This is a genomic window from Paraburkholderia sp. MM5496-R1, from assembly GCF_050436205.1.
Classification (GTDB): domain Bacteria; phylum Pseudomonadota; class Gammaproteobacteria; order Burkholderiales; family Burkholderiaceae; genus Paraburkholderia; species Paraburkholderia tuberum.
This window is the reverse complement of sequence record NZ_JBNDLT010000002.1, coordinates 57,261-518,633: the sequence shown is the minus strand read 5'-3', so window position 1 is coordinate 518,633 and position 461,373 is coordinate 57,261. Positions and strand designations below refer to the sequence as shown.

General features: G+C 63.5%; 365 protein-coding genes and 41 pseudogenes (2 of these 406 running past the window's edge). 154 read left to right on the top strand and 252 right to left on the bottom strand.

The genetic code is table 11. The annotated features are described in order from the left end of the window. Positions 1 to 537, top strand: a pseudogene (locus tag OKW38_RS09130) (fumarylacetoacetate hydrolase family protein) (it extends 623 nt beyond the left edge of the window). 89 nt (positions 538 to 626) lie between these two features. On the opposite strand, the gene OKW38_RS09125 reads toward OKW38_RS09130, so the two are convergent. The 7 genes from OKW38_RS09125 to OKW38_RS09095 all read right to left on the bottom strand — a co-directional run bounded on the left by OKW38_RS09125 (position 627) and on the right by OKW38_RS09095 (position 7,550). Next, positions 627 to 1,634 carry a galactitol-1-phosphate 5-dehydrogenase gene (locus OKW38_RS09125; RefSeq protein ID WP_090804979.1) on the bottom strand — a complete coding sequence of 336 codons (1,008 nt, stop codon included), beginning with the start codon at positions 1,632 to 1,634 and terminating at the stop codon, positions 627 to 629. A gap of 32 nt (positions 1,635 to 1,666) precedes the next feature. After that, the gene (locus OKW38_RS09120; protein ID WP_090804981.1) at positions 1,667 to 2,434 is read right to left on the bottom strand and encodes an SDR family NAD(P)-dependent oxidoreductase; all 768 of its coding nucleotides are present in this window, start codon (positions 2,432 to 2,434) and stop codon (positions 1,667 to 1,669) included. A gap of 43 nt (positions 2,435 to 2,477) precedes the next feature. Beyond that, positions 2,478 to 3,791, bottom strand: a complete 1,314-nt coding sequence (gene hisD / locus OKW38_RS09115) for a histidinol dehydrogenase (protein ID WP_184043548.1) — start codon at positions 3,789 to 3,791, stop codon at positions 2,478 to 2,480. A 100-nt stretch (positions 3,792 to 3,891) separates the two neighbouring features. Then, positions 3,892 to 4,950, bottom strand: coding sequence for an ABC transporter substrate-binding protein (locus OKW38_RS09110; protein ID WP_429361095.1), 1,059 nt, complete (start codon positions 4,948 to 4,950; stop codon positions 3,892 to 3,894). Positions 4,951 to 5,015: 65 nt separating this feature from the next. Next, complete coding sequence (locus tag OKW38_RS09105) at positions 5,016 to 5,822, bottom strand: ABC transporter ATP-binding protein (protein ID WP_018422900.1); 807 nt, start codon at positions 5,820 to 5,822, stop codon at positions 5,016 to 5,018. 40 nt (positions 5,823 to 5,862) lie between these two features. Continuing rightward, on the bottom strand, positions 5,863 to 6,771 hold the full coding sequence (locus OKW38_RS09100) for an ABC transporter permease (RefSeq protein WP_429361093.1): 909 nt from the start codon (positions 6,769 to 6,771) through the stop codon (positions 5,863 to 5,865). Further along, positions 6,768 to 7,550: an ABC transporter permease gene (locus OKW38_RS09095; protein WP_429336548.1), complete on the bottom strand. Its 783-nt coding sequence runs from the start codon at positions 7,548 to 7,550 to the stop codon at positions 6,768 to 6,770. The genes OKW38_RS09100 and OKW38_RS09095 overlap by 4 nt, the downstream gene beginning before the upstream one ends. Before the next feature lie 198 nt (positions 7,551 to 7,748). Here OKW38_RS09095 and OKW38_RS09090 point away from each other — a divergent pair, with 198 nt between their 5' ends. Then, the gene (locus OKW38_RS09090) at positions 7,749 to 8,795 is read left to right on the top strand and encodes a LacI family DNA-binding transcriptional regulator (RefSeq protein WP_429361091.1); all 1,047 of its coding nucleotides are present in this window, start codon (positions 7,749 to 7,751) and stop codon (positions 8,793 to 8,795) included. A 33-nt stretch (positions 8,796 to 8,828) separates the two neighbouring features. On the opposite strand, the gene OKW38_RS09085 is transcribed toward OKW38_RS09090, so the two are convergent. The 5 genes from OKW38_RS09085 to OKW38_RS09065 all read right to left on the bottom strand — a co-directional run bounded on the left by OKW38_RS09085 (position 8,829) and on the right by OKW38_RS09065 (position 13,915). Continuing rightward, positions 8,829 to 9,830: an Ldh family oxidoreductase gene (locus OKW38_RS09085; protein ID WP_090804989.1), complete on the bottom strand. Its 1,002-nt coding sequence runs from the start codon at positions 9,828 to 9,830 to the stop codon at positions 8,829 to 8,831. Further along, positions 9,827 to 10,810: a hydroxyacid dehydrogenase gene (locus OKW38_RS09080; protein WP_090804991.1), complete on the bottom strand. Its 984-nt coding sequence runs from the start codon at positions 10,808 to 10,810 to the stop codon at positions 9,827 to 9,829. The genes OKW38_RS09085 and OKW38_RS09080 overlap by 4 nt, the downstream gene beginning before the upstream one ends. 14 nt (positions 10,811 to 10,824) lie before the next feature. Then, complete coding sequence (dctA, locus tag OKW38_RS09075; protein ID WP_090804993.1) at positions 10,825 to 12,159, bottom strand: C4-dicarboxylate transporter DctA; 1,335 nt, start codon at positions 12,157 to 12,159, stop codon at positions 10,825 to 10,827. A 227-nt stretch (positions 12,160 to 12,386) separates the two neighbouring features. Continuing rightward, complete coding sequence (locus OKW38_RS09070) at positions 12,387 to 13,562, bottom strand: UxaA family hydrolase (RefSeq protein ID WP_018422893.1); 1,176 nt, start codon at positions 13,560 to 13,562, stop codon at positions 12,387 to 12,389. An 83-nt stretch (positions 13,563 to 13,645) separates the two neighbouring features. Continuing rightward, positions 13,646 to 13,915 (bottom strand): UxaA family hydrolase, encoded by a 270-nt coding sequence (locus OKW38_RS09065; protein ID WP_244144807.1) that lies wholly within the window; start codon positions 13,913 to 13,915, stop codon positions 13,646 to 13,648. 254 nt (positions 13,916 to 14,169) lie between these two features. Here OKW38_RS09065 and OKW38_RS09060 point away from each other — a divergent pair, with 254 nt between their 5' ends. The 6 genes from OKW38_RS09060 to OKW38_RS09035 all read left to right on the top strand — a co-directional run bounded on the left by OKW38_RS09060 (position 14,170) and on the right by OKW38_RS09035 (position 19,901). Beyond that, positions 14,170 to 14,955, top strand: a complete 786-nt coding sequence (locus OKW38_RS09060) for a GntR family transcriptional regulator (RefSeq protein WP_090805784.1) — start codon at positions 14,170 to 14,172, stop codon at positions 14,953 to 14,955. 477 nt (positions 14,956 to 15,432) lie between these two features. Further along, positions 15,433 to 16,452, top strand: coding sequence for an ABC transporter substrate-binding protein (locus OKW38_RS09055; protein WP_090804997.1), 1,020 nt, complete (start codon positions 15,433 to 15,435; stop codon positions 16,450 to 16,452). A 2-nt stretch (positions 16,453 to 16,454) separates the two neighbouring features. Continuing rightward, the gene (locus tag OKW38_RS09050) at positions 16,455 to 17,264 is read left to right on the top strand and encodes an ABC transporter ATP-binding protein (protein ID WP_244144794.1); all 810 of its coding nucleotides are present in this window, start codon (positions 16,455 to 16,457) and stop codon (positions 17,262 to 17,264) included. Beyond that, on the top strand, positions 17,257 to 18,177 hold the full coding sequence (locus OKW38_RS09045) for an ABC transporter permease (protein ID WP_429336553.1): 921 nt from the start codon (positions 17,257 to 17,259) through the stop codon (positions 18,175 to 18,177). The genes OKW38_RS09050 and OKW38_RS09045 overlap by 8 nt, the downstream gene beginning before the upstream one ends. A gap of 28 nt (positions 18,178 to 18,205) precedes the next feature. After that, the gene (locus OKW38_RS09040) at positions 18,206 to 18,958 is read left to right on the top strand and encodes a sulfite exporter TauE/SafE family protein (RefSeq protein WP_090805001.1); all 753 of its coding nucleotides are present in this window, start codon (positions 18,206 to 18,208) and stop codon (positions 18,956 to 18,958) included. 34 nt (positions 18,959 to 18,992) lie between these two features. Beyond that, positions 18,993 to 19,901, top strand: a complete 909-nt coding sequence (locus OKW38_RS09035) for a LysR substrate-binding domain-containing protein (protein WP_429361089.1) — start codon at positions 18,993 to 18,995, stop codon at positions 19,899 to 19,901. On the opposite strand, the gene OKW38_RS09030 is transcribed toward OKW38_RS09035, so the two are convergent. The 6 genes from OKW38_RS09030 to OKW38_RS09005 are packed head-to-tail and all read right to left on the bottom strand — an operon-like array spanning position 19,841 to position 24,661. After that, positions 19,841 to 21,592, bottom strand: a complete 1,752-nt coding sequence (locus OKW38_RS09030; RefSeq protein ID WP_429361087.1) for an L-aspartate oxidase — start codon at positions 21,590 to 21,592, stop codon at positions 19,841 to 19,843. The two genes, OKW38_RS09035 and OKW38_RS09030, sit on opposite strands and share 61 nt — an antisense overlap. Before the next feature lie 35 nt (positions 21,593 to 21,627). Continuing rightward, positions 21,628 to 22,239 carry a FumA C-terminus/TtdB family hydratase beta subunit gene (locus OKW38_RS09025; protein ID WP_184043520.1) on the bottom strand — a complete coding sequence of 204 codons (612 nt, stop codon included), beginning with the start codon at positions 22,237 to 22,239 and terminating at the stop codon, positions 21,628 to 21,630. Positions 22,240 to 22,285: 46 nt separating this feature from the next. Continuing rightward, the gene (locus tag OKW38_RS09020; protein WP_429361085.1) at positions 22,286 to 23,155 is read right to left on the bottom strand and encodes a fumarate hydratase; all 870 of its coding nucleotides are present in this window, start codon (positions 23,153 to 23,155) and stop codon (positions 22,286 to 22,288) included. Between the two features lie 29 nt (positions 23,156 to 23,184). Continuing rightward, on the bottom strand, positions 23,185 to 23,604 hold the full coding sequence (gene sdhC / locus OKW38_RS09015) for a succinate dehydrogenase, cytochrome b556 subunit (RefSeq protein ID WP_187629380.1): 420 nt from the start codon (positions 23,602 to 23,604) through the stop codon (positions 23,185 to 23,187). Then, positions 23,601 to 23,933 (bottom strand): succinate dehydrogenase, encoded by a 333-nt coding sequence (locus OKW38_RS09010; protein ID WP_429361083.1) that lies wholly within the window; start codon positions 23,931 to 23,933, stop codon positions 23,601 to 23,603. Before OKW38_RS09010 ends, sdhC begins: the two co-directional genes overlap by 4 nt. Beyond that, positions 23,930 to 24,661, bottom strand: coding sequence for a succinate dehydrogenase/fumarate reductase iron-sulfur subunit (locus tag OKW38_RS09005; RefSeq protein WP_429361081.1), 732 nt, complete (start codon positions 24,659 to 24,661; stop codon positions 23,930 to 23,932). Before OKW38_RS09005 ends, OKW38_RS09010 begins: the two co-directional genes overlap by 4 nt. Positions 24,662 to 24,994: 333 nt before the next feature. Between OKW38_RS09005 and gcvA the strand changes: the two genes are divergently transcribed. From gcvA to OKW38_RS08965, 8 genes are all read left to right on the top strand, one after another. Then, on the top strand, positions 24,995 to 25,903 hold the full coding sequence (gene gcvA / locus OKW38_RS09000; protein WP_090805019.1) for a transcriptional regulator GcvA: 909 nt from the start codon (positions 24,995 to 24,997) through the stop codon (positions 25,901 to 25,903). A gap of 287 nt (positions 25,904 to 26,190) precedes the next feature. Beyond that, a complete protein-coding gene (locus OKW38_RS08995; RefSeq protein ID WP_429361079.1) occupies positions 26,191 to 28,143 on the top strand; it encodes a CoA transferase in 1,953 nt (650 codons plus the stop codon). Between the two features lie 67 nt (positions 28,144 to 28,210). Beyond that, positions 28,211 to 28,690: a hypothetical protein gene (locus OKW38_RS08990; RefSeq protein ID WP_429361077.1), complete on the top strand. Its 480-nt coding sequence runs from the start codon at positions 28,211 to 28,213 to the stop codon at positions 28,688 to 28,690. 377 nt (positions 28,691 to 29,067) lie between these two features. Further along, positions 29,068 to 30,159, top strand: coding sequence for an ABC transporter ATP-binding protein (locus OKW38_RS08985; protein ID WP_187629385.1), 1,092 nt, complete (start codon positions 29,068 to 29,070; stop codon positions 30,157 to 30,159). A gap of 39 nt (positions 30,160 to 30,198) precedes the next feature. Further along, a complete protein-coding gene (locus tag OKW38_RS08980) occupies positions 30,199 to 31,236 on the top strand; it encodes a polyamine ABC transporter substrate-binding protein (protein WP_090805024.1) in 1,038 nt (345 codons plus the stop codon). A 52-nt stretch (positions 31,237 to 31,288) separates the two neighbouring features. After that, on the top strand, positions 31,289 to 32,551 hold the full coding sequence (locus tag OKW38_RS08975; protein ID WP_429336558.1) for an ABC transporter permease: 1,263 nt from the start codon (positions 31,289 to 31,291) through the stop codon (positions 32,549 to 32,551). A gap of 4 nt (positions 32,552 to 32,555) precedes the next feature. Beyond that, a complete protein-coding gene (locus OKW38_RS08970; RefSeq protein ID WP_090805030.1) occupies positions 32,556 to 33,395 on the top strand; it encodes an ABC transporter permease in 840 nt (279 codons plus the stop codon). Between the two features lie 145 nt (positions 33,396 to 33,540). Next, entirely contained in the window at positions 33,541 to 34,548 is a 1,008-nt protein-coding gene (locus OKW38_RS08965; protein WP_429363703.1) for an MDR family oxidoreductase, read from the top strand. A gap of 113 nt (positions 34,549 to 34,661) precedes the next feature. On the opposite strand, the gene OKW38_RS08960 is transcribed toward OKW38_RS08965, so the two are convergent. The 3 genes from OKW38_RS08960 to OKW38_RS08950 form a co-directional block, all read right to left on the bottom strand. Continuing rightward, on the bottom strand, positions 34,662 to 36,173 hold the full coding sequence (locus tag OKW38_RS08960; protein WP_090805035.1) for a CoA-acylating methylmalonate-semialdehyde dehydrogenase: 1,512 nt from the start codon (positions 36,171 to 36,173) through the stop codon (positions 34,662 to 34,664). A 153-nt stretch (positions 36,174 to 36,326) separates the two neighbouring features. Then, positions 36,327 to 37,484: an iron-containing alcohol dehydrogenase gene (locus OKW38_RS08955; protein WP_429361075.1), complete on the bottom strand. Its 1,158-nt coding sequence runs from the start codon at positions 37,482 to 37,484 to the stop codon at positions 36,327 to 36,329. A 703-nt stretch (positions 37,485 to 38,187) separates the two neighbouring features. Beyond that, a complete protein-coding gene (locus tag OKW38_RS08950) occupies positions 38,188 to 38,451 on the bottom strand; it encodes a hypothetical protein (RefSeq protein ID WP_090805041.1) in 264 nt (87 codons plus the stop codon). 448 nt (positions 38,452 to 38,899) lie between these two features. Here OKW38_RS08950 and OKW38_RS08945 point away from each other — a divergent pair, with 448 nt between their 5' ends. Then, positions 38,900 to 40,123, top strand: a complete 1,224-nt coding sequence (locus OKW38_RS08945; protein ID WP_244144795.1) for a sensor histidine kinase — start codon at positions 38,900 to 38,902, stop codon at positions 40,121 to 40,123. Positions 40,124 to 40,691: 568 nt separating this feature from the next. Here the strand turns inward: OKW38_RS08945 and OKW38_RS08940 are convergent. Together OKW38_RS08940 and OKW38_RS08935 are read right to left on the bottom strand one after the other, a co-directional pair. Then, the gene (locus OKW38_RS08940) at positions 40,692 to 41,657 is read right to left on the bottom strand and encodes a Tim44 domain-containing protein (RefSeq protein ID WP_429359829.1); all 966 of its coding nucleotides are present in this window, start codon (positions 41,655 to 41,657) and stop codon (positions 40,692 to 40,694) included. Between the two features lie 82 nt (positions 41,658 to 41,739). Beyond that, entirely contained in the window at positions 41,740 to 42,231 is a 492-nt protein-coding gene (locus OKW38_RS08935) for a CBS domain-containing protein (RefSeq protein WP_429332190.1), read from the bottom strand. 147 nt (positions 42,232 to 42,378) lie between these two features. Between OKW38_RS08935 and nhaR the strand changes: the two genes are divergently transcribed. Then, positions 42,379 to 43,275, top strand: a complete 897-nt coding sequence (gene nhaR / locus OKW38_RS08930; protein WP_429361073.1) for a transcriptional activator NhaR — start codon at positions 42,379 to 42,381, stop codon at positions 43,273 to 43,275. A 677-nt stretch (positions 43,276 to 43,952) separates the two neighbouring features. Here the strand turns inward: nhaR and OKW38_RS08925 are convergent. From OKW38_RS08925 to OKW38_RS08915, 3 genes and pseudogenes are all read right to left on the bottom strand, one after another. Further along, positions 43,953 to 44,303 (bottom strand): HPF/RaiA family ribosome-associated protein, encoded by a 351-nt coding sequence (locus OKW38_RS08925; RefSeq protein WP_184066411.1) that lies wholly within the window; start codon positions 44,301 to 44,303, stop codon positions 43,953 to 43,955. Positions 44,304 to 44,425: 122 nt separating this feature from the next. Beyond that, positions 44,426 to 44,752: pseudogene (locus OKW38_RS08920) on the bottom strand (LysR family transcriptional regulator); the annotation flags it as partial. A 116-nt stretch (positions 44,753 to 44,868) separates the two neighbouring features. After that, positions 44,869 to 45,846, bottom strand: coding sequence for a diguanylate cyclase domain-containing protein (locus OKW38_RS08915; protein ID WP_429361070.1), 978 nt, complete (start codon positions 45,844 to 45,846; stop codon positions 44,869 to 44,871). 79 nt (positions 45,847 to 45,925) lie between these two features. On the opposite strand from OKW38_RS08915, the pseudogene OKW38_RS08910 reads away from it, so the two are divergent. Next, positions 45,926 to 46,051 (top strand): annotated as a pseudogene (locus OKW38_RS08910) (IS30 family transposase); the annotation flags it as partial. A gap of 174 nt (positions 46,052 to 46,225) precedes the next feature. Further along, on the top strand, positions 46,226 to 46,972 hold the full coding sequence (locus tag OKW38_RS08905; protein WP_429336563.1) for an SDR family NAD(P)-dependent oxidoreductase: 747 nt from the start codon (positions 46,226 to 46,228) through the stop codon (positions 46,970 to 46,972). 185 nt (positions 46,973 to 47,157) lie between these two features. On the opposite strand, the gene OKW38_RS08900 is transcribed toward OKW38_RS08905, so the two are convergent. From OKW38_RS08900 to OKW38_RS08875, 6 genes are all read right to left on the bottom strand, one after another. After that, a complete protein-coding gene (locus tag OKW38_RS08900; protein WP_429361068.1) occupies positions 47,158 to 48,345 on the bottom strand; it encodes a fumarylacetoacetate hydrolase family protein in 1,188 nt (395 codons plus the stop codon). Positions 48,346 to 48,425: 80 nt separating this feature from the next. Beyond that, positions 48,426 to 49,997 (bottom strand): UxaA family hydrolase, encoded by a 1,572-nt coding sequence (locus tag OKW38_RS08895; RefSeq protein WP_429361066.1) that lies wholly within the window; start codon positions 49,995 to 49,997, stop codon positions 48,426 to 48,428. 96 nt (positions 49,998 to 50,093) lie between these two features. Continuing rightward, a complete protein-coding gene (locus OKW38_RS08890; protein ID WP_429336566.1) occupies positions 50,094 to 50,843 on the bottom strand; it encodes a hypothetical protein in 750 nt (249 codons plus the stop codon). Further along, positions 50,818 to 51,711 carry a fumarylacetoacetate hydrolase family protein gene (locus OKW38_RS08885; RefSeq protein ID WP_429361064.1) on the bottom strand — a complete coding sequence of 298 codons (894 nt, stop codon included), beginning with the start codon at positions 51,709 to 51,711 and terminating at the stop codon, positions 50,818 to 50,820. Before OKW38_RS08885 ends, OKW38_RS08890 begins: the two co-directional genes overlap by 26 nt. A 13-nt stretch (positions 51,712 to 51,724) precedes the next feature. After that, positions 51,725 to 52,537, bottom strand: coding sequence for a 2-keto-4-pentenoate hydratase (locus OKW38_RS08880; protein WP_429361062.1), 813 nt, complete (start codon positions 52,535 to 52,537; stop codon positions 51,725 to 51,727). After that, positions 52,534 to 53,346: an IclR family transcriptional regulator gene (locus OKW38_RS08875; RefSeq protein ID WP_429361060.1), complete on the bottom strand. Its 813-nt coding sequence runs from the start codon at positions 53,344 to 53,346 to the stop codon at positions 52,534 to 52,536. Before OKW38_RS08875 ends, OKW38_RS08880 begins: the two co-directional genes overlap by 4 nt. 84 nt (positions 53,347 to 53,430) lie before the next feature. Here OKW38_RS08875 and OKW38_RS08870 point away from each other — a divergent pair. From OKW38_RS08870 to OKW38_RS08850, 5 genes and pseudogenes are all read left to right on the top strand, one after another. After that, positions 53,431 to 54,865, top strand: a pseudogene (locus OKW38_RS08870) (MFS transporter). A 122-nt stretch (positions 54,866 to 54,987) separates the two neighbouring features. Beyond that, positions 54,988 to 55,440: a cupin domain-containing protein gene (locus OKW38_RS08865; protein WP_090805074.1), complete on the top strand. Its 453-nt coding sequence runs from the start codon at positions 54,988 to 54,990 to the stop codon at positions 55,438 to 55,440. A gap of 10 nt (positions 55,441 to 55,450) precedes the next feature. Then, the gene (locus OKW38_RS08860) at positions 55,451 to 56,353 is read left to right on the top strand and encodes a shikimate dehydrogenase family protein (protein ID WP_429361058.1); all 903 of its coding nucleotides are present in this window, start codon (positions 55,451 to 55,453) and stop codon (positions 56,351 to 56,353) included. A 172-nt stretch (positions 56,354 to 56,525) separates the two neighbouring features. Next, a complete protein-coding gene (locus OKW38_RS08855; RefSeq protein ID WP_184003693.1) occupies positions 56,526 to 57,545 on the top strand; it encodes a Gfo/Idh/MocA family protein in 1,020 nt (339 codons plus the stop codon). A gap of 45 nt (positions 57,546 to 57,590) precedes the next feature. After that, positions 57,591 to 58,190 (top strand): annotated as a pseudogene (locus OKW38_RS08850) (alpha/beta fold hydrolase); the annotation flags it as partial. A 196-nt stretch (positions 58,191 to 58,386) separates the two neighbouring features. Here OKW38_RS08850 and OKW38_RS08845 read toward each other — a convergent pair. Next, positions 58,387 to 59,199 carry an IclR family transcriptional regulator gene (locus OKW38_RS08845; RefSeq protein WP_090805082.1) on the bottom strand — a complete coding sequence of 271 codons (813 nt, stop codon included), beginning with the start codon at positions 59,197 to 59,199 and terminating at the stop codon, positions 58,387 to 58,389. Positions 59,200 to 59,285: 86 nt separating this feature from the next. Between OKW38_RS08845 and OKW38_RS08840 the strand changes: the two genes are divergently transcribed. The 6 genes and pseudogenes from OKW38_RS08840 (at position 59,286) to OKW38_RS08815 (ending at position 63,077) form a co-directional block, all read left to right on the top strand. Further along, positions 59,286 to 59,669, top strand: coding sequence for a hypothetical protein (locus OKW38_RS08840; RefSeq protein ID WP_429361056.1), 384 nt, complete (start codon positions 59,286 to 59,288; stop codon positions 59,667 to 59,669). A gap of 44 nt (positions 59,670 to 59,713) precedes the next feature. Beyond that, positions 59,714 to 60,124 (top strand): hypothetical protein, encoded by a 411-nt coding sequence (locus OKW38_RS08835; protein ID WP_429361055.1) that lies wholly within the window; start codon positions 59,714 to 59,716, stop codon positions 60,122 to 60,124. 179 nt (positions 60,125 to 60,303) lie between these two features. After that, positions 60,304 to 60,435: pseudogene (locus OKW38_RS08830) on the top strand (ATP-binding protein); the annotation flags it as partial. Between the two features lie 482 nt (positions 60,436 to 60,917). Beyond that, positions 60,918 to 61,610, top strand: coding sequence for an NnrU family protein (locus tag OKW38_RS08825; RefSeq protein ID WP_429361053.1), 693 nt, complete (start codon positions 60,918 to 60,920; stop codon positions 61,608 to 61,610). Between the two features lie 153 nt (positions 61,611 to 61,763). After that, on the top strand, positions 61,764 to 62,471 hold the full coding sequence (locus tag OKW38_RS08820) for an SDR family NAD(P)-dependent oxidoreductase (RefSeq protein WP_429361051.1): 708 nt from the start codon (positions 61,764 to 61,766) through the stop codon (positions 62,469 to 62,471). A gap of 141 nt (positions 62,472 to 62,612) precedes the next feature. After that, a complete protein-coding gene (locus OKW38_RS08815) occupies positions 62,613 to 63,077 on the top strand; it encodes a RidA family protein (protein ID WP_429361049.1) in 465 nt (154 codons plus the stop codon). A gap of 68 nt (positions 63,078 to 63,145) precedes the next feature. Here OKW38_RS08815 and OKW38_RS08810 read toward each other — a convergent pair. The 8 genes and pseudogenes from OKW38_RS08810 to OKW38_RS08775 all read right to left on the bottom strand — a co-directional run. Next, positions 63,146 to 63,331: pseudogene (locus tag OKW38_RS08810) on the bottom strand (biosynthetic-type acetolactate synthase large subunit); the annotation flags it as partial. Between the two features lie 121 nt (positions 63,332 to 63,452). Next, positions 63,453 to 63,653, bottom strand: coding sequence for a copper chaperone (locus OKW38_RS08805; protein ID WP_429361047.1), 201 nt, complete (start codon positions 63,651 to 63,653; stop codon positions 63,453 to 63,455). Positions 63,654 to 63,701: 48 nt separating this feature from the next. Continuing rightward, positions 63,702 to 64,931, bottom strand: a complete 1,230-nt coding sequence (locus OKW38_RS08800; protein ID WP_429361045.1) for an MFS transporter — start codon at positions 64,929 to 64,931, stop codon at positions 63,702 to 63,704. Positions 64,932 to 65,021: 90 nt separating this feature from the next. Then, the gene (locus OKW38_RS08795) at positions 65,022 to 66,545 is read right to left on the bottom strand and encodes an efflux transporter outer membrane subunit (protein ID WP_090805098.1); all 1,524 of its coding nucleotides are present in this window, start codon (positions 66,543 to 66,545) and stop codon (positions 65,022 to 65,024) included. Continuing rightward, positions 66,542 to 67,618: an HlyD family secretion protein gene (locus tag OKW38_RS08790; RefSeq protein WP_429361044.1), complete on the bottom strand. Its 1,077-nt coding sequence runs from the start codon at positions 67,616 to 67,618 to the stop codon at positions 66,542 to 66,544. Before OKW38_RS08790 ends, OKW38_RS08795 begins: the two co-directional genes overlap by 4 nt. A gap of 12 nt (positions 67,619 to 67,630) precedes the next feature. Continuing rightward, complete coding sequence (locus OKW38_RS08785; protein ID WP_429361042.1) at positions 67,631 to 69,238, bottom strand: MFS transporter; 1,608 nt, start codon at positions 69,236 to 69,238, stop codon at positions 67,631 to 67,633. Between the two features lie 348 nt (positions 69,239 to 69,586). After that, complete coding sequence (gene mug, locus OKW38_RS08780) at positions 69,587 to 70,168, bottom strand: G/U mismatch-specific DNA glycosylase (RefSeq protein ID WP_429334652.1); 582 nt, start codon at positions 70,166 to 70,168, stop codon at positions 69,587 to 69,589. Next, positions 70,155 to 71,126 carry a GlxA family transcriptional regulator gene (locus OKW38_RS08775; RefSeq protein ID WP_090805106.1) on the bottom strand — a complete coding sequence of 324 codons (972 nt, stop codon included), beginning with the start codon at positions 71,124 to 71,126 and terminating at the stop codon, positions 70,155 to 70,157. The genes mug and OKW38_RS08775 overlap by 14 nt, the downstream gene beginning before the upstream one ends. Positions 71,127 to 71,546: 420 nt before the next feature. On the opposite strand from OKW38_RS08775, the gene OKW38_RS08770 reads away from it, so the two are divergent. The 4 genes and pseudogenes from OKW38_RS08770 to OKW38_RS08755 form a co-directional block, all read left to right on the top strand. Continuing rightward, on the top strand, positions 71,547 to 74,420 hold the full coding sequence (locus OKW38_RS08770) for a 2-oxoglutarate dehydrogenase E1 component (protein ID WP_429361040.1): 2,874 nt from the start codon (positions 71,547 to 71,549) through the stop codon (positions 74,418 to 74,420). 6 nt (positions 74,421 to 74,426) lie between these two features. Next, positions 74,427 to 75,032 carry an AraC family transcriptional regulator gene (locus tag OKW38_RS08765; RefSeq protein ID WP_429334654.1) on the top strand — a complete coding sequence of 202 codons (606 nt, stop codon included), beginning with the start codon at positions 74,427 to 74,429 and terminating at the stop codon, positions 75,030 to 75,032. Further along, complete coding sequence (locus OKW38_RS08760; RefSeq protein WP_429334655.1) at positions 75,032 to 75,331, top strand: ArsR/SmtB family transcription factor; 300 nt, start codon at positions 75,032 to 75,034, stop codon at positions 75,329 to 75,331. The genes OKW38_RS08765 and OKW38_RS08760 overlap by 1 nt, the downstream gene beginning before the upstream one ends. Before the next feature lie 62 nt (positions 75,332 to 75,393). Then, positions 75,394 to 75,810 (top strand): annotated as a pseudogene (locus tag OKW38_RS08755) (LysR substrate-binding domain-containing protein); the annotation flags it as partial. Positions 75,811 to 75,870: 60 nt separating this feature from the next. On the opposite strand, the gene OKW38_RS08750 reads toward OKW38_RS08755, so the two are convergent. The 5 genes from OKW38_RS08750 to OKW38_RS08730 all read right to left on the bottom strand — a co-directional run bounded on the left by OKW38_RS08750 (position 75,871) and on the right by OKW38_RS08730 (position 81,432). Beyond that, positions 75,871 to 77,193, bottom strand: a complete 1,323-nt coding sequence (locus tag OKW38_RS08750; RefSeq protein WP_429361038.1) for an HlyD family efflux transporter periplasmic adaptor subunit — start codon at positions 77,191 to 77,193, stop codon at positions 75,871 to 75,873. A gap of 34 nt (positions 77,194 to 77,227) precedes the next feature. Continuing rightward, positions 77,228 to 78,748, bottom strand: coding sequence for an efflux transporter outer membrane subunit (locus tag OKW38_RS08745; protein ID WP_429361036.1), 1,521 nt, complete (start codon positions 78,746 to 78,748; stop codon positions 77,228 to 77,230). A gap of 54 nt (positions 78,749 to 78,802) precedes the next feature. Further along, on the bottom strand, positions 78,803 to 79,240 hold the full coding sequence (locus OKW38_RS08740; protein ID WP_184067764.1) for a MarR family winged helix-turn-helix transcriptional regulator: 438 nt from the start codon (positions 79,238 to 79,240) through the stop codon (positions 78,803 to 78,805). Between the two features lie 106 nt (positions 79,241 to 79,346). Next, complete coding sequence (locus OKW38_RS08735; protein WP_429361034.1) at positions 79,347 to 80,909, bottom strand: DHA2 family efflux MFS transporter permease subunit; 1,563 nt, start codon at positions 80,907 to 80,909, stop codon at positions 79,347 to 79,349. An 85-nt stretch (positions 80,910 to 80,994) separates the two neighbouring features. Beyond that, positions 80,995 to 81,432 carry a MarR family winged helix-turn-helix transcriptional regulator gene (locus OKW38_RS08730; RefSeq protein WP_184043427.1) on the bottom strand — a complete coding sequence of 146 codons (438 nt, stop codon included), beginning with the start codon at positions 81,430 to 81,432 and terminating at the stop codon, positions 80,995 to 80,997. A 196-nt stretch (positions 81,433 to 81,628) separates the two neighbouring features. Between OKW38_RS08730 and OKW38_RS08725 the strand changes: the two genes are divergently transcribed. After that, on the top strand, positions 81,629 to 82,051 hold the full coding sequence (locus OKW38_RS08725; protein ID WP_429334659.1) for a VOC family protein: 423 nt from the start codon (positions 81,629 to 81,631) through the stop codon (positions 82,049 to 82,051). Positions 82,052 to 82,251: 200 nt separating this feature from the next. Then, positions 82,252 to 82,962: an SDR family NAD(P)-dependent oxidoreductase gene (locus tag OKW38_RS08720; protein WP_429334660.1), complete on the top strand. Its 711-nt coding sequence runs from the start codon at positions 82,252 to 82,254 to the stop codon at positions 82,960 to 82,962. A gap of 31 nt (positions 82,963 to 82,993) precedes the next feature. On the opposite strand, the gene OKW38_RS08715 is transcribed toward OKW38_RS08720, so the two are convergent. The 9 genes and pseudogenes from OKW38_RS08715 to chrA all read right to left on the bottom strand — a co-directional run bounded on the left by OKW38_RS08715 (position 82,994) and on the right by chrA (position 92,075). Then, complete coding sequence (locus OKW38_RS08715) at positions 82,994 to 83,938, bottom strand: LysR substrate-binding domain-containing protein (RefSeq protein ID WP_429334661.1); 945 nt, start codon at positions 83,936 to 83,938, stop codon at positions 82,994 to 82,996. A gap of 166 nt (positions 83,939 to 84,104) precedes the next feature. After that, positions 84,105 to 85,214 carry an NAD(P)H-dependent flavin oxidoreductase gene (locus OKW38_RS08710; RefSeq protein ID WP_429361032.1) on the bottom strand — a complete coding sequence of 370 codons (1,110 nt, stop codon included), beginning with the start codon at positions 85,212 to 85,214 and terminating at the stop codon, positions 84,105 to 84,107. Positions 85,215 to 85,272: 58 nt separating this feature from the next. Beyond that, positions 85,273 to 86,557: pseudogene (locus tag OKW38_RS08705) on the bottom strand (MFS transporter). Then, positions 86,554 to 87,762 carry a YbfB/YjiJ family MFS transporter gene (locus tag OKW38_RS08700; protein WP_429361030.1) on the bottom strand — a complete coding sequence of 403 codons (1,209 nt, stop codon included), beginning with the start codon at positions 87,760 to 87,762 and terminating at the stop codon, positions 86,554 to 86,556. The pseudogene OKW38_RS08705 and the gene OKW38_RS08700 overlap by 4 nt, the downstream one beginning before the upstream one ends. Before the next feature lie 120 nt (positions 87,763 to 87,882). Then, positions 87,883 to 88,815 carry a LysR family transcriptional regulator gene (locus OKW38_RS08695; RefSeq protein WP_184043413.1) on the bottom strand — a complete coding sequence of 311 codons (933 nt, stop codon included), beginning with the start codon at positions 88,813 to 88,815 and terminating at the stop codon, positions 87,883 to 87,885. Positions 88,816 to 89,167: 352 nt separating this feature from the next. Beyond that, a pseudogene (locus OKW38_RS08690) lies at positions 89,168 to 89,325 on the bottom strand (Hsp20/alpha crystallin family protein); the annotation flags it as partial. A 48-nt stretch (positions 89,326 to 89,373) separates the two neighbouring features. Beyond that, positions 89,374 to 89,649, bottom strand: coding sequence for a DUF1488 domain-containing protein (locus tag OKW38_RS08685; RefSeq protein WP_429334664.1), 276 nt, complete (start codon positions 89,647 to 89,649; stop codon positions 89,374 to 89,376). Between the two features lie 173 nt (positions 89,650 to 89,822). Next, entirely contained in the window at positions 89,823 to 90,677 is an 855-nt protein-coding gene (locus OKW38_RS08680; protein ID WP_429334665.1) for a potassium channel family protein, read from the bottom strand. Positions 90,678 to 90,833: 156 nt separating this feature from the next. Next, positions 90,834 to 92,075 carry a chromate efflux transporter gene (chrA, locus tag OKW38_RS08675; protein ID WP_429361028.1) on the bottom strand — a complete coding sequence of 414 codons (1,242 nt, stop codon included), beginning with the start codon at positions 92,073 to 92,075 and terminating at the stop codon, positions 90,834 to 90,836. A gap of 359 nt (positions 92,076 to 92,434) precedes the next feature. On the opposite strand from chrA, the gene acs reads away from it, so the two are divergent. Both acs and OKW38_RS08665 read left to right on the top strand, forming a co-directional pair. Then, entirely contained in the window at positions 92,435 to 94,333 is a 1,899-nt protein-coding gene (gene acs / locus OKW38_RS08670) for an acetate--CoA ligase (protein ID WP_429363701.1), read from the top strand. Between the two features lie 30 nt (positions 94,334 to 94,363). Then, on the top strand, positions 94,364 to 94,975 hold the full coding sequence (locus OKW38_RS08665) for an acetate uptake transporter (RefSeq protein WP_090805160.1): 612 nt from the start codon (positions 94,364 to 94,366) through the stop codon (positions 94,973 to 94,975). 244 nt (positions 94,976 to 95,219) lie between these two features. On the opposite strand, the gene OKW38_RS08660 is transcribed toward OKW38_RS08665, so the two are convergent. The 12 genes and pseudogenes from OKW38_RS08660 to OKW38_RS08605 form a co-directional block, all read right to left on the bottom strand. Further along, a complete protein-coding gene (locus OKW38_RS08660; RefSeq protein ID WP_429363699.1) occupies positions 95,220 to 96,788 on the bottom strand; it encodes a F0F1 ATP synthase subunit alpha in 1,569 nt (522 codons plus the stop codon). Continuing rightward, positions 96,772 to 97,530 carry a F0F1 ATP synthase subunit B gene (locus OKW38_RS08655; RefSeq protein WP_429334668.1) on the bottom strand — a complete coding sequence of 253 codons (759 nt, stop codon included), beginning with the start codon at positions 97,528 to 97,530 and terminating at the stop codon, positions 96,772 to 96,774. The genes OKW38_RS08660 and OKW38_RS08655 overlap by 17 nt, the downstream gene beginning before the upstream one ends. An 8-nt stretch (positions 97,531 to 97,538) precedes the next feature. After that, entirely contained in the window at positions 97,539 to 97,784 is a 246-nt protein-coding gene (locus OKW38_RS08650; RefSeq protein ID WP_090805166.1) for a F0F1 ATP synthase subunit C, read from the bottom strand. Next, positions 97,781 to 98,479 (bottom strand): F0F1 ATP synthase subunit A, encoded by a 699-nt coding sequence (locus tag OKW38_RS08645; protein ID WP_090805797.1) that lies wholly within the window; start codon positions 98,477 to 98,479, stop codon positions 97,781 to 97,783. Before OKW38_RS08645 ends, OKW38_RS08650 begins: the two co-directional genes overlap by 4 nt. Next, positions 98,476 to 98,769 carry an ATP synthase subunit I gene (locus tag OKW38_RS08640; RefSeq protein WP_311540827.1) on the bottom strand — a complete coding sequence of 98 codons (294 nt, stop codon included), beginning with the start codon at positions 98,767 to 98,769 and terminating at the stop codon, positions 98,476 to 98,478. Before OKW38_RS08640 ends, OKW38_RS08645 begins: the two co-directional genes overlap by 4 nt. Beyond that, the gene (locus OKW38_RS08635; protein ID WP_429361026.1) at positions 98,762 to 99,115 is read right to left on the bottom strand and encodes an AtpZ/AtpI family protein; all 354 of its coding nucleotides are present in this window, start codon (positions 99,113 to 99,115) and stop codon (positions 98,762 to 98,764) included. The genes OKW38_RS08640 and OKW38_RS08635 overlap by 8 nt, the downstream gene beginning before the upstream one ends. Next, complete coding sequence (locus OKW38_RS08630; RefSeq protein WP_429361024.1) at positions 99,112 to 99,543, bottom strand: F0F1 ATP synthase subunit epsilon; 432 nt, start codon at positions 99,541 to 99,543, stop codon at positions 99,112 to 99,114. Before OKW38_RS08630 ends, OKW38_RS08635 begins: the two co-directional genes overlap by 4 nt. 13 nt (positions 99,544 to 99,556) lie before the next feature. Then, the gene (gene atpD / locus OKW38_RS08625; protein ID WP_429361022.1) at positions 99,557 to 101,035 is read right to left on the bottom strand and encodes a F0F1 ATP synthase subunit beta; all 1,479 of its coding nucleotides are present in this window, start codon (positions 101,033 to 101,035) and stop codon (positions 99,557 to 99,559) included. Between the two features lie 69 nt (positions 101,036 to 101,104). Further along, positions 101,105 to 101,819: pseudogene (locus OKW38_RS08620) on the bottom strand (alcohol dehydrogenase catalytic domain-containing protein). Between the two features lie 418 nt (positions 101,820 to 102,237). Further along, a complete protein-coding gene (locus OKW38_RS08615) occupies positions 102,238 to 103,113 on the bottom strand; it encodes a helix-turn-helix domain-containing protein (RefSeq protein WP_090805174.1) in 876 nt (291 codons plus the stop codon). A 37-nt stretch (positions 103,114 to 103,150) separates the two neighbouring features. Continuing rightward, complete coding sequence (locus tag OKW38_RS08610; protein ID WP_187612778.1) at positions 103,151 to 103,708, bottom strand: carboxymuconolactone decarboxylase family protein; 558 nt, start codon at positions 103,706 to 103,708, stop codon at positions 103,151 to 103,153. 99 nt (positions 103,709 to 103,807) lie between these two features. Continuing rightward, positions 103,808 to 103,966: pseudogene (locus OKW38_RS08605) on the bottom strand (alcohol dehydrogenase); the annotation flags it as partial. Between OKW38_RS08605 and OKW38_RS08600 the strand changes: the two are divergent. Further along, positions 103,955 to 104,080, top strand: a pseudogene (locus OKW38_RS08600) (alcohol dehydrogenase); the annotation flags it as partial. The pseudogenes OKW38_RS08605 and OKW38_RS08600 overlap by 12 nt on opposite strands. 136 nt (positions 104,081 to 104,216) lie before the next feature. Here the strand turns inward: OKW38_RS08600 and katG are convergent. Next, positions 104,217 to 106,475, bottom strand: a complete 2,259-nt coding sequence (katG, locus tag OKW38_RS08595; protein WP_429361020.1) for a catalase/peroxidase HPI — start codon at positions 106,473 to 106,475, stop codon at positions 104,217 to 104,219. 546 nt (positions 106,476 to 107,021) lie between these two features. On the opposite strand from katG, the gene OKW38_RS08590 reads away from it, so the two are divergent. The 5 genes from OKW38_RS08590 (at position 107,022) to OKW38_RS08570 (ending at position 114,741) form a co-directional block, all read left to right on the top strand. Beyond that, a complete protein-coding gene (locus OKW38_RS08590) occupies positions 107,022 to 108,266 on the top strand; it encodes a tyrosine-type recombinase/integrase (protein WP_187619646.1) in 1,245 nt (414 codons plus the stop codon). A gap of 226 nt (positions 108,267 to 108,492) precedes the next feature. Beyond that, positions 108,493 to 109,089 (top strand): hypothetical protein, encoded by a 597-nt coding sequence (locus OKW38_RS08585; RefSeq protein WP_429361018.1) that lies wholly within the window; start codon positions 108,493 to 108,495, stop codon positions 109,087 to 109,089. 335 nt (positions 109,090 to 109,424) lie between these two features. After that, positions 109,425 to 110,024 (top strand): DUF2760 domain-containing protein, encoded by a 600-nt coding sequence (locus OKW38_RS08580; protein ID WP_184022779.1) that lies wholly within the window; start codon positions 109,425 to 109,427, stop codon positions 110,022 to 110,024. Beyond that, positions 110,021 to 111,868, top strand: a complete 1,848-nt coding sequence (locus tag OKW38_RS08575; protein WP_090805190.1) for an Hsp70 family protein — start codon at positions 110,021 to 110,023, stop codon at positions 111,866 to 111,868. The genes OKW38_RS08580 and OKW38_RS08575 overlap by 4 nt, the downstream gene beginning before the upstream one ends. Positions 111,869 to 111,873: 5 nt before the next feature. After that, a complete protein-coding gene (locus OKW38_RS08570) occupies positions 111,874 to 114,741 on the top strand; it encodes an Hsp70 family protein (protein WP_429361016.1) in 2,868 nt (955 codons plus the stop codon). 109 nt (positions 114,742 to 114,850) lie between these two features. Here the strand turns inward: OKW38_RS08570 and OKW38_RS08565 are convergent, their stop codons facing one another. The 5 genes from OKW38_RS08565 to argG all read right to left on the bottom strand — a co-directional run bounded on the left by OKW38_RS08565 (position 114,851) and on the right by argG (position 121,734). Continuing rightward, entirely contained in the window at positions 114,851 to 116,974 is a 2,124-nt protein-coding gene (locus OKW38_RS08565; RefSeq protein ID WP_429361014.1) for a D-(-)-3-hydroxybutyrate oligomer hydrolase, read from the bottom strand. A 201-nt stretch (positions 116,975 to 117,175) separates the two neighbouring features. Beyond that, positions 117,176 to 117,427 (bottom strand): BBE domain-containing protein, encoded by a 252-nt coding sequence (locus OKW38_RS08560; protein WP_429363697.1) that lies wholly within the window; start codon positions 117,425 to 117,427, stop codon positions 117,176 to 117,178. Between the two features lie 68 nt (positions 117,428 to 117,495). Beyond that, complete coding sequence (locus OKW38_RS08555) at positions 117,496 to 119,031, bottom strand: transglycosylase SLT domain-containing protein (RefSeq protein ID WP_429361012.1); 1,536 nt, start codon at positions 119,029 to 119,031, stop codon at positions 117,496 to 117,498. Between the two features lie 157 nt (positions 119,032 to 119,188). After that, a complete protein-coding gene (locus OKW38_RS08550; protein ID WP_429361010.1) occupies positions 119,189 to 120,220 on the bottom strand; it encodes a sensor domain-containing diguanylate cyclase in 1,032 nt (343 codons plus the stop codon). Positions 120,221 to 120,399: 179 nt separating this feature from the next. Then, the gene (gene argG, locus OKW38_RS08545) at positions 120,400 to 121,734 is read right to left on the bottom strand and encodes an argininosuccinate synthase (RefSeq protein ID WP_090805205.1); all 1,335 of its coding nucleotides are present in this window, start codon (positions 121,732 to 121,734) and stop codon (positions 120,400 to 120,402) included. A gap of 394 nt (positions 121,735 to 122,128) precedes the next feature. On the opposite strand from argG, the pseudogene OKW38_RS08540 reads away from it, so the two are divergent. Continuing rightward, positions 122,129 to 122,315: pseudogene (locus OKW38_RS08540) on the top strand (cytosine deaminase); the annotation flags it as partial. Positions 122,316 to 122,356: 41 nt separating this feature from the next. Then, entirely contained in the window at positions 122,357 to 123,286 is a 930-nt protein-coding gene (locus OKW38_RS08535; protein ID WP_429361009.1) for a LysR substrate-binding domain-containing protein, read from the top strand. A 4-nt stretch (positions 123,287 to 123,290) separates the two neighbouring features. Here OKW38_RS08535 and phnX read toward each other — a convergent pair whose 3' ends face one another. Then, positions 123,291 to 124,094, bottom strand: coding sequence for a phosphonoacetaldehyde hydrolase (gene phnX, locus OKW38_RS08530; protein WP_429361007.1), 804 nt, complete (start codon positions 124,092 to 124,094; stop codon positions 123,291 to 123,293). A 62-nt stretch (positions 124,095 to 124,156) separates the two neighbouring features. Next, positions 124,157 to 125,407 (bottom strand): 2-aminoethylphosphonate--pyruvate transaminase, encoded by a 1,251-nt coding sequence (locus tag OKW38_RS08525; RefSeq protein WP_429361005.1) that lies wholly within the window; start codon positions 125,405 to 125,407, stop codon positions 124,157 to 124,159. 118 nt (positions 125,408 to 125,525) lie between these two features. On the opposite strand from OKW38_RS08525, the gene OKW38_RS08520 reads away from it, so the two are divergent. Beyond that, positions 125,526 to 126,425: a LysR substrate-binding domain-containing protein gene (locus OKW38_RS08520; RefSeq protein ID WP_429334682.1), complete on the top strand. Its 900-nt coding sequence runs from the start codon at positions 125,526 to 125,528 to the stop codon at positions 126,423 to 126,425. Positions 126,426 to 126,540: 115 nt separating this feature from the next. On the opposite strand, the gene OKW38_RS08515 is transcribed toward OKW38_RS08520, so the two are convergent. Next, positions 126,541 to 127,287, bottom strand: coding sequence for a glucose 1-dehydrogenase (locus OKW38_RS08515; protein ID WP_187612769.1), 747 nt, complete (start codon positions 127,285 to 127,287; stop codon positions 126,541 to 126,543). Positions 127,288 to 127,800: 513 nt separating this feature from the next. After that, positions 127,801 to 128,001 carry a hypothetical protein gene (locus OKW38_RS08510; protein ID WP_429361003.1) on the bottom strand — a complete coding sequence of 67 codons (201 nt, stop codon included), beginning with the start codon at positions 127,999 to 128,001 and terminating at the stop codon, positions 127,801 to 127,803. A 196-nt stretch (positions 128,002 to 128,197) separates the two neighbouring features. On the opposite strand from OKW38_RS08510, the gene OKW38_RS08505 reads away from it, so the two are divergent. Then, the gene (locus OKW38_RS08505) at positions 128,198 to 129,085 is read left to right on the top strand and encodes a LysR family transcriptional regulator (protein ID WP_090805807.1); all 888 of its coding nucleotides are present in this window, start codon (positions 128,198 to 128,200) and stop codon (positions 129,083 to 129,085) included. 123 nt (positions 129,086 to 129,208) lie between these two features. Continuing rightward, positions 129,209 to 130,558: a TAXI family TRAP transporter solute-binding subunit gene (locus OKW38_RS08500; RefSeq protein ID WP_429361001.1), complete on the top strand. Its 1,350-nt coding sequence runs from the start codon at positions 129,209 to 129,211 to the stop codon at positions 130,556 to 130,558. Between the two features lie 27 nt (positions 130,559 to 130,585). Here OKW38_RS08500 and OKW38_RS08495 read toward each other — a convergent pair whose 3' ends face one another. From OKW38_RS08495 to OKW38_RS08470, 6 genes are all read right to left on the bottom strand, one after another. After that, a complete protein-coding gene (locus OKW38_RS08495) occupies positions 130,586 to 131,488 on the bottom strand; it encodes a ProQ/FINO family protein (protein WP_429334685.1) in 903 nt (300 codons plus the stop codon). 90 nt (positions 131,489 to 131,578) lie between these two features. Beyond that, complete coding sequence (locus OKW38_RS08490; RefSeq protein WP_429360999.1) at positions 131,579 to 132,943, bottom strand: ATP-binding protein; 1,365 nt, start codon at positions 132,941 to 132,943, stop codon at positions 131,579 to 131,581. After that, on the bottom strand, positions 132,940 to 133,602 hold the full coding sequence (locus tag OKW38_RS08485) for a response regulator (RefSeq protein ID WP_429334687.1): 663 nt from the start codon (positions 133,600 to 133,602) through the stop codon (positions 132,940 to 132,942). The genes OKW38_RS08490 and OKW38_RS08485 overlap by 4 nt, the downstream gene beginning before the upstream one ends. 247 nt (positions 133,603 to 133,849) lie before the next feature. Then, a complete protein-coding gene (hpnK, locus tag OKW38_RS08480) occupies positions 133,850 to 134,680 on the bottom strand; it encodes a hopanoid biosynthesis-associated protein HpnK (protein WP_429360997.1) in 831 nt (276 codons plus the stop codon). Beyond that, entirely contained in the window at positions 134,680 to 135,945 is a 1,266-nt protein-coding gene (gene hpnI / locus OKW38_RS08475) for a bacteriohopanetetrol glucosamine biosynthesis glycosyltransferase HpnI (protein WP_429360995.1), read from the bottom strand. The genes hpnK and hpnI (OKW38_RS08475) overlap by 1 nt, the downstream gene beginning before the upstream one ends. 19 nt (positions 135,946 to 135,964) lie before the next feature. Further along, entirely contained in the window at positions 135,965 to 136,315 is a 351-nt protein-coding gene (locus tag OKW38_RS08470) for a hypothetical protein (RefSeq protein WP_184043340.1), read from the bottom strand. 383 nt (positions 136,316 to 136,698) lie between these two features. Between OKW38_RS08470 and OKW38_RS08465 the strand changes: the two genes are divergently transcribed. Both OKW38_RS08465 and OKW38_RS08460 read left to right on the top strand, forming a co-directional pair. Next, the gene (locus tag OKW38_RS08465) at positions 136,699 to 137,358 is read left to right on the top strand and encodes a response regulator (protein ID WP_090805227.1); all 660 of its coding nucleotides are present in this window, start codon (positions 136,699 to 136,701) and stop codon (positions 137,356 to 137,358) included. After that, a complete protein-coding gene (locus tag OKW38_RS08460; protein ID WP_429360993.1) occupies positions 137,355 to 138,758 on the top strand; it encodes an ATP-binding protein in 1,404 nt (467 codons plus the stop codon). The genes OKW38_RS08465 and OKW38_RS08460 overlap by 4 nt, the downstream gene beginning before the upstream one ends. A gap of 17 nt (positions 138,759 to 138,775) precedes the next feature. On the opposite strand, the gene OKW38_RS08455 is transcribed toward OKW38_RS08460, so the two are convergent. The 5 genes from OKW38_RS08455 to OKW38_RS08435 form a co-directional block, all read right to left on the bottom strand. Next, positions 138,776 to 139,837 carry a lysylphosphatidylglycerol synthase domain-containing protein gene (locus tag OKW38_RS08455; RefSeq protein ID WP_429334691.1) on the bottom strand — a complete coding sequence of 354 codons (1,062 nt, stop codon included), beginning with the start codon at positions 139,835 to 139,837 and terminating at the stop codon, positions 138,776 to 138,778. A 145-nt stretch (positions 139,838 to 139,982) separates the two neighbouring features. Beyond that, positions 139,983 to 141,143, bottom strand: a complete 1,161-nt coding sequence (hpnI, locus tag OKW38_RS08450) for a bacteriohopanetetrol glucosamine biosynthesis glycosyltransferase HpnI (RefSeq protein ID WP_090805232.1) — start codon at positions 141,141 to 141,143, stop codon at positions 139,983 to 139,985. Then, positions 141,140 to 142,561 carry a hopanoid biosynthesis associated radical SAM protein HpnJ gene (hpnJ, locus tag OKW38_RS08445; protein WP_429360991.1) on the bottom strand — a complete coding sequence of 474 codons (1,422 nt, stop codon included), beginning with the start codon at positions 142,559 to 142,561 and terminating at the stop codon, positions 141,140 to 141,142. The genes hpnI (OKW38_RS08450) and hpnJ overlap by 4 nt, the downstream gene beginning before the upstream one ends. Positions 142,562 to 142,941: 380 nt before the next feature. Next, positions 142,942 to 143,352 carry a hypothetical protein gene (locus OKW38_RS08440; protein WP_429360989.1) on the bottom strand — a complete coding sequence of 137 codons (411 nt, stop codon included), beginning with the start codon at positions 143,350 to 143,352 and terminating at the stop codon, positions 142,942 to 142,944. 36 nt (positions 143,353 to 143,388) lie between these two features. Continuing rightward, positions 143,389 to 143,592, bottom strand: coding sequence for a cold-shock protein (locus OKW38_RS08435; RefSeq protein WP_007181784.1), 204 nt, complete (start codon positions 143,590 to 143,592; stop codon positions 143,389 to 143,391). 292 nt (positions 143,593 to 143,884) lie between these two features. Between OKW38_RS08435 and OKW38_RS08430 the strand changes: the two genes are divergently transcribed. Both OKW38_RS08430 and OKW38_RS08425 read left to right on the top strand, forming a co-directional pair. Then, the gene (locus OKW38_RS08430) at positions 143,885 to 145,330 is read left to right on the top strand and encodes an NAD-dependent succinate-semialdehyde dehydrogenase (protein WP_187612760.1); all 1,446 of its coding nucleotides are present in this window, start codon (positions 143,885 to 143,887) and stop codon (positions 145,328 to 145,330) included. A 145-nt stretch (positions 145,331 to 145,475) separates the two neighbouring features. Then, positions 145,476 to 146,096 (top strand): GNAT family N-acetyltransferase, encoded by a 621-nt coding sequence (locus OKW38_RS08425; protein WP_429360987.1) that lies wholly within the window; start codon positions 145,476 to 145,478, stop codon positions 146,094 to 146,096. A gap of 31 nt (positions 146,097 to 146,127) precedes the next feature. Here the strand turns inward: OKW38_RS08425 and kdgT are convergent, their stop codons facing one another. Continuing rightward, positions 146,128 to 147,150 (bottom strand): 2-keto-3-deoxygluconate transporter, encoded by a 1,023-nt coding sequence (gene kdgT / locus OKW38_RS08420; RefSeq protein WP_429360985.1) that lies wholly within the window; start codon positions 147,148 to 147,150, stop codon positions 146,128 to 146,130. Between the two features lie 293 nt (positions 147,151 to 147,443). Here kdgT and kduI point away from each other — a divergent pair, with 293 nt between their 5' ends. The 5 genes from kduI to OKW38_RS08395 all read left to right on the top strand — a co-directional run bounded on the left by kduI (position 147,444) and on the right by OKW38_RS08395 (position 151,510). Then, positions 147,444 to 148,280, top strand: coding sequence for a 5-dehydro-4-deoxy-D-glucuronate isomerase (kduI, locus tag OKW38_RS08415; protein WP_429360983.1), 837 nt, complete (start codon positions 147,444 to 147,446; stop codon positions 148,278 to 148,280). 21 nt (positions 148,281 to 148,301) lie between these two features. After that, entirely contained in the window at positions 148,302 to 149,057 is a 756-nt protein-coding gene (gene kduD / locus OKW38_RS08410; protein WP_429360982.1) for a 2-dehydro-3-deoxy-D-gluconate 5-dehydrogenase KduD, read from the top strand. A gap of 99 nt (positions 149,058 to 149,156) precedes the next feature. Continuing rightward, positions 149,157 to 150,095 carry a DNA-binding transcriptional regulator KdgR gene (gene kdgR, locus OKW38_RS08405; RefSeq protein ID WP_429360981.1) on the top strand — a complete coding sequence of 313 codons (939 nt, stop codon included), beginning with the start codon at positions 149,157 to 149,159 and terminating at the stop codon, positions 150,093 to 150,095. Between the two features lie 695 nt (positions 150,096 to 150,790). Further along, on the top strand, positions 150,791 to 151,186 hold the full coding sequence (locus OKW38_RS08400) for a hypothetical protein (RefSeq protein WP_429360979.1): 396 nt from the start codon (positions 150,791 to 150,793) through the stop codon (positions 151,184 to 151,186). Positions 151,187 to 151,261: 75 nt separating this feature from the next. After that, a complete protein-coding gene (locus tag OKW38_RS08395) occupies positions 151,262 to 151,510 on the top strand; it encodes a hypothetical protein (protein ID WP_090805246.1) in 249 nt (82 codons plus the stop codon). 45 nt (positions 151,511 to 151,555) lie between these two features. On the opposite strand, the gene OKW38_RS08390 is transcribed toward OKW38_RS08395, so the two are convergent. The 4 genes from OKW38_RS08390 to OKW38_RS08375 all read right to left on the bottom strand — a co-directional run bounded on the left by OKW38_RS08390 (position 151,556) and on the right by OKW38_RS08375 (position 156,124). Next, a complete protein-coding gene (locus OKW38_RS08390) occupies positions 151,556 to 152,938 on the bottom strand; it encodes an MFS transporter (protein WP_429360977.1) in 1,383 nt (460 codons plus the stop codon). A gap of 171 nt (positions 152,939 to 153,109) precedes the next feature. Then, a complete protein-coding gene (locus OKW38_RS08385; protein WP_429360976.1) occupies positions 153,110 to 153,448 on the bottom strand; it encodes an NIPSNAP family protein in 339 nt (112 codons plus the stop codon). Then, positions 153,445 to 155,232, bottom strand: coding sequence for an FAD-dependent oxidoreductase (locus tag OKW38_RS08380; protein ID WP_429360974.1), 1,788 nt, complete (start codon positions 155,230 to 155,232; stop codon positions 153,445 to 153,447). The genes OKW38_RS08385 and OKW38_RS08380 overlap by 4 nt, the downstream gene beginning before the upstream one ends. Before the next feature lie 10 nt (positions 155,233 to 155,242). After that, on the bottom strand, positions 155,243 to 156,124 hold the full coding sequence (locus tag OKW38_RS08375; RefSeq protein WP_429360972.1) for an SDR family NAD(P)-dependent oxidoreductase: 882 nt from the start codon (positions 156,122 to 156,124) through the stop codon (positions 155,243 to 155,245). A gap of 179 nt (positions 156,125 to 156,303) precedes the next feature. On the opposite strand from OKW38_RS08375, the gene OKW38_RS08370 reads away from it, so the two are divergent. Continuing rightward, positions 156,304 to 157,194, top strand: a complete 891-nt coding sequence (locus OKW38_RS08370) for a helix-turn-helix domain-containing protein (protein WP_429360970.1) — start codon at positions 156,304 to 156,306, stop codon at positions 157,192 to 157,194. A gap of 35 nt (positions 157,195 to 157,229) precedes the next feature. Here the strand turns inward: OKW38_RS08370 and OKW38_RS08365 are convergent, their stop codons facing one another. Then, entirely contained in the window at positions 157,230 to 158,420 is a 1,191-nt protein-coding gene (locus tag OKW38_RS08365; RefSeq protein WP_429360968.1) for a 4-hydroxybenzoate 3-monooxygenase, read from the bottom strand. Between the two features lie 237 nt (positions 158,421 to 158,657). Continuing rightward, complete coding sequence (gene ilvA, locus OKW38_RS08360; RefSeq protein WP_429360966.1) at positions 158,658 to 160,244, bottom strand: threonine ammonia-lyase, biosynthetic; 1,587 nt, start codon at positions 160,242 to 160,244, stop codon at positions 158,658 to 158,660. 101 nt (positions 160,245 to 160,345) lie between these two features. Here ilvA and OKW38_RS08355 point away from each other — a divergent pair, with 101 nt between their 5' ends. After that, positions 160,346 to 160,591 (top strand): hypothetical protein, encoded by a 246-nt coding sequence (locus OKW38_RS08355; RefSeq protein WP_429360964.1) that lies wholly within the window; start codon positions 160,346 to 160,348, stop codon positions 160,589 to 160,591. 17 nt (positions 160,592 to 160,608) lie between these two features. Here the strand turns inward: OKW38_RS08355 and OKW38_RS08350 are convergent, their stop codons facing one another. The 3 genes from OKW38_RS08350 to OKW38_RS08340 all read right to left on the bottom strand — a co-directional run bounded on the left by OKW38_RS08350 (position 160,609) and on the right by OKW38_RS08340 (position 165,054). Further along, positions 160,609 to 161,874, bottom strand: coding sequence for a virulence factor family protein (locus tag OKW38_RS08350; protein ID WP_429360962.1), 1,266 nt, complete (start codon positions 161,872 to 161,874; stop codon positions 160,609 to 160,611). Further along, a complete protein-coding gene (gene mprF, locus OKW38_RS08345; RefSeq protein ID WP_429360960.1) occupies positions 161,871 to 164,462 on the bottom strand; it encodes a bifunctional lysylphosphatidylglycerol flippase/synthetase MprF in 2,592 nt (863 codons plus the stop codon). The genes OKW38_RS08350 and mprF overlap by 4 nt, the downstream gene beginning before the upstream one ends. A 448-nt stretch (positions 164,463 to 164,910) precedes the next feature. Next, the gene (locus OKW38_RS08340) at positions 164,911 to 165,054 is read right to left on the bottom strand and encodes a hypothetical protein (RefSeq protein WP_167368656.1); all 144 of its coding nucleotides are present in this window, start codon (positions 165,052 to 165,054) and stop codon (positions 164,911 to 164,913) included. A 229-nt stretch (positions 165,055 to 165,283) separates the two neighbouring features. Between OKW38_RS08340 and OKW38_RS08335 the strand changes: the two genes are divergently transcribed. After that, positions 165,284 to 166,687, top strand: coding sequence for an MFS transporter (locus OKW38_RS08335; protein ID WP_429360958.1), 1,404 nt, complete (start codon positions 165,284 to 165,286; stop codon positions 166,685 to 166,687). A 52-nt stretch (positions 166,688 to 166,739) separates the two neighbouring features. Here the strand turns inward: OKW38_RS08335 and OKW38_RS08330 are convergent, their stop codons facing one another. The 6 genes from OKW38_RS08330 to OKW38_RS08305 all read right to left on the bottom strand — a co-directional run bounded on the left by OKW38_RS08330 (position 166,740) and on the right by OKW38_RS08305 (position 173,476). Next, complete coding sequence (locus OKW38_RS08330; RefSeq protein WP_090805813.1) at positions 166,740 to 167,234, bottom strand: DUF421 domain-containing protein; 495 nt, start codon at positions 167,232 to 167,234, stop codon at positions 166,740 to 166,742. An 89-nt stretch (positions 167,235 to 167,323) separates the two neighbouring features. Further along, entirely contained in the window at positions 167,324 to 167,989 is a 666-nt protein-coding gene (locus tag OKW38_RS08325; protein WP_090805262.1) for a glycosyltransferase, read from the bottom strand. Next, entirely contained in the window at positions 167,986 to 168,591 is a 606-nt protein-coding gene (locus OKW38_RS08320) for an SAM-dependent methyltransferase (RefSeq protein ID WP_090805264.1), read from the bottom strand. Before OKW38_RS08320 ends, OKW38_RS08325 begins: the two co-directional genes overlap by 4 nt. A 32-nt stretch (positions 168,592 to 168,623) precedes the next feature. After that, a complete protein-coding gene (locus OKW38_RS08315) occupies positions 168,624 to 169,820 on the bottom strand; it encodes an acyl-CoA dehydrogenase (RefSeq protein ID WP_429360956.1) in 1,197 nt (398 codons plus the stop codon). 120 nt (positions 169,821 to 169,940) lie between these two features. Beyond that, entirely contained in the window at positions 169,941 to 171,914 is a 1,974-nt protein-coding gene (locus OKW38_RS08310; protein WP_429360954.1) for a hybrid sensor histidine kinase/response regulator, read from the bottom strand. Positions 171,915 to 172,417: 503 nt separating this feature from the next. Continuing rightward, positions 172,418 to 173,476, bottom strand: a complete 1,059-nt coding sequence (locus OKW38_RS08305) for an NAD(P)/FAD-dependent oxidoreductase (protein ID WP_429334709.1) — start codon at positions 173,474 to 173,476, stop codon at positions 172,418 to 172,420. Positions 173,477 to 173,718: 242 nt separating this feature from the next. Here OKW38_RS08305 and OKW38_RS08300 point away from each other — a divergent pair, with 242 nt between their 5' ends. Further along, entirely contained in the window at positions 173,719 to 174,156 is a 438-nt protein-coding gene (locus OKW38_RS08300; protein WP_090805270.1) for a carboxymuconolactone decarboxylase family protein, read from the top strand. Between the two features lie 41 nt (positions 174,157 to 174,197). On the opposite strand, the gene OKW38_RS08295 is transcribed toward OKW38_RS08300, so the two are convergent. Beyond that, a complete protein-coding gene (locus OKW38_RS08295) occupies positions 174,198 to 175,058 on the bottom strand; it encodes a LysR family transcriptional regulator (RefSeq protein WP_429334710.1) in 861 nt (286 codons plus the stop codon). Positions 175,059 to 175,209: 151 nt separating this feature from the next. Here OKW38_RS08295 and OKW38_RS08290 point away from each other — a divergent pair, with 151 nt between their 5' ends. The 4 genes from OKW38_RS08290 (at position 175,210) to OKW38_RS08275 (ending at position 179,357) form a co-directional block, all read left to right on the top strand. Next, on the top strand, positions 175,210 to 176,607 hold the full coding sequence (locus OKW38_RS08290; protein WP_222944762.1) for a DHA2 family efflux MFS transporter permease subunit: 1,398 nt from the start codon (positions 175,210 to 175,212) through the stop codon (positions 176,605 to 176,607). Positions 176,608 to 176,701: 94 nt separating this feature from the next. Then, a complete protein-coding gene (locus OKW38_RS08285) occupies positions 176,702 to 177,631 on the top strand; it encodes a LysR family transcriptional regulator (RefSeq protein WP_187610541.1) in 930 nt (309 codons plus the stop codon). Positions 177,632 to 177,708: 77 nt separating this feature from the next. Further along, the gene (locus tag OKW38_RS08280) at positions 177,709 to 177,936 is read left to right on the top strand and encodes a hypothetical protein (RefSeq protein WP_429360952.1); all 228 of its coding nucleotides are present in this window, start codon (positions 177,709 to 177,711) and stop codon (positions 177,934 to 177,936) included. A 227-nt stretch (positions 177,937 to 178,163) separates the two neighbouring features. After that, positions 178,164 to 179,357, top strand: coding sequence for a glycosyltransferase family 2 protein (locus tag OKW38_RS08275; protein ID WP_429360950.1), 1,194 nt, complete (start codon positions 178,164 to 178,166; stop codon positions 179,355 to 179,357). Positions 179,358 to 179,460: 103 nt separating this feature from the next. On the opposite strand, the gene OKW38_RS08270 is transcribed toward OKW38_RS08275, so the two are convergent. The 13 genes from OKW38_RS08270 to OKW38_RS08210 all read right to left on the bottom strand — a co-directional run bounded on the left by OKW38_RS08270 (position 179,461) and on the right by OKW38_RS08210 (position 198,201). Beyond that, on the bottom strand, positions 179,461 to 180,768 hold the full coding sequence (locus OKW38_RS08270; RefSeq protein WP_090805279.1) for an MFS family transporter: 1,308 nt from the start codon (positions 180,766 to 180,768) through the stop codon (positions 179,461 to 179,463). Positions 180,769 to 181,024: 256 nt separating this feature from the next. Continuing rightward, positions 181,025 to 182,548, bottom strand: coding sequence for a SpoVR family protein (locus OKW38_RS08265; RefSeq protein ID WP_429360948.1), 1,524 nt, complete (start codon positions 182,546 to 182,548; stop codon positions 181,025 to 181,027). A 233-nt stretch (positions 182,549 to 182,781) separates the two neighbouring features. Beyond that, the gene (locus OKW38_RS08260; protein ID WP_090805817.1) at positions 182,782 to 184,053 is read right to left on the bottom strand and encodes a YeaH/YhbH family protein; all 1,272 of its coding nucleotides are present in this window, start codon (positions 184,051 to 184,053) and stop codon (positions 182,782 to 182,784) included. 162 nt (positions 184,054 to 184,215) lie between these two features. Continuing rightward, positions 184,216 to 186,138 (bottom strand): PrkA family serine protein kinase, encoded by a 1,923-nt coding sequence (locus OKW38_RS08255; protein WP_090805283.1) that lies wholly within the window; start codon positions 186,136 to 186,138, stop codon positions 184,216 to 184,218. A 575-nt stretch (positions 186,139 to 186,713) separates the two neighbouring features. After that, positions 186,714 to 187,475 (bottom strand): 2-keto-4-pentenoate hydratase, encoded by a 762-nt coding sequence (locus OKW38_RS08250; RefSeq protein ID WP_429360946.1) that lies wholly within the window; start codon positions 187,473 to 187,475, stop codon positions 186,714 to 186,716. Between the two features lie 370 nt (positions 187,476 to 187,845). Next, on the bottom strand, positions 187,846 to 189,642 hold the full coding sequence (locus OKW38_RS08245) for a methyl-accepting chemotaxis protein (RefSeq protein ID WP_429360944.1): 1,797 nt from the start codon (positions 189,640 to 189,642) through the stop codon (positions 187,846 to 187,848). Positions 189,643 to 189,999: 357 nt separating this feature from the next. Continuing rightward, positions 190,000 to 190,929 (bottom strand): ribokinase, encoded by a 930-nt coding sequence (gene rbsK, locus OKW38_RS08240; RefSeq protein WP_429360942.1) that lies wholly within the window; start codon positions 190,927 to 190,929, stop codon positions 190,000 to 190,002. Positions 190,930 to 191,015: 86 nt separating this feature from the next. Next, positions 191,016 to 192,059, bottom strand: a complete 1,044-nt coding sequence (locus tag OKW38_RS08235; protein ID WP_429360940.1) for a LacI family DNA-binding transcriptional regulator — start codon at positions 192,057 to 192,059, stop codon at positions 191,016 to 191,018. A gap of 255 nt (positions 192,060 to 192,314) precedes the next feature. After that, a complete protein-coding gene (locus OKW38_RS08230) occupies positions 192,315 to 193,430 on the bottom strand; it encodes an ABC transporter permease (RefSeq protein ID WP_429360939.1) in 1,116 nt (371 codons plus the stop codon). Next, positions 193,430 to 195,022 (bottom strand): sugar ABC transporter ATP-binding protein, encoded by a 1,593-nt coding sequence (locus OKW38_RS08225; protein ID WP_429360937.1) that lies wholly within the window; start codon positions 195,020 to 195,022, stop codon positions 193,430 to 193,432. Before OKW38_RS08225 ends, OKW38_RS08230 begins: the two co-directional genes overlap by 1 nt. 291 nt (positions 195,023 to 195,313) lie before the next feature. Continuing rightward, positions 195,314 to 196,288 (bottom strand): sugar ABC transporter substrate-binding protein, encoded by a 975-nt coding sequence (locus OKW38_RS08220; protein WP_184022717.1) that lies wholly within the window; start codon positions 196,286 to 196,288, stop codon positions 195,314 to 195,316. A 315-nt stretch (positions 196,289 to 196,603) separates the two neighbouring features. Beyond that, positions 196,604 to 197,581, bottom strand: coding sequence for a magnesium/cobalt transporter CorA (corA, locus tag OKW38_RS08215; protein WP_090805825.1), 978 nt, complete (start codon positions 197,579 to 197,581; stop codon positions 196,604 to 196,606). Positions 197,582 to 197,760: 179 nt separating this feature from the next. Then, the gene (locus OKW38_RS08210; protein ID WP_244145012.1) at positions 197,761 to 198,201 is read right to left on the bottom strand and encodes a DUF2846 domain-containing protein; all 441 of its coding nucleotides are present in this window, start codon (positions 198,199 to 198,201) and stop codon (positions 197,761 to 197,763) included. A gap of 339 nt (positions 198,202 to 198,540) precedes the next feature. Here OKW38_RS08210 and cydX point away from each other — a divergent pair, with 339 nt between their 5' ends. Together cydX and OKW38_RS08200 are read left to right on the top strand one after the other, a co-directional pair. After that, positions 198,541 to 198,687, top strand: coding sequence for a cytochrome bd-I oxidase subunit CydX (gene cydX / locus OKW38_RS08205; protein ID WP_184056699.1), 147 nt, complete (start codon positions 198,541 to 198,543; stop codon positions 198,685 to 198,687). Beyond that, positions 198,684 to 199,265 carry an AAA family ATPase gene (locus tag OKW38_RS08200; RefSeq protein ID WP_429360936.1) on the top strand — a complete coding sequence of 194 codons (582 nt, stop codon included), beginning with the start codon at positions 198,684 to 198,686 and terminating at the stop codon, positions 199,263 to 199,265. The genes cydX and OKW38_RS08200 overlap by 4 nt, the downstream gene beginning before the upstream one ends. A 117-nt stretch (positions 199,266 to 199,382) precedes the next feature. Here the strand turns inward: OKW38_RS08200 and OKW38_RS08195 are convergent, their stop codons facing one another. Continuing rightward, on the bottom strand, positions 199,383 to 200,480 hold the full coding sequence (locus OKW38_RS08195; RefSeq protein ID WP_429360934.1) for a saccharopine dehydrogenase C-terminal domain-containing protein: 1,098 nt from the start codon (positions 200,478 to 200,480) through the stop codon (positions 199,383 to 199,385). A gap of 257 nt (positions 200,481 to 200,737) precedes the next feature. Beyond that, complete coding sequence (locus OKW38_RS08190) at positions 200,738 to 201,196, bottom strand: Lrp/AsnC family transcriptional regulator (protein WP_090805298.1); 459 nt, start codon at positions 201,194 to 201,196, stop codon at positions 200,738 to 200,740. 339 nt (positions 201,197 to 201,535) lie between these two features. On the opposite strand from OKW38_RS08190, the gene OKW38_RS08185 reads away from it, so the two are divergent. Then, positions 201,536 to 202,051, top strand: a complete 516-nt coding sequence (locus OKW38_RS08185; protein WP_429360932.1) for a Spy/CpxP family protein refolding chaperone — start codon at positions 201,536 to 201,538, stop codon at positions 202,049 to 202,051. A gap of 267 nt (positions 202,052 to 202,318) precedes the next feature. After that, the gene (locus tag OKW38_RS08180; protein ID WP_429360931.1) at positions 202,319 to 202,756 is read left to right on the top strand and encodes a PGDYG domain-containing protein; all 438 of its coding nucleotides are present in this window, start codon (positions 202,319 to 202,321) and stop codon (positions 202,754 to 202,756) included. 29 nt (positions 202,757 to 202,785) lie between these two features. Here the strand turns inward: OKW38_RS08180 and OKW38_RS08175 are convergent, their stop codons facing one another. The 8 genes and pseudogenes from OKW38_RS08175 to OKW38_RS08140 form a co-directional block, all read right to left on the bottom strand. Continuing rightward, positions 202,786 to 203,151 (bottom strand): DUF3022 domain-containing protein, encoded by a 366-nt coding sequence (locus OKW38_RS08175; RefSeq protein WP_090805303.1) that lies wholly within the window; start codon positions 203,149 to 203,151, stop codon positions 202,786 to 202,788. Positions 203,152 to 203,247: 96 nt separating this feature from the next. Next, positions 203,248 to 204,148: pseudogene (locus OKW38_RS08170) on the bottom strand (YhfC family intramembrane metalloprotease). 83 nt (positions 204,149 to 204,231) lie between these two features. Further along, positions 204,232 to 205,326 (bottom strand): LacI family DNA-binding transcriptional regulator, encoded by a 1,095-nt coding sequence (locus OKW38_RS08165; protein WP_429360929.1) that lies wholly within the window; start codon positions 205,324 to 205,326, stop codon positions 204,232 to 204,234. Between the two features lie 54 nt (positions 205,327 to 205,380). Beyond that, positions 205,381 to 206,346, bottom strand: coding sequence for a 2-hydroxyacid dehydrogenase (locus OKW38_RS08160; protein WP_090805308.1), 966 nt, complete (start codon positions 206,344 to 206,346; stop codon positions 205,381 to 205,383). Next, complete coding sequence (locus tag OKW38_RS08155) at positions 206,346 to 207,635, bottom strand: MFS transporter (RefSeq protein ID WP_090805310.1); 1,290 nt, start codon at positions 207,633 to 207,635, stop codon at positions 206,346 to 206,348. Before OKW38_RS08155 ends, OKW38_RS08160 begins: the two co-directional genes overlap by 1 nt. A 123-nt stretch (positions 207,636 to 207,758) precedes the next feature. Then, entirely contained in the window at positions 207,759 to 208,742 is a 984-nt protein-coding gene (locus OKW38_RS08150) for a sugar kinase (RefSeq protein WP_260334880.1), read from the bottom strand. Between the two features lie 129 nt (positions 208,743 to 208,871). Continuing rightward, positions 208,872 to 209,666: a sugar phosphate isomerase/epimerase family protein gene (locus OKW38_RS08145; protein ID WP_429360928.1), complete on the bottom strand. Its 795-nt coding sequence runs from the start codon at positions 209,664 to 209,666 to the stop codon at positions 208,872 to 208,874. 236 nt (positions 209,667 to 209,902) lie between these two features. Continuing rightward, a complete protein-coding gene (locus OKW38_RS08140) occupies positions 209,903 to 210,796 on the bottom strand; it encodes a LysR family transcriptional regulator (RefSeq protein WP_187610523.1) in 894 nt (297 codons plus the stop codon). Positions 210,797 to 210,928: 132 nt separating this feature from the next. Here OKW38_RS08140 and OKW38_RS08135 point away from each other — a divergent pair, with 132 nt between their 5' ends. The 6 genes from OKW38_RS08135 (at position 210,929) to OKW38_RS08110 (ending at position 217,163) form a co-directional block, all read left to right on the top strand. Continuing rightward, on the top strand, positions 210,929 to 212,008 hold the full coding sequence (locus tag OKW38_RS08135) for a YeiH family protein (RefSeq protein WP_429360926.1): 1,080 nt from the start codon (positions 210,929 to 210,931) through the stop codon (positions 212,006 to 212,008). A 201-nt stretch (positions 212,009 to 212,209) separates the two neighbouring features. Beyond that, complete coding sequence (locus OKW38_RS08130; protein WP_090805317.1) at positions 212,210 to 212,947, top strand: glutathione S-transferase; 738 nt, start codon at positions 212,210 to 212,212, stop codon at positions 212,945 to 212,947. 112 nt (positions 212,948 to 213,059) lie between these two features. Beyond that, entirely contained in the window at positions 213,060 to 214,793 is a 1,734-nt protein-coding gene (locus OKW38_RS08125; protein WP_090805829.1) for a ClcB-like voltage-gated chloride channel protein, read from the top strand. Positions 214,794 to 214,934: 141 nt separating this feature from the next. Next, a complete protein-coding gene (locus tag OKW38_RS08120; protein WP_090805319.1) occupies positions 214,935 to 216,272 on the top strand; it encodes a C45 family autoproteolytic acyltransferase/hydolase in 1,338 nt (445 codons plus the stop codon). Positions 216,273 to 216,488: 216 nt separating this feature from the next. Beyond that, positions 216,489 to 216,743, top strand: coding sequence for a hypothetical protein (locus OKW38_RS08115; protein ID WP_090805320.1), 255 nt, complete (start codon positions 216,489 to 216,491; stop codon positions 216,741 to 216,743). A 189-nt stretch (positions 216,744 to 216,932) separates the two neighbouring features. Next, entirely contained in the window at positions 216,933 to 217,163 is a 231-nt protein-coding gene (locus OKW38_RS08110; RefSeq protein WP_184003893.1) for a DUF2795 domain-containing protein, read from the top strand. Between the two features lie 31 nt (positions 217,164 to 217,194). Here the strand turns inward: OKW38_RS08110 and OKW38_RS08105 are convergent, their stop codons facing one another. After that, the gene (locus tag OKW38_RS08105; protein WP_429360925.1) at positions 217,195 to 218,259 is read right to left on the bottom strand and encodes a LysR family transcriptional regulator; all 1,065 of its coding nucleotides are present in this window, start codon (positions 218,257 to 218,259) and stop codon (positions 217,195 to 217,197) included. A gap of 270 nt (positions 218,260 to 218,529) precedes the next feature. Between OKW38_RS08105 and OKW38_RS08100 the strand changes: the two genes are divergently transcribed. Further along, positions 218,530 to 218,742 carry a hypothetical protein gene (locus tag OKW38_RS08100; protein WP_090805832.1) on the top strand — a complete coding sequence of 71 codons (213 nt, stop codon included), beginning with the start codon at positions 218,530 to 218,532 and terminating at the stop codon, positions 218,740 to 218,742. A gap of 77 nt (positions 218,743 to 218,819) precedes the next feature. Here OKW38_RS08100 and OKW38_RS08095 read toward each other — a convergent pair whose 3' ends face one another. After that, on the bottom strand, positions 218,820 to 219,437 hold the full coding sequence (locus tag OKW38_RS08095) for a TetR/AcrR family transcriptional regulator (protein WP_090805323.1): 618 nt from the start codon (positions 219,435 to 219,437) through the stop codon (positions 218,820 to 218,822). 218 nt (positions 219,438 to 219,655) lie between these two features. Here OKW38_RS08095 and OKW38_RS08090 point away from each other — a divergent pair, with 218 nt between their 5' ends. From OKW38_RS08090 to OKW38_RS08075, 4 genes are all read left to right on the top strand, one after another. Continuing rightward, complete coding sequence (locus OKW38_RS08090; protein WP_184066035.1) at positions 219,656 to 220,804, top strand: efflux RND transporter periplasmic adaptor subunit; 1,149 nt, start codon at positions 219,656 to 219,658, stop codon at positions 220,802 to 220,804. Further along, a complete protein-coding gene (locus OKW38_RS08085; protein WP_429360924.1) occupies positions 220,801 to 223,929 on the top strand; it encodes an efflux RND transporter permease subunit in 3,129 nt (1,042 codons plus the stop codon). Before OKW38_RS08090 ends, OKW38_RS08085 begins: the two co-directional genes overlap by 4 nt. 14 nt (positions 223,930 to 223,943) lie before the next feature. Next, the gene (locus OKW38_RS08080) at positions 223,944 to 225,509 is read left to right on the top strand and encodes an efflux transporter outer membrane subunit (RefSeq protein ID WP_429360923.1); all 1,566 of its coding nucleotides are present in this window, start codon (positions 223,944 to 223,946) and stop codon (positions 225,507 to 225,509) included. A 391-nt stretch (positions 225,510 to 225,900) separates the two neighbouring features. Next, positions 225,901 to 226,173, top strand: coding sequence for a hypothetical protein (locus OKW38_RS08075; protein WP_429360921.1), 273 nt, complete (start codon positions 225,901 to 225,903; stop codon positions 226,171 to 226,173). 82 nt (positions 226,174 to 226,255) lie between these two features. On the opposite strand, the gene OKW38_RS08070 is transcribed toward OKW38_RS08075, so the two are convergent. After that, positions 226,256 to 228,757, bottom strand: coding sequence for a penicillin-binding protein 1A (locus OKW38_RS08070; RefSeq protein ID WP_429360920.1), 2,502 nt, complete (start codon positions 228,755 to 228,757; stop codon positions 226,256 to 226,258). A 543-nt stretch (positions 228,758 to 229,300) separates the two neighbouring features. Between OKW38_RS08070 and OKW38_RS08065 the strand changes: the two genes are divergently transcribed. The 3 genes from OKW38_RS08065 (at position 229,301) to OKW38_RS08055 (ending at position 232,469) form a co-directional block, all read left to right on the top strand. Continuing rightward, entirely contained in the window at positions 229,301 to 229,966 is a 666-nt protein-coding gene (locus OKW38_RS08065) for a hypothetical protein (protein ID WP_429360918.1), read from the top strand. A 479-nt stretch (positions 229,967 to 230,445) separates the two neighbouring features. Beyond that, positions 230,446 to 231,126, top strand: a complete 681-nt coding sequence (locus OKW38_RS08060) for a PspA/IM30 family protein (RefSeq protein WP_429334737.1) — start codon at positions 230,446 to 230,448, stop codon at positions 231,124 to 231,126. A 161-nt stretch (positions 231,127 to 231,287) separates the two neighbouring features. Beyond that, on the top strand, positions 231,288 to 232,469 hold the full coding sequence (locus tag OKW38_RS08055) for a tetratricopeptide repeat protein (protein ID WP_429334738.1): 1,182 nt from the start codon (positions 231,288 to 231,290) through the stop codon (positions 232,467 to 232,469). A gap of 93 nt (positions 232,470 to 232,562) precedes the next feature. On the opposite strand, the gene OKW38_RS08050 is transcribed toward OKW38_RS08055, so the two are convergent. Then, a complete protein-coding gene (locus OKW38_RS08050; protein ID WP_429334739.1) occupies positions 232,563 to 233,231 on the bottom strand; it encodes a TetR family transcriptional regulator in 669 nt (222 codons plus the stop codon). A 212-nt stretch (positions 233,232 to 233,443) separates the two neighbouring features. On the opposite strand from OKW38_RS08050, the gene OKW38_RS08045 reads away from it, so the two are divergent. Further along, entirely contained in the window at positions 233,444 to 234,934 is a 1,491-nt protein-coding gene (locus OKW38_RS08045; protein WP_429360917.1) for a flavin-containing monooxygenase, read from the top strand. Between the two features lie 247 nt (positions 234,935 to 235,181). Here OKW38_RS08045 and OKW38_RS08040 read toward each other — a convergent pair whose 3' ends face one another. The 4 genes from OKW38_RS08040 to OKW38_RS08025 form a co-directional block, all read right to left on the bottom strand. Then, the gene (locus tag OKW38_RS08040) at positions 235,182 to 236,000 is read right to left on the bottom strand and encodes an ABC transporter permease subunit (RefSeq protein ID WP_090805341.1); all 819 of its coding nucleotides are present in this window, start codon (positions 235,998 to 236,000) and stop codon (positions 235,182 to 235,184) included. Beyond that, a complete protein-coding gene (locus tag OKW38_RS08035) occupies positions 235,997 to 236,929 on the bottom strand; it encodes an ABC transporter permease subunit (RefSeq protein WP_184056787.1) in 933 nt (310 codons plus the stop codon). Before OKW38_RS08035 ends, OKW38_RS08040 begins: the two co-directional genes overlap by 4 nt. After that, positions 236,926 to 238,092: an ABC transporter ATP-binding protein gene (locus OKW38_RS08030; protein ID WP_429360915.1), complete on the bottom strand. Its 1,167-nt coding sequence runs from the start codon at positions 238,090 to 238,092 to the stop codon at positions 236,926 to 236,928. The genes OKW38_RS08035 and OKW38_RS08030 overlap by 4 nt, the downstream gene beginning before the upstream one ends. Positions 238,093 to 238,182: 90 nt before the next feature. Beyond that, positions 238,183 to 239,283: a polyamine ABC transporter substrate-binding protein gene (locus OKW38_RS08025; RefSeq protein ID WP_176078949.1), complete on the bottom strand. Its 1,101-nt coding sequence runs from the start codon at positions 239,281 to 239,283 to the stop codon at positions 238,183 to 238,185. 646 nt (positions 239,284 to 239,929) lie between these two features. Between OKW38_RS08025 and OKW38_RS08020 the strand changes: the two are divergent. Together OKW38_RS08020 and OKW38_RS08015 are read left to right on the top strand one after the other, a co-directional pair. Further along, positions 239,930 to 240,532 (top strand): annotated as a pseudogene (locus OKW38_RS08020) (divalent metal cation transporter); the annotation flags it as partial. 123 nt (positions 240,533 to 240,655) lie between these two features. Then, positions 240,656 to 240,859 carry a DUF1289 domain-containing protein gene (locus OKW38_RS08015; protein WP_090800501.1) on the top strand — a complete coding sequence of 68 codons (204 nt, stop codon included), beginning with the start codon at positions 240,656 to 240,658 and terminating at the stop codon, positions 240,857 to 240,859. Between the two features lie 107 nt (positions 240,860 to 240,966). On the opposite strand, the gene OKW38_RS08010 is transcribed toward OKW38_RS08015, so the two are convergent. Both OKW38_RS08010 and OKW38_RS08005 read right to left on the bottom strand, forming a co-directional pair. Then, positions 240,967 to 242,559 carry an ABC-F family ATPase gene (locus OKW38_RS08010; protein ID WP_090800503.1) on the bottom strand — a complete coding sequence of 531 codons (1,593 nt, stop codon included), beginning with the start codon at positions 242,557 to 242,559 and terminating at the stop codon, positions 240,967 to 240,969. A 94-nt stretch (positions 242,560 to 242,653) separates the two neighbouring features. Beyond that, positions 242,654 to 242,788, bottom strand: a pseudogene (locus OKW38_RS08005) (NAD(P)-dependent oxidoreductase); the annotation flags it as partial. Positions 242,789 to 243,248: 460 nt separating this feature from the next. Here OKW38_RS08005 and OKW38_RS08000 point away from each other — a divergent pair. Further along, complete coding sequence (locus OKW38_RS08000) at positions 243,249 to 243,458, top strand: dodecin (RefSeq protein ID WP_090800504.1); 210 nt, start codon at positions 243,249 to 243,251, stop codon at positions 243,456 to 243,458. 109 nt (positions 243,459 to 243,567) lie between these two features. Here OKW38_RS08000 and OKW38_RS07995 read toward each other — a convergent pair. The 4 genes and pseudogenes from OKW38_RS07995 to OKW38_RS07980 form a co-directional block, all read right to left on the bottom strand. After that, positions 243,568 to 244,663: pseudogene (locus OKW38_RS07995) on the bottom strand (BMP family ABC transporter substrate-binding protein). 63 nt (positions 244,664 to 244,726) lie between these two features. Beyond that, complete coding sequence (locus OKW38_RS07990) at positions 244,727 to 245,656, bottom strand: ABC transporter permease (protein WP_090800507.1); 930 nt, start codon at positions 245,654 to 245,656, stop codon at positions 244,727 to 244,729. Positions 245,657 to 245,695: 39 nt separating this feature from the next. Then, on the bottom strand, positions 245,696 to 246,802 hold the full coding sequence (locus OKW38_RS07985) for an ABC transporter permease (RefSeq protein WP_429363695.1): 1,107 nt from the start codon (positions 246,800 to 246,802) through the stop codon (positions 245,696 to 245,698). A 93-nt stretch (positions 246,803 to 246,895) separates the two neighbouring features. Beyond that, positions 246,896 to 248,494, bottom strand: coding sequence for an ABC transporter ATP-binding protein (locus OKW38_RS07980; protein ID WP_429360914.1), 1,599 nt, complete (start codon positions 248,492 to 248,494; stop codon positions 246,896 to 246,898). Between the two features lie 292 nt (positions 248,495 to 248,786). Between OKW38_RS07980 and OKW38_RS07975 the strand changes: the two genes are divergently transcribed. After that, positions 248,787 to 249,719, top strand: a complete 933-nt coding sequence (locus OKW38_RS07975) for a LysR substrate-binding domain-containing protein (RefSeq protein ID WP_090800510.1) — start codon at positions 248,787 to 248,789, stop codon at positions 249,717 to 249,719. A 100-nt stretch (positions 249,720 to 249,819) separates the two neighbouring features. Here OKW38_RS07975 and OKW38_RS07970 read toward each other — a convergent pair whose 3' ends face one another. After that, on the bottom strand, positions 249,820 to 251,208 hold the full coding sequence (locus OKW38_RS07970) for an 8-oxoguanine deaminase (protein WP_429360912.1): 1,389 nt from the start codon (positions 251,206 to 251,208) through the stop codon (positions 249,820 to 249,822). A gap of 504 nt (positions 251,209 to 251,712) precedes the next feature. Here OKW38_RS07970 and uraH point away from each other — a divergent pair. The 4 genes from uraH (at position 251,713) to OKW38_RS07950 (ending at position 255,288) form a co-directional block, all read left to right on the top strand. After that, a complete protein-coding gene (gene uraH / locus OKW38_RS07965) occupies positions 251,713 to 252,066 on the top strand; it encodes a hydroxyisourate hydrolase (protein ID WP_090800513.1) in 354 nt (117 codons plus the stop codon). Between the two features lie 170 nt (positions 252,067 to 252,236). Next, the gene (locus OKW38_RS07960; RefSeq protein WP_090800514.1) at positions 252,237 to 253,430 is read left to right on the top strand and encodes a urate hydroxylase PuuD; all 1,194 of its coding nucleotides are present in this window, start codon (positions 252,237 to 252,239) and stop codon (positions 253,428 to 253,430) included. Positions 253,431 to 253,678: 248 nt separating this feature from the next. Beyond that, positions 253,679 to 253,945: a helix-turn-helix domain-containing protein gene (locus tag OKW38_RS07955; protein ID WP_090800516.1), complete on the top strand. Its 267-nt coding sequence runs from the start codon at positions 253,679 to 253,681 to the stop codon at positions 253,943 to 253,945. Then, positions 253,942 to 255,288: a type II toxin-antitoxin system HipA family toxin gene (locus tag OKW38_RS07950; RefSeq protein WP_429360910.1), complete on the top strand. Its 1,347-nt coding sequence runs from the start codon at positions 253,942 to 253,944 to the stop codon at positions 255,286 to 255,288. Before OKW38_RS07955 ends, OKW38_RS07950 begins: the two co-directional genes overlap by 4 nt. 95 nt (positions 255,289 to 255,383) lie before the next feature. Here the strand turns inward: OKW38_RS07950 and OKW38_RS07945 are convergent, their stop codons facing one another. From OKW38_RS07945 to OKW38_RS07890, 12 genes are all read right to left on the bottom strand, one after another. Continuing rightward, positions 255,384 to 255,896, bottom strand: coding sequence for an ureidoglycolate lyase (locus OKW38_RS07945; RefSeq protein WP_429360909.1), 513 nt, complete (start codon positions 255,894 to 255,896; stop codon positions 255,384 to 255,386). Further along, positions 255,893 to 256,903, bottom strand: a complete 1,011-nt coding sequence (gene alc / locus OKW38_RS07940) for an allantoicase (RefSeq protein ID WP_429334748.1) — start codon at positions 256,901 to 256,903, stop codon at positions 255,893 to 255,895. Before alc ends, OKW38_RS07945 begins: the two co-directional genes overlap by 4 nt. Before the next feature lie 67 nt (positions 256,904 to 256,970). Further along, positions 256,971 to 257,492, bottom strand: a complete 522-nt coding sequence (gene uraD, locus OKW38_RS07935) for a 2-oxo-4-hydroxy-4-carboxy-5-ureidoimidazoline decarboxylase (RefSeq protein WP_090800522.1) — start codon at positions 257,490 to 257,492, stop codon at positions 256,971 to 256,973. Further along, positions 257,489 to 258,439, bottom strand: a complete 951-nt coding sequence (gene puuE, locus OKW38_RS07930) for an allantoinase PuuE (RefSeq protein WP_429334750.1) — start codon at positions 258,437 to 258,439, stop codon at positions 257,489 to 257,491. The genes uraD and puuE overlap by 4 nt, the downstream gene beginning before the upstream one ends. Before the next feature lie 194 nt (positions 258,440 to 258,633). Further along, complete coding sequence (locus OKW38_RS07925) at positions 258,634 to 259,416, bottom strand: aspartate/glutamate racemase family protein (RefSeq protein WP_090800525.1); 783 nt, start codon at positions 259,414 to 259,416, stop codon at positions 258,634 to 258,636. Between the two features lie 48 nt (positions 259,417 to 259,464). Beyond that, positions 259,465 to 260,946, bottom strand: a complete 1,482-nt coding sequence (locus tag OKW38_RS07920; RefSeq protein ID WP_429334752.1) for an NCS1 family nucleobase:cation symporter-1 — start codon at positions 260,944 to 260,946, stop codon at positions 259,465 to 259,467. 367 nt (positions 260,947 to 261,313) lie between these two features. Next, on the bottom strand, positions 261,314 to 262,027 hold the full coding sequence (locus OKW38_RS07915) for a GntR family transcriptional regulator (RefSeq protein ID WP_429334753.1): 714 nt from the start codon (positions 262,025 to 262,027) through the stop codon (positions 261,314 to 261,316). Positions 262,028 to 262,345: 318 nt separating this feature from the next. After that, positions 262,346 to 263,272 (bottom strand): muramoyltetrapeptide carboxypeptidase, encoded by a 927-nt coding sequence (gene ldcA / locus OKW38_RS07910; protein WP_184049200.1) that lies wholly within the window; start codon positions 263,270 to 263,272, stop codon positions 262,346 to 262,348. A 26-nt stretch (positions 263,273 to 263,298) separates the two neighbouring features. Beyond that, complete coding sequence (gene tadA, locus OKW38_RS07905) at positions 263,299 to 264,018, bottom strand: tRNA adenosine(34) deaminase TadA (protein WP_429360907.1); 720 nt, start codon at positions 264,016 to 264,018, stop codon at positions 263,299 to 263,301. Then, complete coding sequence (locus OKW38_RS07900; protein WP_429360905.1) at positions 264,015 to 264,413, bottom strand: DnaJ family domain-containing protein; 399 nt, start codon at positions 264,411 to 264,413, stop codon at positions 264,015 to 264,017. The genes tadA and OKW38_RS07900 overlap by 4 nt, the downstream gene beginning before the upstream one ends. Before the next feature lie 508 nt (positions 264,414 to 264,921). Continuing rightward, positions 264,922 to 265,533: a 2'-5' RNA ligase family protein gene (locus OKW38_RS07895; protein WP_429360904.1), complete on the bottom strand. Its 612-nt coding sequence runs from the start codon at positions 265,531 to 265,533 to the stop codon at positions 264,922 to 264,924. A 120-nt stretch (positions 265,534 to 265,653) separates the two neighbouring features. Further along, complete coding sequence (locus tag OKW38_RS07890) at positions 265,654 to 266,556, bottom strand: LysR family transcriptional regulator (RefSeq protein ID WP_184056838.1); 903 nt, start codon at positions 266,554 to 266,556, stop codon at positions 265,654 to 265,656. Between the two features lie 125 nt (positions 266,557 to 266,681). Between OKW38_RS07890 and OKW38_RS07885 the strand changes: the two genes are divergently transcribed. Beyond that, on the top strand, positions 266,682 to 267,965 hold the full coding sequence (locus OKW38_RS07885; protein WP_429360902.1) for an MFS transporter: 1,284 nt from the start codon (positions 266,682 to 266,684) through the stop codon (positions 267,963 to 267,965). Between the two features lie 51 nt (positions 267,966 to 268,016). After that, positions 268,017 to 268,997, top strand: coding sequence for an amidohydrolase family protein (locus OKW38_RS07880; RefSeq protein ID WP_429360901.1), 981 nt, complete (start codon positions 268,017 to 268,019; stop codon positions 268,995 to 268,997). Between the two features lie 384 nt (positions 268,998 to 269,381). On the opposite strand, the pseudogene OKW38_RS07875 reads toward OKW38_RS07880, so the two are convergent. From OKW38_RS07875 to OKW38_RS07855, 5 genes and pseudogenes are all read right to left on the bottom strand, one after another. Beyond that, positions 269,382 to 269,612: pseudogene (locus tag OKW38_RS07875) on the bottom strand (PAAR domain-containing protein); the annotation flags it as partial. Between the two features lie 110 nt (positions 269,613 to 269,722). Further along, the gene (locus OKW38_RS07870; RefSeq protein ID WP_429360899.1) at positions 269,723 to 270,133 is read right to left on the bottom strand and encodes a hypothetical protein; all 411 of its coding nucleotides are present in this window, start codon (positions 270,131 to 270,133) and stop codon (positions 269,723 to 269,725) included. A gap of 12 nt (positions 270,134 to 270,145) precedes the next feature. Beyond that, on the bottom strand, positions 270,146 to 272,479 hold the full coding sequence (locus tag OKW38_RS07865; RefSeq protein ID WP_260320952.1) for a hypothetical protein: 2,334 nt from the start codon (positions 272,477 to 272,479) through the stop codon (positions 270,146 to 270,148). Positions 272,480 to 272,555: 76 nt separating this feature from the next. Beyond that, positions 272,556 to 274,928, bottom strand: a complete 2,373-nt coding sequence (locus OKW38_RS07860; protein ID WP_429360897.1) for a DUF2345 domain-containing protein — start codon at positions 274,926 to 274,928, stop codon at positions 272,556 to 272,558. 213 nt (positions 274,929 to 275,141) lie between these two features. Next, positions 275,142 to 275,393: a hypothetical protein gene (locus tag OKW38_RS07855; RefSeq protein ID WP_429360896.1), complete on the bottom strand. Its 252-nt coding sequence runs from the start codon at positions 275,391 to 275,393 to the stop codon at positions 275,142 to 275,144. 139 nt (positions 275,394 to 275,532) lie between these two features. On the opposite strand from OKW38_RS07855, the gene OKW38_RS07850 reads away from it, so the two are divergent. The 4 genes from OKW38_RS07850 to OKW38_RS07835 are packed head-to-tail and all read left to right on the top strand — an operon-like array spanning position 275,533 to position 282,197. Continuing rightward, positions 275,533 to 276,993 (top strand): DUF3375 domain-containing protein, encoded by a 1,461-nt coding sequence (locus tag OKW38_RS07850; protein WP_429360895.1) that lies wholly within the window; start codon positions 275,533 to 275,535, stop codon positions 276,991 to 276,993. A gap of 2 nt (positions 276,994 to 276,995) precedes the next feature. Further along, positions 276,996 to 277,652 (top strand): DUF4194 domain-containing protein, encoded by a 657-nt coding sequence (locus tag OKW38_RS07845; protein WP_090800540.1) that lies wholly within the window; start codon positions 276,996 to 276,998, stop codon positions 277,650 to 277,652. Then, positions 277,645 to 281,016, top strand: a complete 3,372-nt coding sequence (locus tag OKW38_RS07840; RefSeq protein WP_429360893.1) for an ATP-binding protein — start codon at positions 277,645 to 277,647, stop codon at positions 281,014 to 281,016. The genes OKW38_RS07845 and OKW38_RS07840 overlap by 8 nt, the downstream gene beginning before the upstream one ends. Next, the gene (locus OKW38_RS07835; protein WP_090800543.1) at positions 281,013 to 282,197 is read left to right on the top strand and encodes a Wadjet anti-phage system protein JetD domain-containing protein; all 1,185 of its coding nucleotides are present in this window, start codon (positions 281,013 to 281,015) and stop codon (positions 282,195 to 282,197) included. Before OKW38_RS07840 ends, OKW38_RS07835 begins: the two co-directional genes overlap by 4 nt. 92 nt (positions 282,198 to 282,289) lie before the next feature. Here the strand turns inward: OKW38_RS07835 and OKW38_RS07830 are convergent, their stop codons facing one another. Together OKW38_RS07830 and OKW38_RS07825 are read right to left on the bottom strand one after the other, a co-directional pair. Further along, positions 282,290 to 283,756 (bottom strand): DEAD/DEAH box helicase, encoded by a 1,467-nt coding sequence (locus OKW38_RS07830; protein WP_429363693.1) that lies wholly within the window; start codon positions 283,754 to 283,756, stop codon positions 282,290 to 282,292. 14 nt (positions 283,757 to 283,770) lie between these two features. After that, on the bottom strand, positions 283,771 to 284,760 hold the full coding sequence (locus OKW38_RS07825; protein ID WP_429360891.1) for an SNF2-related protein: 990 nt from the start codon (positions 284,758 to 284,760) through the stop codon (positions 283,771 to 283,773). A 418-nt stretch (positions 284,761 to 285,178) separates the two neighbouring features. Between OKW38_RS07825 and OKW38_RS07820 the strand changes: the two genes are divergently transcribed. Both OKW38_RS07820 and OKW38_RS07815 read left to right on the top strand, forming a co-directional pair. Continuing rightward, positions 285,179 to 285,421, top strand: a complete 243-nt coding sequence (locus tag OKW38_RS07820) for a DUF1778 domain-containing protein (RefSeq protein ID WP_429334760.1) — start codon at positions 285,179 to 285,181, stop codon at positions 285,419 to 285,421. A gap of 25 nt (positions 285,422 to 285,446) precedes the next feature. Then, positions 285,447 to 285,929: a GNAT family N-acetyltransferase gene (locus OKW38_RS07815; RefSeq protein ID WP_429360890.1), complete on the top strand. Its 483-nt coding sequence runs from the start codon at positions 285,447 to 285,449 to the stop codon at positions 285,927 to 285,929. A 1,378-nt stretch (positions 285,930 to 287,307) separates the two neighbouring features. Here OKW38_RS07815 and OKW38_RS07810 read toward each other — a convergent pair. The 7 genes and pseudogenes from OKW38_RS07810 to OKW38_RS07780 all read right to left on the bottom strand — a co-directional run. Next, positions 287,308 to 288,393: pseudogene (locus OKW38_RS07810) on the bottom strand (IS5 family transposase). A gap of 197 nt (positions 288,394 to 288,590) precedes the next feature. Further along, positions 288,591 to 290,330: a P-loop NTPase fold protein gene (locus OKW38_RS07805; protein ID WP_429360888.1), complete on the bottom strand. Its 1,740-nt coding sequence runs from the start codon at positions 290,328 to 290,330 to the stop codon at positions 288,591 to 288,593. Continuing rightward, a pseudogene (locus OKW38_RS07800) lies at positions 290,327 to 290,632 on the bottom strand (integrase core domain-containing protein); the annotation flags it as partial. The gene OKW38_RS07805 and the pseudogene OKW38_RS07800, both read right to left, overlap by 4 nt. Before the next feature lie 28 nt (positions 290,633 to 290,660). Then, the gene (locus OKW38_RS07795) at positions 290,661 to 292,034 is read right to left on the bottom strand and encodes an IS30 family transposase (protein WP_429360886.1); all 1,374 of its coding nucleotides are present in this window, start codon (positions 292,032 to 292,034) and stop codon (positions 290,661 to 290,663) included. A gap of 15 nt (positions 292,035 to 292,049) precedes the next feature. Next, positions 292,050 to 292,682, bottom strand: a pseudogene (locus OKW38_RS07790) (IS3 family transposase); the annotation flags it as partial. Positions 292,683 to 292,718: 36 nt separating this feature from the next. Beyond that, positions 292,719 to 294,077: an IS110 family transposase gene (locus tag OKW38_RS07785; protein ID WP_429360884.1), complete on the bottom strand. Its 1,359-nt coding sequence runs from the start codon at positions 294,075 to 294,077 to the stop codon at positions 292,719 to 292,721. Between the two features lie 232 nt (positions 294,078 to 294,309). Continuing rightward, positions 294,310 to 294,570 (bottom strand): annotated as a pseudogene (locus OKW38_RS07780) (transposase); the annotation flags it as partial. A gap of 380 nt (positions 294,571 to 294,950) precedes the next feature. On the opposite strand from OKW38_RS07780, the pseudogene OKW38_RS07775 reads away from it, so the two are divergent. After that, positions 294,951 to 295,064, top strand: a pseudogene (locus OKW38_RS07775) (IS6 family transposase); the annotation flags it as partial. Between the two features lie 172 nt (positions 295,065 to 295,236). On the opposite strand, the pseudogene OKW38_RS07770 reads toward OKW38_RS07775, so the two are convergent. After that, a pseudogene (locus OKW38_RS07770) lies at positions 295,237 to 296,384 on the bottom strand (IS3 family transposase); the annotation flags it as partial. Positions 296,385 to 296,438: 54 nt separating this feature from the next. On the opposite strand from OKW38_RS07770, the pseudogene OKW38_RS07765 reads away from it, so the two are divergent. After that, positions 296,439 to 297,047 (top strand): annotated as a pseudogene (locus OKW38_RS07765) (IS6 family transposase); the annotation flags it as partial. A gap of 118 nt (positions 297,048 to 297,165) precedes the next feature. On the opposite strand, the gene OKW38_RS07760 reads toward OKW38_RS07765, so the two are convergent. Then, complete coding sequence (locus tag OKW38_RS07760; protein ID WP_429360882.1) at positions 297,166 to 298,119, bottom strand: MvdC/MvdD family ATP grasp protein; 954 nt, start codon at positions 298,117 to 298,119, stop codon at positions 297,166 to 297,168. Beyond that, positions 298,116 to 298,883, bottom strand: coding sequence for a hypothetical protein (locus tag OKW38_RS07755; RefSeq protein ID WP_429360880.1), 768 nt, complete (start codon positions 298,881 to 298,883; stop codon positions 298,116 to 298,118). The genes OKW38_RS07760 and OKW38_RS07755 overlap by 4 nt, the downstream gene beginning before the upstream one ends. Before the next feature lie 1,871 nt (positions 298,884 to 300,754). Here OKW38_RS07755 and OKW38_RS07750 point away from each other — a divergent pair. The 5 genes and pseudogenes from OKW38_RS07750 to OKW38_RS07730 form a co-directional block, all read left to right on the top strand. Further along, complete coding sequence (locus tag OKW38_RS07750; protein WP_429360879.1) at positions 300,755 to 302,872, top strand: carboxypeptidase-like regulatory domain-containing protein; 2,118 nt, start codon at positions 300,755 to 300,757, stop codon at positions 302,870 to 302,872. A gap of 30 nt (positions 302,873 to 302,902) precedes the next feature. After that, positions 302,903 to 303,331, top strand: a complete 429-nt coding sequence (locus tag OKW38_RS07745; protein ID WP_429360877.1) for a hypothetical protein — start codon at positions 302,903 to 302,905, stop codon at positions 303,329 to 303,331. A 473-nt stretch (positions 303,332 to 303,804) separates the two neighbouring features. Further along, positions 303,805 to 304,480 (top strand): annotated as a pseudogene (locus OKW38_RS07740) (IS6 family transposase). 630 nt (positions 304,481 to 305,110) lie between these two features. Beyond that, positions 305,111 to 308,080 carry a hypothetical protein gene (locus OKW38_RS07735; RefSeq protein ID WP_429360875.1) on the top strand — a complete coding sequence of 990 codons (2,970 nt, stop codon included), beginning with the start codon at positions 305,111 to 305,113 and terminating at the stop codon, positions 308,078 to 308,080. A gap of 62 nt (positions 308,081 to 308,142) precedes the next feature. Then, a pseudogene (locus OKW38_RS07730) lies at positions 308,143 to 308,448 on the top strand (IS110 family transposase); the annotation flags it as partial. A 56-nt stretch (positions 308,449 to 308,504) separates the two neighbouring features. On the opposite strand, the gene OKW38_RS07725 reads toward OKW38_RS07730, so the two are convergent. After that, positions 308,505 to 309,224 carry an IS6 family transposase gene (locus tag OKW38_RS07725; protein ID WP_429360874.1) on the bottom strand — a complete coding sequence of 240 codons (720 nt, stop codon included), beginning with the start codon at positions 309,222 to 309,224 and terminating at the stop codon, positions 308,505 to 308,507. 124 nt (positions 309,225 to 309,348) lie between these two features. Here OKW38_RS07725 and OKW38_RS07720 point away from each other — a divergent pair, with 124 nt between their 5' ends. From OKW38_RS07720 to OKW38_RS07710, 3 genes are all read left to right on the top strand, one after another. Then, a complete protein-coding gene (locus OKW38_RS07720; RefSeq protein ID WP_429360872.1) occupies positions 309,349 to 309,906 on the top strand; it encodes a hypothetical protein in 558 nt (185 codons plus the stop codon). Between the two features lie 383 nt (positions 309,907 to 310,289). Beyond that, the gene (locus OKW38_RS07715; RefSeq protein ID WP_429360871.1) at positions 310,290 to 311,216 is read left to right on the top strand and encodes an HNH endonuclease signature motif containing protein; all 927 of its coding nucleotides are present in this window, start codon (positions 310,290 to 310,292) and stop codon (positions 311,214 to 311,216) included. 491 nt (positions 311,217 to 311,707) lie between these two features. Then, a complete protein-coding gene (locus OKW38_RS07710) occupies positions 311,708 to 311,968 on the top strand; it encodes a hypothetical protein (RefSeq protein ID WP_429360870.1) in 261 nt (86 codons plus the stop codon). Between the two features lie 86 nt (positions 311,969 to 312,054). Here OKW38_RS07710 and OKW38_RS07705 read toward each other — a convergent pair whose 3' ends face one another. Genes OKW38_RS07705 through istA form a run of 3 tightly spaced genes read right to left on the bottom strand, consistent with a single transcriptional unit; the run spans position 312,055 to position 314,412 of the window. Then, positions 312,055 to 312,270, bottom strand: a complete 216-nt coding sequence (locus OKW38_RS07705) for a hypothetical protein (RefSeq protein ID WP_090801990.1) — start codon at positions 312,268 to 312,270, stop codon at positions 312,055 to 312,057. Continuing rightward, on the bottom strand, positions 312,267 to 313,040 hold the full coding sequence (gene istB, locus OKW38_RS07700; RefSeq protein ID WP_429360868.1) for an IS21-like element helper ATPase IstB: 774 nt from the start codon (positions 313,038 to 313,040) through the stop codon (positions 312,267 to 312,269). The genes OKW38_RS07705 and istB overlap by 4 nt, the downstream gene beginning before the upstream one ends. Further along, positions 313,027 to 314,412 (bottom strand): IS21 family transposase, encoded by a 1,386-nt coding sequence (gene istA, locus OKW38_RS07695; protein ID WP_429360866.1) that lies wholly within the window; start codon positions 314,410 to 314,412, stop codon positions 313,027 to 313,029. The genes istB and istA overlap by 14 nt, the downstream gene beginning before the upstream one ends. A gap of 955 nt (positions 314,413 to 315,367) precedes the next feature. On the opposite strand from istA, the gene OKW38_RS07690 reads away from it, so the two are divergent. The 3 genes from OKW38_RS07690 (at position 315,368) to OKW38_RS07680 (ending at position 318,993) form a co-directional block, all read left to right on the top strand. Continuing rightward, positions 315,368 to 315,784 carry a 2OG-Fe(II) oxygenase gene (locus OKW38_RS07690; RefSeq protein ID WP_429360865.1) on the top strand — a complete coding sequence of 139 codons (417 nt, stop codon included), beginning with the start codon at positions 315,368 to 315,370 and terminating at the stop codon, positions 315,782 to 315,784. Between the two features lie 548 nt (positions 315,785 to 316,332). Further along, positions 316,333 to 318,096 (top strand): hypothetical protein, encoded by a 1,764-nt coding sequence (locus OKW38_RS07685; protein WP_429360863.1) that lies wholly within the window; start codon positions 316,333 to 316,335, stop codon positions 318,094 to 318,096. A gap of 552 nt (positions 318,097 to 318,648) precedes the next feature. Beyond that, positions 318,649 to 318,993 carry a BON domain-containing protein gene (locus tag OKW38_RS07680; RefSeq protein ID WP_429360861.1) on the top strand — a complete coding sequence of 115 codons (345 nt, stop codon included), beginning with the start codon at positions 318,649 to 318,651 and terminating at the stop codon, positions 318,991 to 318,993. A 339-nt stretch (positions 318,994 to 319,332) separates the two neighbouring features. On the opposite strand, the gene OKW38_RS07675 is transcribed toward OKW38_RS07680, so the two are convergent. After that, positions 319,333 to 320,484 (bottom strand): J domain-containing protein, encoded by a 1,152-nt coding sequence (locus tag OKW38_RS07675; protein ID WP_429360860.1) that lies wholly within the window; start codon positions 320,482 to 320,484, stop codon positions 319,333 to 319,335. Between the two features lie 213 nt (positions 320,485 to 320,697). Here OKW38_RS07675 and OKW38_RS07670 point away from each other — a divergent pair, with 213 nt between their 5' ends. The 4 genes from OKW38_RS07670 to OKW38_RS07655 all read left to right on the top strand — a co-directional run bounded on the left by OKW38_RS07670 (position 320,698) and on the right by OKW38_RS07655 (position 327,026). Then, positions 320,698 to 321,573, top strand: coding sequence for a tyrosine-type recombinase/integrase (locus OKW38_RS07670; protein WP_429360859.1), 876 nt, complete (start codon positions 320,698 to 320,700; stop codon positions 321,571 to 321,573). Positions 321,574 to 321,575: 2 nt separating this feature from the next. Continuing rightward, entirely contained in the window at positions 321,576 to 322,772 is a 1,197-nt protein-coding gene (locus OKW38_RS07665) for an IS91 family transposase (protein ID WP_429363691.1), read from the top strand. A 736-nt stretch (positions 322,773 to 323,508) separates the two neighbouring features. Next, positions 323,509 to 325,851 carry a hypothetical protein gene (locus OKW38_RS07660; protein ID WP_429360857.1) on the top strand — a complete coding sequence of 781 codons (2,343 nt, stop codon included), beginning with the start codon at positions 323,509 to 323,511 and terminating at the stop codon, positions 325,849 to 325,851. A 422-nt stretch (positions 325,852 to 326,273) separates the two neighbouring features. After that, the gene (locus OKW38_RS07655; RefSeq protein WP_429360855.1) at positions 326,274 to 327,026 is read left to right on the top strand and encodes a hypothetical protein; all 753 of its coding nucleotides are present in this window, start codon (positions 326,274 to 326,276) and stop codon (positions 327,024 to 327,026) included. A 308-nt stretch (positions 327,027 to 327,334) separates the two neighbouring features. Here the strand turns inward: OKW38_RS07655 and OKW38_RS07650 are convergent, their stop codons facing one another. Beyond that, entirely contained in the window at positions 327,335 to 327,766 is a 432-nt protein-coding gene (locus OKW38_RS07650) for a DUF3553 domain-containing protein (RefSeq protein WP_429360853.1), read from the bottom strand. Positions 327,767 to 328,806: 1,040 nt separating this feature from the next. Here OKW38_RS07650 and OKW38_RS07645 point away from each other — a divergent pair. The 4 genes from OKW38_RS07645 (at position 328,807) to OKW38_RS07630 (ending at position 334,431) form a co-directional block, all read left to right on the top strand. Beyond that, entirely contained in the window at positions 328,807 to 328,968 is a 162-nt protein-coding gene (locus OKW38_RS07645; RefSeq protein ID WP_429360852.1) for a hypothetical protein, read from the top strand. Positions 328,969 to 329,104: 136 nt separating this feature from the next. Next, a complete protein-coding gene (locus OKW38_RS07640) occupies positions 329,105 to 330,229 on the top strand; it encodes a hypothetical protein (RefSeq protein WP_429360850.1) in 1,125 nt (374 codons plus the stop codon). Between the two features lie 26 nt (positions 330,230 to 330,255). After that, positions 330,256 to 333,297 carry a hypothetical protein gene (locus OKW38_RS07635; RefSeq protein WP_429360849.1) on the top strand — a complete coding sequence of 1,014 codons (3,042 nt, stop codon included), beginning with the start codon at positions 330,256 to 330,258 and terminating at the stop codon, positions 333,295 to 333,297. A gap of 9 nt (positions 333,298 to 333,306) precedes the next feature. Then, the gene (locus OKW38_RS07630; protein ID WP_429360848.1) at positions 333,307 to 334,431 is read left to right on the top strand and encodes a hypothetical protein; all 1,125 of its coding nucleotides are present in this window, start codon (positions 333,307 to 333,309) and stop codon (positions 334,429 to 334,431) included. Between the two features lie 772 nt (positions 334,432 to 335,203). Here OKW38_RS07630 and OKW38_RS07625 read toward each other — a convergent pair. Continuing rightward, positions 335,204 to 336,341 (bottom strand): annotated as a pseudogene (locus tag OKW38_RS07625) (IS110 family transposase). A 569-nt stretch (positions 336,342 to 336,910) separates the two neighbouring features. On the opposite strand from OKW38_RS07625, the gene OKW38_RS07620 reads away from it, so the two are divergent. The 7 genes and pseudogenes from OKW38_RS07620 (at position 336,911) to OKW38_RS07590 (ending at position 344,460) form a co-directional block, all read left to right on the top strand. Further along, positions 336,911 to 337,144, top strand: a complete 234-nt coding sequence (locus OKW38_RS07620; protein WP_429360847.1) for a hypothetical protein — start codon at positions 336,911 to 336,913, stop codon at positions 337,142 to 337,144. 11 nt (positions 337,145 to 337,155) lie between these two features. Next, positions 337,156 to 338,649, top strand: a complete 1,494-nt coding sequence (locus tag OKW38_RS07615) for a multinuclear nonheme iron-dependent oxidase (RefSeq protein WP_429360846.1) — start codon at positions 337,156 to 337,158, stop codon at positions 338,647 to 338,649. Positions 338,650 to 340,073: 1,424 nt separating this feature from the next. Beyond that, on the top strand, positions 340,074 to 340,949 hold the full coding sequence (locus tag OKW38_RS07610; protein WP_184062687.1) for a tyrosine-type recombinase/integrase: 876 nt from the start codon (positions 340,074 to 340,076) through the stop codon (positions 340,947 to 340,949). 23 nt (positions 340,950 to 340,972) lie between these two features. Beyond that, positions 340,973 to 341,152, top strand: a pseudogene (locus tag OKW38_RS07605) (transposase zinc-binding domain-containing protein); the annotation flags it as partial. Between the two features lie 169 nt (positions 341,153 to 341,321). Continuing rightward, complete coding sequence (locus OKW38_RS07600) at positions 341,322 to 342,569, top strand: site-specific integrase (RefSeq protein ID WP_429360844.1); 1,248 nt, start codon at positions 341,322 to 341,324, stop codon at positions 342,567 to 342,569. Next, positions 342,566 to 343,474: a tyrosine-type recombinase/integrase gene (locus OKW38_RS07595; protein ID WP_429360842.1), complete on the top strand. Its 909-nt coding sequence runs from the start codon at positions 342,566 to 342,568 to the stop codon at positions 343,472 to 343,474. The genes OKW38_RS07600 and OKW38_RS07595 overlap by 4 nt, the downstream gene beginning before the upstream one ends. Continuing rightward, on the top strand, positions 343,471 to 344,460 hold the full coding sequence (locus tag OKW38_RS07590; RefSeq protein WP_429360841.1) for a tyrosine-type recombinase/integrase: 990 nt from the start codon (positions 343,471 to 343,473) through the stop codon (positions 344,458 to 344,460). The genes OKW38_RS07595 and OKW38_RS07590 overlap by 4 nt, the downstream gene beginning before the upstream one ends. An 81-nt stretch (positions 344,461 to 344,541) precedes the next feature. Here OKW38_RS07590 and OKW38_RS07585 read toward each other — a convergent pair. Then, positions 344,542 to 344,721, bottom strand: a pseudogene (locus tag OKW38_RS07585) (transposase zinc-binding domain-containing protein); the annotation flags it as partial. Positions 344,722 to 344,744: 23 nt separating this feature from the next. Further along, positions 344,745 to 345,621, bottom strand: a pseudogene (locus OKW38_RS07580) (tyrosine-type recombinase/integrase). Between the two features lie 676 nt (positions 345,622 to 346,297). Between OKW38_RS07580 and OKW38_RS07575 the strand changes: the two are divergent. From OKW38_RS07575 to OKW38_RS07560, 4 genes are all read left to right on the top strand, one after another. After that, on the top strand, positions 346,298 to 348,496 hold the full coding sequence (locus OKW38_RS07575; protein ID WP_429360840.1) for an SEC-C metal-binding domain-containing protein: 2,199 nt from the start codon (positions 346,298 to 346,300) through the stop codon (positions 348,494 to 348,496). Between the two features lie 481 nt (positions 348,497 to 348,977). Then, positions 348,978 to 349,247 (top strand): hypothetical protein, encoded by a 270-nt coding sequence (locus tag OKW38_RS07570; protein WP_429332936.1) that lies wholly within the window; start codon positions 348,978 to 348,980, stop codon positions 349,245 to 349,247. 68 nt (positions 349,248 to 349,315) lie between these two features. Next, positions 349,316 to 349,747, top strand: coding sequence for a DUF29 domain-containing protein (locus OKW38_RS07565; protein ID WP_429360838.1), 432 nt, complete (start codon positions 349,316 to 349,318; stop codon positions 349,745 to 349,747). Positions 349,748 to 349,759: 12 nt separating this feature from the next. Continuing rightward, positions 349,760 to 350,701 (top strand): tyrosine-type recombinase/integrase, encoded by a 942-nt coding sequence (locus OKW38_RS07560; RefSeq protein WP_429360837.1) that lies wholly within the window; start codon positions 349,760 to 349,762, stop codon positions 350,699 to 350,701. A 26-nt stretch (positions 350,702 to 350,727) separates the two neighbouring features. On the opposite strand, the gene OKW38_RS07555 is transcribed toward OKW38_RS07560, so the two are convergent. Further along, entirely contained in the window at positions 350,728 to 352,104 is a 1,377-nt protein-coding gene (locus OKW38_RS07555) for an IS4 family transposase (RefSeq protein ID WP_090800641.1), read from the bottom strand. Positions 352,105 to 352,402: 298 nt separating this feature from the next. On the opposite strand from OKW38_RS07555, the gene OKW38_RS07550 reads away from it, so the two are divergent. Beyond that, a complete protein-coding gene (locus OKW38_RS07550; RefSeq protein ID WP_429360836.1) occupies positions 352,403 to 353,404 on the top strand; it encodes a S1 family peptidase in 1,002 nt (333 codons plus the stop codon). Between the two features lie 321 nt (positions 353,405 to 353,725). Here OKW38_RS07550 and OKW38_RS07545 read toward each other — a convergent pair whose 3' ends face one another. Next, on the bottom strand, positions 353,726 to 356,635 hold the full coding sequence (locus OKW38_RS07545; protein WP_429360835.1) for a bifunctional diguanylate cyclase/phosphodiesterase: 2,910 nt from the start codon (positions 356,633 to 356,635) through the stop codon (positions 353,726 to 353,728). Between the two features lie 1,133 nt (positions 356,636 to 357,768). Between OKW38_RS07545 and OKW38_RS07540 the strand changes: the two genes are divergently transcribed. The 3 genes from OKW38_RS07540 to OKW38_RS07530 all read left to right on the top strand — a co-directional run bounded on the left by OKW38_RS07540 (position 357,769) and on the right by OKW38_RS07530 (position 361,307). Beyond that, positions 357,769 to 358,602 carry a DUF932 domain-containing protein gene (locus OKW38_RS07540; RefSeq protein WP_429360834.1) on the top strand — a complete coding sequence of 278 codons (834 nt, stop codon included), beginning with the start codon at positions 357,769 to 357,771 and terminating at the stop codon, positions 358,600 to 358,602. A 134-nt stretch (positions 358,603 to 358,736) separates the two neighbouring features. Continuing rightward, positions 358,737 to 360,977: a ParB/RepB/Spo0J family partition protein gene (locus OKW38_RS07535; RefSeq protein ID WP_429360831.1), complete on the top strand. Its 2,241-nt coding sequence runs from the start codon at positions 358,737 to 358,739 to the stop codon at positions 360,975 to 360,977. Positions 360,978 to 361,061: 84 nt separating this feature from the next. Next, on the top strand, positions 361,062 to 361,307 hold the full coding sequence (locus OKW38_RS07530; RefSeq protein WP_187619994.1) for a hypothetical protein: 246 nt from the start codon (positions 361,062 to 361,064) through the stop codon (positions 361,305 to 361,307). Here the strand turns inward: OKW38_RS07530 and OKW38_RS07525 are convergent. The 35 genes and pseudogenes from OKW38_RS07525 to guaB all read right to left on the bottom strand — a co-directional run bounded on the left by OKW38_RS07525 (position 361,208) and on the right by guaB (position 403,769). Next, on the bottom strand, positions 361,208 to 361,981 hold the full coding sequence (locus OKW38_RS07525) for a hypothetical protein (protein WP_429360829.1): 774 nt from the start codon (positions 361,979 to 361,981) through the stop codon (positions 361,208 to 361,210). The genes OKW38_RS07530 and OKW38_RS07525 overlap by 100 nt on opposite strands. Then, entirely contained in the window at positions 361,974 to 362,666 is a 693-nt protein-coding gene (locus OKW38_RS07520; RefSeq protein WP_429360828.1) for a protein mobD, read from the bottom strand. The genes OKW38_RS07525 and OKW38_RS07520 overlap by 8 nt, the downstream gene beginning before the upstream one ends. 9 nt (positions 362,667 to 362,675) lie before the next feature. Next, positions 362,676 to 363,140 (bottom strand): hypothetical protein, encoded by a 465-nt coding sequence (locus OKW38_RS07515; RefSeq protein WP_429360826.1) that lies wholly within the window; start codon positions 363,138 to 363,140, stop codon positions 362,676 to 362,678. A 984-nt stretch (positions 363,141 to 364,124) separates the two neighbouring features. Then, positions 364,125 to 365,369 carry an acyl-CoA dehydrogenase family protein gene (locus OKW38_RS07510; protein WP_429360824.1) on the bottom strand — a complete coding sequence of 415 codons (1,245 nt, stop codon included), beginning with the start codon at positions 365,367 to 365,369 and terminating at the stop codon, positions 364,125 to 364,127. Between the two features lie 67 nt (positions 365,370 to 365,436). Next, positions 365,437 to 366,198, bottom strand: a complete 762-nt coding sequence (locus tag OKW38_RS07505) for an SDR family oxidoreductase (RefSeq protein ID WP_429292832.1) — start codon at positions 366,196 to 366,198, stop codon at positions 365,437 to 365,439. Positions 366,199 to 366,244: 46 nt separating this feature from the next. Continuing rightward, positions 366,245 to 367,264, bottom strand: coding sequence for a phosphotransferase (locus tag OKW38_RS07500; protein WP_429360822.1), 1,020 nt, complete (start codon positions 367,262 to 367,264; stop codon positions 366,245 to 366,247). A gap of 22 nt (positions 367,265 to 367,286) precedes the next feature. Next, on the bottom strand, positions 367,287 to 367,961 hold the full coding sequence (locus OKW38_RS07495) for a histidine phosphatase family protein (RefSeq protein WP_429360821.1): 675 nt from the start codon (positions 367,959 to 367,961) through the stop codon (positions 367,287 to 367,289). 100 nt (positions 367,962 to 368,061) lie between these two features. Further along, a pseudogene (locus tag OKW38_RS07490) lies at positions 368,062 to 368,962 on the bottom strand (LysR family transcriptional regulator). A 95-nt stretch (positions 368,963 to 369,057) separates the two neighbouring features. Beyond that, entirely contained in the window at positions 369,058 to 370,626 is a 1,569-nt protein-coding gene (locus OKW38_RS07485) for a methyl-accepting chemotaxis protein (protein WP_429360819.1), read from the bottom strand. Positions 370,627 to 370,825: 199 nt separating this feature from the next. Beyond that, the gene (locus OKW38_RS07480) at positions 370,826 to 371,137 is read right to left on the bottom strand and encodes a high-potential iron-sulfur protein (protein ID WP_429292827.1); all 312 of its coding nucleotides are present in this window, start codon (positions 371,135 to 371,137) and stop codon (positions 370,826 to 370,828) included. Between the two features lie 111 nt (positions 371,138 to 371,248). Then, positions 371,249 to 372,667: a Re/Si-specific NAD(P)(+) transhydrogenase subunit beta gene (gene pntB / locus OKW38_RS07475; RefSeq protein ID WP_429360817.1), complete on the bottom strand. Its 1,419-nt coding sequence runs from the start codon at positions 372,665 to 372,667 to the stop codon at positions 371,249 to 371,251. Positions 372,668 to 372,680: 13 nt separating this feature from the next. After that, positions 372,681 to 374,274, bottom strand: a pseudogene (locus OKW38_RS07470) (Re/Si-specific NAD(P)(+) transhydrogenase subunit alpha). 147 nt (positions 374,275 to 374,421) lie between these two features. Then, positions 374,422 to 374,718: an EthD family reductase gene (locus tag OKW38_RS07465; RefSeq protein WP_429292825.1), complete on the bottom strand. Its 297-nt coding sequence runs from the start codon at positions 374,716 to 374,718 to the stop codon at positions 374,422 to 374,424. Between the two features lie 36 nt (positions 374,719 to 374,754). Then, positions 374,755 to 375,486 carry a hypothetical protein gene (locus OKW38_RS07460; RefSeq protein WP_429360816.1) on the bottom strand — a complete coding sequence of 244 codons (732 nt, stop codon included), beginning with the start codon at positions 375,484 to 375,486 and terminating at the stop codon, positions 374,755 to 374,757. 84 nt (positions 375,487 to 375,570) lie between these two features. After that, positions 375,571 to 376,248, bottom strand: coding sequence for a hypothetical protein (locus tag OKW38_RS07455; RefSeq protein WP_429360814.1), 678 nt, complete (start codon positions 376,246 to 376,248; stop codon positions 375,571 to 375,573). A 34-nt stretch (positions 376,249 to 376,282) separates the two neighbouring features. After that, positions 376,283 to 376,939 carry a c-type cytochrome gene (locus OKW38_RS07450; protein ID WP_429360812.1) on the bottom strand — a complete coding sequence of 219 codons (657 nt, stop codon included), beginning with the start codon at positions 376,937 to 376,939 and terminating at the stop codon, positions 376,283 to 376,285. A 10-nt stretch (positions 376,940 to 376,949) separates the two neighbouring features. Continuing rightward, positions 376,950 to 378,435 (bottom strand): annotated as a pseudogene (locus OKW38_RS07445) (flavin monoamine oxidase family protein). A 281-nt stretch (positions 378,436 to 378,716) separates the two neighbouring features. Beyond that, a complete protein-coding gene (locus OKW38_RS07440) occupies positions 378,717 to 380,006 on the bottom strand; it encodes an acyl-CoA dehydrogenase family protein (protein ID WP_429292820.1) in 1,290 nt (429 codons plus the stop codon). A 197-nt stretch (positions 380,007 to 380,203) separates the two neighbouring features. Further along, on the bottom strand, positions 380,204 to 380,767 hold the full coding sequence (locus tag OKW38_RS07435; RefSeq protein ID WP_429363689.1) for a TetR/AcrR family transcriptional regulator: 564 nt from the start codon (positions 380,765 to 380,767) through the stop codon (positions 380,204 to 380,206). Positions 380,768 to 381,146: 379 nt separating this feature from the next. Further along, a complete protein-coding gene (locus tag OKW38_RS07430) occupies positions 381,147 to 382,490 on the bottom strand; it encodes an NAD(P)/FAD-dependent oxidoreductase (protein WP_429363687.1) in 1,344 nt (447 codons plus the stop codon). A 178-nt stretch (positions 382,491 to 382,668) separates the two neighbouring features. Beyond that, positions 382,669 to 383,910 (bottom strand): thiolase family protein, encoded by a 1,242-nt coding sequence (locus tag OKW38_RS07425; RefSeq protein WP_429360810.1) that lies wholly within the window; start codon positions 383,908 to 383,910, stop codon positions 382,669 to 382,671. A gap of 25 nt (positions 383,911 to 383,935) precedes the next feature. Continuing rightward, positions 383,936 to 385,491: pseudogene (locus OKW38_RS07420) on the bottom strand (class I adenylate-forming enzyme family protein). A gap of 45 nt (positions 385,492 to 385,536) precedes the next feature. After that, entirely contained in the window at positions 385,537 to 386,670 is a 1,134-nt protein-coding gene (locus OKW38_RS07415) for a saccharopine dehydrogenase family protein (protein WP_429360809.1), read from the bottom strand. 187 nt (positions 386,671 to 386,857) lie between these two features. Then, on the bottom strand, positions 386,858 to 387,538 hold the full coding sequence (locus OKW38_RS07410; protein WP_429292815.1) for a c-type cytochrome: 681 nt from the start codon (positions 387,536 to 387,538) through the stop codon (positions 386,858 to 386,860). After that, positions 387,539 to 389,019: pseudogene (locus OKW38_RS07405) on the bottom strand (flavin monoamine oxidase family protein). 88 nt (positions 389,020 to 389,107) lie between these two features. Then, a complete protein-coding gene (locus OKW38_RS07400; RefSeq protein WP_429360807.1) occupies positions 389,108 to 390,073 on the bottom strand; it encodes a WD40/YVTN/BNR-like repeat-containing protein in 966 nt (321 codons plus the stop codon). 17 nt (positions 390,074 to 390,090) lie between these two features. Continuing rightward, a complete protein-coding gene (locus OKW38_RS07395) occupies positions 390,091 to 392,451 on the bottom strand; it encodes an efflux RND transporter permease subunit (RefSeq protein ID WP_429360805.1) in 2,361 nt (786 codons plus the stop codon). A gap of 64 nt (positions 392,452 to 392,515) precedes the next feature. After that, complete coding sequence (locus OKW38_RS07390) at positions 392,516 to 394,348, bottom strand: DUF1302 domain-containing protein (RefSeq protein ID WP_429360803.1); 1,833 nt, start codon at positions 394,346 to 394,348, stop codon at positions 392,516 to 392,518. Positions 394,349 to 394,425: 77 nt separating this feature from the next. After that, positions 394,426 to 395,792 (bottom strand): annotated as a pseudogene (locus OKW38_RS07385) (DUF1329 domain-containing protein). A gap of 76 nt (positions 395,793 to 395,868) precedes the next feature. Then, entirely contained in the window at positions 395,869 to 396,282 is a 414-nt protein-coding gene (locus OKW38_RS07380; protein ID WP_429360802.1) for a RidA family protein, read from the bottom strand. A gap of 17 nt (positions 396,283 to 396,299) precedes the next feature. Continuing rightward, positions 396,300 to 397,133: a phytanoyl-CoA dioxygenase family protein gene (locus OKW38_RS07375; RefSeq protein WP_429360801.1), complete on the bottom strand. Its 834-nt coding sequence runs from the start codon at positions 397,131 to 397,133 to the stop codon at positions 396,300 to 396,302. 1,104 nt (positions 397,134 to 398,237) lie between these two features. Continuing rightward, positions 398,238 to 399,536 carry a tyrosine-type recombinase/integrase gene (locus OKW38_RS07370; RefSeq protein WP_429360799.1) on the bottom strand — a complete coding sequence of 433 codons (1,299 nt, stop codon included), beginning with the start codon at positions 399,534 to 399,536 and terminating at the stop codon, positions 398,238 to 398,240. Between the two features lie 222 nt (positions 399,537 to 399,758). Further along, a pseudogene (guaA, locus tag OKW38_RS07365) lies at positions 399,759 to 401,343 on the bottom strand (glutamine-hydrolyzing GMP synthase). A 215-nt stretch (positions 401,344 to 401,558) separates the two neighbouring features. Further along, entirely contained in the window at positions 401,559 to 402,302 is a 744-nt protein-coding gene (locus OKW38_RS07360) for a hypothetical protein (protein WP_429334762.1), read from the bottom strand. Between the two features lie 6 nt (positions 402,303 to 402,308). After that, a complete protein-coding gene (gene guaB / locus OKW38_RS07355; RefSeq protein WP_429360798.1) occupies positions 402,309 to 403,769 on the bottom strand; it encodes an IMP dehydrogenase in 1,461 nt (486 codons plus the stop codon). Positions 403,770 to 404,086: 317 nt separating this feature from the next. Between guaB and OKW38_RS07350 the strand changes: the two genes are divergently transcribed. Next, complete coding sequence (locus OKW38_RS07350; protein ID WP_184066148.1) at positions 404,087 to 405,073, top strand: DMT family transporter; 987 nt, start codon at positions 404,087 to 404,089, stop codon at positions 405,071 to 405,073. Between the two features lie 70 nt (positions 405,074 to 405,143). Here the strand turns inward: OKW38_RS07350 and OKW38_RS07345 are convergent, their stop codons facing one another. Continuing rightward, the gene (locus OKW38_RS07345) at positions 405,144 to 405,476 is read right to left on the bottom strand and encodes an RnfH family protein (protein ID WP_090800565.1); all 333 of its coding nucleotides are present in this window, start codon (positions 405,474 to 405,476) and stop codon (positions 405,144 to 405,146) included. Beyond that, a complete protein-coding gene (locus OKW38_RS07340) occupies positions 405,473 to 405,910 on the bottom strand; it encodes a type II toxin-antitoxin system RatA family toxin (RefSeq protein WP_018417666.1) in 438 nt (145 codons plus the stop codon). The genes OKW38_RS07345 and OKW38_RS07340 overlap by 4 nt, the downstream gene beginning before the upstream one ends. Before the next feature lie 100 nt (positions 405,911 to 406,010). Here OKW38_RS07340 and smpB point away from each other — a divergent pair, with 100 nt between their 5' ends. Beyond that, positions 406,011 to 406,457: an SsrA-binding protein SmpB gene (gene smpB, locus OKW38_RS07335; protein WP_013089686.1), complete on the top strand. Its 447-nt coding sequence runs from the start codon at positions 406,011 to 406,013 to the stop codon at positions 406,455 to 406,457. Between the two features lie 100 nt (positions 406,458 to 406,557). On the opposite strand, the gene OKW38_RS07330 is transcribed toward smpB, so the two are convergent. The 3 genes from OKW38_RS07330 to ppsA all read right to left on the bottom strand — a co-directional run bounded on the left by OKW38_RS07330 (position 406,558) and on the right by ppsA (position 410,569). Then, positions 406,558 to 407,505: an SPFH domain-containing protein gene (locus tag OKW38_RS07330; RefSeq protein WP_429360796.1), complete on the bottom strand. Its 948-nt coding sequence runs from the start codon at positions 407,503 to 407,505 to the stop codon at positions 406,558 to 406,560. An 87-nt stretch (positions 407,506 to 407,592) separates the two neighbouring features. After that, positions 407,593 to 408,048 carry an NfeD family protein gene (locus OKW38_RS07325; protein WP_187610478.1) on the bottom strand — a complete coding sequence of 152 codons (456 nt, stop codon included), beginning with the start codon at positions 408,046 to 408,048 and terminating at the stop codon, positions 407,593 to 407,595. 118 nt (positions 408,049 to 408,166) lie between these two features. Beyond that, the gene (gene ppsA, locus OKW38_RS07320; RefSeq protein ID WP_429360795.1) at positions 408,167 to 410,569 is read right to left on the bottom strand and encodes a phosphoenolpyruvate synthase; all 2,403 of its coding nucleotides are present in this window, start codon (positions 410,567 to 410,569) and stop codon (positions 408,167 to 408,169) included. Between the two features lie 514 nt (positions 410,570 to 411,083). On the opposite strand from ppsA, the gene ppsR reads away from it, so the two are divergent. Then, entirely contained in the window at positions 411,084 to 411,899 is an 816-nt protein-coding gene (ppsR, locus tag OKW38_RS07315) for a posphoenolpyruvate synthetase regulatory kinase/phosphorylase PpsR (RefSeq protein WP_090800570.1), read from the top strand. Positions 411,900 to 411,957: 58 nt separating this feature from the next. On the opposite strand, the gene OKW38_RS07310 is transcribed toward ppsR, so the two are convergent. The 16 genes and pseudogenes from OKW38_RS07310 to rpsB all read right to left on the bottom strand — a co-directional run bounded on the left by OKW38_RS07310 (position 411,958) and on the right by rpsB (position 428,247). Beyond that, positions 411,958 to 412,746 carry a TrmH family RNA methyltransferase gene (locus OKW38_RS07310; RefSeq protein ID WP_429360793.1) on the bottom strand — a complete coding sequence of 263 codons (789 nt, stop codon included), beginning with the start codon at positions 412,744 to 412,746 and terminating at the stop codon, positions 411,958 to 411,960. Between the two features lie 92 nt (positions 412,747 to 412,838). Further along, a complete protein-coding gene (gene rnhB, locus OKW38_RS07305; RefSeq protein ID WP_090800573.1) occupies positions 412,839 to 413,588 on the bottom strand; it encodes a ribonuclease HII in 750 nt (249 codons plus the stop codon). Further along, on the bottom strand, positions 413,585 to 414,754 hold the full coding sequence (gene lpxB, locus OKW38_RS07300) for a lipid-A-disaccharide synthase (RefSeq protein ID WP_429360791.1): 1,170 nt from the start codon (positions 414,752 to 414,754) through the stop codon (positions 413,585 to 413,587). The genes rnhB and lpxB overlap by 4 nt, the downstream gene beginning before the upstream one ends. Before the next feature lie 3 nt (positions 414,755 to 414,757). Further along, positions 414,758 to 415,546 (bottom strand): acyl-ACP--UDP-N-acetylglucosamine O-acyltransferase, encoded by a 789-nt coding sequence (gene lpxA, locus OKW38_RS07295; RefSeq protein ID WP_184056892.1) that lies wholly within the window; start codon positions 415,544 to 415,546, stop codon positions 414,758 to 414,760. Positions 415,547 to 415,646: 100 nt separating this feature from the next. Next, positions 415,647 to 416,111, bottom strand: coding sequence for a 3-hydroxyacyl-ACP dehydratase FabZ (gene fabZ / locus OKW38_RS07290; protein WP_090800577.1), 465 nt, complete (start codon positions 416,109 to 416,111; stop codon positions 415,647 to 415,649). A gap of 186 nt (positions 416,112 to 416,297) precedes the next feature. Then, positions 416,298 to 417,410, bottom strand: a complete 1,113-nt coding sequence (lpxD, locus tag OKW38_RS07285; protein WP_429360790.1) for a UDP-3-O-(3-hydroxymyristoyl)glucosamine N-acyltransferase — start codon at positions 417,408 to 417,410, stop codon at positions 416,298 to 416,300. A 132-nt stretch (positions 417,411 to 417,542) separates the two neighbouring features. Further along, positions 417,543 to 418,064, bottom strand: a complete 522-nt coding sequence (locus OKW38_RS07280) for an OmpH family outer membrane protein (protein ID WP_026225318.1) — start codon at positions 418,062 to 418,064, stop codon at positions 417,543 to 417,545. A gap of 89 nt (positions 418,065 to 418,153) precedes the next feature. Then, positions 418,154 to 420,457: an outer membrane protein assembly factor BamA gene (gene bamA, locus OKW38_RS07275; RefSeq protein WP_090800580.1), complete on the bottom strand. Its 2,304-nt coding sequence runs from the start codon at positions 420,455 to 420,457 to the stop codon at positions 418,154 to 418,156. 67 nt (positions 420,458 to 420,524) lie between these two features. Next, positions 420,525 to 421,919, bottom strand: coding sequence for an RIP metalloprotease RseP (rseP, locus tag OKW38_RS07270; RefSeq protein WP_018417653.1), 1,395 nt, complete (start codon positions 421,917 to 421,919; stop codon positions 420,525 to 420,527). 7 nt (positions 421,920 to 421,926) lie between these two features. After that, positions 421,927 to 423,132, bottom strand: coding sequence for a 1-deoxy-D-xylulose-5-phosphate reductoisomerase (locus tag OKW38_RS07265; RefSeq protein ID WP_090800582.1), 1,206 nt, complete (start codon positions 423,130 to 423,132; stop codon positions 421,927 to 421,929). A gap of 10 nt (positions 423,133 to 423,142) precedes the next feature. Then, positions 423,143 to 423,964, bottom strand: a complete 822-nt coding sequence (locus OKW38_RS07260) for a phosphatidate cytidylyltransferase (protein ID WP_429360788.1) — start codon at positions 423,962 to 423,964, stop codon at positions 423,143 to 423,145. Further along, on the bottom strand, positions 423,958 to 424,737 hold the full coding sequence (gene uppS, locus OKW38_RS07255) for a polyprenyl diphosphate synthase (RefSeq protein ID WP_090800585.1): 780 nt from the start codon (positions 424,735 to 424,737) through the stop codon (positions 423,958 to 423,960). Before uppS ends, OKW38_RS07260 begins: the two co-directional genes overlap by 7 nt. Positions 424,738 to 424,799: 62 nt before the next feature. Then, positions 424,800 to 425,361 (bottom strand): annotated as a pseudogene (gene frr / locus OKW38_RS07250) (ribosome recycling factor). A gap of 97 nt (positions 425,362 to 425,458) precedes the next feature. Next, the gene (gene pyrH / locus OKW38_RS07245; RefSeq protein ID WP_090800588.1) at positions 425,459 to 426,172 is read right to left on the bottom strand and encodes a UMP kinase; all 714 of its coding nucleotides are present in this window, start codon (positions 426,170 to 426,172) and stop codon (positions 425,459 to 425,461) included. Between the two features lie 222 nt (positions 426,173 to 426,394). Then, positions 426,395 to 427,276: a translation elongation factor Ts gene (tsf, locus tag OKW38_RS07240; RefSeq protein WP_090800589.1), complete on the bottom strand. Its 882-nt coding sequence runs from the start codon at positions 427,274 to 427,276 to the stop codon at positions 426,395 to 426,397. 218 nt (positions 427,277 to 427,494) lie between these two features. Continuing rightward, entirely contained in the window at positions 427,495 to 428,247 is a 753-nt protein-coding gene (gene rpsB / locus OKW38_RS07235) for a 30S ribosomal protein S2 (RefSeq protein ID WP_013089705.1), read from the bottom strand. Between the two features lie 557 nt (positions 428,248 to 428,804). Here rpsB and map point away from each other — a divergent pair. From map to OKW38_RS07220, 3 genes are read left to right on the top strand one after another with little or no spacing between them, the layout of a single operon-like run. Then, the gene (map, locus tag OKW38_RS07230) at positions 428,805 to 429,614 is read left to right on the top strand and encodes a type I methionyl aminopeptidase (RefSeq protein ID WP_184056903.1); all 810 of its coding nucleotides are present in this window, start codon (positions 428,805 to 428,807) and stop codon (positions 429,612 to 429,614) included. A gap of 29 nt (positions 429,615 to 429,643) precedes the next feature. After that, positions 429,644 to 432,223 carry a [protein-PII] uridylyltransferase gene (locus OKW38_RS07225; RefSeq protein WP_429334769.1) on the top strand — a complete coding sequence of 860 codons (2,580 nt, stop codon included), beginning with the start codon at positions 429,644 to 429,646 and terminating at the stop codon, positions 432,221 to 432,223. Positions 432,224 to 432,229: 6 nt separating this feature from the next. Further along, the gene (locus tag OKW38_RS07220; protein ID WP_429360786.1) at positions 432,230 to 434,296 is read left to right on the top strand and encodes a pseudouridine synthase; all 2,067 of its coding nucleotides are present in this window, start codon (positions 432,230 to 432,232) and stop codon (positions 434,294 to 434,296) included. Positions 434,297 to 434,392: 96 nt separating this feature from the next. On the opposite strand, the gene def is transcribed toward OKW38_RS07220, so the two are convergent. The 6 genes and pseudogenes from def to OKW38_RS07190 form a co-directional block, all read right to left on the bottom strand. After that, the gene (gene def, locus OKW38_RS07215) at positions 434,393 to 434,926 is read right to left on the bottom strand and encodes a peptide deformylase (RefSeq protein ID WP_090800596.1); all 534 of its coding nucleotides are present in this window, start codon (positions 434,924 to 434,926) and stop codon (positions 434,393 to 434,395) included. Next, a complete protein-coding gene (gene ligA, locus OKW38_RS07210) occupies positions 434,926 to 436,185 on the bottom strand; it encodes an NAD-dependent DNA ligase LigA (protein WP_429360784.1) in 1,260 nt (419 codons plus the stop codon). The genes def and ligA overlap by 1 nt, the downstream gene beginning before the upstream one ends. Before the next feature lie 76 nt (positions 436,186 to 436,261). Then, positions 436,262 to 436,990 (bottom strand): annotated as a pseudogene (locus OKW38_RS07205) (DNA ligase LigA-related protein); the annotation flags it as partial. A gap of 167 nt (positions 436,991 to 437,157) precedes the next feature. Beyond that, complete coding sequence (locus OKW38_RS07200; protein ID WP_090800599.1) at positions 437,158 to 438,474, bottom strand: cell division protein ZipA C-terminal FtsZ-binding domain-containing protein; 1,317 nt, start codon at positions 438,472 to 438,474, stop codon at positions 437,158 to 437,160. A 113-nt stretch (positions 438,475 to 438,587) separates the two neighbouring features. Further along, on the bottom strand, positions 438,588 to 442,106 hold the full coding sequence (gene smc, locus OKW38_RS07195; RefSeq protein ID WP_429360782.1) for a chromosome segregation protein SMC: 3,519 nt from the start codon (positions 442,104 to 442,106) through the stop codon (positions 438,588 to 438,590). A gap of 185 nt (positions 442,107 to 442,291) precedes the next feature. Continuing rightward, positions 442,292 to 443,353 carry a DMT family transporter gene (locus OKW38_RS07190; RefSeq protein WP_429334773.1) on the bottom strand — a complete coding sequence of 354 codons (1,062 nt, stop codon included), beginning with the start codon at positions 443,351 to 443,353 and terminating at the stop codon, positions 442,292 to 442,294. 304 nt (positions 443,354 to 443,657) lie between these two features. Here OKW38_RS07190 and dapC point away from each other — a divergent pair, with 304 nt between their 5' ends. From dapC to cls, 6 genes are all read left to right on the top strand, one after another. Next, the gene (gene dapC / locus OKW38_RS07185; protein ID WP_429360780.1) at positions 443,658 to 444,878 is read left to right on the top strand and encodes a succinyldiaminopimelate transaminase; all 1,221 of its coding nucleotides are present in this window, start codon (positions 443,658 to 443,660) and stop codon (positions 444,876 to 444,878) included. A 73-nt stretch (positions 444,879 to 444,951) separates the two neighbouring features. Further along, positions 444,952 to 445,779: a 2,3,4,5-tetrahydropyridine-2,6-dicarboxylate N-succinyltransferase gene (gene dapD, locus OKW38_RS07180; RefSeq protein ID WP_429360778.1), complete on the top strand. Its 828-nt coding sequence runs from the start codon at positions 444,952 to 444,954 to the stop codon at positions 445,777 to 445,779. Beyond that, entirely contained in the window at positions 445,779 to 446,144 is a 366-nt protein-coding gene (locus OKW38_RS07175) for an ArsC family reductase (RefSeq protein WP_429360776.1), read from the top strand. The genes dapD and OKW38_RS07175 overlap by 1 nt, the downstream gene beginning before the upstream one ends. 142 nt (positions 446,145 to 446,286) lie before the next feature. Beyond that, positions 446,287 to 447,426, top strand: coding sequence for a succinyl-diaminopimelate desuccinylase (gene dapE / locus OKW38_RS07170; RefSeq protein ID WP_090800606.1), 1,140 nt, complete (start codon positions 446,287 to 446,289; stop codon positions 447,424 to 447,426). A gap of 14 nt (positions 447,427 to 447,440) precedes the next feature. Beyond that, on the top strand, positions 447,441 to 448,325 hold the full coding sequence (prmB, locus tag OKW38_RS07165; protein WP_429360775.1) for a 50S ribosomal protein L3 N(5)-glutamine methyltransferase: 885 nt from the start codon (positions 447,441 to 447,443) through the stop codon (positions 448,323 to 448,325). 201 nt (positions 448,326 to 448,526) lie between these two features. Further along, the gene (cls, locus tag OKW38_RS07160) at positions 448,527 to 450,014 is read left to right on the top strand and encodes a cardiolipin synthase (protein ID WP_429360773.1); all 1,488 of its coding nucleotides are present in this window, start codon (positions 448,527 to 448,529) and stop codon (positions 450,012 to 450,014) included. 10 nt (positions 450,015 to 450,024) lie between these two features. On the opposite strand, the gene OKW38_RS07155 is transcribed toward cls, so the two are convergent. Then, positions 450,025 to 450,504 (bottom strand): glutathione peroxidase, encoded by a 480-nt coding sequence (locus OKW38_RS07155; RefSeq protein ID WP_090800611.1) that lies wholly within the window; start codon positions 450,502 to 450,504, stop codon positions 450,025 to 450,027. 166 nt (positions 450,505 to 450,670) lie between these two features. On the opposite strand from OKW38_RS07155, the gene OKW38_RS07150 reads away from it, so the two are divergent. Together OKW38_RS07150 and OKW38_RS07145 are read left to right on the top strand one after the other, a co-directional pair. Then, complete coding sequence (locus OKW38_RS07150) at positions 450,671 to 452,626, top strand: ATP-binding cassette domain-containing protein (RefSeq protein ID WP_429360772.1); 1,956 nt, start codon at positions 450,671 to 450,673, stop codon at positions 452,624 to 452,626. A 108-nt stretch (positions 452,627 to 452,734) separates the two neighbouring features. Next, positions 452,735 to 453,790 (top strand): CaiB/BaiF CoA transferase family protein, encoded by a 1,056-nt coding sequence (locus OKW38_RS07145; protein WP_187610463.1) that lies wholly within the window; start codon positions 452,735 to 452,737, stop codon positions 453,788 to 453,790. Between the two features lie 72 nt (positions 453,791 to 453,862). Here the strand turns inward: OKW38_RS07145 and OKW38_RS07140 are convergent, their stop codons facing one another. The 3 genes from OKW38_RS07140 to alr form a co-directional block, all read right to left on the bottom strand. Beyond that, the gene (locus tag OKW38_RS07140) at positions 453,863 to 454,141 is read right to left on the bottom strand and encodes a DUF2866 domain-containing protein (protein WP_090800615.1); all 279 of its coding nucleotides are present in this window, start codon (positions 454,139 to 454,141) and stop codon (positions 453,863 to 453,865) included. A gap of 153 nt (positions 454,142 to 454,294) precedes the next feature. Next, positions 454,295 to 455,671: a DNA repair protein RadA gene (radA, locus tag OKW38_RS07135; protein WP_090800617.1), complete on the bottom strand. Its 1,377-nt coding sequence runs from the start codon at positions 455,669 to 455,671 to the stop codon at positions 454,295 to 454,297. A gap of 3 nt (positions 455,672 to 455,674) precedes the next feature. After that, positions 455,675 to 456,745 carry an alanine racemase gene (gene alr, locus OKW38_RS07130; RefSeq protein WP_090800619.1) on the bottom strand — a complete coding sequence of 357 codons (1,071 nt, stop codon included), beginning with the start codon at positions 456,743 to 456,745 and terminating at the stop codon, positions 455,675 to 455,677. Between the two features lie 218 nt (positions 456,746 to 456,963). Here alr and lplT point away from each other — a divergent pair, with 218 nt between their 5' ends. Together lplT and thiD are read left to right on the top strand one after the other, a co-directional pair. Next, a complete protein-coding gene (lplT, locus tag OKW38_RS07125) occupies positions 456,964 to 458,271 on the top strand; it encodes a lysophospholipid transporter LplT (RefSeq protein ID WP_184056931.1) in 1,308 nt (435 codons plus the stop codon). Between the two features lie 61 nt (positions 458,272 to 458,332). Then, on the top strand, positions 458,333 to 459,139 hold the full coding sequence (gene thiD, locus OKW38_RS07120) for a bifunctional hydroxymethylpyrimidine kinase/phosphomethylpyrimidine kinase (protein ID WP_187610460.1): 807 nt from the start codon (positions 458,333 to 458,335) through the stop codon (positions 459,137 to 459,139). Between the two features lie 6 nt (positions 459,140 to 459,145). Here thiD and OKW38_RS07115 read toward each other — a convergent pair whose 3' ends face one another. The 3 genes in view from OKW38_RS07115 to rimI are tightly spaced (each overlapping or abutting the next) and all read right to left on the bottom strand, a layout consistent with a single transcriptional unit that may run on beyond the window. Further along, the gene (locus tag OKW38_RS07115; RefSeq protein WP_429334778.1) at positions 459,146 to 460,177 is read right to left on the bottom strand and encodes a DUF1853 family protein; all 1,032 of its coding nucleotides are present in this window, start codon (positions 460,175 to 460,177) and stop codon (positions 459,146 to 459,148) included. Further along, positions 460,174 to 461,157 (bottom strand): uracil-DNA glycosylase, encoded by a 984-nt coding sequence (locus OKW38_RS07110; protein ID WP_429360770.1) that lies wholly within the window; start codon positions 461,155 to 461,157, stop codon positions 460,174 to 460,176. The genes OKW38_RS07115 and OKW38_RS07110 overlap by 4 nt, the downstream gene beginning before the upstream one ends. Then, on the bottom strand, positions 461,144 to 461,373 hold the 3' portion of the coding sequence (gene rimI / locus OKW38_RS07105; RefSeq protein ID WP_018417621.1) for a ribosomal protein S18-alanine N-acetyltransferase. The gene runs 265 nt beyond the window's last position; 230 of the gene's 495 nt are visible here — the last part of the coding sequence; its start codon lies off the right edge, out of view; it ends in the stop codon at positions 461,144 to 461,146. Before rimI ends, OKW38_RS07110 begins: the two co-directional genes overlap by 14 nt.

The following is a 461,373-nucleotide window of genomic DNA, read 5'->3' as shown; positions in this document are numbered from 1 at the left end:
AGCCGCGGAACGATCGTCGGCGCAACCCTCGGCAACGACGTCAATCTCCGCGACATCGAGGGCCGCAGTGCGTTGCTGCTCGGCAAAGCGAAAGACAACAACGGCTCATGCGCGATCGGTCCTTTTATTCGGTTGTTCGATGAACGCTTCACCATGGACTCGGTGCGGGCGGCCAGCGTGTCGCTCAGGATAGAAGGCGCGGACGACGGATTTATTCTCGAAGGCGTGAGCCACATGCGCGAGATCAGCCGTGACCCAGAGGAACTTGTGGCCCAGACTGCCGGGCCGCATCACCAGTATCCAGACGGCTTCATGCTGTTCCTCGGCACGATGTTCTCTCCAATTGAAGACCGGCATGCTCCGGGCAGCGGCTTCACGCATCACCTCGCGGACAAGGTGACGATTGCAACGCCGGAGCTCGGCGCACTTGTCAACACCGTGCAGTCGTCAACCGAAATCACGCCCTGGCGATTCGGCGTACGCGCTCTTTACGAGACCCTTGCAAAACGGCGGGCGCTTACCCGCGCCATGGCGTAGGTACCATTCACGTGGACCGCCTCCGCGGATTCCAGCCTCGCCAAGCTACAAAGACTTTGTTCGCGAATCAGCGGAACGGGATACTAAATTTAGAAGCCCGGCGTCAGGACGACTTTCCCTGACGCCGTCCTGCCGTTCTGCAAATCGTCGAACGCCTGGCTTCCGGCATCGAGCGGCCGCACGTCGAGCCAATCCAGCGAACCGAACGCGCCTTCGTGCAACGCCGAAACCGTCGCGCGAAGATCCGCCATCGTATAGGTGTACGTACCCAGCAGCGTGATTTCAGCGAGCGTCAGCTTGCGCATATCGATTTCGCTTGCCCAGTCCTGGAGGCCGATGTGCATCACGACGCCGCCAGGCTTCACCGACGATAACGCGAGCGCGCGTGTCGGCTTTGCGCCCACGGCATCGATCACGAACTCAAACCGGCTTTCAGGCGCCGGCGCGTCCAACGGATCCCATGTCTCGCACTGCGCATGCTGCTGCGCCGATCGTCGACGCAGCGGATTGACCTCCGCCATTTCAACCGACCGGCAGCCATACGATTTCAGTAACAACGCCGACAGCAAGCCAATCGCCCCGCCGCCAATGACCAGGGCGCGGGTTTCCGGCAACGGTCTTTGCAGCGCGCGCATCGACAGATTCAGCGCATGCAGCGCCGTAGCAGCCGGCTCGGTCACCGCGGCGTGCGTTGCGGGCATCTCCTGCGGAATTTCGACAACGCATCCCGCAGGCAACGACATATATTGTGCAAATGCACCCGGACGCGTCATGCCGACCATCGTCCGGTTCGCGCACAGATTGTCGCGCCCCTGCACACAATATTCACAGTGCCCGCAGGTGATCAACGGATTGCCCGTGACGCGCAAGCCTTTCATCAGATGCGGTGCGCGCGTCTCCACGATCGTGCCGGCGAACTCATGACCGAGAATGAGGCCGGGTTTGCGTCGCGGATCGTGGCCGTGGAATGCATGCATATCGGAGCCGCAAATACCGACCGCATCGATCCTGAGTATCACCTCGCCGTCGGCTGCCAGCGGTTCGGGCCGATCCAGCAACTGGACCTCATTGGGCTGCGTGTAGACAAGTGCTTTCACAAGCGTTCTCCGTCGTGCAATTGCGTTACCGCCTACCGCGCGGTGTACCCGCCGTCGACCATGATGGTCTGGCCCGTGACGTACGCGGACGCGTCACTCGCAAGAAACACCGTGACGCCATACAGATCGTCGAGTTGTCCATTGCGTCCGATGCACGTGTTCTGCGCGTGCATGTCCGCGACGCGCGCGTCGTTGAAAACGGGAGCCGTCAGCGCAGTGGGGAAAAAGCCCGGCCCAATCGCGTTGCACGTGATGCCGTAGCGTGACCACGCCTGCGCGATAGCACGCGTCAATTGCACGACACCGCCCTTCGCCGCGCCGTATGGCGCGCTATCATTGAATGCACGGTATGACTGCAGCGACGCGATGTTGATGATGCGACCATGTCCGCGCGCCTTCATCGAGGGTGCGAGCGCCTGCGTCATGAAGAACGGCGCGCCAAGATGCAGTGCGAGCTGCTGTTGCCACGCTTGCGGCGTCACTTCATCGAATGGTTGACGCAGATTGACGCCCGCCGCGTTGACGAGAATGTCAATCTGGCCGTGCTGTGCCGCTGCATCGAGCGCGCAGGCGCGCGCCGCATGCGCGTCGCTCAGATCGCATGCGTGCATGTGCGCATCGATACCGTCATCCCGCAGCCGCATTGCCGCTTCGTCGAGCGCATCACTTCGCCGCGCCACCAGCACGACGCGCGCACCCGCCCCGCCCAACGCGCGCGCCATCGCTTCGCCGATGCCCGAGTTGCCGCCGGTCACGAGCGCGGTTCTGCCATTCAGGTCGAATAGTCGAGCGATATTCAACGGTGTCCTCCTTCGTCGTACCGATTGCACGTGCCGACGGCGTTCATACCTGTACCGGTTCGCCACGCACGAATGCTTCGTCGGGAAAGTACTTCTGCAGGCGGTCGTCAGCGGTACGGGCGTGGGCTTCCATGCCTTCGAGCCGCGAGATACGCGCCGTTACTTCGCCAATGCGCTTCGCCGCATCGCGCGTCATGCGCTGCCACGTCAGCGTCTTCACGAACTTGTGCACCGAGAGCCCCCCTGAATAGCGCGCTGCGCCCTTGGTGGGCAGAACGTGATTCGGACCGCTCGCCTTGTCGCCGAATGCGACCGTCGTTTCTTCGCCGAGAAAGAGCGAGCCGTAGCACGTCAGATGTTCGAGCCACCAGTCCAGATCGGCAGCCTGCACTTCGAGGTGTTCCGATGCATAGCGGTCAGACACGTCCACCACTTCCTCTCGCGTGTCGCACAGGATCACTTCGCCATAGTCGCGCCACGCGGCGCCTGCGGCATCGTGTGCGGTCGGCGGCAACGCATCGATGAGTTGCGGAACCCGCTCAATGACCTCGTCGGCGAGCGCCTTCGACGTCGTGAACAACCATGCCGGCGACTCGTGGCCATGCTCGGCCTGGCCGACCAGATCGCTCGCGACCATCGCCGGGTCGGCACTGGCGTCGGCGATCACCGCAACTTCCGACGGCCCCGCGAAGACGTCGATCCCAACCTTGCCAAAGAGCGCGCGCTTCGCCTCCGCGACGAACTTGTTGCCCGGCCCCACCACAACGTCCGCCTGCTTGCCGGTAAAAAGCCCATACGCCATCGACGCAATCGCCTGCACGCCTCCCAGCGTCATCACGACATCGGCGCCTGCCGCCTTGAACGCATACAGCACATACGGATGGATGCCGCCTCCGCGAAACGGGCTCGAACAGGCAATCACCGTCTTCACGCCCGCTGCCTTGGCAGTCGCAACGCCCATGTATGCCGACGCGATATGCGCGTACCTGCCAGCAGGCGCATAACAGCCGACCACGTTGACGGGCACCACTTTTTGCCCTGCCGTCACGCCTGGATACAGTTCGACCGAGAAATCCCCAATCGAGCGCCGCTGTGCGAGCGCGAAGTCGAATACCTGTTGCGCGGCGAAATCGATATCGGCCTTCACGTGCGCGGGCACTTCGAGCGCACGCCGTTCGATCTCATCGGCGCAGACGATGATCGGACCGTCCCAGTTATCGAGTTTCTTCGCATACGCACGCGCGGCGTCTTCGCCATGCGCCTGAATCTGCGCAAGCATTTCACCGACGACCTGTTGCGCCGTCGCGGTCTCGGTTTCCGGCGTCTTGGCTGCTTTCTTCAGGTAAGTCACGCTCATCGCCTTCTCCTTCATCGATGTTAAAAATAATGCAAGCGCTTGCAGCGAGGGGCTTTTAAAAGGCCACACCGTGGCCTTTTTGCGCGATCGCAACCGCGCGTTATTTGCTGCCGTCCATTGCGAACGCCGCGAGTTTAGGGTCGTCCAACACACGCTTCATCGCGCTGTCGTCGATATAGTCTTTTGCTTCGGGGACGGACGCGAGCGCGCCCGATGCATGCATGAACTGCGCGATCTTCGTGAACGAATCGTCGGCCTGCGATGCGCCTTTCGTGCGGTCCATCGCGGCGAGTTGCTGCTTCAGGTCGAAGGTCGGGCGCGTAGCGAATTCCTTGCGCATCGAATCGTCGCTGATGCTGACGCCGCCCTCCTGGTAAAACTTCTTCATCATCGCGACGGCCTGGTCAGGGTGCGCCTTCATCCACGCCCATGCATGCAGATAGACGGCGAGAAACTTTGCCACCTGATCGGGATGCTGCTTCTCGAATTCGCCACGCGTGACGAGCGCGCCGGGCACCGATGCGCCGCCGTCCTTACCGGAGCACAACACGCGCGCGCCCGCCTTCTCTTCGAGCGTATAGTCATACGGCGCCCACACGCCCGCGTAATCAGCATTGCCCGACGACACAGCGGAAATGATCTCGGCCTGGCCCATGTTCTTGAGCGTCACATCAGCCTTCGTCAGCCCATACTTTTTCAGGCATGCCTGTACCGCGTAATCACCCGTCGAGTTGGACGTCAACACGATGGTTTGGCCTTTCAGCGACGCCGGATTGCGGCGCACCGCGTCATAACGCGCCTTGCTCGCCATCAGAACGTTGCCCTGCGATTCGTCGTTTGTCAGGCCGATCACCTGAATGCCGAAGCGCTGGTAGCCGAGCACCGCCGGCACGGAACCCGTGCCGCCCACGTCCCACGATTTCGACGCCGCCGCCGCAATCTGCGGCACGCCGGCGGGAAACACCGAAAACTCGGGCTTCAATCCGACCTCTGCCCACCACCCTTTTTCGGTTGCGACATAGAACGGCAACGCCCAATACAGCGCGGGCTGATAGCTGACCCTGATCGGAGTGAGATCGGCGGACCACACCGTGCCCGGCAACGCCGCACTGCCCGCGCAGAGCAACGCGATGAAAGGGATCGCACGCAGACGTTTCATGTTGGTCTCCTGTTTTATGGGGTATTGCGCTCAGCCGTTGGAACCGGTGGCAGTTTTATGCAGCTTCATGCAGCGACACGTTCGACAGCGCCGTGTTCGTCGCGCAACGACTTCCAGATATGCGTGCGCAACCGGACGAACGATTCGAGATCCATCACGTCTTCGATCCGCTTGCACGCGTCCCAGCCATGCTGCTCGCGCACGGACTTCACATCGATCACTTCTTTCACGCGCCCCGGCCGGCCCGTCATCACGACGACGCGATCCGCGAGATACACCGACTCTTCGACCGCGTGCGTGATGAACAGCACCGTGCGCGGATTCACGCGCGTGAGCCGCACCAGTTCTTCCTGCATGACGACCCGGGTTTGGGCATCGAGCGCGCCGAACGGCTCGTCCATCAGCAGCACGCCGGGGTCGAGCGCATACGCGCGCGCGATCGCGACGCGCTGCTGCATGCCGCCCGATAGTTGATGCGGATACGCCTGCTCGTAGCCGCGCAGATTCATCAGCGACAGATAGCGCTCGATCGTTTCGCGTCTTGCGTCGGCGGCCATGCCCTTCGCGCGCAAGCCGAGATCGATGTTGTCCCACACTGTCTTCCACGGGAACAGCGCGAACTGCTGAAAGACGACCGCGCGATCGGGTCCTGGCCGTGTCACCTTGCGGCCCGCCACCGTCACGCTGCCCGAAGTCGGAAACTCGAGACCCGCGACCATCCGCAGACACGTCGTCTTGCCACAGCCCGACGGCCCGACGATCGCAACGAATTCCTTGTCGGCGATTTCCAGTTCGACGTGTTCCAGCGCGACGACGCTCGCCTTGTCGCGCCTGAACATGCGGGACACGTCATTGAAACGAATCATGCTCATCGTGCGCTCCGTCACGGTTGAGAGAGTGAAGCCACGGGTGCTAGTGCCGGGCGACGCGCCGGTTGCGCATCGCGTACGCTTCGATGCGTCCAAGCAGCAGGTCGATTGCCGCGCCCACCATACCGATTGCGATCATCGCGCTCATCACCGTCGCCGTGTCGATTGCCGCTTGTCCCTTGACCATCATGTAGCCAATGCCGCTCGACGCGACGATCAGTTCGGCGCCGACCAGCGACATCCAGCCCAGTCCCGCCGCGACGCGCACACCTGCGATCACCGACGGCAACGCGCCTGGCAGCAGCACTTCGCAGACGATCATCCGGTTCGACGCGCCGAGCATGCGCGCCGCTTCGAGCAGCCTGCCGTCGACCTGCTGCGCACCGCGATAAGCATTGACGACGCACGGCGGAAACGCACCCGCAAAAATGATCAGCACCGGGCCACCGATGCCCGTGCCGAACCACAACGCGGCAAACGGCACCCATGCAATCGGCGCGATGAAACGCACGGTTTCGAAGAGCGGCGTCACGCAGTAGTCGAGCCAGCGGAACCAGCCCATCATCAGACCGAGCGGCACACCCAGCGCGACGGCCAGCAAAAAGCCCATCAGATAGCGCTGCAAGCTCGACCACAGATGCACTTCGAGCGTGTAACCGACAAACGGATGCGTGAGCAGATCGGCAAACTTGTGAACGACTGCAAGCGGCGTCGGTAGAAAGATCGCGGGGACGAGTTCTGCTGCCGATGCCAGCCACCAGATGCCGAAGAACGCGATCAGCCCCGCGGCATTCAGCGTCCAGAGCGGCACGTTGCGTCGAGCCACAGCACGCCCAGGCTCGCTGACCATCTTGCGCTGGCGCAACGTGCGTGCCGCACTGCCGGACTCGCGATCGACGCCGACGGACTCGATGTCAGGATGCGCGACACCGCGCAGATGACCCGGTTTCATCTGTTCGCTCTCCAAGGCATGAGTTGCCGTTCGATTTGCCCAAGCGCGAGCGTCATCAACCATCCACACAGCGCGACCGTCAGCATCGCAACGACGATCATCGCCGGATAGATGTCGAGCGAGCCTTGCGTCAGCAGATGCCCGAGACCTTTGACCGAACCGATCAGTTCGCCCGCCACGAGCGTCGTCCATGAAGCCTGCAATGACAGGCGCAAGCCTGTGAAAATCATCGGCAGCGCGCCGGGAATCATCACTTCCAGCACGAAGCGCGAACGCCGCAAACCCAGCATCTCGGCGGCTTCGAGCATCGGCACGTCGAGATTGCGCACGCCCGCGAAACTGTTGATCACGCATGGCACGAACGCCGCGAACCAGATCACCATCACCTTCGCGGAGTCGCCGAGTCCAAGCCAGACGATCGCGAGCGGAATCCACGCGAGCGGCGGAATGGGTCGCAACAGCAGAAAGATCGGGTTGAAGAACGCTTGCGCACGCGCCGAGTAGCCCATCCATAGGCCGAGCGGCACGCCCGTCACCGCCGCCGTCGCGAAGCCGTATAGAACGAGCTTCACGCTCTGCACGATGTGCTGGTCGAGACGGCCGTCGGCATAACCGACCGTCACCACCTGGGCAAGCGCCTGCCAGGTATCGAACGGAGTGGGGAATCTCGACGCTGCGACGATGCCTGTGAGAGCCGTCAGCACGTACCACGCGGCGAGCGTTGCAGCGAGCGTGCCGATGCTGCACAGGAAGCGCGGTGAACGGAATGCGGGGAACACATTGTCTCCTGCCTGTTCAGCGGGCGTGAAATGCAACGCGCCGCGCAATGAAATGTAACCGCTTGCATTTGAATATAGACGCTATGATCACGGGTCACATCGGGATTTATACCGATTCGAATGATGTTGTACTGTCGTTCGCTTGCAATCGGGCACTACAATCAATTGAGCCTATCCAAACCGGTCTGATCTGCCGCAATGAATACCTTGCCACGCGCCCGTATCAGCGATGTCGCCACACTCGCCGGCGTCTCGACGGCAACTGTGTCGCGCGCTCTCTCCAACCCCGACATGGTGAAAGCGGACACGCGCGCGCGCATCCGTGATGCGATCGCCACGCTGGGATATGTGCCCGACGGCGCGGCGCGCGCGCTTGCGCTGGGCCGTGCGCGAATGGTCGGCGCAATCGTGCCGACGCTCGACAACGCGATCTTCGCGCGTGCGGTGCAAGGCTTGCAAACCACACTGTCGAATTCCGGCTATCAGTTGCTGATCTCCGCGCACGAGTACAACCTGTCCGCGGAAATCGAAGTCGTGCGCGCGCTGCTGGAACGTGCTGTCGACGCAATCGTTCTGGTCGGCACCGACCATGCGCCGCAAACCTATGAACTGATTCGCGCGAGCCACGTCGCGCTGCTGCTGACCTGGTCGCACGCCGAGCGGCCCGGCGCAGCCGGCAGCGGCGACGCAGATACACCGCCGTCGATTGGCTTCGACAACCAGTTGATCGGGCAACTGCCCGCTGAACATCTGCTCGAACTCGGTCATCGCCGCTTCGGCGTGATCTCGGGCTTCACGCGCCATAACGACCGCGCGCGTCAGCGGATCGAAGGCTTCCGGCGAACCCTTGCACAGCACGATATCCGCCTGCCTGATGCGAACATCATCGAACAGCCGTTCGGCTTCGAAGGCGGTCGCGCCGGGCTCAAGCTACTGACGCAATTGCGCCCTGCTCCAAGCGCCATTTTCTGCGGCAATGACGTGCTCGCGCTGGGTTGCCTGTTCGAAGCGCAATCGGCCGGTATCGCCGTGCCGCAGCAGTTATCGATTGTCGGTTGCGACAATCTGCCCATCGTCTCGCAGATCACACCAGGTCTCACTACCGTGCTGTTGCCCACTTACGAACTCGGCGAACGCGTCGCCCGCGCACTGCTGCGCTGGCTCTCGGACGGCGTGCCGCCGCAGCGCGAGTGTCTGCCGATCGAACTGATCGTGCGTGGCACGAGCGGCCCGGCGCCCGCGTGAAGTGCGCCTGGTTCCTTTCGGCGGATTCGCGCATCACGCGACCAAGGTCTGCAACTGTGTGAGCAACGCATCGGGAATCTCGATTCCATCGCGGCTTGCCGCGTCGGCCAACGCATGCCGCCGTTGCCCTGGCAAACGGACATCCGCATCCTGCAACATCGCCGCGACAAGCGCCTCGACCCGTTCTACGTACATCTCATTGCCCGCCAGCGCGCCCGGATCGATGGCCCAGAACAGATGGCCGATCCGCGAGCGTGCCCCCTCCTCGGTCAGGAACGAGCCCGCTTCATAGCCGAAGTTCGCGCCCGCCAGCGCCGCCGCCAGCAGTTCGACCATCAGCGCGAGCATCGCGCCTTTCGCGCCGCCGAACGGGAGCATCATGCCGTCGAGCGCCGCCCTGGCGTCGGTGGTCGGCGTACCGTCACGGGCGGTCGCCCAGCCGGACGGGATGGGCTTGCCTTCGCGCGCCGCAACCATGATCTTGCCGCGCGCCACTTGCGACAGCGACAGGTCGACCATCAATGCGTCGCCATTGCGGCGCGGAAACACGGCGGCAATGGGATTGGTGCCGAATAGCGCATGACGCCCGCCCCACGCGGGCATCGCCGCCGGCGAATTGCTGAACGCAAGGCCCACCATGCCCGCCGCGCCGATCGCCTCCAGGTGATATGCGCCGACGCCGAAATGATGGCTGCGGGTCACGCTCGCCACTGCGCTGCCGTGTTCGCGCGCACGGCCGATCAAGGTCTCGACAGCAAGCGCGCAGGCGGGAAACGCCATGCCATCGGCGGCATCGACGAGCACGGCGGCGTTGCGCGTCGCAACAATGGAGGGCTTCGCCTGCGGATCGACGCGCCCGTTGCGCAACTGCGCGACGTACATCGGCAAACGCGAAACACCGTGCGACGACAACCCGCACGAGTCCGCATACACCAACGCGCGGGCCGTGGCCGTCGCGGTCTCCGGCGTTGCGCCCGCGTTGCGGACGGCGCGCGTCGCAAGTTCTAGCAGTTCGTCGGCTGAGACTCGCGTCATCGTGAAATTCCTTCGGTTACGTGTGAATCACGCTGCGCAAGCAGGGCCTCCGTCACGCGCGCCGCAACGAGCGTGCTGACACGTTCGTTCGACTGCATGGTCAGCCCCGCAATGTGCGGCGTGAGAATGAGGTTTGGTGCGTCGGCCAGCGGGGAACGGGCGGCGAGCGGCTCATCGTTGAAAACGTCGAGCGCCGCGCCGCCAATGCGGCCTTCGCGCAACGCCAAGGCAAGCGCCGCTTCATCGACGATCCCGCCGCGCGACGTGTTGACGATGATCGCGTGGCGCTTCAGCGCCGCGAGTTGCGATGCGCCGAGCAGATTGCGCGTGCTGTCGACGAGCGGCACATGCAGCGTGATCACATCGGCGGCACGCAACGCTTCGTCGATGCTCACGCGGCGTGCGCCGGTCGCGGCCCAGCACGCCGCGTCGGCCGGCTGCAGCGGATCGTAGGCGAGCACCTGCATGCCCAGCGCGCGCGCGAGCTGCGCAACGAGTTGCCCGATGCCGCCGAAGCCGATGACGGCAAGCGTGCTACCCGCCGCTTCGCGGCCATTCGAAAGCGCCGCGCGCGGCCATTTGCCCGCCGCGACCTCCATGCTCGAACGGTATGCACCGCGCAGCAGCATCAGTGCCGTGGCGAGCACGTACTCGGCCACCGCGCGTGCATTCGCACCCGTCGCCGGGAACACCGATACGTTGCGTTGCGCGCATGCGTCCAGATCGATGTTGTCGAGCCCGACGCCCAGACGCCCCACTACGCTCAGACGCGGCGCGGCATCGAGCAGCGCGGCCCTTACCTGCGTGCGATTGCGCACGATCAGCGCGTCGGCATCGGCCAGCAACGCGTTCAACGCAACGGGTTGATCGACGAGCGACGCATCGGCATGCACGTCGAAGTGCTCGCTGAGCGCTGCGACTGCGCAAGTATCGATGAATTCGCTGATGACGATCTTCTTGCGCGTCGCGCGCGGATTCATATTCAGGTTCGTGCTCAATTCGAGCGCTCCTGTATATACGCGGGCGGCGCCATGTCGTTGACATCGCTTGCGTTCGCTTGCGGCTCGCCGCGTTGAACTTCCGGCGGCGCGGCCAGCAGTTTGCGCGCGGCCTGCACATCGAATGCGCCTTCCCAGCGGGCGACGACAATCGTCGCCACCGCATTGCCGATCATGTTCACGATCGCGCGAACCTCGTTGAGCACGCGATCGATACCGAGTATCAGCGTAATGCCCGCAACCGGAATGATGTTGTGCGTCGACAGTGTCGCCGTCAGTGCGACCAGCGCCGCACCCGCCACGCCCGCGCCGCCCTTTGACGTCACCATCAATATCGCCAGCAGCCCGATCTGTTGCAGTAGCGTGAGATGGGTATTGGTGGCCTGCGCGATGAAGAGCGAGGTCATCGTCAGATAGATCGCGGCGCCGTCGAGGTTGAACGAATAGCCCGTCGGCAGCACGAGCCCGACTACCGGCTTCGGACACCCAAGCCGTTCGAGCTTTTCCATCAAACGAGGCAACACCGATTCCGTTGTAGACGTGCCCAATACGATCAGCAGTTCCTCACGCAGATACTTGAGCAGCGGCCACAACCCCACGCCCGCCCAGCGGCAGATCGTGCCCAGCACCAGGGCGATGAAGAGAAAGCTCGTCAGATAGAAGCACACGATCAACAGACCGAGTTGCTGCAACGTCGAAATGCCATATTTTCCGACTGTGAACGCCATCGCGCCGAACGCGCCAAGGGGAGCCAGGCGCATGATCATTTCGACGATCCGCATCAGCGCTTCGCCGCTCTGTTCGATCACGCGCGACAGGAAGCGGCTGCGCCGCGACATGATCGATAGCGCGATGCCGAACAACACCGAGAACAGCAACACCTGCAACAGATCGCCCCGCGCGAACGCGCCCACGACCGAATTCGGCACGATCTCTTCGAGGAAGCTGGTGTTCGACTGCGCGTGAACTTCCGTCACGTAATGGCTGACTGCATGCGTATCGAGCGTCTTCGGATCGATGTTCAGCCCGGAGCCGGGGTGCAGCAGATTGGCGACGACAAGGCCGATGACGAGCGCCACCGTCGTCACCGCTTCGAAGTACACGATGGTTTTGAGGCCGACGCGCCCGACCTGCTTGAGATTCTCCATCCGCGCGATGCCGACGGAGACGGTACAGAAGATCACCAGCGTGATCAGCATCTTGATGAGCCGGATAAAGGTATCACCGAACGGCTTCATCTGGACGCCGAGATCCGGCCAGAAATAACCGACGAGAATGCCTGCCGCAAGTCCGATCAGAACCTGCACGTAAAGATGTTTTAGCACGCGCAAGATGGTGTCTCCTCCACTCGCTGCTGCTGGAAAATGGAACAGCGCCGTGCGGCGCGTGCCGGGCTTCTCGGGCCCGAGACGTCACGCGTGCGCGCGCTGCTGCGAAAACTCCATTGAATACGGGGGATCCGAAGCTGACGCGAAGCTAACTGTCATCGCAGCCGCCTGCGCGATCAGGATTCATGCGCTATGCAGCGCGGCCCGTCGCGAGGACGGGCCCGGAGAAATTACGCGCTTTCGAACAGGCGCGTCAACACGAACTCGCGGTGGCCCAGCGCTTCCGCCGACGTAAAGCGCCCGTTCGCGGTGCGCAGCATCGATTCCAGCAGTTTGTCGCCAGCCTGATCGAGATTCTGTTCGCGCTGCAACAGTCCCGACACATCCACGTCGATATGCTCGCTCATCGTGCGCACCGTACGCGGGTTCGCGCAAATCTTGATGACAGGCACGATCGGATTGCCGATCACGTTGCCCTGCCCGGTCGGGAAGAAATGCACGGCAAAGCCCGACGCGGCGCACAGCGTCACCATCTCGGCCGCGGCTGACGACGAATCCATGAACCACAAGCCCGGCCCCGTCGGTTCCTCGGCCTTGTCGAGCACGCCGTCGACTCTGCACTTCTTGCCGATCTTCTGGATATTGCCCAGCGCTTTTTCTTCGATGGTCGTCAGGCCGCCCGCGATGTTGCCTTTGGTCGGCTGCGACTCCGACAGATCGTCGGTCTTCCAGCGGTTGATCATGTCCTGATAGCGGTCGAACATGAACTGGAAGCGCTCGCGCACCTGGTCGTTCGCGCAACGCGCCGCAACGATCTGCTCGCCGCCCGTGAGTTCGGACGTCTCGCCGAAGACGAGCGTCGTGCCCAACCCGTAGAGCTTGTCGAACGCATTGCCGACAGTCGGGTTCGCGCCGCAGCCGGACGTGGTATCGGATTCGCCGCACTTCGTGGATACCCACAGGTCCGAAATCGGGCATTCTTCGCGATCGAGCGACGTGGCGTACTGCACCATCTCTTTCGCGGTTTTCGAGGCACGCATGATCGTATCGTGATCGCCATGCAGTTCGATGCCGAAGCCCATCACCGGCTTGCCTGACTTCGCAATGCCGTCTACGACGCGTTTGGTCCAGCCTTCCTCGATCCCGATCACGACGACCGCCGCGACATTCGGGTTGCAGCCGGCGCCGATCAGCGTGCGGAAATGCAGATCGAGGTCGGCGCCGAACTGCAGGCGGCCGTATGGATGCGGTAGCGCCATCGTGCCTTTGATGGCCGTTTCGACGGCCAGCGCGGCGGCGTTCGACAAATCGTCGACGGGCAGGATGATCACATGGTTACGCACGCCGACGCGTCCATTGGAACGGCGAAACCCGCGGAAAGTGGTGTTCTGGTCAATCACGCTCATGGTGGCTCTCTTCGATCTGGCTCTGTTGAGTGGGGAAGCTCGCTCGCAATGTCGATGCGCGAGCTGGTCGATCCTCGCGCCGGTTACCAGCGCTTCGTCTTGATGTTGTGAACATGCGCATGTTCACCCGCGCGGATCGGCGCAACGACCTTGCCGATGTCCACGCCGTACTTGAACACCGTGTCGCCGACCGCCATGTCTTTTAGCGCCACCTTGTGACCGATCGGAATGTTCTGTTTCGCCGAGATCGTCACGACCTCGTCGTCGTCCATGATCCACGCGTTCAATTGGGTCCCCGCCTTGATGCCTTCGACAACCGCCACACCGACGGTGTCTTTCGCTTCGTGCAGCACGATATGAATCGTTTTGCGGTCTGACGAAGGGCTGGCGGAAGATCCTTCACCGGGTTGTTGCGGTGCACCTGCTGCGGTGTGGCTCATCAGTTGTCTCCAGTCTGTTGGTACGGTTTGGTTCGCCTGCGTGAACCCATCTTAGGCGGCACATTTGCATATGTCAACCAGATCATCTATATGTGTTTGATGAACCGTATGAAGTAGAATCAATTGAAAGACAGCAGCAGTGAAGATGCAACGACAGGATGAGAACGATGAATACGTTGACGACGGGTATCAATCTACCGAACGGTGCGGCCGCCACGCCGGCAATCGGCGGCACGCGCTACAAGGAAGTGAAGAATGCGATGCTGGCCGCGCTGGCCGCGCACGAATGGAAGGGCGGCGAAACGATTCCTTCGGAAAAGCGGCTGGCCGAACGCTTCGGCGTATCGATCGGCACGCTGCGCAAGGCAATCGACGAACTGGTGGCCGACAACATTCTGGTGCGCCATCAGGGGCTCGGTACTTTCGTCGCGCAACACCAGCGTGATCGTCATTTCTTCCGCTTCTTCCGCATCGTCCGCCAGGACGGCGACAAGACCTACCCGAGCGTAACGCTCGTGCAGTTCAGGAAGGCCAAGGCTACGCGCGATATCGCGACGCTGCTGAAAGTCGAAACGGGCGCGCGCGTGTTCACGTTCATCAACCGTCTGGCGCTGCATGGCGAAACGGTGATGATCGACAACATCACCGTACCCGAGGCGCGTTTTCCGGGCCTGACGGAAGCCGCGCTGCGCAGCCGGCCGAGCACGCTGTACAACTTCTATCAGGATGCGTTCAACATCAACGTGCTCGGCACCGAGGAACGCGTGCGCGTCGCGGTAGCCAATGAACTCGAAAGCAAACTGCTGGAAGTGCCGCACGGCACGCCGCTTCTTGAAGTGCGGCGCGTCGCGTATTCGTATCATCAGGCGCCCGTCGAAGTGCGGATCTCGCATGCGAACACCGCACGCTACGAATACGTCGGTGCTTCGGCATCGCACGAAGAGCCGCTCTGACAAGGCCAGAAGCCAAGCGCGGTGCGCAGCGCCAAAAGCCGCCGGCCGCGCGCCGCACATGTCACGTTTTCCCGCATTTGCAATCAACAGCACGATCACCTACACTCGCTACTCATACAGATGAGTTAAATCACACGGCACTGAATTCGCTGAATGCCACGGTCACCGAAGCAAGGCATTTCACGCGCGATCCGGTTGCCCACAACACACCATCTGTGAACCTGATTCCGGCCGCGTCGCGCAAACCGTTTTGTCGCGAGCAGGCCGGCAACAAGGAGACACTCACGATGCGTACCCCGCCTCATCGTCATCCCGCTCATGTCCTTCATGTCGCGCCTTGCCGCGTGACGCATGCGTTGCGCCGGCCGCAGCCACGCGAGACCGAATAAGCACACGCAGCCCCCAACCATCCGGTTTATCCGGTGTCGCATTTCAACAGATTGGCCGTGCCGTTCCTGTCGCAAGGAGTGTCCAGCGATGAGCCTTCGTAAAGTTGCCGTATTTCTCTCAACGCTGCTCGCTCTCGGCGCAGCTCTCACCAGTGCGCCCGCCCGCGCCGAACTGTCGGAGATCCGGATCGCGCGCCAATACGGCGTCAGCTATTTGCCGCTGATGCTGATGCAGGATCAGAAGCTGATCGAAAAGCACGCCGCGCAACTGGGCGTGCCGAATCTGAAAGTGTCATGGGTCGAATTCGCGGGCGGCAACGTGATGAACGACGCGCTGCTGTCCGATTCGTTGCAGATCGCGTCAGGCGGCGTCGCGCCGCTCGTGCTGCTGTGGGCCCGTACGCGCGGCACGCCCGTCGAGGTCAAGGCGCTGTCGGCGATCAATTCGATGCCGCTGCTGTTGAACACCAACAATCCGACGGTGAAAACGTTGAAAGACTTCACCGGCAAGGACAAGATCGCGCTGCCCGCAGCGAAGGTGTCGATCCAGGCAATCACGTTGCAAATGGCCGCGGAAAAGGCCTTCGGCGCAGGCAACCAGGGGCAGCTCGATAAATACACTGTCTCGCTGGCTCATCCCGATGCGCAGCAGGCGCTGCTGTCGGGCAATAGCGAAGTGACCGCGCATTTCGGCTCGCCGCCGTTTCAGGAACAGGAATTGGCCCACCCTGGCGTGCGCACCGTTGTGAATTCGTATGACGTTCTGGGCGGCAAGTCGACATTCAATCTGGTCTGGTGCATGACGAAGTTCTATCAACAGAATCCGAAACTCGTGCAAGCCTTCATGGCCGCGCTCGACGATGCCGAAGCGCAGATCACCAGGGACAAGCACGCGGCCGCACTCGCCTACCTGCGCATCAGCAAGGACAAGAGCAATGTCGCCGACATCGAAAAGATGATTTCGTCGCCCGATGTCGCCTTCACGACCACGCCCGAAAACACGCTCAAATACGCGGATTTCATGGCACGCACGGGCCTGATCAAGACCAAACCCGCCTCGTGGAAGGACATGTTCTTTCCGACCGCCCAATCGCTTCAAGGGAGTTGATCATGCATCGCACGCGTGCTGGAGCCACCCGCGCCACATCCTCGCCGAGCGGCATGCCGTTACTGGATGTCGCCGGCGTAACGCTGCAATACAAGACGCCGCGGCATCTCGTGATGGCAACGTATCGCGTCGACTTTCAGGTATTCGAAGGCGACCGTTTCGTTTTGCTTGGGCCATCGGGTTGCGGGAAGTCGACGTTGCTCAAGAGCGTCGGCGGCTATCTGCTGCCGACGGAAGGTTCGATCACGCTGAAGGGCAAGACGGTGACGAAGCCGGGCCCCGACCGGATGATGGTCTTTCAGGAATTCGACCAGTTGCTGCCGTGGAAGACGGTCAAGCAGAACGTGATGTTTCCGCTGCTCGCTTCGCACCGGCTGTCGGCGCGCGAAGCGGAACAGCGCGCGATGCATTACATCGACAAGGTCAACCTCACGAAATTCTCGGACAGCCATCCGCATACGTTATCGGGCGGCATGAAGCAGCGCGTGGCGATTGCGCGCGGCATGGCGATGGAACCGGACATCCTGCTGATGGACGAGCCGTTCGCCGCACTCGATGCGCTCACGCGCCGCAAGATGCAGGACGAACTGCTGACGCTATGGCAGGAAACGCGCTTCACCGTGCTATTCGTCACGCATTCGATTCCGGAAGCGATCAAGGTCGGCAGCCGGATTCTGTTGCTGTCGCCGCACCCGGGGCAGGTCAAGGCAGAACTCGATACGGCGGCGGCAGGCGAATCCGCTGCCACGCTCGAAAAACGCATCCAGCACATGCTGTTCGAAGACGAAATCCACGAGGCAGAGAATGTCTGACGCTACCGCACACGGTTCCTCATCCGTCCATCCGCCCCGTGACGACATGATCACGCGCGCGCCGCGCGGCGAGATCATTCGCGAACCCAGCGATGCACAGCATTTCAGCGTCGTCGAAAAGCCGCTGTCACTGTTCGAGCGCCTGTACAACCAGAGCTGGCTGCGCAAGTTCCTGATCCTCGCGCTGCTCGCGCTGGTCTGGGAAGGCTACGGACGCTGGCTCAACAACCCGTTGCTGTTTCCCACTTTCAGCGCGACCGTCGACGCGTTCTGCACGAGCATCGCAAACGGCGAACTGCCCGGCAAGGCATGGGCGTCGATCCACGTATTGCTGCTCGGCTACGGCTGCGGTCTGCTGCTGGCCGCGTTGCTGACGGCCGCCGCGATCACCTCGCGCATCGGCACGGACTTTCTCGAAACGATGACCTCGATGCTCAACCCGCTGCCCGCCATCGCGCTGCTGCCGCTCGCGCTGATCTGGTTCGGGCTCGGCAACGGCAGCCTGATCTTCGTGCTCGTGCATTCGGTGACATGGTCGGTCGCGTTGAATACGCACTCGGGCTTTCTGTCGGTGAGCAACACGCTGAAAATGGTCGGGCGCAACTATGGGTTGCGCGGCGGGCGCTACGTCGCCGCGATTCTGGTGCCCGCTGCGTTCCCGAGCATTCTGACCGGCCTGAAGATCGGCTGGGCCTTCGCGTGGCGCACGCTGATCGCGGCGGAACTCGTGTTCGGCGTGAGTTCGGGTTCCGGCGGCCTCGGCTGGTTCATCTACGAAAACAAGAACCTGCTCGACATCGCGAACGTGTTCGCGGGTCTGTTCACGGTGATTCTGATTGGCCTCGCCGTCGAAAACCTGATCTTCCGCGTACTCGAACGCCATACCGTGCAACGCTGGGGCATGCAGTCGTGAAGCATGGCGTGCACGCACGGGAGGCTCGTTGCTAAGCGCCGACATCGCGCTGCTGGTGATTGGAGGCAGCGCGGTCGCGGGCTTCGTGTCGGGGCTGGCGGGATTTGCGTTCGGTCTCGTCGCGATGGTGTTCTGGGCATGGGCGCTGCCGCCGCAAGCGATCGGGCCGATGCTGGTGGTCGGCTCGCTGGTCGGACAGATGCTAACCGTGCATACGGTGCGCTCGCAGATACGGCCGAAGATCATCGGTCCGTTCATCGCAGGAGGCATCGTCGGCGTGCCGATCGGCGCGACGCTGCTGCCGTTCATCGATCCCGTCGGCTTTCGGATCGGCGCCGGTCTGCTGATGATCGTCTATTGCGGCGTGATGCTCGCCGCGAAAGATCTGCCGACGGTAACGGCAGGCGGTGCCTGGGCGGACGGCGGCGTCGGCGTGGTCGGCGGCATTCTGGGCGGCATTGCGGGGCTCGTCGGTCCGGCACCGACCATATGGTGCATGCTGCGCGGTCACAACAAAGATACGCAGCGCGCGATCTGCCAAAGCTTTTTCATCGCGATGCAATCGCTGACGCTCGTCACGTATGCACTGACGGGCCTGATCGGCAAGCAGACGCTAGTACTCTTCGGCTGGATGCTGCCGTCGTCGCTGCTGTTTGCGTGGCTCGGCTCACGGCTTTATCGGCGTCTGTCGGACACCGCGTTTCGGCGGGTGCTGCTTGCGCTGCTGTTCGCTTCGGGCGTGGCGCTGCTGGGCTCATCGCTTGTTCACGCGATAAAGTAATGCCGATGCGGCAACGTCAAACGGAGTGGGCGTCATGAGTGCGATTCGCTATTTCGTCACGTTTCTGTCCGTCGCGCGCCACGGCTCGTTCGCCGCAGCCGCCGACGAAGTGTGTCTCACGCAGGCCGCCGTGAGCCTGCAGATGCGTTCACTGGAACGCGATCTCGACATGGTGCTGTTTGAACGGAGCGCGCGCTCGGTCGCATTGAGCGAACAGGGACGCACGATCGTGCCGCTCGCCGAAACGCTGGTCGCCAACTATCGGCGGATTCTGGCCACGGCGGGCCGCGACGAACTGGCGGGCGTCGTGCGGGTCGGCGCGCTGGTGTCGTCGCTGATGGGCGCGTTCGCCGATGCGATGCTGAATCTGAAACGCCGCTACCCGCGCCTCGAACTGAAGCTTTTCACGGGCCTGTCGAGTGACTTCACGCGACGCGTGGAGAACGGAGAACTCGACGCCGCCATCGTCACGCAGTCGCCCACCGGCTTTCCCGCCGCGTTGAAGTGGACGGTGCTGTATCACGAGCCGATGGTGCTGATCTCGTCGGCTGACAATCCGCGCGCGCAAGTCGACACGCTGCTTCGTGAGCCGTTCATCCGTTTCGACCGGCAGACGTGGACAGGCATGCTGATCGACGACGCGCTGCGCGGGCTCGACGCTTCCGTGCACGACATCATGGAGCTGAACTCGCTCGAATCGATCTGCGAAATGGTGAAGCGCGGTTTCGGCGTTTCGGTAGTGCCGCGTCTCGCGAATGCGAACTGGAATCACGAATCAGGGCTGCGCGTGACCGAGTTGCCCGAGCGGATCGCGCCGCGCCGCGTCGGCCTGCTGGAACGGCGCGAACACGGACGCGAAGCGTTCACGGCTGCCGTGAAGCGTCACTTCACGACGGCGGCCGACGTTTCCGCCAGTGGCAATGATTCGTCGAGCAGCGACTGACCGGGCTTCACGCGCGTGAACTGCACGCGCCGGCGGCTGGTTTCGAAGGCGTTCTGCTCAAGCCGCAGGCATACATACTCGGATGTGTCCAGATCTCCGGCGTCGGGAAAGTCTTCGCGGAAATGCGCGCCGCGCGAATTCTCGCGCAGCAACGCCGACTCGGTGATCGCGCGGCTAACGAGCGTCAGGTTGTGCAGGTTCATCCAGTCGTGCCACGACAGGTTGAAGCGCAGATCGCGTCCATCGACACCCGTGCGGTCCAGCCGTTCGCCGATGTCGATCAATGTGCTTCTCGCGCGCAGCAAGCCCTGCTCGTCGCGCAGGATGCCGACGTCGCGCCACATCAACTCGTACAGGTCGTCGCGGATCGATTCGAGATCGCCCGCAGGCTGGCCGAGCGGCCGCGTGCAACGTTCGATGGCGCGCTCGATCTGACTGGCATCGGCGGTGGCGAGGCGCCCATGGCGCGGCACCCAGCGCGCGAGCGTCTCACCCGCAATGCCGCCGAACACCGTCGAATTCGCGACGCCGTTGCCGCCCAGCCGGTTCGCGCCGTGCACGCCGCCCGCATCCTCGCCCGCGACGAAGAGGCCCGGCAGCGTCGTCGAACAGTCGGTCTCGAACAGCACGCCGCCCATCATGTAGTGCGCGGTCGGCACCACTTCGACCTGGCCGCCCGCCAGATCGAAGCCGCAATCCGCGCAGCGTTCGACCATGCCCTTGAAACGCTGGCGCACGCTGTCGGGCCCGAGATGATCCATGCGCAGATAGACGCCGCCGTTCGGCGTCGTGTTGCCCGCGCGCAGTTCACGGAAAATGCTGCGCGAGACGATGTCGCGCGTCGCGCGCTCGCCGCGCGGATCGTAGCGGTGCATAAAGCGCTCGCCGTCGCCCGTCAGCAGATAGCCGCCCGCGCCGCGCAGCCCTTCTTCGAGCACGGTGCCCGTCATGCGCGTATGAGTGCCCGCCAGCAAGCCCGTCGGGTGGAACTGCACCATCTCCATGTCGCGCAACGTGAGGCCGGCACGCAGCGCCATCGCCATGCCGTCGCAACTCTTGTCTGCGCTCGGCGTGTGGTACTTGTACATCGTGGGGCCGCCGCCCGTCGCGAGCAGCACGGCCTTCGCGCGCACGAAGACGAATTCGCCGCTGCGAATGTCGATCATCAGCACGCCGGCCAGTGCGCTGCCGTCTTCGGACTCGATGAATTCCACCGCGCGATGTTCTTCGAGCCGCTCGATCCCGCGCGCCCACACCTGTTCGGCAAGCCGGTTGATGATCTCGATGCCAGTCTGATCGCCCTTGTGCACCGTGCGGTCGAAGGTTTGCCCGGCGAATGCCTTCTGCTTCAGCGTGCCGTCCGGGTTGCGGTCGAAGAAGCAGCCCAGTTCGTTTTCGAGTTCGTTGATCCGCTCGACCGCGCGTGTCACCAGCGTCCACGCGAGCTCCTGGTTCGACAGCCATTTGCCGCCTTCGATCGTATCCATGAAGTGACGTTCGATCGAATCGCCCTGTGCCAGCGCGACGTTATAGCCGCCCTGCACCATGCGCGTACAACCGCATTTGCCGAGCAATCCTTTCACGGCGATCGTGATGCGCAACTGCGGCGCGTCGGCCTGCGCATGCAGCGCGGCAAACAGGCCCGCGCCGCCGCTGCCGAGAATCAGGATGTCGGTATCCACGTGCTTCACGGTCGGTTCCCCGTGATGAACGACGCTGCGTTCGTTCAGCTTCTGATGCCCAGCGACGCGAGCACCGCTTCGCGCCGCTCACGCGTGCTCTGCTGGACCTTCGTGTAGACGCTGCCGCCGTGACTATCCATCGCGACGAGCAGCGGGCCGAATTCGCCGATCCTGAAGCGCCATAGCGATTCGGGGTTCAGGTCGTCGAGATCGACGTCTTCGATCTGTTCGATCCATGTCGTCTCCAGCGCCGCCGTGCCGCCGACGATCGCGAGATACACGCCGCCGTATTTTGCGAACGCATCGCTCGACGCCTGCCCGAGCCCGCCCTTGCCGATCACGATGCGCACGCCGTACTGCGCCATCAGCGCCGCGGTGAAGCGCTCCATGCGTGCGGACGTCGTCGTGCCGACGCAAACGGGCTCGTAGCCCGCCGGATGTGCGTCCGAGCGTGGCACCTTGCGCACGTTCGGCGCGGTGTGAATCACCGCATGGCCGCGCAGATCGAAACGAGTCGTGCGGCCACGGTCGAACATATGGATCTGCGTGGCGTCGCGGATGCCGAACAGCGTGCCTGTCAACGTAACGGTGTCGCCCGTGCGCAACGCGCGAATCTGCGCTTCGCTAGCGGGCATGGACAGGGTGTGATGAGTCATCGATCGTTCCTTGACGGTGTGCGTGCCGATGCGGACAGCCCGCGTGTCAGTAGCCGTACTCGACGCCCGCCGGCGTCAGCGTGGCGCGCGCGCGGCGGGCCGAATGACACTGCATGTTCACGGCAACCGGATTCATCGTGATATGCGTCGCCGCCAGTTCGAGGTGGACCGCGAACGAAGTCGCGTCGCCGCCGAGCCCCTGCGGGCCGACGCCCAGGCGGTTCACCGCGGCCGACAGTTCCTGCTCCAGCGCGGCCGCCGCCGGATCGTCGCAATGCGTACCGAGCGCGCGCGTCGCGGCACGCTTGGCGAGCCACACGCACAGATCCGAGGTACCGCCGATGCCCACGCCTACAATCGTCGGCGGACACGTCTTGCCGCCCGCATCGACCACGCAGTCGATCACGAAGCGTTTGATCGCGTCGACACCTTCCGCCGGAATCGCCATTTTCAGAAACGAGTTGTTTTCCGAACCGCTGCCCTTCGGAATCATTTCGATCACGAGCGTGTCGGCTGTCGAGTCGAAGTCGATATGGATCGCGGGCATCAGCACGCCGCAAGACGAATGTTCGTTGTTCCGCGTCAACGGATGCACGACCGACGAGCGCAATGGATGCTCGCGCGTGGCCCGTTCGCAGCCGCGCCGGATCGCTGCTTTCAACGCGACGCCGTCGAGCGCGAGGCCCGTGCCGATCGTCACGTTGTAGATCGGCAGCCCGGTGTCCTGGCACAGCAGGTTGTCCTGATCTTCGGCAATCGCGATATTGGTGCGCATTGTGCCCAGCACGCGGCGCGCGGTGTCGTCGGTTTCAGCGCGTTCGAGGCGCGCGATACCGTCCTTGATGTCGGGCGGCAAATGCTTCAGCGCGCGTATGTACAACTGCTTCGCGACCTCTTCGATCTGCTGCATGTCCATTGATGAATCTCCGTCGGGGGACCGTGCGTTCACGACGTGAGCGACAGCGCAAACGCCAGCCCGATGACCAATGCGCCGCCCGCTGTCGCCGCGATCAGGTTCTTGCGCAAACCGCTCCATGGCCGGTATTCGATGAGCAGAATGCGCACGCCGCCGAACAGATGCGCGGCCAGCAACGTGACGAGGCCCCACTCGGCGAATACGAAGGCGGGTTGCCTCGTCACGGCGAGAAACGACTCGAACGATGCTGCACCGTGCAAAGCGGTGCCGAGCGCCCAGAAGTGCAGCGGCAGAAAGAAGGCGAGCGCGAGTCCGGACAGACGGTGCACAAGAAAGGCCCACCACGCGGGATGGTTGCGCGCGCGCGAGTCGGCGCGCCGGCCAGGGGTGCGGTGTCGGGCGTGGTTCGTGTCTGTTGCCGGTTTCGCTGCGCGTGCCATGTCGCTCATTGCGGCCCTCCTACCAGCGCGAAGACCGCGCGCAGACCGGCAATCGCCAACGCAATGCCGACGATCACGCTCGCCACCCCGACGCTGCGCCCGCGCCAGCCGAGCCACTCCTCGGCGATCCTTCTCAAGCCGACAGGCACATGCGCGGACGACGCAAGCACGAACACTGAATAGAACAGCGCCCACGCCGTATTGCCGTGCAGACGCCCGATCACGTTCGCCGCGCTCAGCCCGCCATGCACGACGATAATCATGGTGACAAGATGGACGGCCACGCATAAGGTCAGCACCATCGCCGACAGGCGCTGCAACCGCCAGCCGCTCATCATCGCGGTTCTCCTTTCGGCGCATGGCCGCGAAGCCGCTTCAGGCCGGCAATGCTGGCCGTCGGCTGCAGCGACTTGGGACACCGTTCGGTACACGAGCCGAGCGTATGGCACGAATGACAGCCTGCGTCGTTGGAGACGGCTGCGACGCGGGTTTGCTGCTGGATGTCGCGTACGTCGTTGACGAGCGTCCACGCACGATTGAGCGCGGCGGGTCCGAGATAGTTGGGGTTCCATGCGACGACGTCGCAGCTCGCATAACAGACACCGCAGCCGATGCATTCAATCCCCGCGTCGGCCGCCTTGCGTTCGGCGGAGGCGGGATCGACGCAAGTGGCAGGTTCGTTACGCGTGTGCTCGCCCTTGAAATAGCCCTTCGCGTCGCGCCATTTGTCGAAGAAGGCGGTCATATCCGTCGCCAGATCCTTGATGACGGGCAGGTGATTGAGAGGCGCGATTTCGAGCACGTCACCGGCGTGCTTCATGACTTTGGTGACGTGCGTGCGGCAGGTCCATCGCGCGCGGCCGTTCACGGTCATTGCGCATGAACCGCACATGCCGACCCGGCACGCAAAGCGATAGGACAGCGTCGCATCCAGATGGCGCTGGATGTGGATCACCACGTCGAGCACGGTCTGACTTTCCATGCGCGGCACGTCGAAGCGCTGAAAGCTGCCTTCGTTGTTACCGCGCCAGACGTCGACCTTGAGTTGCGGGGGAGTGGTTCGCATCGTGACCGTTGAGGTTCGAATGATTGCGAAGCCAGTCTAAGGGGCGCGCGCCGCCCGTCAAAGCCAAAGATTCTTGTTGCAAGCTCAAGGTTTTTTTATGCTCGCGGGCGTGCGAGTGCCTGTGAGAACGCTCTTGAAACCGCCCCACCAGGCTTGTCATTTCAGAGTGCTCGAAATTCCGCGCTAACATATGTTCGATTGCCCAATTGGAGTGCGTACGCACTCGTCGACGCCTGGGAACGCCGCCGCGTCCGCGGGTCTAGGGGATCCTGAGTTGCCGCAACACGCAACTAATCCGCGAAGTCGGACAGCTTTAGTCAAACGGTCTGCAGAATGAGAAAACGATTACCTCCGCTTAACTGGTTGCGCGCATTTGAATCCTCTGCCCGGCATCTCAGTTTCACCCATGCGGCGACAGAGTTGAGCCTGACCCAGGCGGCGGTAAGCCAACAGGTGAAGGGACTCGAGTCGCAGTTGGGGGCAGTCCTCTTTAAGCGCTTGCCAAGAGGACTCGAGCTCACGGAGGCCGGGCTAGCCTATTTGCCGGTTGTCCACGAGGCCGTAGAGCGACTGGCGGCCGCAACTGAAGAGATCTTCGGGCAAGGTCACGGCAGAGTCCTTACCGTTCGCGTCAGCCTGGTGTTTTTTACCCATTGGCTGGCAATGCGCTTACCCGACTTTCGTGAACGCCACCCCGAGGTCAATCTGCGTATCACCAGCAACATCTGGGGGGGCGATTCGAGCGTGACCGACGTCGAAGCCGATATGGAAATCCGCTATGGACATGGAGAATGGACGGGACTCAAGGCCGAGCGGCTGACCTGGGATACGTTGCTGCCGGTCTGCGCCCCATTCTTGCCCTCCGAACAGGCGCCACTGGCTACTCCGAAGGATCTCCGTTACCACGAACTACTCCACGTCCTGGGCTACGAGGAGGGCTGGGGATACTGGTTGAAGAAAGCAGGCGCGGGACAGGTCGACTCTTCGAAGGGAATGCAGTTCGATACCTTGATCTCTGCTTTGAGAATGGCCGAGCTTGGTCAAGGGGTGGCCTTGGCGCGCTCGTCGCTGGTCCAGTCGATGCTGGACACCGGGCAACTGATAGCGCCTTTCAAATCCCGGCTTACGACCAGTGAAGCGTTCTACCTGGTCTATTCTCCTCACAGCATCGTCAACCCTGATGCCGCGGCGTTCGTGGCCTGGTTGAGTGCGAAGGCTCAGGAGGGGCGTGCGCGGAACTGAGCAGGCAGGTTGACATCGCACGTCCATTTCGCCGGGCTGCCAGCGATCGACTGGTCATTTTCCTGCGCGTTCACTCCGCCGGCCTGAGCCATAAATAAAATAGCCCCATCCTCGTTTTTTTTATTGCTTTACCGGCTCCCCGTTGTATCCGACAGTGATCCCCAGTTCGTCGCCAAGGCCCCTCGCCTCGCATTCGAAATGCGGTTGATTGGTGCTGGCGGCGACCCACCACAATGATGACCTGCGTTTCGGAAGATCTGCAGGTCCTGGAGATGAGTCTGTGAGCCATGGGAAAGCATGATCAACTGCCTTTTAGCGGCGTGAAAGTCATCGACTTTGGCCAGTACATCGCCGGCCCGGCCGTGGCGATGATCCTGGCGGATCTCGGCGCCACCGTCATTCACATCGATCCCCCTGCTGGGCCGCTTTGGGACAGCCCGGCCAATGCCGTACTGAACCGCAACAAGTATTGCTTGCAGCTTGACCTGAAGTCCGCGCAGGGGCTCGAGGCGGCCATGGCATTCATCGCGCGTGCCGATATCGTGATCGAGAACTTCCGGCCGGGCGTCATGACCCGGTTGGGTCTGGACTTCGCCGAGCTGCGTCGTCAAAGGCCCGAGCTCATTACGCTGTCCATCCCTGGCTTCGCCAGCAACGACCAGTTGCGTCGTCACTGGCGCGCCCTCGAGCCGATTATTGCGTCGGCCTCCGGGGTATTCACCGATATGGGTCAGAACCGCGTACTGATGGGAATAAACCCGAGCTTTTCGCCGCTGCCGCTAGCCTCGTCCTACGGCACCATGCTGGCTGTCTCCGCGGTGGCACTCGCTCTGCAAGCGCGGGAGCGCACGGGAGTGGGTGATCAAATCGAGGTGCCTCTGGCTGCGGCGGTGATGGAGGGGCTGTCTTACAACTCGATCAAGATCGACGGTTATCCCGAACGCTACAAGACCTTGCGCGAAAAGGAAATTGAGCGGCGGCGGTCGGAAAATCTTCCGATGAACCTCAGCTACGAAGAACTGCAAGAATATCTCGACCCCTTTTACCGCACCTACGAGTGCGCGGACGGTCGCAAGTTCTACGCGGTATGCCCGTCACACCGCTCGCACGCCAGGCGTTGCCTTCAGGCGATGGGGTTGTACGAGGAAATGCTATCTGCCGGGCTGCCGACAGTGAGCGACCCCTACCTTCCTATCTCTCAGTGGGAGGGGGACGCCTCACTCGGTGTCTACCCGTTGCCTGACCATTGGGCCCGGCGCATTTCGGCACGCATGAAGGAGGTGTTCCTGACCAAGACAGCGACCGAGTGGGAAAAAATTTTCGGCGAAGGCCGGTTTCCCGGTGCGCCCCACCGATCGACTCAAGAATGGTTGCATGACGAGCACGCCAACGCCGCGGGTCTGGTGGTCGATGTCGACGACCACCAGTACGGCAACATGAAACAGCCCGGCGCGATCGCCTGGCTGGAAGACAGTGCCGACTTGATGCTCTCGCCCGATTCACGCCGCACGGTGAGTCTCAAAGAAGCCCTGGCCATCCTGGATAAGTGCGCGCCCACGGCACTGCCGCCCCCATCTGAACAGCATGTTGGCGGCTGGCTTGACGGTGTGCGTGTCCTCGATCTGACCAATGTCATCGCGGGTCCGCATTCGACCTCCTACCTCGGCCGGTTCGGCGCCGAGGTTATCAAGCTCGACCCCGTAACGCCCAACTATGATCCCTGGAACACAGTGGTCTTTGGCATGTCTTCGGGCCGCGGCAAGCAAAGTGTCCTGGTCGACCTGAACCACCCTGACGGACGCGAGGTGTTTAACCAATTGGTTCGTTCGGTTGATGTGATCGTGATGAATGCACCGGATCGTCAACTGGCACCTTTGGGTCTTGACGAAGCCAGTCTCCAGGCCGTCAACCCTGGCGTGATCTTCTGTCAACTGGATTGCTTTGGGGGACCGCGTCGCGGCCCGCGGACCGATTATCTCGGTTACGACGACTTGATCCAGGCCAGCACCGGCATCATGCTGCGCTTCGGCGGCGGCATGGCAACGCCAGAGGAACACGCTCACGTCGGAACCATTGACGTGAATTGCGGGTTCGCTGCAGCGCTCGGCGTTGCCGCCGCGTTATATCGCAAAGCCAGAACCGGCCAGATCAGCCGCGCCCGGACCTCCCTGGCATCGCTCGGCAACCTGGTGCAGATTCCCTTCTGCTACGACTACCCACGGCGGGGCCCCGTTCGATGAGCCTTCCGGCCGTAGCGCCCAGGGCTTTGGCAACCTGTCACGCTTCTTTCGGGCCGCGGATGACTGGTTGTATGTGGACGCCAGCGAAAAGGAACTGGACAAGCTAAACGCCGTAGAGGGGCTGACGGGCATCCGCGACGCGGCAGATCCCGCAGCGTTTCTCAGTTCCGCGTTCGCCACGGCCTCCGCCGAAACCTGGCAGACGCGGTTGCAAGCGGCCAATGTGGCGGCAGCCATTCCGGACAATATCGACAACTTGCGCCAACGCTACAGCCGCCCTGCAGACAATCGTCCGGGTATCGATAACGCCAGCTATTCATTCAGTGTGTATGCCGAGCATCCGAGTGGACGACGCGTCATCCAACTCGATCCTTTTGCGATTCGCCCTCACGTTGCTCCGATCCGCGCACTGGCGCCAGCAGAAAAGTTTGGTGCCTCGACCCGAGGGGTTCTGCGCAAGATGGGCTACAGCGATACCCAGATTGCGACGTTGATTGCGCGAGGGGCGGTCGGCGAAAGCTGGTGCGAAGAGTACTTGCCCAGCTGAACACGTCACCGTTGCGGGCAAGCCGGAACAAATCGCAACCGCTCCGCTGATGGGTGGGCGCGGCCGATAGCAGCAAGCACCCTGGAAGAAAAAAGGCTGTAGCGAAGGGGTGTTCGAATATTTATAAGATTGGAGACGAAGATGCACGTACGACACCGCAAGCTCCCGGGTACCGAAAACACCCGGCGAGGCGCAGAAATCGTTATCGAGAACCTCAATCGAGCTACGCAGCACATGGCGCGAAAACGCCCATGGCGAGGCACGGGGAAGGAGGTACCCTGCGCGCCTCCCTGTCGCCGCAGCCGATCTGCAGACACAGCACTACCGCCTGCGCTGCCAGGTGCCTTCCGCACCGAAAGACATTGAGGGTAACGATCATGCAAGACCAGGGCAACACATTTGTGAGCTTCCGCAATGTTCGGAAGACATACGACGGAGAAACACTCGTCGTCAAAGACCTGAATCTCGACATCCAGAAGGGGGAGTTTCTCACTTTGCTTGGTCCGTCCGGCTCGGGAAAGACCACCTGTCTCATGATGCTCGCCGGGTTTGAATACCCAACCGATGGAGAAATCTGGCTGGATGGTCAGTTACTTAATCGTATTCCGCCGCATAAACGCGACATTGGAATGGTATTTCAGAACTATGCACTCTTTCCACACCTGACCGTCGGACAGAACCTCGAGTATCCCCTCAAGGTTCGCAAGATGCCGGCAGACGAGCGGGCCGCGCGCGTCAAGCGGGCGCTCGAGATGGTCCACATGGAAAAGCTGGGTAAGCGAATGCCAGGTCAGCTCTCAGGCGGTCAGCAACAGCGAGTGGCGCTTGCGCGTGCGTTGGTGTTCAACCCAAAGCTTGTGCTGATGGACGAACCGCTTGGCGCGCTGGACAAACAGCTGCGCGAGCACATGCAGATAGAGCTCAAGGCATTGCACGAATCTCTTGGCCTGACCTTTGTGTACGTTACACACGATCAAGGTGAGGCGCTCACGATGTCTGATCGAGTAGCGGTCTTTGATCAGGGGGTGATCCAACAGCTCGACCGGGTCGACTCGCTCTACGAATCGCCGAGGAATCTGTTTGTAGCCAACTTCATTGGTGACAGTAACCGGGTGGAAGGCACCGTCGTAAGCCGGGATGGTAATTATTGCGAGTTGCGCATTGCAGACGGTACGACCGTACGTGCGCTGAATGTTGCCGGGCTCAATGTGGGTAGCCACGCCACAGGGGTGATCCGTCCCGAGCGGCTCTCGATTGGACGGCAATCCGAACAGCAGCGCAATGTCATCAACAGCGAAACGCTTGGGATGATCTACTTCGGCGATCACGTCCGGCTACGCTGCCGCTGCCCCGGAGAAACAGAGTGTTTCGTGAAGGTTCCGCTCGGGCAGGACGGGGCGGCCCATGTCCAACCGGGAAATCGAATCGCGTTGTCGTTTCATGAAGATCATCTGAGAGTCTTTAATTGACCACGCGTAGCGAAATCACCTTGTGCCAAGGAGAACGAAATGAGGTTCTTTAGAAATACGGTCGGCGTGGCTGCCATGATGTGTTGTTCCGCTTTCGCATTGGCCGATGGCCTTACGACGGTCAATTACGGTGGCGCCGTGGGGAACGCCGAGAAGGCTGCCTGGGTTGAACCGTTCTCGAAAGCGAGCGGTATTCCGACGAATGCGATTGAGTACACGGGCGAAATGGCCAAAGTCAAAGCGATGGTCGACGCCAAAGATGTCACGTGGGATGTCGTTGAAGTCGAGTCGGCAGACATCGGACGCGGCTGTCAGGACGGACTTTTCGAGAAGCTCGACTGGTCGAAGATCGCGAAAAAGGGTGATCTGGTGCCTGGATCGGTGACTCCCTGCGCTGCCGGCACATTCGTGTGGTCGACCGTGCTGGCATACAACCCGACGCTGACGAAGGGCACGCCACAGGGCTGGAAGGATTTTTGGGACGTCAAGAAATTTCCTGGCAAACGTGGCATGAAGAAGGAGGCGCGTTATAACCTCGAGTTCGCACTGATGGCAGATGGCGTTCCGGCAAAAGACGTGTACACCGTGCTGGGCACGGAGGCTGGCGTCAATCGGGCGTTCAAGAAGATGGACGAGCTCAAGCCATACATTCAGTGGTGGGAGGCTGGCGCACAGCCGCCGCAGTTCCTGGTCGCCGGTGACGTTTCGATGTCCACCGCGTATAACGGCCGCATCGACGCCGCAATGCGGGCAGGGAACAAGAACCTGGGTATCTCGTGGGACCAAAGCATCTATGAGCTGGACTTTTTCGTGATTCCGAAGGGCTCGAAAAATAAGGATGCAGCCGAGAAGTACATTGCCTACGTGCTCGAACCTCAGGCTCAAGCTGCGTTCGCGCGGCACATTCCGTACGGGCCAACCAACAAGAACGCTTTAAAGTTGCTCGATGCAGCCACTCTTGAAAACCTGCCTAACTCGCCGAAGAACGGCAAAACCGCTATCCCCAACGACGTAGAGTTCTGGACCGACCACGGTGATGCGCTAGAACAGCGTTTCACCGCGTGGGCAGCGAAATAACGCGAATCGCGTACCCATCGCTCGAACGCATGGGTACGCGAAGGAGAGAGACATGAGCGCGGTAACTACTCAGCAGCAGGATTGGCATTTGCGTGAGCTCAAGCGATCGCTTAGGAACGTGAATTTACGTAAGCAAATGGCGGCGCTGGCGCTGGTCGCTCCTCTTGCTATTTTCATTTTTCTGGTATTCGTGATGCCCGTTGCATCCATGATTTCGCGGTCGATTCAGAGTCCGGAAGTCGTTGACGCGTTGCCAGACACGACGGCGGCGCTGCGAAACTGGGATCGGAAATCGGCAGTTCCGGATGACGCTTTTCGCGGGCTGATGCTGGATATCGAGCGCAACGGCGGGAACAACAGTTCGGGTACCGCTGCCGGTCGACTGAACGGGCAGAAGGCGGGTTTCCGTTCGCTGTTTTACAAGACTTCGAGCGCACTGCCGTTCGGCGACGATGATTCAGCGCTGCCTGCGCACGAGGTGCGACAAAAGCTGATCGAAATCGACAGGCGTTGGGAAGATCCCGGTTACTGGCAGGTAATCGCTAAAGATTCATCCCGATACACAAGCCAGTATCTCCTCGCGACGATGGACTACCGTCGCAATTCTGCCGGTGACATCGTTCCGGTTGATCCAGGCGCCTCGGCATATCGGGAGGTATTCAAGCGAACGTTCGTGATTAGCGGCCTGGTAACGCTCGCCGCGCTGCTCCTCGGCTACCCCCTGGCATACTGGATCTCCAGTCTGCCGGCGGGTAAGGCAAATCTGCTGATGATCCTGGTGCTCCTTCCCTTCTGGACTTCGATCCTCGTGCGGATCTCCGCCTGGATTGTCATCCTTCAAGGATCGGGCCTCGTCAACAAGGCGTTGCTGTCGCTGGACCTGATATCGTCTCCATTGACACTGCTGTTCAACCGGACGGGGGTGCTGATCTCGATGACTCATATCCTCCTGCCGTTCATGATTCTGCCGCTGTACAGCGTCATGAAATCGGTGCCAGCCAGCTATACGAAGGCAGCGATCTCGCTGGGTAGTCACCCGTTCGGCGCGTTCTGGAAGGTCTACTTTCCGCAAACGCTGCCAGGAGTCGGCGCCGGCGGACTGCTGGTATTCATCACGGCTTTGGGCTACTACATTACTCCGGCATTGCTGGGCGGAGCCGGCGACCAGATGGTGAGCTACTACATTGCCTATTTCACGAATGTGGCCTTGAACTGGGGGATGGCGTGCGCACTGGGAGCGGTTCTGCTTCTCGTGACGTTGATACTCTTCGGTGTTTATCGAAAGATCGTCGGCAACGAACTGAAGGTAGGTTAGGACCATGAAAACGACCGTATTGCGTTTTGCACCTTATACATCGGCTCCCGAGATCGCGTGGCACTACGTTTTGCGATCGACCAATGTCATGATCCTGCTTTTTCTGGTCTTGCCGATACTGGTGATCATCCCGCTTTCTTTCACGGACAATACATTCCTGATCTATCCGATACACAAGTTCTCGTTCAAGTGGTACCACAATCTGTTTACGTCGATTGACTGGCTTCGTGCCGGAAAAAACAGCTTCATCGTAACCCCGCTTGCCACGATCCTGGCCACTGTCCTCGGGACGTTGGCCGCGTTGGGCCTCAACAAGGCGACGTTCAAAGGCAAGGGCGCGCTGATCGGCATTTTGATCTCGCCGATGATCGTGCCGGTGATCGTCACTGCCGTCGGGATGTATCTGTTCTTTGCGAAGTGGGGGTTAGCCGGGTCGTACCTTGGTCTGATTTTGGGTCATACCGCTATCGCTGCTCCATTCGTGGTGGTCACTGTCAACGCCACCCTTGCCGGGTTCAACCAGAATTACGTGCGCGCGAGCCTGAGCCTCGGTGCGTCGCCCGTCACGACGTTCTTCTCCGTCACCCTGCCCATCATTGCGCCGGGCGTTATTTCTGGAGCCCTGTTTGCATTCGCCACGTCGCTCGATGATGTCGTCATCACGATGTTCATCGCGGGTCCGACACAAGGTACATTGCCGTTGCAGATGTTCATCGGCCTCCGGGAAAACATTACGCCGACGATTGCTGCCCTTGCGACAATTCTGATTGTATTTTCCAGCCTGCTTCTGGTGACGATGGAGTGGCTGAGGTCCAGAAGCGCGGCGCGACAGATAGCGACGTGACATTGCTTGCCGCGGCACCTGTCGCATTATTCCCGTGGAAGCCGTCGGGCATGGCGTAGTGGTACATCCTTGAATGGTTTATGTTGTCCGGATGTATCACTTCGCCATGCCTGATCGCCTGCGTTTACCGTCAAAGAGGTCAAGCATGGCTTTTTCAGCCCTTTATCTGCAGCAGAATGACAATGGTTTTTCGGCCGGGGTTACCCGCCTCGATGACCGAACCCTCGACGAGCATCCCCTCGCAGCCGGCGAAGTGCTCGTTCGTATCGCGCACTCGACGCTTAACTACAAGGACGCGCTAGCGGTCACGAACCGCGGTCCGGTCGTACGCGCCTGGCCAATGGTCGCGGGTATCGATGGCGCCGGCGAGGTGGTGACATCGACCGATTCTCGCTGGAAAGCGGGAGATATTGTCCTCGTCAACGGATGGGGCCTCGGCGAAACACACTGGGGGTGCCTCGCAGAGAAAGCCCGCCTGAAGGCCGACTGGCTGATTGCGGTACCGCAGGGACTATCAACGGCCGAAAGCATGGCAATCGGGACGGCCGGTTACACGGCGATGCTATCCTGCCTTGCGCTGGAACAGGCCGGTGTCAAGCCGGCCGACGGTGAAGTCCTCGTGACCGGCGCGAGCGGCGGTGTGGGCAGCGTGGCAATCTCGCTATTGAGCAGTTGGGGATTTACGGTCGTGGCATCGACGGGCAAGCCGGAGCAGGCGCATTTTCTGAAGCGTATCGGCGCCGCCGATGTGGTCGATCGGGACTCGCTGTCGGCAGCCGGCAAGCCGTTGCAGAAAGAGCGCTGGGCGGCGGTTGTGGATTCTGTCGGCTCGCATACGCTTGCCAACGCATGCGCACAGACGAAATATGGCGGCGCCGTAACGGCATGCGGTCTCGCGCAAGGCATGGAGTTCCCGGCGAACGTTGCGCCTTTCATTCTGCGCGGTATAAAACTGTTGGGCATCGACTCGGTTATGTGTCCGATCGCTCATCGTCAGATAGCGTGGAATCGGCTCGCTGCGGATCTGGATCGAGCAAAGCTCGCCGAACTCACGCACCGGATAGCGTTGCACGACGTGCCGGAGGCAGCCGTGCAAATGATGGATGGAAAGCTGAGCGGTCGCACGGTTGTCGACATTTGCCGTAGCGCATGATGTCGGGCGCTTCAGATCGGCTTTGAAGGTCTGCGACTTCAGGACCGGTGGTGTGCTCTCCCGTGCCGGGATGTGGCAGCACGGGAGCTATAGCGGGTTTTGCAGTGGAAAGACTACCTCGCCGTCGGCATCGCGAATTCGGCACCTTGCTCGATACTCTCCGGCCAGCGTTGCATGATTGACTTCTGACGCGTATAGAACCGGACGCCTTCTTCTCCATACGCGTGCGTGTCACCGAACAAGCTACGCTTCCAGCCGCCAAATCCGTGCCACGCCATCGGTACCGGAATCGGTACGTTGATGCCAACCATTCCAACCTCAATTCTCCGGCCAAACTCGCGCGCGATGTGTCCGTCGCGAGTGTAACAGGCGACGCCATTGCCGAATTCGTGCGCGTTGACCAGGTCGACGGCCTCTGTAAAGTCCTTCGCACGGACGCAGGACAGCACCGGTCCGAAGATTTCCTCTTGATAGATTCGCATCTCCGGCGTGACGTGGTCGAACAACGTGGCACCGGTAAAAAAGCCTTCCTCGTGCCCCGGAACTTTGAGGCCGCGTCCATCGACAACCAGCGACGCGCCTTCTTCGACGCCAATCGCGATGTAGTTTTCAATGCGTTCCAGCGCCTGACGTGTGACGATCGGCCCCATCTCGGCGTCGGGCTCCGTGCCGTTCTTTACTATTACGGAGCGTGCTCGATCAGCGAGCCGCGGAATCAGCTTGTCCGCAACGTCGCCTACGAGGACTGCGACCGAGATCGCCATGCACCGTTCCCCCGCGGAGCCGTAGCCTGCGCCGACCAAAGCGTCGACGGCTTGATCAATGTCGGCGTCGGGCATCACAACCATGTGATTCTTCGCTCCGCCAAGCGCCTGGATCCGTTTTCCGTGCTTTGCCCCCGTCTCGTAGATGTAGTTGGCAATCGGCGTCGAACCGACGAAACTGATCGCTTTTACGTCAGGATGTTCGAGCAGAGCATCCACGACTATCTTGTCCCCTTGCACGACGTTGAACACTCCGTCAGGCAACCCGGCTTCCTGCAGCAAGCGGGCCATGTAGAGCGACGCTGAGGGATCACGCTCGCTGGGCTTCAGAATGAACGCATTGCCTGCGGCAATCGCGATCGGAAACATCCAGCAAGGAACCATGCACGGAAAGTTGAAAGGCGTGATTCCCGCGACAACGCCGAGCGGTTGCCGGGTCGTCCAGTTGTCGATGTCGGTCGACACCTGTTCCGTATGGTCACCCTTCAGCAATTGCGGAATGCCGCAGGCAAACTCGATCACATCGATGCCCCGTGCCACTTCGCCTTGCGCATCGCTGAACACTTTTCCGTGCTCGGCGGTCATGATCGCTGCCAGTTCGTCCTTGTGCTGGTTCATCAGTTCGAGAAAGCGGCGCATGACGCGCGCGCGACGGATGGGTGGCGTATTACTCCATCCCTGGAACGCCTGTTTCCCCGACGCTACGGCGGCACTTACGTCGGACGCGTCGCCGAGGTGCAGCATGCGTGCCGGAGAACCGGTCGCGGGGTTGAATATCGGCTGCTTTCGAGTGCCTGAGCCAGGCACGCGGCGACCGTTGATGAAGTGAACCACGTCTGCGTCGTCGTTGAAGGGCTGCATTTCATACTCCTTGCTGGGATTGGAACAGGTTCTAAGTGCCACAAAAACGGGCGATGGGAATAGGGTTTTGCCTCCCGATGGCAAGAGTTGTTGTTGCATCTGAATGACCGTCACTTCGACAGATCAGATGCGGTTTTTTGAGGGGGAATTCGCTTACCAGAGACCGCGGTAGAGCTCGACCATTTCCGCGACCGAGGGCACGCGTGGGTTATTGCCAGGCGAGCCAGAGGCCAGAGCCTGCTGTGCCATGGTCGGCATTAAGCTGAAGAAGCGCTCGCGGTCGATACCAAATTGTTCGGGCGTCGGCACCTGAAGGTCATCGTTGATCGACCGCAATTCAGCGAGCAACCTGACGTTGGCGGCCTGCGTACTGTCCTGGCTGTCGGCCACGCCCATGGCACGAGCGCAATCAGCGTAGCGTTCTTCCGCCGCCGGGATCGAGAACGCGGTCACGCTGGGCAGCAGCATGGCGTTGGACAGCCCATGGGGAACGTGGAAAAAGGCGCCGATCGGTCGACTCATGCCGTGTACCAGCGCCACGGACGCAGCGGAAAACGCCACACCGGCGAGCGTCGAACCGAGCATCAGGGCTTCGCGGGCGGCTGTATCCTGGCCGGATCGATAGGCTTTACGCAGATTGGGGCCAATCAAGCGCATGGCCGCCAGGGCCTGACTGTCGCTGTACAGGTTGGCTTTCTGGCTGACGTAGGCTTCGATCGCGTGGGTCAGCGCATCAATACCCGTATCGGCGGTGACGCGCGGCGGCAGGCTGAGGGTCAGGTTATAGTCGACCAAGGCTGCCACGGGCATGAAGCCGATGCCCACACAGAGCATTTTTTCGTCGTTCTGCTGGTCAGTGATGATCGTGAAACGGGTCACTTCCGAGCCGGTTCCCGCAGTGGTGGGCACCGCGATAATGGGCAACCCAACTTCGGTAACAATGCGCGGAAATTTATAGTCGCGCATTTCTCCGCCATGCTTGGCAAGAATGCCAATCGCCTTGGCGCTGTCGATCGGACTGCCGCCGCCCAGTGCAATGATACTGTCGTAGTCTCCTGCGCGAGCCTTCTCCACGCCAGCTCGAATCGAGTCAACCGTGGGCTCGGGGACCGTATCAGCGAAAATTTCGGCTGTCATGCCATTGGCGGCGAGATTTTCCTGAATGCGCCCGGCATAGCCCAGCTGCACCATCATCTTGTCGGTGATGATCAGAGGTCGACTGCAGCCGAGAGTCGCCAGAACCGTGGGAACTGTCTCGCTGGCGTTGGCGCCGACCTGGAGGATGCGCGGCAAAATCACATGGTTAGACATATCGAATCCAGTATGAATGTCGGTTAAATATAAAAAGCAATCCGGGATCTAATCATTAATTGAAGTCTTCATCTCGATGCCTTGTCTTTCTGATAATTTAGATAACCAGACATCGATATCTTCGCTATTGGGAGCTTCCACATGACTCATCGTCTCGTCTCCCGGACCCGCAGATTTTCTGCAATGCAGGTCCTCATTGTCGTAGGTAGCCGTCAGCACTGATCAATCGCGTTTCGGCTGCAAGCTGCCGTGGCGGCGCGCTGAGGTGACTGTCGGGTAGAACGAGGAGCGGGTAAAGCAATAAAAAAGCCGATGATGGGTCCGCTTTACTTATGGCTATGGCCGTCGGGGCGAGGTGGAAGGCTATTTTTGCCCGTCCCCGCCGAACTGAGCGATCTGAAGAAGCAGTTACATTAATCTCGTCCACGTCATGTGAGCGGTCGCCGCACGCGAGAGCGACCTTCGGCGGGGACATTTGCGCTGATCCGCCCCGCCGCCCTCGATCGATATGACAAGCAGTTCTTCCCCGCTTCGAACACGATGTCGGTCGCGACGTTCGGCTGGTGCGAACAGGAATGCTTTACTTGCGTATAGGACTTCAACGCCTGATGCCCTCCAGTGGCGCCACACAGACTGAGCGTTCGGCGCTGCAATGGCCGTTGCCAAGCCGAATCTTGAGGCGGGTGCCGCGCCTCACAGCGATCTAGCGCTTCTGTCTGAGCAAGTCGAATTGGCGCTGTTGCCTCAGCGAATTCAGTTCGCGCTGCTGCCTCAGCAAATCCAGGTCGCGCTGTTGTTTCAGTAATTGGAGTTGTTCGTTCTGGAGTTCGATCTGTTGCTTCTGCGCTTCCAATTGCGCTCTATAGGCCCCCATGCTTTGGTCAGCCAGCGCTTCCTGCGGGTAAGTCTGCGCGTAGGCGAGGGAACAGCCAGCCGTCAATGTCGCAGCAACGATAAGTGCTTTCATGATGCCCCTCGCACGGATGCTCCTTTGAAATATCTTAGGCCAGAAAGGCCGGGCATCGGCGGGACCGACGTGGCTGTCGGCGTCGTGCCTGGATCGGTGATTGCGTATGTTGAGCGAGCGGCGTGCGTGGCAACGAGAGGCCGGCATCGCCCCGATCCGGCCGCTGGACCCTTGTACACCTCAATGGCAGCTTCCAATGTTCAACGGTCATCCGCGCCTTCATGCCGGCCGACAACGTACAGCGCCATTCCGGCTGGTAGCACGGCGCCGGCGAATGGCCGTTATCGAGCATGATCGGGGTGGAGACCGGCCTCGACCCGGTCAGCTCCGGGCGTTCGCTCTTCGTGACAGCTAACGCCTACCACAACCGAAACCTGGCGGTAGGTGACCTATGATTGAGCCATCGAGGTGCGGCACTTGCACTCCCTAATCCGAAGGAGCGAGAACCGTGATCAAGGAGGCGACCAGATCCCGCGTTCATCAGGTCACAGAAATCATCGGGCGCGAGCCCCATTCTTTTGGTGGAGCGAGAACAAAATGGGGCCCGCTTCAGGGTCTCTCCCCTGCACGGGCCAAGACCCTGGTCTGCGTATTAACCATGCTCATCTTTGGCTTGGACTACTACTCGCCAGGCGACATCAATCCTGCGGTTTTCTATGTATGTGTAATTGTGGCCCTGGCCTGGACTCGGTCCGCTCGATGGTTGTGGGGCGGTACTGCGGTCACGGCGGTGCTGACGGTGGTCGGTTTTTCTGCGGGAAACACACCGGTAGGGCACCCAAATTTCGACTGGATTGACTGGACTAACCGCTGTATCACCGTCAGCGTGCTAATAGTGACCGCAGGCTTTGTTCACATTGGAGTCGGCCTGAGCAAGAAATTGGAAGCGCGTGAAGCGCTGCTCGCGGAAGTCGCCGCCCGCGAGCGTGCCGAGGCAGCGCTTAGGGACGTGCAGGCGGACTTTGCACATGCCGCGCGCGTCTCGACGCTGGGCGAACTGACCGCCTCAATCGCCCACGAGCTGAAGCAGCCGCTCGCCGCTATCAGCACGAATAACGAAGCTGGTCGAAACTGGATAGACCGGCAAGTGCCCAACATAGAGGAGGCGCTCGAAGCGAGCGCGCGCATCGCAGCCGACGTGCGGCGTTGTGCGGACATCATTGTCCGCATTCGCGAGATGGCGGTCCGGCGAGTGCCCGAGCACAAGCTGGTGTCGCTTGACGAGCTCATCGATGAAGCCCTCGTGTTTCTACGACCTGAAGTCCAGTCACGCGGCGTCACGGTATCGCACCAGTTCGCTTTGGGAGGGTTGAAGGTGCTCGCTGACCGCATTCAGCTCCAACAAGTAATCGTCAACCTCCTCGTCAACGCCATGCAGGCGATGGAGCAAGCGGGAAGCCCGGAGCGCAAGATCACCATCAGGACCACCGTGCGGGATGCCTCCATCGTGTGCTGCGCTATCGAGGACAGCGGGCCCGGCATCGCCCCCGAGCACGTCGACCGCCTCTTCGAGAGCTTCTTCACGACCAAGGAAAACGGCATGGGCTTAGGCTTGCCCATTTGCCGCTCGATCCTCGAATCCCACTACGGGCGCATCGCGGCGGACAACGCGTCCGCCCATGGCGGTGCTCGCTTCTACTTCACGATTCCGGCGGCCACCGCCATCGGCTAAGCGGCCGACGCGGCTTCGGTTCGCGTCGCCCCGATGGAGTACTTCTGTGCGCGCGGCGGTAACTCATCGCGGCGCAGTGTCGCCGTTATCCCGAGCCGACTGCTAGAGTCGCCCCATCGGGAGCTTGTGGAATCGATCGATCAACCGGGCGCTGAGATGTCTCCTGCTCCCGGAAACGAAGAGGTCGCAGATAGGCTCGACGTACGCGGGCCGTTTGGGCGTGCTTCGGTGCTTCGGCGCTGGCAGTTGCGCTCTTTCCGCGCTCGGACAGAGCGCATCGGTACCGCATCCACCCTCGTGATGTCCATGCGATTGATCGATTGATCAACGGACCCAGGTAGGCCGCTTCCTAGGTGGAGCGGCCGTTTGAGTGTCCATTTGTTGGTGCGGGCGAACGGCCGGAGATGGCCGACTATCGCCTCATGCGCCCAGCGTTTGCCGCTCCGCAAGTGGCGCTCGACTTTCTCACGCACGGTCGCTGGCGAAAGGTTGGTCTCAGGTAGTTCCGCGGCACGCACGACCCTCACGAGTAACCGGCAGCAGGCCGCTGCCGGTTTCAACTACGCTCTCATCCGTCAATTTGCTGAATGCCGGCCAGTCGCCACGCCTGGTTGCCACGTGCGTCGCTGACCATGTTCCAGACTTCCTGGAACGGCTGGGCAGTCGGCGCATCGTCTTCCCGCATTTGACCGTAAAAGCGAACGCTAACCAGCGTTTCATCCGCATTGCGTTCTGTGCCAAGCACTTCCGCGTCAAGTTGCGTGACTTCCGTATGACTCACCTGGCGACCCCGAGCTTCGAGGTCCCGCTTGATTTGCGCGAACATCTCCGGCGTCGTCAATTCGAACAGGTCACCCTGCTCGTTCCGGTCCCATGCGCCTTGAAGGCGCATGAACAAGGTCTTTGCCGATACAAGAAACGCCGCCTGATCTTGCTCGAGTGGTAGTCCCGTTGTCCTCTCCGTGTCCGCTGCTCCCGTCGAACCCATCGCCGCGTTCGGCCTGCCCCGCAAGTTCGCTTCAGGCCGCGCTTGCGGGATCTGATTCAGAAACCGTGAGCCGTTCGTTTGCTGGCGGTTCACGGGACCGTGTCCATAGGCAAGATCCGGACGACGCCGGTTGGCGATAAAGCGGAATAGCATCACGCCGGCGAAAATCACCGCCCCGATCAGCAACGCATTCGACAGCATCTGCGCCAGCCCTTCGCCCAGGCCAAACGACGACAGTAATGCTGCAATCCCAAGGCCCGCAGCGAGACCAGCCAGCGGGCCCATCCAGCGGTTACCCGCTGCCGCAGCAGGCGCCTGCGCGGCCTGTTGTGCCGGCTGTGCCTGTTGGCTTCGCTGCGCTTGTCCAGACGGCGACGCCGTCTGCGACTGCCGCCCGATGCTTTGACTCCCGCCTACGCGCTTCGCCTCGGCGTCGTTCGACGCCACGGCGCCCAGCGCCAGCAGTCCCGCCAGACCGAGCGCGGCCGTCCCGCGCGTGACTGCACCGGCAGCACGTCGTAATTTGTTGATGATTTGCGTGTACATAAAAACCTCTTTCGATGAGTCGCGAAACTGCCCGCAACGCGCTCCATTTGCGCGCGCAAATACATTACGAACAGTAATATTTTTAGCTACGCAAGCTCGCCGCTGGTTGTGCCTTCGATCCATCAAAAGCGGCGTGAAAACCGTTGCCGTGGATGTAGTGCTCCAGTTGCCGGATGGTGTGTTCCTGCTCGGAAATCAGGTTCTTGATCAGGTCGCCGATCGACACCATTCCTGTCACCTGCCCTGCGCTGATCACAGGCAGATGGCGAATCTGATGTTCTGTCATGATCGCCATGCACTCGTCCGTCGTCTGCTCCGGACTGACATAACGCACCGCCGTCGACATGATGTCGCGCACAGGCGTATTCGTTGACGAGCGTTCCATCAGAACGATCTTCCGGGCGTAATCGCGCTCCGTCACGATGCCGGCTATGCGCCCGTCGTGCGCGGCGATGAGCGCTCCAACCTCCCTGTGAGCCATGATCGATATCGCGTCGTAAACCGAAGCGGATGCCTCGATCGACCACACTGTCCGGGAAGCTTTCGCACGCAGCAATTCTGCAACCGATGCCATATGTCACCTCTGTCAACTGTCATGAAACGCCCGCCGACGCTTCGGGGCGAGGTTTCAATCTAACTGAGCTCATGCCAACATAAAATTCGTATTTTTATTGTTGATACTTCGAGAAAAACGTATCTTTCCGTAATCGGTGGAGGGTTCGTGAATTTCAAGCATCTCTATTACTTCTGGGTCGCGGCTCGCGCGGGCGGCATCGTGCGCGCGGGCGAGCAGTTGCACATCACGCCGCAAACGCTCAGTGGCCAGATCAAGCTTCTCGAAGAGGCGCTGGATAAGAAGCTGTTCAGGAAAACCGGCCGCACGCTCGAACTGACCGATGCCGGGCGCCTCGCGCTCGATTACGCCGACGAGATATTTTCGTTAGGTTCGGAACTCGAAAGCGCTGTGCGGCGCGAAAGCGAAGCCGGTGCGCAAACGCGGTTTCGCGTCGGGATCGCGGATTCGGTCCCCAAGGCGATTGCGTACCGGCTGCTGGAACCCGCGCTGAGCGCGTCGGCGTCGCTGCGCATGATCTGTCACGAAGGCAAACTGCACGCGCTGCTCGCGCAACTGGCCGTGCACCGCCTCGATCTGATCATCGCGGACGCCCCCATTCCCGTCGACGTCAACATCAAGGCGTTCAATCACCGCCTCGGACGTTCGACGCTAAGCTGCTTCGGAACCCAGGCGTTGATTCAAGGCAGCAAAAAACGCTTCCCGATGTCGCTCGACAAGCTGCCTGTGCTACTGCCCGGCACGGAATCCGCCGTGCGGCGCAAGCTGGATCACTGGCTCGCCTCGCACGCCATTTCGCCGCGCATCGTCGGCGAGTTCGACGACGGAGCGATGACCATGGCATTCGGCCGCGAAGGCCGCGGCCTGCTGTTCGCGCCAACCGTGCTCGAAAGCCAGTTGCAGACAGAGCACAACCTGACGATAGTCGGGCAGATCAATTCGATCGTCGAGGAATTTTTTGCAATCTCTATCGAGCGCCACGTCAGCCACCCGGCTGTGGCGATGATCATGGACGCGGCGCGTAGCGAACTGTTCAACGTTTAGCGGGGCCGTTTCCGATGTGAACGCGACGTTCGAATGTCCTCGTGAGAGCACGTGCCGGTGGGTGGCGATGGCCGCACCCGGCCGGATGGCCACGCACTCGCATGAGCACCACGAATTGAGCAGCGGCGATAAATGAACAGGCTCCAGCAAAACGGTGGCGTTGGTATCAGGCGGAATGCCAGCAGGCGGAACCCGACTAAGGCGCCGGCGTCGTCCGCGATACAGCTGCGCTGACGATGATCGCAATGCGATAGTTCCATTGGGCCGATCGCGCCTTGCGAGCCGAGAAATGGAACCGTGCAAAGGTCGCCAAGCGACCCTTTTATGTCATTCGACAACAGCTCTTGCCACCGTCTCTTCCTGAAGTACTGCGGTCGTTCGTTCACTACTTTACCAACGGATGTTGGCGGAAAGCCGGCAGTACGCTGTTTCGCGGGTATTGACTGCAGTCGCACAATCGATCTCGCCTTTATCGCGGCGACGTCCCGGCAATTCGTCGCCGCGTTCGCCGGTTGCAACCGACTGAGGGGCCCGATATGGCAATGCCAGGAAGCGAATTACCCGGCGGCCGCCAAGCTTCGGTAATAGGTAGCGCCCAGCGGTGCGTTGCTATCCGAGCCTTCCAGAACGAATCGAGCGGCATTGTCTTAGGGGCAGTCCGCTAGGCCTTGTCGCGCCTAGAGGCCGCTACCCCGGTAAACGGCATCAAAATCACGGGGACCCCGAGTCGCAATGCGCGCCTGCTGCCTGCGGATGATCGAACGCGCCGCGCGGGCCAGCGCGAGATCGAGTGCGCCGCGCCAGTCTCTTGCGATCGAGGTCACGACGACAGGCGTCGCATCGGGCGTCTGCACCTGCACCTGGCAGCGTTTGTCGAGTCCGCCGCGCGGGCCGTTGATGTCCGACATGCTGACGGTCGCCTTCGAAATCAGCCAGTCCATGCGGCGAAAAACGAACCGGATGCGTTGGCGCGCGAAGCTGCGCAGACGGACGGCTTCACGGTCGCGGGACTTGAACAGGACTTGCATGAGACACCTCCTTCGTGGGTACGGCTCAAGAGTACGGTGAGAAGGCGTCGAGGAAAAAGCAGAAATAACGGAAATGCAGCTTCGGAAAAACCGAACCTTCTTTTTCGTGATCACGAACGCGCTCACGCATGCGCCGCACTCAACACCTTTTGCGTCGAAGGATGATGCCGCCCGCGCCGCGACACGATTGCGTGTATTTCCTCCTTCACTTCCGGCGAGCGGCCGAGCCAGCGCAAGCCGTGATGCATGGGATCGTTGCGCTCGGCGCCTAACGCCGCGAGCGCAAACACGCCCATGCCGCGCGACGCGAGGCATTGCGGAAAATGATCGACATGCGTTTTTTGCACCACGGCGGCCGGCCCGTACCAGTCGATCGGCGAAGCGATCAGGCGCTCGCTGGATAGACGCAGATTCGAGTTGTGCGGCGCGGGCTGGCTGGACAGCACGAGCAGGGCACCGCGGGGAACCCGGTCCGCTTACGCGCCGGCACCCGTCTCATCGAAGAATGAGGTTTTGTCCGTCCCGTTCGCTTTGGCGCGATACATCGCGCTATCGGCCTGGCGCATCAGGGCGTGTACATCAAGACGTTCGTCCGCGCTATTGGTACCGAGCATGCGCACGCCAATGCTGGCCGATACGGCGACGGATGACCGCCGATCTCTCGAAGCCCATGAAGGATGTCGTGAATACCGTCGGCAATCGCGCGCGCGCCGACCTTGCCATGCACATGGCGGGCGAGCACCGCGAACTCGTCGCCTCCCAGGCGGGCAACCGTATCGCCGCGGCGAATGCGTGTCTGCAGACCGTTGGCGAAGCACTGCAACAGTTCATCACCCACCGCATGCCCATAAGCGTCATTGACGTACTTGAAGCCGTCGAGATCGATGAACAGCAAGACAGACTGTCCTTTATCGTCGTCTCGCGCCGCAGTCGCTTTAGCGATCGCCTGCTCGAGGCGAGTGCGGTTGCTGAGTCCTGTCAGAGGGTCCGTCGCAGCCTGCCGTTCGAGCCGATGCACGAGGGCCATCAAGTACACGGAAGTCGCCGCGATGCTGAGCATGATGCCCAATCCCACCGCGAGGTTTTCTCTCCACCACGGCTCGACGTGCATCAAAATCACGACGCCTGCAAGCGCAACTGCACATGAAAGTAGCAACGGCCGCTTGCCGTGGCGGCAACCGGCACCCACAAGGAACCAGAACACGACCCAGAGCAAGGGCAGCGCCACGCGCCCGCCGAGCGCCAAGGCAGTCATGACAAGCGCCTGGTCTGCAATGGTGGTGACCGTCAATCGAAGGCGCGGCCGAACTGTCGCGGCGGTCGCGGCTACGTATGTCGCCACGCCGAATACAACGTATGCGAAAACCACGCCCAGAGTGTCATACGCGGCGGCCGTGCGTTGGAGCGCGGCGACGGCGATATAGCCGATCAACACGACCGTGCCCAGGCATATCCGGAGGAGCGCCTGCTCCTTCTCAGGTTGTCCGCGAAAGACACCTAGAAACGTTTGCTCATGCCAACGCTGCGCGCCCGGCCGCTCCATGCCGTGTACCCCGTCAATATTGTCTTTTGCAGAGCGGGCATTCTATCGCTTTTGCCGGCGACCAATGCTTCTTGCCGCTCTCTCCGTCTACTCACAGGCCCGGCTTAATGCAGTAGCAAGGCGGCTCAATGAACGCCCTCGGAAAACACTAAACTTCGACGCACCAGCTGAGCGATTTCATCAAACTGTTGCATCGACCGGTTGAATCCGCAAGCCAGAACGGCCGAAAGATCGATGAAAGCAAGAGGGCGACTTTCCGGCGAAGACGCTTTGAAGGGGGCAAACTAGGATGCTTTCCGGCAACGCCTCGCTCGGCGACACCACGCCTCGCAGACGAGGCCGCAACCGGTTCTGCCCCCCGCAACTGAGGAGTTCCACGATGCCAGCTCATTCGCTCAACTTAAACGATCGTGTCGCCTTGGTGACCGGCGGCTCGCGCGGAATCGGACGCGCCATTTCGATCGCGCTTGCCTCAGCCGGCGCAGCAGTCGCCGTCAACTATCGGCAACGCGAGAACGACGCGGCCGACGTCGTCGCGGAAATCGAACGCGCCGGAGGCCGCGCGATAGCGGTATGCGCCGACGTATCGGTCGGAGACGACGTCGAAGCGATGATCGTCGAGGTGGAAAACCGCCTCGGCCTGATCGACGTGCTCGTGAACAACGCGGGCACCGCGACGATCGTCGACATCGATGATCTTGTGGAAGCGGAGTTCGATCGAACGCTCGCCGTCAATCTGAAATCGGCGTTTCTCTGCACGCAGGCAGTGCTGCCCGGCATGCGCGCGAGGCGCTGGGGCCGCATCGTCAACGTCTCGTCGGCCGCCGCCCGCGGCCCCGGCTTGGTTGGCGTTCACTACAACGCATCGAAAGCCGGGCTCGAAGGCTTGACGCGCGGCTATGCTGCACGGCTCGCCCGCGAAGGGATCACCGTCAACGCCGTTGCACCGGGACCGATCGACACCGAAATGGCTGGACCGCTTAAGGCGTCCAACGTCGCAGAAAGGCTGCCCGTCGGGCGCTTGGGCGAAGCGAGCGAGGTCGCGGAGGTCGTGCTGATGGTCGTCGGCAACGCATTCATCACGGGCCAAACGATCCCCGTCAACGGAGGCGCAAGCTTCATATAGATCCTTGGCCGCATCGCGCGCGGGCAAGATCCGATATGGGCACCGCTTGGACCACGCAGCCGCAACGGTCCAGTTTGAGGATGCGTTTAAAGCAGGTTGCTTGAAGTGACGCGACAACTGCGTTGACAGCCTCCGGTCCGCTGATAGTCAATGAAATATCAACGGACCCACGGGCAATGGAGCGACTACGACTCCGCTTTCCCGGTATGCCCACGAAGAATGCTGGCGAGCAGTGCGCCGACCCCAAACTTCCAGGGCGCAATGCGATGCGAATGGTTGACCGTGTTGATGAGCGCACCGAATCGCGGGCTCGATATCGTCACCGTATCGCCGATCTGATGCGTGAATCCTTGCCCTGGCACGCTACGATCCGCGGTCGGTGCAAACAACGTCCCGAGATACAGCATCATTCCGTCCGGGTATTGATGGTGAGAGCCCATCGCTTGCGCAACGAGTTCTGTCGGGTCCCGGCTGATGCGTTTCATGGAGCTCGCCCCTGTCAGAACATATCCATCTGTTCCTTCTACGCGTAGCGAAAGCTCCGCAGCCCGAACATCATCGAGACCGAATCTACTGTCGAAGAGGCGAATGAACGGGCCAATCGAAGCTGACGCGTTGTTGTCCTTCGCCTTACCGAGCAGCAGCGCACTCCGGCCTTCGAAATCCCGGAGATTGACGTCGTTCCCAAGCGCGGCGCCGACGATTTCCGCCCGGCTGGTCACCGCCAGCACGATTTCAGGCTCCGGGTTATTCCACTGCGAATTTTCATGAATTCCGATTTCGCTGCCGGTACCGACAACGGACATGGGCTGCGCTTTCGTGAAAATTTCCGCATCGGGACCGATGCCGACTTCCAGATACTGCGACCACATTCCTTCCTGAATAAGTACGTGGCGCACCGCTTCGGCTTCGGCAGACCCCGGGCGAACGCTTGCGAGCCGATCGCCCAGTACTGACATGACACGCGCGCGCACTTCGTCGGCCCGGCTCGCGTCGCCTCCCGAGCGCTCCTCGATCACCCGCTCCAGAAGGCTTTCGACGAACGTCACACCGCTCGCCTTGACCGCCTGAAGGTCACATGGCGCGATGAGCCAAGGAGTCGACGGATCGCGCCGATCGAAGGCGGAATTGGCAAGAACCAGGTCCAGTGTCGCAAGTCTCGGCAGGTTCGCAGCGGCCTCCTTCAGCCGAAGGCCGATTCCTGGCTGCTCAAGCAGCGTGCTGGTCGTCAGCGCGAACGACGACACATCCACCAGTTCGCCACCGATAACGGCAACAGGACACGGCGCGCCGATATCGGGGCACCACGCGCGCCCCACGAGCACCCCCTGCTCCAGATCGTCAGGCAACGCGGATCGGTCATTCAATGGCATCTAATCTTTTTCCAACCTGGTATGGGTTATTGCTGAGCATCAGTGCGGTGCACGCTCTACTTGTGCCGGACAACAGCGGCTCACATGATTGCGCTGATTTGCCAAGGCACGAATTCGTTTTGCCCGTAACCGTGCTGCTCGCTACGACAGCGTTTCCCGGAGGCCACGTCGAGCAGCAGTTGGAACAGCACTGCGCCAAGTTGCTCGATCGTTGTGCTGCCTTCCAGCACTTCTCCGCAGTTCAGGTCCATATCGTCGGACTGACGTTGCCACAGCGCGGTGTTTGTCGCGAGCTTTACCGATGGCGAGGGCGCACAGCCGTAAGCCGAACCGCGTCCCGTCGTAAAGCAGATCAGGTTCGCACCGCCGGCAACCTGGCCGGTCGCCGACACCGGATCGTAGCCAGGCGTGTCCATGAACACGAGACCGCGCGCCCTAACCGGCTGGGCGTATTCGTACACCTCGACCAGGTTCGTGGAGCCTGCCTTTGCGATGCCGCCCAACGATTTCTCGAGGACGGTCGTCAAACCGCCGGCCTTATTGCCCGCCGACGGATTGTTGTTGATCTGCGCCCCTTGCCGCTGCGCGTATGCTTCCCACCACCTGATGCGATCGACCAGTTTCTGTCCCACTTGGGGCGTTACCGCGCGGCGGGTCAATAAGTGCTCGGCGCCATAAATCTCCGGCGTCTCCGAGAGAATCGCGGTACCGCCGCGCCGCACGAGCAAATCGACGGCTGCACCCAGCACAGGATTGGCCGTGACGCCCGAATATCCGTCCGACCCACCGCATTGAAGGCCAATGGTGAGATGACTTGCCGAAACCGTTTCCCGCTTAACGTCATTCGCGTCGGGCAACATCTGCCGAACCAGTTCGATACCTTTTGCAATAGTCAGGGTCGTGCCACCGGTGTCCTGAATCGTGAAGGTTCGCAAGCGGTCGTGTTCCCTGAGCCCTTGGGTTTCGAGCAGCCGCGAAATCTGATTCGTTTCACAGCCCAGGCCGATAACCAGCACGCCCGCGAAGTTGGGATGGCACGCATAGCCGCCAAGTGTGCGCTGGAGGATCGCGAGGCCGTCGCCTTCGGAGTCAATAGCGCAACCCGAACCATGGGTGAGCGCGACGACGCCATCGACGTTCGGAAACGCGGCCAACGCTTCAGGATGAATGTCACGGCGGAAATAGTCGGAAATGGCTCGCGCGACCGTGGCGGAGCAGTTCACCGAGGTAAGGATGCCGATGTAATTGCGCGTTGCCACACGGCCGTCTTCACGCACAATGCCGCGAAATGTCGCCGATTCAGTTGACGGGACAGTGGCACGTACGCCCTGACTGAACGCGTAGTCACGGGCGAATTCGCCCATCGCGAGATTATGGGTGTGAACGTGCTGCCCCGCGCGGATCGGCTGACTCGCAAAGCCGATGATCTGGCCATAACGGTGCACCGCTTCACCTTCACCGATGTCGCGTGTCGCCACTTTGTGACCGGGCGGGATCAATCCCGAGACCGTCACCGCTTCCTCATCCAGCACCGTGCCGGACATGAGCTGATCGAGGGCGATGACGACATCGTCAACGGGGTTGAGTCGAATGACGCGAACCGGTCTGACCGCGGTCGATGCGACGGACTTGCTCGCAACAGGGGACGACATGGAACTACTCCTTCGTTTCTCAATGCGTAACGACAGTTTCAGGGCCGGCTGCGCGGCGTCGCGTGACGCGGGTTGCAGCCGTGTTCAAACGACGTTTCAGCCAGCGCTCCACGGCGTCTTGCAGCGCGTGTACTCGAGTTGATAGAGCGTGGAGTCCGGCGCAACCGCAGCGGCCCCTGGCAAAGCAGTGAGCCCGGCAAGGAAAGCGTCCACTGTTGTGCGGACGTAGTCGGCACGGCATCCTTCGATCATCACGATCCATGTCGGCACCTGGGTGCCTTCCGAACGCGCCTTCTTCTCAGCAGTTTCGACCTTGCTGACGGCCTCATCGGCCAGACACAGGTGCACGCCCGTGGTCCCGGGCCGGTCGGCGAGCGGCGGCAAGACCCGTTGACGCAATCCCTTCACGACATCGGCCCGCGCCGCGGAAGGCACGTCGAAGCGCACCGTCATGAGACTGGCGCCCTGGCCCACACCGTCGGAATACGCCACATGGCAGATCGAGCGGGCCACGCTGCGAAACGAGGCGACGACCTGCTTCGTCCACGGCGTCGGCGAATTGAGCCGAAGCAGGTAGTCCTGCGCGCCGAGCACCTCCACGGTGTCGGCTTCATACAGATTGAAGTACTCGGGGCCCGCATCCAGCGCAATGTAGCGCCGCCCGCGCCTGAACCCCGGAATTCCGGCGCGTTCCGGCATGTGCTCGCGGTTGTGCCACTCGTAGAATTCATCTTTCGCTTCCGGCAGCAGGTCATGCCAGATTGCGACGACGCCCGTTCCAGCAAGGCTCATATCTCCTCCTTCTACAGATCGAATCGTTTTATCGTGCCAACGGATATTCGCCACGGCCCCATGCCGTGCCAAGCGAATCCGCATACCGCACCACCTTCTGGCTCTGCTCGCCGAGTCCGCTGCCGCCGAGGGTCACGGTGTCGCCCGCTTTCAGAAAGACGGGCGGCTTCTGACCGAGGCCGACACCGGGAGGCGTCCCGGTAATAATGACGTCGCCAGCCATCAGTGGCATGAAGCGGCTGAGATACGCCACGATATGCGCGACGTTAAAGATCATCGTGCGTGTGTTGCCCGTCTGACGACGTGTGCCGTTGACGTCGAGCCACAGGTCGAGCACCTGCGGGTCGGGCACTTCATCACGCGTTACGAGCCACGGGCCGAGCGGCGCAAAAGAGAAGCCGCTTTTGCCCTTGGTCCACTGGCCTTCGCGTTCGAGCTGATACGCGCGTTCGGAAACGTCATTGGCAAGGCAGTAACCCGCCACATGATCGAGCGCGGTGGCTTCGTCGATCTGCCAGGCGGGTTTGCCGATCACCACGCCCAGTTCGACCTCCCAATCCAGCTTTTGCGCGTCTGCCGGCAAGATGACCGGATCGTTCGGACCGCTGATCGACCCCGTATGCTTGTTGAACACGACAGGTTCCCGCGGAATCGGCGTATCGGTTTCGGCGGCATGGTCGGTGTAGTTCAGACCAATGCACACGAGGTTACGGACATTGCCGATACAGGGGCCCAGGCGCGTGCCCGCTTCCACGACGGGCAGGCGATTCAGATCGAGTTCGCTCAGCTTCGCAAGGGCCGCAGGCGAAACAGTCGTTCCGTCGATGTCGTCGACGACACCGGTCAGATCGCGGATCACGCCGCTCGAATCGATGACACCGGGATGCTCCTGACCAGGCTGGCCGAAACGGACGAGACGCATTTGAAGACTCCTATCAAGACAAAAAAAGTATCGGCAACGTGCCGAGATCACCGAAGCCGATATGCAACTCACAGCCGATCGGCAACTCGAGCACGCCCGCGTAAGAGCCCGTGATCACCGCCTGGCCGGCATGCAATCCAAGGCCGCGGACGCGGAGAAAATTGACGAGCCACACGATCGGCGCGAGCACGCTGCGATCAGGGTGGCGTCCAGCAAAACTGACCATGTCGTGTCCGGCGCGAGTCACACTGACGGTGAATTCGACCGGGAGATCGGCCGGCGTCGCGCCATCGCGCAACTCAACGCGTGGCCCAATGACAAGACCGGCATTGAACAGACCGTCTGCCAGCAATTCAGGAAACGTCAGCGATTCCGGATGCGCATAGCGACTGCCCAGCAGTTCGAGCGCGAGGTGAACATTCCCGAGAGCGTCGAGCACCTCGGCTTCGCCATACGCTTCGCGCCGTGGCGGCAGATCGCGAGCCAGCAAACAGGCGAGTTCAGGCTCTGCCCTTACCAAGGAATGCCCAGGCATGGCGCGAATGCGGCATTGGGCGCCTCGATGAATGACGGCGTCGTAGATTGGCGCAGCGATAAGTTTGCCCGCCGGCGGCAGCGCACATTTCCACGCGCCAGCCTGCCGGCCGAACTGATCGCCCACCTGTTGCTGGATCGCGAAACCCTCGTCCAGATTCGCGGGCCGCAGCTCGATGGGAAGGCGCTCCACGAGCGTGCCTTGCCGGCGCGCCGCGACGAGGATACGTGCTGCCTGCTCATCCAGCGCGGTGAGTCGCCCGACAGCCTGATCTGCATCCGGCGTGCTCATGCCGCCCTACTCACATCCGCACAGACGCTCTGGCGCGGCCATACGGCACCCAGCTTCGCGGACGCTTGCTGCAATAGCGCGTAAAAGGCCTCGTAACGCTCCGGCTGAACCCGTGTGACCGGCCCGGCAATGCTCATGGTGCCGACCACCGCACCGTCAGGCCGTGCACGCACCAGCACCGCCAATGCGACGACACCCGGCTCGGCCTCTTCGACGACAAGGCCATAGCCACGCTGCCTGGTCCGCTCCAACTCCGGAATCAGCTGCTCGACGCTGGTAATGGCCTTCGGCGTCCATGCGCCCGCGGCGGACGCTTTTCCGAGTCCACCACGCAGGGCGTATTCGATCGCCTGGCCGTTCGGCATTCCAGCCAGCCACGCCTTGCCAACCGATGTGGCATGCAAGACGATGGGACTATGCATGGACGGCGAATACATCAGGCCCGGTGCCGCGCCCTGGGACGCTGCCAGCCACGCGAGTGTTCCTTCGTTGACCACCGTCAGCCGGACCAGCTCGCGGCACTGACCCGCGACCTCATCGAGGATCGGCTGCACCAGACCCGGCAGACCAAGCCCATGCAGGTACCGCTGACCGAGCAGGGACAGCTTCAAGGTCAGACGGTACTGGGAGGTCTGTTCATCCTGTTCCGCCCAGCCCTGCTCGCACAGTTGCGCGAGTACGCGGTGGGCGGGGCCCTTCTCCAGCCCGAGTTCGGCGGCGATATCGGAGATGCGCATCCAGCGCGCCTCACGTGCGAGCAACTCGATCGCCTGTAGCGACCGGTCAACTGCTCCCTTGACAACTCTCATAATTGACGTAACATGATTCTTAATGGAACGGTGTTACAACAATAGACAAACAGCACCGGAAAGTCAATCACGATGGAGACAAGCATGAATCGGAACACCCGGGTTAAGCCTCACGGCAAGCGCCAGTCGAAGATCGCCGCGGCCAGCGGCTGGATCGGCTCGGCGCTGGAGTACTACGACTTCTTCATTTACGCGACTGCGGCGTCGCTGGTGTTCCCGCAGCTCTTCTTTCCGTCTGATAATCCAACGGTCGCCATCATCGCCTCACTGGCAACCTTCGGTGTCGGCTATATCGCCCGCCCGGTGGGCGCCGTCGTCCTCGGCCACTGGGGCGACCGCCACGGCCGCAAGACGGTGCTGCTCCTCTGCATGTTCCTCATGGGCTTTTCAACGATGGCCGTCGGGGTCCTGCCAACCTATAAGCAGGTCGGCATCTGGGCGCCGGTGCTGCTCGTGGTTCTTCGCCTCATCCAGGGCTTCGCGGTGGCCGGGGAGCTCTCCGGCGCCAGTTCAATGATTCTCGAGCACGCACCGTTCGGCCGGCGCGGCTACTTCGCGAGCTTTACCCTCCAGGGGGTGCAGGCCGGACAGCTCATGGCGGCAGCGATCTTCCTGCCTCTCGCGCATTTCATGCCCAGGGACCAGTTCGCCTCCTGGGGCTGGCGGATTCCGTTCCTGCTCAGCATCGTCGTTCTCATCGCGGGCTACGTCATTCGCCGCAAAGTCGATGAGACCCCGGCGTTCGCCGAGGAGCGCGTGCACGGCGAAATTCCCGCTTCGCCAGTCGTCGAAGTGCTCCGGCAGAGCTGGGACGATGTCGTGCGCGTGGTCTGCATGGCGCTTACCGCCGTCATCGCCCTTGTCGCCGCGGTCTTCGGCACCGCCTACGCGGTTCAGCCGGCGTACGGCATCGGCTTCCCTCCCGGCATGTATCTGTGGATCCCTGTTCTGGGCAATATCTGCGCAGTGATCCTGATTCCCTTCGTCGGCAACCTCTCAGACAGGATTGGTCGCAGGCCGCCAGTCCTTGTCGGCACGCTCAGCGCTGGACTGCTCTCGTTCGTGTATCTGTACGCTATCAGCATCCATAACGTGTGGCTGGCGATGGTTCTCTCGGTGCTCATGTGGGGCATCGCCTATCAGGGCTTCAACGGCGTATTCCCGAGCCTGTTCTCCGAACTGTTCCACACGCGCGTGCGCGTGTCCGGGATGGCCATTGGACAGAACGTCGGGACGACGCTTTCCGCGCTGCTCCCGGCATTCTTCGTCGCGGTCGCGCCCCCCCGGCTCCGCCAATATTCCACTGAAGATCGGAGCCCTGACATTCGGCATCTGTGTCGTGGCCGCGATCGCCGCCTTTACCACGCGCGAGACGTACCGGGTCCGGCTCCACGATCTCGGCGACCGCAACGCGGTCCCTGTACCCAAAGCCGAATACGATCGTCTGCGCGCCGAGATGTTGCGTGAGGCGACCGGAACAGCCGGCTCACAGGATCTGACGAACCAACTGCGCTCGTAGCCGAAAGCAAGGGCCATATCGGCAGCGACCGCCCGGCGCAACTTACGCTTTTCGGACGAGCCGGGCAGGAACACGCGGCTGCGGCACTCGCCAATATCTGATGCCACACAGGAGAAAGACACATGCACAACCAAGGTACGCCACGTTACGATGGCCCGCGCGAACTCGCGCAATCCCTGACTCCGTTCGCACGTGTGAGCGCATCCGCAGCGGTCTGGAACAAGGAAGGGCTGCGCGCGGACTCCGAGTATCGCGACCTCGGACTCGCCGCGGTGACCAACGGTCGCATCGGCGCCAAGCACATTCGCGCACTGACCCCGTTCACCGATGCCACGGGCTGGCATTGGCACGACATGACTGCGCACTATCTGTATGTGCTGCGCGGATCGGTGACGTTCCGTTTCGCCGGCGTCGAGGGCGATGTGACTCTCAACGCCGGGGACGACCTCTCGCAACCCGCCGGCGTTCCGCACAATGTGATCTGGCGCTCCGATGACCTTGAAGTCATCGAGATTAACGAGCCCGCTGTCTACGGAACATGGGATCTCGCCGAAGCCCCGGCACCCTGGAAGTGAGCAGTAAGCTATGACTGCACCTTCCGTCAACATCGGACATGAGGCCGCAATGCATCCACATATCACGGGAAGAACGCGACTTTACGGGTTAGTGGGCGATCCGCTGACGGCAGCCAAGTCGCCGCAACTGCTGAACCAGCTTTTTATCGAACAGCGCGCGGACGCGGTCTGCGTTCCGTTTTGGGTCAAGGCGGAAGACCTGTCCGCATTCGTCGCCGGCGCACGAGCGTTACGCAATCTTTCCGGCCTGCTGGTCACAATGCCTCATAAGCAACGGATGCTGGATTTTGTCGACGAACTCCATCCCACTGCTTCCAGGGTCGGCGCACTCAACGTGATACGTTGCAACGAAGATGGACGCTGGGTCGGCGCCATATTCGATGGCGTGGGCTGTGTGCTTGGCATGCAATGGGAAGGCAATCAACCGGCGAATAAGTCCGTTCTTCTCGTCGGTGCCGGAGGCGCGGGCAGGGCTATCGCATTTGCAGTCGCGGCGGCGGGCGCCCGAACGTTAACCATATCCGACGTCGATGAGCAGCGGGCTGGCGAGCTCGCGGAATCCGTTGCTGCCGAAACCGGTTGCATCACGCATTCCGGACCTCCCGACCCGCACGGTTTCGAAGTCGTGATCAATGCCACACCGCTCGGCATGAACGCGAATGACGCCATGCCGGTAAATCCCGAGCGGCTCGCACCCGGCACCATCGTCGTAGACATCATCAATGCGCCAGAGCCGACGCAGCTTCGCCGCGCCGCGCATGCGCGCGGCTGTCGTACCCAGGACGGGGGGCCGATGCATGAAGGGCAGGCAGTGCATGCCCTACGCTTCCTTGGGTTCGATTACCACCCTGCTGGCAGGTCAGCACCAGACGACGGCGTGCTTTTCGCGCCTGCAACGAACGCAAGTCGTTAATGCGCTAACGCCTCTGGGAAAGCGCCCGGAATCGACAGTTTTACCAGTTTGAATGGAGGGAAGATGCGATGAACAGTTTCAACGTTTCCACATTGGTATGTGCGGCCAGCTTTAATGCGCGCATCGCGCAAGCACGGAGTCGATTCGTCGACGGTGCGAAGGGAGAACACGCATGAAAGTCGCATTGCTGGAGGCCAGCCATTGGCATGTCCCACTCTATCTCGATGCGCTCGAGGCGCCCGGTATCCAGGTGGTAGCCGTTTCAGATGCGGAGCAAGTAAAAGGACAGGCAATTGCCGCGCGCTTTGGGAGCACGTTGTACTCGTCGGCGTATGAGTTGCTCGAGCGCGAGGATGTCGATTTCGCGTTTGTGTTTGGGCGGCATTCCGAAATGCCGACGCTCGCGGAGGCGGTGATCGAACGAAAAATTCCGTTCGCGCTGGAGAAACCCTGCGGCGTAAACATGTCGCAGGTCACGCGGCTGCGCAAACTGACCGAGGAAGCCAATCTTTATTGCGCCGTACCGTTGATCTTCCGGATGAGCGAGTTGCTCGGCGCACTGGAAGATGCGGAGGATTGCATACCGTCGGACTTTAACTACATGTCTTTCCGTTTCATTGTAGGTGCGCCTGGTCGTTACGAAGCTGCAGGCGCAGGTTGGGCACTCGATCCTGTGTTTTCCGGAGGCGGATCCACGATCAATGTCGCAACCCACTTCATCGATCTCTTCAGATTACTGACCGGCAAAGAAGTCGCGCGAGTCTCCGCCACCATGAACTCCCGAACGCATCGAGGCGCCGTCGAGGATTACTCGTTGCTGACAATGCAAACCGAAGACGGCGTGATCGGGCTCGTGGAGACCGGATACAGCTTTCCCAGTACTCAAGACGAGCAGCGCGAATTCTCCTTCACCCTTTCATCCGATCGCATGTACGCAAAATCGGGCCCCGACCGGATCGAGATTCGGGACCGGAACAATCTTGCCGCCGGCACTCGCAGTCGCCGTCTCCAGTTAGAGACCGACATTTACTACCCACTGTTCGTCAAGCGAGTGCTTGGTGAATGCCGCACAGGTGCAAGGCCGATCGCGTCCTTGCGCGACGCCGAGGCGATGATGCAGGTCATGGATGCGGCCTACGCTTCTGCTCGGCAGGGGGGTGCGCTTCAGACTCTTGAACCGATTTCCGGGTAATCCAGGCCATCGGATTGCGTCGCACGCCTATGCCGCTAACGAGATATTGCAATTTTGGCCGATTATCCTGCACCGAAGGAAGGCGACTGGATCGCGCGAGACTTCCGTTTCCACACCGGGGAGGTGATGCCGGAGGTGCGGCTACACTACCGAACCATCGGCGACCCGTCCGGCGAGCCGGTCCTGGTCCTGCACGGCACGACGGGCACAGGTGCCAGCATGCTGACGCCCGCGTTCGCGGGAGAGCTGTTCGGGCCCGGACAGCCGCTTGATGCCAACAATTATTTCATCGTCCTCCCGGACGGAATTGGAGCCGGCGGATCGTCCAGGCCGTCGGACGGGCTGCGCACGCGGTTCCCGGCTTACAACTACGACGACATGGTGCTCGCGCAGTACAGGCTCCTGACCGAGGGCCTGGGCATCAGGCACTTGCGCCTGCTGATCGGCAACTCGATGGGCGGCATGCACGCGTGGATCTGGGCGGTGCGATATCCGGACTTCATGGACGCGCTGGTGCCAATGGCGTCGCAACCGACCGAGATGTCCGGCCGCAACTGGATGCTGCGCCGCATGCTCACCGAGATGGTCCGCGACGACCCGGAGTACCTGGATGGCAATTACGCCAGCCCGCCCCGCTCCTTGCGGGACGAATGGAAGCGTCCGCTCCGCAGTCCGAAATGAACTCCGGTGCGATCATTGAATGTCGGCGGCCTTGGGGCCCCAGACTATCGTTCAAGCCGATACCCGGTTGTAAGTCTGCGAATATGGCTGAACCCTTTTGGCGTTGTCGGTCACGAGTATTGCCCGAGTCGCTCGAGAGCCTGAGCTGCGCCCGGCGCGTTCATGCCGCCTCACTCACATCCGCACCGACGCTCTGGCGCGGCCATACGGCACCCAGCTTCGCGGACGCTTGCTGCAATAGCGCGTAAAAGGCCTCGTAACGCTCCGGCTGAAGCCGTGTGACCGGCCCGGCAATGCTCATGGTGCCGACCACCGCACCGTCAGGCAGCGCACGCACCAGCACCGCCAATGCGACGACACCCGGCTCGGCCTCTTCGACGACAAGGCCATAGCCACGCTGCCTGGTCCGCTCCAACTCCGGAATCAGCTGCTCGACGCTGGTAATGGCCTTCGGCGTCCATGCGCCCGCGGCGGACGCTTTTCCGAGTCCACCACGCAGGGCGTATTCGATCGCCTGGTCGTTCGGCATTCCAGCCAGCCACGCCTTGCCAACCGATGTGGCATGCAAGACGATGGGACTATGCATGGACGGCGAATACATCAGGCCCGGTGCCGCGCCCTGGGACGCTGCCAGCCACGCGAGTGTTCCTTCGTTGACCACCGTCAGCCGGACCAGCTCGCGGCACTGACCCGCGACCTCATCGAGGATCGGCTGCACCAGACCCGGCAGACCAAGCCCATGCAGGTACCGCTGACCGAGCAGGGACAGCTTCAAGGTCAGACGGTACTGGGAGGTCTGTTCATCCTGTTCCGCCCAGCCCTGCTCGCACAGTTGCGCGAGTACGCGATGCGCGGGGCCCTTCTCCAGCCCGAGTTCGGCGGCGATATCGGAGATGCGCATCCAGCGCGCCTCACGTGCGAGCAACTCGATCGCCTGCAGCGACCGGTCAACTGCTCCCTTGACAACTCTCATAATTGACGCAACATGATTCTTAATGGAACGGTGTTACACACAATAGACAACCAACACCGGAAAGTCAATCAAAACGGAGACGAGTGATGAAACTGAACACCCCGCTTGAGCCTCACGGCAAGCGCCAATCGGAGACGGCGGAACTCGCCGAGCGGCTGATTACCCGCGGCATTCCGTTTCTCATCGAGAAGCCTTGCGGGCTCAATCTCCCGGAGGTCCGCCGGGTCCGGCAACTCTCGGAGAAGCACGGCGTGTACGTCAGTGTTCCCTTCATCATGCGCGTGAGCGATCTGGCTGCCTGTCTTTTGCCCGCGAATGGATTTACGCCGGAGGGATTCCAGCATCTCGCGTTCAGGTTCATCGTTGGCCCGATAGCTCGGTATGAGCGCGGCGGGTGCAGCTGGATGCTGGATAAACGGCACGTAGGTGGAGGGTCCACGTTGAATGTCGGGGGCATTTCATTGACCTGATCTCATCCCTCACAAACAGCCCCATCACCCACGTCTCGGCGCAGATGCGAACGTATCGACCTGATGTGACCGTCGAGGAGCAAGCCGTGTTCACGTGCCGAAACGCTGCGGGACAAATCGGCGTGGTTGAAACGGGTTACCTGTATCCATCGACAGCGGAGGATCAGCGAGACTTCGCGTTTTCCATCTCGCATACCTCCTCCTACGTCCGGGGTTATGCCGACCAGCTTTACATCAAAGCGCGGGGCCAACAGCAAGGGCGCGCCACGAAGGTGGAGTACAACACGGACGAGTTTTATTCGGTGTTCTTAAAGCGCAGCTGGGCCGATCTGGCGAATGGTTGTCCTCCCGTTGCAGGGTTGCGGGAGGCCGAGCATGCGATCGCTGTCGTCGAGGCAGGATACCGCTCTGTCGCCAACGGCGGCGCACCAGAACCGGTCGACAATGCCTTCTAGGTCCGTTGCCGCCTAACGGCTCTACCCGCCGCTACGCCTTGCGACGAGTTGTTGTGCGAGTCAAATTTCAACGCAGACCTGAACTCCGCCGCCAAGGGGCCGCTCTTCGCCGCTTGCGGAAGACCGCACCACGCGCGCCCGCCATCCGCCGCAACAGCGGCTAGAGAGCTTCCGCGCTTCACACAATCGCCAAACGGTACGAAACCGGCAGTCTCATAATGACCAAGCTGCGGTTCGGCAAGTCGGACTGGACCTTCGCCGACGCGGCAACGCTCACGGCGGTGCTTCTCGATCGGCTGCTTCATAACGCGGATCAGCGGAATCAGCCCGGCATGCAGGAAATCGGCCGGCATCTTGTCGACCAGACGCGAACGACCCTGTGCAAGCGGCTCGACCGCGCTCGAGATAGCACCAGCTGCGTTCCCGGAGCATCGAGTCAGTCGCAATCGTTTGGCGTCTCTAATACTCGGGGGCGTTGACGCTATGCAGACTACGAGCCTCGCCTCTCGACATTTGCCCATCCTGAACCTCTCGACGGATGCGATTGTTCTGGTTGGCAAGACGGTTGTTCACTTCGACGCGCCGGGGATGGTTGGCGGCCCATTGCCCCGCTTGCGCAGTCGATGCCATGGCGAGTGTCCCGGCCATTGCGACGACGACACTGCCAATCAAGGTTTTGCGGCGCGCGGCAATCGAAACTCGCGAAGCGATCGCTGCATTCGTTGTGGCGCGCCAAGTAGTATTCTCGCAATGCACGCGGTCGACCGATCATCTGACTTGAGGAGCCGGGCCAATGGAAAGCATCGACACACTCGTCGTGGCGGCATTCGCTTTTGTCGCCAGCCACTTTCTCCTGTCCCATCCGCTGCGGGCGGGTATGGTCCGGGCAATCGGCGAACGGGGTGCCATGGGCGTCTATTCGCTGATTGCGATACTGACGTTCGGCTGGATGGTCGTGGCTTACGACAGGACGCCCGTCTCCGCGCCGCTATGGCCGGCAGGCAATGCGCTGTGGGCAGTTGTGACCGTGCTCATGCTGATCGCGTCGATCCTTCTGATGGGCTCCCTGATCCGCAACCCGGCGTTGCCCACCGGCGGCCGGCCCATCGCGTTTCCCGACGCGGCGCGCGGCGTGTACGCAGTGACCCGTCACCCGATGATGTGGTCGTTCGCGCTTTGGGGACTGTGCCATATCGCCGTGTTCCCGGTCACCCGGAACATCGTGCTTGCCGGGGCGATCATCATCCTCGCGCTGGTCGGTGCCGCGCTACAGGACCGCAAGAAACGGCGGCTGCAACCCGATCTGTGGCCCGCATGGGAATCGAAGACGAGCTATCTGCCGTTCGCGGCGATCGCCGCCAACCGCGCGCGGCTGGGCGGGTTCGGCATGCACGCGCTGGTGGGCGGCGTCGTTTTCTGGCTCGTCGCGACCTGGGCGCATATCCCGCTCTCCGGTTGGCCCGCGGGCATCTGGCGCTGGCTCTAGCCGCACGGTTCCACGAGATTTGTTCTCGTGGCGCAAGACTCTTTGTCCACGGTGTGTGTTCGAATTCGCGGCGGATGCGCCTACAGTGCCCTCCATCGGGTCCATCGATTCGAACGGCCAGCAGGCCGGATCAATCACACTGTGAGACAAACCATGAGCACTTCCAAAGTCGTCATCGTCACCGGCGCATCGCAAGGCATCGGCGCTGAAACCGTCAAAGCCTTCCGCGCGCAGGGGCATCGTGTCGTCGCCACGGCTCGTTCCATCGCACCGGCCGTCGAGGCCGACTATGTCGCCGTGGCCGGCGACATCGGCGACGCCGCTAGCGCCCGCCGTGTCGTCAACGCTGCCGTCGAGCACTTCGGACGTGTCGATACGCTCGTCAACAACGCGGGAATCTTCATCGCGAAGCCGTTCACGCAGTACACGGCCGAAGACTACGCGGCGATCCTGAACGTCAACCTGAACGGCTTCTTTTACATTACCCAGTACGCGATCGACGCGATGCAGAAGCACGGCAGCGGTCACGTGGTCAGCATTACCACGACGCTCGCCGAAAAGGCGAACAGCAAGGTTCCGTCGGTGCTCGCGTCGTTGACGAAGGGCGGCCTGAATGCCGCGACGCGTTCGCTCGCCATCGAATATGCGCGCGCCGGTATCCGCGCCAACGCGGTGTCGCCCGGCATCATCAAGTCGCCCATGCATCCCGCCGAATCACACGCGACGCTCGCCGGGATGCACCCGGTCGGGCGCATGGGCGACATGAGCGACATCGTCAATGCGATCCTCTATCTCGACTCCGCACCGTTCGTGACCGGCGAGATCCTGCATGTGGACGGCGGCCAGAGCGCAGGCCAGTAAATGGTCTGGCGTCACCCGCACTCGCCCGGCAAGCCGACCCACACCCGCACCCATGACGCGATTGATCGTCAGTGCGGGTGTCCGCACATTGCGCGCATGATCTGATTCGCGCGCTCGACGCCACACTCAAGGAGCCCCACCATGTCCGTCCAACAGAAACTCGCAGAACTCGGTCTCGAACTGCCCTCGCCTCCGCAGCCGCTGGGCAGCTATACGGCTGTCAGCGAAGCTGGAAACCTGCTTTTCATCTCGGGACAGGTGCCGCTGTCCGACGGCAAAATGGTCTATTCGGGGCGTGTCGGCGAGAACCTGACGCTCGAAGAGGGCCGCAAGGCTGCCCAACTCGCGGCGCTCCACGTACTCGCGCAGATCTCGCGTCATCTCGGCGGTTTCGAGCGCCTGCATCACATCGTTCGCGTCGAGGGGCACGTCAGTTCCGCCGATGGATTCTACGGGCAGCCTGCCGTGGTCGACGGCGCTTCGGATCTGTTCGCCGCCGTGCTCGGCGACAAAGCGGGACATGCGCGTTCAGCGTTCTCGCATAGCCAGGGTCCCGCCGACGCCGCTGTCGTGATCGTCGTCATCGCCGAAATCCTGCCCGCCTGATCGACGCGCGCCAGGCGTGACGCACGCCCTTCCCGCTTGGCGGCGCGGGCCTCGAAACGCCTCCAAACGTGCTTGCCGCCAGCCTCCCGCTGATCGCGAGACGGGATGAAAGGCCCGGTGATCATCTCCGCATAGCTTTGTCCCGGCCCGACCATGGGAAACACATCGGCGTTCTGGTCGATCATGACTTCGAGGAACGCCGGTCCGGCGAATTCGATGAACGCCCTGAGTTTCTGTTCCAGTTCAGCGAGCGATTCGTCGGCGCGGCGCTCGGTTACGACGAAGCGGCTTCGGATGGCGGCGGCAATCGCGCCGCGGCCCATGCCTGGCGTCAGCGATCCGCCCGCCGCGATACGCGCGCGGGCGTCGTTGGAGTCACCACTCCTTGACGGCCACTTCGTAGTTGTCGTCGTAGAACGCGACGAGAAACTCCTCGGGCATCAGCCACGAGTCGACGCTCACGCTTTGCGTGCCAACGTCAACCTCGACTTTCGCGTCGGGATCGACCGACTTCATCGCATGCTCGAGCTTGGTCACATCATCTGCACGGATTTCAGTTTTCATCGAGAACTTCATGTTTCACCTCCCCAGTCAGCAACGTTCGAACCAGGCGGCGGCTCGCGATCAATCCCGGCTCGCCTGAACCTCGACCACCGTCCCGCGAGGCGTGCCGATCCAGTGAATCGCGGCGGCGAGAATGCCGAGCGCGATACCGAACGCGACGATGCCCGTCCAGCAATAGCGTGTCATCAACCAGCCGCTGACCGTCGCACCGAGCGCACCGCCGAAAAAGGTGGCCGTCATATAAAGACTATTGATGCGGCCCTGCGCTTTCGGATCGACCGCGAACGCGCGGGTCTGGTTCGATACGAGACCGGACTGCACGCCGATATCGAGCACGATCACGCCCACGATCAACAGCGTCAGCGAGTTCGCCGCGCCCGACAGCAGCAGATACGCGAGCGTGACGATGCCGATACTAGCGCCGATCACCTTGCGGAATCCGATGCGATCGGTCGCATTGCCGCCGAGTGAAGCGGCGAACGCGCCGGCCGCGCCGATCACGCCGAAGCCGCCTGCCCATGCACTGCCGAGATGCCACGGTCCGCTCGCGAGAAGCGCGGCGAGATTGACCCAGAACGCATTGAAGCAGGCCCACAGCAAGGCCTGGATCAGCATCGATTCCCGGATCGGCCGATTGTCCCTCGCGAGCGGCCACAGCGAAGCGAGCAGGCGCCCATAGGAGAGATTCGTCGACGGCACGCCGCGCGGCAGCAGGGCCGCGGCCGCGATCCAGACAGGCACCATGAAGGCCGCTTCGGCGACGTACACCGCGCGCCATCCATACGCCGTACCGATCACGCCGGCGATGGTACGGCCGCTCAGGATGCCGACCATGATCCCGCTCACGACGGTGCCGACGTTACGCCCGCGCTCGCTTGGCAACGACATCACGGCGGCGAACGGCACCAGCTGCTGCGGAACGCAGCTCACGATGCCGAGGCCGAACGACGCCGCGACGAGCGCCCAGATGCCGGGCGCGACGGCCGCGGCGCCGCCGAACACGCAGGCGAGCGCGATCTGGATCAGCACGAGCTTGCGGCGATCGAACCGGTCGCCGAGCGGCAACAGCAACGCGAGCCCGCTCGAAAAACCGAGCAGTGCCGCGGCGGCGACGAGATCGACGGTCGTCACGTCGACGCGCAGACCCGCGGCGATCAGCGGCAGGATCGGCTGCGTGCAGTAAATGTTGGTGATCACCGCGCCGGCGATGATCGCCATCATGACGATCTTGCCGCGCGATGCGAATGCGGGCGTGGCGGCACTATCGGCTAAGTGGGTTGAGTCGCGCATGCAGCTCCTTGTTGTTCGTTCGCTCCGGTATTCGCAGCGACATGCCGCGATCCGGGTTCCAGTTTTGAACGGCGAGCGGCCCGTTGCCCGTTATCCGCCGTAGGTCGACTCCCATCCCCCTCCGAGCGCTTTACAGAGCGTGATCAGATTGGTCGCGGCGGTGGCTTTGCTCTTCTGCAGATTGCTCTGCGCTTCGAGCAATTGCCGCTGCACGTTCAGCACGTCGAGATAGTCGAGCGCGCCCGCCTTGTAGCGTTCCCGCGCAACGGCTAGCGCGCGCTCGTTCATGCTGACGGCCGTGGCGAGCCGATCGCGGCGGCGTTGTTCGGCGTCGTAGGTGACGAGCGAATCGTCGACTTCCCGCCACGCGCGTAGCACCGTCTGCCGGTAGACGATTGCGGCTTCCTGTTGTTGTGCTTCACGCAGTTCAAGCGTGCCCTTCAGACGGCCTCCCTCGAATATCGGCAACGAAATCGAAGGCCCAACGACGAACTGCCCGGACGCCCAGCTGGCGAGATTCGACAATTGAAGACTCTGAAACCCCGCGCTGCCGTTCAGCGTGATGCGTGGATAGAAATCGGCCTTCGCGACGCCGACGGTCGCGGTTGCAGCATGCAGGTCCGCCTCCGCCTTGCGGATATCGGGCCGGCGCTGCACGAGCTCGGACGGAAAGCCGATCGGCACCTGCGCGGGCAGCACCGGCACCTCGCGCGGTTCGGCAAGCGTCTGCCGCAGCGCACCGGGTTCCTGCCCGAGCAGCAGCCCAATCGCGTTGATGGTGGTCTCGCAGTGCGACTCCAGCGTCGGAATCAGGCTTTCGATGTTTTCCACCTGCGCGGCAGCGTTCGACACGTCGAGATCGGTCGTGACGCCTTCATGCGCGCGAACCCGCGTGAGCTTCAGCACATCGTTGGCGATGTCGAGGTTCTGTGTCGCGATCTGCAGCAGATCCTGCGTGTGGCGCAGCTCGATATAGTCGCGCGCCAGTTCCGCGCGCGCGCTCAGCAGCACCGCGTTGCGGTCCTCGTACGAGGCCTGGGACAGCGCGCTCGCCGCTTCGACGCTGCGTCGCACGTGCCCCCACAGATCGATCTCCCACGACGCATCGAACCCGGCCTGATACAGGTTATAGGCGGGCGAGCCCGCCGAGCCCGGCAACGGGGCCACGCCGAGCGGCGCGCTGCCGGAAGCCGATTGCGGCTGACTTTGCGTCGGCGTGACGCCGAGCAGCGACAGGATGCCGTTTTCGCTGCCGCGTTCGCGGTTGTACGAGGCGGCGCCGTCGAGCGTCGGGTATTCGGCGGCGCCGGCAACGCGCCGCTCGGCCCGGCTTTGCAGCAAACGCGCGGAGGCCGCGGCCACGTCGAGGTTGGCGTCGGCCAGCTGCTTTTCCAACTGGTTCAGTACCGGATCGTTGAACAGCGTCCACCAATCCGGACCGAACTGGGCTTCCATCGCCCGGCTCGGCGACTGCGCGGTTTGCGTGCGCTCGAAGACCTGCGGCGTGGCCGTCTGTGGACGTACGAAATCCGGACCCACCGTGCACGCCGTCAGCGCGACACAGGTCAGAAGCGCCGCGACGATCGCGCGCGCAGAGTATTGGCTCGTGTTCATTCTTTTTCCGCTCCCTCGGCCGTCGCTTCGCCACTGTGGCCCACCACGACGTCCGCTTCGACCGAGAGGCCCACACTCAATGCCGATGCACTCGCCTGGCCGCGATCGATCGTGATCTTGACGGGCACCCGCTGCACGACCTTCGTGAAGTTGCCGGTGGCGTTGTCGGGCGCGATCGGCGCAAAGCTGACGCCGGTCGCCGGCGCGAGGCTATCGACACGGCCGCGGATCACTACGCCGGCCAGGCTATCCACGGTCACGCGTACGCTTTCGCCCGGTCGCATATTGCTGATCTGGCTCTCCTGGAAGTTGGCGACCACGTACGCGTCCGACAGCGGCACGATCGCCAGGACCGGCGCGCCGGGCGTCACGAATGCGCCGACCCGCGCCGAACGGCGGCCGACTTTGCCGTCGACGGGCGCGCGGATCTCCGTGTACGAGAGGTTGAGCTTCGCCTGCTCGAGCACCGCCTCGGCGTGTTCCAGCGCGCCCGCGGCCTTGTCGCGCTGCGTGCGCAGCACGTCCAGATTCTGCTCGGTGGCCAGCAAAGCCGCCTGGTCGTGCGACTGCTGCGCAAGCTGCTGAGCGAGCGTGCTCGAAGCGCGTTGTTGTTCCTGCGCCGTCCCCGCGCCGGCGTCGGACAGATTCTGGTAGCGCGACGCGTTGGCCCGCGCAAAACCGGTCGATGCGTCGTCGGCGCGCAGCGTCGCGCGCGCCTGCTCGACCAGTGACGGCTGCCGCGCAATCTCCGCATCGAAGTTCGCCACCGACGCCTTCGCCGCGACCACTTCCGCCTCGGCGCTCATCAACGCCGCGCGAAAGTCGCGGTCATCGATGCGCACGAGCAGTTGGCCCGCTTTCACGTCCTCGTTGTCGTTGACCAGTACGTCCGTGATCTGGCCCGGGACGCGCGGCGCGACGAGCGTGAAGTCTGCGGTGACGTAGGCGTCGTTGGTGGACTCGGTATTCGGGCTCGCGAGCAGCCTCGTACAGCCCCATGCGGCGAGGCCGACGACGCCGATGACCGCGGCAGCACGAAAGGTCTTCAATGGGGATGGCATAGTCGATGACATGGGAATCGTTCCTCAATGCGAAGCAGGCGGCGTCGTGCTCCACGGCGGATAGATGCGCACCGGCAGCACTGGAACCAGCAGAAGAAGCGCAACGGCGACACACGCCATCACGAGGTACAGATCGGCGGAAGTCAGAACGACCGCCTGTTCGTGGATCCGGTGCGCGAGCTGACCCAGACCGTAGTCCGCGCCGACGCCCTGATTCGCTATCAGTGGGCGGTTGCCCAACTGGTCGACCAGCATGCTCGAATGGAAATGCTCGCGCGCCGTCCCCACACCTTCGATGAGCCCGCTTGCCACCGCCGCGGAAAACGTCTTCAGGGTATTGAACATCGCCGAAGCGAACGGACCCTCGGTGGGCGGCAGCCCAGTCGTCACGCCCATCAGGATCGACAGGATCACCATCGGCTGCGCGACGATCTGCAACGATTGCAGCAGGTAGAAGTTGTCACGAATCCACTCGGAAGTCATGAAGCTTCCCATCGCGCAGGTCACGAGCATCAGCGCGAGACCTGTTGCGATCACCCAGCGGTGATCGGCGCGGCGCGTATTCAGCAAAGCGGCCGTCAGCGGCAGCGTGAGCAACAGCGGGATGGCCAGAAACAACGACAGCGGCGCGGTCTGCAGCGGGCGGTACGTATGGACTTTCGCGAGATACTGGCCCGGTATTGCCGCCATACCCACCAGCAGGATCACAGTGCCGAGCAAGGTCGAAAGTCCATGCGCGAAATTCCTGCGCGCAAGCAGTTGAAGCTTGAAAAACGGCACCGGCTGACACCATTCGTTGACGAGAAATGCAACGAGCAGCGGCGCCCCCGCGCCGAACATCACGCGAATGAACCCCGAATCGAACCAGTCGAGACGATCGCCCTGCAAAAGACCGATCACCAGCATCGCGATGGCGGGAAATCCGGTCACGAAGCCGAGCCAGTCGAACGAGCGAAACCGCTCGAGCTTCATCGGGTCCGCGGGAAGCCCCCGCTGAATCGCGATGCAGCACAGCACGCCGAGCGGAACGATCTGCCAGAACGCCATGCGCCAGTTGACGAACTCCGTCCACAACGCGGCGAGCGGCGTGCCGAGGGCCGGCCCGAAGGTCGCTGTCAGCGCATAGCCGGCGAGGCCATACAGCTTGAGATTGGGCGGCAGATAGCGCAGCGCCACGATGATCAGCATCGGCGGAAGACTTCCGCCCGCGATTCCCTGCAGGATGCGCAACACGTACAGCGTCGGCAGGTTCGGGGCGAACGGGCACAGCAAGCCGAAGAACATCGTCGCGAGTACGGCGCCGATCGTGAACCGCTTCAGCGTGAACGTGATGCCGAACCACGGCGCAAACACCATCGTCGCGACGTTCGCTGCTTCGAACAGCGAAGTGAGCCAGGTGCCGTCGTCATGTCCGATCAGGAACGCGCCCTGGAGATCGGCCATCGCGGCCGCGGTGACCTGCTCGTTCAGGATCGCCAGCAACGATGCGAACAGCATGCCGACGAGCCCGAGCGCAATACGCGCCGTAAAAGTCACCTGCGCAGGAGCCGTCCGGGGCGGCGCCGCTACCACGTGTACAGGATTGCGTTCCAGCGATCGCGGGATACTCGGCGCTTCCGGTTCAGTCGTCATAGGTTTCACCCGCTCTGGTTTAGTTAGCTCTACTGCCCGACGTGGATAGTCAGCTGTCGGCTCACCGCTCTTCGTTGCTGTTCACCGATTGCTTAATTGTCAGAGATCAGGGCGATTTCTTAAAGCTTCGGCTAGGCGGGTTTTGGGCCATCCAGTACGGAAAATTGGCCAGGCCGTGCTGAGTCGACCGGCTGTGCGCCGCGCGCGCGGCATGGGCGGAAAAGCGTGCATCGTGACGAACCATCGTGGTTCGTCACGGGCCGACCCGCATGGGCTCGGGCAAAAGCGTGAGACGAGGCTTAGCGCGCTGCAACGGCGGCAACGCGCGCGTATGGCGACAACCGCCGTCTAGTCGGGAAGCGCCGGCTCCGCCGCAAACCGGAGCTCACGATAGGCGCTCACGAGTGCATCGAGGCTGAACGTTCGGTTCAGGCCGCTTGGGTTTGGCAGGACCCATGCGCGCGCACCGGCGAAATCGCGGGCTTGCAAGCCCCATTTGATATCACGCTGGCCGGACATTTCGGCGAGCGCCACCTTGCCAAGAAACGCGATGAAGCGCGGCGCGTAGTGTCGAATCTTCAGTTCGAACTGCGCCGCGGCGGCTTGAATCTCCGCCTTCGACAGTTGGTCCGCACGAGCCGTGGGACGCAAGACCGCCGTGGTCAGACCATATCCACAATTCAACAACTGCCGGTCGTTCTCGGGGCGAAACACCTCGTCCGTGAAATCGGCGAGATGGAGAACTCTCCAGAACCGGTTGCCCCTGCCTTCAAAGTGGTGCCCTGTCGAAGCCGCGCGTAATCCCGGGTTGATGCCGCAGAAGAGGATCGACAAGCCGGGCTGAATAATGTCGGGAAGGAATTGCGCCGAATCGTCGTTCGTCAACGACGACACGTCCGCCAGCTCCGCGGTGAATTCACTGTTGCGCACTCGCCTCCCCTCGGAATCGCATCCGATATTGCTTCGGCGTGACGTTGAGCCGCCGCGAGAATGTCGTGCGCATGTGCGTGGCGTTGTGAAAGCCACAATTGAACGCGACCGTCTTCAGCGGAGCATCGGTATCCTCGAGCAGTTTTCTCGCCGTATCGACGCGCACCTGCTCGACGAATACCGAGGGCGTCATCTTCGCGTGCTTCGCGAATACCCGCGACAACGTGCGGCGGCTCACCGAGGCCGCGCTCGCAAGCTCCTCGATCGACAGCGTCTCGGTAATATGCTCGCTCACATATCGATAGACCTTGTGGAGGATCGGATCTTCGTCCTTGCCCGCGCCGATATAGGGGCTGTACTGCGACTGCCCGCCTTCGCGCTGGATATACACGACCAGACGCTTCGCGACCCGCACCGCGAGTTCGTGCCCCCAGTCCTCGGCGACGAGCGCCAGACACAGATCGATGCCCGCGGTCACGCCGGCTGACGTGAAAAGCCGTCCGTCGCGAACGAAGATCCTATCCGGCTGCACGTTAGCTTGCGGAAATTCATTGGACAGCCGATTCGCGTCCGACCAGTGCGTCGTGACCTCCTTGCCATCGAGCAGCCCCGCATGCGCGAGCACGAATGCACCATTGCATACGGAGCCGAAGCGGCTCGCGCTGCGCGCCTGATTCTGCAACCACGTCAGGAATTCATTCGACGGCTGCGCATCGGGCAACTGAGGTCCGCCCGCGACAAGCAGCAGGTCCCATTGAATGTCACGGTCGGCATAGCCAAACGAAACAGCCAGTTGCATGCCATTCGAACAGGTCACGGTGCCCGCTTCGCGTCCGACCAGCGTGACCTCGTAGCGCTGATGCTCGGGAAGAAACGTATTCGCCTCGGCAAACACATCGAGTGGGCCCGCTACATCCAGCGCCTGCACACCATCGAATACAACAATGGCGACTTTCATGCCGTGACCTTCATGGTGGGAACTATGTTTGCGATGCCGTGGCGCAGCTTACCGCATCATCGGCCGCTGATGCCGTCAGCGGCTGGAAAAACTATTGTGTCTGGGCGGAACAAATCTCTCGCCACAACGATGCCCGACACGAGGTAAGCCAGGACCGCGGGCGTGGCCCAAAACTTCGACTAGTTGGCAGAAGAACTAACCATCCTCGCATTTCCGCCACAGCATCGATTAACTAGACTGTCTACACGACCGCGGCCAGGGCATATCGCCCGGGCGTGCCGGGAGGTCTCCCGCCAAGGACGGCGCTTGTGACGCGCGTCGATGCCTGGCTGTTCGGTGGGCGACTACAAGCAGCGATAGTCGTCACTCCATGTGTTGTGGCCGCCTCACGGCCGCACAGCGACCAAGGGCAGATTCATCATGTTCAAGGAACGTCAGAGCTCTTTCCTCTTCGGGGGCAACGCCCCCTACGTCGAAGAGCAATATGAGCTTTACCTGGCTGACCCGAATGCGGTTACAGCGGAGTGGCGGGCGTGGTTCGACGCGTTGCGCGACACGCCCGCCATCGATGGCAGCGATCGTGACGACCAGCCGCACGCACCGGTGATCTCCAGCTTCGTCGAACTCGCGAAGCGACCGCCGCGTGCCGTCGTCGCGGCCAGCAACGAAGCCGGTAGCGAGCCCGATAAGCAGGCCAATAAGGAGGCCGCCGACGCTCTGGGCCTCGCGAGAAAGCAGGTAGCGGTGCAAACGCTGATCGCCGCGTTCCGGATGATCGGCGCGCGCGTGGCCGATCTCGACCCGCTGGCGTGGACGCCGCCACGCTCCTACGCCGAATTGACGCCGGCCTACTACGGCCTGTCGGCCGCCGATATGTCGACCACGTTCAGCACCGCCGACACGTTTCTCTTCGAGGACGACGCGAAGCTGAAGGATATCGTTGCCGCGCTCGCGCAAACGTACACCGGCACACTCGGCGCCGAGTTCATGCACCTCGCCGACGCGCAGCAGCGGCGCTGGTGGCAGATACGGCTCGAATCCACGCGCGCCACGCCGTCGCTGCATGTCGCTGAGAAACTGCGGCTGCTGGAGCGTTTGAGCGCAGCCGAGGGGCTCGAAAAACACCTGCACGCGCGCTATGTCGGACAAACGCGCTTCTCGCTCGAAGGCGGCGAGTCGTTGATCGTGCTGCTCGACGAACTGGTCCGGTATGGCGCGTCGATGAAGCTGCGCGCGCTCGTGATGGGCATGGCGCACCGCGGCCGCTTGAATGTGCTCGTGAATGTCGTCGGCAAGCCGCTGCGCGCGCTGTTCGACGAATTCGACGGCAAGGACGCCGAAAAACTGACGGCCGGCGATGTCAAGTATCACAAGGGCTTTACCAGTTCGGTCGTGACCGACGCCGGACCGGTTGAGGTAACGCTCGCGTTCAACCCGTCGCATCTGGAAATCGTGAACCCGGTCGTGCAAGGTATGGCGCGCGCGAAGGCGGATCTCACCGCCAGCGCCGACGGCGACGACGTGCTGCCGGTCGAAATTCACGGCGACGCGGCGATGACCGGACAGGGCGTGGTCATGGAAACGCTGAGCCTTTCCTATACGCGCGGACACGGCACGGGTGGCACCGTCCACGTCGTCGTCAACAACCAGATCGGTTTCACGACTTCCGATCCGCGCGACACGCGCTCGTCGTTCTATACGACGGACGTCGCGAAGATGATCGAGGCGCCGATCCTGCACGTCAATGGCGACGACCCCGAAGCGGTCGCGATGGCGGCGCGGCTCGCCCTCGACTATCGCAGCACGTTCAAACGCAGCGTCGTCATCGATCTCGTTTGCTTTCGCAAGTACGGGCATCAGGAACAGGACACGCCCGCCATCACTCAACCGCTGATGTATCGCTCGATCGCGAGTCATCCAGGCGTGAGGACACGCTACGCGAACCGGCTGATCCAGCAAGGCGTGCTGACGGCCGACGAGGCGCAACGCTACGTCAGCACGCGTCGTGAACTTCTCGAGCGCGCGCATGAAACCGTGGGTTCCTATGCTTCGCCGCTGCACGAGGAAGCCGGCAGGCGCTCGCGCTCAGCCGCGCAAACAGGCCCGGCTCGCCACCTCGTCCCGTCGGCCGACGATCTGCGCGGCCTCGCGCAGCGGATCTCGACCGTCCCCGCGGACCTGACGCTGCATCCGCTCGTCAGGAAGATGATGAACGGGCGTCAGGAGATGGCATCCGGAAAACGCCAGCTCGACTGGGGCATGGGCGAACATCTGGCATTCGCATCGTTGCTCGTGGCCGGGATCAGTATCCGACTGAGCGGGCAGGACAGCGCACGCGGGACGTTCAATCACCGGCACGCAGTTCTGCACGATCAGACACGGATAAATCGTCCCGATGGGGTCTATGTTCCACTCGATCATATCGGCGCAACCCAAGGCCGGTTCACCGTGACGAACTCGATTCTCTCCGAGGCCGCCGTGCTGGCATTCGAGTATGGCTATTCGACGGTGAATCGCAATGCGCTGGTGATCTGGGAAGCGCAATTCGGTGATTTCGCCAATGGCGCGCAGGTCGTGATCGACCAGTTCATCGCGGCGGGCGCTGCCAAATGGGGACAACACAGCGGCCTGACACTATTCCTGCCTCACGGGCAGGAAGGCCAGGGCCCCGAGCACGCGTCGGCGAGGCTCGAGCGCTACCTGCAATTGAGTGCCCAAAACAATATGCGGGTTGCGGAACCGACCACGCCCGCGCAACTGTTCCATTTGCTGCTGATGCAGGCCCGCGCCTCTGAACGGCGCCCGCTCGTCGTGATGACGCCCAAGTCGCTGCTGCGCCACCCGGAAGCGACCAGCACGTTCGACGAGTTGAGTCACGGCGAATTCCGGGAGGTTCTGCCGGACACCCAGATCGACGCGTCGCGCGCGACTGATGTGGAGCGTGTGATCGTGACGAGCGGCAAGGTCTACTTCGAATTGCTCGAGCATCGCCGCAGCGCCGGTATGACCGACACCCCGATCATCCGCGTCGAGCAGCTCTATGCGTTTCCGGCGCAACAACTGGCCGCCGAGCTCGCCCGCTACCCGAACCTGAAGAGCGTGGCCTGGTGCCAGGAGCAAGCACGCAACCAGGGCGCATGGAGTTTCGTCGAACCGCTGCTACGCGAGATTCTGCCTGCCGGCACGACGTTGCTGTACGCGGGACCTGATGCTTGCGCATCGACTGCGCCGGGATCGTATGCGGCGCATGTGGCGAGACAATCTGCGCTCGTGTCGCGAGCTTTCACCGGCTGAGTGTGCATGCGTGTCGCGATGATGCTCTATGCGGGATTTCAACTGCTCGAGGTCAGCGGTCCGATGGATGTGTTTCATCAGGCAAACCGCCTGTATGGCGGCGTCCTCTATGAATCGCATCTGATCGGGCCGTCGCCGGGGCCGGTGGTTTCGTCGAACGGGACGGCCGTGGGTACGACCGAGTGCCTGTTCGATCCGCGCCCGCCATTCGATATCGTCGTGGTGCCCGGCTCCCCGGTGGTCAGTTCTGTCCGTGAGCATCGCGAACTCGTGGACTGGTTGAGCGATGCGGCGCCAAGGACCCACAGGCTCGCCTGCATTTCGAACGGCGCGTTTCTGCTTGCAAGAGCCGGTCTCGCCGATCGCCGCTGGCTGACCACGCATTGGCGCGACGCTGATCGCCTCGCGGCCGAATATCCGCTGGTCCATGTGATGTCGAATCCTGGCTGCCTGAAGGATGGCAACCTGTACTCGTCGGGTGGCGCGAGTGCGGGCATGCATCTCGCCCTGTCGCTGGTGCGGGAAGACCTCGGCGAACATGCCGCGGGAACGATCGCCACGGCGTTGTTGATGCCGCCGGCAGGAAGCGCCAAGCGCGCACGGAACAATTGATGATCGACACGAACCTGATTCACAAAGCGCTCGCGAATCCGCTGCGGCGTGACATCCTCGCGTGGTTGAGAGCCCCCGCCGAGACCTTTCCGAACGCCTATGTCAACCATGTCCGCGGCGTACCCGTGCACGCCATCCAGGCGCGCAGCGGTCTGGCCCAGTCGACGGTATCAATGCATATCGCCGTGCTCGTCGAAGCGGGACTGCTGGTTCCGAAGCGAGTCGGCCAATGGATTTTCCTGTCGCGCAATGAAGAACTGATACGGGCATTTACGGATCAGATTCGCGTGCATTTGTAATGGACAAGCTCAACATGATGCGGATATTCCTCCGCATCGCCGAAGAAGGAAGCTTCACGGCAGCTTATCTGCACGCGCGCGGTACGTCACGCACGGTACAGGACATTCGGGGTCACACGTGCCTACAACTCGTCATGTCGATTTTCCCGCGCGATCGCTCGCATCTGGACGGACCCAACCGCCGTGAAACGGTCGAGCTTCCGAAGGCGGCGGTCGAAATCAACCTTCCTGACGCGCTCGATGTCGCGCTGCGCGAAGGGGTGGGTATCGGTGCGCTGCCGATGCCGAGCGCTCTGCGCTTGCTCGACACCGGCGCACTGGTGCGCGTGCTGCCGCAGTATCGGCTGCAGAAACTGACGGCCTTCACGGTCCACGCGTCGCGCCAGTATCTGGACGCCAAAATCAGAACTTTCGTGGATTTCCTGCGCGAGGCCGTACCGACGGCATTGGCCGAGGACGAGGCGGCGCTCGGCCGTTGAGCTCCGCCTCGGTGACCTGCCGCTTCACGCTGTGTCGCGACAGGCTGCGCTTGACGCGCTTCAACCCGCATTTGCCTTGTGCTCGTGCGACGCCACGCGTTGCGATTGCGATTGCGATTGGGGTTGCGATTGCGGTTGCGCGGCCATCGCGCGCGAGACCATTTCGTTTTGCTTGATGATCTTGTCGATCTCGGCGTCGGCCTGCGCATCGTAGTGCGCGAAAACATCGGTGCGATAGCGCGTGTTCTGCGCCGCGCCCAACTGCGAACCGGATTCGTCGCGCGTGTCGGCGTCGACCGCCATCGACAGGCCGATACGCAGCGGATGCGCGGCCAGCTCGGCCGGGTCGAGCGCGATGCGAACCGGCAGCCGCTGCACGATCTTGATCCAGTTGCCGGTGGCGTTCTGCGCCGGCAGCGTCGCGAACGCGCTGCCGGTGCCGGCCGAAAAGCCCTCGATACGCCCGTGATATCGCACGCCTCTACCGTAGACGTCCGATGTCAGCGTGACCGGCTGGCCAATCCGCATGTGCTTGAGCTGCACTTCCTTGAAGTTCGCGTCGACCCATACGCCGTCGAGCGGCACGATCGCCATCAGCGGCGTGCCGGGCGCGACCCGCTGGCCGACCTGCACCCGGCGCTGCGCGACGTAGCCGGTCACCGGCGCCGGCAAGGTATCGCGCGCATAGGCGAGCCACGCGGTCCGCACCTTCGCGGCGGCGGCCTGCACGTCCGGATGCTGCTCGACCGTGGTGCGATCGGTCAGCGCATGGTTGGCTTCACCCTGCTGGCGCGCGGCTTCGAGCGCGGCCTGTGCGACGCTGACCGCGTCGCGGGCGTGTGCGATGTCCTCGGCGGACACGGCGCCCGTGTCCGCGACGGCCGCGCGGCGGTGCAGGTCGTCGCGGGCGCGGCCCAGATCGGCTTCGCGCTGAGCGACGTTCGCGGCGTAGAAGTCGTTGTTGACATACAGGCCGCTCACGCGTCGCACGGTCTGGCCGAGTTGCGCTTCGGCATCGGCAAGCGCCAGTTTTGCATCGGCCGGATCGAGCGTGACGACAGGGTCGCCCTGCTTCACGATCTGCGTGTCGTCGGTGTTGACGGCGATCACGGTGCCGGTGACCTGCGGCGTCAGTTGCACGAGATTGCCGCTGACGTACGCGTCGTCGGTCACTTCGTGATATCGGCCCTCGGTCAGGTAGTACCCGCCGTAGGCCGCGCCCGCGAGCACGACCGCAGCGCCGAGCAGCGCGATCAGGCGTTTGCGGCGTGCCGGCGGCGTGGCCTTGTTGTCGTCTTGGGGCGCGGCAGGCGCTTGCCCGCCGGTCTTCCGTTCGTCTTCCCGATCCGCCAGTTCGCGGTCGGTCGTGATCGAATCGCTCATTGCAGTTCTCCTGATAGGTTTTCCGACCTGCCGTTCAACGTGCGGCAACCGCGGCATTGGCTTGACGGGTCGGAACGGCGGCGACGTCCGCGTGATGGTCGGTGCTGGCCGACGTATCGACGTAGCCGCCGCCTAACGCCGACGCGAGCTCGATCTGCTGGTCGCGGCGGTTCATCTTCAGATTGGCGATCGCCTCGTCGGCGTTCAGCGCGGTGACGTCGGCATTGAGTACGGTCAGCTGGTTGGTGAGGCCGGCCTTGTATTGCGTGGTCGCCAGTCGATCGGCATCGCTCGCGGCCTGCTGCGCGGCCTGCGCATCGCCGAGCTGCGCGTCGCTCGAGCGGATCTGCGCGATCTGCGTGGCCACGCCGCTCAGCGCGCCGATCAGCGTCTGGTTGTAGGTCGCCACCGCATAGTCGAACTCGGCGTAGCGGCCCTTCAACTGCGCGCGCAACTCGCCCCCATCGAAGATCGGCAGATGGATCGCCGAGCCCACCGAGGCCGTGCGACTCGCGGCGCTCAAAAGGCGGCCGAAGCCGAACGCGTCGAAACCGATCGCGGCGCTCAGGTTGATGTCGGGATAGAACTCGGCCTTCGCTTCCTTCACCTCGTGCGTGATCGCATCGACGCGCCAGCGCGCCGCGACGATGTCGGGCCGGCGGCCCAGCAGATCGGCCGGCAGGTTGTCCGGCAGACGCACGTCGTCGCCGACGCCGAGCGTCGGCCGCGTGATCGCGAGTCCACGGTCGGGACCCTTGCCAAGCAGCGCCGCCAGTTGATACCGGGTGGTCAGGATGCTGCCGTCGAGCGCGCTGACGCGGGCACGGCTCGTGGACAGATTCGCCTCGGCCGTCTTGCGCTCCACTTCGGTATCGAGGCCGTTTGCGATGCGGCTCGCGGTGATGCGGTCGATCTGCTCGCGCCGCGCGACTTCCTGCTGCGCGATGTCGCGCAATGCGTAGAGCCGCGCCAGCTCGTTGTAAGTGCGGGCGATCGAGGTGTCGAGCGTGAGCCTGACGACTTCCACGTCGGCCTCGCTCGCGGACGCCTCCGAGACAGCCGCGCGCAGCGCCTCGCGGTTCTTGCCCCACAGGTCGAGATCGTAAGAAGCGCTCAGCAGCCCCTTGTTCTCCGTCTGCCATGAGCCGGCGTACGGCGGCGGAATCAACGCGGTGCTGCTGTACTGCTGGCGCGTCAGCGTGTACGACGCATCGACGCGCGGCAGCGTGTTCGCCTTCGCCGTTTCGCTATAGGCTTGCGCCTGCTCGACTCGCGCGCGCGCCTGGTCGAGCGTCGGGCTATCTTGCAGTGCCTCGGCGATCAATGCTTTCAGTTGCGCGTCGCCGAACTGGTCGACCCAGTCGGCGGATGGCCAGTGCCCCTGCTCTTGCGGGAGGCTCTGGGACGTTTCCAGCTGCCGTGGTTGAACGATCTGCTTGTCGCTGTGGATGCCCGCATAGTTTGCACATGCCGCCAGCACCGCGAAGGAGATCACCGAAACACCGAGCTTCAGCGAACGGGCGACGGTGTTTGCTCTAGAAGTCTGCGTTTTCATTTTCTGACAAATCAGATTAATGGTGAAAAAAAGCGCGGCACACGGCCGCGCCGTTCAATCGCCTGTGAACTTGCGAAGCAGGCGGTCCAGCTCGGCAAACTCGGCCTTCGTGAATTTGCGCAAGCGGGCGTTCAACACATGCGGCGCGACTTCCGGAATCCGTGCGGCGACTTTCTGCCCCTCCGCGGTCAAGGTCAGATTGACCACGCGGCGATCTTGCGGGTCGCGCGATCGTACCAGCAGCCCCTTCGATTCCAGCTTGTCCAGCATCCGCGTCATCAGGCCGGTGTCGATTCCGAGCAGCTTCGACAGCTCGAAAGGCGTGGTTGCCACACCCTGCTTCAGCGAAAGCAGGATGCCCATCTGCTGGCCGTTGATTTCGAGGTCCTTGAGCGCCGCGTCCATTTCCGCGACGACGACGTTACGGGCCTTGACGAGCCTGAAGCCGATACTGTTCGTAAGCATGAAGTTCTTCGTCGTGTAATGGTCCATGGCGGTGTCCTCCTCGTTGATTTGAACAATATCTGCATTATCAGATAATGTCAAGGAGAGGATGGTCTGTTTCATTTTCCGTCCGAACCGGGTTGCCAAATTGGATTCAATGTCCGCCGGCGGCTGCCGCGCCCGCGGCACCACCCTTGGCCGGCTTCGTCACCCAGATCAGCGGGATGATGACGACAAAGATCACCGCCGAAATCCAGAAGATGTCGTTCAGGCCGAGCATCGTCGCCTGCGCGTTCAGCGAGGCTTCGTAAAAGGCCGTGGCCTTGGGAACGCCCGCGTCCAGCGCCGCCTGCAGGTGCGCGATCGCGCCGGTAAAGCCAGGATCGTCCACGCTCGATTGTTCGGCAAGTCGCGCATGGTGCAGAATCGTGCGGTCGTTCCACGCGGTGCTCATCAGTGACGTGCCCACCGCTCCCGCAAAAATGCGCACGAAGTTGGACAGACCCGCTGCCGCTGGAATCTCCTCCGGCTTCAGACCCGACAGGATGATCGCGGTGAGCGGCGTGAAGAACAGCGCGGTCGGAATGCCCTGCAGCAAGGTGGGCAGCACGAGCGTCCAGGCGTCGACGCTGGTCGTGTAGTTCGAGCGCATGAAGAACACGCCGGCGAATCCGACGAACGCAAGCGTGGCAAGCACTCGCATGTCCGAGCGCGGCATGATCTTGCCCATCACCGGGGCGAGGATCACGGCGAAAATGCCGAGCGGCGCGGTCACGAGCCCCGCGTCCACCGCTCGGTAGCCGAGGAAGCCCTGAATCCACTGCGGCAGGATCACGAGGTTGGCGAAGAAGATCGCGTAGGCGACCGAAATCGCAATCGTGCCGCCGAGGAAGTTACGTCTGGCGAAAAGCCGCAGGTTGACGATCGGCTTTTCCTCCGTCAATTCCCAGATCAGGAAGAACAGGAAGCTCACCACGGCGACGATCGTCAGCGCCCAGATCACCGGCGAGCTGAACCAGTCGAGGTCGCGGCCCTTGTCGAGCATGATCTGCAGCGGTGCGACCCATGCGATCAGCGAGATCAGGCCGACCTTGTCGATCGGGAGCTTGCGGGCCGGCGTCTCGCGGTCGCGGTAGATCGCCCAGATCGCGCCCGCGGCGAACAGGCCGACCGGCACGTTGATGTAGAAGATCCACGACCAGCTGTAGCTGTCGGTGATCCAGCCGCCGAGCGCCGGGCCCGCAATCGGCCCGACCGTCGCCGTCATCGCCCACAGCGCGAGCGCGCTCGAGCTTTTTTCCTTCGGAAACGACGCAAGCAGCATGGCCTGCGACAACGGCACCAGCGGCCCTGCCACCGCGCCCTGCACGACACGGGCGGCGAGCAGCACCATCAGGTTCGGAGCGAGGCCGCACGCCGCCGATGACAGCACGAACAGCAGGATCGCCCCGACGAACAGCCTGACCTGGCCGATGCGCTGCGTGAGCCACCCTGTCAACGGAATCGACACCGCGTTGGCCGCGGCAAACAGCGTGATGACCCATGTGCCTTCGTCGATCGACACACCGAGGTTGCCGGACAGCGTAGGAATCGCGACGTTGGCGATCGACGAATCCAGCACATTCATGAAGGTGGCGAGCGCCACCGCAAACGTGCCGAGTGCAAACTTTGCGCCAGTCAGTTGGGCCGGCGCGCCCAGGTTGGTCGATGGATTCATGTCACGTCCTCGTCTCGGTTCGAAGCGCCCGTCAGTCGCTGGCGATTATCTGCAATGTCAGATAAATGGTTAAAAAAATGCCGCCTCAGCGGTCGAGCAGTCTTGAAAGCAGCAGGCTCAACGCGTCGAAATCGGACTTCGAGAAATGCGAAAGCCGCTCGCTCCATGCTCCCTGGATAACCCGTGTGTTCCGGGCGGCGACGGTCTGCCCTTCCTGCGTCAACGACACATCCACGAGACGACGATCCCTGCCGTTGCGGGCGCGCTCGATCAGTCCGCTGTTTTCGAGCTTGTCCAGCACTCGGGTCATCCGGGCCGGGTGGACGCCCGCCAATTTCGACAGTGCGGCCGGTGTTTTCACTCTCCCGCGCGCTAGCGTAAGCAGAACGCCGCGCTCCTGCAGATTCAGTCCTGCATCCGCGAGCCCCGCCTCGAGTTCGCTTGCAATCAGCTGACGCGCCTGACCCAGCACGGACACCAGCTTCTGCGTGCGCTCAAAGTCTTCGTTGATCGAATCATCCATCGGTCGCCTCCTCGATATCTGACTTTAATATATTTGACTATGCAGATTGATGCAAGCGGATTTCCTCGCCGTATGCGCTACATGGTGTAAAAACTGAATTGAACTGCCGGCGACTATTGTCGCGATTCCCTGGGGCGAAAATCTTTCCGGCGCGGATTCGGGCGCTGCCCGCTCTCACTTCAGGAGTGACAGAAGGATGACTGACAAACCGCTTACGCTGGGTCTCGATCACGTCGGACTCACCGTCCGCGATCTGAACCTCACGCGCGACTTCTTCGTGAAGTGTCTGGGCTGGCAGCAGGTGGGAGAGAGGCCTGCCTATCCGGCTGCGTTCGTGTCGGACGGACACGTGGTGGTGACGCTCTGGCAGGTCACCGATTCAAGCCGCCTCGTCGAATTCGATCGCAAGGTCCATGTCGGACTGCATCATCTTGCGCTGCGCGTGGGCAGCGAGGCAGCACTGCAGGACATCTTCGCGCGCGTGTCCGCCTGGCCGGGCGTCAAAGTCGAATTCGCGCCCGAAGACCTCGGCGGCGGGCCCAAACGCCACACGATGGTGTACGAGCCGGGCGGCATCAGACTCGAATTCGATCACGACCCGCGAACGCAGGCATCGTGAACGCGGATGCGCGCGACAGACCGGCCGACACCAACAGGACCACTGCCGCTACGCGCCATCACTCACCGCTTGTTCCTGCGGCTCACAACTGTTTGTCCGCGCCTTGTGTGCAAAAGCGGAGCACGACCTCATAAATTAGTAGCGATCGGAGCCATCAGTCCGATCACAGATTGCTGATCCAACCTACTTCGAGGTTCACTATGAGTCAGTCTCCCAAAGTCATCGTGGTCACCGGTGCATCGCAAGGCATCGGCGCCGAAACCGTCAAGGCATTTCGCAAGCTCGGCCATAACGTGGTCGCGACATCGCGCGGCATCAAGCCGTCTGACGATCCCAACCTCGTCACCGTGGCCGGTGACATCGCCGATCCGGACACGGCTCGACGGGTGATAGAGACGGCCGTGGCGCGCTTCGGTCGTGTCGACACGCTCGTCAACAATGCGGGCATTTTCGTGGCCAAGCCGTTCACCCAATACACGGCGGAAGATTACGCGACGATCACCGGCATCAATCTCGCGGGCTTCTTCCACATCACGCAGCTCGCGATCGCCGAGATGGAGAAGCATGGGCGCGGGCACGTGGTCAGCATCACGACGAGCCTCGTGGATCACGCGATTGACGGCGTGCCGTCCGTGCTGACCTCGCTGACCAAGGGGGGCCTCGCCGCCGCGACCCGCTCGCTCGCGATCGAGTATGCGAAGCGCGGAATTCGCGCCAACGCAGTTTCGCCCGGCATCATCAAGTCACCGATGCACGCGCCCGAAACGCATGCGGCGCTTGGCGCATTGCATCCAGTGGGTCATATGGGCGAGATGAGTGACATCGTGAATGCGATCCTCTATCTCGACTCGGCGCCGTTCGTGACCGGCGAGATCCTGCATGTGGACGGCGGCCAGAGCGCCGGCCACTGAGCGGGCCATGCGATGAAGCGGCGCGCGCCGCTCAATGCGCGCGCGTGCTCGGGGCGGGCGTCGCGGGTTTGGCCAACTGCTCGACGAGAAATTCGACGAAAGCTCGCACGCGCGAGGTCAGGTAGCGCGCGTGCGGATAAAGCAGGATGAATGGCCGCGTGCGTCCGCCCGCTTCGCGCAACACCTCCACGAGCCGACCTCCGCGCAGGTCGTCCTCCACGACGAAGCGATACGTCTGAAACAGGCCCGCGCCGGCACGCGCGAGCGTCACGCCGGCGAGCGCATCGCCCGACGTTCCATAGCTTCCAGTCGTCAGCACGTCGCCATCTTCAGGCGAACCCTCGAAGGTCCAGGCGAGATGACGCCCGCTGCTCGGCAGTTCGAACTGGATGCACTCGTGCGCCCGCAGGTCCTCGACGGTTTTCGGCATGCCCGCGCGCTTCAGATAGGCGGGCGTCGCCACCACGACCATTTCCGCGTCTTCGAGCTTGCGCGCGACGAGGTTTGAATCGGCCGGCGCGCGTCCGCGTATCGCGAGATCGAAACCTTCGTCCGCGAAATCGATGTTGCGGTTGCTCAGATGCGTCTCGACCCGGACTTGCGGATAGCGCTCGCGAAACGCCGGCAGCAGCGGCAACACGCGATAGTGCCCATACGGCGTCGGCATGCTGATCCGCAGCACGCCGGCCGGCGTGGTCTGCTCGCCCGTTACTTCGCGCTCGGCATCCATCAGTTGCGACAGCGCTTGCCGGCATTGCTCGAAGTAGCGCCGCCCCGCGTCGGTCAGACGGATCTGGCGTGTAGTGCGCACGAACAGGCGCACGCCGAGCCGTTCCTCGAGCCGCGCCACCGAGCGGCTCACCGCAGCCGGTGTGACACTCGCGGCGTTGGCCGCCAGCGTGAAGCTACCCAGCTCCGCCGCGAGACAGAAGAGCTCGATGCTACCCAGCAGGAGATCGTCGAATTTGCGTTGCATGCCTGTCCGCCTTTGTTTTGTTGGCTTGAGAACCCGTCGATCGCGGCCGCGCTGGACCGAATGCATGGGTGCGGAACTGAGGCTGGAAGCTAATCGGACATCGGCCCGCGCATGCCCCACGCGTGCCGATGTGTTCCATCTGTGCGATGGTATTGAAGCTGGACTGCTAGTTCCACACCGATTGCAGCCGCTCGATACTTTCTCGCGTTTCGCGTTCCAGTTGCGCCATCAGTTCGCCGGCAGGCAACGAACGCGCAAGGGGCGCGGCCTGGCCCGCCCATTGCGCGCCGTAGCCGAATTCACCCTTGGCCTTGGCGGCTGCATTGAGCGCCTTGCCCGCGTCATAGGTGATTGGATAGGACGGCGTGCGCGGGGCTTGCGGGTCCTCGCCGAGCGCGGTGAAGCGATTGACGATGCTGCGCGCGAGCCGCCCCGAAATGGCCGACGTGAACGTCGTCGAGCGCGCCGCATCGCTGAGCAGCGCGCGGCGATAGCCGTCGTCGATCGAGGTTTCCGGGCACGCGACGAACGCCGTGCCCAATTGCGCAGCCTGCGCGCCCAGCGCGAGCGCGGCCGCGATGCCGGCGCCGTCCATGATGCCGCCCGCCGCGATCACGGGCAGGTCGAACTCGCTCGCGAGCAGGCGCGTCAGCGCGAACGTGCCGAGGCGTTCGTCGCGCCCGGTCGTGTCGAACACGCCGCGATGACCGCCCGCTTCGATGCCCTGCGCGACGATCGCATCGACACCCGCCTCGACGGCCGCCGCCGCTTCGTCGAGATTCGTCGCGCTCGCCAGCAAACGGATGCCCGCGTGCTTCAGTTGCGCGATCACCGCATCGGGCGGCAAGCCGAAATGGAAGCTCACGACGGCCGGCTTCTCCGCGAGCAGCATCGCCTGCATTGCGGTGTCGACGACGAAGCTCGTGTAGATCTCGCTGAGCGCTTGCGGCGGCGTCGCGCCGTATTGCCGGAACACCGGTTCGAGCCAGTCGAGCCATGCACGCTCGACGGCCGCATCGGGTGTCGCCGGGCGATGGCAGAACACGTTGACGTTGAAAGGCTTCGTCGTTAGCTCGCGAGTCTGATGGATCGCGCGGCGCGCGTTCTCCGCGTTCTCCGCGTTCATCGCGGCAACGCCGAGCGAGCCGAGACCGCCCGCGTTCGACACCGCTGCGGCCAGCGCCGGCGTGGTGACGCCGGCCATGGGCGCCTGAATGATCGGCTTGTCGATGCCGAGCGTGCGCAGTAACGCGCGATTATCCGCTTGAATGCTCATGTCCCCTTCCCAACGAATGCGTTAAAAGATTCGATGTGCCTGCCAGCTTGCCTGCCTGTCAGGCCCCAGCGCGGCGATGCGCCCAGCGCGCGAGGCCGCCGCAAGCGATCAGCAGCGCGCCGGTCACGAAGAACACCGCGTGCAGCCCGAGATGAACGCCGATCACGCCGCCGATCACCGGTCCCACCACCTGGCCGCTGAATTGCGCCGATTGCAGATAACCAAGCATGCGGCCGGTCCTGCTTTCATCCACCGATTGCCGCGCCAGCTTGCCGATCGAGGGCAACAGGCCCGCGAGCGTCATCCCCATCAGCACGCGCAAAGCTGCGAGCTGCCACCAGTGCGTGACGAAAGCTTGCGGCACCATCGCCAGCCCCGTGAGCACGAGGCAGACAACGATCACACGCCAGCTCCCGAACCGGTCGGCCAGCGCGCCGAGGCGCGCGGCCGTCAGCATGCTTCCGAGCGCCGAGCATGCCATAACCACGCCGGCCACGCGCGCAAGATGCGTGGCATTCACGCCAAGGCCGCCGATATACACGGTGATGATCGGCTCGATCGACATGTTGGCGAGCAGCACCATCATCGCGGTCACGAGGAGCGCGGCCACCACCGCGTAATTGGTGCGTCGGGCGGGCGCGTCGGCGGTGCCGCGCGCATGAGCTTTCGCGTCGCTATCCGGGTGAAACTCTTCCTTCACCACGAAGATGGTGAGCAGCGCCGCCGCCGCGATCATCGCGCCGCCCGCGAAGAACGTGCCGCGAATGCCGATCCAGTCTGGCAGCACGCCGCCGACGAGCGGCCCGACCAGATTGCCCGCGAGCGCGCCCGTCGAAAGTATGCCGAGCGCCCAACCCGCGCGCTCGCGCGGCGCCTGGGTGCCCACCATCACCGTGGAAGCCGATGCATAGCCGCCCCACCAGACCAGCGATCAGACGCAGCGCGACCAGTTCGTAGACATTGTGCGCCACGCCGATCAACGACATCACCAGGGCCATACCGATCGCCGCGCGAACGAGCATGGGTTTGCGGCCGAAACGGTCGGCCAGACGCCCCCACAGTGGCGCGGTAAGAGCGGTGCCGAGGAAGGTCGCGCCGAAGGCGATGCCCGACCACTGGATCACCGCGGACGGCGAGCTGACGCCGAGTTGCCGCACGTAAAGCGGCAGGAACGGCAGCAGCATGCTGAGGCTCACGAGCGTCGTGAACGAGCCGATCACGCAGACGACCAGATTGCGCCGCCAGTACTGGAGGTTGCGCTCGGCGTAGCCGCGTGGCCGCGCGTCGCGCTGCAGGTGCGTCGGCACGAGCGCCGCCGGTGAAGAGGAAACCGTGGCATTCATTTCACGCTCCGTGCGGAAAACAGATCGACGGCGAGTGCGAGCAGAAGCGCCACCGCGCCAATCGCGTAGAGCACCAGATAATTGCCGCCGCTTGAAGAGAACACGAACGAAAGACCGTAGGCCGCCAGCGCCTGCATCACGGCGAAGCTCGTCGTTGCGCGGCTCCATGCGCCCTTGACGGCGGACGGATGGTGCGCGAGCAACTCGTTCACGCGGCCGAGCGCCAGCGGCACGATACCTGGCGTGAATGCGCCCACGACAAAGGCGGAGACCATCAGCCCCGCCGACCCGAACAAGCCCGCGGCGGGAATCGCGACCGCAACGGCCTGCACCAGATACGCGACGCGCAGCGCGCGGCCGAAACCCGCGCGATCGGCGAGATGCCCCGCCGCGAGCGGCCCGACGATCGCGCCGAGGCCGTACAGCACCCAGAATTCGGCGCCCGCATCGACGCCGCGGCCAAGCCCGCGCGCGACGAAATCGACGAGGAACAGCATGTGCGGCACGAGCCCCACCGCGTTCAGACCATACTCGGCATAGAGCGCGCGCAGGCCGGCACGAGGATAGGCCGGCGCTGTTTCGAAGCGCGAACGCGCAGCGGCGTGCGCGGGTGCGGTGTGCTCGGGCCAGCCGTTCCACGCGACGGCGGTCAGCGCGAGCGAAACGGCCGCGAGCCCGAGCCAGGTCCACGTGAGCCCCTGACGCAACAGAATCGGCACGATCGTGCCCGAGGCCGCGATGCCGAGCCCGATCCCCGTGAAGATGCCACCGCTCGCGAAGCCCCGGCGCGCCGCCGGCACGTGCGCGAGGATCGTGGGTGCGGCGAGCACCATCAACGCGCCGCCCGAGACCCCCGAGGCCAGGCGCCAGATGAAAAACCACAGGAACGACACGGGCACCGCGCAGGCCACGAAGGCGATGGTCGCGAGCAGCATCATCGCGCGCAGCACGCTGGCGGGTTTCGCCACGCGTACCATCGCGCCCGCCAGCAGTGCGCCGGCCAGATAGCCGCCGAGGTTCGCCGCGCCGAGATAGGCCGCGCTCGAGGCGGGAAACCAGTGCGCGCCGATGATAGCCGGCAAAAGCGGCGTATAGGCAAAGCGCGCGAGACCGATGCCGATCAGGCTCGCGCTGGCCCCGGCGAGCGTGCCCCGCCAGACGTTGTAGCCGGCCGGAGCGGCCGGATTCGAGATGGCTTGCTGCATGACGACTCCCATGGACCGGTGCTGTTAAGCACCCGATGAATATGGGAGCCAGTCTAGAACGACTCGCATCGCGGGAGAATCACCGCACTGCGTAAGTCATTGTTCCGCGCGGCGATCGAATCAGCGTCGATCGGCGTCGGTGATTTGCTGAGCCCGCTCGAAATACTCGCGCAGCAGCGGCGTGGCGAAATCGACGAAACCGCGCACCTTCGGCACCGCAAGGCGCCCGTGCGGCGTCACCAGGTTGACGGGCAACGGCGCATGCTCGCTGTCGCGCAGCACGATTTTCAGCGCGCCGGCCTTGACCTGCTCGGCCACGTGATAGGAGAAAAGCCGCGTGACGCCATGCCCGGCCACGGCCGAAGACAGCGCAGCGCGAATCGTGTTGACGATGAAGCGCGGCGTGAACCGGACGACCTGCGGCAGCGCCGTTAGACGGGCCGCCGGAAAGCTCCACGAATCGAGCCCGAAATGCGTCATCGAGATGATCGGATGGCTGGCCAGATCGGCGGGGACATCGATGGCCGGGTGCGTGGCGAGATAGTCGGGCGAAGCGACCACCACCCGCCTCACCTCGCCCACCGGAATGGCGACGAGCGTGGAGTCCTGTAGATGAGCGATGCGCAACGCCACGTCGATGCCCTCGTCGACGAGGCTCACGGGCCGGTCGAGCAGGTGCAGGCGGATCGACGCCTGGGGATGGCGATCGAGAAACGAATCGACAATCGGGCGCAGCACCTCCTCGCCCACCGCCACCGCCGCCGTCACGCCTAGCAGTCCGCGCGGCGCGGAGCGCTCGTCGGCTGCGAGCAGGTCCGCCTCCTCCAGATCCGCGAGGATGCGCCGGCACGCCAGCGCATAGCGCTCGCCCGCCTCGCTGAGCCGGATCGTGCGCGTGGTGCGGTGTAGCAGCGGCGTGCCCGTGTGCGTCTCCAGAAACGCGATGGCCCGGCTCACAGCCGCGGGCGAGCGGCCCAGCCGACGGCCTGCGCCCGCCAGACTGCCCTCGTCGAGCGTGGCGACGAATACCTTCATGGCGTCGATACGGTCCATTGCGTGTTTGAGCTTGAGATTGGGCCTAGGTGGCGCCGCAGTCTTTTAGGGCGGTGAGTTCCGGCACGATCTTAGCGGAATACGAGAAGCGACAGCGTGGCATGCACGGCTGCACAATCGTAAGACTGAATGTGGCGCTAGTGCGGCGCCTGGCATACCCTGAAGAAGTTGTTCAGCAGATCCTGGTACGCTCCGCTGCCGCTAGCGGGCTGGGTACGTCAAATGTCGCGAGCACCCATTCGGGTGCGAAGGTGCGCGAGCGCTTTCCTGCAGACTGGCGCGCGCTTCAGCCGGACCTTCGCCGCAACAAAAAGGCGCGCCCGTGACAGCGCGCCATCCTCGCGTGACAGTCGATGGTCAGCCGCGTGCGATCGCCCGACGCCTTTTTCGGCAAGCTGAGCGACAGCACGCCATCCCTGTACTCGGCTTCGCGTTCGCCTCGTCGACCTCGCCGCCGAGCGCGAACGAGCGGCTGAAGGTGCCGGCGTAGCGCTCGCGGCGGATCACCCGCCGCGACGACGCGTCGTTGATCCACGTCAAGCGTGCCCGCCCGACCCGTCACGCGCAAAACCTGAAAAACCCGCTATGCAGCAGCACGGGCCTGGCGCCGAGCTCGTCGAGCAGACGCCGGGCGGCCTGTTCGATCTGGGAACGGTGCGCGAGGAACGCCTGGAGCAGATCGTCTTCCCGCAGCGAGCGCGCGCCGAAATGGTCTTCGAGCGCCTCGGCCGTGATCGCGCACTGCACGGGCCGATCGTCGACGAGCGCCGCAAACGCCAGCACCAGATCGCGGGCGCAGTATTCGGGCATGCAGGACGGAAAGGAAATGTGCATGGTGACGCCCCCCACGGGCATGAAGTGCCGCATCGGCGGAGGCGAGGTAGCGGACCCGCCGCGACGTCTCCAGCTTAATCACGCAATCCACGGCGGATTTGACGTGCGTCAAGGCGGAGTCGCGCACGGCGCGCGGTGGCCCCGTTTGCCGCGGGCCCTGTCAGCGCGAATGGTCATTCGCCCGTGCGCGTCACGGAACCCGCAGCGGCGTCGCTGCGTCGCGCGGCGGCGTCGATCGTCTGCCGCAACGCCTTCAGTTCAGCGTGCAGGCGCACGATTTCATCGTTCAGATGCTTGATATCCCGATGCATCTCGCGTCGCAACGCCCTCTCTTCCTTGCCGATGAATGCCGCGGCGATGCTCGCGAAGACCAGCGACAACATGCCGTAGCCGAGCAGCACGACAAATGCCGCGAACACACGCGATGCGGGCGTCGTCGGCGCGATGTCGCCATAGCCCACGGTCGCGCTGCTTTCGAACGCAAGCCACAGCCCTTCGGAGTACGAGTGCACGTGTGGTTCGAGCCAGTAAAATCCGGCGCCGGCCATCGCGAGCACGAGCGCGCCGGCGAGCAGCAGCCACATCAACCGGTTCGGCGTGACGAATTCGCGCAGCGACAGCACGATGCGCAACGCGACGACACCCATGAACGACAGCCGCAGCAGCCATTCGACGGGCTGCCACGGCGGCGTTCCGAAACCGGTGCTGAGCGCCGCGCCCAACGCGATGAGCAGGTCGAGCCAGTTGTTCGCGAGCAGCGTCTTCGGCCGTCTGCTCAGATGGGCCAGCCAGGTGAACGACAACGCGAAGCCGGCGAACATGCCGACGTATAGTGTCCGCGACAGGCTCAGCGCCAGCGGCGTGGGCACCGTCAGTTCGACGTAGAACGCGGGGATCGCGCAAAAGCTCAGCGCGCACAGCCCCCAGCGCAGGTGGCGCCATGCCCGCACGGCGCGCGGACCGTCGTGCGCGCTCGCACCGCCCAATCCGTAGCCGCCGAGGCCGTGGTCGATCATGTGGTCCGTCATCGCGTGAATGGCTTCCGGCCTGTCGGGTTTCGCGCGATATCGTCGTGGTGCCGCAAACGCACCGAGGCCGCGCGATCATCGTTGCAGGCTAACCGACCCGCGGCTGTCAGCCTTGATGCAGATCAGTGCTGGTGCAAGGCGTGCGCGATCAGCCTGTCAGAGCGGGTGCAGCACCGTTTGCGCGACGCCGGCCGCCACACACAGCACGACGACCGCAAGCGGGGGCACCTTCCAGCGCAGCAACAGCAAAAAGCCGATGCACGCCACGGCGAAATCCGTCGCCGACAGGACCGCGCTCGTCCACACCGGCGAATAAAGCGCGGCGGCCAGCAGGCCGACCACCGCGGCATTGACGCCGGCAAGCGCCGCCGCCATCGCCGCACGCGCGCGCAGCGCCTGCCACCACGGCAATGCGGCGAGAACGAGCAGCAGACCCGGCAGAAAGATGCCCACCGTCGCCAGCAGTGCGCCGCTCCAGTGTCTGGGTGGCAGCGCCATCATCCAGCCGAGAAACGCCGCGAACGTGAACAGCGGTCCGGGTACGGCCTGGGCCGCGCCATAGCCGGCCAGGAAGTCGTTGGGCGCGACCCATCCGGTCGCGACGGTTGCCCGCTGCAACAACGGCAGCACCACGTGGCCGCCTCCGAACACGAGCGCGCCGGAGCGATAGAACGCATCGAACACGCGGATGCCTTGCGAGGTCCCGCTTGCCGCCCATAGCGGCAACGCGAACAGCAATGCGCAAAAGACAATTAGCGCGACGATGCCTGCCGTGCGCGACACCTGAAAATCGCCGGCCCGCAGAGCAGTGGCGCCTGGCGCCTGCACCGCCGTGGTCCGGCACAGCGCGACACCGAGCACGGCGCCGGCGCCGATCACGATCAGTTGGGCGTAGACGGTGCCAGGCACGCTGAGCAATCCGAGCGATGCGAGCGCGATCGCCGCGCGGCGGCGATCCGGACACAGACGCCGCGCCATGTCCCAGACGGCCTGCGCGACGACGGCCACCGCGACGAGCTTCAGGCCGTGAATCACGCCCGTGCCGATCGCGCCGCCCAGGTCCGGCGCGATCGCGGCAAAGGCCAGCATCACGAGTACCGACGGCAGCGTGAAGCCGCACCAGGCCGCTAGCCCCCCACCCCACCCGGCCCGCAGCAGCCCGATCGAAAACCCCGCCTGGCTGCTCGCGGGTCCCGGCAGAAATTGGCACAGGCCGATCAGGTCGGTGAAGGCTTCATCGTCGAGCCAGCGGCGCCGCTCGACGAACTCGCGCCGGAAGTAGCCGATGTGAGCGATCGGACCGCCGAAACTGGTCAGCCCGAGTTTCAGAAAGACGATGAAAACCTCGATCACGCGCGTGAGCCGTGAGCGGCGCGGCGACGACAAATCAGTATCCATGGATGTGCGGGTTCGAGCGCTGCCGATGTCGAGAGCCGGCGGGCAAGGCGCCGTCGGCGGGCCTCGTGTTTGACGACGCACAGTATAGAGGCCTACGGCGCGACCACGCGCCGCACCCGCGCTTGATCTGGGTCAATCGTGCCCCTTGCTTCCCGCCACACACTGGTCGCGACATCCAGAACACTGTTCGAGTCATGCGAGCAGCCGCGCCGCCGATGGTTGGATATCGGCAGTCGCGGTGTGCCCGTCCCATATCACTCATTCAAGCCAGCGAGGAGACTATGTCCACTGTCGCCATCAACCATCAAGCGCCGGAAACGGCGGCCCCGCCGCTTCTGACGGACACGGCCATCGACGGCATGGCCGCCTACGAAGCGCTCGTCAACGAAGCGCGCAGCGACCGGACCGGCTTCTGGGCGCGGCTCGCGCGCGAGCATCTGAGCTGGCACCGGCCCTTCACCAAGGTACTCGACGAATCGAACGCACCGTTCTTCAAATGGTTCGACGACGGTCTGTTGAACGCGTCGTACAACTGCCTCGATCGTCATCTGCACGACGGCAATGCCAACAAGACCGCGATCATTTTCGAGGCCGACGACGGCAGCGTGACGACCGTCACCTACCGGCAACTGCATGCGCGCGTGTGCCGCCTCGCGAATGCGCTGCGCGCGCGCGGCATCGCGTGTGGGGACCGCGTGATGATCTATCTGCCGATGTCGATCGAAGGCGTCGTCGCGATGCAGGCCTGCGCGCGCATCGGCGCGCTGCATTCGGTCGTGTTCGGCGGCTTCTCGGCGAAGTCGCTGCATGAACGGATGGTCGATGTCGGCGCCGTCGCCGTCATTACCGCCGACGAGCAGATGCGCGGCGGCAAGAACCTGCCGTTGAAATCCGTCGTCGACGAAGCGCTGAAGATGGCAGGCACCGACGGCATTCATACCGTGATCGTCTATCGGCGCACGGGCGGCTCGATCCTGTGGGACGAACCGCGCGACTGCTGGCTGCACGAACTCGAAGCGGCCCAACCCGACACCTGCGAGCCCGAATGGGTCGGTGCCGAGCATCCGCTGTTCGTGCTGTACACGTCCGGTTCGACCGGCACGCCGAAGGGCGTGCAGCACAGCACGGCGGGCTATCTGCTGTGGGCCGCCGTCACGATGAAGTGGACCTTCGACCTCCGCGCGGACGACGTGTACTGGTGCACGGCCGACATCGGCTGGATCACGGGACACAGCTACATCTGCTATGGCCCGACCGCGGTCGGCGCGACCCAGGTGATTTTCGAGGGCGTGCCGACGTGGCCGGACGCGGGACGGTTCTGGGAGATGATCGCGCGGCACAAGGTCAGCATCTTCTATACGGCGCCCACCGCGATCCGCTCGCTAATCAAGGCCGCCGAGACGGACAGCGGCGTGCATCCGCGCCGCTTCGACCTCGACTCGTTGCGTTTGCTCGGCACCGTCGGCGAGCCGATCAATCCGAGCGCGTGGGAGTGGTTTGCGCGCGAAGTGGGCGGCGGGCGCTGTCCGGTGCTCGACACCTTCTGGCAGACCGAAACGGGCGGCCACATGATCACGCCGCTGCCGGGCGCAACACCGCTCGTCGCGGGATCGTGCACGTTGCCGCTGCCTGGCATCGAGGCGGCGATCGTCGACGAAACCGGCTGCGAACTGCCGAACGGCCAGGGCGGGCTGCTGGTCGTCAAGGAGCCGTGGCCGTCGATGCTGCGCGCGATCTGGGGCAATCCCCAGCGGTTCCGCAGCGGCTACTACCCCGCGGACCTGGGCGGCAAGCTCTATCTGGCCGGCGACGGCGCGATCCGCGATGCGCAGACCGGCTACTTCACGATCACCGGCCGCATCGACGACGTGCTGAACGTGTCCGGCCACCGCATGGGCACGATGGAAATCGAATCGGCGCTCGCCGCGCATCCGCTGGTGGCGGAGGCCGCGGTCGTCGGCAGACCCGACGAGACCATCGGCGAAGCCATCGTCGCGTTCGTCGTGCTCAAGGGCCCACGCCCGCAAGGCACCGAAGCAAGGCAGCTCGCCGACCAGCTGCGCGCGTGGGTCGGCAAGGAAATCGGGCCGATCGCCAAGCCGAAGGAAATCCGCTTCGGCGACAGCATGCCGAAGACGCGCTCCGGCAAGGTCGTGCGGCGTCTGCTGCGTTCGGTCGCGAAGGGAGAAACGCTCGCGCAGGACATGTCCACCGTCGAGAACCCCGCCGTGCTGCGGCAGTTCGGCCACCACGAGTAAGCCCCCCGGATCGATTCAGGAGACTTCACGATGAAACCCACCGCACCCAACCCCGCATCGCTCGGCCTTGCGGCTTTCGCGATGACCACGTGGCTGCTCAGCATGATCAACGCAGGCTGGTTCAGCGGCGGCTCGCTCGGTCTCGTGCTCGCCGTCGCGTTCGCGTTCGGCGGCAGCATGCAGATCGTTGCCGGACTGATGGAGATTCCGCGCGGCAACACGTTCGGCGCCACCGCGTTTCTGAGCTATGGCGCGTTCTGGTGGTCGTTCGCGCTGTTTGCGTTGTTCCTGCACGAGCAGGTGCCGGCCGCGTTCGTGGGCTGGTATCTGCTGTTGTGGGGCGTCTTCACGTTCTATATGTGGATCGCGACGTTCCGCTCATCGCGCGCGCTGCAGTGCGTGTTCGTCGCGCTGTGGGCAACCTTCTTTCTGCTCGCGGCCGGCGAATGGCTCGGTTCGGCCACACTGCGGCACGCGGGAGGCTATGGCGGACTGCTGACCGCGCTGCTGGCGTTCTATCTGTCGGCGGCGGAGATCATCAACGAGTCGTTGGGCCGCACCGTGCTGCCAGTCGGCGCGAAACCCGGGCTCGTCAAAATGGAAACGGTCGGCGCCGCGGTGGTGACGCGTTTTGCGGAGTGACTGATTGCGCGCATTCGGCGCTTCACCAAGCCCGTCGCGAATCCGGCATGCGCGGCGGGTTTTGTCGTCTGGCCGTGCTCATTCAGGCGCGCAGTTCGCGCTCGATCGTGCAACGGGGCGCCATCCCATGCCCCTTGGCTTTGCCACGTCCCCGGGACGGATACCACTTGTGGCACGCACACGTCCCAGCATGATGCCGATCACCGTTTCGATCTGCCTCGCCTAAGCGGTACGGCTTTCGATCTCACCGAGCTTGCTGGTCATCGGGGTTCCCTGCCGCTTGCGTCGCGCCCGCGCGTTCGTGCGTCGCGCGCTCGACGAGCGCGCGAATGCGCCCGCTCAGACTGTCGCGCAGCGTGTCGTCGAGGGCGTTGCGCAGCCACGCCGCGGGCGCCGCCTCAGTGTGCGCGTCGTCCACCGAGCTGAGCTTGTCGCGCACCCACGTCGTCACCTCCTGCGCGACTCCGTCGAACACGCCGGCGGCGAGCGCCGCGAGCAGCGCGATCTGATCGGCGACGCGCAACGCGTTGAAACGCGGCTGCGTGAGCAGCGCGCGAATCCGCTTGCCCCGCTCGATCTGCGCGTTGACGCGTGCGTCCGCGAGACCGCCGAAACGGCTGAACATCTCCAGTTCGAGAAACTGCGCGTAGTCGAGCCGCAAGCGGCCCGCGACGTCGCGCAGCGCCGCATGCTGCGCCTTGCCGCCGACCCGGCTCACGCTCAGGCCGACATCCACGGCGGGCCGCTGGTTCGCGGCGAACAGCGCGGCGTCGAGCACGATCTGTCCGTCCGTGATCGAGATCAGGTTGGTCGGAATGTAGGCCGACAGATTGCCGGCGTCGGTCTCGGCGATCGGCAGCGCGGTCAGCGAACCGCCGCCGAGCGCGGGCGACAGTTTCGCCGCGCGCTCGAGCAGTCTCGCGTGCAGATAGAAGATATCGCCGGGATACGCTTCGCGTCCGGGCGGCTCGCGCGTGAGCAGCGCGAGTTCGCGATGCGTCGCCGCGTGCTTGGTCAGGTCGTCGATCACGATCAACGCGTGCTGGCCGCGATCGCGAAAGAACTCGGCGATCGACACACCCGCGAACGGCGCGATCCATTGCAGTCCGGGCGGCGCGGCCGCCGACGCGACGACGAAGATGCAGCGCTCGAACGCGCCATGCTCGCGCACGGCATCGATCACCCGCTGTACCGCCGTCGCGCGCTGCCCGACGGCGACATACACGCAGATCACGTCGCTGTGCTTCTGATTGACGATCGCCTCGACGGCGAGCGAGGTCTTGCCCGTCGCGCGATCGCCGATGATCAGTTCGCGCTGCCCTCGCCCGATCGCGAACAGCGCATCGACGACGAGCACGCCCGTCTGCAGCGGTTCACTGACGAAGTCGCGATCGATGATCGCGGGCGCCGCGCGCTCGACAGGCAAACGCGTGACGGCACCGAGTGCCTCGCCGTCATCGAGCGGCCGGCCGAGCGGATCGACGACGCGGCCGAGCAGCGCGTCGCCGACCGGCACGTCGAGCACGCTGCCGGTCCCCACGACGCGCATGCCGGCCCGCACCGCGTCGCCGCTATCGAGCAGCACGACGCTCGCGCTCGCCACGTCGAGCGAATGAATGAAGCCGCGCACGCCGCATTCGAGTTCGACGACCTCGTCGAGCGCGGCGTCGGGCAGACCCGACACGAACGCGATGCCATCGGCGATCTGTTCGACGCGGCCGATGCTCGCCGCCCGCGGTTCGAGCGCGACGCGCGCGAGCGCGGCGCGTTTGCGCGCGAGCCACGCGTCGGCGGTGTCAGCGCGCGTGGCCATCGTCGCGAAGCAGTTCACCGTGAATCTGGTCGAGCTGATCGCGCCAGCTATTGCGCACCACGGCGTGCGCGCCCGACAGTTCGAGCCCCGCGAGCAGCGTGCGGTCGATGTCGGTATCGAACTCGAGGCGCTGTGCGAAGGCGGCCGCGAGCGCCGTTTCGCACGCGGCGCGCTCGTCCGGCGTCAACGCGCGCGGCGCGCTAACATGCAGCGGCACGTCCCCGGCAAGCGCGGCGCGCGCGCCGGGCGACAGCCGGCGCACGCCGTCCGCGAGTCCGTCGATGAACCCGGCAACGCGCAGGTCCTCGGGCGACCGGTCGAGCAACCGGTCGAGCAGCTTGCCCGCGATGTCGACGGCGAGCTGCGCGGCCGCCGCCGACGCGGCTTCGGCCTCGCCCGCGCGCTCGCGCTGCCGGTCCGCGGCCGCCTGGGCGCGCAGCCGCTCGGCCTCGTCGCGCGCGGCGTCGAGCAGCGCCGCGTGCTGTGTGCGCGCGTCGGCCTCGATCGTCGCGAACGCCTGCGCGCGCTGCGCGGCGAGTTGCTCTCGTTCGGCCCGCAGCGCCTCGCGTTCGGCCTGCGCCGCGAGCTTCGCGGCGTTCGCGTCACCCGTCAGCGCATTCGCGCTCGCCTGTCGCTCCGCGATGATCTTCGCGACCGGACGGAACAGAAAGCGCGCGAGCAGCCAGACCAGAATCAGCGCGTTGAGCGTCTGCAGCGCGAGCGTCGACCAGTCGATTTTCATCGCATGCCCTACTTGACGAACGGGTTGGCGAACAGCAACAGCAGCGCGACTACGAGGCAATAGATCGCCATCGTCTCGATCATCGCGAGCCCGACGAACAGCGTGCGCGACAGCGTGCCCGCCGCATCTGGCTGCCGCGCGATCGCGTCCATCGCGGCGGCGACCGCGCGGCCCTCGGCGAGCGCGGGCCCGATCGCGCCGAACGCCACGGCGAGCGCGGCGGCGGCGATGCTGACGATTTCGATGAGGTTCATGCCGGTCCTTTCTGATTGTCGTGAACGGCGGCGCGCGACTCGCCGACGGCGGCGCCGATGAATACCATCGCGAGCACCGCGAAAATGTAGGCCTGCACCGCGCCGGTCAGCAGATCGAGCGCCATCAACGGAATCGGCACGAGCAGCCCGGCCAGCGACAGCACGATGCCGACCACGAAGACGCCGCTCATCACGTTGCCGAACAGGCGCACCACCAGCGAAAACGTGCGCGTGATCTGCTCGACGACGTTCAGCGGAATCATCACCCAGGCCGGTTCGGCGAACGTCGCGAGATAGCCGCGCCAGCCGCGCGAGCGCACGCCGCACACGAGCGTCGCGGCGAGCACGACGAGCGCGAGCGCGGCATCCGTTTCCAGGTGCGCGGTGGGCGGCTCGACGCCCGGAATCAGCGACGACCAGTTCGCGATCAGCACGAACAGGAACAGCGTGCCGATCAGCGCGCGATACGGCGCGGGCTCGGTCTGCATCGTGTCGCGGATTTGCGCGTCGAGCGTGCCGACCAGCAGTTCGAGCGCGGTCTGCGTGCGCGACGGCAGGATGGACAGCTTGCGCGTGAGCCACAGCGAGACGACCGTCATGACCGCCATGATCACCCACGTGACGACTACGGGCGTGGTGATCACGAGCGGACCGAGGCGTACGAGCGGCTCGGTGACGAGCGGCGAATGAATCACGACGTCGCTCGCCGCATGCCGAGCGCCACACCGCGCGCCCACAGGAAACCGCCGATGCCGCCGAGCAACGCGAACGCGCCCGCTTTCGCCAGCAGGACGAATAAGGCGGCCGTCAGCGCGAGCCGCGCCAGTTGCAGCGCGAAGGCGCGCAGCACGCGTCCTCGTGCGAAGTACGCGACGTTCCAGCGCAGCGTCGCGAAGTGCAGCGCACCGCTCAGCAAGCCGACCGCCATTCCCGTGGCGGCAAGCGCGAGCGTGTCGGTGAAATGAAACGTGGTGGCGTCAATCACGATCTCTCCTTTGCTGTCGATGCATCCAGCGCCATGCGGACCATAGGCCGATGCCCGCGCCGATCATCAGAAGCGGCGCCGCAAAAAACACCCGCGTACCGGCGATGCGGTCGAGCCAGCGCCCGAGCGCGAGGCAAAGCAGGATCGGCAGCACGATCGTCCAGCCGAGAATGCCGATCTGGCCGAGTCGCGCGCCCAGCGACGGCTCCGGATTCGCGCGCCCGGTCCGCTCGCGGCTCGCCGCGCGCTGCGCGGCTTGCGCGACGCGATCAGCGGGTTCGCCTGGTTCGTCGCGTTGGCCATCCGTTTTCCCGTTTGCCTTGCCGGCAGCAGGCCGCATCGTCATCCCGGTTCTCCACGTGTGGCTTGCGGGCGCAGATAGCGCAGCATCTGGCGCACGGCCTGCGCGTGCAGACGCGTCTGCTCCACGCGCGCGCGCCGCATCGCGTCGAGCTGCGCGGCACGCGCGCGGCGCACGTCCGCTTCGAGCGCTTCGAGCGAGTCGCCCGGCACCGCTTCGCGGCACGCAAGCGAGACGGCCGTGCCGTGCGACACGATCAGCACGCCACCATCGACGGCACAGTAATGCTCGCCGCCATCCGCCGTGCGCCAGCGCACCACCGATGCGCTCAACAGCGTGACCATGTCCGCATGCCCCACGCGCACGCCAAAAGCACCGCTTTCATCCTCGGCGCGCAACGACACGACCGGCAAGCCGTCGACCATGACGCGCGCCGGTGTCGCGATCGTCAGAGACAGGCCATGCCGGGGCATCGCACACTCCTCGTCACGCCGCGACGGCGCTCGCGGCCGCCGACCTGCCGCGGGCTTCGTTGTCGCGCGCCTCGTCCAGCGCGCCGACCATGTACAGCGATCGCTCCTGCCAGTCGTCGCACTCCCCGGCGAGAATCGCCTTGCAGCCGACGATCGTCTCGGCGAGCGCGACCGTTCTGCCGGGCTGTCCGGAGAACGCCTCGGTGACCGCGAACGGCTGCGTCAGAAAGCGCTGCAGACGGCGCGCGCGCTGCACGGCGCGCCGGTCGTCGATGCCGAGTTCCTCGATACCGAGCAACGCGATCACGTCCTGCAGCTCACGCTGATGTTCGAGTAGGCGTCGCACCTCGTTGGCGAGCGCCGCGTGCTCCGCGCCGACGACGAGCGGATCGAGCAGGATCGACGACGAGGCGAGCGGATCGATCGCCGGATACATGCCCTCGGCGGCGAGCGCGCGCGACAGCACGATCATGCTGTCGACGTGCGAGGCGATCGTCGTCACGGCGGGGTCGGTGAAGTCGTCGGCGGGTACGTAGACGGCCTCGATCGCCGTGACCGCCGCGTTGCCCACCGATACGATGCGCTCCTGCAACGCTGCTACCTCGCTCGCGAGCGTCGGCTGATAGCCGACCCGCGACGGCATGCGCCCGAGCAGCCCCGACACTTCCGCCCCCGCCTGCACGAAGCGAAACACGTTGTCCATCAGCAGCAGCACGTTCTGGCCGCGCTCGTCGCGAAAGTACTCGGCGATGGTCAGCGCGGTGAGCGGTACCCGCCAGCGCGCGCCAGGCGGTTCGTTCATCTGTCCGTAGACGAGCACGGCGCGCGGCAACACGCCCGAGCCGCGCATGTCCGACAGCATTTCGTGCCCCTCGCGGGAACGCTCGCCGACGCCGGCGAACACCGACATGCCGCCGTAGCGCGCGGCCATCGCGTGAATCAGCTCCATCACGAGCACCGTCTTGCCGACGCCCGCGCCGCCGAACATCGCGGCCTTGCCGCCATGCGCGAGCGGCGTCAGCAGGTCGACGATCTTGATGCCGGTCTCGAACAGCCGCGTGGCGCCGCGCTGCGCCGCGAGCGGCGGCGGGGCGCGATGGATCGGCCTGCGTTCCACGGTCTCGGGCGCGGGCTCGCCGCCGTCGCGCATCACACCGGCGACGTCGAGCAGTCTGCCGAGCACCGCGTCGCCGACCGGCACCTCGATGGGGCCCGCGCCGACCCGCACGACGGCGCCGCGCGCGAGGCCCGCGGTGGCCTGCAACGCCAGCGCGCGCACCGTGCGCTCGCTGGTGTGCGCCTGCGCTTCCGCGAGGATCGAGGTCCCGTCCGGCCGCGTGATCCACAGCGCGGTATCGACTGGCGGCAGTTCGTGCGTGTCGAACTGGACATCGACGACCGCGCCGCGCACGGTGCTCACGCGCCCGCTTGCGGCGACCGTAGTCGTAGGCGGCGCGGTGTTTTGACGGGCTGCGCTCTCTGCAATTGGCACGTGGCGCTCCAACGATCAGTTGCAAACCCCTTCACGCTGACGAAACGTCCAGCATCAAATCGGGACCGTCTATGACGCTTCGATCAACACCTTCAGCGCGCGCGTGCTCGACGCGCGGGAGAACGTTTCGTAAGCCGAAAGAATATCGTCGAGCCGGAAGCGATGCGTGATCAGACGCATGGGATCGATCCGCCCCGCCTTGACTGTCTTCATCAGCATCGGTGTACTGACGGTATCGACGAGACGCGTCGTGATCGCGATGTTGCCCGATCGCCACGGTGCAGCCCGGCTGAACCTTGCCGTTGAGCACGCCGCACTCGAAGCCGGTCGGCAGAATGTCGGACAGCATCACGAGCGCCTCTTCGTCGAGGCCAGCCGGAATGCGGTACAGACTGCTCTGCGCATGCGGAATGCGCACATATTCGGCCTGCGTGCCGTCGATCCGGTTACCGAGAATCCAGCCGCCCGTCGTGCAATGCGAATACATGCCGCGCCGGCAGTAGTCGCAGCGGCCGCACGAGGTGATGCACGAGATCAGCACGTGATCGCCGGCCGCGAGCCCGCTCACCGCCTCGCCGACCTGATGCACGACACCGACGCCTTCGTGGCCGAGAATGCGGCCCGGCTCGCAGGTCGGCACGTCGCCTTTGAGAATGTGCAGATCGGTGCCGCAGATCGTCGTGTGGGCGACTTTGACGATTGCATCGGTGGGCGCCGTGAGTTCGGGTATCGGCCGTTCGTCGAGCGACTTTTCGCCGGGACCGTGATAAACGAGTGCTTTCATGACGGACTTCTCCTATGGCCGGAATGAAACACGATGCGTGGCGGCAAACGTGTTCGCGCCTGAACCTGGTCGTGTCATGCGTCGGCTAGCGCCGGCGGGAACGTAATGCGTCACGCGCTTGCATCATGAGCCCCAGCGTGGCGGGCGGCTTGATCTGGGTCAAGCACTACGAAAACAACGCCGACGCGTCGATGTCGGCCATTTTCTCGAGTTCTTGCAGATAGAGGCCGGGAAAGGGGCCCGCGCCTGCCTGCACATCGGCCGCGAAGAAGCTGCCCGCGCGAGCACCTCGGTCACGTCGCCGAAGTCGGAGATGATGGCCGCGTGCGAACTGGGCGCGCGGCGGAACCAGAGTGGCGTCGGATTGCTCGACCTGATCGGCTCGGATGATCGCCCAAAAATCGAAGACATCGCTATATCACGGCATACGGTTTGCCGATATTGGAGGTTGCGGGGACGCGTGCGCCGCGAGCAGCTGCTGATGACGTGCTTCGGTGGCGTCGTCGGCGGGGAACATGCATTCGATGCGCAACTCCTGCGCGGCCACGTTTTGCGGTGTGCCCACGGTCGTGACCATCGAGAAATAGCGCAGCACCACGCCCTCGCTGATGAAGCCGAGCGGAACCATCGGCAGCGTCGCGGGTGTCATGGACGAGCCATGATGCGTCTTCCAGTCGCGCGGCACGTCGGGATACGCAAGCAGTTCATCGAGTAGACGCTTCGTGTTGGCGCCGATTACGTGACCGACCGACTCGCGATACACGCGTTGCAGCAGACTTCGCGCGACCTCCTGCCAATCGGCGACGAACGGACGCATGCCATGTGGATCGAAGATCAGATGCAGCATGTTGCGCGGGCCTTCGCGCGCGGTCATGTCGATGAAGCAGTTGAAGAAGCGCGGGGCCGCGTCGTTGGTCATCAGCACGTCCCAGTCGCGGTCCATCACGAGCGCCGGAAACGGCTCATGCTGACGCACGACCCGTTCGAGCGCGCGAACCACGCCGTGCATTTCCTGCGCATTCCACGGTGCTTCCGAATAGATCGGTGCATAACCCGCGGCAAGCAGCAGCGCGTTGCGCTCGCGCAGCGGCACGTCGAGGGTCTGCGCGAGCGTCAGCAGCGTGTCGCGGCCCGGCACGCTGCGCCCGCTTTCGATGAAGCTGATCTGCCGCTGCGAGATGCCGGCCTCGAGCGACAGATCGAGCTGACTCACGCCACGCACGTCACGCCAATAGCGCAACAGACCGCCGAGATCGCCCGGCTGCACTTTCGGATCGTGACTCGTGACGTTCATGGTGTTGCCCTCCTGTTGATGCCTGAACGGGATCGCTTCAGCGCGCGGGCGCGTGCCACGCGAATTCGGCGAACTGCGCTTCGAGCGGCGGCTCGGTCACGCTGCCGGTGTAGTTCGTGATCGTCGACGCGGCGACCGCCGCAACCACCTCGAGAATCTGCTCCGCGCTGAAACCTGCCGCGAGGAAGCGTTGCCGGTCCTCATCGTCGAGGCGGCCGCGTTTTTCGATCAGCGTGCGCGCGAGCGTCGACAGCGCCGCGAGCCTCGTGTCGTCGGGCACGCCGCCGTGGCGGATCGCCTCGACATCGGCGCGACGCAGGCCCGCGTTCAAGCCGAGCGCGGTATGAAACGCAACCGCCCATTCGCTCGCGTTCGTCACGGCGTTGGTGAGCAGCAGCGTCTGGATCTCCGGTTCGGTCAGACTGCTCGCATGCACGCGCTCGAACAGGCCGATGAAGCCGTTGATCAGCACCGGTGAAGCCGCCATCTTGGCCGCGATGTTCGGAATCAGGCCGAACGCCTGTTGCAGTTTGCGGAGCACGGGTTTCGATTGCTCGGGAGCGGACTCGATCGTGTGAACGGGATAGCTGGACATGGTATCTCCTTGACTTTGCGCCATCGGAGCGACGGCGCGGTAGTCGAAGAGTAGAGGCAGCCGCGCGGCTCGCCAATTACATCGGATGTCATCGCCATGCACGATCGGCTCTTTGATCGGCTCTTCGGAAACGCCGACCATCACGAGCTTGCCGTTCAGGCCGAGACCGCCGAGCGTCGCGGCCATCGCCTTGCCGCTCGTCACCGTGGCCATTATCAGCTTCGCGCCGCCCAGTGCCTGCAGCTTCTCGGCGAGTTCAACATGGGACGCAACTCGGTGCAAGGCTGGCCCTCCGGCACCTCGGCCGATTCGCAGGACACGCTCGCGTTCAGCGCGCTCACCGGTGTCAAGCCGATGATCGAAGAGTATCCGCCGGCGCAGAAGCAGTGACGAGGCGAAGAAAAAGCGCGCTTGCCGGCATCCCGGCAAGCGCGCTCGATGACTTCGCAAATCCACCGTCAAAAACTGCGTCGACGCGGCAAAGAACCACTCGCCAGCACTGGCTGGATCAAGCCAGATCGAAACGATCCAGATTCATCACCTTGACCCACGCGGCAACGAAGTCGCGCACGAACTTCTCCTTGCCGTCCTCGCTCGCGTAGACCTCGCCCAAGGCGCGCAGCACCGAGTTCGAGCCGAACACCAGATCGACGCGCGTACCGGTCCACTTGACCTCGCCGCTCTTCGTGTCGGCACCTTCGAACGTTTCCGCGGCCTCCGACACCGGCGTCCATTCCGTACCCATGTCGAGCAGGTTACGGAAGAAGTCGTTGGACAGCGTTTCCGGCTTGCTCGTCAGCACACCTTCGCTGCCAGCGCCCACCTTCAGCACGCGCAGGCCGCCGATCAGCACCGTCATCTCGGGCGCGGTCAACGTCAGCAGTTGCGCCTTGTCGATCAGCAGCTTCTCCGCCGCCACCGGGAACTTGCCGCCCAGATAGTTGCGGAAGCCGTCGTGGACCGGCTCCAGCACCGCGATCGCCTGGACGTCGGTCTGCTCCTGCGACGCATCCATGCGCCCCGGCGAGAACGGCACCGTCACCTGCTGCCCGGCGTTCTTCGCGGCCTGCTCGATACCGACGCCACCCGCCAGCACGATCAGGTCGGCAAGCGAAATCTTCTTGCCGCCGGACTGCGCACCGTTGAACTCGCTCTGGATGCCTTCGAGCACCTTCAGCACCTTCGCGAGCTCAGCGGGCTGGTTGACGGCCCAGTCCTTCTGCGGTGCGAGCCGGATGCGCGCGCCATTGGCGCCGCCGCGCTTGTCCGAGCCGCGGAACGTCGAGGCCGAGGCCCACGCGGTCGTGACCAACTGCGACACCGACAGCCCCGACGCGAGGATCTTCTGCTTCAGCGCCGCGACGTCCTTGTCGTCGACGAGCGGGTGATCGACGGCCGGAATCGGGTCCTGCCACAGCAGTTGCTCCGACGGCACTTCCGGGCCAAGATAGCGGGCGCGCGGACCCATGTCGCGGTGCGTCAGCTTGAACCACGCGCGCGCGAAGGCGTCGGCGAACTCGTCGGGGTTGGCCATGAAGCGGCGCGAGATCTTTTCGTAGATCGGGTCGAGGCGGAGCGACAGGTCGGTCGTCAGCATCGTCGGCAGCACTTTCTTCGATGGGTCGTGCGCGTGCGGATACGTGGCCTGCGCGTCCTTCGCGACCCACTGGTTCGCACCCGCCGGGCTCTTCGTCAGCTCCCACTCGTGGCCGAACAGGCTCTGGAAGTAGCTCATGTCCCACTGCGTCGGCGTCGCGGTCCACGTGACTTCGATACCGCTCGTGATCGTGTCGCCGCCCCTGCCGGTGCCGAAGCTGTTGCGCCAGCCGAGCCCCTGGGCCTCGAGACCGGCACTTTCCGGTTCCGGACCGACGTTATCGGCTGGCGCCGCGCCGTGCGTCTTGCCGAACGTGTGGCCGCCGGCGATCAGCGCGACCGTTTCCTCGTCGTTCATCGCCATGCGGCCGAACGTTTCGCGGATGTCGACTGCCGCGGCGAGCGGATCGGGATTGCCGTCCGGGCCTTCCGGATTCACGTAGATCAGGCCCATCTGCACCGCGCCGAGCGGGTTTTCGAGGTTGCGGCCGGGCGGATCGGTACGGCTCTTTTCGGTGCCGTGCAGCTCCTCGTCGGCGACCAGCACGCCTTCGTCGTCTTCCCTGCCGGCCGCTCCCTTGCCGTAGCGCACGTCGCCGCCGAGCCAGGTTTTTTCATTGCCCCAGTAGACGTCCTGATCCGGCTCCCATGTGTCCGCGCGGCCGCCGCCGAAACCAAAAGTCTTGAAGCCCATCGTTTCGAGCGCGACGTTGCCGGTCAGGATCAGCAGGTCGGCCCACGAAATTTTCTGGCCGTATTTCTGCTTGATCGGCCATAGCAGCCGGCGAGCCTTGTCGAGGCTCACGTTGTCCGGCCAGCTATTGAGCGGCGCGAAACGCTGCTGGCCGCGCCCTGCGCCGCCGCGGCCGTCGCCGATGCGGTACGTGCCGGCGGCATGCCACGCCATACGGATAAACAGCGGACCGTAGTGGCCGAAATCCGCGGGCCACCAGGGCTGCGAATCGGTCATCAGCGCGGCGAGGTCTTTCTTGACCGCGGCGTAGTCGAGGCTCTTGAATGCCTCGGCATAGTTGAAGTCTTCGTCTAGCGGATTGGAGCGGTTCGAATGCTGGTTAAGCAGGTCGAGGCGCAATTGCTTCGGCCACCAGTCCCGATTGGTCGTCCCGCCGCCGGCGGTATGGATGAACGGGCACTTTGCTTCGTTTGACATGCGTTCTCTCCTTTGGAGGATGTCTCCGTTGTCGATCGGAGTCGGTGCCTGGGTACTTTCTCCAATCCCATGCAAGGTACTTGTTATGCGTTTGTCATCGTGTCAGGCTTGCGTGGCAATTTGACGACCCGAAAACCCGACAGTCAGCCGAATGGCTCGGCAGTGCACTCATGAAATCCAGGGTCGAGGGCAACGCAGCCGATGTCCGTAACGGCTGACTCCGGTCGGCGCTCCACCCCTATTCGAATATAGGCGAGGACAAAGTTCAATAGAATTCGAATACGGCAATGCCACTAATAGACGGCGACTATAGCGGGCGCAAAACGAGCGCCGCCCTGCATCACTATATGCCGATCGATCGTCGCCGCGTCGAAGCTTGAGCGCACCCGGCTGTTTTGCGCCAGGCGCAGCCGACTGTGTGATAGGGTTTCGCGTTTCGTCCGCAACAGAGTGGGCACTGCTTTCTTTTCAGGCAAGCGCTTCTGACAGCACCTGAGCGGAGCAGAATGACGCCAACCGGCGTGCGCCCGAGGAGTGTCCCGAACCGTGTCCAAAGCCGTGCCGAAAGCTGCCCCGAACGCTGAGCTCGCCACCGTCCAGCCCGTCGAATCGCTCGTCGTGCCGGAACTGCTCGATGGCCGCGACGGCACCAATCGCGGCGCGGCGGAAAACTCGCAGCTATCGGCGCGCAACGACCTCGACGCCGTCCGCGCCTGGCTGTCCAATTACGCGGACACCAAGACCACCTTCGACAACTACCGCAAGGAAGCGGAGCGGCTGCTGCTGTGGGCCGTCGTGCAGCTCGGCAAGCCGCTGTCGTCGCTGACGCACGAGGATCTGCTGCTGTTCAAGGCGTTCATCGCCGATCCGCAGCCGGCCACGCGCTGGGTGTCGGCGAACGGCGGCAAGTACGCGCGCGGCGACGCACGCTGGCGGCCGTTCAACGGGCCGCTGTCGCCGGCCAGCCAGCGCCAGGCGCTGATCATCCTGAACGCGATGTTCACGTGGCTCGTCAATGCCGGCTATCTGCGCGGCAATCCGATGGCGCTCCTGCGACAACGCGCGAAGCGCTCGGCGCCGCGCGTGACGCGCTATCTGTCGACGTCGCTGTGGGACGAAGTGAAGCTGTTCGTCGAGCAGCTGCCGCAAGATACCGATGCGCAACGCGCGTACTACGCGCGTTGCCGCTGGCTGACCACGCTGTTCTATTTGCAGGGCATGCGCATTTCCGAGGTGGCCGGCGGGCAGATGGGCCAGTTCTTCAGAAGGCTCGGCGCCGATGGTCAGGACCAGTGGTGGCTCGAGACGCTCGGCAAGGGCGACAAGGAGCGGATCGTGCCGGTGTCGGCCGAACTGGTTCAGGAGCTGCGCGGCTACCGCACGCTCAATGGCCTCGCCGCCCTGCCGACCCGCGCCGAGGAAACGCCGCTCGTGCTGCCGTTCAAGGGCCGCAACCGCTGCCTGTCGCGCTCGGCGATTCACGACGCGATCAAGGGCATCTTCGCGGGCGCGGCCATGTGGCTGCGTGCGCGCGGTCCCGAATTCGCCGATCGCGCCGACGAGCTCGAGCGCGCGTCGGCGCACTGGCTGCGGCATACGGCCGGTTCGCATCAGGCGGACGGCGGCGTCGATCTGCGCACGATCCGCGACAACCTCGGCCACGTTTCGCTGAATACGACCAGTCTTTACCTCCACACCGAGGACGACGCGCGGCATACCGAGACCGTTAATCGACACCGGATGAACTGGGACGACGCGAAGTCTGAAGACGGCAATGCGGGCGGCAATTAAGCGCGGATCGGGCGGGTGAAACGCGCCGGAATTTTTGCGTTATTCCTTTCTATTTCCCGGTTGGATCAATTCATCAGGCGATGCGCGCCGGGCATGCGTTTGCGCCTGCGCGTTTACCCGCTTGTTTCCTCGCTCGTTTCCCTGGTCGTCGATTCATATCTCAAGAATGCAAAACGCCGACCGTTAAACGGGCGTCGCTCGACAAATAACCAATACAAACCGGGGAATGAACTTGAAAACCATCACCAACGCGCTGTTGGCGTCGGCTGCGTGCGCTACCTTTCTCGCGGGCTGCGTGACCAGTGGGCAAGGCCGGCTCGTCAGCGCCCCGAACCGGGTCAACGAAGTGAGCGTGACCGCGTATCAGCCGTTGCCGACCGATGTGTACGTCGCCAATGTGGTCGATCGCGATGTGGTGCTCGTCGGCGGCGATACGTATATCTGGGTCGTCGGCCGGGACGGCGTCCGGCATCGCCAGTTCTATGCTCATGGCGATCATCGCGCCGAGGTTTTCCATCGCCGTGAGGAACTGCATCGCGTGATGGCGAGCCATGACGGTCATCTGCCGGAGCATCCGGGCGGCGGCGAGCATCCGGGCGGCGCGCATCCGCCGCTCGCGCACCCGGGCGGCCCCGCGCCGGCGATGGCCGCGCACGGACAGCCGCCGCGAGCCGACAGGCACGCCACCAGACCGGTCAGGTCTGCACCCGCGACGGCCGCGCACGGACAATCGCGCCGCGCCGACATGCACGTCGCCGGGCCGGTCAGGCCCGCGCCCGCACCATCGGCAAAGCGGGTGTCGAAGGATCCGAAGAAGTCGTAACGTCGCTGATAGGCGCGCTGCCAAAGCGCCTTCCTGCATCGCCCGCTTCCCCCCAACTCCCCGCCAATCCCACCCCATTGCCCGCTAGAATTGCCGGCTTTGCCCGCGTCGGGCGCGCCGCAAGGCAAAATACGGGTTTTGCGCGCGCCGCACGCGCGGCCGACCCGGTCGCGCAGCGTCCCCAAGCCGTTTTCGGGCCCGGCGGTTGCATCGTCGCCCCGGGCCGCGCGCCGACCCGCAACATCACAGCCCCGCCCGGCCCGTCAGCTTCGCTGCCCGGCGCACGCGGCGCGGCGAGGACCGCTCGTCCCCAACAGAGCAGATCAGGAGCCTTTATGAGCGATTCGAATCCATCCTTCCTCGGCCGCATTTCGCTGGCCGTCGGCACGTTTTTCAGCATTCTCGGCAATGGCGACTTCGCCGCCGACGTCCTGCGCCTGCGCAACGGCGAAAAGATCGGCGCGGCCCCGGCAGCCGCCCCCGCCGCCACGCCAACCCCGGCCCCCGCCGCCGCCCCGCAACCGAAGCCGCAACCCGCGCCGGTGCTGAAGGAGGCCTCCCCCGACGCCGCGCTGCAACTGCTCGGCCTGCTGCAACGCGACGCGCGCTTCATCGATTTCGTCGAGGAAGACATCAAGGCCTATAGCGACGCCGACATCGGCGCGGCCGCGCGCCTCGTGCACGAAGGCTGCCGCGCGACGCTGCGCGAGCACTTCACGATCCGCCCGGTGCGCGACGAAGCCGAAGGCAGCCGCGTGACGCTGCCCGCAGGCTTCGACGCGAGCTCGGTCCGTTTGACCGGCAACGTGGTCGGCAGTGCGCCGTTCAACGGCAGCATCAGCCATCGCGGCTGGCGCGTCGAGGATGTGCGTCTGCCAAAGCTGGCGGACGGTCATAACGCAAAAGTCATCGCACCGGCGGAGGTGGAGCTATGAGCGACGCACGCTATTCGATCGGCATCGATCTCGGCACCACGCACTGCGCGTTGTCCTACGTGGACACGCACGCGAGCGACGATGAGAAAACCACCCAGGACGTGCTGTCGATCGTCCAGCTCACGGGCCCCGGCGCAATCGATAATCTGCCGCTGCTGCCCTCGTTCCTGTACCTGCCGCATCCCGACGAACTGGCCTCCGGCGACCTCTACCTGCCGTGGACCGGCCAGCGCGAATTCGCGGTCGGCGAATTCGCGCGCAGCCGCGGCGCCGGCACCCCGATCCGGCTCGTGTCGAGCGCGAAAAGCTGGCTGTGCCATCCGGGCGTCGACCGGCGCGCGGGCATTCTGCCGAACGACGCGCCGCCCGAAGTCGCGCGCGTGTCGCCGCTGGAAAGCTCGGTGCGCTACCTGACGCACCTGCGCGAAGCATGGGACCACGCGCATCCGGACGCGCCGTTCGGCGAGCAGGACGTCACCGTGACGATCCCCGCGTCGTTCGACCCCGCGGCGCGCGAGCTGACGGCGGAGGCCGCCGAGGCCGCCGGCTTCACGCGCATGACGCTGCTCGAAGAGCCGCAGGCGGCGCTCTATAGCTGGATCCAGAAGAGCGGCGGCCAGTGGCGCAAGCAGGTCAAGATCGGCGACATCATTCTCGTCGTCGACGTCGGCGGCGGCACGACCGACCTGTCGCTGATCGCGGTGATCGAGCGCGACGGCAATCTCGAACTGCATCGCGTCGCGGTCGGCGATCACATCCTGCTCGGCGGCGACAACATGGACCTCGCGCTCGCGCACGTGGTCGCGCGCAAGCTCGCCGCGCAGGGCACCCAGGCCGACGCGTGGCAACTGCGCGCGCTCACCTACGCGTGCCGCGCGGCGAAGGAAACGCTGCTCAGCGACCCCGCCACCGACACCGTGCCGCTCGTCGTGCCGAGCCGCGGCTCGAAGCTGATCGGCGGCTCGATCCGCACCGAGCTGACGCGCGCCGAACTGACACAGACGATCCTCGACGGCTTCTTCCCGCAGGTCGACAGCGCCGCGCGTCCGGTGAGCCGCGCGCGGGTCGGTCTGACGCAGCTCGGCCTGCCGTATGCGCAGGACGCGGGCATCACGCGGCATCTGGCGGCGTTCCTCGGGCGTCAGGTCGGCGCGCTGGCGGAACTCGAAGGGCTGCGCGAGCATGTCGCGCCCAACGCGAGCTTCCTGCATCCGACCGCGGTGCTGTTCAACGGCGGCGTGTTCAAGTCGACGCTGCTGGTCGAACGGATCATGGGCACGCTGAACGGCTGGCTCGCGACCGAAGGCGCGGCGCCGGCCCGTCTGCTCGAAGGCGCGGACCTCGATCTGGCGGTCGCGCGCGGCGCGGCCTACTACGGCTACGTGCGGCGCGGCCGCGGCGTGCGGATTCGCGGCGGCACCGCGCGCGCGTACTACATCGCGATCGAATCGGCGATGCCGGCCGTGCCCGGGCTCGAGCCGCCGGTGCAGGCGCTGTGCGTCGCGCCGTTCGGCATGGAAGAAGGCACCGACGCCGAGCTGCCCGCGCAGGAGTTCGGGCTGGTCGTCGGCGAGCCCGTGCATTTCCGCTTCTTCGGCTCGTCGGTGCGTCGTCAGGATCAGGTCGGCACGCTGCTCGATTACTGGGGCCCCGAGGAGTTGCAGGAACTCGAGGAAATCGAGGCGACGCTGCCGGCGGCCGGCCGCACCGCCGGCGAAGTCGTGCCGGTGAAGCTGCACGCGCGTGTGACCGAAGCGGGCACGCTCGAACTCGAAGCGATCCCGCGCGGCTCCGACGAGCGCTGGAAAGTCGAATTCGACGTGCGCGGCAACGCGAATGCGTGATTGACATGAAGCGGTACAGCGTCGGCATCGATCTGGGCACCAGCAACACGGTGCTCGCGTACGCGCAAGCCGGATCGCAGCAGATTCGTGTGTTCGAGATCGAGCAACTCGTGAGCCCCGGCGAAGTCGCCGCTCGGCCGCTGTTGCCGTCGGTGCGCTATCAGGCGGCCGACGGCGAACTGAGCGCGGCCGATCTGCAGTTGCCGTGGTCCGCCGCGAGCGCGGCGGCGAGTCGAGGCGGGGACGCCGCGCAGCCGGTCGTGGTCGGCCGGCTCGCGCGGCTGCTCGGCGCGCAGGTGCCGGGGCGGCTCGTCGCCAGCGCGAAAAGCTGGCTGTCGCACGCGTCGGTCGATCGCGTCGCGCCGATCCTGCCGTGGGGCGCGCCCGACGACGTCCGCAAGATTTCGCCGCTCGAGGCGAGCGCGAGCTACCTCGCGCACGTGCGCGCCGCATGGAACCAGCACTTCCCGAAGGCGCCGCTCGAACAGCAGGACGTCGTGCTGACGGTGCCCGCATCGTTCGACGAAGGCGCGCGCGCGTTGACCGTCGAAGCGGCGCGGCTCGCGGGGCTGCCGTCGCTGCGGCTGCTCGAAGAGCCGCAGGCCGCGTTCTACGACTGGCTGTTCCGGCATCGCGACACGCTTGCCGACGAGTTGGCGGACACCCGGCTCGTGCTGATCTGCGACGTCGGCGGCGGCACCACCGATCTGACGCTGATCGAAGTCGGCCTGTCCGACGACGGCGAGCCGCGCCTGACGCGCGTCGGTGTCGGCAATCATCTGATGCTCGGCGGCGACAACATGGACCTCGCGCTCGCGCATCTGGTCGAGGCGCGGCTGTTGGGTGATGCCGGCGGCGGTGCGCAGGCGCCGCAACGGCTATCGGCGGCGAGCCTGTCGCAGCTGGTCGAGCGATGCCGCGTCGCGAAGGAGCAATTGCTCGGCGCGCAGGCGCCCGAGTCGGCGCCGATCACCTTGCTCGGCGCGGGCTCGAAGCTGATCGGCGGCGCGCGCACGACGCAGGTCACGCGCGACGAGGTCGAGCAGATCATCGTCGATGGTTTCTTGCCGCGGGTGGCCGCCGATGAGCGTCCGGGCCGGCCGCGCGGCGCGATCGTCGAATTCGGCCTGCCGTACGCGACCGATGCGGCGCTCACGCGGCATATCGCGGCATTTCTCGAACGTTTCGCCGCGCAGTCGCGCAAGGCCCTGGGCGCGGATTCCAGCACGCCGGACGCATCCGGCACAGCCGCCCTGCCCGTTCCCGACACGCTGCTGCTCAACGGCGGCGTGTTCCGCGCCGACGCGCTGTCGCGGCGTCTGGCCGACACGCTCGGCGGGTGGCGCGGCGCGCCGCTCAACGTGCTGCACAACGACAACCCGGACGTCGCGGTCGCGCGCGGCGCGGTCGCCTATACGCTCGCGCGCGCGGGCTTCGCGCCGAAAATCGGCGGCGGTTCGCCGCGCAGCTATTTTCTGGTGCTCGACGAAACGCCGGCCGGCAAAGACGACGCCGAGCCGGACGCGGCGCCGGCGCAACGCGGCATCTGCCTGCTGCCGCGCGGCACCGAAGAAGGTCACGAGATTCTGATCGCGGAGCGCACGTTCGCGCTGCGGCTCGGGCATCCGGTGCGCTTTCACCTGGTGTCGTCGAGCGCGGACACCGCGTATCAGCCCGGCGAACTGGTCGACCTCGCGGGCGGCGACTTCGTGCGTCTGCCGCCGATCGCGACGATCGTCCAGCCACGCGACGGCCATCGCGCTCGCGAAACCGCCGTGCGCATCGCGACGTCGCTGACCGAGGTCGGCACGCTCGACGTCCATTGCATCGAGCTCGACGAGCCGTCGCAACGCTGGCTGCTCGAATTCCAGCTGCGCCACGCCGACGCGCAGGTGGAGCTATCCGCCGAGGGCGCACCGCAACGCCACCCGGCGCTCGATCGCGCGATCGAACTGATCGACCGTTGCTTCGGCGCCCGCGCGCAAAACGTCGACCCGAAGGAGATCAAACGACTGCGCGCGCAGCTCGAACATCTGCTCGGCCCGCGCGACAGCTGGAACAGCGCGTTGCTGCGCGAACTGTTCGGCGCGCTGTGGGAGCGCACGCGCCGCCGCCGCCGCTCGGCCGATCACGAAAGGCTGTGGCTGAATCTGGCCGGCTATTGCGTGCGGCCCGGCTTCGGTTATCCGCTCGACGAATGGCGCGTCGAGCAACTGTGGACGCTGTTCGACGATGGCATCCAGTACGTGACCGACAGCCAGGTATGGTCGGAATGGTGGACGCTGTGGCGCCGCGCGGCCGGTGGCCTCGGCGAAGATGCTCAGTTGCGCGTGCTCGACGCGATGGACTATCTGCAGAAGGCCGCGCAATCGCGTCACAAGCTGCCGTTCGATGTCGCGAAGACCGGCTTCGCCGATATGGTGCGCCTGTCCGCATCGCTCGAACGGATTCCGGCCGAACGCAAGATCGAACTCGGCGAGGCGGTGCTCGCGCGCCTGAAAAAGCCCGCGGAAAACCATCAAAGCTGGTGGGCGGTCGGACGGATCGGCGCGCGCCAGCCGTTTTACGGCAGCGCGCATAGCGTCGTGCCGCCCGAGGTCGCCGCGCAATGGCTCGATGCGATCCTCGCGCTCGACTGGAAGAAGGTCGACCCAGCCGCGTTCGCGGCCGTCCAGATCGCCCGCATGACCGGCGACCGCTCGCGCGATCTGCCCGACGCGCTGCGCGCGAGCGTCGTGCGACGCCTCGAAGCGGCGAGCGCGCCGCGCGCCTGGGTCACGATGGTCAGCGAAGTCGTCGCGCTCGATAACGCCGACGAAGGTCGCGTGTTCGGCGAATCGCTGCCGGTCGGGTTGAAGCTGATCGGCGGCTAAAGCGTGTTGCGCGGCGCGAAGCTCAGCACCGCTCGTGCGGCGTCCAGATGCACAGCAACGCGCACCCAGGCGGATACCTGTGTGCGCGCATTGCTTCAGCACGCGCCGCTCAATTCGGCACGTTCACGGCGCCATTCGTTGCGGAAATCGCATTGACACCCGGGCTCGCCGCGATCGCCGGCAGGTTGGCCGTGGTCAGCGCCGGTGCGGCTCCGGGCACGCCGCCGCGCGGTATCGTGTGGATCACCTGCGACGGCGGCAACGGCGTGCCGTTCTTCAGATGAGCCCACATCAGGTTGAGCGCCTGAAGATTGTAGTAATGCAACGGCACGAAACGCGTATCGAAACCGGCGACGCCGAGGAACGCATCAAAGTGCTGACCGTTCGTGACTTCGTACAGCGCCAGCTTGCTCGCGCTGCCCTCGACCACCTGGTTCAATCCGAGATACGGCCGCGACGCGTGATTGATCGGCACCAGCGCATCCGCGCGTCCTTGCACGATGATGGTCGGCTTGCCATGCAGATTCGCATTCACGCGAATTGCATCGACGCTGGCATTCAACGAACCGCTTGTCCACCGCGCGCGCAGGCATGCGGCGCCCGCGTAGCTCGCATCGGCGGTCGCGAGCCGATGATCGAGCGCGCCGGAGGCGCCCGCGTTGTAGACGAGGTTGATGCCATTGGTCGGCGGCACGCCGTTGCCGTTGCCGAACACCGTCAGCATCGGCGACACCGCCGGCGTCACGCCGGCTGCGCCAGTCGCGCTGGTGGTGCCGAAGCTGAAGTCGCACAGGTTGTCGGCGACACTTGCGCGCGCATACGCATTCGCATAGGTCACGGCGACGGCCGGCACCGCCTGCGAGTCCCACATCGGCGCTTGCAGCAGGTCCGAGTCGGTCTGATAGCCGTTCTGATGCAGCAGCGCGAGCGCGTTGCTGGCCTGCGTCACCGTATCCGTTCCCGCGATCACGCCGGCCGCCGCGAGCGACGCGCAACGCGCGGTGCGCAGCGCGGTGGTGGTCGCGCTCGGCAGCGCGCTCAGATACGGCGCGCCGGTCGCGGCGGGCGCGAGCGCGGCGCACGGCTGCAGCAGGTTCGCGAGCGTCATGTAATCGGCGAGCGGTTTGCCGAACGCGCCGACCGGCACGCCGCCCTGCGCGACCGATACCTGCGGCGCAAGCCGCAGATTGATCTGCGGCTCGCCGACCACCACTGCCGTGATGAGACCCGACGTGTCCTGCTCGGCCGCCGCGAGCGACGCGCCGCCGCCGTTGCTGACCGACGCGGCGATCGTCGTGATGCTGCCGCTCGCATAGCGCACCGTGCGCGTCGAGCCATTCAACGCGCCGTACGAATCGTTGAGCGCCCAATACGCAAACTGGATCGCCTGCAACGTGTTCTTGCCCCAGTCCTGCTCGGGGTTCTGTTGCGAGTGCGCATGCTTGAACGCATAGCGGTTCGGGAACTGCGCGTTGAACGCCGCCAGCGTGCTGCTGTCGAGCTTCGCGGTGAAGAGGCTCGCCGTGCCCGCGGCGGTCGCATCCTGCAACGTGCCGTCGATCAGCGTCACGCGATTCGTCGACAGCTCGTGCGCGCCGTTGCCGCCGCCCTTGTCGGTGTAGGCCACCGCGCAGCCGCGCTTCAGGCCCCACTCGCCGGCCGCCGAAATCGCGCCGTACACGCCGCGCGAACCGGACGACGTCGCGGTGACGATGCACGGTTGGTCCGGATTGAAGCTCGTGGGAATCTGCACGAGCAGGCTAACGTTCTGCGCGCCGCTGCCGTCATCGGCATAGGCGAGGTATTCCTTGCCCGCGATCTTGCCTTCGCCGAGCGTGTCGTTGCCGTTCAGGTCGACGTTGGGGCCCCAGAAGCGTCCATAGCCGCCGTTCGCCGTCATGTCGACGAGCGCCCGATAGTTCGACCAGATCGCGAGACGCCGCAATTCGGCGGCCGTAGGTTGCGCCGCATTCGCGATGGCCGGCGCCGTCGCCGATGCGAGGCCGGTCTTGCCGAGGCCCGCGGTCAGCAGATCGTCGCTGTTGCCGTCATAAGATTTCGTCGTCACCGCGCTTTTGATGAAGCCAGGCAGCACGTTGCTCGGCGGCGGTTGCAGCCCGTCGTTGCCGCTGCCACAGCCCGCCAGCACGATTGCGGACGCCATCACGGTCAACGCGGTACCGAGCCTCCATGGATTGCGCATGGCCGCCGGGATTTTTTTCGGTGTTGTCATCTGTTCTGTCTCCGTCATTTATACGACGTTGTATTGGCAGCGGTACCCAACTTGTTGCCGACCCCGCTCCATCTGGTTCGCCAGAACGAGATGCTTCGGATACCGATGCATCGCTAGCGTGCATTGACCTCTCTATGGAGTCAATACACGGTCATACCCTTACATAACGAGCATCAGGATTCGGGCGAAACAGCCGGCCGGCTAGTCGGAATCGGCCATGCGGGTGAAGCCGTCGTCGCTCCAGTCTTCGGAGCCGACACCGTGGCGAACGAAGAAAACTCCGTGCGGGTCGTAACGCTGCTTGATCGACAGCAAACGTGCAGAGTTGCCCCCCAATACGCCGCTTGCCAGTCCTCCTGGAAATAGCTGCTCTCGGCGACGTATGCGCCGCCGGCCGTCGCGAACGCTCGAGCGCTTGCATCGAGCGAGGCGTGAGCGAGCCTCGATCTCCACGGGAATGTTGAAGGGAAGCTTGGCCAGTCCCACCGCGCTGCGACAGCGCTTTCAGATGCCCGCTTCCCTCACGCTCCGCCCTGCTTGCGCATCTGCCCGATAGCGCGAGCGCGTGCAGCCTCGGCCTCCCGGACGAGCCGGTACGCAACGTAATATTTAAAGACATTGCGCACGTACGTCGTTGGTTCGATGCCGATTTTCTCGGCGACTACGATTTCGACATTGTTGAACCACTTGTTAGGATCGAGACCGCGCGCCGCCGCTTCCTTGCGCATTCTGGCGATCTTTGCGGGTCCTGCGTTGTAGCTTGCGAATGCGAACAGCGAGCGGTCCCGTTCCGAGAAGTGAGCATCGGGAAAGTAACGGGCCATCAGCACATCGAGATATTTCGCTCCCGCATGTATGTTGGACTCCGCCACCCTGATGTCGCCAACCGCAAGTTCCTTCCCCGTGGCTGGCATCAACTGCATGATCCCGATTGCGCCAACGTGACTGCGGGCGCTCTGGTTCAGCTGGGATTCCTGATAGCCTTGAGCCGCCAGCAAAAGCGGATCGAAGCGGTACTGCGCACCGTATTTTTCGAAAAGACCGACCGTCTGCCCGAACCGCTTCAGCTCCGCTGACTCCGTATTGTTGGAGATCTGCTTGATGCGCTTCATTTCCTGCTGCAGGCGGACTTCCGCGACACTCTGCTTCTTCACGTAATTCAGGTAGAAGTCGTTGATCGCGTCCCGCAGTTTGGGGCTCTTGAAGCGCACCGCCCAGCCGATGTAGCCTGCGTCGCGCACCGAAATATCGTTATGCACGACGATTCCAGCCAGTACCGGCGCCCATACCTTTGCCTTCCAGTCGTCCACGACGAGGATCTGGAGCAGCCCGACATTGAGCATCTCCATTGCATCCTCGTCCTCGAGCGCGTCGGGCAGCGGCACGAGTTTCACCGGAGCTTTGCCTTCCTTGCCAAAACGCGCGTTCAACGCGTTCAGGCTCTCGTAATAGCTGCTGCTGGGCCGCACATGGACCGTCTTGCCGCTGAGATCGTCGAGCTTCGCGAGGGCCGGCGACTTCGGCCCGGTCACGACCACTTCGCGTACTGCTGTCCGGTCACGCGGCGCCACGAAGTCGACCTGCTTCAGGCGGACCTCCGTGACCGTCAGATTGCCCGCGGCGATGTCGCCCCGGCCCGCTATCAGCCCCGGGAGCAACTGGTCGCGAGTCGTCGGAATGATGACCAGGGTGAGCGGACGATTGCCGAGCGTCGCCCGGTACTTCTTGTTCACATAACGCTCGAAGTCCCGCATGAGACCGGCGGTCAGCCCACGTTCGTGACCTTGCTCATTCAGATAGAGCGTTCGACTGTAGGGAACCAGCACGCGAATCAGACGCCGGTCGAGCATGGCGTCGAAATCGCCCGTGAACGGTTGATTGCCGAGATCGATACGGCGCGCTGCGGGAGCCGACGCCGCGGCGGTTGGGGATGCCGGGAGGGCCGACGAGGCGGCCGGCTGCGCGGCGACACTTTGGGCGGCGACGCACGCCGCGGGGCCGACGATCATGCCTGAGCAGAACGCCGCGATGTACAGCAACGTTTGAATGATGCGCATCGTAAAACACCCTGCTGCCGCACCCGGCGACTGCGTCGACGTTCACTACGCGCATCCATATTGCCACGCTGGCAACGGGTGAAAATGGGACGAAGGTCCTATAAGCAATGCGCCATGACTGAAGATAGAGCCGTACCGACGCAATCGCCAACGCCCGCTACGCCATCGTCACGCGATTTCGTCCGTGATGCTTCGAGCGATACAACGCACGGTCAGCGCTCGCGAAACCGTCGCGATGCGCGGGTCGCGACAGGTCGCTGATACGCGTGAGCGACGCGCCAATGCTGACCGTCACCACCCCAAGCGGCGACGCGCGATGCTCGATCGCGAGGTCCGCCACGCGCTGGCGCAGCGTTTCGAGCGTGTCTTCGAGCATCGATGGTTGCGCTTCGAGCACCAGCATTCCGAACTCCTCGCCGCCCATGCGCCCGACCACGATGCGCTCGCTGTCGGCGGCGGCCTGCATCACGGAGGCAACCAGATTCAGACAGTGATCGCCGGCCTGATGACCGTAGGTGTCGTTGTACTGCTTGAACCAGTCGACGTCGACGACCACCGAGCCCATCACGTCGCCGTCGCGCGCCTCCTTCCAGCGGCGCGCGATGGTTTCGAGCAGGAAGCGCCGGTTGTACAACTGGGTGAGCGGATCGATCGCGGTGGCCGTGCGCATCTTCAGATCGTTTTCGATCATCGCGCGCAGGTGGTAAAACACGCCGCGCCGGCCCGCATCGAGCCGGCCCGGCGCCGGGTCCATCGCGCACAGCGCGCCGACGATCTCGCCGTTCGGCGCGCGCAATGCGATCGCCGCGTAAAAGCGCACGAACGGATGACGCTTGACGAGCATGCATTCGCCGAAGCGGCTGTCGTTGTGCGCATCATCGATCACGAACAGGTCGGCATCGCGCACCGCGTAGTCGGCGAGCGAGCGCGCACGCGTGACGAGCGGCATCGCCATGCCGACCTCGGCGCGATAGTGCTGATGCTCCTCGTCGAGCAGCACGATCGCGGTAATTGCCGCGCCGGTCACGCTCTTCAGAATCTCCGCCGCATGCGTGAAGCACTCGCGCATCACCTGGTCGTCGTGCAACAGCCACTCGATGACCGAAGACTCGACCTCGGGTTCGCCGGCGGCGGTCGAGTCGACTGGCATCCGGCTGGCGAGGCGGTCGTTACTGTAAGCGAGTTGCACGGAAGGGTTCCAGAATGGGCTTAGCTTATGTCAACGGCATAGGCACGCGAAACTTGAGCACAGAATGTGGGATCGCGCCCAGGCGCCGGAGTGCATCCGGGAGCCCCAAAGAAAATGGGCCGGCTCTCGCGAGCCGGCCCATCGATCGATGCGACGTTCAGGTAATCAGACGCGCCGCTTTACTCCTTGTCGCCCTTCACCTGCGGCAGCGCCGACGTCTCGTTCGACGACAGCAGGCCCACCTGCGAGTAGATGCGCAGCTTGTCGCGCGTGTCGGTGATGTCGAGGTTGCGCATCGTCAGCTGGCCGATGCGGTCGCGCGGCGAGAACGTCGATGCGACCTTTTCCATCGACAGACGCTCGGGCTGATACGTGAGGTTCGGCGACTTCGTGCTGAGGATCGAGTAGTCGTTGCCGCGGCGCAGCTCGACGCTCACTTCGCCGGTGATCGCGCGCGCGACCCAGCGCTGCGCGGTTTCGCGCAGCATGATCGCCTGCGGATCGAACCAGCGGCCCTGGTACAGCAGACGGCCGAGGCGGCGGCCGTTCTCGCGGAACTGCTCGATCGTGTCTTCGTTGTGGATGCCGGTGACCAGACGCTCGTATGCGATGTTGAGCAGCGCGAGGCCCGGGGCTTCATAGATGCCGCGGCTCTTCGCCTCGATGATGCGGTTCTCGATCTGATCGCTCATGCCGAGACCGTGACGGCCGCCGATCCGGTTCGCTTCGAGCAGCAGCTCGACCGCGTTCGGGAACGTCTGGCCGTTCAGCGCGACCGGCTGGCCTTCCTCGAAGCGGACCGTCACTTCTTCTTTCGCGATCTGCACGTCGTCGCGCCAGAACGCGACGCCCATGATCGGGTTCACGATCTTGATGCCGGACTCGAGGCTTTCGAGGTCCTTCGCTTCGTGCGTCGCGCCGAGCAGGTTCGAGTCGGTCGAATACGCCTTTTCGGCCGACATCTTGTAGTCGAAGCCCGACTGGCGCATGAATTCCGACATTTCAGAACGACCGCCCAGTTCGTCGATGAACAGCTGGTCGAGCCACGGCTTGTAGATCTTCAGGTCCGGGTTCACGAGCAGACCGTAGCGGTAGAAACGCTCGATGTCGTTGCCCTTGTACGTGCTGCCGTCGCCCCAGATGTTGACGCCGTCGTCCTTCATCGCGGCGACCAGCATCGTGCCGGTCACGGCGCGGCCGATCGGCGTCGTGTTGAAGTAGGTGACGCCCGCCGTCGAGATATGAAACGCGCCGCACTGCAGCGCCGCGATACCTTCCGCGACCAGCTGCGCGCGGCAGTCGATCAGGCGCGCGCCTTCGGCGCCATATTGCGTGGCGCGACGCGGGATCGAATCGTAATCGTCTTCGTCGGGCTGACCGAGGTTGGCCGTGTAGGCATACGGCACGGCGCCCTTCTTGCGCATCCAGTGCAGCGCGGCGCTAGTGTCGAGGCCGCCGGAAAACGCGATACCGACCTTCTGGCCGATCGGAAGACTTTCAAGGATTGTACTCATAAGCAGTAGCGTTAAACTCGACGTACGGGGAGATTTTGGGGGTAACAGCTGAGTATCGGGCAAGCATGGCGATCAGGCAAGTTACGCGGGAGTATACCGTGAACCGCCGTCCGGCCTTGGATTTTGCCGGTCGGCGCGGCCTCGCGCCGCAATCTCGCCGCGCCGAATTTCCGGATTAATTCACGCTGTATTTGCCGTAACGGGGGCGGATTTATTATCGTCTAAGCGTAGCATCGCGGGTTGCATCAACGCACCGGCCGTTCACCCCTTTCATCCCGTTCATTCCCCTTGCCCGCCGCCCATGACCACGACCGCCCCGCGCCCCACGACGAACGCCTCGCTGGTCACCCACGTGCGGCTCGCCGACGGCAAGCGCGCCGAGGTGTCGACCGTCGCGTTTCCGCAATCGGGGCTGCTCGATCGCGTTGCCGCGCACGGCATGCAGGGACAAGTGGTGGTTAGTCACGCGTTCTGTCTCGGCGCGCTGCCCGAGCGCGAACGCGATGCGCTACGGCCTGCGCCGCGACGACGATCTCGCGCTCGCGTTCGATTGCGTCAGCGGCACCGCCGCGCGCACATGCGCCACGCCGTCCGCTACAACAAAGACGTTTTTTGGACTCGAATGATCAATCTTTTTCAGGCCATGCAGGCCTTTGTCAAGGTGGCCGATGTCGGCAGCTTCGCGCAGGCCGCCGGGCAACTGAACGTGTCGACGTCGGTCGTCACGCGTCATGTGTCGAGCCTCGAACAGCATCTCGGCATTCGCCTGTTTCAGCGCACCACGCGCAAGGTCGTGCTGACCGAGGCCGGCGCGCAATACGCGGACGGTTGCCGCGTGCTGCTCGCCGAACTGGAGGAAGTTGAGTCGCGCGCGACCACGGCCTCGCGCGACGTGGCGGGCGACCTGCGCATCGTCGCGCTCGGCAGTTTTTCGCTGTTTCGGCTAACGCCGCTGTTCGCCGAATATCAGGCGCGCTTCCCGCAAGTCAACCTGCGCGTCACGCTGACGGAAAAACGGGTCGATCTGCTCGAAGGCGGCTTCGATGTCGGCATCGTGACCGAGCATATGATCCGCTCGGAGTCGCTGGTGGCGCGGCGTCTGATCAACTCGCACGCGGTGCCGGTGGCAGCGGGCGCGTATCTCGCGCAGGCCGGTCATCCGCAAACGCCGGCCGAACTGGACGGGCATCGGCTGATTGCCGCGCCGTTCGACACGACCGGCCCGATGTGGATCTTCCGCAAGGGTGACGGCGATGCCGAAAGCGTGAGCGAGGACGGCGACGGCAGCGGCGAGAGCATCGCGATCGATGCATCGTTCACGGTCAACAGCATGATCATGCAGAAGCAGGCCGCGCTGGGCGCGATGGGCATCGCGCTGCTGCCGCTCGAAATGGTCGAGGACGAGTTGCGCGCCGGCACGCTGGTGCGCGTGCTCGACGGCTATGCGGTGCTCAATGGCGACGTGGCCGTGTCGCTGGTGTATCCGAGCCGCGAGTTCGTGCCGCGCAAGGTGCGCGAGTTCATCGATCTCGCGGTCGGTTTCTTCAAGTGACGCTTCAAGGCCGTTCGCCGCGCGCGAGCCGTGCGTCGATGTCGTACACGACCGGCATCAGATCCGCGACGCTATCGATCACGTAATGCGCGCCCGCCGCCTTCAGCCTCGCCATCGCGGCGTTGCGGCGCGCGGCGAATTCGTCGGCCGGCAACGCCTTCACCTCCGCCTCGCTCATGCCGAACGCGTTGCCGCTCACCGCGACACCGACCGCCCACGTGCCGGCGTTGATGCCTTCCTCGATGCCGACCTCGGTGTCGTCGACCTTGATCGCCTCTTTCGCGCGCCACACGCCGAGCAGCGGCAGCGTCCGGTAGATCATGTACGGTGACGGCCGCCCTTCCGGCGTATCGCCGGTGCACACGATGCTGTCCGGCGCAAAGCCCTGCGCGGCCGCGCCCGGTACGATTTCGTCGATGATCTCGCGGGTATAGCCGGTCGTCGTGCCGATGCGGATATCGTTCTGACGCAAGGCGCTCGCGACTTCGGCGACGCCCGGGATCACCGCGCTGTAGCTCGCCGCGACCGCGATGTTCTTCGGCACGAACACCTCGTACACGGCGTCGATATCGGCGTCGGTCGGCATATGGCCGTGGCGCTCGGCCCAAGCCTGCGCGACGCGCGGCAGCGCCATCAGCGCCGCGATATGCGGCCGCTTGGCCATGCCCATCGGGCCGCGCGCTTCGTCGATCGTGATCGGCACGCCGAACTGCTCGAAGGTCTCGACGAAGGCCCCCATCGGCGCGCGTGAACCGTAGTCGACCACCGTGCCGGCCCAATCGAAAATCACTGCCTTCACGTGTTTCATCTGCTTGAATCCCCAGGAATCCGAATGTATTGGGTTTGCCGTCGCGGGTTTGCTGTCGCGGCTCAGGCCGCCTGCGCGAGCGCCTTGCGTTCGTCGAGCGCGGCGGGCGGCGGCCCCGCGTGCGTGACGCCCATTGTGCGCAGCGCTTGCGCGCAGGCATCGACCACGCGTCGCATCACCTGCTCGTCGACCTGACCGATGCAGCCGATGCGGAAACTATCGACCACCGTCAGCTTGCCCGGATAGATGATGAAGCCCTGCTCCTTCATCAGTTCATAGAAGCGCGCGAACTCGAACGACGGATGCGCCGGCGAAAAAAACGTCACGATGATCGGCGAGCGCCAGCGCCCGTTGAGCAGCGGCTCGAAGCCAAGCTCGTGCATGCCGGCCACCAGCACGTCGCGATTGTTGGCGTAGCGCGCGAGCCGCGCGGGCTGCCCGCCTTCGAGCTGGTGCAGACGCAGCGCCTCGAGGAACGCGGCCACCGTATGCGTGGGCGGCGTGAAGCGCCACTGGCCCGTGCGATTCATCACGTCCCATTGATCGTAGAGATCGAGCGCGAGCGAATGGCTGCGGCCTTTCGCCTCGCGCAGGGCGCTCTTGCGCGCGATCACGAAGCCGAAACCCGGCACGCCCTCGATGCACTTGTTCGCCGACGACACGAACGCCTCGCACGCGATCTGCCGCACGTCGAGCGGCACCGCGCCGAAGGCGCTCATCGAATCGATCAGCAGTTTGCGGCCCTGCCCGGCGACCGCGGCTGCAATCTCATCGAGCGGATTGAGGATGCCCGAGCTCGTTTCGCAATGGATCGCGACCACGTGCGTGATCGATGGATCGGCGGCAAGCATGCGCTCGACTTCGAGGCCGCGCGGCGGCAGGTAGTCGCCCTTGTCGAGCAGTGTGCAGGTGCGGCCGAGATAGCCAAGCGTGGTCGCCGCGCGCTTGCCGTATGCGCCGTTCGCGAGCACGAGCGCGTGGCCGTCGCGCGGAACCAGGCTGCCGAGCATCGCTTCGACGCAGTAGCTGCCGCTGCCCTGCAGCGGCACGCAGTCGTAGTCGCCCGCGGTGTCGCCGGCGATCGCCAGCAGGCTCGCGCGCAACTCGGCGGTCATCGCGCGGAAGTCGCCGTCCCACGAGCCCCAGTCGCGCAGCATCGCCTGTTTCGTCGATAGTGCCGTGGTCAGCGGGCCCGGCGTCAGCAGATAAGGCTCGCCGCCAGCCGGCGCGGCGCAGGGTGTGGTGCAACGGGTCGATGTTGCCGCGGCTGCCATGGCCAATGTCGCCGCCGAACCGCCGATCGCGCTTTCCATGTCCGCCACTCCGATATCGCTATGTCGATAGCTCACACGATACAGAAGCGTTGTCCATCGGTAAAATCGATATAATCGATGACGGTATCGCAAAAACTTATTTGCTGGCGAGGCACACGTGCAATACGCGCAATTGCGGGCGTTCCATGCGGTCGCGGAACATGGCGGCTTTTCGAAAGCGGCGCAGGCGTTGTCGCTGACGCAGCCGGCGGTGTCGGATCACGTGCGGCGGCTCGAACAGGATTACGGCGTCAAGCTGTTCGAGCGCGGGCCGCGCGGCGTGGAGACGACCGAACTCGGGCTGCGCCTGTTCAGCGTGACACGGCATATGCTCAGTTGCGAGCGGGACGCGCGCCAACTGCTCGAATCAGCGGGCGGGCTGGAGTCGGGTTCGCTATCGCTCGCGGCCGATGCGCCCGATCTCGCCGTCGCGCTGATCGGCGCGTTTCGCCAGCGGCACCCGGGCATCGTCGTCACGCTGTCGATCGCCAATGCGGCAGAGTGCATGCAGCGCGTGCTGTCGAGCGCGGTCGACGCGGCGATCACGGCCGCGCCGCAGGTGCATAGCCGCTTGCAGTCGCGCGTGTTGCGGCGCGATCCGCTGGTCGCGATGGTGCCGGCGAGCTACCCGGCCGCGAAGAAGCGCCGGCTGAGTTACGCGGAGCTCGTCGATCAGCCGATGATCTTCCGCGAGCCGCAATCGGTCACCCAACAACTGCTCGAAATCGAGCTCGTGCGCGAGTCGTTGCAAGTCGAGCCGGTCATGTACGTGGATGGCCGCGAGGCGCTGGAGGAAGCGGTCGCGCAGGGAATCGGCGTCGGCGTCATTGCGCGCGCAGAGTTCAACGAGTCGCGGCGGATCCGGATGGTGCCGCTGCTCGATTGCCGCGTGCAGATGATCGAATCGCTGACGCGGCTCGCCGAGCGGCCGGGTTCGAATCTGCTCGACGCGTTTTTTGCGGTGGAGTTGCCGGGAGCCGAAACAGAGGTCTCGGGGGGCGATGTTCAACGCGCGTAGCTCGCGCGCCGTCGCTGCGAGGAGCGGCGTGGCCTTCATGCTGCCGGCCCCGCCGCCCGCGATCGCGCCCGAATCGTTCCGCGGGTTGCCACCAGCGTTGGCAACCCCTTCAGACTTAACGCGACCCGCCGCTCGCGATCAGGCTCTCGCCCGTCAACCAGCGCGCGTCATCCGACGCGAGGAACGCGACGACATCCGCGATATCGTCGGGTTGGCCGATACGGCCGAGCGGCGTCGTGCTGATCGCCCACGTTTCGAAGTCCGAGCCGATCACGCCGGCGCTGTGGGTGCCCTCGGTCTCGACCATGCCCGGATTCACCGAATTCACGCGGATCTTGCGCGGTCCGAGTTCCTTCGCGAGCACGCCGGTGATCGCATCGACCGCGCCCTTGGTCGCCGTGTAGACCGCGGTGGTCGCCGGCGTGATGCGGGTCACGACCGAGCTCACGTTGACGATGCTGCCGCCTTCGCCCAGATGCCTGGCCGCCGCCTGCGACACGAGCAGCAGCCCAAGCACGTTGACATCGAAGTGCTTATGGAAGTGCGCTTCGGTGATCTCTTCGAGCGCCGCGAATTCATAGACACCCGAGTTGTTGACGAGAACGTCGAGCCGCCCGTACGTTTCGATCGCCGTATCGATAATGCCGTTCGCGTCCGCGGCCTTCGACACGTCACCGCCAACCGCGACCGCCTTGCCGCCCGCCGCCGTGATATCGGCGACCACCTTGTCGGCGCCCGCGCGGCTCGACGCATAGTTCACCACGACCGACGCGCCTTGCGCCGCCAATGCCTTCGCAATCGCCGCTCCGATGCCTTTCGATGCACCCGTTACAACCGCTACCTTGCCAGTGAGCTTGCTCATCATCGTGTCCTTTCAATGGTTCGCGCCGGCATGCCTCGCGAGGAGCCGCGGGGTCCACGCCAATAAAAGCCGGAAATGCAGTGGCGCTGTCACTGGTCGTTAATTTAGGCATGCCGCGAGGCCGGATAAAGCGGCTCGAGACGAATTGATACGCCGCTTCCGACGAACAATCGATTCGCACCAGACCTCGATGGCCACGTTTACGCGTGGCTTACGACGATTGATGCTGTTTGGCTTGCGCCGCGGCGTCGGCGTCGCGCAAGCGCGCGCTGACCGACCGCGAGAGCGGCACGCGGCAGTAGAGACGTGCAACCGCACAAGACTCCTACGGGCAGACGCCACGATCAGGCGCTACACACTCAAAGCGCTTTTATTCATCGCACTTTTGTTCGCTGCTGAGCAGCAGCGCGATGTGCGCGGCCACGCTCGCGAGCACCGCGAGCGCGCCGAGCGTATCGAGAATAATGGGCCACACGATCTCCCTCCTCCGCGATCCGCTGCTCCCAACGTCTTTTAAACGGATGCGCGCGCCATCGATTGAACGCCGGGGCCGAGCAGACAGATAAAGAACCGCGCACGCGCTGACCGAACTACCGCAACCAGCGTGCCGAGTACGATGCCCGCCAGCATCGGCCATAAGCGTCCGACGAGCGCGCGCACGCCCGATCCCGCAAACAGCTGCCACTCGTTGGTGACGAACGACGGCAACAGCATGCGCGAGCTGAATGCGCTGCCGCGCGCGGAAAACGCGCTCGTGCGTCATCTGGCCGGTATTGAGCGGCGCTGTTGCTATCATTCGTTGCCCTCGCGCAGCGCCGCGGCGGCAGCACCGTACCGCAACCGGCAGCGCCCAAGGCGCAGCAGACCAACGCAACACCAATCGCCGACGCATCACACCTCAGAGGCATGCATGGAATTTCGCCAACTTCGCTACTTCATCGCGGTCGCCGAGGAGATGAACATCACGCGGGCGGCCAATCGTCTGCATATGACACAGCCGCCGCTGTCGCGGCAGATCCAGCAGATCGAGGAAAGTGTCGGCCTGCCGCTGTTCGAGCGCGGCTCGCGGCCGTTGCGGCTCACCGAAGCCGGCCGCATTTTCTACACGCAGGCGAAACGTCTGATCGATGAAGCCGACGAGCTCGCGCCGCTCACGCGCCGGCTCGCGCAACTCGCGGAACGCATCGTGATCGGTTTCGTACCGTCGACGCTGTATGGCGCGCTGCCCGCGGTGATCCGCTCGTTTCGCGAGGCCGCGCCGCACATCGAGCTGTCGCTGATCGAGATGTTCACGATCGAGCAGTTGGCCGCGCTCAAAGGTGGCCGCATCGACGTCGGCTTCGGCCGGCTGCGCTTCGACGATGCGCAACTCGCGCGCGAAGTGCTGGTCGAGGAACGGATGATCGCCGCGTTGCCGCAGGACCATCCACTCGCGCGGCAAAAGAAGCCGCTGACGCTTGCCGCGCTCGCCGAGGAAACCCTGATCGTCTATCCGAGCACGCCGCGGCCGAGCTATGCTGACCAGCAGATCTCGGCAATGCACGATCAGGCGCTGGAGCCGAAAGCGATCCATGAAGTGCGGGAGTTGCAGACCGCGCTAGGGCTGGTCGCCGCGCAGGTCGGCGTGTGTCTCGTGCCGGAGAGCGTCGAGGGCTTGCGCGCGCATGGCGTCGCGTACCGGCCGATTCCGTCGGCAAGCGCCGCGTCGCCGATCATCATGAGCCGGCGCCTACAGGACGAATCGCCGGCGACGCTGCTGATGTGCTCGCTCGCGCGGCAGTTGTTCAAGCGCGTTTGAGCGCCGCGTGCGTGAGCACGGCGATGCGGCGCCGCGCGCCCGGTCAATAGAGCGAACCGTCGACGGCAAAGCCGCCCCGCACAGGCGACAATGCCTTCGCCTGGCTTCCCGCACGGAGTCTTCATGAAAGCGCAGCGTCCGCGGCCTCCGCACTTTCCCGCCGAACCTACGCGCGCCGAATGGCGCGAGCACCTGCTGCCCTACTTCATCACGGCGCTGCTGATCGCGTTCGCGATCGTGCTGATCGTCTGGATCGCCAATCCGGCGCCGCCGCGCACGATCACGATCAGCGCCGGCCCGCGCGACAGCTCGTTCGTCGTCACCGCGAACCAGTACCGCAAGATCCTCGCGCGCAACGGCATCCGCCTGAACGTGCTCGAATCCGAAGGTTCCGTGCAGAACCTGCAGCGGCTGCTGGATCCGAAGCAGCACGTCGATATCGCTCTCGTGCAGGGCGGGGTGGCCGAAGGGCTCGATACTTCGTCGCTGGTGTCGCTCGGCAGCGTGTGCTATGTGCCGATCGTCGTGTTCTATCGCGGCGCGGCGCTCACGCAACTGGCGCAGCTCGAAGGCAAGCGAATCGCGGTCGGCCGCGAAGGCAGCGGCACGCGGCTGCTCGCGCTGCAACTGCTCGCGGCGAACGGCATCGAGCCCGGCGGCGCCACGACACTAGTGCCGAGCGACGGCCTGCAGGCCGCCACGCAGCTGGTTGCCGGCGAGGTCGACGCGGCGATTCTGAGCGGAGATTCGGCCACGCGCGACCTGATGCTGCGGCTATTGCGCGTACCCGGCATCTCGGTGATGAATTTCGACGAAGCGAGCGCCTATACACGCGTCTTTCCGTTTCTCGACCAGATCGACTTGCCGCCCGGCGTGCTCGATCTGAAGCGGCGCATTCCGCCCGAGACCGTTCACCTGATTAGTCCGACGGTCGAACTCGTCGCGCGCAGCACGCTGCATCCGGCGATTTCGGATCTATTGATCGAGGCGGCGCAGGAAGTGCACGGCGCCGCGGGCCTGTTGCAGCACGCCGGCCAGTTCCCGAACCCGGTCGAGCACGAATATCCGATCAGCGAAGACGCGCAGCGCTATTACCGGACCGGCAAGGGCTTTTTGTATCGGACGCTGCCTTTCTGGCTCGCGAGCATCGGCGATCGTACGCTCTTCCTGCTATTGCCGGTCGCCGTGCTGCTGTTGCCCGCCATGCGCGTGATCCCGGCGCTGTACCGGTGGCGGGTGCGCTCGCGCATCTATCGTTATTACGGTTCCCTGATCGCGATCGAACGGCACGCGCTCGCCGGCGCAACCGACGAGGAGCGCACGCAGCTACTGGGGCAACTGGACGAGATCGAGGCGGCGCTGAGCCACCTGCGCATGCCGCTCGCGTATGCGGATGCGTTTTACGTGCTGCGCGAGCATGTGGGATTCGTGCGCAGCCGGTTGACGGCTGCGCCGCCCGTCATGGCCTCGTGATCGAGGCCATGACGGGCTGTGCCAAGGTTAGGCTTGGGAGGGGGGCGAAGCGGGAGCGGTGGCTTGCGGTTCGTATTGCGCGCTGGTCTGCGCCTGGGTGTCCGCGCTCCCGGCGGCATCCGCCGCTACGGCTTCCGGCGACGCAGCAGCGACATCCGCTTGGCGGGCCGCTTGTTCCGCAACTGCCGCTACCGCTGCTTCGGCATGTGACGCTTCAGCGGCCGCGCCCTCGGCCGGCGTACCTGCATCGGTCGGCGCATGCGCGCTTGCCGTCGCGGTGGCGGCCTTCTGCGCGCCCTTCGCCGCGCGATGCGCGAGCAGGCGCTGAGCACCCGCCGCTTCCTGCGCCGTGACCTTGCCGGCTTCGACGCCCGCCAGGTCGACGCGCGCCGCGCCTTCGACGAGGCTCTTCCAGTAGCGCCCGCCGCGGCACCACGTCTTGATCGCGTCGCGCAGCTCGGCTTCGCTCATCGACAGTTCCTTCGCATGCACGACGAGGTCTTCGAAAATGCCGATCTTCAGCGGCAGCTTCGGGGCCGGATTCTTCGGGAAAGCGACCGGGAAACGTTTTTGCAGACGACCGATCGAGCGCACCACCGGGTCCACCGGCTTGGCGTCCACCGCCGGCTTGGCGGGCGCGGTGTGGCGCGCCGGCTGCGGGCCGCCGGCTCGCGTACCTGGCTTGCCGTCCGGGCGAGCGCCGGCCTTTGCGGCCGGCTTCGCGCCGGGCCGGCCACCGGGCTTCGTGCCCGGATTGGCACCACGGTCGGCATGTGAACCAGGATGTGCCGCTGAATTTGAAGCGGGCTTGCCGGCGGACTTCGAAGCGGGGCGCGTGGCCGATTTGCGATCGGGCTTGCCGGCGGACTCTGCGGCGGCACGCGCCGCGGCCAGTTGCTTCTTCAGTTCAGCGAGTTGTTCGAAACCCATAGTGCACAACCAATCTGTCGATCCGTAAAAATGAGATTGTAGCAGCGTGCGCCTACGTGCTTGTGACAACCCGAGCCGCAATGACGATCGTCAATTCGCGGCCGTGACGGGCGCGTGGGCGGCGGGCGCGCGCAGCCCCGTGACGGACACCCGCAAACCGGGCGCCCCGACATTGTTGCTCAGCGACAGGCCGAGCTGATGCCGCTCGGCGATCCGCGCGACGATCGCGAGACCGAGCCCGCTGCCCTCGCCCTTCGACTCGTCGCCGCGATAGAAAGGGTCGAACACGCGTTCGAGTTCCGCCTCGGGAATTCCCGAGCCGCTGTCGACGACCTCGAAGCCCACGCGCTCGCCCGTGCGTCGCAGCACCACGTCGACACGGCCGCCCGCCGGCGTATGACGGATTGCGTTATTGATCAGGTTCCCTAACAACACGCTGATACTGTGCGGCTCCGCGAGCACGGTATAGGCGTCGTTCGGCGTGCGCGCGTGTTCGCATTCGAGGCCGAGATCGATCTCGCGCAACTCCGCGAGCACGGAACAATCGCTGACTGCCTGCTCGCCGATGCGGCGCAGGCTGACCGGCACCGTCGACGTGACCGGCTGCGCGTCTTCGCGTGCGAGCGTCAGCAGTTGCTGCACGAGGTGGATGATCCGGTTCACCCGATGTTCGACGCGCTCGAGCGTCTGCCCCTCGCCTCTCAGCGATCCATCGCGCGACGCCGCCTGCAGTTGCAGCTTCAGCGCCGCGAGCGGCGAGCGCAGCTCGTGCGCGGCATCGGCGATGAACGTGCGCTGCGCCTGCGACGCCGTATGCAACCGTTGCAGCAGATCGTTCAGCGCTTCGACGAGCGGCCGGATTTCGACCGGCAGGTTGCCGTCGAGCCGCAGCGGTTCGAGCGAATCGATCGAACGTGTCGCGAGCGCGCGCGACAGCCCGCCGATCGGCGCGAGCCCGCGCGCGACCACCAGCAGCACCAGCGCGCTCGTCACCGGCAGCAGCACGCCGAGCGGCCACAGCGTGTGCAGCGCGAGCTGCAACGCGAGTTCTTCGCGCACCGAGACCGGTTGCGCGACCTGCACGTAGCGGTCTGTCTGCGCGACGCCGAAGATGCGCCAGTGGTATTCGCCGCGCGGCACTGTGTGAAAGCCCGGCGGCAGACGCTCGAACTCCGGCGCCTGCGCGGAGCGATAGACGAGCGTACCGCCGCGGTCCCAGATTTCGATGACGATGCGGTCGTCGGCGAGATCGCCGAGGTCGGGTTCCCGCCGCTCGCGGCTGCCCGCGCCGCTCAGCGCCGACGGCAGCGACAGCGCGACGGTGCGCAGTTCGTAGTCGAACAGCTCGCTCGCCTCGCGCCGCGCGGTATGGAAGATCGCGAAAGCCGCGATCATCGACGCCGCCGCCATGCCGAAGATCAGCCAGCCGAGCAGCCAGCGGCGAATCGACGTCATCCGCACCTCTTCAGGCGGTAGCCGACCCCGCGCACGGTCACGATCTGGTCCGCGCCGATCTTGCGCCGCAGACTGTGCACATGCACTTCGATCGTGTTGCTGCCGACTTCCTCGCCCCAGCCGTACAGCTTTTCTTCGAGCTCGGCCTTCGTGAACACGCGGGTCGGCTCCTCGATCAGCGCCTGCAGCAACGCGAATTCGCGCGGCACCAGCGGCAGCGGCACGCCGTCCTTGGTGACTTCATGCGCGGCGGGGTCGAGCGTCAGGTCGCCGTGACTGTAGACCGGCTGCTTCTGGCCGGTGCGCCGGCGCAGCAGCGCGCGAATGCGCGCGGCCAGTTCGTCGAGATCGAACGGCTTGATCAGGTAGTCGTCGGCGCCGGCGTCGAGACCGCGGATGCGCTCGTCGACCGCGTCGCGCGCGGTCAGGATGATCACGGGCGCCGCGCCGCCGTTGCGGCGATACGCGTTCAGCACGTCGATGCCGTCTATTTTCGGCAGGCCGAGGTCGAGCAGCACGAGGTCGTACACGCCGTTATCGAGCGACAGTTCCGCCGCGCGGCCGTCCTCGGCCCAGTCGATCGCGTAGCCGGCGCGGCGCATCGCGCCCAGCACCGATTCCGCGATCATGTCGTCGTCTTCGACCAGTAGCAGGCGCATGGCCTCTCCTCTCCTTGGTGCGGTTCTGGCCGCCGCATTATCGGCCGTCGCAGCTTAATGAACCCTTACGGGGTACGGACGACGCGTCGATTTCGCACGGCCCGGCTCGCGCGATTCGACGTTAAGCCTGTCTTATCGTGCAGTTGCCGCTCGTGCTGTTGCTGCTGCCGGCGTTGCTGAAGCTGTTGATGAAAAAGCAGCCGCTGTGAGCGTGGCCAAAGTTTTCCGCGTTTCGCGAAGCATGGCGCTACGCAAGCACATCCGCGAACCCGCCGAGCCGCCCCCCAAGCGCGCGGATCGCGGCGGCCACCCGTGGCGACAGCAGCGCCTGCAACTCGTCGGCATGCCGGTAGTCGTGCATGCCGTCGCTCAGCGCGTCGCCGGCCAGCGCCGGATGACAGTAGATTTCGCCGACACCATGCGGCAGATTCGCGAGCGCGGCGAGCCAGGTCGCCTCATCCATGCGCCCGCTCGCCGCGATGCCGACCACGTAGTCGTTGTGCGCGATCCCCGCGCGCTCGAGCCGCGTCTTCACGTGCGCGATCCACGGCCGCAGCCACAGCGGCGCGTTCGCTTCGAACGGCAGACGCATCGCCTTCATGCCGTAGTCGCGGCCGATGTCGAGGATCAGGCCGAGCACGGTCGGATGCAGATGAAAATGCTTGTGCGTGTTCACGTGGTCGAGCGTAAGGCCGGTCGCGGCGAAGGCTTCGAATTGCGCGTGAATTTCGTGCGCGAGCTGCCGGCGCACGTGCGGCAGAAAAAAGAAGCGCACACCGTCACGCACCATGTTGCTGCCGAAGCGGCCATTCTCGTTGAGCAGCGCGGCGACCTGCTCGCGCGGCGCCAGCGCGGCGCCGTCGGCCAGCACCAGATGCAGGCCCACGCGCAGTTCCGGCAGCATACGCGCGCGCGCGACCGCGTCTTTGGCGGCCGGCGCGCCGACCATCAGACTCGCGGCGCGCAGCACACCGTTGCGATGCGCACGCTCGACCGCGATATTGACGCGCTGATGCAGACCGAAATCGTCGGCGGTGATGATCAGTCCGCGCGGCTGGGTGGGTTTTGCGCTCTCCATCACGTGAGGCTGTCCAGCCGGCCGCTGCGCTCGGCGGACGGCGTGCCGAGCTGCATGCGCTCGCCGCGCCACACGACGTGCGAACCGAACGCGCTGACGAGCCACTGGAGCGCGAGCAGCGTATCGCGCAACGGCACCAGCGGCAGATCGCGCCAGAACGTGCGCACGCGGCGTGCCGCGCGCAGGTGCAGCAGCAGGCGCGCGCCAACGCAGACCGCAGTGGCCGACGCGCTCGCGACCACCGCCGCGAAAGGCGCGTGAGCACACGTCGCGAGCGACACGGTCTGCCCCGCGCTCGTCAACAGCCACGGCGTGGGGAACGTGATCAGCAGCGACACGAAGCCCGGCGGATTGACCGAGCGGATCGTGCGCAGCCAGCGCGTTTCGCGCTGCCACAGCGCCGCGAAGGTCGGCTCGATCACGTCGGTCGCGACCATCACGCGCGACAGCACCGTTTGCAGACCGAGCGCGCGCACGTGCTCGGCGAGCCAGTAGTCGTCGGCGAGGCAGTTTTTCAGCGCTTCGAAGCCGCCGATGCGCTCCAGCGTCGCGCGCCGCAACGCGAGCGTCGCGCCGAAGCCGAAGCGGCGCGAGCCGATCGCATGGGCGACCCGCACCGAGGGTGCGAACCACTCGTTGATGAACAGCGCACCGACACGCGGCCAGAAGCCGCCGACGCCGCGCGCGACGTACAGGCACGTGACCACGCCGACGTTCGGGTCCGCGAGCGGCGCGGCGACGCTGTCGAGATAGTCCGGGTCGACCGCGATGTCGCTGTCGGCGATCACGATCACGTCGTGGCGCGCGCGTGCCGCCATGTTGATCAGGTTGCTGACTTTCAGATTGCTGCCGTGTACGCGTGTGTCGATTGCAAGCTCGATGTCGCGCTTCGGATAGGCGGCCTGCAAACGGCGCACCACCGCGATGGCGGGATCGTGCGGCGACGACACACCCAACACCAGCTGAAAATGCTGATGTCGCTGCTCGCAGAAGGTTCGCAGATTTTCGTAGAGACGCGGCTCGGCGCCGCACAGCGGCTTCAGCACGCTGACACCGACCTGCGCGAACGGCCCGGTTGGGCAATCGAGCGAATCCATCAGCGAACGGCTGAGCGCGCGATTGACGGCCCTGCCCCCATGATGGTTCGATTTATGTCGGGCGGTGAAAAACGGCATGGCGAGCGCGGCGGCTGCCGTGTAGATCGAAGCGCTAACGCAGGCGGCTAACAGAAGCCATTGACATGCAATCAACGCGTGCGCCGCCATTGTGTGCCGTCCGTGTCCGTCAGTGCTCGGCCAGCACGAAAGGTTGCCCCGTTAGTCGCAGATGAAGCACGACGAGCCACCGGCGCGGACAATTCGCTGCGATCACGGCGGGCCATGCGCCGCGAGCAGCGCGAGTCGCGCAGTCGCGCCGCACCGCGACCTCGAAGGCGACCTCGGCAAATTCGCGCGCGATCACCACGCCGCCGATGATCAGCGCGAGCGCGAACAGCCTGAACGATGCCGAAGCGAAAAAAGCGTCAGAGACCGGCAGTACCGGCAACGCCATGCACAGCAGCGCTTCGGTGCCCGCGGCCGTCAGAGACGCCACTAGCAGATGGGCTCGTAGCATGTCGATGGTGACTCGCTTCATAACGTGCCTCGTGCGCGGCCTTGCGGCCTGACCGGATGCTGGCAATGGGCGGGACTCGTCGAGATCGTCCGTTGACGCCATCGACCAGTATAAAGAATGCCTCGCGCGTCGCTCCATCGAAGTCCTTACGATCAGGTTGCGATGGCCTGACGACAACGTCGTCTCGCACATGCATTACGATCTGCGACGACCATTTTATAGCGCGTCGATGGTATCGATTCAAGCTGAAGGAAACCTTAACCACGCGCATGGCATGAAGCGGCTAACGAACGGCGTGGTTACACTTCGGAACGCGGCAGATTGTTCGTCTATGTGCATCAATGCCGCTTGCATCTAAATGCTCGACGTTATGCAAGAACGCCCCACAATGGAATATTTGCCTCATGCGCTTACTCCTCGTAGAAGACGACGAACTCATCGGCTGCGGTGTCGAGGCGGGCCTTCGTCAGGCCGGCTTCACAGTCGACTGGGCACGCGACGGCCACAAGGCCGGCCTCGCGCTCGACACGACTCAATATGCCTTGGTGGTACTCGACCTCGGCCTGCCGCGCGTGAGCGGCACGGAACTGCTCAAACGCGTGCGCGACGCCGGCAATGACGTGCCGGTGCTGGTGTTGACCGCAAAAGGCACGGTCGTCGATCGCGTCGGCGGACTCGAAGCGGGCGCCGACGACTATCTCGGCAAGCCGTTCGATCTCACCGAACTGGTGGCGCGGTGCCGCGCGCTGTTGCGCCGCGCACAAGGTCGCAGTATCGATCTGATTCGTTACCAGAATCTGACAGTGAATCCGGCCGCGCAAACGGTGCAGATCGACGAGGCGCGCGTGCCGCTCACGTCGCGCGAATGGGCGATCCTGCTGCAACTGCTGACCAATCTCGGCATTCCTCAGTCGCGCTCGCGGCTCGAAGAAAGCCTGTACGGCTGGCAGGAAGAAATCGAAAGCAATGCGATCGAGGTGCACGTGTCGAACCTGCGCAAGAAGCTCGGCGCAAGCCTGATCAAGACCGTGCGCAACATCGGCTATGTGATGGAGAAAGAATGATCGGTCCGTCGATTCGGCGGCGCCTCGTGCTGCTCGTGCTCGCGAGCATCGCGATCGTATGGGGCTGCGCGCTCGTGTCGAGCTACCGGCAAGCCATCCGCGAAGTCGCCGCGTGGGAACGAGCGCGTCTCGCCGAACTCGCGCAGATGCTCGCGCTGCTCGATTCGACCAATCTGATGACGCTCGCCAATGCGCGCATCGACGTGCGCGAAGAAGAGAGAGGCGGTGAGCCCGGCGCGAGCGATCTCGACGACGACGACACGCTGCCGCGCGACGCCCTCTTCCAGGTGCGCGCGGCCAACGGCGCCATTCTGGCGGGCAGCCCGCAACTGCATGCGCTCGCCGCGTGGGATTTGCCGTTGCCGCCCGCGAGCGGCGCGCAGGACGTCACGCTGGGCGGTCAGCTCTATCACTCGTTCACGTTGCGCGAAACGGCGCTCGGTCACTGCGTGCGTGTGTTCGAACTGGCCAACACCCGCAGCGACCTGGTGAGCGGTGTCGCGAGCCGCATCGCGCGGCCCACGCTGATCGCGCTGCCAGTGCTCGCGGTGCTCGTGTGGCTCAGCATCGGCTGGAGTCTCGCGCCGCTGAAGGTGTTGTCGGCCGCGATCCGTTCGCGCGACATCAACCGCATGGAACCGGTCGGCATCGGCCGCACGCCGCTCGAGGTGCGCCCGCTCGTCGACGCGATCAACCAGATGCTGGCGCGTCTGCACCATGCGCGCGAGCTAGAGCGCGCCTTCACCGCCGATGCCGCGCACGAACTGAAGACGCCGCTCGCCGCGATCAAGGTACAGGCGCAGGTCGCGCTCGCCGAGTCCGACATCGCGCTGCAGCGGCTCGCGATGGAGCGCGTCGTGCAAGGCGTCGATCGCAGCGCGCGGCTCGCCGAGCAACTGCTGCTGCTCGCGCGGCTCGACGTGCAGGAGAAGCTGCCCACCGTGCCGCTGAGGCCGGCGGCGATCGCGAAAGATACGCTGCTCGCGAACAGGCGCAATGCGCAACAGAAGCACATCAATGTGATGCTGGTCGGCGACATGCTCGCCGAGATCGACGCGGAGCCCGTGCTGATCGGCATCCTGCTCGACAATCTGCTCGATAACGCGATCAAGTACGGACGCTCGGGCGGCACTGTGGAAGTGGCGGTGCGCCATGCCGACGAGCAGGTGCAACTGATCGTGCGCGACGACGGCCCCGGCGTCGCGCCGGACGATCTCACGCGGCTCACGAACCGCTTTTTCCGCGCGACCGGCAATCAGGCGACCGGCAGCGGGCTCGGTTTGTCGATCGTTGCGCGGATCGCCGAGCATTTCGGCGCGAGTCTGCAGGTAGGCGCCGGGATCGGGGACCAGGGGCTTGCGGTGCGGGTGTCGTTTCCGGCCTATCGCGCGACGCGCTGAAGGCGCGCGCCAATCGCTCAGCGCCGCTCGCCGCCCCGGTTCGCGTCAGCGACGCCCGAACGCTGCTTGGCCAGTTCGGCGCGCACGCCGTGCGGTGCGGCATGCGGCCGCGCGCTGCCGGACGCCTCGAACAGCTGCCACGCGATCAGGCCCGGCACGAATATCAGCAGATCGCGAATTCGCCGCGCGGCCGCGAGCGCGAGACAGGTGGCGGGGTCGAGCCCCAGTGCGCCGCCAATCAGTATGAAAGCGCCCTCCTGCACGCCGAGACCGCCCGGCACGAAGAACGCGGCGCTGCTGACCGCCTGGATCAGCGATTCGATCACGATCGCCTCGACGAGCGTCACGCGCGCGCCGAGGAAATACAGCGCGAGCCAGATTTCGAGCGAGGTGAGCACGCATTGCAGCGGCTGCCAGAAGAACAGATAGCGCAGCACGACCGCGCGGCGGCGCCAGATCACCTTGATCGACTGATCGATCTGGGCGGACTGGCCGACCAGCGCGGTTAGCTTGCCGCTCGTCACGCGGTTCGCCACGCGCGTGATGCGCTCGAACGGATTGGCATGCTGGACGAGCCCGAACAGCAACAGCACCGGCGTCAACGCGACCACGCCCCACGCGAGCTGCCCGGCGAGCCGCAGCGCGCCCGATTGCGCATTGGCGAACAGAAAACCAATCCCGACCATCGTGAACATCAGCTGGCTGATTACGGTCAGCTGCATGTCGACGATGGTGCTGGCCACCGCTGTCGACGGCCTGACGCCCCAGCGCTTGAACATACGGAACGACACGAGTTCGCCGCCGATCCGCGCGACCGGCAGCATGCAGTTGACCGATTCGCGCACCCACACCAGATGCAGCATCCTGCCGAAGCTGGGGCGGTTCGCGCCGCGAATCAGCGAGCGCCAGTCGCACGCGTTGGCGATCATTGGCAGCACATGCGCGAGCGCGGCCACCACGAGGCCCGCGCCGGCCGCGCGCAACGCGCTGAACACCGCGCGCGGATCTTCGCGCCAGACGAGCCACAAAGAGATCAGCAAACCCGCGAGCGCAGCCGCGCGGCCCAGATGCTTCATCATGCGGGCACCTCGCACACGACCTCGGTATACGTGATGCGCCGCACGCCGCGTGTCGCCGGGGCGCTGCCATGCGTCTCCAGGGCGCTCCCGTTTCGCCCGCTCGAAACTTCTTCGTTCATTGCCAGCCCAATCTGCCGTTCGTTCGTCATTCGTCCTGCGCCGCCGACAGCAGCCCATCGCCGTCGACCTTGAAGCTGAAGCCCCGCCAGATCACCCGCGACGAGCGGAAGCTCGCGACGAAAATCGCAAACGATACGATATCCCATAACGGCAGAAGCCACAGATCGCGGCAGCGTTGACGCAACGCCCGATCCGCGCGCCACTTCAACGCGAGACGCGCGACCACCGTCACTGCCGCGAGCAGCCACGCCCACGGCGCGCCGCCCGAGCACGCTAGCGCGAGCAGCGCGAACGGCAACGGATGCACGAGCGCCGTGCCGAAGTGTCCGAGCGGATCGATGCGGCGAATCGTGCGGCTCCAGCGCAGTTCGTGCGTCACGAGTTGCGCGGCGCTCGCTTCGACACACGCATGCGCGATTGCGAACGGCGGAATCGTGACCTGCTCGCCCGCCGCGCGCACCGCCGCGCCGATCTCGTAGTCCTCGGCCAGATGCTGCACGAACGGCTTGAAGCCGCCGATCCGCTCGTAGGTGTCGCGCCGCATCGCGATGGTCTGGCCGAAGCACGGCCGCGCGAGCCCGAGCGCGAGTCCGGTGACGACGCCCGGCAGGAACTGGTAGTTGGTTGCGATCGCCGACAGCCGCGGCCAGAAACCCGGATCGGGCTGGCCGCGATATGCGCAGGTGACGAGCCCGACGCCCGGCTGCTGCAATTCGCCGATCACGTTGCGCAGATAGTCCGGGCCGACGCACACGTCGCTGTCGGCGAACACGAGCACGTCGTGGCGCGCCTGCGGCACCATGTTGAGGATATTGCTGATCTTGCGGTTCGGGCCGTACAGACGCGCATCGGCGACGACGGTGATGTCCGCCTGAGGATGGAGACGCCGCAGTTCGTTGACGGTTTGCAGCGCGGGGTCGGCGCAGTCATGCACGCCGAACAGGAATTGCACGGGCCCGGGATAATTTTGCGCGCAGAAGCTCGACAGATTGTCGAGCAACGCCCACTCGTTGCCATGCAACGGTTTGATCACCGTAATGGGTGGAAAGCTGGAGGGTTCGGCTACATCCCTCGCGAAGAAGCGCCCGATCAGCGCGCTCGCGAGCACGGTGTAGCCGATGCCGACAACGGTCGCCGCCGCGCACGCGTACGCGAGCGTGACGGCGGCGAGGTGTGCGGCGCTCACGCCTCGTGCGCGCGCAGGAAGCGGAAAAATTCGACGCCTTCGCGCAGGCGCCGTTTCATCATGTCCCAGCTCGTCAGCATTTCGCGCAGGATCTCCCAGATCTTCGACGGCCGGAAATAAAAGCGTTTATAGAAGTTTTCGAGCTGGTGGTACATCTCGTCTCGCGACAGATGCGGGTAGCCGATCGCCGCCAGCTGCACGCCTTCCTTGCTGACGAGATTGATCACCTTGTTCTCCGCGAGCCAGCCGTTCTCGACCGCCTGGTTATAGAGCGTCGTGCCCGGGTACGGCGCGGCGAGCGACACCTGGATCGTCAGCGGATTGATCTCTTTCGCGTACTCGATGGTCTTCTGGATCGTTTCCGGCGTCTCGCCCGGCAAGCCGAGAATGAAGGTGCCGTGCACCTTGATGCCCAGCGTGCGGCAGTCCTGGGCGAAGCGCCGCGCGATGTCGGTACGCAAGCCCTTCTTGACGTTCAGCAGGATCTGGTCGTCGCCGGATTCGTAGCCGACCAGCAGCAGGCGCAAGCCGTTTTCCCTCATGATCTTCAGCGTCGAGTAAGGCACGTTCGCCTTCGCGTTGCACGACCATGTGACGCCCAGCTTGCCCATGCCTCGCGCGATTTCTTCGGCGCGCGGTTTGAAGTCGGTGAACGTGTCGTCGTCGAACATGATCTCCTTGACTTCGGGCATGTTGTCGCGAATCCACTTGACTTCCTCGAGCACGTTCTCGACCGAACGCACCCGATAGCGATGGCCGCCGACCGTTTGCGGCCACAGGCAGAACGTGCACTTCGAGCGGCAGCCGCGGCCAGTGTAGAGCGACACGTACGGATGCTTCAGGTAGCCGTTGAAGTAATTCTTGATGGTCAGATCGCGCTTGTAGATCGGCGCGACGAACGGCAGCTCGTCCATGTTCTCGAGGATCGGGCGCGCTTCGTTGTGCTCGATCGAGCCGTCGGGGGTGCGATAGCTCAAGCCCAGGATCTGCGCGAACGGCTTGCCTTCGGCGATTTCCTTGCAGGTGAAATCGAATTCCTCGCGACACACGAAGTCGATGGCCTCGGTCGCGGTCAGCGAATTGTGCGGATCGACCGCGACCTTCGCGCCGACCATGCCGATCAGCAGCGACGGCTTGCGCTTCCTGAGGTCCTGGGCGAACAACGCGTCGGTCGGGAAGGATGGCGTGCTGGTGTGGATCACCACCAGTTCGTATTGCGAGGCGATGTCGAGGGCGGTGTCGACGGACAGGCCGTCTGCCGTGGCGTCGAGCACGCGGCTGTCGGGAACCAGTGCCGCGGGTTGGGCGAGCCACGTCGGATACCAGAACGAGCGAACTTCACGCTTGGCCTGATAGCGCGAACCCGCGCCACCATCGAAGCCGTCGTACGACGGCGCCTGCAAGAACAGAGTTTTCATGGATGCTCCAGCAAGCCTTTATAGGCGCTTTCGGTTTTCAGTCGGGAATCTATCTGTTCCATTGCCCGAATGCAGGTCGGGAAAGCCTGTGCTCGACCTGCACGTAGCGGCGGCCGCGGTCCGGAAAGGCCACGGGCAGTGGCGCAAATAGTACGGAGCAAAGCTGAAGGAAACCTGAAGAATAATACTGCGTTCAGACCGCGCGCGGCATGCTCCGTTGGGGCGATTTGTGCAATCGACGCGCTCGTGCAATCGTGTCGCATCGATGTCGTATCGGCGTGGTAAATGGATAGGTTCTCGCGTGGCGTGCGGGCGAGCCCCGCCGGCGCCGCCGATTCACGCCACCTTCACGGGCGCGAACGCTCGGCCCGACGCGTCGCTCATCGCGCGAGATGCCTCGCCCATTCGAGCCAGCCGAGATTGAGGGCCGCGTTTACCACTACGCCGAGCGCCGACGCGAGCGCGGCGATCATGGTCCAGAAGGCCGAGCGCCGCGCCGCGCGCGCCGACGTGTGGGCGGCGGCCGCAGCGTCGCGCGACGCGCTCGCCGCCGCCTGCGCGATATGCGACGACGCCTCCATGCGCGCGAGCGACCTCAGCGCGAAACCGCGCTCGTCGTCGTGCGTGGCGGCGGCCGCCTCATGCGCCGCGTCGTCGCGCTCCGCCTGCTCGAACAGATAGCGATGACAGAACGGCGTCAGCGGTTCGTCGGGATAGCGCGCGGCGAAGTTTTTCGCATAGGCGGCGCCGCCATTGCGCTCGATCTCCGCGTAGGCGGCGTCCTTATCCATGGTTGCCTCGCATGCGGACGAGCCGCCCGGCCGGCGTCACACGGGCTTGATGTCGGCAGCCTGTTTGCCTTTCGGCCCCTGCTTGATTTCGAAACTGACTTTCTGGTTTTCCTGCAACGACTTGAAACCTTCGGATCGAATCTCCGAAAAATGGGCGAACAGATCTTCGCCGCCGTCATCGGGAGTGATGAAGCCGAAGCCCTTTGCGTCGTTGAACCATTTCACTGTTCCGGTTGGCATGGCGATGTCCTCGTGATGCGCTGTAGTAGCGGTTGAATGGATGAAGCGCTGCGTCCTGCAAGCGTTTCGTGCAGCGCCGACGCGGCGCCCCGGCACGACCCGCAAAATCGCTCCGGTGCCAAACCTCAGCAAGCCGCATGCCGCGACCGGGCGCCTGCGGGCCGCGCCGGTGCGATTGCCCGCAATCAGATAAGATAAATGGTATCCGCAATTCATTCATGGCCGCGCAGGAATGTCGCCTCGTGCCGCACGTCCGCGCGGCCAGTTGTTTTCCCACTCACAGGAACCCAGCATGGCCATCTCGAGCTATACCGATACCCGTCTTCTGATCAACGGCGAATGGTGCGACGCCGCCAGCGGCAAGACCCTCGACGTGATCAACCCCGCCACCGGCCAAGCCATCGGCAAGGTCGCGCATGCCGGCATCGCCGATCTGGACCGCGCGCTCGAAGCCGCGCAGCGCGGCTTCGAAGCTTGGCGCAAGGTGCCGGCCAACGAGCGCGCAACCGTCATGCGCCGTGCCGCCGCCCTCGTGCGTGAGCGCGCCGCGGACATCGGCCGCCTGATGACGCAGGAACAGGGCAAGCCGTTCGCCGAGGCGCGCGGCGAAGTGCTGGCGGCCGCGGACATCATCGAATGGTTCGCGGACGAAGGCCGCCGCGTGTATGGCCGCATCGTGCCGTCGCGCAACCTTGCCGCGCAGTCGCAGGTGCTGAAGGAGCCGATCGGCCCGGTCGCGGCGTTCACGCCGTGGAACTTCCCGGTCAACCAGGTCGTGCGCAAGCTGTCGGCGGCGCTCGCCTGCGGCTGCTCGTTCCTCGTCAAGGCGCCGGAAGAAACCCCGGCGTCGCCGGCGGCGCTGCTGCAAGCCTTCGTCGAGGCCGGCGTGCCGGCCGGCACGGTCGGCCTCGTGTTCGGCGATCCGGCTGAAATCTCGAGCTACCTGATCCCGCATCCGGTGATCCGCAAGGTTACGTTCACGGGCTCGACGCCGGTCGGCAAGCAGCTTGCGGCGCTGGCCGGCTCGCACATGAAGCGCGCGACGATGGAGCTCGGCGGTCACGCGCCGGTGATCGTCGCAGAAGACGCCGACGTCGCGCTCGCCGTCAAGGCAGCCGGCGCCGCGAAGTTCCGCAACGCGGGCCAGGTCTGCATCTCGCCGACGCGTTTTCTCGTGCACAACAGCCTCCGCGAAGAGTTCGCCGCGGCGCTCGTCAAGCACGCTGAAAGCCTGAAGCTCGGCGACGGTCTTGCCGAAGGCACGACGCTCGGGCCGCTCGCCAACGCGCGCCGTCTGACGGCGATGGCCAAGGTCGTCGACGACGCCCGCAAGACCGGCGCGAAGGTCGCGACGGGCGGCGAGCGCGTCGGTACCGAAGGCAACTTCTTCGCGGCCACCGTGCTGACCGACGTGCCGCTCGACGCCGACGTGTTCAACAACGAGCCGTTCGGCCCGGTCGCCGCGATTCGCGGCTTCGACAAGCTCGAAGAAGCGATCGCCGAAGCGAACCGCCTGCCGTTCGGCCTCGCCGGCTACGCGTACACGAAGTCGTTCGCCAACGTGCACCTGCTGTCGCAGCGCATGGAAGTCGGCATGCTGTGGATCAACCAGCCTGCCACGCCGACGCCGGAAATGCCGTTCGGCGGCGTCAAGGATTCCGGCTACGGCTCGGAAGGCGGTCCGGAGGCGATGGAAGCCTACCTCGTGACCAAGGCGGTCACGGTGATGTCGGTTTAATCACGGGTTTAATCACGGGTTTAATCACGCCAATCACGCGCTTCGGGAACGGCGCCGCGGTTTTGCCTCTCGCATCGTTCCCGAGCGCGGCTCAACCGATCTGCCAGGTCCACGAGTCTTCCGCTCGCGGACCTTTTTTATTGCCATGAACGATATTTCCGCCGAATCGATGCAGCCCACGCTGAGCGGCTCGTTCGTCGAGCTGCGGCCGCTGCGCGAGGAGCACGCGCAGGCCCTCGTCGACGCCGCCGCCGACGGGCAACTGTGGGACATGAAGCTGACCGTCGTGCCGGGCCCGGCGACGATCGACGCCTATATCGCCACCGCGCTCGCCGGCCGTGCGGCCGGCAAGGTGATGCCGTTCACGATCGTGCGGCGCGACGAGGATGACGAGAATGACCGTGCTGGCCGGATCGTCGGCAGTACGCGGTTCTGGAAGATCGATCGCGCGAACCGCAAGCTCGAAATCGGCCATACGTGGCTCGCCGCCTCGGCGCAGCGCTCGGTCGTGAACACCGAGGCGAAATATCTGCTGCTGTGCCACGCGTTCGACGTGATGCGCTGCGTGCGCGTGCAGTTCACGACCGACGAGCTCAACGACAAATCGCGCGCGGCGATCCTGCGCATCGGCGCGCAACAGGAAGGCATCGTGCGGCACGAGCGGATCATGCCCGATGGGCGCAAGCGCAACTCGGTGCGCTTTAGCATCATCGACGACGAATGGCCGGCGGTGAAAGCGATGCTCGAAGCGAAGCTGGCGCGCTGAGCGGCGCGCCGGCTTCCTGCTACCGACTCATTCAAACGGGCGCATCGCGCTGCTCGTTGAGCGGCGCCGCCTGCGTCGCCGTGGCGAACTCCTCGCGCAGCGCGTCGCGCGCATGATGCCGGCGCACCCACAGCGCCGTGAGGATCGGCACCAGAATCGCGGTCACGAGGCAAGCGGTGGCGACCATCGCGGTCGCGGCCGGCACCAGCGGTTTGAAGCTCGGAATCATGTCGGCGATGATCGCCGGATTCGCGACCGCGGCCCCTGCCGTCGACGACGCCGCCAGCCCCGCCGCGCCATTGCCGCCGGCAATCCAGCGATCGGCGAGAATCAGCGGCACGCCAGTCACGACGATCACGCCAAGCCCCAGCACGATGCCCGGCAGGCCGCTCGTGACGATCACGTTCAGATCGATGCCGTTGCCGAGCGCAAAGCCGAAAAACGGAATCAGCGGATGCACGCAGCGGCCGAACAGCTCGCGCAGTTCGCTATCGAAGTTGCCGAGCGCAAACCCGATCAGGAACGGCAGCACCGCGCCGACGAACAGGCGCGGCTCGAAGAACGCGACCCCCGTCGCACCCAGAATGATCATGCTGATCAGCGGCCCCGATTCGACCGACATCAGCACGAACGCGCCCGCCTCTTCCTTCGTGCCGTACTGTTGCATCACGGCCGCGTACAGGCCGCCGTTGGTCATGTCCATCGACGTGGTGATCGCGAGCATCGACAGTCCCGCGAACAGCCCGGTCTTGATGCCATCGATCGGAATGAAGCGCGCCGCGATCAGCGTGACGATCCACGCGACCAGCATCTTGGTGACGAGCAGCGTGCCCGACTTGCGCAGCACGGTGCCGGTCGCGCGCAGGTCGATCGTCGCGCCCATGCAGAAGAACCATACCGCGAGGATCGGCACCGTGCCGGTAATCAGGCCGTTGGTGAACGAGCCGAAGTATTTGCCCGCGCCCGGCGCGAACGTATGCACACAGGCGCCGAGCAGCAGCGGCACCAGCATCAGACCGCCAGGAATGCGGTCGATGGCCTTCTTGATCTTCATGCCTCCTCCATGGACGGTGACGTCCCGTTGACGGGCCAATGACCCGCGTTGGTGTCCCGTTCTACGCCGGGCTCTCCCTGTTCGGCGCAATATAGCATCACGAAAGGAACGCCGTTCCGTTTTATTTCTCAAACCTGACTATCGTTTACCCGGTCGTTCGCGCTATGCGTTGCCAGCCGCGATCACCCGTCACAATATTTTCGGACCAGTGTTCCGAAATCTAGATTCTGCGTTACAGTCTCGGGCACGAGGAAGGTGGCGCCGCGCCCCGCATACCGACAGGAGAACGATCAATGGACGTGAGACAGGCCATCAACAGCGAATACGCGAAGACGCTCGACACCACCGGGCTGCGTCGCGAGTTTCTGGTGGAGCAGATCTTCGAGCGCGATGCGTTGAAGCTCACGTACAGCCATATCGACCGGATCATCGTCGGTGGCGTGTGGCCGGTCGAGCGCGCGGTCGAAGTGCCGGGCTCGCTCGGCAAGGCGATCGGCGTCGACTATCTGCTCGAGCGGCGTGAACTCGGCGCGATCAACATCGGCGGCGACGGCTGGGTCGACGTCGACGGCACGCGCTACACGGTGCGCCGCGAAGAGGCGATCTATATCGGCAAGGGCGCGCAAGCGGTCGCGTTCGGCAGCGCCGACGCCACCCGGCCGGCGAAGTTCTATCTGAACTGCGCGCCCGCGCACGCCACCTATCCGACCCGCACGATCTCGCTCGACCAGGCCTCGCCCGAAACCCTCGGCGATCCGGCCACGAGCAACCGCCGCACCATCTACAAGTTCATCGTGCCCGACGTGCTGCGGACCTGCCAGCTGTCGATGGGCATGACGAAGCTCGAACCGGGCAGCCTGTGGAACACGATGCCCTGCCACACGCACGAGCGCCGCATGGAAGTGTATTTCTACTTCAACGTCGCCGACGACGCCGCCGTCTTCCACATGATGGGTGAGCCGCACGAAACCCGGCACATCGTCGTGCGCAACGAGCAGGCGGTGATCTCGCCGAGCTGGTCGATCCATTCGGGCGTCGGCACGCGCGCGTACACATTCATCTGGGGCATGGTCGGCGAGAACCAGGTGTTCGGCGACATGGACCATCTCGCGGTCCGCGAGCTGCGCTGAGCGAACAGGAGTCCGAACACAGTGAACACTTTCGATCTGACCGGCAAGGTCGCCATCGTGACCGGCAGCAACACCGGCCTCGGCGCCGGCATGGCCGTCGCGCTCGCCGCGGCCGGTTGCGACATCGTCGGTGTCAGTCGCGCGGACGCGGGCGCGACCGCCGCGCGCGTCGAGACGCTCGGGCGCCGCTTCGCCGACGTGCGCGCCGATCTCGCGTCGAGCGTTTCGGTCGACGACATCGTGCGCGCCGCGGTCGAAGCGTTCGGCCGCATCGACGTGCTCGTCAATAACGCAGGCATCATCCGTCGCGAAGACGCGCTCGAGTTTGGCGAAGACGACTGGGACGCGGTCATGGACGTGAATCTCAAGAGCCTGTTCTTCCTGTCGCAGGCCGCGGCGCGTCAGTTCGTGCGCCAGCAAAGCGGCGGCAAGATCATCAACGTCGCGTCGATGCTGTCGTTCCAGGGCGGCATCCGCGTCGCGTCGTACACCGCGTCGAAAAGCGGCGTGCTCGGTCTGACGCGACTGCTCGCGAACGAATGGGCCGCGCGACGCATCAACGTGAACGCGATCGCGCCCGGCTATATGGCGACCGCGAACACCGCGGCGTTGCGCGACGACGCGCAGCGCAACGAGGAGATACTCGGCCGCATTCCGGCCGGCCGCTGGGGCGTGCCCGACGATCTCGCGGGGCCGGTGGTTTTTCTCGCCTCGTCGGCGTCGGACTACGTGCATGGGCATACACTGGCGGTGGATGGCGGCTGGCTCGCGCGCTAGGGACGGCACAAGCTCGCCACGAGTGCGCGCGACGCGCTATGCTCTCGCGCCGGTGAGCATCGGCTCGATGCGGCAGCGGCGAGTTGGCACAGACAGGGAATGACGGACATGGCGGCAACGGGAACACACAGGAATACTGCGAGGAACACTGCGCGCGACAAGACGCTCGACAAGGCGCTCGATAAGACCCGCGGCAAAGCCCGCAAGGAACCCGCCGGCGCAGCGTCGCTCGATGCGCACAGCGGTGAGCGCGGCGAATCGGCGTCGTCGATCGGGCGCGTGTTCGCGATTCTCGGCGCGATCGGCGACACCGGACAGATCGGCATCAGCGAGTTGTCGCAACGGCTCGGCATGTCGAAGACGACCGTGCATCGTGTGATTCAAACACTGAAGGCGCTCGGCTACGTGAGCCAGGAAGTCGAAACCGAACGCTATCGGCTGACGATCCGTCTGTTCGAGCTCGGCGCGAAAGCGCTCGAAAGCGTCGATCTGGTGCGCGAGGCCGACATCGAGATGCGCCGCATCGGCCAGATGACGCGCGAAGCGGTACACCTGGGCGCGTTCGACGACGACGCGATCATCTACATCCACAAGATCGACGCCGACTACGGACTGCGCATGCAGTCGCGGATCGGCCGACGCAATCCGCTGCATAGCACGGCGATCGGCAAGGTGCTGCTCGCATGGATGGACCCGGCCGACGCGCGTGACGTGCTCTCGCACATCGAATTTCGCAAGTCGACGCAAAAGACCCTGACCTGCGCCGAAGCGGTGTTGAGCATCCTGCCGCGCGTACGCGAGCAGGGCTACGGCGAGGACAACGAGGAGCAGGAAGAAGGCCTGCAATGCATCGCGGTGCCCGTGTTCGACCGCTTCGGCCGTGTGATCGCCGGTCTGTCGATTTCGTTTCCGACGATGCGCTGCGGTGCCGACACGAAGCAGCATTACGTCGCGTTGCTCAAAGAGGCCGGTCTCGCGATTTCGACGCGGCTCGGCTATCGCGAAGCGACCGCCCCGGAGCCCGCGGCCGCGCAGTAGGTTGCGCGCGCGATGCGTTTTTACCTATCCCACCGAAGCTTAAGACAAGCTGATGACGCTACAGGTGTAGCGTCTTTCCATCACGCTCGCCCGAGCGCACTACCGAACTTCTTACCCAGTCTGCAACCGAATGTATCTGCGGCGCATACATAATCCAAAATTTGATGCGCTTCTTTTTTCAGCAATCGAGGCGCCGAAGCTTCGCTTCGAATCCATGCTTCGTCTGCCTTTGAAGGCGTTTTTTTTCATAGACCCTTCAAGGGTTTGCCCGCGCGCTTGACAGTCGCCCGGCATTTCGACCCGTAACCCGCGGCGCCTTCCCTCCTCGTTCATCGCACTCGCATCGACGCTTCGGCGCGAGCTCGGATCGACACGTCCTGTTACACACAAACACACCGGTAATCGCGCCGCTCAGTAGAGTTCGGTTCAAACGAAAGCGGATCAGATGAAACGCTTCGCACGACAGGCACTCGCATCACAGATTTCAGGGAGCAACATCATGAAAAAAATCCTCGCATTGGTCATTCTTGCCGCCACGCTCGGTGGCGCGTTGAGCGGCTGCATCGTCGTCCCTGACGATCATCCGCATCATGACCACTACTACGAACGTTATTGATCGGGCCATCACGCGCAGTAGGTGCGCGTCCGGCTCGCCACTCCATCGCAGACATCCACACAACAAACAGAGAACAATCATGAGTCTTTCACGCAACCGCTGGGTATCGTTGACCGTCGTCGCGGGTCTCGCGATCGGCGCATCGACGGCCGCTTTCGCGCACGTCGATGTCGGTGTGAATATCGGCGTGCCGGGCATCGCGGTCGTGCCCGCCGTGGTCGAGGCTCCGCCGCCCGTCTATGTGCAGCCCGCGCCCGTCTATGCGCCTGCGCCGCCTCCCGCGGTCATAGTCGCTCCGGGCTGGTACGGCGAACGCTACTACGATGGTCATCGCTATTGGGAGCGTCGCCAGTGGGAGCGGCGCGAGTGGCAACGTCATCACGACGAATGGCGCGATGCACGCGGCCCGCACGGCGACTGGCACGACAACGGCTCGCACGGTCATGGTCATGACGATCGCGGGCATGACCATTGATAGACGGCAGGTGGCGTCCATCGCGCCACCGTGTCGCGCTTGCATTCGCGCCACCCCTTTGACAGGAGCGACGACGTGCTACGCAAGGATCCGAGACGAGTAACCGCGCAGGTCGACGGCGCGCACATTTGCGCCGAATACAGCGAGCTGACCGGCCAGCTGTGCCTGCGCCAGGACGGCACGCTGGTGCGCGAATGGTTTCCACCGCATTCGTGGATGGCGATCGCGTCGGTGGCCGGCGCGCGCCACTGGGGCACGCGGCCAACCGACGACGAATTGCTCGCGCTGCTGCACAACGAAATGGCGTTGCTGCGCGCGTCCTGAGCGGTCGCGCGTTGTTCGAGCGTAGCGGCACGCCCGACGCCGCGCTCATTCGATCGCTATGGCGCCGACGTTTTCATCGACCGATGCGTGATCGAGCGGCTCGCGCCGCATCATCAATACCACCCCGCCCGCCGCGATCACGGCCGGCACCGCGAGCAGGCTGAACACGGCGCCGAAGTGCCAGCCGAGCCCCATCAACGCCGCGCCGATGAGCGCGCCCGCCACGCCGCCGACGCGGCCGATTCCCAGCATCCACGCCACGCCCGTCGCGCGCGCCCGGGTCGGGTAGAAGCTCGCCGCGAGCGCCGACATCGACGTGACCGCGCTGGTCGCGACCGTGCCGGTCAGGAAGATCAGCGTCCCGAGCCAGACCTGATGGCCGACGCCCCGCCCGACCAGCAACACGAGCGCGCCGACGAGGACATAGGTGAACGCGATCACACGATGCCCGGCGAAGCGATCCATCACCCAGCCGACGCACAGATTGCCGAGGATGCCCCCGAACGGAAACAGCGACGTCATCAACGCGGCCTTTTCACCGGAGAAGCCGGTGTCCTTGAACAGCGTCGGCAGCCAGTTGGTCAGCAGATAGTAAATCAGTAGCCCCATGAAATAGGCGAGCCACAGCATCAGCGTGCCGAAGCGGTAGCGCGCCGCCAGGATGATCGTGAGCGCCCATTGCGAACGCGCGTCGCCGGTATTGCGGCACACGTCGACCGCGAAAAAACGGCATCCGTCGAAGCGGTCGTGGGGCGCGATGCGTTGCAGGATTCGCGCAATCCGTTGATCGGCGCGCTTACGCACCGCGAGAAATTGCGCCGATTCTGGCAGAAACAGTATCAGCATCACGCTCAGCACGAGCGGACCCGCGCCGCCGGCGACCAGCACGCTCGGCCAGCCGAAATGCCGAATCAGCCATGCGGATGCGAGACCGCCGATCGCGAGACCGCCTGAAAAGCCGCAGAACATCGCATTGACGGCGACCGCGCGAATCCGCGCGGGTGCGTACTCGGCCATCAGCGTGACCGCGTTGGGCATCGCCGCGCCGAGACCGAGGCCGGTGAAAAAGCGCAGCAAGCTCAGCGATTCGATCGAGCTCGCGCGGGCCGCCGCGAGACTCCACAGCCCGAAGAAGAACACCGACAGCACCAGCACCGTCTTGCGTCCGATGCGGTCCGCGCAGGGGCCGGCCGCGAGCGCGCCGATGCCGAGTCCTACCAGCGCCGCGCTCATCACCGGGCCGAGCGCGCTGCGCGCGATGCCCCACTGCTGCACGAGCGACGGTGCGATGAAGCCGACCGCGGCGGTGTCGAAACCGTCGGCGGCGACGACCAGAAAGCACAGCACCAGAATCGTCCATTGAAACGGCGAGAAGCGCTGTCCGTCGATAAAGGCCTGCACGTCTACACTGCGTTCGGAGCGGCTCATGTGCGTGCTCCTTTCAGATGGTTCATTGCGATGTCTCCTTGGGATGAAGAGGTGTTTTCTTATTGTTCGAATTGCCGTTCAACATGCGGTCGCCGCGACGGTAGTCGCGACCGTGCTTGCTCGCGTCGCGCTGTCCGTTCGTTCATGCCTGTCTCCTCCTCGAACGGGCGGCTAGCGCAGCATCGTCAGCGTCCTGAAGTCGACTCGCCTGATGATGCGGCTCTCCTGCGCGACGATCAGATGCGCGGACGCCTGCAGATACGCGGGCCAGTCCGGATCGGCATCGCGCGCGGTGCGGCGCTGGTCGTAGTCGCCGATGCTCTCGTAGCCCCACAGATGCACGACCTGGTTCAGCACGCCGATATCGCTCATGTAAAAGCCGACTGGCGCGCCCAGATACTTGAGCTGAATCGGCATCGCGAGCCGGTCGAAAACGTCGATGAACTCCGTCATGCCGCGCGGACGGATCGTGTAGATGCGATGATCGACGAAAGGTTTGCCCTGGCTCATGTGCCGGTCCTCAATACGGTTTCGGCTGCGCGGGTGTCCGCGTTGCTTGCGCTCTTCGCGCTGTTTGCGCTTTTCACGCTCACGCCCGCGAGATGACGGCCAGTGATATAGCCGAACGTCATGATCGGCCCGAGCGTGATACCCGCGCCCGGATAGTTGCCGCCCATCACGCTCGCGCGATCGTTGCCGACCGCGTACAGGCCGGCGATCGGTGCGCCTTTCACGTCGAGCACTTCGCCGGTGACGTTCGTCGAGATGCCGTCGAAGGTGCCGAGATCGCCCATCACGACCTTCAGCGCGTAGTACGGACCGTCGCCGATCGGCGCGACGCACGGGTTCGGCTGGTGCTCCGGGTCCCCCAGATAGCGATTGAACGACGTCGTACCGCGGCCGAATTCGCGATCTTCGCCACGCACCGCGTCGGCGTTGTAGCGCTTCACGGTCGCCTCGAGCGCCGTGCCGTCGAGACCCGCGTTGCGCGCGAGTTCCGCGAGCGTGCGGCCCTTGCTCAGATAGCCGTTGCGCAGCAGCGGGCCGAGCGGCACGGGCGCCGGCTTCGCATAACCGAGCCCGTATTTGCGGATCGTCGCGTGATCGCAGATCAGCCACATCGCGGTTTCGCGTTCGTTCGCGCAGGCCTCGATCATCGCGGCACCCACGTCGTGATACGAATTCGCTTCGTTGGTGAAGCGCTTGCCCGCGCGCGTCACGCCGATCACGCCAGGCTTGTAGCGATCCACCAGATGCGGAAACACGCCGACGCTGCCGTCGCTCATCGGCACGCGCGACACCGGCATCCATGCGGCGGGCTGCGGAAAACGGATCGCCACCCGCGCACCGAGACGTTCGGCCATGCCGACGCCGTCGCCCGTATTGCCGCGCGGCACCGGCGACAGGTGTTCGCCGCCGCGCCGCAGATGCGGATACGCGCGGGCGATCCGTGCGACGTCACGCGAGAAGCCGCCGCACGCGAGCACCACGCCGCGTCGCGCGACGATGCGCATCTCGCCTTGCGGTCCGGCGACGAGCGCGCCGGTCACGCTGCCGTTCGCCACGGTCAGCTCGCGAGCGGCCGTGTTCGTATGGATCGGAATGCCGAGATCGAGCGCGGACTTCGCGAGCCGCGCGGCGAGCGCGTTACCGCTCGTGATCTGCACGCCGCGCCGGTACAGCGCAAGATCCTTCAGATGGCTCGCGAGGCGCTTCGCGACGTACAGCGCGGAGGTGAGCGAACGCGTCGCATTGAAGAAGTGCTTCAGGTCCGCGTTCGACGAATTGAACATCATGCCGATGAACGTGATCGTCTTCAGCGGCGGGCGCAATCGCGAGATGTCCTGGCCCAGCGCGCGCGCATCGAACGGCGCGGCGACGACCGAGCGGCCAATGTCGACACCACCACCCACGTTCGGGTGATAGTCGGGATACAGCGTCGGCACGAATTTGACGGTGGTTTCGCGCTCGAAGAAGTCGAGCATCTCAGGGCCCGTGTCGAGAAACGCGTCGACGGCGGCGGCATCGAAGCACGCGCCGGTTTCGCTGCGCATATAGGTCAGCGCCGCTTCGCGCGTATCGCTGACGCCGTTGCTGTTTGCGTGACGGTTGCCCGGAATCCACAGCACACCGCCTGAAAACGCGGTCGTGCCGCCGAAGAACGGCTCCTTCTCGATCACGACGACATCGAGACCGTGTTTGCGCGCGGTGATCGCGGTCGACAGCCCTCCCGCACCCGAACCGATCACGAGCACGTCGCACGTGAGTGTTGCGCCGCGTGTTGCGTTGGTCATGATGGTCTCCTTACGCTCGGACCTGGCGGTCGGCCCGGGTGGCTTGCGCGGCCTGGTTGGCTTCGAAGCCGGGACGCGGCACGAGGTCCATCAGCATGCTTTCGAAGCCGCCATCGACGACGACTTCGGCGCCGTTCACATAGGCCGCGCGTTCGCTCGCGAGAAACGCGACGACATCGGCGATATCGTTCGGCTCGCCGATCCGGCGGCTCGCGGTCATCGCGCTGCGCCGGCGTTCGATATCGCCGTGCTCGTAGAACGCCGCCGACAGCGGCGTGCGGATCATGCCCGGGCACACGGTATTGCTGCGAATGCCGCGTGGTCCCCACTCCGCCGCAATCTGCTTCGACAGCATCGCGACGCCAGCCTTGCCCGCGCTGTAAGCGCCGCTATAGGTCTGCGGATGATGCGCGGCCACCGACGCGACATGCACGATTGCGCCAGCGCCGCGCTTCAGCATGCGTTGACCGAATTGCTGCGAGCACAGCATGTAGCCGGTCAGATTCACGCGCAGCATCGCATTCCATGCATCGAGTCCAATCTCTTCGATGCCCCCCGGCCGCAACAGGCCCGCGTTGTTCACGAGCACATCGGCGACGCCGAGGCGCGCTTCGACCTCCGACACCGCGCCGCGCACGCTATCGATGTCGCCGATATCGCAGGCGAGCGCCAGCGCTTCGACACCGCTCGCGCTCAGCGCTTGCGCGACGTCACGGCACTTCTGCTCATCGCGATCGAGCAGCGCCACGCGTGCGCCAGCGTCGCCCAACACCTGAGCAATCGCGCTGCCGATGCCGCCCGCCGCGCCGCTCACGACGCAGACGCTACCTTCGAGCCCGAGCCAGTGTCGCGCGTTGGCGGGTGTGTCGCGCCGATCTTTCCGTTGATTCATTTGCTTAGTCCTCCCGATCTCCATGTTCACGATCGCGGCGAGCTTAGGTTGGCCGGCTTCACCAAACTGCGTCATTCGACCGCGTCTCCGATGGAAAAAAGTATAGCCACGCGGTTCGGGACGAAATTGGACAAAGGCAGCGCATCGCAGGACAATTCGAACATTGGAGACAAAACCGCATGAGGAATATCCCTAACTACGATCTGTACGGAGAGTCCGCTCGGCCGCCGTGGTACGACGCGTTCAATTTCGAATGGATCGTCGAGCGCAGTCGTCCGAACGACTGGCATATCGCCGCGCACCGGCACGATGCATTGCTGCAGATTCTCTATATCCGCAGCGGTTCGGGCCACGTGCTGATCGAAAGCGAAAAGCTCACGATCGAAGCGCCATGCCTGATCCTGATTCCAGCGCAAACGGTGCACGGTTTCGTGTTTTCGCCGGAGATCGACGGGCTCGTGATTACGGCCGCGCAGCGCGCGCTGGAGTCGATTTCGAAAGCAGTGTCGCCGGGCCTCTTGCCGGTGCTGCAACGGCCCGCGCTGATTCCCGTGCGGCCCGCGGTCGGCGAGCGCACGTTGATGCCCTTGTTCGGTTTGCTGGAGCAGGAATTTCGCGGCAGCGCGCGCGGCCATATCGCCGCGGGCATGTCGCTGATGATTGCACTTTTCGTGCAGGTCGCCCGTCTGACCGATGCCGCGTCGAGCGCGGGCGCGACCGTCAATGACCGGCGCGCCGCGCAGATCAAACGGCTACGCGAACTGATCGCCACCCATGTGCGCGAGCATCTGCCAGTCGATTTTTATGCGGAAAAATTGGGGGTGACCGCGGCGCAACTGGGGCGCATCTGTCGTGAGGAGCTTGGCCATTCGCCGCTGTCGCTCGTCAACGATCAGTTGATACGCGAGGCGCAGCGCGATCTGGTCTACTCGGGTTCGAGCATCAAACAGATCGCGCATGCGCTCGGTTTCGAAGATGCGGCCTATTTCAGCCGCTATTTCCGCAAGCAGACCGGCGTCACGCCCAAGGAGTTTCAGGCGGCCGCGCATCGGGATCTGTCGATCAATTAGCGATCCCGATGATCGCGCGGCGCTTGCAGTAGCGCTTACAGCTGCGCCTGCATCTGCGCGCCGGCGACGCCGACGTAGTTCTCCGCCAGTACGGTCGCGGCCGTACGCGACGTCGTCACGTACTCGAGCTCGGCGACCTGCAGTTGCTGCTCGAACGCCGAAGCGCCTTCGATACGATGCAGCATGCTGGTCATCCAGTACGAGAAGTGCTCGGCGCGCCAGATGCGTTTGAGCGCGGTTTCGCTGTAACGGTCGAGCAGATCGGCGCGGTTTTCCTTGTAGAACGCGTCGAGCGCCTTGCTGAGCACGTTCACGTCGGCGACCGCGAGGTTCATGCCCTTCGCGCCAGTCGGCGGCACGATATGCGCGGCGTCGCCAGCGAGGAAGAGGCGCCCGTACTGCATCGTCGTCGACACGAAGCTGCGCATGCCGACGATGTTCTTCTGAAAGATCTTGCCGTCGATGATCTTGTGGCCTTCGTCCGAATCAGCGCGCGCATGCAGCTCGGCCCAGATGCGATCGTCGGACCAGTTGTCGACCGAGTCCTTCGGATCGCACTGGAAATACATGCGCTGGACGTTCGGCGAGCGCGTGCTGATCAGCGCGAAGCCGCGCTCGTGGCGCGCGTAGATCAGCTCGTCCGACGATGGCGGGCCTTCGCACAGAATGCCGAACCAGCCAAACGGATAGACGCGCTCGAAATCCTTGCGCAGCGTCTGCGGGATCGCCTGGCGCGACACGCCTTGCGAGCCGTCGCAGCCGATCACGAAGTCGCATTGCAGTTCGTGCTCCGCGCCTTCGTGGCGATAGCGGATCGACGGCTTCTCGGTATCGATGCCGTGCACCAACGTCTCCGACACACCGAAACGCAGTTCGGCGCCCGCGGCCACGCGCGCCGCGACTAGATCCTTGATTACTTCGTGCTGAGCATAAACCGTGATCGCATGACCGGTGAGGTCGGTCAGATCGATGCGGCGACGCTTGCCTTCGAACGCGAGTTCGAAACCGTGATGCAGCGCGCCTTCGGCTTTCATGCGTTCGCCGAGACCGGTTTGCGTCAGCAGGTCCATCGTGCCCTGCTCGAGCACGCCGGCGCGAATCGTCGATTCGATCTGATCGCGCGTGCGCGTTTCGAGCACGACCGAGTCGATACCGCGCAAATGAAGCAGATGGGAAAGAAGCAGGCCAGCGGGCCCTGCACCGATGATGCCGACTTGGGTGCGCATGTAGTCTCCTGAATGCGGTGATGAAATTTGCGCTCAGTGTGACGATCGCGACGCCTATCCCGCAATGCGATATAGCGGATAGGCCGTATCGCGTTGCGCGATAGAAGGTGTAAGGCGGGAGCCGGCGCCGCGCGGATGTTTCGGCCGCAAACGCAAGACTGGCGGGGTTTTCCGCCGATTTGGACGACCCGCGGCTCGTGCTGCGGCATGGCGTGCCCTCAGGTAAACCCCGATCCGCTAAACGAGCTTCAATTCGCCAAGAAATAGTCGATAGACCGGATTTTTTGTCTCTTCCCAGCACGGATAGCCGAGCGTTTCGATGAAGCGCTCGAACGCCGCGTGGTCGCTCCCGGGCACCTGAATGCCGACCAGAATCGAGCTGTAGTCCGCGCCCTGGTTGCGGTAGTGGAACAGGCTGATGTTCCAGTTCGGCGCCATCGACGACAGGAATTTCATCAGCGCGCCCGGACGTTCCGGAAACTCGAAGCGAAACAGTCGTTCGTCGCGCGCGAGCGGCGAGCGGCCGCCGACCATGTAGCGGATGTGCTGCTTCGACAGTTCGTCGAAGGTCAGGTCGACGGTGGCAAAACCGTGCGCTTCGAAGGCGCCGGCGATCTGCGCCGATTCGCTGCGATTGCGGATCTGCACGCCGACGAAAATATGCGCCGAGTTCGCGTCGGCGATCCGGTAGTTGAACTCGGTGACGCTGCGCGTGCCGAGCAGCTCGCAGAAGCGCCTGAAGCTGCCGCGCTCTTCGGGGATCGTCACCGCGAAGACCGCTTCGCGCGCTTCGCCCACCTCCGCGCGTTCGGCGACGAAGCGCATGCGGTCGAAGTTCATGTTCGCGCCCGACGTGATCGCGATCAGCGTCTGGTTCTCGATGCCTTCCCGGTCGGCATACTGCTTGACGCCGGCCACCGCGAGCGAGCCCGCCGGTTCGAGCACGCTGCGCGTGTCCTGGAACACGTCCTTGATCGCGGCGCACAGCGCATCGGTGTTCACGAGCAGCACTTCGTCCAGATATTCGCGGCACAGACGGAAGGTCTCTTCGCCGACGAGCTTCACCGCGGTGCCGTCGGAGAACAGGCCCGCTTCGTTCAGCGTCACACGCTCGCCCGCCTGCAACGACGCGGCCATCGCGCACGAATCGTCGGTCTGCACGCCGATCACCTTGATCTCGGGGCGCACCGATTTCACGTAGGCGGCGACACCGGCCGCGAGACCGCCGCCGCCGATCGGCACGAAGATCGCGTGAATCGGCCCTTGGTGCTGGCTGAGGATTTCCATCGCGACGGTGCCCTGGCCGGCGATCACGTACGGATCGTCGAACGGATGCACGAAAGTCAGGCCGCGCTCTTCCTGCAGCTTGACCGCGTGACCATAGGCGTCGCTATACGACTCACCGAACTGCACGATCTCGACGGTCGGCCCGCCATGCGTGCGGATCGCGTCGACCTTGAGCTGCGGCGTCGTCACCGGCACGACGATGATCGCCTTCACGCCCATGCGTGCCGCCGATAACGCCACGCCCTGCGCATGATTGCCCGCCGACGCGGTGATCACGCCGCGACTGAGCGCCTCGGCCGGAATATGCGCCATCTTGTTGTATGCGCCGCGCAGCTTGAACGAGAACACCGGCTGGTTGTCCTCGCGCTTCAGATAGACCGGGTTGCGCAGCCGCGCCGACAGGTTCGGCGCGCGTTCGAGTTCGGTCTCGCGCGCCACGTCGTAGACGCGCGCGGTCAGGGTCTTTTTCAGGTAGTCGTGGGACGGCGCGACGCGCCCGGCCGCTGCGGCGGCCTGTTCGAGTTCGTTTAACAGCACGGCAAGCTCCTGGGTGGCAACATTCGATGCAACAACGCATCAACGGCGATCGACATCGAACGATAGCAATCGCGGCATGTTCGCCAGGAGGCAGGCAGAGAATGAACCTGAAAGCGGACATAAAAAAACCCGCCTCGTTTGGCGGGTTATGTGTGACTGCAAGTCGACGCGCGCTAACCCACCATTCGATGAATGATGCTAATAATCAGCGCAATACGGATGTCGAGGCAGTTCATGTCGGCGATCTTCGTCGACTCGGCAAGCTTTGTCAATCTCCGCGCATCTCCGCGCAGTGCGCCAGTGCCACACAAGAAAAACGGGGCGCACCGGCAAGCGCGCCCCGCTGAGACGACCAACACCGACATCAATCGCGCACGCCGCTCTGCTTTTTGAATGCCGCGAGAATGCGTTGCTCGAGCGCGTTGTAATCGCGGCCAAAGTGATGATCGCCGGTCGTGCGGATGACGTCGACGCCGGTCTTGTCGAGCGCCGGACACAGCGTGTCGGTCTCGCTCTCGCCATAGAAGCATTGAACGATCGACGGCGGCACATGCGCCAACTCGGGGCGCACATTCAGCGCCTTGTCGCTCGCGGGCATGCCGAGCCAGCCGCCGACGCGGATCTGGAAATCGGCGTCGGGCGCGAAGCCGAGCAGCGAAATCAGCGACACCTTATCGCGCTGCGCCTGCGGCAGGCGGTTATACGCGAACGGCAGCACGTCGGCGCCGAACGAATAGCCGATCAGCGCGATATGCTGCGCGTGCCAGCGCTCGCCATAGGTTTGCATCACCCGCGCGAGATCGCGGCTCGTTTGCGCGGGCGGCTTCTCGCTCCAGAAATAACGCAGGCTGTCCCAGCCGACCACCGACACGCCATCTTTCTGCAGTGCCTGCGCGATCGTCTTGTCGAGATCGCGCCAGCCGCCATCGCCGGAAATCACGATCGCCATCAAGCCGTTCGGATGCGCGGCCGGCAATTCGATCAGCGGCAGGTCGGACACGTCGTCGGCGCTGATCGAGACCGGCTGCAGATGCGGCGTCAGCAATGCAACGAGACGCGCGCGATCGGCATTGCCCGTGCTCGCCTTTTCGACGAAGCCCGGCACCTTGTCGCGAATCACGGTCGGGTCGGGCGGACACGGTTCGAAGCGCGCGTCGAGCGTGTGATCGGCGTCGACCGACACCGCGCCCGCGATCGTATTGGACGGCGCCTGCTCGAGCACGTGCATCGCGAGCGTCGCGCCCTGCCCCGTACCCGCGACGATCGGCGCGAAGTAGCGGCTCGACTGCGACTGCCGTTCGAGCTGATGGCTGAGCGCCTCGGCATCGCCCACCAGCTGATGACAGGTTTCCTTTTTCGCGGCGAGGTTGGCCGCGTAGTGCGCGGTATCGACGCCGACCGTCATCGCGCCCGCTTTCGCGAGCGCATCGGCGCTCTGCTGATCGGCTGCGCTCCAGCCGCTTGCCTGCGAATACAGCACGACGAAGCCGCGCAGCGGCCCCTCGGGCTGCGTCACGCGCACGTCGCCATAGCGGCCGCCGGGCACGGTGGTGGTGGCCGCGTGCGCGAGCGCGCCGCAATTCAGAACGCTCGCCGCGACGGCGAGCCGGAACAACGGATGCAATGTCATGAACGCCGGCCTCCTGCCAGCAGCGACAGGTCCGCGAGCGTGAAGAACACGCCCGAACCGGATGCCGCGAGATAACGCGGCTCCCAGCGCGGCTGGAACTTGCTCTTGAAAGCACGCAGTCCGCGGAAGTTGTAGAAGCGGCCGCCGAAGCGCCACACGATGCCGGCCAGCCGATGCCAGCGCGACGCGAGCGGCGTCGGCTGCACGCCGGAGAGCGGCGCAATGCCGAGACTGAGCGAGCGGAAACCCGCCTCTTTCAGATGCAGCGCGAGCTGCGTGAACAGATATTCCATCGCATACGGCGACACGCTTTCGACGTGACGCATCACGCCGACGGTCGCCTCGGTATTCATATCGGTCGTCATGAAGGTCACGAATGCGACCGGCTCGCCGTTCTGGCGCACCAGCATCACCGACTGCGCGGCCAGGTATTCGTCATGGAAAGCCGCGACCGAGAAGCTCTTCTCGCGCGCGTCGCGGCTGTCGAGCCAACCGTCGGAAATGCCGCGCAGCGTTTCGAGCGAGGCCGGCACATGGGCCTGATCGATCACTTCGACGCTAAAGCCGTCGCGCTCGCCGCGCTTGAGCGCATAGCGCAGATGCGCGCGATGCGAGCCCTTCAGATCGAAGTCGTCGAGCACGACGTGCGCTTCCTCGCCGAGCTTCATCAGCGTGAGGCCAGCGTCGAGATACAGCGGCAGCGCATTCGCGCGCACCTGGTAGAACGCGGCGCGACCGCCATGTGCATGCGCGAGCGCGACGAACTTGCTGATGAGACCCGCCCACTCTTCGCGCGGCCCCACCGGATCGTGCAACGCGGCCCACGTGCGGCCGTATTTCGCGTACATCAGGAACGCTTCGCGCGACTCCGAAAACAGGAAGCTCTTGTCGCCCATCAACGCGAGACCGGCATCGCTGCGTTCCTGCGCGCGCACGATGCGCGCGGCGTCGTGCAGATCTTCGGGCGCCGGCTTCACGAAGCGGCCCGGCGCCGGACGCAGCAATTGCCAGAACGAGAAGGTCGCGGCGAACACGCTCGCGGCGAGCGTCGCGCGCAGCGCGCGCGGCGCGCGCTCGTCGAACGCGAATTGCCACCACAGATCGCCCGTGTACGGCACGTCACGGAAAGCGAACAGCATGATCCACGTCGCGAACATCAGCACCATCGCGACCGACACGAGCCAGCCGGCCGTGAAACGCTCCGCGAACAGCGACGAATGACGGTTGAAGCGCTTGCGCGTCGCGAGCAGCAGCACGATCAGCATGCCGAGCACACCGGCTTCGACGAACGCGAGACCCTTGGTCAGCGACAGCGCGAGGCTCAGCAACGCGAGCGCGAGCGTCATCCACCATGCCGCATCGAGCCGCCGCAGCAGGCCGCGCGCGACGAACAGCAGCAGCACGCCGAGCACGCTGCATAGCATCTGCGAGCTTTCGAGCACCCACAGCGGCACCAGGTCGCGCAGCATATGAATGCGCTGCCAGAACGCCGGCGTCGCGCTCGAAATGACCAGCATGCCGCCGACCACGAACGTGACGAGGCTCAGAAACAGCGGCGCGAGTTCCGACACGCGCTGCGCCTGCAACATCGACAGACGATTCTTCAGCGCGCGCCCCTCGAAGCCCGCGAGCAGCGCCGCGGAGACGATCAGCGGCACGCCGAAATAGATCGCGCGATACGCGAGCAGCGCAGCGACCATCTGATGCATCGGCACGCTGCCGCTCAGCGTGAACACCATCGCCGCTTCGAACACGCCGACGCCGCCTGGCGTATGGCCAATCAGGCCGAGCAGCATCGCGGCCGCGTAGACGGTGATGAAGCCGACGAAGCTCACGTTCGCATGCGGCAGCAATGCCCACAACGCGAGGCCCGCGGCGACCACGTCGAGCACCGCCAGCGCAACCTGCGCGAGCAGATCGCGGCGCGCGGGAATATCGAACGAGAGCCACTGCCAGCGCGTGCGGATCGGCCGGGTTTGCCGACGGCACGCGGCCGCGGCGAGCGCCAGCGCGAGCAGCAGCGCAGCGCCGCTCCAGCGCAGCGCGACTGGCGGCAGATGCAGCATCGGCGCGAGCTGGCCCGCCATGCAGACCATGCCCAGCGCGGTCATCAAGACGAGGGCGAGCGCGAGCGACACGCTCGTAAACACCGTCATGCGGCCGATCTGCGCGGGCGTGATGTTCGCGACGCCGTACACGCGCGCGCGCACCGCTCCGCCCGTCAGCGCGCCGAAACCGGTCGCATTGCCGAGCGCCGAACCGGCCGTCGCGCCGACCCACAGCGCCGCGCGCGGCACGCTCGCGCCGAGATAGCGCAGGCCGACCGCGTCGCGCCCGACCAAAACGACGTAGCTGAGCGCGGTCGCGCCGAGCGCACCGATCCACTCGCGCGCCGACAGCTGGCGCAGTTCGCGGATCACCGAACGGTAATTCACTGCCTCGGACAGATGCTGCAGCACGACCAGCAGCAACCCGCAAATGACGAGCGCGAGCACGGGCGACAGAAGGCCCCGGCTGCCAAGCGCTTTCGATGCACGGCCGAGCAGCGCCGGGAGGCGCTCGAAGCTGTGTTGAAGTCGGTGGAACATGGTCAATGCGGGCCTTGCGAGGAGCGGTCGCGGCGACGGGTCGTCACGCGCGGTATCGCCTGTGGCGGCGATTACAAAGTGATAACGGCAAAACGTGCAAAAGGTTGACAGCATTAGCAATTTTGCCGTCGGTTCACTTGCGCGTCGCGTGTCAAAAGCGCGCGATTGTAATGCTTCCTCGCGTGATGCGAGGCATCGGGCCGGCGCAACCGCGGCATCAAGATCACGGCTGGGCGTGCCGTCATCAGGAGCGGAAGCACGATATCAGGAAGGGAAACGGCGATGGCAGCCCGGAATTGGCTGACGGCGGGCGTCTATCTGGTGGGACTGGGGAGCCGACTCGCTGAACGTGCTCCGCTTGGCGGGGCCAGAAAGCACAATGCCCGCTACTCGAGCGGGCATTGACACGACAGCAGGGCCTTGCGGGGCCCGCGCGGGAAACTCGCGCTTAGTTCGGGCGACGGTACGCTTCGGCGATCACTGCGCAGTTCTGCAGGTGGAGGTTCAGCGCATGCAGCGCCAGCGCGCGCAGCTTGCCGAAGAACGTGTTGGCAGCGGGGGTGGAACTGACGGCATTCGATGCGGTGTTCATGGCGACTCCTTATCAGGGTTTATACCTACGGAATAACCCGATTATAGCGATCTCGTGCCGCAGCGCAACAAAACAATATTTTTTGGCGACGTCGCGATGCCAACGTCGCGTACCGGATACGGAAAATTCGTAAAGGGGCCGCATCGGTCGTGCAGGTATTAACAATCCGCACCGTACAGGTGCAATAATGCCCCCTTTGCCTGCGACGCTTCGCCGCAGGCTCGCCGATATGACCGTCGCCCAGACCCAAAAAGCTCTGATTGCGCCTCTTATCGTCGCGTGCGCCATGTTCATGGAAAGCGTCGACGCCAACGTGATCGTCACCGCGCTGCCGGCCATGGCACGCGATTTCGGGCGCGATCCGGTCGCGCTGAAGATCGCGGTGACAAGCTACGTGCTCGGGCTCGGCGTGTTCATCCCGGTATGCGGCTGGCTCGCCGACAAGTTCGGCGCGCGCACGGTATTCCGCACCGCGATCGGCGTCTTCGTGACGGGCTCGTTGTTGTGCGCCGCGTCGAACTCGCTTGCCACTTTCACGGTTGCGCGTTTCATCCAGGGCGTCGGCGGCGCGATGATGGTGCCCGTCGGGCGCATCATCATCTTTCGCGTGGTGGAGAAAGCCGACTTCATCCGCGCGATGAATTACCTGAGCGTGCCCGCAATGCTCGGCCCCGCCGCCGGTCCGCTGCTCGGCGGCTTCATCACCACGTATCTGCACTGGCGGCTGATCTTCTTCATCAACGTGCCAATCGGCATTCTCGGCATCTATCTGACCAATCGCTATATCGCCAATACGCGCGAGCCCGACCCCGGCCCGCTCGACTGGATCGGCTTCCTGCTGTCGGCGGCGGGCGCGGTGCTGCTGTTGCTCGGCTTGTCGCTGGTCGGCGGCGAAGTGATTTCGAATACGGACGCGTTCGGCATGTGCGCGCTCGGCGCGGCGCTGCTCGCGATCTACGTCGCGTATGCGCAGCGCGTCGCACTGCCGCTTCTGGATTTGCGTTTTTTCAAGGTGCCGACTTTCCAGGCGAGCGTGCTCGGCGGCTCGCTATTTCGCATCGGTCTCGGCGCGTTGCCGTTCCTGCTGCCGCTGCTGCTGCAGGAAGGCCACGGCATGAGCGCGTTCCAATCGGGGCTGATCACCTGCGCGTCCGCGTTCGGCGGCATGTTCATGCGCACGATCGCCTCCACGGTGCTGCGCCGCTTCGGCTTTCGCCAGGTGCTCGTGTTCAACGCCGCGCTATCGGGCATTTCGATCGCCGCGTGCGGGCTGTTTTTCCCGCACACGCCGACGTGGATCATCTGGGTCGTCGTGTTGCTCGGCGGCTTCTTCCCCGCGTTGCAGTTCACGAGCCTCAATTCGCTGACCTACGCGGAGATCGCGAGCCGCGACGTCGGCCGCGCGACGAGCCTCGGCAGCGTCGTGCAGCAGATGTCGCTCGGCCTCGGCGTGACGGTCGGCGGCATCGTGCTGCAGATTTCGCGCGCGCTGCATGGGCATCCGAGCATCACCTGGTCGGATTTCTGGCCCGCGTTTCTCGTGGTCGGGCTATGCTCGTTCGCGTCGATTCCGGTCACGCTGCGCCTGCCGCGCGGCGCGGGCGCGGAGATTTCGCGAGGCGGGCGCGGCTGAGCCGGCTACCGTGTCCCCGCGCGAGCGCCCCGCTCTTCACGGGTTCGGGCGCTCACGCGCGCTTGCGAATCACGCTCACTTCGCCATTGCGTTCGAGAATCGCGGCGGCCACGTCGTCCATCGAGCGCGAGCCGGTTTTCTGCCGCACGCTTTCCTCGATGTCGGTGCGCGTGACGAGCGCCGCGTGCATTTCGTTCGCGTGGAACTTGCCGTCGCTGAACACCTCGCGCTCGGCGCCGCCCACCAGCAGCTCGAAGCGGCGCGAGCGTATGAACGACCACGCGAGCACCCGGTGACACACGACGATCGCGAACGACGCGACGACGGTCGCGATAAACGGCGACGCACCGACGATCGCGCGGCTCAGCGTCGCGCCGAGCAGAATCACGACGACCGAATCGAACGGCGAGCGCTGCCCGAATGAACGGCGCCCCGATACACGGATCAGCGCGAGCGCGATCACGAACACGGCGATCGAGCGCATACCCATCTGCAACGGATCGAGCTCCCTGCCTTGGCCGAATAGAACGAAAAACGCGTCCATCATGTTCGTCCTCCCCGCGGCGGATTGCCGTGCGAATGTTCTGGTGTCCGGATAGTTGCGAGCGAGACGAGCCCGCGACGCGTCGCCGTCGCTCAGGCCAGCGCGCCGTCCGTCGCCCACGAAATGAGCGTATCGCCGAAACCGCCGCTCACGCGGGCCACGGTGCGCGCGCTCGTGGTCACGCGCGGCGCGGCGCTCCACGCGATGCGCGCGCCGGTCGCGATCAGGCGATCGACGAGCGCGGCATCCTCGCTGCACTTGAGCGGCGGAAAGCCGCCCGCGCGCCGATAGGCGTCGGCGGAAACGCCGAGATTCGCGCCGTGCACATGCCGATGTCCGTCGGCGTCGACATACGTCTTGCGAAAATATTCGCGCACGCTGTGCGGATGCGCGCTCCAGTCGTCGACGGCGATCGAGCCGCACACCGCATCGGCGCCGAGCGCCAGTTGCGCGGCCAGCCAACCGGGCGACACGCGGCTGTCGGCATCGGTAAACGCCAGCCAGCGCGCGCCGTGCGCGAGCAGAAGCGACGCGCCGAGCGCTCGCGCGATCCCGACGTTGCGCGCCTTCAGCGTCAGCGTCTGCACGCCGTAAGCGCGCGCGATCGCCCCGCTGAAATCGCTGCACGCGTCGAGCGCAACGACGATCCGCACCTCCTCGCCGGCGAGCGCTTCGTGTCGCGACGCTTCGAGCAAGGCCGCGAGGCAGCGTGCGAGCAACGTCTCTTCGTTATGCGCCGGAACGATCACGCCGATCATAGAAGCCCCTCGCGCTGGGCGACCGAACGTGCGTCGCGCGACCACACGTCGATCAGCAAGTCGGCTTCGTCGTGATGCGCGAGACGCGCGAGACCGCAGCGTGCATCGAATAGCGCGTGCGCATGGTCGGCGGATTCGCGCGCTTCGGCGAACGGCCGGCGCCAATGACAGGCGAGCAGCGTGCCGTCCGGCGTCAGCGACCCGGCGATGCGCGCGGCCAGCGTTTCGAGCTCGGCCGCGTCGAGGTAGTACGCGAACTCGCTGATCACGATCAGATCGAACGGCCCGTGCTCCGTCGGCCAGTCGCGCGGCACCCTGCGCTGCTCGATCCGCACGTTCGATGCGCCCGCCACGCGTTCACACGCAAGCTCGACGGCGCGCGCGTGCAGATCGGCGGCGAGCAGCGCGTCGCAGCGCGTCGCGAGCCCGGCCGTCAACTCGCCGTTCGCGCAGCCCGGTTCGAACGCGTTGCGATAGCGCGCCCGCGGCAGCAACGCGAGCGTCAGCGAACGCTTGCGGCGTTCGTACCAGCCTTCGCGCAAACGCCACGGATCGTCGCTGCGTCGGTAGAGTTCATCGAAGTACGGCGCCGTCGAGTTCATCTCAGCGATCCTCCCAAGGCAGGGGGAAAAAGTCATGGCGTCCACGGCGCGAGTGTTTGCGAAGACGCCTGATGCGATGCCGGCGCGGCAGTCGTGTCAGCGGCCTCGACGAGCCGTTCGCCGAGCGCTGCGAGGTCGCGTTCCGCGTGGCTCTGCCGCAGAAACACCGGCAGGTCGGCGAGCGCCCGCGCGAAGCGTGCGTCGCGGCACAACGGGCCCGCGCCGAGCGCGCGTGTCGCGTGCTCGATCACGGCGCTCGCGGCCTGCTCGACGGCCAGACGCGCGCGCAACACGCGCGTCGCTGCATCGGCCGACGGCTGCGCGTCGATCCACGCGGCGGTTTCGCGCAGCAGCGCGGCGGCCGACTGCAAGGCGACATCGGTCGCACCGAGATGAGCGAGCCGATGCGCGTCCGCGTGCCGGGCGCACGCGTCGCGCAGCGTGCGCGCGATTTGCGCGGCCGCGCCGTACCAGCACGCGGCGATACCGGCGCCGCCATGCCAGAAGCCCGCGCGGCGCAGATACGCATGCGGCGCGCCGACGAGCGTCGCCACGGTGTCTTTGAACGTGACATCCGCGCTCGCGGTCGCCTGCATGCCGACGGCCTGCCACTTCGATGTATCGATCGAGATCGAGCTCTGATCCAGCGCGAGCGCCGCGAGCACGGGCTCGTCGTCGCGCCATGCGCTCACGAGCGCATGGGTGAGCGCCTGCGCGCCGGAGCACCAGGCTTTGGTGCCGGACAGGCGCACCTGCGCGCCCTCGCCGGCAACGGTCCGGATTCCTTCGTCGATGGCGCGCACCCGCGCGTGCGGCGCTTCGGCGGCCCACACGCCCCAGCGGCTTGCCGCGGGCGGCAGCGGACCATTGAGCTCGGCGAGAATCGCGAGCGCATCGGTATGGCCTTCGAACAGTTTGACGAGGCCGAGGTCGCATGCGGCGACGGCGGCCAGCGCGCGCCAGCGCACCAGCGTCTCCCCATGCCCCGGCCATGGCAAGGTCGGCGCGCGATCGTAGCCGCGCTCGATCAGATCAGCGAGCAGTGCTCCGAGGGCAGCGGGATCGTCCGCATCGAAACGCGCGTCGCGCAGAAAATCGTCGAGCGAGATAGCAGGCTTGCCGGGCTGCGGCGCGCGGGCGCTCGCGCGTAGTGCGCGGCCACCGTGTTGATTTGAGACCTGCCGTGACTGGGCCTTGAAGCTGGCCGCGTGGTCGCGCGTGTCGAGCATCGTGCCTCCCTGCACCGGTTAGATCCACGGCCCGCCGGGCGGCGGCGGACTGGAACGTATGCAGCGTCGCAGCAAACACCGTGCCCCGGCTGGCGAGGCAGCCGCGCAGCGAAACAGCGGCTATTTCCCGCCGCTTCCGCTCAGACGTCCATCCGCCTTCACGAGCAACGCGTCGAGGACCGCCATCTCGACCGGCTTCACGAGGTGCGCATGGAAACCCGCGTGGCGAGTTCGATCGAGATCGCTCGCATGGCCGAAACCCGTCATCGCCGCGTACATCGTGCGCGACATCTCGGGCCGCGCGCGCATCGCCGCGAGCGTCGCATAGCCATCCATCTTCGGCATCGCGAGGTCGATCAGCGCGAGATGCGGCGAGAAGCGCGGAGCGATATGCAGGGCCTGCTCGCCCTCGTAGGCGATACGCACCTCGTGGCCCTTCAGTTCGAGCAGCATCGCGAGGCTGTCGGCCGAATCGCGATTGTCGTCGACGAGGAGAATGCGCAGCGGCTGCACGTGGGGCGCGGCATCGATCGTGCCGCTCTCCGCGGTGTCGGACTGCGCGGAAGCGAGCGGCAGACTCAGCGTGAACGTGCTGCCGAGTCCCAGTCCTTCGCTGCTCGCGACGATGCTGCCACCATGCATTTCGACGAGCGACTTGCACAGCGTCAGGCCGATCCCAAGGCCGCCCTCGCCGAAATTTTGCCCTTCCTTCTCCTGCGCGAACAGTTCGAAGATCTTGTCGAGCGAGCGCACCGGAATGCCGCAGCCGGGGTCGCGCACTTCGAGCACCGCCATACGGAAGTCCACACGTCCCTGCATCTCGATCGCGCTGCCGTTCGGCGAAAACTTCGACGCGTTGTGCAGGAGGTTTTGCAGGACCTGCACGAGCCTCGTCATGTCGCCGCGAATCATCACGGGAGCGTCGGGTACATGCGCGACCACGCGCTGCTCGCGCGAGTCGGTGAAGGGCCGCGCCGCTTCGATCGCGCGCGCGACGAGCTCGGCGAGATCGACGCGCGCAATACGCAGTTCGACCTTGTCGGACATGATGCGGCCGATATCGAGCAGATCGTCGACGAGTCGCGTCAGGTGGGTGACCTGGCGATCGATCAGATCGCGCGCCCGCGCGACCACCGGGCTCAGATCGGTTTCCATCTGCATCGTGCCGACCGCGTTGCGCACCGGCGCGAGCGGATTGCGCAGTTCGTGCGCGAGCGTCGCGAGAAATTCGCGCATGCGCTCCCCGGAGCGCTCCAGTTCCTCGCGCCGGCGCCGCTCGGTCAAATCGCGCGTGACCTTGGCGAAGCCGCGCAAGCGTCGCGATTCGTCATAGACGGCCGTGATGATCACGTTGGCCCAGAACGTCGAACCGTCCTTGCGCATGCGCCAGCCTTCGTCTTCGACGGCGCCGATCTGGCGCGCGATCGCCAGCTCGCGCGCGGGCTTGCCGGCCGCGGCCTCCTCGGGCACATAGAACTGCGAGAAGTGCCGGCCGACGATTTCGTCGTGCGTATAGCCCTTGATGCGCGCGGCGCCCGAATTCCAACTGACGACGAAGCCTTGCGGATCGAGCATGAAGATCGCGTAGTCCTTCACGCTATCGACGAGCAGACGGAAGCGCTCCTCGCTCTGGCGCAGCGCTTCGAGGTATTCGCGCTGCGCGGTCAGGTCGCGCGTGATCTTCGCGAAGCCCGTGACCGCGCCCTTCTCGTTGCGGATCGCGGTGATCACGACGTTCGCCCAGAACGTCGTGCCGTCCTTGCGCACGCGCCAGCCTTCGTCTTCGAAACGGCCGGTCAGCGCAGCCTGTTCCAGCTCGTAGGTCGGCCAGCCGCGCGCGACGGCTTCCTCGGTATAGAAGCGCGAGAAATGCTGGCCGACGATCTCGCTTTCCGTGTAGCCCTTCAGCTTCTGCGCGCCGGCATTCCAGCTGACGATGTTGCCCTTCGCATCGAGCAGAAAGATCGCGTAGTCCGAAATCGCCTGCACGAGCGACAAATAATCGATGCCGACGGGCGCCGACGGCGCGGCCTCGGCCTGCACTCGAACGCGCTCGGCGTGGTCGTGGGAAGAAGAAGCTTCGAGCTGGGTCATGGCGGACACGTCATTGGAACTTTCGTTTTAAGCAAACCTCGCGCCTGGCCGGCGGCGAAGCCGTCGCGCAAGCGCTTGCGCGGTCCACGGAGGGGCCGGGATGCGTCGCCAAGGGCGCGCGCGCGCCGGCTGACAAGGCGCCAAGCTTATAACGGCGAGCCTCGCGATAGCTAGCGGGTCATGACGGAAAACGTCGCCGCGCTGCGGTTTCGGCTTTCCGTTTTGCCCTTCGTTGGCAAAAACAGGCGTGTCGATTGAAAAAGGTATTCACGACGCGGCGGGCTGCGCGATCGGCCACCATGAGGCCAGCAAGAAAGAAAGACAAGGCCGCGAGCGCCGCGGCCGCTGCGAGTCGACCCGCTGGAAAATACTGCCAGCCGCGAGGAACACGAGCAGATAACAGCGGGCCGACCGTCGCGTGATGCCAACGGCCGGCCCGGCTCGACATCGCTGAGAATCGGCACACGTCGCCAATCGAAACTGCTGCTGCGCTGGCGCGCCCGTCAAGCCGCCGCGCCGATCTTTTCCGCGAGCTTCGCGTCGTAGCTCGAATGGACATGCACGCGTTTCCTGTCGGGATACGCGTACGCGTACGCCTTGCGCAGCGCGAGCGACGCCTCGTGAAAGCCCGACAGGATCAGCTTCTGCTTGTTCGGATAGTTCGCGATGTCGCCGGCGGCGAAGATGCCCGGCCGCGAGCTTTCGTAGTTCGAAGTATCAACGTCGACGCGCCCGCCATGAAGCGTCAGTCCCCACTGCGCGATCGGTCCGAGATCGGCGACGAGTCCATACAGCGCGATCAGATGTTCGGCTTCGAGCTGTGTCTCGCCGTTGACCTGCCGCAGCGTCAGCGAACGCAGCGTGCCGTCTTCCACATCGAGCGCCGCGATCCCGCCGACGACGAAGTCCATCTCGCCAGCGTCGACCGCGCGCCGCATCAGCTCGACGCTCGAATCGGCCGCGCTGAAGCCGGCGCGCCGATGCACGAGGGTCACGCGCCGCGCGACCTTGCGTAGTGCCAGCGCCCAGTCGAGCGCCGAATCGCCGCCGCCCGCGACGACCACGTTTTTGTCGGCGAAATCGGCGAGGCGCGGCACGCTGTAGTGCACGTAGCGCTTTTCCAGCGGCACGGCCTCGGGGAGCGGGAGCTTTTGCGGGACGAACGCGCCGTTACCGGCGGCGAGCAGGATCGCCGCGACGTCGAACACGAGGCCGCGCTGCGTGCGCACGGTCCAGCGTCCGTCGTCGCGCTGCTCGACCGTGTCGACGCGCTGCTCGAGATGAATCGGCACATCGAACGGCTTGCACTGCGCGACCAGTCGCTCGACCAGTTCGCGCGCGGTGCACGACGCAATCGCGGGGATATCGTAGATCGGCTTGTCGGGATACAGCTCGATGCATTGGCCGCCGACCCGTCCGAGTATGTCGACGATCTGACAGGTGAGGCCGATCACGCCGGCCTCGAATGCCGCGAACAGAGCCACGGGACCGGCGCCGACGATCAGGACATCGGTGCGGATCGGCGAGGTGGGCACAGCGGACGGGTCGGCGGCAACGGTCATGGGGCAGGTCTCCGGATCACGGTGAAAGGCGCAATGGAAGCGTCGATGACCCACCATACCGAATCGGCCTGCACGCGGCAACGATGCCATCGTCGACGGTAAGGGTGCTGGGCGTGCCCGCTCAACGCCCGAAAGTGGCTACCTGAAAATACCTGGAATCGGCCATTCTTATGATCCAAACGACGGACTAAGCTAACACCTGTCCGATGCATCGCATCGTCCAACCCGCCCAGGAGCCCATCATGGAACAACGTCTCGACTTCTACAAAGCCAATCCCGCCGCGATCAAATCGCTGCTCGGCGTCGAAGAGCGCATCGGCAAATCGTCGCTCGAAAAATCGCTGACCGAACTGGTGCGGTTGCGCGCGTCGCAGATCAACGGCTGCGCGTATTGCGTCGATATGCATACGGCGGACGCGCGCAAGGGCGGCGAAACCGAGCGGCGTCTCGCGACCGTCGTCGTGTGGCGCGAAACGCCGTTCTTCACGGACCGCGAACGCGCGGCGCTCGAGTGGACCGAAGCGCTCACGCTGGTGTCCCACGATCATGTGCCCGACGCGGTATGGCAGGCAGTGCGGCCGCGTTTCAGCGACGAGGAACTGGTCGACCTGACGCTGCTCGTCTCGGCGATCAATGCATGGAACCGCTTCGCGATCTCGTTCCGGAAGATGCCGGCCTGAGCGGCGGCATAACGGCAGCATGAGGCGACGCACTGCCCGCCTCACTCCCCGATCCACGACCCACGCAGATCGCTGTCATGCAGCAACTGCAGCAGCGTGCCCGCCGGGCGACTCAAGCGCTTCGCCGCCAGCGCGATGAATTCCACCGACGGCAGCGTCGGCAGTCCGGCCGCATTCAACGGCGGCGCGAGGCCGCGCGCGGCCAGATACTGCGGCCGCACGGTGATGCCGAGTCCGCCGCGCGCGGCCGCGATACAGCCGGAATGACTGCTGCTCGTGCAGACGATCTGCCAGCTCGCGCCGGCTTCGGCGAGCGCATCGAGCACGACCGCGCGCGTCACGCTCGGCTCGGCGACCAGAATCAGCGGCAGCGGCCGACTCAGATCGACGAGCGTGCCGGTCCGCGCGAGCCATTCGAGACGCCCGGTGAAGAGCGGCACGCCGCGCCGGTCACCGAGCCGACGCTTGCCGACCAGCAGATCGATCGCGCCCGCGTCGAGCAACTCGTAGAGCCTGCCCGTCATGCCGATCGTGATTTCCAGTTCGACGTCGGGATGCGCGTTGCGAAACGCCGCGAGCACGGTGGGGAGCGGGCCGAGCGCGATGTCGTCCGACGAGCCGAGCCGCACGCGCCCCCTCAGACGCGGCGCGCGAAACTGCGATTCCGCGCGCGACAGCGCCTGCAGGATCACGCTCGCATGCGCGAGCATCGCTTCGCCGTCGGGTGTCATCGCGAGCGAATGGGTGTCGCGCACGAACAGGCGCCGGCCCACGCTCTGTTCGAGGCGCCGGATATGTTCGCTGACGCTCGACTGCGTCAGGTCGAGCCGCCGCCCCGCTTCGGTGAAGCTATGGCAAGCCGCGACGGTCGAGAAGGTCTTGAGCCAGATTGGATTGAGCATGCGTGATTGTCGCGCTGCTTATCGGCATTGTCGATAACAGTCAGCGGGCTTAGTGGGGTTCCCGATTGACGAGGATGTCAATAAGATGACGGAATTCCGCCTGGCCCCGCTCTGGCGGCGCTTTGCCGCCGCCGCGCCCACTGTCGAAAACATGACCAAGGATTCCTCTCAAACTGCCCTACTATGGATCGTCGCCGCCGGCTTCTTCATGCAGTCGCTGGACACGACGATCGTCAACACCGCGCTGCCGTCGATCGCGAACAGCCTGCGCGTCGCGCCGCTCGCGATGCAACCGGTCGTCGTCGCCTACACGCTGACGATGGCGATGCTGACGCCCGCCTCCGGCTGGCTTGCCGACCGCTTCGGCACCCGCCGCGTCTATTTCGCCGCCATTCTCGTGTTCGTGCTCGGCTCGATCTGCTGCTCGAGCGCGCACACGCTCGGCCAGCTCGTGATGGCGCGCGTGCTGCAAGGCCTCGGCGGCTCGATGCTGCTGCCGATCGGACGCCTCGCGGTGCTGCGCAGCGTGTCGGGCGAGCAATACGTGTCGGCGCTCGCGTTCATATCGATCGCGGGGCAGCTCGGCCCGATCGCCGGGCCAACGCTCGGCGGCTGGTTCGTGCAGGCGATCACGTGGCACTGGATCTTTCTGATCAACGTGCCGATCGGCGCGCTCGGTCTGTACGCGGTGCACCGCTTTCTGCCGTCGCATGACGAGGCGCAGGCGCCGCCGTTCGATGTGATCGGCTGCGCCCTGCTGTCGTCGTGCATGATCGCGTTTTCGCTCGCGATCGACGCGCCGGTCCCTTCGCATCGCGCGGCGTGGTCGGCGGGGCTGTTCGCGTTGGCCGTCGCCAGCGCGCTCGCCTACATTCCGTACGCCAGAAACCGCCGCGATCCGCTGTTCAAGCTGTCGCTGTTCGGCGAGCCGAACTTCAGCGTCGGCCTGATCGGCAACCTCGTATGCCGGGTCGGTTCGAGCGCGGTGCCGTTCCTCGTGCCGCTGCTGCTGCAATTGCAGCTCGGCTACTCGCCGCTGCACTCGGGTCTGATGATGCTGCCCGCGGCACTCGCCGGCACGCTCGCGAAACGCTGGATCGCGCCGCTCGTGCGCCGCTACGGCTACGACACCTTCCTGCTCGTCAACACGGTCATCGTCGGCTCGGCGATCGTCGCGTTCTCGCTGATTTCGCTCGGCACACCGCTCGTGATCGAAATCGCGATCCTCGCGGTGTTCGGCGCGGCCAACTCGATGCAGTTCGCGGCGATGAACAGTGTCACGCTGAAGGACCTGTCGCACGAAGACGCCGGCATGGGCAATAGCCTGTTCTCGATGGTGCAGATGCTTGCGATCGGGCTTGGCGTGTCGATCGGCGGCGGGCTCGTCAATCTGTTCGCGGCGCAATGGTCGGCGGCGCTCGGCTTCCGGCTCGCATTCGTGTGCGTCGGCGCGATCACGCTCGTGTCCGCGTGGATCTTCCGCCACCTCGACGACCCGTCGGGCACGCGCGTGATTCGCGGCCAGGCTGCGCCGAGCGCGGCGCGTTGAGACCCGACGCGTTTCATCGCATGCCGGCGCATGCATTCGAAAGGTCTTGGCGTTAGCATGTCGGGCATCCATGGCTACCAGGCAGGGAGCCCCGATGCCATTTGATGAGCGCGTGCTGAACGGCATGGGCGTCCTGACTGCGATCGTCGATTGCGGCAGTTTCGCGGCCGCCGGTGAAGCGCTCGACATGTCGCAATCGGGCGTAAGCCGCTCGGTCGCCCGGCTCGAAGCACGCCTCGGCATTCGTCTGTTCGACCGCACCACGCGCTCGGTCACGCTGACCGACGAAGGCCGGCGTTTCTACGAGCAGATCGTGCCGCTGCTCGGCGGACTCGAGGAAGCCGCCGCCTCCGCCGCGCACGGCGCAACCGCGGTGCGGGGCCGTCTGCGCGTCAACATGGACCCGTTCTTTTCGCGGCTCGTGCTCGGGCCGCGCCTCGGCGGCTTCATCGACAAACATCCGGACCTGCAGCTCGAACTCGTCACGCGCGACCAGTTGGGTGACATGGTCGGGGACGGCTTCGATGTCGCGATCCGCTTCGGCGACCCGCCGGTGTCGACGCTCGTCGCCCGCAAGCTGCTCGATACGCGCATCCTGACCGTCGCGGCGCCGTCGTATCTGAAGAAGCATGGCAAGCCGGCGAATCCGGGCGAGCTCGAAGACGGCCGGCATATCTGCATCAAGTTTCGCGATCCGCTCACCGGTTATCCGTTCAGTTGGGAATTCCATCGCGGCCGCAAGCAGCTCGCGCTGACGCCGCAGGGGCGGCTGACCGTCAACGACGTCGGCACGCTGCATAGCGTATGCATCGCGGGCCAGGGCATCGCGCAGATTCTCGCGCTCGGCGCGGAGTCGCTGCTCGCGAGCGGCAAGCTGATCGAGCTCTTTCCGGACTGGGGCGACGAGGTGTACCCGCTGTATGCGCTGTATCCGTCACGGCACCATCCGCCGGCCAAGGTGCGCGTGTTTCTCGACTTCATCATGTCGCTGACGGGCGGCAGGCCGCGCCACGCGGTTGCCTGAGCGCGGAACGTCTGTTTGCTCCCGCCCGGGTCCGCCTCTTGCTGCCGGAGGTTTGTCTTCCCTCCAGGAGAGCAGCGATGAGCAAAACGACGGAAAAATCCCAAGGCGAAGCAAAAAGCGCGGCCGACAACGAATCGAAAAGCGAGGCCAGCGCCCAGACCGAGAATTCCGCGCATCCGCACCGCGCCGTGCATAGCGACAACGCGAAGAGCAAGATGCCCGAGCGCCACGACGAAGGTCACAAGCAGTCTCCGGCGGACCGTCCGGGCAAAAAGTCCGGCGAGGGCGAACCGTCAGTCGGTTGAAAAAATAGAACCCTATATCAGAGCGGCCCTGGCTGCGTCGCGCACCCGGGCCGCATCACTTTTCCCTTCCAGCACCTTTCTGTAAGCAAACATTTCTTCCTCATTTTTACCGAATATTTTTTTGACGCCTTGGACTATTTTGCTGCTTGCAGCAAGGTGTGCGCCCTGCGAACCGGCTGCCGCTTTCCGCCGGTTTTTGCCGCTTCCGATCGATAAAAGGCGTCATCATGTCCAACGCGTCAAGTTCTCCCCTCGCCCGTGCGGCGCTCGCCCATGTGTCCATCTGCGTGCCCACCTGCAATCGTCCCGACCTGCTGATCGAATGCATCGACTCGTGCCTCGCGCAAAGCTATCCGCATGTCGAAATCGTGATTGGCGACGATTCGACGGACGCGCGCTCGCGGCAACTGATCTTGCAGCGTTACCGCGACGAGCCGCGCGTGCGCTACGAGAAGCACGAGCCGCCGCTTGGCCAGGCGCGCAATGTGTCGAGCCTGTTCGAGCGGGCGCGCGGCGACAAGATCCTGCTGATCCACGACGACGATCTGCTGACGAGCGACGCCGTCGACAAACTCGTGTCGTTATGGCAGCGCTATCCGCGGCTCGATGCGGCATTCGGTGCGCAATACGAAGCGGATCACGATGGCGCGATCGATCTCGCCGCGAGCGCGCGCCTGAACGAGGCGTTCCGGCGCACTGAGGCCCGCGAGGGTCTCCAGCCGCTCGCGGGCCGCACCGGCCTGATCCAGATGTTTCCGAACAATGGCTGGATGGCCGACGCGCGGCTCGTCAAGCGGGTCGGCTACGACGCGCGGTATGGCGTCTGCTGCGACTACGTGTTCGGCACCGAGCTATGCCTGGCCGCGCGCGAGGTGTTTTATCTGCACGACTATGTGTCGGTGTATCGGAAGACCGCGACGTCGGTTTCGCACAGCACACGCGGCACGAGCATGGCCGCAACGTTGAGTGCCTATGCGTTCGTGAAGTCGCTGCGTCTGCCGGCGCCGCTCGAACCGTCGCGGCGGCAGGCGCTGCTGCGGCTCGTACCGATCGTGGTGTCGATTCACGCGAGCAGCGGCGAGGTGCGTGCGGGCTGGCGCATCGCGCGCGCGCATCTGTTCGCCTATAACTACGGCTTTAGCGCGCGGCTTTACTACCATCTGCTGATGCTGGCGCGCGCGGCCTGGCGCGGCCGTCTGCCGATGCCGCGCGCCGCGGCCGATGCTGTCGCCGGCGTAGCGGCGACGCCGTCGATGGCGACGGTCGCGGCCGTTGGCGCGGCCACGGTGAATGAGGCCGCGAGGGTCGATGAGTTCGTCGACGATGGAACAGGCCGAGAGCTTGCGCGACCTGCTGCATGCGTGGGGGAGACGGATCGCCGTCAGTTGAGCGAAGCGCGCTGCTCCTCGCTTGCGGATTGACGCGCAAACGTCGATGCCATGAAAAACGGCGGCCCGGTTGCCCTGGGCCGCCGCCTGAACGCTGCCACCGCGGCACGACGTTTCGCCGTGCCCGACTAGCGGTTCACGGCTCGTGCCGCAGATACCCTTCCGACGAGGGATCGCGCATGCGCAGCGACACGATACCCGCGAGTGCGCACAGCGCCGTCACGTACCAGAAGAACATCGTCTCGACACCGGCGGACTTCAGCCACAGCGCGACATACTCCGCCGAGCCGCCGAAGATCGCATTGGCGAGCGCATACGACAGCCCTACGCCAAGCGCACGCACTTGCGGTGGAAACATTTCCGCCTTGATCAGGCCGCTGATCGACGTATAGAAGCTGACGATCGCGAGCGCCACCACGACCAACGCGAAGGCCGCATACGGGCTCGTCACGTCTTTCAGCGCATGCAGCAGCGGCACCGTGCCGAGCGTCGCGAACAGGCCGAAACACAGCATCGAGCGGCGCCGCCCGATGCGGTCCGACAATGCGCCGAACGCCGGCTGCATCAGCATGTAGACGAACAACGCGGCAGTCATCACCGAGCTCGCGGTCTTCGCGTGCATGCCGGCCGTGTTGACCAGGTACTTTTGCATGTAGGTGGTGAACGTATAGAAGATCAGCGAGCCGCCGGCCGTGAAGCCGAGCACCGTCATGAACGCGCTCTTGTGCTCCCACAGCCCGCGCAGCGTGCCCGCTTCCTTGCGCTGGCGCATCGCCGCGGTGGTGGTTTCATCAAGGGATTTACGCAGATAGAGCGCGATCAACGCGGCGAAGGCGCCAATCACGAACGGCACACGCCAGCCCCACGCCTTCAGCTCTTCGGTCGTCAGCGTCTGTTGCAGGGTCACGAGCACGAGCAGCGCGCACAGTTGGCCGCCGATCAGCGTGACATACTGGAACGACGCGAAAAAGCCACGCCGGCCCTTCAACGCGACTTCGCTCATATAGGTCGCGCTGGTGCCGTATTCGCCGCCCACCGACAGCCCCTGCAACAGCCGCGCGAGCAGCAGCAACGCCGGCGCGAGCGCGCCGATCTGCGCGTAGGTGGGCAGCATCGCGATCACCAGCGAGCCGCCGCACATCATGAATACCGACACCATCATCGCGGTGCGGCGACCACGTTTGTCGGCGAGCCGCCCGAAGAACCAGCCGCCAATCGGCCGCATCAGGAAGCCCGCGGCGAACACGCCGGCCGTGTTCAGCAACTGCGTGGTCGTGTTGCCGCTCGGGAAGAACGACGGCGCGAAGTAAAGCGCCGTGAACGAATACACATAGAAGTCGAACCACTCGACGAGATTGCCCGATGAAGCGCCGACGATTGCAAAAATGCGGCGCCGTGTGTCGTGCGCCGAGGCCACGACGTATTGTTCGGTTTGGTCGTTCATGCTGGTGTCTTTCCTTATTTAAACGAGGAGGACGGTCGTGGTGCCGCCTTGATGTCGCGCGCCCAGCCTGAGCGGCCGCCGCGGGTGCGCGAATTTTACATAAATGAAAGCACAGGAAGGTTTTTTGTCAGCATGGCCTGATGAAAGCCCTGGGTCGGCCGGATTTGCGCACCAATAGAACAAAGCCCCTGCCAGTTGGGGACTGGCAGGGGCTTGACGGGCGACACGAACCGCTCAGGCGGGAGTCAGGCGGCGCTCATATTCTCACGGACGGCGGCATATACCGGCAGTCGTAGCGTTTTCTGACGATACCGTTTTCGTCGACGCTCTCGAGGTACACGTCGAACTGCCACAAGCGCGCCATGTGCTTGAGCACCTCTTCGCTATCCGACGACAGGTGCCGGTTATCGCTCATGAAATGCCGCAACGTCAGGCTGCGATCGCCGCGTGTATTGACGGCCCACACCTGAATGTTCGGCTCACGGTGATGCATGTCGTACTGCCGCGACAACGCCTGGCGCACGTACTGGTAGCCGCTATCGTCGTGAATCGCCGACACTTCGAGCGCGTCTCGCATGTCGTCGTCGAGCACCGAGAACAGGCGCATTTCGCGGATCAGATGCGGCGACAGATACTGCGCGATGAAGCTCTCGTCCTTGAAGTTGCGCATCGCGTAGTGCATCGCGGGCAGCCACGGACTGCCGGCCAGATTCGGAAACCACTTGCGGTCTTCGTCGGTAGGCGCTTCGCAGATGCGCCGGATATCGCTCATCATCGAAAAGCCCAGCGCATACGGATTGATGCCGCTGTAATACGGCTTCGTGACCGGCGGCTGATAGACGACGTTGCTGTGTGAATGGAGAAACTCCATCATGAAGCCGTCTTCGAGCTTGCCCTGGTTGTACATCGTATTGAGCAGCGTGTAGTGCCAAAACGTCGCCCAGCCTTCGTTCATCACCTGGGTCTGCCGCTGCGGATAGAAGTACTGACCGATCTTGCGCACGATCCGGATCACCTCGCGCTCCCACGCTTCGAGCAGCGGCGCGTTTTTCTCCGCGAAATACAGCAGGTTTTCCTGCGGCTCGGGCGGATAGCGCCCCTCGACCTCTTCGGGCAGCGGCGTATGGCGCGTGGGCAACGTGCGCCACAACTCGTTGACCTGCGACTGCAGATACGCCTCACGTTCGCGACGCGCGGCGAACTCTTTCTGGAGCGACAGCTTCTGCGGACGCTTGTAGCGGTCCACGCCGTAATTCATCAGCGCGTGGCACGAGTCGAGCAATTCCTCGACGCGATCGAGCCCATAGCGCTCCTCGCATTCCGCGATGTAATTCTTTGCGTAGACGAGGTAGTCGATGATCGCGTGCGCGTCCGTCCATAAGCCGAACAGATAGTTGCCCTTGAAGAACGAGTTGTGACCGTAGGCCGCATGCGCGATGACGAGCGCCTGCATCGTCATCGTGTTCTCTTCCATCAGATAGGCGATGCAGGGGTTCGAATTGATGACGATCTCGTACGCGAGCCCCATCTGGCCGCGGCGATAGCTTTTTTCGGTAGCAAGGAAATGTTTGCCGAACGACCAGTGACGGTAGTTCACCGGCATGCCGACAGACGCATAGGCATCCATCATCTGTTCGGCGCTGATGAGTTCGAGCTGGATCGGATATACGTCGAGCTCGTATTGCTCCGCAACACGGGCAATATGCGAGTCGTACTCTTCGATCAAGTCGAAGGTCCAGTCGGACGGGCACGGCAGAGGCCGTCTATCGGCTACGTTCATACGGACTTCCCTTTGCCCTCGTTGGGCGTTCCGGTGTGTCCCGTGCTCCAGCATCGCGGACTGCTCCGGCGTGAGCGGCTCCCGTGCTGGCCGCTCCTGCCTCGGCATGCCCCGACTGTCGCTGCGGCACGCCTTTGTTGCGCTGCGGCGCGGTCATACGGCGGGTCACCCCTTGTCGTACGAATCGCCGCGCGCTTCGTCATTCAGGCGCTTCGTGCGCCACCAGCATCCCATCACGAAGTCGCCGCCTGCTTCTCGAACAGCTCGCGAAACACCGGATAAATATCGGCCGCGGTTTCGACCTTCTTCATCGCCATGTGCGGTTGCGACAGCGCCAGTTGCGCGTATTCGAGCCACAGATTCTGCTCTTCGGGCGTCACCTGAATATACGCAAAATACCGCACCTTCTCCAGGATGTCATCCGAGAGTATTTTGCGGCACTTCGGCGAGTCGTCGGTCCAGTTGTCGCCGTCGGACGCCTGGGCGCCGTAAATGTTCCATTCAGTCGGCGAGTAGCGCTCGTCCATCACCTTGCGCATCAGCTCGAGCGCGCTCGACACCACGGTGCCGCCGCTTTCGGTCGAGTGGAAAAACGTGTCTTCGTCGACTTCCTCGGCGCGCGTGTGGTGGCGGATGAACACGACTTCGATGCGCTCGTAGTTACGCTTCAGGAACAGGTACAGCAGGATGAAGAAGCGCTTCGCGAGATCCTTGCGCTGCTCGTCCATCGAACCGGACACGTCCATCAGGCAAAACATCACCGCCTGGCTCGACGGCGTAGGCTGCTTCACGCGATTCACGTAGCGCAGATCGAACGGATCGATGAACGGAATCCGCCAGATGCGTCCTTTCAGATGGTGGATGTCGTCTTCGAGTAGCTTGATCTCGTCGCGGCGATCGGCGGGATCGGCCTTCAACTCTTCCAGTTGCCGCTCCATTTCGTGCAGCTGGTTGACGAGCGGCGCGCCGAGCGCGATGCGCCGGCCGAGCGCGCTGCGCAACGAGCGCACCACGTCGATATTGTTTGGCGTGCCCTCCGCGGCCCAGCCCGCGCGGACGCTTTTCCACGTCGGCACGGCCATCAGATGGGTCTTGACGAGACGCGGCAGTTCGAGGTCGTCGAAGAAATACTGCATGAACTCTTCGCGGCTCAGCTCGAACACGAAGTCGTCCTGACCCTCGCCCTCGTTGCTGGCCTGACTGCCTCCGCCACCGCCACCGCCGCCTTGCGGGCGCTTGATCTTGTCGCCGCGGATGTAGTCCGAGTTGCCGGGATGCACCATCTCGCGCCGGCCGCCCGGTCCATGACGGAACGACGGCTCCGCGATGTCCTTGCGCGGAATGGTGATGCTCTGGGTGTTCTGGATGTCCTTGATGCTGCGATCACGCACCGCCTCCGAAACGGCACGACGAATATAGTTTTTGACGCGGCGCAAAAAGCGCTCACGGTTCGCAATACTCTTGTTCTTGCCTGCCAACCTGCGGTCGATGATTTGATGAAGCACGCCCGGTCTCCCGTCCATGCAACCGCGATTCCCTGCGGCCGCACTAATATTTCGGGTGCGCGAGACGCCCGCCGCGCAGTGCAATGCTATGCGGCTTGCGCCTCGCCGGTTGCCCGTACGGTCGAACCGTACGGGCGGCACACCATGAGTATCATGCGCGCATCATGACGACTTGCGCACGCGCAGATACCAGTCGCACAGCAAGCGCACCTGCTTCGGCGTATAGCCCTTCGCCACCATGCGATTGACGAAGTCTTCATGCTTGCGCTGCTCTTCGGCCGAGCCTTTCGCATTGAACGAGATCACCGGCAACAGCTCTTCCGTGTTCGAGAACATCTTCTTTTCGATCACGACGCGCAGCTTCTCGTAGCTGATCCACGCGGGGTTCTTGCCCGCATTCGCTGCCCGCGCACGCAGCACGAAATTCACGATCTCGTTGCGGAAGTCCTTCGGATTGCTGATGCCCGCGGGCTTCTCGATCTTCTCCAGCTCGGCGTTCAACGCGGCACGGTCGAAGCTCTCGCCGGTGTCGTGGTCGCGGAACTCCTGATCCTGGATCCAGAAGTCCGCATACGTGACATAGCGGTCGAAGATGTTCTGACCGTACTCGGAGTACGACTCCAGGTAAGCGGTCTGAATCTCCTTGCCGATGAACTCCGCATAGCGCGACGCGAGCACGTCCTTGATGAAGGACAGATACTTCTGCTCGGTTTCCGGCGGGAACTGCTCGCGTTCGATCTGCTGTTCGAGCACGTACATCAGATGCACCGGATTGGCCGCGACCTCGGTCGAGTCGAAGTTGAACACGCGCGACAGAATCTTGAACGCGAAGCGGGTCGACACGCCGGTCATGCCTTCGTCGACGCCCGCGAAGTCGCGATACTCCTGATACGACTTCGCCTTCGGGTCCGTGTCCTTCAGATTTTCGCCGTCGTAGACCTGCATCTTCGAGAACAGGCTCGAGTTCTCCGGCTCGTGCAAACGCGTGAGCACGGACAACTGCCCCATCATCTTCAGCGTGCCCGGCGCGCAGACCGCGCTGGCGAGCGACGAGTTGCGCAGCAGCTTCTCGTAAATCTTGACCTCTTCGCTATAGCGCAGGCAGTACGGCACCTTGACGACGAAGATCCGGTCGAGCAGTGCCTCGTTGTTACGGTTGTTGCGGAATGCCTTCCATTCCGATTCGTTCGAGTGAGCGAGGATGATGCCGTCGAACGGAATCGCGCCGAAGCCTTCCGTGCCCTTGAAGTTGCCTTCCTGGGTCGCCGTGAGCAGCGGGTGCAACACCTTGATCGGCGCCTTGAACATTTCGACGAACTCGAGCAGGCCCTGATTGGCGAGGCACAGGCCGCCCGAGTAGCTGTACGCGTCGGCATCGTCCTGCGCGTACTGTTCGAGCTTGCGGATGTCGACCTTGCCGACCAGCGACGAAATGTCCTGATTGTTCTCGTCGCCCGGTTCGGTCTTCGAGATAGCGATCTGGCGAAGGATCGACGGATAGCGGCGCACCACGCGGAACTTGCGGATGTCGCCGTTGTATTCGTGCAGGCGCTTGACCGCCCACGGACTCAGAATGCCTCGCAGGTAGCGACGAGGAATGCCATATTGCTCTTCGAGGATCGGACCGTCTTCCTCGTAGTCGAACAGACCGAGCGGCGATTCGTTGACGGGCGAGCCCTTGATCGCATAGAACGGCACGCGTTCCATCAATTGCTTCAGACGTTCCGCGATCGACGACTTGCCGCCGCCGACCGGTCCTAACAGATACAGGATCTGCTTCTTTTCTTCGAGCCCCTGGGCCGAATGCCGGAAGTAGGCGACCACCTGCTCGATCACCTCTTCCATTCCGTAGAATTCACGGAATGCGGGGTATACCTTGATGACCTTGTTCGCGAAGATACGCGATAAACGCGGATCGTTGCGAGTGTCGATCTGTTCCGGTTCTCCGATTGCCGTCAACATGCGTTCGCCCGCAGTGGCGTACGCGGCGGGATTGTCTTTGCAGAGCGCGAGATACTCCTCGAGCGAGAGTTCGTCCTCCCGTGTTTTCTCGAAGCGGGTCGCGAAACTGCTGTAGATATCCATGCTACCTCCTCGCCGAAGTCTGGGGCGATGTCGTGCGCGGCGCGCTATTCGGAAACGACATCGCTCGAATTCATCCTAAACCCTTTTAAATTTTTTTTCACGGACTACGTTGCGAAAATCGCGCCGTAACCCCTCACTTGGAAACAGAGATTCGACCACCTACAATTTTTTTTGCTCACGCAGCAACCAGTCACCTCATCTGCTGCACCGCTGTATCGCTACTTTCTTCAGCACCGCATCGCTATTCAGTGCTCCTGCAGGACTTCGCCGGACCGCTGCATCGCGTCAAGTCACCGCGTTGCTATTGCACATCCCGTACCCGCACCGTCGACCCTCCGCCAAAATGCGGCTGTCTGCGCACGCACACTTCGTCACAAGAAGCATGCACGTGACGAACTCGCGGCGCTCTCATAGGTGTATACGGAAGGACGCGGCAAAGTTGCAACAAATGCATTCGAACAGGTTGACGATTCAAAGACTGCCACCGTTTCAAATTCGCCAAAATAAAAACGGCTGCACGCGGGCAGCCGTTTGGAATCAAGCGTTGTAATTTGCGGTTACAAGCGCAGCATCGATCAGGTCAGTTCAATTTCCACTTCACCCAATCCGTCGATATGACCACGCACGATGCCGGGTTCGTCGATCTTGTGCGCGCCGACGTATGAACCGGTGGTCAAGGTCCAGTTGCGCTCGATCGTGATGCCCATCGCCGCGCAATGGTTGACGAACCACACGAGCAGCTCGCGCGGATCGCCTGCCGGATTGCCGGTCACTTCCGGTATCAGCGAGCGGCCGTTGAAACTCAGCTCCAGTTCCGGCGACACGAAGTCGAAGCCGCGCGCGAGGCTCGCATAGACGGCCGGATGGCCGGTGATCAGCGCGCCGTTGTTCTGCGCGTCGGCCAACTGCGCGAGCGGCGCGACGTTCGGCCATTCGGCGAAGCGGCTGTCGACGATCTCGATGGCCGGCAGCACGGCGCCGACCTTCGACAGTACCTCGTCGCGCGCATACGCCTGAGCGCGCGGCTCGATCGTCACGTCGAAGCGGAACGCGATCTCGAGCTCCACCAGCACGCGAAAGAAGCCGTCATGCGCGAGCCTCGCTGGCGACGGCATCACCAGCGAGGCCGGAATCGGTGCGCCCGACGCGGCGCCGCCCGGCGACTTCGCGCCGATCTTCCACGCGCCGGTCGACTCGCCGAGGCCCTCGATCACCGCCTGCTGGATCGCGTAGGCGGTCGCCGCGTCGGGCGGCAGGCTGTCGGGTGCGGGCGCGTCGATCGGCCGGCGCTGCTGGCGTGCCTCGACGAGGCGTTGCGCAAGATCGTATCGCGTCATGTCGGTTCTTTGTGGCTGGCGCATGGCAGGGTTCGCAGGACGTAGCAAATATGTGGGAACCACCTGTTGGAGGTGCGGGCAGCCGCGCGCCGCGCAAACGGATCGGGGCCGTGCCCGTCAATGTACCGGATCGCGACACGCGCCGGTGAAAGGCGGCGGCGCCCAAACGTTAATTCTTGCCGGAGCTGAAAAAAAACCGCGCATGGGGTGTCCAGGCGCGGCTTTTCGCGAAGCGATCGTCGCGGGTGCGACGCGGATGCCGGACAGCTAGCGAACGGGAACGCGAACGGCTGTTGCGCCGAACGGCGCGCCTCGACTCACCTGACGCACGACAGCGCCGCTGCCCATGTACACCTGAATCCGAGCCAGCTCAGAAGGTCTCCCAATCCTGATCGCTGCCGGCCGTCGCCGCGGACCTGGCCGGCGCGCGCGTGGGCGTGGGCGTGGAGGCGGCCGCTACCGGCGGCGCGACAGCGGCCGCGGCCGGGATCGATGACTTCGCCGGCAACGCCGCCTGCGCGGTAGCCAGCGTGAGCTTGCGTGCGCGTGTAGCGACCGGGCTCGCGGACACCGGGCGCTTCGGCGCCGCAAGCGCCGACGCCGCTTCGTGACCGCCCCGGCCGCTGTCGTCGACCTGGAACACCGCGACCGCGCTGCGCAGCCGCGCCGCCTGCTCCTCGAGCGACGACGCGGCGGCGGCCGCTTCCTCGACGAGCGCCGCATTCTGCTGCGTGACCTCGTCCATCTGCGTGACCGCGCGCGCGACCTGGTCGATGCCGCCGCTCTGCTCCTCCGACGCCGCCGCGATCTCGCCCATGATGTCGGACACGCGCTGCACCGCGCCGATGATTTCGCTCATCGTGCGGCCGGCCTCGTCGACGAGCGCCGAGCCCGACTGCACGCGCTCGACCGACGTATCGATCAGCTCCTTGATCTCCTTGGCCGCCGCCGACGAACGCTGCGCGAGGCTGCGCACTTCGCCCGCGACGACCGCGAAGCCGCGCCCCTCCTCGCCGGCGCGCGCCGCCTCGACGGCTGCATTCAACGCGAGGATGTTGGTCTGGAAGGCAATGCCTTCGATGATCGAGATGATGTCGGCGATCTTCGCCGAGCTCTGGTTGATGTCGCCCATCGTGCCGACCACCTGGCCGACCACCGCGCTACCCTTGTTGGCGATCTCGGACGCGTTGGCCGCGAGCGCGCTCGCCTGGCGCGCGTTGTCGGCATTCTGCCGCACCGTGCCGGTCAGTTGCTCCATGCTCGAGGCGGTTTCCTGCAGCGCCGACGCCTGCTCCTCGGTCCGCGACGACAGGTCGATGTTGCCCGCCGCGATCTGGCGCGTCGCGGTCGCGATCGACTCGCTACCGCCGCGCACGCTGCGCACCGTTTCGGTGAGGCTGCGCTGCATTCTGGCGATGCCTTCGAGCAGTTGCCCCATTTCGTCGCGCGATGTCGCGATCACCGGATGACGCAGATCGCCGGCCGCAATCGCATCGAAGTGGCCAAGCGCTTCGTCGAGCGGACGCGCGATCGAGCGGCTCAGCGTCAGATACGACAGCGCCGCCGCCAGCACGCCGACCACCAGCGCGCCGATGCTGACCACGCGGAAGGTCTGGAAACTGCTCTGCGCGGAGTCGAAGCCCTGCCTGGCCGAATCGAACTGGTATTTGCGCAGCGCGTCGTCGGCGCCGACGAGGTCGTTGAAGACGACCTGCAGATTCTTCGCGTGCTCGACCAGCTTGCCCTGATCGTTCGCCGTGATCGCCGCCGCGAACGTTTCGAGTTGCTGATGCAGCGCGTTGCGCTTCGCGGCGACGTCCTGCGCAAGCCGGTCTTCGTCCGCGTCGCGTGGCAGATCGAGATATTTCTTCCACCACATGTCGGACGTGCCCCCGAGCATGCGCCCGCGCTCGATGGTGGTGGCCGCTTCCGGTGTGCCGACCAGGAACGCGGCGCGGTCGAGCGCGAGTCGTTCGCGCGCCGCGTAGATTTCCGCGTTGCCGATGTTCACCGCGCCCGGCATCGCGTTGGTGAACGTGTCCTCATACGCGTCGTTCGAACGGCTCATGCCGAACAGACCGAAAACGCCGGTCGCAACCAGCAACGCGGCGAGGAACGCCATCGTGAGGCCAATTCGCGCCTTGATCGTGATGCCTTTATTCAACATGCTTGGTCCTGTGTGCTGTACTCAATGAGAGGCTGCTGCCTACGCAGCGTGGGAGCGGCGTGTGTTGGGTCCGGCGCTTTTTTGAAAGGGCGCTCTAATTTCCGTTTACGGCAGCGCACTCATAGACTTGAAGCATTTAAAAGGTATGAACAAAGACGTTGTAAGACGTTGAAAGCAAGTTGACTGCAAATGAGTGTGTTCGCGGCGCGCAGGGAAACGCGCCGATATTCGTCAAAGCACGATTTTTGACGTTTCGTTGGCGGGAATGGGCGGAGATGCGAGCCGTTCGGAGTCGCCCGAAGCGGTGGCAGGACAGTTCGATCAGGCAGCGTGCGCGGTGCCAATGCCGCCGCGGCATCAGTCCGATGCGTCGAGCTCGGAGCGCGTCGGAATCGATGGCTGTGCGCCCGCGCGCGTCACCGATAGCGCGGCGGCGCGCTGCGCGAAGCGGATCGCCGCATCGACGCTCGCGCCCTGCGCGAGCTGCGCCGCGAAGCCGCCGATGAAGGTGTCGCCGGCCGCGGTCGTGTCGACCGCCTCGACGCGCGGCGCGTCGTACAGCGTCGCGGCCGCGCCTTCGAGCGACGCATGCACGCCGCGCGCACCGAGCGTGACCAGCACGTTGCGCGCGCCGGCCGCACGCAATGCGGCGGCGGCCCGTGCGGCGTCCGCGGGCGAGTCGACGGGGAGACCGCTCAGCGCGGCGGCTTCGAGTTCGTTCGGAATCAGGTAGTCGATCAGCGGCAGCCAGTCGGCCGGCAACGGGCCGGTGGCGGGCGCCGGATTCAGGATCACGGTCTTGCCGAGCCGCCGCGCCGCCGCCAGCGCCGCGCGCACCGATTCGGGCGGGGTTTCGAGCTGACAGATCACGACGGCGGCGGCGGCGAGCGTCGCTTCGTGTCGCGCGATGGTGGCCGGCGTGAGCTCGCCGTTGCTGCCCGCGACGATCACGATCGTGTTCTGGCTCGCATCGTCGACGACGATCAGCGCAACACCGCTCGGCTCCCTGCCGGTTTCGAGCGCGGCGCAGTCGATGCGCTCCGCTTCGAGGCCCGCGCGCAGCTGCGCGCCATTCGCATCGGCACCGACGCAGCCGAGCATCGACACCTGCGCGCCGAGCCGCGCGGCCGCGACCGCCTGGTTGCCGCCCTTGCCGCCCGCGACCTGCGCGAAGCCGCGGCCGGCCAGCGTCTCGCCCGGTTGGGGCAGGCGTGGCGAACGCACCACGAGGTCCATGTTCAGACTACCGACCACCGTGACGCGTGCGCGCGTTGGGTTGCTTGCCACTCGAGTGTCCTCCGTTGCGCGACGGGTCGCGTCGCGATTGCGCGCGCGTCCTTCGAGCACCCCTCATGCGTCCTTGATCCGGCGCATCAGGCCGCCAGATCCCGCCGTTCCTCGCCCGCCCATGTCGCGGTGGACTCCCGCACGATCAGCCGCGGCGACACCACGCGGCGGCGCGCAGGCGCTCGCGTGGTGCTGTTCGACGACGCCTCGGCGATCCGGTCGATCAGCGTCTGCGCGGCCGTGTCGCCAAGCGCGCGCACCGACTGTCCGACCGTCGACAGCGACGGGAACGTGAAGCGGCCCAGCTCGATATCGTCGAAACCGATGATCGAGCAATCGCGCGGCACGCTGATATTGCGCTCCGCCGCCGCGCGCAACGCGCCGATGCCCATCATGTCGTTGCCCGCGAAAATCGCCGACGGCCTGACCGTATCGAACAGCTGCGCGGCCGCGCGATGTCCGCCCGTCCCCGAAAAATCGCTTTCGACGATCGCATCGGCCGGAATCTCGATGCCACGCTCGGCCATCGCGCGAATGAAGCCGTGCACCCGCATCGCGCTGACCGCGGTCTGCACCGGCCCCGTGATGCAACCGATCCGCACATGCCCGAGCTCGAGCAGATGCCGGGTGGCCAGATACGCGCCCTTCTCGTGATCGATCTGCACGAGGTCCGCGCTGACTCCCTCGATGTTGCGGTCCACCACCACGAGCGGCTCGCGCGCGTCGGCGAGCGCCTGCGCGAGCACGGCGTCGTCGCCGGCCGACGCGACGATCAATCCGTCGATGCGTTTTTCCTGCAGCACGCGCAGATAGTTGCGCTGCTTCGCGGGGTCATCGTCGGAGTTGCAGAAGAACACGCAGTAGCCATTGCGCGCGCAGCCATCCTCGATACCGCGCGCGAGCTCCGCGAAATACGGGTTCGTGCTGTTCGGCACCACCAGTCCGATCGTCGCGGTCGTGCGCGCCTTCAGCGAGCGCGCGACCGCCGACGGCACATAGTGCAGTTGACGGATCGCGTGCTCGACTTTCGCGCGCGCATCGGCCGACACCGGCCGCGAGTTGTTCACGACGTGCGATACCGTCGTGAACGACACGCCCGCCACCGCCGCTACATCCTTGATCGTCGTCATAACCTGTTGCTCTCCTGTCGAACGGAGTTAGCGCTTTAGCGCTTACTCCGATCCCATGCAGTTTCATCGCGGTCGAACGGAGTTAGCGCTTTAGCGCTTACTCCGATCCCATGCAGTTTCATCGCGGTCGAACGGAGTTAGCGCTTTAGCGCTTACTCCGGTCCCATGCAGTTTCATCGCGGTCGAACGGAGTTAGCGCTTTAGCGCTTACTCCGATCCCATGCACTCAATCATCGTTGCGCCGCGGCTCCCATCTCAGGCGCGTTTGCGACGGCTGCGGTACGTATCGAGCACCACCGCCACCACGATCACCGCGCCGGTGATCATGCGCTTGGTCGGCTCGTTCGCGCCGATCTGCGCGAGGCCCGCCGCCAGCACCGAAATGATCAGCACGCCAAAGAACGTGCTGATAACCGAACCACGCCCGCCCATCAGACTCGTGCCGCCGATCACGACCGCCGCGATCACCTGCAGCTCCACGCCGACACCCGCATTCGGATCGGCCGCCTCGAGCCGCGAGATCTGGAACAGCGCCGCGAGTCCGGACAGCGCGCCCATCAGCGCGAACACGATCACCTTGTACGGCCGCGGATTGACGCCCGCGAGCCGTACCGCTTCCTCGTTGGTGCCGATCCCGATCAGATAGCGCCCGAACACCGTGCGCGTCAGCACCAGTTGCGCGATCACCATCACCGCGACCGCCATCAGAAAGGCCGGCGAGATGCCAAGCGCGATCGGGTTCGACAGAAAATCGAACGCATCGCCGATATACGCGGTGCGCGAATTGGTCATCTGATACGCCATGCCGCGCGCCGCCTCGAGCACGCCGAGCGACACGATGAACGACGGAATTCGCCAGCCCACCGTCACCGCGCCGGTCACGGTGCCGGTCAGCGCCGCGACCGCGACCCCGAGCAGCGCGCCGGCAGCTGGCCCCCAGCCCCACTTCAGCGTCACCACGCTGACCACCGACGCCCCGAGCGCGAGCACCGAGCCCACCGACAGATCGATCCCCGCGATGATCAGCACGAAGGTCATGCCGACCGACATCACGACGAGATCCGGAATCTGGTTCGCGATCGTGCTGAACGTGTCGTAGGTCAGAAAGTGCGAACTCAGCAGCGAGAACAGCACGATCATCGCGAGCAGCGCGCCGGCGAGGCCCAGGTAGTTCGAAAAGCCGAGCCGCGTGCCGGCCGGCTTGCCGCTCGCGAGCGGCGCCGACCGATCGGCGGGCGGCGTCACGGCGGGCGCGTCCGGCGCACCGCCCTGCTTGCCGTCCTGCTTGCCGTCCTGCTTGCCGTCCTGCTTGCCGTCCTGCTGGCCGTCCTGTTTGACACCCGCCGCCTCGCGCCACGATTGATCGGTCATCACAGACTCCCTGCTTCGTTGACGCCGTGCGTGTGCAGCAGCGCGTCACGGCCGCGGTAGCCGGCGAACGCAGCCGCGAGCAGCGCATCCTGGCTCCAGCTCGCGCGCTCGAACACGCCTGTCATGCTGCCCGCCGACATCACGCCGATCCGGTCGCAGATCAGCATCAGTTCGCGCAGATCGCTCGACACCACGACGAGCGCGCGGCCGTCGCGAGCGAGCGCGCCCATCAGGCCGTAAATATCGAACTTCGCGCCGACGTCGATGCCGCGCGTCGGTTCGTCGAACAACAGCACGGGGCAGTCGCGCGCGAGCCAGCGGCCGATCACGACCTTCTGCTGGTTGCCGCCCGACAGCTCGCCGACAACCTGCGCGGGCCCCGAGCTGCGAATCCGCATCGCGGCGATCTGCTTGTGCGCCAGCGCGTTCTCGCGCTTCGCGTCGACGAGGCCGTGCCGCGCGACGCTGCCGAGATTGCCGAGCGACAGGTTGGCCGCGATCGGTTGCGGCAGCAGCAGGCCTTCGCCCTTGCGGTCTTCGGTGATCAGCGCGATACCCGCGCGTACCGCGTCCGCCGGCGAGTCGATTGGCACCGGCGTAGGCGGCGCGCCCGGCGTCGCGGCGAGCGACACGCTGCCGCCGTCCTTGCGGTCGGCGCCGTAGATGAGCCGCATCAGCTCGGTGCGGCCCGCGCCGATCAGTCCGCTCACACCGAAAATCTCGCCCGCGCGCACCTCGAACGACACGTCGCGCACGACCTTGCCGCGCGCGAGCCGCTCCACTTTCAGGAGCGGCGCGCCGATGTTGCGCTCGCCGAGATCGATATGCTCGCCGAGCTCGCGGCCGACCATCCACGTGACGATCTGCTCGCTCGTCAGGTTCGCCATCGCGTCGACATGCACGAGGCGGCCGTCGCGCAGCACCGCGACCCGTTCGGCGACCCGCGCCAGCTCTTCGAGCCGGTGCGAGATATAGACGAGCGCGACGCCGCGAGCCTTGAGCCGTCCGATCTGCTCGAACAGCAGATCGACCTCGCGCGCGGTCAGCATCGCGGTCGGCTCGTCGAGGATCAGCACGCGGCAGTCGTCGATCAGGTTGCGGGCGATCTCGACCATTTGCTGATGACCGATGCCCAGTTCGCCGACCAGCGTGTCGGGATCGATCGCGTCGAGCCCGACCTGCGCCATCGCCTCGCGCGCGTTCTCGCGCAGCTTGCCGCGATCGATCCAGCCGAAGCTGAACGCGCCCGCACGCGGCAGCCGGTTCAGGAACAGGTTCTCGGCGACCGACAGCGTAGGCAGTAGATTCAACTCCTGCATGACCATGCGCACGCCGAGCGCCTCGGCCTCGGTGCGGCTCGCGGGCGCGTACGGCGCGTCGGCAAGCCGCATCGTGCCCGCGCTCGCTTCGACCAGCCCGCCGATGATCTTCGACAGCGTGCTCTTGCCCGCGCCGTTCTCGCCGGTCAACGCCAATACCTCGCCCGCTCGCAGCGACAGCGATACGTCGGCGAGCACGGGTTCGGCATAGGTCTTGCCGATGCCGCTGACGCTCAGCACGACAGGCAAGGCGTCGTGGTCGGTCGAATCCATCGCGCTCCTGGTTACATGGCGCTTCTGGCGCCTTCGTGGCGCCCCACTACGCGGAATGCACAACTGCTCATGGCCGCGCTCCCTCTCACCACGCGAGCCGCCGTCATGACGCTTATCTCTGGGATTAACGGCGGTGCGGCGGGATTCTTGAGCGTTCGTTGAATAAAAGCGGAGCGCTGGGTGGTGGTTTGCCTCTAAAACACGCTATCCATAATTCGTGGTGATTTTTGCGGCTTCCCGTGCGTTTTTCCGGCTGCGCCCGGCTCGTGCTTCACGCCGGGCGCGGCGCGCTTACTTCAGGGTGTCCTTCGTCACCAGAACGACCGGCGTTTCGACGACGCCCGACAGCTGCGACTGCTTCTTGTTTTCGCTCAATGCCTTCAACGCGGTATCGATGCCGAACACGGCCTGCTTCGCCGCGAACTGGTCGGCGGTGGCGAGCACGCGGCCGTCCTTCAGCATCGGATGGATCGCGTTGATGTTGTCGTAGCCGACCACCAGCACCTTGCCCTGCTTGCCGGCCGCGCGCACGGCCGACACCGCGCCGATCGCCATGTTGTCGTTGCCGGCGAGCAGCGCCTTCAGGTTCGGATACTCGTTGAGCATGGCCGATGCGACCGCGTTGCCCTTGTCGATTTCCCACTCGCCCGACTGCACCGACACGACTTTCGCGCCGACTGCCTGCATCGCGTCCTTGAAGCCCGCGGTACGCTGCTGCGCGTTGGTGGTGGTCGACACGCCTTCGAGGATGCCGACCTCGTCGCCGGCCTTCAGGCGCTTCGCGAGGTAGTCACCGACGAGCCGCGCACCCTTGCGATTGTCGGGGCCGACGAACGGCACGTTCAGGTCTTTCGACTTCAGCACGTCCGGATCGAGCCGGTTGTCGATGTTGACGACGATGATGCCCGCGTCGACCGCCTTCTTGACGACCGGCACCAGCGCCTTCGAATCGGCCGGCGCGAGCACGATCGCGTCGACCTTCGACACGATCATCTGCTCGACGATGCGGATCTGGTTGGCGGTGTCGGTTTCGTCCTTGATGCCGTTGGTGATCAGGTCGAACTTGCCGGGGTTCTGCTTCTGATAGTCTTTCGCCCCGGTCTCCATGGTCAGGAAGAACTCGTTGGCGAGCGACTTCATCACGAGCGCGACCTTCGGCTTATGAGCCGGGGCGTTCTGCGCGTGGGCGGCGGAAAAAGGCAGGACGGCGGAGGCGGTGGCGAGAACTGCGGCGGCAAGAATGCGACGACGGGTTCGATGGCTCATGCGTATCTCCAAGGTTGTCAGGCTCGCTGGCGAGCCGTATTTTTTGTGATGCGCAAACGTTTGCGAGGCCCATTCTCAGCGCAAACTCTTCGGAATGTCAACGATTCGCGCTGTTGCAACGCACCGGCGCGCAACATCTGCGGCGCCGCAATGCGCTCGATCGATCCGGGCAGCGTGTGGCAAGATTCCCTCGCTCAGTTCGTGCAGTCGATGACGCCTGTGCGTCGCGTGCGGCGCGACCCACAGGCCGCTTATGCTGGCCTGGTATCGCGCGCGCCGCAAGTGAAACCCCGAGGAAATTGAAAGGTGCGCCAGCTACAGCCAGCCGGCCTTGCGAAAACGCCGGTACAGCACGCAGTCGATCGCCAGCATCACCGCCAGCACGACCGGATAGCCGAACTTGAAATGCAGCTCGGGAATGCGCTCGAAGTTCATCCCGTAGATGCCGGCGATCATGGTCGGCACCGCGAACAGCGCCGCGAACGAGCCGAGCCGCTTGGTGATTTCGCTCTCGGCGAGCGAGATCATGCCGAGGTTCACCTGCACCGCCGTGACGACGATTTCGCGGCGCCCCTCGATGGTTCTGACGATCCGGTCGAGGTGGTCGTAGACGTCGCGGAAGTACGCCTGCATGCCTGCGCAAACACTCGGAATGCGGCCGCCCGTCAGTTTGCCGACCGCTTCCTGCAGCGGCACGATATGGTGCTGGAGGATCACGAGCCGGCGCTTCATCGTGTACAGGTCCTGCACGATCGCGCGCGAGGCGGCCGAATCGTTCTTCTCGAAGATGCGGTCCTCGAGCGTTTCGAGCTCGGTGCTGATCGCCTCCACGACCGGGAAATAACGGTCGACCACATCGTCGATCAGCGCGTACAGCACGAACGCCGAGCCCTCCTTCAACAGATGCGGCTCGTGCTCGCAGCGCGCGCGCACGCTCTTGAAGCCGGTGCGCGTGCCGCGGCGCACCGACAGCACATAGTTGCTGCCGACGAACACGTCGACTTCGCCGATCACGAATTCGCCCTGCTCGTCCATCTCGACCGTGTGCATCACGGTGAACAGCGAATCGCCGTACTCCTCGATCTTCGGCCGTTGATGGCCGTTTTGCGCATCTTCGATCGCGAGCTCGTGCAGATTGAACTCGTCTTTCATGGCCGCGAGTTCCTCGGGCTCCGGGTCTTTCAGTGCGACCCAGACGAAGCACTCGGGCCGCGCGACGTAGTCGCTGATGCTGTCGATATCGATGTCGGCGAGTTTCCGGCCGTCCTGATAGGCGGCGCAATTGATCAGCATGTTCGGATTACCTTGCATACAAAAGCAGACCTCGCCACCCTCTCACGTAAGCATTGCGTAAGACGGTCGGCGGGTCTGCATGAACGGACAAGCACGCTTTCAGCCGGCTTGAATCAGCCGCCATGTTAAGGCGCGATACCTAAGCCGCGCGTTTCCAATTGTTAATGCTCGACCGCACGCTACTGCGCGACCCGCTGCAAGCCGATGCGGTGATCGTCGTTGAACGTGACCGAGGCGCGGTTCGTGTAGCGCGGGTCGGCCGTCACGACGAAGTTCAGCTCGATGACCGGATCGAACTGCGTCGATACGCCGATCCGATGCGCGCCGGGCGGCAGATAGAACACCACGTGCTCGCCGTTCATCAGGTCGGTCACGCGCTCGCCGTCGATATAGACGAGCGCATTGCGGAACCGCACGATCACGTCGCGCGAACGCTCGCGCCGCACGTCCACCGCGACGAGGCCGGGGCCCGGCGCCGTATAGCCCTGTCTGACGATGCGCTCGGCAGGCACCGGTTTGAACGGTACCGGCTCGGCCGGCGTCGACGCGCAGCCGGCCAGCGTGAGCACGCTGAGCGCGACGCATGCGGCCAACGCGGCGCAGCGTGCGGACCCGGCCATCCGTGCGGCCCGGCAGCGGCAAGACTGGCGCATCGGCATGCTGGTTCTCCCCTGTGCTCTCGATTGTGGCCCGAGTTTCCGACTACGCGGTGTGGGTCGTCGCTCCGCGTCCGCCGGTTCGGCGGACGCGGTACGCTCGTACGCATCACCGTTGCGCATCATAGCAACGCGCGGACATACCGCCAGCCACGGCGCACGGAGCTCGGGCGCCGCGCCTCTTGCATGGCGCGGCGTTCTTCTTCATGATCGGTGCAGGCGGCCGCGCTCGCGGCTGGCCATCGTCGGTTGCCGGCATGCCTGTCGATCCGCGTCGCCGGACGCACGATCAAGGAGACTGCGATGTGGTATTTCACCTGGATTCTCGGCGTGGGTGTGGCGCTCGGCTTCGGCATCATCAACGTGATGTGGCTCGAGGCCAACGGCACGTTCGCGCGCGACCCGCGCCCCGATGACGCCGCCGCGCCGCGTGAGGACAAGCCTGCGTGACTTCTCTGGTTTTCTTTTGCGGTCATGCGGGCACGGGCAAGACGACGCTGGCGAAAAAACTGCTCGGCCCGCTGATGAAAGTGAGCGGCACCCCCTTCTGCCTGCTCGACAAGGACACGCTGTACGGCGGCTATAGCGCGGCCGCGATGGCGATGCTGACCGGCGATCCGAACGATCGCGACAGCCCTCTTTTCCTGCAGCATCTGCGCGACCCCGAGTATCGCGGCCTCATCGATACGGCGCGCGACAATCTCGAACTCGGCATCAGCGCGTTGGTCGTCGGCCCGCTGTCTCGCGAGGTGCGCGAGCGGCGGCTGTTCGATCATGCGTGGCTCGGCGTCGCGCCGGACGTGAGGTTGCGTGTCGTGTGGGTGCGGACCTCGGAGGACGTGGCGCGGCAGCGGATCGTCGCGCGCGCGAATCCCAACGATGCGTACAAGCTCGCGCACTGGGACGACTACCGGCGGCGGCGCTTCGAGCCGAGCGGCGCGAGCCGCGAGGGTCTGCTGATGTTCGACAATACCGCGCCCAGTTCGGCGGACCATGAAGCGCTCGTCGCGCAAATCGTGGCTGGATGACGGCCCTCCCTTGTGTCTGGCGAGTGCCGCGCCGGCCCGATGATGGCTGAAAAACGGAAAATCCCCGCACCTCGGCGACGTACGGGGATTTTTCATTCGACGCGAGCCATGCCGGCCTCAAACGGTCGCCATTGCCTCCAGCGACTGCCCTTCGTACAACTTGCCGAAGCGGTTCGCCAGAAAATCGCCGAGCGACACCTGCTCCTGGCGCACGAAGCCCTTTTGCGGCAGCTTGCGCTCGCGGAACAGATCGAGCACCGCGCACATCGCGCCGGCGGTCGTGATCTGAATCGCGCTCATCGGCACCCCGCAGACAGTCTTCGCGAAGATCTTGCGCGTGAACACCTCCTGCACGAGCTGACCGTCGCGCATGCCGCTCACGGTGATGAACACCAGCACGACATCTTGCGCGGTCGACGGCACCGAGCGGCGCATGATGGTCTTCAGCGTATCGCGGTCGCTCGACAAACGCAGGTCTTCGAGCAGGAACTGCATCAGGTTGCGATGACCCGGATAGCGCACCGACTTGTAGTCGAGCGATTCGACGCGGCCCGCCAGCGTTTCGCACAGCGTGCCCAGCCCGCCCGATGTGTTGAACGCTTCGTACTCGGTGCCGTCGAGCGAGAAGTGCTCGAGGCCTTCGAGCGGCTGCACCCATTGCGTGCGGCCATCGCGGATGGCCTCGCACGGCTGGCAGTACTCGTTGATCAGGCCGTCGACGCTCCACGTCAGGTTGTACTTCAGCGCATTGGTCGGAAACTCGGGCAGCGCGCCGACGCGCATCTTCACGTCGCGGATTTCCGTGAAGCGATTCGCGAGCTCGTGCGCGGCAATGCCGATGAAACCCGGCGCGAGACCGCACTGCGGCATGAATGCGTGATCGGCATCTGCGGCGATCGCGCGGATCGCGTGCGTCGCGCGTACGTCCTCGGTCAGGTCGAAATAATGGACATCCGCGCCCTTCGCGGCCGATGCGACGTTGACCGCGAGGTAGTACGGCAGCGCGTTGATCAGCACGTCGAAGCCCTGGATCGCGGCAAGCAGCACGGCGGCGTCGGCGGAATCGATGCGGCGGGTGGGAATGCCCTGGGCGGCGAGCTTGTCGAGCGCGTGCTGATCGCGGTCGAACGCGACGACTTCGTAGTCGCCCGTCTCGCGCAGCATATGGGCAATGGTGTGACCGATCAGACCTGCGCCGACGATAGCTACTTTCATCTGCTTCTCCTTGTTATCCATGTGCTGTCTCTGAGCTTGGGAAGTGCGCCGCGTGTTGCGCGCGGCGCCTGCGGGCCGAACCCCTGAATGACAGTGTAGGAAGAAGCAAAAACAGTTCATACGCGCAAAATGCTGCGGTATGACCATCCCGTTCGACGTTCTGACGAACCGCTCAAACGATTTGTCGAAACAGCGTAAAAAAGGCGTCAACGATGGACTCTCGCAGCACTCGCGAAGAGGTTACGCCGCGCGCCGACTCACACCGTGCCGCGGTCGATCTTGCGCGCGAGAATGATCGACGTCGTGGTCCGCTCGACGCCCTCTAGCCCGCCGATCTGATCGAGCAGATCGTTGAGCCGCTCGGGCGAATCGGCGCGCAGCCATGCCACGTAGTCGAATTCGCCGCTGACCGCGCACAGCATCTGCACTTCGGGCATTTTGCCGAGGCGTTTCTGCACGGCCGGTCCGTGCTTCGGCGCGATGATGATGCCGACATACGCAACGATGCTCGAATCGAGCACATCCTGGCCAAGCCTCACGCTGTAGCCGGCGATCACGTTGCTGCGCTCGAGCCGCGCAATGCGCGCGATCACGGTCGTGCGCGCGACGCCGAGCTGCCGCGCAAGATTCGCGACGCTCTCGCGCGCGTTGGCTTGCAGCAGTGCAACGAGGTTGCGGTCGAGGTCGTCGAGCTGGTCGAGGCGCGGAGGTCTCATCGAAGGGGAAGGAAGTTGGTGTGGAATGTCGCGGATTATCGCGCGTCTGCACGCGGCGGCGCCATGTCACGCGGTACGGTCACAGATGCACGGCACACTGTGGGGCTGCCTCGGCGCAGTATGTCGGCGCGATTGCCGATCAGGCGCGAGCCGTTTCGCGTTCGTTTCGGTTGTAAGCGTTTGTCGCACACGCACCGTATTGTAGGGTTAACGTGTTACTAATAGCGGCGCCGGGCGAATGCGGCAGCCGCTTGCGGTGCGGCGCCATTCGCCGCTGGCGCGAGGCAAGACGCTCGCCGCGCGCCGTGTCTCAATAACGAACAGACATCAGGAGTTTCGATGAAAAAAGCACTGGTTATGCTGGCTACGGCCGTTTCGATGGGCGGCGCGTTCGCCCAAACCACCGCGCCGGCCGCAGCGCCGGACACCACGGCCTCGGCCTCCGCGGCCAAGGCCGGCCACGAACGCAACGTCGAAGACCGCATCGCTTATCTGCACTCGCAACTGAAAATCACGCCCGCGCAGGAAACGCAATGGAAGGCGTTCGCCGACGTCATGCGCAGCAACGGCGAAACGATGGGCCGGCTGTTCGAGCAGCGCAAGGCGGCCACCAACGTGAGCGCGCTCGACGACATGAAACAGTACGCAACGATCGCGCAGGCGCATGCGGACGGCATGAAGAAGCTCGTCGATGCGTTCGAACCGCTGTATAGCAGCCTGTCGCCGGAGCAGAAGAAGCTCGCCGACGCGACGTTCCACCAGGGCGGCCCCGAGGGTCATCATCGCGGCCACCATGGCAAGGGCAAGGGCGGCAAGCCCGCGGCAGCCGCGAGCGACGCGACTGTCAAGCCGTAATGAAAGAGCGCCCGCGGCGGGGGATTGCCCCGTTGCGGGCGCGGGTCCGTTCGGACGCGGTTGATTTCGGCAATTTCCGATGGCGCCCGAACAGCGGCTTTCTCACCACACCTCAGCCTTTCGCCTCCCGCCGCCCGGCTCATGCATCTGGCATTATTCGGAGCCGCGCTGTCTGGGCCGGCTACCCGTCCCAGCGACTCGACGCACGATCGCCGCAAAGCGGCAAGTCTCGCCGCAACGCTCACCCCCTAATCTTCCACCCGCTTCATGACCGAACTCAGGAATCTCGATTTGCGTGACGATCCGCACGCCCAACGCGTCGTCAAGGACGAAACGGTAAGCGTCGAATTCGCCGCCGCCGAAGGCCAGTTGATGAGCCTCGAAGGCCCGAACCGCTATGTGCGCGGCGATGCGCTGATCACCGGCTCGACCGGCGAGCGCTGGGTCGTGTCGCGCGAGCGCTTCGATGCGAAGTACCTGCCCGCCGATGCCGCGCTCGCGCACGGCGAAGCCGGCACCTACCGCAATCGCCCGGCGGTCGTACTCGCCCGCCGGATGGACGAGTCCTTCTCGCTCGCGCGCTGCGCGAGCGGCGGCGACGTGCTGCACGGCGCGGCCGGCGACTGGGTCATGCAGTACGCGCCCGGCGACTATGGCGTCGTGCAGGCCGCGCGTTTCGCGAAGGTCTATCGGCTCGCGGATTGAATCCGCTTCACCCGCGCTTCATTCGCGCTTCACGCGAACTCTTCGCCGAGATCGACCGTGACTTCGCGCGGGACCGCCTGGCCGTTCGCGTACATTTCTTCGAGCGAGCCCAGGCTCGCTTCGACGTACGCGCGCAATACCGCAAAGCTGCGGCCACGCAACCGCGCCGGCATCGCGCGATAACGCGCGAGCGCCGCCGGCGCGATCGCGACCGTCATCGCGATACGGCGCGCGGTCGAGCCGAAGCGCATTGCTACCCAGTGAACCGTCAGTGTGGGCGTGCCATCGTCGGCGGCACGCTCGATGAACTGCGTCTGCTCGGGAAACAGATCGCTGATGACGCGCGCGATCTCGTCGAACTCCGGATGCGCGCAGTCGTATTGGTAAGCTTCCATGAAGGCTGCCGGGAAAAGAAGGTCCTGAAACGTAGGCGCATTTTAGAGAAACGCTGAAGGGATAGCGAGGCGCCTGCTGTCCAGCGGCTCATCCGCTCACGCCGCCGCCGGCCGCCGGTAAATCCGTATCAGCAGTCCCGCGACGAACACCGCCGCCACCCCATAGATCGTATCGGCCGCCGCGAGCGGCAGCAGCCGCGCCTGCGTCATTGCCGCAGGCACGTCGATCAGCGCGTGCACCCCGATCGCGAGCGGCAGGATGCCGCGCGAGCCGGCCCGCACGCCGCGCCACATCAGCACCGACAAGCCGATCTGGAACACCAGCGCCGCGACGCGTTCGAGCGCGAAAATGCCGGCCAGTTGCGGCGTCAGGCTCGCGAGAATCAGATGCACGCGCATCACCGCTTCGGCCGGCAGATTGCCGAGGTAATCGCCGAGCCGGCCACGGTTTTCGAGGACCGCGAACACGAGCCACTGGCACTGCACGAACACGCCGACCATCCACGCTTGCGCGCCGCCGTGGCCGAGGCCGTAGCTGAGCGCGGCGCCATCGTCGGCGCGCAATGCGGCGGTGCGCGTGTCGGCGGTCGTGCTGGCGGCGGGGCTCGCGCCCGCGCTTGCAGCGACGCCGGCGGGCGCGTCGACGTTCGCCTTCTTGCGCACCGCCGGCCGCGCCGCCGCGCGCTTCATGAGCAGCCGCATGCCGAAGAACCGCCCCACTTCCTCGCAAACGCCCGCGGCCAGCGCACCATAGACGACGAACGCGAGCGGCTGCGAAAGGAACGCCGCGGTCGTCTCGTTGCCGCGCAACAGATAGTCGTGCAGCGCACGCTCGATGACCATCGCGAACAGCGCGAACACCGCGACGCCGGCGATCGCGTCGCGCGGCCGAAGCGCGAGCGGACGGCGCAATTGTCGGTAAATCAGAAACGGTAAAGCGGCGATGACGAGCGTGGCGAGCGCGAGGCTCGCGAGGGGTAAGCGGTGGCACGACCATGAGTATCCTTGCGGGGTTCCTTGCAATCCCCGGCGCGCAACCGCTGCGCGCCGCAGCCCGCATCATCGCAGATTGGCCGGAAATCAGCGTGCGGTCGACGCACGCACGATCAGCTCGCCGGGCAGCAGGCAGTCGCGCGCGCCCGTCTGCGCGCCTTCGATGCGCTCGTGCAGGAACTCGACCGCGCGATAACCGATGTCGTAGGTCGGCTGGCGGATCGTCGTGATGCCGGCGAGCTCGGCCCAATCCGGATCGTCGATGGAAAGCAGCGCGACGCGGCTCTGCCAGTGCGCGCCGTAACGCGCGTTCAGATGCAGCGCGAGACGCAACGCGACCGGTGCGTTGGCCGCGAACAGCGCGATGCGTGGGGAGGCGCCGGCGGGCTCGGCACCGGCCCCGCCTGGCGAGTCGATCGCACGATCCAGCTCCGCGAGACCGCGCTCGAGCGCAGTTGCATCGGCGAGATCGAGCACCAGCGTACGACCGCGCGCGCGGCCATCGTCGCGCATCGCCCGATCGAATGCTTCGACGCGCAACTGCCGCGAGCTGACCTGCTCGAACGGCTGCACGACGAACCAGATCTGCTCGAAGCCCCGTTCGAGCAGATGCCGCGTACCGAGCGCGGCGGCCGCGCCATTGTCGAGACCGACCATGTCGGCGACCAGCCCCTCCACGCGCCGATCGACCAGCACCGCCGGAATCCCGCCGTCGCCGCCCGGCCGCAACGTCTCCTCGCGCACGCCTAGCGCGTTGACGATCACACCTTCCACGCGGTACGTGGTCAGCAGTTGCAGATAACGCCGCTCCATCTCGACTTCGTTCGCCGCGTGGCAAATCAGCGGCATCAAGCCGAGCGCGTGGCACGCGGCCTCGACGCCTTGCAGCACTTCGACGGAGTACGGATTGGTCAGGTCGGCGACCAGCATGCCGATCAGCCGGTTGCGGCCGCGCTTCAGGCCGCGCGCCATCTGGTTCGGCTGATAGTCGAGCCGCGCGATCGCGGCTTCGATGCGCGCGCGCAGCTCGGGCGACAGCGCGCTGAACTCGCCGTTCAGATAGCGCGAGATGCTGGTCTTGCCGGTGCCGGCTTCACGCGCGACATCGGTGATCGTCGCGCGGCGCGGCGGCGCGCTCGGGGGACCAGGCGGCATGCTGGCCGGGGGCGGGGTCGTGCTCATTCGCTCATCGCTTGTGCCGGTCCGAGGACGGGAGCTTGCGCGCCGCCCTGCGAATCACTTCGCCAGGACGTCACGGTTGACGATGTTGGTCGTCAAGGTGCCGTCGAGCGCGGCGACCAGGTTCTCGGCCGCGTTGAGCGCCATCGCATGACGGGTCTCGTGCGTCGCCGAGCCGATATGCGGCAATGCGACCACGTTAGGCATGGCGAGCAACGGCGAGTCGGCAGGCAACGGTTCGGTGTCGAACACGTCGAGGCCCGCGCCGTGAATCGTGCCGTTGCGCAGCGCCTCGATCAGCGCCGGTTCGTCGACGGTCGCGCCGCGTGAAGCGTTGATCAGGATCGCGCTCTTCTTCATCGCGCGCAGTTCGGCGGCGCCGATCAGATGCCGCGTCTCTCGCGTGAGCGGCACCTGCAGACAGACGAAATCGGACTGCGCGAGCAATTCAGCCAGCTCGACGCGCCGCGCGCCATACGCCTGCTCCGCTTGGTGGTTCGCGCTGCGGTTCGTATACAGCACCTTCATGTTGAAGCCATGCGCCGCGCGTCGCGCGACCGCGCCGCCGATCCGCCCCAAGCCGACGATGCCGATCGTCTTGCCCTGCACGTCGAGCCCGAACTGCGCGGGCCCGATGCTCGTGCGCCACTGCCCCGCCTTGACCCAGTCGGCCAGCTCGACGACGCGCCGCGCGGACGCGAGGATCAGCGAGAACACGGTATCGGCGGTCGATTCGGTCAGCACGTCCGGCGTGTGCGCGAGCACGATGCCGCGGCGCGTGAGGTCGGCGACGTCGAACTGGTCGTAGCCGACCGAGATCGTCGACAGCGCCTTCAGCCGGCTCGCGCCTTCGAGCATCGCCGGCGTGATCTGCACGCTCGCGCCGATGCCGCCGTCGGCATCGCGCAGCGCGGCGACGAGCGCATCATGCTGTGACGGATCGACCTGCACGACCTGCGCATGCTGTTGCAGATAGGCGAGCACATCCTCGGGCAGCGACTTCCAGGCGACGATCTTGTTCATCAGCTAATTTTCCTTGCGACGGTGGGACGAGCGGGGCCACGTTGTTCGGCCGCGGCCGGCTTGACGGCGAGCGTCAGGATCACCGCGGCGACGAGCGCCACGCTCATGAATGCATACGATGCCGCGGGCGAACCGGTCGCGCCGTTCAGATAACCGACCACGTACGAGCCGACGAACGAACCGAGCGCGCCCATGCTGTTGATCAGCGCCATCGCGCCGCCCGCGACGTTCTTCGGCAGCAGCTCCGGTACGATCGCGAAGAACGGTCCATACGGCGCGTACATCGCGGCGCCCGCGATCACGAGCAGCGCATACGAGACCCAGAAATGCGCGGAACCGAGCCCGTACGACGCCGCGAACGCAATCGCACCGATCAGCAGGAACGGCCACACGAACACCTTGCGGCGGTTGAGTTTATCCGATGCCCACGAAGCTGCAAGCATCGCGATCGTCGCGGCCAGATACGGCAGCGCCGACAGCCAGCCGGTTTCCACCATGCCGAACGACGAGCCGTTCTTCAGGATCGACGGCAGCCACAGCACGAAGCCGTACACGCCGATGCTCCAGCAGAAATACTGCGCGCACAGCTTGATGACCGCGGGCGTGCGAAACGCCTCGCTGTAGTTGCGCACCGGCTTGATCGCGGCCTGCTCGGCGCGCAGCGTCTGCGCGAGCGCGTCTTTTTCCTCTTGCGTGAGCCACGACACCTGCTCGGGCTTGTCCTTGACGAGGAACCACCAGCAGATCGCCCAGATGATCGCGGGCGCGCCCTCGGCGATGAACATGTGCCGCCAGCCGAACGAATGCACGAGATAGCCCGACACGACCGACATCCACAGCACCGTGACCGGATTGCCGAGGATCAGGAACGTGTTCGCGCGCGAGCGCTCGCTCTTCGTGAACCAGTTGCTGATGAAGATCAGCATCGCCGGCATTACCGCGGCTTCGACGACGCCGAGCAGGAAGCGGATCGCCATCAGCGACGGAATGTTGCTGACCATGCCGGTCAACGCCGCGCAGCCGCCCCACAGAACGAGGCTCCAGAACACCAGTTTCTTCACGCTGCGGCGCTCGGCATAGATCGCACCCGGAATCTGGAAGAAGAAATAGCCGAGGAAGAACAGCGCGCCGATCAGCGACGCGAGCCCCTTGCTGATGCCGAGATCCTGATTGATGCCGGCCGCTGACGCGAAGCCGAAATTCGCGCGATCCAGATACGCGAGGCTGTAGGTGATGAACACGATCGGCATGATCGTCCACCAACGGCGAATCGCAAGCGATGAGGTCATGGAAGTCTCCTTGGACGGCGTCGTCCCGAATCAATGATGAAAAAATCTGGGCGCGCTGTGGGCGCTCTTGTTGTCGTCGATGCTGGTTGTGGACGCAGCGCTATCGATGCGGTCCGATCCGCGTCAGGCCGCGCTTGCGATGTCCGGTACCTCGGCCAGCTCCAGCGCGTCGAGTTCGGCGCGGCTCGGCAAACCTTCCGAATCGCCGATCACCTGGATCGCGAGCGCGCCGATCCGGTTGCCACGCGCGACCGCCTGCGCGAGCGTGCGGCCTTCGAGCAGCGCGCTGATCACGCCGACCGCGAAACCATCGCCCGCGCCGACCGTATCGACGACGTTCGCGACCGGCCGGCCGGCGATCGTCGCGGCATCGGTCGCGGTGCGGTAATACGCGCCCTGCGCGCCGAGCTTGACGATCACGCCGCGCGCGCCGCGCTCGAGATAGAACTTCGCGATGTCCTCCGGCTGCGTGTGGCCGGTCAGAATCTCACCCTCGCCGATGCCGGGCAGCACCCAGTCGGCGAGCGCGGCGAGCGCGTTCAAGCCTTCGACCATCGCCGCGCGCGAGGGCCACAGCGTCGGACGCAGGTTCGGGTCGAACGAGATCGTCCTGCCTGCAGCGCGCATTTCGCGGGCCAGGTGGAATGCGAGTTCGCGCGAGCTTGCCGAGATCGCCGGGGCGACGCCGGTCAGATGCAGATGACGCGCGGGCAGCACGTAATCGGCGAGGTAGTCGTCGAGCGACAGATGGCTCGCCGCCGAGCCCTTGCGGAAGTATTCGACCGCCGGGTCGCTGCCGTCGTCGCTCTTCGACTTCAGCTGGAAGCCGGTCGGATGGCGCGCGTCGGTGCTCACGCATTGCTGGTCGATGCCCTCTTTCGTCAGCGTGTCGCGCACGTACCGGCCGAACGAATCGTCGCCGACGCGGCTCATCCAGCCCACCCTGAAGCCAAGTCGGGACAAGCCGATCGCGACGTTCAGATCCGCGCCGGCGATGCGCTTCGTGAAGTGCCCGACGCCCGCGAGCGGGCCGGCTTCGGCGGCGACGAACATCGCCATCGCTTCGCCGTAGGTGATCACGTCGAGTGCGGGGTAAGGGTGCGTCATGCTGGGCTCCTGGTGGTGCTGCTGATGCGGTGATTCGTGTTGCGTGGAATGCGTTCTTTGCTGCCTGGGTTGCCGCCTCGTCTGCTATACGGCTTCGACCGAGGCGCTTCGTGATGCCGCGTCGCGCGTCTACACGCGCGCAAGCCAGCTCACATAACGCGCGGCATCCGCGTCGATCCGGCTCGGATCGAACGGAAACTCGATGCCGCGCGGCACATCGCGCGGCAGCCGGTCGAGGAGCGCGCGCAATGGCGCGTCATCCTCGGCCGGCGCGCTCGCAAAGCGCCGCGCGCCCTCGCCCGTGGTGGTCTTGCAATGGATGTACTCGACGTACGGCGCGAGCTGCGGCGCGAGGGGTAGCGGCGCGACGTCGAGCCACGCCCAGTTGCCGGTATCGAAGGTCATGCCGAGCACGCCCGCGTGGCCTTCACGCGCGAGCGCATCGAACAGCCCGACGAACTGCGCGGGCGAGCCGCCCTGCGCCAGTTGCCCGTTTTCGACGACGAGCCGTGGCTGCGCACCGCCCGTGGTGCCCGAGCCGCTCGCGACGTGCGCGACGATGGCCGCGCCGTGAGCCTCGCCCGCGAAGCCGCCGAGTTGCAGCTTGACGAAGCGCGCGCCGAGCGCGGCCGCCTGATCGAGCGCGACACGCAGTGCGTCGGTATCGAGCTGGCCGTCGGCCGCGTACAACGATGCCGGCGTCGAGAACACCGACCACAGCCCGAGATCGGCCAACGCCGCGCCGAGCGCGCGCAGCCGTTGCGGGTCCGCGTCCGCGTCGCTCGCGAACAGCTCCCGACGCACTTCGAAACCCGCCGCGCCGGCGCGCTTTGCCGCCTGCGCCCATTTCAGATGGCCGTCGGCGCGCACGGCGTTCACACCGAACGCGCTGGCGACGACCACGATCTCCACTGCATCAGCCATATCCAACTCACGCAATCCTGAAGCGAAACCGCTTTTGGAACCGGTTCCAACTAAACTTCGAAAAAAAGCGCCGAGGCGCTGCGATGTGCGAATGGTGCTCGGGACAGCCATCGCGCACCATAGAGGAAATCCCCAGGCGCGGCCGGCATACGGCGAGCGTAAAGCGAAGCGCGCTGGGCACGGCAGCGCCCCGCGCGGGTTCGGATTCTCGACCCCATACGCTGCCAGCGCGGTAATCAGCCGCCCTCGTCCGCGACGCACATCGCCAGAAACTGCTCGACCACCCGCGACGGCGCGCTCGCATGCGGCACCAGAATCGACAGCCGCCGCGTCAGCGGCTGCGGGCTCAGCGACATGAGCCGCAGCGCACCGTCCTCATGCCGCATCGACATCGCCGACACGAAACCGACACCCATCCCCGCCCGCACCGCCTCCTTCACCCCTTCGACCCCCGCGATTTCGAGCGCCACGCGCATCGGCACGCCCGCGCGTGCGAACTCGCGCTCGACCGTCTGCCGCACGCCCGAGCCTTCCTCGCGCAGCACCAGCGGATACGCGCCGAACGCGGCCAGCTCGATGCGCCCGCCGTTGTCCGCCTGCGCGAGCGGATGCGAGCGCGGCATGATCGCGACGATCTCGTCCTCGCGCCACGCATGGACGACCGTGTCCGGCGGCAGATCTGCGCCGGCGGGACCCTCGATCATCGCGATGTCGACCGAGCCGAGCGCACCGACGATCTCGGCCGTGTTGCCGTTGGCGGTATGCACGGTCACGTGCGGATAGCGGCGATGGAATTCGGCGATCAGGTACGGCAGCAGGTAACTCGCCGGCGTCGTGCTCGCGCCGATCCGCAAGGTGCCCTGTTCGAGACCGCGCAGCGCGTCGCGATAGGCATGCGCCTGCCGCCAGGTGTCGCGCAGCCGCGCCGCATAGGCGGCGAGCTGTTCGCCGGCTGGCGTCAGCCGCACCCCGCGGCCATCGCGCTGATACAGCGGCTCGCCGAACTCGTCCTGCAATTGCCTCAGCTGGCCGGACACCGCCGGCTGCGACAGATGCAGCGCCACCGCCGCCCGGCTGATGTTGCGGTGCTCAGCGACGGCGGCGAACGTTATAAGTTGATCCGGGGTCATCTCGATTAAATATCCGTTGAGCCGATACTTCACATTCTAAATCACGATTTTTCATATCGATATATGTAATTTAGGATTAGCCCCATTGCTGCTTATGCAGTCCCACGCAAGTCCGTTACGAAACCACCAATCATGTCCACACCCACCGCCCCGCTCGCCGCCGCCTCCCCCGCGCTGTCCACCCGCGGCCAGCTCAACGGCGTACTGTTCGTCGCGCTGTTCGCCGCCGCGGTCACGCGCATCGCGGCGATTCCGGCGATTGCCGGCCTTGGCCTGAGTCCGCTGATCGTCGGCATCGTCGCGGGGGCGATCTACGGCAACGCGCTGCGCGATAGCATGCCGGTCAGTTGGGCGGCCGGCGTGAATTTCTCGGCGCGCAAGCTGCTGCGCATCGCGGTCGCGTTCTTCGGCTTGCGTGTGAGCCTGCAGGAAATCGCCCAGGTGGGCCTGCCGGGTCTCGCGGAGTCGGTGCTGATCGTCGTCAGCACGCTCGTGATCGGCACCTGGGCCGGCATGAAAATCATGAAGCTCGATCGCGACACCGCGCTCCTGACGGCGGCCGGCAGCGCGATCTGCGGCGCGGCCGCGGTGCTCGCGTTCGAATCGACGCTGCAGTCGAAGCCGCACAAGAGCGCGATGGCGGTCGGCAGCGTCGTGCTGTTCGGCACGCTGTCGATGTTCCTCTACCCGGTGCTGTTCAACGCAGGCTGGCTGCATCTCGACACGGTCGGCGCCGGCCTGTTCTTCGGCGGCACGATCCACGAGGTCGCGCAGGTGGTCGGCGCGGCGAGCAACGTGAGCCCCGAAGCGACGCACATCGCGACGATCGTCAAGATGACCCGCGTGATGCTGCTCGTGCCGGTATTGCTGGTGGTCGGCCTGTGGGTGAACCGCGCGACGCGCGGCGCGAACGATGGCGGCACGGACGGCGCCGCCCCGCGCAAGCTGGCGATCCCCTGGTTCGCACTCGGCTTCCTCGCCTGCGTGGCGATCAACTCGCTGCATGTGCTGCCGGAAAGCGCCACCTCGACGCTGAACCTGTTCGACACCTTCGCGCTGACGATGGCGATGACCGCACTCGGCATGGAAACGCGCTTCTCGCAGATTCGCGAAGCGGGTCCGCGCGCGCTGACCACCGGCCTGATTCTGTATGTATGGCTGATCGCCGGCGGACTCGGCATCACATGGACCGTCCAGCACCTGTTCCACTAAGCCGTCGCGGGCTCTCCCGCCTTCCCCGACACCCCGCCGCGCGCGGGGTTTTGCGCTTTCTGGCGCACCATCCCGGCCGATCACACGGCATACTCGTTGCTGCGAACTTTGCCCCCCAACCCGCCCGTGCGCGACGTCCGATGGCAGCGGTGAAACCGCCTTGCCGCGACGCGTCCGGGCGACCGGAATGAGGATCGATCGATGAGCCTGGAACTGTACTACTGGGATGGCCTGCAAGGCCGCGGCGAATTCGTGCGGCTCGCGCTGGAGGAAGCCGGCGTCGACTATGTCGAAGTCGCGCGCGGCAAGCCTTCGAAGGGCCTTGGCACCAAAGCGATGATGGCGGTGATGCAAAGCCCCGACGAGCCGTATCCGCCGTTCGCGCCACCGTTTCTGAAAGACGGCGATCTGGTGATCGCGCAGACCGCCAACATCCTGTTCTATCTCGGCCCGCGGCTCAAGCTGGCGCCGGAGGTGGACAGCCTGCGCTATGTCGCGAACGGCCTGCAGCTGACGATCGCCGACGTCGTCACCGAAGCGCACGACACCCACCATCCGCTCGCGAGCGGCCTCTACTACGAGGAGCAGAAAGACGCGGCGAAGGTGCGCGCGCACGATTTCATCGACCATCGGATTCCGAAGTTCATGTCGTACTTCGAGCGCGTGCTCGCGCAGAATCCGGCCGGCGACAGCTTCATGGTCGGCGACACGCTGACCTATGTGGACCTGTCGATGTTCCAACTGATCGACGGTCTGCTGTACGCGTTTCCGCGCGCGCTGAAGCGCTTCGGCGAGCACTATCCGCGGCTCGCCGCGCTGCACGACGCCGTGATCGCAAGACCGAACATCGCCGCGTATCTGGACTCGGACCGGCGCATCGGCCATAACGAAAGCTGCATCTTCCGGCACTATCCTGAACTCGACAAGGCGGCGACTTGAACCGCGCCGCCCGCCTCTGCCCGCTCGCCGCCGCGCGCCCGCCATTCGAGGCGGGCGCGCTGCTGTTGTGCCGCGGTTTTTTCAACCTTCCATCACGCCCCGTACCGACGACGTGCTTTCATTCCTGCTGAAGCTGCGCACCCGCGCCCAAAGCGTTTTCCGCCTCTCAGAAGCCCATACGGTGCTGGTCTGGGCCGTTGTGGTCGGCATTGCCGGCGCGTTGGCGACCATCTTGTTTCGCAAGGGCATCGAACTGCTGCAACTGGCGATTGCCGGCCGCTCCGGCAGCTTCGTCGACATGGCGCGCAGCCTACCGTGGACCATGCGCATCTGGCTGCCGGCCGCGGGTGGTCTCGTCGCCGGCATTTTCCTGCTGATCGCGCAGCGTCACGCCGACACGAAAACGCACACCGACTACATGGAAGCGGTCGCGATCGGCGACGGCGTCGTGCCGGTGCGCCTGAGCCTGTGGCGCAGCGTGTCGTCGCTGTTTACGATCGCGAGCGGCGGTTCGATCGGTCGTGAAGGTCCGATGGTGCAGCTCGCGGCGCTCGCCGCGTCGCTGATCGGCCGCTGGGTCCACTTCGATCCGCCGCGGCTGCGCCTGCTCGTCGCGTGCGGCGCGGCGGCCGGTATCACGTCCGCGTATAGCGCGCCGATCGCGGGCGCGTTTTTCGTCACCGAGATCGTGCTCGGCTCGATCGCGATGGAAAGCTTCGGGCCGGTGCTGGTCGCGGCGGTCGTCGCGAACATCACGATGCGCGAGTTCGCCGGCTACAAGCCGCCCTACGAGATGCCGGAGTTTCCGACCGTGACCGGTCCCGAGGTGCTGCTGTTCGTCGCGCTCGGCGCGCTGTGCGGCGCGGCCGCGCCGCAGTTTCTGCGGCTGCTCAACGCATCGAAGGCGGCCTTTCGCAAGCTGCCGGTGGCGTTGCCGGTGCGGCTCGCGCTCGGCGGTCTCGTGGTCGGCATCATTTCGGTCGCGGAGCCCGAGGTGTGGGGCAACGGCTACAGCGTCGTGAACTCGATCCTGCATTCGCCGTGGACATGGTCCGCGCTCCTGCTGGTGCTCGTCTGCAAGCTCGCGGCGACCGCGGCGACGGCCGGCTCCGGCGCGGTGGGCGGTGTGTTCACGCCGACGCTGTTCGTCGGCGCGGCGGTCGGCTCGCTGTTCGGCCAGGGCATGCACGCGTTGTGGCCGCATGCGACGTCGGCCGCTTACGCCTATGCGATGGTCGGCATGGGCGCATTCCTCGCGGGCGCGACCCAGGCGCCGCTGATGGCGATCCTGATGATCTTCGAGATGACGTTGAGCTATCAGGTCGTGCTGCCGCTGATGCTGTCGTGCGTGGTCGCGTATTTCATCGCTCGCGCGATCGGCAAGACCTCGATGTACGAGATCACGCTGCGCCGCAATCGCGAGGAGCAGGAGCGCTCGCGATTGCGCGCGACGCAGATGCGCGAGCTGATCCGCCCCGCGCAGACCGTCGTGCCGCCGAACGCGACCGTGCACGACATGACGCGCGTGTTCCTCGAGTATCCGGTCAAGTATCTGTACGTCGCGAACGACTCGGGCGCGTTTCTCGGCGTGGTCGCGCTGAAGGACATCACGTCCGATCTGCTCGAGCGGCGCGAAACGTCGATGAAAACCGCCGCCGATTATCTGCAGCCGCATTTCGACGTGCTGACGCCGGACATGTCGCTCGCCATCGCGCTACAGCACTTCATGGCGTTTCAGGGCGAGCGGCTGCCGGTGATCGAAAGCACCGCGCATCCGAAGCTCGCCGGCGTCGTCTACAAGACCTCGCTGCTCGATGCGTACTTCCGCATGAGTCCGTCGCGCTAGAGCTTTCGAAGGCTTCGCGGGGCGCGATGCAAAGCGCCGCGGATTCTCTACAATGGACAGACCGCCGGCCCTTCACGCGGCCGGCACGCGTGAGCCCAGCTTGGGCGCAGCGACAGCGCCCGCCGTAGCGTCGGAGCGAAGATGAGCGAACCGTCCCCCGAGGCCGTACGCCGCGATCAGGCCGGCTGGATTTTCGTGCATATCGAAGGCGAACCGTACGATCGCGGCGAGCAGCACGGCCAGTTGCTCGCCGACGAAATCAGAAACGCGATCCGCACCGCGCGGTATCTCGCCAAATGGGACACCGGGGAGGAGTTCGACACCTTCGTCAATGCCGCGACGAGCCAATTCGCGAGCAAGCTCGACACCGAATTCGCCGATGAAATCCATGGCATCGCCGACGGCGCGAAGCTGCCGTTCGCCGAAGTGCTCGCGTGGAACGGCTACATGGATCTGCTGCAAAGCTGGTGGCCGACGCACGCCGCGCAGGCGCAGCCGCATCTGGGCGCGAAACTGTGGCGCGGCCGGCGCGGTCACCACTGCAGCGCGTTCATCGCGACCGGCAACGCGACGCGCGACGGCCGTATCGTGATGGCGCACAACTCGTGGGACCGCTACGCGGCCGGCGACGCGTTCAACGTCGTGTTCGACATCGTGCCCGACCGCGGCAACCGCATCCTGATGCAGGGCCTGCCGGGCTGCATCTCGAGCCTGACCGATTTCTGGGTCACGGCGGCCGGCCTGATGATCACCGAAACGACGATCTCGAACTTCGCGGGCTACAACGCGGCCGGTGCGCCCGAGTTCTATCGCTCGCGGCGCGCGTCGCAATATGCGAACAGCATCAAGGAATGGTGCGACATGTTCTCGCTCGCGAACAACGGCGGCTACGCGAACAGTTGGCTGCTCGGCGACACGAAGACCGGCGAGATCGCGCGTTACGAACTCGGGCTGCACTATGCGGGCTTCGAGACCACCAAAGACGGTTTCTACAGCGGCTACAACACCGCGACGGATCTGAAGATCCGCAACCAGGAATGCATCGGCGAAGGCGAGGACTATACCGACGTGCGCAAGAACGGCGCGCGGCGTCTGCGTTTCATGCAGCTCGAGGAACTGCATCGCGGCAGCATCGACGTCGAGCTCGCGAAGCAGATGATCGCCGATCATCACGACGTCTATCTCGATCGCAACGACAACCCGTGCTCGCGCACGATCTGCGGGCATCTGGAGCTCGACGACGCGCGCTTCGGCGGCACCGATCACGGGCCGTTCAATCCGTGGGGCGCGAACGACGGCAAGGTGATCGACAGCGAAATGGCCCGCGAGATGGCCTTCACCGCGCGCTGGGGGCATCCGTGCGGCCGGCCGTTCGACGCACAGGCGTTCATGAAGCGGCATCCGCAGTGGAACTGGCTGAACGGCTATATGCGCGACCGGCCGTCGTGGCCGTGGACGCGCTTCGATGTGCTGCGCTAGCGCATGGCGGACCCGCGCGCCTGTTCGTGCGATGATCGAATCTACAATCCGGTTTTGTCGCAAATGTGCGCGCGTTGCAGTATTTGCCATCTAAGATGGTAAGGAGCCTGGGCCGCGCAGCGCCATGCCGTCCTCGGCTTGCACCGTCCTCTCGACGCGGGACGGCACAGGGTTTGCTCGATTGTCAGCGCCGCATGAGCTTTAGGAGGTCGGGCGATGAAAACCTCGACACTGTTAATCATGGTGACGCTGTCAGCCTCGTGCTTTGCCGCGCCGGTTCATACCGCCTCGGACAGCACGGATTCCATCACGCTCGCGCAACGCGCGAACGCCGCGCCGGTCGCGCCTCCGGCCCCAGACGTGTCGAGCACCGACGCCAGCCGTCCGCAGCACTGGGAGCATATTGCGCTGCCGAAGTCCCGACATCTGGACCGCAGCCTGACCGGGCAGAACGAGCATCTGACCACGTGAGGACCGCCGCAACGGCGGGCGGCGGCGCGGCTACGACGGCGCGCCTGCCCGGTTTGCGCCGGCTGTCATAACGTTGGGGTGGCGCGCGCGGGATTGCAACAGACTGCGAGAAACTCATCGCGGCGAGGCGCTGGCTTGTCGTGGCAACAATAACGACGTGACTAACTTAAGCTCATTAGGAGCATGCGCATGACGGCCTCGGACATCCCCGGCGAATCGATCGATCTGCAGATCGCCGATCTTCTCAGCGAAGTCGAGTTCCCGACCAACAAGGACGCACTCGTCGACGCCGCGCGCGAAGCCGGCGCGAGCAACGAGGTGTTGGCGATGCTCGATGGTATGCCGGAGCAGGATTATGTCGACATCGAGTCGGTCACGCGCCTGATCGGCGGCAACTATGGCCCGGGCCTGGGGATCTGAGCCCGGATTCAACCTCGCCTCACCTCACACGTCAGAACTGCGACGACGCCGCGATCCGCGCGCGCGCCACCCGCGCCACACGGCGCGTCGTACGGCTGTTTTCGAGCGCGTCGTCGGCGATCTCGCGCGCCGTCGGAGCGTCGGACCCGCTCACCCCGGCCCCCACCCGCACCGGCGCCACGCTACGGGAATCCCGCGCCTGCGCGCTCTCCGGCTGGAAATGCTCGACCAGATGGTCGATGAACGTCCGCACCTTCGCCGGCAGATGCAGCCGGCTCGGATACGCAATCGTGATTTCGATGGGCGGCAGACTGAACGCGTCGAGCAGACGCACGAGCCGCCCCGCCGTCAGATCACGGCCGATCAGGTAGCTCGGCAGGATCGCCACCCCCATGCCGAGCAGCGCGAACTGCCGCAGCATCTCGGCGTTGTTCGCCGCGATCGCGTTGGTCGGCCGCACCCGCACTTCGCCGTCCGGCCCATTGAACAACCGCTCCTCGCCGCCCTGCTCGGCCGGCCTGCTCAGGCACGAATGTCTGAGCAGATCCTCGGGGCGCTTCGGCGTGCCGTGTTGCGCCAGATACTCGGGCGTCGCGCAAACCGTCATGTAGCCGGTCGTCAACCGCCGCGTGACGATGCTCGCGCTGCGCATGTGCCGCGCAGCCAGGATGCCGACGTCGAAGCCCTCTTCGACCAGATCGACGTGGCGGTCGGCGAGCGTGACGTCGGGCACCACGTCGGGATAGCGCGCCGCGTACGACTGCACGACCGGCGCGAGACTGTGCAATCCGAACACGACCGGCGCGACGATGCGCAGCGTGCCGACCGGCTCGTGATTGCGCGCCACCACCATCTGCTCGACGCTTTCGAGATCGGCGAGGATGTGGCGTACGCGCTCCAGATAGGTCGCGCCGGATTCGGTCAGCGAAAGACGGCGGGTGGTGCGGTTCAGCAGTCGCGTGCCGAGCCGCGCTTCGAGATCCGCGATGTGCCGCGTGACGACCGCGGTGGACAGATCCAGCGCGCCCGACGCGCCGACGAAACTGCCGAGGTCCGCCACCTTGACGAACACGCGCATCGACTGCAGTTGATTCATGGGACCACTCCTGCCTCGGTAAAGCCGGGCCGGCGCAACCGTTGCCGCCTGTGTCGACCCGCGCCGCATGGGCGCGCACGGGTCCGCCCAACGCAACCGATTCTAGCGATAGGACATGTCCCAACCCTGACCCAGACATGACATTCCGGTCAGATTCGGCGCGGCGTGTCAATCGCGCCACTATTACGGCGTCTATCGTGGATTTTAGCTAGGTATAAACCCTAGTTTGCTGGTAACATGGCGGCCAAAGAAAGTTACCGCTACACCGCCATGCCACATCGTTTTCGTCTGCTGGAAAAGATCGCGTTTTCGCTGGTTTGCTGGTCGGCCGCCGCGGGCTCGGCCTATATCGGTTACGAGCGCTGCCCCGATATCAAGGTTGCCCTGCACGCCGGGGAAAAATTCCTCGACGCCAGCGGCCAGTACGCGTTCGCGTGCGCGGCGCCCGCCGCCGAGGCCTGCGCGCGACTGCCGGTCGAATGATTTTTCCGCCTTGAACCGTATCTGATGCGCGATCCCTCCGGGTCGCGCATCCGCGCCTCCTGGCTCAACGCCTACCGTTACGCATCGCGCCCGAACACCACGCGCGAGAAAAACCCCGCCAGCACCGTTTCGGCCATCTCCGCCGGGACATTCTGCGGATCGACCGTGTAGAAGAACTGCACGCCGTCGCACAAACCCATCAGGCCGATCGCGAGTTGCTCGGGCGGCATCGACATCGGCGTGCCCACGCGCTCCGAGAACTCGCGCACATAGGCGCTCAACTGTTCGATCTTTTCGTGCATGAACGCGTTGAAGCGCAGCCGGAAACGGCCGTCGCGCACCGCCAGTAGCTTCGCCTCGACCCACAACAGAAAACACTTGTTCTCGCGATGCAGCGAGCTGTAGTAGCGCAGCACGCGCGCCTCCATCTCCTCGCGCGACGCCGCGCTTTCGAAGATCGCATGCAGGCCCGCCTGCATCGCTTCGTGATCGCGCCGCAATAACTCCAGAAACAGCTCGGTCTTGCTGCGGAAGTTCGAATAGAACGCGCCGCGCGTATAGCCGGCCGCCGCCGCGATGTCCTCGACACTCGCCGCGACGAAGCCCTTCTTCATGAAAATTGCCTGCGCGGCATCGAGCAGCCGCTCCCGCGTCTGGTCCTTGCTCTGCTCTCTTGTCAGTCTTTGACGTTTCATGGCCGCAAGCCTAGCACTCAAAAGAATTCAAATCCATCTATGCATTCAGATACATGAGTGTATTAGAATGCGCTTCGTCATTCAAAGCCATTCCTGTATGCCATTAGCATGACGCGGCATGCGGGTCTTCGCTGGCGGGCCGCGCGGCTTGCCGTGTTCGTTCGCTGTCTCCAGTTGGGGTAATTGTGAAGCGTCCCGGTTTTCCCGCATCGTCAGCGATGCGCCAGCAGTCTCCCCCATCCTCTCACCGCGGTTTCTCCAGGCAGACCTGCGCGCTGGCCCTGGCAGGCGTGCTCGCGCTCGCGGCCTGCTCGAAGAAGGAAGCCGCGGCGCCCGCGCCGCGCCCGGTGGTCGCGCTCGCCGTGCATGCGGACGGCCACGCGCTGCAGGCGGCGTCGCTGCCCGGCGAAGTGCAGGCGCGCTATTCGACGCCGCTGTCGTTCCGCGTCGCCGGCAAGATCATCGAGCGGCGGGTACGGCTCGGCGACACGGTGAAAAGCGGCGAAGTCGTCGCGCTGCTCGACCCGGCCGATGCGCAGAAAAACGCCGCGAGCACGCAGGCGCAGCTCGACGCCGCGCAGCACAACCTCGTCTATGCGCAGCAGCAGCTCGAACGCGACAGGGCGCAGGCCAAAGAAAACCTGATCGCGCCCGCGCAGCTCGAACAGACCACCAACGCCTACGCGTCCGCGCTCGCGCAGCGCGATCAGGCGCAGCAGCAGGCGGCACTCGCGAAGAACCAGCTGCAGTACACGACACTCGTCGCCGGTCATGCGGGCGTCATCACGGCTGAACAGGCGGACACGGGCCAGAACGTGTCGGCGGGTCAGGCCGTCTACAACCTCGCGTGGAGCGGCGACGTCGACGTGCTGTGCGACGTGCCCGAAAGCGCGCTCGCCGCATTCGCGGTCGGCCAGAACGCGAGCGTCACGCTCGCCGCGCTGCCGGGCCGCAAGCTCGGCGCACGCGTGCGCGAGCTGTCGCCGGCCGCCGATCCGCAGAGCCGCACCTGGCGCGCGCGTCTGACCCTGCTCGATGCCGGCGCCGACGTGCGCCTCGGCATGACCGCCGACGTCACGCCGGCCGTGCCGCTCGCCGCGGCGGCCGCGCAGCACGGCGTGTTCACCCTGCCGGTCACCGCGCTGTTTCACGAGGGGCGCGAACCGGCCGTGTGGGTCGTGCGCGCCGCGGACAACACGCTCGAGCTGCGTCGCGTGACCGTCACGCGCTACTACGAGCGCACGTTCGTCGTCAGCGATGGCCTGAAAGATGGCGAAAGCGTCGTGCTGCAGGGCGTGCACACCGTGAGCGCCGGCCAGAAAGTCCGCGCGATCGCGCCGCTGCATCCCGAGGACTTCGCTTCATGAGCACGTCGCACGAAGAAGGACGCTTCAATCTGTCCGCGTGGGCGCTGCGTCATCAGGCGCTGGTCGTATTCCTGATCGCGCTCGCCACCGCGTTCGGCATTCTCGCCTACACGCGGCTCGCGCAGTCGGAAGACCCGCCCTTCACGTTCCGCGTGATGGTGATCCGCACGTTCTGGCCGGGCGCCACCGCGCGCCAGGTGCAGGAGCAGCTGACCGATCGCATCGGCCGCAAGCTGCAGGAAACGCCGTACATCGATTTCGTGCGCAGCTACTCGCGTCCCGGCGAATCGCTGATCTTCTTCACGATGAAGGACTCGGCGCCGGTGAGCCAGGTGCCCGAGACGTGGTACCAGGTGCGCAAGAAAGTCGGCGATATCGCGTCGAGCTTGCCGCCGGGCATCCAGGGCCCGTTCTTCAACGACGAATTCGGCGACGTCTACACCAACATCTACACGCTTGAAGGCGACGGCTTTTCCGCCGCGCAACTGCACGATTACGCGGACCAGCTACGCTCGGTGCTAGTGCGCGTGCCGGGCGTCGGCAAGGTCGACTATTTCGGCGATCCCGATCAGCACATCTACATCGAGATCGCGAACACGCAGTTGACGCGTCTCGGCATCTCGCCACAACAGCTTGGGCAGGCGATCAACGCGCAGAACACGATCGCTCCCGCGGGTACGCTGACCACCACGGACGACCGCGTGTTCGTGCGCCCGAGCGGCCAGTTCAACGACGTGGGCGCGCTCGCCGACACGCTGATCCGCATCAACAACCGCACGTTGCGTCTCGGCGACATCGCGACGATCAAGCGCGGCTACGACGACCCGGTCGTCACGCAGATGCGCTTCGGCGGCAAACCCGTGCTCGGTATCGGCGTGACGATGCAGCCGGGCGGCGACGTGATCCGCCTCGGCCGCGCGCTCGATCAGCAGATGACCCAACTGCGCGCCGCGCTGCCCGCCGGATTGAATCTCGTCGAAGTATCGAGCATGCCGCACGCGGTCGCGCGCTCGGTCGACGACTTCCTCGAAGCGGTCGCCGAAGCGGTCGGGATCGTGCTGGTCGTGAGCCTCGTGTCGCTCGGCGTGCGCACCGGCATGGTGGTCGTGATCTCGATTCCGGTGGTGCTCGCGGTCACCGCGTTGTGCATGTACCTGTTCGATATCGGCCTGCACAAGGTATCGCTCGGCACACTCGTGCTCGCGCTCGGCCTGCTCGTCGACGATGCGATCATCGCGGTCGAAATGATGTCGGTGAAGCTCGAGCAAGGCTGGAACCGCACGCGCGCCGCGGCCTTCGCGTACTCCAGCACCGCGTTTCCCATGCTGACCGGCACGCTCGTCACCGTGTCCGGCTTCCTGCCGATCGCGCTCGCGAAGTCGAGCACCGGCGAGTACACGCGCTCGATCTTCGAGGTGTCGGCCATCGCGCTGATCGCGTCGTGGCTCGCGGCGGTCGTGCTGATTCCGCTGCTCGGCTATCACATGCTGCCCGAGCGCAAGCGCCATACGCACGAGCCTGACGATCACGAACATGACATCTACGACACGCGCTTCTACACGCGCTTGCGCGGCTGGATCGGCTGGTGCATCGAGCGGCGCTTCGTCGTTCTCGCGATCACCGTGCTGCTGTTCGTGCTCGCGATGGGCGGCTTCTCGCTCGTGCCGCAGCAGTTCTTCCCGAGCTCGGACCGGCCGGAGTTGCTGGTCGATGTGCGGCTGCCCGAAGGCGCGTCGTTCGATGCAACGCTGCGCCAGGCGCAGCGCCTCGAGCAGGTTCTCAAAGGCCGGCCTGAAATCGATCACTCAGTCAGCTTCGTCGGCACCGGCGCGCCGCGCTTCTATCTGCCGCTCGATCAGCAATTGCAGCAGCCGAACTTCGCACAGTTCGTGATCACCGCGAAGTCGGTCAAGGATCGCGAGAAGCTCGCGCAGTGGCTCGAACCGGAGTTGCTCAACAACTTCCCGGCGATCCGCACGCGCCTGTCGCGCCTCGAGAACGGGCCGCCGGTCGGCTATCCGGTGCAGTTCCGCGTGAGCGGCGACGACATCGCGACCGTGCGCTCGATCGCCGAACGCGTCGCCGCGACGATGCGCGCCAATCGCGGCACGCGCAACGTGCAGTTCGACTGGGACGAACCCGCCGAGCGCTCGGTGCGCTTCGAGATCGACCAGAAACGCGCGCGCGAGCTCGGCGTGACGTCCGAAGACATCGCCAGCTTCCTCGCGATGACGATGTCCGGCTACACGGTCACGCAGTATCGGGAGCGCGACAAGCTGATCAGCGTCGATCTGCGCGCGCCGCGCGCCGAACGCGTCGACCCGTCGCGGCTGACCGCGCTCGCGATGCCGACGCCCAACGGCCCGGTGCCGCTCGGCACGCTCGGACATCTGCGCGACGACCTCGAATACGGTGTGATCTGGGAACGCGACCGTCAGCCGACCATCACCGTGCAGTCGGACGTGGCGGCCGGCGCGCAAGGCATCGACGTCACGCACGCGGTGGACCGCGCCCTCGCGCCGATCCGCGCGACGCTGCCGGTCGGCTACCGGATCGAGATCGGCGGCTCCGTCGAGGAAAGCGCCAAGGGTCAAACCTCGATCAACGCGCAGATTCCGATCATGGTGATCGCGGTGCTCACGCTGCTGATGATCCAGCTGCAAAGCGTCGCGCGCGTGCTGATGGTCGTGCTGACCGCGCCGCTCGGCCTGATCGGCGTCGTGCTCACCTTGCTGCTGTTCGGCCAGCCGTTCGGCTTCGTCGCGATGCTCGGCGTGATCGCGATGTTCGGCATCATCATGCGCAACTCGGTGATTCTGGTCGATCAGATCGAGCAGGACATTGCGTCGGGACACAAGCGTTTCGATGCGATCGTCGGCGCGACCGTGCGGCGGTTCCGGCCGATCACGCTGACCGCCGCGGCCGCCGTGCTCGCGCTGATCCCGCTGCTGCGCTCGAACTTCTTCGGGCCGATGGCCACCGCGCTGATGGGCGGCATCACGAGCGCGACGATCCTCACGCTGTTCTATCTGCCCGCGTTGTACGCCGCGTCGTTCCGCGTACGCGCCGACGAGCGCGAACCGCAGACGCCGTCCGGTGCCGGCGCCACGCACACGGGTAACTGAGCATGAGCACGAGCATGACTATTCCCACCCTCTCCCGCCACCGCCGCGCGCGCTTCGACGCGCTGGCCCGTACCACGCTTGCCACCAGCATCGCCAGCATCACCTGCATGCTCGGCGCCTGCTCGTTCGGACCGAACGGCGATGCGCCCGCGATGCCGCAGCCCGCGCACTACGGTGCCGAGCCGCTACCGACGCAAACCGTGACTGCGCAGGGCGTCTCGCAGCAGTTCGTGACCGGCGCGCAGCCGGTGCCCGAATGGTGGAAGCTGTACCGCTCGGATGCGCTGAACGCGCTCGTCGACGAAGGCCTGCGCAATAGTCCGACGCTCGACGCGACCGACCGCAGTCTCGCGGCCGCGCGCGAGCAATTGCGCGCGCAGGTCGGCAGCTCGCTGCTGCCGACCATCGACGCCGGCGGCCAGGCCACCCGCAATCGCGCGCTCGCGATCCCCGAGATCGGACCGAACACGTTTCTGTACAACGTGTTCGTCGGCCAGTTGCAGGCGCACTACACGTTCGATCTGTTCGGCGCCGCGCGGCTCGCGAACGCGGCGCTCGCCGCGCGCGTGAACGTGCAGGTCTACCAGCTCGAGGCGGCGCGGCGCGCGCTCGCCGCGAACATCGTGACCGCGACGATCACGAGCGCCGCGCTGCATGCTCAGGTCGATACGACCGAGCGGCTCGTGGTCCTCGCCAACGATCAGGCGCGCGATACCGAGCGGCGCTTCGCGCTCGGTGCGGTATCGCATGCCGATCTGCTGAACGCGCAGCAGAGCGCGGCGAGCGTGTCGGCGAGTCTGCCGGCGCTGAAGCAACAGTGGCTCACTACGCGTCACGCGCTCGCGGTGCTGCTTGGCCGCACACCCGATGCCGCGCCCGACGACATCGATCTCGCGCAGTTGCATGTGCCGGAGCAGGTGCCGGTGGTGGTGCCGTCGGAGCTGCTGCGCACGCGGCCTGACATCGAGGCCGCCGACGCCGCGCTGAAGGCCGCTGCGACCGATGTGGGCGTCGCCACCGCGCAGATGTTCCCGAGTCTGTCGCTGTCGGCATCGATGGGACAAGGCGGGTTTAGCTGGCCGGTCGCGATGTCCGGTGCGGGGGCCATCTGGAGCATCGGCGCGTCGCTGTCGCAACCGCTGTTTCACGGCGGCGCGCTGCTCGCGCAGCGCCGCGCGGCGCAGCACACGTATGAAGCGAGCGTGTCGCAGTACAAACAGACTGTGCTGGCCGCGTTTCAGAACGTCGCCGACACGCTCGCCTCACTCGAGCACGACGCGCAGTCGCTCGACGCCGCGAACGTTGCCGCGCGTTCGGCACAGGGTGTGTTCAACGAGACCTCGGCGCGCTATCGGCTCGGCGCGTTGCCCGTCGCCGCGACGCGTTCGAGCGAGCAGCAATGGCGCAACGCGCAGCTCGATGAGATCCGCTATATGAGCGCGCGGCTGACGGATACGGCCGCGCTGTTTCAGGCGATGGGGAATCCGCTGGTTGATCAGGCAGGCGCATCATCGGCTGCGGCGACTTCGGCTTCTGCGCCTGCATCGGTTGGGACGACGAACACGGTGACATCCAACTAAGTCTCGGATTCCGTACGGAACGCGGCGCACTTATCCCCAGTTCGTGTTGATGAACCTGTTGAAAACTGTCTGAACAACGGGCTAACGCATTGAACCTAATACGATTTGTTTGTACGGTGGCGAAACGAATCAGAAGCCAGCCACAGTACACGTGCTCTGCAGCGCCTCAACGGTGTTTATCGATCACTGAATCGTGCTATCAGATCGATGCATGCTTGAGGCGCGAAAGAGCTTGCCCACTCTTGCGAGCTTTTGAACTCGGGCTCAAGACGAGCAAGCGCCTCAGATAGCCACTGCGACCGTTGCGCTTCGAAAGGCAAATGATCGGTCTCTGATCGAATGACGACGAAGATTCTCCTTCGCTCTATCCCTGAGTGATAAGGGTCTCGTCGTGACAAATCAGCAAGGCGAGCAACACATTGCCTGGGAAGATATTTGCGAAATCGTCGCTACGCGGTCAGAACAATCGATTGGAAATTCGATCGTATTGCTCGTCCGGCTAGACGATGGCCGTACCATGACCGTGCCGGAAGGCGATTCAGCCTGGCATGATCTGACCATGAAGCTATCGGAGCATCTTGCCGGCGCGAAACGCTACGAGGAGTGGGCACTTCAGTCCGCTTTTTCCGACGATGTGCCTCGCGTCGAGGTGTTTCGCCGCTGACATGACGGTATGCGGCGAGAGTGGGCCAGTGCCCGTATCGCTTAAGAATCCGTGGCCCACCGCGCACCCGCCATCCGAGACATCAAGGCTTGTTCGACTCGAACAGATCCATAATCTGCTTCTTCTCGGTCGTCGACACGCTCGGCGGCGGCACCACCGGCGGCGTCATGCCCGCCGGGCCGACCCCGCCCACCGCATCGGTCGCGCCGGCCATCGGATTGCCCGAATCGAGACCGATGCTCGCGACGAAGCCTTGCCCCGGCAACTTGTCGGTAAAGAACAGCTCGCCGTTCATCACCGTCACACCGTCGGGTTGCTGCGGCTCGGCCTGGGGCACACCGCGCAGCGCGCGCTGCATGTACTCGACCCAGATCGGCAGCGCGAGCTGCGCGCCGAATTCGCGGCTGCCGAGACTCTTCGGCTGGTCGTAGCCCATCCACGCGACCGCCACCAGCGACTGCTGATAGCCGGCGAACCAGCCGTCCTTCGCGTCGTTGGTCGTACCGGTCTTGCCCTGCAGGTCCGAGCGCTTCAACACGTTGGTGCCCGCGCCCGTACCCGCGGTCGCGACCGAGTGCAACAGGCTGTTCATGATGTATGCGTTACGCGGCTCGAGCGTGCGCGGCGCGTCGTGCCCAGCGACGAGCGGCTGCGCGCGCGAGATCGCCACGCCACGCGCGTCAGTCACTTCGTTGATCAGATACGGATTGATCCGGTAGCCGCCGTTCGCGAACACCGAGTACGCGCCCGCCGACTGCAGCGGCGTGACGAGGCCCGCGCCCAGCGCCATCGGCAGGTACGGCGGGGTCTTGTCGGCGTCGAAGCCAAAGCGCTGCGTGACGAAGTCCTGCGCGTACCTGGTGCCGATGAACGACAGGATGCGGATCGACACGAGGTTCTTCGACTTCTGCAGCGCGAGGCGCATCGACATCGGACCATCAGGCTGGTCGTCGTCCTTCGGCTCCCACGCGTCGCCGCCCGGCGTGCTCGGCGGGAAGTACAGCGGCGCGTCGTTGATGATCGTCGCCGGTGCGAGCCCCTTGTCGAGCGCCGCCGAATAGATGAACGGCTTGAAGCTCGAACCCGGCTGCCGCCACGCTTGCGTTACATGGTTGAACTTGTTCTTGTTGAAGTCGAAACCGCCGATCAGCGCGCGGATCGCGCCGTCCTGCGGCGTCAGCGACACGAGCGCGCCCTCGACCTGCGGTAGCTGCGTGATCTGCCAGTTGCCCTTGTCGTCGGCGACGAGGCGCACGATCGAACCCGGCTTGATGCGCAGCGTCGCGTTCGCGCGCGGGCTCAGCGCCGCGGCGACGAAGCGCAGGCCGTCGCCCGACACCGTCACCTGCGTACCGTCGACCAGTTGCGCGGCCACCTGCTTCGGGCTCGCGTCCGTCACCACGCCGGCGATGATCTCGCCGTTGTCCGGGTGATCGGTCAGCGCGTCGTCGATCGTCTGGTCGCGGTCGTCGCCCGCCTCGGGCAACTGCACGAAGCCTTCCGGTCCGCGATAGCCGTGGCGCCGCTCGTAGTCCATCACGCCCTTGCGCACCGCGCGATACGCGGCGTCCTGATCGGCGGAATCGATCGTGGTGGTCACGTTCAGGCCGCGCGTATAGGTTTCGTCCTTGTACTGCGCGTACATCATCTGCCGCACCATTTCGGCGACGTACTCGGCGTGCACGCTGTACTCGTTGCCCGGATTCTTCGTGTGAATCTCTTCCTTCACGGCCTGGTCGTACTGCTGCTGCGTGATGTAGTTCAGCTCGAGCATGCGTCGCAGGATGTACTCCTGACGGATCTTCGCGCGCTTCGGATTGACGACCGGGTTATACGCGGACGGCGCCTTCGGCAGGCCCGCGAGCATCGCGGCCTGCGCCAGCGTGAGGTCCTTCAGGTCCTTGCCGAAGTACACGCGCGCGGCCGCGGCGAAGCCGTACGCGCGCTCGCCCAGATAGATCTGGTTCATGTACAGCTCGAGGATCTGGTCTTTCGTCAGCGCGCGCTCGATCTTGTACGCGAGCAGCATCTCGTAGATCTTGCGCGTGTACGTCTTCTCGCTGGAGAGGAAGAAGTTGCGCGCGACCTGCATCGTGATCGTGCTCGCGCCCTGCGACGCGCCGCCATGCGCAAGGTCGGCGAAACCGGCGCGCAGGATGCCGACGAAGTCGACGCCGCCGTGTTCGTAAAAGCGGTAGTCCTCGATCGCGAGCACCGCTTTTTTCATCTGGTCGGGGATGTCCTGGAAGCGCACGAGGCTGCGCCGCTCCTCGCCGAATTCGCCGATCAGCACGTGATCGGCGGTGTAGACGCGCAGCGGCACTTTCGGGCGATAGTCGGTCAGCGCGTCGAGCGACGGCAATTGCGGCCCCATCACGACGAGCGCATAGCCGACGATCAGCGCCCCGACCACGACGACGGTCGCGACCAGGCCGAAGAACCACAGCACGAGCGACGCGCCGATCGATCGACGGCCGCGCTCGGGCTCGCGCGAGGCGGCATTGCGTCCAGGGGTGCGTTGGCGGGAGTCCCGGTCTTCACCGGCCGGAGAGTTCGAGGAATGCGGTCGTTTGATGATTGGCATGACTGGAATAATGGGCCCGCAACTGCGCGCCTGTCTGCACGCGCTCGCGGCGCGCGCATGGGTCGTGTTCGACATCCTGGCCGGGACGTACGCCGCCCTGCGGACCTTGCCCCCGGCCGGCCGCACGGCACGCCTCGGACCATGTCCGGCGCAACGTAACAGCGCATTTTAAAGAAATCGGCAGCGGTCCAAGGCAGTTTTTTTGTAAGAATTCCCTTTGCCGGCCGCCTTTTCCTAGTAAGGGTCTGTAATTTCGCGCAGCGCGCGACGCGCAGCTTATGCGGGGTTATCAACATTTTCTGTTGAAAGGGCTGTGGACAAACCGGCCGCAAACACTACAACTCGTTGATGTCACGGGATTTTCGCACCGCGCTTGTTCCGTGGCGGCGCAACTCGTCATATGATGAACCCCGCGCGCGTCCCTCGATGCGCGCGACGGGGACCCCAACGGCGGGATCCAACGGCAGTTCCGATGACGGGTTCCGACACCGTATCCGAAGGCACGCGCCGATCCGCCCATGCTAACAAGACTGCGAGTCGATCATGTCCAAGCCCAGTGAGCGCATCGTCGTATTCGTCACGACCGCGCAGAAACGTGCGATCACCGCGACTGCCGAGGATCTGGGCATCAGCGTGAGTGAACTGATGCGGCGCGCGGTGCTGAGTTTCGGCGCGACCAGCGAACAGGTCAAGGCCGCGAGCATCGTCGACCGGCTGCGCGCGCCGCGCGCGCCCGATCCGCTGAACGCGGCGCTGCAGCGCGTCGCGCGCGGTACGCGCTATGCGCGCGCCGCGCTGCCGGTAGCGCTGCAAGCGGATGAGAAAGACGCGGCGGCTCCGGCGGCTGCCGGCGCGGCCGATGCCGTGGCTTCGCCCTCGATGCAGCAAGCCGTTCGCCCCGCTCCCGTGACCGACCCTGTGGATGCCCCCGCCCCGCTGCTTCCCGCGGGCGTCGCCGCCGCGCTCGCCGCCGAGCAGGACGAACAGGCCGCGGCCACCGCCGAAGCCGTCGCGCGTCTGACGGCAGCACGAGCCGCCGAAAACGCGGAAAACGCCGAAGCGGACGCAATCGACAACGCCGCGTCGAAACGGCTGCCCGGCACGTCGGCGCGTCTGCGCAACTCACTCAAGCGCCGTCCCAACGACCAGGACTCCGACGACGACGAACCGCACAGCGACCCGAGCGCCGAAGGCGGCCGTTTCGCGTGACGCAAAGCGTGACGGAAAATTACTGCGCACCGAGCCGCAATCACTGCATCCGAGCGAGCAGGCGAGCGTACGCAACGAGTCCCCGTTGCATATCGTTACATCAGTGACACCTGCGTGAAACGCCGCTCGGTAACGCCCGCCCACACCCGCAAACAGCGACTTTTCGCGCATCGTTCGAGCCTTCGGGAAGCCGCATCGATTAAGCCGTCTTTAAGACAGCCGGTGGTGTAATATCCGCCGTCAAGTCCATGATCCGCCGTCAAGTCCATGCCCATCGCGGCTTTCCATCATCGAGGCAATCCTCAACCGGCATTGCGCCTCAACCAAAACGGACCGCGCTATTGCAATTGGCAAGTGCGCCCCGAACTCCGGTCCGAACGTTGCGCAGCATGGCGCACGGCGGCGTAAAGTAGCAGTAGTTCAAGGCAGTCAGGCGCGCACGCATCGTCGGCGCCGCTCACATTCTCTGGAGGTTTTTCATGTCGCTTTTTGACAGCATTTCGCGCACGCTCAAAGGTCTTTTGAACGATGCGGCCGACTCGGTGCAGGATCCGTCGCGCGACTCGCGCCAGATCGTGCGCGAACTCGACGACAGCATCGGCAAGGCCGAAAACTCGCTGATCGAGATTCAGGCGCAGGTCGCCACCCAGCAAAGCAAGCGCGATGTTGCCGCGGACAAGGCGAAGAAGTATGAAGACGGTGCTCGCCGTGCGCTGCAGTCCGGCGACGAAGGGCTCGCGCGTGAAGCGCTCGGCGCGCAGGCCACGGCCGAAGCCGAACGCGATGCGCTGACCAAAGAACTGACTTCGTTGGAGCCGTCGGTCGCGCAACTGAAGAGCCAGATCGAGGACATGCGCACGCGCCGCAACGACCTGAACGCGCGCTCGAACATCCTGCAAGCCAAGCAGCAGATCGCGCAGGCGAAAGATACCGCGGCCACCGCACTCGGCGGCATCGGCGGCAAGAACCTGTCCGAGGATTTCCAGAAGCTCGAAGATAAAGTCGCGCTGTCGAACGCGCGTTCCGACGCACGTCTGAACTCCGCCGACGAAAAAAGCGGCAAGGCGCTCGACGACAAGCTCGCGGATCTGAACCGCGGCCCGTCCGTCGACGATCGGCTCGAAGCGCTGAAGAAGCAGCTCAATACGCCGGCGCAGTAAATGCTGGATGCGTGTACTTCCTCGCAGCAAGTACACGCAGCAATGACAGCAGTAGCAGTACATGCCGGCGCGCTCGCTTCTGAACGCACCGGCATACCGGCCGCCACAGGCAGCCACCGCAATCGACTGATGGAGACGGGCGCGCCCCGCCCGGTCCGCAAATGAAAAAACTTTTCGCAACCGCCTTCGCTTCGCTGCTGCTCGTGTCGGCCGCGGCGTTCGCGGTGCCGACCGCCCAGCAAATCGAATCGGCGATGTCGCAGGGCAACTGGCAGCAGGCCGACGCCGGCCTCACCGAAGTGTTGCAAGCGCATCCGAACAACGCACACGCGCACTATCTGTACGCCCAGGTGCTCGATCGCGAAGGCCGTTCCGCCGACGCGCTCGCGCAGCTCCAACAGGCAAAGACGCTCGATCCGCAGGTCCGCTTCACCGACCCGAGCCGCTTCGCGCAAACCGAAGCGCGCCTGCGCCGCGACGCGGAACGCGCGGGCGGCAACGTCACCCGTCACGCCGCGAATCCGTTCGCGCAGCAGAATGCGCCTGCTGTGCAGCAACAGTCGGCGATGATGTCGCAAGCGCAACAACGGCATGGTCCGGGGGTGGGTATGTGGATCGGTATCATTGTTCTGATCGCGGTGATCGCGCTCGTGCTGCGCTGGACCTTGCGCCGCGCGCGCAGCCAGGAGGACACGCGCGCCGACGAGGACCGCCGCGCGCAATTGAAGCGCGCCACCGACATGCTCAACACGGTGCGGTCGATCAAGCTCGACGTGAAGCTGTCCGCCGCGCCGGGTCACGAGTTGCTCGAGAAAGACGTCGAAGCGACCGAAGAACAGTTGCGCGGCGCCGTCGAAACGCTGTCGAACGGCAAGAATCCGCTGCCGCCCTATGCACTCGACGAGTTCGAGCAGCGCATCGCGAGCCTGCGCGCTCGCGCCGACGGCCGGCCCGATCCGACCGCCGCGTCCGTGGGCAGCGCTCAGCAATCGACGTACGCGCAGGAAGCCGAGCGCTTCGGCAACCCGCAACCGCCTTATCCGCAACAGGGTCCCTATCAGCAGCAGCCGCAGGTCATCGTGCAGCAAGGCGGTGGCATGGGTGGCGGCATGGGCGGTCTGCTGACGGGCGTGCTGCTTGGCGAGGCGCTCAGTCACGGGCGTGACCGCGTAGTCGAGCGCGACGTGGTCGTCGACCCCGACGAACTGCGCCAGCGCGGCAACGACGGCGGAAACGGCGGCGGCGTCGACTTCGGTCAGGGTTCGAACGACTGGAACGATGACGGCAGCGGCGGCATCGACATGGGCAGCAACGACGATTCCGGCGGTTGGACCGATACCTGATCGAACCCGATCGATCCGCGTCGAATGAAAAGACAGGCTCCTTCGCGGAGCCTGTTTTTTGCCTGCCGGTTTTGTGTGCCGCCTTCGTTCAGGTCAGGCCCGCGCCGACTCCGCCTGGCTACCCTCGTGCTGCGCGAGCACGACCGCCCCCGCAAACAGCCGCACGATGAAACGTTCCGCGTAATCGATCAATGCGTCGCGGCGCGCGGCGTTCGCATCGATGTATTCAGCGGATAGATGAAACAGTTGCAGCACGATCTGCGTGCAGACCTCGTCGACGGTCTCGCGCGCGAGTCGCGGCATCAATTCGAGCTGCACGACGTCGTCCGCCATCTCCGCCGACACCTCGTGCAGGTTCGCGCGCACCGCTTCGCGCAAAGCCGGCGACGTGCCGTGGTATTCGGCCAGCGCGCTCAGGAACGCCTCGCGGTTCGCGAGCGCGAACGCAAAAAACGCGACGCACGCGCGCCGCGGCACGCTGTGCGGTTCGTCGTGCGCGGCGAGCCAGCGCTCGCGCCGCAGCATCGGCCGAAGCCGTCGGCTCACCGAGGCGACGGCTTCGTGCGCAAGCTCGTCGAGCGCGCTGAAATGGCGGTAGAACGTGTTCGGATTGAGCCCCGCCTCGCGTGCGAGCTCGCGCAAGCCGAGGCTCGCGAAACTGCGGCCGCCGGCGGTCAACCGCAGCGCGGCCTCGATCAGCTTGCGCTTGCCGGGCGGCAACTCCGGGCCGGCGACGGACGCTGCGTCGGGGACGGTCGTCATCGTGCGTTCAATCGTCGCGCGGTATGCGCGTTTAATAGCTGCACTCTAAACGATCTTGACGCGATGTGTACAGTTGTCTACCCTGCGCGTTAAGCCGTGTGTAGACAGCTGTAGACGCGCGATTTCGCCCCTGCCCGTCGCGCCGCGCGAGTCCAGCGCGCCATAGCCGCTATCGTTTCACCCGCCGCTTTCGCCCCGTGCCGGAGACCGCCGTGACGCCTGCCCCTTCCGCTTCATCCACCGCGCTGAGCATTGCGATCGTCGGCAGTGGCTTTGCCGGCATCGGCATGGCCATCCGTCTGCAGCAAATGGGCATCACGTCGTTTGCGGTCTATGAGGCCGCGAGCGGCATCGGCGGCACGTGGCGTGACAATACCTACCCCGGTGCGGCCTGCGATGTCCCCTCGCATCTCTATTCGTTTTCGTTCGAGGCGAATCCGGCGTGGTCGCGCTCGTTCAGCAGCCAGGCCGAAATTCTCGCGTATCTGCAGCACTGCGCGCGCAAGTACGGCGTCGATCGCTACGTGCGTTGCAATGCGAAAGTGAGCGCCGCGCGCTTCGACGAAGCGCGGCAGATCTGGCTCGTCGAGCTCGATACGAACGGCGCGCGCGAAATCGTCGAGGCCGACGTGCTGATCGCCGCGAACGGTCCGCTGTCGCGTCCCGCGCTGCCGCGCATCGCCGGCATCGAACGTTTCGAGGGCAAGCTGTTCCATTCGGCGCGCTGGGATCACGCCTATCCGCTCGACGGCAAACGCGTCGCGGTAATCGGCACCGGCGCGAGCGCGATCCAGTTCGTGCCGAAAATCCAGCCGCGCGTCGCGCATCTGGCTCTGTTCCAGCGCACCGCGCCGTGGGTGATGCCGAAGCGCGACAAGCCGATCGGCCTGCGCGCGCAATGGCTGTTCCGTACGCTGCCGTTCACGCAGCGCTTCGTTCGCAGCGCGATCTATTGGCAGCTCGAGTCGCGTGGGATCGCGTTCGTCGTCAATCCGAAGCTGATGAAGATGCCGATGAAGTTCGGTCTCAGCTATCTGCAGCGACGCGTCAAGGACCCGGCGCTGCGCGCGAAGCTCACGCCGAACTACCGGCTCGGCTGCAAGCGCGTGCTGCTGTCGAGCGACTATTACCCGGCCGTCTGTCAGCCGAACGTCGACGTCGTGACGAGCGGTATCCGCGAGATCGTCGCGGATGGCATCGTGACCGACGACGGCGTGCACCACCACGCGGACGCGATCATCTGCGGCACCGGCTTCCAGGTCAACGACGTGCCCGCGCCGTTCGAAGTGACCGGCCTCGACGGCACCGACCTCAGCACGCTATGGCTGCGCGATGGCCCCGAGGCCTATCTCGGCACGAGCATCGCGAACTTCCCGAACTTCTTCATGATCGTCGGCCCGAACACTGGGCTCGGCCATAACTCGATGATCTACATGATCGAGTCGCAACTGCGATATATCGGCGATTGCCTGCGCGTGCTGCGCAAACAGAATGCGCGCACGATGACCTTGCGCGCCGACGTGCAGCGCGATTTCAACGCGCGTTTGCAACAGGAGATGCGGCACGCGGTGTGGACGAGCGGCTGCCACAGCTGGTATCAAACGCACAGCGGCAAAGTCACCGCGATCTGGCCCGGCTTCACGTTCAGCTTTCGCAAGCGTACGCGCCGCGTGCGGCCGCAGGATTACCGCTTCGCGCGTTGAGTCCGCACAATGGCAATCCGGCGCCGCGGGCATGGGCCGGCGCATTCGTTACCCGCCACCGCTCAGCAACTGCAACAGCTCCCACAGGAACTTCGCGATGATCACGATCAGTTCCCACAGCCGATAGAGCGGCTGCCAGTCCAGCACGCGCAGAAGGGACTCGATCATCGCTATCGTCAGAAGAAGTGAGGGCCGCGATTTCCAGTTCGATCACGCGTGGCGCGCGATGCCCGCGCGTCGCGCAAGCTCAAACCGCCATCACGGCCCGCCTGCGCTCCGCGCGCTGCATGAAGAAGTTCGCCGCGACGACGCCGACCGTGACGACCGCGATGAACAGCGTCGCGAGCGCATTCATCTCCGGATTCAGACCAAGTCGCACGCGCGAGAACACGACGAGCGGCAAGGTCGTCGAGCCGGGACCCGACAGGAACGCGGACAGCACGAGGTCGTCGATCGACAGCGTGAACGACAGCAGCCAGCCCGACACCAGCGCCTGTGAAATCAGCGGCAGCGTGACGAAGAAGAACACGCGCAGCGGTGTCGCGCCGAGGTCGAGCGCGGCTTCCTCGAGCGACGGATGCAGTTCGCGCACGCGCGATTGCACGATGATCGCGACGTACGAAATACACAGCATCACGTGACCGATCCAGATCGTGAAGATGCCGCGTTCGGCCGGCCAGCCGATCCAGCGCGCCATTTCGATGAACAGCAGCAACAGCGAGATGCCCTGAATCACTTCGGGGATCACCAGCGGCGCGTTGATCATGCCGGTGTACAGCGTGAAGCCGCGAAAGCGCCCCATGCGCGCGAGCACGAAGCCGGCCCACGTGCCGATGATCACCGACGCGAATGCCGTGAGCAGGCCGATACGCAGCGACAGCCACGCCGACGTGATCAGCTCGCCGTCCTGCAACAGCGCCGCGTACCAGCGCGTCGAGAAGCGCGTCCACACCGTCACCAGTTGCGATTCGTTGAACGAATACACGACGAGGCTGACGATCGGGATATACAGAAACAGAAAGCCGATGCCCAGAGCGATCAGCTGCAGCATGCGATTCGGCTTCATTGGCGGCCCTCCTCCAATGCCTTCGCCTGGGCATGCTGGAACAGCGCCATCGGCACCAGCAGCAGCAACACCATCGCGCATGTGACGGCGGACGCCATCGGCCAGTCGGCGTTGTCGAAGAACTCATTCCACATCACGCGGCCGATCATCAGCGTGTTCGCGCCGCCGAGCAGCTCGGGAATCACGTACTCGCCGACCGCCGGAATGAACACCAGCAGACAGCCGGCGATGATGCCGTTCTTCGACAGCGGCAGCGTGATCTGCCAGAACGCCTTCCACGGCTTCGCGCCGAGGTCGTAGGCGGCTTCCAGCAAGGTCAGGTCCATTTTCACGAGATGCGCGTACAGCGGCATCACGAGAAACGGCAGGTACGAATAGACCATGCCGATATAGACCGCCGTGTTCGTGTGATACAGCTCGATCGGCGAATGGATCAGGCCGACCGACATCAGGAAGTTATTCAGCAGCCCGTTGTTCTTCAGAATGCCGATCCATGCGTACACGCGGATCAGGAACGAGGTCCAGAATGGCAGCATCACGGCCATCATCAGCAGATTGCGGGTGGCCGGATTGGAGCGCGCGATGTAGTACGCCATCGGATAGCCGATCAGCAGACACAGCACGGTCGAAATCGCCGCGACCACGACCGAATTCACATAGGTCGCGAAGTACAGGCTGTCGGTCAACAGAAACGCGTAGTGCGACAGATCCAGCGTGATGTGCAGCGCGCCTTCCGCGAAGGTGACGAGCTGCGTGTACGGCGGAATGCCGAGCTGCGAATCGGCGAAGCTGATCTTCACGACCAGCAGGAACGGCACGAGGAAGAACAGCAGCAGCCAGATGAACGGCCCCGCCACCACAGCGGTGCGTCCCCTGAACTTCAGACGCCGCACGGGCCACGCGAAAAACGACGAAAGCGCCTCTTTCATGACGTCAGCACCACGCCGGCCGATGCGCTCCAGCGCACGTAGACTTCGTCGCCCCAGGATGGCGGATCGATTTCGGTGAGCGCCAGGCTCGTCACGTTCGCGATCACGGTCTTGCCGCCGTCGAGCTTCACGTGATACAGCGAATAGCCGCCCATGTACGCGATATTCGTGACGACGCCCCTGCCCCAGTTGTAGGCGCCCTCCGGCGGCTTACGCGTGAGGGCGATGCGTTCGGGGCGCACCGAGATCGTCACCGGCATGCCTAGCGGACCGGTGATGCCGTGATTGACGTGCAAATGGCACGTCAGATCCGGCGTTTCGATGAACACGTGATCGGGCTCGTCCTCGACCGTATGGCCTTCGAACAGATTGGTCGAGCCGATGAACTCCGCCGAGAAACGGCTGTTCGGGTACTCGTAGACTTCATGCGGCGTGCCGAGCTGCACGATCTGGCCTTCGCTCATCACGGCGAGGCGGTTGGCCATCGTCATCGCTTCCTCCTGATCGTGCGTGACCATCATGCAGGTGACGCCGACCTGGTCGAGAATGTTGACGAGCTCGATCTGCGTGCGCTGGCGGATCTGCTTGTCGAGCGCCGACATCGGCTCGTCGAGCAGCAGCAGCTTCGGCCGCTTGACGAGCGAGCGCGCGAGCGCAACGCGCTGCTGCTGCCCGCCCGACAGCTGATGCGGCTTGCGCTTCGCGAAGCGGCCCATCTGCACGAGTTCGAGCGCGTTGTGCAGGCGGTCTTTCAGCTCGGCCTTCGGCACGCCTTCCTGCTTCAGACCGAACGCCACGTTCGCCTCGACCGTCATGTGCGGAAAGAGCGCGTACGACTGGAACATCATGTTGACCGGCCGGCGATACGGCGGCAGTTGCGCGAGGTCTTCGCCATCGATCAGGATCTTGCCCGACGTCACGGTTTCGAGCCCGGCCATCATGCGCAGCAACGTCGACTTGCCGCAGCCCGAGCTGCCGAGCAGCGCGAACAGCTCGCCCTTCTTCACCGTCAGATTGACCCCTTTGACCGCGACGGTCTCGCCGAACTTCTTCACGACATCGACGATCTGGATGAACTGCTCCGCTGCGTCGCCCGTCACGGCGTTCGAGCCCGTCGACGGCACGGCCGTCGCGGCCAGCGCGCCCGGCTGGTCAATACTCATCATAATGCTGCTTCACTCCGGCGTTTGACGAACAAAGCCCCCGGTGAACACCGAGGGCTTCATAGGCTGCTTATCTGTTTGTTGTCGCGCTTAGCGGCCGGACTTGAACTCGGTCCACAGCCGCGTTTGCAGCCGCTGGATTTCCTGCGGCAGCGGTTTCAACAGGAACAGCGTCTTGATGGTTTCCGGCGACGGGTACACGGCCGGATCGTTCGCGACGTCCTTGTCCACGTACTTGCGCGCTGCCATATTGACGCTCGGGTAGTACACGGCGTTGGTGATCGCGGCGTTCACCTGCGGCGTCTCGATGTAGTTGATCCACTCGAGCGCGGCTTCCTTGTGCTTCGCATCCTTCGGAATCGCCATCACGTCGAACCACACCGGCGCGCCGCCCTTCGGCACGAAGTACTCGATCTTGTACGGCTTCTTCGCCTCGATCGCGCGATGCTTGGCGATCACGACGTCGCCCGACCAGCCGTACGCGAAGCAGATGTCGCCGCCGACGAGGTCGTTGATGTAGCCCGACGAGTTGAACTGCGTGATGTACGGGCGGATCTTTTTCAGCATCGCGAGCGCGGCGCGGTAGTCGGCCGGGTTCGTGCTCATCGGGTCTTTGCCTATGTAGTGCAGCGCGGCTGCGAACATCTGGTCCGGCGCGTCGAGCACCGACACGCCGCAGGCCTTCAGCTTCGAGATGTATTCCGGCTTGAACAGGATGTCCCAGCTATCGAGCGGCGCGTCCTTGCCGAGGATCTGCTGGACCTTCGTCACGTTGTAGCCGAGGCCGGTCGTGCCGTACGCCCAGGGCACCACGTACTTGTTGCCCGGATCGGCGCCGGCGACGAGCGCCATCAGCGACGGGTCGAGGTACTTCAGGTTCGGCAGCTTCGATTTGTCGAGCGGCTCGAAGATGCCCGCGGCGATCTGCTTGCCCGCGTAGTTGCTGGTCGGCACGACGATGTCGTAGCCCGAATTGCCGGCGAGCAGCTTCGCCTGCAGCGTGTCGTCGCTGTCGTAGTTGTCGTACTTGACCTGGATGCCGGTCTGTTTGGTGAAGTTCGGTATCGTGTCCTTCGCGATGTAGTCGGACCAGTTATACACGTTGAGCTGCGTATCCTTCGCAGCGGCCGTCAACCACGGCGCCGCGCACAAGATCAGCGCCGCCATATGCCCCACTATCCGCTTGTTCATCCCGTTCTCCGATCCTCTCGTCACTCAAGCCGCGCCGTCGCCCGCACGGTCCCCTGAAAACCCCGAAAACTACCACCAATTATTGCCCACACAAAAAAAAACCCGGAGCTGTCGCGCAAACGGTACAGGCTCTGGCCGCACCCTTGCAAAATGGGCGAAATTTTAACGGGTTATCGGCCCGTGTCTACCGAAAAATACGCGGACGTCGGCCGCGCTTTATCCGCGCTGGGCACAGGCTGCGAGGGTTTCATCGCGTCGCTGTTATCTGGTTGTCAGCTCGGCGTTGGCTCGCACCTGGGCGGTGCGCCGCTCTGGCGCGCGCGAGTGCCGGACGGTGCTTGCCGGTGCAGAGCCGCGTCGGCGTCCGGCGCGCCTTTCATGCGCCGCGGCGCCGCCACGACGGCTCGAATGCTCCTATCATGATCTTTTGATGCGTATTGCGCGACGTCGTCGCGCGATGGCCGGCCCGCCGCTGCGCGCGTGCGATGGGCATGTGACTTGCAACAGGATGCGTTTCCCACAAGCTCTGGCACGATCAACACCAATCCTTTCGCGATGCGTCCAGACCGGCGCCGGCGCCTGCCGGGCGAGCCGATGCGTCCCGCGCACTGGTTCTCGTTCCTCGGCGCCGGCGCGCTGATCGCGGGCGCGACCTGGCAGCGACGCGCAGATCAAGGCCGCGCTGCACGTCGTCAATCTCGATACTTTCGGCTCGCTTGCGTTCGCGTTCGTGATCAACGCGGCGCTGCTGATCGTCGCGGCGGCCGTGTTCTATGCCAGCGGTCATCGCGACGTGACCGATCTGGCCGATGCGCATCGGCTGATCGCGCCGCTCGTCGGCAGCCGCTGGGCCGGCATCCTGTTCGCGACGGCGCTGCTCGCGTGTGGACTCAGCGCGACCGTCACCGGCACGCTGGCCGGTCAGCCGGTGATGGAGGGCTTCCTGCGGCTGCGGTTACCGCGCTGGAAACGCGCGCTGCTCACGCGTGCGCTCGCGATCGGGCCGGCCCTGCTCGCGGTAGGCGTGTTCGGTCAGCATGGCTCGAATCAGTTGCTGGTCGCGAGCCAGGTCGTGCTGAGCTTGCAATTGCCGCTCGCGGTCGTGCCGCTGATCCGCTGCGCGTCCGATGCGGCGCTGATGCGCGGCTGGCGCGTGCACGGCGTGCCGCTCGTGCTGTCATGGCTGTCGGCGGCGTTCATCATTGCGCTCAATGGCGCGCTGATGTGGCAACTGGCGACTTCGGCGTGATCGCAGACGCAAAGGTCAGCGCAATTGACATGAAGTTCGCACGACGCTGAGCGACGCATGCAAGGCGCGCGGCGCGCATCGGTTAACATAGCGGGACTTCGCCTCCCCGCCTCAAGGTTTCCGATGACTTCGAATCTCCACGATCTTCCCGACAGCCCGTGCATCGGCGTCTGCTCCACGCTCTTCGACGAGGTCTGTAAAGGCTGCGGCCGCACCGCCACCGAAGTGTCGAACTGGGTGTTTCTGAGCGACGAGGAAAAGCGCGCGATCTGGACTCGGATCGAACGGGAAGGCACGGCGATGCGGTTTCAGAACGACAAGGTGTGAGGGTGTTCGTTGCGCGCATCGCACGTTGACGCGACCATAAAAAAAGCCCGCTTCGACGAAGCGGGCTTTTTGCTGTGACGCGATTCGATCAGCGTGAACCGAAGCGCTTATTGCACGCCCTGACTCGTCAGGAAGTCCTCGTAGTTACCGCCAAAGTCGTTCAGCGTGCCATTGGTCTTCACTTCGATGATCCGGTTCGCGAGGCCGCTCACGAACTCGCGGTCGTGGGAGACGAAAATCAGCGTGCCGTCGAACTTGTCGAGCGCGATCTGCAGCGACTCGATCGACTCCATATCCATGTGGTTGGTCGGCTCGTCCATCAGCAGCACGTTGTGGCGGCCCAGCATCAGCTTGCCCCAGATCATGCGGCCCTTCTCGCCGCCGGACAGCACCTTGACCGACTTGCGGATGTCGTCCGCATTGAACAGCAGCCGGCCGAGCGTGCCGCGCACCATCTGCTCGTCGTCGCCTTCCTTGCGGTACTGGTCGATCCAGTCCATCAGCGTGACGTCGCCGGGAAACTCTTCGTACGTGTCTTGCGGCATGTAGCCGACGTTGGCGTTTTCCGCCCACTTCACCGTGCCGTGGTCGAGTTGCAGATTGCCGAGCAGCGAGCGCAGCAGCGTGGTCTTGCCCGCGCCGTTCTCGCCGATGATCGCGATGCGCTCGCCCGGCTGCACGCTGATGCTGAAGTTATTGAAGATCGAGCGCTCGTATTTCTTGGAGATGCTGTCGGCGACCACCGCGATGTTGTGCAGCTTCTTCTCGAACTCGAAGCGGATGAACGGGTTCTGCCGCGACGACGGCTTGAATTCCTCGATCTTGATCTTGTCGATCATCTTCAGACGGCTGGTGGCCTGGCGCGCCTTCGACTTGTTCGCCGAGAAGCGGCGCACGAAGTCCTGCAGATCGGCCACGCGCTCCTTCGCCTTCGCGTTGGCGGCCTGCTGACGCTCGCGCGCCTGCGTGCTGGCTAGCATGTAGTCGTCGTAGTTGCCCGGATAGACCTTCAGCGTGCCGTAGTCCATGTCGGCCATGTGCGTGCAGACCTGGTTCAGGAAGTGCCGGTCGTGCGAGATGATGATCATCGTCGAGTTGTACTGGTTGAGAACATCTTCCAGCCAACGGATCGAGTTGATGTCGAGGTTGTTGGTCGGCTCATCCAGCAGCAGCACGTCCGGCTTCGAGAACAGCGCCTGCGCGAGCAGCACGCGCAGCTTCCAGCCGGGCGCCACGTTGCTCATCGGGCCGTTGTGGTCTTCGATCGCGATGCCGATGCCGAGCAGCAGCTCGCCCGCGCGCGCTTCGGCCGTGTAGCCGTCGTACTCGGCGAACTTCGCTTCGAGTTCGGCCGCGTGCATATAGTCGTCGTCGGTCGCGTCGGGGTTTGCGTAGATCGCGTCGCGCTCGGTCATCGCGGCCCACATTTCTGCGTGGCCCATCATCACGACGTCGAGCACGCGCACGTCTTCGTACGCGAACTGGTCCTGGCGCAGCTTGCCCAGACGCACGTTCGGCTCGAGCATCACGTTGCCCGAGCTGGGCTCGAGATCCGAGCCGAGAATCTTCATGAAGGTGGATTTACCGCAGCCGTTCGCACCGATCAGGCCATAGCGATTCCCTCCCCCAAATTTGACCGAAATGTTCTCGAAGAGGGGCTTCGGCCCGAATTGCATGGTGATATTGGCAGTAGACAGCACAGCGCGTCCCTTTGAATGTGATATCGGCGAAAAACCTAATATTTTAGCAGGTTTGGAGATTTCAACCGCGACAGTTGTTCCGGCGCGGCCCGCGTCACCCGCTCGAGCCACCGCGCGGCGTCTGCAGAATGTCGATGAAGGCCGAAAAATCCGCGTCGGCGAGCCCCATCGCGGCACCCAGTCGCAGCAATTGCTGGACCGTCGACGCGACCGGCATCGGCGTGCCGGTCTGGTAGGTGCTCCCCCGCCGCGCCGTCCGCCCCCCGCCCGCCTCGCCGAAATCCGCCACCCGCCGCGCCAGCGCGCGCGTCGCGGCCGGCGCAATGCTCGAATGATCGACGATCCAGCGCATGCGGCGCGGCGCAGCAGGTGCCGGATCATCGGCGCGCCCATCAGGCCGGGGCCGCAAAAACCAGTTTCCACGTTCGAACCTCGTCGGCTATCAGATTGAATCGCTTATGTTGCGTACAGATGATAGCGACCGCGCCAGGCGCTGAAGTCGCGCGATACCGGGCATGCGATGTGCAGTATCGATGGTTCGAGCGGCGGCGTCTGATCCGCCGCGCAGGCGATTGCGCTGGCGAGGGCGCATCTGTCCGTCGGACTGCGCGAACCGTTGCCTATACTTTTTCCATGCACGTTTCCGAGCAGCGTTTTACTGACCAGCGGCGCACACCAAGGAGGAACTCATGTCAGAACACGTTTACAAGAAGATCGAACTGACCGGTTCGTCGAAGAAATCGATCGACGACGCCATCACCACCGCGATTGCCAAAGCGTCGGAAACGCTGCGCAATCTGCACTGGTTCGAGGTCACGGAAACGCGCGGCCAGATCGAGAACGGCAAGGTCGCGTACTGGCAGGTAACGTTGAAGGTCGGCCTGCGCATCGAGGAGTGAGCGGCGACCGCACGACACGCTTGCCCGTTGCCACGCGCAAGCCGCAAACGGAAAAGCTGCGTCCAGGCGGGGCTGGACGCAGCTTTTTTTCAACAACGGACCGCCCGATTTACTTCGGCAGCGACCCGTCGACACCCTCCACGTACCAGTTCAGGCGCTGCAGTTCCGGATCGGTCAGCGTCTTGCCTGCAGGCACCTTCACCGTGCCCGACTGATCCTTGATCGGGCCCGTGAACACGTCGCGCTTGCCGCTCGCGAGTTCGTCGCGCTTCGCGGCAACCTGCTTCTGCCCATCGGCCGGAATCGCCGACGTGTTCAGGTCCTCGAGGTTGACGGCCTTCTGCGGAATGCCCCACCACACCGGAGCGTTCGTCCACTTGCCGTCGAGCACCTGCTGGATCACCGCGCTGTAGTACACGCCCCAGTGCGCGACCACCGAGCCGAGATGCGCATCAGGACCGAACTTCTTCATGTCCGAATCCCAGCCGAACGCGTGCACGTGCTTCTCCGACGCGGTCGCGAGCGTCGCGCTCGAATCGGTGTTCTGCAGCAGCACGTCGGCGCCCTGGCCGATCAGCGTTTCGGCGGCCTGCTTTTCCTTGCCCGGATCGAACCAGCTGTTGATCCAGATCACCTTCGTATGCACCTTCGGATTCACCGAGCGCGCGCCCGAGCGTGAACGCGTTGATGTTGCGCACCACTTCCGGAATCGGCACCGACGCGACGAAGCCGAGCGCGTTGCTCTTCGTCACGTAGCCCGCGGCGACGCCGGCCAGATACGCGCCCTGATACATGCGCACGTCGTAGGTGCCGAAGTTCGGCGCCTTCTTGTAGCCGGTCGCGTGCAGGAAGATGGTGTCCGGGAAGTCCTTCGCGACCTTCAGCTCGAAGTCCTGGTAGCCAAAGCTCGTGCCGAAGATGATCTTGTTGCCCTTGTTCGCGAGATCGCGGAACACGCGCTCGGAGTCGGCCGATTCGGGCACGTTCTCGACGCGCGTGATCTTGATCCTGTTGCCGAACTTCGCTTCGGCTTCCCGCGAGCCCTGATCGTGCGCGAAGGTCCAGCCAGCATCGCCCGGATTGCCGAGATAGACGAACGCGACGCCCGGAACGTCGGCGGCCTGCGCGGTTTGCGCGAGCGGCGCCGCAAGCGCCAGCGACGCCGCACCCCAAGCGAAAGCGGTCAGCAGATTTCTTCTCTTCATGTTTTCTCCCCTGTCGTAATGAGCGAATAGTTTGAGCGGATCGATAAAGAACCTGTGTCGCCGTCAGCCCGCCGAGAAAAACGGCTTGCCGAGCGACGCGGGTGCATTCAGGCGAATCGTGTTCGGATTGCGCGAGATCAGCGCGAGCACGACGATCGTCGCGACGTACGGCAGCATCGCGAGGAACTGCGTCGGCACCGGCACACCGATCGCCTGCGCATAGAACTGCAGCCCCGTCACCGCGCCGAACAGCAGCGAGCCGATCAGCAGTCGCCCAGGGCGCCACGTCGCGAACACCACGAGCGCGAGCGCGATCCAGCCGCGGCCCGAGGTCAGGTTCTCCTGCCACAGGTGCAGATTGACGATCGAATAGTAGCCGCCCGCGAGCCCCGCCATGCCGCCGCCGAACGCGACCGCCCCATAGCGCACGCCGACCACCGGAAAGCCGACCGAATGCGCGACCTGCGGCGATTCGCCGACCGAGCGCAGCACGAGTCCCGCGCGCGTGCGATAGAGGAACCAGCCGATCGCGGCGAACATCAGGAACGCGAGGTAATCGAGCGGCGTAAGGGTAAACAGCGCGGGGCCGAGCACCGGGATGTTCGACAGGCCGGGGATCGTCCACGTATCGATCGTCGCGCGCACCGCCGCCGACGTGTACGGCTTGCCGACGTACGCGGACAGCCCGATGCCGAAGATCGTCAGCGACAGGCCGGTCGCGACCTGGTTGGCGAGCATCGTCAGCGTGAGGAACGCGAACAGCAGCGACATCGCGAGACCGGCGCCGATCGCGGCGAGCACGCCGAGCCACGGGCTGCCGGTGATCGACGTGACCGCGTAGCCGCTGACGGCGCCCATCAGCATCATCCCTTCCACGCCAAGATTGAGTACGCCCGATTTTTCGGCGACGAGTTCGCCGGCGCCCGCGAACATCAGCGGGATCGACGCGGTGATCGCGCTCGACGTGAGCGCGCTGGCTTGCTGGATATCCATATCGAGTCTGAAAGCGGATTAGCGAGCTGATTGGCAAACTTAACGAGCCACTGCTGCGGCCGAGCGGCGCCGCACGCGGTAGTTCACGAACAGGTCGGCGCCGAGCAGGCAGAACAGCAGCAGCCCCTGGAATACGCCCGAGAGCGCCTGCGGCAATTGCATCGAGGTCTGCACCGCTTCGCCGCCGAGATACAGCAACGCCATCAGCAGACTGGCGAGCACGATGCCGAGCGGATGCAGCCTGCCGACGAACACGACGATGATCGCGGTGAAGCCGTAGCCCGGCGACCACGTCGCCTGCAACTGGCCGATCGGACCGGCGATTTCGCCCATACCGGCGAGGCCCGCGAGGCCGCCGCTAATCAGCAGCGACGTCCAGATCGTCCTCTTGTCGGAGAAACCGGCATAACGCGCGGCGAGCGGCGCAAGTCCGCCGACGTTCATCCGGTAGCCCGCGAAGCTCTTGCGCATGAACAGCCAGACGAGCGGAATCGCGATCAGCGTGAGGAACACGGACGCGTTCAGGCGCGTGCCACGCAGAAATTTCCAGTGCCAGTCGCCATACAGCGTCGGAAACAGCGCGTCGCCGCTGAACATCTCCGACAGCGGGAAGTTCATGCCCTGCGGATCGCGCCACGGGCCGCTCACGAGATAGATCAGCAGTTGCGTCGCGACGTACGTGAGCATCAGGCTCACGAGAATCTCGTTGGTATTGAAGCGGCTCTTCAGAAACGCCGGAATCGCGGCCCACGCCATGCCGCCGAGGATGCCGGCCGCCATCATGGTCGGCAGGATCCACCAGCCGCTCGCCTGATCGAAATAGATCGCGACGCCGCTCGCCGCGATGCCGCCGAGCAGCATCTGCCCTTCGGCGCCGATGTTCCACACGTTCGCGCGATAGCCGATCGCGAGACCGAGGCCGATCAGGCACAGCGGCGACGCCTTCAGCAGCAGCTCCGACCAGCCGTTGATGCTCGACAGCGGCTCGATGAAAAACCCGTGCATCGCCTGCAACGGGTCGCGGCCGACGAGGCCGAAGATCAGGAAGCCGATCGCGAGCGTCAGCAACGCGGCGATCAGCGGCACGGCGAGCTGCATCGTGCGCGACGGCGACGTGCGGGCTTCGAGTCGATAGGGAAGCATCATGGGTAGCGTGTATTTGTTCGGGTTCTGTTCTTCAGGGTCCGCATTCGCGTGCGTGGTTAGCGTGTTGGCGTGGCCGGCGGGCAACGCCTCGCCTCATGCATGCGCCGGTTGATCCGCCGCGGGCGCCGCGCCCTCGCGGTCGCCGAACAGCCCCGCCATCCAGCGGCCGATTTCCTCGGCGTTGGTCGCACCGGTCGCGCGCACCGGCGAAAGCCGCCCGCCCGCGAGCACCGCGATGCGATCGCAGATATCGAACAGCTCTTCCAGTTCCTCCGAGATCACCAGAATCGCAACGCCGCGCGCCGACAGATCGAGCAGTTGCTGACGGATGAACGCCGACGCGCCGACATCGACGCCCCACGTCGGCTGCGCGACCACGAGCACCTTCGGCGCCTGCAAAATCTCGCGGCCCATGATGTATTTCTGCAGATTGCCGCCCGACAGACTTTGCGCGAGCGCGTCGGGGCCGCCGCAGCGCACGTCGAACGCGTCGATGCAGCGCTTCGCGAATGCGCGCATCACACCCGTTTTGATCCAGCCCGAGTTGACCATGCTCTGCCGGTGCGCGGTGAGCAGCGCGTTGTCGGCGAGGCTCATCGCCGGCACCGCGCCGCGGCCGAGCCGCTCTTCAGGCACGAAGCCGAAGCCGAGCGCGCGCCGAGCGCCCGCGCCGAGGCGCGCGGCCGGTTTGCCGCAGATCGTGATCGCGTCGGCCGGCAGGCTGCGTTGTTCAGCGCGCTTCTCGCCGGACAACGCCGCGAGCAGTTCCGCCTGCCCGTTGCCCGACACACCGGCAATGCCGAAGATCTCGCCCGCATGCACGCTGAACGACACGTCGCGCAACGAGGTGCCGAACGGATCGTCGCTCGCGACCGACAACTGCCTGACGTCGAGCAGCACCGCGCCCGGCTTGTGCTCGCGCCGCGTGTAGTCCGGCAGCGAGTGGCCGACCATCAACTGCGCGAGCGATGCATGCGTCTCGTTCTTCGGCGTCACATGGCCGGTCACGCGACCGCCGCGCATCACCGTCGCGGTGTCGCACAACTCCTGGATTTCGTCGAGCTTGTGGCTGATGTAGAGGATGCTGCAGCCCTCGGCCGCGAGCCGGCGCAGCGTCGTGAAGAGCTTGCGGACCGCCTGCGGCGTCAGCACCGAGGTCGGTTCGTCCATGATCAACAGACGCGGATTCTGCAGCAGGCAGCGCACGATCTCGACACGCTGCCGCTCGCCGACGGTGAGGCTGTGGACATGCCGCTGCGGATCGATGTCGAGCCCGTAGTCGGCCGACACCTCGCGAATGCGTTTGGCCAACGTCTTCAGATCGAACGGTTCGTCGAGCGCGAGCGCGATGTTTTCGCCGACCGTCAGCGTCTCGAACAGCGAGAAGTGCTGGAACACCATGCCGACGCCGAGCTTGCGGGCGGCCGCCGGACTCGCGATGTCGACCGTCTCGCCTTCCCAACGGATCTCGCCGGCGTCGGGTCGCACGGCGCCGTAGATGATCTTCATCAGCGTGCTCTTGCCCGCGCCGTTCTCGCCGAGCACCGCGTGGATTTCGCCGGGCGCGACGACGAGCGTGACTTCGTCGTTGGCGCGCACGGCCGGGTACTGCTTCGTGATGCCCGTCAGCGCGAGCCGAGGCACCGCCTGGCCGGTGAGTTGCGCGCCGTCGCTAAGTGGAGTGTCGCTCATGAGATTCCGTAGTGCGTTCGTGACGCTGCTTGCCGCCTGCTTGCCGCCTGCTTGCCGCCGGATTGCCGCCGGATTGCGGACTATCGGTCCGCCCCGCCGGCGGGCGATCCGTCACCACAACCGGATGACAATACCTAATTCGCCCCACTCAGTCGAGTTGACAAAATTCCCGCAAACCCCCGCCGCTACAAGCTCTGCGGGTATGTCGCCCTTGACGCCGTTTTTCGTCCATATTAAAACGCATATACCCCCACGTTAGTTCGATCAGCCTGCACATATATTCGGAGAATCCATGAGCCAGCAACGCGAGGCGATCGACACGTACCTGCTGCGCGTGTTGCACACACTACTGATGGAGCGCAGCGTCACCCGCGCCGCCGTCAAACTGAACCAGTCCCAACCCGCCATCAGCGCGGCGCTGCGCCGTCTGCGCGACATCACCGGCGACCCGCTGCTGGTGCGCGGCAAGTCCGGCATGGTGCCGACCGAGTACGGTCTGCGCCTGCTCGAACCGGTGCAGAACGCGCTGCGCGAAATCGAGCGCATCAAGTTCCAGCAGCACAACTTCGATCCGGCCACGTCGATCCGCTGCTACCGGATCGGCTGTCCCGACTACCTGAACGTGCTGTTCGTGCCGACGGTCGTCGAACGTTTCCGCAAGGCCGCACCGAACGCGACGCTCGAATTCCATTCGCTCGGCCCCGCGTTCGACTACGAACTCGCGCTCGAGGACGGCAAGCTCGACATCGTGGTCGGCAACTGGCCGGAGCCGCCCGAGCAGTTGCATCTGTCGAACCTGTTCGTCGATCAGATCGTGTGCCTGATGAGCAACACGCATCCGTTCGCCAAACGCGGCGGGCTCACGCTCGACCAGTACCTGAACGCGCCACATCTCGCGCCGACGCCGTATTCGGTCGGCCAGCGCGGCGCGATCGACGTGCATCTCGCGCGCGAGCGGCTCAAGCGCCATGTGGTCGTCACGTTGCCCTACTTCAATCTCGCGCCGTACGTGCTGATCAAATCCGATCTGATCTTCACGACGACGCGCCTCTTTGCCGACTACTACGCGAAGTTCCTGCCGCTGACCGTGATGCCCGCGCCGCTCGACTTTCCGCCGATGCAGTACTACCAGCTGTGGCACGAGCGCGTGCATTACTCCGACGAAGTGCGCTGGCTGCGCGGCGTGGTTGGCGAGGCGACCCGGACGTTGATCGACAAGTGCTGACGCCGCATGCGGCGCCGATCGCACTGGCGCCGCCGCTCATGGATCAGCGACTCGCGGCTTGCGCGCGGCGCGGCGCGAGTGCCGCCCGTTCCGCTCGAGCTCAAGCGGCCGCCTCGTAAAGCTGCCGCGCGAGCGCGTTATGCCGCTCGATCACCGGTCCGAGTTCGAGCGTCGCCAACTGCCCATTCTTCACCACCACCTTGCCGTCGATCACGCTATAGCTGACCTGCGACGGCGCGCAGAATACCAGAGCCGCCACCGGATCGTGCAGCGCGCCGGCAAAATGCGGCTCACGCAGATCGAACGCGACGAAATCCGCGGCCATGCCGGGCGCGAGCGCGCCGATGTCGTCGCGATTGAGCACGCGCGCACCACCCAGGGTCGCGATTTCGAGCGCCTCGCGCGCGGTCATCGCATCGGGCCCAAAGCCGACGCGCTGCAGCAACAGCGCCTGGCGCACTTCGGCGACCATCTGCGCACCGTCGTTCGACGCCGAACCGTCGACGCCGAGCCCAACCGGCACGCCCGCGAGCCGCATGCGCTTGACCGGCGCGATGCCCGACGCGAGCCGCATATTCGAGCACGGACAGTGCGCGACGCCGGTGCCGGTGCGCGCGAACAGCGCAATGCCCGCGTCGTCGAGTTGCACGCAGTGCGCATGCCATACGTCATGGCCGACCCAGCCGAGATCGTGCGCATACTCGGCCGGCGTCATGCCGAACTTCTCGCGGCTGTACGCGACGTCGTTGAGGTTCTCCGCCAGATGCGTATGCAGCGACACGCCGTACTGGCGCGCGAGCGCCGCCGATTCGCGCATCAGGTCGCGGCTCACCGAAAACGGCGAGCACGGCGCCACGACGACGCGCAGCATGGAGTAGCGCCCATCGTCGTGATACGTCTCGATCAGACGCTGCGTGTCCTTCAGGATGTCCGCTTCGCGCTCGACCACCGAATCGGGCGGCAAGCCGCCGTCCTTGCGTCCCACGCTCATGCTGCCGCGCGCCGCATGAAAGCGCATGCCGATTCGGCGCGCGGCCGCGATGCTGTCGTCGAGACGGCTGCCGTTCGGATAGATGTACAAATGGTCGCTCGACGTCGTGCAGCCCGACAGCAGCAGCTCGGCCATCGCGGTCAGCGTCGATACTTCGATCATGTCAGGCGTGAGGTTCGCCCACACCTTGTACAGGTTCGTGAGCCAGCCGAACAACTCGGCGTTCTGCGCGGCGGGAATCGCGCGCGTGAGGCTCTGGTACATGTGGTGATGCGTGTTGACGAGGCCCGGAATCACGAGATGGCCGTGCAGGTCGAGTACCTGGTCGGCCGATTGCGGCAGTTGCGCGGTCGGTCCGACCGCGACGATCCGGTTGTCCTCGATATACAGCCCGGCGTCGCGCAGTTCGCGCCGCTCGTCATCCATCGTGACCAGCACGTCCGCGTGCTTCACGAGCATCGTCTTACCGGGTTGTTTCAGTGCTTCATTCATCGTCATTCGTCTGTCCGCCTGATTGCCTGCATGCAAAGCCGTTCGAACGCGATGCGGCGGCACGCCACCGTGCCGTCGCGTTCCGTTGAACGCCATTGGCCCGGTTACCCAGCGTGAGTCGCCGTCTTCGGGGTTGTCCGTGCCAAAGGCCTGCCTTTGCACGGGTGGGTCGCGCCGCACAGCGCTTACCTTCGGTAGCCAAAATCCCGCTGACAACCCGCGCGGTTGCGATACCCAACTTCACACCGCCAATATAGTGGTGCATTTTTGGCGCCGGTACGATCGGCCGATGAGCCGGCGCGGCTTTCGTCTGGCTGTCCATCATGCGCGAACTATTATCTTTCCTATCGCTCGCGCTCGGGACAGAGCATCCTTTCTACAATGGCTGCCACGGCGCTCGCTTCGATTCGCCGACGGGTATGTAGCCACTGACGTGGAGCCTCGATCCGCCGCAAACGTAATGGATCGGGCCGCCGCCGACACCTCGCATTCACACAAGGACAATTGCGAATGGGCAAGCTCACTACCCACGTGCTCGACACCGCGAACGGCCGTCCCGGCGCAGGCATCAAGGTCGAACTCTTCGCGCTCGCGGGCGACACGCGCCGCGCGCTCAAAACCACGCTCACCAATCACGACGGCCGCTGCGACGAGCCGCTGCTCGAAGGCGACGCGCTCGTCGCGGGCGAGTACGAACTCGTGTTCGGCGCGGGCGACTACTTCGCGTCGCTCGGCACGAAGGTGCCGGAACCACGCTTCGTCGATCGCGTCGTGCTGCGCTTTGGCGTCGCCGATGCCGACGCGCACTATCACGTGCCGCTGCTGGTGTCGCCGTTTTCGTACAGCACGTATCGGGGCAGCTAGCCCTGCTGGATGCGAGCCGCGTCCGAAGCGGCACGAACAGACCCAAACAGGCACAAGCGCCCCGCGATACCCATAACAACCCGCGCTGCGTCTTCTATCCGCAGTCGGCGCGATGACCGACGACGTCGAACGTCATCGCGCGCGCAACGAATCAGAAGTGGAGGAGTTTCATGGAAGGCTTTATCACCGACTGGTTGAACCTCGCGATTCGCTGGTTCCACGTCGTCGCCGCCATTGCATGGATCGGCGAATCGTTCTATTTCGTCGCGCTCGACAATAGCCTGAAGCCGCCGACCGATCCGAACCAGCGCCGTCGCGGCGTGTTCGGCGAGTTGTGGCACGTGCACGGCGGCGGCTTCTACAACATGCAGAAGTACACGGTCGCGCCGCCCGAAATGCCCGAAGACCTGCACTGGTCGAAATGGCCGTCGTACACGACGTGGCTGTCGGGCTTCGGTCTCTTTACCGTGCTGTATCTGTTCTCGCCGAGCACCTACCTGATCGACAGGAACGTGCTCGACATGGGGCCGGTGGTCGCCGTCGCCTCGGCAATCGGCTTCCTCGGGGCCGGCTGGATCGTCTACGACTCGCTGTGCCGCATTCTCGGCACACGCGACAAACTTCTCGGCATCTGCGTCGGCGTTTATGTGCTGATCGCGGCGTATCTCGCCTGCCATATCTTCGCGGGCCGCGCAGCATATCTGATCATGGGCGCGATGCTCGCGACGATCATGTCGGCCAACGTGTTCTTCGTGATCATTCCGGGCCAGCGCAAGATGGTCGACGCGATGCTGAAGGGCGACACGCCGAACCCGATCTACGGTAAGCGCGGCAAGCAGCGCTCGGTGCACAACACGTATTTCACGCTGCCGGTCGTGTTCGCGATGCTGTCGAACCACTACGCGATGACCTACACGCATCCGTACAACTGGGCGGTGCTCGTCGTCATCATGCTGGCCGGCGCGCTGATCCGTCAGTTCTTCGTGATGCGCCATCGCGGCCAGGTGTTGTGGTATCTGCCGATCGTCGGCGTCGCGCTGATGTGCACGGCGCTCGTGTGGACCATGCCGCGTCCGGTGGTGCCGCAGGCGCAGGCCGCCAACGCGCCGACGCTGAAGGTCGCCGACATCGCGCCGGTGCTGCAGCAACGCTGCGTGGCCTGTCACTCCGCGCATCCGACGATGATGGGCAGCGCGCCCGCCGGCGTGCTGATGGATACGCCCGACGAAATTTCGCAGAACGCGCAGCGCATTTACCAGCAGGCGGTCACGTTGAAGGCGATGCCGCTCGGCAACGTCACGCATATGACCGACGACGAGCGGATGAAGATCGCCGCGTGGTTCGAAGGCGGCGCGGCGAAGTAAGGACGTCTGTCCGGAACACGGAGCCGGTGCCGAGGCAGAGGCTGGAGTGCGAAGCGGGCTTGTCGCGAGAGCGGCAAGCCCGTTGTTGTTTGGGAAGGTGACGTGCTGAATTTGTCGCCCTTGGGCTACAAAAATCGGCAACGATACATAAAATGTAGCCTTGGAGACACAAATGCGAATAACCTTGTTGTGTCTCTTGGGCTACAATAAATGTCAAATACATTGCGTTTGACGCCCTGAGGCTACAAATGACCACCCTCGCCGATGTCTCGGACATGCTGAAAGCCGTGCGACGCGACAGCAAACTATCGCAGGAAGAACTTGGGCGCCGCGCGGGCGTGGCCCGCACGACCGTCGCGCGGATGGAAACCCTCGCCAGGAACGATATGAGCGTGTCCGTGCTGGTGCGCCTGCTCGAGGTTGCCGGTTACGACCTCAAGTTCGTCGCGCATGGACATGGCCGCACGCTGGAAGACATCCTCGCTGAACAGCGCAGCCCGGACGCGCAGCCGTGAAGCTCGACGTTCAGGTGCTAGGCAAGAACGTTGCCACGCTGTTTCGCGAGCGCGACGACTATGTCCTCAAATATCACGGCGATGCGAGCGCGGCCGACTTCGTTAGCCTGACGATGCCGGTGCGCGAAGAGCCTTGGCGCTGGCCACGCGACCTGCATCCGTTTTTCCGGCAGAACCTGCCCGAAGGCTATCTGCTGAATCTGATCCGCGAGCAATTCGGGCCCTTGCTCGACGGAACCGATCTGTCACTGCTCGCCGTCGTGGGCTCGATGGGGATCGGCCGGGTCACCGTGACGCCCGAAGGCGTGGCGCCGGGCACCGAACTCCAGGCGCTCGACGTCCAGCACATCCTGCACGGCGACAACACCGCCGAACATTTCGCGCAACTCGTCCGTGAATACGCGCGAGCGGCCATTTCGGGCGTCGTGCCGAAGTTCATCGCGCCGCAGGCGCAGTCTGCCGCATCGACACCGTTGCAGCTCGGTAAGCCGACGATTCGAACGAGCCGTCACATCGTCAAAGGTTCGGACGACAACACGCCCTTTCTCGGTTTCAACGAGTTCCATTCGATGCGGGTGCTGGAGCGGCTGGGGGTGGCGCCCGTTGCACGCACGCGGATGTCGGACGATGGCAGGGCGCTCGTCGTCGAGCGCTTCGATGTCGACGCGCAGGGACTGCCGGCGTATGGCGTCGAAGACTTGTGCGGTCTGCTCGGCTTGCCGCCGCACGAAAAATACCATTCGACGAGCGAGAAAATGCTCAACGCGGCAAGAGCGTATCTGCTCGATCGCGACACCATGCGGATGCAACTCCAGCAGCTCGGCTGGCATTTGCTGACGAACTACGTCGTGCGCAATGCGGACTGCCACACCAAGAACGTCGCACTGTTCTATACCTCGGTCGACGATGTTGCGTTCACGCCCGTCTACGATGTCGTGACGACCCAGGCTTATCCGCGCTTCGCAGCCAATCCGCCCGGGCTGCCTGTCGACGGCCGCAAAACCTGGGCAGCCGGTAAAACGCTGGAACGATTTTTCAACACACGCATGGGCATCGCCCCGCGGCAATATGCGCAGATGGTTGAAGCGCTGTGCGACTCCGCTGTCGACGTCGGCCACGAGTTGATCGAAGCAGCGCGCAACGAACCGCAGTGGCGTGCGCTCGCCAAGCAGATGCTGCATGCATGGGACGACGGCATGACATCGCTGCGCTCGCCGAAGAAAAGCCTGCAATTCAGGGGGCTCAAGCCGGCTATCGAAGCAGCGGGATTTTCGGCGCCGGAGCCGCCCGAGCGGTCAAGGGAAGTCATTGGGCATTCGCCGCTGCTTGGCAGGCGCAAGTGATCGCCATCCATGCAAAAAAGCCCACGACGTAACGCACGTCGCGGGCCTGTTCTTCGAACCACAACGCTGCCGGCGACCCGGCAGCTGCATCGCCATCAAACCGCCACCGCGCTCAGCGCATCTTCCGTGAGCCACAGCGACTCCACCAGATCCTGCTCGTTCAGATTGAGCCCCTCGCCGCCACGATCGACGACGATAAAGTCGCTCGTCTCGCCCAATGCGATCAGCGGATGGTGCCACACGCCTTTCGCGTAGTTGACGCCCTGCCAGCCAGTGGTGACGAACGCGCGGATCCGCGTCGTGTCGAGTTCGCCCGCGGGCGCGACGACGACCAGATACGGCTTGTCGTTGAGCGGCACGAACGCCTGGCTGCCAAGCGGATGACGCTCGAGCATCTTCACTTCGAACGGCAGCGTGCGCGGCTGGCCACGAAACAGATTGACGAGCGTGCGGCCGTGCTCGTCGGCCACGTCGACTTTCGCGAGGTCGTGATAGCGGATCGTCGTGCCGAGGTTGATCGGAATCTGCTTCGCGCCTTCGAGTTCGATCACGTCGCCGAATGCGGCGAACGCCGCTTTCGTCAGCGCTTCGATGGCGAGCGTTTTCATTCGAGCGTACCCCACAGACGCAGACGCGACACGCCACCGTCCGGATAGATGTTGAAGCGCACATGCGTAACGGGCCCGAGCGCCGCGATCTCGCTCTCGAAGAAATGCTGCTCGTCCATCTGCAGTTTCTGTTCGCCGAGCAGCACCGGCCAGAACATCGCCTGCGTGACGAGCGAGCTGTCGGTCCCGCCCTTCACGTACGCGGCCTGGATCGAGCAGCGATCCGGATAATTGCCCTTGAAGTGCGCGGTGTCGACTTCGATCTTGCGGATCACGCCCGGCTGCGCGAGCGCGATGATCGCCCAGTCGTTGCCCGGCTCGCGACGACGACGCGTTTCCCAGCCGTCGCCCATATTCACGCCGCGACCCGGCATCAGCAGCGTCGAGGCCGCGCCGAAGTGCTGGTTGTTCGCGCCGACCAGATACGCGCCGTTTTCCATCGCCGCGAGATCGAACTGCTCGGTGCGGCTCGCGCCGGCCCAGTCGACCTGCGGCTGACCGTAAACACGCAGACGCGCGATGCCGCCGTCCGGATAGATGTTCACGCGCAGATGCGTATACGCGCTCGCGTCGCCGACTTCGAGGTAGTGGTGGCTATTGCCCTGCAACGTGGTCGACGGCACGATCTCGGTCCATTGCGTCGCCTGATCCGGCTCGCCATCCGCAACGCGCGCCGCTTCCACCGACGCCGCCGGCGGGAAGTTGCCGGTGAAGTGGCTCGTGTCGAGGTCGAGTCCCTTGATCACGCCGGGCCGCGCGAGCTTGACGATGCACCAGTCGTAGCCGGTCGTGCGCTTGCGACGCGTTTCCCAGCCGTCCATCCACTTGCCGTTGTCGTCGTACTTGCCCGGAATGAAGACGGCCGGTTCCGGATTCAGCATGCGGTCCTTCGGCGCGAAGAATTCGTCGCTGGCCTCGAGCGCCTGCGCGCCCAGACGCGGGTCCGCCAGGTTCACGTAACGGCGCGTGAATTCCGGTGCGTTGGGGTCGAGAATCGGAAGTGCCATCTTTGTCGTCCTTGAGATCGATTGGTGCGGGAAAAACGTTACGGCTCGCTGCGTGACGCAGTGCGCGTCACGCGCCGATCAGGTCGTCGAGCCGCAAACGTGCAATGCGATAGATCTGATCGAGGCTCGCGCGCAGTTCGTCGGCGCGGCTGTTGTTCACGCGCGATTCGAAGTCCGCGATGATGCCGTGGCGGTCGTAGCCGCGCACCGCGAGAATGAACGGAAAACCGAATTTCTCGCGATACGCTTGATTGAGCGCATGCAGCTTGTCGAACTCTTCCTGCGTGCATTGCGCGAGACCCGCGCCGCTTTGCTCGCGCGTCGACTCGGCGGTCAGCTCGCCGCGCACCGCGGCCTTGCCGGCCAGCTCCGGGTGCGCGTTGATCAGCGCGAGCTGCTTGTCCTCGCCAGACGTTTCGACGATCTGCGACATCCTGCGATGCAGCTCGTCGATGCTCGCGAACGGCCGCTCCCGCGCCGCGACTTCGGCGACCCACGGCGAGTGCTCGAAGATGCCCGACAGCGCCGCGACGAACGCGTCGGTCGAGATCCTGTTGAGTTGGTCCAGGGTGTATTGCATCGCCTTCATGCCGCAGCCTCGCGGTTGTCTTGCTGGTAAGGATGAGTTTCGTGCCAGTGCCGCGCGATATCGACGCGCCGCGACACCCACACGCGATCGTGCTGCTCGATGTGGTCGAGAAAGCGCTGCAGCGCCCGGAAACGCCCCGGCCGCCCGAGCAGCCGGCAGTGCATGCCGATCGACAGCATCTTCGGCACTTCGTCGCCCTCTTCGTACAGCACGTCGAATGCGTCGCGCAGGTAGGTGAAGAAGTGGTCCGCGGTGTTGAAGCCTTGCGGGGTGGCGAAGCGCATGTCGTTGGTGTCGAGCGTGTACGGCACGATCAGTTGCGGCACGGTCTTGCCGCCCGCCACCTCGACGTCCATCCAGAACGGCAGGTCGTCGCCGTAGTAATCGGAGTCGTACAGGAAGCCGCCATATTCGGCGACCAGCCGATGGGTATTCGGACTGTCGCGGCCGGTGTACCAGCCGAGCGGCCGCACGCCGGTCACGCGCTCGATCGCCTCCATGCCGAGGCGCATGTGCTGCGCCTCCTCCTCCGGCGACATGTCCTGATAGTGAATCCAGCGATAGCCGTGGCACGCGATCTCATGTCCGAGTTCGACGAACGCCCGCGCAACTTCTGGATGCCGTTCGATCGCCATGCCGACGCCGAACACCGTCAGCGGCAGGTCGCGCCTTTCGAATTCGCGCAGAATGCGCCACACGCCCGCGCGCGAGCCGTATTCGTAGATCGACTCCATGCTCATGTGCCGCGCCGGATACGCCGCCGCGCCCACGATCTCCGACAGGAACTGCTCGGAACCGGGATCGCCGTGCAGCACGCAGTTTTCGCCGCCCTCTTCGTAATTGAGGACGAATTGCACCGCAACGCGCGCTCGCCCCGGCCAGTTCGGATGCACCGGGTGGCGGCCGTAGCCGATCAGATCGCGTGGGTAGTTCGGGTCGAGTGGCATGGTTTGACGGATGCGTAGTGACGGGACCAGGAATGCGCGTGAACGCGGTTCGAAACCCCTCGGCAACGGTGCGGGGTTCACACGTGTAGCCACGCAACAGGCGGCTTCGGCGGCTGCGGAAACCGCAGCGCCGAGTTGACCCAGTGTAGCGAAAACACCCCGGTGCGCCCATACAGCCGGGCAGATAGTGCGTGTTACAGCGAGTGTATGTGCGAGTCCGCCGACTCGGCGTTTACCCGCAGCGGACCGGGGCTGAACGACGCGAGCGCGCCGTCGTAGCGCTTCGCGAGCGGCCGCGCGTAGTCGCCGCGCTTGGCCGTCGCGAGACGCAGCGTCACCAGCGCCTCGGTCCATTTGACGGCCGCCGTCACGCCTTCGATCACCGGCGCGCCGAGCGCATCTTCGATCTCCGCGCACAGTTCGGCCATGCCCGCGCAGCCGAGCACGATCGCGTCCGAGCCGTCCTCGGCGAGCGCGCGCCGGCATTCGTCGAGGATGATGCGGCGCGCCGCCGAGCCCGGCTGGTCGAGATCGAGCACGGCGACGTCGGTCGCGCGCACGTTGCGGCAGAAGCGCTTCATGCCGTAGCGCTCGGCCAGATGCCAGGCCATGCCGCAGGTGCGCGCGAGCGTCGTCACGACCGAAAAGCCCGGCGCGAGCACGCTCGCCGCGTGCATCGCCGCCTCGGCGATGCCGATCACCGGGCCGCGCGCCAACTCGCGGGCCGCATAGAGACCGGGGTCGCCGAAGCACGCGATCACGTAGCCGTCGCAGCCGTCCCGTTCGCCCGCCTCCACTTCGGCGAGCAGACCGGGCGTGGCGAGCGCTTCGTCGTAATAGCCCTCGATCGACGGCGGCCCCATCGTCGGATTGACGGCGATCACTTCGGTGCCGGGCGCGGCGACGTCGCGCGCGCAGCGCCCCATCGCCTCGGTCATGCGGCGCGTCGTGTTCGGATTGATCAGTTTGATACGCATGGCGACTCCTGTTCGACTCGTTATTGCAGCGACGAAAGCCCGTGAAACTCAGCGTGCGAGCATCCGGTAAAACAGCATGCCGAGTCCCGCGCCGATGAACCACGAGAAATTCGCGCAGCCGTCGAGCCCCGGCACCATCACGCAGATCACCGCGATCAGCGCGGCCGGCAGCAACGCGGCCACCGCGCGATAGTTGACGCCGTTGCGATACCAGTACGAGCCGCTCGGCGCGACCGTGTACAGATCGTCGAGCACGATCTTCTGACGCTTGACGAGGTAGAAGTCGACGATCAGGACGCCGTACAAAGGCCCGATGAAGCTGCCGAGCACGTCGAGCGTGTAGTGGATCACGGCCGGATTGTTGAACAGGTTCCACGGCGTGATGAACACCGACGCGACCGCCGCGAGCATGCCGCCCGCGCGCCAGCTGATCAGACGCGGTGCAACGTTCGAGAAGTCGAAGGCCGGCGACACGAAGTTCGCGACGATGTTGATGCCGATCGTCGCGATCGTGAAGGTCAGCGCGCCGAGAATCACGGCCATCGGATAGTCGATGCGGCCCACCGTCTCGACCGGGTCCGTGATCAGTTCGCCGAACACCGGCAGCGTGGCCGCGGTCGTGATCACCGTGACGAGCGAGAACGCGAGGAAGTTGACCGGCAGGCCCCAGAAGTTGCCGCGCTTGACGCTGCGAAAGCTCCTGCCGTAGCGCGAGAAGTCACCGAAATTCAGCATCGGTCCGGAGAAGTACGACACCACCAGCGAAATCGCCGTGATCATCACCGGTACCACTTCCATGCCGTGATATTTGACGCCGCCGAGGTTGATGCCGATGTTGCGCCAACCCGCGCGATACACCATGTAGCCGGCGAGAATGAACATCACGACGTAGACGGCTGGCCCGGCGAAGTCGATGAACTTCTTGATGGTCTCCATGCCGTGCCAGAACACCAGCGCCTGCAGTACCCACAGCAGCATGAAGCCCGCCCAGCCGAGCGTCGACAGACCGAGCAGGCCATGCCGATGCACGTCCGCGTACGGCAGCAGTTGCGGCACGAACTTCAGCACGACGATCACGAGCGCGCTCGACGCGAGATAGGTCTGGATGCCATACCACGCGACCGCGATCAGGCCGCGGATCACTGCGGGGACATTCGCGCCGAGCACGCCGAAGGTCGCGCGGCACGCGACCGGATACGGCACGCCGTTCAGCTGGCTCGGCTTCGCGATCAGGTTGCACAGCACGTTCACTAGCGTGATGCCGATCAGCAGCGACACCAGCACCTGCCAGCTCGTCAGGCCGAGCGCGAACAGACTCCCCGCGAATACATAGCCACCCACGCTATGCACGTCCGACATCCAGAACGCGAAGATGTTGTACGCGCTCCAGTTCTGCGCGCGCAGCGGCGCGAGGTCCTTGTTGTAGAGCCGCTCGCTGTAGCCGGCCGGCATCGACGGATCGGTTTGAGCCGTGCCGTCCGGATAGTTGGAGATGGGGTGACCGCCTGGCGCTGCACTGAACTGAGCCATGATTCCTCCTTTGGATAGGGACCGTCGAAAGAGCATCGACGGACATTGCATCGGCCATGCCAGTTGCTCGCTTCTCGTCCCGCATGGGTCAAAGAAGTCGGCGTCGTGGTCCCGGACCGTGCCGCGCGTGTCTCCGTACTGACGTACTTGTGGTTGTCGCATCGCCAGCCGCCGCGGCTTTCCGGCGATGCGTCGCTACCCGAGCTCCGTCGTGTCGCGACGGACGTGCATGTTCAGGCCCGCGGCGCTCACGCGAGGCCGCCTGGCCGTGCATCTATCGGTTCAGTTCAATTCAGTGCGGCGCGCACCACGAACGGGCGCTCGCCTGCTGCTTGCCTCAGCCTGGGGTGGAGTCGGCTTCGGCTGTCTAGGTGGATGCTTCTTTCGACGCAAGCGCGCCGAATACTTCATGCAGATCCGCTGCCCCGCGCGCGGGGCGCTCCAGCATCTTCAACTCGACGCTTTGCAGATGGCGCGACATCAGCGCGGCCGCCTGCTTCGCATCGCCGGCGTCGAGCGCGGCGAGAATCGCTTCGTGGTCCTCGAACGAGCACGGGCTGCGTCCGAGCGATTCGTACAGCGCGGAAATCAGCGTGGAACGCGCGACCAGCCCGTTCAGGCAATCGCACAACACTGAGTTGCCGGTCAGGTTCGCGAGCTCCGTATGAAACTCGCCCGACAAGCGGATCCATGCCGGAAAATCCCGCGTTTCGAATGCCCTGCGTTCCCGGCCGATCATGCCGCCGATGTTCTTCAGACGCCGCATGCCGTGTCCGCTACAGATCTTTTCGACGACGGCCAGCTCGATGATGCGGCGCATTTCGAACACCTCGTGCACCTCCTGCAACGACGGACTCGCGACGAACGCGCCACGATTCGGCTCGAGATCGACGAGGCGCTCACTCGCCAGCTGCGACAGCGCCTGGCGGATGGGGCCGCGCTTCACACCGAATACTTCGCATAGCTGAGCTTCGGTGAGCTTCGCGCCGGGTGCCAGCCGGTGCTCGAGGATCGCCGCGCGGATGCGCTCGGCGATTGCTTCGGGCTTCGAACTGTTCGCGACGGATTCGGGGTCGGACATGGTTGGCGTCTCGGTATGTTGGTCATCATAGGACGGACACAAATATTGTCAACAATTTTTGCGTCGATTTTCGACAGTTTTTGTGCTGCCTTGCGTCAGCGGAAGGCTGTGAGCCAAGCTGCGCGGCTGTCTGGCGGGAATCTTACCCGGTTTTTATAATGCCAAGACGACTACTGGCAGCCAGTTTTTGTCAACAAAAACTGAAAACATTGGCGATGGGTGCGGGAGGTGGTGAGTGTGGAAATGCTGACAGTTAGTTGCGTTACTGACGCAAAAAAAGCGGGCGATCCGCCCGCCTCCGCCCCGCCCACGACGGCTTCAGCCAATGCTCGGATAGCCCGACGCCGTCAGCCTGAAGCCATGCGCATTGGCGACCAGATGCGCGTCCGCGCCGACCGGCAGCGTCACCATGTTATGAACGTGCCCGAACTGCAGCCCCGTCACGACAGGAATGCCGATCAGCGAGCGCACTTGCTCGACCATCGCGTGCAGGTCGTAGCCGTTGTCGTAGTCGTACGGCTTGCCGCCCGAGAAATCACCGAGCACGAGCGCCTTCTGCTGCGCGAGGATGCCGGCCAGATGCAGTTGATAGATCATCCGCTCGATGCGGAACGGCTGCTCGTTGACGTCCTCGACGAACAGGATGCCGCCCTGCACCGGCGGCATGTACGGCGTGCCGACAAGCGACGCCACCACCGCCAGATTGCCGCCCCACAGCGTGCCCGTTACGTCGACGCTCTGCGCTTGCGGCGTGTCGCTCGCGACCGTGATGGTCGGCTGCGTCAACGCCGACCAGAAATGCCGCATCGTGAATTCGCTGAGCTGCTCGGCGCCGAAATCACTCATCAGCATCGGGCCGCCGAAGGTCTTCAAGCCGGCGCGCGCGAGCAGCGCCAGTTGGATTGCGGTGAAGTCGCTGTGACCGACCAGCGCTATCGGCTGATCGGCGAGCCGCCGCTGCAGCCCCTCGTAGTCGAGACCGTGCAGAATCCGCACCGCGCCGTAGCCGCCGCGCACGGCCAACACGACATCGGGCAGCTCACGCGATGGATCGGCGAGCCGGTTCAGATCGGCCGCGCGCTCGCCGTCGGTGCCCGCGAAGCGTTGGTAGCGGCGCTTCGCGGCCTCCTCGCCGTCGACTCGATGCCCCTGCGCACGCAGCCGATGCAGCGCGCGATGCAGCACCTCCGGATCATGCGGATAGCCGGATGGCGCAATCAGTTCGATGGTGCGAGATGCGGTCATGGCGAGACCCGTTGGGCGTGGTTGTTTTAGAGCGGCGTGGTTGGGGGCGGTTCGCTGCTGGAGGGTGTGGCGGTGTCCACGGCCGCTTCAGCCGTTTCGCCGCGCGCCGCCGCGCGGGCTGCGCGACCCGTCCGACGCCGCTCGGCAAAAAACGACCTGAGCGCGGCACCGCATTCGGCTTCGAGGACGCCGCCGCTGACCGTCGTGTGATGGTTCAACTGAGGATTCGCGAACGCATCGACCACGCTGCCGCACGCGCCGGTTTTTGGATCGCGCGCGCCGAACACGACACGGGCGATGCGCGCGTGCATGATCGCGCCGGCGCACATCAGGCAAGGCTCGAGCGTCACATAGAGTTCGCAACCCGGCAGACGGTAGTTTTGGAGCGACTGCGCGGCTGCGCGCAGCGCAACCATTTCGGCGTGCGCGGACGGATCATGCGCGCCGATCGGATGATTGAAGCCCGTGGCGATGACTTCGTCGCCGCGCACGAGCACCGCGCCGACCGGTACTTCGCCGGCTGCGCGCGCTTCTTCGGCGGCGGCCTGAGCGAGCGCCATGAAGCGCAGGTCGCGTTCGGAGATGATGGGAGCGTCGAAACTTCCGGGAGGGATGGCGGCAGCGGCCATCGGGTGATCAGCCGCCGGTGCGAAGACCGCGCCGATGCAAGCGCCAACGGATTTCTCACCGGCCTCGGCTTGCGCAGAAGAGCCGATCGAGGCGGCACACGGGAGCGGCTCGTTCACTGCGAACCCGCGGCGGCCACATCGACATTGCCCACGCGCTCAGAGAGACGCTCCGCGATGCGGCGGCAATATTCGCGCGGCAGGACCATCGGGCCGCCGCGCAGCGATTCGAGCGCCATATCGAGCGCGAGCATGCGCGCCTGAAGACGGCAACGGGTCGGCTGATCGCTCACGGCATTCAGCTCCGTTTGCAGATCGCGCAACGCGCGAAGCTGCTCGACGGCGGGCGGCACGAAGCCCGCATTTTTCAGAATCCGGTTGGCGACGCGCACCTCTTCCGGCACCAACGCATCGTCGTCGAGGGCTAGCGGCGCGCCCGCTCCCGGCAAGTCGTCGAACTCTCCGCGCGCGGCGGCGGCAATACGCTGTTCGACAAGCGCATCAAGCAATTTCATCTGCAATCCACAACGTTGCGGCCCGAGCATTCTATCAGGGAGCGCACGGACGCTCCGTGCTCACTTGACGGCATAAAAGGCGCCGATTTGCCGGCAACCCGGCATTTGACGGTGCTTCAGCGTGGACTTAGAGTAAGTCATCAAGTCGCACAACGCGCGCGGCGCTTAACCGGCGCGGCACGCAGAGGTTCCCTCTCGTCGAATTTGACGCCGCCATGCCATTCAAACCGATCGGCCGTCCCAGTGCTCTTCCCGTCGCGGAACCGCATCCGATGTGCGCCGCGCAGCCAGTGCGAGGGGGCCAGCAAGCGTCTCGGCGGATCGGCGTGCGTAGCGCGCTGGCGGCGATTACCGCGGCCGCGCTGCTTTCCGGCTGCGGCGTTTTTTGCGGCGGCGCCGCGGCGAGCGGCGGCGCCTATGCCGGGGGCTGCGGGACGAGCGTGCCGTTCTAGCCGGCGCCTCGCGAAACAGCCGCGAATTCGTTACCGAGGTGGCCTACGCCCCTCCCTCAGCTCGGCCCCACTAACGGCCAACGCGCGAGGACGATATGTCTGGTCCGTCCCAGCAGGCTGTGCATCAGCGCAAACTCGCGCACGTTCCAGCACGCCGCCGCGGCCGTATGGCGCTCGATCCACTGCATCCCATACGCCAGCGTCATGTGCGGCGTAAAACGTGCGTCGGGCTCGATGCCGTCGTCGCGCAAGCCCGCTTCGAGCGCATCGTGAAGCGCCTGCAGTCCGTGCACACCGTGCTCGCCCACCAGCACCGCCGGCCCGAGCCGCGGCCTTTTCGCGAAGCTGGCGACCGCGTCGAATTCGACCGTAAATGGCGCCATGCTGACCGCCTCGGCCGCCCGTTTCGCCGCCTCGACCACATCCGCCGGCAAGCCGCCCGCGAAATTGCCGAGGTGCCTGAGCGTGACGTGCAAGCGGTTCGCCGCGAGCGGTTTGCCGCGCACGCCGCTGTGCCCGCCGCTGCGCATGCGTGCCTCCGCACAAAGCTGCTGCGCGAACTTCGCGATACCGGCCGCGGTATTGGCATCGGGATAGACCGCGAAAAAGAGCCCGTCGGTGGGCGGAGACGGCGCCTCGAGCCCGGGCAACCACAGTTGTTCAGGCATCGCGCCTCGTTCCTTCGCTGATTCTTTCCGTCGATACGCACACCGCCGCACAAGCGGCCCATTGCAGTCATGATACTGTATATTCATACAGTATGACAGGCCGTGCGCAACTGCGACGCGCTACAGATCGGCCGGCTTGCCGATGCGTTTGTACCAAAGCTCGATAAACGACTCGGCCGCCGGCGACAGCGAATGCTCGGCGCGTCGGATCAGATTCACGTCGCGTGTGACGAGCGGCGCTTCGAGCCTGCGCGCGACCAGATCGCGATGTGGAAACGACCCGAGCAGAATGCCCGGAAAAATCGCGATGCCGAGACCGGCCTGCACCATCGAAAGCCCGGTCGTCATATAGGACACTTCGTACTCGACCGCCTTGCGCATGCCGAGCGTGAACAACGTTTCGTCGATCAACTTGCGGATGCCGCTCGTCGACTTGATGCCGAGCCACGGATACTGCAGCGCATCCTTCCAGCTCACACGCCGCTTTTTCGCGAGTGCCGAATCCTTGCGGCAGATTGCGCACAAGTTGTCGCGCGCGAGGCATTGCAGCGTGATGCCCTCGGGGCGCTCGCTGATCGTGCCGATGCCGAACTCGACGTCGCCCGTCAGCGTCGACGCGGTCAGGCGATCGGGCGCGGCGTCGTCGACCGAGACCTCGATATTCGGGTACAGCGCGCGATATTCGGCGAGCAGTTTCGGCACGATCGCCGCCGCGATCGACGGCGTCGCCGCGAAGCGCAGTCGACCGCGCTCACGCCCGGCCAGTTCCTTCACGCTCGACTGGATCGACTCGAGATCACGCAGCATCCGCTCGACGGTCGGCAGGATTTCATGCGCAGCCGCGGTCGGCCGCAACGAGCGCGACGTGCGGTCGAACAGCCGCAGGCCGAGCGCCACCTCCATTTGCCGGATCAATACGCTGACCGCGGGCTGGGTGATGAACATCTCGTCGGCAGCGCGCGTCAGCACGCCGAAACGGCAGACGAGCGCGAATGCACGCAACTGTTTGATGGTTGGAGTCATGGAAGCGCAATCATAAAGTTACTTTATGGGACCATTGATTTTGTTCGATTGTTTTCATTCGGACAGTACCCTACATTGCTCTCCTACGCAGCGCACAGCCGTTCAAAAAACGACAGGAGACAGTCGTGACAGCAATCGATTCGCGCAAACGCTTGATCGGCGCAATGGCGTCGACGCTCGGCAATGTGCTCGAGTGGTACGACTTCGTCGTGTTCGGGTTTCTGTCGATCATCATCGCGAAGCAGTTCTTCCCCAGCCACAGCGAGTACGCCGCGCTGATGCTCACCACGGCGACGTTCGGCGCGGGCTTCGTCGTGCGGCCGCTCGGCGGGATTCTGCTGGGCATGTACGCGGACCGCAAAGGCCGCAAGGCAGGCCTCACGCTCGTCATCGCGATGATGACGGTGGCCGCCGCGATGATCGCGCTCACCCCCGGCTTCCAGCAGATCGGCCTGATCGCGCCGGCGATCGTGCTGTGCGCGCGTCTGTTGCAGGGCATTTCGGCCGGCGGCGAATTCGGCACCGCGACCGCGATGTTGATCGAATATGCACCGACAGCGCGCCGCAATCTGTATGGCAGCTGGCAGATGTTCGCGCAGGCCCTGGGCGCGTTGCTCGCGGTCGCGATGGGCAGCGCGCTCACGCATCTGTTCACGCATGAGGCGCTCGAGTCGTGGGCATGGCGCATTCCGTTCCTGCTTGGTCTGCTGATCGGCCCGGTCGGCTTCTATATCCGCCGCAACCTGCCCGAAACCGAGGCGTTCCAGAAGCTTGGCGCGCGTGTGAAGGTGCCGTTCTCGCGCGTCGTGATGCACTATCCGCGCGAGTTGTTCGTCGCGACCGCGCTGTCGGCCGCGCTCAACGTGATGGCCTACGTGATCATCACGTATCTGCCGATTTACGCGGTGCAGAACCTGCATATGCCGGTGACGCTGCCGTTTTCCGTGCTGCTCGCGAGCGTGCTGCTGCGCGTGGTGACGATTCCTCTATTCGGTCATCTCGCGGATCGCATCGGCGGCGAGCGCATGATTCGCGTCGCGCTCGCGCTGTTTCTCGTCGTGCTGTACCCCGCTTACTACTGGATCGTCAACGCGCCGTCGTTCGCGTCGATCATGTCCGTCGAACTCGGCTTCGCGCTGCTGATCAGCGCGTCGAACGCGCCGATTCCGACCGCGCTCGCCGGCCTGTTTCCGACCGAAGTCCGCTCGACCGGCCTCGCGATCTCGTACAACATCGGCGCGGCCGTTTTCGGCGGCTTCTCGCCGATGGTGCTGACGTGGCTGCTGCACGTGACTGGCAACAACATGATGCCTGCGCATTTCTGCGCGGTGTTCTTCGCGCTCGGCCTGATCGGCGCGTTCATGCTGAAACGCCGCGCCGCGCCGGTGAACGAGTTCGCCACCCAGTAGCCCGCTCATCCCCGTTTTCCTCTTACCCGCACTTTCTCCGGGAGATCCCGCATGCCTGTCATTGACGTTCATACGCACATCTTCACGCACAAATGGCTCGAACTGCTGCGGCAGCGCGGCGGTGCGTACAACATTCAGACGCGCCCCGACGGTCAGCAGGAAGTGTTTCGCGGCAACACGCCGGTCGTGATTCCGCAAAAAGGCCACTTCGATTTCGACATGCGGATCCGCCAGATGGATGAATCGGGCATCGATATTTCGGTCGTGTCGCTGACCTGCCCGAACGTGTACTGGGGCGATCAGGCAACCAGTTGCCTCGCCGCGCGCGAATCGAACGACACGATCGCCGAAGCACAGGCCAGATATCCCGGCCGCATCCGCTGGTTCACGTCGCTGCCGTGGGAATATCCGGAAGCGGCGCTCGACGAACTGCGCCGCACCTGCGAGAACGGCGCGAGCGGCGTGATGGTGCTCGCGAACATCGCGGGACGCAGCCTCACGGATCCGATGTTCGCGCCGATCTGGGCCGAGATCGACCGTCGCGCGTTGCCGGTGCTCGTGCATCCGACCGATCCGCCCGGCGTCGATCTGATGGACATGACGAAGTTCGATCTGAGCTGGGCGGTCGGTTTCATGTTCGACACGACGCTCGCCATCACGCGCATGATCTTCGAAGGCTTCTTCGATCAGTATCCGAATCTGAAGCTCATCGCGTCACATGCGGGCGGCGCGTTGCCTTATCTGGCGGGCCGCTTCGAGAAAGGCAACGAGGTCGAGATCCCGCAACGTCGCAAGATGAAGCGCAAGCCGATCGATTATCTGCGCCATATCTACTACGACTGCATCACGTATAGCCCGGCGTCGTTCGAATTTCTCGTCTCGGTGGTCGGCGCGGATCGCGTGATGTTCGGCACCGACTGGCCGCATCAGGTGTACGACATTCGCGGCGCGTTCGCCAACACCGCGCGTCTGCCGAAGGAGCAATGCGACGCGATCCGCGGCAACAACGCGCTGCGGGTCTTCGGGTTCTGACGCGAGTCGCGGCGGCAGCGAGGACCTGATGCGCCGGGATACGCTGGCAATTCTGTTCTCGCAACGACACCTCGCCCTTGTGCCGCGCGCGACGACTACCGCGGCGCTCGCGCGACCAGATCGTCGAGCAGCGCCGCGTAGGTGGCCACCAGCCGACGGTTATCTGGCAGGTAGCGGGCGAACGACGTATGCACGTCGTGGCAATCTGTCGCTTCGATAGCCCTACGCGCGCCCTCTTCAACGTCGTTGAAAGCAGTATCTGAATATATATGGGGAAAGTTGCGTGAATGCAACAGGACAGGCCGGAGAGGCCTGCCCGGCAGGGGTTTCACCCATGGCCGGCAATCCGGGCAGAAAAGAGGCCGGTGGTGAGCCGGTGCGCCAGAGCAGACGGCAGCCGCACGCGCAGCGGTAATGATGGAAGGCAACCTTCTTGCCGTCGCGATCGGGAAATTTGGCGTAGCCCTCGTCAATCGTGGTTGGCCCGTGCTGCTCGCAGATCGCCTCGTCGCCCTTGCGGGCGAGCGGGCGGCCCATCACTTCGAACCACGGTGAGCCGCCTGTGACTTCGCCGCCATGTTCGAGCTTGTCACCTTTACGGATAGGAGACTTCATAGTCTGCACCCAAGCTAGTTAATTATTTTTCACAATACGCGTTGCAACCCGCCGTCTAAACATCGGATCGAAGGATCTAATTTTCATCGTAACCGACTCAATCATTTAAGTTATTGCTTACACGTACCCTTTATTATTCCAAGATTATCTAGACGCTGTCGCGCAAAATTAAGAGTCAATTCACTCCCGACCCACCCTATGAGATTGTTGGCTTTATTTTCAACACCCCCCTCCATGCGAGACGCCTCACTCAAATAATTCGTCGCAAGAGCAGAGCAGGCCGCTCCATTTTTAGATTTTATATCCGAAATCAAAATATCTATTTTCTTATTTATATCTGCAACGCCCTCGTCATAACACTGCTGAATAATCATCCCGCAACCCGCCTGGCAATTCAAGCGATCATGCTTCGTGCGATTCATACAAATCTGATAGGCATCGGCATCTAACGCCTTCGAAAACGCTGCTGTAGATCCCACTACAACCAATGCAAGCAGAAGAATACGAAAAATCGCTTTCATGCGTATAACTCCTTAACTTGGACGAGACAAATCGACAAAAACCGTGGCTTGCCGCGGTGTCGCGACGTTAATTTTTGCGGCAGCAGGTATCCAATCGGTAAAAATATTTTGTGTATACCAAGTAAAGGCAAATCTTTCGAAATAGCCAAAAGGCCCACCGTTTACGAGCTTATTCACTTTATCGATAGTTGCCCCCGAAATCCCCAAATCGGCTACACGGCTAATATTTCGAGTCCCGTCATGGTGCTTCCAGATCCAAAAAAAGCCACCACTATCACACGCTGCGAACGAATCAGCTCCAACAACATCTGGGTCGTACCGCGGCGCCCAGAGCTTCGGCACTCCGACGACAACTATCTGCCCATGCACCTTCTTAGTGGGATCCTCCCAGTAATGGAGAGACGCTGGCGTAATTCTTGGATCGATGTATGACCCGGGATTATTTGGCTTAGCCGAAAATTTCCCGTATGCCTCATATCCGTTGGCCCACGTCAATTGCATGATTCCTCGACCATAGAACGCACCGTAATATTGAGCCATCGGAATATGCGGATTGGCAGCACCTCGCCCATATTCAATAAACGTCTTCCACCGATCGGTTTCAATAAATGTCTGAGCCAAAAAAATAGCCAATCGCTCTGGAGACAAATTAAGTGAATACTTTCTAATCGTCTTGTTGAGGTCCGATAGATGCGAAGAGACGCGCTCTGCCACCTGATCCGACGACAATGTATTTGCCAATGGCTGACGAAGTGCGCCAACCGAGCTGAACCACGCATGCGCCGGCATCAATTGCTTTGATTCCTGCACTCCAATCCACCCGCACTTTCTAAAGTGGCGAATAAATGCCAGAGGATGGAAAAACCATAGCTCCTGCCCGGCGAGCGGAGTCTTGTCCAGAAACTGGAACTTGCTCAGGAAGTCCGTGAACTTGGTGTACCCATCGGGGTTGGTATCCTTCTGCTTGCCAAAAAAGCCATCCGGGTCGTTCAGGTCCTTGTAGCGCTCCTCGTTGTTGGACGCATCCCACTCGCTGCGCGCCTTGAACACCATCCCCCGGAGCTTTTCGTCCACGCCATCGGTGTTCTGCACATAGCTGGCAAGCAGCAGGTTGACCTCATTGTTGTTGTTTGGATCAGCTTCGAGCGGCTGTGCTGATGGCAGCGAATCCTGAATGCCAGTCAACCCGCAAAGCGTCGCGTAATCACATCGTCCAGCGTCGTTGAACGGCGTGTTGTCGCCATCGACCTTTTGCCAACCCGTAAAGAACGGGAAATCCGCGTCGGACAACTTCCTGATCGCGTCCGGCGCGATGTTGACATAGCCCAGCGTACCGTTCTCGTCAAACGGCACCGCGATCCAGGTAGCAGGGGGTATTACGGTCGAGCCCTGCTGCGAAAGAATACGTCCAAACCGCAGCATCTCATAACCATCGCTCGGACACGCCGGATAGAGGGCCATCGCGCGCTCATACAAGTCGTATTCGTACTGTTTCTGGGCGTTGTCGTAGGGGTCTGCGACAGGGCCGGGCGTGAGCAGCGTCACCTTGCCACTACCACCCTTATCGATCCACGCACGCGTATAGCGTCGCCCCTTGTTGAACCAGGCTTCGACATAGAGTGTGTCGTGTTCGTCAAGCGGCCCCCCCGGCAGTTTGGGAAACCACTTCTCATCCATGCCTGCCGGCTGGGGAGGGAACTCCTGAGGGCCGGAAATGATGAAATAACTGTGCCCCCAATAGTCGCCCGTGGTCGGCTGGGCCGGATTTTTTACCCCGATCTGTACCTTGTCGAACCAGTCCGTGAAATCAGTGTCGGCCATGAAGATTTCGAAGTGCAGATGCGCCACACCCTGATGCTGGCCGACGTAGCCAAGCAAGTCCTTGCGATACACCTTCTTCGTGCCGCCCGCCTGGACCACCCCATCCTTGCCCCCTGCCGTATCGAGCAGCCATTTGGGCAGCGCATTCGCCGAGCCGGTCTCTGGCGGATCGTTAGGCTGGGGGACGATGTCCTCCTGGCTGGTCATGTCCAGCAGATGCATGTAGAGCGAGTAATACGTGATCGTGCGTCCGTCGCCCGTGTCGGTCTTGTGTCGCAGCAGGACGAAGCCGGCGTTCGAATTCGGCACCGGCAGGCCGGTTTTCGGATCCACCGTGCCATCCGAGATGCGATTCTTGCAGACCCGGTACGCAACAACATCCCCATCGGCGATCGCGCGCACCGGCTCTGCCTGGCCCGCGCCCTGCGTACCCGGATTCAGATGGATGCCGCAATGAAAACGCCGGTCAAAGGTGACCGGCCAGACCCCGTGATGGCCGATCTCGAACGGGTCGACGAGGTCCATCATGGGGTCCGGTTTCGACTCGTCGCTGGCCGTCAGGCCCGACGCGGGAAGGAAGGGAGGGCTGATGATCATGGCTTCAGTGGGACGACGAATACGGATCGGAAATCTTCAGGCTGCTTTTCGGCAGGGAAGGCAGCTTGGCCGGCACGTTGTCGGGTCCGACGAACGTGAACGAGCCGGCCTTGATGGTGTATGCGCCGGGGCAGTGGAACGTGATGTTGCCGCCCTCCAAGACAACCGAAGCCCCACCGCAGTTGAGCGAGATCTTCGACTTCGCCGACACCTGCACGTCCGCACTTTCGCTGGCGACACGCAACTGCTTCTGCGCGAACAGATCCATGCCGTCAGTGAGCGCCGCCGCCGTAAACTTCCCCTTCGCCGCGGTGAGGCTGAGACCAAGCTTGTGCGCGCACAAGGAAATCAGCTCACCCGCCACCATGCGCAGTCGCTTCACGATGCTGACGTCCAGGTCCTGGCCCGCCGTGACGATCACGTTCTGGCCCGCCGAGTGCTGCGCCGATTTCGGCGTCACGAACGCCATGCCGCCGGGGGCGCTGGCGAGCAGCCCCGCGTCGCGCAACTGGTTCAGCCCATCGAGGAGCGCCGACTGCACGGCGCGGTCGGCCGGATCAGCCCCGGCCTGCGTGGTCGCGGTTGCCAGATCCGTCACGCGCTGCAGCGCGGCCTTGAGCTGCGCGACGGCGGTGGGCATGTCGAGGTGCTGCGTATCCGCCCCGGCCGGTGCATCCGCCGAGAGGAACAGGCCCTTCGCCGCGCGCATCGTGCCCCACGATTTCGTGGTCGCCTCGAACCCTTCCCCGCGAGGGAGCTTCTTGCTGTCGAGCAGATAGCCCTGGTTGAACGCGGTCTGGCTGTACACGGTCGCAATGCGTGCGCTTTCCTTGCCCTGCAGATCGTTAAAAACGACCTCGGCTCCCAGCAGCGGCGAGCGCCAGGTGGCATAACTGAACAGTGCATCGGTGCCCCGCACCGGATCCTGGTGCGAAAAATCGTGCAGCGCGCCGCTGATGTGCATGCGGTCCACGTCCCGGTTTTCGCCGTCGAGCAGCACCTCGGTCCCCGGCAGCAGGGGGGAGTGGAAGCCGCCCTGGTACGAGGACGATGGACGCAGCAGGCGCAGCTTCAGCACCTTGTTGTCGGTATTGCCCGAGCCCTGCAGGAACTTCGGCAGAACGGCGTAACGCCCGTGGTCGTCCATGTCGCCGTATGGCGCGGAGTCCGATGTTGTGACCACGCCCACAACGGGGCCTGCCAGAAAACGCCAGTCCCGCTGGTAGTCGAACCGGGGCCGGTAGGCCAGATGGGCAGGCATCGCCTTGAAGCGCGTAAAGGCCGGCTTCATGCGGCTGCCCTTCATCCTGAACGACGTGACCACGAAGCCGTATTCGGCGCTCGCGAGCTTCGTGTTGGTGAGCTTGATCACGACGCCCGCGGCGATGCCTTTCGCATCGCTCTCCCCGGCAAGCGTGACCTGACGCGCGATCTGCTCGTCGCGCCGGGTCTGCGCGAACGCCTCGCCCTGCGCCGGCGTCAGATGGCCTTCCGCGCTGCGGCTGATCTGGCCGAACACCGAACGGTCATCGGCCTCATCCGAGACGCTCGCCGTGGCCCGCAGCGGATCCTCCGGGGTGCGGTAGTTGCGCTCCCACAGTTCGATGGTCGCCGGCACCAGCGTGCGCTGCGCGTGCACCGCCTGCGCCGCCTCATGCCAGTTGCTGCTCAGGCCCGAGGCGGACAGCAGCGGCACGTCGATCGAGCGGATATAGGCACGCGGATTGTTGGCGAATACGATGGTGTCGAGCTTGCCGTCCTCGCCGCGTCCCTGCTTGTAGAACCAGAAAACACCGAGGCGGCGGCAGTGGCGGGTGATGAAGTTCCATAAGGACTCCTCGTACATCACCACTTCTTCCATCTTCTCCTGCAGCCCTTCGATCTGGAACTCGACATCGAAGGCTTCGAAGTTCTTCCGGTCGACCAGCGCCTGCGTGAGCATCTCCTGAAATGTCACGTCCTTGTAGACGTCGCTCCTGATGATGCGTTTGCAGTAGGCGACAAAGCGCGGCTCGATGAGCAGCCGGTAGGCGGCCTCGTCGCGGCTCGTGCGGATGCGCTTCCAGCGTGTCACGACCCCGTTGAGGGTGGCCGCCGCGTGATCGACCGGTTCGGTCCAGCTCGCCGAAGGCACCGCGGCGCGCTCGTCGACCTGCAGGCCCGCACGCCACCCCACGTAATCCTTGCCGTCAATATCGAGTTGCGGCGACGTAACCGTGATCTCGACCCTGTAGTCCTTGCAGAATCCGCCGCTCACCTTGAAGTCCAGCACGTCGAGATCGTGCTTCTTCCTGCCGATCCACAGCGTGAGGTGCTGGGTCAGCCGCGCGCTCGGGTGGCGCAGTGCGTCCGCAAAGCTCTTCGTCACAGCAGTCATACGCCATCCCTGTCCGGTTGAAGGGAACGATACGAAATCGGTGCATTCGCAGCGATTGGTGGCCGAATTTAGGGGCGGCAACACAAAGCGTCAATCGTGTTGACGGGCGGGTGTCTGAAATTTTCAACGGCTCTATCAAATAGCGATAAATCGCGACTCCGGCCATTTTTCGAGATGGCAATACGTGATAAGGGCACCGAACCGGTTGGTGCGTTAGGGGGAAATCGACGGCGCGGATGGGGACGCGGGCACGGTGATGGCGGCGATTGCCCCCTTGCCCTTAATGAAACCGCGCCTGCTCACGAGAAGCTGAAGCTCGTTGAACTCGTCCCCGTTCATGAGAGGCGGATAATAGCCCTTGGGCAGAAAGGTCTGTCCGTCCGCCGTGACCGTCTTGTCGCCCATCAGTGCGCTGGACCCGATAATCCGCTGCACTCGCGTCGCCGGATATTTTTCGCTGATCACTACACCGCCAGAAACACCGTGAGACTCATTCCAGAGCGGTGCCTTGCAAAATTGGGATGACAGTCGGAGTAGGATACTGGCCTTTTGAGCCAAAGATCGGCGATCTCCTCAGCAGTGCCGAACCCGTCATCTCGCACCGATGCCCCTCGACTACCCTACCCTCGATGCGCTGCGCACGCGCCATCCCGCTTGGCGCCTGTTACGCTCCGACCACGCGCCGCTCGCTGTCAGCTTCCTGCACCGCGTGTTCGTCGCGCCAAACGTGCGCGTGGTGGCGGCTCCGCTTCTTGCCGAAGCACTCGAAGATGAGCTTTACGCGTTGCGCGAACAACTCGGCGATGACGCCTTCCCGAAGCCGGCGCTCGAGTATCTGAACGACTGGGCCAGCCCTGAAAAGGGATGGTTGCGCAAGTACTATCGCCAAGGATCCGATGAACCACAGTTCGACCTGACACCCGCCACGGAGAAAGCGATCGCGTGGCTCGGCACGCTGACGGAACGCAGCTTTGTCGGCACGGAATCGAGGCTCTTGACACTTTTCGAGCTGCTGCGGCAGATGGGCGAAGGCAGCGAGGCGGACCCCGAAAGGCGTCTTGCCGAGCTCCACACGCGGCGCGGCCAGATCGACGAAGAAATCGCCCGCGTGGAGGCCGGTGACGTTCGGCTGCTCGACGATGCCGCGCTCAAGGACCGCTTTCAGCAATTCATGCAGATGGCGCGCGACCTGCTAACGGATTTCCGTGAAGTCGAACAAAACTTTCGGCTGCTGGACCGACATGTGCGCGAGCGAATCGCGCTCTGGGAAGGATCGAAGGGTGCGCTCATCGAGGAAATCATGGGCGAGCGCGACGCGATCGCCGATTCGGACCAGGGCAGCAGCTTCCGGGCGTTTTGGGACTTCCTGATGTCGAGCCGCCGTCAAGAGGAACTCTCGAAACGGCTCGAGCGCGTGCTGGCGCTGCCGGCGGTCATGGAAATGAGGCCCGACGCGCGCACGCGGCGCGTCCACTATGACTGGCTGGAAGCCGGCGAGCATACGCAGCGCACGGTAGCTCAGCTCTCGCAGCAGCTTCGACGCTTCCTCGACGATCAAGCGTGGCTCGAAAACCGCCGCATCATGGACATTCTGCGCGGTATCGAAACGAAAGCGCTTGCGCTGCGCGAAGCGCCCCCACCAGGCTCCGTCATGGAGATCGAGACCGCATCCACTGACATCGAGCTGCCGATGGAACGCCCGCTTTACGCGCCGGCGCTGCGCCCTCTCATTGCCAACGTCTCAATCGAAACCGGTGAGGCGAACCTCGATGCCTCGGCACTCTACGCGCAGATCGTCGTCGATCGCGCGCGCCTCGCAGGCCATATCCGCCGATGCCTGCAAGATCGGCCGCAAGTGACGCTTGCCGAACTGACCGCTTCGCAGCCTCTCGAGCATGGGCTCGCCGAGCTCGTCGCCTATTTGCAACTGAGCGCCGAAGCTGGATCATTTCGCGCGACCGTCGATGAGACCATTTCCGATACGATCGAGTGGCAGGCGAACGACGCCAACGGAACACCAATCATTAAGCGCACGACGATGCCGCGTGTGATTTTCACAAGGTAGAGATGACGGAAGAACAGCAAGCCTCGTCGCCTGGTCGAGGCGATTTGTCGACAGTTGCCATCGCGCTGCTCAAGGGCGTGGTTTATCGTGATGGAAACGAGCGCCTCTGGGCCGCACTGCTCGAATTGCAGACGCACGCGCGCGACTACGTCGCCGTGCTTGGCCTCGAGCTCGTCGTGGACGAGGCGGAAGGCTACGCCTTCGTAAAAAGCCGCGCCGCGCATGACGCTGAAGTCGATGGGGAACAGGCTAAGCTACCCCGGCTCGTTGCCCGGCGTCCACTCTCGTTCCCCGTGAGCCTGCTGCTCGCGCTGCTGCGAAAGAAGCTGGCGGAATGGGATGCTGGCGGCGGCGACACGCGGCTCGTCCTTGCGCGCGAGGACATCGTCGAGCTCGTACGCGTATTCCTTCCCGCGAGCACCAACGAGGCGCGCCTGGTCGATCAAATCGATACACACGTGAACAAGATCGTCGAGCTCGGCTTCCTACGCCGGATGAAGACCACGAGCGGACCGCCCACATTCGAGGTGCGGCGCATTCTCAAGGCGTTCGTCGATGCGCAATGGCTGCTCGATTTCGACGCGCGGCTCGCGAGCTATCGGGCGCACCACCTTCAAGATTCGACGGTTTCTGACCAACAGGAGAGTCGCGATGAATGAGCCGCGCACGCTCGGCCTCGATTTTGCCGTCGACGACGCCCTGACGGGCTTTCGCCTCGAGCGGCTCGAGGTTTTCAATTGGGGAACCTTCGACCAACGAGTCTGGGTGCTGCGGGTCGATGGCCGCAACGGCCTGCTGACAGGAGACATCGGCTCCGGCAAGTCGACGCTCGTCGACGCCATCACCACCCTCCTCGTGCCCGCGCAGCGCATCGCCTACAACAAGGCGGCAGGCGCGGACAGCAAGGAACGTACGTTACGCTCGTATGTGCTTGGCTACTACAAGTCGGAGCGCAACGAGGTCACGGGGACGGCCAGGCCCGTGAGCCTGCGCGACCATAACAGCTATTCGGTGGTTTTGGGCGTGTTTCGTAACGCCGGGTACGATGCCACAGTCACACTCGCGCAGGTGTTCTGGATGAAAGACGCACAGGCTCAACCCGCGCGATTCTTCGTCTGTGCCGAACGCGACCTCTCGATCGCCGCTGACTTCTCGCGCTTCGGCACCGACATCGCACAGCTGCGCAAAAAGCTGCGCGGGCTGGGTGCCGAAATCGAGGACACATTTCCGAAATACAGCGCCTGGTTCCGGCGGCGCTTTGGAATCGAAAACGAGCAAGCGCTCGAGCTCTTCCATCAAACGGTATCGATGAAATCGGTGGGCAATCTCACCGACTTCGTACGCAGCCACATGCTTGAGCCATTCGACGTTGCACCGCGCGTCGACGCACTGATCACTCACTTCGACGATCTGAATCGCGCGCACGAGGCGGTACTGAAAGCCAAGCGCCAGGTGGAACTGCTGACACCGCTCGTCGACGACTGCGATCGCCACAGCGAGCAAGGACACATTCTCGAAGGCTGGCGAGCGTGCCGTGAAGCACTGAAACCCTACTTCGCCGGGCTCAAGCTCGGCCTCATCGAGCGCCGCCTCCAATTGCTCGACGAGGATCACGCGCGTGCAATATCACGCAAGGCGCGGCACGAAGAAGCGCGCGACCAGGCGCGCCAGCGCGTGGACGATTTGCGCCGCGCCGTGGCCGAACAAGGCGGCGATCGCATCGCGCAGCTCGAGGTCGAAATCCGCCAGCACGAGCGAGAAAGCGCGCGTCGCCGCGAACGCGCGCAACGCTATGCCGCCATCGTTACGCTGCTCGGCGAAACCGAGGCCACGGATGAGGCCGCATTCGCTTCCCAACGCCAACGTCTGGCCGAGCGGCGCAGCTCGCTCGTCGACGACGAAGCGCAAGAGCAAAATGCGATTACCGAATGGAGCGTGGCCTTTCGCGAAGGGAAAGCGCAGCGTGATCTGCTAGAGGACGAAATCGCGAGCCTGAAAGCTCGACGTAACAACATCCCGAAGGAACAAGTCGCGATGCGGGCGAGCCTATGCTCGGCGCTCAGTCTGGAGGAAGACGCCCTGCCGTTCGCCGGCGAACTCATTCAGGTGCAAGAGGATGCGCGCGATTGGGAGGGCGCCGCCGAGCGCGTCCTGCACAACTTCGGCCTGTCGCTGCTCGTGCCCGACGAGCACTATGCGAACGTCGCGGCGTGGGTCGATCGCACTCATCTCCGGGGGCGGCTCGTCTACTTTCGCGTGCGCTCTGAACGCGCCGCGCGCGCAGCCGAGGCCATCGAGCTACACCGCCACTCGCTCGCGTACAAGCTCGCGATCAAGCCCGATTCGCTGTTCTATGGCTGGCTCGAGCGCGAAATCGGCCGCCGGTTCGACTATGCATGCTGCGATACGCAGGAGCAGTTTCGGCGCGAGATGCGCGCGATCACGCGTGCGGGCCAGGCGAAAGCGCTTGGCGAGCGCCACGAAAAAGACGACCGCCGCGCGCTTGACGATCGCAGCCGCTACGTGCTGGGTTGGAGCAACACGGCCAAAATTGCCGCCCTCGAAGCCCAACGGCGAGCGCTCGAGGTTCGGCTTGGCGAGATCGGACAGAAGCTTGGAGAAGCTCAAAGCGAGCACGCGAAGGTGCGCGAGCAGCTCGAAGCGCTTGCGCGCATCGGCGAGTTCGTCGACTTCCGCGACATCGACTGGGGAAGCTGCGCGACCGCGATCGCACGTCTGGCAGACGAAAAAGCCCGCCTCGAAGCGGCAAGCGACGCCCTCGCGGAGCTAACGGCCCAATTGGACTCGGCGCAAGCGTCGTTGACAGAGAGTGAAGCGGCGATCTCGGAAACCGACTCGGAACTGGGCGGTATCCTGGCCAGGCGGGAGGCAGCGCAAACGTTGCGCGACGAGACGCACGCGCTCGTTGCGCAAGTGAATGCCGAACTTGCCGAGCGAATCGAGGCGCTGCGAGCGGAGATTCTCGGCGAACACCAGCTTTCCGTCGAGTCATGCGACAACCGCGAGCGGGACGTGCGAGAGACGTTGACAACCCGTATCGACAACGAAACGAAGTCGCTCGGCCGCCTTGCCGAAAAAATCGTCAAGGCCATGGCGGCCTTCAAGGATGCCTACAAGCTCGAAACGGCCGACTTCGATGCGAGCCTCGACGCGACCTCAGAGTACCGTGACATGCTCGCGCGGCTGCAAGCGGACGATCTGCCGCGCTTCGAAGCGCGTTTCAAAGAGCTGCTCAACGTCAATACGATCAACGAGATCGCCAACTTCCACGGCCAGCTCGCCCGCGAACGGCAAACGATCAAGGAACGTATCGAACGCATCAACGAATCGTTGCGACAAATCGACTACAACGCGGGCCGATACATCGTCCTCGAGAGTCAGTCCAGCCCCGACGCGGAGATCCGCGAATTCCAGAGCGACCTGCGTGCTTGCACCGAGGGCGAACTCACCGGCTCGGACGATAGCCAATACTCGGAGACCAAGTTCCTGCAAGTCAAACGGATCATTGACCGCTTCCGCGGCCGCGAAGGGTTGACCGAGCAGGACCGGCGCTGGCGCGCCAAAGTGACCGACGTGCGCAACTGGTTTCTGTTCGCCGCCAGCGAGCGTTGGCGTGAGGACGACAGCGAATACGAGCACTATTCGGACTCGGGCGGTAAATCGGGCGGCCAGAAGGAAAAGCTCGCCTATACGATCCTTGCCGCGAGTCTCGCCTATCAGTTCGGCCTCGAATGGGGCGCCGTGCGTTCTCGATCGTTCCGCTTCGTCGTCATCGACGAGGCGTTTGGACGAGGCTCCGACGAATCGGCGCAATACGGTCTCACATTGTTTCAAAAACTGAACCTGCAACTGCTGATCGTCACGCCGCTGCAGAAGATTCACATCATCGAGCCGTTCGTTTCGAGCGTCGGATTCGTTCAGAACGAGGGCGGACGCGCCTCGAAGCTGCGCAACCTGTCGATCGAGGAGTACCGCGCGCGCAAGGCGGAGTTCGAGCAATGAATTGGACCACGACCGCCGAACTGCGCGTTCGCCTCCAGCGCCTATGGGAGCGTGGCGAATGGCTGCGGAGCCTCGTAGACGGCACCGAGGGGCTGTTCCCACTACGTCTAACGATAAAAGGCCCGAGCTCGTCCGAATTGGCCGAACGCTTCGACGCGGTACGCGCATGGATCGCGGAGATTGCCGCGACACCGCGCGTACGCATCGAATGGCGAGAAATCAATCATCGCATTCTCGGCCTGCAGCGTTTGCCACAAGCAGCTTGGGTGGACAGTCTGGACGATGCGCTCGCGGTCGCCGGCAAGCGCCGCGACGCAGCGCAGTTCGAGCGGCTGCTCGAAATCACACGCTCGCGCCAGCCGAAGCTCACCACGTGGCTTGCGCAGCGCCCGTTGCAAGCACTCGAATTCGCAGGCGATTGGGAACGACTGCTGGCAGTCGTCGATTGGCTGCAAGCACATCCGCAGCCGGGCGTATATCTTCGCCAGGCCGAAATCGCCAACGTCGACACGAAATTCATCGAGGCGCGGCGCGGCGTCCTCGCCCAATGGCTCGATCTCGTGCTGCCGTCGGAGTCAATCGACAGCAGCCGGACAGCCGCCGCCCAATTCGCTGCTCGCTACGGGTTCCGCGAGAAGCCGCCTCGGATTCGATTTCGCGCGCTCGATGACAGGCTCGCCGTTCTGCCCGGCATGGGCCGGCCCGACATCGCACTCGACGCTGACAGCTTCGCGCGCCTCACACTGCCATGCCGCCACGTGTTCATTACGGAAAACGAGATAAATTTTTTGGCGTTTCCCGACGTTCCGCAGTCGATCGTGCTCTTCGGGGCGGGCTACGGTTGGGAAGCTCTCGAGCCGGCGCGATGGCTCACGGACTGTGCGCTCCACTACTGGGGCGACATCGACACGCACGGCTTCGCCATTCTCGATCAATTGCGCAGCCGGTTCCCGCATGTTGGATCGTTCTTGATGGACCGCGCGACGCTGGTGGCGCATGAAGCGTTCTGGGGAGAAGAAGGCGATCAGGTCACGCGCGATCTGCCGCGGCTCACGGCCAAAGAGCGGGAACTCTTCGATGACCTCCGCGACAACCGGATTCGCCATGGATTGCGGCTCGAGCAGGAGCGCGTGGGATTCGGGTGGGTCAGGGCGGCGCTCGAAGAGCGGGCTTGCGCTTAGAACTTCCCCATCTCACCGCCAGGTACAACTCGAATACGACTCGAAGCAGGCCGCCTCGAAGATGCCTGCCCCAACTCCCACGTTCAGCGACTTTAGTTTGCGCTGCCGTTGCGCAGCAGAGCATCCGAGATCGTCGACAGCACCTCAGCCAGTCGTCTTGCCGTCTCGGGAGATGGCAGCGGCAACCTGAGACTTCGCGCGCCCGTCACGGCATCGCGCTCGACCCACGGGTGTGCGGCAACCGCGCCATCGCCCGGCTCATTCAACGCCGACACCAGCGCCGCGCCGAACTGCAGCAACCCTGACCACGGTTCGAAGGACGCGCCTCGTTGCGCTGTATCGATGGTCGAAGCTTGAGGCCGCTCGCCGGTACCGGCGAGGTCGGTTTCCACGACGCTCGCGTCACGCGCCGCGTCGCCGGACACGACTGCGCCGCTCGCGGCTTCCTCCGCCGCGGCCATGACCTCGCTCTCTCCCATCCGCCCCGCGACGTTTTCGACATCCTTCATGAAGCGGGTCAGGCGCGAACCACCGAGCAGAATTTCGCTGGCGCCGCCATCGAGGATGCCTTCCGCCAGCGAGCGCTTGAAAGCCAGCACCGACAGCATGCCCTCCTCGATCGTTCCCTTCGCGATGTAATTGACGACTTGTACCGGCTTTTTCTGGCCCAACCGATAGATGCGCGCGATGCGCTGTTCCAGCACCGCCGGGTTCCACGGCAGATCCATGTTCACGAGCGTCGACGCGTGCTGGAGGTTGAGCCCCGTGCTACCTGCGTCCGTCGACAGAAATACCCGACAGTCCGAATCGTCCCGAAAGCGCTGCACCAGCGCGGGCCGATTTTCCGACGGCACGCCGCCATGGAAGCTGACGTAGCCGATGCCGAGCTTCTTGAGCCGGCGAATGACTATCTCATGCGTGCGCGTCCATTGACTGAACACCACGACTTTCTCGTCCGGCTGCGTGAAAAGCGACTCGAACAACGTCGCCAGCTCGTCGGCCTTCACGCCATGATCGGTTTCCTGGTCCAGCAGATAGGTGCTGTTGCACGACATGCGCATGTTCTGCAAAGCACAGGTGAGGCGCCGCTGGTCCTGATCCGACAGAAACCTGGTGTTACGCCAGCGCCGGACGATTTTGGCCACGATGTCCGCGTTTTCCGTGTGATACGCCATCTGCAGCTCGGTCATGGGCACCAGCAGATTCTGGTCGGTGCGCCCGGGCAACTGCAGCAGCACCTCGGACTTGCGACGCCGTATCATGATCGGTGCCAGGGTCTGGCTGATCTTCTCGAGGCCCGTGTATCCCGTCACGCGTCCCGCCTCGTCCTTGACCTGATGTTCGTGCAGCAGCTTCCACGTGGGCCCAAGACGGTGCTGGTCGACGAATTGAACGATGGAAACGAGTTCCTCCAGCTTGTTTTCGAGAGGCGTTCCCGTCAGCACAACGGCATAGGGGCTGTCGATTCGCTTGAGAGCCTTCGCCGCAATGGTGTTCCAGTTCTTGATGCGCTGCGCCTCGTCGACGATGACCAGCTCCGGCGCCCACGCGGAAATCATGTCAAGGTCCGATTTCAGCTTCTCATAGTTGGTGATCTTGTAGAGATCCTGGGCCGCATATTCGCCCCGCCTCTGGGCAAGGCCGCCGCGACTACCCTCGAAGCGTGGCCGGAGAACCGCGTGATCTCGCTCTGCCACTGATACTTGAGCGAAGTCGGGCAAATCACCAGCACTTTCGACACGCCAAAATGCCGGATCAGGATTTCCGCCGCCGCGACGGCCTGCACCGTCTTGCCGAGGCCCATTTCGTCGCCGATCAAGGCGCGCCCGGCACGCACGGCGAACAATGCGCCTTCGGCCTGGTACGGATAGAGCGGCACCTTGAGCAGCCTCTTCAGCGAGGGCGTCGCCCCTCCTTGCGGAAACTGCCCGTCGAGCATCCTGGCACGGCGCGCCGCATCGTTTCGGCCAGCGATGAAGTCGAGCGCGTCGTCATGGGCGCGCAATTCGTGCCCGGCCTTCGCCACCCTGGAGAGAAAGCGCCCGAGATCTTCGAAACGGTCCTCCGGCAGATGCCATCGCCGAGACTCGTCGAACAAAGCGGCGGCCGCTTTGGCTACCTTTGCCGGACAATCCGCGCCGGCGCGAAAATGGACCGCTCGCCCTCCCTCGTTTCGCAAATACAGCTCCGAGAATGCGGGCTGATAACCACGGGCGAAGGCCGCCTTTGCGCCTCGCTTGCGCAGCAGTCGCGACAAGGTAAATTCAATGTGCTTGCAGGTGCCGAGTTCGTTGGTGGCGTAATCGGGACAGTCGCAAAAGTTGTCGCCCGGGCAGGCCCCACGAATCGACACGCGATAGCTGAAGTTCGACTCCGGATTGCCGACGCGGAATTCGGAGAAATACGTCTCCGTCCCGAGATTCTCCAGCGAGAACGCTTGCTCTTGCCCGAATTGCCGACGCAAGGCGCGCTGCCAGTCGGCGGGCGACATGTGATCGGGGGCGTGGATGCGGGAAAGCTTCGAGGATCGACGTGACTTGGTGGAAGAGTGTTTGCTAGTCATGACTTGCCGTGATATTTGCGCGACCGACCCGCTCAAACAATGCGAAGTTCAGCGGGCCTCGGATTGCCTCCCACGCGGGCAGATCCAGTCAATCCGCCAACGGCTGAATCCGCCCCTCGGATCGAGTCCGTAAGGCGTCCTTGATTGCCTACCGGCTCGGTAAAAAGGGGACACACAGTATATCCCGGGCCTCGTCCTCCATCGCCCGCAGATTCGACACACAAGGTGGCACTCAGCACTGGCACTACCACATTCTCGGGCAATAGTTTCGGCACGTAGCTCTACCCGTCGATCCAGGCACTTCTCGATCCCGTCGCCAGGCTGAAACTTGACGGATTCTGCCACGGCGCGTATTGACATCAGATACACATTGCCCTGCCATACGTATATCTATCGTATATACAGTATGGAGTGCATCATGCGCGACGCACCTATTAATCTTCGCGCCTTGCCAGAGCAACGTGATCTGATCGATTACGCAGCGAGCCTGCTTGGCAAAAACCGCTCTGACTTTATGTTGGAGGCCGCTTGGGAGCGCGCGCAGGCCGTCGTCCTGGATCGCACTTTCTTTGGGCTTGATTCGGAAAAATTTAAGCAGTTCACCGAATTGCTAGACGCGCCGAAAGTCGCAAACGCGGGTCTTGCAGTCTTATGGACGTGAAAACCCCTTGGAATGAAAACAGCGAATGAATCGGAAGCTTTCTGCTCCGCAGCCGCTGCTGGCCGAGCACGACGTTGCCAGCTTTTCCTGCGGAAGGCTGGAGCTTGACGACTGGCTGAAGCGGCGCGCCCTGATTAACCACAACAGTGGGACAAGCCGTGTATTTGTAACGACCGATGATACCGGCCGCGTCTACGGCTACTATGCCCTCGCGGCTGGAGCCGTTGCCCATGTCGATGCAACCGGCAACGTTCGTCGAAATATGCGGGATCCAATTCCGGTGGTTGTGCTTGGCCGGCTAGCGCGAGACGTAAATACAAAAGGCATCCAATTCGGCGCTGCCCTTTTGAAGGACGCCCTCAATCGCGCTAGCTCGATCGCAAAAGATCTTGGCGTACGTGCGATGCTTGTGCATGCGATTGACGCACACGCAGCGGCTTTCTATGAGTCGTACGGGCTCACACCGTCTCCGATTCATACCCTCACACTCATGCTCCGACTGGCATGACGAGCGCGCAGAAAAGCCGCAGGGTGCGGCTTTTCTTCACCTGGCCAACTTTCCGCCACTACAGAATTGTCCAAAATTTACGTCGGTACACGTGCCGTGGACAGCTGAAATTGCTGTCCGTGTACGAGCTTGCGCACTACCGAAACCCGGCTTCATGAAGCCCTGGCATGTCGTTCCGAAGCTGACGAATGACGCTCAGAAAGGCTGGCCGAGGTTTTAAGTCTGAAGCGGAGCACGTATAACCCTCCCAAGGACTAGCTCAACCCCGGCAACGTTGCACTCTGATAGACAATCCGAACACGCCTCGTAAGCCATTGATTTAATTGAGATATTTTTACCATCACTCCCACTCGATCGTCAATCGGTGACGGGGACCCTTGTGTATACCGGCTTCTCCGGCCGGTCGGGAGTGACGATACCGTCAGCCATACCGAAAAATCCAGTCGGCAGTTTTCAGCTCTGGACAGACCGCAACAGAGAATCCACGCGCGCTTTCGTTCAAACATCGCGAACACAGGGCATCCGAATGCCGACTTCTTCAGGAATACCGTCTTCGATACCGTCAGGCACTTTCCAGCGCGATCCTGGCAAAGCTTGAAGAAGCCATGATCCCAACTGCGGCCATGTTACCGACCGGAAACGATGCAAACCGTGCTGCAACGCCGGCGAGCGCAGCGCAGCGGCCGCTCGACCGGAAGATGCTGCGCAACCACGACTGGCAAGTGTCTCAATCTTCAGCAGGCGCGATCAAACTCATTCAAGGGCAATTGTGCGTATCGCGAAACCCCGCATCGGGGAGCCCGCGCGATTCTCAGAGCCGATCAGGACACGCTAGCACGCGTCGGGCTGAGTCGGAGTTCGCCTCCATGGCGGGCCGTCGTCCCGGCGCGCTCCACGTCGGCTTTCAAGGTACAACGGCCATTCGTCTACTCGCACAGGGAGACTGGAGTTCGGCCTGAGCCGTCATTCGAGCATCGGTGCCGGTCAGGCGGGTATGGGGCGCTTTCCTGTCATTCACAGGTCGGTGGTCGCGAATGACTCGTCCCACGGAAAGCGAACGAGTACTTGCGACCCTGTCCGGCCGTTGGAGCTGGCGCGACCTGAACGACAGCTTCCTGAGGTCCAGCGGTCATTCGTGTACGCGTACTGCCCGCCAAGTTATCAGCCAAAGTGGATATCCACGGCCCATCAAGTCCTGTGGTCACCGAATGGCCGCCTGCCTAGCAGGTTGCGGAAATACACCCCTCCGAAAGCAACGTCGCTCGCTCCGCGCGGCTACCGCTGCGCAATTTCTGCATTGCGAAATCTCAACGTGAATTCCGCTTCTTTTCCGACGGCTTGAGGCCTGTTTTCGCCTCATTCCCCGCGATTGCCGCCACTACGGGCGGACCTGTCCTAGCGAACGCATGCGCACGAGGTTGTAGGCGGCCATGTTCAACACGAACATCTGGTCGACTTTCTTCAACCCGCGCACCATCACCTGGCGCATGCGCCCCACAATCTTCGCCCACCCAAAGCCTTATTCGATCAGCTTGCGCTTTTGCTGCGATATCGCGTAGCCGACGCTGCGCGCAATCGCATCGGGCACCGCCGAACGGCGACCGGAGGCGTTTTGCGCTACGTGCGGCGTGACCTTCATCTGCTGGCAAGCTTCGATGAATTCATGTGCGTCATAACCCTTGTCCGCACCCAGCGTGATTTGCGCCGCCGCATCGCTCGATGCTTGCCGCGCATCGTTGATCATGACCTTAGCCGCTTCACGTTCGGCATGGCCGTCAGCGCAACTCACACGGGCGTTGACCACCAGCCCATGGCGGTTGTCCGTCAGCGTGTGGCCCATGTAACGTAGTTCGCTGGCCGTCTTGCCCTTGCGGTAAAGTCGTGCATCGGGATCGGTCTTCGACTCGTGCGTTTCGTTGCTCCGCTTGCTACCCTTGAAGCCGCCTTCCCCGCTGCTGTCGTCATCGTCCTTGCGCACAAAACTCTTGTGCCCCGCCCAAGCCTGGATCAGCGTGCCGTCCACGCTGAAGTGCTCGCCCGACAACCAGTTCTTCTTCTGCGCGATGGACAGTACTTCGTTGAAGAATTCGACCACCGCATCGTGCCGGATCAAACGCTCGCGGTTCTTCGTGAATACCGTCGGCACCCAGACCGAATCGTCCATCGACAGACCGATAAACCACCGAAAGAGCAGGTTGTATTGCGTTTGCTCCATGAGCTGACGTTCGGACCGGACGCTGTATAGCACCTGCAGCAGCATCGCTCGCAGCAGCTTCTCCGGCGCGATGCTCGGTCGGCCTCCCTTGATGTCGGCCTCGTACATCCCGGCAAACACCCGATCCATCTTCGCCAGCGCCGCGTTCGCCATCACGCGAATCGAGCGCAGCGGATGCGAGCTCGGAACGAAATCGTCCAGCTTGCGCACGGAAAACAAACTCTCGGTGAACGTGTCGGCGCCGCGCATAATCTCCTGGGGACGGGTGAGCTTCTTACATCAACGCCTTTGCTATCCGTCGCGATGACTTCAGTGCGAGGTATTTCCGCAACCTGCTAGGACAGTGGGCGACCCACTCGCGAATCGCTGAAATGAAACCGGATAACGCCCCTGGGGCGCGCCACGAAACCGATCCGGTGAATTAAGCTTGCCGCAGAAGACAAGCGCTAGGCGCGACCCTGACCAAGAGGCGCTGCCGCCTCTGCGGAAGCAGCAGCAATCGAAATCGCAGATGGATCGACTTCCGATCCCAGATTTGCTTCTTTGAACAGATGTTTGATTAGCGTTCCAAGTCGACCAGAATCGGGGGCCGACACGATGTTGCGGCACGCCTCTGTGAATCGGTCGGTGGCGGAGCCAAAGTGCGGATCGTATGTCTGCCTCTGAATTCGCATCTCCAACAAATGGCGCATGAAAAAGCGAAGGTCGTCGATGCCCAGGCTTCGAATCGTTGACTCGAATTCGGCCGCAGTGGCCGTCTTCATCACAATCTCTTGTCGCGGCCCCCAGCCGCTGTGCTCCACAATGTACTTGGAAGTGTCGAATAGCGTCGCCTTCGCCTGAGCTCCCGCCTTGATAGCTGCAAACTCGGCACTGATTTCAGGGTGAAGCGGCCGGCCGAAGGGATTCTCGTCGTTGACGTCATCGTGTTGTTGCGTCCGGAACTCGCTGAGCCAACCTTGAACTATCGCCCTCCCTACGTCCTTACCAGCTGGTAAGGAAGATAGGGCCGAGCAAAGGTCTGTGGCAATGTAGGGATCGAGATGCTTCGAAACGGGCACCAACTCTTTGGCTTGCTCGACTAACTCAGCCTCGCTGACGCGGTGGTCCCAAACCAAACGTTTTATAAAGTCGCGCGACTTCTCTCGGGCTTGCATTGCGTCGGTTTCGGCCGCGTATCGCTCGACGATCTTTGACACCTCGCCGGCGTCGAACTGACCCGACTCTAGAAAGTCAACCACGAGGACTTCGAACTCGTCACAAGTAATGATGTCAAGCTCTTTCAAAAGCAATCGCCATTTCGCCCTGCCCTTGTCGTCCTCGTCGGCTTCGTTTTTTTTGTCCGCCAGAAACCCTTCCCAATCGGACTCGGATCCCGCCGCCAATACGAACTGGAAGTCCGGACCATCCTCGATACCCTTGAAACTGATCGCCGCCAACAAGACGATCGACGGAACGACGCGCGCAAGCACCACGTCCTGAAGCTGGCGGCTGCCAAGGATGCGATTCACTGCACGGATCACCTTGCAGATGACGCGAATGTTGTTCACGCCACAAACCCCTACTGCTTTCTTGATCCATTCCGAGTAGTTTGAAGGCGTCAGCTTTATGGCGATGCCGAAGGCTTCCTCAGGTGTGGTGAGAAGCCGGATTTCCTGATCGATCACCTTATCTCGAAGCGTGTCCCAGACCTCACGCTCCGCAAGCTGGTCATCGTTAAGAACCAGAAGGAACCGCGCGTCGTGCTGTTGGGTGAACTCGTCAATGAAGCCCAATACCTCGTCAATGCTGAGCCTCTCGTGTTTGCGCTCGATGTCGTCGAGGACGATCAGCCTGCCATTTAACAAGCCCGGGACTGCCAGCAAGGCCACTTCATCAAGCGCGGCAAAGCCTTTGTGCACAGCTTCGAGGACCTTCTTTGCCGCCTTCAAGGCTGTGCGAACGCTTTCCATTGCAGCCGAGTTCTCTTCTGCCTTTGGAATCGCACTTTGCACTGCTTTGAGCTTGAGTTGATTCATGTCACCTATGCCGAACAGAGAAACATAGATTGCTCCTTTCACTGCAGGTAACTGATCTCGGGTATCTTTCTTGACGTCTCGCCACAGATGGCTCTTACCGGTCCCCCATTTGCCTGACAACGCGATGACTTTGTTGTCGGCATCGCCGAGCAACTGTGTAGTGGTCAAGTTATTTCGGACAGGCTAATAGGTTCTTTCACTGTCGGTTTCGCCTCGTAGGCAACGGGCGACAGATAGCCCAAAGTCGAATGCAGGCGTACGGCGTTGTAGAAGCCGACGATGTACTGATTGATGTCGCGCCGTGCTTCATCGTGGTTGGCGTAGTGACGTTGCCACACGCGCTCCATCTTCAGGTTCAGGAAGAAGCGCTCCATCACCGAATTGTCCCAACAATTTCCCTTGCGGCTCATGCTGCAAACCACGTGGTGTTGCTTCAACAAGGCCTGATATTCATCGCTCGCGTACTGGGCGGATTCAACCGGTCGTTGCAACACTAGATTATTGAACAGATTTTAGGTATTCGTCCAAGGCCTCCGCAGGCGTCTTCCAGCCGAGTGTTTTCCGGGGCCTGGTATTCAATGTGTTAGCAACGGCCTGGATCTCGCGAGCACTCCACCGGGACAGGTCTGTGCCCTTTGGGAAGTATTGTCGTAGAAGGCCATTGGTGTTTTCGTTCGTACCGCGCTGCCATGGGCTGTGCGGGTCAGCGAAGAACACCTTCACGCCGGACTCGATCGTGAAGCGGGCGTGATCGGACAGTTCCTTGCCACGATCCCAGGTCAATGATCGCCACAACTGAGAAGGCAAGTCCGCCACGGTCTTCTTGAGTGCGTTGGCCATCGTAACAGCTCCGTAGCCGGCCAGCGCAGGCCCGTTTTTCGTGCGTGGAATTAGCCCATAGCCTTTCTCGCGAGGTAAGTGCACGAGCATCGTAAAGCGGCTTGATCTTTCCACCAACGTCCCGATGGCTGATCGGTTTAAGCCGATAATCAGGTCGCCCTCCCAATGGCCTGGCACAGCACGATCTTGCACTTCTGCAGGCCGGCTGGAAATCATCACCTCCTCGCTGACGTGCGCCCACGCCTTGGCACGCGCTCTCGCTCGGGGAACGCGCAACGCGCGCCCGGTGCGAAGGCAACCCACCAGCTCGCGCTTGAGCGCACCGCGCCCTTGAATATAGAGCGCTTGATAAATGGCTTCGTGAGAGATGCGCATAGATTCATCATCCGGGAAATCAGCTTGCAATCGATTGGCAATCTGTTCAGGTGACCAGCCGTTGACCCACTTTCGGTCACCGCGATGTGGTTTATTGCGCCCCTTGAACGGTGCCTGCCTGGGCCCCGCAATTTCACGACCATCAGCGTCATGTACCTTGCCGTCAAGGCGCTCCTGTACGTATTGGCGCAGCCGTGCGTTCGTCGCCAGCTTCGCTGGCTTTGGTCGTTTGGCGAACCGTTCCGCCTTCCACTGCGCGACCGAAGCACGATACTCGAGGCACCCACCACGGGTTGCCGCATTGCGTGTGAGTTCCCGCGAAACGGTTGACGGACTGCGTCCAGGACGCCGGGCAATTTCGCGTACCTCAAGACCTTGTACCGAGAGCAACGCTATATCTTCCCGCTCAGCGAACGACAAGTATCGACCAGCGATAGGTTTCGACATGAATAGTGGCATGCCGCCACGATAGCGGAACCAGCGCGAGCCTACCGCTTGAGATACGCCTACCGCCTCCGCTGCTTTCTCGCTTGTAATGCCCGTTGCGATCTGTTGCCAAAACCGACGCTCCATCACATGTCCAAGTGATGGCGCACCCGGCGAGTACATCGCTTCTCGCCCTGTCAACCGATACACCTGCTTTGCCCTTCGTCCCATGCAACACCTCCTCGATCAAAGGTGTTGCAACGACCGGTTGAATCCGCCCTGGCTGCCCCGGTCCGAATGCAGGACCAGGCCCGGCGCTGGCCGACGCTGCTGCAGCGCCATGGTGAGTGCCGACATGACCAGTCCGGCCGGCATGGTCGGCGCCATCGACCAGCCGACCACCTTGCATGAGTACAGGTCCAGCACAACCGCCAGATAGAGCCAGCCCTGCGCCGTGCGGATATACGTGATGTCCGAAACCCACGCGCGATTGGGCTCGGCCACGTCAAACTGTCGGTCGAGCACGTTCGCGGCCACCGGTAGCGTGTGCCTGCTGTCAGTCGTCGAGACGAACTTGCGTTTCCAACGCGCCCGCAAACCCGCTTCGCGCATCAGCGTGCGGACCCGATAACGCCCAATGCGCAGTCCCTCTGCCCGCAGCGCATGCATCACGCGCCGGCTGCCGTAGTTCGCGCCGCTCGAAACGAATGCTGCCTTGACGTGGGTCTGTTCCTGCAGGCTCTTTGCGCTCGGCCTGGCACGCCGGTGCGCATAGTAGCCCGAGCGACTCACCTGTAATACCCGGCAGGCGGCACTGACCGATACGGCCTCCTCTTGCAAGTGAGTTACCACGCGATAACTCACTTCAGTTCCCGTGCAAAGAAGGCCGACGCTTTCCTGAGAAACTCCCCTGAGTCAGGTCGCTTTGGCCCGAAGGACATAGCCCAGGGACTCGGCCCGGCGCGTCAGGTTGTTCAGGACCCGCTGCCGATAACGTTCCTCATAATAGGCTGCGCCTGGATCGACATATTCCATGCCGTAGCGCAGTGTGTTGTAGAAGAGCGCCGCGATCTTGCGTGCGGTGGCAGTGACGGCCTTCGCCTTGCCGATGCGGGCTGACAGCCGTCGGTAGAAGCCGCCCAGAGCGGTGTCGGTCCTACCGACCGTGACGGCGGCGAGCCGCAACGCGGCAGCGGCCTTGCTGGAGGAGCGGCGCGTTTTCGAAGACAGGATCTTGCCGCCCGAGATCTTGTTGCCAGGTGCGAGGCACAGCCATGACGTGAAGTGCTTCACGCTCGGCCAGCGGGACATGTCGTTGCCGCATTCGGCAATGAGCTTGAGCGCCACGTAGGGTCCCAGGCCGTGAATCTGCGTCAGGTCGACACCGAGCATCCCGTACAGCGCAGCACGCACGTCGAATGAGAAGTCGTTTGACTGCTTGCCTCGATGTCGCGCTGCCGGCAGTGGCGCGGCGACGGGTTCGATGCCAGCCTGCAACTGCTTGAGCGCGATTTCGATCCGCTGATCGCATTGCGTCACCTGGGTCTGGTAGAAGTCGTACAGGGCCACGGCCTGGGTGAGCTCGAACACGTGTTCGGGCTGGTAATGACCGCCCAGCGCTTCACGGATTGTCTCGATGGAGGCTTTGCAGCGCCTGTCGCGATGCTGTGCGAGGACATCGGTATCGCGCTCACCCGCGACGATCGCCCGGATGATCTTCATGCCGGTGACGCCTGTGATGTCCTCAACGACGTGATGCAACTGTACATTCATCTGCATCATTGCCTTCTGCATATGCTGGATATGGGACGCCGCATATTCCAGCAGGCGCTCCCGCTGCCGCAGATAGGATCGTAGCGTGGCCACCTCCTGTCGGGGGTGGAAGCTGGCGCGCAGCAGTCCGTACCGGTGCAGCTTCTGCAGCCACTGGGCATCGTTCACATCGCTCTTGCGTCCCGGCACGCTCTTTGCCTCCCGGGCGTTGACCAGCAACACCTCGAAACCATAAGACTCGAGGATTTCGAACACGGGAAGCCAGTAAATCCCGGTCGACTCCATCACGACAGTCGTGACCTTGACCTGCCTGAGCCACCTGGCAAGTTCGTGAAGATCGGCGGTGAAGCTGCGGAACGAACGCACCGGTTCCTCGGCGCATTCGGGTCCGACCGCGACAACGTGAAACTGTGCGCCGACATCGATGCCTGCGGCGTGCGGATTGACAACGGACATATCGGTGCGGCGAGCGACGGTTCGCCTCGGTTTGGGCTGTGCCATGTCTGGCCCTCCTGGTCATGGAAGTGCCAAAGGGCGGGACTGCGGTATCTATCACTTTCCTGAACGGGATCACCTCACGGTATCACCAATGCCGGGTCCGCATCGGTCCCTGGACCATGTTTTTTAACGGGATCAGTCACCAGTAAGCGGACGGCCGCTCCCTTCAGCGTGGCCAGTGTAGGACTTGCCCGGAGTTTCTGCTCCTTGGGGAGGGCATGGCCCTTCGGATGTTTTTTAGCAGCGTATTGTCCTCTCGCAGTTGCCGGTTCTCCGCTTCGAGTTGCCGGATGCGCTGCTGTTCTGCCGTCAGCGGTTTGCCCTCGCCAGGACCGCCTGCGCGCTCTGCGTCGTACTGCGCCACCCAGCGTCGCACGGCTGTCTCAACCAGGTCCATCGACCGGCTGACTTCGCTGACCGATAACCCCTGGTCTCGGACCATCCGTACCACTTCCAGCTTGAAGCTGGCGTCAAATTGTCGGCGCCTTCTTGTCATCTACTGTTTTCCTCGTCGATTCCGGATTGTCCTCCTATCGACCTGTCCGAGGAAATTAGACCACTACACTGGATCAAATGCCGCTTCGTTTCATGCAATGACATGCCTCGCCCCCTGACTTATCGTAAATGGACCGTTCACGGCTGGCTTTTGAACGGCGGAGATTCTGCGCATCACCTGGATCGATACTAGTCCATAGCTGGAATGTGGGTTTCTGGCCGACTAGTGTCGAACGGCCGGTCGCCCAATAGCAGACCTTCATGGGCATTCTGTCGCTCCCAGCACTCGGCCGCTCCGGTCGACGATACGATTTCTAGTTCCGGTGCAAATAGTGAAGGTGAATCGGTTAGAGTGTTGCCCCCCGATCTCATCATCCGACAATGAGCAAGCTCAAGAGTATGGACGAACTGTTCTCAGGTCGCCACTTCAACCGCGACGTGATCATTCTGTGCGTGCGCTGGTATCTGCGCTACAAGCTCAGCCTGCGTGATCTTTGAGGTTGACCCGGTTCGACGGATAGATTTGCAGTTGAGTTTAATGCGGTGTGGCACCTCCCGATAAGATCAAATCGCGGGTTGTCCACGGCCGGGCGGCGGGTCGCCTGTCAAGACCACGACGCTGCCCGGCGGTGGGCAACCCGCGCGACGATAAGCTTTGATTTTGCGCATGCAGGTTTTCGAATTCGAGCGGCGAACAGTAGCCGATGCTGCTGTGGAGGCGGCGTATGTTGTACCAGCTCTCCAGAAACGAGAACAGACGCCGCCTTGCCTGTTCGTGGGTCGCGAAGTGTTCGCGACAGAGCAGTTCGGCTTCGAGCGTGCCGAAGAATGACTCGCACATCGCGTTGTCATAAGCGTCGCCGGTGGTCCCCATCGACGGTTGTACGCCGGCTTCTCGGCAGCGCCGCCCGAAGGCAATGGAGGTGTATTGACAGCCTTGATCGGAATGTAGAATCACACCGTCATGGCGTCGCTGCTGCAACGCCATGTCAAACGCCCGCAACATCAGTTCGGTGTACAGATGGTTGGACATCGCCCAGCCGACGACGCGACGGCTGAATACATCCAGCACAACCGCCAGATAGAGGAATCCTTCACCCGTGGGTACATAGGTCGCGTCTGCGACCCACAGCACGTTTGTCGCCTCGGCACTGAAGTGCCGGCGCACCAGATCAGGCGCACGCCGGGCGCCTGCGCGTGGCCGTGTGGTGCGCGGCCAGCGCCGCCGGCTTGCCCCGCACAGACCCGCCATACGCATGAGGCGCGCCACCCGCTTGCGCCCCACGTGTATGCCTTCGCGCGCGAGTTGCGCATGAATACGCGGTGCCCCATACGTGCCGCGCGAGCTTGCATGGAGCGTGCGGATATGCGCGAGCAGTTGCGCATCGCTACGCGTGCGCATCGCGGGCTCCCGCACCAGCCATGTGTAATAGCCGCTCGTCGAGACGCCGAGCAGCCGTGCCATCATCGCGATGGGCCAGCGGGCCCGGTTCGCTTTCATGAATCCGTACCGCCCTTCGGTGGAATGGATCCCGTCTCCCTCGCGAACCAGGCTGCCGCGTGAGAGAGTATGTCGCGCTCCATCTTCAGTTGCCGGACTTCGCGACGCAACCGTGTGAGCTCCTGGCGTTCGGCTGTGGTCAGACCGTCATGCCGCACACCTGTGTCGCGATCAGCCTGCGCCACCCAGTTGTAGATGGTCTGTGCAGTCGGCTCGAACTTCTTTTCCAGTTCCTCCGGCCTGCGTCCGGCCTTCACCAGCCCGACCATTTGCGCCCGAAATTCCGCCGGGTACGGGGTACGATGCTTGGCCATAATCGGCACCTCCTTCTCCAAAGGATAGATGTCCGTTTTTGCGGGTCAACTTCACTTGTCGAGATGATGGCCGAGCGTGGCCTGTCGCTGGCCCACACGACGATCCTGCGTTGGGTGAAGCGTTACAGGCCGGAGTTCGTCAAGCGCTGGAACCGTTTCGGCGCGCCAGCGGGCGCGTCGTGGCGTGCCGACGAGACTTACCTGAAAATCCGCGGCAAATGGGTCTATCTTTATCGGGCGGTGGATCGGGCGGGTCAGACGGTTGACTTCCTGCTCAGGGCGAAACGTGACGTGAAGGCGGCCAAAGCCTTTTTCAGCAAGGCAACCAAACATCAGGGCAAGCCACCAAAGACCATCACGCTCGATGGCTATGCCGCCTCACACCGTGCTGTGCGGGAGATGAAGGCCGACGGTCTGCTGCCGAAGGACAACAAGGTCCGATCCTCGAAATATCTCAACAACTTGATCGAGCAGGACCATCGCCACGTCAAGTCCCGGACGAATGTCATGCTCGGCTTCAACCGTTTCAGGAACGCCGCGATCACTCTTGCAGGCATTGAGTTGACGCATCGCATTCGCAAAGGCCAATTCAACCTGGCGAAGCTCGGCCTCAAAGATACCTCTGCGCCCGCCGTCTGGAATGCTGTCCTGTCTGCTCGATAAGAAATCTTTTCTATAGGAACCATCTCTTCCAGACCGTCTATTTGCACCAGAACCCGTTCGTCGCACGCCAGTTAGCAAGGGCCAAGCCACTCCACTTGCCGAAGGGAACAAGCGGCATTCAGTCCCGGCGGGCCGAGCTCGGGTCGGCGAGGACATTGGCAAGAGCAGAAGTAACTTTCTCGTGGGTCTCGGGATTAACGTAAAGGTATTGCCCCGCGGGGTTCACCTCGAAGAAGACATATTCTTGGCGCGCGGTGAGGCGCAGATCCACTGCACCATAAACCAATCCCAACCGCGCCATAAGCGAGAGCACGCGTTCTTCAACTGACGGTGGAAGAAGGTGCTCGACATATTCGACGCCGTGGTTCATACGAACGTCATTCGGATACTGCAAGTCCTTTAGCGGCGTCGCCGCCGCGTAACAGCGATCGCCGACCGCTGTCACGCGAATGTCAGCAACCCCGTCTACTCGCTCCTGAAAGATGACCGGTGCGAGTCGGACCGTTTCGACGAACTCCGCCTCCGCCTCGCCGACAATACGGGTCTCGCGCCAACTATCAGGTAGAGCGAGAAACTGCTTGAAAATTGTCCGCCCGGGATAAGCATTCCAAAAGCGCACAGCCTCATTTGGATCGCTCGTCATCAGGGTCACGGGAACGGTCAAGCCGCACTCCTGTGCTACCGTGAGTTGAAACGGCTTATGAGCTGCGACAGCGTCGCGAGCAGGGTCGTTAACCCAAAACGCGTTCATCGAGTGGAATAGCCCCTGTAGAGCGGTGTTCCACTCTGAGCGAACGAATTGAGCGTGTCGCGCGTCGGCCTTTGAGAGATCGATCGCCTGCGGACGTCTCCACCAGACGGCGTGAATGGCGCCTAGATCAAAGTGACCAGACGACCGATGTGACAACGAAAACCGACGTTGATCACTCTGGAAGTGCAGCGAAACCGTGATCTGTTTGGGGAAATGGGAGAGGTCTAGCACATGGGGCGCCTCATGCCCATTAGCATGAAGCGCCTTGATCACCGCCTGAGCATGACCGTCATCAAGCGTCGATATGATCAGGACGCTCATGCCTGCGGGTCCGCGTGCGCCTTCGGCAATGGTGGATCACTGAAAGTCCCCGGTGGGAAGGTGAAGCGCCCGTGCATCCATGGGAATGCGGCGCCCTGCTGCATGGCAGAGAGATACGCACTTGAGACCTGGTGTGGCGCAGCAAGCGAAAACGGCGTCATGCCAGAAAGTCCAGACGCCGGACTCAACCATCCTTGCTCATAGCCTCCCCAGACGGGGCCTGCAACGTCATGAGAGGGAAGTTTCTCGGGCACAGAGTTACTTTCCCAAATAGTATCCAGATGGTTCGGGAATGTTACGTCCCAGTCTGGGCCTTTGATCCCGGTATCGCGCCACGGAGCTTTGAATTGAGGTGACGGTGCGCCGAGCGCGGCGTAGGCCGTATCCCAATGGCCCGGATATGTGTAGTCGCCAGTCGGGGTTTTAAACTGTAAATCTCGAACGGGCGGGAAAGTGATCGAGTCGTTTACTACCTTGAATTGCGCGCTGGGGGCGTTAAGCTCGGCGTCGGCGATGTCGGATGGAAGCTTGTCAATCGCCAATTCAAGTTCGACAAACAAGCTCCCGAACGAACGAGCCAGTAACTTCGACGAAAGCACAGCGTCTACGGGCAGGGTCAAACTACGACCGCTCTCAAGCTTGAGAATGAACGTGCCGCGATCCTTCGTGCGTGCAATTGCGCCGACCAAAACAAGCTGTTTCTGCTCCTCGTCCTCCGGAGCCTGAGCCAGCAACTCATCAAACTTCCTTTCTTCTTTCGGCATGACGGTCCTCCGCGACAAAGTGTCGGATTCGTGCGTACGCGGCTTTTTGAGAGCGACAAACCTTATGCTTTGGTTTTCTTAATGTCAGGATCGAAAAGGCACCGTGAAAGGTTTGTTATTTTGGGGTGCCTTACGGTTTGAATCATAGTAGGTTAACCATCCATGATCCGCAAACGAACTATCCGGACTAAAACGCCATAAGTGAGCCGTTAAACACAGCGAAACCGTCATGCCGATAGCGCAACCTCTCCAACGGCACAAGACGCAGGCACGCGAACTCCGCCACATGCCGCACCATTTCCGGTGGGTGGGAGAGCTACGAGAGAAACGAATCAGTCAGGTGAAATTTAATTACTTTGTACGGGGAAAATCCGGATAGCGCAACAAAAACCATTGACCTGCCCCAGTGCGCAAATGCTATGTGGGAGGGCAGTGGCAGTAAGCCTCAACCGGAGGAAGACGCGAGTTGCACGATCGTTATCTCCGAATGAGCGCCCAAATCGACACGGCCTGACGCAGCCCTCCCACGAAGCATCTAATCTGGGAAGCGTAGGAGGTTCAAGAGATATATGTTCTGCAGAGCGACTATCGCTTCGCAGATAACTGAAGGTCAAGTTGGCGGATTGCTGCTTGATTATGTCCACTTCGACATTTCCAGGACAATCATTAGATTTGCAAACGTCCGTGTGGAAAGCTAGAACTCCCAGCGGGAGCTTAAGCTTCAACGCCGGACGAGCCGTTAGGGTATGTCAATATCAAAGTGTTCATGTGATCGCCTGCAATGGCGAGATCGCACTAAACGTGGGACTCTATGCCGCTAAGTGGTGAGCGCAACCGTCGACCGCGAGCGACGGTTACCACCATTCGAAGCATGATGGCTAACGTAGCCCAACTCCAGGAAACTGAAAATGCCGTAGCCAGGTGGGGGCGACGCCTGACCGATTGATATACGCCGGTATGACGTAATCGCAGTAACGATTCCGGTCAGAAAATTTGCGATTGGGCGGTTTGTTGCAAGCATTCCATGTGTACGTGCCGACTCCAACGTTCAGAAATTCGTCTCCGGGGTGAAAGCTCTTTCAGACACGCGTCAACGGTCATCAGCCCGGCTTATCGTTTGCATTGACGTCTTGTGATCTTCACTTTTCGAGCGTCGGGTCGAGATAGCCTGCTTGCAACATCGCGATGCAAATTGAGTACTCAGAACTTCACGACATGAGTCGACGACGTAACTCTATCGAAGTTTTGATTTGGACAGATGCAACCGAGGTTAGCTGCCGCGAGTCTTCCATTGGCATGGGGGTGGAGGCTACCTTCGAGTTGAAAATTGTACAGATCCATCCTAGGCTAACAAGCAGACGAAAAAATTGATCAAAACTGTCTCGTCCCTCCGCCGCCCGGCCGAGGTTCTTTTAGCGATCCACTTCTAACAAGCCGAGTCGGTTCCGGGGAATGCTGCATGATAAGGAACACCAAAGTGACACTATTCACGAGCCGACTCGATGACTGATTGGGGCGCCCAGCGAGACAATGTTTGCTAACGGGCCGTACGGCGACGGCGTGATCGGCGTTACGTCAGAGTGCGGCTAGTTAGCCTTTACTGCTGCGTTGCTTCAATGCGACCGCGACGACCTCCGTACAACGCGCGGTCAGTAGAAATTCTTGGTTCGCCGTTGACAGATTTGTTTGCGCAGCATTCCGCCGTTCCATGGCGTCCTCTTAGGACTGACACGCTTTGAAACCGGCTAGCTCGGTTTTAGACTCGATCGTAGTAAGAAAGTTGTAAATACTTCGTAGTGCAGAGATTACAAGCTCAACTTTTTATAACGATTGGGTCGAGCATCGTTCTATAAGTAAGGGAGATCACGATCATGTCATCTACAGCTGTGACGGTGACCGGCCAGGTCGCCAAACTTTCCGAGTCCGATGCGGAAAGACTCGCCGCATATGTTCTCAGGTGCGGCGTCATTATTATCACTTCGCCACTGCGGTCCGACGGGAGCTTCAGCGTGGCCGTTCCCCGCGCCGAAATCGACTCGGATAGCCCCTATGGGTTGAGCGTAGCCATTGCGCCAGCCAGCGCTGGCGCGCATCTTAGCCACCTGCCGAGCGTTCCCACCCAGGCCTTGAACCGCCAGGCGTTGAAAGAAAGCAAGGGCGAAATCCGCGTGGCTGAGTTCGCGATTTCCGACGAGATTTTGAAGGTCTGGTGGCTCTGGTGTCGCTGGTATTGCGTCAGTGGGACAGTGATCGGTCCGGATGGCTGCGCGGTGCCTGGGGCCGACGTGACCGTTTACACGGTCGGCTATTCCGGTTCGGGCTACGTCAAGACGCCACGAGCCACGGTAGCGACGTCCGCCAACGGTAGCTTCACGGCGTGTTTCGAATGGTGCTCCTGCATCTTCTGTTTCCCGTGCTGGGCGTGTTGGCCGGCCTGGTGGGAATGCTGGCCATGGTGGTGGGAACGGGATATTCTGCATGTCATCGCCGCTCTGGAGAAGGTGCCCGTTCCGGGGGTTCCTTCCGTCGCCACAGTCGCGAACCAGCCTATGCTAATCCGGCCAGACTCAAGGAGCCTCGTGCGCGGACAGGGCTTCCGGACGAACGACCTCGGCGCCTTTGCCCCCGATCCCGCCCGTACAGCCCTAATCGCCCGAAAGTTCCAGAACCCTCGTCTCCGAGAGATTTTTCCCTGGTGGTGGTGGTGCTGCGATGACCCGAATATCCTCTTTAGCGTGTCGCAAGGCGGAACTCTTATCGTCAACGAAAACCCGTCGATTGACACGCGCTGGTGCTTCGACGACGGCAGCACCGTAACGCTGGTCGGGAACTCACAGAGCACTACGCTTTGCAATCCGAGGTGCCCTCCGGAATCGGGCTTCGTGTGGACGTCGGTCGGAACGACGGAGGTTGGCCTTATCGTCAACGGATACGCTACTAGCGCAGCGTCTGGCACCGATGCAACCGACATGGCCTTCGCCTATGGTCTCGACTTGTTCGGTGAGTTCGCGCCCAGTTCAGATGTTTCGTATTACCAGGTATTGAGCGGGCAATGGGCAGGCAATCCGGCGCGTGGCGGGTCAGCGCCGTCTGGCACCGGCAGCCTCGTCATGCTGGATCTATACCGGACGGCCTTCATCGAAGATGCTGCACACGTTCTTCAGCCACCCGTTAGTGTAAAGATGGGGCCGTTCAGTCAGGGCGGTCAGACCGGACTCTATGCGACGGAGTCCGCTCGCGCGACCGGCACCATTCCTCCGGGCCTGAACCCCGTTCCAATTCCCCCTGGTGGTCAGGTCATCGGTTGGGCCAATCAAGGGCTGATGGTCGCGACCAACGACTCCTCGACGCTGATCGGAGGAGCCTTGAGCGGCGCTGTGAGCCTCACTGTGGTTGGTTACGACGCGACCATCACGCCAGTGGCGCTCGCGCCGGACAACCCGCTGACGCTGATGATCGACAACACGCCGCTCACGACTGATGCCATCTCGCTCGCCGCATTCCAGAGTGACGGAAAGGCGGCTACGTTAACCGGGACAGGCGAGTGCCCCGCGTACGATGTCGGTCCGGGCGGCTATGTCCGGATCACCATCAACGTGGCCGACGAGATGGGCCATCTTTTCGAGTACTATGTGGACGCCGAGTACGGTTCGGGTAGCGCGGCACCCGTCAGTCCGGGAACCCGGGGGTACATCAATGATCCCCTCGTACAACCAGCGCCAGCCGGCATCCGCAGTCTCGGTGATCCTGACTACGGCTACAAGGCGTGGATCGGCGGAGTCGACACGCTGTACTTCCCTTGCGCGCCGGGTGGCACGGGTTGCACGATTTCTCCGTCGAACGGCATGCCCTTTGGCATCGGTAATGAGCCGCCTGATTGTTGCTATGAGTTTCGTATCTGGGTTGGCAAGCGGCTCACCAACGGTTACGACGGCCCTACGGTTGGCCCAGGAGAATTCCAGACGGTCAGCCTCAAATTTTCCAGCTAGCGCCACTATCGCCGGGAGGCCAGCGACGTCATGCGCATCTATTGGTTCATTGTGGGGAGCCTGACCGTCTGGCGGATCAGCTATCTGCTGACCTCCGAGAGCGGACCTAGGGATGTGCTGGTAATCATGAGGCGTCGCTTCGCGACGGGTATCTGGGCAGACGTTGCAACTTGCCTGTATTGCATGAGCATCTGGATCGCCGCGCCTTTGGCATGGATTCTCGGCGAGTCCGTGGTGGAGCGCCTCCTTCTTTGGCCGGCTCTTTCCGCCGCGGCGATCGTGACGGAAAGAGCTATTCACCGGGATACGCCGGTGGCGGCTGCGCTTTACTACGAGGACAAGGAGGCGCGTGATGTGCTGCGGAAGGAACCGGAGCCGAATTCCGGTCAGTATCGCGAACCACAGGTGGACGGCCCAGACGCCAGCAACGACGAGCGATCTGGCGGGGCCGGTCTTTGAGTATGTCGGTGGAACTGCGCTTACCGTGGTCGGCGCGATATCCGGCGCTCGTTACCGGTTCGACCGGCCGGGCGCACGAATACGCATCGACACGCGTGATGGTGCCTCACTCGCCAAAGTGCCTGTCTTGAGAAAGGTTCGATGACTCCGTTGTTAGATCTGGAGTTCTTATCGCATCGACAGAGAATACCAAGGCCTCTTATTGATTTAAGTTTAGACAGAACTTGGCGATATAGATCGGAGTGCCGTACATTTGGAGGAAATTGAACTGCTCGGCAAGCGAACACTTTGGTATAACGCCGTCGATCACCTGGCATTTCGAGACCGTGTGCATGATCTCGAGTCTACCCAGCAGAATTCGGGCGCTTGATCGTCAGATGGTCTTGTTTCACGATGTTGTTGAGACAGCTGGTTCTGGTGCAAACAGGCTCGGCGAATCGGTTAAAGTATTCAGCCCGACATTCTGGTGGTCGGTGATGATCAAGCGCAAAGGCCTGAAGGCGTTGTTTGATGGGCGACATTTTGATCGGGAGATCATCATTCTCTGCGTGCGCTAGCACCTTCGCTACAAGTTCAGCCTGCGCGATCTGGTCGAGATGATGGCCGAGCGCGGTTTGTCGCTGGCGCACACCACGGTCATGCGTTGGGTGAAGCGCTTCACGCCGGAGTTCGTCGAGCGCTGGAATCGTTTGGGCATACCTGCAGGGCGGTCAAGGCGTGTTGACGAAACCTACCTGAAGGTTCGTCGCAGATGGGTTTATCTGTACCGTGCGGTAGATCGAGCCGGCCAGACGGTAGACTTCATGCTCAGAGCGAAGCGCGACGTGTCCGCGACCAAAGCCTTTTTCAGCAAGGCAATCAAACATCAGGGCCAGCTTCCGGAGACGATCACGCTCGATGGGTATGCCGCCTCGCACCGGGCGGTGCGTGAGATGAAGGCCGATGGCCTGCTGCCCGAGGACACGAAGATCCGGTCCTCGAAGTACCTGAACAATCTTATCGAGCAGGGCCATCGAAACATCAAGTCCAGAACGAACGTGATGCTCGGGTTTCAAACGATTCAGGAATGCCGGGACCACGATTTCAGGCATCGAATTGATGCATCGCATTCGGCAAGGATCAGTTCAACTTCTCCATGCTCGGGCTTAAAGATAACGCTCCGCTCGCTGTCTGGAATGCTGTTCTGTGCAATCGATAAGGTATCCATATCGATACGAAAAATTTCGGCCTGACCAGCCATTTGCACCAGAGCCAGAATCGGTATGAGCCGTGCCCTAAATGCAAAGCTGCCAACAGGATGGGGCTTGTGACGCGTGCTCGGCGCCTCGCGGTTGAGTGTGACTGCATCGTGGCCCGGAGGTAGGGTGATCTTTTCTCCTGCGACAGGGCACCGGGAGCCATTGCTCGTAAAGTGACGTCCTCTATCTCTGGCGATAAGCGCCATTCAAATAGCGACGTGGACAAAATACGCTAAGGGATGATGTAGCGGTAACGGCGCCTTTACTTGACGGCTTTCCATTTATCGCCTAAATCTGGAAGGCAAGGCCGTGTGCGGAGCGATTACGGGATGTTCAAGGTTTGGAAACGTCTGCCTTCCGCAACTCTTAGTTGACTTGAAAGTGCCGGGCTATACGCCGTATTCGCTTGTGATCGGCGAGCTCAGCGAGGAGATCCATCATGGCCGGGCGCACTCAACGGACTGCTCAGAGAACCACGCGTGGAGTCAAAGTCAGTAGCGGCGCTGGATCGATTCCGAAGTTTCATCCTGGACGTGCACACTTGCAGCCCAAGGGTGGTCCTCCCAGATTGCCGCAGATATCCAAGTTCGTGACAGTGTCCTGGGCATGGACCGATCAGGCCAAGGGCAACATCTCCTGGACGTTCGTCAACAGTGACCCGGACAACAGCCATGCAGTAGTCCTCTATCGCAACAACTACGTATTCGGCGGCGCGTTCTGGCCCGTCTACCTGGGGCCGGGCTTCGGGATATCCATGCTGGATGGATCACAGCCGCTTCCGACGCTCACCGGCAACGGCGGCCAGCCAATGGGCATCATCGACTATGGACCTGGTGCGGGCCCGCGCTATCTGGTGCATTTCATCTTCAATCTCGCACCGGGACAGACCTGGAGCACGCCCGAGGGTGGCTTCACCGGCAGCACCACGCCAACCGCGGGCGTATGCTACGAACTGGTCAGCGGCACTGCGGGTAACTATTGTGTTGGCTATGACCCGACACGAGTGAGCGACTACGATAACCTGACCGGCACGACCCTTGCCGGCTACACGCCCAACCCCTCCACCTACTTCACCTATGCTTTCACGCCGGAATCCGGCACGCCGGAGAACACACTTGGATTTTCCGATGCGATAGGCAGTGGGTCCTGCGTCGCGCCTGGCATTGAGCTCCGGCTTCAGAAGTCGACTTTCAGCAAGGACGAGGTTGGCGTTCACGCTTCCTTCCCATCGGCGTGCCTGATCGAGGCGAGCGGCTTTACGAATGCCATACTTGGCCTGACCAGCGCGGCGGCGCTTAGTGCCAATGCGCCCAATCCGGTTCCCGCTATCAGCGCCTCGATGCAGCAAGGATTGAATCTCGCGCTGACTGCTGCCCAGTTCGCGACGATCGCCGCCAATCTGCCGTCCGTCGACAATTACGGTCCACCGCCTATTCTTGCCACGGATCCAACCCTCGATACCAACTACCAGTCAGTTTATTATCCGTTCACGGTTAGCTTCCCCAACGAGAATGCGTTTGATGCGCTGGATCTGCACCAGACCGCGGTCATTACACTGACCGCCACGTTTGCGGTTGGCTCGGTCGCCCCTGCGTATGCGAACATCGTGTTGTCGAAGGGCGAGGATCCGTTCTTCACGGATCTGACGCCATCGAATCCCTTGGCATACCCGTCCTGGCTCAGCTTTGACCTGCGCTTTTTCAAGGCGACGCCGAACCAGCAGCACGAGATGTTCAGTGTGCCAAATCCGGTTGGCGCGAACGACGCGATTCGCTATATCCACGCGGTGCTGGACAATCTGAACCATCCGAGCCAGATCACCAACGGCGATACGTTCGATGGCGCGCTTTCGCAGGACGAGGACGCCTCGGCGCTCGAATATCTCCCAACTGGCATAAACGGCGTCCCGACGTTCAACTTCGCGGTCGCACGCGTACGCATTGTCTCCGCGACGCAGGCGACTACGACCACGCCGGTGCGCGTCTTCTTCCGACTCTTCCAGGCGGCGAGCACGGTGTCGGATTTTCACGAGGTCGGCAAGGGGGAAGGCACGTATCGTTGGGGAACGGACGGCAGTCCTAACCACAAAATTCCGCTACTCGGCGTCCAGACCGACCAGAACGGCCATCTGGAATACGTCACGATTCCATGCTTCGCAACCGACCGGATAAACCTGAACGGTCCGGCGGACATGAACACCCAGCACGATGACCCCAACGCGCTGCAAATCACGACGATTGCCAACCAGGAGGTGGATACCTATTTCGGCTGCTGGATCGACAATAACCAGCAGTCCAGCACGATCTTCATTGGGACGCCACCCAGCGCACAGACGCAATGGGACGGCCCGTGGCCGGGGACCCAGTCACTGAGCGGTGCGATCAGTAATGCGCCGCACCAGTGCATGATCGCGGAAATCCGCTTCGACGATACGCCGATTCCCGACGGCGCCAACAGCGCAACATCCGACAAGCTTGCGCAACGGAACATTGCCTGGATCGACGGACCGAACCCCGGCGTCGCGCCGTCGCGCGTGATGCCGCACCCGTTCGAGATCCGCGCTTCCGCGTCGGCGAGCGCAGTCGACGAACTGATGATCAAATGGGGGAACACGCCCGCACAGAGCACCGGGTCGCTCTATCTGCCCGCGGTGCCCGCCGCGCAAATCCTTTCGCTTGCCGACACAATGTATTCCAGGCATTTCCTCACCGCGCTCGACGCCAATACGATCGGGTGTCCGGCCGCCGGGGTGACGTTAGTGCCGGTGCCGGCTGGCTCCGGCCGCTACGCCGGTCTAGTGGCCGTCGACCTGCCCCCCGGCATTCAACGCGGCGATATCTACGATATCTCGGTCCTGCAATTCGAGCAGGCGACTGCTTATCAGCAGGCGCCGCCGCAAATCGCCCGGCGCGCCGCAAAGCTGCCTGCCGTCACCGCGGTGCCGCAGACGTTTTCCTGGCGCCAGTTGATGGGGGCGTTCGAGTGCACCATCGTCATCAGCACGAACGAGAACCTGCTCTATCCCGAGGAGCGTCTGCTCGCCTGGCTGAAATGGCGCTTGCAGGTCGCGTCGCCCACAAGCCGCTGGTATCCCGTGTTGCAGCGCTATCTAGATCTGATAGCGGGGCGGGTGAGCGGCTTCGGCGGCGATCCGTCGGGCATTCCGCCCTCGCCGACAGGTGATGTGCCAGGGCATAAGCCCTCGCCTCGTCCGGGCCACGGGCGCGCGCGCCGTGAATTCACCGGCAAGGTCGTCGGGATCAGCTACGACAGGTTCGGTGACTTCGAGGGCTTCACGTTGCTCACTCTTGAGGGGCACGAGCGCGAGTTCCGTGGGCGTGAGCGCAACGTTGAGGAGTTGATCGACCGCGCCTGGCGCGAGCGGACCTTGATCAGCGTTTTCGTCGAAGAGCACGAACCCGAGTGGCCGGCCGTAGTCGTGCTGCGCCGCGGGCGATGGCGCGACGCTGGCGTGCAATTAGGCTCTGATGTGATGGACGACTCCCGCTAGACGGCAGGAAATTCATGCCAAAGTGGACAGGTCGTGATGCCCACGGCAAAGGAGCGTTCATCATGAACATAGCGACTGTTGGACTGGATCTGGCCAAGAGCGTGCTGCAGGTTCACGCAGTGGATTCGCAAGGCCACCTTGTTGCGCGCAAGCAGTTGAGACGCACTGAAGTACTCCGGTATTTCGCGAAGCTTGAACCGTGCGTGGTCGGTATGGAAGCGTGTGGGTCGTCGCACTAGTGGGGCCGGGAGCTCGCAAAGCTCGGGCACACCGTTCGCCTGATCGCCCCGCAGTTCGTCCGACCTTACGTGAAGAGCAACAAGACGGATGCGGCTGACGCCGAAGCAATCTGCGAGGCGGTACAGCGCCTGGTTCTGGTGCAAATAGACGGTCTGGAAGAGATGGTTCCTATAGAAAAGATTTCTTATCGAGCAGACAGGACAGCATTCCAGACGGCGGGCGCAGAGGTATCTTTGAGGCCGAGCTTCGCCAGGTTGAATTGGCCTTTGCGAATGCGATGCGTCAACTCAATGCCTGCAAGAGTGATCGCGGCGTTCCTGAAACGGTTGAAGCCGAGCATGACATTCGTCCGGGACTTGACGTGGCGATGGTCCTGCTCGATCAAGTTGTTGAGATATTTCGAGGATCGGACCTTGTTGTCCTTCGGCAGCAGACCGTCGGCCTTCATCTCCCGCACAGCACGGTGTGAGGCGGCATAGCCATCGAGCGTGATGGTCTTTGGTGGCTTGCCCTGATGTTTGGTTGCCTTGCTGAAAAAGGCTTTGGCCGCCTTCACGTCACGTTTCGCCCTGAGCAGGAAGTCAACCGTCTGACCCGCCCGATCCACCGCCCGATAAAGATAGACCCATTTGCCGCGGATTTTCAGGTAAGTCTCGTCGGCACGCCACGACGCGCCCGCTGGCGCGCCGAAACGGTTCCAGCGCTTGACGAACTCCGGCCTGTAACGCTTCACCCAACGCAGGATCGTCGTGTGGGCCAGCGACAGGCCACGCTCGGCCATCATCTCGACAAGATCACGCAGGCTGAGCTTGTAGCGCAGATACCAGCGCACGCACAGAATGATCACGTCGCGGTTGAAGTGGCGACCTGAGAACAGTTCGTCCATACTCTTGAGCTTGCTCATTGTCGGATGATGAGATCGGGGGGCAACACTCTAACCGATTCACCTTCACTATTTGCACCAGAACCCGTTCCTGCAGGTGAGCCTCGGCGTCGCGCGCGATCTTTCGCAGCAGTGCGGATATGTGATGCGACTGCTCGACAAGCCGTTCACATTAGACCCGCAAACAGTGCTACATCAGATCGCCTTCCGGCTGTTCCACTACGATCCAACGTTCGCGCCTGCAGGCAAGACCGCCGTGACGTGCACACTGCCCACGCGCAACGTGGGGTACTGGTCGCGGTTGAGCGAGCACGACCCGCAAGGATATGAAGCGCAAAAGCAGCGCGTGGCGAACACCGTGATCGCGATATTAGACAAGTCCACGCCCGGTGTGCGCGAAGCGATAGAAGTGCTCGACGTGTCGACGCCCGCCACCGTGGTCCGCTGCACGCGCAATTGGCAAGGCAGCATGGAAGATTGGCTGCTCACGCCGCAGACGGGCGTAAGACCCTTGCCGCCAACGCTGCCCGGCCTGCGGCGGTTCCTCATGATCGGCCAGTGGGTCATGCCCGGCGGCGGCCTGCCGTCTGGCCTGATTACCGCGCGGCGCGCAGTGCGCCGCATGTGCCGGATGGACGGCATAGCCTTCGTGCTTGATGAGCACGAGAAGTCGCCGAACGCAGCCGGCGGTTTTCCTGCCTGATGCAACCCATGCGCTGGCAACGCCGCATGGCCGCGAGGACGCCAAGCCATAAGAACGCAAGGACGTGACGCGACCGGCCGCACCCTCAATGGGCGGGCATACGCAGCTTGCCCCCGCAGGGCTGCGATCGGCAGCACGCGACCCCAAGCGGACTGTCGAGATTCCAGCACATCATTGGCTCCTTCCGAATGTGCAGCAGCCGTTCATTAGCCTCAGTCTACAGACGGGGCGTCGGCCCTTGCCGACACGATGGAACCGCACAACGAGCGCCGGGCGGTTGCTCTCACAGCCCTATAATCTGAACTTCGGTCGCCTCGACAGAGGGCGTCGCGAGGATTTTCCGTTTCCCGGTCAGCACTGGCCGATGCTGCTAACGGAGGGGTATGAAACTGAAAGAGAAGGACATAAAGCTTCTTTGGGGACGAGCTGCGGGACGGTGTTCTATATGCCGATGCGTGCTTTCCCAAGACTCAAAGGGGGCTTCGGAAACATATCCGTTAGGCGAGCATGCCCACATCGTTGCCGAATCCGAGGGTGGTCCGCGAGGGACGAGCGTGCTGACGAGGGAAGAACGAAACAGCTACCAGAATCTGATTTTGCTCTGTCCCACCCATCACACCTTGATCGACAAGGACGAAGGGGGCTGGCCCGCTGAGAAGCTTTACGTCACCAAGGCATCGCATGAACTATGGGTGCAGGAGACGCTTGCCGATCCCATCAATCAAACGCAACTCGCACGTCAGGTAGCGGTCACGTACATCGTTGATTCTACGGTCCAATTGTGCGAGTTGGAGAGCTGGAAAGATTGGACGCGAATGGCATTAGCTCTCGATCCCACTTGGCCGCGTGCCTTCCCTGACCAGTTCTTCGAGTTCCGGCAACGGGCTGGGGCAGCGATTTGGCCAGCGCAGTTTGATGAGCTGCGCCGCGCTACGTTAACGCTGAGCATCCTGCTTAATGAAGCTGCTCGGAACTTCATGAAGCATGCACTGCATGACGGAACGTTGTACGTAGCAGATCCGTTCTACAAGTCAGGTGGATTCAATCCAAACTATGATCGTGACCTCGCACTCTACAATGATTGGGTACAAAGGGGCCGCAGCCTGCTACGCGATGCGACCGCAGCAGCGAACTGGTTTGCTGAGGTTGTCCGGCGTGACCTGAACCCGATGTTCTTCGCGAGAACGGGGGAGTTCGTGATTATCGAAGGCCCGTTTTTACCAGATCACTCAATACACGCACGTCTCATTGAGTTCAAAGAGGAGGAGAAGGTGACCCTGCCAGAATCGCTCGATGACATCGAAACCTAGCCCAGACACACGCGGGATCGGACTCTCAGTGACGTTCGCTTGTGGGCGAATACGTGCGAACCCACCGAGACAGTTGTCGGTAGTTCGCTCGATTTCTGACGTTTGAATGTCCGTCATATAGTCCGGCCGGCTGGCCGAACTGCCCGACGACAGACTGCAGCCGACCCGATTCCGCCGTTAGGTCCGACGTTGCTCCAATGGCCGTTGTCACGTTATAAGCATCGGCCAAAGCGTTCGCTCGAGTATCAACGGTCAGTTCGTCCCACTCGTGTAGACTGCGCCGTTGTCCCAACAGATCGACCACCTCGACCCGGCTCTTCCTCCTGGGTCCGGCGTGTGTCAATGCCCGCGTTCGAAGCGCCCCCGACAACGCTTGATGGTTTTGACCAGCTGGTAGAAGTCCCGAGCGAGTACTCGATCGAACCGCTAGCGGAAGAACAAATAAAACGGATGCCTTTCTGGACCCCCCCCTGATTGAAGCGGAAATCGAATTGCTGGTTGATTGCCTGATCGGCGACGCCGCTCCGGACGAGGCAATCGATGTCGCGACGAATTCCCGATTCAGCGAATTCGACATCGCGACAAGCGCGCTCGCCGTCAACGGCTGGTGTGTCGTGTCGAACTTTTTGTCGCAGAGCCAGACGCAGGCCTTATCGACCGAATGCATGGCCATGCACGACGCGCAGCTGCTGACACCAGCCCGTGTGGGGGCCAATCGCGCTGCCACGCTTTTGCTGTTAGCGCCGGTGTAAAAGCGACGTTAAACGACGACGCAAGGTTGAGCGAATCAGTCAAGAACAAAGGGGCCGCGCGGCCCCTTTGTTGTGCGCGCCGTCGATCAGAACGGCGGGTCGTGCTCGTTGAATGGCAGCTCGCGTTGGCGGCGATCTTCGCGCAGGAGCTGCTGTATGTCGGGCAGATAGCGCGCGCAGATGACTTCGCGCAAGTCGTCGAGTAGTTCGAACACGGCGAGCGCCTGCTCGGGCGTCCAGTCATCGGGGACGATGAAGCTCAAGCCGCGCGTTCGGCCGGAAGGCAACGGCGGGGCGTTCACGACGACTCACCTCCCTTTGCAGATTTGCCGGGGCTGCGCTGGCGGGCGCGTTTGTCGGCTCGCTCACGCGCTTCCTTCAGGCGGTACGATTCACCTTCGATCGAGATGACCTCGGCGTGATGCACGAGGCGATCGACGAGCGAGACGACACAGGCGGCGTTGGGGAACACTTCGTGCCATTCGGCAAACGGGCGATTCGATGTAACGATCGTGCTGTTGTCCTGGTATCGCCGGCTGATCAACTCGAACAGCAGGTCGGCGTGGCGATTCGAGTAGGAGAGATAGCCGACCTCATCGATCACAAGGACGTCGGGCGCCGCATAGCGGCGCAAGCGTCGGCGCAGCGTTGAATCGCTATCGAGTGCCGCGAGTTCGCCCAACATGTTTCCCGCGGTAGTGAACAGTACCGTGTGCCCATGCACGAGCGCCTGATGCGCGACGTTCCTGGCCAACGTCGATTTGCCCACGCCGTTCGGGCCGATGAGCACGACGTTGGCTGCGTCCTTCAGGAACCCCAGCGTCATCAGCTCTTCGATGGCGCCGCGATCACACCGCGACGGCCAACTCCATTCGAAGTCGCACAACGCCTTGAAGCCACCCAGATGCGCTTCCTTGATGCGCCGCTCGAGTGATCGGCGCGCCCGTTCGTCTTCCTCCCACTGCACCAGCGGCGCGACCCACGGCTCATGCGCAACTTCGGGCCAGTGGGCAAGCAGCCCGTGCAAACGCAATTCCTGCGCGCGCGTACGCAATGATTCAAGCGAGCTCATCGGAGCCTCCGGCAAGTTGGTCGTAGGTATCGAGCCGGTGGGGTTGAACCGGCGTGTCCTTCTGGCGTACGTGTGGCGGCAGGCATACGGCCAGCGGCGGGGGTAATTGACGCGCTTCGCGACGGCGCTCCAGCGCCAGGCGCACGGCATTCGGGTGCGGCACACCGCTTTCGAGCGCATCGCCGATCGCGGCCTGCAATTGCGCGGCACCGTAGCGTTCAAGCAGGCGCAGCAACGACGCCGTGATGGTGCCCAGGTTCGCATTGCGTTCGGCCGCGCGGCGCAGCAGATCCTGACTGGCGGGTGCAGCCTTGGCCAGGCGGTCCATGCCGCGATGATGACGGGCCTCGCGTTTGACGCCGACCAGTGTCTCGATGTGAACGGGCTCTTCGATTTGCGCGCCGCGATCGAAACTGCGAACGTGGTGCGCAATGATCTCGGCGCCATCGAGCACGCGTACCTGTTCGAGATCGGCGCGTACCGTGAGCGTGCGTCGCACGTGCGTGTGTGGAATCGAGTAGTCGTTCAGATCGAAGCGTATGTAGGGCGTCTTGCCGACTTTGACGGCGAGCGTTTCCTCGACGGGATACGGATTCTCCGGTAGTGCGAGCAGCATCGGCTTCTCCTGCGCCAACGCCTGGCGCACACTGATCGCGCGATCTTCCGGGCACGGGCGATCGGCCGCCTGTGTGCGGCACCAGTGCTCGGCTTGCGCATTCAGATCGTCCAGATCGGCGAACTGCCGTGCCGCGAAGAAGGCATCGCGAACATGGCGAATCGCACGCTCAACGCGCCCCTTCTCATTGCCACGCGCAATGGCCACCGGTCTCGGCTCGAAACGATAGTGCGCGGCGAAGGCGAGCAGCGTCGGGTGGAAACGAATGGCGTCGCCCTGGCGTTCAAGTACGGCGCTCTTGAGGTTGTCGTACAGGATGATCCTGCCAAGTCCGCCCCAGTGCGTGAAGGCACCGATATGACCGCGCAGGAAGTTCTCCATGCGCGCGTCGAGGAAGAACCGCAGATACAGGTCGCGCGAGTACGAGAGCACCATCACGAGGGCCATCAAGGGCCGGCGCGCGCGGCCGATCTGCAGGTGACCGAAGTGGCCCCAGTCGCATTGCATCTGTTCGCCGGGCAACGTGCGCAACCGTAGACAAGCCTCAGCAGGCGGACGTGGCCGGTGCAGCGAAACCAGATGCCGGAAGTGCGTGGGCCCGCCCTGGTAGCCGCGCTCACGCACCATGCCGTAAAGGCGGCTGGCCCTGAGCGTCGGATACTTCTCGAGCGTTTGGCGAATGAACGACAGGTACGGCTCGATCATCGAAGGCCGAGGCGCTGGGCCGTGGCGCGGCAAGCCAGCCTGTGCAAGCACACGTTTGACGGTACCGGATGCACGTGCAGTTGCTGCGCGATCGTGCCACAGCGCCACTTCTCAACGTGATAGAGCCGCAGGATATGGGCTTCGAGTTCAGCGTCAATCGTCACCTTCAGTGCCTCCCCGCAATCGGTAGATGGAATGAGGAGCTCGACGGCGCAGCGGGCCAGGACGCACGAACGGCGAACATGCATTGCCGCATAGATGGCAATGCGTCGTTGCCGGCACCGATACCGCGACACGATGGCGCAGCGCCGCACGCGTCGAGTCCACCGGCAGTAGAGCACTGCATGCCGGCGCTGGTGAACCGTGATGCGTCACTTTATTGAGTCGTGCCCGGTAACGACGGGCGCGATGCGCGTGCGCAAGGCGCCCACGGCGAGAACTCTGATAGCGTTGCCCCGCTTCGCGCACGCTTGCGCGGCGGGCCGCCTGCGCACAGCCGCCGGCGCAGTAGATCTGGCCTCGGTCACAGCGGCGGCAAATGAACACCTGCGCCCGGCAGCGGGCGCATAGGAAGAAACGGCCCGTGGGGAGCCCCTGGGCATTGGCTTCGGTCATCGGCGCTCCGATCGAAACGCCGAAGACAAACGCATAGACAGGAGCGCGCCAGCCGTGAAATACTGCGGCTGCACGCGCTCCCTCTGTTAAGCCCCTGGCTTTGCACGGTGACTTGTGTGGCGCGACTCCGGGGTGAACTTGGCGGTTTAGCCGGGGTCGCGTCGGTGGTTTCTTCGGCGCTGTGCCTTTCTACCGCAACCCCTTCCCGCCGTCATCTCCCAGCGCGCTTTGCGCGTCTGCACTCGCCCTACGGGCTCCTTACGACGCACAAAGCGTCATCCAATACCCGGCTCTACGTTCCCTGCACATTGCTCAACGAGCGAACCGCTCGTTCAACGGATCAATTCCATGACGCCGTCGTTTAGTGTCGGATTTAGACCGGCGTTCACATTTGCGCGGCGATAGCACGCACTGGTTCCAACCCGACGCGCTGAGCACGCGGCAGCAGGCGTTCGCCGATCGCATCGAAGCGCTACGGAACGCGCTCAACCGCGACCTGTTTCTCGGTCTGGTCGATAGCGAATCACACTACGCGGTATATCCGCCAGGTGACGGATACGCACGCCACCTCGACTGCCTGCGTAACAGCGACAGCCGCGTGATTTCCGCCGTGTTCTACCTCAACGAAGCGTGGCAGGACGCCGAGGGCGGCGCACTGCGGCTATACCTTGTCGATCAGTCTTATCACGACGTCTTTCCGCGCGCGGGAACGCTGCTCTTGTTTCTCTCGGCGGAGTTTGAACACGAGGTGCTGCCCGCCACGCGCGACCGCATGAGCATTGCATGCTGGATGAGGCAGCGGGCGTAAGCCGAACCGCGTGCGCATCTGTGGTTAACGTCCAGGATCGTGCCCTTTCGGATCAGCTTGATAATCAGTTGCCGGATTTTGTTAGTGTCCAGTTCGGCATGGTGCCGATGGCATACGTGCGAAGCCAACGCCGAGTCACGACATTGCACAACCGCCGATAACTTTGGGGGCAGCGAACCATCTACAACGGGAGCTTGCCGTGTGCTTAGTCGCGACGATCGATCCCCAATGTCCGGTGCCGTGGACGAGACGTCGTTCAAGTGTCCGTTGAATGCATTGGACGGATGGCTGAATGTGGCCGCGCGCTGCCCGATGCGTTTTGGCTCATGTCGACCCTAACCTGCCCTTCAAGCCCGTGCAAAATCGATGGCAGCTTCCGGGGTGCAACGGCCGTTCGGCTAGGCACCCACCTCAAGGCGGCTTTGCGCGCCAACTGGAGTCGCGTGTAATTCGTCAGATTGTCAGGGTGCTCGCAGCTATGCGCGAAATCGACAGGCGGGTACCATGGCCGAACCTAAGACCCGGATGCAATTGAACCGCCAAGCCCCATGCCTTCTGTCGACCATCTCGCCACGTTCCCCATTCAGGGAACCGCTCTACCGCCGCGCCTGCGTATGCTTCTCAGTCCTGCAGGGCTTGATCCCCTGGCGCAGGTGGACGTTACCAGCGACCTTGAGTTTGACAATCACGGTCCTAACAGCGAATACGTGCACATGCTAATGGCAGTCGTTCCCGAGACGGTTGAAAGTCCCGTGCCTGTCTTGGACGAGGCAGCAGATGGTGTGGTGTCTCACTCGGTCCCCGTTCTCGGCAACAAAGGCTTGAGTGCAGAGTTTTCGCCAAGCATGTCTGGTTATGACTACATTGTCGCGTCCTGGGGCGACGGATCGCATTACACGTATGCCCTCGCTGAAAAGGTCTGGATGGCCCTTGGATTATCGCCAAGGTGCCTAGGTAACGAACAGCAACGCGTCGTCTACGACGACCTGGGCGTTCCCGAGTTCGCCGTTGCGGAGGGCGAACTCGCTCGCGAATACTATTACACGTCATCTCGAAACGTTACGTGGCGGATGTCTAATGCCCACTTGCGAAAATACCTTTGGATGCGTGGCGCACGAGGCGTTCGAAGCTTCTACTATCAAGCAAGCCTCCCAGACTCGCCGGAGCTTAGGCACCTTATGGACGGCCAGAGACACTCAGATGTCAGATCTGATTTGGGCTGGTACGAGATAGATATCCAGGAGGACAGCGGTCGGTTACTGCTTCAGGTTTGGGCGTCCGTTGACGCTGTCTCTTGTGAGATGTGCCCTGAGCGCTCGGCGGACAATCTCGTTTGGCCAGGCGTTGAAGGACCTGTCACGCATGCCAGTGCCGACGCGGACAGAGACAATCATGTCGTTTACCTAGATGACCGATTTCTCAATCGATACGAGCAAAGCAGTTTCTACAAATCCACGCCTGTGTTCGCTCACGGACAGTGGCTTTGCAGTCCTTCGTACCGCGGGCAATGGAGCTTCTCCGATTGCAGGCGTATCGGACGAAACCTGATACGCGTGGGGCTGAGAGAGTTGTACAAGCCGAAGCCGGAACAGGAAATCCTTCATGCGCATTCGTTCGCGCTCGACCCGGCGCTGGCGGCTCAGTTCGACCCGAACGAAGAGCACATAGCAGCCAAGACCCAGAGGTTTGTGGCCGCGATTTTGGCGTTAGGCGACAATCTTTCTCGGCTCGGCGCCATCGTTGGTGAGGACAAGTCAGCCGAAGAACTTGTCGGTTTCTCAGCCGCCGAAATCAGAGATAATGGGTGGCTTCACTATCCCAAGCTCAGCCGCCTGGCGCAGGTTGCACCTCTGTCGATGTCGGAGCAAGATTTCCTAGGTCGGTGTAAAAGCCTTCACGAAATTTGGCAGAAGATTCCGGACGGCTTCCTAAAGCGAATCCTCCAGGCGGCTGGATGCCCCAAGGGCGAAACCGAGAAACTCCGAAGCGTGAAACTCCTTCAGGCCATTCTCAACGTTGCCGAGAGACTGGATGCCCAAGATGAGGCTGCGAATGCGTTCGATAGTGCAGATGCGCCAGAAGGGTGGAACGAACCGAACGAGAGATTGGCCGCTTTGTTCGTGGGCTACGATTTACGAATCGCGGATGCACACGAAACGTTCGCGCTCGCTCTGCCGCGGCTGCAGGATTTGGGCTTTGACACTGCAAGCCTTCAGCAGGGATACGGGCGCGCAATTGATTTTGTAATGGACAAGGTCATTGACGCGTTTGAAAACATAAATGAGCCGCTCGGTCGCATCCTCGCCCGTTGAATCCAGCAAACCGAAGGCGTCCTGCCGCGCTATGCGAAGCGTGGTAGGACCTCCCCTTCACAGGTTGTTAAAGCCGTTCGCCATCTCGGCCTATTTCCTCAATCTGCATTGATGATGTCTCGCACAGCGGCGATCGCAAATTTCAACTTCGTTCCGCTGAATAAAGCGTCGGGGGTCGGCAATCTTTCATGACGAAGCCATCCCGGAGGTTTGTCCCTCCACCAATGCGGACGCTCTATTCTGTTCAACGCTCGAAGGTCCCTAGACGCGGCGGTGCGGTCGTTCGAGCGTCCGCGCGCGTACGCCAGCGAGTGTCAGCAACTGGCCGAACTGAGCCGTACCACCCGCCTTACCGGCCCGCGACCTCGCGCCACTTCCCGGCCGAACTGAGCCAAAGACTCGCCTCGCAGCATGAACAGAGTTGGCGAGTCGGCTCGGTCGCAAGTTCGCCACCCTGCACTATCATGGTGGACTCGACGAGGGCGCACATGTGCACCTCGAAGCCAACCCGAATGACGCCCGCTGTTCACGAATCAGGATCTCATAGCCGACATGCGAGACGTGCCACACATCAAAAGCCGGTTGCTGATGGTCGCGGCATTCGCGCTCCCCGCGTTCGTGTTCATCAACGGCTGCAAGTCGATAGCGACGCAGGCCGTGACCGCGCCGGGGAAGGTCGCCACTGACGACGCTGCGCTCGCCGCCAGGGTGAAGCAGGCGCTCGTCGCAGACTCAGGGCTGAGATCCTTGCCGATCAGCGTCGCCACGTATCGAAGCGTCGTGCAGTTGTCGGGATACGTGGATGCAGAGGTACAGATTCAGCAAGCGCTTGCCGTGACGCGCGGCGTGGCGGGGGTGCAATCCGTGAGCAACGATCTACACCTGAGGCCGCAATAACGCGCGCTCGCCGGAAAACAGATGACGGACGAGACAGCGATGCCTGGGGTGCGCGCGACCAGCGGTTCCGTCAAAGGAACAGTGCGTCTGCGCCTTGACGGGCATTCCCCTGCGCTCTATCACGTTCGCCGGTTTCGGGGCCGACCGTGATCGACCCGCAACGGCCTGCCGACGCTGCATAAAATGACCGACAGCTTTCGAGTACTCAGCGGTCGTGCATGGCTCCTCAGCCGCCGCCTAGTTCTATGCTACGAGTGGCAGTGTCATTCACAGCCAGGGGTTTGCAGAACGCTCACCTTCACGGCGGAAGGAGTTTTTGGTTGGGATCGTTCGGCTTGGTCAGAACTCTGCTTCAGTGATCGGCACCGGCAGCATGTTGCCACCCGGCACCGAGTACAACGTGATGCTCACGTCCGCGTACTCGATTCCCGAGACGGTCTCGTGCTCCGACAAGTTGAACATTTCGGATTTAAAAAGGCTACCCGTAGTGACGTTCTCGTATCGGATGTCGTAGTTCCCGGGGGTGATGTTAGAGAGCGTGAAGCTGGCTCTCGCCGGAATGTAGAACTGACGTACCGCAACGTGCGTTGCGCCGTCGATCGAGGTTAACTTTGCGAACACGCCAAAGTTGTTGCGCGCGTTGTCGATCATCACCTGCGAGTGCCCGCTGTTTCGGCCGATGCGCGCGCCCGAGAGGTAGCTTGCAAAGATGGGCCATGCCGTGCCATTGGGTGCAAGGAGAGGCCGCGTCGGCTGAGCAGGCGGCGTCGCGGCAGCGGCCCTGAGCGCCGATGCGTCCATGTTCCATGGCTGCACCACCGAGCGCGCCACACTCGGCGTCCCGGCGTTCTGCCCGCTTTCGTTTGACGCTTTCGCCGCGGGCGGTAGGCTCGCGCCGTCCTGATTCGGCACATACTGCGCCGGTTGCGCGTAAGGCTTTGGAGGATCGGGGGAATCGCGCGGTATCAGCATTTTGATCCCCCCGAACCCGAGGAAAACCATTGGAATCCAAAACAGTGGTCCCGCCGCGCGTATGGTGCGGCCTACTGGACTGGACTGCTTCGGCTTCGCGGCTCGAGCGCGTGGTATAGGCTGCGGCCTGATCGTGGGGCGAGGCGATGCACATGACTCGGGTTGGGTATGCGGAGGCGGTGTTTTCGGTGCCGCGTCAGCTGCCGCTTCGCGTTCTTTCCGCGCGAGCCACTCGTCGTGGTCTTTGCGTTTGACCGGGTCGCTGAGCACTTCATACGATCCGTTGATAATCTTCATGACGCGCGCCGCACTCGGATCGTCCGGACGTCGGTCCGGATGGTATTTTTGAGTAAGCGTCTTGTATGCGGCTCGGATTACCTCGGGCGGCGCATCGCGCGACACTTTGAGGTTGTCGTAGTGACTGTGTATTTTCTCGCCCACGTACTTCCCCGTAATGTTGATAGATTTTTGGGCGATTTTACCGTAGGGGCGGATTCTTCTGGCGAGAGTGAGCCGCAATCGGGTTGCAAATCAACAAATGCGAGGATGTCCCGGGCACACCCGAAGCGCTTTAGTCGCTTTTGGGGCGAATGACCACTTTTGATCGAAGGACGAAACCGCTCGCGCGGTAAGGGGCTCCGGCCGACGTTAGTGGTCCCGGAGAGGAAACCGACTCTGTTTTCATGTTGAAGGGCGAGGCAATCCGCCTCGTCGTTCAACGGGAGCAGAGCCATGACTCACACCAGCCAGGATATCAGTCCGCTGCGCCAGCGCATGATCGACGACATGCGCATGCGCAAGCTCGCACCGAAGACGCAAGCCGGTTATGTCCGCGTGGTCCTTCAGTTCGCCGCGTTCCTCGGGCGCCCGCCCGGCACCGCCACCGTCGAGGACCTGCGGCGCTACCAACTGCATCTGGTCGACCACGGCATCTCGCCCGTGTCGCTGAATGCCGCCATCACCGGACTGAAGTTCTTCTTCGACATCACGCTCCACCAGCCCGAGCTGATGGCGAGGATGCAGCCGGTGCGCGTGCCCCGCACGCTACCGGTCGTGCTCAGCCCCGACGAAGTGGGCCGCCTGATCGCCGCCGCCGGCAACCTGAAGCACCAGACCGCGCTGTCGGTCGCCTACGGCACCGGCCTGCGCGCCAGTGAAGTGGTGGCGCTGAAGGTCGGCGACGTTGACAGCCAGCGCATGACGCTGCGTATCGAGCAGGGCAAGGGCCGCCGGGACCGCTACGCGATGCTCTCGCCGGTCCTGCTCGAACGCCTGCGTGTCTGGTGGCGCGTGGCCCACGCGCAGGGTCGCATGCTCAAGGGCGGATGGCTGTTCCCGGGGATGGATCCCGTCGACCCGCTGACCCCGAGGCAACTGAACCGCGCCATCCATGCCGCCGCCGAGGCCGCGAACATCGACAAGCGCGTGTCCATGCACACGCTGCGTCACAGCTTTGCGACTCACCTGCTCGAACAGAAGGTCGATATCCGCCTGATCCAGGTCCTGCTCGGGCACCGGCAGCTCGAGACCACCGCACTCTATGCCCAGGTGGCCACCGACCTGCTACGCCAGGTCATCAGCCCGCTGGACCGCCTGCCTTCCGACTAGACCTGCACCGCGCGGAGCGCCCCGTGCTGGAGGTCGCGGACATCTTCCGCGTCCACGGGCCAGCGTGGCGACAGACTGTACAGCTAAGCCTGGGACAGCTGAAGGTCATGTCGGCCATCGAACAGTGCCGCAGCGCGGCGCTGGGTGGACATGTGTTGCGCTGTTCCGGCTGCGCAAAGGTGGAGATCGCCTATAACTCGTGTCGTAATAGACATTGCACAAAGTGCCAGGCGAGCGCCGCACACCGGTGGCTCGAGGCACGTCAGGCCGACCTGCTGCCCGTGGAGTATTACCACGTCGTCTTCACGCTGCCCGCCGTGATCAGTGCGATCGCCTGGTACAACAAGGCGGTGCTTTACGGGCTGCTGTTCGATGTCGCCGCCGACACGCTGCGCACCATTGCCGCCGATCCCCGACATCTCGGCGCCCAGATCGGCGCAACCCTGGTGCTGCACACCTGGGGCTCGGCGCTCACGCATCATCCGCATGTACATGGCATCGTTCCCGGCGGCGGCCTGACATCCGATGGCGAGCGGTGGGTCGCCTGCCGGCCCGGCTTCTTCCTGCCGGTGCGTGTGCTCTCGCGGCTGTTCCGGCGCCGCTTCCTGGAAGAACTCGCGGCGCTGCATCGCCGCGGCCAGTTGCGCTTCTTCGGCGAGTACGCCGCGCTCGCCGATCCCGCTGTCTTCGCCCGGTGGCTGGCGCCGCTACGCGTGTGCGAGTGGGTGGTCTATGCGAAGCGCCCGTTCGCGGGACCCGAGGCGGTGCTCGCCTACCTGTCACGCTACACGCATCGCGTGGCCATCTCCAACCAGCGGCTGGTTGCGCTCGATGAACGCGGGGTCACCTTCCGCTGGAAGGACTATCGCGCGAAGGGGCGCACCCGCTACAAGACCATGACCCTGGGCGCGGATGAGTTCATGCGTCGCTTCCTGCTACATGTGCTGCCCAGCGGCTTCCACCGCATCCGCCACTATGGTCTGCTCGCCAATCCCGTGCGGCGGCACAATCTCGCGAAGATACGCGGGCTGCTGCATGTCACGGCCACCGGCGCGCAGGCCGCCGCTGCCAATGCACCACCTGGCAATCTCCCGCCGCGCTTCATCTGCCGGCACTGCGGCGCGCCGATGGTCATCATCGACATCCTGCAGCGCAGCGCCCCGATCCGCGCACCACCCGCACAGCGAGCCGCAGCATGAGTGTGAGTGTTTCGAGACGTCCAGACCGACCGTCGGCTCTCCGGCAACGGGACCCGATAGCGGACGGTTGCGCCCCTCGCCCGGATCGCGCGGTTTCGCGCTCCGCGCACCGCCAGAAACACCAGCCGGCCCCCTTCGCCAACGTGCATCCTCTCGACATCAACCCGGTTCACCTGACCTCACCGTCATCCCGACGTCACGTGCGACCGCTCCAATCCCCATAGCGATACAGGTTCCGGCCGCACCGGGACACTCCGCGGTTTCCTCCATCGGGGTTTGTACGACGCCTGCCCGCACGCTCCTGTGGCGCGCGCCCATGTGCACGGTCAAGGGCAGGCATCCTACAAACCTAAACAGTTGCAGACCGGTGAGCGGCCTCCGCCCGTGAGGACGAGCGTCCACAAATGGCCGACTTCAGTCCGGATGCGGTCGGCCGAACTCGACCCTGAGCCGCCATCGCGACTGCCACTAGGTCAGTGGCCGTTCGCGGAGCGGAGCAGACATCGCAATACTGATGCTACCGGGTAGGGAGCGCCCACATGCACCCATCGTGGATGACCGGCCTTACCGGAGGAATGTCGTCCGCTTTGAATGTAAACGGTCCTTGGATGAAATGCCTGTTCTTAGTAATATCGAAGGTTTTCTTGAAGCGCGATTCCGCTTCAAACCAAGCGTCAAGCTCTGCTTCTGAGCGCCGCTAAAAGAAAAACTTGAAACGTCCAGAAGGACCAGCGAGATGACCATACTCTGGACTCACCACCAAGATGCCGCTCTGAACGATGTTCAGCCCGCGCCGCCTTCATCGCCTGATTCGTTGCCTGAAGCCGGACGGTACGGAACCGGCATCATCAAATGGTCGGGCGGCGTCAACAATCAAACCGGCAAAATTAACGATTTCGGATTCATCCAGACGAAGTCTGGCGACGTGTTCTTTCACAAGGCCAACGTCGTTTCCAGCTGGGAATCGCTGCGTGACTCCACTCGCGTGATGTTCCGCTTCGTCAATGGGCGCCACGGAAAAATCGCGGCGATCGAAGTCGGAATACTCGATGAAATTCCCGACGAGGCGCTGCTGAAGTACCTTGCCGCGTCCGAAGGTTCGGCTGGCAGAAGCGCTCGCATGGGTGTCGAAGAAGGATTGACGGAAATTGTTCGCGCATCCGATGGCATGCTGGGATGGGAAGCTCTGAGAAGGCTCGTCAGGTCGGCATCGGAACTCACATTGTCGACGCTCGCGGGCAGCATCTTAGTGAACGACGCTCTGGAAAGCCGCGCAAACTGGCTTAGTGCGCTCGACCGGCGAACGCTGCTGCGGCATGAAGCAACCGCGCTGCGTATGATGCTTCCGCGACATCATCATCTGGGGACGCTCGCGTTGCTTCCGTCCCTCGACGGATACGATCAGGAAGCGATCTCGGCGCTTCAGAAGCAGAGCGCCGATTCGACGACCGATTCGTCATTCTGGGCCCGGTTTCCACCGCGCGGCCCGAAAGACGTTTTTTTTCAATATGCGCCGGACAGGGTAAAAGCCAACGTTTGCCGCAATCACTACGCCGCCTTCCTCAGGAGGTTGGACGACCTCTTCGATCCACTTGAAAATGCCCAGACCCGTCTCGATGCCGTCGCGACCTGTAAAGCACTGACCGAGGAAGACAGGGAGCTTGCGAAAGCCTGGGCGAAAGACAAGAGCAAAGAGAGTACGCTTGCGCGCATGCTTTCCGCACGCGCGGCCGAGAAGGCGGGAATGTCTTTCTACCGCGAACAGGGCTGCGTCGTGGAAGACGTCGCCATCAATCAGCTGAGTCCCGGAGTTCGCGACTGGATCACGCACGATTTGCGTATCGACGGCACGGTTGCCGTCGACGTCAAGAATTCCCGGCGTCCGAGAAACAGCAAGCGATTCTATGTCGAACATACGGTACCGAAGTTCAAGCTCGATCGGCAAAGCAGGAACGTGCACATTGCGGGCGTGCTCTCGCCATACCTAAGACTCAGCTATTTGGAAAAACCGGAGACGGCCGCCTTCGAAATCGAGCCGATCGTTTTTCTCGGCGAGACCCGCTTCGACGACGTCGAACGCCTCGTGAAATCGTTTGATACACCGACGTTTGTACTTGACCGCGGCCGTCACCGCACGATACCCACGTGGCTCTTTGATTATCCGGCTGCGTGGTACAAAAATTATTTGGCAAATGTCGTCGCTCTGACCGGAGACTGCGCTTGGCCCGAAGGCGATGAATGGCGCTATACCCTCTATGCCGGGGAGACCAAGGACGCGTTGCTCAAGCTGTGCGCCATCGGCGTCGACGCTCCTGAGGCGTTAGTACGCGGTCGCGATGACTGGGAAAAGGTGTTCCATGTGAAGCTTAAGGAGGACCTCAAGACGCTACCGCGGCTTCCGGCAATCTATCTCACAGTCATCAAGGACTTTGTGGGTAGGCTGCGCGGTGCGCCGTCCGACTTTTCGCCGGCGGACTACGTGCCCCTGCTCTTTGTGAGCGGTAAGGAGCACGCCGAATCCTATCCACTGGGCGTGCTCGATCCGCTTTGCATCGTCAAGAATCTGATCGACACAATCGCAATTCTCTGGAGCAATCGCGAGTCGCTGAAACTCGACAAACTCGTCACGTTCAGGTTTACCGGTCTCGGGATACTTCAGGGTAAAGAGTTCGATGCGAGCAAGTGGATCACAATTCTGGCCTATTGCGGTGGAAGCGTCTATGAGAGGGATGACGACAAAGTCCGACTAGATTCGGACGGCAGACCGACCTTTCAAAGCAAATGCGGCTATGCGCCGCTCATTCTGGGAGTACAGAACACATGCAACACGTGCGGCTACCTCGTCTGTTCGCAGTGTGAGTTCTGTTGCCGGACATGCGAAGAGGCACGTTTCGAACGGCAGGCGCGAGCCGAACTGGAAGAAAGTGTTCGTGCCCGGTCGGGCCGATCTAAAGGCTACGGGCGCGCACGCCCGGGCTGGGATTCTTATCGTGAACCTGGAAATGACGAGCACGCGCGGTCCTCGGACATGCCGCCTGCATGGGATATTCCGATCGAAGCCTACAAGGACGGCTACTGAGTCCTGCGCCTCGCACGCGGCGAGCCCGCAAAATCAACGGGTTCGGGACGCGCAACCCGGGCCTTGCCGCCCTGCCTCATGTCCGAAATTTGCAAGCTTGAGACATGCGAATGACGAAGTCCGGACGCTAGGGGCAGCTTCCGGAACCGCAACGGTCACTACTACAGTCAGTTCGGCGGACGAGTGGTCGATCACTCAAGACACTCTGAGCCCTTTTGGGCTCGCAGCCAGCAAATGGCCACTGGGGGTGGGCGAGCGGCGCGGTTGTGCAGCACCGTTGGAAAGAGGCACGCAGGCGCTCGTCGACCAGACGGCGATTTCAGCGGTGAAGATTGCCCGCGCTGCCAGCCTAATTCTCGTGCGATCTGCGTCGTGCGCCAGTAGAATTCCCCGACATCATTACAAACAATCACGGGGAAACTATGAAATGCCTTTCTGTTGCATTGGCTGTCGTCGCTGCCTGCGCCGGGTGTCACCAAGGAGTCACGTCCACGACGACCTCCGCGGCTTCAAGCGCTACAGTCATAGGTGGACCAGCGTCTGATGTCCAGATCGTCCCCGTACACCACGCCACGCCCGATGAGTGGAAGTCGGCTCTGCTCGCAACCTACACAGAAAGCAAGGTCAAGGATCTTGGGGACGGCACGACCGAATTTATGGCGGAGTTCAAAACGGACGCGCACATTCCGGCCGTGGTGGGAAAGCGAGACGGCTTCCGCAAGCTGCGGTTTTTCAAGATGAACTGGTCAGTGGTGAATCCGATCCTGCAGCGCTCGTCGGTCGGTGTATATATCTCGGTCCCAGACAACGAGCAGCCTCTTGTCTTTTTGCGGCCATATTTTCATGCGAGGTCGTGGATTTTCTTCAATGAGCTTACCGTCATGGTTGACGGCGATGTAATTTTTGATCAGAAACTCGACCAAAAAAACCTGAACCGCCAGGTCGAAGACGGCGGAGTCACAGAGATTGGCGATATTCTTCTAGGCCCTAGTCAGCTCGATTCGTTGCGAAAAATCAATCCGAAATCCAACGTCGTGATACGGCTGACGGGGGAAAAGGGATATATCACTATCCCGAAAAATCAAGCCGAGCAATTCAGATTTGATCTCGTAAATGCAATCGGCATCTACTACAAAATCGACGAGGCGTTGACGGATCACATTCCCCCGGTCTAACCGCCCTTCCAGCATTCCTAGGGCGAGCGAAGTGCGCATATATTTGTCGGGCCTACTTTGGGAGCCAGCTGCTGACACGACCTACAGGCGTAAATTTGACGGATGCTGTCAGTCAATTTCGTTTGAAGCTATGGGGCATAACTGGGCCGAGGTGGCCCGCGATCACGTAGTGGCCGAGCCAAAGGCCGCTGCACGGTGAAAAGCCGTCATTTGAACGTCCGGGCGGTGCCCTTGTCGACCGTCGCTTCCTGGCCGCACGCGGCCGAGCGATACCCCGCCAACCGTGACCGTGACACCAGCTCTGCACGTCACTTCGGGCTGTAACGGCTCTTGATACCGTCGATCGTGCGTAGCTCGTCGTAGTATCGCTTTTCCCCTGTATGCTTGTCTTCGAATGTCCTCTGACTGTGCTTGAAACAAGGATCGCACCAACCCAACCGATACCGCGTCGGATTCGAAGTCTCACCGAATTGCGTCGGCGCTCCGCAGTTCGTGCAGAGGACTTTCCCCTTTGCATTTCCGATCGGAGTTTCCGTACTGCCTATCGCGTCAAGGACTGCACTCGACGCGCCGTCGCGCGAAAGTTTCTCAGGCTGAACGAAGTCCAAGGAAATCGTCTTCTCGCCAGCATTGGCAAAGAAGACCCGGACGGTACCCGCGACGCTGTCGCTCAGCACCTGGCCAATGCCCCACTCTGGCTTCTTCGGGTGCTGAACACGATCGCCTTTCTTGTATTGCATGAAATTTCCCCGATGGCAGTTCGTTGGCTTTTCTCAGTCCACGTGCCTTCTGAGTCATCCGCGAATGTTGTCGGCGCGCGGACGGTCGGCCGGCGTGAGGCCTGTTGTGTTAACTAGCGTCGATCCACTCGAGGACGAGTCGCTGCGACTCGTCCATATGCCACCCGATTCCTAGGTGAACGTGAGCCTCAGCGCGCCTTTGTCGTATCGGCATCGTCGAGAAGCGCTGGCGGTTTGTCGGAACGGTTCACGAACAACATAATATCCGGTGGACGCGATTTCCACCCAAATCAACGAATGCATCCCCCCGGCGGATGACCGGTCCTGAGCCGAGCGTCAGTCGCTTGCCGACCCGTTACTGCCTTTCGACCCAACGCGAGGGCTATGGCTGGTTGCAAACTAGAACGGTCATTCGCGCGGCGTATCAGCCGGCAAGTCGTCGCCCTTAGCTGACCTTCAGCAATCTAAGGCCGCGCGGCCGCTGCAGGTCGCTTTGCTGTCGTTCGCGAACTGCCGTCTTTGCTCCATGCAACACCCTTTGCTGCTCATGCAGTCTTCAGGGTGTTGCATCGACCGATTGAATGCGCAAAGTAGTGCGGTCGCTTGAGCGTCCAGCCGTTCGCCTGGACGAGCGACCGGTGATGGCCCAGAGAGTGTCAAGCTCGAAATCCCTCGGTTTTCGAGTGTCACTTGAAAGGGCCGGTCGCCCTTGCATGAAACGACTGCTCGGATAGGCTGCATCGAACGGTTTGCTAACAAAATGGCTGTCGGATCCCCAACGCAACAATCAAGCCACCACATACGAGGTCAATCCGAGCCTTGGACCGACAATATGTCCTCGCGACTTCTGCAAGCCGGAGAGAACACCGACAAACCGACCCGCGAATGCGAGCCTCGCATACGAGTGAACAAGTGCTTCATACCGCACGCCAATGATGTAGGCGTTCCGACCAATCCACATCCGCAAATTGCACCCCGTCTTTTACAAGGCGCGCCGCGTTAGCAATAGTCTCGACTACTGTTTCGAGGCTGAGTTTCAAATGCGCACCCCGCTCTTCGTTCTATCAACAGGATTCAGCGTGGCGATCGCGCTGGCGCACATTGTCGAGTCGCAATGGTTTGAAGAGGGGGTGCAACCGTTACCCCGCCCGAAAGCGGGCGGATTTCCTCCGGTGTTCCAGTACACGGATTTTCAAACATGACGGGCTCAAGATTATACCCGCCAACTTAGCGCATATTTCGCTTCTAAGTCACCGGTTTTCAATCCGTCGTCTATGCTCAAAAAAAAATAAAAAAACAACGAACGAATTTCCAGGGACGGCGAGAAGGAGAACGATCATGGAATTTTTTTTGGACCCGAACGGCGACGATATCAAGTTGACGTGGCGCACTGACCAGGCCGGGTCGCGGGAGAAACCTTTGCTCATCTCCAAGCTCCTTCTTCAACAGCGCGGGAAGGAGATTCGCGACGATCTCACCAGTCTGAGCAAGTATGTCGAGACATTCAAGCTGAATCCAGGCAGAGATCCTGGCTGGGAACGCTATGTAGCAATCCTTTCGGATTTGCGGACGCACGGGCGAGCGCTCCATAAGGCACTATTTCCCTTCAATGATCCTCGCGCACGCAGGCTTGCGGCCGAACTCGCCGCAGCATCGCCAAGGCATGCCGAACTCACAATTCACTGCTCGGACGAACAGGTGACTCTGCCATTCGGCTTCGTTTTCTGCGACGAACAGCGTCGCCCGCTAGCCATCTTATCTCACCCGAATCGCGCGGACTTTTCAGGCTTCTGGGTCAATCGATACCGAATCTCGCTGCTGATCGCGGGCGGCAGGTGCAACTCTCTCAACATTGATCCGAACTCGTTCAGGTCGCTTTATGCGATGGATCAAACGGAATTCGCAGACATCTTTGACCTGATCGGCACGGACGGTGACAGGCTGGATTTGCTTCTCAAGAATATTGAATCTAAAAAGGCTTATTACAGCTGGCGCGAGGCCGGAGAAGCCTGTCGTCAGATGGCAGATTCGAATCGTGTCGTCTTCGTATTCGGACATTCGGATGGGGACTACCTCAAGCTTTCCGGCACCGAAAAAATCGATTCGGGCAGTTTCGCTGAGATTCTGCGACGGGATCAACGTGAAACCCAGACCACGTTGCTCATATTGAATTGCTGTTGCTCGGTCGCCGGGCAAGAGCATTGCTCTCTACTGGGATCGGTAGCCGCACCTGGATTTTGCGGACTCGTCGGAACCGAAGCAGAAATAGTGAATACGCACGCGATTCGCTGTGGTACACGCTTGATGTGGGCTATGTGCGCACGTGGCCTGTCACTTGGCAAAGCGTTTGACCGAATGCAGCGGGACGAGGATCTATTTCCTCTCAATCTCCTCTACACATGCTATGCGGATCGTCGATTTCGCCTAACGCGACCGTTTGAAGGCTTGCAACTCGCCGCTTGATGGCGGCTCCTATCCCGAGAAGCGTCATGTGGCCCCAGTGTCCTTATCCCGGCTTAAGGTTCTATCGTGAAAGCGACGCCCTCCTCTTCTGCGAGAGAGAGACCGACACGCGTCAATGCGAGCGCGCGCTGTTTCGGTTCAATGCCAAACTGCTGATCCTGCAGGGAGTGAGCGGCGCTGGAAAATCTTCGTTTCTGCGCGCCGGACTGATTCCGTATCTGCGCGCTAACGCCGAAGAGCCTTGCGTATTTCTGTCGACTCATGACGGCGCGATTCGCTGTACCGCAGACCCGCTTCCGGAGATCGCCAAAGCCATGATCGACGCGCTCGAACGCGACACGCTACCTGTCAGCGAAACGACGCACGACAAAAACGCAGATGTCTGCACCCTGGTTGACACCGGCACCCGCAGTGAAGTCTGCGGTCTTCTGCGCGCCGCGCTGACCGTGCCGCGCCAGCAGTTGGCGGCCAAACTGGTCGACGCACTGCGGGCTACATGCGCCGAGCTTTCAGGAAAGCTCGTGCTCGTGCTGGACCAGGCGGAGGAAGTCTTGACGCATGTGCTAGACGACCCGTCCCGTCGCGAAGCTGTTTCCGCGTTCTTTTTCTTTCTCGAGGAGGTTTATCTGCAGAACGTGGACGTCCGTGTGATCGTCTCGATCCGTACGGAGTATTACGGACGCTTTCGCGATGAATTGCGCATCAGCGACGACCGAATGGCGACTCGCCCGAGGCACGGCGGCGTTGAGCCATACATGCTGAGATCTATTCGCGACAGAGACGCATTGTATCGCGCAATGAACGCGCCGACCGAGGCGACCACGATTCCGGAACCCATACCAGACAAGGCGCAAAAGGTGTACGACTTTTCCTTCGAAGCAGATGCACTGCGGAAAATCATCGACAATGTACTGGATTCATATCGGGCAGGATCAGTCACGCCCGCGCTTCAGATCATTTGTGCAGCCCTGTATGCCGAGTGTTCGAAGCATGGACGCATCATCACATACAAAGCATTTGAATCACACGGCGGTTCCGACGGCATGATGCGAGCTTACGTGGACGAGAGCGTTCATTACGCGGCAAAGCAGACTCGATCGGAACCTGACCAATGGCGCGCGCTTCTGCATTCGCTCGTCAGCCGGCAAGGCGGAGGCGCGCTCGTGTCACTGTCCGAGCCCGTCGAGGAACTTGAACGGCGGGCGTTGAACAAAGGTATCAGGCGAAAGGTGCGCGAAACGCTGCTCGCACTCAGTCGCGGCAATCGCCCGCTTTTACGTGGCGAACCACCGGAGAACCCCCAGTCTTACAGTTTGCAGCATGATGTGCTGGCATCCGTACTGGTCCGTTGGAAAACTGAGATCGATACGCGGCGGGCAGAGCGACTAAGCAAACGCCGCATTTTCTACGCCCTTGTTTCGGTTCTGGCCATCGTGCTCGCAGCAGCCGCCTTGTTCGCCTTACAGACCGCAGGACGTGGTGCGGAATTGCTTGCCGCCAAGCAAACCTTGATAGATGGACGTAACAGGCTGGCGGTTTATGCGCCGAAGGCCAACTTCAGGCAAAGTCTCGTCCTGCTGCTTGCCAATCTCGAAGCAACGAGGCATCGCGATAATTTCTACGAGCGCGTCTGGGGCTGGAGCAAAGTCTCGCCGGAGCAAACCGTTCTGGCGTTGCGCAATACGCTGATACGTTCGCCCGTCATGTCGGGAACGGCCGTCAGTGTTGGCATCGACCCTCACAGCGGCCAGGTGGCCGTGCTGTCCGACGACATGCAGACCTTCAGTATCTTCGCGCTCCCGAAAGATTCGACGTATCAGCATATGGATCCTGTCTTGACCCGGAAGCTACCGCCTCCGCCGACGTCGAAGCAGAACGTCCTAACCTCGGCCGCGGGATTCATCGACGGCCTCGGGCCGGTCGCAATCGTGTCGGGTGTGGCCTACTACTGGAACCCGGACGGCACACTGGTCACGAGGGATCTGATGAAAAAAATGATGCCCGAGGTAATCCGGGGCGCCGTCTTTCCTCACTTCGAATTCCTTGAGGGCAAACTTCTCGTCAGCGCGGGCAACTTCTCAGTAAGCGAAACTTTCGAGGTTAACACTGTGTACGTGGGCGCGGACGATCTCGCGGGCGAAAAGCCGCTGGGCGTCACGCGTCTGATCAGCGGCCTCAGTCGTACCTTTGGACCTGTGTTTTCACTCGCTTCCAGCTTGCCCGCGACCTATGCCTATCTCTATGACGGCGGCGAACGGCCCAGCTCCGACTCCGACGACCTAGTGTCGCGCAAGTTCGAGCGGCTGGTATATGGCGCTGGCGCATTGCCGCGTGCCGGACTGGATCTGAGCGTCAGTCGCGCGAGCGGCGAGTCAGCGATGAAAACCCTGAGCATCAGCCGCTTCACCGCACTTAGCAATCCCAGCCAACGCCAGCCGGTGGGCTTGGCGTTCGTTTCGAATCAGGACTCGCTCGTGTTTAAGGTCGGCGATCCCTCGAAACTCTATTACATTGACGTACCCGCTATGTTGGAAGGCCGCCTCACGAGCTACAGCATACCTAGCATCGACTTTCATCCACCCACTAATCTGTTCGCGGTGAAGCCACCCGATGACGACGACTTGCGCCCCGTTAGCGGCGGCCTTACCTGGATGGGCCCTCCGCTTGCCGCAGTTCGACTGGGTAATGCACTTCGCGTGGCATGGACGGCCCCCCGAGGGGTCTGGATCGGAGAGACAACGCCGTCTCATCCCAAAGACATGATTGCCTTGCCCGAATTCACCGGCCCTCTGATGAGCGGATCACCCGGCGGAACGCGACTCCTTTTCTCGAATGACGGCAACATGTTGATACTGCTTCAACAGCGGGATTTCCGTTCTCCCTTGACCTTCAGGCTTTGGGATCTTCGCAACGAACGCGTCCGTTTGATTGAGACCGCGCAAACCGACCGGTTAAAGGCGCTTGCGTGCGACTTGCTAGCAACCGCTTCGATGGACGAATTCTTCTCTGACCCCGAAGCGCTCCTGTACAAGGTGAATGCCAAGACTACCCAATGTCCGTCTCGATAGGCGACCGCCATGCCCGACTTCTTTGAACAAGTACAGAGGATCTGGTCGAACGTCAAAGGTCACAGCGCGCCTCTGCCCGCGCTCGCCGTCGTCTCGCCCGAGCGATGCTGGCCGGAGGGATCCGCCGGCGTGCGCATCCGGCGCGACGAAGCTTATGTCACGCTGCGTGTCAACGAGATGTATCTCGACCTGAATCGCCAATGGTACACAGTCTTCGACCCGCTGGTTCTGGTCGTGACGGAGTTCAATCATGGCAGGCAACGCGTGACCATCCCATATGTAGTCGGTCCAAACTTGATTCGCAAGCAGAACGGTGAACAAAACCCGAAGCACGGCTCGGTCGTACTGGATGCTCGCGTCGCCGGACCTTTCCCGTACCGGGGTGGCGATGTCGACATATCGATCGGCTTTTATCAGGTGCCACGCGCCAATTATGCGAAGACCTTGCTCAACATGATCGAGCATGTGTCCGATCTGATCGGAGGTGCACTTCCGATCGGTGTGATGGCGAGAACGGGAGCTGCTCTGCTCGAAGGAGTAGACGAGTTGCTGAATATCCAGGGAACGGTGATGCTGACCGGGCTCAGGCTTTCGCTCGCGACCTCTCCAATGGACCCTTTGACCACAGGCTTTTGCGCAATGATTGCGCCTACAGTTCCACAAGAGACGAATGCGCTCGTCGTTCGTGATCGCCGGTTGCGAATTCACGATGTCGTCGCATCCTGCGAAGTGCCCTATCGCGCCTCCGATTACGTCCTCCTTGGCATTACCGGGTCAGCCTCGCGCGAAGACGAAAGTCTCGGCCCTTTCATCGACATGAAGAACGACGCGCTCAATGCGCTCTGGGACGGCGCGGACGGCCCCGAGCGCGCGAAGGCCAATCTGATCACCGCATATCAGCAGATGCGCAAGAGCCCGGACATTACGGATGTCGAAGCACGCGTCCTGTTCGACTCGTGGCTTGTCGAACTCGACAGCGAGCTCACGCACCTGAGTCAAGTGAGAGCGCTCCCTATCGCCGGACCGGATGCAACGCCGGAAGAGACGCGCGACTGGGGCACTTCAGCGGACATGGCCCAAGAGTTGAGCAGCGCGCTGCTCCAGGTGAACAAGAGACTTAACGCACGTGTCTGATCATCGTCTGCGTGCGGCACGTTGACTTTAGAGCGTGGCCACTTTCGGTAGGCGTTACCCTCTCTTGTCGACCCGGAAGCGGCCGTTAGCGTGGTACTGGCTCCAAAGGCTGATGAGGGTCGCAAGTATGCATCCGCTTGAAGTGCCAGCTGACATTCGTGGCTGGCGAAGCACGAATGTCGGGAAAGCGGCCTGTAGCCGACTTATCGACGCCAATACTCGAATGACGGCTTTGGCCAACAAGCGCGCGTTGGGGATCGGGCGGGTTTCGGAGTGGACCGGTCGTTCGAACGACCACCGCATGGCTCAGGCGAGCGGCAGAAAGTGGCCGGGCTCTGCCCTTCGGGCGGTCGACCGCACCCGACCCGCTGCCGCCATTCGACCCAGGTCAGTCTAAACGGCAGCTTCTATGGGGACTTGTTTGTCAAGCCATTATTGATCGTCAGGTGAAGGGATCGGATTTCATGGCGAAACCTTTATGTTGTTGGCGACATGAGGGGGCGGGTGCGGTATGGCCGTTCGATCGTGATCCGAGGTCGGGGTGTGACTTGCGTTCGGGCTGGCGCCCCAACGAACTTCTATCCGTACAGGGCGCCAGCACCCTGTACCTCATGCGGTATGCGCCCAAGGCGCACTGGCAAACCCCAGTTATGGGCGCGCCCCATCTTTCAGAGCGGTCACGGTAGGGTGACCCGCTGCCGTTACGGGCGCGTCGACCTTTGATCATGATGTGTTCCCTGGCAGGCAGTGCGAACGATACCGTTCCGAAACGTCAGGGTGCAGTAGAACTGAGCGAAGCCCCGGCTGGAATCTCGCCGTGCTCCAGGTAGCGCCATAGGGCGATGGCGAGCCGCCGCGCCAATGCAACGATGCCCACACGTCGCATGCGCTTGCCGTTGCCCGCAAAGCGCCGGTTGAACCACTGGGTCAGGAGACTGTCGGGCTGCAGGCGCAACCAGCGCCAGGCCTGTTCGACGAGGATCGTGCGCGCTCGTCTGTTGCCGGCTTTGCTGATGCCCTGCTCGATCTGGCTGTCTCCGCTGTCGTAAGGCGTGGGCGTCAGTCCGAGACACCCTGCGACCTCGCGCCGGTTGGCGAAACGTCGCCACCCAAATACTTCCTTGACCAATACCCAGGCGCCCTTGGGCCCGATCGCGCGCAGCCGGGCGAGTTGGGTCGCGAGCGGGTGCTTGCCCTCGGCCAGTTCCTGGCGGCGTGCGGCCTCCAGGATCCTGATCTGTTGCTTGACCAGCGCCAGCCGCGCGCTCTCGCGCTCGATCTCGCCGCATAGCATGGGCGGCACCTGATCGCGGTGGTTTGTCCACCAGTGTGCCCAGTCGCGTCCGCCGATGATGGCCTGCGGACGCAGGTTATGCAGCACCAGCAACGAGCGGATGCGGTTCATGTGGGCGATGCGTTCCTGGCTCAGCCGGGTCAGCTCACGATGGGTGCGGCGAGCGTCTTCCTGCTCGGGTGTGGGCTCGCGCAACACCGACCAGACGCGCTCGCCCGCGTAATGGCGCCTGAGCAGCGCCAGTAGCTTGTCGCCGTCGAGCCGGTCGGTCTTGGCCCGCTTCGCACGTCGGTTCACCTCGATGCTTGCTGCGTCCACCACGAGGTTGTCGATGCCTTGCCCGGTCAACCAGCGGTGCAGCCACCAGCCATCGCGGCCGGCCTCATAGCAGGAATGGACCCTTGGCCTGCGGCTCGAGGCCGCAACGCCGCATGGCCCGACGTGCGCAGTCGAGTACGGCAGCCGTGTCGCCCGCGTGCACGCTGTAGCGGCGCGGGCTCTGTCGGCCATCGCTGGCCGTCAACTTCTAGGACTTGTCGCCGAGCTCGAAGCTCATGTACAGATCGCCCTGGATCGCCGTATCCTTGTCTTGTGGGACTGTATGGGTCGAAGACATTTCCGTCTCCTTTGCGCAGGGTTGGAAATTCCGTTTTAGCTAAATGGACCTCGGTCTGGTAGTCCCACACATAGCATCTTTCAAGTGCACATCAGCCATCCGCTTGGTTCAGCGGCAGGAGTTCGCCCGTGCCAAACGTTCGCATGCCCATTGTGCCCCAATGTCGCGCGGACTCATCGCTTTTATCCATCAAGCTACTTATGTCAGCTCGTCGAATTTCCTGTCATGATTTAAAAAATGGCATTGATATTTTAATCCGTTTGACTACTATTCCGTACAGTCCTTACAAATTAGAAATAGGATACGTCGTGTCAATAGTGATAGCCGTGATCTGAGCACACAGAAGAATAACCCGCCAGTAAGTGATAGTGCTGTGAGCGTTGTCGCGAACGTTTTCGACAGCAGAAAAGTGCGCTCGAAAGGGTGACGCGTCATCTGCTAACTCAATAGTGATGCTCAGTGTTTGGCCAAATTCGCCAATCTTCGCCCGGCGGTCTGTGTGACGTCGACTTACCGCAGTCTGCAGACCTGTCGCGCCCAACTTTCGCACCAAAAGGAGGAAATCTGTCATGTCAGATCTAAATCCCCAACCGCTTCCTCCCGGCAGAAGCGTCCGAATTTATGTCACACGTGAGGTGGCCTACGATCTCGAGAAAATGCACCGCATTACGGCAAACGTCTTGAACAAGCTAGGGTGTTCAGCTTGTCACTCCGGGCGCCAACTTGATTTTCAGATCGTCGAAGATTTTGTCGTAAATCCGGATACGCTCGAGGCCAAGGAAGTCGTCGGCATGAACGTCTAAATGGAGGAGCCGTGAGACAACTCGGCGTCGGACTTGTATATTGGCCCGAGTTGGCACCTTTGTTCGATGACAACAAAATATTGAACGTCCTCGAAGTGGAGCCTCAAGCTTTCTGGGAACTAGTTGGAGGACAAGACGGTTATCATTACCGGATCAATGACACAATAATTTCCCAAATCGAACTGCTGCCGCAGGATAAGCTAATTCACGGTATCGGACAGCCGGTTGGCGGGACAGTTGACGATCCGATAGAATATTTTGCGCAGCTCAGGCGCGTTGTACGGCGCCTTGACCCCGCGTGGGTGAGCGAACACCTGAGCTTCAATCGCACGCGAGTTAGCGAACGGTGCGAGGAATCAGGCTTCCTGCTGCCGCCGCGGCAGTCAGCCGCGGGCGTATCGACAGCCGTGAGCAATATCAGGCGCTTTTGTCAGCAGGTCGGCCGTCCGTTCGCGTTTGAGACAGGCGTGAGCTACGTTCGTCCGCGCTCCGATGAGATCGAGGACGGGGCGTTTATCGCAGCAATTGCGGCGCGGGCAAGATGTGGAATTCTGCTTGACTTGCACAACTTGTGGTGTAACCAGCTGAACGGCCGCCAACCCGTACTCGACGTGCTTGAGCACCTCCCGGTTGATCGGGTCTGGGAGTTGCATCTTGCAGGCGGGATGGAGTATCAGGGCTTTTGGCTGGATGGGCATAACGATGCGATACCGTCGCAGCTTTTGCAACTTGCCGAACAAGTCGTTCCGCAGCTATCGAATCTTGCTGCGATCATCTTTGAGATCTTGCCGGAGCATGTGGGACGCATTGGCATCGATAAAGTGTACAAGCAACTCGAGACGCTGCATGCGCTGTGGAAATTAAGGCCGCCGCAGAAGATAGTGGCAGCGCGCTCGAACGTGAACGGGGTCGCGCACCGTGTCACGAGGCAGGGCTCAATAACTGGGGATCCCTCGACTGAGGTCTGCGCTTGGGAACTATCCCTTGTTGCTGCGCTTCGTGGCGGCGAGATTTTCGATCATCGCTTTGCGGATTTACAGGATGACCCGGGCGTTGCCGTACTTCGCCAATTGATTAGCGACGCGCGCAGGGCCAGTGTCGCGCGCGCCTTACGGTACTCGAGCATCCTTCTTCTGCTCGGTGTCGGCCCCGGCGAAACGCACGCGTTGTTGAACGAGTATTTCTGTATTCACGCTCCGACATCCTTTGCATCGTTGGAAGCAGACCGCTTTGCTACGTTTCTTCGGAGTCATGCCAGTCTATGCGCGGCTGTTCCCTATCTTTTGGAAACCTTGGCGTTTGAACAGGCGCTAGTTCGGGCGACTACATATGGCGTCACGACCGACCTCGTTTGGACAATTGACCCAACCGCGCTCTTTGCGTCACTAGATAAAGGTTGTGCACCGACGGGCCTTAAGGAAGTTACAAACGCGATGCGGGTCAGCCCCGGAATGCCTGCAGACAGCGGTTCTGAAGTGGGAGGCTGGACCCCCATGGGGAAATAGTACACAGTTGGCTGTGTCGCGGAAGCAGGCGGGGGACAACGGCGTATTCCCAGCGAAGCGGATGCTGGATCTGCTTGCTAAGGGCCCCCATGGGACGTTCGTTGTAGTTAGAGGCGACGCGTGTTGGACAATATCAACGACGCACTCTCGGGAGTCCCGTACTTCCGTCGCACGCAGGCAAGGGAGGCGACTGAGACCGAACGGGATGCCGACAACAGCTGGTTTCTCAAGGTCGTGCCATGGATCGGCCGTGTGAGCAGTCCGTGGAGCGACTTGCAGGCGCAAATCGGTCGGTGGCCTGCCGTTTAGATGGGCCTGTCCCGGGCTGTAGATGCTACAGGCCAGCCTCTGCGGTTGATCGCCACCGAGGGATACGTCGCACGACATTTCGTGCGCGGAGGAATTGTGATCTCACCTGCCTCGGTTTCAATGGAGAGCGAACTTCCACGAGCTGTAGCCAGTAGTGCTCTTTTGTTTTGTCCGTAGTCACCTAGTGGGCAACACATTCGATATTTAGGCTTCTAAGGTGCGTAACAAATCTAGCCGCTTTGCAAGCGCGCTGCGAAAGGTCGCGCGGCAGATGCAATGTAGCCGTCGTTCGTCTCTTTACACACACTATGAGGAGCGCATGAATGAAATCGAATAAACTGCGAGTCACAGTAAATTTTGGACGTATTGTTTCAGCGGTCCTCTGCTCAATACTTTCGTCTTACCTGCTGCAGCTGCCGGACCTACCGTGGCATACGCTCATGTTAGCGGTAACGGGACCCTTGATATGGCGTCTTGCAGATGGCAACAGATGCAAGCGGACTTTTCTGTTTCACACTGTCGTTTGCACCCAAGACCGTAATGGCGACAATCTCCCAGGATCCCACTGCTCCTATTCAGGGAAATGGCTTTATTAGGGCTGCGATTGCGCCGACTCCGCTCTCCACATGTACCAATCTGCCTAACCCCAGCAGCGTGGTTGGAACGTTCAACCAAACAGGGTCAACGGGTGGCTATGCGTTTTACGTATACTGGACAAAATAATTTCAAAAGCTTCGTCGGAAAAACGCGTGGGCGGACGGAATCTCGGGGAGGTTGAGGGGGTACGGTCATCTGTGCTCCTGTTGCTGACAGTCTCCTGCCAATGACCGTTTACACAAAAATTTTTACACCCTCCGCACTGATTCAACAATCTGGCCCGTGAGGCTGATCGGCCGCCCGACTGTACGCGTTCATCCGTCCGCCGTCATTCAAAAAGTATTCGCTAGCTGACGTAGACCCAGCCCGCCCAAATGTCGGCAATGGCCGAGTGGACTAAACCGCTCGCGCGGTAGGGGGCTGCGGCCCGTCTCTGGCGGCGAATGGGAGGCCAGTGGCGCCGGCGCTTATGTTGGTGGTTGAGGCAATCCGCCTCGTCCTCCAGCAGGAGCCCCATCATGACCTCCTCCGATCCGGGCATCAGCCCGCTGCGCCGCCGTATGCTTGAGGACTTGCGCATGCGCAAGTTCGCACCCAAGACCCAGGCCGCCTACCTGCGTGCCGTACGTCAGTTCGCCCGATACCTCGGGCGTTTACCCGATACCGCCACGGTCGAGGACCTCCGGGACTATCAGCTGCATCTGGTCGATCACGGCGCGTCGCCGGTGTCGCTGAACGCCGCGATCAGCGGTCTGAAGTTCTTCTTCGAAGTCACGCTCGGCCGGCCTGAGCTGATGGCGCGGATGCAGCCGGTACGCGTGCCTCGCACGCTCCCGGTTGTGCTCAGCCCCGAGGAGGTGCGCCGGCTCATCGCGGCAGCCGGAAACCTCAAGCATCAGACCGCGCTGTCGGTCGCCTATGGCGCCGGGCTGCGTGCGAGCGAAGTGGTCGCCCTCAGGGTCAGCGACATCGACAGCCAGCGCATGACCCTGCGCATCGAGCAGGGCAAGGGCCGCCGTGACCGCTACGCGATGCTCTCGCCGGTCCTGCTCGAACGTCTGCGCGTCTGGTGGCGCGTTGCCCGTGCCCAGGGCTGCATGCTCGATGGCGGGTGGCTCTTTCCGGGCCTCGATCCGATCGACCCGCTCAGCACGCGGCAACTGACCCGCGCCATCCATGCGGCCGCCGAGACCGCAAACATCGACAAGCGCGTATCCATGCACACGCTGAGGCATTCCTTTGCCACGCACCTGCTGGAACAGAAGGAGGATATCCGCGTGATCCAGGTGCTCCTTGGACACAGGCAGATCGAGACCACCACGCTCTATACCCAGGTTGCCACTGACCTCCTGCGCAAGGTGGTCAGTCCGCTGGACCGCCTGCCCGCCGGCTAGCCCGGCCGCACGCGGAGCACCTCGTGCTGGAGGTCGCGGATATCTTCCGCGCCTGCGGGCCGGCGTGGCGGCGCACGGTAGCGCTGAGCCTGGGGCAGCTGAAGGTCATGTCGGCCATCGAACAGTGCCGCAGTGCGGCACTCGGGGGGCATGTGCTGCGCTGCGCCGGCTGCGACCGGATCGAGGTTGCCTACAACTCCTGCCTTATGGGAAGTTCTGTCTAACGGGGAGTTGCAGATCAGATTCGACACGAATGCGGCTGGCCGCGTCGGTTTGGTGTCTGGTTGGTCGCCGGTCAACTCCCCATAAAATCTCGGTTCTCCTTTGCTATGGTCGTCTGGCCTTCCCCGGCAACCCTCATAGGAGGACGTGATGCTAGACACCTACCTGGTAGCACCCAAAACCCTGGAACGCCTGCGCTCGGGGCCCAGCGGAGCCTTCATTGATGACTTTGCTGATGCGCTCGAACGGGACGGATACTCCGCGGCCAGCGCCGTACGTTATCTGCGAGCCGCCGACCATCTGGGCCGCTTCATGCTGGCGCACGGCGGCACCCTGGCCGATGCGGATCCACAGACTCCAGAAATCTTCTATCGTCATCTGCCTACCTGCACCTGTCCGGAAGCAAAAGGAGGTAAAGCCAACCACCATCTGTATTTCGGTGCCAAGCGCTTTCGCGAATACCTGATTGAGATCGGCGTCTGCCAGGACAACAAGCCCTCGATTGCCGAGATTCGAGAGCCGGCAATCGTGAGCGGTTTCCGGCGATGGTTGCACACGCACCGAGGCGCGAAAGCGTCGACCATTCGGCTCTACTGTCGTGATGCCGCAGTGATGGTGGAGGTGCTTGGTAGCGAAGCGACCCAGTGGGACGCAAAGCACATGCGCACGTTCCTGTTGAACAGTGCCTGCAACTGTGGCATCGGTACCGCAGAAAAGCTGGTCACCAGCGCACGGGCCTTCCTGCGTTATCTCGGTGTTCAGGGTTTATGTCGAGCCGGACTCGATCAAGCGGTTCCGGCGTTGGCGCACTGGCGCCTGGCGACACTGCCACGGTGTCTGAGCGCTGACGAAGTTGACCGTCTGATTGCCGCATGCGATGGCAATTTACACGGGCGCCTTCGCGATCGCGCGATTGTCCTGTTGCTGGTGCGACTCGGGGTCCGCGCTGGTGACCTGGCGAACCTTCGCATGAGCGATATCGAGTGGGAAACCGGGACACTGCGCGTCTCGGGAAAGGGGCGCTATGAAGTTCGTCTGCCGCTGCCGCAGGATGCCGGTGAGGCACTTCTGCGGTACATCGAGTCGCGACCTCGAGTTGCCTGCAGCGACCACGTCTTTGTTCGAAACATCGCCCCCTTCAAGCCGTTTATCTCAGGCGATTGCATATCGTCGGTAGTGAAGCGCGCACTAAAACGTGCCGGGGTGAGTTCGCCCGCCAAAGGCGCCCATCTGCTGCGCCACACAGCGGCGACCGAGATGTTACGTCATGGGCTTCCCCTCGACCAGATTGGCCAGGTCCTGAGGCATCGCGGCATCGACACCACGGCCTATTACGCCAAGGTCGACGTCGCGCTGCTCAGGCAAGTCGCGCAGCCATGGCCGGAGGTGACGAAATGATGCCGGCCGTGGAGTCCTATCTTGCCGCGCGGCGTGCGGCCGGCTTCAAACTACTGAACGCAGACTATCTGTTGCACAGCTTCGCGTGCTTTGCCGTCAAGCGCGGTGAAACGCACGTTCGCGCGCAAACTGCAATCGACTGGGCCGCCGAGGCTGCGTCGGTGGCCCAGCGTGACGCGAGGCTAAAGACCGTATGTCGGTTCGCCCGGTATCTGCGTACCGAAGATCAAAGCCATGAGCTGCCGCCCGCCCGGTACTTTGGCTACCGAAAGACACGCCGTGTCCCGTTCATCTACTCGCGCGCCGACATCAAGCGCCTGGTCAACGCAGCCTTGCAATCGGGTCCTCGCGATATGTTGCAACCACAAACGTATGCGACATTAATCGCCCTGCTGTCAGCCACGGGCATGCGGATCTCTGAGGCCCTGAACCTGCGGCGTGCCGACATTACCCCCGAAGGATTACTCATTCGAAAGAGCAAATTCCAGAAGACCCGTCTGGTTCCACTTCACGAGACGGCGGCGGAGGGTTTGCAGGGGTACTTGACCCTGCGGCTGCAGGCCCGTCCGGGTGACGACCATGTGTTCGTTGATGACGATGGTCGACCACTCAGATATACGGTCGCTTACTGGATGTTCCAGAAGCTGTTGAAGATTGCCGGCATCGGCACCACCCACAACGGCCACCGTCCCCGCCTGCATGAGCTCAGGCACACGTTCGCCGTCAGGGCACTGGAGGTGAGCCCGGAAGGCCGGGACCGCGTTGGGCGGCACATGTTGGCCCTTGCAACCTACATGGGTCACGTCAACATCACCGCCACCTATTGGTATCTGGAGGCTACTCCCGAGCTTCTGCATGACATTGCTGTCGCCGCAGAGGGGTTTCTCACTGGAGAACAGAAATGATCCCGATCGCACCGCACATTGTGGCATTTCTTCGTCAAAACCTTGCTCATGAGAGAGGCGCCAGCCAACACACCTGCGACTCCTATGCTTGCACCTTTCAGCTCCTGTTCGAGTTCGCCGCCGGGCGACTCAGGATGACGCCGTCGTCGCTAGCGCTGGAGCAGCTCGATGCGAGACTGATCAGCGACTTCCTGGAATATCTGGAAGATACGCGCCAGAACTCGCCTGGGACTCGCAATGTCCGGCTGGCTGCAATCAGGTCATTCTTCCACTTCCTTGAGTATCGCGAGCCCGCGATCCTCGAACAGGCGCGACGAATCCTGGGCATTCCCTACAAGAAAACTGATTCCCGGTTAGTGCCGTATCTGGGCGAGGAAGAGGTTCGGGCCCTGCTCGATGCGCCCGATCCGTCAACGCGCGAGGGGATCCGGGACCGGGCGATGCTGCATCTGGCCATCTGCGCTGGACTGCGTGTATCGGAACTGACGGGTTTGCAAGCCGCCGATGTTGTGTTCCCGTCGATGAGCATCCGTGTTCACGGCAAGGGTCGGCGGGAGCGCGCGTTGCCCCTGTGGAAAACGACCGCTAATGCATTGCGTGCCTGGATGGTGGTACGGGGAACCGTTGCAGTACCGGAATTGTTCGTCAATGCTCGCGGTGAAGCAATGAGTCGCTGGGGTTTCGCGTATATCCTTAAATGCCACGCTGAGACAGCTCGTCATACGTGTCCCTCGCTATCGAAGAAGCAGGTATCACCACACGTGTTGAGGCACACCTGCGCAATGATAGTACTACGAAGCACTCAGGATATTCGGAAAGTGTCCTTATGGCTCGGGCATAGCGATCTGGCGACCACTGAAATCTACACTCGCGCTGATCCAACTGAGAAGCTCGAAGCCCTCAACGCGATCGCCCCACCGCATCTGCGCAGGGGTTCGTTTCGGCCATCCGATAAGGTAATCGCCATGCTCAGGGCCAAGCTTTAATGGAGAGTCAATGGGGGTGGGGAGTCCGCTTCGCGCTAGCTCCGGGGCATCCTCTCCCCGTTAGACAGAACTTCCCATAAGGCAGGAGTTGTAGGCAACCTCGATCCGGTCGCAGCCGGCGCAGCGCAGCACATGCCCCCCGAGTGCCGCACTGCGGCACTGTTCGATGGCCGACATGACCTTCAGCTGCCCCAGGCTCAGCGCTACCGTGCGCCGCCACGCCGGCCCGCAGGCGCGGAAGATATCCGCGACCTCCAGCACGAGGTGCTCCGCGTGCGGCCGGGCTAGCCGGCGGGCAGGCGGTCCAGCGGACTGACCACCTTGCGCAGGAGGTCAGTGGCAACCTGGGTATAGAGCGTGGTGGTCTCGATCTGGCCTGTGTCCAAGGAGCACCTGGATCACGCGGATATCCTCCTTCTGTTCCAGCAGGTGCGTGGCAAAGGAATGCCTCAGCGTGTGCATGGATACGCGCTTGTCGATGTTTGCGGTCTCGGCGGCCGCATGGATGGCGCGGGTCAGTTGCCGCGTGCTGAGCGGGTCAATCGGATCGAGGCCCGGAAAGAGCCACCCGCCATCGAGCATGCAGCCCTGGGCACGGGCAACGCGCCACCAGACGCGCAGACGTTCGAGCAGGACCGGCGAGAGCATCGCGTAGCGGTCACGGCGGCCCTTGCCCTGCTCGATGCGCAGGGTCATGCGCTGGCTGTCGATGTCGCTGACCCTGAGGGCGACCACTTCGCTCGCACGCAGCCCGGCGCCATAGGCGACCGACAGCGCGGTCTGATGCTTGAGGTTTCCGGCTGCCGCGATGAGCCGGCGCACCTCCTCGGGGCTGAGCACAACCGGGAGCGTGCGAGGCACGCGTACCGGCTGCATCCGCGCCATCAGCTCAGGCCGGCCGGGCGTGACTTCGAAGAAGAACTTCAGACCGCTGATCGCGGCGTTCAGCGACACCGGCGACGCGCCGTGATCGACCAGATGCAGCTGATAGTCCCGGAGGTCCTCGACCGTGGCGGTATCGGGTAAACGCCCGAGGTATCGGGCGAACTGACGTACGGCACGCAGGTAGGCGGCCTGGGTCTTGGGTGCGAACTTGCGCATGCGCAAGTCCTCAAGCATACGGCGGCGCAGCGGGCTGATGCCCGGATCGGAGGAGGTCATGATGGGGCTCCTGCTGGAGGACGAGGCGGATTGCCTCAACCACCAACATAAGCGCCGGCGCCACTGGCCTCCCATTCGCCGCCAGAGACGGGCCGCAGCCCCCTACCGCGCGAGCGGTTTAGTCCACTCGGCCAAAGCCGACGGTCGGCTGAAGGTGCATGCGAGGCAGCTCCACGCCGCATTACAGACATTCGCATTTCGGCGGCGAATGTCGCGCTCGCTTCGAGCGATTGCGTGCTCTCTTCCCGTACGTTTAGGTCGAAACTTCGCACAGATAGTACGGGCTACGTAACTGGTCACTGGTGACGCGGCTTCTGGAAGGGTTGATCGGCGTAGCTCTGAACATGACTTCCGCTGCGCATTGACGTGGCGGTCTCGCTTTAGGACGCTGCCATGGCGAACACAATATCGGTTCAATTCACGAATTTCTACTGGCTCGACGAGGGACCCCCTTGCTCCGCTCATTGATGCATTCACGTGGCATGTGACCGAGCGCGCCTACCTTTGGCACCTCCTGACAGGGTTCGATTAACGAAGCGACGGGTTTCTAACCAGCATTGCGTATGGCCTGAGAGCCCGACTCCGATAACTGTCACGATGTCATGTGGTACCTCTAATGCGGCCGCAGTAGTACCTGTGCATAATAGCTGGGGCAACCAATCTTGCCGAAGATACTATGGCATTGGCCAAGCTGGCTATTATGAAAATGACACCTCGCTCAGAACAGGACATCTTCGCCGACCTGGCGGCGCTTTGCACTCGTGCGGGCTACGTCCATGCTTTAGCACACTTATGTTTTCGCGATAACGTCGTCCTCTATGTGGATACCATAAAAGAGGCCGACATGGCGAAAATGTCGTCTCCTTCTCGGCTCGTCCGGGCCGAAATCAATACCTTAATGGGCTTGATGGTCAAGTCCGAAATTGATTGGTCATTACCTGCGCCGAAGGTCATACAGGAGTACATCGAAGACAGCGAGCGACTTCTGGAGCAACTACATAGCCGCTTGTCCGGAGATGTTTTCACGAGCTTAACCAAGGAAGTGCTCGAAAGCGGCACTTCAAACCCGTTCTCGATGGGCCAATTCCTACGAGAACCGATCTTCTATACTGGAGAGGGGGCTTACAACTTCCAGTACCTCGATCTCGCACCGCGAAAATATGCCGCCGATGCGCCGTGGCTGGAGGCAAATAGGGGCTTCACAATCGGACAGGCATCGTTGGTTGCCGTGGGGATCGAACAGGTTTATGCCGACAATTTCGATGCGACGCGCAAGCGCCTGCGAAAGCAGCATCGCGATCAATGGTCCATGCTGCCGCTCTTCGCCTTCTCCGCTGCGGATATTGCGGCAAAGGTAAAGCTCGAAGTCAGCTTGGTCGAGCGGATCCTGAGCGCATTCCAACTACCGTCCAACGAACGCAATGCGGCGTTTAAGTCCCTACATGATTTCAACGCCATCACGGCGACGCCTTTGCTGCGAATGCCGGATGGCGAGTTCCTATCGCTGCAATCCTATTCGCTTGCTGAGACGATCTACGAGTCGCCTTTCTACTGGATGGCCCGAGACAAGGCGTATCTCCCGACGCTAGACAAGAACCGGGGCGACTTCACCGAGATGTTCGTGGCAGAGCGCCTTGGGCTGGTCTTTGGGGCCGATCGGGTGTACTTGAACGTCGACATATTTGAGACGAAAGCTGCGAAGGTGTCCGACATTGATGTGCTTGTAGTGTGGGGTGATCGGGTCGTGATCGTGCAGGCTAAGTCTAAGCGACTGACGCTGGAAGCGCGGAAGGGAAACGACCAAAGCATCCGCGACGACTTTAAGAAGGCGGTGCAGGCGGCTTATGACCAAGGGATCACCTGCGCGAAGTGCCTCCTCGATAAGCGTCGTAAGCTCGTGTTGGCAGACGGAAGCGAACTTGCTCTGCCAACGGATATTCGAGAGGTCTATCTTTTCTGCGTTGTCAGCGACCACTACCCGGCGCTGAGCTTCCAGGCGCGGCAGTTCCTCCAAACCGAGAATATCGACTGCGTGCAGGCACCGTTGGTGATGGATGTGTTCGCCCTTGATGTCATGACAGAGATGTTGCAGACCCCGCTACAATTTCTTAGCTATGTCAACCGCCGCGCCAACTACGCGGAGCAGATTATGGCTTCGCATGAGCTGACGGTTCTCGGCTACCACCTCAAGCAGAACCTTTGGGTGCAGGGCGACGTCGACCTCATGCAAATTGGCGATGACTTTACCGCCGGGCTCGATGTTGCTATGGCAGTTCGGCGCACCGGCATACAAGGTGCGGCCACCCCGGATGGCATTTTGACCCGCTTCGGTAGCACGACAATCGGTCGAGTGGTCAAGGAGATCGAGGCGCGACCAGAACCTGCGACTATCGATCTAGGTTTTATGCTCCTGGAGATGAGCGAGCAGGCCATCACCGAAATCAGCCATGTAGTCGATCGGCTGGCAGCACGCACGCGTGCAGACGGCAAGGTGCATGACGCGTCATTCGCCTACTCTGAGAGCGGCTCGGGCATCACTTTCCACTGTAATGATGAGCCGACACATGTCGCGTTACCGCGCTTGCAATCCTACTGCCAACGCAGGAAATACAAGCAGAAAGCTGCGAAATGGTTCGGCTTGTGCATGGGTTCCGACGGGCAGAACGTACGGTTCGGAGTTTCTCTGACCTATCCATGGGCCCCAGACGCGGACATGGACGAGAGAACCCGAAACATGTTGACTCCAATGCCAATCGATCAGGGGCTGAGGGCGGTGCTAGGGAAACGGGAGCGACCTAAGAAGGTCGGCCGAAACGATCCGTGCCCCTGCGGTAGCGGGCGCAAGTATAAGAAGTGCTGCCTTATCGGAAGCTAGCCTTGCCCCTGCCTCAGGGCATCCCTAACCGATGGCCAACGACTGCAGAGCCAACCCATAGCGGCCCATGGCCGACGATCGACCCAATGACCGCAATGGCGACGACTTGTCATCCCGGGTGCCGCGGCGGGCGCCCTTTGCACGCCGGAAGTTGGGTCGATATTCCCGTGCTGGAAGCGCGGTTCAGCGTGGACATTGCGCGTCCGCTGACCGTCTGGTCAGATGCCACGTTTCGAGGAAAGAGCGGCGCGACCATCCGCGGCTGACCGGGACGGCAAGAGGGTCCATTGCGAGGAATGGGCAATGGGTCCGCAGGAGCACGGTGCCAATATGAAGGATAATGCCCTTTATCAGATATAGAAGAAGTGTCCGGCCGGATGTGCAGGGGACGCCGGAGCAGGCACACTTTCACGAGCGGCCGCGCCCTGCGATCGCCCGTCATATCCGGCTACACCGGACCTCACTTTTCTGGAGCGCCAACATGGCCGATGTCGAGCAGTTCAAGGACGATTTGGAAAACAACGCAGACGGCCTGATTGGTGGCAGCCGGGGGGACTTCATGGAAGCGCTGGGGGAGGCGGTGTATGCGCGCGTGGGCAGTGACCAGCTGGACGGCATTGTTGCCGCATACCTGAGGCTGCAGGAGGTCCTCGATGAAAACGTCGACAACCTGGACGACGAGGCTGACGAAGCGGTCGACAACGCGACCAGCGAGTTCAGTGAGACGGTCGGTAAGCTCCTGGGGGTGTAGTCGCTGGCCCGTGGTGGTCTCACACAGTCTGCGGGCGCGCCCGGCGCGTCCGGATACAGGACGTTGACATGAGGGACTACAACACGGACTTTGCGCTATGGGCCCGCGAGCAGGCCGCCCGGTTGCGGGCGGGTGCGGCCGACCTGGATCGCGACAACATCGCGGAAGAGCTCGAAGCGCTCGCGCGGGCGCTGCACGGCGAACTGGACGAACGCATGGCCCGGCTCATCCAGTCGCTGCTGCAATGGTCGCTGCTCGAGGGCGACCGGCAGCCCAGGTGGTATGTGACGATCCAGGAAGAGCGCGACATGATCCCGCGCCTGCTAGCCGACGCGCCCAGCTTGCGCCAGGACTGGCCCGAAACGCTGACCCGGGCGTGGCGCCGCGCCCAGGACGATGCGTGTGACGCCACCGGCCTCACGCGCGCGCTGATGCCGTCGGCGTGCCCGTTCACCAGCGAACAGATTCTCGATACTGCTTTCTGGCCAGGCCAACCATGACGCAGCTGGTTTTTGCGCGAAAGCATTGCCCCACCCGCGCTGGTCATCGCCGCCGGTGAACGGGCGGGTATCCGTTTTCTGGAATTCTTCGCGTCGGCGATCCGCAACCCGCATACGCGTCGTGCGTATGCGCGCGCCGCGGGGGATTTTCTCGCGTGGTGCGCTGGCACCGGCGTGCCATCGATCACCGCCGTGCAGCCGCTGCATGTCGCCGCGTGGATCGAACTGCAGACGCAGACGTTATCGGCGCCGACCGCCAGGCAGCGGCTCGCGGCGATCCGGCATCTGTTTGACTGGCTCGTGACTGGCCAGATCGTGCCGCACAACCCGGCCGCGTCGGTGCGCGGGCCGAGCCACACCACGAAAAAGGGCAGGACGCCGGTGCTCGATGCGGCCGAGGCGCGGCAGCTGCTCGACCGCATCGATGTGACGACGCCCGTGGGCCTGCGCGACCGTGCACTGATTGCACTGATGGTGTTTTCGTTCGCGCGGATTGGTGCGGCGCTGGCGATGCGGGTCGATGACGTCTATGTGCAGCACCGGCGGCTGTGGGTGCGCCTGCGCGAGAAAGGCGGCAAGCGCCACGAGATGCCGTGTCACCATACACTGGAAGCGTATCTGCACGCCTATCTCGATGGCACGGGCATCAGTGCCGATCCGAAGGGGCCGCTGTTCCGCACGATCGCGCGCGGCACCGGGCGGCTGAGCACGACCCCGCTGCCGCAGGCGAACGCGTATGCGATGGTGCGGCGCCGGGCACTGGCGGCCGGGATCGGCACGGCCATCGGCAACCATACGTTCCGCGCGACCGGCATCACCGCGTATCTGAAAAACGGCGGCACGCTCGAGAACGCCGCCGCAATGGCCAATCATGCGTCGACGCGCACCACGCAGCTGTATGACCGGCGCCACGACGAGATCAGCCTGGACGAGGTGGAACGGATCCGCGTGTAAGACACTCTAGCACGAATGGCACTTACTTAAGCCCGTGGAGCGTGCCCATATTTTTGGACGCGCTCACGTGCGATGTGACGAGGCTCTTTCAGCCATGGGTAGGACTTCGGTCTTCGTTTGCGCATTCGTGGTTCGATGCGACCGGGGCGACTCCCAACGCAAGACTGCGTGATCAGGTTGAACAGGAGACTCTGGTTGTGAGTTGCCGTCAGACCTCTGGCCAGCCATTCAGTCCATAACTGCACCGTGTGTTTGAAACTCAGTGTTCTCGGGTCAGTGGCATGGTGACTGGCGGCCTGAGCCATCAGCAGCCGAATCACGTTGTAGGCCAGCAGATGGACCCAGATCTCCTTTTCGTTCATGTGGGCAGTCTGGCAATGCAGCACATCCATGCCCATCGTCGTCTTGATGTTACGTAGATCCAGTTCCACGTTCCAGCGCCTGGCGTACAACTGCGAGAGGTCCTGTTTGCTGGTCTTGCGTGCATCAAGCATCGTGGTGACCAGCACCCGGTGATGCAGCCTGGACTCGCGCACCATCAGCTCATCGGGGAAGGCCTGGTACTGCTCATGCGTCATCCAGTCAGGACGCTGCCGGGGTTTGGGCCACGTCACAATGTGATCGCGCGTGCCCAGGGACCGGCCTCGCCGAAAGTCGGTGCGGCGTGCCCCATGCTGTTCCATCACGACGTCCACCCCGGCGGCGATCATTGAGGCCATCAGAAAGTAGTGGCAGTACAAGGCATCGGCGACGATCACGTCACCTTTGCGAAACGTGCCTTGCAGCATGCGAAACGCCGTCAGCTCCCCGCTGCCTTTGCCCGCGTAAGTTCCGACCGCCGACTCCAGTACTGCGCCGCTTGCCAGACAGATCACCGCAACCAGATAGGCCAATGGAAAGCCCACTCCTTCGGCCTGAGCACTGGACTGCGGGAAACGGGCCTGGTTCGACGGCGTATCGGGCATCGAGATCCCGGTGCCGTCAACCAGCTTGACCGGGCGCCCGCGCCACTTCCAGGCAGGCTCGGCCTGCTCATGCAGTTGGCGCCCCGTCTCGCGCGCCAACTCCCGCACCATCGTCAGCGGCAGTCTCTGGCGAGCGCGGCAGTAGCCTCCCGTACGCACACTCATGGGCCGCAGCCCGTCGGCAGCTCGCTGCGCCGCCCACCCGTTGACTGCCTTCTGACAGGAGGCGTCCTCTTCCAGCGCCTGGCGCATGAACATCGACAGTGTCACCGTCGGCGGATACAGCCGTTCCCGATGTTCTGGCAAATACGCTTCCGTTATGCCCAACAGCCCCGGGCTCGTCAGTATGTTGAAGTAGTCTACCGCCTGGGCCCTGCACGCCCGGCTTTGAACCCTGCTTCGTGTTTGCCTGTGATGACTTCGTGCATTACGATCCATGGGGGCTGATCTTTGGAATGAGACGGTGTTTGCCTGGTAACAACCATCGTATCAATCCCTGGATCAGCCCCCTCCCTTTCTCTTCAAGCACTTACCCGCGTCTTCTCCTCCATGTAGGCTTAAGTAAGTGCCATTCACTCTAGCACCTTTCCCGACTCGCTTCGTAGTCCATAGCAAATCGATTGCCTCCAACCGGCCAATTTGAGACGTTCGACAGTCGTCCCGGAATGGTCGACAATCGGCATTCGGAGCCTGATTGACCTTGTCACCGTTCAACTATCGACGCCATGAGGTATGCATGTCCGAAGGAATGTTCGACCCGTCTAGACTGACCGTGCCACATGTCGACAAAGATAGGCTCATCGCATCGATGGTACGCATCATGCCAAAGACAATTCTTGTGATCGACATTGCGAACAGTAGCGAGGAAGCTGTTGCGCTCGCGCGCAATGAGTCATTACCGGACGGGTCCGAATGTTGGTACCGCTATTTCACTCTGGACGATGTGAAGAAGATTGACGATCCAGTATTCGCAATGGGGATGGTTCGACACGAATTCGCCAAACTCGTCCGACGCAATGCAGACTGGCCGGCGCGAATCGAACTGGATGGAGGGGGTAGCGGGTTCGCGATATCGCCGGACGGATACGTGCTGACAAACTACCATCTTGTGACTGCGGAAGTGGCGAATCATCAGCGAGAGAACGGCGTCGAGGCAGCCGAGACGCTTTGCAAATCACTCAAGGCTCAGATTGCGCGGCGAGGATCGGCCGGCGAATGGGAATGGCAGGAGGCGAAGGCCGTATGGCTCGTATCCAACCCTCCGCTGGCAAGGGCACTGCGCAAGCGCGGTGAAAACATCAGCGAATTGCGGGAAGACACCTCGCTTCTGCGGATCGAGCCGTCGCCCGAGGCATATTTGGCACTCAGCGAACGGATCACGGCGCCAGGTGAGACCGTCTGGATGGCCGGATTTCCACTGCGTAGCGCGCGCAATAAGCAAAAGCTGAACGAGCTCGACTATAAAGATGCTGACGGTTCGCTCCGGGTCTCGACTGGAAAAGTCACGGCGGTGGATGGATCTGATTACTTCACAACTGACCTCGACGGTTCGATGGGAAACAGCGGCTCTCCGGTGTTCGATTCAAGTGGACAGGTCGTCGGAATGTTCTCGCGCGCCATCGGAGACGGCCCGCGAAATGCGTTCGAATACGGTTATACCGAGCGGGTTCATGTCACGACGCAACTCGCTTCTGTCGGCCTTAATCTTTCGGAGGTTTTGAGCCAGCACGGCCAATAACGGCTCGAGCGGGGAACCGCTACTGTGAAAAGAGCGCGCTGCAACGCTCCCCCCGTAATTCGACGTAGACCATGCCGATTGCATCAGGCAAAACTCGGCCATGATGCGTCATTCGACCGCACCATCGTTCGGACATTCAGACGTCGCCTCCACCCAACAAATGGCCATTCGATTCGCGAGATGAATGCTGCTTCATCACGCATCCACGACCGGTTCTCATGCCATCGGCCGCCATGGTCAAAATTGGATCGGCAGCGGCCAATTTTGCATCAGCGCGGACATTGAAAGGGACGCTCGCCTATCGACCGACCTGGCTGTCGATCAACTCGTGGTCGGTAAGTAGGAGGATTCGTCTAAAGAAGCCTGCGCTTGCGCACCGTTGCTCGCCAGGCGCTTCCAGTGCGACGAGCGCATAAGGGCGTCAAGCGGCATCGGCTTGTCGAAGAAATACCCCTGCGCCTGAGCAGCGCCCATCTCCCGCAGCACGGCGAGCGTCTCGGCATCCTCGACGCCTTCCGCGACGAGCGTCAGACCGAGCGATTCCGCCATGCACACGATCGCCATCACGATCGCACGGCTGCGTGCGCTCGCCGTGAGTTCGAGAATGAACGACTTGTCGATCTTCAGGCCGCTGAAGCGGTACTGATGCACGTAACTCAACGACGAAAAGCCCGCCCCGAAGTCATCCAGCACAACGGACATGCCGTTATCCGCGAGACGCTGCATCGTGCTGCGTGCGAGCTCGGGTTCGGCCACGAGCGCACTTTCCGTCAGTTCAAGGCACACACGCGACGGCGCGATGCCATGCCGGTGCAATAGCGCGAGGACCTCGTCGGCGAACTCAGGCCGCGTTATGCTGTAACTTGAACAGTTCACGTGCAGGCGCGGCCAGTTTGCGTGCTGCGGCTCTGACAGAATGGCAGCGACGCGCGTGAGCATGTAAAGGTCGAGCCGCCCGATCAGCCGCAATCCTTCGACCCTCGGCAAAAACTCGCCCGGGCCGACGATGCGCCCATCGGGCTGCCGCCAGCGAATCAGCGCTTCGAGTGCGACAACATCGCCTGTCGTCACATCGACGATCGGCTGGAAGAACGGCAGCAGTTCGTCGTCGCGTTTGAGCGCGTTGCGCAGTGCGCCATCGCGTTCCACCTGATCCAACACCTCCCGCCACAGCTCATGACTAAACACGACGAAGCTATCGCGCCCCGCGTTTTTCGCGCGATACATGGCAATATCGGCGTCGCGCAAAAGATCGGCGGGCTCGCTATGGTACTGGCTGTCCGCGTTCACGATGCCAATGCTGCATGACGAGAACACGACGTGTTCGTCGATATGGAAGGGCAGATCGAACGCCGCGAGAACGCGCTCGGCGATGGCGACGGTATCGTCCAATGGGGCATTCGGTGAGAGCACCGCAAACTCGTCGCCGCCGAGACGCGCCAACAGATCAGTGCTACGCAGGCAGGCACGCAAGCGCTCGGCCGCCTGCATGAGCAACAGGTCGCCGCAATGATGACCGAGGCTGTCATTCACGACCTTGAAGCGATCCAGATCAATGAACATCACCGTCACCAGACAGCCGTCCTCGCGAAAAGCGGACCACGCTTCCTGCAGCCGGCGTAGCAGATGGCTGCGGTTGGGCAGGCCAGTGAGCGCGTCGTGCGAATTTTCATATACCAGCCGAGCGTTGGCGTTGTCGAGCTCCCGCGTACGGTTTTGCACACGCGCTTCAAGTTCCGCGTTCGCCGCGTGCAGGGCCTCGGCGGCGCGCCGGCGCGACAGCGCGGTATCAATATGGTGCGACACGAACGTCAGCAGTTCCTGATCGCGCTGCGAGTAGTGCACGAGCGGCGTGTAGCTTTGTACGGCGAGCACTCCGCGCACGTCGTCGCCATCGAACAGCGGTACGCCGAGCCACGAGCACAGCTGCAAGCTCGGGTTGTGAATAACGATCACACCATCGGCAATCAACCGCGACGCCTCGCCCGCATCGATGAGGCACGGGCGGCGCTGACGTATCACATATTCGGTGAAGCCACGTTGGCCGCGGCGCCGCGGCGGCGGTTCGGCGTCGCGCTCGTCGACGTAATAGGGGAAAGAGACGACCTCCGTTTCGGCATCGAAGAGCGCGATGTAGAAATTGCGCGCATACAGCAGTTCTCCGACGATGTGATGCAGGCTGCGAAAGAACTCGACCATGTCACCAGGGTGGCTCGACAACTCCGCAATCTGGAAGAGCGCCGCTTGCAGGTGTTCGGCGCGCTCGCGCTCGACGATGCCTTCTCGCAATGCCGCGTTGACCCGCAACAGTTCGGATGTGCGCTGTGCAACCTGTTCTTCGAGATCGGCCCGGTGCAGAATCCGGTCCAACGCCATGGCCACGTGTCGCGCCACCACGAGGAAGAGCGCGCGGTCCTCGGTGCTGTAGACGCGCGAGACGTCGTAGACCTGCATCGCGAGCATGCCGAACACTTCGTCCGATGCGTTCTTCAGCGGCGCACCCATCCAGAATTCGGGACGGTCGCTGCCGATGGGGTATAACCTGCCTTCCGCCTCGGCGGCGCTGATCATCGCGGCATCGACGAGGAGCGGCTGACCGGTCGTCAACACGTACGCGGTCATCGAGAGGCGCTCGGGATTGAGGACGTCGTAGTTTTCAGCCTCGATGACCTCGGTGTCGATCGAGTCGACGTAGTGCGGATAGGTGATCTTGCCGCTGTTGCGCTCGTACAGCGCGAGATAGAAGTTCTCGGCGTCGATCAAAGTACCAAGGCGCTCATGAACGCGCTGCAGGAATTCCGCGCGCTCGCGCACCGAACTCGCAAGATAGGCAATCTCATACAGCACGCGCTGCGTGTTCTGGGCGCGCGCGAGAGCATCCGTCTGCATGCGCTCGCCCAAGTTGCGGGCGAAATCGCACAGGGTTTCGTCGCCGGAAAATTCGGCGGGTGCGACGAGCCAGCCGAGCACGCTTTCGCCACGGCCCGTGGGCCAGCGGTGCCAGCCAGACAGTGCGCACAACTGCGCAAGCTCTGCCTCGGCGACGTTTTGCGGCCACTCGAGCGATGCGTCGCCTTGGCCGGCAAGGTGCAACTGCTCGTCTGCGCGATACCAGGCCCATGTCCCAGCCCACGGCCGGCCGCAGTCCCGCGCTACCCGTAGCTGGGCTTCGATCGTCGGCACGCCCGGGGCAGCGCCGTCGGCGGCCCTGCAGATGAAAGCGTCAATCATGGGAAAACACTCTTCGGCCGTGCAAGGCCAAGATTTCAACCGTCTTCATATATTTATCGGCGGCCTACATTCCGCACGGACGCGCGCGGCCGGGGCATTGTTTTACGGATGCATCTATCGTGCTAACGGCACAGGCGGATGAGGCTTGAAGGATTTCTTGAAGCCGACCGACATCAGCCCGCGCGGAAACATGCGAAGAATAAAGTCCGGGCCAGAAAATGGCAAAATGGTCAATAAAAGCCTCGACCGAAAGTTCGCGTTCATGAGCGCTGATCACAAACATCTGGCGACCGGGCAAGACTTTGATGCGGTGACCACACTGGCCCGCGAACGGTATTCAACTGGGTGTCGGTTTCGTTCGCCGTCAAGAGGGCTGCCTTGGCTCATTCGGCGAGACGGATACGATGACGGTTTACCTCTGGAACCGGCCGTTCAACAGAAGACAACTCGAATGGCAGAGATGGGTCGCAAGTACTCGTTCGCTTTCCGCGGGACGAGTCATTCGCGACCACCGACCTGTCAATGACAGGAAAGCGCCCCATACCCGTCTGACCGGCACCGATGCTCGAATGACGGCTCAGGCCGAGAAGCTGTATTCAGCCTCGCGTCGGTGAATGCCCGCAAGTCGTGGTTGAACAGCCGCAGATCCCGCGGCGCCCCTAACGACGGCAGATGGACTGCAGGGATGATTGAAGACAGCGAGCTGTCGCAGTATGAACCGGGCCGCGTGCCTCGTTCAATCCCGTCTCGGTCACCAAGCCGCGGCACAGCCATACCCCACTGTCTATTTCGGTATCACGATCAATCACACCGCCGCGGGTCCTGCGCCAAACCCTGCCCGGTCAACCCGAGGCACGGCATGCACCCGGCTCCCAGCTCCCCGCCCTTGACCCGCGACCGTAGCCGATAGCGGCCACGCATCAAGGGGCGAGGGACCGTGTTGCCCGCACCCCTCCCTCGCCTTTTTCCTTGACGCCTGCCCGCTATCGGCTCCTCGAGTCGCACGGGCGGGAGCCAGGGAGCCAGGCGGCAGCAAAGCCAACCCCGAGTTCCACCGGAAAGTGTCCAGCCGCAACGGCAAACCACATTCCATCGCCCGGTTCAGGTCCTCAACCTTGACTGTGGAGACTGCCATGCAACTCGCTTCCTCTTTCCATTACGGCTCCCCGATGCTGCGCGCTGACTCGCCGCTTTCAGACGATCAGATCCGACGCGTCGCCCCGTCCATCTTCGCTGATGGCAAGCACGAAAGCCGTTCGGAACGTTATACCTATATTCCGACCATCGACGTCCTGCGCGGTCTTCGGACCGAAGGCTTCCAACCGTTCATGATCTGCCAGACCCGCGTGCGCGATCAGGGCAAGCGCGAATTCACGAAGCACATGCTGCGGCTTCGCCATGCTGATCAGATCACTGGCGAGGAAGCCGATGAGATCGTGCTGCTGAATTCTCATGACGGCACCAGCAGCTACCAGATGCTCGCAGGCACGTTCCGCTTTGTCTGTCAGAACGGCATGGTCGCGGGCGAGAACATCGCCGATATTCGCGTACCGCATAAAGGCAACGTCGTACAGAACGTGATTAACGGCGCGTTTGACGTTCTCGACGGCTTCGACCTGATCCGCGTGCAGAAGGAAGGTATGCGAGCCGTCGAACTGAACCTCGACGAACAGCATGCGTTCGCCCGCTCCGCCCTCGCCCTGCGCTACGACCCGGCCGACGCCGAGGCAGCCGCCCCGGTCACCGAAAGTCAGCTACTGGTGCCGCGCCGTTTCGAAGATCGCCACGACGATCTCTGGACGGTCTTTAACCGGGTGCAGGAAAACCTCACCAAAGGCGGCCTGCACGGGCGCTCTCGCAGCGGGCGCACCATGTCCACGCGCCCCATCACCGGCATCGACCAGAACGTGAAGCTCAACCGTGCGCTGTGGATGCTCGCTGACGCCATGCGCCAGATGAAGGAGTAAGCGCCGCAGGGGCGGGAGCGTTTTACCGCTCTCGTTCCGTCACATTCCATCAGGACTCCTATCCGGGTCACGTCCTGGTGGAATCGGACAGCACCTGACCCGGAACCTTCCTTTTTATTTTTCTGGAGTCAGTCATGCAAGCTCAAGTCGAAACCGTCAAGGCGAACACCGACGAAGCCGTCTCGCCGCTCGAAACCAACTTCGGCGACGAACAGCCGCTCGTCACCGTGCCGTATTCCAGCCTGCGGCCCTCACCGCTCAACGCCCGCACGAAACCGCTGTCGGGGATCCCGGCGCTCGCCGCCAACATCCGGGCGAGGGGCCTGCTGCAAAACCTCGTCGTCCACGAGATGAAGGGATCGCGTGGCAAGCAGCGCCGGTATGGCGTCTGCGCGGGCCAGCGCCGCGAAGCCGCGCTCGACCTGCTGTTCGAACAGAAGCATATCGTGGCCGACTATCCGGTGCCGGTGCGAATCGTCAGCGAAGGCGAAGCCCTCGCCATTTCGCTGATCGAGAACAGCGAACGCGAAGCACTCGACCCGTTCGACGTGCTGCGCGCATACCGGATGCTGGCCGAGGAAGGGCGTAGCGTCGATTACATCGCGGCGCTTTTCTCCGCCTCGCCGCTCACGGTCAAGCGGCGCATGAAGCTCGCCAACGTATCGCCCAAGCTGCTCGCCAAGCTGCGCGAGGACGCGATCACGCTCGAACAGCTTGCCGCACTCGCCCTCGCAGACGACCACCAAACGCAGGAACACATCTGGTCCGAGGCGAACGAGTGGCAGCGCCAGCCGAACTACCTGCGACAGGCGATCACGCGCGCCGAAATCGATGCGAGCCGCAGCCGCCTCGTCCGATTCGTCGGCCTCGCCGCCTATGAAGCAGCGGGCGGCTACATTCGCCGCGATCTGTTCAGCGACGACGAAAACTCGGGCTACATCGCCGACGCCGAACTGCTGCAGAAGCTCGTCGCGCAGAAGCTCGACGCTGCTGCCGCCGAAGTGCGGGCCGAGGGATGGGGCTGGACGGAAACGCGCATCGAACGCGATTTTGTCGAACTGAACCGCCACGGCAGGTTGCGCCCGGTGCAGCGCCCATACACCGAGGACGAGCAGCGCGAAATGGACGCCCTCACCGCGCAGCAGGATGAACTCGCCGAAAAAATCGAAGCGCTGGCGGAGGACGACGAAAGCGCCTATGAGGAAGCCGACCGGCTCAACGACGAAATTGAGCGGGTCAATGCGATGCTCATCGCACTCGAAAACCGAGCGCTCGCATGGGACACGCATCAGATGGCCGAGACGGGCGCATTCGTGATTGTCGGGCCGCAGGGTGAGTTCGTCATCGAGCGCGGCCTCGTGCGGCGCGAGAACAGCGCGGCACTGGACGCGGCAGGGGCAACCGTCACCGGCATCGCCGCAGCCGAAGGCCCGGACGCGCCGTCCACCAAGGCTCCGAAGATCAAACCCGTCCACAGCGCGAAGCTCTGCCAGCGGCTCACGGCGCACCGTACCGCTGCCGTCCACGCGGAACTGGTCGCCCAGCCCGCCATGGCGCTCGTCGCCCTGCTGCACTACCTGACCCCGAAGGCACTGCCCGAGCACTTCGGGCACACGTCTGCGCGCAGCTATCTCACACTGTCCGGCGAGAACAACCACGACAGTCTGCTGCGCGCGGCCGACGACCTGCCCGCCAGCCCCGCGTGGAACGCCATCGAGACGCAGCGGACGCGCTGGATCGATGAACTGCCTGCCAGACGAGCGGACCTGCTGCCGTGGCTGATCGAACAGGACCCCGTCACGACGCTGCTCGACCTGCTTGCATTCTGCACCGGCACCCTGCTCGACGGCATCGCGGGCGAGGAAAAACCGCATGCGATCAACACGCTTGCGGGTGCGCTGAACCTCGACATGACCCGGTACTGGACGCCGACGCGTGCGACGTATTTCGATCACGTCAGCAAGGCACGCATCGCGGAGGTTGTCTCCGCTGCCGTGTCACCGAAAGCCGCCACCGACCTCAACAAGATGAGGAAGACCGACGCGGCAGCCGCCGCCGAGCTTCGGCTCGCAAAGGTGGCATGGCTCCCGGAAATACTCACCGATCGCGAAGCCCCGGCCACGCCGTCACGGGAAAACCGTGACGACGAGGATGAAGACGGCGCCGATGCGGGCGATACCGGCAACGGCGCGGACGACACACCGGAAGATGAAGACGTCGATGCTGAGCCGGATGCCGGTAACGGCACGGAACACGTCAACGATACGCCCGCCGGCGCAGAAGCCGCCCCTGTCGCCAGTAGCCCGCTGACGTCGTGGCCGTACCCGACTTCGGACAGCATGAACAGCGCGCAATCCGGCCCCCTCGTAGCGTGATCCCACCTTTCGCCCCGCAACGGGACGAGGCAGGCGGCAAGCCCGAATGCGCCGCCTGCCAGACTTGAACCGTTGGAACACATCATGACCAACCGCATCCGCATGGCTGTGCTCACCATCAATGCCGAAGGCTCGCCCGACCTCTCCCTGACGTTCGTTGAAGCCACCGATCTGCAATACAACGAAGGCAAGCACTACGACATGGCCCTTGCCCGCGCCGAAGATGAAGGCTACCGGGCACCGATGATCGCCTTCGACCAGAACGACGCGGCTGCAGACGTGCTCCGCCACGCCGCTGAATTCATGGAGGGTGACACCGACGAGGTATAACCCGTGCGGGCAGACGGCGAGCCGTCTGCCCGCACCCAATGGACGCCAGCCCACCATCCGGCCAGCCCGCCTGCGGCCGCGGCCAGCAGCATCACAATCAGTCCGCCGACGACCAGCCCATAGCACGCCCGCACGAGCCGCCGCAGGGCGAGGCGCTCGAATGACGTGAGCGTCGTATCGATCCGTTTCTGTTGGTCACGTACGGCGACAGCCGTCGCCCCCACGAGCCGGTTACCGGCAACGCGGGCAATGTGATTCGCCGCCCGCTGCGTGAGTGTAGCCAGCGCCTCATCGTTCAGCGCCGCAAGCGCGGCCCGGTAGCGCGCCTCATGTTCATCGATCATCTGCCCGGCCAGTTCAATCGTGGCCTTGCAGCGCGCGAGCGCGTCACGATGCTGCGTCATCAACGCATCCGTCGCTGCCCGCGCCTCCGTCCGCACGACATCCAGACTGCCCGCGCCTGCCTGCCGGATGCGCTCCGGCATGGCCTCGTAGAGTCGCCCGTAGTGCTCGAGCATGACCAGCACAGACCACAGCGCATCGTTGTCGCGGAGGTTGAGCGCACTCGATACCCGACGCATTCGCAGCACACTGGCATCGTCGGGCAATTCGCCCGTGACGTCGAGAAACAGACAGGCGAGCTCGTCCACCGGCCTGCCCTGCCTGCTATCCATCGACCGTTACCTTGGCGAACATGGCATCGCACAACGAACGCCAACGCAATAGCTCGACCCGTTCACCGATATGCATCGTCTCCGCTGCCTTGCGAATCGACATGCGCTGACTGCGAAGCTCGTCCGCGACCCGATCCGCAAGATCAGGAAAATCCAGTGAGTGACCGCGCGATTCGATGGAACGGCGAAGCTGCGACCCCTGATACAGCGTGAACTTGTCCGCCGGACCGAAGTAGCCATTGCGTACGACGTTCATCACCGCGTCCGGGAACGTCTCGTTGAAAGCGCTCAGCAATTCAAGGCTGTCGCGTTGCCGGTTGATCACCCACAGGACAACAAGCCGGCGCCGAAGCTCGCCAAGCGCGCCGGCCAGTGTCGCCCCGAACTGCTCAACACCCGTCTGGCTCCGCGCCGCCGTGTTGACAACGATCGCTGCGTCTCGTTGCTCGTCGCAGAAATTGACAAGGCCGATCCAGCCGTCTGCATCGTCCAGGTTATAGGCAATGCAGCGCATATCATCCTGGACTGCTTTCATCACGTCTGGGTTGGAGGTATCCGTTTCCACAAGCGCCGCATGAATATCCCGCCGTAGCAGATAATCGGCCAGCGCGAGCGCAACAAAACTCTTGCCTACGCCGCCCTTGCTGCCACCAACGAGATAGATGGGGTAAGTCGTCATGTCCATTTGAATCCTCTAAAGGTTCTCGGTGTCAGGCCTGATCTCGAATGAGAACGCGTCACGCATCACCATGCTTCCCGGCCTACTGACAATCTCTCCCGCATCCTGCTTTTGATTTTCTCTGACAGCCTCCGCGCGCGGTACATCGTCCTTGCTTACCTTCTTCGTACGAGGCGATGGCGCGGCATTGTCTCGTGCCGATTCCTTTGCAGACTGTCGAGCTGGTTTGTCTTTCTTCGATGGGTATAACGCGTACTTGACAGAGCCAACGCTAAAATCAACGCCCTTCTTCCGTGCATGTTCAACGATTTCTTCCAGCGTATATCCCTTCTTCCTCACCGCACCGATTACCAGACGCATCTCTTTCAGCGCATCGGTAATAGAGACACGCTGCTCGGCCTCTGGCTTGACCGGCAGTGATTCCAGAGTGCGGACAAGCTCATCCCATTGCGCCCGGGTATAGCTTTTCGCAACTGGCATGGCTCGCTCCGTCGTGCTCTCTTTATCCCATCTTGTTCACTCGGGAAGACCTCGTCAACACCTGTTTTTGGCCGGATTTTCGCTATCGGAACGTCATGGAATCAGACGGATCGCGTCGGAATAAAGGAAATATTTGGGACACGTCTGGCACGAGCAACGGACCGGGCTGATGTCCGGAAAGACGTAGCGAAGGGATTCCGGGCAAACTTCACGATGGCGCAGGCGCAGAACGATCACAGGCAACGGGCTGAATCGTGCTGGCCATCAGGATTCACACAATGGAACTGCGAGCCGATAGAGACACGATAGTCTCGCAGACTATATCCCTTACTCTACGAACTCCCGATAGCCCTGCCTGCATATCTTTGGGAAAGACCGGCGAGATTTTAGGAGATCAACAGCCGCCCGGAGCTGAATCGACGTTGCCGATTCAGCGCGTGCGATTACCGACTCCAGCCGCGGCCCTCGCAGACATTTGACATTCAGGTAGCGGCAGTGGACCGGATCACTACGCAGAAATCCGCCTGCCCAGTATGCAGACTCGTTCAATCGACATCCCGCACCATGAGATACGGTGTGCGGTCGAGCAAAGGAAGAACAGCGGATTCATGGGGTGCATCCCGCGGACGCATCTGGCCACCTTACGGAAATTCCCGGCCAACCTCGCTGAAAGCGCTTAGCCGGGAGATAAAAACGGACATTGAAACGAGGGATCGCAGGATAGGCTATCGCCGGTTTTGGACGCCCAATGACCAACGCTTGATTACAGAAATCTATCCGCGCCACATCCACGTCGTGATCATGCTCGTCCCAGTCATCTTGATCGCCGGCGGCATATGGTTGAATGCCCAACACTGCCCCCCCGGGACAGAAGTCGTTGCAGAGTCTTCGGCAGAAACGCGATCGCTATTGGACGAGTCCCGAAGCAATCGCGAGACGTCTCGCTAACGCACGAGCGGCAGCCCATGCGCGCGCTACCATGCCCTACACCGCAGGCGTCAGGTATGGATTCTCATGGCCCGGCTCATAGGGCCGCGTCTTGATCTCCATGCGCGCAATGCTCTGGAGATGCACCTCGTCCGGGCCATCGGCGAAACGCAGCGCGCGCCCCCAGGTCCAGCTGTCCGCCAGCGGCGTGTCGGGACTCAGGCCCATCGCGCCGAAGGTCTGTATCGCCCGCTCGCACACGGCGGTGTGCACGCTCGGCACGAGCGCCTTGATCATCGAGATTTCCTTGCGTGCCTCCTTGGCGCCCACGTTGTCGATCATCCACGCAGCCTTCAGCACGAAGAGACGAGCCTGATCGATTTCGATGCGCGACTTCGCGATCCACTCCGCAACACTGCCGTGCTCATATAGCTTCTTGCCGAACGCCGTGCGCGCCTGCGCCCGTTCGATCATCAACTCGAGCGCGAGCTCGGCAGCGCCGATCGAGCGCATGCAGTGGTGAATGCGCCCCGGGCCAAGCCGCGCCTGGGCGAGCGCAAAGCCGTTACCCTCTTCGCCCAGAAGATTCGAGCGCGGCACGCGCACGCCCCTGAATTCGATCTCGCAGTGGCCTTCGGGCGCCGTGTGATTGACCACCGTGATATTACGGATGATCTTCACACCCGGTGTGTCGCGCGGCGCGAGAATCATGCTTTGCTGACGATGCGCGGGTGCGTCCGGGTCCGTTTTGCCCATGACGATAAACAGCTCGCAATTCGGATGCGCTGCATTCGTGATGAACCACTTGCGGCCGTCGATCACGTAGTCGTCGCCATCGAGACGAATGGACGTGGTGATATTGGTTGCATCCGAAGAAGCCACCGCGGGTTCGGTCATCGCAAACGCCGAACGGATCTTGCCGTCGAGCAGCGGCTGGAGCCACTTCTTGCGTTGGGCAGGCGTGGCGAACATATGGAGCAGCTCCATGTTGCCCGTATCCGGCGCATTGCAGTTGAATACTTCCGAGGCCCAGGAAACTCGCCCCATGATCTCAGCAAGGGGGGCGTACTCGAGGTTGGTCAGCCGCGCGCCGGGCTCGTCGTCGTGCAGATGCGGCAAGAACAGGTTCCAGAGGCCCTCCGCACGCGCCTTCTCCTTCAAGTCATCCATGAAGGAAACGGGATATTGTCCCGCGCTCACTTCTTCGTGCCATTGGTGGATGCGCGGCACGATATGCGTGTCCATGAACGCACGCACCTGCGCGCACAGCGCTTCGACTTTCGGGCTATAGGCGAAGTCCATTTTGCTCTCCCTTGAATCCTTGTGAATGTCGTGCGGCGCGAGCATCAATCGTGCGCCGCTCGCTTGATCAGATCGTCAGTCCGCCATCAACAACGATGCACTCGCCGTTGGTGTAGCTCGCCGCATCGGAGACGAGATACAGCACCGTGCCGGCCATCTCGCCCGGCTCTGCATGCCGGCGCAGAGGAATCTTCGTCATCCACGCTTCGTAGATGGCCTGGTCTTCGAACAGGGCGCCGGCGAATTTGGTCTTGGTGAGGCCCGGCAGCAACGCATTCACGCGAATGCCGAACGGGCCGCATTCCTTAGCGAACGCGCGCGTCATATTGACCACGGCGGCCTTCGTGATCGAATAGATGCCCTGCTTGTCGCCGGGCTGCAGCGCATTGACAGAAGCCGTGTTGACGATCGCGCCGCCGTGCTCGCGCATCAGCTTGCCCGCTTCGACCGACATGAAGAAGTAGCCACGCAAGTTGACCTCCACCGTTTTTTCGAACGACGAAAGATCGGTATCGAGAATGTGGCCGAAATACGGATTCGCCGCCGCGTTGTTCACGAGGATGTTAAGCCGGCCATGCCGCGAGCGGATGTGCTGGAAAACGCCCTGAATGTCGTCGAGACGCCCCACGTGGCACGGGTACGCCTCGGCGCTCCCGCCCGCCTCCTTGATCCCGCGTGCCACCGTCTCGCAGTCTTCGAGCTTCCGGCTCGATACGATCACATGGGCGCCCTGTTCTGCGAGCAGCTTCGCGATCTCTTCGCCAATGCCACGGCTGGCTCCCGTGACCAATGCAATCTTGCCCTGCAGATCGAATAAATGGGTACTCACAACTGTCTCCTCGACATATCCACGTGTATGTATCAACCGCCAGGCGTCAGATGAGGTCGAAACCCATCTGCGCGAGCGCACCGGCCATTTCACCGACCTGACGCGCCTTCTCGTTCGACCCGTTGCCGCCAAGCGCACGCCTCTTCACGCCCTGCGCAATGGCGGCAAGCCGGAAGAAGCTGAACGCGAGGTAAAAATTCCAGTTCTCGATCGCCCCTATGCCCCGCAGCCGGCAATACCGCTCTACGATCGCAGCCTCGTCCGGCACGCCAAGCGCAGCCCGGTCCAGCCCGGCGAGACCGACGATATGACCTCTGGGCGGAAGCCGCAGGCACATGCAGAAGTACGCGAGGTCCGCCAGCGGATTGCCAAGCGTGGAGAGTTCCCAGTCGAGCACCGCGCGAACCTGCGGCGTGCCGCGGTGAAAAATCAGGTTGTCGATGCGAAAGTCGCCGTGCACGAGCGAAGGCTTCCCCATTTCGGCCGGACAGTGCGCCGGCAGCCAGTCGATCAGGGCTTCCATGGTGTCGAGGTCTTCGGTCTGCGCCGCGCGATACTGCTTGGTCCACACGTCGATCTGGCGCGAGAAGTAGTTGCCCGCGCGGCCATAGTCGGCAAGGCCAACGGCCACGACATCCACATCGTGCAGAGCGGCCATCGTGCCGATCAGCGCGTCGTAGATGGCGCCGCGCTCGCTAACGTCCAATGCGGGCAAGGACGGATCCCAGTAGATTTCACCCTCTTCGAAGCTCATCACGTAGAACATGCTGCCGATCATTTCTCGGTCCTCGCAAAGGTGCAAGACCCGCGCAACAGGAACCGGCGTACCGCTAAGCGCCCTCAACACACGAAATTCGCGGTCCACGGCGTGGGCCGACTTGAGCAGTTCACCCAGCGGCTGACGCCGCAGCACATAGCGGCCACTTTGCGCTTCGAGGAGAAACGTGGGGTTCGACTGGCCGCCCGCGAACTTCTCGACGGACATAGGTCCCTGAAAGGCAGGTACGTGTGCCTCGAGGTAGCGTGTGAGGGCAACGACATCGAACTGAAGACTTGCATTCATCATGGCGCGGGAATCCGGATTCGAATCAGCCGTAGGTAACGAGTTCGCGCCCCTCGATCTGTTCGAGATGCGGCAACGCGTTGAAGGTGACCAGCGACATCGCGCTGTCGTTGAAGACGTACTGGCTCACGCTGCTGTTGCGGATTTGCATGTTGAGCGCGATGGCCGCGGCCGCGGGTGCGTTCAGGATCTGCTGGGTGAAGACGGCGATCGGCCCCCCCGAACTCACCACCAGAACGCGCTTGCCGCCCGAACGCTGAATGGCGAGACGCGCGTGCTCTACACGCGCCTGGAACTCTCCCCAGGTCTCGGGAATGCGTCCCGGCAATTTATCTTCGGACCAAAGCTGCAAGACCTGCCTGAGTCCCTTGTAGAAGTGCTTCATCGAGCTTTCGGCCACGGGACCCGACGCCGGACCGCTTTCTCCCAGCGCGGAAAACAGCGCGTGAAAATTGTACTCGTTCAAACCGGCGTCCTGCACGATCTCTACCGGCTGGCCGCCCATTGCGGTGAGCAAGGCGTCGGCGGTTTGAGCGTGCCGCCGCATCGTGCCGGTCACGACGCGATCGAAGCTCAGGTGCGACTGCGCGAAGTATTCGCCTAGCCAGCGCGACTGGGCAAAGCCCGAAGATGAAAGCTCGTCATAGTTTTCAGCGCCGAAAGACGCTTGCCCATGCCGCACCAGATAGAGTTCCGCCATGCCAACCTCGTCTGAACATGACTGAAACGATATCGGGGCCCATGACATTCAGGAAATTTATTCTGGTGATGGTTCGCCATAACGTTTCGTGACACCCCGTCTACTGCCTCTGCTTGCGCATGAGACGGCCGATCTGCTCGCGCAGCCAGCGATGCGCCGGGTCCGCCGCGACGCTGCGGTGCCAGTAGCCATGCGTGTCGAGAACGGGGAGGTCGAAGGGGAGCGCGAGGATGCGCGCGTCATAGCGCTTAAGCAGCGTGAGTGGCGCAGTCAGGACGAGATCGGTGCGCATCGCGATCAAGGGCGCAACGAGATAGTGCTGGACCCGCGTCTGGATGGTGCGCCTGAGCCCCAGCTTGTTGAGTTCCGTATCGACGAGGCCTGGCCCCTGCCTGCGACTGGACACGTGGATATGTCCAAAGCGCATGTAGTCGTCGATCGTGAGCTTCTTCTTCACGAACGGATGATCCTGACGCAGCATGCAGGCGTAACGGTCACGGCCCATCGGCTCCTGTTCCAGGTACGGATCGTCGATGAGAGGCGCATCGATCGCAAGATGGACCGCGCCGCTCGCGAGCGCTTCGGGCACGTCGCGTCGCGTCGTGAAGTAGCTGTCGATGCGGATGCCCGGCGCGAGGTGCTGCAGCACCTCCTCCAGCGCAGGGCAGCAGCATCGCCTCAGTCAGATCGTTCATGCTGAGCCGGAAGGTCCGCTGCGACGTGGCCGGATCGAAACGCTCGCCAGCATGCGTGCTCGAATCGAGTAGCTGCAGCGCCTCACGCACGCGGCCAATGATGTTCTCGGAAACCGGCGTGGGCATCATGCCGGCCGGTGTGCTCACGAACAGCGGATCGTCGAATGCCTTGCGCATGCGTGCGAGCGCATTGCTCACCGCGGGCTGCGTGATGAACAGCAACTCCGCCGCGCGTGTGAGGTTGCGCGTTCGATAGACGGCTTCGAACACGACAAAGAGATTCAGATCGACTTTGGATGGGCGCATGTCGCGAGCCTAACCGGGCCATCGCAATGCCGTCAATCGAGGGCGCGAGCCAGCTGATTCGCCAGACCTGCAGAAGACGTCCTGGCGGAGGCGAATCAGGCAGATGACGCGTCCGATAGCGATTGCACGTCGAATACGGCAATGGCGCGCCGCTGGGCGCGCACCTGCTCTTTTAGCGACGCCGCCGCTTCTGCCGCTTGTTGAACTACCGCCGCGTTCTTGCGAATGACCTGGTCCATACGGCCCACGGCCTCGTTGACTTGCCCGATTCCCCCGCGCTGTTCTTCTGAAGCGTCGAAAATATTGTCGTTGATCTCGACCACGCGCTGGATCGCTCCCCGAACGTCCACCATGGCTTGCACGACGCGGTCAGCGTGCACGGCCCCCCCGGAAATCGCCTCGGCGGAGGTCCGGACCAGAGCCTTGATCTCCTTCGCTGCGATGGCTGCGCGCTGCGCGAGGCTGCGAACTTCTCCGGCGACCACCGCAAACCCCCGCCCATGCTCGCCTGCGCGTGCAGCCTCGACAGCCGCATTCAGCGCAAGAATGTTAGTCTGCAGAGCGATTTCTTCGATGAGCGCGGTAATTTCCACGATCTTCGCCGAGCTGGCTGAGATGTTGTCCATCGTGCCTCTCATCTGCTCGACCGCGGCCATGCTGGTATCGGCCGCGAGCGACGTCGCGTTGGCAAACTCCGCTGCCAGGCGCACATGATCCGAATTGCGGCGAACCGAGAGGATGAGTTCATCCATGCTTGCCGCCGTTTCCTCAAGTGACGCGGCTTGCCGCCTCGCGCCTGCTGAGAGGTCGGTACTGCCGTCGGCTATCTGGCTGGATGCATTCAGAATCGCGTCGCTTGAAACCTTGATCGTCTGAACGGTTCTTGCGAGATGTCCGTCCATCGCCCGGAGCGCCCGGAGCAACTGCCCAAACTCACCGCGCAAGCGTATCCCCTCGGCGTCCCCCAGCCGACCCTCGGCAATTCGCCGGGCTACTCCAAGTGCGGCCTTCAACGGACTCGTAATCGCCCACACCAGCCACGCGGACGCGGCGGATGCTGCTGCAATACCCAGACCGATTGCGCCAAGCACCTTCCATCGCAACGCGTTGAACGTGGCATTGCCCCGTTCAGCCAACTGCTGCGCCTGCATCGCGCTCAACGCAACGTCGCGGCCGATCGCGTCCGACACCGCATCGCCAGTCTCTGTGAGTTCGTCGATCGTGAATGCCGCCATCTCCAGATTTCCGGCGCGCAGCACCGAAACGATGTCGTCCGACTGAGTCCGGAAGACCGCGAGTTCCTTCGCCACGCGATCGGCCACTCGACGCTCATCGGCCGTGGCAATTTTCGCCGGGTAATAGTCATGCCAGGCTCGATCGAGCTTTTGCTGCTCTTCGCCGATGCTTGCTACGAGCTCTGTAGCCTTGTCCTCGTCATGCAGCGCCTGGATGTAACGCATCTGAAGGCGGATTTTCAGTGCGGCTGCCTGTACCGAGGCAAGATCTTCGATCGGGACCGTGCTCACCGAATTCATGCTGCCCATATCCGCGCTGAGCCTCGCGAGACCGCGAAGCCCCATCAGACCGATGGACGCCATCAGCGCGACGCAAACGCCTAGCGCCAGCATGATTTTGAACCGGATCGTACCTGTGAATGCGCTCATTTAGACAAGCCCTTTAATTGAGCATGCTTTAATGCGTTACCACCTTGCCAACAGATATCCTGGCTATCTGGTGAATCCGCCGACGGAGTCCACTATGTAGTGTGAACCCGAATCGCTCGCGCCGATCGGTTGTGCGCCGGGGGCGCGAAACGATGCGCGGCATGCACACTTCTTTCGTGTTCGAGCAGCCTGTGTGCGATCAGACCTTTTTGTTATAGGCACTACACCAGCCCTTGCCCGCCACCTGCTTGCCGCCGAAAATCGGGCACGGAGCGAACGCATCATTCGATTTACCCTGATAGAAGGCGCAGTTTCGACAGACCTGACCCGCTGCGTACTTTGCATACTTCGTCTTGTCGACGTTCGCCGCGTCGATCCTGTAACCGAGCGCGAGCGACGTCGAGTCGGCTTCCGACACCTTGGCCTCATCGGCAAAAGCAATGCGAGACAGCGCTAGTCCAGAAGCAATACCTGCGGTAATGGTCATAAAAGTACGGCGCGAATTACTCATGCAAATACTCCTTTATTTGAAATGGCATGCCAATAAGACACAGGGATATCAGTAAATTATGGATAGACAAAGGTGCGTGGATTTGCGCATGGGAAGCGCACATCGCCGCGTTCAGGCCTTCAACACCCCGAAGATCTCACTCAACATCGTCTTCGCATCGCCGAACAGCATGCGATTGTTGTCTTTGTAGAAGAGCGGGTTGTCCACACCGGCATAGCCCGAGGCCATGCTGCGTTTCATCACGATCGAGGTTTTGGCCTTCCACACCTCCAGCACCGGCATGCCGGCGATCGGGCTCGCCGGGTCCTCCTGCGCCGCGGGGTTCACGATGTCGTTCGCGCCAATGATCATCGAGACGTCCGCCTCGGGGAAGTCGGCGTTGATCTCGTCCATCTCCATCACGATGTTGTAGGGCACCCTCGCTTCGGCCAGTAGCACGTTCATGTGGCCAGGCATCCGGCCAGCGACCGGGTGGATCGCGAAGCGCACGTCGACGCCCTTTTCGCGCAGCAGGCTGGTGAGTTCGAACACCGTGTGCTGGGCCTGCGCCACCGCCATGCCATAGCCGGGCACGATGATCACGCTCTTCGCGTCGCGCAGCAGCTCGGCGGTTTCGGCGGAGCTCACCGCCACCACCTCGCCGGCCGGCTGCGCGCCGCCGCCCGCCACCGCCGGCGCGGACGCGCCGCTGCCGAAGCCGAAGCCGCCAGCGATCACGCTGATGAAGTTGCGGTTCATCGCACGGCACATGATGTAGGACAGAATCGCGCCCGACGAGCCCACCAGCGCGCCGATCACGATCAGCAGGTCGTTGCTGAGCATGAAGCCGGTAGCCGCCGCCGCCCAGCCCGAGTAGCTGTTGAGCATCGACACCACCACGGGCATGTCGGCACCGCCGATCGCCATCACCATGTACACGCCGAACAGCAGCGCGATCACGGTCATCACGACGAGCGGCATCATGCCGTCCTGAATCGTCTCCGCCTGCAGGAACGCGCGGCCGAACACGATCACCACCAGCAGCGCGGCCAGATTGAGCCAGTGGCGCGCCGGCAGCAGCAGCGGTTTGCCGCCGATCTTGCCCGACAGTTTGCCGAACGCGATGACCGAGCCCGCGAAGGTCACCGCGCCGATCAGGATGCCGACGTAGATCTCCACTTCGTGGATGGCCTTCTCGGCGCCGGTGAACTGCACGGAGCTGTCGATGTAGCTGGCAAAGCCGACGAGGCAAGCCGCGAGGCCGACCAGGCTGTGCATCAGCGCGACCAGTTCGGGCATCTGCGTCATCCGTACTTTCTTCGCGGCGATGAGGCCGATCGCGCCGCCGACGACCAGCGCAGCGACGACGTACGGAATGCCCGCTGCCGATACGCGTGGACCGAGTACAGTGGCCAGCACGGCGATGACCATGCCGATCATGCCGAGCAGGTTGCCGCGGCGCGCGGTCTCGGGATTGGCCAGCCCGCCGAGGCTGAGGATGAAGAGGATGGCCGCGCCGATGTAGGAAACGGTAGTCAGATTGGAAGTCATTGTTGTCGTTCCCTTATTTGCGGAACATCGCCAGCATGCGTCGCGTCACCGCGAAGCCGCCGAACATGTTGACGGCCGTGAGGGCCAGCGCGCCCACGGCGAGGCCAAGGATCAGCCCCGATGGCCGGTCGCCTACCGCGGCCCCATCCAGCGGCGGCGCGACCTGCACCAGCGCACCGATCGCGATGATCGACGAGATCGCGTTGGTCACGCTCATCAGCGGCGTGTGCAGCGACGGCGTGACGTTCCAGATCACCATGTAGCCGACGAAGCAGGCCAGCACGAACACCGTGAAGTGCGACAGGAACGCGGCGGGCGCAAACTGGCCAACCAGCAGGAAAGCCAGTGCGCCGAGAGCAAAGACGATGGCAAGCGTCTTTGCAGACATCGGCTCGCCAGCGCCGTGGCCATGGCCTTTCGGCGTGGCCACCGCAGGCGGCGGCGTCTGAGGCTTCGGTGCGGCTGCCGCCTGCTTGATCGGCGGCGGCGGCCAGGTGATGTTGCCTTCCTTGATGACCGTGAGGCCGCGGATGGCGTCGTCGTCGAAGTCGACATTGATCTTGCCGTCCTTGGTCTTGCACAGTTCTTCGACCACGCGCAGCAGATTGGACGCATACAGCGTGGACGACTGCCGGGCGAGGCGCGAGGCGAGATCCGTGTAGCCGACGATCGTCACGCCGTGGCACACCACCGCCTCGCCGGGCACGGTCAGCTCGCAGTTGCCGCCCTGCTCCGCTGCCATGTCCACGATCACGCTGCCCGGCTTCATCGACTGCACCATTTCGGCCATGATGAGCTTCGGAGCCGGCTTGCCGGGAATCAGCGCGGTCGTGATGATGATGTCCGCGTCTTTGGCCTGCTGCGCGTACATCGCGCGCTGCGCCTGCTGGAAGCCCTCGCTCATGACCCTGGCGTAGCCGCCGCCGCCCGAGCCTTCCTCGTCGTAGTCCACCTTGACGAATTCGCCACCGAGGGACTTGACCTGGTCGGCCACCTCGGCGCGCGTGTCGTTGGCGCGCACGATCGCGCCGAGACTCGCCGCGGTGCCGATGGCAGCCAGGCCTGCGACGCCGGCGCCGGCGATGAAGACCTTGGCAGGCGGAACCTTGCCGGCGGCGGTGACCTGACCGTTCAGGAAGCGGCCGAACACATGGGCTGCCTCGATGACGGCCCGGTAGCCGCTGATGCCCGCCATCGAGGTGAGCGCGTCCATCTTCTGCGCGCGTGAGAGCGTGCGCGGCAGCGAGTCGATCGCCAGCACGGTGGCCCGTTTCGCTGCCAGCTGTTGCATCAGTTCGGGGTTCTGGGCCGGCCACACGAATCCGATCAGCGTGCCACCCTCGCGCATCAGGGCCACTTCTTCGCTACTCGGGAGGCGAACCTTGAACACGATGTCGCTGCGGGTCCAGAGTTCGGCGGCCGTTGCCACGACTTCGGCACCCGCGGCACGGTAATCATCCATCGCCAAAGTTCGCACCTGCGCCGGCGCCGCTTTGCACGGCAACTGCGAACCCCAGCTTGATCAGTTTCTCGACCACCTCGGGCACGGTTGCTACACGCCGCTCCCCGGTGGCCACTTCCAGAGGAATGCCAATCAGTAATGTCATAGGGCAAGTTGATTGTTCACATTGGTATCGGCCATCGCAAGAAGGGTCGAGCGAGTCGAGCCCCCTTTCACTTTCCGGCAATCGAAAGCGCAGTGATGCGATGCAGGGATGGCGGCAAGGGCGAAGTCAGTCAGGCCGCGCGATCGGTCAGTCGTCCGCGCAGAAAATCGTCGGTGTGGTATTGGTGAAGTTCTTTACGTCGCCGATGACCTCGGCGGCCTTCGCGGAGGAAAGGGCGTTATCGATCCCGGCCTGATCCCTGAAAAGCAGTATCGCTACGCATGCGAACGGTTGCGGCTCTGATGATGGAAACAGGACCTCGGCCGATTGCAGACCGAACTCACTCCACGCCGAGTGGACAAGCGGAGCATGGGTCGAAAGGTAATACTCGCGGTCAAACGTCCCGCCTTCTGTGCTCGGGTAGCTCACGATCAGGGTAGTCATATTCAATTCCGTGTTGAAATGTATGTGAGAGTAGATTCAAGTGGGCACGCCAGCGCCCAGCAAGCTTGCCGGCAACGTTCGTGCGCGGCGCAGCAACTGCCAGCCGAACAACAACATCCACAACGGCAGAACCAGCACGACGACCATCTCGCTCGCATTCGAAAGCGCGTCGAGATCCGGGAAAAAGCCGAACAGGAAGAAGATCCCGAAAGCCCCGCCGACGATCTTCAGCAGGATCGATCCCTTCCACCCTGCCCTCTTGAGCACGTTGGCGGCAATCGGCGTCCAGAAGAGCACGAGGGGACCCTCGATCCACCAAAGGCCGTTTTGCGTCCCATTGGCTATTGCCGTCCATACCGCCGCCGCGGCGTTTCTCGTGGCATCGTCGCCGCCCGCATATAGGTGCGCCAGCGGGTGAAGGATTGCGAACTGGAGGACCGCGCCGCTCACGCCCACCATGACGTACAGCACGACGGCCATCGCCACCATGTTGCCGAGTGCGCCCAGTTCCTCGCGAAATGCGTGCACAAAGTAGCCACCGATGGCGAGGAAAGGCAGGTAGAAGCCGAACACGTCGGCAGCCATGCTCCAGCGAAACAGGTCGCGGGTCTCCGGTGGCAATGCCAGCATCGATGCACCGTGCAGGACCATATCCGCATCCGAGCCCGTCACCGCCACGGACAATCCAACATTCGCGTACGCCAGCAGAGCGCCGATGATGGCGCTCCAGGCCGTGAAGCGCATTAACCCGCGCGAGGTCTGATTCATCACAAATCTCCAGGAGAAACGTTCAGCGTTGCCCGCGTTTGACTTCCGGTCGCATCGGACCGCGGCAACCGAGGGGGCTTTTGCTCAATTGCCATAAGGAATGGGGTTATTTGACGCCACACTCCTGCTTTGGACCCGCTCCAAGGCGCAATAGCCGTAATAGATGGCTGGCATGAAGTAGGCCCACGTGCACAACGCAAGCGTGAAGAAATTGAGCACGACGTTGGTTTCCTCTCCAGGGATCTTGTAGAAGTCGTAAATGCCGGCAATCGCGAGCGATGTCACCAGCGCCACTGCCACTCCCAACGCCTCGAGCATCGCGCCGATGTCCAGTAATCGCTTGACGAAATAAGCGAGATAGATCGACAGCCAGATCCACATCGCCAGATAGAAGTAGGGCAAAACTCCGGAGATGAAATCCGCCCCGACGAGGACGAATGTGAGCGCAAAGGAAGCGACGAATACCACGACGTCCTGGCGAATTGATGGCCTGTAGCCGTGCGTAATCGCCATCAAGCCCGCGACGGCAATAATGGGCATGCCGAACCCACGAGAAAACGCGTCAAAGAAGTGTGCTATCTCATAGGAAACTGCATTGCCAGTAGCAAAAAATCCGATGGCGTTCGTGGCCGAGGTACCGACGATCCACATCTCCAGCCCGAGAAGATAGTTTCGTTTCCTGACGATCTTCCAGCCGAAAAAAAATGAACTCAATGCCAGCACAGCACTGGATAGCATAAGAACTAAGGTTCTGAGGTCCATGACTAAACTCCTAACTCCGGTTGCATCTGATTGGTCAATTTTTCTTCGGCTCCAGGCTTGCCAGATAGGTGGCAATGGCCTTGCGGTCTTCGGCCGAAAAGCCTGTTGCAAGGTTCTTCATGACGCCAGTGGGTTCGCTGCGGATTCCGGAAGCGAACTCGTCGAACTGCGCGAGCAGATAGTCATATCCCTGACCAGCCAGACGCGGAAACTGGTCGTGGCCCGTCAATTGGGCACCGTGACATGCGACACAGTTGCCCGTGGCCACCAGGCGATGCCCCAGCTCGCGCAGTTGCGCATCCGGCTTGAAGTAGCGATTCGCGGCAGGAGTGACAGTGGAGAAATATTCAGCAAGCGATTTGATCTGCGGATCGCTCATCGTCATCGCGAGAGGCCCCATGTTCGGATTGCGCCGCGCCTCAGTCGCGAAACTGTGGAGCTGGGCTTCCAGGTAAGGCGCTGGCTGCCCCGCCAGGCTCGGATACCCCTGATCGAGCGAATTGCCTTTGACCCCATGGCAGCCCATGCAGACATCGGTCATATGCGGCCAGGCGCCGCCGTCGGCCAGGTAAGCCGTGGTCGACGTCGTGATATAGCTCTGAAAGCGATAAAGACCCAGCAGATCCGAACCGAAAATTTCGAGCAACAGGACGACAACCAAAGGAATGCCAATCAATAGAATTTTTTTCATCGTCGCCTTCCTACGCGCGACGCAGGGCATTCAGCGCCTGAAGCGCGCCATGATGGCCAGAACGCACGGCACCATCCATGTAGCCGGCCCAGATATTCGCAGTCTCCGTCCCCGACCAGATCAGCTTGCCGCACGACGGGCGCAGCGCTTCGCCGTGGGCGCTCCAGAATCCCGGCGGAATCGCGGAAAACGCAGGTAATGGTCCACGGATCGGCCCGGCCCCAGTCCTGATCGTGATAGGCGATGGGAGACAGCGCTTCGTCGCCCCATGCCTGCGCGTAGAACTGCTTATGCATGGCCATTGCCGCGTCCCGATCCGACGGGACCATCGCATTCTCGACGAATGCGTTGATGACCCCGATCTCTGCTGCCGGCGGGGAGTTGTCAAAGGCCCAGAGGATCGGGCCATTGAACTGGAAAATGCTGCCGTTCATGCCCTTGTCACGCCAGAACGGGCGGCGATAGACCATGGCCGTCTTCCGTGCAGGGGAATGCGCGGGCCAGGCTCGCTGCAGGGCCGCGCGCTTCTCGGGCAGGGGCGGATCGAACTGCACCCGATGACACAAAGCCGGATGGATGGCCATGATGACGGTCCGTGCCCGCACTTCGCCGTGGTCGGTATGCACGGTGACGATGTCGCCGTCCCAACCGGAAATCTGGCGGACCGGTGAGGACATGCGCACCTTGTCGCCAAGTTGCTGGGCCATCTTGATGCTGAGGATTTGCGAGCCGCCGATGAAGCGGGTCTCCTGGGCGCTGTGCTTGATGGAATCGAGCTGCGAGTAATCGCAATCCGCCGAATTGACCATCGAAAGGAAATGCAGCAGCCCCATCTTCGCCGGCGCTGCGCCGCCCGAAAGCGTGATGCTGCCATTCCATGCAACCTGGTCTTCAGGCTTGATATTCTGCTTTTCCAGCCAATCACCGACCGAGAGCTTGTCCAGTTCGCTGGCCTTCGGGGACGTCCATGGTTCGCCACAAGGCACGTCGCGCGAGAGCCTGCTGAGCTTTGCCCCGACCGACTCGTCGGTGCCGAACGTGCCCTTCAGATCGACTGCCACGCGACCGTCTCCGCCCAGAATGACCGTATTCCCGTCGTAGTAGGTCGGGAAGGTCCCGACGCCCAGTTCGCGTGCGAGATCCGCGACGGCGGTCTGGCCGGGCCCGATCCATTGGCCGCCGACTTCCGAAACGTATCCGCCGGGGATGTTGTAGTTGAGCGTTCGCCCCCCCACGCGGTCCCGGGCTTCCAGCACGAGAAAGGACTCGCAGCCTGCCTGACGCAGGTCGCGCGCGGCGGTCAGTCCGGCCAGCCCCGCGCCGATGATGGCGACGTCGAGAACGCCGTCCGCGCCTGGCGCGGTCCTGGTAATTGCGGCATACGTCTGTTGCGCACCCATCGCGAGCGTGCCCGCGGCAGCCGAGGCACCGGCATATTTGAGCCATTGCCTGCGCTGCGGGTTTGCAGCGTTGTCCGCGGAAGATTTTTTTGCCATATTCACTCTGTCTACGTGATGAGGGCGCTCCCGCTCCGCGCGGGTCACCGCGACTGCCCGGTCAAAGGCAAGTCTCCATATCTTGTCGATACACCTTGCCGCGCAGCTCATTCGTACTCCTTTGAGAATCACTTGTGCGCCTCAACGGGGAACCGCGAGATCTGTCGCTTCAGCGAACCTAGATTGACGGCACTGCCCTCACACTAGCTGCTAACTGATAACCCAATCCGAGTGCCATCGAGCTCCAACGCCGAACCGATTCTTCGGCGCCGAAGGCGTGGTTACTCCTTCGTCCACCCGTTCTGATAGAGCTTTCCTGCCAGCACGCCCAGACGCAACGTGAGGTGGTAGTTCTCGCCATCTTCGATCAGTGCGGATCGCACGTCGCGGAACAGTTTCTCGATCGCAAATTCACGGGTAGTGCCGTTGCCGCCGAACAGCTGGAACGCCTCGTGCGTGATCTTCATCGCCTCTTCGGTCACGCTTACCTTTGCCTGGGCCGTCGCATAGGGATGGCTCTTCGGAGACAGACGCGAGAAAGCGAGGCTGCGCCGCGCGATCGCACGCGCCATCTCCAGCCGGCGCAGCATCTCGCCAACCCGCAGTTGCGTCATCTGGTGGTCGATCAACAACGCGCCACCCTGCTTGCGCTCGTGGCAATACGCCAGCGCGAGGTCGAACGCGGCGCGCGCCACCCCCACGAACACCTGACACATGTGTGTGCCTGCGAACGACCAGGTCGAGGCCAGATTGCCGAGATAATCGTCCTGCAACGCAATGGCGAAACGCTTGGGCACCTTCACGTTGTCGAAGTAGATCTCGCCTTGCGGCAGCGAGCGCTGGCCAATCTTGTCGAGCGGTTTGCCGCGCGAGATACCCGGCAGATCGAGCGGAATGATCATGCCCACGCCATTGGTGAATGAGCCATGTTCGCCGGTGCCATAGAAGCCATCGCCATAGTCCGCCGCCATGTACGCGAGCGCCACCTGTGCGACCGAGCCGTTCGAGATCCACGCCGAACTCTGCCCGTTGATGACGATTTCGTCCGCGCCCACCTTCGCCGTGAGGTTACCCACCGGTTGCTTGCCGCCCGCGCCGATCTCGTCGCGGTAGAGAATCGCGGCATCGGTGCCACGGTCGGGCTGCGTGTTCATCCAGCAACCAATCTTGCCCGTGCACATATCAATCAGCTCCTGATTGCCGACTGACTGCGCCATCATCAACGGCGCGGGCGCCACACCGATCGAGATGGCAAACCCGGCATCACCCCAGCCGAGTTCTTCGCCGATCAACGATTCGATCCGCACCGCCATGTCCGCAGGAAGCTGCGCGAGAAGCTGCGGATCGAGGCCGAGTTTCGCGCTTTCCATCATGGCCGCCCAGTACGGCGAACCGGGCGCGATCACTTCTTCCGGCGTCATGCGGTCGAGTTCGCGGCCGACGGGCTTCAGTACGTCGCGTGCGAAACGGTGGACCGTGTCCTGGATCGCACGCTCCTCCTCGCTCATCGGTGTTTCGAAACCGGTCAATCCTGCCAGCGGCAACCCTACGGACTTGTGCAGTCGAATCATTTCGGTACTCCTCCTCTCCTGGACGCATGTCGACCGGACCGCCCTGCAACCCGGCCACCACATTTATAGATCAACATACCAAACATAGGTAACAATACAAAACACTGAGTGAAAAAAAAAGACAGGGTATTCCCCTGTCCTCTTTCTTCACTGGCATGGCGCTGCGGCTGCCAGTGCCTCTCCTGGCGTGAGCTGCCCTACGCGGCCTCTGCGTCCACCGTCTTTCCCCATACCAGCTCATGCGCGATCTGAAGAAACTTCGCTTCGAAACCTCGCATGTACGCGCGCTTGGCGCGTGGAGTGCCCAGATGCATTGTCATGCCGTCCGCCATCGAAATGAGCAGCACGGCAATGTGTGCACTCTCGGCCGCTCCACGCTCCGGATTCGCCGCGCGAATGAGCGTGGCAAGTTCGGTCGTCAAGGTGTCGTACCATTCGTCGCGCAACTGTCCGCACTCCGGGTCGGTAGACGCAAACGAAAAGAAATGCCACCACAGCGCGGTGTTCTTCGAGTCCTTCGCGTCTTTCACAGACTGATCGAAAATGGCGTCGATCGTCGCACGCGGCGAAACGTTGCTCTGGAGCGCCTGTTTCAGCGTATCGAGATACGTGTCGATGATGGGCGCCATGACCGCCCGCAGGACTGCAGGCCGCGTCGGGAAGTAATACTGGAGGTTGCTGACACTGATTCCCGCTTTGAGGGCGACGGCACGCAGCGAGAAGTCCATGGGACCACTCTCGAGCAAGAGCTTCCTTGCCACACGAATAATAGCATTCCGCGTACGTAAGCCCTGGGCACGCAGGCCGTCCGGGGCGGTTCCCGCGGAGGCTGCCACACTCGACGTGCGCCGCTTACGGGTGCTTGGTTCTTTTGGCACTGTCATCGCTTTCCGTCCTGAGTGAAGTATGACGCCTCGCCGAAGCGAAGCAACGCGGTCACACGAACCGTTCTCTAGGTAAACATGACTATACCTTACGCCAGGCTGAACAACCATCCACATGGAGGGCGCGTGACGCAGCGTTCGTCCCCGCCTAATAGGACCCCTATTCACAGTAGCCAATCATCGAGCGACTCTCCCAATGCTCGAATCGGGCCGCGAGCGGCATGGTCTCCGCAAGCATTCCATGGCGCTATGCACATTACGCCCGCTGCGCTTGCGCTGCGCGCGCCTTGTGGTTTACGCGGTCGTCGAGCGCGTTCACCACGCCCAGCGCCCCGTTGACCACACACCATCGCAAGGGCTCGGGAAGCGTTGATGGTGTCTTGTGATCCAGCGCAGAAAGGAGCGGATTGTCGATGCCGCGAATCCGCCCGGCAATCATGTTTCCCACCATGGATTGGGCGGCCACGCCATGTCCGGAGCACCCGGCACTGTAGAAGATGTTCCGGTGCGCCCCTGTCGCCCCTACAACCGGCAGCGCGTCATTGGCCAAACTGATATAGCCGCTCCAGCAGGCCCGCAACGCAATACCTTGGAGTGTCGGGAAGCGGTCGTGCAGCGCCGTGCGCAGCTCGCGATACGACTCGTAGTCCGGCACGTTCGGCGTTTTGGAGCCGTATGGATAATGTATCCGCTTCGTCGTCACAACGAGCGTGTTGTTGACGGTCAGACGGTGGCTTTCCATGGTCCAGTGTGCCGTCACGATGCCTTCGCGCCGCGGCCAGCCCAAGGTCTTGCGCTGAGCATCGGAAAGCGGCTCGGTCTCGATGGCCGAGACCCGCAACGGTATGACCTTGTCTGCAAGAAGGCCAAGCTGCGGCGTATAGGCGTTGGTGGCCAGCATCAGCACCGGGGCGCTCGCACTGCCTCGTGGGGTTTGCACCTTGATGACCGGCCCCTCCGTGTAAGACAGCAGCGGCGTATTCTCGTAGAGCTTAACCCCGGCTCGCAGAGCCGCGCGCCTGAGACCCATCACGTACTTGCCGGGGTGGAGCGTGCCACCGCGCGGCACGTAGTTGCCAAACAGAAATGCCGGCGGAATACCGCGCGCGCGCATCTCAGCCTGATCAAGAAACTCCGACTGAAAGCCCAGCTCGGCGCCAGTTCGCATGTCCTCGCGTACCTTCTCCTCCTGGGCGGGATCGATTCCCGCGCGGATGATCCCCGTCTGGTTGTAGTCACAGTCGATCTCGTACTCTTTGAGCTTGCCTTCCACGAAGGGGACGGCGTCCTCGTAGTAGCGGACGATCGACTTCCCTTTCTCATTGCCGATGTCCTTGAGAAACAGATCGTATTCGAGCGCGAGCGCGCCGGCCAGATAGCCCGCGTTGCGTCCGCTCGCGCCAAATCCGGCGAACTCACGCTCGAGCACGACCACTTTCGCTCCGTGGCTGACCAGCTCCAGCGCCGCCGAAAGTCCAGCAAAACCGGCGCCGACGATAACCACATCCGCGCTCACGTCGCCAGCGAGTTCGGGTTGCATATCGTCCGGCCTTTCAACCCAGCCGCCTAGCGCGCGGTACTTCTCCATGTCCGCAGACATTCTGCCCTCCGCAACGGGTCCAGCAGAATCGACACGTGAGCATTGCGTGGCCGCCACTGCTGGCACCACCACGGCAGCAGCCGCCGCGCCCTTGAGGAAAATGCGGCGATTCACTCCGGAGCGCGAGTCGACTTGCCGCCCTGCCTGGGTTTCCGTCATTTCGTCCATACCTGCTCCGTCAAGACTTGCTCAGAATGTGGACGGCAAGCGCCGCCTCTTCGACGCCTTGAAATCCACCGCCATTTTCCTGAATCGCATGACGCGCCTCAGGTACCTGACGCGCCCCCGCTTCACCCCGCAGTTGGGTAACCAGTTCGTAAAGCTGACCGATCCCCGTCGCACCCAATGGATGTCCCTTCGATTCGAGTCCGCCCGACGTGTTGATGGGAATGCGCCCGCCCAGCGTGAACTCGCCGCGCTCGGCAGCCGGACCGCCCTGACCGGGTGGAACCAGTTGGAGGTTTTCGGCCTGGATGATTTCGCCCATCGCCGACGCGTCGTGCACCTCGGCGACATCGATGTCATCGGGACCGAGACTCGCCTGCTCGTAGGCCTGCAGCGCCGCGAGGCGGCCGATGTTCTTCTGCGGCTCGTCGAGGCGACGATGCGTGAAGCTACGAACCACGCTCGCCGCGACCCGGATGCAGCGGCTGCGGTCGGCACCGATGCGTCGCAAGCCCTCCCCCGTGCACAGGATCGCCGCCGCCGCGCCGTCCGAAACCGGCGCGCACATGGGCAGCGTGATCGGATATGTGATCGGCGGCGCCGCGAGCACCTCGTCGATCGTGAAAGCCTGGCGGAACTGGGAATACGGGTTGTGCACCGAATGCAGATGGTTCTTCGACGACACGGCGCCGATCTGGCGCTGCGTGGTGCCGTAGGTCTTCATGTGATACCGGCACAGCGCGGCATAGACCGACATGAAGCGGCTATAGGGGCGATCCGACTCGGAACCGGGCGGCGGCTCGACGCCTTCGCCAAGCTTCAACAGGCTGGCGAAGTTCTCATCGACGCGCGTCACGTCCCAACCCGCCTCGAACAGGGCGAATGACTTCGCCTTGTCCGCGACGTTCATCTTCTCCGCACCGAGCGCCAGCGCAACATCGCAGGCACCCGACCTCAATGCCTGTACCGCGAGATGCACGGCGGTGCTGCCCGATGCGCAGGCGTTTTCGACGTTGTAGACCGGGATGCCTTCAATGCCGATCTTGCTGAAGACGACCTGCCCCGGAATCGACAGCTGGCCTTGCAACGGCCCCGCAGTGATGCCAGCGTAGAAAGCCGCGCCGATCGCCTCGGCGCCACAATCCGCATCCTTCAACGCGCCGCGTAATGCTTGGCCCGCGAGATCGTCGATGCTGCGTTCGAAGTGCCGGCCGAACACGGTCATCGCAATGCCGGCAATGTAAATGTCGCTCATGGTGTTTTTTCTCTACGTGGCTGACTTAGATCCGGCGGGTTTCTCCCTGCCAGTACTGCTCGCGCAGATCCTTTTTCAGCACCTTGCCGGCCGTGCTGCGCGGCAATGCTGCAATGAAGTCCACGCTCTTCGGTGACTTGACCGAGCCGAGCTTCTCCTTGCACAATGCCACGAGCTCTTCGGCACTGACGCTATGACCCGCGTTGAGCTCCACTACTGCCTTCACGGCTTCGCCCCACTTTTCGTCGGGCACGCCGATCACCGCGCAATCCTGCACCGCCGGATGCGCCCAGATCACCTGCTCGACTTCGCTCGGATAGACGTTGAAGCCGCCGCTGATGATCATGTCCTTCTTGCGGTCCGTGATGTGCAGGTACCCTTCCGGGTCAAGATGGCCGACGTCGCCCGTGTGCAGCCAGCCGTTCACGATCGTTTCCGCGGTTTTCTCCGGCGCCTTGTAGTAGCCCTTCATGACGAGGTCGCCGCGTACGCAGATTTCGCCGGTCTCGCCCTGCGGCACGATTTCACCGCGATCGTTCATGATTTCGACACGGATCAGCGGGTTGGGCCTGCCGACCGACGAGAGCCGGCTATCCGGCGCAAGCTTGCCGTCGACGAAGTGCTCGGCAGGCGTGAGATAGGAGATGGACGCGGGGGCTTCCGTCTGGCCATAGCCACCCGCCATGACCGGACCGAACACCGCGATCGCGCGCTTGAGCTTCTCCACCGACATCGGCGCGGCACCATAGAGGAAGCATTTGAGCGACGAAAAATCCTGGCTCTCGATGCCCGGGATATCCAGCAGTCGATAGATGACCGTCGGCGGCAGGAAGAACTCCGTGACCCGATGCTTCGCGATCGCCGCGAGAAGAAGCGCCGGATCGGGCTTCGGCAGCACGACCACCGTACCGCCGCGAGCGGTGCAAGGCAGCGACAGCATCCCCGCGGTATGTGTCATGGGCGCTGCAGCGAGATTCACCGGGCGCTCCACGCCATAGGGATACGCCATCATGAACTGCGCGAAGTAAGTCTGAAACGCACGATGCGTGTTCATCACGCCCTTGGGCAATCCGGTCGTCCCGCCCGTACCCGAAAGCGTCACGATGTCGTCCATGTCGTAATCGACGCGCGGTTCGGTCGCGGGCTGCGCCGCGCTCCATTTCTCGAGCGACGGCGCCCACGGCAGATCGGCATCGATACAGACCCAGAGCCTGACCCCCTGGGCAGGCTGGGACGCAGCGCTTCGATCGCCGGTGCGAACGCCTGATGAAAGAAAAGCGCTTCGCAATCGAACGCGTCGAGCACGTACTGATTCTCCTGCGGTGCGGTGCGTCCGTTCACGGGTATCCACACCACCCCGGCACGCCACAGCCCCAGCGTGCAAGTCCATGCCGTGACGTCGTTGTCGGCCCAGACCGCCGCCTTCGCTTCTTTTTCGAAGCCGGCTGAGAGCAGGCCGTTGGCGATGCGGCACGACAGTGTGTGAACCTCACTGAACGAATAGCTACGCTCGTCCTGAATGTAGGCGACGCCATTGGGGTTGATGCGCCAACCGCGGTCGAAGAAGTCAATGATTGCCATGTCCCATGTTTCCCTGAGTCAGTCCGGAATCTGCGCGCGCGGTGCTTACAGCTGCGCGATCGTTGCGCGCGCGAGCCCACGCTGCTCGAGGAACCCGAGCAAATAGCGATGTCCGAATGCCTTCGAACCTGAAGCGAAGCCCACCCTGGCGGTCTCGCCGTCAAGCAGCTTGATGGCACCGGCCGCATGAATGGCGCCAGTGGAGATGTACGGCGTGATGCCGTGCAGGGTTGCACGCACCGCTGCAAGCTGGCCGCGACCGATCGCGAAGTCGACCGTGCGATGAAGCGACGTGCGCTCGCGCGGCGGCATGGCCGGCGTGGTGGAATCGACGAGCTGCTTGAGCACCGCATCCTGGTGCTCGCGGGGCAGGTTCGCGTACTCGGCATCCCACTTTTGTCCGAGCGCATGCACCATCTGCATCGCGTTGTTGTCGTAGAAACCCACGCAAGAAATGCAGCTGCGAACGCGCGGATCGTGCTCGAAGTACACCGGCAGCGACGTGCCACCCCAAGGGAGCGCGAACACGGGCTGAAGGAAATCGGGGGAGGCAACGTTGAATGAAGCGTGCTTCTCATGCGGCACCAGCTCCTTTTCCCACAGATAGCACGACTCCTGGCGATAGCCTCCGAAGATGGTCGCCGTGGAGCCGACGCTCACACCGGCGCCGGCACCGCGGGGGCCCCGCGTCAAGGTCGCCGTCTCGAGCGCGTCGACACCCGGCGTCTCGAGTGCCAGCTCGGCGGCAATTTCCGCGAACGTGTACATGTACGCGTTCGACGGCGACAACAGCAGACCAGCCTGACGGTACAACTCGCCAAATTGATCGCGCGCCTGGCGGATGAAGTGTTGCTCGCCAGTAGTGTCGAGGTAGTGACAATCTGCCTTGAGTGCCGCCTCTACCGCAACCAGCCCGAAATCGAAGAACGGCCCGACGGTGGTGCACACGACCTTCGCACCTCGAAATGCATTCACGAGCGCATCAACATTGTGGTCGGCCTCGATGATTTCGTAGTTCGCTGATTCGAGGCGCACGACTCGCTGCGCCATCATGTCCTGCGTACGCTTCGCATTGCGCGCAACCGCCGTAAAGGGAATGTCCTGGTCGATGAGCCAGTCCATGATCAACATGCCGGTGTAACCGCTTGCGCCATAAACGACGACGGGGTGCTTTGCCATACCTGCCTCCTGAAACCTGATTGGTGGAATGTTTGCGTCGGCTAGATGCCGGGCTTGCCGCGATAATGCGCTCCGATGTTATAGAACATAATACCAAATATAGGTCACGTTACAAAATACATAGATTTAAAAAAAAGCAGATTATTTCCTGCTTCTTCCCGACTCCTGTAGCTCTACGCCATAGCGGCTATTGCATGCCTGCGCTGCCGCCTCCCGGGCTCAACCCCGCAAGGTAGCTGGCCACCGCGTGGATGTCTTCGCCGGACAATGTAGCGGCCATCCCGTTCATTGCGCCGCTCGGGTCACGACGTTCGCCCGTCTTGAACGCAGCAAGCTGCTTCGCGAGATAGGCTTCGCCCTGGCCGGCCAGCCGTGGAATCTGTTCCCGGCCCATGAACGATGCCCCGTGGCAGGCCTGGCAGCTTTTCGCCGCGACGAGTGCCATGCCGCGCTGTTCGAGCGCCGGCTGGCCGCGCTCCGCTTCACTTTGGACCGGCATCTGCCGCGAGAAATAGACAGCCAGTGTTTTGATCTGCTCATCCGTAAGCTCCCTCGCAATCGCACCCATGTAGGGGTCGAGTCGCTGCCCATCGGCAAACGCGTGCAACTGCGCGACGAGATAAGCCTCGGGCTGTCCGGACAGCGCCGGATACGAGGCGTTGACGGATTGCCCGTGCGCACCGTGACAGAAGTAGCAGGTCTCCTGACGTTGCGGCCAGGGGCCGCCGTTGGCCACCTCTGTCTTGTCGACCTCGCTCATCGCTTTCTCAAACTGCATGCCGTCGATGTAATCGCGTCCGTAGAGCGCTCCAACGCTCACGACACCTGCCAGCAAGACGGCTGCGCTCACGATCCATGTGCGTTTCATTCACGCCACCTCGCCGCGTCGAGTGAAGCCGGCCAGCGCCTGCAAGGCAGCGCGGTGGCCCGAACGCACTGCGCCGTCCATTGCGCCGGCCCCAGATGTCCGCGGTTTCGGTCCCTGACCAGATCAGACGCCCCACTTCGGGATGCAGATACTTGCCCCACTTCGTCCAGAAGCCCGGCGGCATAGGATTGATGCAATGCAGGGTCCAGGGATCGACCCGGCCCCAGTCGTAATCGTGGAACTGCGTCGGATGCAGCGCGCGGTCCCCGAATGCCTTGGCATAAGTGGCCGACAGTGTCTTTTCGGCCATCGCCGAGTCGTGCGGCAGCATCCCCGGTGCAACGAATGCGGCGATCACGCCGAGCGATGCGTCGGGAGGCGAGTTGTCGTAGGCCATGAAGACCGGGCCGCCGACCTGGAAGATCGTTCCGCAGTATCCGGCGTCACGCCAGAACGGCTTGTCGTAGACGTGGACCGTCTTGCGCATGGGGGCGTTCGTGGGCCAGTTCTGCTGGAGTTGCGCCCGTCCGCCGGGCAACGGCGGATCGAAAACCACCTGATTGCACAGGGCCGGATTCATCGCAACGATCACACGACGCGCCTTGAGGACGCCCTGATCGGTGTGAAGCTCAACGACATCACGATCCCAGCCCGCGATCCTGCGCACCGGCGAGGACAGCCTGACCTTGTCGCCCAGTTGCTCGGCCATCTTGATGCTCAGACGCTGCGAGCCGCCGACGATGCGTGTTTCCTGCGCGCCGCCCTTGAACGCTTCGAGCTGCGTGTAGTTGCAGCTTGCACTGTTGACCATCGATAAGTAATGCAGCAGACCCAGCTGCGCCGGCGCGCCGCCCGTGGTCAGCTTCGCGGCTAGTCCGAGGAAGTAGCCGTCCTCGTATTTCACCCCCTGCTGCAAGAGCCACTCGCCGTAGGAGAGTTTGTCCAGTTCCGCCAGATGAGGCGCCGTCCACGGCGCGCCGGACGGCACACCGCGCGACAGTTCGGCAAGCCGGTTCCCGATCGTGTCATCGCCGCCAGTCCCACCATGGAAGTCCTGGGCCACCGTGGCGTCTTCCGCCATCACCACGGTCTTTGCCGGTGTACCAACTCGGAAACGTATCGATCTCGAGTTGACGCGCCAGATCGAAGATCGCCGTCTGGCCGGGACCGATCCACTGCCCTCCGGCTTCGGAAACGACGCCATGCCCGAGGTCATGGTTATACGTGCGTCCACCGACGCGGTTGCGTGCCTCGAGCACGACGAACGAATCACATCCGGCCTGTTTGAGGTCGCGACCCGCGGTCAGTCCTGCTAGACCCGCGCCGACGATCGCGACGTCCAGAATGTCGCCGTTGATGGGCTTGATTACGGCGGCTTGTGCCAGCGACATGCCGCCGGCGGCGAGTGACGCCGCCCCCAACGCCGTAACACGTAGCAGCTGACGCCGGGTCTGTGCATCCGGCTTATTTTTCCGATCCATGCTTGATGCCCAATTCAGTTTCATTATTTCTCCCCTTTCTTCTCTGCACCTAAGGAGAACGTTCTGACAAGGTAGCGACTGGCGTTTCTCAACGTGCCGTCAGCGCCCCGTCCTGCGAAATCAACACCGGTTTGCCGGCGTCATCGATCACTGCAGCGGTGAGCGTCGCGCGATCGTCGCGCTGCTGAACCTCGAACGACATGCTGCCCTCACGTTGCCGGAACACGAGGCCATCGAGCCCGACGCCCATCAGTCCGTTTTGAGTCGCCACGAGATCGGTGATCGAACTCTTCGTACCCGAGTTGAGCGCGGCCCACGTCGCTCCGCCGTCGCTGCTCTGGTACAGGCTGCCCAGCAGGCCGCCCACCACGATCCGCCCGTCAGGCAGCGCCACGCCGCTCCACAGCGTGCCCTTTCCGCCCGTCGCCAGATAGCTCCAGTTCGCGCCACCGTCCGTGGACTTCAGCACCATGCCTTGTTCCGAATCGATATAAAGCGCGCCCTGGCGGTCCGCGAAGATGTGGTACAGGTTGCGGTCCGCCCTCGTGCTGCCCGGCGGCTTCGGCACGGTCACTTTGACCCACGTCTTGCCGCCATCGTGTGTGGCCAGCATCAGCGACCACAGGCCTACCGCCAGGCCATCCCTCTCGTTCGTGAACAGAACCGAGAACAGCGGCTGGTCCACCGAGAGATTCATGCGCTGCCTCTCCCACGTTTCTCCGCCATCGGTGGTCGCGAGAATCACGCCCCACTGGCCGGCCGCCCAGCCGCGCTGCGCATCGATGAACGTCACCGCCGAAAGCGTGGCCGAGACCGGCGCCTGCCGGGCCTGGCGCCACGTCTTTCCTTCGTCATCCGATAGAACGATCACGCCGTGCTCGCCCACGGCCACGATGCGCTTGCCGGCACGCGCGGCGTCCAGCAACATCATGTGGAATGGGTTCACCCATGTGTGCGCCGGCATGGCCGCCCACTGCGCAACGGTTCCCGGCGGCAGAGCCCAGACTGCCGCACTCGCGAACAGCGCGGCACAAGCAACAAGCATCTTGATCATGACTGCGTCTCCCATGTTCAATGACTGAAGAGTCCGGGCGCGCGCGCCGGTTTGCGCCTCGGGAACCACCGTTCCAGCACCGAGGCGAGTGCGGGCAGTGCCGTCATCGCCATCAGCAGGTTCACGAGGAACATGAACGCCAGCAGCTTGCCCATGTCGGCCTGGAACTTCAGCGCCGAGAAGCTCCAGGTCGCCACCCCGATCGCCAGCGTGATCGCGGTGAAAATCGTCGCCACGCCCACTTCGAGCATCGCGTGCTGCACCGCCTTGACGATGTTCTGCCCACCCGCCAGATGCACCTGTAGCCGGTTGTAGATATAGAACGCGTAATCAACGCCAATGCCCACGGCCAGCACCATCACCGGAAGCGTGGCTACCGTAAGCCCGATCTGCAGTTCCTTCATGAACCAGTAACCGATGAACGTCGCCACCGATAGCGGCAGGCAGCACGCCAGCATCGCGCGCCAGTCGCGGTAGGCGAGGAACACGAGGATCAGGATCGCCGCGTACACGTAAAGCATCATCGGCAGCTCGCTTGCCGCCACTTCCTCGTTGGTTGCGGCGAGTACGCCCGCATTGCCGGCTGCGAGACGCACGGCAATGCCCGGGAACCGATGCGTTGCGCGATACGTCTTCACGTCATCCAGAATCCGGCTGATCGTGGTGGCCTTGTGATCGGTGAGGAACAGATGCACGGCCGTCATGCTGCAATCCGCCGTCATGAAGCCTTTGACACGACCTACATCCACCGACACCGCCCCATAGTTCTCCGGGTCGATCGGCACGACATTCATCTTCGGATAGTCCTCGTTGTAGCCCTGGTTGTAACGGCGCAGCATCGCCGAGTACGACTGTGCCGATACCACGCCGGGCTCGGTGCGCATCGCACTCGTGAGATCGTCCTCGTACAGGCCGAGCGCCGGGTTGTCGCAGCCCTTCTGCGACGACTCGATCGCGACCGTGAGCCAGTCGAGGCCGATGTCGTAGCTCGAAGCAATCGCCGCGGCATCGCGGTTGAAACGCGCATCCGCACGCAGTTCCGGCGCGCCCGGCTGAAGCGTGCCGATCACGCGGTCGCGGCTTTGCCAGGCGGCCAGTGCGAACACCACCATCGTCAATGCCACGGTCACGCCTGCATAGCGCGGCTGGGCGATGCGCGCGAGCCCCCGCAGCCAGGACGAGCGTCGCTCGCTGCGCTCCAGCGCACTGTCCGCGTAGCGCTTCGTGAAGTTGAAGCACGAAGCCGCGACCGGCAGCAGCACCAGGTTCGTCACGATCTTATACGCGACGCCGAGCGACGCCGTGATGGCCAGCTCCCGCACCATCGGAATCGGGATCAGCAGCAGCGTGATGAACGAGACGAATGCGGTGACAAGTGCCAGCACGCCCGGAATCAGCAGACCGCTGAAGCTGTGCCGCGCTGCGTCGAACGAGCTGTTGCCGTGCGCGATCTCGCGCACGATGAAGTTGACCTGCTGCACGCCGTGCGAGACGCCAATCGCAAAGACGAGGAATGGCACCAGCACCGCGAGCGGATCCAGTCCGAAGCCCAGCAGCTTGAGCGTGCCGAATTGCCAGACGAGCGACGTCAGCGAGCATGAAATCAGCAGCACCGTGAAGCGCACCGAATGGCAGTACCAGTAGACCGCGAGCGCAGTCAGCAGCAGTGCGATGCCGCAGAAGCCGAGCACGGCGGTCGCGCCATCGGCGATATCGCCAATCTGCTTGGCAAAGCCGATGATCTGGATTTCATAGCCCGCGTCTTCGAACGGCTTGCGGATCTGCGCTTCGAGCAGGTGGTTGAACGCTACGTAGTCGAGCACCTTGCCGTTGCGGTCGCGCTCGTTGAGCTCGGCCGTAATCATGGCGCTGTCTTCGTTGTGCGAAACGAGCGTGCCGACATAGCCGCCGAGTGTGGTCGCGCGGCGGATCTTCGCGACGACGTCCGGCGTGAGCTGGTCCGGCGTGATCGTGCCGGAGATGATCGGCTCTGCGCGGAAGCCCTCGTCGGTGATCTCGTTCACGTAGGCGTTTGGCGTCCACAGCGACTGCACGCCAATGCGGTCCACGTTCGGCAGGTACGAGACGGCCTGGGTCACCTTGTACAGACGCGTAAGGCCCTCCTTCGTCCAGATCGGGCCCTTGCGGGCGCGCACGACCACGGTGATCCGGTTCGCGCCGAGCAGGTCGGAGCGGTATTTCTGGAAGGTCTGGATGTATTCGTGGCCGATCGGCATCTGCTTCTCGAAGCCCGCGTCCATGCGCAGTTGCACCGCGAAAAAGGCCATGACGGCGGTGAACACGACGATGCTCACGAGCACCGCCGCACGGTAACCGAAGAAGACCCTTTCCAGCGTTTTTACCAGGCGATTTAACACGGCATTATCCCTTCAGGTGTTTCGACGATCCCATACGTGGGATCGCCCTCTGGCTGATGAATCGTCAGAAGTTGCGGGTGACGAACATCCCGACGAAGTTTCGGTCCGCATAAGGCTGTCCGACCGTGTTGTGCCCTCCCCAGAACAGCGTGTAGTTGATCCCCGCCTGCCACACCGTCGGGTTCTGGTTGAACAGCACGTAGAGGTTCAACGACTTCGCCCCCTGCATGTAGTTCGCGCTCAGCGTTGGTGTATAGCCGTACAGGCCATCGGCAAATGTAATGCCCGGCGTCACCTGCCAGCCATGAATCAGAGAACCGTCATAGGTCCAGTTGAAGTCCACCGTGGCGCCCACCGAGCTCGACGTTCCCTGTCCCATAGCGATGGGATAGCCCAGGTTCGAGTTGTTGTTCAGCCATGGGAAATATCCCGCCATCGGCACCTGCGTGACGCTCTGCCCGTTGACCGTGCGCGTAACGCCATTCGAGCCCAGGCCCGGGTAGTAGATCCACGTGAGTTCCCAGGTGAGCGCCGCAGCGTCTGCGCCGATCAGTTTGAGAAACGGATATTCGCTGCGCGTGAGCGCGAGAATGCCGTTGATGTCGTACTGGAATCTCTTTTTATCGGCCCATTGCTGGCAGTCGATGCCTGCCACGCCGTTGGTGTTCAGGTCCAGCGGGCCACCCGCGCCATAGCAGCTCGACAGCGCCACGGCATCATGAGGCCGGTACGAAAGCTCCGTGCCGATCGCCCAGGGACCAAGCCCGAAGTTTGCGCTCGCTCCAAAGAGCTGACGGTTCTGCAGATACGACCACTGCAATGTCCCGTTGGCCAGCGACGAAAGCACCGGCGACTTGTCGGTGTAGTTGAGGTAGTAAATCGCGAAGTTTGCGTCAAACGAGCGCGGCGAATAGTTGAACTTCACGCCGAACTGGGGCTTGTACTTTGATGGTGCCTGCCACTCGACCGGAAGGCCAATCACGTTGTACGGCGGCCCGGCGAAAGCGCCGTTGACGAGACCCGTGTAGATGCCGTTGAGCGTGTCCTGGTTGCCGCTGGCAGGCCCGGCGATCGTGCCTGCACTCGGGCCGGCTACGTTGAGGTTGTTGGTGCTGACCGTATATGGCTCCGTCCCGCGGCCGAGGCTGTTGGACACTGACCAGTAGGAACCGACCGGTGGATAGCGGTTGCCGTTCCACCAAAATTGATAGTAACCCTCAGTACTAAAACCATGAGAAAGATCGGCGGCGAAGCTAATCATGGGCGCCGGAAGCAGCGCCTGCTTCAGTTGCGAGCCGGGAATCAGCAGCTTCTGGACATCGAGAGAATTAGTGGCGTTCACGCCACCTATCGCGAAGATACTTTCTCCCCAGTTGATCACCTGATTGCCGAGCCGCACATGCGCGGCGTTACCACCGATCGTAAAGTCCTTCTCGCCCCATAGATCGAGCAACTGCACGTCATAGACGACCTGTGCCGACGCGGTGCTCGATAGCGGGGTTCTGTTCGTATCACCGGCAAGAAAGTCGTACATGCCGGTGCCGCGAATCATGAACTTGAGTCCCTCGCTCGGCATCTTGAAGAGCAGCTCGCTCGTCGCGCTGACGTAGGTGCTGAAGGGCTGACCCTTGCGATAGTTCAGGTTGCCGTTGTCGCCAACGCCCCACTGGTTCACGTTAGCGCCTGCTCCACAGTCGAACGCGTTCGGGTCACCCGTGAGCAAGCAGCTCGGGTTTTTGGTGCGGATGCCTGCGCCCGCCGTGAGGTTGGTCACCCACGAGCCGGTAAGATCGTTGATCCCGGTCGTAAACTCGTAGCCATACGCGCTGGAGGTGGCAGCCGCGCCGGCGATCGCCAGCGAAACTGTCGCAGTCCTTCCTATCGTCTTCGTTTTCATCACCCTCCCCTGCCGCCAATCTCATTGCCAGCGCGCCTCATCGATGCGCGCCGGCCCCCTTTGTGGTTTGCCGAACTTCAGCGCTCGCTCACCGATCGCAGGGATTCGGCCGAGTAGAAGTCCGTCTTGAAACGAGGATCGTTGACCTGCTGGTACCAGCGGACGTCCTTGCCCTGGCCGATCGACGAGGCGTCAAAGACGTAGCGTCCATTGTTGAGGTCGTACTGCGCCATCGGCTCGTTATCGCAGGCGCCGCCCAACTCCCATACCGGGATCGGGTAGCTCTCGCGCATCTTCCAGAGCTTGCCCTGCGCGTCATAGTCCTCGCCCACGAGCGCGAGCCAGCTGTCCTCATCCAGATAGAAGACCTTTTTCGAAGCGACGTGGCGGGCCGATGGCTTAAGCGTTGCCTCGACCACCCAGACGCGGTGCACCTCGTAACGACGATGATCGGACGAAATGCCGTTGGGCGTGGCGACGTCGTGCAGCTTGTCCTTGAAGGTGTACATGCCGAAATCGTCATACGGGACGATCATTTCCTTCTTGCCCACGAGCTTCCAGTTGAAGCGGTCGATGGAGCCGTTGAACATGTTGGATTCGTCGATCAGGTACTGGTTTTCGAAGCCGATCAGCGGCGCATCGTGCGTATAGGCCGGCATGCGTCTCACGCGCCGCTGTCCAGGGAAGTAGTAGTAGGTCTCCGAGTCCTTGTCGAAGTACTGGCGTTGCACGAATGCCTGTCCGGCCAGCGCCGCGGGCGAATCGACCGAGAAATAGGCGCCGAGGTTGAACTGATCGACGTCCTGCGGTGTGGTCTTGCCCTCCTTGCCCGCCGGGAAATAGAACGCCTGCGGGCCGATTGCGTCGATCCAGTCACTACTGCCGGGGCGCGGAGAAATGGATGTCACAACCGGTGACCACTCGATACCCTCGCCGCGATAGCGCGTCTCGTAGTTGAGGATCGCTTCGGCGCCGCTCTTCGGCTGCGGGAAAGCCACCCCGGGAAGCACTGCGGCCTGCACCGTCTCACCATCCGAAGCGAGTTTCGCCGTCGTGAGATTAGCCTTCGAATTCTGCTCGGCGAAGTCCGGCAACTGGCATTCGCGGTGGGACGGATAGACGTCCATGCGGTAACCCTTCGACTGCTTGATGAGCTGGATCTGCCCCGGCGCCAATTTGTCGGCGTACTTGTCGACGTTCGACGCATCGATCGTGTACAAGGGTTTCTCGTTCTTGTGCGACCAGAACTCGCCGCGAACCTTGCCCCATTCCCAGCCTGCAGGCGCGTGGCCTCCCTGCCGGCAAACGCCGGGACGAGCCCGTCCTTGCTGGCCGCTCGCTCGCCGCCGACCGGCGTGAGGTCGTCGGCAGCGGCCACGCCGGCCATGAACAATAACGCCGCCGTGATGGCAGATGCGGCTCCGATTGTGTGCTTTCTCATCATGACTCTCCGTCCTATACCACGTTCATTTGCAGTACATATCGTTTGATTCAAACCAGGCGTCCCGGGACCGGACCGCTCAGCCCTCGCCGCACCCTGCCACCGCTACAGCCCGAATCTCGATGCACAACTCGGGAAGCGCCAGTTGTGTTACGCCAACCGCGGTCCACGACGGATAGCGCGCCGGGAAGTACGCGTCCTTGACCGCCGAAAAGGCCTCGATCTCGCCGCGCAGGTCCGTGTGGAACGTGGTCAGCTCCACAATGTCTGCAAGGCTGCCGCCCGCGCTCTCGAGCACGGCTTTCAGGGACTCGAAGGCAATGCGGGCCTGCGCCTCCATACCTTCGCCGGCTTTCATATCGGGGCCGATGCCAACCTGGCCGGAGACCCAGATCGTGTCGCCCACGCGTGTCGCGGGCGAAAAATGGTAAGCGTCGTAGAACGCCTGGAACGGCGGCGGAACGATCGATTGCCGCCTGGTGGACGTTGTCATGATGTGGGTTCCTATGGTCACACGAGTTGACGGAAACACGGCGCGCGAAACGGATCACCTTCTTTTAACCCGGCAAGGACATCGAGGAACAGGACGCCCGCCGGTGTGAAGCCCGAGACGCTCGGCTGTGGAAGTGGACTGAAAACCGCGTCGTCGCCGAAGAAGCGCAGCACGAGCGTGTGGCGATCTGGAAATGCGGCGTCCACCGCGCCGCCGCCGTGCAGCACGCCGGGATGCAGCAGCAGGACGTCGCCCGGCTCCGTCGCCCACGAAATGATGTCGTAGGCAGCGGGGTCGACCCGGCGCTCAGCTTCGATATTCGGTAGGCGCGGCCACGCATCGCCGCCATGCAGAGGATCAGTCGGATCTTCAGCATTTTGAAAGGTCGTGCCGTCGTGACGCGGGCCTCGATGCGAGCCGCGCACGATCTCGAGCGCATTTTGTTTGGGTACGGCCTCGAAGCTGATCCACGCATTGGCGAAGTGCAACCCCTCCCATGGCAGGTAGGACGTGTCCTGATGCCACGGCGAGCGACCACTCTTGCCTCCGCTTTTGAGAAACAGCTCCTCCGCGAAATACCAGACGCTATCCGAGCCCCACAGATCCGTGAGCAGTCGGCCGAATGGCAATTCTCCAGCCAGCTCGTCCAGACGCTCTTTCGCAAACGGATTGGCGTTGTCGTTGTGCGTCTTGTGCTCCGTGCCTTCGAACAGGCTGCAGGCCATGGGCTCTGGGTTTTCAATGCCCCAGTCGAAGACCTGCCGGCACCGTGCCAACTGTTGCTCGCTGAGAAGACCTTTGACCAGAACGGCGCCGTCTTCCGCAAACGCCTTGTGCGCGACTTCATCCATGATCGACTCCTGAACCGTCAATCGGCGACCCGGTTGCAAACGCTTCCCGTGGCGCCATAAGTAGAAAATACCACCAAAGTTAGGTCATGATACAAAACCACAAAAAAGAAGAAAGACAGGGAATTCCCTGCCTTTGTGAGCGTACGGATCAGCCAGCCACTCCGTTAGTCGCGGGATAGGGATAGGGCTTTCCGCTCCGGCAGGCGGCGTGGGCGACCGAGTCCCTGCCTTCGGTTGACACGAGGCGATGGGCGTACTGTCCAGGCTTCCTTGCTTTATTTTGTATCTTGACCTGTCTTAGTCATCGTGTACTACGTGATGAAAATATCCGGTATCTCCGGTCGCGCTGGCCGCGGCAGACGAATGGTGTCGCGTCAGCCGTGTTCCTCTGCAAACATCCACGATCCGGATACCAATCGTAAAGACCGGCTTCTCGGATCACTTTTTAGGCGAAATGGCGGTGTCGATGCGGCGTGCGGTCTTGCTCTATGGCGGTGACGTGCTGCAGCCGCTCGGGTAGCAGCCCGGCACCATGGGATCAGAAGACGCTAGAACGTGGCTTGGAGCGGGTATGCCGCAAACCAGGCGCGACCAACTAGTAACGGAAAGGGTAGGAGACGGTAATGTCCAACATTCTCAGCAATTGGATTTATATGGGCAGCAACGCATACGACGAATACACGTTTGTTCCCTGGCTGAACCGGAACGTCTACCGTCGGACTGTAGACTTTAGCCGAGTCTGCATGCTGTAACTTCCTGGGCAAAAAGACCGGATAGCGGGTGCGATTTACTGCCCTCGTCCCAAGCGAAATATCGGAATCGTTTCACGGAAACGATAATGCGCCGCTGAGATCTTGGTCTTTTGCGCATACAAGTGCGTATATCGCTGAGATAGAGAGTAATTTTCTTGCGATTTTCAGAAGGTTACTCATTCAATTCGAGTCCTCTCCCGGAACCAAAACAAGGTTTTCCGTGATAAATAGGAGTCCGATTCATCAAAAAACATTTTCGACGTACTACCAAATTCTGTTTCTTGCGGTCCAGCGTCAAACATGGCGATCCGAGTGCAAACGGGTACATTCTTGAGCACACAGAAGTTCGAGCTCAAGAGACGTACTCACGAGTCTTGGGAGGCTGTGCCAACGCTAGGACGCTTGCCTCTGGATTCGTAGCAATCCAGCCGTCCAGCATATCTGCCCACGCCTGGAGCATCGCCCTCCTCTGCTCTGCATACTCCGCCTTGTTATAGACCGCGCGCACGCCACGCTGTTCGTGAGCGAGACATTTCTCGATCCAGTCGGTGTTGAACCCTGCTTCGTGCAACAGCGTGCTGGCTGTCCGACGCAGATCGTGCACCGTGAAAGGATCAAAATCTGCCCCGTCGTCGCGCATCAGCTTGACCGTGCTGTCGATAACACGGTTCAGGGTCGCCGCACTTATTGGGGAAGCCGTCTCATAGCGGCCGGGATGCACGTACGAACTCGCTCCGAAGCACGTCTTGAATGCAACCAGAATATCCAAAGCCTGTTGGCTCAGATAGACAATGTGGGGGCGACCGGCCTTCATCCGTTCCTTCGGAATTGTCCAGACTGCGGCGTTGAAATCTATCTCACCCCACATCGCCAGAATGAACTCGGACTTGCGCACCAGCGTGAGCAGCATGAATCTGATAGCAAGACGCAGCGTAGGCATCGTCGGCGTCCGTTCCAGTGCACTGAAAAAGACGTGGATTTCGGCAGGCGACAGTGCCCGATCACGCGGCTTGAAGCTGGCGATGGCAGACGGGCGGATGGCCTCCGCAGGATTGTCCACCTTTAGTCCCCGCGCCTGCACGAAACGGTAGACCTGCAGAACGATGTCGCGCGCCTGCACGGCAGGGGCCGCGGCGCCCCTCTCCTTGATCTTCTCGCAGCGCGCCATTAGTCGTGCGGGCGTGATCTCTTCCAACTTCAGCCGGCCAAATTCCGACGCGAGATTCCGCTGGTATACCGATTTGCGCATCGCTCGTGTTGAGTCGGCAAGGGCAGTCTCCACAAAGTATTTCTCGGCCCACTTACCAAACGTCAGTGCCTCGGTCGCCTCGACCCGTTTCTCGACTTTCGCACGTGAAGGACTTTCTCCGCATTGGGTTGCTCCGTAGGCTTGATCGCGTAGAAGCCGGGCTTCCGGGAGGCTGATAGCCATTCCGAATCCGAGTTCGTCTGCCTTGCGTGGCTTCCGTGCGGAAAGTGATGGATCGTACCGACCGATAACCAGGGTTTCCCGGCGACCGTTCAACCGGTAGTCGTACCGGAAGCTCACCGCGCCTGACGGCGTCACCGCCGCATAGAGCCCCCGTTGATCGGTGACCTTATAGATTCTTTCGGCAGGCTTCAGCGCTCGCAACTGCATGTCGGTGAGCATAAGAACTCCTCGAACGTATACCGTCAGCCGATACCGTCATACCGCTTTGACGGTATCGGACGAGGCCGTCCGAGGGAGAAATGACGATACCGTCAACAATACCGACATTTCCTTCGGGCACTGTCCGGATTGCAACGGATCGAATCGGACAGTAACCCCATGTTTTTTAACGGAAAAACATGGAAAACCGGCGCTCCCGGGACGGCTTGGGAGCAGTCTAAATCATTCCCACTCGATCGTCGCAGGCGGCTTCCCCGAGATGTCGTAGACGACCCGGTTGATCCCGCGCACTTCGTTGATGATCCGGTTCGACACATGCCCAAGCAGTTCATGCGGCAGATGCGCCCAATGCGCGGTCATGAAGTCGAGCGTCTGCACCGCGCGCAACGCGACGACGTACTCGTAGGTGCGCCCGTCGCCCATCACGCCGACGCTCTTGACCGGCAGGAACACCGCGAACGCCTGGCTCGTCAGGTCGTACCACGACTTGCCGGTTTCCTTGTCGATCGTGTCGCGCAGCGTCTCGATGAAAATCGCGTCCGCGCGGCGCAGCAGGTCCGCGAAATCGCGCTTCACTTCGCCGAGGATCCGCACGCCCAGACCCGGACCCGGGAACGGATGGCGATACACCATCGAGTGCGGCAGACCCAGCTTCACGCCAAGCTCGCGCACTTCGTCCTTGAACAGCTCGCGCAGCGGTTCGAGCAGCTTCAGGTTCAGCGTCTCCGGCAGACCACCGACGTTGTGGTGGCTCTTGATGGTTTGCGCGGCCTTCTTGCCCTTGCCCGCCGATTCGATCACGTCCGGATAGATCGTGCCTTGTGCCAGCCACTTCGCGTCGGTCAGCTTGCCGGCTTCGGCCTGGAACACTTCGACGAACTCCGCGCCGATGATCTTTCGCTTCGCTTCAGGATCGGTCACGCCGGCGAGCTTGCCGAGGAATGCTTGGCTCGCGTCGACGTGAATCACCTTCACGCCAAGGTGATCGGCGAACAGCGCCATCACCTGCTCGGCTTCGTTCAGGCGCAGCAGGCCATGGTCGACGAACACGCAGGTCAGTTGATCGCCGATCGCGCGGTGCAGCAGCGCCGCCGCCACCCGACGAATCCACGCCCCCCGACAAGCCCAGAATGACGTGCTCGTTACCGACCTGCTCGCGAATCTTCGCGACGGCTTCGTCGATGTAGTGGCCCATTTCCCAATCGGCCTTCGCGCCGCAGATCTGCAGCACGAAGCGCTCGAGCATCGCGCGGCCCTGCACCGTGTGCGTGACTTCCGGATGCCATTGCAGGCCATAGAAGCGGCGCTGCTCGTCGGCCATCGCGGCGATCGGGCACGATTCCGTCGATGCCATCAGCGCGAAACCCGGCGGCATCTCCAGCACCTTGTCGCCGTGGCTCATCCATACCTTCAGCATGCCGTGGCCTTCGGACGTGGTGAAGTCGCTGATGCCTTCGAGCAGGCTCGTATGGTTGCGCGCGCGCACTTCGGCGTAGCCGAATTCGCGCAGATGACCGATGTCGACCTTGCCGCCGAGCTGCTGCGCCATCGCCTGCATGCCGTAGCAGATGCCGAGCACCGGCACGCCGAGTTCGAACACGGCTTGCGGCACGCGCGGCGTGTCTTCCTCGGTGACCGAGCTCGGGCCGCCCGACAGAATCACGCCCTTCGGCGCGAAGTCGCGGATGAACGACGCATCGACGTCGTACGGATGGATTTCCGAATACACGTTGGCTTCGCGAACGCGACGTGCAATCAGTTGGGTGACTTGCGAACCGAAGTCGAGAATCAGGATCTTGTCATGCATGGCAGCGGACGGAATCAGAAGTGAGCGGATACGGAATGCCGCGCGCGAGGCGCGGCGTCGAATTCAAAGCGGTCCACGCGGCGACGGTCTTGGCGCGGCGCGGACAGCCAACATTACGATGAAGCACAAGGGCGCGGCCAACCACGGAACTCGCCGCCTGTGATGCGCGCGAACGAAATCCGGTAGCTTCGGCAAACGGCCTGGCGCGCGGCGCTTCAACCATGAAACGGCGGGCGGGGTGCGCCGGGCACGTCGTTGCTGGTGTCGCGCGCGGCGCGTTCGGACTCGCTCAGGCCGGGCTCGCTTGCGGCCGGATGAAGCGGCGCGGGAGTGGCAACGGAAGCCGCGGCAGCCGGATTGGCCGGCCGCGTGACCGGCACGACGGGCTCCGGCACCGGCTCGGCGTGATAGACCGGAAAGCCCGCTGAGGCACGTGGCTCGCGCGCGTTGTCGCGTTCGGGTTCACGCTGCCGTGCGGCATCCTTTTCGGCCTCTTTCGCGGCACGCTTATCGGCACGACTGTCGGCCTTGCTCGACGAGGGCTTGATCACGATCCCCTTCTCGCGCCGCCGCACCGCACCCGACAGTCGCACGCCGCCGAGCCCGATCACCACCAGCACGACACCGGCCAGCACCGCCACCATCTGGCCGAAACCGGTCAGCGACGGCGTATGCAGCCCCAGCAGCCAGACCAGCATCAGCACGCCGATCAGCCAGTGCACATGACCGACGACCTTCGCGACCGTCGAGGTCAGCGCCCCGTCGAACGACGCATGCACCGCGAGCCACGCGAGCCCGATCAGCGCGACGCCGAACGCCTGGCCGACCAGCATCGGCTCCGTTGGCACCAGTTGCAACGCGTCGTACAGCGAGGTCCACGGCGTCAGCACGAACAGCAGGCCGAACGCCAGCAGCAACAACGCATCGAGGATCAGTACAACGCGCAGCAGTGGCTTCATGGGCGTTTAGTCCACGTGGTAGTTGGGCGCTTCCTTGGTGATTTGCACATCGTGCACATGCGACTCGCGCAGGCCCGCACCGGTGATCTGCACGAACTCGGCCTTCTCGTTCATTTCGGCGATGGTGCGGCAGCCGCAGTAGCCCATGCTCGCGCGCACACCGCCGATCAGCTGGAACAGGATTGCGTTGACCGAACCCTTGTACGCGACGCGACCTTCGATGCCTTCCGGCACCAGCTTGTCGATGTTGGCCGAGTTGTCCTGGAAGTAGCGGTCCGCCGCGCCGTCCTTCATGGCGCCGACCGAGCCCATGCCACGGTACGACTTGTACTGGCGGCCCTGGTACAGGAATACCTCGCCCGGCGACTCCTCGGTACCGGCGAACATGCTGCCCATCATGACCGCGCTGGCGCCCGCCGCGAGCGCCTTGCTGACGTCGCCCGAGAAGCGCACGCCGCCGTCGGCGATGACCGGCACGCCGGTGCCGTTCAGCGCTTCGGACACGTTGGAGATAGCGGTGACCTGCGGCACGCCGACGCCTGCGACGATTCGCGTCGTGCAGATGGAGCCCGGGCCGATACCGACCTTGACGCCGTCCGCGCCGTATTCGACGAGCGCCCTGGCGGCCGCGGCGGTTGCGATGTTGCCGCCGATCACCTCGACGTGCGGGAAGTTCTGCTTGACCCACTTGACGCGCTCGAGCACGCCCATGCTGTGGCCATGCGCGGTATCGACGACGATCACGTCGACGCCGGCCTGCACGAGCAGCTCGACGCGCTCTTCGTTGTCCACGCCGACGCCGACCGCCGCGCCCGCGCGCAGCTTGCCGTGCTCGTCCTTGCATGCATCCGGGTGCTCGGTCTGCTTGGTGATGTCCTTGACGGTCATCAGGCCGCGCAGTTCGAAGGCGTCGTTGATGACCAGCACGCGCTCGAGGCGGTGGCTGTGCATCAGCGCCTTCGCTTCGGCGAGCGGCGTGCCTTCCTTGACGGTGACGAGGCGCTCGCGCGGCGTCATGATGTTGCGCACCGGCTCGTCCAGACGCTCTTCGAAGCGCAGGTCGCGATTCGTCACGATGCCGACGAGCTGCGAGCCCTCGACGACCGGGAAGCCCGAAATGCCATGCTGGCGCGACAGTGCGATCACGTCGCGCACTTTCATATGCGGCGGCACGGTGATCGGATCGCGCACGACGCCCGACTCGAAACGCTTGACCTTCGCGACTTCACGCGCCTGCTCAGCCGGCGTGAGGTTCTTGTGGACGATGCCGACGCCGCCCATTTGCGCCATGGCGATTGCCAGACGTGCTTCGGTGACCGTGTCCATCGCGGCGGACACGAGCGGCATGTTGAGGGAGATGTTGCGGGTCAGCCGGGTCTTGAGGCTGGTGTCGCGCGGCAGAACATCGGAGAAGGCCGGGACGAGGAGCACGTCATCGAACGTGAGTGCTGTTTGGATCAGACGCATGGCAAATCCTATAGGCGCAAAAGCGAATTATACGCGATACCACCCCGGTTTTCACTGCGCGAACAGGAGCTTAGCGAATTTCAGACGATTTTTTGCCGCTCCCGCCTGCGTCGATTTCGCTCGCCTGTTCGCGTCGGGTTCGAACGGGTTTCGTTTGCGCGTTCGCAGGCGAAACCGGAGCAGAGCCGGCGGCATTTTCGCGGCACGTACCCTGTCGAGCGGCGGTCGAGCGGCCTGAATGCAGGATCGAACAAGACGTCCTGCTCGCAAAACCGCTATTCTGCCGGCCATTCCAGTTTATCCAGCAGAGGCAGTCGATGCAGCGCGGTGTCGTATATGGCGTCATGGCCGGAGCCTTGTGGGGCATGGTGTTTCTGGTGCCGCGGGTGCTGCCCGACTTCTCCCCGCTCCTGCTCGTCGCCGGCCGCTACTCGATGTACGGCGTCGTGTCGCTCGCCGCGGCGCTGCCGATCGCGCGTTCGCTCGCCAAACGGCTGAGCCGCGAGGATCTGATCGCGCTCGTCAAGCTCGCGCTGGCCGGCAATATCGTTTATTACCTGCTGCTGACGGCCGCCGTGCACCTGATCGGAATCGCGCCGGCCTCGCTGATCGTCGGCGTGCTGCCGGTCACGGTCACGCTGGTCGGCCGACGCGATCACGGCGCGGTGCCGCTCGCGCGCCTCGCGTGGCCGCTCGCGACGGTGATGGCGGGCATCGTCTGCATCAATATCGACGTCTTTACGGTGGCCGGCGCGGCGCCGGTGAGCATCGCGACGCGCCTGCTCGGCGTGGCCTGCGCGGTGGGCGCGCTCATCTGCTGGACCTGGTTCGCGGTCGAGAACGCCCGTTACCTGCAGCGTCAGACGCATTTCAGCGGCAATGAGTGGTCGGTGCTGTGGGGCGTCGTGACTGGCGCGCTCGGCGGCGCGTTGTGGCTCGTGGTCGCGGTGCTGCCGTCGGGCGGCCCGCAGGGTGAGTTGGCCGACCCGCGCTGGCACACGTTCTGGCTGCTCAACCTCGCACTCGCGATCGGCGCGTCGTGGCTCGGCAACGGCCTGTGGAATGCCGCGGCAAAACGGCTGCCGCTAACGCTGTCCGGCCAGATGATCGTGTTCGAGACGCTGTTCGCGCTGCTTTACGCGTTCATTTACGACGAGCGCCTGCCGCGCCCGCTCGAACTCGCGGCGATCCTGCTGCTGGTGGCGGGGGTCTGGTGGTCGGTGCGCCGGCATTCGGACGACGATTCGTCGGGTGCGGCGCGCATCGAGGGCATGAACGATAAGGCGCAGACGGCGGCGCCTTGAGGTGATGTGACGCGATGATGCAAGACGGGCGGCGCGCGAAAAAGTCCGCCGCCCCCCCAACTAGCGCCGCCTAGCGCGAATCCTTGTTCAACCAACGCCGCCCCTCGATCGACCCCGCCTTGCGTGTCTTTTCGACGCGGCGTTGGCGCGACACCTTCGGATCCACCAGCAACGGCCGGTAAATCTCGACGCGATCATGGTCGGCCAGCACCGTATCGAGCGGTTTGAGCTTGCCGAACACGCCCACCTTCTGCGTGTTCAGATCAATCGACGGAAAGCGCTGCAGAATCCCGCTTGCGCCGATCGCCTGTTGCAGCGTCGCGCCCGCGGGCAACTCGACCGCAATCAGCGCCTGCTCGGCAGCGAGCGCATAGCAGACCTCGACCGTTAGCCGCGCGCTCATGACTGACCATAGCGCTGGTTGGCGCGCTTCACGAAAGATTCGACGAAGGTATTGGCGATGTGATTGAACACCGGCCCGATGATCTTCTCGAGCAGGATGCTGGTGAACTCGTAGTGCAGCGCGAATTCGATCTTGCACGCATCGGCGCGCAGCGGCGTGAAGCGCCAGAAACCGGTGAACTTGCGAAACGGACCGTCGGCGAATTCCATGTCGATGCGCGTGGGGCGCTCCATCGAGTTACGCGTGGCGAAATGCTGCTTGATGCCCTTGAAGTTGATATCGATCCTCGCCTCCATGCTGGTGTCGTCCCGGTGACGAATTTCGATGCCCCCGCACCATGGCAGGAACTTGGGGTAATCGTCGACGTCGGTGACGAGGTCGAACATCTGCTCCGCCGAGTGGCGAATCAAAACGGTTTTCTGGACATCTGCCATAAATTGAACAGCGCGTGGCAACGGTGGACAAGCGCCGCGGGCTTTCCTTGCCCCGCTTTGCTAAAATCGTGATTTTAAACGAGTTGGGCACTTTCCATTCATGAGCATCATAGACAACAGAAAAGCCTTCTACGACTACTCGGTCGAGGAACGCTATGAGGCAGGCCTCGTGCTCGAAGGATGGGAGGTCAAGGCGTTGCGCGCCGGGCGCGGCCAGATCAAGGAAGGCTACGTGGTGATCCGCAACGGCGAGCTGTTCCTGATCGGCACGCACATCAGCCCGCTGCCCGAAGCGTCGACGCACATCCATCCCGACCCGGTGCGCACGCGCAAGTTGCTGCTGCATAGCGAGGAGATCAGCAAGCTGATCGGCAAGGTCGAGCAGCGCGGCTACACGCTCGTGCCGCTGAATTTTCACTACAAGAACGGTCGCGTCAAATGCGAGATCGGTCTCGCGAAGGGCAAGAAGATGCACGACAAGCGCGAGACCGAGAAGAAGCGCGACTGGGAGCGCGAGAAGGCGCGCTTGATGCGCTCGCCGACCTGAACGCGATTCGTTTCCGGCTCATGCAAAAATGGCCCGCGCATCGATGTGCGGGCCATTTGCTTTTACGTCACGCACTCATTGCGCATGCATTGCCCGTTCGTCAGCGCAAGTCGCCGCGCGGCGGCTCCGCTGCCGCCTTGCTCTTGTTCACGATGGTCAGCGCCGACGCGATCATCGAACTCATGTTCGACATGTCGCCCGGCACGATCAGTGTCGTGCCCTGCCTCGCCAGGTTCGAGAACGCGTTCACGTACTGTTCGGCCACCTTCAGATTCACCGCGTCCATGCCGCCGTTCATCTGGATCGCCGCCGCGATCTTCTGGATCGCCTGCGCGTTCGCCTCGGCCACCGCCAGAATCGCCGCGGCCTGCCCCTGCGCCTGATTGATCGCTGCCTGACGCTCGCCCTCGGACTTCTGGATCGCCGCCTCGCGGCCGCCCGACGCGATATTGATCTGCTCCTGCTTGCGCCCTTCCGATGCAGCGATCAGCGCGCGTTTCTCGCGCTCGGCGGTGATCTGCGCCTGCATCGCGTGAAGGATTTCCTTTGGCGGCGTCAGGTCCTTGATCTCGTAGCGCAGCACTTTTACGCCCCAGTTCGCGGCCGCCTCGTCCAGCGCGGACACGATGCTGTGATTGATGAAATCGCGCTCCTCGAAGGTCCGGTCCAGCTCCAGCTTGCCGATGACCGAGCGCAGCGTGGTCTGCGACAACTGCGTGATCGCGAACACGAAGTTGCTCGATCCGTACGATGCCTTCATCGGATCGGTGACCTGGAAATACAGCACACCGTCGACCTGCAGTTGCGTGTTGTCGCGCGTAATACAGACCTGGCTCGGCACTTCGAGAGGAATTTCCTTCAGCACGTGCTTGTACGCGACCCGGTCGACGAACGGGAACGCGAAGCTCAGACCCGGCGTCAGCGTCGCGTGATAACGGCCGAGGCGCTCGAGCACCCACGCATGCTGCTGCGGCACGATCTTGATGGTCTGCGACGCGAGCACGATCACGACGATCAGCAGCACTGCCCCGACGATGGTTGAATCCATATCGCTACCCTCCGATTCTGCTTCGAATAGTTGTGCGCAGGTTGGTCGGGCCTGCGTTTTCAGCTTGGGCGGCCGGCGCTCAGATCGTCAGGTCGCGCTCGCGCGCGCCTTCGGCTGCCGCCTCGCGACGACGACGAGGCAACTGCCCCGCAACTCCTTGATCTCGTAGACCTGCGCGTCTTCGGGTTCGCCCGCGGCCAGCTCGATGTCCCATGCCGCGCCACGATAGGTCGCGCGTGCTTTGCGCCCTTGCCAGGCCGGCACGTTCAGCGTCTGCCCGATATCCAGATTGACATCCGGATTGCGCGACGCCTGCTCGCGCCTACGACGGCCGAAGCGCGAGCGTCTGAGCACCACGACCGCCGCGAGCGCAACCAGCGCCGCCACTACGAATTGCAGATCGGTCCCGGCGCCGGCAATGCGCGCAAGCGCGGCCGCGACGAAGCCGAACGCGATCATCAACAGATAGAAGGTGCCGCTCATCAGCTCCAGCACGACAAGCACACCCGCCCCGATCCACCAGAACAGTCCACCAGGCGCCACGTCGACCTCCACAAAGCAAAACACCCCGGTTCTACCGGGGTGTTTATAGCACGAAGCGCACGTGCCTTTAACGCGTGCCGAATGCCGCCTGCGAAAGCGGCATTCGCTACCTCGCGAGTTACTGCTTCGCCTTTGCCAGCTGCTGCCACGTATCGATGATCGTGTCGGGGTTGAGCGAGATCGACTTGATGCCTTCGTCAGTCAGCCATTGCGCGAAGTCCGGATGATCCGACGGCCCCTGGCCGCAGATACCGACGTACTTGTCGAGACGCAGACAGGTTTCGATCGCGCGCTTGAGCAGGAACTTGACCGCTGGATCACGCTCGTCGAAATCGACCGCGAGCAGCTCCATGCCCGAGTCGCGGTCGAGGCCGAGCGTGAGCTGCGTGAGATCGTTCGAGCCGATCGAGAATCCGTCGAAGTACTGCAGGAACTCTTCCGCGAGGATCGCGTTCGTCGGCACTTCGCACATCATGATCAGACGCAGGCCCTTCTCGCCGCGCTTCAGGCCGAACTTCGCGAGCAGCCCGACCACGCGCTCCGCCTGCTTCAGCGTACGCACGAACGGCACCATGATCTCGACGTTGTCGAGGCCCATCTCTTCACGCACCTTCTTCAGCGCGATGCATTCCATCTGGAACGCCTCGGCGAAGTCTTCCGCGATATAGCGCGACGCGCCGCGGAAACCCAGCATCGGGTTTTCCTCGTCCGGCTCGTAGCGCGAGCCGCCGATCAGCTTCTTGTACTCGTTCGACTTGAAGTCCGACAGACGCACGATGACGGGCTTCGGATAGAACGCCGCCGCGATCGTTGCGATACCTTCGGTCAGCTTGTCGACGTAGAACGCGCGCGGCGAGGCGTGACCGCGCGCGACGCTTTCGACCGCCTTCTTCAGGTCCTGATCGACGTTCGGGTACTCGAGGATCGCCTTCGGGTGCACGCCGATGTTGTTGTTGATGATGAACTCGAGCCGCGCGAGACCCACACCTGCGTTCGGCAGTTGCGAGAAGTCGAATGCGAGCTGCGGATTGCCGACGTTCATCATGATCTTCACCGGAATCGGCGGCAGTTCGCCGCGCTGCACTTCGGTGACTTCGGTTTCGAGCAGGCCGTCGTAGATCTTGCCTTCGTCGCCTTCCGCACATGACACGGTGACGAGCGCGCCGTCCTTCAGCACGTCGGTCGCGTCGCCGCAGCCGACCACGGCCGGCACACCCAGCTCACGCGCGATGATCGCCGCGTGGCAGGTGCGGCCGCCACGGTTCGTGACGATTGCCGACGCACGCTTCATGACCGGCTCCCAGTTCGGATCGGTCATGTCGGCGACGAGCACGTCGCCCGGCTGCACGCGGTCCATCTCCGACGGGTCGTGGATCACGCGCACCGGACCCGCGCCGATCTTCTGACCGATCGCGCGGCCCGTTGCCAGCACGTTCGACTGGCCCTTCAGCTTGAAGCGCTGCTCGGCCTTGCCGCCGCCCTGGCTCTTCACCGTTTCCGGACGAGCCTGCAGGATGAAAATCTTGCCGTCGCGGCCGTCCTTGCCCCACTCGATGTCCATCGGACGCTGGTAGTGCTTCTCGATGATCACCGCGTACTTCGCGAGCTCGATCACGTCTTCGTCGGTGATCGAGAAGCGGTTGCGCTGTTCGTGCGCGACGTCGACGGTCTTCACGCGGCCCGGCTCGCCCGGCTTCGTGAACTCCATCTTGATCAGCTTCGAGCCGATCGAGCGGCGGATGATCGGGTACTTGCCCTGCGCGAGCGTAGTCTTGAAGACGTAGAACTCGTCCGGATTCACCGCGCCCTGCACGACGGTTTCGCCGAGGCCATAGCTCGACGTGATGAAGACGGCGTCCTTGAAGCCCGATTCGGTGTCCAGCGTGAACATCACGCCCGCGGCGCCGACGTCCGAACGCACCATGCGCTGCACGCCCGCCGACAACGCGACTTCAGCATGCGTGAAGCCCTTGTGGACGCGATAGGAGATGGCGCGGTCGTTATACAGCGACGCGAACACGTGCTTCATGCGATCGAGCACGTCGTCGATGCCGACCACGTTCAGGTAGCTTTCCTGCTGACCGGCGAACGATGCGTCCGGCAGGTCTTCCGCGGTCGCGGATGAACGCACGGCAAACGACAGTTCCTCGGGCGAGCTCTGTTGCAGCGTGTCGAACCCCGCGCGAATGTCAGCCTCGAGCTGCGGCTGCAGCGGCGCGTCGACGATCCATTGACGGATCTCCTTGCCCGCTTCGGCGAGTGCCTTCACGTCGTCGACGTCGAGCGTCTCGAGACGTTTGGCGATGCGCTCGGTCAGATCGTTGTGCTGCAGGAAGTCACGGAACGCGAGCGCGCTGGTCGCGAAGCCGGTCGGCACGCGCACGCCGGCTTCGGCGAGCTGGCTGATCATCTCGCCCAGCGACGCGTTCTTGCCGCCGACGATCTCCACGTCGGTCATCCGCAACTGCTCGAACGGAACTACATACGCCTTGTCCTTTGCGACGGTAACTGCGTTAGTCATACAAGCCCCTAAGTGTGAAAGAAATTCACGACTGTGCAAGTGGGCTTGAACACGGGCAGCCCATTGGAAGCCTCGACCCCGTGTCTTGCACAACCTGTTAGATAAGCAATCGCCTGGACGGCGGAGATGCGTTGCATGGCGCGCCGGCCGTGGAGCACGAGGCGGAGCACCGAAGAACGCGGTTGAGCGGACTTACCGCTCGATCTGTTGCGTTCAACGCATATTGACATTAGATAACGTGACGTTGAACGACCGTTCGCGGCAAGTTAGCGGCCAATCGCCTGCAATTGCTTATCCAACAGGTTGCCGCTATTCTACCGTGCCGACTCCTGAAATGTGGCAGTCGGTCGAGAATTGCGCCTCGAATCGCGCGCCGACCAAGCCAGCGGGCTTTTGCGGGACCGCCCGCGCGGGACACGAGCGTGGCGCGCCCGCCGCCGCGCGGTTTGATTCGAGCGCGTTGTCGCGCTCGCGCTTTCCGGCTCATTTGCCTTTCACGTTCACAGCTCCTCTGATGCCGCCCACCGTATTCATCGTCTCAGACGGTACCGGGATTACTGCCGAAACCTTCGCGCATTCGATCCTCTCCCAGTTCGACCAGAAATTCCGCCTGGTCCGCGTGCCATTCGTCGACTCGACCGAGAAGGCCTACGCAACGCTCGAAAAGATCAACGAAGCGGTCGTGCAGGACGGCCGTCGACCGATCGTGTTCACCACGCTCGTCGATAGCTCGTCGAATCAGATCGTGAAGGGTTCGAACGCGCTCGTGCTCGACATGTTCCAGACCTTCGTCGAGCCGCTCGAGCAGGAACTGGAACTGAAGTCGAGCCACGCGATGGGGCGCGGCCACCAGAACGCGGACACCGAGGAGTACAAGAACCGGATCGAGGCGATCAATTTCTCGCTCGCGCACGACGACGGTCAATCGAATCGCAATCTCGCAGACGCCGACGTGATCCTCGTCGGCGTGTCGCGCAGCGGCAAGACGCCGACGAGCCTTTACCTGGCGATGCAGTACGGCGTGAAAGCGGCGAACTATCCGCTGATTCCCGAAGATTTCGAACGCGGCAAGCTGCCGACGCCGCTACGCGAGCATCGACAGAAGATGTTCGGCTTGTCGATCGATCCGCAGCGGCTGTCGGAGATCCGTAACGAGCGGCGGCCGGGCAGCAAGTATGCGGCGCCGGAAAACTGCCGCTATGAGATCAACGAAGCCGAAACGATGATGCGGCGCGAGGGGATCAAGTGGCTGTCGTCGACGCACAAGTCGATCGAGGAAATCGCGACGACGATCCTGCAGGAGATTAAGCTGGATCGGCCGTCGTATTGAGGGATGGCCGAGCAGGCGTTGCGTTGCCGGGCCAGAGCCCTCGCAACGCCACTTCAGTCTACTTTTTGCGCCCGCGCTGCTGCCGGCACTGCTCGAACACGCAGACCGCCGCCGCGGCCGCCACGTTCAGCGACTCCATACCGCCGGGCTGCGGAATCGTCACCCGCAACGACACGGCATCGCGCCACGCCTGCGACACGCCCGCCCCTTCGTTGCCGAACACCCACGCGAGCGGCCTGCTCAGGTCGCTGTCATAGATCGCTTCGGCACCGTGCGAATCGGTGATGACGATCGGTACCGCGAGCCGTTCGATCAGCGCACGCGCTTCGACATCCTCATGAATCTGCAACAGGAAGTGCGCGCCCATCCCCGAGCGCAGCACCTTCGACGACCACGCGTATGCGGTGCCCGGCGCGCAGAACACGTGCTCGATACCCGCAGCCGCTGCGCTGCGCAGAATCGATCCGACGTTGCCCGCGTCCTGCACGCCGTCGAGCACGAGACAGTTTTGCTCGACGCGCTCGGGCAGCGGTGCGTCGAGCTTCTCGACGAGCAGCAGAATCCCGACCCCATGCACGACATTCGACAACTGTCCGAACAATGCATCCGGCAGCGTCACGAGCCGATGCTCGTCGATCCGTGACACGATCGCCTGCGCTTCGTCGTAACGCAACGCGCCGTCGGTGACGACGCATAGCTCCGGCTGACCTGCGACGTCGAGATACGTGCTCGCGAGATGGAAGCCCTCGAGCAGCGCGTGGCCGCTGCGGCGCTGTTGATGCGTCGAGCCGGCCAGTGCCTTCAGGCGCTTGTAGAGCGGATTGTCCCGCGAGGTGATGGCTTTCACAGGCAGCGAAGGCGGTGAGAAGGGAAAAGGAATCAGCGGCAATCAACGGCACGCAAGCGCGCAGCGCGCTCGAGCCGCGCTGATGGGGTCGGTCACGCGAAGCCGGCTTCGCCGAACGCATCGTCGTCGAGCAGCAGCGCGTCGGCCACGATGACGGCGTCCGCCGACGGCAACGGCACGCCAGTGCCGAACCTCAAATGCGCTTCGCGCACCGGCGCGAACGAGCGCCGATGATGCTCGCACGGCCCATGTTCGCGCAGCGCCGCGAGATGCTGCGGCGTGCCATAACCGGCATGCGCGTCGAAGCCGTACATCGGATACGCCTGGTGCAGTTCGACCAGCATGCGGTCGCGCGTGACCTTCGCGAGAATCGACGCCGCCGAGATGCTCTTCACGAGCGCGTCGCCGCCAATCACCGCCTCGCTACGGATGCTGAGCGTCGGGCAACGGTTGCCGTCGATCTTCACGAGCGTCGGCACGACCGACAGGCCCTCGACCGCGCGCTTCATCGCGAGCATGGTGGCGTGCAGGATGTTCAGCGAATCGATTTCCTCGACTGTCGCCGACGCGACGCAGTACGCGAGCGCACGCTCGACGATCTTGTCGTACAGCGCTTCACGCTTGAGTGCGCTCAGCACCTTCGAATCGTCGAGGCCACGGATCATCGGTTTGGCGGGATCGAAAATCACCGCCGCCGCAACGACCGGACCGGCCAGCGGTCCGCGCCCTGCTTCGTCGACGCCGCAGACGATGTCGTCGGCGCTCTCGAAGTTCAGGCCGGCTTGCGCCACTACCCGAACGGTGGCCGCGATCTTCCGGCGAGGCGCGCCCGCGGCGGTCATGGCCGCCCCGCCCGCTGCTCGACAACGCTCGCCACGACTTCGGCCGCGCGCTGCGCGGTGTTCTGCTTCAGCACGTGATGCATCTCCGCGAAGATTTCCTTCAGCGTGCGCCGGTTCGCCTCGTCGCGCAACTGCTTCAGCGTCGCCTCGGCGAGCGCCTGCGGCGTCGCGAAGTGCTGCAGGATCTCCGGCACCACGAAACGCCCGGCCAGGATGTTCGGCAGGCCGACGTACGGCAGATAGCCCTGGCGGCGCATGATCTGGCCGGTCAGCCAGGGCACCTTGTACGAAATCACCATCGGCTTTTTCAGCAGCGCGGCTTCGAGCGTGACGGTGCCGCTCTTCACGAGAATCGCGTCGGCGGCGGTCATCGCGAGTTGCGACTGGCCTTCGGTGATGGTCAGCACGAGGCCCGGATGCGCATCGACGAGCGGCTGCAGCAGCGCACGCAACGCGGGCGTCGCCGCCGGCATCACGAAGCGCACGCTGGGCTCCTGGTGCTGCATCATCTCCATCGCCGCGAAGAACGTCGGGCCGATCAGGTCGATCTCGGAGCGCCGGCTGCCCGGCAGCACCGCGATCACCGGCCCGCTTTCCGCGAGACCGAGTGCGCGGCGCGCACCGAGGGTGTCGGGTTCGAGCGGGATCTGATCGGCCAGCGGATGCCCGACGTACGACGCCGCGACACCCGCCTTTTCAAGCAGCGCGGTTTCGAACGGGAACACGCACAGCATGTGGTCGACGGCCTTGGCGATCTTCTTGATGCGCCCGCCACGCCACGCCCAGATGGACGGGCAGACGAAGTGCACGGTCGGAATGCCGGCGTCGCGCAGTGCGTGCTCGAGCCCGAAATTGAAGTCGGGCGCGTCGACGCCGACGAACACGGACGGCGGTTCGGCGAGCAACTGACGCTTGAGCTCGTTGCGGATACCGAGGATTTCAGGAATGTGCCGCAGTGCTTCGACATAGCCGCGCACCGTCAGCTTTTCCATCGGCCAGTGGGCGTCGAAGCCCGCGGCGATCATGCGCGGACCGCCGATGCCGTAGTACTGCGCGGCGGCCGGCAACCGGCTGGCGAGGCCGTCGAGCAGCGACGCGGCGAGCAGGTCGCCGGACGGCTCGCCGGCCACCATCGCGACGCGCAGCGGACTGGGTTGCAACGTCATCGGTTAGCGGATGATGCCGCGCTGCGACGCTTCGACGAACGCGAGCAGCGTCTGCACCGGGGCGTCGCCGTCACCGCCGGCCGAACCGAGTTCCTTCAGTTGCACCTTCGCTTCTTCGAGCGACAGGCCGTTCTTGTACAGCACGCGATACGCGGTGCGCAGCACCGAGATCGCGTCGGCCGAGAAGCCGCGGCGGCGCAGCCCTTCGACGTTGATGCCGTGCGGCTCGGCCTTGTTGCCCGCGGCGATCACGTACGGCGGCACGTCCTGCACGAGCGCCGACGCGCCGCCGAGCATCGAATGCGCACCGATGCGCACGAACTGATGCACGCCCGACATGCCGCCGATGATCGCGTAGTCGCCGATCGTCACGTGACCGGCCATCTGCGCGTTGCTCGACAGGATCACGTTGTTGCCGACGTGGCAGTCGTGACCGATGTGCACGTAGGCCATGATCCAGTTGTCGTCGCCGAGCGTGGTGACGCCCGCGTCCTGCACCGTGCCGGTGTGGATCGTCGTGAACTCGCGGATCATGTTGCGGTTGCCGATCACGAGCCTGGTCGGCTCGTCCTGGTACTTCATGTCCTGCGGACGTCCGCCGACCGATGCGTAATGGCCGATGCGGTTGTCTTCGCCGAGCGTGGTATAGCCTTCGATCACGCTGTGCGAGCCGACCGTGCTGCGCGCACCGATCGTCACGTGTGCGCCGATCACCGCATAGGGCCCGACTTCGACGGATTCGTCCAGCTGCGCGCCCGCTTCGATGATCGCGGTGGGATGGATCCTGCTCATGCGTCCTCGCTTCTGATTCTGTTGCGTTGTGTGGATGGCCTTGCCGTCAGGGCCGCCGCGCGCGTGCCTTGCCGCGCCGCGACCTGCCCCGACGCGGGCTTTACGCGTCGTTGTCCGTGTGGCGCACCGCGCACATCAGATCGGCTTCCGCCGCGACGACGCCATCCACTTCGGCGCGCGCCTTGAACTTCCAGATGCCGCGCATGTGACGCTCGAACGTGCAGTTCAGGATCAGCTGATCGCCCGGTTCCACCACGCGCTTGAAGCGCGCGTTGTCGATGCCGACGAACAGGTACAGCGTGTTCGACGGATCGCTCGGCTCTTCCGAGAACGTCAGCAGCGCCGCGGTCTGCGCGAGGGCTTCGAGGATCAGCACGCCTGGCATCACCGGCCGCGTCGGGAAATGTCCCTGGAAATACGGCTCATTGATCGACACGTTCTTCAACGCTTTGATGCTCTTGTGCGGTTCGAGTTCGAGCACCCGGTCGACCAGCAGGATCGGATAACGATGCGGCAGCAGCGTGAGAATCTTATGAATGTCGAGATTGATTTTTTCGGTGCTCATGGTGTTTCTGCTCACGCATTGACTGCGCGATGATGACTGCGGATGCTGGGTGCAGGTGGGTTGAAAACGCGCACGACCGGCGCCTCCGATGACCGGCGGTCGTGCCACCCGGTCACGGCCACCGGCTTTGCTTCATGATGCTCGACCACTATTTTACGCGGTGCGGATGGGTCGCCGGGATAAGTGTCAGATCTTGTTGCCTGCGGGTTGACCTGCGGCGCCGTCAGTGGCATTGCCGGCTTTGTCGACGGTGGCGTTCTCCAGCGCTTTGATGCGATCGCGAAGCTTGTCGATATTGCGCAGCAGCGCGGCGCTTTTGTTCCAGTCCGCGTGGTTCACGGCCGGGAACGCGCTCGTGTACATGCCGGGCTTCAGCAGCGACTTCGACACGCCCGACTTTGCGGTGACGATCACGTAATCGGCGAGCGTCACGTGTCCGGCAATGCCGACCGCGCCGCCGATCATGCAATGACGGCCGATGGTCGTGCTGCCCGCGATGCCCGCGCAGCCCGCGATCACCGTGTAGGCGCCGACCTTGCAGTTGTGGCCGATCTGCACGAGGTTGTCGATCTTCACGCACTCCTCGATGATCGTGTCGGCCATCGCGCCGCGGTCGATCGTGGTGTTCGCGCCGATTTCGACGTCGTTCGCGATCGACACGCCGCCGACCTGCGGAATCTTGACCCAACTGCCGGTGCGTGCGTCGCCCTCGCCGACGAAGTCGGGCGCGAAGCCGAAGCCGTCCGAGCCGATCACCGCGCCCGCGTGGACGATCACGCGCTCGCCGAGCTTGCAGCCGTGGTACACGGTCACGTTCGGATACAGATGTGAGTTCGTCCCGACGCGGGTGCCGCGGCCGATTACGACGTTGGCGTCGAGCCGCGCGTGCTCGCCGATCACTGCGCCCGCTTCCACGGTGACACGCGGACCGATCACCGCGCTCGCGGCGACCTGGGCGGAAGGATCGATGGTTGCGCTCGGATGCACGCCGGGGACCGCCCTCGGCGCGGCCAGGTCGATGAAGGTTTGCGCGATGCGCGCAAAGTAAGCGTAGGGATTCGGCGTGACGATGAAGTTTCGAGCTTCGCGCGAGGCGAGCTTCGCAAGGTCGCCGGCATTGATCAGCACTGCGCCGGCGCGGGTCGTTTCGACCTGCGACAGATACTTCGGATTGGCGAGGAACGCCAACTGGTCCGGGCCGGCCTGGTCGAGCGGCGCAAGACTGCTCACGCGCTGCGCCCCGTTACCGACTACTTCACCGCCGAACCGCTGGACGATGTCCTCGAGCGTAAATGCCATGCCTATCCTGTCTCCAATGTCGACCAGAGTTGGCGCTTTAGCGCTTACTCTGGTCCCATTCAAATCATTGCGAGGGCGCGCGCCGAGGCGTGCGGGGCGACCGTGCGCCGCCCTCAGTCGCCCTCATTGCCCTTAGTTGCCCGATGCCGCAAGTGCCTTCAGCACCTGGTCGGTGATATCGATGCGCGGGCTCACGTACACCGCTTCCTGGACGATCAGATCGTAGTGCTGCGTTTCGGCGATCTGCTTGATGACCTTGTTCGCGCGATCGAGCACCGCCGCGAGTTCCTCGTTGCGGCGCTGGTTCAGGTCTTCGCGGAACTCACGCTGCTTGCGTTGGAAGTCCGAGTCGAGCTGCGACAGGTCGCGCTGCTTTTGCGCGCGATCGGTCGCCGACATTGTCGCGCCATTCTTGTCGAGTGCATCGGACATCGACTTGAGCTTTTGCGCCATGTCGGCGAGATCCTTGTCCCGCTTCGCGAATTCGGCCTCGAGCTTCAGCTGCGCGGCTTTCGCCGCCGCCGATTCGCGCAGGATGCGGTCGGAATTCACCGCGGCGATCCTCGCCTCCTGCGCGTGCGCCATGCCGACCCCGAGGGTCATTGCCAGCGCCAATGCGCACGCTACACGTTTCGAAAACATACCGGTTAGCAAAGTCATCCTCTCGATACTGTAGTTTGGCCGGGTCCGCCGCCGCAGCCGGCCGCCGGCAACGCCGGCCGCCGGGAACACCCGCCGCCCGATCAGAACGCCGTCCCGATCTGGAACTGGAACTTCTGGTACTGGTCGCCAGTGTGCTTCGTGAGCGGGAAGCCGAGGCTCAACTTGAGCGGGCCGATCGGCGAGATCCACGCGAGACCCACACCGTAGCCGTAACGCAGGCCATTTGCGCCGATGCTGTTACCTTCCGTTCCCCACACGTTACCGGCGTCGAGGAACGTGAACACACGCAGCGTGCGATCGTAGCCCGTGCCCGGCAGCGGGAACGTGAGCTCGATATTGCCGACGAGGAGCTTCGAGCCGCCGATCGGGTCGTTGGTCTTCGCGTCTCGCGGACCGAGCGAGCTCGGCTCGTAGCCGCGCACCGAACCGATACCGCCGGCGAAGTAGTTCTTGAAGATCGGATAGGGCTTGCCGCCGAGGCCGTTACCGTAGCCGCCCTGGAAGTTGAAGCCCAGCACGAAGCCACGCGCGAACGAGTAATAGTACTGCGCGTTGATGTCGGCCTTGTAGTACTGCGTGCCCCCGATCGGCGTGCCGTACTCGGCGTTCGCCTGCGTGAAGTAGCCGCGGCTCGGCACCAGCGCGCTGTCACGCGCATCGCGCGACCAACCGACCGTCAGCGGTACGTTGTTCGACACGCGGCCGAACTGGTTCACGTAGTCGATATAGCTTTGCGGCGTATTCGAGTCGATGTCGAGCTGGTTCTGCTCGAAGCCGACGCCGAAAAACACCGTGTCGACTTCGGAGAACGGAATGCCGAACTTCAGGTCACCGCCAATCGTGACGATCTTGAAGCTCGAATCGGTCGAATAGTACAGCGGCTGGTACGTGCGGTAGTAGACGTCGGTGATCCGCTTGATGCCGTCCACCGTGAAGTACGGGTCGACCTGCGTGACCGTCAGCGTACGGTACGTCTTCGCGGTATTGATGTTCACCGAGAGGCTCGTGCCGGAGCCGAACACGTTGTCCTGCGAGATACCCGCCGACAGCACCACCTTGTCCGTCGATGAGAAGCCCGCGCCAAGCGTGATCGCGCCGGTCGGTTTTTCGGCGACCTTCACGTCGATGTCGACCTGGTCGGGCGTGCCTTCGACCGGCACCGTGGTCACGTCGACGTCGGTGAAGTAGCCGAGACGGTTGATACGGTCCTTCGACAGCGCGAGGCGGTTCGAATCGAACCACGAGCTTTCGAGCTGGCGCATTTCGCGGCGCACCACTTCGTCGCGCGTGCGCGTGTTGCCGACCACGTTGATGCGGCGCACGTACACGCGACGGCTCGGGTCGACCTGAAGCGTCAGGTCGACGGTGTGGTTGTTCTGGTCGATCTGCGGCTGTGCATTGACGGTCGCGAACGCGTAGCCGTACTCGCCGAGCTTGTCGACGATCGCCTTCGTGGTCGCCTGCAGCTTTTCGGCCGAGAAGCGGTCGCCCGGCTTGATCTTGATCAGCTTCTTCAGTTCCGCTTCGCGGTCGAGCAGATTGCCGGCGAGGCGGATGTTCGAAATCGTGTACGGCTGACCTTCATGCAGCGTGACCGTCAGGTACATGTCCTTCTTGTCCGGCGAAATCGACACCTGGGTCGATTCGATGCTGAACTCGAGATAGCCGCGGTTCAGGTAGTACGAGCGGACATTCTCGAGGTCGCCGGTGAGCTTGTCTTTCGAGTACAGGTCGTTCTTCGTGTACCACGAGAACCAGTTCGGCGTGGACAGCTGCATTTCGTCACGCAACGTGCCGGTGCTGAATGTCTTGTTGCCGATGAAGTTGATCTGACGGATCTTCGCGCTCGGACCTTCGGCCACCGAGAACAGGATGCCGACGCGGTTGCGGTCGATCGGCGTGATCGTCGTGGTGACTTCAGCCGCGTAAAAACCGCGCGTCAGATACTGGCGCTTCAGCTCCTGCTCGGCCTTGTCGACGAGGGCCTTGTCGTAGTAGCGGCCTTGCGACAGCCCGACCGCGCGCAGCGCCTTGATCAGATTGTCCTTGTCGAACTCGTGGATACCGGCGAAGTCGATCGTGCCGATGGCCGGGCGCTCTTGCACCTGCACGATCACCACGTTGCCTTCGGTCGCGATCTTGACGTCGTTGAAGAAGCCCGTCGCGTACAGCGCGCGAATCGCTTCGGACGCCTTGTCGTCGGTAAAGGTATCGCCTTGCTTGATGGGCAGGTACGCGAACACCGTGCCCGGTTCGACGCGTTGCAATCCCTCAATGCGAATGTCTTGCACCACGAAGGGCGTCGTTGCGTGAGCAACCAGCCCATGCGCGGCGAACGCCGCGGCTACAACCGTCTTTGGACCAAAGCGATGAGGTTTGAACAACGTGCTTCCCCAGTATGTATAGCTGCATCAGGCCTGGCGGCCGCCCTCGTGAACGCCGCCGGACACTTTAAAAATGGATTAAACGAGCCAGATCGTTGAACAGCGCAATCGCCGACAACGCGACGATGCAGGCAAGCCCCGCCCTCTGAAAAACGAGTTGCCAGCGATCGGAGACAACTTTACCGGTCACAGCTTCAACCAAATAATATAACAGATGACCCCCATCCAATACCGGAATTGGTAGCAGGTTCAGCACGCCGAGGCTAATGCTGACAAGGGCCAGGAACGACAGAAACGCGGCAGGACCCAGACGTGCGCTCTTTCCCGCGTAGTCGGCGATCGTCACCGGACCGGACAGATTCTTCAGCGACGCCTCGCCGACGATCATCCGGCCGAACATCCTGACCGAGTACACCGCGAGATCCCAGGTACGGCGCGCGCCGAGGTGGAGGCTCTCGAGCGGCCCGTAGCGCACGTCGATCGACGGCACCTGGGTCGCCAGCTCCGCGCCGATGCGGCCGATCTGCTGCCCGCTCGCCGCATCGCGCTGCAGCTGCGGCACGATGGTGATTTCTTCGAGCGCGCCCGCCGCATGACCGCCACGGCCCCCGCGCTCCACCCGCAGCGTGACCGGCACGCCGGCGTGCGATTTTACAAAAGCGATGAAGGCCGAGGCATTATCGGTCGGCGTGCCGTTGATCGCGCGCAGCCGGTCGCCGGCGACGAGCCCCGCCTTTTGCGCGGCGCTGCCCGCCTGCACGCCCGCCACCGTCAGCTTGCCGCCGCCGGGCTCGAAGCCGAGGCGCGACATCAGATCGTCATCGACGTCTTTCTCGCCGAGGCCGCGCAGGTCCATCGGAAAATCGGACGTGCCGTGCGCGTCTTTTGCACTGAGCACGATGCGCTGCTGATCGAACGCGGCGCCGAGCAGCTTCCAGCGCAGATCCGACCACGACCGCACCGGCTCGGTCTCATCGCTATGGCCGGTGCGCACACCGACGATGGTCTCGCCGCCCTCGAAGCCCGCCAGCGCGGCCGGCGTGTTCGGCGCGGGTGTCGCGATCACGGCGGCCGGTTCGGTCACGCCAGTTGCGAACACGAGCGCGAACAGCACGATCGCGAGCAGGAAATTCGCGACCGGACCGGCCGCGACGATCGCGAAGCGCCGCCACACCGACTGGCGGTTGAACGCATGCGGCAGATCCGCTTCGGGAATCGAACCGGGGCCGGTCTCGCGCTCGTCGAGCATCTTCACGTAGCCGCCGAGCGGCAGCGCGGCAATCGTCCACTCGGTGCCCGTCTTCGGACTGACCCACTGAACGAGCGGCTTGCCGAAGCCGATCGAGAAGCGCAGCACCTTCACGCCGCACAGACGCGCGACGCTGTAGTGCCCGTACTCGTGGACTACCACGAGTACGCCAATCGCAACCGCGAAAGCGAGCAGTTCGATCAGCAGATTCATAAACGCCTCACTGGACGGCGCGTTCCGTGCGACGGGCGCCGTCAGGCAGACGCGCGATGAATTCGGTAGCAGCTCGGCGCGCGGCGGCGTCCGCTTCGATGACGTCGTCGAGCGCGTGCGCGCTGCGGTTCGGCAACGCGTTCAGCACCGAGTCGACCGCCTCGGCAATCGCCATGAAGCCGATGCGGCGCGCGAGAAATGCCTCCACCGCGATCTCGTTCGCGGCGTTCAACGCCGCGCTCGCGACGCCGCCTTCCGCAAGCGCCTTCATGGCGAGCGCGAGGCACGGGAAGCGCGCGTAGTCGGGTTTTTCGAACGACAGCGACGCGATCTCCGCGAGATCGAGCTGCGCGACCCCGGAATCGACGCGATCCGGAAACGCGAGCGCGTGCGCGATCGGCGTGCGCATGTCGGGGTTGCCGAGCTGCGCGAGCACCGAACCGTCCGCGTACGACACCAGCGAATGAATCACGCTCTGCGGATGGATCAGCACGTCGATGCGCTCGCCGGGCAGGTTGAACAGCCAGTGCGCCTCGATCACTTCGAGGCCCTTGTTCATCATCGTGGCCGAGTCGACCGAGATCTTGCGGCCCATCACCCAGTTCGGATGCTTGCAGGCTTCGTCAGGCGTCACGTCGACGAGCGTGGCCGGTTCGCGGGTGCGGAACGGGCCGCCCGATGCGGTCAGGATGATCTTTGAAACGCCGCCATGCAGCGACGCTTCACGCGGCAGGCATTGGAAAATCGCGTTGTGTTCGCTGTCGACCGGCAGCAGCACCGCGCCGTGGTCGCGCACCGCGTCCATGAAGATCGCGCCGGACATCACCAGCGCTTCCTTGTTCGCGAGCAGGATGCGCTTGCCGGCGCGCGCCGCGGCAAGGCTCGGCGCGAGACCGGCCGCGCCGACGATCGCCGCGACCACCGTGTCGCAGCCCTCGCTCTTCGCGACGTCGACGAGCGCCTGCGGCCCGTACGTGACCTCGGTCTTGCTGCCCGCTTCGCGCAGCTTCGCGGCGACCTTCGCGGCCGTGTCGGCGTCGCCGACCACCGCCACTTCGGGCGCGAAGCGCAGGCATTGCCCGACGAGCTTGTCGCCGTTGCGATGCGCGCTCAGCGCGTAAATCGAAAACCGCTCGGGATGACGCGCGACCACGTCGAGCGTACTGTCTCCAATCGAGCCCGTGGAACCGAGCAATGTCAGACGTTTTTGCATATCTCTTTCTCTAGCCGAGCAGCAGCATGGCGAGCGGCAGCACCGGCAACAACGCGTCGATGCGATCGAGCACGCCGCCGTGCCCCGGCAACAGGCCGCTCGAGTCTTTGACGCCGGCCTGACGTTTCATCATCGATTCGAACAGATCACCGACCACGCTAAAAACCACCAGCAGGGTCAGCGCGAGCACCGTGCGCAGCGCACCCAGTTGCGCCAGCAGCGCAGAATACAGGGTCGGCTCGAACGCGTGCAAAAAGATCGCCGCGGCGGCGACGATCATGACCAGCAGCCAGCCGCCGATCGCCCCCTCCCAGGTTTTACCCGGACTGATCGCTGGCGCCAGCTTGTGCTTGCCAAATGCCTTCCCGGAGAAGTATGCGCCGATATCGGCGAGCCATACCAATAGCAGCAGCGACAGCACGAACGGCACACCCTGCATGCGCGCGGCGACGAGAGCATGCCAGCACGCGATGAAACCGACGATTCCGGCAAGAAACAGAAACGCGCGCCACGCGCCCTGCGCGAGCACGGGCTTACGCAGCAGCGCGAATGGACCGGCGATCACCCAGAAAATCGCCGCCGCCTGGAAGAACGGCCGGGCAGGCTCGGTGCCGATGCCCACCCGCGTACTGGTGACGAGTCCGAGCGCCGCGACGAGCGCGTACAGCACCGGACCCGCGCCACCGAGCTTCAGCAGGCGCGCCCACTCCCACGCGGCGAACACGACGACGAAAGCGATCAGCGCGCCGAATGCGCCGACAGGCGCGAACAGCGTGACAGGCAGGAACACTGCCAGCAACACGATCGCCGTGATGACACGGGTCTTTAGCATGGAAGCGAATCGACGTTCTGCGATTGCGGCTCGAGCTGAGCACTGGTGCGGCCGAAGCGGCGTTCCCGCTCCGTGTACGAAGCGATGGCGTGACCGAGCGCGTCGGCGTCGAAATCCGGCCAGAACGTGTCGGTGAAATAGAACTCGGTGTAGGCAAGCTGCCACAGCAGGAAGTTGCTGACGCGGCGCTCGCCGCCGGTGCGGATGAACAGGTCCGGCTCGGGTGCGTAGGCCATCGACAGGTGCTCGGCGAACGCGTCCTCGTTGACCTCGACCGGCTTGCCCGCCGCCGCTTGCTCGACGAGCTTGCGGGCGGCCTGCATGATGTCCCAGCGCCCGCCGTAGTTCGCGGCGATGGTCAGCGTGAGACGGGTGTTGCGCGCGGTCTTGGTTTCCGCGCGCTTGATCAGATCGCGGATCTTGTCGTCGAAACGCTCGAGATCGCCGACCACGCGCAAACGGATACCGTTCGCGTGCAGCTTGCCGATCTCGCGCTCGAGCGCGGTGACGAACAGGCGCATCAGGAACGATACCTCCTCGTTCGGACGGCGCCAGTTCTCCGAGCTGAACGCGAACAGCGTCAGATATTCGACGCCCCGCCGCGCGCACGCCTCGACGGCCGCCCGCACCGCGTCGACGCCGCGCGTATGGCCCGCCACGCGGGGCAGACGCCGCTGCGTGGCCCAACGGCCGTTGCCATCCATGATGATCGCGATATGTCGCGGCACCGCGGCGACTTCAGGCACGCGCACGGTTGAGCTGGTATAGGTCATGGCCGTCGGGACAGTAATGCCAGTAAAGAAGTGGAAATCAGAAGGTGCTGAGCCGAACGGCGTCAGACCGTCATGATCTCGGCTTCTTTCGTTGTGACGAGCTTGTCGATTTCGGCGACGAACTTGTCCGTCAGCTTCTGGACGTCGTCACCGGCACGACGCTCGTCGTCTTCCGAGATTTCCTTGTCCTTGACGAGCTTCTTCAGTTGCTCGTTGGCGTCGCGGCGCAGGTTGCGCACGGCCACCTTGGCCGTTTCGGCTTCGCTGCGAACGACCTTGGTCAGCTCGCGGCGACGCTCTTCGGTCAACGCTGGCATCGGTACGCGGATCACATCGCCATGGGTAGCTGGGTTCAGACCGAGATCCGACTCGCGAATCGCCTTTTCGACGACCTGGAACCATCTTCTTTTCCCACGGCTGCACCCCGATCGTGCGCGCGTCGATCAGCGTCAGGTTCGCGACCTGCGAAATCGGCACCGGCGAGCCATAGTAGTCGCACTGGATATGATCGAGCAGGCCCGTGTGCGCACGGCCCGTGCGGATCTTCGACAGGTCGTTCCTGAACGCGTCGATGGAGCGCTGCATCTTCTGTTCAGCGCCCTTCCTGATATCAGCCACAGACATTTTTAAACCTCCGAACCTTCAAAACGGTGCGAGCCGCCCGGCACGCGGGATGCGGCGGCCCGGGCTCGCGTCAAAGCCCACGTAATGTAAACGAAGTTTACACGTGGACGAGGGTGCCCTCGTCCTCCCCTAGCACGATGCGCTTGAGCGCACCGGGTTTGACGATCGAAAACACGCGGATCGGCAGCTTCTGGTCGCGGCACAGAGCGAAAGCCGTCGCGTCCATCACCTGCAGATTGCGGCCGATTGCCTCATCGAAGCTGATCGTGCTGTAGCGGGTCGCGCTCGAATCCTTCTTCGGATCGGCCGAATAGACGCCGTCCACCTTGGTCGCCTTCAGCACCACTTCCGCGCCGATTTCCGCGCCGCGCAATGCAGCGGCCGTGTCGGTCGTGAAGAACGGATTGCCGGTGCCGGCCGCGAAGATCACGACCTTGCCTTCCTCGAGCTGGCGGATCGCGCGGGGCCGGATGTACGGCTCGACGACCTGGTCCATGCGCAGCGCCGATTGCACGCGCGCCTCGATGCCGGCGTGACGCATCGCGTCCTGCAGCGCCAGCGCGTTCATCATCGTGGCGAGCATACCCATGTAGTCGGCCGTTGCGCGGTCCATACCCGCCGCACCGCCCGCGACGCCGCGAAAAATATTGCCGCCGCCGATCACCACGGCCAGTTGCGTTCCGAGACGGACCACTTCGGCCACGTCCGCCACCATTCGTTCGATGGTTCCGCGATTGATGCCGAAGGCATCGTCGCCCATCAGAGCTTCACCGGAGAGTTTGAGCAGGACGCGTTTATAGGCAGTGGGCATAGGGGTATCCAGATCGCGCAGAACAGGGCAACAACAAGGGACTAATGTAGGGGTGAAATGCTGATTCGGGCAAGCACCGCCAAATTGGCGAACCCTCAGGTTCGCCAGCGGCGGCCGCGCGGCGAGGGTCAACTCGTGCGCGGCCTTGCGGCGCTGCCGACCGCGGCGAGGTCTTGCCTCGCCGCGGGTCCAAACGGTACGGCGGTGAAGCTTGGATAACGCTTATTGTTGCTTTGCAGCAGCGACCTGGGCGGCCACTTCCGCTGCGAAGTCGTCCTGCTTCTTCTCGATGCCTTCGCCGACCACGAACAGCGCGAACTTCTGCACGCTCGAGTTGCCCGCCTTCAGCATCTGCTCGATCGTCTGCTTGTCGTTCTTCACGAACGTCTGGTTCAGCAGCGACACTTCCTTCAGGTACTTCTGCACGGTGCCGTCGACCATCTTCGCGACGATTTCAGCCGGCTTGCCCGATTCGGCGGCCTTCTGTTCAGCGATGCTGCGTTCCTTGGCGATCAGGTCCGCCGGCACGTCGTCCGACGACAGTGAGACCGGCTTCATCGCGGCGATGTGCATCGCCACGTCCTTGCCGACCTGTTCGTCCGCGCCGGTGTACTCGACCAGCACGCCGATGCGCGTGCCGTGCAGGTACGCCGCCAGCTTGTTCGCGGTGTCGAAGCGCACGAAACGGCGGATCGACAGGTTTTCGCCGATCTTGCCGACCAGCGCGAGGCGCACTGCGTCGACGGTTTGGCCGTCGAGCGGCAGGGCTGACAGCGCCGCGACGTCAGCCGGGTTTTGCGTCGCGACGAGTTCGGCGATCTTCTTCGAGAACGCGAGGAAGTCGTCGTTCTTCGAGACGAAGTCGGTTTCGCAGTTCAGCTCGACGAGCGAACCTGCGTTGCCGTTGATGAACGATGCGACGACGCCCTCGGCCGTCACGCGCGATGCCGCCTTGCTCGCCTTGTTGCCGAGCTTCACGCGCAGCAGTTCTTCAGCGCGCGCCAGATCGCCGTCGGCTTCCGTCAGCGCCTTCTTGCATTCCATCATCGGCGCGTCGGTCTTCGCGCGCAGTTCTGCAACCATGCTTGCGGTAATTGCCGCCATCATTTGCTCCTTGAGTTCTGTCTGTCACACGCCGCCCGCATTTCGATGCCGGCGGCAGGAATTCGTTTCAGCGTTTTCGCGCATTTTTTGCGAGCGACGCACCTCGCGTCGCCTCGAGCACTCTGCCAGATGCCCGTTACAACAACTGTCATAGACGTCGCGACTTAAAAAAAGGGGGCCTGTAGAAAGCCCCCTTTTATGCCGGACACTGGGCAGCCTTACGCTTCCGGGTTGACCTCGACGAACTCGTCGCCGTCGCCGCCACGCGCAGCCTGGACCACTTCGTTGACCGCGTTGGCACGGCCTTCGAGGATCGCATCGGCCACGCCAGCCGCGTACAGGGCGACGGCCTTGCTGGCGTCGTCGTTACCCGGGATCACGTAGTCCACACCTTCCGGCGAGTGGTTCGTATCGACCACGGCGATGACCGGAATGCCGAGCTTGTTTGCTTCGGTCACGGCAATCTTGTGGTAGCCGACGTCAACCACGAAGATCGCGTCCGGAATGCCGCCCATGTCCTTCACGCCGCCGATCGACTTCTGCAGCTTGGCCATTTCACGTTCGAACAGAAGCGCTTCCTTCTTGCTCATGCGCTCGGTTTCACCGGCTTCCAGCGCCGCTTCCATGTCCTTCAGGCGCTTGATCGAAACCTTCAGCGTCTTGAAGTTGGTCAGCATGCCGCCGAGCCAGCGCGCGTTCACGAACGGCATGCCAGCGCGCTGCGCTTCCTGGGCGATCGTGTCACGCGATTGACGCTTCGTACCGACGAACAGGATCGTGCCGCGGTTCGATGCCAGCTGACGCGCGTACTTCAGCGCGTCGTTGTACATCGGCAGCGTCTTTTCGAGGTTGATGATGTGAATCTTGTTGCGATGACCGAAAATGAACGGGGCCATCTTCGGGTTCCAGAAGCGGGTCTGGTGACCGAAGTGGACACCTGCTTCCAGCATTTGACGCATCGTAACTGCCATGAAATTCTCCACGAGGGTTGGGTCTTAAACCGGCTGCCGTATCGGCCGCGCCCGCCTCTACCTTGGCTGGAACGCGACGACACCCTGGGTGCGCCGGCTTGCGAATTGGTTGCCTGACACGACTTTCTCTCCACTCACGACACCCAACAACCGGGGTGCCGCGAGAAGCCGCTCCGCCCAGCTGCCATGCGCGAATTTGCGGACTCGCGAATAAAAGCGGACTGGGACCGACTTAGCCAAAGAGTATAGCATGCGTCGACCGACTGACTCAACCGGCCCGACCACCGGCCGATGGTCCTACGCACGGGACCGCGCCGCCGGGCCCGAAGCCCGGCCTGGCGTCCTTTGGGCCGCCAATTTGCCGATTCTGGTCGCTTTTAGCCCATTGCCGCCCGATCCAGCGCAACGACCCGGCCCCCACTGCTGTAAAATGGCTCGATTCCGCCACGCGCGGGGGGCGTTAAGGATCGACCGGCATTCCGTGCCCGGCAGACGCCCCTCCGCCCGGCCACCGCAACACCCAGCAAGCCTTATCCAGCAAGGCTTCCGAGGAAACCATGGCTATCACCATCAAAAACGAAGACGATATCGCGAAGATGCGCGTCGCCTGCCGGCTCGCGAGCGAAGTGCTCGACTACATCACGCCGTTCGTCAAGGCCGGCGTCACCACTGGCGAGCTCGACCGTCTGTGTCACGAATACATGCTGAAGGACCAGGGCACGGTCCCCGCGCCGCTGAATTACCAGCCGCCCGGCTACCCGCCCTACCCGAAAGCCACCTGCATTTCCGTCAACGACGTGATCTGCCACGGCATACCGGGCGACAAGGCGCTCAAAACCGGCGACGCGCTGAACATCGACATCACCGTGATCAAGGACGGCTATTTCGGCGACACGAGCCGCATGTTCATCGTCGGCGAAGGGTCGATCATGGCAAAGCGCCTCGTGCAAGCTACTTTCGAATGCATGTGGCTCGGCATCGACCAGGTGCGACCCGGCGCGCATCTCGGCGACATCGGCTATGCGATCCAGAAGCACGCCGAAGGCCTCGGCTACAGCGTGGTGCGCGAATATTGCGGACACGGCATCGGCACCGTATTCCACGAAGATCCGCAGATCCTGCACTACGGTCGCCCCGGCACCGGGTTCGAACTGCAGGCCGGCATGATCTTCACGATCGAGCCGATGATCAACGCGGGCCGCCGTGACATCCGCACGATGCCCGACCAGTGGACCGTCAAGACCAAGGATCGCAGCCTGTCCGCGCAGTGGGAACACACGGTGCTCGTCACCGAGACCGGCCACGACGTGCTGACCGTGTCGGCCGGCACGCCGGCGCGTCCGCCCGTGGTCGCGGCCACGGCCTGACCGATTCCGACCACACCGCCTTCCTGCCAATGAGTAGCGTTCCAGCCGTCGCCCCCTCCCATGCCTCGTCGCTCAAGGCGGATTACAAAGTGGCCAAAGCCCAGTTGCTGGAACGCTTCCGAACGGCCACCAACGTCGACGCGTTGATGGCCGCCCTCGCGCGCGCCACGGACCATTCGCTGCGCGCCGCCTGGGACACCTGCGAGCTGCCCGACGACCTCGCGCTGGTCGCGGTTGGCGGCTATGGGCGCGGCGAACTCGCGCCGCACTCCGACATCGACATCCTGGTGCTGTTGCCCGACGCGCGGCTCGAGCATCTGGACGCGCGCATCGAGCGCTTCATCAGTCTCGCGTGGGATCTCGGGCTGGAACTCGGCAGCAGCGTGCGCAGCGTGTCGCAATGCATCGAGGAAGCGGCCAACGACGTCACGGTGCGTACCTCGCTGCTGGAAGCGCGCCGCATCACCGGCAGCACCGCACTGTTCGACGATTTTGCCCGGCGCTACCGTGCGGCGCTCGACCCGAAGGCGTTCTTCCAGGCGAAGGTGCTCGAAATGCGCCAGCGTCACGCGAAGTTTCAGGACACGCCCTACGCGCTCGAGCCGAACATCAAGGAAAGCCCGGGCGGGCTGCGCGACCTGCAGCTGATCCTGTGGATCACACAGGCGGCCGGCTTCGGCAGCAGCTGGCGCGAACTCGAAGCACGCGGACTCATCACCGAGCGCGAGGCGCGCGAGCTGCGCCACAACGAAGGCTTCCTGAAGTCGCTGCGTGCGCGGCTGCACGTGATCGCCGGGCGCCGCCAGGACATCCTGGTGTTCGACCTGCAGACGCCGGTCGCGGAAAGCTTCGGCCTCAAGCCGACCGCGACCAAGCGCGCGAGCGAGCAGCTGATGCGCCGCTACTACTGGGCCGCGAAAGCGGTCACGCAACTCGCGACGATCCTGATCCAGAACATCGAGGCGCAGCTGTTTCCGAGCACGAGCGGCATCACGCGCGTGCTGTCGGATCGCTTCGTCGAAAAGCAGGGCATGCTCGAAATCGCCTCCGACGACGTGTTCCAGCGCGAGCCGAATGCGATCCTCGAGGCGTTCCTGCTATACCAGCGCACCCCCGGCGTGAAGGGACTGTCGGCGCGCACGCTGCGCGCGATCTACAACGCCCGCGACGTGATGGACCAGCACTGGCGGCGCGATCCGGAAAATCGCCGGCTCTTCATGGAAATCCTGAAGCAGCCGGCCGGTATCACGCATGCGTTCCGGTTGATGAACCAGACGAGCGTGCTCGGGCGTTATCTGCTGAATTTCCGGCGCATCGTCGGGCAGATGCAGCACGACCTGTACCACGTGTTCACGGTCGATCAGCACATCCTGATGGTGCTGCGCAATCTGCGCCGCTTCGCGGTCGCCGAGCATGCGCACGAATACCCGTTCTGCAGCCAGTTGATCGTCAACTTCGACCGGCCGTGGGTGCTGTACGTGGCCGCGCTGTTTCATGACATCGCGAAGGGTCGCGGCGGCGATCATTCCACGCTGGGCATGGCCGACGCACGGCGCTTCTGCCGCCAGCACGGCATCGAAGGCGAGGATGGCGAGCTGGTCGTGTGGCTCGTGCAGCAGCATCTGACGATGAGCCAGGTCGCGCAGAAGCAGGACACGAGCGACCCTGAAGTGATCAAGCGCTTCGCCGAGCTGGTCGGCACCGAGCGCCGCCTGACCGCGCTCTATCTGCTGACCGTCGCCGACATCCGCGGCACCAGCCCGAAGGTCTGGAACACGTGGAAAGGCAAGCTGCTCGAAGACCTCTACCGCACCACGCTCGCCGTGCTTGGCGGTGCCCAGCCGGACGAGCATTCCGAGCTGAAGTCGCGCAAGGAAGAGGCGCTCGCGCTGCTGCGTCTCGAAACCGTGCCGGAAGGCGCGCAACGGGCGCTGTGGGACAAGCTGGACGTCGGCTATTTCCTGCGTCACGACGCGGCGGACATCGCGTGGCAGACGCGCGTGCTGTACCGCCACGTAGAAACGCCGACGCCGCTCGTACGCGCGCGGCCGTCGCCGATCGGCGAGGCGCTGCAGGTGCTCGTCTACGTGAAGGACCAGCCCGATCTGTTCGCGGGCATCTGCGCGTATTTCGACCGCAACGGCCTGTCGGTGCTCGATGCGCGCGTCAGTACGACGCGTCACGGCTACGCGCTCGACAACTTCCTCGTCGCGCACACCGAAGAGGACGTGCACTATCGCGACATCGCCAATCTGGTCGAGCAGGAGCTGACCGCGCGCCTCGGGGGCCACGGCACCTTGCTGCCGGGACCGTCGAAAGGCCGGCTGTCACGGCTATCGCGCACCTTCCCCATTACGCCGCGCGTCGACCTGCGGGCCGATGAGCGCGGCCAATACTACATCCTGTCCGTGTCGGCGAACGACCGGCCGGGCCTTCTTTATTCGATCGCGCGCGTGCTGGCTGAGCACCGGGTCGGCGTCGCCTCGGCGCGGATCAATACGCTCGGCGAACGCGTCGAGGACGTGTTTCTGCTCGAAGGACACAGCCTGTCGGACAACCGCCTGCAAATTCAGGTCGAGACCGAACTACTGCGCGCGATCGCAATGTGAGATTTCATGCGAATCAAATTAACAGCGAAGCATCCGCGGCCGGCGGCGTCCGAACGCGCCCCTGTCCGCCCCGGCAGCGCGTCGGCGCGTAAGCCGACCCGTCCAGCGCGGCCGAAGCCATTCGAGGCCGAGGCCGGCGCGAAGCGCGAAGGCGCGGCATCGACGGGTGGTGGCGCGAAGCGGCCGGTCGGTGCGAAGCTGGCGGGCGCCGGTGCACGCGCGCCGCGTGCCGAAGGGTCGGGCGTGCGCGAACGGGGCACGGCTGCCGCGGGCGCACCGCGCCGCTTCGAAGGTGCGGCTCAGCGAGGCGAGCGCGGAGAACGCGCGCCGCGTCGTTTTGAGGGCGGCGCCGAGCGTGGCGAAGGGGCGCCTCGGCGCGAATTCGGCGAACGGACTGAACGCGCGCCGCGTCGTTTCGAAGGCAACGCTGAGCGTGGTGAACGCGCTCCTCGACGCGAATTCGGCGAACGGACTGAACGCGCGCCGCGTCGTTTCGAAGGCAGCGCTGAGCGTGGTGAACGCGCTCCTCGACGCGAATTCGGCGAACGGACTGAACGCGCGCCGCGTCGTTTCGAAGGCAGCGCTGAGCGTGGTGAACGCGCTCCTCGACGCGAATTCGGCGAACGGACTGAACGCGCGCCGCGTCGTTTCGAAGGCAGCGCTGAGCGTGGCGAACGCGCTCCTCGGCGCGAATTCGGCGAACGGACTGAACGCGCGCCGCGTCGTTTCGAAGGCAGCGCTGAGCGTGGCGAACGCGCTCCTCGGCGCGAATTCGGCGAGCGTGCAGAACGCGCACCCCGTCGTTTCGAGGGCAATGCGGAGCGCGGCGAGCGCGCACCGCGCAGTTTTGGTGAGCGCGCACCGGGCCGCGACGCCGGCGAACGCCGTCCGTTCAGCGGTCCGCGTCCAGGCACAGGCAGGCCGTCGGAAGGCGGCGCGCGTGGCGATCGTCCGGTGCGCCGGGAGCGCGAGGCCGCCGACCGTCCGCGCTTCGGTAGCGATCGCGGTGAGCCGCAGGAGCGTCGCAGTGGCGATCGAGGCGCGCGCAGCGACAGCACCTCGCGCCGCTTCGAAAGCGAGCGTGGCGAGCGCAGCTTCGCGAAGCCGGCGAAAGGCGGCTACGGCGAACGCACCGAGCGTCGCGAGCGCCCTGCGCGCGGCTTCGACGACACGTTGCCGGCCGCGAACCGCCGCTTCGGCGACGACCGACCAGCCCGCGCCGCAAAGCCGCGAGCCTCGGCATCAGCAACCGCCCGCCCCGTCGACACCACCATCGACACCCCGCACCCGCCCCGCCGCGATCGCGAAGACGCGCCGGGCATGCTGCGTCTGTCGAAGCTGATGTCCAAGCTCGGCCTGTGCTCGCGTCGCGAGGCCGACGAATGGATCGAGAAAGGCTGGGTCATGGTCGACGGCGAGCGCATCGATACGCTCGGCACGAAGGTGTTCCCGGATCAGCGCATCGACATCGACCCGGCCGCCGAAGCCTTTCAGTCGAGCCAGGTGACCGTGATCGTTCACAAGCCGGTCGGGCTCGTGTCGGGCCAGGCGGAGGACGGCTATCAGCCGGCCATCACGCTCGTCACGCCGGAGAATCGCTGGGAAGGCGACCGTTCGGGGATCCCCTTCTCGGCGTCGCATCTGCGCCAGCTCGCGCCGGCCGGGCGTCTCGACATCGATTCGACGGGCCTGCTCGTGCTGACGCAGGACGGCCGCATCGCGAAGCAACTGATCGGCGGTCACTCGGACGTGGACAAGGAGTATCTGGTGCGCGTCGCCTACGGCGATCACACGGTCGACGTCGAAAGCCATTTCCCGGCCGAAAAACTCGCGCTGCTGCGCCACGGCCTGTCGCTCGACGACGTCGCGCTGAAGCCCGCGCAGGTCAGCTGGCAGAACGGCGAGCAGCTGCGTTTCGTGCTGCGCGAAGGCAAGAAGCGTCAGATTCGCCGCATGTGCGAACTGGTCGGTCTCGAGGTGGTGGGCCTGAAGCGCGTGCGCATAGGCCAGGTGATGCTCGGCGCGCTGCCGCCGGGACAGTGGCGCTACCTGTCGGAAGACGAGTCGTTCTGAGGTCCGTCCAATGCGCCTCCTTGCTGAGAGCGGGCGCATCGGCACAACAAAAAACCCACGCACTTTGGCGTGGGTTTTTTGTTGGCGGCAGCCGTGTCAGTCGTCGCTATTCGTATCGAGATCCGGGAACAGGACCTCCGTAAAGCCGAACTTCGAGAAATCGGTAATCCGCATCGGATACAGCTTGCCGATCAGATGATCGCATTCGTGCTGCACAACCCGTGCGTGAAAACCCTCGGCGACCCGGTCGATCGGATTGCCGAACTGGTCGAAGCCGTGATAACGGATCATCGAAAACCGGCTCACCACGCCGCGCAGCCCCGGCACCGACAGGCAACCTTCCCAGCTTTCTTCCATGTCCTGCGAGACCGGCGTGACGGTCGGGTTGATCAGCACCGTTTCGGGCACCGGCGGCGCGTCCGGATAGCGCTCGTTCGAACCGAAGCCGAAGATCACCACCTGCAGATCGACGCCGATCTGCGGCGCGGCGAGACCCGCGCCGTTCGCCGCGTGCATGGTCTCGAACATGTCTTCCACGAGCCGGTGCAGCTCGGGCGTGTCGAAGTGATCGACCGGCTCGGCGATTCGCAGCAGGCGCGGATCGCCCATCTTCAGAATGTCGTGAATCATCAGTGCCCCTCCAGGAGCTTGCGCATACCATCTTCGTCGAGTACGGGGATGCCGAGTTCCTCGGCCTTCGAAAGTTTGCTGCCCGCGTCGGCCCCCGCCACCACGTAACTGGTTTTCTTCGATACCGACCCCGCCACCTTCGCGCCGGCCGCCTCGAGCATTTCCTTCGCGTCCTCGCGCGACAGGTTTGGCAGCGTACCGGTCAGCACGACCGTCTGCCCAGCCAGCACGCCCTGCGGCGCCTTCGGCGCTGGCGGCCCCTCGGGCCACGTGACCTTGCCCGGCGCGCGCAGCTGTTCGATCACCGTGCGGTTGTGGTCCTCGACGAAGAACTGGTGGATCGATTCGGCGACGACCGGCCCCACGTCGTTGACTTCGAGCAGCTCCTCCAGCGACGCATCCATGATCGGATCGAGCGAGCCGAAGTGCTTCGCGAGATCCTTCGCGGTCGATTCGCCGACATGGCGAATCCCCAATGCGTAGATAAAGCGCGCGAGCGACGTGTGCCTGGCCTTGTCGAGCGAGTCGAGCAGGTTCTGCGCGGACTTTTCGGCGAAGCGGTCGAGTTCCGCGAGCGTCGTGAAGCCGAGATTGAACAGATCGGCCGGCGTGCGCACCAGGTTCTGTTCGACCAGTTGATCGATGATCTTCTCGCCGAGGCCGTCGATATCGAGCGCACGCCGCTGCGCGAAGTGCCACAGCGCCTGCTTGCGCTGCGCCGGACAGAAGAGCCCGCCCGTGCAGCGCGCGATCGCCTCGTCGGGCAGCCGCTCGATCGCCGAACCGCACACCGGGCACTGCGTCGGCATCACGAACTCGCGCGCGTCGGCCGGACGACGCTCGAGCAGCGCGCTGACCACCTCCGGAATCACGTCGCCGGCGCGCCGCACGATCACCGTGTCGCCGATGCGGATGTCCTTGCGGCGCACTTCATCCTCGTTGTGCAAGGTCGCGTTCGTGACCGTCGCGCCGCCGACGAACACCGGTTCCAGCCGCGCGACCGGCGTGATCGCGCCGGTGCGGCCGACCTGCACGTCGATCGCGACGAGCTTCGTCAACGCTTCCTGCGCGGGAAATTTGTGCGCGAGCGCGAAGCGCGGCGCGCGCGACACGAAACCGAGCGCATCCTGCTCGTCGCGCCGGTTGACCTTGTAGACCACGCCGTCGATGTCGTAGGGGAGCCTGTCGCGCTTCTCGCCGACCGCGTTGGAAGAAGCCGAGCAGGCCTTCGGCGCCCTGCACGACCGCGCGCTCGCCATTGACCGGCAAGCCCATCTCCTTGTACCAGTCGAGCAGTTCGCTATGGGTGGCCGGCATCTCGATGCCTTCGAGCACGCCGATGCCATACGCGAAAAACGACAGCGGCCGCTGCGCGGTGATCTTCGAATCGAGCTGCCGCAAGCTGCCCGCCGCCGCGTTGCGCGGGTTCGCGAATTCGCGTTGTTCGGCGCTGCGCTGGCGTTCGTTCAGGCGCTCGAAATCGCGCTTGAACATCAGCACTTCGCCGCGCACGTCGAGCACGCGCGGCACGCGCTTACCCTTCAGCTTCAACGGAATCGAGCGGATCGTGCGGACGTTTTCGGTGACGTTCTCGCCGGTTGTGCCGTCACCGCGCGTGGAAGCCTGCACGAACACGCCGTCGACGTAGCGCAGCGAGATCGCGAGGCCGTCGAATTTCAGCTCGGCCGCGTAGTCGACGGGAACCGGCGGCTCGCTCGCGTTGTTGCCGAGCGCGTCGCCGATGCGCTTGTCGAACGCGACGATGTCTTCGTCGGCGAAACCGTTGTTCAACGACAGCATCGGCAGATCGTGCACGACCGGCTCGAAACCGCTCGCGGCCTCGCCGCCGACGCGCTGCGTCGGCGAATCCGGCACGATCAGATCGGGATGCTCGGCCTCGATGCGCTCCAGCTCCTTGAACAGCTTGTCGTACTCGGCGTCCGGCAGGTCCGGTTGATCGAGCACGTAATACGCGTAGTTCGCGCGTTCGAGTTCCGCGCGCAACCACACGGCCCGCTCGGCCGGAGCGCTGATTGCGGAAGGAGGGACGGAGGATCGGGCCATGCTGTCGGAAGCTTCTCGAGAAGAAAGTCGGACATCGGATTATCGCAGGAAGCGTGCCCCTTTACATCGCTGAATCGGGGCGGGCCGCGCTGCGACGCAAGCCGGAAACGACGACGGCCGCACATCGTGCGGCCGTCGTCAAAAACGCGCAGAACTCTGCAACAGGCCTACTGGCTGAACAGGCGCCGCGTGGCCGGCGAACCCGCCGGAATACCCGCCTGTTCGAGCTTCGCGTACAGCGTCATCAACTGTTTTTCGATCGCGAGCAGCGCGCTTTCCGGCAGCGGCCGGCGACCGTCGTCGACCACGCGTCCGCCGATGCGCTCGGCCAGCGACTTCGCGTAATCGCACATCAGCCGGAACGGCAGGATGTCTTCGTCGGCGACCGGCACGTCGAGCACCAGCGTGATCATCTCGCCGCCTTTGTACGTGAGGTCGTCGCGCAGGAAGTTGGTGTCGCCGAACTGCAGCATGAACACCGGGCTTTGCCGCGAGTCGAGCTTGACGAAGCGGGTGCCGTCGCGCGACAGCAGCAGACCGTCCTGCGATGCGACCGCCTGCACGTAGTTGGCCGACCACGGCGCGCCGTCCGACAGCACGTTGATCGACAACTGCGCGTCGCACTGGGCGGCAAAGCCGTCGAGCTCGCGCGCCATCGCGACGGTTTCGAGCATGTCGGGGAATTCCGGCGCCGCGTCGAGCGCATCGGCGAACTGCTGTACGCCGGTCACGAACTCGGAAAATTCGAGCTCGTTCAGCGCGCCGCTACGGTTCGCGAGCTGAGCGGCCGCGCGCAGCTCTTCATAGCGCGTGCCGTTCTGCAGCAGCTCCCACGCGCCGCCGCCTTCGGGTTTGCCTTCGATGTGCACGGGCTTGCTGCCCGCCCGACGCAAGCGCTGCGCAAGCGGAAGCACCTTGTCGCCGGCCACGGGGCCGTTCAGCCGGATCGGCACGATACAGTCGATGCGTCGATCGACGATCGCGGGCGGCGCCGACGAAATCGTCGTGGCGGCCGGCAGGATCGGTTCGACCCGCTCGTGCCCGGCGGACGCGGGCTGGGCCGCGGGCGCTTCGGCGGTGGGCCGCTTCGCGTGCGCGCCCGGCGCCGCCGCAGGTTCGCCTTCGCCCACGGTATCGGCGTCCGCCGCTGGATAACCGTTCGGCGACGTCATCTCGGCCTGGATATCGGCCGGTGTATCGAGCGGTGCGGCGCCCGCGCCGAACGTCGGCTCGACGCGCGCCGCGGTCCGGTCCGCGGCCGCCTCGGCGCTCACGCTCGGCTCGCGCCGCGCGGTCGGCCGGGCCGGCTCGATGAACGGGCTCTGCTCCTCATGCTCGTCCCGCGCAAAGTTCTCGGCAGTGTCGGCCGGCATCGGCCGCGGCATCTTGCGGCGCACCTTCGCGCCCTGCCACGCGTTGTACACGACCACGCCCCCCACCACCACGGCACCCGCGCCGATCAAACCGAGTGTCAACTCGTCCATGCATGCTCCATCAGCAATTCTTCTATCCGCGCGGGCCTGTCGTCCGCTCCACGTACCGCGCGGCGCTCATCGAGGCCGCTGCGCTGGATGCGGATGCCCGCGAAGGCGTTAACTCAAACGATATTCTGGGCGAAACCCGCCGCCGTTTCCATGTCGACCGCGACGATCCGCGAGACGCCCTGCTCCTGCATCGTCACGCCGATCAGCTGCTGCGCCATCTCCATCGCGATCTTGTTGTGCGAAATGAACAGGAACTGGGTTTTGTCGGACATCGCCCGTACCAGATTCGCGAAACGCTCGGTGTTGGCGTCGTCGAGCGGTGCGTCCACTTCGTCGAGCAGACAGAACGGCGCGGGATTGAGCTGGAACATCGCGAACACGAGCGCGGTCGCGGTCAGCGCTTTCTCGCCGCCCGACAGCAGGTGAATCGTCGAATTCTTCTTGCCCGGCGGTTGCGCCATCACCTGCACGCCGGCGTCGAGAATTTCGTCGCCGGTCATGATCAGCTTCGCCTGGCCGCCGCCAAAGAGACGCGGGAACAGCTCGCCGAAATGGCGGTTCACTTCGTCGAACGTGCTTTGCAGCAGCGTGCGCGTTTCGGCGTCGATCTTGCGAATCGCGTCTTCGAGCGTTTCGATCGCGCTCGTCAGGTCGGCCGACTGCGAATCGAGGAAGCTTTTGCGCTCGGTCGCGGCCTTCAGCTCGTCGAGCGCGGCCATGTTAACCGGCCCGAGCGCGGCGATCGCGTTGTTGATGCGCGTGACCTCGCCCTGCAGGTACGACGGCTTCATGTCCGCCGTCAGCTTGGCTTGCAGTTCGGCTTCATCGACACCGGCCGCGGCCAGCTGCTCGACGAACTGCTCGCCGCTGATGCGCGCGGCCTGCTCCTTCAACTGCAATTCGTTGATGCGGTCGCGCAGCGGCTGCAGGGCGCGCTCGGCGGTGAGGCGCGTTTCGTCGGCCGAGCGCAGCTTCGCGGTCAGGTCGTCGAGCTCGACGCGCGCGGCGCGCAGCGCCTCTTCTTTCACGGCGCGGATGTCGAGCGCGTCCTGCAGCCCGGTGTGCGCGGTCTGCTCGTTGATCGTTTCCAGTTCGGCGCGCGCGTCTTCGAGCGCGCCCGCGACGCGCTCGCTCTGCTCGTGCGCGACCTGGATGCTGCGCTTCAATTCGTCGATGCGGTTCGCCATGTTGCGCGCGGCGAAGCGCGCGTCGGTGGCGGCGCGGTCGAGCTCGCGTGCTTCGCCGCGGGCGGTCGTCAGTTCTTCGTCGAGTGCTTCGAACGCGAGCTGGTGATCTTCGAAGCGCGCCTGCAGTTCGGCGAGCTCGCCGTCGTGACGCTCGAAGTTCGCTTCCGACTCGGCGCGCAGCGCCCGCTGCTCGTCGATCTGCGCGGCGATCTCTTCGAGTTCCTCGCGAATCTGCGTGCTGCGCTGCGTGTAGCGTTCGTGTGCCTGGGTGAGCCTCAGCACGTCCATCTGCAACGCGTGCACCCGCTGCGTCGCGCGTTCGGCCTGCTGGCGCAGCTCGGCGAGCGCCTGCGCGGCTTGCGTGTGCGCGGCTTCGGCGCGGATCGCGGCGGCCTTCGCCTCGTCGGCGAGCAATGCCTGTGCGCGCACCTGGCGGCCGAGGTTTTCGATTTCCTGCTGACGCGCGAGCATGCCGGCCTGTTCGGAATCGGCCGCATACAGTTGTACGCCGACGCGCGTGACCACGTGCCCCGCCTTGACGACGAACGCGCCGCCCTCGGGCAGCTGCGCGCGCATCGAAAGCGCCTGCTGCAGATCGTCGGCGACGAACGCGAGGCCGAGCCAGTCGGTCAGCACCGCGCGGATACCCGCGTCCTCGATGCGCACGAGCGACAGCAGCGAGCGCAGCGCGCCCGCCGCCGGGGCAGGCTGACCAGCCGCGGGCGGCGCGTAGAACGCGAGCTTGGCCGGTGGCGCGTCGGTTGCGAACGCCTTGACCCAGTCGAGATTCGACACTTCGAGCGCGGCGAGGCGCTCGCGCAGCACCGCTTCGAGCGCGGTTTCCCAACCGGCCTCGACATGCAGTTTCTTCCACAAACGCGGCAGGCTGCCCAGCTCGTGCTTGTCGAGCCACGGCTGGATCTTGCCTTCGGTCTGAACGTTTTCCTGCAACTGCCTGAGCGCGGCAAGGCGCGCGTCGAGCTGATGGATCTGCGCGCTTTCGGCCTGCACGCGCTCCTGCGCGGCGCGGCGTTCACCGTCAAGCCGCGGCAGTGTTTCCTGCGCGTCGGCGAGGCGGCCCTGCGCGTCGTGAAGGATTTCCTCGTGCTCGGCGAGCTGCATGCGCAATTCTTCGAGTTGCGCCTCGTCGGGCGCGTCGAGGCCACCCTCTTCCGATTTCAGCCGCTCATGGCGCTGCTGCAGCTGCTGCAACTGCTGATCGGCATTGCGCTGATGCGCGGCTTCGAGCTTCAGCGCCTGCTCGATCTGCGCGATGCCGCCGCGCTCGGTGTTCAGCTCCGCCTGAGCGTCGCGCCAGCGCGCTTCGAGGGCGGGCAGCGCATCGTGCTTCGCGGCGGCGTCCTCTTCGGCGAGCACGGCTTTTTCTTCAGCGACGGCCAGTTGCTCTTCAGCGTCGGCGATATCGTCCTGCGCCTTGTCGGCCTGCGATTGCCACTGCCCGCGCTGCGCGGTCAGCGCGGCGATCTGCGCCTGCACGCGGTTGCGCGATTCGACGATGAAGCGGATCTCGGCTTCCAGCCGGCTCACTTCCGCGTTCGCCTCGTACAGCGCGCCCTGCGCGCCTTGCATCGCGTCGCTCGCCGAATAGTGCGCGACGCGCAGCGTTTCGAGTTCCGCCTCGACTTCGCGCAGCTTCGCGGTTTGCGCCTCGAGGTCGATCTGCGCCTGCTCGATCGCGCGTTGCTGGCGCTGCTGCTCGCCGGCCGCCTCGTTCTTGCGCAGCAACCACAGCAGACGCTGCTTTTCCTCGCCGTCGCTTTGCAGCTCGCGATAACGGGTCGCGACGACCGCCTGCCCCTCGAGCTTCTCGAGATTCGTGCCGAGCTCGCGGACGATGTCCTCGACGCGCGTCAGGTTCTCGCGCGTGTCGTGCAGACGGTTCTCGGTCTCGCGGCGGCGCTCCTTGTACTTCGAGACGCCGGCGGCTTCTTCGAGGAACACGCGCAGCTCTTCGGGCTTCGCCTCGATCAGCCGCGCGATCATGCCCTGCCCGATGATCGCGTACGCACGCGGCCCGAGGCCGGTGCCGAGGAAGATGTCCTGGATGTCGCGGCGCCGCGCCGGCAGATTGTTGATGTAGTAGCTCGACGTACCGTCGCGCGTCAGCACGCGCTTCACGGCGATCTCCGCATACTGGCCCCACTGGCCGGCGGCGCGGCCGTCCGCGTTGTCGAACACGAGTTCGACGCTCGCGCGGCTGCCGGGCTTGCGGGCGGTCGAGCCGTTGAAGATCACGTCCTGCATCGACTCGCCGCGCAATTCAGAGGCGCGCGATTCGCCGAGCACCCAGCGCACGGCATCGATGATGTTGGATTTGCCGCACCCGTTCGGACCGACCACGCCAACCAACTGGCCTGGGACCTGGAAATGCGTGGGATCGACGAAGGATTTGAAACCAGCGAGTTTGATCGAGGTGAGCCGCACGGCGATTTCGCTGTTTGAAAAGAGAGAAATGATAGGTGGCTCGCGAGGTTGCGCCAGTCGTTCACCGCCGTAGCGGGACGGCCCCGCGCAACCTCGCGAGCCTTCGCAATTTGGTTGCCGGCTGCATGCGCTCATGCATATCTGAGGCACGCACAGGTACGCATGCGCCGGCTAATGAGGGGGAATCATACCATCGCGCGTGGACGATTCTTACCGCCCTTTCGGCGGTCGTCACTGTCGCCGTCAGGGCCATGTTCGTCACCGCGATGGTCGCCGCGTTTGCTACCGCATTGACCACCGCGTCCATCGTCGCCGCCGGGCCCCTCCGTGTCCCCGATGGCGGGATCGGGCGGCGCCAATTTCGTCCGATGCACCCAGCTCGACAAGGCCGACGCGAGCACGATGCACGCGCCGCCGGCCCATTCGCGCGGGCCCGGTACTTCGCCGGCGAACAGCCACGCCGACAGCGCCGTCACGACGAGTTCGAACAGCATGATGATCGACGCGCGATTGGCCCGCACGCGCGCGAGCCCGTATTGCACGAGCATGTTGTTCGACGCGAGCAGCAAACCGAGACCGAGCACCAGCAGCGCCGCCGTGCCCAGATGCGCGCCGACGGGCGGCGCGGGCATCGGCTCGAACAGCGACGCGAGCGCGCCGAACAGCGCCGCGCCGCCGAAGATCACCGCGGTGCGCATTTCGGGCTTCATGTCCGGCAGCACGCGGCTCGTCTTCAGGATCAGCACGTTGCTCATCGCGAAGCCCATGCCGCCGGCGAGCCCGGCCCATTCGGCGGGATTGCCGGGTACCGGAATGCCGAGACGCGGCGACCATAACATCGTCATCGCGCCCGCGAGCGACAGCGCGGCCAGCGCCGCGCCCGACCACGTGAGCCGCTCATGCAGGATGAAATGCGCGAACAGCGCGGTCCACGCGGGCGTCAGATAGAACAGCAGCAGCACGCGCATCACCTGACCGTGGATCGCGCCCCACACGAAGCCGAGATTCGTGACGCCCGCGGCGAGCGCGAGCGCCGGCAGCAGCCAGTGCCACCGCACGGTCTTCAGCGCGCCATTCCGCACGAGCAGCACGAACAGGCAGCCGGTGCCGCTCGTGAGCGCGCTCGCGGCGGTGCCGGTCACCCCGAGCGCGGCCAGCATCCGCAGCGGATACCAGACCATCCCCCAGACCGACGCGCCCAGCATGATCGCGAGCGTCGGCCAGCCGTTGCGAAGCCAGTTGGTCATGGGGCGGGACTCCGACGGGCGTCGTGGGCGGGTCGTATGAGGGTCCAGCCGGCCGTCTCCTGAACTGCTGCGTACATTGCTGCTCCTGCGTATTCTTTTACGCGAACCGTGGCGGATTTCGCGCCGTTCCCGCCGCGGCGCCCCGGTGCGCCGCCTCGCGGATTGCTCCCGCGCCGCGCGCCAGGCTTTCGCCTGGTCCGCGGGCGCGCCACGCTATAATCGTCCGTTCGCCGCCGCCCGCCGGCGCGCGTGCCCGGTTGTCCCGCCATTCGTCCGCGTCCATCCCGATCAGGCCATTTCGTCCGTGAATCCGCTACTCGACTCCCTTCAGCCCTATCCGTTCGAAAAGCTGCGCCTGCTTTTCAAGGGCGTCACGCCGCCGGCCGGCCTTGCGCACATCAGCTTCGGCATCGGCGAGCCGAAACATCCAACCCCGCCGCTGATCCGCGACGCCGTCATCGATTCGCTCGGCGGCCTCGCCGGGTACCCGGCCACGCTCGGCTCGGCGCCGCTGCGCGAGTCGATCGCGAAATGGATCGCGCAACGCTACGACCTGCCGCCGCTCGATCCGCTGACCGAGGTGCTGCCGGTGGCGGGCTCGCGCGAGGCGCTGTTCGCGCTCGCGCAGACGGTGCTCAATCCGCGCCGCGATGCTGACGGCGAGCCTGCGATCGTACTCTGTCCGAACCCGTTCTACCAAATCTACGAAGGCGCGGCGCTGCTCGGCGGCGCGCAGCCGTACTTCGTCAACAGCGACCCGGCGCGCAACTTCGCGTGCGACTACTCGGCGGTGCCCGCCGACGTGTGGGCCCGCACGCAACTGCTGTACGTCTGCTCGCCGGGCAACCCGACCGGCGCCGTGCTCACGCTCGACGACTGGCGCGAGCTGTTCGCGCTATCGGACCGCTACGGCTTCGTGATCGCGTCGGACGAGTGCTACTCGGAAATCTATTTCGACGAGTCGAAGCCGCCGCTCGGCGGACTGGAAGCGGCGCACAAGCTCGGACGCGGTTTCGAGCGCCTCGTGATGCTGTCGAGCCTGTCGAAGCGCTCGAACGTGCCGGGCATGCGCTCGGGCTTCGTCGCCGGCGACGCCTCGATTCTCAAGGCGTTCCTGCTGTACCGCACGTACCACGGCACGGCGCTCTCGACGGTATTCCAGAGCGCGAGCGTCGTCGCATGGAGCGACGAGACACACGTGCGCGAGAACCGCGCGAAGTACCTGCGGAAGTTCACGACCGTCACGCCGATGCTCGCCGACGTGCTCGACGTGCGGCTGCCCGACGCCGCGTTCTACCTGTGGGCCAACGTCGAGCGCACCGGCCTCACGGACACCGAGTTCGCCCAGCGCCTCTACGCCGACTATAATGTGACGGTTCTGCCGGGCTCGTTCCTCGCGCGCACCGCGCACGGCGTGAACCCCGGCCGCAATTTCGTGCGCCTCGCGCTCGTTGCCGACGTCGACGAATGCACGGGGGGCGCGCAGCGGATCGTCGAATTCTGCCGCTCGCTCAGTGTCAACTGAGTGCAGCCTGAGCCTCGCTCGAGCTACACGGCATCCCCTTCTTCAGACTTCAACCCTTCAGATAATCACGCATATGTCGCAACAACTTCAGAGCATCATCGATACCGCCTGGGACAACCGCGCCGAACTGTCGCCGAAGGCCGCGCCGGCAGAAGTGCGCGAAGCCGTCGGCCACGCGATCGAGCAACTCGATAAGGGCGCGCTGCGCGTCGCCGAAAAGAAGGACGGCGACTGGGTCGTCAACCAGTGGCTGAAGAAGGCCGTGCTGCTGTCGTTCCGTCTGGAAGACAACGCGCCGATGCCGGCCGGCGGCTACAGCCAGTTCTACGACAAGGTGCCGTCGAAGTTCGCGAACTACACCGCTGAAGACTTCGCCGCCGGCGGCTTCCGCGTGGTGCCGCCCGCGATCGCGCGCCGCGGCTCGTTCATCGCGAAGAACGTCGTGCTGATGCCGTCGTACACCAACATCGGCGCGTACGTCGACGAAGGCACGATGGTCGACACGTGGGCCACCGTCGGCTCGTGCGCACAGATCGGCAAGAACGTGCACCTGTCGGGCGGCGTCGGCATCGGCGGCGTGCTGGAGCCGCTGCAGGCCAACCCGGTCATCATCGAAGACAACTGCTTCATCGGCGCGCGCTCGGAAGTCGTCGAAGGCGTGATCGTCGAGGAAAACTCGGTGATCTCGATGGGCGTGTACCTCGGCCAGAGCACCAGGATTTACGACCGCGAAACCGGCGCGGTCACGTACGGCCGCATTCCGGCGGGATCGGTAGTGGTGGCGGGCAACCTGCCGTCGAAGGACGGCACGCACAGCCTGTACTGCGCGGTCATCGTCAAGAAGGTCGACGCGAAGACGCGCGCGAAGGTCGGCCTGAACGAGTTGCTGCGAGGCGATTGATGGCGCGCGGCACCAAAACCGTCGTCTACGGCATTCCGAACTGCGACACCGTGAAGAAGGCCCGTGTGTGGCTCGAAGAGCACGGCGTCGAGTTCGAGTTCCACGACTTCAAGAAGGCCGGCGTGACCGAGCCGCTCGTGCAGGACTGGCTCAAGGACGTCAAGCTCGAGGCGCTGCTGAACCGCCGCGGCACGACGTGGCGCGCTCTGTCCGACAACATGAAGGCGGCCGCGGAAACGCAGCCGGGCGCGATCGCGCTGATGATCCACAAGCCGTCGGTGATCAAGCGGCCGGTGCTGGTCGTGAACGGGCGGGTGAAGTCGCTCGGCTTTTCGGCGGACGAGTACGCGGCGCTGTTTGTCTGAGCGCGGCGCTGAAGCGCCAGGCTCGAGCACGAGGTAGTCGAACGCGCGGCCTCGCGCCGCGTCGTTCAAAGGCTGTTGCCGGCTGCGGTGCCTCACCGCGAGCCGGCATTTTTTCATTTCAAAAGTGGCTTGTACTGAATCCATGTCCGGCACCCTCGCCCTTACCGAACAACTGATCGCGCGCGCGTCCGTCACGCCCGACGATCAGCATTGCCAGCGTCTCCTGATCGAGCGCCTCGCCGCGCTCGGCTTCGAGCACGAGACGATCGAATCCAACGGCGTGACCAACCTGTGGGCCGTCAAACGCGGCGTCGACGGCACGCAAGGCAAGCTGCTCGCGTTCGCCGGCCACACCGACGTGGTACCGACCGGCCCGCTCGAACAGTGGCGCTCGGCGCCGTTCGAGCCGACCCACCGCGACGGCAAGCTGTACGGCCGCGGCGCGGCGGACATGAAGGCGTCGATCGCCGGCTTCGTCGTCGCGAGCGAGGAGTTCGTCGCCGCGCACCCCGCGCACCGCGGCTCGATCGCATTCCTGATCACGAGCGACGAGGAAGGCCCCGCCACCGACGGCACCGTCAAGGTCGTCGAAGCATTGCAGCAGCGCGGTGAGCGCATGGACTACTGCATCGTCGGCGAGCCGACCTCGAGCGAGCGTTTCGGCGACATGGTCAAGAACGGCCGGCGCGGCTCTATGTCGGGCAAGCTGATCGTCAAGGGCGTGCAGGGCCATATCGCCTACCCGCATCTGGCGAAGAATCCGGTGCACCTGCTGGCGCCAGCGCTCGCCGAACTCGTGGCCGAGCGCTGGGACGAAGGCAACGAATATTTCCCGCCGACCACCTGGCAGGTGTCGAACCTCCACAGCGGCGCCGGCGCGACCAACGTGATCCCCGGCCACGCGGACGTGATGTTCAACTTCCGCTTCTCGACCGCGAGCACCGTCGAAGGACTGCAAAAGCGCGTGCATGCGATTCTCGACAAACACGGCCTCGAATACGAACTGCAATGGACCGTGAGCGGCCTGCCATTTCTCACCCCGAGCGGCGAGCTGTCGAGCGCGCTCGCGCAGGCGATCAAGGACGAAACCGGCGTGGACACCGAACTGTCGACCACCGGCGGCACCTCGGACGGCCGCTTCATCGCGCGCATCTGCAAGCAGGTGATCGAGTTCGGTCCGCTGAACGCGAGCATCCACAAGATCGACGAACATATCGAAGTCGCCCATATCGAGCCGCTGAAGAACGTGTATCGCCGCGTGCTCGAACAACTGATCGCGTAACCTGGAACTTTGCGATGACGCTTCCTTTTTGCACCGTCCGCGACCTGCTGCGTTATGCAGTGTCGCGTTTTAGCGAGGCCAAACTGTCGTTCGGCCACGGCTCGGCCAATGCCTACGACGAAGCCGCCTATCTGATCCTGCACACGCTGCATTTGCCGCTCGACCTGCTCGAACCGTTTCTCGACGCGCGCCTGACCACGGCCGAAATCGAGGCGGTGCTGAAAGTGATCGAGCGACGCGCCGCCGAACGCGTGCCGGCCGCGTACATCACGCAGGAAGCGTGGATGCACGGCTATCGCTTTTACGTCGACGAGCGCGTGATCGTGCCGCGCTCGTTCATCGGCGAGCTGCTGCAGGACGGCCTGCAGCCGTACGTCGAGGACCCCGAGCAGGTCGGCGCGGTGCTCGAACTGTGCACCGGCTCCGGGTGCCTCGCGATCCTCGCCGCGCACGCGTTCCCGAACGCCGACGTCGACGCGGTCGATCTGTCCGCGCCCGCGCTCGAAGTCGCGACGCGCAATGTGCTGGACTACCACCTCGACGAGCGCATCGCGCTGTTCGAAGGCGATCTGTATGCGCCGCTCGCCGAGCGCCGCTACGATGTGATCATCAGCAATCCGCCGTACGTGAACGCCACGTCGATGCGGGAGCTGCCGGCCGAATACAAGCACGAGCCGGAGATGGCGCTCGCCGGTGGCGCCGACGGCATGGACATCGTGCGCCGGATCATTGCCGACGCGCGCAACTGGCTGACCGAAGACGGCGTGCTCGTCATCGAGATCGGCAACGAACGCGAGCACGTCGAGGCCGCGTTCGGCGGTCTCGACCTCGTGTGGCTGTCGACCAGCGCCGGCGACGACAACGTGTTTCTGATCCAGGCCAGCGACTTGCCGGTCTGAGTCCGGCATGCTGACCGTTTGATCGTCGTTTCAAGCGCGTTTCTCAGGCAGGGTCACGAGCAATCGCCGCGACAGCGCGTGGCCTTGCCCGCCACTGCAGCCTGAGCCCGTTGCCCGACGCGTTCGCCGCAGACCACGGAGCGAGCCCGTGCCCGCCTCCGTTTCCTGAACCACGGCGCTTCGCCAACTGTTCGCGAGCTTATGTCATTCGACCTGCTTCACGTCGGCACGCTGGTTGCTGTTGCCCACATTCTCGGCATCATCGCGGCCGCTCACGCGATTCTCCATACCCGCACCTCGCAAGGGGCGATCGCGTGGGCCGTGTCGCTGGTCGCGATGCCTTATCTGACGCTCATACCCTACCTGTTCCTTGGCCGCAGCAAGTTCGCCGGCTACGCGGACGCGCGCCGCGTCGAGAACGAGCTGCTGCGCACGCGCGCGCATCCGCAGGTGTGGGACACGCAGGCGTCGTCGGCCGGGGTGCCGACGCAGCAGCTCGGCTCGCGGCTCGTGCAGTCGCTGACGCGCCTCGGCGGCATGCCGTTCCTGCCCGGCAATACCGTGCGCACGCTGGTCAACGGCACGGCGACTTTCGAGGCGATCTTCGAGGCGATCGAGAACGCGCGCCGCTATGTGATCGTGCAATTCTTCATCGTGCGCGACGACGCGCTCGGCGACATGCTGAAGGACGCGCTGATCGCCAAAGCCAAACAGGGCGTGCGGGTCTACTTCCTGTACGACAGTATCGGCAGCTTCGATCTGCCGCACCGCTACGTCGCGGCGCTGCGCGCCGCCGGCATCGAGATGCAGCCGTTCGCCACGAACCGCCTCTTCGTCAACCGTCTGCAACTGAATTTCCGCAATCACCGCAAGATCGTGGCGGTCGACGGCGAGCGCGCGTTTGTCGGCGGTCATAACGTCGGGGTCGAATATCTGGGCGCGAAGCCGCCGCTGTCGCCGTGGCGCGATACGCACATCGAAGTGCGTGGTCCGGCGGTCGCAAGCATCCAGTTCGTCTTCATCGAGGACTGGTACTGGGCCACGCAGCAGTTGCCCAAGTTCGACGCGCCGGCCGCGGATTCCGTGACCCCATCCTTCGACCAGCCCGGCGACCACGGCGCCAACGAGCGCGCCGCGAATAACATGCACTGCCTCGTGCTGCCGAGCGGCCCGGCCGACAAGCAGGAGACCTGCTCGCTGTTTTTCGTTGAAGCAATCAACGCGGCACGTGAACGCATCTGGATCACGACGCCCTACCTCGTCCCCGACGAAGCCGTATTCGCTGCGTTGCGCCTCGCTGCGCTGCGCGGCGTCGACGTGCGCATCCTGATTCCGAGCCGGCGCGATCACCTCGTGGTGTTCGCGGCGTCGAAGCTCTATGCGTACGACTCGCTGCGCGCGGGCATTCGCATCTTCCGCTATCAGCCGGGCTTCCTGCATCAGAAGGTCGTGCTGATCGACAGCAGCGCGGCCGCGATCGGCAGCGCCAATCTCGACAACCGCTCGTTTCGCCTGAACTTCGAGATCATGGTGCTGACCGTCGACCGCGGCTTCGCGCTCGAAGTCGAGACGATGCTGCTCGACGACTTTGCCGAGTCGCGCGAAATCGACGGCGACGAGTACCGCAAGTCGAGCGCGCTGCGACGCATGCTGATGCACGTCGCGCGGCTCTTTTCGCCGATCCTGTAGGCGTGCCCGCTTACAGCAGCGCTTCGATATCCCCGGTGATCGCCTCGGGCTTGGTCAGCGGCGCATAGCGCTTGACGACGTTGCCGTCGCGGCCGATCAGAAACTTCGTGAAATTCCACTTGATCGCCTCGAGACCGAGCAGTCCCGGCGCCTCGATCGTCAGATAGCGGAACAGCGGGTGCGCGTTCGGGCCGTTCACGTCGATCTTGTCGAACATCGGAAACGTCACGCCGTAGTTCTTCTCGCAGAAGCTGCCGATCTGCGCGGCGTCGCCCGGCTCCTGCTTGCCGAACTGGTTGCACGGAAAACCGAGCACCGCGAGCCCGCGCGCCGCGTACGCGTCATACAGTTTCTGCAAGCCCGCGTATTGCGGCGTGAACCCGCATTCGCTCGCGGTATTGACGATCAGCATCACTTTGCCTTCGTACTGCGCGAGACTCGCTTCCTCGCCGCCGAGCGTGCGTGCCGAAAACGAAAAGATCGATGTCATGTGCCCTCCCGTGAAAGCCGTCAGTCTATGCCAAAAGCGCTGCCGATACAGTCGGCCGGATGGCCGATGAGCGCTGCGCGCGAAGTGACAGACCGGCAATCGGCGCCGCGCGCCCGGCAACGCGCCGGGCAGTCTAAAATAGCGGTTTTCTTCAGCCGGCCACGTCGTGATCCGCTTCAATCAGTTCAGCCTCGCGCTCGGCACCAAGCCGCTTTTCGACAACACCACATTCACCTTGAACCCCGGTGAAAAAGCCGGCCTCGTCGGAGCGAACGGCGCGGGCAAGTCGACGCTGTTCGCCGTGCTGCTCGGCGAGCTGCACGCGGACGGCGGCGATTTCTCGATCCCGCCGACCTGGCGCATCGCGCACGTCGCGCAGGAAACGCCCGCGGTCGACAAAACCGCCCTCGCCTACACGCTAGACGGCGACGCCGCGCTGCGCGACATCGAAGCGCGCATCGCTTCGGCCTCCGCGGCGCACGACGGCGCGGCAGAAGCCGAAGCGCACGCCGCGTTCGCCGACGCCGACGGCTACACCGCGCCGGCTCGCGCCGAAGCGTTGCTGCTCGGCCTCGGCTTCACGCTCGACCAGACCCGCGAGCCGGTCAGCAGCTTCTCGGGCGGCTGGCGCATGCGCCTGAATCTGGCGCAGGCGCTGATGTGCCGCTCCGATCTGCTGCTGCTCGACGAACCGACCAACCACCTCGACCTCGACGCGATCGTCTGGCTGGAAGATTGGCTGAATCGCTATGCGGGCACGCTGATCGTGATCTCGCACGACCGCGAGTTTCTCGATTCCGTCTGCAACGTCACGCTGCATCTCGAGAACCAGCAGATCAAACGCTACGGCGGCAACTACTCGCAATTCGAAGTGCTGCGCGCGCAGCAGATCGCGCTGCAACAGAGCGCGTACGAAAAGCAGCAGCGCACGGTCGCGCATCTGCAGAGCTACATCAACCGCTTCAAGGCGCAGGCCACCAAGGCGCGTCAAGCGCAAAGCCGGGTGAAAGCGCTCGAGAAGATGGAGCTGATCGCGCCCGCGCACGTCGGGTCGCCGTTCACGTTCGAGTTCCGCACTCCCGACTCCGCGCCGAATCCGATGATGGTGATGGAAGACGTGCGCTGCGGCTACCATGCCGAAGACGGCAGCGAGATTCCGATCGTCGAGCGCGTGATGCTGTCGATCCAGAATGGTCAGCGCATCGGCCTGCTCGGCGCGAACGGCCAGGGCAAGTCGACGCTGATCAAGACGCTCGCGGGCACGCTCGAACCGTTGAGCGGCCACGTACGCGAAGGCAAGGGTCTGCGCATCGGCTACTTCGCGCAGCATCAGCTCGAAACGCTGCGTCCGGACGACACCCCGTTGCAGCACCTCGCGCGTCTCGCGCCCGATACGCGCGAGCAGGAGCTGCGCGACTTCCTCGGCAGCTTCAACTTTTCCGGCGACATGGCGACCGCGAAGATCGCGCCGTTCTCGGGCGGCGAGAAGGCACGCCTCGCGCTCGCGCTGATCATCTGGCAAAAGCCGAACCTGCTGCTGCTCGACGAGCCGACCAACCACCTCGACCTCGAAACGCGCCACGCGCTGACGATGGCGCTCGCGCAATTCGAAGGCACGCTGATCCTGGTCTCGCACGACCGGCATCTGCTGCGCGCGACGACCGATCAGTTCATGCTGGTCGCGAAGCATCGTCTGCAGGAATTCGACGGCGATCTCGACGACTACCGCGACTGGCTGCTGCAGCATGCGGCCGAGCAGCGCGCCGCGCTGAAGGCCAATGCTTCCGGTGCGTCGGACGCAGCGTCCAACGGCGCGGCAAGTGGCGACAGCAACGTCAATCGCAAGGAACAGCGCCGCCTCGAAGCGGAAACGCGGCAGAAGCTCGCGCATCTGAAGAAGCCGCTGCAAAGCCGCATCGCGAAGATCGAAAGGGAAATGGACGCACTCAACGCGGAGAAAGCGACGCTCGATACATTCGTCGCCGATCCCGCGAGTTACGAACCGGAGCAGAAGAGCAAGCTGACGGAGGCGATCCGCCGTCAGGCAGACGTGAACGCGCGCCTCGACACGCTCGAAGCCGAATGGCTCGAGACGCACGAGGAACTCGAACAGATCGGCTAGCGGCACCGCGCCGGCATCCACGGGAGCTTGGCCTTGTCATTTGCGAATTCATCGTCCGGCTTATCGGCCCCAGAATCCGTAGCTGCATCGGCAGCCGATGCGCCGCCGTTGCAAGGACTGCGCGTGCTCGACCTCACGCGTCTGCTGCCGGGTCCGGTGGCCGCGCTGCGCCTCGCCGAGCTCGGCGCCGATGTGCTGAAGATCGAGGCGCCCGGCGCGGGCGACCCGACTCGCACGATGATGCAGTCGTCGAGCGATCGTGTCGCGGGCCGACCCGGCGCGTTTTACCGGATGGTCAATCGCGGCAAGCGCGAGACGCGCCTCGACCTCAAGTCCGAAGCAGGACGCCAGGTGCTGCGCGCACTCGCGGCTGAAGCCGACGTGCTGATCGAGAGCTTCCGGCCCGGCGTGATGGAGCGGCTCGGCCTCGGCTACGCGACGCTCAGCGCAGCCAATCCGCGGCTCGTCTATTGCGCGATCAGCGGATATGGCGCGAGCGGTCCGTTCGCGGACCATGCCGGCCACGATCTGAATTACATCGGCTATGCAGGCGTGCTCGATCAACTGGCGAACCGCGACGGTGCGCCGATCCTGCCGAACTTCCAGATCGCCGATCTGCTCGGCGGCGCATTGAGCGCGGTCACGCAAATTCTCGCGGCGCTCTGGCATGTCGCGCGAGGCGGCGCGGGCCGCTTCGTCGATGTATCGATGACGCACACGAGCTATGCGCACAACTTCGTCGCGCAGGTGTCGCTCGTCAACGAAGGTGCGGCGCCCGCCGCGGGCAGTGGTCTGTTGAACGGCGGCGTGCCCTGCTACAACCTCTACCGCACCAGCGATGAACGCTGGCTCGCGGTCGGCGCGCTCGAATTGAAGTTCTGGGAAACGCTGTGCATGGCGCTCGATCGGCCGGAATGGGCGACGCGTCACTGGAGCCTGGGTCAGGCGATCGGCGGTCCCGATGCCGTGGCACTCATTCAGGAAGTCGCCAATCTGATCGCGACGCGCACGCTCGGCGAATGGGTGGAATCGCTGGAATCGCTCGATTGCTGCGTGTCGCCGGTGCTGACGCCCGCTGAAGCGGCGCAGCATCCGCTGTTCAATCCGCACGCGTATGCGGCGGTGGCCGCGAGCGCCGCCGACTCACACGACGACGAGGCCTAATGCGCGTGGCGAAGCCGCGACGCGGGCGCAATGAAGATCAAGGCCCCCGGTCAATCGAAAAACCCGCCGCCGTCAACGCCGCGTCGGCGTCTGCCTCGGCAGCGTTTGCCGAGGCGACTTTTCGTCGTCGTACAGCAGGTGCTTGCGGCCTTCCACATGGCGGCTGATCGTGGCACGCACTTCGGCGGCCGTTACGTCTTCGGCCACCACCCGCCGCGAGATCTGACCCGCGGTGTCGATCCACTCGACGATCCGGCAAGCGCCGCCCCACGGCTGATGAATCGGGGCGGAGACCCGGCAGCCGCGCACCTGGATGTTATGGTGGGCAGCGGTTTCACGAGACTGTTTCAAGGCGCGATCCTTTTTCGAGCATCAGACGGGATGCATATCCTTACAGCTTAGAAAAAAGGTATGGCGACCAGGTTACAGCCAATATGAAGATATTTACCGGGCATTACGGTACCGCAAGCGTACAAAGTACTGGCGAGCCGTCCCGGCCCCCGTCTATTCGAGCGTGCGGACGCGGTCGATGGCCTGTTCGATCCGTTCGACCGCAACGACCTGTAAGCCTTCGATTGGCTGTTTCGGCGCATTGGCCTTCGGAATCACCGCCACCGAGAAGCCGAGCTTGGCTGCTTCCTTCAGGCGCTCCTGACCGCGCGGCGACGGCCGGATTTCGCCGGCGAGGCCCACTTCGCCGAATACGACGAGCCCCTTCGGCAGCGGCTTGTTGCGCATCGACGAATGGATCGCGAGCAATACCGCGAGGTCGGCGGCGGGCTCGGAGATCTTCACCCCGCCCACCGCGTTCAGGAACACGTCCTGATCGAAACAGGCGATGCCCGCGTGCCGATGCAGCACCGCGAGCAGCATCGCGAGCCGGTTCTGTTCGAGGCCGACCGCAAGGCGTCGCGGATTTGGCGCGTTGGCCGCATCGACGAGCGCCTGCACTTCGACGAGCAACGGCCGCGTGCCTTCCTGCGTGACGAGCACACATGAGCCCGGCACCGACTGCTCGTGCTGCGATAAAAACAATGCCGACGGATTCGCGACGCCGCGCAAACCACGCTCGGTCATCGCGAACACGCCGAGTTCGTTGACCGCGCCGAAACGGTTCTTGATCGCGCGCACGAGACGGTACGACGAGTGCGTATCCCCCTCGAAATACAGCACCGTATCGACGATATGTTCGAGCACGCGCGGTCCCGCGAGCGCGCCCTCTTTCGTCACGTGCCCGACCATGATGATCGTCGTGCCCGACTGCTTGGCGATGCGCGTGAGTTGCGCCGCGCACTCGCGCACCTGCGCGACCGAGCCCGGCGCCGATGTCAAAGCATCCGAATAGACGGTCTGGATCGAATCGATCACGGCGACTTCAGGCCGTTGCTCTGTGATCGTCGCCTGAATTTTTTCGAGCTGGATTTCCGCGAGCAATTGCAGCTCGCTTGCCTTCGAGCCGGGTTCGAGCAACGCCAGCCGTTGCGCGCGCAACGCGATCTGCGCGCCAGATTCTTCGCCGCTGATATAGAGCGCGCGTTTGTCCGCCGCGATTTCCGCGAGCGATTGCAACAACAGCGTCGATTTACCGATGCCCGGATCGCCGCCGATCAGCACCACGCCGCCCGGCACGAGGCCGCCGCCGAGCACGCGGTCGAATTCGCCGACGCCGGTGGAAAAGCGCGGCACGTCCGACGCGTCGATGTCGGCGAGGCGCCGTACCGGCGTGCTCTTCGCGAGCGACTGGAAACGGTGACCGGACGGCGCCTCCGCGACCGATTCGACGAGCGTGTTCCACGTCTGGCAGGACGGGCATTGACCGGACCACTTCGGCGACTGTCCGCCGCATTCCCCGCAGATGTACAACGTCTTCGCTTTCGCCACGCGTTACTCCGCCCGAACCGGCACACGCGGCGCGACCGCGCACATCAGCTCGTAGCCGATCGTGCCGCAGGCCTGCGCGACGTCGTCGATGGGCAGCCCGGTGCCCCACAATTCCACGCGCGAGCCGACGTTGGCGGTCGGCACCGGGGTCAGGTCGACGGTCAGCATGTCCATCGACACACGTCCAACGACCCGTGTGCGCACGCCATCGACGATCACCGGCGTGCCTTCCGGCGCGACGCGCGGATAGCCGTCCGCGTAACCGCACGCGACCACGCCGATGCGCATCGGACCGCGCGCAGTGAACCTCGACCCATAGCCGACCGAGCTGCCTTCGCCGAGCGTCTGCACGGCGATCAGTTCCGACGCGAGCGTCATCGCGGGCTGCAGGCCCGTGCCGTCGATCGCGGCCGTCACGCCGGACGGCGACGCGCCGTACAGGATGATGCCCGGACGCACCCAGTCGAAATGCGCTTCCGGATGCCACAGCGTCGCGGCCGAATTCGACAGACTGCGCGCACCGGCGATGCCCTGCGCGCCGCGCTCGAACGCCTCCATCTGATGCGCGATGCCGCGCTCGGCATCGGCATCGGAAAAATGCGTCATCAACGTGATCTGGCCGACGCCCTGACAGGCGCGCGCACGTTCCCACGCGGCACGGAATTTTTCGACCGTGTAGCCGAGCCGGTTCATGCCGGTGTTCATCTTCAACTGAATATTGACCGGTTTCGACAGACGCGCCATTTCGAGCATGCGCAGCTGCTCGTCCGAATGCAGCGCCGTGGTCAAACTGTAGCGGTCGATTACGTCGATGTCGGTCGGCCGAAAAAAGCCTTCCAGCAGAAGAATTGGACCCGCCCAGCCCAATTCACGCAACTTCACCGCTTCTTCGAGGTCCAGCAGCCCAAAGCCGTCCGTAGCGCGCAAACCGGGGAACACGCGCGCGAGGCCATGCCCGTAGGCATTAGCCTTGACGACGGCCCAGATTTTCGATTTCGGCGCATAGCGCCGCGCGACAGCGAGGTTATTGGCGAGAGCAGCGGTATGAATCGTGGCGGAAAGGGGGCGCGGCATGGGATTTTTTCGTAAAGACACTTGCGAATCAGCGGCTTACAGGGCGTTTTCAGCGCTCGGCGGCCCGCTGGGCGGTGCGATCAAGAATTCTGCTAGTCCGAATTCAGCTATTTTCATGATATAAAGCCGTGCGCACAACCCATTTCGATCGGCATAAGCCCGGACACATGACAAACGGCCGGGGCGGACAGACCGCAGCGAGGACAGCATCGCATCAGATGAAAAAAGGTTTTTACACCATCATGGCCGCGCAGTTTTTTTCGTCGCTGGCCGACAATGCGCTTCTGATCGCTGCTATCGCTCTGCTGAAAGATCTTCACGCTCCGAACTGGATGACGCCGCTGCTCAAGCTGTTTTTTGTGCTGTCGTACGTCGTTCTTGCCGCCTTCGTGGGTGCATTCGCCGACTCCCGTCCGAAAGGACGCGTGATGTTCATCACCAATACGATCAAGGTGGTTGGCTGCATAACGATGCTGGTCGGCGCGCATCCGCTGATTGCGTACGGCATCGTCGGCTTCGGCGCGGCGGCCTACTCGCCCGCCAAATACGGCATTCTCACCGAACTGTTGCCGCCTGACCGGCTCGTTGCCGCGAACGGCTGGATCGAAGGCACCACGGTCGGCTCGATCATTCTCGGCACGGTGCTCGGCGGCGCGCTGATCAGCCCGCATATCGCCGCGCCGATTCTCAAATGGCACATCCCCACCGTGAACACGCCCGCGGAAGCCGCGATGGTCGTGATCATGGCCATTTACGTGATCGCCGCGCTGTTCAATCTGCGCATTCCCGACACCGGCGCGCGCTATCCGCGACAGGAGCACGGGCCGATCCGCCTGATCACCGATTTCGCCGACTGCTTTCTCGTGCTGTGGCGTGACAAGCTCGGACAGATTTCACTCGCCGTGACGACGCTGTTCTGGGGTGCGGGCGCGACGCTGCAATTCATCGTGCTGAAGTGGGCCGAAGTGTCGCTGGGCATGTCTCTGTCCGAGGCGGCGATCCTGCAGGCGGTGGTCGCGGTTGGCGTCGCGTTCGGCGCGATTTTCGCGGCTTCGCGTGTGCCGTTGAAGAAGTCGCTGTCGGTCTTGCCGGTCGGCATCATGATGGGTATCTCCGTGATGCTGATGGCGTTCTACACGCGCGATCTGTTTCCCCCGCATTGGGGCGTGTATTTTGGCCGCATGCACGTGTCGGGCTATCTGATTTTCGCGTATATCTTCCTGATGTTCGTGGGCGGCCTGTCGGGCTTTTTCGTCGTGCCGATGAATGCGCTGCTGCAGCATCGCGGGCACGTGCTGCTGTCGGCGGGCCATTCGATCGCCGTGCAGAACTTCAACGAGAATCTGTCCGTGCTCGTGATGCTGTGCCTGTACGCGGTGCTCGTGTGGCTCGACGTGCCGGTCACCATCGTGATCGTTCTGTTCGGCACCTTCGTCTGCCTGATGATGTGGCTCGTGATGCGACGCCATCAGGCGAACCAGCGCGCCTTCGATTCGGTCGCGCTGATCGGCGAAGCCAAGCACTGATCGGCTGCGCCGGGCCGGCCGCGGCACACACGAGCGCGCCCCCCTTCTTCCTCGCTCGACCATGACTCAATCGATTCCCAATGTGCTGACGATCGCCGGTTCCGACTCCGGCGGCGGCGCCGGCATCCAGGCCGATCTGAAGACCTTCTCCGCGCTCGGCGCCTATGGCGCGAGCGTGATCACCGCGCTGACCGCGCAGAACACGCGCGGCGTGACCGCGATTCACGCGCCGGACCCGGGCTTCGTCACCGCGCAGCTCGACGCGGTGTTCGACGACATCCGCATCGACGCGGTGAAGATCGGCATGCTCGCGAATGCGCCGATCGCGCGTGCGGTCGCCGACGCGCTGCGCCGTCACCAGCCCAAACACATCGTGCTCGATACGGTGATGATCTCGAAGAGCAATCACGCGCTATTACTACCCGATGCGGTCGCGGTGGTACGCGACGAACTGCTGCCGCTCGCCGATCTGCTGACGCCGAATCTGCCGGAAGCGGCCGCATTGCTGGGCATGCAACCCGCTGCCGACGAAGCCGGCATGGTCGAGCAAGGCGAAGCGTTGCGCGCGCTCGGCGCGCGCGCGGTGCTGATGAAGGGCGGCCATCTGAGCGCGACCGATAGCCCCGACTGGCTCGTGCAGGAAAGCGGCACGCTGCGTCTCGGCGGTCCGCGCGTGCCGGTGAAGAACACGCACGGAACGGGCTGCACGTTGTCGTCGGCGATCGCGGCCTTGATTGCGCAGCGCGACGATCTCGCTAGCGCGGTCGCCGATGCGAAGGTTTATCTGACGGGTGCGTTGCAGGCGAGCGAGCGGCTCGACGTCGGCCACGGCGTGGGGCCGGTGCATCACTTTCATCGGTGGTGGTGAGCGACGTCATTGCTTCGCGTAACGCCGCGCGTGCTCGGGCCAGTCGTCGGGCACGATAAAACCGCGCGAGCGTTCAAGTACACGCCCCGTGTTGTCTGCGATGAATCCGGCGACCATCGTCGGGCCGTGTTGCGGTGAGATCTGCGCGGCGAGCGGGTTTGCGTCGACGTACCACGTGTCGTCCGCACCGGCTTGCGTTCGATATTGCGGCGCGAGCCATTCGAGCCGCGGCAACACCCGCCACCTGTGCGCATGCGCGCACGCGAAAGCCGGCCAGTCGCGATGCGTGACCCACCAGCCGCGACCGTGCGCGGGATCGAGTTCGGCAGGATCGGTCGGCATCTCGCCACGCCGGTAAAACAGCCAGCCTTTGACGAACATCTGCGGCGTCCACGCGCCCGCATAGCCCGTCGAGGCAAATTCCTCGCGTGCGCTGAGCGGCAACTGATGATCGAGCAAATGCGCGAGCTTCAGATCGAGGCGGTCTTTCAGATTGGGGCCGACATAATCGGCGAGACGCGCCGCCTCTGCCCCATTCGCATCGCCCGCATGTAGATAGCATTTCACCGCGAGTTCCCAATGCAGTCGCGCCCCCTGGCGCGTGCGCACGAGGAAATCGCATTCACCGAGCGTGAGGCCCGCATGTCGTAGCGGCACACCCGCTGCGATCAGTTGCGTCGCCGGTCCATGACGAAGGAAAAAGCCCAGCAGGCGTTCGGCGTAGCGGCCAAGGCGCGTGATACGCGTTGCCGCGAGATCCTGACGCAGAAGTGCCGGCGCGGCGTCGAGCGCGCGCAGCCAGTCGAGCGTGGCCTGCAATTCCTGCGGTGTGCCGAAAGGATCGGCGAGCGCGCCTGTGGGAAGCTGAGGGCGCAACAGATCGGGACTGAGCAGCAGCCACGCGAGATCGCGGACAGCGGGATCGCGCAGCGCATCGACTGAAGCATCGCCACGCAAACCCAGCAAGGTATCGAGAAGCGCCGCGCGGCTGACAAACGCGGCGGGCATGCGCGCCGCCGGTCCCTCGGGCATCGTCACTTTGATTCGTTCGACGGCACGCCGCCGTTCGCGAGCCACGTGGCACGCGCGAGGCACAGATCCGCCCAGGCCTTGGCCTTGTCGGGCAGGCTACGCAGCAGATAGGCCGGGTGATAGGTGACGATCACCGGCACGCCCTCGTACGTGTGGACGCGGCCGCGCAACGACGAAATGCTCGCGTCGGTCTTGAGCAGACTTTGCGCGGCGAAACGGCCGAGCGCGACGATCAGCTTCGGCTTCACGAGCGACACCTGACGCTGTAGATAAGGTTCACAACGCGCGACTTCGTCCGGCTGCGGATTGCGATTGCCAGGCGGCCGGCACTTGATCACGTTCGCGATATACACGTCGGTGCCGCGCGCGAGCGCGAGCGAGTGCAGCATGTTGTCGAGCAGCTTGCCGGCCTGGCCAACGAACGGTTCGCCTTGACGGTCCTCGTTCTCGCCGGGCGCTTCGCCGATCAGCATCCAGTCGGCCTCGCGATCGCCGACGCCGAACACCGTGTTCACGCGCTTCTCGCACAGCCGGCACGCCTCGCATCCGGCGACGCGCTCGGCGAGCGCGTCCCAGTCGAGTGTGTGGATAGACGGCAGCGCGGGCGCGTCGCGGCGCGCTTCGGCGGGCGCGGCGGCCGATGCGGTCGGATCGTCGAACCACGCGAAGTCGTCCTCGGAAGGGGCGTCGAAAGTCGGCGGGGCTGAAAAGTCAGTTTGCGGTTCTGATGTTTCGCGCCGCGCTGCAGTTTCGTCGAAGCGCGGCGTGGATTCGCGCTGCACTTGCGGCGGCTGCACCTCGGCGGACGCGCGCAGCGGTTCGCGCGAGGTCTGCGTCGCAGGCTCGGCGCGACGCAAGTCTTCCGCGTGTTCCCGCGGCGACTGCAGCGCATCACTCTGTCCGGCCTCCTCTCGCGCCGCGAGTCCGCGACGCACCCACAACGGCGCGAGTCCGAATTCTTCGAGCACCGATTCATGCAGCGCCATCTGCGCCCTCCGTGGCTAACGACAGACGCATCACGATCGCGTCCTCCCGGCCGCGATGCCGCGCCGGATAATAATTTTTGCGCCGGCCGATCGACGCGAAGCCGAAGCGCTCGTACAACCGGATCGCCCGATGATTCGACGGCCGCACTTCGAGCAGCAGCCCCTCGAGCCTCTCCGCGTGCGTGATGCGCACCGCCTCGCGCAGCAGCGCGAGGC

Bases quoted from the DNA above. Each gene is read 5' to 3' on its own strand.
- OKW38_RS08155 (WP_090805310.1), bottom strand. From the start codon at position 207,635: ATGACCTCATCGCTTGCGATTCGCCGTTGGTGGACGATCATGCCGATC.
- OKW38_RS08210 (WP_244145012.1), bottom strand. From the start codon at position 198,201: ATGGCCGGGTCCGCACGCTGCGCCGCGTTGGCCGCATGCGTCGCGCTC.
- OKW38_RS08180 (WP_429360931.1), top strand. From the start codon at position 202,319: ATGACCGAACTCAGGAATCTCGATTTGCGTGACGATCCGCACGCCCAA.
- OKW38_RS08965 (WP_429363703.1), top strand. From the start codon at position 33,541: ATGGCTTTTTCAGCCCTTTATCTGCAGCAGAATGACAATGGTTTTTCG.
- chrA (WP_429361028.1), bottom strand. From the start codon at position 92,075: ATGGATACTGATTTGTCGTCGCCGCGCCGCTCACGGCTCACGCGCGTG.
- OKW38_RS08250 (WP_429360946.1), bottom strand. From the start codon at position 187,475: ATGACGCGATACGATCTTGCGCAACGCCTCGTCGAGGCACGCCAGCAG.
- OKW38_RS09080 (WP_090804991.1), bottom strand. From the start codon at position 10,810: ATGAATCCGCGCGCGACGCGCAAGAAGATCGTCATCAGCGAATTCATC.
- OKW38_RS07610 (WP_184062687.1), top strand. From the start codon at position 340,074: ATGACCTCCTCCGATCCGGGCATCAGCCCGCTGCGCCGCCGTATGCTT.
- OKW38_RS09100 (WP_429361093.1), bottom strand. From the start codon at position 6,771: ATGAAACCGGGTCATCTGCGCGGTGTCGCGCATCCTGACATCGAGTCC.
- OKW38_RS08635 (WP_429361026.1), bottom strand. From the start codon at position 99,115: ATGACGATGCGGCCTGCTGCCGGCAAGGCAAACGGGAAAACGGATGGC.
- hpnI (WP_429360995.1), bottom strand. From the start codon at position 135,945: ATGGCGGCGCACGCGTTGATTGCATGTCAATGGCTTCTGTTAGCCGCC.
- OKW38_RS07920 (WP_429334752.1), bottom strand. From the start codon at position 260,946: ATGGCTCAGTTCAGTGCAGCGCCAGGCGGTCACCCCATCTCCAACTAT.
- OKW38_RS07975 (WP_090800510.1), top strand. From the start codon at position 248,787: ATGAGCCAGCAACGCGAGGCGATCGACACGTACCTGCTGCGCGTGTTG.
- ppsA (WP_429360795.1), bottom strand. From the start codon at position 410,569: ATGACTAACGCAGTTACCGTCGCAAAGGACAAGGCGTATGTAGTTCCG.
- OKW38_RS07595 (WP_429360842.1), top strand. From the start codon at position 342,566: ATGATGCCGGCCGTGGAGTCCTATCTTGCCGCGCGGCGTGCGGCCGGC.
- lpxB (WP_429360791.1), bottom strand. From the start codon at position 414,754: ATGACGTTGCAACCCAGTCCGCTGCGCGTCGCGATGGTGGCCGGCGAG.
- OKW38_RS07680 (WP_429360861.1), top strand. From the start codon at position 318,649: ATGCGAGACGTGCCACACATCAAAAGCCGGTTGCTGATGGTCGCGGCA.
- uppS (WP_090800585.1), bottom strand. From the start codon at position 424,737: ATGACCTATACCAGCTCAACCGTGCGCGTGCCTGAAGTCGCCGCGGTG.
- OKW38_RS08285 (WP_187610541.1), top strand. From the start codon at position 176,702: ATGCCATTTGATGAGCGCGTGCTGAACGGCATGGGCGTCCTGACTGCG.
- OKW38_RS07370 (WP_429360799.1), bottom strand. From the start codon at position 399,536: ATGCTCACCGACATGCAGTTGCGAGCGCTGAAGCCTGCCGAAAGAATC.
- OKW38_RS08270 (WP_090805279.1), bottom strand. From the start codon at position 180,768: ATGAACGACCAAACCGAACAATACGTCGTGGCCTCGGCGCACGACACA.
- OKW38_RS07460 (WP_429360816.1), bottom strand. From the start codon at position 375,486: ATGAATCAGACCTCGCGCGGGTTAATGCGCTTCACGGCCTGGAGCGCC.
- OKW38_RS08580 (WP_184022779.1), top strand. From the start codon at position 109,425: ATGAGCGATTCGAATCCATCCTTCCTCGGCCGCATTTCGCTGGCCGTC.
- OKW38_RS08055 (WP_429334738.1), top strand. From the start codon at position 231,288: ATGAAAAAACTTTTCGCAACCGCCTTCGCTTCGCTGCTGCTCGTGTCG.
- OKW38_RS07410 (WP_429292815.1), bottom strand. From the start codon at position 387,538: ATGAAACGCACATGGATCGTGAGCGCAGCCGTCTTGCTGGCAGGTGTC.
- OKW38_RS08995 (WP_429361079.1), top strand. From the start codon at position 26,191: ATGGGAAAGCATGATCAACTGCCTTTTAGCGGCGTGAAAGTCATCGAC.
- OKW38_RS08970 (WP_090805030.1), top strand. From the start codon at position 32,556: ATGAAAACGACCGTATTGCGTTTTGCACCTTATACATCGGCTCCCGAG.
- OKW38_RS07390 (WP_429360803.1), bottom strand. From the start codon at position 394,348: ATGAAAACGAAGACGATAGGAAGGACTGCGACAGTTTCGCTGGCGATC.
- lpxA (WP_184056892.1), bottom strand. From the start codon at position 415,546: ATGAGCAGGATCCATCCCACCGCGATCATCGAAGCGGGCGCGCAGCTG.
- corA (WP_090805825.1), bottom strand. From the start codon at position 197,581: ATGCTGATCAATTGCGCCGCCTATCAGGACGGCCGGAAACTCGCCGAC.
- OKW38_RS08835 (WP_429361055.1), top strand. From the start codon at position 59,714: ATGCGAACGTATCGACCTGATGTGACCGTCGAGGAGCAAGCCGTGTTC.
- ligA (WP_429360784.1), bottom strand. From the start codon at position 436,185: ATGGCGAGCGCGCGGTCGTGCAGGGCGCCGAAGGCCTGCTCGGCTTCT.
- OKW38_RS07895 (WP_429360904.1), bottom strand. From the start codon at position 265,533: ATGCCTGAACAACTGTGGTTGCCCGGGCTCGAGGCGCCGTCTCCGCCC.
- OKW38_RS07175 (WP_429360776.1), top strand. From the start codon at position 445,779: ATGGCGCGCGGCACCAAAACCGTCGTCTACGGCATTCCGAACTGCGAC.
- OKW38_RS07265 (WP_090800582.1), bottom strand. From the start codon at position 423,132: ATGCAAAAACGTCTGACATTGCTCGGTTCCACGGGCTCGATTGGAGAC.
- OKW38_RS08375 (WP_429360972.1), bottom strand. From the start codon at position 156,124: ATGAATCAACGGAAAGATCGGCGCGACACACCCGCCAACGCGCGACAC.
- ppsR (WP_090800570.1), top strand. From the start codon at position 411,084: ATGCCGCCCACCGTATTCATCGTCTCAGACGGTACCGGGATTACTGCC.
- OKW38_RS07835 (WP_090800543.1), top strand. From the start codon at position 281,013: ATGAATTGGACCACGACCGCCGAACTGCGCGTTCGCCTCCAGCGCCTA.
- OKW38_RS07865 (WP_260320952.1), bottom strand. From the start codon at position 272,479: ATGGACCTCGTCGACCCGTTCGAGATCGGCCATCACGGGGTCTGGCCG.
- OKW38_RS07830 (WP_429363693.1), bottom strand. From the start codon at position 283,756: ATGATTTCCGCGTGGGCGCCGGAGCTGGTCATCGTCGACGAGGCGCAG.
- OKW38_RS08140 (WP_187610523.1), bottom strand. From the start codon at position 210,796: ATGACCCCGGATCAACTTATAACGTTCGCCGCCGTCGCTGAGCACCGC.
- OKW38_RS08300 (WP_090805270.1), top strand. From the start codon at position 173,719: ATGGAACAACGTCTCGACTTCTACAAAGCCAATCCCGCCGCGATCAAA.
- OKW38_RS07495 (WP_429360821.1), bottom strand. From the start codon at position 367,961: ATGGCGGAACTCTATCTGGTGCGGCATGGGCAAGCGTCTTTCGGCGCT.
- OKW38_RS07660 (WP_429360857.1), top strand. From the start codon at position 323,509: ATGACCATACTCTGGACTCACCACCAAGATGCCGCTCTGAACGATGTT.
- OKW38_RS08385 (WP_429360976.1), bottom strand. From the start codon at position 153,448: ATGAGCCAGGGCAAACCTTTCGTCGATCATCGCATCTACACGATCCGT.
- OKW38_RS08740 (WP_184067764.1), bottom strand. From the start codon at position 79,240: ATGGACCATTACACGACGAAGAACTTCATGCTTACGAACAGTATCGGC.
- tsf (WP_090800589.1), bottom strand. From the start codon at position 427,276: ATGGCGGCAATTACCGCAAGCATGGTTGCAGAACTGCGCGCGAAGACC.
- OKW38_RS08145 (WP_429360928.1), bottom strand. From the start codon at position 209,666: ATGGCTGATGCAGTGGAGATCGTGGTCGTCGCCAGCGCGTTCGGTGTG.
- OKW38_RS07575 (WP_429360840.1), top strand. From the start codon at position 346,298: ATGGCATTGGCCAAGCTGGCTATTATGAAAATGACACCTCGCTCAGAA.
- OKW38_RS08525 (WP_429361005.1), bottom strand. From the start codon at position 125,407: ATGGAAAGCGCGATCGGCGGTTCGGCGGCGACATTGGCCATGGCAGCC.
- OKW38_RS08455 (WP_429334691.1), bottom strand. From the start codon at position 139,837: ATGATGAAGCATCTGGGCCGCGCGGCTGCGCTCGCGGGTTTGCTGATC.
- OKW38_RS07850 (WP_429360895.1), top strand. From the start codon at position 275,533: ATGCCCCTCGACTACCCTACCCTCGATGCGCTGCGCACGCGCCATCCC.
- OKW38_RS09025 (WP_184043520.1), bottom strand. From the start codon at position 22,239: ATGACTCATCACACCCTGTCCATGCCCGCTAGCGAAGCGCAGATTCGC.
- cls (WP_429360773.1), top strand. From the start codon at position 448,527: ATGTCATTCGACCTGCTTCACGTCGGCACGCTGGTTGCTGTTGCCCAC.
- alc (WP_429334748.1), bottom strand. From the start codon at position 256,903: ATGGCACTTCCGATTCTCGACCCCAACGCACCGGAATTCACGCGCCGT.
- OKW38_RS08660 (WP_429363699.1), bottom strand. From the start codon at position 96,788: ATGGCCACGCGCGCTGACACCGCCGACGCGTGGCTCGCGCGCAAACGC.
- OKW38_RS07400 (WP_429360807.1), bottom strand. From the start codon at position 390,073: ATGATCAAGATGCTTGTTGCTTGTGCCGCGCTGTTCGCGAGTGCGGCA.
- ldcA (WP_184049200.1), bottom strand. From the start codon at position 263,272: ATGACCGCATCTCGCACCATCGAACTGATTGCGCCATCCGGCTATCCG.
- OKW38_RS07600 (WP_429360844.1), top strand. From the start codon at position 341,322: ATGCTAGACACCTACCTGGTAGCACCCAAAACCCTGGAACGCCTGCGC.
- OKW38_RS07645 (WP_429360852.1), top strand. From the start codon at position 328,807: ATGCGCACCCCGCTCTTCGTTCTATCAACAGGATTCAGCGTGGCGATC.
- OKW38_RS07565 (WP_429360838.1), top strand. From the start codon at position 349,316: ATGAGGGACTACAACACGGACTTTGCGCTATGGGCCCGCGAGCAGGCC.
- OKW38_RS08555 (WP_429361012.1), bottom strand. From the start codon at position 119,031: ATGCGCATCATTCAAACGTTGCTGTACATCGCGGCGTTCTGCTCAGGC.
- OKW38_RS07990 (WP_090800507.1), bottom strand. From the start codon at position 245,656: ATGGATATCCAGCAAGCCAGCGCGCTCACGTCGAGCGCGATCACCGCG.
- OKW38_RS07450 (WP_429360812.1), bottom strand. From the start codon at position 376,939: ATGAAAAAAATTCTATTGATTGGCATTCCTTTGGTTGTCGTCCTGTTG.
- OKW38_RS07380 (WP_429360802.1), bottom strand. From the start codon at position 396,282: ATGACAACGTCCACCAGGCGGCAATCGATCGTTCCGCCGCCGTTCCAG.
- OKW38_RS08860 (WP_429361058.1), top strand. From the start codon at position 55,451: ATGACTGCACCTTCCGTCAACATCGGACATGAGGCCGCAATGCATCCA.
- OKW38_RS07745 (WP_429360877.1), top strand. From the start codon at position 302,903: ATGCGCATCTATTGGTTCATTGTGGGGAGCCTGACCGTCTGGCGGATC.
- OKW38_RS07110 (WP_429360770.1), bottom strand. From the start codon at position 461,157: ATGGCGCTGCATGAATCGGTGCTCGAAGAATTCGGACTCGCGCCGTTG.
- OKW38_RS08355 (WP_429360964.1), top strand. From the start codon at position 160,346: ATGAACCTGAAAGCGGACATAAAAAAACCCGCCTCGTTTGGCGGGTTA.
- OKW38_RS07330 (WP_429360796.1), bottom strand. From the start codon at position 407,505: ATGGATTCAACCATCGTCGGGGCAGTGCTGCTGATCGTCGTGATCGTG.
- OKW38_RS07785 (WP_429360884.1), bottom strand. From the start codon at position 294,077: ATGGCACAGCCCAAACCGAGGCGAACCGTCGCTCGCCGCACCGATATG.
- OKW38_RS07535 (WP_429360831.1), top strand. From the start codon at position 358,737: ATGCAAGCTCAAGTCGAAACCGTCAAGGCGAACACCGACGAAGCCGTC.
- OKW38_RS07220 (WP_429360786.1), top strand. From the start codon at position 432,230: ATGCGAATCAAATTAACAGCGAAGCATCCGCGGCCGGCGGCGTCCGAA.
- OKW38_RS08105 (WP_429360925.1), bottom strand. From the start codon at position 218,259: ATGAATCAACTGCAGTCGATGCGCGTGTTCGTCAAGGTGGCGGACCTC.
- OKW38_RS07825 (WP_429360891.1), bottom strand. From the start codon at position 284,760: ATGACTAGCAAACACTCTTCCACCAAGTCACGTCGATCCTCGAAGCTT.
- OKW38_RS07520 (WP_429360828.1), bottom strand. From the start codon at position 362,666: ATGGACATGACGACTTACCCCATCTATCTCGTTGGTGGCAGCAAGGGC.
- map (WP_184056903.1), top strand. From the start codon at position 428,805: ATGGCTATCACCATCAAAAACGAAGACGATATCGCGAAGATGCGCGTC.
- OKW38_RS08510 (WP_429361003.1), bottom strand. From the start codon at position 128,001: ATGCTGTTGCCGTCGTTCGTCACCAACGAGTGGCAGCTGTTTGCGGGA.
- OKW38_RS07755 (WP_429360880.1), bottom strand. From the start codon at position 298,883: ATGCCGAAAGAAGAAAGGAAGTTTGATGAGTTGCTGGCTCAGGCTCCG.
- OKW38_RS08855 (WP_184003693.1), top strand. From the start codon at position 56,526: ATGAAAGTCGCATTGCTGGAGGCCAGCCATTGGCATGTCCCACTCTAT.
- guaB (WP_429360798.1), bottom strand. From the start codon at position 403,769: ATGCGTCTGATCCAAACAGCACTCACGTTCGATGACGTGCTCCTCGTC.
- OKW38_RS08665 (WP_090805160.1), top strand. From the start codon at position 94,364: ATGAAACCCACCGCACCCAACCCCGCATCGCTCGGCCTTGCGGCTTTC.
- OKW38_RS07200 (WP_090800599.1), bottom strand. From the start codon at position 438,474: ATGGACGAGTTGACACTCGGTTTGATCGGCGCGGGTGCCGTGGTGGTG.
- fabZ (WP_090800577.1), bottom strand. From the start codon at position 416,111: ATGAGCACCGAAAAAATCAATCTCGACATTCATAAGATTCTCACGCTG.
- OKW38_RS07635 (WP_429360849.1), top strand. From the start codon at position 330,256: ATGTGGCCCCAGTGTCCTTATCCCGGCTTAAGGTTCTATCGTGAAAGC.
- OKW38_RS08280 (WP_429360952.1), top strand. From the start codon at position 177,709: ATGAGCAAAACGACGGAAAAATCCCAAGGCGAAGCAAAAAGCGCGGCC.
- OKW38_RS08135 (WP_429360926.1), top strand. From the start codon at position 210,929: ATGTCCACACCCACCGCCCCGCTCGCCGCCGCCTCCCCCGCGCTGTCC.
- OKW38_RS08025 (WP_176078949.1), bottom strand. From the start codon at position 239,283: ATGAACAAGCGGATAGTGGGGCATATGGCGGCGCTGATCTTGTGCGCG.
- OKW38_RS07485 (WP_429360819.1), bottom strand. From the start codon at position 370,626: ATGAGCGCATTCACAGGTACGATCCGGTTCAAAATCATGCTGGCGCTA.
- OKW38_RS08975 (WP_429336558.1), top strand. From the start codon at position 31,289: ATGAGCGCGGTAACTACTCAGCAGCAGGATTGGCATTTGCGTGAGCTC.
- OKW38_RS08725 (WP_429334659.1), top strand. From the start codon at position 81,629: ATGACTGACAAACCGCTTACGCTGGGTCTCGATCACGTCGGACTCACC.
- OKW38_RS08030 (WP_429360915.1), bottom strand. From the start codon at position 238,092: ATGAGTATTGACCAGCCGGGCGCGCTGGCCGCGACGGCCGTGCCGTCG.
- OKW38_RS08335 (WP_429360958.1), top strand. From the start codon at position 165,284: ATGACCGTCGCCCAGACCCAAAAAGCTCTGATTGCGCCTCTTATCGTC.
- OKW38_RS08790 (WP_429361044.1), bottom strand. From the start codon at position 67,618: ATGTCATCGACTATGCCATCCCCATTGAAGACCTTTCGTGCTGCCGCG.
- OKW38_RS07500 (WP_429360822.1), bottom strand. From the start codon at position 367,264: ATGATGAATGCAAGTCTTCAGTTCGATGTCGTTGCCCTCACACGCTAC.
- OKW38_RS07915 (WP_429334753.1), bottom strand. From the start codon at position 262,027: ATGTCCGACCCCGAATCCGTCGCGAACAGTTCGAAGCCCGAAGCAATC.
- rnhB (WP_090800573.1), bottom strand. From the start codon at position 413,588: ATGACCGCCGCGGGCGCGCCTCGCCGGAAGATCGCGGCCACCGTTCGG.
- OKW38_RS08795 (WP_090805098.1), bottom strand. From the start codon at position 66,545: ATGAACACGAGCCAATACTCTGCGCGCGCGATCGTCGCGGCGCTTCTG.
- OKW38_RS08095 (WP_090805323.1), bottom strand. From the start codon at position 219,437: ATGAAACGTCAAAGACTGACAAGAGAGCAGAGCAAGGACCAGACGCGG.
- OKW38_RS08435 (WP_007181784.1), bottom strand. From the start codon at position 143,592: ATGCCAACCGGAACAGTGAAATGGTTCAACGACGCAAAGGGCTTCGGC.
- OKW38_RS08500 (WP_429361001.1), top strand. From the start codon at position 129,209: ATGAAAGCGCAGCGTCCGCGGCCTCCGCACTTTCCCGCCGAACCTACG.
- OKW38_RS08985 (WP_187629385.1), top strand. From the start codon at position 29,068: ATGCAAGACCAGGGCAACACATTTGTGAGCTTCCGCAATGTTCGGAAG.
- OKW38_RS08220 (WP_184022717.1), bottom strand. From the start codon at position 196,288: ATGAGCCATCGAACCCGTCGTCGCATTCTTGCCGCCGCAGTTCTCGCC.
- phnX (WP_429361007.1), bottom strand. From the start codon at position 124,094: ATGAAACACGTGAAGGCAGTGATTTTCGATTGGGCCGGCACGGTGGTC.
- OKW38_RS08160 (WP_090805308.1), bottom strand. From the start codon at position 206,346: ATGAACAAGATCGTCGCCTGGAAGTCGCTGCCCGAGGATGTGCTCGCC.
- OKW38_RS08905 (WP_429336563.1), top strand. From the start codon at position 46,226: ATGCCAGCTCATTCGCTCAACTTAAACGATCGTGTCGCCTTGGTGACC.
- OKW38_RS07715 (WP_429360871.1), top strand. From the start codon at position 310,290: ATGAAACTGAAAGAGAAGGACATAAAGCTTCTTTGGGGACGAGCTGCG.
- OKW38_RS09035 (WP_429361089.1), top strand. From the start codon at position 18,993: ATGAGTGCGATTCGCTATTTCGTCACGTTTCTGTCCGTCGCGCGCCAC.
- OKW38_RS07845 (WP_090800540.1), top strand. From the start codon at position 276,996: ATGACGGAAGAACAGCAAGCCTCGTCGCCTGGTCGAGGCGATTTGTCG.
- OKW38_RS08390 (WP_429360977.1), bottom strand. From the start codon at position 152,938: ATGAGCCGCTCCGAACGCAGTGTAGACGTGCAGGCCTTTATCGACGGA.
- OKW38_RS08695 (WP_184043413.1), bottom strand. From the start codon at position 88,815: ATGGACCGTATCGACGCCATGAAGGTATTCGTCGCCACGCTCGACGAG.
- alr (WP_090800619.1), bottom strand. From the start codon at position 456,745: ATGCCGCGCCCCCTTTCCGCCACGATTCATACCGCTGCTCTCGCCAAT.
- OKW38_RS08120 (WP_090805319.1), top strand. From the start codon at position 214,935: ATGAGCGAACCGTCCCCCGAGGCCGTACGCCGCGATCAGGCCGGCTGG.
- OKW38_RS07925 (WP_090800525.1), bottom strand. From the start codon at position 259,416: ATGCGTATCAAACTGATCAATCCGAACACGACGCGCCGCATGACCGAG.
- OKW38_RS08130 (WP_090805317.1), top strand. From the start codon at position 212,210: ATGAGCCTGGAACTGTACTACTGGGATGGCCTGCAAGGCCGCGGCGAA.
- OKW38_RS08805 (WP_429361047.1), bottom strand. From the start codon at position 63,653: ATGAAGTTCTCGATGAAAACTGAAATCCGTGCAGATGATGTGACCAAG.
- OKW38_RS08380 (WP_429360974.1), bottom strand. From the start codon at position 155,232: ATGACCAACGCAACACGCGGCGCAACACTCACGTGCGACGTGCTCGTG.
- OKW38_RS09050 (WP_244144794.1), top strand. From the start codon at position 16,455: ATGCATCGCACGCGTGCTGGAGCCACCCGCGCCACATCCTCGCCGAGC.
- OKW38_RS08950 (WP_090805041.1), bottom strand. From the start codon at position 38,451: ATGAAAGCACTTATCGTTGCTGCGACATTGACGGCTGGCTGTTCCCTC.
- OKW38_RS09055 (WP_090804997.1), top strand. From the start codon at position 15,433: ATGAGCCTTCGTAAAGTTGCCGTATTTCTCTCAACGCTGCTCGCTCTC.
- OKW38_RS08495 (WP_429334685.1), bottom strand. From the start codon at position 131,488: ATGGGTTTCGAACAACTCGCTGAACTGAAGAAGCAACTGGCCGCGGCG.
- OKW38_RS07960 (WP_090800514.1), top strand. From the start codon at position 252,237: ATGGAAGGCTTTATCACCGACTGGTTGAACCTCGCGATTCGCTGGTTC.
- OKW38_RS08785 (WP_429361042.1), bottom strand. From the start codon at position 69,238: ATGACGACTGAACCGGAAGCGCCGAGTATCCCGCGATCGCTGGAACGC.
- OKW38_RS08765 (WP_429334654.1), top strand. From the start codon at position 74,427: ATGCGTGTCGCGATGATGCTCTATGCGGGATTTCAACTGCTCGAGGTC.
- OKW38_RS09085 (WP_090804989.1), bottom strand. From the start codon at position 9,830: ATGACGCGAGTCTCAGCCGACGAACTGCTAGAACTTGCGACGCGCGCC.
- OKW38_RS08715 (WP_429334661.1), bottom strand. From the start codon at position 83,938: ATGCAACGCAAATTCGACGATCTCCTGCTGGGTAGCATCGAGCTCTTC.
- OKW38_RS08615 (WP_090805174.1), bottom strand. From the start codon at position 103,113: ATGAACGTCACGAGTCACGATCCGAAAGTGCAGCCGGGCGATCTCGGC.
- OKW38_RS08320 (WP_090805264.1), bottom strand. From the start codon at position 168,591: ATGAACTCGACGGCGCCGTACTTCGATGAACTCTACCGACGCAGCGAC.
- OKW38_RS09045 (WP_429336553.1), top strand. From the start codon at position 17,257: ATGTCTGACGCTACCGCACACGGTTCCTCATCCGTCCATCCGCCCCGT.
- OKW38_RS08295 (WP_429334710.1), bottom strand. From the start codon at position 175,058: ATGCTCAATCCAATCTGGCTCAAGACCTTCTCGACCGTCGCGGCTTGC.
- OKW38_RS08175 (WP_090805303.1), bottom strand. From the start codon at position 203,151: ATGGAAGCTTACCAATACGACTGCGCGCATCCGGAGTTCGACGAGATC.
- OKW38_RS08195 (WP_429360934.1), bottom strand. From the start codon at position 200,480: ATGAAAGTAGCTATCGTCGGCGCAGGTCTGATCGGTCACACCATTGCC.
- lplT (WP_184056931.1), top strand. From the start codon at position 456,964: ATGAAAAAAGGTTTTTACACCATCATGGCCGCGCAGTTTTTTTCGTCG.
- kduI (WP_429360983.1), top strand. From the start codon at position 147,444: ATGGACGTGAGACAGGCCATCAACAGCGAATACGCGAAGACGCTCGAC.
- uraD (WP_090800522.1), bottom strand. From the start codon at position 257,492: ATGAAGGCGATGCAATACACCCTGGACCAACTCAACAGGATCTCGACC.
- OKW38_RS08000 (WP_090800504.1), top strand. From the start codon at position 243,249: ATGTCAGAACACGTTTACAAGAAGATCGAACTGACCGGTTCGTCGAAG.
- OKW38_RS08485 (WP_429334687.1), bottom strand. From the start codon at position 133,602: ATGCGCCTGCTACTGGTCGAAGACGACGACATGATCGCGGAATCGGTG.
- OKW38_RS07480 (WP_429292827.1), bottom strand. From the start codon at position 371,137: ATGAGTAATTCGCGCCGTACTTTTATGACCATTACCGCAGGTATTGCT.
- OKW38_RS07510 (WP_429360824.1), bottom strand. From the start codon at position 365,369: ATGGACTTCGCCTATAGCCCGAAAGTCGAAGCGCTGTGCGCGCAGGTG.
- OKW38_RS08935 (WP_429332190.1), bottom strand. From the start codon at position 42,231: ATGGCATCGGTTGCAGAATTGCTGCGTGCGAAAGCTTCCCGGACAGTG.
- OKW38_RS08165 (WP_429360929.1), bottom strand. From the start codon at position 205,326: ATGAGCACGACCCCGCCCCCGGCCAGCATGCCGCCTGGTCCCCCGAGC.
- puuE (WP_429334750.1), bottom strand. From the start codon at position 258,439: ATGCCACTCGACCCGAACTACCCACGCGATCTGATCGGCTACGGCCGC.
- OKW38_RS08655 (WP_429334668.1), bottom strand. From the start codon at position 97,530: ATGAAAATCGACTGGTCGACGCTCGCGCTGCAGACGCTCAACGCGCTG.
- OKW38_RS08565 (WP_429361014.1), bottom strand. From the start codon at position 116,974: ATGACAACACCGAAAAAAATCCCGGCGGCCATGCGCAATCCATGGAGG.
- cydX (WP_184056699.1), top strand. From the start codon at position 198,541: ATGTGGTATTTCACCTGGATTCTCGGCGTGGGTGTGGCGCTCGGCTTC.
- OKW38_RS08845 (WP_090805082.1), bottom strand. From the start codon at position 59,199: ATGAGAGTTGTCAAGGGAGCAGTTGACCGGTCGCTGCAGGCGATCGAG.
- OKW38_RS09110 (WP_429361095.1), bottom strand. From the start codon at position 4,950: ATGAAACGTCTGCGTGCGATCCCTTTCATCGCGTTGCTCTGCGCGGGC.
- prmB (WP_429360775.1), top strand. From the start codon at position 447,441: ATGACGCTTCCTTTTTGCACCGTCCGCGACCTGCTGCGTTATGCAGTG.
- OKW38_RS07540 (WP_429360834.1), top strand. From the start codon at position 357,769: ATGCAACTCGCTTCCTCTTTCCATTACGGCTCCCCGATGCTGCGCGCT.
- OKW38_RS09005 (WP_429361081.1), bottom strand. From the start codon at position 24,661: ATGCGAACCACTCCCCCGCAACTCAAGGTCGACGTCTGGCGCGGTAAC.
- OKW38_RS07440 (WP_429292820.1), bottom strand. From the start codon at position 380,006: ATGATTCGACTGCACAAGTCCGTAGGGTTGCCGCTGGCAGGATTGACC.
- OKW38_RS08880 (WP_429361062.1), bottom strand. From the start codon at position 52,537: ATGAGCACGCCGGATGCAGATCAGGCTGTCGGGCGACTCACCGCGCTG.
- OKW38_RS08980 (WP_090805024.1), top strand. From the start codon at position 30,199: ATGAGGTTCTTTAGAAATACGGTCGGCGTGGCTGCCATGATGTGTTGT.
- OKW38_RS09020 (WP_429361085.1), bottom strand. From the start codon at position 23,155: ATGGACATGCAGCAGATCGAAGAGGTCGCGAAGCAGTTGTACATACGC.
- OKW38_RS09010 (WP_429361083.1), bottom strand. From the start codon at position 23,933: ATGATGAGCGGCTGGCGGTTGCAGCGCCTGTCGGCGATGGTGCTGACC.
- OKW38_RS08015 (WP_090800501.1), top strand. From the start codon at position 240,656: ATGACTTCGAATCTCCACGATCTTCCCGACAGCCCGTGCATCGGCGTC.
- OKW38_RS07640 (WP_429360850.1), top strand. From the start codon at position 329,105: ATGGAATTTTTTTTGGACCCGAACGGCGACGATATCAAGTTGACGTGG.
- OKW38_RS07650 (WP_429360853.1), bottom strand. From the start codon at position 327,766: ATGCAATACAAGAAAGGCGATCGTGTTCAGCACCCGAAGAAGCCAGAG.
- OKW38_RS08400 (WP_429360979.1), top strand. From the start codon at position 150,791: ATGAGTCTTTCACGCAACCGCTGGGTATCGTTGACCGTCGTCGCGGGT.
- OKW38_RS07190 (WP_429334773.1), bottom strand. From the start codon at position 443,353: ATGACCAACTGGCTTCGCAACGGCTGGCCGACGCTCGCGATCATGCTG.
- OKW38_RS07225 (WP_429334769.1), top strand. From the start codon at position 429,644: ATGAGTAGCGTTCCAGCCGTCGCCCCCTCCCATGCCTCGTCGCTCAAG.
- OKW38_RS08840 (WP_429361056.1), top strand. From the start codon at position 59,286: ATGAAACTGAACACCCCGCTTGAGCCTCACGGCAAGCGCCAATCGGAG.
- OKW38_RS07430 (WP_429363687.1), bottom strand. From the start codon at position 382,490: ATGTCTGCGGACATGGAGAAGTACCGCGCGCTAGGCGGCTGGGTTGAA.
- OKW38_RS08290 (WP_222944762.1), top strand. From the start codon at position 175,210: ATGACCAAGGATTCCTCTCAAACTGCCCTACTATGGATCGTCGCCGCC.
- OKW38_RS07985 (WP_429363695.1), bottom strand. From the start codon at position 246,802: ATGATGCTTCCCTATCGACTCGAAGCCCGCACGTCGCCGTCGCGCACG.
- OKW38_RS07955 (WP_090800516.1), top strand. From the start codon at position 253,679: ATGACCACCCTCGCCGATGTCTCGGACATGCTGAAAGCCGTGCGACGC.
- OKW38_RS08080 (WP_429360923.1), top strand. From the start codon at position 223,944: ATGACTATTCCCACCCTCTCCCGCCACCGCCGCGCGCGCTTCGACGCG.
- OKW38_RS07750 (WP_429360879.1), top strand. From the start codon at position 300,755: ATGTCATCTACAGCTGTGACGGTGACCGGCCAGGTCGCCAAACTTTCC.
- OKW38_RS09090 (WP_429361091.1), top strand. From the start codon at position 7,749: ATGAATACCTTGCCACGCGCCCGTATCAGCGATGTCGCCACACTCGCC.
- hisD (WP_184043548.1), bottom strand. From the start codon at position 3,791: ATGAGCGTGACTTACCTGAAGAAAGCAGCCAAGACGCCGGAAACCGAG.
- OKW38_RS08190 (WP_090805298.1), bottom strand. From the start codon at position 201,196: ATGAGACCTCCGCGCCTCGACCAGCTCGACGACCTCGACCGCAACCTC.
- kdgT (WP_429360985.1), bottom strand. From the start codon at position 147,150: ATGAAGATCAAGAAGGCCATCGACCGCATTCCTGGCGGTCTGATGCTG.
- OKW38_RS08825 (WP_429361053.1), top strand. From the start codon at position 60,918: ATGGAAAGCATCGACACACTCGTCGTGGCGGCATTCGCTTTTGTCGCC.
- OKW38_RS08110 (WP_184003893.1), top strand. From the start codon at position 216,933: ATGACGGCCTCGGACATCCCCGGCGAATCGATCGATCTGCAGATCGCC.
- OKW38_RS07980 (WP_429360914.1), bottom strand. From the start codon at position 248,494: ATGAGCGACACTCCACTTAGCGACGGCGCGCAACTCACCGGCCAGGCG.
- OKW38_RS08820 (WP_429361051.1), top strand. From the start codon at position 61,764: ATGAGCACTTCCAAAGTCGTCATCGTCACCGGCGCATCGCAAGGCATC.
- OKW38_RS07530 (WP_187619994.1), top strand. From the start codon at position 361,062: ATGACCAACCGCATCCGCATGGCTGTGCTCACCATCAATGCCGAAGGC.
- OKW38_RS08425 (WP_429360987.1), top strand. From the start codon at position 145,476: ATGAACGATATTTCCGCCGAATCGATGCAGCCCACGCTGAGCGGCTCG.
- OKW38_RS07340 (WP_018417666.1), bottom strand. From the start codon at position 405,910: ATGGCAGATGTCCAGAAAACCGTTTTGATTCGCCACTCGGCGGAGCAG.
- OKW38_RS08885 (WP_429361064.1), bottom strand. From the start codon at position 51,711: ATGCGTCTCGTCCGTTTCGGCCAGCCTGGTCAGGAGCATCCCGGTGTC.
- dapE (WP_090800606.1), top strand. From the start codon at position 446,287: ATGTCCGGCACCCTCGCCCTTACCGAACAACTGATCGCGCGCGCGTCC.
- OKW38_RS08050 (WP_429334739.1), bottom strand. From the start codon at position 233,231: ATGACGACCGTCCCCGACGCAGCGTCCGTCGCCGGCCCGGAGTTGCCG.
- thiD (WP_187610460.1), top strand. From the start codon at position 458,333: ATGACTCAATCGATTCCCAATGTGCTGACGATCGCCGGTTCCGACTCC.
- OKW38_RS08490 (WP_429360999.1), bottom strand. From the start codon at position 132,943: ATGACGTCGATTCGCCGCTGGCTGCTCGGCTGGCTGATCTTCGGCATG.
- def (WP_090800596.1), bottom strand. From the start codon at position 434,926: ATGATTCACGACATTCTGAAGATGGGCGATCCGCGCCTGCTGCGAATC.
- OKW38_RS08330 (WP_090805813.1), bottom strand. From the start codon at position 167,234: ATGATGGACGCGTTTTTCGTTCTATTCGGCCAAGGCAGGGAGCTCGAT.
- OKW38_RS08535 (WP_429361009.1), top strand. From the start codon at position 122,357: ATGATCAATCTTTTTCAGGCCATGCAGGCCTTTGTCAAGGTGGCCGAT.
- OKW38_RS08115 (WP_090805320.1), top strand. From the start codon at position 216,489: ATGAAAACCTCGACACTGTTAATCATGGTGACGCTGTCAGCCTCGTGC.
- rseP (WP_018417653.1), bottom strand. From the start codon at position 421,919: ATGAATCTGCTGATCGAACTGCTCGCTTTCGCGGTTGCGATTGGCGTA.
- sdhC (WP_187629380.1), bottom strand. From the start codon at position 23,604: ATGAGCGACATGGCACGCGCAGCGAAACCGGCAACAGACACGAACCAC.
- gcvA (WP_090805019.1), top strand. From the start codon at position 24,995: ATGAGAAAACGATTACCTCCGCTTAACTGGTTGCGCGCATTTGAATCC.
- OKW38_RS08085 (WP_429360924.1), top strand. From the start codon at position 220,801: ATGAGCACGTCGCACGAAGAAGGACGCTTCAATCTGTCCGCGTGGGCG.
- OKW38_RS08275 (WP_429360950.1), top strand. From the start codon at position 178,164: ATGTCCAACGCGTCAAGTTCTCCCCTCGCCCGTGCGGCGCTCGCCCAT.
- OKW38_RS08815 (WP_429361049.1), top strand. From the start codon at position 62,613: ATGTCCGTCCAACAGAAACTCGCAGAACTCGGTCTCGAACTGCCCTCG.
- OKW38_RS07890 (WP_184056838.1), bottom strand. From the start codon at position 266,556: ATGACTCCAACCATCAAACAGTTGCGTGCATTCGCGCTCGTCTGCCGT.
- OKW38_RS08925 (WP_184066411.1), bottom strand. From the start codon at position 44,303: ATGCAAGTCCTGTTCAAGTCCCGCGACCGTGAAGCCGTCCGTCTGCGC.
- OKW38_RS08630 (WP_429361024.1), bottom strand. From the start codon at position 99,543: ATGCCCCGGCATGGCCTGTCTCTGACGATCGCGACACCGGCGCGCGTC.
- OKW38_RS08895 (WP_429361066.1), bottom strand. From the start codon at position 49,997: ATGTCGTCCCCTGTTGCGAGCAAGTCCGTCGCATCGACCGCGGTCAGA.
- OKW38_RS08460 (WP_429360993.1), top strand. From the start codon at position 137,355: ATGATCGGTCCGTCGATTCGGCGGCGCCTCGTGCTGCTCGTGCTCGCG.
- OKW38_RS08770 (WP_429361040.1), top strand. From the start codon at position 71,547: ATGTTCAAGGAACGTCAGAGCTCTTTCCTCTTCGGGGGCAACGCCCCC.
- OKW38_RS08570 (WP_429361016.1), top strand. From the start codon at position 111,874: ATGAAGCGGTACAGCGTCGGCATCGATCTGGGCACCAGCAACACGGTG.
- OKW38_RS08900 (WP_429361068.1), bottom strand. From the start codon at position 48,345: ATGCCATTGAATGACCGATCCGCGTTGCCTGACGATCTGGAGCAGGGG.
- mprF (WP_429360960.1), bottom strand. From the start codon at position 164,462: ATGTTCCACCGACTTCAACACAGCTTCGAGCGCCTCCCGGCGCTGCTC.
- OKW38_RS07550 (WP_429360836.1), top strand. From the start codon at position 352,403: ATGTCCGAAGGAATGTTCGACCCGTCTAGACTGACCGTGCCACATGTC.
- OKW38_RS08225 (WP_429360937.1), bottom strand. From the start codon at position 195,022: ATGGATTCGACCGACCACGACGCCTTGCCTGTCGTGCTGAGCGTCAGC.
- OKW38_RS08035 (WP_184056787.1), bottom strand. From the start codon at position 236,929: ATGAAAGAGGCGCTTTCGTCGTTTTTCGCGTGGCCCGTGCGGCGTCTG.
- OKW38_RS08505 (WP_090805807.1), top strand. From the start codon at position 128,198: ATGGAATTTCGCCAACTTCGCTACTTCATCGCGGTCGCCGAGGAGATG.
- OKW38_RS08650 (WP_090805166.1), bottom strand. From the start codon at position 97,784: ATGAACCTCATCGAAATCGTCAGCATCGCCGCCGCCGCGCTCGCCGTG.
- OKW38_RS07670 (WP_429360859.1), top strand. From the start codon at position 320,698: ATGACTCACACCAGCCAGGATATCAGTCCGCTGCGCCAGCGCATGATC.
- hpnK (WP_429360997.1), bottom strand. From the start codon at position 134,680: ATGGAGAGCGCAAAACCCACCCAGCCGCGCGGACTGATCATCACCGCC.
- OKW38_RS08350 (WP_429360962.1), bottom strand. From the start codon at position 161,874: ATGACATTGCATCCGTTGTTCCGGCTCGCCGTCGCGGCGAGCGTTCTG.
- OKW38_RS07760 (WP_429360882.1), bottom strand. From the start codon at position 298,119: ATGAGCGTCCTGATCATATCGACGCTTGATGACGGTCATGCTCAGGCG.
- OKW38_RS07945 (WP_429360909.1), bottom strand. From the start codon at position 255,896: ATGAAAACGCTCGCCATCGAAGCGCTGACGAAAGCGGCGTTCGCCGCA.
- OKW38_RS07570 (WP_429332936.1), top strand. From the start codon at position 348,978: ATGGCCGATGTCGAGCAGTTCAAGGACGATTTGGAAAACAACGCAGAC.
- OKW38_RS08775 (WP_090805106.1), bottom strand. From the start codon at position 71,126: ATGAAAGTCGCCATTGTTGTATTCGATGGTGTGCAGGCGCTGGATGTA.
- OKW38_RS08710 (WP_429361032.1), bottom strand. From the start codon at position 85,214: ATGAGCATTCAAGCGGATAATCGCGCGTTACTGCGCACGCTCGGCATC.
- OKW38_RS08230 (WP_429360939.1), bottom strand. From the start codon at position 193,430: ATGACCGATCAATCGTGGCGCGAGGCGGCGGGTGTCAAACAGGACGGC.
- OKW38_RS07345 (WP_090800565.1), bottom strand. From the start codon at position 405,476: ATGAGCGCGCGGCTAACGGTCGAGGTCTGCTATGCGCTCGCTGCCGAG.
- hpnJ (WP_429360991.1), bottom strand. From the start codon at position 142,561: ATGAAAACTCTGTTCTTGCAGGCGCCGTCGTACGACGGCTTCGATGGT.
- acs (WP_429363701.1), top strand. From the start codon at position 92,435: ATGGCCGCCTACGAAGCGCTCGTCAACGAAGCGCGCAGCGACCGGACC.
- lpxD (WP_429360790.1), bottom strand. From the start codon at position 417,410: ATGGCATTTACGCTCGAGGACATCGTCCAGCGGTTCGGCGGTGAAGTA.
- OKW38_RS08680 (WP_429334665.1), bottom strand. From the start codon at position 90,677: ATGACGGACCACATGATCGACCACGGCCTCGGCGGCTACGGATTGGGC.
- OKW38_RS07860 (WP_429360897.1), bottom strand. From the start codon at position 274,928: ATGACTGCTGTGACGAAGAGCTTTGCGGACGCACTGCGCCACCCGAGC.
- OKW38_RS07590 (WP_429360841.1), top strand. From the start codon at position 343,471: ATGATCCCGATCGCACCGCACATTGTGGCATTTCTTCGTCAAAACCTT.
- uraH (WP_090800513.1), top strand. From the start codon at position 251,713: ATGGGCAAGCTCACTACCCACGTGCTCGACACCGCGAACGGCCGTCCC.
- OKW38_RS07415 (WP_429360809.1), bottom strand. From the start codon at position 386,670: ATGGCAAAGCACCCCGTCGTCGTTTATGGCGCAAGCGGTTACACCGGC.
- OKW38_RS08065 (WP_429360918.1), top strand. From the start codon at position 229,301: ATGTCCAAGCCCAGTGAGCGCATCGTCGTATTCGTCACGACCGCGCAG.
- OKW38_RS08470 (WP_184043340.1), bottom strand. From the start codon at position 136,315: ATGAAGCGAGTCACCATCGACATGCTACGAGCCCATCTGCTAGTGGCG.
- OKW38_RS08760 (WP_429334655.1), top strand. From the start codon at position 75,032: ATGATCGACACGAACCTGATTCACAAAGCGCTCGCGAATCCGCTGCGG.
- OKW38_RS08150 (WP_260334880.1), bottom strand. From the start codon at position 208,742: ATGACGCACCCTTACCCCGCACTCGACGTGATCACCTACGGCGAAGCG.
- OKW38_RS08245 (WP_429360944.1), bottom strand. From the start codon at position 189,642: ATGTTGAATAAAGGCATCACGATCAAGGCGCGAATTGGCCTCACGATG.
- OKW38_RS08235 (WP_429360940.1), bottom strand. From the start codon at position 192,059: ATGACGACGATCAAGGATGTAGCGGCGGTGGCGGGCGTGTCGTTCACG.
- OKW38_RS08745 (WP_429361036.1), bottom strand. From the start codon at position 78,748: ATGAAAACGCAGACTTCTAGAGCAAACACCGTCGCCCGTTCGCTGAAG.
- OKW38_RS07555 (WP_090800641.1), bottom strand. From the start codon at position 352,104: ATGGATCGTAATGCACGAAGTCATCACAGGCAAACACGAAGCAGGGTT.
- OKW38_RS07815 (WP_429360890.1), top strand. From the start codon at position 285,447: ATGAATCGGAAGCTTTCTGCTCCGCAGCCGCTGCTGGCCGAGCACGAC.
- OKW38_RS08090 (WP_184066035.1), top strand. From the start codon at position 219,656: ATGCGCCAGCAGTCTCCCCCATCCTCTCACCGCGGTTTCTCCAGGCAG.
- OKW38_RS08440 (WP_429360989.1), bottom strand. From the start codon at position 143,352: ATGGATAAGGACGCCGCCTACGCGGAGATCGAGCGCAATGGCGGCGCC.
- OKW38_RS08960 (WP_090805035.1), bottom strand. From the start codon at position 36,173: ATGCAGCCCTTCAACGACGACGCAGACGTGGTTCACTTCATCAACGGT.
- OKW38_RS08370 (WP_429360970.1), top strand. From the start codon at position 156,304: ATGAGGAATATCCCTAACTACGATCTGTACGGAGAGTCCGCTCGGCCG.
- OKW38_RS08720 (WP_429334660.1), top strand. From the start codon at position 82,252: ATGAGTCAGTCTCCCAAAGTCATCGTGGTCACCGGTGCATCGCAAGGC.
- OKW38_RS07425 (WP_429360810.1), bottom strand. From the start codon at position 383,910: ATGAGCGACATTTACATTGCCGGCATTGCGATGACCGTGTTCGGCCGG.
- OKW38_RS07795 (WP_429360886.1), bottom strand. From the start codon at position 292,034: ATGGGACGAAGGGCAAAGCAGGTGTATCGGTTGACAGGGCGAGAAGCG.
- OKW38_RS09060 (WP_090805784.1), top strand. From the start codon at position 14,170: ATGAATACGTTGACGACGGGTATCAATCTACCGAACGGTGCGGCCGCC.
- OKW38_RS08865 (WP_090805074.1), top strand. From the start codon at position 54,988: ATGCACAACCAAGGTACGCCACGTTACGATGGCCCGCGCGAACTCGCG.
- OKW38_RS07870 (WP_429360899.1), bottom strand. From the start codon at position 270,133: ATGAAAGCGATTTTTCGTATTCTTCTGCTTGCATTGGTTGTAGTGGGA.
- OKW38_RS09105 (WP_018422900.1), bottom strand. From the start codon at position 5,822: ATGAGCATGATTCGTTTCAATGACGTGTCCCGCATGTTCAGGCGCGAC.
- OKW38_RS07720 (WP_429360872.1), top strand. From the start codon at position 309,349: ATGCGACTGCTCGACAAGCCGTTCACATTAGACCCGCAAACAGTGCTA.
- OKW38_RS08915 (WP_429361070.1), bottom strand. From the start codon at position 45,846: ATGGAGCGGCCGGGCGCGCAGCGTTGGCATGAGCAAACGTTTCTAGGT.
- OKW38_RS07260 (WP_429360788.1), bottom strand. From the start codon at position 423,964: ATGCTAAAGACCCGTGTCATCACGGCGATCGTGTTGCTGGCAGTGTTC.
- OKW38_RS07970 (WP_429360912.1), bottom strand. From the start codon at position 251,208: ATGACGATGAATGAAGCACTGAAACAACCCGGTAAGACGATGCTCGTG.
- OKW38_RS08735 (WP_429361034.1), bottom strand. From the start codon at position 80,909: ATGAATCCATCGACCAACCTGGGCGCGCCGGCCCAACTGACTGGCGCA.
- OKW38_RS07840 (WP_429360893.1), top strand. From the start codon at position 277,645: ATGAATGAGCCGCGCACGCTCGGCCTCGATTTTGCCGTCGACGACGCC.
- OKW38_RS08685 (WP_429334664.1), bottom strand. From the start codon at position 89,649: ATGCACATTTCCTTTCCGTCCTGCATGCCCGAATACTGCGCCCGCGAT.
- OKW38_RS07375 (WP_429360801.1), bottom strand. From the start codon at position 397,133: ATGGATGAAGTCGCGCACAAGGCGTTTGCGGAAGACGGCGCCGTTCTG.
- OKW38_RS08750 (WP_429361038.1), bottom strand. From the start codon at position 77,193: ATGAGCGATTCGATCACGACCGACCGCGAACTGGCGGATCGGGAAGAC.
- OKW38_RS08310 (WP_429360954.1), bottom strand. From the start codon at position 171,914: ATGACCCAGCTCGAAGCTTCTTCTTCCCACGACCACGCCGAGCGCGTT.
- OKW38_RS07545 (WP_429360835.1), bottom strand. From the start codon at position 356,635: ATGATTGACGCTTTCATCTGCAGGGCCGCCGACGGCGCTGCCCCGGGC.
- istB (WP_429360868.1), bottom strand. From the start codon at position 313,040: ATGAGCTCGCTTGAATCATTGCGTACGCGCGCGCAGGAATTGCGTTTG.
- OKW38_RS07655 (WP_429360855.1), top strand. From the start codon at position 326,274: ATGAAATGCCTTTCTGTTGCATTGGCTGTCGTCGCTGCCTGCGCCGGG.
- OKW38_RS08575 (WP_090805190.1), top strand. From the start codon at position 110,021: ATGAGCGACGCACGCTATTCGATCGGCATCGATCTCGGCACCACGCAC.
- OKW38_RS07455 (WP_429360814.1), bottom strand. From the start codon at position 376,248: ATGGACCTCAGAACCTTAGTTCTTATGCTATCCAGTGCTGTGCTGGCA.
- dapD (WP_429360778.1), top strand. From the start codon at position 444,952: ATGTCGCAACAACTTCAGAGCATCATCGATACCGCCTGGGACAACCGC.
- OKW38_RS08325 (WP_090805262.1), bottom strand. From the start codon at position 167,989: ATGATCGGCGTGATCGTTCCGGCGCATAACGAAGAGACGTTGCTCGCA.
- rpsB (WP_013089705.1), bottom strand. From the start codon at position 428,247: ATGGCAGTTACGATGCGTCAAATGCTGGAAGCAGGTGTCCACTTCGGT.
- OKW38_RS07620 (WP_429360847.1), top strand. From the start codon at position 336,911: ATGTCAGATCTAAATCCCCAACCGCTTCCTCCCGGCAGAAGCGTCCGA.
- OKW38_RS08700 (WP_429361030.1), bottom strand. From the start codon at position 87,762: ATGCAGCAAGCCATCTCGAATCCGGCCGCTCCGGCCGGCTACAACGTC.
- OKW38_RS07515 (WP_429360826.1), bottom strand. From the start codon at position 363,140: ATGCCAGTTGCGAAAAGCTATACCCGGGCGCAATGGGATGAGCTTGTC.
- OKW38_RS08340 (WP_167368656.1), bottom strand. From the start codon at position 165,054: ATGAACACCGCATCGAATGCCGTCAGTTCCACCCCCGCTGCCAACACG.
- OKW38_RS07155 (WP_090800611.1), bottom strand. From the start codon at position 450,504: ATGACATCGATCTTTTCGTTTTCGGCACGCACGCTCGGCGGCGAGGAA.
- OKW38_RS08610 (WP_187612778.1), bottom strand. From the start codon at position 103,708: ATGTCCAGCTATCCCGTTCACACGATCGAGTCCGCTCCCGAGCAATCG.
- OKW38_RS08315 (WP_429360956.1), bottom strand. From the start codon at position 169,820: ATGCTCGACACGCGCGACCACGCGGCCAGCTTCAAGGCCCAGTCACGG.
- OKW38_RS07685 (WP_429360863.1), top strand. From the start codon at position 316,333: ATGCCTTCTGTCGACCATCTCGCCACGTTCCCCATTCAGGGAACCGCT.
- OKW38_RS08040 (WP_090805341.1), bottom strand. From the start codon at position 236,000: ATGAAGCCGAATCGCATGCTGCAGCTGATCGCTCTGGGCATCGGCTTT.
- OKW38_RS08940 (WP_429359829.1), bottom strand. From the start codon at position 41,657: ATGTACACGCAAATCATCAACAAATTACGACGTGCTGCCGGTGCAGTC.
- OKW38_RS08800 (WP_429361045.1), bottom strand. From the start codon at position 64,931: ATGCGCGACTCAACCCACTTAGCCGATAGTGCCGCCACGCCCGCATTC.
- smpB (WP_013089686.1), top strand. From the start codon at position 406,011: ATGAGCATCATAGACAACAGAAAAGCCTTCTACGACTACTCGGTCGAG.
- OKW38_RS08955 (WP_429361075.1), bottom strand. From the start codon at position 37,484: ATGTCTAACCATGTGATTTTGCCGCGCATCCTCCAGGTCGGCGCCAAC.
- pyrH (WP_090800588.1), bottom strand. From the start codon at position 426,172: ATGCCCACTGCCTATAAACGCGTCCTGCTCAAACTCTCCGGTGAAGCT.
- OKW38_RS08515 (WP_187612769.1), bottom strand. From the start codon at position 127,287: ATGAGCAAGCTCACTGGCAAGGTAGCGGTTGTAACGGGTGCATCGAAA.
- OKW38_RS08185 (WP_429360932.1), top strand. From the start codon at position 201,536: ATGAAAAAAGCACTGGTTATGCTGGCTACGGCCGTTTCGATGGGCGGC.
- OKW38_RS08585 (WP_429361018.1), top strand. From the start codon at position 108,493: ATGAACTTGAAAACCATCACCAACGCGCTGTTGGCGTCGGCTGCGTGC.
- OKW38_RS09070 (WP_018422893.1), bottom strand. From the start codon at position 13,562: ATGAGCGTGATTGACCAGAACACCACTTTCCGCGGGTTTCGCCGTTCC.
- OKW38_RS08730 (WP_184043427.1), bottom strand. From the start codon at position 81,432: ATGGATGATTCGATCAACGAAGACTTTGAGCGCACGCAGAAGCTGGTG.
- katG (WP_429361020.1), bottom strand. From the start codon at position 106,475: ATGTCAAACGAAGCAAAGTGCCCGTTCATCCATACCGCCGGCGGCGGG.
- OKW38_RS08465 (WP_090805227.1), top strand. From the start codon at position 136,699: ATGCGCTTACTCCTCGTAGAAGACGACGAACTCATCGGCTGCGGTGTC.
- OKW38_RS07360 (WP_429334762.1), bottom strand. From the start codon at position 402,302: ATGAAGCCACTGCTGCGCGTTGTACTGATCCTCGATGCGTTGTTGCTG.
- OKW38_RS08100 (WP_090805832.1), top strand. From the start codon at position 218,530: ATGCCACATCGTTTTCGTCTGCTGGAAAAGATCGCGTTTTCGCTGGTT.
- OKW38_RS07525 (WP_429360829.1), bottom strand. From the start codon at position 361,981: ATGGATAGCAGGCAGGGCAGGCCGGTGGACGAGCTCGCCTGTCTGTTT.
- OKW38_RS07725 (WP_429360874.1), bottom strand. From the start codon at position 309,224: ATGAGCAAGCTCAAGAGTATGGACGAACTGTTCTCAGGTCGCCACTTC.
- OKW38_RS07350 (WP_184066148.1), top strand. From the start codon at position 404,087: ATGCAGCGCGGTGTCGTATATGGCGTCATGGCCGGAGCCTTGTGGGGC.
- OKW38_RS08365 (WP_429360968.1), bottom strand. From the start codon at position 158,420: ATGCGCACCCAAGTCGGCATCATCGGTGCAGGGCCCGCTGGCCTGCTT.
- OKW38_RS08875 (WP_429361060.1), bottom strand. From the start codon at position 53,346: ATGAGAGTTGTCAAGGGAGCAGTTGACCGGTCGCTACAGGCGATCGAG.
- OKW38_RS07465 (WP_429292825.1), bottom strand. From the start codon at position 374,718: ATGACTACCCTGATCGTGAGCTACCCGAGCACAGAAGGCGGGACGTTT.
- OKW38_RS07630 (WP_429360848.1), top strand. From the start codon at position 333,307: ATGCCCGACTTCTTTGAACAAGTACAGAGGATCTGGTCGAACGTCAAA.
- argG (WP_090805205.1), bottom strand. From the start codon at position 121,734: ATGAGTACAATCCTTGAAAGTCTTCCGATCGGCCAGAAGGTCGGTATC.
- OKW38_RS07880 (WP_429360901.1), top strand. From the start codon at position 268,017: ATGCCTGTCATTGACGTTCATACGCACATCTTCACGCACAAATGGCTC.
- OKW38_RS08305 (WP_429334709.1), bottom strand. From the start codon at position 173,476: ATGACCGTTGCCGCCGACCCGTCCGCTGTGCCCACCTCGCCGATCCGC.
- OKW38_RS08070 (WP_429360920.1), bottom strand. From the start codon at position 228,757: ATGCCAATCATCAAACGACCGCATTCCTCGAACTCTCCGGCCGGTGAA.
- OKW38_RS07820 (WP_429334760.1), top strand. From the start codon at position 285,179: ATGCGCGACGCACCTATTAATCTTCGCGCCTTGCCAGAGCAACGTGAT.
- kdgR (WP_429360981.1), top strand. From the start codon at position 149,157: ATGACGGACATGGCGGCAACGGGAACACACAGGAATACTGCGAGGAAC.
- OKW38_RS07900 (WP_429360905.1), bottom strand. From the start codon at position 264,413: ATGAAATTGCTTGATGCGCTTGTCGAACAGCGTATTGCCGCCGCCGCG.
- pntB (WP_429360817.1), bottom strand. From the start codon at position 372,667: ATGACTTCCAATCTGACTACCGTTTCCTACATCGGCGCGGCCATCCTC.
- OKW38_RS08060 (WP_429334737.1), top strand. From the start codon at position 230,446: ATGTCGCTTTTTGACAGCATTTCGCGCACGCTCAAAGGTCTTTTGAAC.
- OKW38_RS08265 (WP_429360948.1), bottom strand. From the start codon at position 182,548: ATGAACGTAGCCGATAGACGGCCTCTGCCGTGCCCGTCCGACTGGACC.
- OKW38_RS08430 (WP_187612760.1), top strand. From the start codon at position 143,885: ATGGCCATCTCGAGCTATACCGATACCCGTCTTCTGATCAACGGCGAA.
- OKW38_RS08255 (WP_090805283.1), bottom strand. From the start codon at position 186,138: ATGGATATCTACAGCAGTTTCGCGACCCGCTTCGAGAAAACACGGGAG.